Origin of the sequence: Sphingobium sp. CFD-2 (genome assembly GCF_024611135.1) — a bacterium.
Lineage (GTDB): Bacteria > Pseudomonadota > Alphaproteobacteria > Sphingomonadales > Sphingomonadaceae > Sphingobium > Sphingobium fuliginis.
The window spans coordinates 3,488,142-3,938,311 of the sequence record NZ_CP084405.1 but is presented as its reverse complement, the minus strand read 5'-3'; the positions used below and the strand labels follow the sequence as shown (position 1 = coordinate 3,938,311).

Annotated in this window: 435 protein-coding genes, 3 tRNA genes, 7 pseudogenes and 1 riboswitch (2 of these 446 cut by a window edge); of the genes and pseudogenes, 197 read left to right on the top strand and 248 right to left on the bottom strand. The window is 64.6% G+C overall.

The features are described 5' to 3' along the window. A protein-coding gene (locus LDB29_RS19480; RefSeq protein WP_025549866.1) for a hemerythrin domain-containing protein crosses the window boundary here: on the top strand, positions 1–86 show its final stretch. It extends 385 nt beyond the left edge of the window; only the last 86 of its 471 coding nucleotides appear in the window; its start codon lies beyond the left edge, outside the window; it ends in the stop codon at positions 84–86. Positions 87–185: 99 nt separating this feature from the next. Beyond that, positions 186–1,583 carry a UdgX family uracil-DNA binding protein gene (locus LDB29_RS19475; protein ID WP_099185229.1) on the top strand — a complete coding sequence of 466 codons (1,398 nt, stop codon included), beginning with the start codon at positions 186–188 and terminating at the stop codon, positions 1,581–1,583. Between the two features lie 226 nt (positions 1,584–1,809). Here the strand turns inward: LDB29_RS19475 and LDB29_RS19470 are convergent, their stop codons facing one another. Then, positions 1,810–2,208: a DUF1489 family protein gene (locus tag LDB29_RS19470; RefSeq protein ID WP_025549864.1), complete on the bottom strand. Its 399-nt coding sequence runs from the start codon at positions 2,206–2,208 to the stop codon at positions 1,810–1,812. A 28-nt stretch (positions 2,209–2,236) separates the two neighbouring features. Then, positions 2,237–3,664, bottom strand: coding sequence for a magnesium transporter (mgtE, locus tag LDB29_RS19465; RefSeq protein ID WP_025549863.1), 1,428 nt, complete (start codon positions 3,662–3,664; stop codon positions 2,237–2,239). A gap of 136 nt (positions 3,665–3,800) precedes the next feature. On the opposite strand from mgtE, the gene LDB29_RS19460 reads away from it, so the two are divergent. Continuing rightward, positions 3,801–4,253, top strand: a complete 453-nt coding sequence (locus tag LDB29_RS19460) for a peptidylprolyl isomerase (RefSeq protein ID WP_257555479.1) — start codon at positions 3,801–3,803, stop codon at positions 4,251–4,253. Here LDB29_RS19460 and LDB29_RS19455 read toward each other — a convergent pair. The 3 genes from LDB29_RS19455 to LDB29_RS19445 form a co-directional block, all read right to left on the bottom strand. Then, complete coding sequence (locus LDB29_RS19455; RefSeq protein WP_025549861.1) at positions 4,243–4,914, bottom strand: hypothetical protein; 672 nt, start codon at positions 4,912–4,914, stop codon at positions 4,243–4,245. The two genes, LDB29_RS19460 and LDB29_RS19455, sit on opposite strands and share 11 nt — an antisense overlap. Beyond that, positions 4,914–5,519 carry a hypothetical protein gene (locus LDB29_RS19450; RefSeq protein WP_099185230.1) on the bottom strand — a complete coding sequence of 202 codons (606 nt, stop codon included), beginning with the start codon at positions 5,517–5,519 and terminating at the stop codon, positions 4,914–4,916. Before LDB29_RS19450 ends, LDB29_RS19455 begins: the two co-directional genes overlap by 1 nt. Positions 5,520–5,643: 124 nt before the next feature. Continuing rightward, entirely contained in the window at positions 5,644–6,108 is a 465-nt protein-coding gene (locus tag LDB29_RS19445; RefSeq protein WP_048576260.1) for a DUF6456 domain-containing protein, read from the bottom strand. 97 nt (positions 6,109–6,205) lie between these two features. Here LDB29_RS19445 and LDB29_RS19440 point away from each other — a divergent pair, with 97 nt between their 5' ends. Both LDB29_RS19440 and LDB29_RS19435 read left to right on the top strand, forming a co-directional pair. Then, entirely contained in the window at positions 6,206–6,769 is a 564-nt protein-coding gene (locus tag LDB29_RS19440; RefSeq protein ID WP_044661396.1) for a helix-turn-helix domain-containing protein, read from the top strand. A 130-nt stretch (positions 6,770–6,899) separates the two neighbouring features. Next, positions 6,900–8,075, top strand: coding sequence for a glycosyltransferase (locus LDB29_RS19435; RefSeq protein WP_025549858.1), 1,176 nt, complete (start codon positions 6,900–6,902; stop codon positions 8,073–8,075). A gap of 173 nt (positions 8,076–8,248) precedes the next feature. Here LDB29_RS19435 and LDB29_RS19430 read toward each other — a convergent pair whose 3' ends face one another. Continuing rightward, complete coding sequence (locus tag LDB29_RS19430; protein ID WP_099185231.1) at positions 8,249–9,928, bottom strand: molybdopterin oxidoreductase family protein; 1,680 nt, start codon at positions 9,926–9,928, stop codon at positions 8,249–8,251. Positions 9,929–10,034: 106 nt separating this feature from the next. Here LDB29_RS19430 and modA point away from each other — a divergent pair, with 106 nt between their 5' ends. Further along, positions 10,035–10,808, top strand: coding sequence for a molybdate ABC transporter substrate-binding protein (gene modA / locus LDB29_RS19425; protein ID WP_025549857.1), 774 nt, complete (start codon positions 10,035–10,037; stop codon positions 10,806–10,808). Between the two features lie 33 nt (positions 10,809–10,841). Here the strand turns inward: modA and LDB29_RS19420 are convergent, their stop codons facing one another. Beyond that, positions 10,842–11,588: an HAD-IIB family hydrolase gene (locus tag LDB29_RS19420; protein ID WP_025549856.1), complete on the bottom strand. Its 747-nt coding sequence runs from the start codon at positions 11,586–11,588 to the stop codon at positions 10,842–10,844. A 122-nt stretch (positions 11,589–11,710) separates the two neighbouring features. On the opposite strand from LDB29_RS19420, the gene modB reads away from it, so the two are divergent. Continuing rightward, a complete protein-coding gene (gene modB / locus LDB29_RS19415; RefSeq protein ID WP_025549855.1) occupies positions 11,711–12,409 on the top strand; it encodes a molybdate ABC transporter permease subunit in 699 nt (232 codons plus the stop codon). Further along, positions 12,399–13,007, top strand: coding sequence for an ATP-binding cassette domain-containing protein (locus tag LDB29_RS19410; protein ID WP_025549854.1), 609 nt, complete (start codon positions 12,399–12,401; stop codon positions 13,005–13,007). Before modB ends, LDB29_RS19410 begins: the two co-directional genes overlap by 11 nt. Here the strand turns inward: LDB29_RS19410 and LDB29_RS19405 are convergent. The 9 genes from LDB29_RS19405 to thiS all read right to left on the bottom strand — a co-directional run bounded on the left by LDB29_RS19405 (position 12,989) and on the right by thiS (position 22,215). Further along, complete coding sequence (locus tag LDB29_RS19405) at positions 12,989–13,816, bottom strand: aminoglycoside phosphotransferase family protein (RefSeq protein ID WP_025549853.1); 828 nt, start codon at positions 13,814–13,816, stop codon at positions 12,989–12,991. The two genes, LDB29_RS19410 and LDB29_RS19405, sit on opposite strands and share 19 nt — an antisense overlap. A 6-nt stretch (positions 13,817–13,822) precedes the next feature. After that, positions 13,823–15,097: a capsule biosynthesis protein gene (locus LDB29_RS19400; RefSeq protein WP_025549852.1), complete on the bottom strand. Its 1,275-nt coding sequence runs from the start codon at positions 15,095–15,097 to the stop codon at positions 13,823–13,825. After that, entirely contained in the window at positions 15,090–16,727 is a 1,638-nt protein-coding gene (locus LDB29_RS19395; protein WP_257555470.1) for a beta-3-deoxy-D-manno-oct-2-ulosonic acid transferase, read from the bottom strand. Before LDB29_RS19395 ends, LDB29_RS19400 begins: the two co-directional genes overlap by 8 nt. A gap of 111 nt (positions 16,728–16,838) precedes the next feature. Beyond that, on the bottom strand, positions 16,839–18,137 hold the full coding sequence (locus tag LDB29_RS19390) for a glycosyltransferase family 1 protein (protein WP_044661389.1): 1,299 nt from the start codon (positions 18,135–18,137) through the stop codon (positions 16,839–16,841). A 30-nt stretch (positions 18,138–18,167) separates the two neighbouring features. Continuing rightward, positions 18,168–18,608, bottom strand: a complete 441-nt coding sequence (locus LDB29_RS19385; protein WP_099185232.1) for an HIT family protein — start codon at positions 18,606–18,608, stop codon at positions 18,168–18,170. Between the two features lie 108 nt (positions 18,609–18,716). Then, the gene (locus LDB29_RS19380; protein WP_048576270.1) at positions 18,717–19,352 is read right to left on the bottom strand and encodes a CoA transferase subunit B; all 636 of its coding nucleotides are present in this window, start codon (positions 19,350–19,352) and stop codon (positions 18,717–18,719) included. Between the two features lies 1 nt (position 19,353). Continuing rightward, positions 19,354–20,187, bottom strand: a complete 834-nt coding sequence (locus LDB29_RS19375; RefSeq protein ID WP_037483047.1) for a 5'-nucleotidase, lipoprotein e(P4) family — start codon at positions 20,185–20,187, stop codon at positions 19,354–19,356. A 64-nt stretch (positions 20,188–20,251) separates the two neighbouring features. After that, on the bottom strand, positions 20,252–20,962 hold the full coding sequence (locus LDB29_RS19370) for a CoA transferase subunit A (RefSeq protein WP_025549848.1): 711 nt from the start codon (positions 20,960–20,962) through the stop codon (positions 20,252–20,254). A gap of 227 nt (positions 20,963–21,189) precedes the next feature. Continuing rightward, complete coding sequence (thiS, locus tag LDB29_RS19365; RefSeq protein ID WP_099185234.1) at positions 21,190–22,215, bottom strand: sulfur carrier protein ThiS; 1,026 nt, start codon at positions 22,213–22,215, stop codon at positions 21,190–21,192. Positions 22,216–22,325: 110 nt separating this feature from the next. Here thiS and aroQ point away from each other — a divergent pair, with 110 nt between their 5' ends. From aroQ to arsC, 4 genes are all read left to right on the top strand, one after another. Then, entirely contained in the window at positions 22,326–22,766 is a 441-nt protein-coding gene (aroQ, locus tag LDB29_RS19355) for a type II 3-dehydroquinate dehydratase (protein WP_025549846.1), read from the top strand. 84 nt (positions 22,767–22,850) lie between these two features. After that, the gene (gene accB / locus LDB29_RS19350; RefSeq protein ID WP_025549845.1) at positions 22,851–23,336 is read left to right on the top strand and encodes an acetyl-CoA carboxylase biotin carboxyl carrier protein; all 486 of its coding nucleotides are present in this window, start codon (positions 22,851–22,853) and stop codon (positions 23,334–23,336) included. 14 nt (positions 23,337–23,350) lie between these two features. Next, a complete protein-coding gene (accC, locus tag LDB29_RS19345; protein WP_025549844.1) occupies positions 23,351–24,697 on the top strand; it encodes an acetyl-CoA carboxylase biotin carboxylase subunit in 1,347 nt (448 codons plus the stop codon). Positions 24,698–24,703: 6 nt separating this feature from the next. Further along, positions 24,704–25,048, top strand: a complete 345-nt coding sequence (arsC, locus tag LDB29_RS19340; protein WP_025549843.1) for an arsenate reductase (glutaredoxin) — start codon at positions 24,704–24,706, stop codon at positions 25,046–25,048. 680 nt (positions 25,049–25,728) lie between these two features. Here arsC and LDB29_RS29420 read toward each other — a convergent pair. Continuing rightward, positions 25,729–26,253 carry a DUF4844 domain-containing protein gene (locus tag LDB29_RS29420; protein WP_037484397.1) on the bottom strand — a complete coding sequence of 175 codons (525 nt, stop codon included), beginning with the start codon at positions 26,251–26,253 and terminating at the stop codon, positions 25,729–25,731. A 388-nt stretch (positions 26,254–26,641) separates the two neighbouring features. Here LDB29_RS29420 and polA point away from each other — a divergent pair, with 388 nt between their 5' ends. Next, positions 26,642–29,428: a DNA polymerase I gene (gene polA, locus LDB29_RS19335; protein WP_257555458.1), complete on the top strand. Its 2,787-nt coding sequence runs from the start codon at positions 26,642–26,644 to the stop codon at positions 29,426–29,428. A 171-nt stretch (positions 29,429–29,599) separates the two neighbouring features. Here polA and LDB29_RS19330 read toward each other — a convergent pair whose 3' ends face one another. The 3 genes from LDB29_RS19330 to LDB29_RS19320 form a co-directional block, all read right to left on the bottom strand. Beyond that, entirely contained in the window at positions 29,600–31,060 is a 1,461-nt protein-coding gene (locus LDB29_RS19330; RefSeq protein WP_037484354.1) for a mannose-1-phosphate guanylyltransferase/mannose-6-phosphate isomerase, read from the bottom strand. Positions 31,061–31,182: 122 nt separating this feature from the next. Continuing rightward, the gene (locus LDB29_RS19325; protein WP_025552169.1) at positions 31,183–31,455 is read right to left on the bottom strand and encodes a zf-TFIIB domain-containing protein; all 273 of its coding nucleotides are present in this window, start codon (positions 31,453–31,455) and stop codon (positions 31,183–31,185) included. Positions 31,456–31,460: 5 nt separating this feature from the next. Further along, positions 31,461–32,153, bottom strand: coding sequence for a Bax inhibitor-1/YccA family protein (locus LDB29_RS19320; protein WP_037484356.1), 693 nt, complete (start codon positions 32,151–32,153; stop codon positions 31,461–31,463). Between the two features lie 315 nt (positions 32,154–32,468). Here LDB29_RS19320 and cysS point away from each other — a divergent pair, with 315 nt between their 5' ends. The 4 genes from cysS to LDB29_RS19300 all read left to right on the top strand — a co-directional run bounded on the left by cysS (position 32,469) and on the right by LDB29_RS19300 (position 37,022). Then, positions 32,469–34,004, top strand: coding sequence for a cysteine--tRNA ligase (cysS, locus tag LDB29_RS19315; protein WP_025552173.1), 1,536 nt, complete (start codon positions 32,469–32,471; stop codon positions 34,002–34,004). Between the two features lie 124 nt (positions 34,005–34,128). Then, on the top strand, positions 34,129–34,446 hold the full coding sequence (locus LDB29_RS19310) for a Rap1a/Tai family immunity protein (RefSeq protein WP_044662810.1): 318 nt from the start codon (positions 34,129–34,131) through the stop codon (positions 34,444–34,446). Positions 34,447–34,537: 91 nt separating this feature from the next. Then, entirely contained in the window at positions 34,538–35,908 is a 1,371-nt protein-coding gene (locus tag LDB29_RS19305; protein WP_257555453.1) for a class II 3-deoxy-7-phosphoheptulonate synthase, read from the top strand. A 364-nt stretch (positions 35,909–36,272) separates the two neighbouring features. Further along, positions 36,273–37,022 carry a ParA family protein gene (locus tag LDB29_RS19300; RefSeq protein ID WP_025549665.1) on the top strand — a complete coding sequence of 250 codons (750 nt, stop codon included), beginning with the start codon at positions 36,273–36,275 and terminating at the stop codon, positions 37,020–37,022. A gap of 46 nt (positions 37,023–37,068) precedes the next feature. Here the strand turns inward: LDB29_RS19300 and LDB29_RS19295 are convergent, their stop codons facing one another. The 3 genes from LDB29_RS19295 to dnaN all read right to left on the bottom strand — a co-directional run bounded on the left by LDB29_RS19295 (position 37,069) and on the right by dnaN (position 42,353). Continuing rightward, on the bottom strand, positions 37,069–38,289 hold the full coding sequence (locus LDB29_RS19295) for an MBL fold metallo-hydrolase (RefSeq protein WP_025549666.1): 1,221 nt from the start codon (positions 38,287–38,289) through the stop codon (positions 37,069–37,071). A gap of 208 nt (positions 38,290–38,497) precedes the next feature. Next, on the bottom strand, positions 38,498–41,107 hold the full coding sequence (locus LDB29_RS19290; RefSeq protein WP_025549667.1) for an EAL domain-containing protein: 2,610 nt from the start codon (positions 41,105–41,107) through the stop codon (positions 38,498–38,500). Positions 41,108–41,240: 133 nt separating this feature from the next. Then, positions 41,241–42,353, bottom strand: a complete 1,113-nt coding sequence (dnaN, locus tag LDB29_RS19285; protein WP_025549668.1) for a DNA polymerase III subunit beta — start codon at positions 42,351–42,353, stop codon at positions 41,241–41,243. Between the two features lie 151 nt (positions 42,354–42,504). Here dnaN and LDB29_RS19280 point away from each other — a divergent pair, with 151 nt between their 5' ends. From LDB29_RS19280 to LDB29_RS19270, 3 genes are all read left to right on the top strand, one after another. Continuing rightward, a complete protein-coding gene (locus LDB29_RS19280; protein WP_044660342.1) occupies positions 42,505–43,017 on the top strand; it encodes a hypothetical protein in 513 nt (170 codons plus the stop codon). Between the two features lie 59 nt (positions 43,018–43,076). After that, the gene (gene rlmN, locus LDB29_RS19275; protein ID WP_025549670.1) at positions 43,077–44,336 is read left to right on the top strand and encodes a 23S rRNA (adenine(2503)-C(2))-methyltransferase RlmN; all 1,260 of its coding nucleotides are present in this window, start codon (positions 43,077–43,079) and stop codon (positions 44,334–44,336) included. Positions 44,337–44,443: 107 nt separating this feature from the next. Beyond that, on the top strand, positions 44,444–44,869 hold the full coding sequence (locus tag LDB29_RS19270) for a hypothetical protein (RefSeq protein ID WP_025549671.1): 426 nt from the start codon (positions 44,444–44,446) through the stop codon (positions 44,867–44,869). A gap of 135 nt (positions 44,870–45,004) precedes the next feature. On the opposite strand, the gene LDB29_RS19265 is transcribed toward LDB29_RS19270, so the two are convergent. Both LDB29_RS19265 and LDB29_RS19260 read right to left on the bottom strand, forming a co-directional pair. Next, positions 45,005–45,514 (bottom strand): outer membrane protein, encoded by a 510-nt coding sequence (locus LDB29_RS19265; RefSeq protein ID WP_025549672.1) that lies wholly within the window; start codon positions 45,512–45,514, stop codon positions 45,005–45,007. A gap of 308 nt (positions 45,515–45,822) precedes the next feature. Beyond that, positions 45,823–46,329, bottom strand: a complete 507-nt coding sequence (locus LDB29_RS19260; protein ID WP_025549673.1) for a porin family protein — start codon at positions 46,327–46,329, stop codon at positions 45,823–45,825. 291 nt (positions 46,330–46,620) lie between these two features. Here LDB29_RS19260 and LDB29_RS19255 point away from each other — a divergent pair, with 291 nt between their 5' ends. From LDB29_RS19255 to LDB29_RS19225, 7 genes are all read left to right on the top strand, one after another. Next, positions 46,621–47,352: a cytochrome b/b6 domain-containing protein gene (locus LDB29_RS19255; protein ID WP_025549674.1), complete on the top strand. Its 732-nt coding sequence runs from the start codon at positions 46,621–46,623 to the stop codon at positions 47,350–47,352. After that, positions 47,349–48,101, top strand: a complete 753-nt coding sequence (locus LDB29_RS19250) for a molybdopterin-dependent oxidoreductase (protein WP_037482918.1) — start codon at positions 47,349–47,351, stop codon at positions 48,099–48,101. Before LDB29_RS19255 ends, LDB29_RS19250 begins: the two co-directional genes overlap by 4 nt. A gap of 31 nt (positions 48,102–48,132) precedes the next feature. Then, positions 48,133–49,374: a cyclopropane-fatty-acyl-phospholipid synthase family protein gene (locus LDB29_RS19245; RefSeq protein WP_025549676.1), complete on the top strand. Its 1,242-nt coding sequence runs from the start codon at positions 48,133–48,135 to the stop codon at positions 49,372–49,374. A gap of 110 nt (positions 49,375–49,484) precedes the next feature. Next, positions 49,485–49,796 (top strand): hypothetical protein, encoded by a 312-nt coding sequence (locus LDB29_RS19240; RefSeq protein ID WP_025549677.1) that lies wholly within the window; start codon positions 49,485–49,487, stop codon positions 49,794–49,796. A gap of 203 nt (positions 49,797–49,999) precedes the next feature. Further along, positions 50,000–50,422, top strand: a complete 423-nt coding sequence (locus LDB29_RS19235; RefSeq protein ID WP_025549678.1) for a DUF350 domain-containing protein — start codon at positions 50,000–50,002, stop codon at positions 50,420–50,422. A gap of 3 nt (positions 50,423–50,425) precedes the next feature. Then, entirely contained in the window at positions 50,426–51,283 is an 858-nt protein-coding gene (locus LDB29_RS19230; RefSeq protein ID WP_025549679.1) for a serine protease, read from the top strand. A 31-nt stretch (positions 51,284–51,314) separates the two neighbouring features. Then, positions 51,315–51,590, top strand: coding sequence for a DUF3297 family protein (locus tag LDB29_RS19225; RefSeq protein WP_025549680.1), 276 nt, complete (start codon positions 51,315–51,317; stop codon positions 51,588–51,590). A gap of 167 nt (positions 51,591–51,757) precedes the next feature. Here LDB29_RS19225 and LDB29_RS19220 read toward each other — a convergent pair whose 3' ends face one another. The 4 genes from LDB29_RS19220 to LDB29_RS19205 form a co-directional block, all read right to left on the bottom strand. Then, positions 51,758–52,426 (bottom strand): CHAP domain-containing protein, encoded by a 669-nt coding sequence (locus LDB29_RS19220; protein ID WP_025549681.1) that lies wholly within the window; start codon positions 52,424–52,426, stop codon positions 51,758–51,760. An 86-nt stretch (positions 52,427–52,512) separates the two neighbouring features. Continuing rightward, positions 52,513–53,043: a CHAP domain-containing protein gene (locus tag LDB29_RS19215; protein WP_025549682.1), complete on the bottom strand. Its 531-nt coding sequence runs from the start codon at positions 53,041–53,043 to the stop codon at positions 52,513–52,515. A 107-nt stretch (positions 53,044–53,150) separates the two neighbouring features. Continuing rightward, the gene (gene recF, locus LDB29_RS19210) at positions 53,151–54,221 is read right to left on the bottom strand and encodes a DNA replication/repair protein RecF (RefSeq protein WP_025549683.1); all 1,071 of its coding nucleotides are present in this window, start codon (positions 54,219–54,221) and stop codon (positions 53,151–53,153) included. A 127-nt stretch (positions 54,222–54,348) separates the two neighbouring features. After that, complete coding sequence (locus LDB29_RS19205; protein ID WP_257555440.1) at positions 54,349–54,891, bottom strand: hypothetical protein; 543 nt, start codon at positions 54,889–54,891, stop codon at positions 54,349–54,351. 196 nt (positions 54,892–55,087) lie between these two features. Here LDB29_RS19205 and LDB29_RS19200 point away from each other — a divergent pair, with 196 nt between their 5' ends. Next, positions 55,088–55,624, top strand: coding sequence for a peroxiredoxin (locus LDB29_RS19200; protein ID WP_373886284.1), 537 nt, complete (start codon positions 55,088–55,090; stop codon positions 55,622–55,624). Positions 55,625–55,734: 110 nt separating this feature from the next. Here LDB29_RS19200 and LDB29_RS19195 read toward each other — a convergent pair whose 3' ends face one another. Together LDB29_RS19195 and LDB29_RS19190 are read right to left on the bottom strand one after the other, a co-directional pair. Continuing rightward, entirely contained in the window at positions 55,735–56,634 is a 900-nt protein-coding gene (locus LDB29_RS19195; RefSeq protein ID WP_257555438.1) for a dienelactone hydrolase family protein, read from the bottom strand. A gap of 174 nt (positions 56,635–56,808) precedes the next feature. Next, positions 56,809–57,195, bottom strand: a complete 387-nt coding sequence (locus LDB29_RS19190; protein ID WP_103001242.1) for a gamma-glutamylcyclotransferase — start codon at positions 57,193–57,195, stop codon at positions 56,809–56,811. Between the two features lie 325 nt (positions 57,196–57,520). Between LDB29_RS19190 and LDB29_RS19185 the strand changes: the two genes are divergently transcribed. Beyond that, entirely contained in the window at positions 57,521–57,706 is a 186-nt protein-coding gene (locus tag LDB29_RS19185) for a PspC domain-containing protein (RefSeq protein ID WP_044660354.1), read from the top strand. 305 nt (positions 57,707–58,011) lie between these two features. Here LDB29_RS19185 and LDB29_RS19180 read toward each other — a convergent pair whose 3' ends face one another. Then, positions 58,012–58,752: a DUF72 domain-containing protein gene (locus LDB29_RS19180; protein WP_257555436.1), complete on the bottom strand. Its 741-nt coding sequence runs from the start codon at positions 58,750–58,752 to the stop codon at positions 58,012–58,014. 116 nt (positions 58,753–58,868) lie between these two features. Here LDB29_RS19180 and LDB29_RS19175 point away from each other — a divergent pair, with 116 nt between their 5' ends. Continuing rightward, on the top strand, positions 58,869–59,105 hold the full coding sequence (locus LDB29_RS19175) for a DUF2061 domain-containing protein (protein WP_044660356.1): 237 nt from the start codon (positions 58,869–58,871) through the stop codon (positions 59,103–59,105). 61 nt (positions 59,106–59,166) lie between these two features. Here LDB29_RS19175 and LDB29_RS19170 read toward each other — a convergent pair whose 3' ends face one another. From LDB29_RS19170 to LDB29_RS19140, 7 genes are all read right to left on the bottom strand, one after another. Then, complete coding sequence (locus LDB29_RS19170; protein WP_025549689.1) at positions 59,167–59,538, bottom strand: nuclear transport factor 2 family protein; 372 nt, start codon at positions 59,536–59,538, stop codon at positions 59,167–59,169. A gap of 41 nt (positions 59,539–59,579) precedes the next feature. Continuing rightward, complete coding sequence (locus tag LDB29_RS19165; RefSeq protein ID WP_257555432.1) at positions 59,580–60,065, bottom strand: RidA family protein; 486 nt, start codon at positions 60,063–60,065, stop codon at positions 59,580–59,582. A gap of 250 nt (positions 60,066–60,315) precedes the next feature. Next, positions 60,316–61,128: a tRNA U-34 5-methylaminomethyl-2-thiouridine biosynthesis protein gene (locus LDB29_RS19160; protein ID WP_257555430.1), complete on the bottom strand. Its 813-nt coding sequence runs from the start codon at positions 61,126–61,128 to the stop codon at positions 60,316–60,318. A 27-nt stretch (positions 61,129–61,155) separates the two neighbouring features. Next, complete coding sequence (locus LDB29_RS19155) at positions 61,156–62,040, bottom strand: tRNA U-34 5-methylaminomethyl-2-thiouridine biosynthesis protein (protein WP_037482922.1); 885 nt, start codon at positions 62,038–62,040, stop codon at positions 61,156–61,158. A gap of 131 nt (positions 62,041–62,171) precedes the next feature. Beyond that, a complete protein-coding gene (locus LDB29_RS19150) occupies positions 62,172–63,245 on the bottom strand; it encodes a peptidyl-alpha-hydroxyglycine alpha-amidating lyase family protein (protein WP_257555428.1) in 1,074 nt (357 codons plus the stop codon). A 42-nt stretch (positions 63,246–63,287) separates the two neighbouring features. After that, complete coding sequence (locus LDB29_RS19145) at positions 63,288–64,283, bottom strand: MBL fold metallo-hydrolase (protein ID WP_257555427.1); 996 nt, start codon at positions 64,281–64,283, stop codon at positions 63,288–63,290. Between the two features lie 290 nt (positions 64,284–64,573). Continuing rightward, positions 64,574–65,731 carry an IclR family transcriptional regulator C-terminal domain-containing protein gene (locus LDB29_RS19140; RefSeq protein WP_257555426.1) on the bottom strand — a complete coding sequence of 386 codons (1,158 nt, stop codon included), beginning with the start codon at positions 65,729–65,731 and terminating at the stop codon, positions 64,574–64,576. 484 nt (positions 65,732–66,215) lie between these two features. Here LDB29_RS19140 and LDB29_RS19135 point away from each other — a divergent pair, with 484 nt between their 5' ends. From LDB29_RS19135 to LDB29_RS19125, 3 genes are all read left to right on the top strand, one after another. Further along, entirely contained in the window at positions 66,216–66,602 is a 387-nt protein-coding gene (locus tag LDB29_RS19135; protein WP_257555424.1) for a hypothetical protein, read from the top strand. Positions 66,603–66,718: 116 nt separating this feature from the next. Beyond that, the gene (locus LDB29_RS19130; RefSeq protein WP_257555422.1) at positions 66,719–67,168 is read left to right on the top strand and encodes a hypothetical protein; all 450 of its coding nucleotides are present in this window, start codon (positions 66,719–66,721) and stop codon (positions 67,166–67,168) included. A gap of 307 nt (positions 67,169–67,475) precedes the next feature. After that, a complete protein-coding gene (locus LDB29_RS19125; protein ID WP_257555421.1) occupies positions 67,476–68,630 on the top strand; it encodes a LacI family DNA-binding transcriptional regulator in 1,155 nt (384 codons plus the stop codon). 377 nt (positions 68,631–69,007) lie between these two features. On the opposite strand, the gene LDB29_RS19120 is transcribed toward LDB29_RS19125, so the two are convergent. The 12 genes from LDB29_RS19120 to LDB29_RS19065 form a co-directional block, all read right to left on the bottom strand. After that, the gene (locus LDB29_RS19120) at positions 69,008–71,629 is read right to left on the bottom strand and encodes a hypothetical protein (protein ID WP_257555419.1); all 2,622 of its coding nucleotides are present in this window, start codon (positions 71,627–71,629) and stop codon (positions 69,008–69,010) included. Between the two features lie 8 nt (positions 71,630–71,637). Then, on the bottom strand, positions 71,638–73,953 hold the full coding sequence (locus LDB29_RS19115; RefSeq protein ID WP_257555417.1) for an McrB family protein: 2,316 nt from the start codon (positions 73,951–73,953) through the stop codon (positions 71,638–71,640). A gap of 54 nt (positions 73,954–74,007) precedes the next feature. Continuing rightward, positions 74,008–75,636 carry a hypothetical protein gene (locus tag LDB29_RS19110; protein ID WP_257555415.1) on the bottom strand — a complete coding sequence of 543 codons (1,629 nt, stop codon included), beginning with the start codon at positions 75,634–75,636 and terminating at the stop codon, positions 74,008–74,010. Beyond that, positions 75,611–76,333, bottom strand: coding sequence for a hypothetical protein (locus LDB29_RS19105; RefSeq protein ID WP_257555414.1), 723 nt, complete (start codon positions 76,331–76,333; stop codon positions 75,611–75,613). The genes LDB29_RS19110 and LDB29_RS19105 overlap by 26 nt, the downstream gene beginning before the upstream one ends. 2 nt (positions 76,334–76,335) lie before the next feature. Continuing rightward, positions 76,336–77,664: an ATP-binding protein gene (locus LDB29_RS19100; protein ID WP_257555412.1), complete on the bottom strand. Its 1,329-nt coding sequence runs from the start codon at positions 77,662–77,664 to the stop codon at positions 76,336–76,338. Positions 77,665–77,696: 32 nt separating this feature from the next. Then, positions 77,697–80,174, bottom strand: coding sequence for an Hsp70 family protein (locus LDB29_RS19095; RefSeq protein ID WP_257555410.1), 2,478 nt, complete (start codon positions 80,172–80,174; stop codon positions 77,697–77,699). 10 nt (positions 80,175–80,184) lie between these two features. Beyond that, the gene (locus LDB29_RS19090) at positions 80,185–80,547 is read right to left on the bottom strand and encodes a hypothetical protein (protein ID WP_373886283.1); all 363 of its coding nucleotides are present in this window, start codon (positions 80,545–80,547) and stop codon (positions 80,185–80,187) included. Between the two features lie 664 nt (positions 80,548–81,211). Further along, positions 81,212–81,760: a hypothetical protein gene (locus LDB29_RS19085; protein WP_257555406.1), complete on the bottom strand. Its 549-nt coding sequence runs from the start codon at positions 81,758–81,760 to the stop codon at positions 81,212–81,214. 74 nt (positions 81,761–81,834) lie between these two features. After that, the gene (locus LDB29_RS19080) at positions 81,835–82,692 is read right to left on the bottom strand and encodes a hypothetical protein (RefSeq protein WP_257555404.1); all 858 of its coding nucleotides are present in this window, start codon (positions 82,690–82,692) and stop codon (positions 81,835–81,837) included. 158 nt (positions 82,693–82,850) lie between these two features. Continuing rightward, positions 82,851–83,510, bottom strand: a complete 660-nt coding sequence (locus LDB29_RS19075) for a hypothetical protein (RefSeq protein WP_257555403.1) — start codon at positions 83,508–83,510, stop codon at positions 82,851–82,853. Positions 83,511–83,556: 46 nt separating this feature from the next. Continuing rightward, positions 83,557–84,207 (bottom strand): hypothetical protein, encoded by a 651-nt coding sequence (locus LDB29_RS19070; RefSeq protein ID WP_257555402.1) that lies wholly within the window; start codon positions 84,205–84,207, stop codon positions 83,557–83,559. Between the two features lie 52 nt (positions 84,208–84,259). After that, complete coding sequence (locus LDB29_RS19065; RefSeq protein ID WP_257555400.1) at positions 84,260–84,403, bottom strand: hypothetical protein; 144 nt, start codon at positions 84,401–84,403, stop codon at positions 84,260–84,262. A 381-nt stretch (positions 84,404–84,784) separates the two neighbouring features. Between LDB29_RS19065 and LDB29_RS19060 the strand changes: the two genes are divergently transcribed. Together LDB29_RS19060 and LDB29_RS19055 are read left to right on the top strand one after the other, a co-directional pair. Further along, positions 84,785–85,135, top strand: a complete 351-nt coding sequence (locus LDB29_RS19060; protein ID WP_257555398.1) for a hypothetical protein — start codon at positions 84,785–84,787, stop codon at positions 85,133–85,135. Positions 85,136–85,144: 9 nt separating this feature from the next. Next, positions 85,145–85,807, top strand: a complete 663-nt coding sequence (locus tag LDB29_RS19055) for a hypothetical protein (RefSeq protein WP_257555396.1) — start codon at positions 85,145–85,147, stop codon at positions 85,805–85,807. A 63-nt stretch (positions 85,808–85,870) separates the two neighbouring features. Here LDB29_RS19055 and LDB29_RS19050 read toward each other — a convergent pair whose 3' ends face one another. Continuing rightward, the gene (locus LDB29_RS19050) at positions 85,871–88,663 is read right to left on the bottom strand and encodes a MobA/MobL family protein (protein ID WP_257555394.1); all 2,793 of its coding nucleotides are present in this window, start codon (positions 88,661–88,663) and stop codon (positions 85,871–85,873) included. Between the two features lie 17 nt (positions 88,664–88,680). On the opposite strand from LDB29_RS19050, the gene LDB29_RS19045 reads away from it, so the two are divergent. The 3 genes from LDB29_RS19045 to LDB29_RS19035 are packed head-to-tail and all read left to right on the top strand — an operon-like array spanning position 88,681 to position 91,433. Next, positions 88,681–89,367 (top strand): hypothetical protein, encoded by a 687-nt coding sequence (locus tag LDB29_RS19045; protein WP_257555392.1) that lies wholly within the window; start codon positions 88,681–88,683, stop codon positions 89,365–89,367. Continuing rightward, the gene (locus LDB29_RS19040; protein ID WP_257555390.1) at positions 89,364–89,672 is read left to right on the top strand and encodes a hypothetical protein; all 309 of its coding nucleotides are present in this window, start codon (positions 89,364–89,366) and stop codon (positions 89,670–89,672) included. Before LDB29_RS19045 ends, LDB29_RS19040 begins: the two co-directional genes overlap by 4 nt. A 6-nt stretch (positions 89,673–89,678) precedes the next feature. Beyond that, a complete protein-coding gene (locus LDB29_RS19035; protein WP_257555389.1) occupies positions 89,679–91,433 on the top strand; it encodes a hypothetical protein in 1,755 nt (584 codons plus the stop codon). 346 nt (positions 91,434–91,779) lie between these two features. Here the strand turns inward: LDB29_RS19035 and LDB29_RS19030 are convergent, their stop codons facing one another. The 4 genes from LDB29_RS19030 to LDB29_RS19015 all read right to left on the bottom strand — a co-directional run bounded on the left by LDB29_RS19030 (position 91,780) and on the right by LDB29_RS19015 (position 94,791). Continuing rightward, the gene (locus LDB29_RS19030) at positions 91,780–92,361 is read right to left on the bottom strand and encodes a response regulator transcription factor (protein WP_257555387.1); all 582 of its coding nucleotides are present in this window, start codon (positions 92,359–92,361) and stop codon (positions 91,780–91,782) included. Beyond that, a complete protein-coding gene (locus LDB29_RS19025; RefSeq protein ID WP_257555384.1) occupies positions 92,358–93,851 on the bottom strand; it encodes an ATP-binding protein in 1,494 nt (497 codons plus the stop codon). The genes LDB29_RS19030 and LDB29_RS19025 overlap by 4 nt, the downstream gene beginning before the upstream one ends. A gap of 392 nt (positions 93,852–94,243) precedes the next feature. After that, positions 94,244–94,432, bottom strand: a complete 189-nt coding sequence (locus tag LDB29_RS19020) for a hypothetical protein (protein ID WP_257555383.1) — start codon at positions 94,430–94,432, stop codon at positions 94,244–94,246. Between the two features lie 137 nt (positions 94,433–94,569). Continuing rightward, positions 94,570–94,791 carry a MarR family winged helix-turn-helix transcriptional regulator gene (locus tag LDB29_RS19015; protein ID WP_257555382.1) on the bottom strand — a complete coding sequence of 74 codons (222 nt, stop codon included), beginning with the start codon at positions 94,789–94,791 and terminating at the stop codon, positions 94,570–94,572. Positions 94,792–95,344: 553 nt separating this feature from the next. On the opposite strand from LDB29_RS19015, the gene LDB29_RS19010 reads away from it, so the two are divergent. Beyond that, a complete protein-coding gene (locus LDB29_RS19010) occupies positions 95,345–100,996 on the top strand; it encodes a hypothetical protein (RefSeq protein ID WP_257555381.1) in 5,652 nt (1,883 codons plus the stop codon). 664 nt (positions 100,997–101,660) lie between these two features. Here the strand turns inward: LDB29_RS19010 and LDB29_RS19005 are convergent. Continuing rightward, positions 101,661–103,460 (bottom strand): site-specific integrase, encoded by a 1,800-nt coding sequence (locus LDB29_RS19005; RefSeq protein ID WP_257555380.1) that lies wholly within the window; start codon positions 103,458–103,460, stop codon positions 101,661–101,663. 270 nt (positions 103,461–103,730) lie between these two features. Here LDB29_RS19005 and LDB29_RS19000 point away from each other — a divergent pair, with 270 nt between their 5' ends. Beyond that, positions 103,731–104,963: a site-specific integrase gene (locus LDB29_RS19000; RefSeq protein ID WP_103001235.1), complete on the top strand. Its 1,233-nt coding sequence runs from the start codon at positions 103,731–103,733 to the stop codon at positions 104,961–104,963. Here the strand turns inward: LDB29_RS19000 and LDB29_RS18995 are convergent. Next, the gene (locus tag LDB29_RS18995) at positions 104,941–105,132 is read right to left on the bottom strand and encodes a helix-turn-helix domain-containing protein (protein WP_103001236.1); all 192 of its coding nucleotides are present in this window, start codon (positions 105,130–105,132) and stop codon (positions 104,941–104,943) included. The two genes, LDB29_RS19000 and LDB29_RS18995, sit on opposite strands and share 23 nt — an antisense overlap. Next, positions 105,129–105,344, bottom strand: a complete 216-nt coding sequence (locus LDB29_RS18990; RefSeq protein ID WP_066560297.1) for an AlpA family transcriptional regulator — start codon at positions 105,342–105,344, stop codon at positions 105,129–105,131. The genes LDB29_RS18995 and LDB29_RS18990 overlap by 4 nt, the downstream gene beginning before the upstream one ends. 452 nt (positions 105,345–105,796) lie before the next feature. On the opposite strand from LDB29_RS18990, the gene LDB29_RS18985 reads away from it, so the two are divergent. Continuing rightward, positions 105,797–106,219 carry a type II toxin-antitoxin system RelE/ParE family toxin gene (locus LDB29_RS18985; RefSeq protein WP_306812576.1) on the top strand — a complete coding sequence of 141 codons (423 nt, stop codon included), beginning with the start codon at positions 105,797–105,799 and terminating at the stop codon, positions 106,217–106,219. Beyond that, complete coding sequence (locus LDB29_RS18980) at positions 106,197–106,529, top strand: DNA-binding transcriptional regulator (protein ID WP_172451895.1); 333 nt, start codon at positions 106,197–106,199, stop codon at positions 106,527–106,529. The genes LDB29_RS18985 and LDB29_RS18980 overlap by 23 nt, the downstream gene beginning before the upstream one ends. Positions 106,530–106,867: 338 nt before the next feature. On the opposite strand, the gene LDB29_RS18975 is transcribed toward LDB29_RS18980, so the two are convergent. Then, a complete protein-coding gene (locus tag LDB29_RS18975; protein WP_257555375.1) occupies positions 106,868–108,070 on the bottom strand; it encodes an IS91 family transposase in 1,203 nt (400 codons plus the stop codon). Between the two features lie 4 nt (positions 108,071–108,074). Next, the gene (locus tag LDB29_RS18970) at positions 108,075–108,995 is read right to left on the bottom strand and encodes a site-specific integrase (protein ID WP_257555373.1); all 921 of its coding nucleotides are present in this window, start codon (positions 108,993–108,995) and stop codon (positions 108,075–108,077) included. A 292-nt stretch (positions 108,996–109,287) separates the two neighbouring features. On the opposite strand from LDB29_RS18970, the gene LDB29_RS18965 reads away from it, so the two are divergent. The 5 genes from LDB29_RS18965 (at position 109,288) to LDB29_RS18945 (ending at position 114,341) form a co-directional block, all read left to right on the top strand. Next, complete coding sequence (locus LDB29_RS18965) at positions 109,288–110,370, top strand: DUF262 domain-containing protein (RefSeq protein WP_103001239.1); 1,083 nt, start codon at positions 109,288–109,290, stop codon at positions 110,368–110,370. After that, positions 110,354–110,971 (top strand): MAE_28990/MAE_18760 family HEPN-like nuclease, encoded by a 618-nt coding sequence (locus LDB29_RS18960; protein WP_257555372.1) that lies wholly within the window; start codon positions 110,354–110,356, stop codon positions 110,969–110,971. Before LDB29_RS18965 ends, LDB29_RS18960 begins: the two co-directional genes overlap by 17 nt. Positions 110,972–111,112: 141 nt before the next feature. Further along, positions 111,113–112,609: an IS21 family transposase gene (gene istA / locus LDB29_RS18955; protein ID WP_082430708.1), complete on the top strand. Its 1,497-nt coding sequence runs from the start codon at positions 111,113–111,115 to the stop codon at positions 112,607–112,609. Beyond that, positions 112,606–113,373, top strand: a complete 768-nt coding sequence (gene istB, locus LDB29_RS18950; protein WP_054944222.1) for an IS21-like element helper ATPase IstB — start codon at positions 112,606–112,608, stop codon at positions 113,371–113,373. Before istA (LDB29_RS18955) ends, istB (LDB29_RS18950) begins: the two co-directional genes overlap by 4 nt. Positions 113,374–113,390: 17 nt before the next feature. Next, the gene (locus tag LDB29_RS18945; RefSeq protein WP_257555370.1) at positions 113,391–114,341 is read left to right on the top strand and encodes a sensor histidine kinase; all 951 of its coding nucleotides are present in this window, start codon (positions 113,391–113,393) and stop codon (positions 114,339–114,341) included. 36 nt (positions 114,342–114,377) lie between these two features. Here the strand turns inward: LDB29_RS18945 and LDB29_RS18940 are convergent, their stop codons facing one another. Next, on the bottom strand, positions 114,378–115,811 hold the full coding sequence (locus LDB29_RS18940; protein WP_222886170.1) for a catalase: 1,434 nt from the start codon (positions 115,809–115,811) through the stop codon (positions 114,378–114,380). Between the two features lie 440 nt (positions 115,812–116,251). Between LDB29_RS18940 and LDB29_RS18935 the strand changes: the two genes are divergently transcribed. Together LDB29_RS18935 and LDB29_RS18930 are read left to right on the top strand one after the other, a co-directional pair. Next, positions 116,252–117,082: an alpha/beta fold hydrolase gene (locus tag LDB29_RS18935; protein ID WP_103000356.1), complete on the top strand. Its 831-nt coding sequence runs from the start codon at positions 116,252–116,254 to the stop codon at positions 117,080–117,082. A gap of 110 nt (positions 117,083–117,192) precedes the next feature. After that, complete coding sequence (locus LDB29_RS18930) at positions 117,193–118,269, top strand: alpha/beta fold hydrolase (RefSeq protein WP_226869999.1); 1,077 nt, start codon at positions 117,193–117,195, stop codon at positions 118,267–118,269. Positions 118,270–118,306: 37 nt separating this feature from the next. Here LDB29_RS18930 and LDB29_RS18925 read toward each other — a convergent pair whose 3' ends face one another. Beyond that, the gene (locus LDB29_RS18925) at positions 118,307–119,278 is read right to left on the bottom strand and encodes an SDR family NAD(P)-dependent oxidoreductase (protein ID WP_103000358.1); all 972 of its coding nucleotides are present in this window, start codon (positions 119,276–119,278) and stop codon (positions 118,307–118,309) included. 56 nt (positions 119,279–119,334) lie between these two features. On the opposite strand from LDB29_RS18925, the gene LDB29_RS18920 reads away from it, so the two are divergent. Next, a complete protein-coding gene (locus tag LDB29_RS18920; protein ID WP_257555365.1) occupies positions 119,335–120,294 on the top strand; it encodes an AraC family transcriptional regulator in 960 nt (319 codons plus the stop codon). 48 nt (positions 120,295–120,342) lie between these two features. On the opposite strand, the gene LDB29_RS18915 is transcribed toward LDB29_RS18920, so the two are convergent. Together LDB29_RS18915 and LDB29_RS18910 are read right to left on the bottom strand one after the other, a co-directional pair. Continuing rightward, a complete protein-coding gene (locus LDB29_RS18915) occupies positions 120,343–120,921 on the bottom strand; it encodes a TIGR00730 family Rossman fold protein (RefSeq protein WP_103000383.1) in 579 nt (192 codons plus the stop codon). Between the two features lie 67 nt (positions 120,922–120,988). Continuing rightward, the gene (locus tag LDB29_RS18910) at positions 120,989–122,203 is read right to left on the bottom strand and encodes an NAD(P)/FAD-dependent oxidoreductase (RefSeq protein WP_103000360.1); all 1,215 of its coding nucleotides are present in this window, start codon (positions 122,201–122,203) and stop codon (positions 120,989–120,991) included. A gap of 659 nt (positions 122,204–122,862) precedes the next feature. Between LDB29_RS18910 and LDB29_RS18905 the strand changes: the two are divergent. Beyond that, positions 122,863–123,396 (top strand): annotated as a pseudogene (locus LDB29_RS18905) (transposase); the annotation flags it as partial. Positions 123,397–123,506: 110 nt separating this feature from the next. On the opposite strand, the gene istB (LDB29_RS18900) reads toward LDB29_RS18905, so the two are convergent. Together istB (LDB29_RS18900) and istA (LDB29_RS18895) are read right to left on the bottom strand one after the other, a co-directional pair. Then, the gene (gene istB, locus LDB29_RS18900; protein WP_054944222.1) at positions 123,507–124,274 is read right to left on the bottom strand and encodes an IS21-like element helper ATPase IstB; all 768 of its coding nucleotides are present in this window, start codon (positions 124,272–124,274) and stop codon (positions 123,507–123,509) included. Continuing rightward, positions 124,271–125,767, bottom strand: a complete 1,497-nt coding sequence (istA, locus tag LDB29_RS18895; protein WP_082430708.1) for an IS21 family transposase — start codon at positions 125,765–125,767, stop codon at positions 124,271–124,273. Before istA (LDB29_RS18895) ends, istB (LDB29_RS18900) begins: the two co-directional genes overlap by 4 nt. A 44-nt stretch (positions 125,768–125,811) precedes the next feature. Between istA (LDB29_RS18895) and LDB29_RS18890 the strand changes: the two genes are divergently transcribed. Then, positions 125,812–126,099 (top strand): outer membrane protein, encoded by a 288-nt coding sequence (locus tag LDB29_RS18890; RefSeq protein WP_257555360.1) that lies wholly within the window; start codon positions 125,812–125,814, stop codon positions 126,097–126,099. 394 nt (positions 126,100–126,493) lie between these two features. Here the strand turns inward: LDB29_RS18890 and LDB29_RS18885 are convergent. Beyond that, positions 126,494–126,569 (bottom strand) — tRNA-Glu (locus tag LDB29_RS18885). A 121-nt stretch (positions 126,570–126,690) separates the two neighbouring features. Beyond that, positions 126,691–128,457, bottom strand: coding sequence for a single-stranded-DNA-specific exonuclease RecJ (gene recJ / locus LDB29_RS18880; protein WP_257555358.1), 1,767 nt, complete (start codon positions 128,455–128,457; stop codon positions 126,691–126,693). 138 nt (positions 128,458–128,595) lie between these two features. Between recJ and LDB29_RS18875 the strand changes: the two genes are divergently transcribed. After that, complete coding sequence (locus tag LDB29_RS18875) at positions 128,596–130,686, top strand: autotransporter assembly complex family protein (RefSeq protein ID WP_257555356.1); 2,091 nt, start codon at positions 128,596–128,598, stop codon at positions 130,684–130,686. Further along, a complete protein-coding gene (locus LDB29_RS18870; RefSeq protein ID WP_257555354.1) occupies positions 130,686–134,873 on the top strand; it encodes a translocation/assembly module TamB domain-containing protein in 4,188 nt (1,395 codons plus the stop codon). Before LDB29_RS18875 ends, LDB29_RS18870 begins: the two co-directional genes overlap by 1 nt. Positions 134,874–135,306: 433 nt before the next feature. On the opposite strand, the gene recA is transcribed toward LDB29_RS18870, so the two are convergent. From recA to dapA, 6 genes are all read right to left on the bottom strand, one after another. Then, positions 135,307–136,380: a recombinase RecA gene (recA, locus tag LDB29_RS18865; protein WP_025547442.1), complete on the bottom strand. Its 1,074-nt coding sequence runs from the start codon at positions 136,378–136,380 to the stop codon at positions 135,307–135,309. A gap of 99 nt (positions 136,381–136,479) precedes the next feature. Next, on the bottom strand, positions 136,480–136,839 hold the full coding sequence (locus tag LDB29_RS18860; protein ID WP_025547444.1) for a response regulator: 360 nt from the start codon (positions 136,837–136,839) through the stop codon (positions 136,480–136,482). A 91-nt stretch (positions 136,840–136,930) separates the two neighbouring features. Then, complete coding sequence (locus LDB29_RS18855) at positions 136,931–139,357, bottom strand: response regulator (RefSeq protein WP_257555352.1); 2,427 nt, start codon at positions 139,355–139,357, stop codon at positions 136,931–136,933. A gap of 48 nt (positions 139,358–139,405) precedes the next feature. Further along, on the bottom strand, positions 139,406–139,999 hold the full coding sequence (locus tag LDB29_RS18850; protein WP_025547448.1) for a DUF2062 domain-containing protein: 594 nt from the start codon (positions 139,997–139,999) through the stop codon (positions 139,406–139,408). Beyond that, the gene (smpB, locus tag LDB29_RS18845) at positions 139,999–140,481 is read right to left on the bottom strand and encodes an SsrA-binding protein SmpB (protein WP_007683053.1); all 483 of its coding nucleotides are present in this window, start codon (positions 140,479–140,481) and stop codon (positions 139,999–140,001) included. Before smpB ends, LDB29_RS18850 begins: the two co-directional genes overlap by 1 nt. 44 nt (positions 140,482–140,525) lie before the next feature. After that, positions 140,526–141,404: a 4-hydroxy-tetrahydrodipicolinate synthase gene (gene dapA / locus LDB29_RS18840; RefSeq protein ID WP_103000365.1), complete on the bottom strand. Its 879-nt coding sequence runs from the start codon at positions 141,402–141,404 to the stop codon at positions 140,526–140,528. A gap of 169 nt (positions 141,405–141,573) precedes the next feature. On the opposite strand from dapA, the gene LDB29_RS18835 reads away from it, so the two are divergent. Both LDB29_RS18835 and greB read left to right on the top strand, forming a co-directional pair. Continuing rightward, positions 141,574–143,610 (top strand): lytic transglycosylase domain-containing protein, encoded by a 2,037-nt coding sequence (locus LDB29_RS18835; protein WP_025547455.1) that lies wholly within the window; start codon positions 141,574–141,576, stop codon positions 143,608–143,610. Positions 143,611–143,630: 20 nt separating this feature from the next. Next, on the top strand, positions 143,631–144,116 hold the full coding sequence (gene greB, locus LDB29_RS18830) for a transcription elongation factor GreB (RefSeq protein ID WP_025547457.1): 486 nt from the start codon (positions 143,631–143,633) through the stop codon (positions 144,114–144,116). A gap of 38 nt (positions 144,117–144,154) precedes the next feature. On the opposite strand, the gene LDB29_RS18825 is transcribed toward greB, so the two are convergent. From LDB29_RS18825 to aspS, 5 genes are all read right to left on the bottom strand, one after another. Then, complete coding sequence (locus tag LDB29_RS18825) at positions 144,155–144,340, bottom strand: hypothetical protein (RefSeq protein ID WP_025547459.1); 186 nt, start codon at positions 144,338–144,340, stop codon at positions 144,155–144,157. Between the two features lie 67 nt (positions 144,341–144,407). Beyond that, a complete protein-coding gene (locus LDB29_RS18820) occupies positions 144,408–145,721 on the bottom strand; it encodes a methyl-accepting chemotaxis protein (RefSeq protein WP_373886282.1) in 1,314 nt (437 codons plus the stop codon). 86 nt (positions 145,722–145,807) lie between these two features. After that, positions 145,808–146,590, bottom strand: a complete 783-nt coding sequence (locus tag LDB29_RS18815; RefSeq protein ID WP_257555349.1) for a polyphosphate kinase 2 family protein — start codon at positions 146,588–146,590, stop codon at positions 145,808–145,810. Then, complete coding sequence (locus LDB29_RS18810; protein ID WP_257555348.1) at positions 146,587–147,975, bottom strand: APC family permease; 1,389 nt, start codon at positions 147,973–147,975, stop codon at positions 146,587–146,589. Before LDB29_RS18810 ends, LDB29_RS18815 begins: the two co-directional genes overlap by 4 nt. Before the next feature lie 93 nt (positions 147,976–148,068). Next, complete coding sequence (aspS, locus tag LDB29_RS18805) at positions 148,069–149,853, bottom strand: aspartate--tRNA ligase (protein WP_044660365.1); 1,785 nt, start codon at positions 149,851–149,853, stop codon at positions 148,069–148,071. Between the two features lie 128 nt (positions 149,854–149,981). Here aspS and rnd point away from each other — a divergent pair, with 128 nt between their 5' ends. The 3 genes from rnd to LDB29_RS18790 all read left to right on the top strand — a co-directional run bounded on the left by rnd (position 149,982) and on the right by LDB29_RS18790 (position 152,072). Beyond that, entirely contained in the window at positions 149,982–151,148 is a 1,167-nt protein-coding gene (gene rnd, locus LDB29_RS18800) for a ribonuclease D (protein WP_025547468.1), read from the top strand. A 13-nt stretch (positions 151,149–151,161) separates the two neighbouring features. Then, a complete protein-coding gene (locus tag LDB29_RS18795) occupies positions 151,162–151,458 on the top strand; it encodes an I78 family peptidase inhibitor (RefSeq protein ID WP_025547470.1) in 297 nt (98 codons plus the stop codon). Positions 151,459–151,667: 209 nt separating this feature from the next. After that, positions 151,668–152,072 carry a DUF1801 domain-containing protein gene (locus tag LDB29_RS18790; protein ID WP_103000371.1) on the top strand — a complete coding sequence of 135 codons (405 nt, stop codon included), beginning with the start codon at positions 151,668–151,670 and terminating at the stop codon, positions 152,070–152,072. Between the two features lie 57 nt (positions 152,073–152,129). Here the strand turns inward: LDB29_RS18790 and LDB29_RS18785 are convergent, their stop codons facing one another. Together LDB29_RS18785 and LDB29_RS18780 are read right to left on the bottom strand one after the other, a co-directional pair. Then, positions 152,130–152,813 (bottom strand): hypothetical protein, encoded by a 684-nt coding sequence (locus LDB29_RS18785; protein ID WP_257557063.1) that lies wholly within the window; start codon positions 152,811–152,813, stop codon positions 152,130–152,132. Positions 152,814–152,984: 171 nt separating this feature from the next. Further along, positions 152,985–153,371 (bottom strand): PH domain-containing protein, encoded by a 387-nt coding sequence (locus tag LDB29_RS18780; RefSeq protein ID WP_025547475.1) that lies wholly within the window; start codon positions 153,369–153,371, stop codon positions 152,985–152,987. A 102-nt stretch (positions 153,372–153,473) separates the two neighbouring features. On the opposite strand from LDB29_RS18780, the gene LDB29_RS18775 reads away from it, so the two are divergent. Both LDB29_RS18775 and LDB29_RS18770 read left to right on the top strand, forming a co-directional pair. Beyond that, positions 153,474–153,701, top strand: coding sequence for an AbrB/MazE/SpoVT family DNA-binding domain-containing protein (locus tag LDB29_RS18775; protein WP_025547477.1), 228 nt, complete (start codon positions 153,474–153,476; stop codon positions 153,699–153,701). A 3-nt stretch (positions 153,702–153,704) separates the two neighbouring features. Then, a complete protein-coding gene (locus tag LDB29_RS18770) occupies positions 153,705–154,094 on the top strand; it encodes a type II toxin-antitoxin system death-on-curing family toxin (RefSeq protein ID WP_257555344.1) in 390 nt (129 codons plus the stop codon). Between the two features lie 50 nt (positions 154,095–154,144). Here the strand turns inward: LDB29_RS18770 and lepA are convergent, their stop codons facing one another. Further along, on the bottom strand, positions 154,145–155,950 hold the full coding sequence (gene lepA, locus LDB29_RS18765) for a translation elongation factor 4 (protein WP_061937857.1): 1,806 nt from the start codon (positions 155,948–155,950) through the stop codon (positions 154,145–154,147). Between the two features lie 187 nt (positions 155,951–156,137). On the opposite strand from lepA, the gene LDB29_RS18760 reads away from it, so the two are divergent. Further along, complete coding sequence (locus LDB29_RS18760) at positions 156,138–156,908, top strand: CsgG/HfaB family protein (RefSeq protein ID WP_025547481.1); 771 nt, start codon at positions 156,138–156,140, stop codon at positions 156,906–156,908. Between the two features lie 85 nt (positions 156,909–156,993). Here the strand turns inward: LDB29_RS18760 and LDB29_RS18755 are convergent, their stop codons facing one another. Beyond that, positions 156,994–157,509 carry a hypothetical protein gene (locus LDB29_RS18755; protein ID WP_257555341.1) on the bottom strand — a complete coding sequence of 172 codons (516 nt, stop codon included), beginning with the start codon at positions 157,507–157,509 and terminating at the stop codon, positions 156,994–156,996. A 127-nt stretch (positions 157,510–157,636) separates the two neighbouring features. Here LDB29_RS18755 and LDB29_RS18750 point away from each other — a divergent pair, with 127 nt between their 5' ends. The 4 genes from LDB29_RS18750 to LDB29_RS18735 all read left to right on the top strand — a co-directional run bounded on the left by LDB29_RS18750 (position 157,637) and on the right by LDB29_RS18735 (position 161,944). Further along, entirely contained in the window at positions 157,637–159,157 is a 1,521-nt protein-coding gene (locus LDB29_RS18750) for a fumarate hydratase (protein ID WP_025547484.1), read from the top strand. 209 nt (positions 159,158–159,366) lie between these two features. After that, positions 159,367–159,564: a DUF559 domain-containing protein gene (locus tag LDB29_RS18745; protein ID WP_061937851.1), complete on the top strand. Its 198-nt coding sequence runs from the start codon at positions 159,367–159,369 to the stop codon at positions 159,562–159,564. Position 159,565: 1 nt separating this feature from the next. Then, on the top strand, positions 159,566–160,483 hold the full coding sequence (locus LDB29_RS18740) for a DMT family transporter (protein ID WP_257555339.1): 918 nt from the start codon (positions 159,566–159,568) through the stop codon (positions 160,481–160,483). A gap of 96 nt (positions 160,484–160,579) precedes the next feature. After that, on the top strand, positions 160,580–161,944 hold the full coding sequence (locus tag LDB29_RS18735; protein WP_025547487.1) for a methyl-accepting chemotaxis protein: 1,365 nt from the start codon (positions 160,580–160,582) through the stop codon (positions 161,942–161,944). Positions 161,945–162,229: 285 nt separating this feature from the next. Here LDB29_RS18735 and uvrB read toward each other — a convergent pair whose 3' ends face one another. Then, complete coding sequence (gene uvrB / locus LDB29_RS18730) at positions 162,230–164,413, bottom strand: excinuclease ABC subunit UvrB (RefSeq protein WP_257555336.1); 2,184 nt, start codon at positions 164,411–164,413, stop codon at positions 162,230–162,232. 343 nt (positions 164,414–164,756) lie between these two features. Between uvrB and LDB29_RS18725 the strand changes: the two genes are divergently transcribed. Together LDB29_RS18725 and LDB29_RS18720 are read left to right on the top strand one after the other, a co-directional pair. Then, positions 164,757–165,302: a DUF3617 domain-containing protein gene (locus tag LDB29_RS18725; protein ID WP_048576805.1), complete on the top strand. Its 546-nt coding sequence runs from the start codon at positions 164,757–164,759 to the stop codon at positions 165,300–165,302. Between the two features lie 109 nt (positions 165,303–165,411). After that, positions 165,412–165,915, top strand: coding sequence for a DUF3617 domain-containing protein (locus tag LDB29_RS18720; RefSeq protein ID WP_257555334.1), 504 nt, complete (start codon positions 165,412–165,414; stop codon positions 165,913–165,915). Between the two features lie 316 nt (positions 165,916–166,231). Here the strand turns inward: LDB29_RS18720 and LDB29_RS18715 are convergent, their stop codons facing one another. Beyond that, positions 166,232–168,532: a bifunctional diguanylate cyclase/phosphodiesterase gene (locus tag LDB29_RS18715; protein ID WP_257555332.1), complete on the bottom strand. Its 2,301-nt coding sequence runs from the start codon at positions 168,530–168,532 to the stop codon at positions 166,232–166,234. Positions 168,533–168,690: 158 nt separating this feature from the next. Then, positions 168,691–170,451, bottom strand: a complete 1,761-nt coding sequence (locus tag LDB29_RS18710) for a fatty acyl-AMP ligase (RefSeq protein ID WP_044660374.1) — start codon at positions 170,449–170,451, stop codon at positions 168,691–168,693. Between the two features lie 150 nt (positions 170,452–170,601). Between LDB29_RS18710 and LDB29_RS18705 the strand changes: the two genes are divergently transcribed. The 4 genes and pseudogenes from LDB29_RS18705 to LDB29_RS29300 form a co-directional block, all read left to right on the top strand. Beyond that, positions 170,602–171,126 carry a regulatory protein RecX gene (locus tag LDB29_RS18705; protein WP_044660375.1) on the top strand — a complete coding sequence of 175 codons (525 nt, stop codon included), beginning with the start codon at positions 170,602–170,604 and terminating at the stop codon, positions 171,124–171,126. A gap of 49 nt (positions 171,127–171,175) precedes the next feature. After that, positions 171,176–171,694 carry a DUF192 domain-containing protein gene (locus tag LDB29_RS18700; RefSeq protein WP_257555329.1) on the top strand — a complete coding sequence of 173 codons (519 nt, stop codon included), beginning with the start codon at positions 171,176–171,178 and terminating at the stop codon, positions 171,692–171,694. Between the two features lie 49 nt (positions 171,695–171,743). Continuing rightward, entirely contained in the window at positions 171,744–172,142 is a 399-nt protein-coding gene (locus LDB29_RS18695; RefSeq protein ID WP_048576808.1) for an NADH:ubiquinone oxidoreductase subunit NDUFA12, read from the top strand. Next, positions 172,139–172,540, top strand: a pseudogene (locus LDB29_RS29300) (DUF2155 domain-containing protein); the annotation flags it as partial. The gene LDB29_RS18695 and the pseudogene LDB29_RS29300, both read left to right, overlap by 4 nt. Positions 172,541–172,575: 35 nt before the next feature. Here the strand turns inward: LDB29_RS29300 and aat are convergent. From aat to LDB29_RS18660, 6 genes are all read right to left on the bottom strand, one after another. Then, complete coding sequence (gene aat / locus LDB29_RS18685; RefSeq protein WP_306812444.1) at positions 172,576–173,340, bottom strand: leucyl/phenylalanyl-tRNA--protein transferase; 765 nt, start codon at positions 173,338–173,340, stop codon at positions 172,576–172,578. Positions 173,341–173,457: 117 nt separating this feature from the next. Then, positions 173,458–174,492 (bottom strand): tRNA preQ1(34) S-adenosylmethionine ribosyltransferase-isomerase QueA, encoded by a 1,035-nt coding sequence (gene queA / locus LDB29_RS18680; RefSeq protein WP_257555327.1) that lies wholly within the window; start codon positions 174,490–174,492, stop codon positions 173,458–173,460. 111 nt (positions 174,493–174,603) lie between these two features. Further along, the gene (locus LDB29_RS18675; protein ID WP_257555325.1) at positions 174,604–175,380 is read right to left on the bottom strand and encodes a peptidylprolyl isomerase; all 777 of its coding nucleotides are present in this window, start codon (positions 175,378–175,380) and stop codon (positions 174,604–174,606) included. A 94-nt stretch (positions 175,381–175,474) separates the two neighbouring features. Next, the gene (gene coaD / locus LDB29_RS18670; protein WP_025547507.1) at positions 175,475–175,987 is read right to left on the bottom strand and encodes a pantetheine-phosphate adenylyltransferase; all 513 of its coding nucleotides are present in this window, start codon (positions 175,985–175,987) and stop codon (positions 175,475–175,477) included. Positions 175,988–175,991: 4 nt separating this feature from the next. Further along, positions 175,992–176,912: a polyprenyl synthetase family protein gene (locus LDB29_RS18665; RefSeq protein WP_140042580.1), complete on the bottom strand. Its 921-nt coding sequence runs from the start codon at positions 176,910–176,912 to the stop codon at positions 175,992–175,994. 26 nt (positions 176,913–176,938) lie between these two features. Next, on the bottom strand, positions 176,939–177,199 hold the full coding sequence (locus tag LDB29_RS18660) for an exodeoxyribonuclease VII small subunit (RefSeq protein WP_025547511.1): 261 nt from the start codon (positions 177,197–177,199) through the stop codon (positions 176,939–176,941). 167 nt (positions 177,200–177,366) lie between these two features. Between LDB29_RS18660 and LDB29_RS18655 the strand changes: the two genes are divergently transcribed. Then, positions 177,367–177,747: a hypothetical protein gene (locus LDB29_RS18655; protein WP_025547512.1), complete on the top strand. Its 381-nt coding sequence runs from the start codon at positions 177,367–177,369 to the stop codon at positions 177,745–177,747. 161 nt (positions 177,748–177,908) lie between these two features. Here the strand turns inward: LDB29_RS18655 and LDB29_RS18650 are convergent, their stop codons facing one another. Beyond that, the gene (locus tag LDB29_RS18650) at positions 177,909–178,337 is read right to left on the bottom strand and encodes a DUF805 domain-containing protein (protein ID WP_257555319.1); all 429 of its coding nucleotides are present in this window, start codon (positions 178,335–178,337) and stop codon (positions 177,909–177,911) included. Between the two features lie 105 nt (positions 178,338–178,442). Here LDB29_RS18650 and purL point away from each other — a divergent pair, with 105 nt between their 5' ends. From purL to LDB29_RS18635, 3 genes are all read left to right on the top strand, one after another. Next, a complete protein-coding gene (gene purL / locus LDB29_RS18645) occupies positions 178,443–180,620 on the top strand; it encodes a phosphoribosylformylglycinamidine synthase subunit PurL (RefSeq protein WP_257555317.1) in 2,178 nt (725 codons plus the stop codon). A gap of 83 nt (positions 180,621–180,703) precedes the next feature. Beyond that, a complete protein-coding gene (gene purT / locus LDB29_RS18640) occupies positions 180,704–181,873 on the top strand; it encodes a formate-dependent phosphoribosylglycinamide formyltransferase (protein ID WP_257555315.1) in 1,170 nt (389 codons plus the stop codon). Between the two features lie 125 nt (positions 181,874–181,998). Further along, positions 181,999–182,718, top strand: a complete 720-nt coding sequence (locus LDB29_RS18635; RefSeq protein WP_025547519.1) for a dienelactone hydrolase family protein — start codon at positions 181,999–182,001, stop codon at positions 182,716–182,718. A 17-nt stretch (positions 182,719–182,735) separates the two neighbouring features. On the opposite strand, the gene LDB29_RS18630 is transcribed toward LDB29_RS18635, so the two are convergent. Both LDB29_RS18630 and LDB29_RS18625 read right to left on the bottom strand, forming a co-directional pair. Next, positions 182,736–183,866 (bottom strand): M14-type cytosolic carboxypeptidase, encoded by a 1,131-nt coding sequence (locus LDB29_RS18630; RefSeq protein ID WP_061937824.1) that lies wholly within the window; start codon positions 183,864–183,866, stop codon positions 182,736–182,738. Further along, entirely contained in the window at positions 183,863–184,477 is a 615-nt protein-coding gene (locus LDB29_RS18625) for a DUF4136 domain-containing protein (RefSeq protein ID WP_082718712.1), read from the bottom strand. The genes LDB29_RS18630 and LDB29_RS18625 overlap by 4 nt, the downstream gene beginning before the upstream one ends. A gap of 208 nt (positions 184,478–184,685) precedes the next feature. Here LDB29_RS18625 and ykgO point away from each other — a divergent pair, with 208 nt between their 5' ends. Together ykgO and LDB29_RS18615 are read left to right on the top strand one after the other, a co-directional pair. Beyond that, positions 184,686–184,811, top strand: coding sequence for a type B 50S ribosomal protein L36 (gene ykgO / locus LDB29_RS18620; RefSeq protein WP_004210176.1), 126 nt, complete (start codon positions 184,686–184,688; stop codon positions 184,809–184,811). Positions 184,812–184,814: 3 nt separating this feature from the next. Next, complete coding sequence (locus tag LDB29_RS18615) at positions 184,815–185,441, top strand: HAD family phosphatase (protein ID WP_257555291.1); 627 nt, start codon at positions 184,815–184,817, stop codon at positions 185,439–185,441. A 53-nt stretch (positions 185,442–185,494) separates the two neighbouring features. Here the strand turns inward: LDB29_RS18615 and pyk are convergent, their stop codons facing one another. Further along, complete coding sequence (pyk, locus tag LDB29_RS18610) at positions 185,495–186,952, bottom strand: pyruvate kinase (protein WP_025547524.1); 1,458 nt, start codon at positions 186,950–186,952, stop codon at positions 185,495–185,497. 102 nt (positions 186,953–187,054) lie between these two features. On the opposite strand from pyk, the gene LDB29_RS18605 reads away from it, so the two are divergent. The 5 genes from LDB29_RS18605 (at position 187,055) to ruvC (ending at position 189,483) form a co-directional block, all read left to right on the top strand. Then, complete coding sequence (locus LDB29_RS18605; RefSeq protein WP_235600886.1) at positions 187,055–187,354, top strand: DUF1244 domain-containing protein; 300 nt, start codon at positions 187,055–187,057, stop codon at positions 187,352–187,354. Between the two features lie 51 nt (positions 187,355–187,405). Continuing rightward, the gene (locus LDB29_RS18600; RefSeq protein WP_007688707.1) at positions 187,406–187,648 is read left to right on the top strand and encodes a DUF2312 domain-containing protein; all 243 of its coding nucleotides are present in this window, start codon (positions 187,406–187,408) and stop codon (positions 187,646–187,648) included. A 23-nt stretch (positions 187,649–187,671) separates the two neighbouring features. Beyond that, positions 187,672–187,998, top strand: a complete 327-nt coding sequence (locus LDB29_RS18595) for a heavy metal-binding domain-containing protein (RefSeq protein ID WP_173664360.1) — start codon at positions 187,672–187,674, stop codon at positions 187,996–187,998. Between the two features lie 68 nt (positions 187,999–188,066). After that, the gene (locus LDB29_RS18590) at positions 188,067–188,810 is read left to right on the top strand and encodes a YebC/PmpR family DNA-binding transcriptional regulator (protein WP_007688711.1); all 744 of its coding nucleotides are present in this window, start codon (positions 188,067–188,069) and stop codon (positions 188,808–188,810) included. Positions 188,811–188,991: 181 nt separating this feature from the next. After that, complete coding sequence (ruvC, locus tag LDB29_RS18585) at positions 188,992–189,483, top strand: crossover junction endodeoxyribonuclease RuvC (protein ID WP_025547533.1); 492 nt, start codon at positions 188,992–188,994, stop codon at positions 189,481–189,483. Between the two features lie 190 nt (positions 189,484–189,673). On the opposite strand, the gene ppc is transcribed toward ruvC, so the two are convergent. Beyond that, entirely contained in the window at positions 189,674–192,373 is a 2,700-nt protein-coding gene (ppc, locus tag LDB29_RS18580) for a phosphoenolpyruvate carboxylase (protein WP_257555279.1), read from the bottom strand. Between the two features lie 138 nt (positions 192,374–192,511). Between ppc and LDB29_RS18575 the strand changes: the two genes are divergently transcribed. Both LDB29_RS18575 and LDB29_RS18570 read left to right on the top strand, forming a co-directional pair. Then, positions 192,512–193,966, top strand: coding sequence for an ATP-binding protein (locus LDB29_RS18575; protein WP_257555277.1), 1,455 nt, complete (start codon positions 192,512–192,514; stop codon positions 193,964–193,966). Beyond that, on the top strand, positions 193,963–194,430 hold the full coding sequence (locus LDB29_RS18570; protein ID WP_257555275.1) for a low molecular weight protein-tyrosine-phosphatase: 468 nt from the start codon (positions 193,963–193,965) through the stop codon (positions 194,428–194,430). The genes LDB29_RS18575 and LDB29_RS18570 overlap by 4 nt, the downstream gene beginning before the upstream one ends. A 132-nt stretch (positions 194,431–194,562) precedes the next feature. Here LDB29_RS18570 and LDB29_RS18565 read toward each other — a convergent pair whose 3' ends face one another. From LDB29_RS18565 to paoA, 5 genes are all read right to left on the bottom strand, one after another. Then, a complete protein-coding gene (locus LDB29_RS18565) occupies positions 194,563–195,348 on the bottom strand; it encodes a S1/P1 nuclease (RefSeq protein ID WP_044660384.1) in 786 nt (261 codons plus the stop codon). 159 nt (positions 195,349–195,507) lie between these two features. Beyond that, the gene (locus LDB29_RS18560) at positions 195,508–197,511 is read right to left on the bottom strand and encodes a TonB-dependent receptor (RefSeq protein WP_257555272.1); all 2,004 of its coding nucleotides are present in this window, start codon (positions 197,509–197,511) and stop codon (positions 195,508–195,510) included. A gap of 52 nt (positions 197,512–197,563) precedes the next feature. Continuing rightward, positions 197,564–199,780 (bottom strand): aldehyde oxidoreductase molybdenum-binding subunit PaoC, encoded by a 2,217-nt coding sequence (gene paoC, locus LDB29_RS18555; RefSeq protein ID WP_257555270.1) that lies wholly within the window; start codon positions 199,778–199,780, stop codon positions 197,564–197,566. Positions 199,781–199,783: 3 nt separating this feature from the next. Further along, positions 199,784–200,734, bottom strand: a complete 951-nt coding sequence (locus tag LDB29_RS18550) for a xanthine dehydrogenase family protein subunit M (RefSeq protein WP_257555268.1) — start codon at positions 200,732–200,734, stop codon at positions 199,784–199,786. Continuing rightward, positions 200,731–201,378, bottom strand: coding sequence for an aldehyde dehydrogenase iron-sulfur subunit PaoA (paoA, locus tag LDB29_RS18545; RefSeq protein ID WP_257555266.1), 648 nt, complete (start codon positions 201,376–201,378; stop codon positions 200,731–200,733). Before paoA ends, LDB29_RS18550 begins: the two co-directional genes overlap by 4 nt. A 258-nt stretch (positions 201,379–201,636) precedes the next feature. Between paoA and LDB29_RS18540 the strand changes: the two genes are divergently transcribed. The 4 genes from LDB29_RS18540 (at position 201,637) to LDB29_RS18525 (ending at position 204,192) form a co-directional block, all read left to right on the top strand. After that, positions 201,637–201,711: transfer RNA gene (locus LDB29_RS18540), tRNA-Gly, on the top strand. Positions 201,712–202,115: 404 nt separating this feature from the next. Next, on the top strand, positions 202,116–202,313 hold the full coding sequence (locus LDB29_RS18535; protein ID WP_176592467.1) for a hypothetical protein: 198 nt from the start codon (positions 202,116–202,118) through the stop codon (positions 202,311–202,313). After that, positions 202,313–203,491: a nucleoside triphosphate pyrophosphohydrolase family protein gene (locus LDB29_RS18530; RefSeq protein WP_176592466.1), complete on the top strand. Its 1,179-nt coding sequence runs from the start codon at positions 202,313–202,315 to the stop codon at positions 203,489–203,491. The genes LDB29_RS18535 and LDB29_RS18530 overlap by 1 nt, the downstream gene beginning before the upstream one ends. Continuing rightward, positions 203,488–204,192 carry a uracil-DNA glycosylase gene (locus LDB29_RS18525; RefSeq protein WP_176592465.1) on the top strand — a complete coding sequence of 235 codons (705 nt, stop codon included), beginning with the start codon at positions 203,488–203,490 and terminating at the stop codon, positions 204,190–204,192. Before LDB29_RS18530 ends, LDB29_RS18525 begins: the two co-directional genes overlap by 4 nt. Here LDB29_RS18525 and LDB29_RS18520 read toward each other — a convergent pair. The 5 genes from LDB29_RS18520 to LDB29_RS18500 are packed head-to-tail and all read right to left on the bottom strand — an operon-like array spanning position 204,159 to position 207,318. Then, positions 204,159–204,938 (bottom strand): hypothetical protein, encoded by a 780-nt coding sequence (locus LDB29_RS18520; protein ID WP_176592464.1) that lies wholly within the window; start codon positions 204,936–204,938, stop codon positions 204,159–204,161. The genes LDB29_RS18525 and LDB29_RS18520 overlap by 34 nt on opposite strands. After that, a complete protein-coding gene (locus LDB29_RS18515) occupies positions 204,910–205,590 on the bottom strand; it encodes a C1 family peptidase (RefSeq protein WP_176592463.1) in 681 nt (226 codons plus the stop codon). The genes LDB29_RS18520 and LDB29_RS18515 overlap by 29 nt, the downstream gene beginning before the upstream one ends. Before the next feature lie 5 nt (positions 205,591–205,595). Next, positions 205,596–206,606 (bottom strand): ImmA/IrrE family metallo-endopeptidase, encoded by a 1,011-nt coding sequence (locus LDB29_RS18510; RefSeq protein WP_176592462.1) that lies wholly within the window; start codon positions 206,604–206,606, stop codon positions 205,596–205,598. Positions 206,607–206,608: 2 nt separating this feature from the next. Then, positions 206,609–206,983 carry a helix-turn-helix domain-containing protein gene (locus LDB29_RS18505; protein WP_176592461.1) on the bottom strand — a complete coding sequence of 125 codons (375 nt, stop codon included), beginning with the start codon at positions 206,981–206,983 and terminating at the stop codon, positions 206,609–206,611. Then, on the bottom strand, positions 206,980–207,318 hold the full coding sequence (locus LDB29_RS18500; protein ID WP_176592460.1) for a hypothetical protein: 339 nt from the start codon (positions 207,316–207,318) through the stop codon (positions 206,980–206,982). The genes LDB29_RS18505 and LDB29_RS18500 overlap by 4 nt, the downstream gene beginning before the upstream one ends. A gap of 476 nt (positions 207,319–207,794) precedes the next feature. On the opposite strand from LDB29_RS18500, the gene LDB29_RS18495 reads away from it, so the two are divergent. Continuing rightward, positions 207,795–209,876, top strand: coding sequence for a ParB/Srx family N-terminal domain-containing protein (locus tag LDB29_RS18495; protein ID WP_176592459.1), 2,082 nt, complete (start codon positions 207,795–207,797; stop codon positions 209,874–209,876). A 96-nt stretch (positions 209,877–209,972) separates the two neighbouring features. Here the strand turns inward: LDB29_RS18495 and LDB29_RS18490 are convergent, their stop codons facing one another. Next, positions 209,973–211,610: a Na/Pi cotransporter family protein gene (locus tag LDB29_RS18490; RefSeq protein ID WP_255325819.1), complete on the bottom strand. Its 1,638-nt coding sequence runs from the start codon at positions 211,608–211,610 to the stop codon at positions 209,973–209,975. A 229-nt stretch (positions 211,611–211,839) separates the two neighbouring features. Between LDB29_RS18490 and LDB29_RS18485 the strand changes: the two genes are divergently transcribed. Then, positions 211,840–212,505 carry an FABP family protein gene (locus LDB29_RS18485; protein ID WP_176592458.1) on the top strand — a complete coding sequence of 222 codons (666 nt, stop codon included), beginning with the start codon at positions 211,840–211,842 and terminating at the stop codon, positions 212,503–212,505. 387 nt (positions 212,506–212,892) lie between these two features. Next, a complete protein-coding gene (locus LDB29_RS18480) occupies positions 212,893–213,192 on the top strand; it encodes a DUF736 domain-containing protein (RefSeq protein WP_176592457.1) in 300 nt (99 codons plus the stop codon). A 55-nt stretch (positions 213,193–213,247) separates the two neighbouring features. Here the strand turns inward: LDB29_RS18480 and LDB29_RS18475 are convergent, their stop codons facing one another. Continuing rightward, on the bottom strand, positions 213,248–214,111 hold the full coding sequence (locus tag LDB29_RS18475; protein WP_176592456.1) for a class I SAM-dependent methyltransferase: 864 nt from the start codon (positions 214,109–214,111) through the stop codon (positions 213,248–213,250). Between the two features lie 178 nt (positions 214,112–214,289). On the opposite strand from LDB29_RS18475, the gene LDB29_RS18470 reads away from it, so the two are divergent. The 16 genes from LDB29_RS18470 to istB (LDB29_RS18395) all read left to right on the top strand — a co-directional run bounded on the left by LDB29_RS18470 (position 214,290) and on the right by istB (LDB29_RS18395) (position 226,302). After that, positions 214,290–214,730, top strand: a complete 441-nt coding sequence (locus LDB29_RS18470; protein ID WP_176592455.1) for a hypothetical protein — start codon at positions 214,290–214,292, stop codon at positions 214,728–214,730. Between the two features lie 17 nt (positions 214,731–214,747). Beyond that, positions 214,748–215,044: a hypothetical protein gene (locus LDB29_RS18465; RefSeq protein WP_176592454.1), complete on the top strand. Its 297-nt coding sequence runs from the start codon at positions 214,748–214,750 to the stop codon at positions 215,042–215,044. A 211-nt stretch (positions 215,045–215,255) separates the two neighbouring features. After that, a complete protein-coding gene (locus LDB29_RS18460) occupies positions 215,256–216,098 on the top strand; it encodes a DUF932 domain-containing protein (protein ID WP_176592453.1) in 843 nt (280 codons plus the stop codon). Positions 216,099–216,298: 200 nt separating this feature from the next. Then, complete coding sequence (locus LDB29_RS18455; RefSeq protein ID WP_176592452.1) at positions 216,299–216,550, top strand: XRE family transcriptional regulator; 252 nt, start codon at positions 216,299–216,301, stop codon at positions 216,548–216,550. 140 nt (positions 216,551–216,690) lie between these two features. After that, on the top strand, positions 216,691–216,954 hold the full coding sequence (locus LDB29_RS18450; protein ID WP_176592451.1) for a DUF2285 domain-containing protein: 264 nt from the start codon (positions 216,691–216,693) through the stop codon (positions 216,952–216,954). 159 nt (positions 216,955–217,113) lie between these two features. After that, positions 217,114–217,893 (top strand): DUF2285 domain-containing protein, encoded by a 780-nt coding sequence (locus tag LDB29_RS18445; RefSeq protein WP_176592450.1) that lies wholly within the window; start codon positions 217,114–217,116, stop codon positions 217,891–217,893. Positions 217,894–218,012: 119 nt separating this feature from the next. Next, complete coding sequence (locus LDB29_RS18440; protein ID WP_176592449.1) at positions 218,013–218,279, top strand: AlpA family transcriptional regulator; 267 nt, start codon at positions 218,013–218,015, stop codon at positions 218,277–218,279. A gap of 6 nt (positions 218,280–218,285) precedes the next feature. After that, positions 218,286–219,179, top strand: coding sequence for a replication initiator protein A (locus LDB29_RS18435; RefSeq protein WP_176592448.1), 894 nt, complete (start codon positions 218,286–218,288; stop codon positions 219,177–219,179). A gap of 238 nt (positions 219,180–219,417) precedes the next feature. After that, entirely contained in the window at positions 219,418–219,939 is a 522-nt protein-coding gene (locus LDB29_RS18430) for a DUF2840 domain-containing protein (protein ID WP_176592447.1), read from the top strand. After that, positions 219,936–220,493 (top strand): S26 family signal peptidase, encoded by a 558-nt coding sequence (locus LDB29_RS18425; RefSeq protein ID WP_176592446.1) that lies wholly within the window; start codon positions 219,936–219,938, stop codon positions 220,491–220,493. The genes LDB29_RS18430 and LDB29_RS18425 overlap by 4 nt, the downstream gene beginning before the upstream one ends. 36 nt (positions 220,494–220,529) lie before the next feature. Then, positions 220,530–220,865: a DUF736 domain-containing protein gene (locus LDB29_RS18420; RefSeq protein ID WP_176592445.1), complete on the top strand. Its 336-nt coding sequence runs from the start codon at positions 220,530–220,532 to the stop codon at positions 220,863–220,865. 211 nt (positions 220,866–221,076) lie between these two features. After that, positions 221,077–221,802 (top strand): lytic transglycosylase domain-containing protein, encoded by a 726-nt coding sequence (locus tag LDB29_RS18415; RefSeq protein WP_230187804.1) that lies wholly within the window; start codon positions 221,077–221,079, stop codon positions 221,800–221,802. A 259-nt stretch (positions 221,803–222,061) separates the two neighbouring features. Next, positions 222,062–223,792 carry a VirD2 family relaxase/mobilization nuclease gene (locus LDB29_RS18410; RefSeq protein WP_257555254.1) on the top strand — a complete coding sequence of 577 codons (1,731 nt, stop codon included), beginning with the start codon at positions 222,062–222,064 and terminating at the stop codon, positions 223,790–223,792. Between the two features lie 20 nt (positions 223,793–223,812). After that, a complete protein-coding gene (locus tag LDB29_RS18405; RefSeq protein WP_257557086.1) occupies positions 223,813–223,986 on the top strand; it encodes a hypothetical protein in 174 nt (57 codons plus the stop codon). Between the two features lie 55 nt (positions 223,987–224,041). Further along, positions 224,042–225,538: an IS21 family transposase gene (istA, locus tag LDB29_RS18400; RefSeq protein WP_082430708.1), complete on the top strand. Its 1,497-nt coding sequence runs from the start codon at positions 224,042–224,044 to the stop codon at positions 225,536–225,538. After that, positions 225,535–226,302 carry an IS21-like element helper ATPase IstB gene (gene istB / locus LDB29_RS18395; protein ID WP_054944222.1) on the top strand — a complete coding sequence of 256 codons (768 nt, stop codon included), beginning with the start codon at positions 225,535–225,537 and terminating at the stop codon, positions 226,300–226,302. Before istA (LDB29_RS18400) ends, istB (LDB29_RS18395) begins: the two co-directional genes overlap by 4 nt. Positions 226,303–226,341: 39 nt before the next feature. Here istB (LDB29_RS18395) and LDB29_RS18390 read toward each other — a convergent pair whose 3' ends face one another. Then, a complete protein-coding gene (locus LDB29_RS18390) occupies positions 226,342–226,716 on the bottom strand; it encodes an IclR family transcriptional regulator C-terminal domain-containing protein (RefSeq protein ID WP_257555252.1) in 375 nt (124 codons plus the stop codon). A 57-nt stretch (positions 226,717–226,773) separates the two neighbouring features. Continuing rightward, positions 226,774–226,935, bottom strand: a pseudogene (locus tag LDB29_RS29415) (helix-turn-helix domain-containing protein); the annotation flags it as partial. An 86-nt stretch (positions 226,936–227,021) separates the two neighbouring features. On the opposite strand from LDB29_RS29415, the gene LDB29_RS18385 reads away from it, so the two are divergent. The 4 genes and pseudogenes from LDB29_RS18385 to LDB29_RS18370 all read left to right on the top strand — a co-directional run. Continuing rightward, positions 227,022–227,807: a 2-keto-4-pentenoate hydratase gene (locus LDB29_RS18385; protein WP_176592410.1), complete on the top strand. Its 786-nt coding sequence runs from the start codon at positions 227,022–227,024 to the stop codon at positions 227,805–227,807. Between the two features lie 4 nt (positions 227,808–227,811). After that, positions 227,812–228,756, top strand: coding sequence for an acetaldehyde dehydrogenase (acetylating) (locus tag LDB29_RS18380; RefSeq protein ID WP_176592409.1), 945 nt, complete (start codon positions 227,812–227,814; stop codon positions 228,754–228,756). After that, a complete protein-coding gene (gene dmpG, locus LDB29_RS18375) occupies positions 228,753–229,781 on the top strand; it encodes a 4-hydroxy-2-oxovalerate aldolase (protein ID WP_176592408.1) in 1,029 nt (342 codons plus the stop codon). The genes LDB29_RS18380 and dmpG overlap by 4 nt, the downstream gene beginning before the upstream one ends. Positions 229,782–229,933: 152 nt before the next feature. Continuing rightward, a pseudogene (locus tag LDB29_RS18370) lies at positions 229,934–230,227 on the top strand (flavin reductase family protein); the annotation flags it as partial. A gap of 273 nt (positions 230,228–230,500) precedes the next feature. Here LDB29_RS18370 and LDB29_RS18365 read toward each other — a convergent pair. Then, complete coding sequence (locus tag LDB29_RS18365) at positions 230,501–231,850, bottom strand: site-specific integrase (protein ID WP_255326283.1); 1,350 nt, start codon at positions 231,848–231,850, stop codon at positions 230,501–230,503. 538 nt (positions 231,851–232,388) lie between these two features. Here LDB29_RS18365 and LDB29_RS18360 point away from each other — a divergent pair. After that, positions 232,389–232,694: pseudogene (locus LDB29_RS18360) on the top strand (ArdC-like ssDNA-binding domain-containing protein); the annotation flags it as partial. 188 nt (positions 232,695–232,882) lie between these two features. On the opposite strand, the gene LDB29_RS18355 reads toward LDB29_RS18360, so the two are convergent. The 3 genes from LDB29_RS18355 to LDB29_RS18345 form a co-directional block, all read right to left on the bottom strand. Continuing rightward, a protein-coding gene (locus LDB29_RS18355; RefSeq protein ID WP_229742333.1) for an IS5 family transposase occupies positions 232,883–233,598 on the bottom strand; the annotation gives its coding sequence in 2 pieces (ribosomal slippage) (positions 232,883–233,304 and positions 233,304–233,598; 717 coding nt in all). 119 nt (positions 233,599–233,717) lie between these two features. Next, positions 233,718–235,577 (bottom strand): phosphomethylpyrimidine synthase ThiC, encoded by a 1,860-nt coding sequence (gene thiC / locus LDB29_RS18350; protein ID WP_257555244.1) that lies wholly within the window; start codon positions 235,575–235,577, stop codon positions 233,718–233,720. Positions 235,578–235,588: 11 nt separating this feature from the next. Further along, the gene (locus tag LDB29_RS18345) at positions 235,589–235,996 is read right to left on the bottom strand and encodes a DUF2065 family protein (protein ID WP_099185393.1); all 408 of its coding nucleotides are present in this window, start codon (positions 235,994–235,996) and stop codon (positions 235,589–235,591) included. Between the two features lie 55 nt (positions 235,997–236,051). After that, a riboswitch (TPP riboswitch) is annotated at positions 236,052–236,162 on the bottom strand. Positions 236,163–236,245: 83 nt separating this feature from the next. Between LDB29_RS18345 and LDB29_RS18340 the strand changes: the two genes are divergently transcribed. Further along, positions 236,246–236,542 (top strand): hypothetical protein, encoded by a 297-nt coding sequence (locus LDB29_RS18340; protein WP_099185394.1) that lies wholly within the window; start codon positions 236,246–236,248, stop codon positions 236,540–236,542. Between the two features lie 409 nt (positions 236,543–236,951). On the opposite strand, the gene LDB29_RS18335 is transcribed toward LDB29_RS18340, so the two are convergent. Together LDB29_RS18335 and LDB29_RS18330 are read right to left on the bottom strand one after the other, a co-directional pair. Next, positions 236,952–238,325 carry a cytochrome P450 gene (locus LDB29_RS18335; RefSeq protein ID WP_061938250.1) on the bottom strand — a complete coding sequence of 458 codons (1,374 nt, stop codon included), beginning with the start codon at positions 238,323–238,325 and terminating at the stop codon, positions 236,952–236,954. Further along, positions 238,322–239,449 (bottom strand): hypothetical protein, encoded by a 1,128-nt coding sequence (locus tag LDB29_RS18330; RefSeq protein WP_257555240.1) that lies wholly within the window; start codon positions 239,447–239,449, stop codon positions 238,322–238,324. The genes LDB29_RS18335 and LDB29_RS18330 overlap by 4 nt, the downstream gene beginning before the upstream one ends. A 21-nt stretch (positions 239,450–239,470) precedes the next feature. Here LDB29_RS18330 and LDB29_RS18325 point away from each other — a divergent pair, with 21 nt between their 5' ends. Both LDB29_RS18325 and kdsA read left to right on the top strand, forming a co-directional pair. Continuing rightward, positions 239,471–239,764 (top strand): hypothetical protein, encoded by a 294-nt coding sequence (locus LDB29_RS18325; protein ID WP_257555239.1) that lies wholly within the window; start codon positions 239,471–239,473, stop codon positions 239,762–239,764. 5 nt (positions 239,765–239,769) lie between these two features. Continuing rightward, positions 239,770–240,597 (top strand): 3-deoxy-8-phosphooctulonate synthase, encoded by an 828-nt coding sequence (kdsA, locus tag LDB29_RS18320; protein WP_257555238.1) that lies wholly within the window; start codon positions 239,770–239,772, stop codon positions 240,595–240,597. Between the two features lie 101 nt (positions 240,598–240,698). On the opposite strand, the gene LDB29_RS18315 is transcribed toward kdsA, so the two are convergent. The 3 genes from LDB29_RS18315 to LDB29_RS18305 all read right to left on the bottom strand — a co-directional run bounded on the left by LDB29_RS18315 (position 240,699) and on the right by LDB29_RS18305 (position 245,335). Beyond that, positions 240,699–241,964 carry a glutamate-5-semialdehyde dehydrogenase gene (locus tag LDB29_RS18315; protein WP_061938242.1) on the bottom strand — a complete coding sequence of 422 codons (1,266 nt, stop codon included), beginning with the start codon at positions 241,962–241,964 and terminating at the stop codon, positions 240,699–240,701. 253 nt (positions 241,965–242,217) lie between these two features. After that, a complete protein-coding gene (locus LDB29_RS18310; RefSeq protein ID WP_257555234.1) occupies positions 242,218–242,862 on the bottom strand; it encodes a class I SAM-dependent methyltransferase in 645 nt (214 codons plus the stop codon). A gap of 214 nt (positions 242,863–243,076) precedes the next feature. Further along, complete coding sequence (locus LDB29_RS18305; RefSeq protein ID WP_044660397.1) at positions 243,077–245,335, bottom strand: CDC48 family AAA ATPase; 2,259 nt, start codon at positions 245,333–245,335, stop codon at positions 243,077–243,079. A gap of 374 nt (positions 245,336–245,709) precedes the next feature. Between LDB29_RS18305 and LDB29_RS18300 the strand changes: the two genes are divergently transcribed. Beyond that, positions 245,710–246,591: a LysR substrate-binding domain-containing protein gene (locus tag LDB29_RS18300; protein ID WP_025551486.1), complete on the top strand. Its 882-nt coding sequence runs from the start codon at positions 245,710–245,712 to the stop codon at positions 246,589–246,591. A 77-nt stretch (positions 246,592–246,668) separates the two neighbouring features. After that, positions 246,669–247,832 carry a diguanylate cyclase gene (locus LDB29_RS18295; RefSeq protein ID WP_025551484.1) on the top strand — a complete coding sequence of 388 codons (1,164 nt, stop codon included), beginning with the start codon at positions 246,669–246,671 and terminating at the stop codon, positions 247,830–247,832. A 142-nt stretch (positions 247,833–247,974) separates the two neighbouring features. Here the strand turns inward: LDB29_RS18295 and LDB29_RS18290 are convergent, their stop codons facing one another. After that, entirely contained in the window at positions 247,975–248,646 is a 672-nt protein-coding gene (locus LDB29_RS18290; protein ID WP_025551482.1) for a glutathione S-transferase family protein, read from the bottom strand. 181 nt (positions 248,647–248,827) lie between these two features. Between LDB29_RS18290 and acs the strand changes: the two genes are divergently transcribed. After that, on the top strand, positions 248,828–250,771 hold the full coding sequence (gene acs, locus LDB29_RS18285; protein ID WP_257555230.1) for an acetate--CoA ligase: 1,944 nt from the start codon (positions 248,828–248,830) through the stop codon (positions 250,769–250,771). 21 nt (positions 250,772–250,792) lie between these two features. Then, positions 250,793–251,305, top strand: coding sequence for a cytochrome b (locus LDB29_RS18280; RefSeq protein ID WP_257555229.1), 513 nt, complete (start codon positions 250,793–250,795; stop codon positions 251,303–251,305). Between the two features lie 191 nt (positions 251,306–251,496). Here the strand turns inward: LDB29_RS18280 and LDB29_RS18275 are convergent, their stop codons facing one another. Further along, entirely contained in the window at positions 251,497–252,705 is a 1,209-nt protein-coding gene (locus LDB29_RS18275; RefSeq protein WP_257555228.1) for a UbiH/UbiF/VisC/COQ6 family ubiquinone biosynthesis hydroxylase, read from the bottom strand. Between the two features lie 182 nt (positions 252,706–252,887). Further along, entirely contained in the window at positions 252,888–253,979 is a 1,092-nt protein-coding gene (locus LDB29_RS18270; protein WP_048576953.1) for a branched-chain amino acid aminotransferase, read from the bottom strand. Positions 253,980–254,132: 153 nt separating this feature from the next. On the opposite strand from LDB29_RS18270, the gene LDB29_RS18265 reads away from it, so the two are divergent. Beyond that, a complete protein-coding gene (locus LDB29_RS18265; protein WP_257555226.1) occupies positions 254,133–255,149 on the top strand; it encodes a low specificity L-threonine aldolase in 1,017 nt (338 codons plus the stop codon). Continuing rightward, the gene (locus LDB29_RS18260; RefSeq protein WP_257555224.1) at positions 255,146–256,036 is read left to right on the top strand and encodes a DMT family transporter; all 891 of its coding nucleotides are present in this window, start codon (positions 255,146–255,148) and stop codon (positions 256,034–256,036) included. Before LDB29_RS18265 ends, LDB29_RS18260 begins: the two co-directional genes overlap by 4 nt. On the opposite strand, the gene LDB29_RS18255 is transcribed toward LDB29_RS18260, so the two are convergent. The 12 genes from LDB29_RS18255 to LDB29_RS18200 form a co-directional block, all read right to left on the bottom strand. Further along, on the bottom strand, positions 256,033–256,188 hold the full coding sequence (locus LDB29_RS18255) for a hypothetical protein (protein ID WP_173664347.1): 156 nt from the start codon (positions 256,186–256,188) through the stop codon (positions 256,033–256,035). The two genes, LDB29_RS18260 and LDB29_RS18255, sit on opposite strands and share 4 nt — an antisense overlap. A gap of 90 nt (positions 256,189–256,278) precedes the next feature. Next, positions 256,279–257,076: an SDR family NAD(P)-dependent oxidoreductase gene (locus LDB29_RS18250; protein ID WP_257555220.1), complete on the bottom strand. Its 798-nt coding sequence runs from the start codon at positions 257,074–257,076 to the stop codon at positions 256,279–256,281. Between the two features lie 14 nt (positions 257,077–257,090). After that, complete coding sequence (locus LDB29_RS18245; RefSeq protein WP_044660406.1) at positions 257,091–257,453, bottom strand: iron-sulfur cluster assembly accessory protein; 363 nt, start codon at positions 257,451–257,453, stop codon at positions 257,091–257,093. A 44-nt stretch (positions 257,454–257,497) separates the two neighbouring features. Further along, positions 257,498–257,947, bottom strand: a complete 450-nt coding sequence (locus LDB29_RS18240) for an SUF system Fe-S cluster assembly protein (protein WP_025549777.1) — start codon at positions 257,945–257,947, stop codon at positions 257,498–257,500. Further along, a complete protein-coding gene (locus LDB29_RS18235) occupies positions 257,944–259,164 on the bottom strand; it encodes a cysteine desulfurase (RefSeq protein ID WP_257555218.1) in 1,221 nt (406 codons plus the stop codon). The genes LDB29_RS18240 and LDB29_RS18235 overlap by 4 nt, the downstream gene beginning before the upstream one ends. Next, on the bottom strand, positions 259,161–259,913 hold the full coding sequence (locus LDB29_RS18230; RefSeq protein WP_048576941.1) for a SufD family Fe-S cluster assembly protein: 753 nt from the start codon (positions 259,911–259,913) through the stop codon (positions 259,161–259,163). Before LDB29_RS18230 ends, LDB29_RS18235 begins: the two co-directional genes overlap by 4 nt. A gap of 145 nt (positions 259,914–260,058) precedes the next feature. After that, complete coding sequence (sufC, locus tag LDB29_RS18225) at positions 260,059–260,805, bottom strand: Fe-S cluster assembly ATPase SufC (RefSeq protein ID WP_257555215.1); 747 nt, start codon at positions 260,803–260,805, stop codon at positions 260,059–260,061. 3 nt (positions 260,806–260,808) lie between these two features. Beyond that, positions 260,809–261,264, bottom strand: coding sequence for a hypothetical protein (locus LDB29_RS18220; RefSeq protein WP_257555213.1), 456 nt, complete (start codon positions 261,262–261,264; stop codon positions 260,809–260,811). Next, positions 261,261–261,656, bottom strand: coding sequence for an endonuclease domain-containing protein (locus LDB29_RS18215; protein WP_257555211.1), 396 nt, complete (start codon positions 261,654–261,656; stop codon positions 261,261–261,263). The genes LDB29_RS18220 and LDB29_RS18215 overlap by 4 nt, the downstream gene beginning before the upstream one ends. 98 nt (positions 261,657–261,754) lie before the next feature. Further along, positions 261,755–263,239 carry a Fe-S cluster assembly protein SufB gene (sufB, locus tag LDB29_RS18210; protein WP_257555209.1) on the bottom strand — a complete coding sequence of 495 codons (1,485 nt, stop codon included), beginning with the start codon at positions 263,237–263,239 and terminating at the stop codon, positions 261,755–261,757. Continuing rightward, the gene (locus tag LDB29_RS18205; RefSeq protein WP_025549783.1) at positions 263,236–263,733 is read right to left on the bottom strand and encodes an Rrf2 family transcriptional regulator; all 498 of its coding nucleotides are present in this window, start codon (positions 263,731–263,733) and stop codon (positions 263,236–263,238) included. The genes sufB and LDB29_RS18205 overlap by 4 nt, the downstream gene beginning before the upstream one ends. 106 nt (positions 263,734–263,839) lie before the next feature. After that, the gene (locus LDB29_RS18200) at positions 263,840–264,670 is read right to left on the bottom strand and encodes an AraC family transcriptional regulator (RefSeq protein WP_061935017.1); all 831 of its coding nucleotides are present in this window, start codon (positions 264,668–264,670) and stop codon (positions 263,840–263,842) included. Between the two features lie 464 nt (positions 264,671–265,134). On the opposite strand from LDB29_RS18200, the gene LDB29_RS18195 reads away from it, so the two are divergent. Together LDB29_RS18195 and ggt are read left to right on the top strand one after the other, a co-directional pair. After that, positions 265,135–266,172: a quinone-dependent dihydroorotate dehydrogenase gene (locus LDB29_RS18195; protein WP_048576952.1), complete on the top strand. Its 1,038-nt coding sequence runs from the start codon at positions 265,135–265,137 to the stop codon at positions 266,170–266,172. A 48-nt stretch (positions 266,173–266,220) separates the two neighbouring features. Continuing rightward, complete coding sequence (gene ggt / locus LDB29_RS18190; RefSeq protein WP_257555205.1) at positions 266,221–267,921, top strand: gamma-glutamyltransferase; 1,701 nt, start codon at positions 266,221–266,223, stop codon at positions 267,919–267,921. Positions 267,922–267,972: 51 nt separating this feature from the next. Here ggt and LDB29_RS18185 read toward each other — a convergent pair whose 3' ends face one another. The 9 genes from LDB29_RS18185 to LDB29_RS18145 all read right to left on the bottom strand — a co-directional run bounded on the left by LDB29_RS18185 (position 267,973) and on the right by LDB29_RS18145 (position 271,728). Continuing rightward, positions 267,973–268,467, bottom strand: a complete 495-nt coding sequence (locus LDB29_RS18185) for a hypothetical protein (protein WP_257555203.1) — start codon at positions 268,465–268,467, stop codon at positions 267,973–267,975. Positions 268,468–268,536: 69 nt separating this feature from the next. Further along, positions 268,537–268,965 carry a SufE family protein gene (locus tag LDB29_RS18180; RefSeq protein ID WP_025549788.1) on the bottom strand — a complete coding sequence of 143 codons (429 nt, stop codon included), beginning with the start codon at positions 268,963–268,965 and terminating at the stop codon, positions 268,537–268,539. Positions 268,966–269,168: 203 nt separating this feature from the next. Then, on the bottom strand, positions 269,169–269,402 hold the full coding sequence (locus tag LDB29_RS18175; RefSeq protein ID WP_025549789.1) for a hypothetical protein: 234 nt from the start codon (positions 269,400–269,402) through the stop codon (positions 269,169–269,171). A 28-nt stretch (positions 269,403–269,430) separates the two neighbouring features. Next, positions 269,431–269,682, bottom strand: a complete 252-nt coding sequence (locus LDB29_RS18170) for a hypothetical protein (RefSeq protein WP_025549790.1) — start codon at positions 269,680–269,682, stop codon at positions 269,431–269,433. 31 nt (positions 269,683–269,713) lie between these two features. Next, on the bottom strand, positions 269,714–270,037 hold the full coding sequence (locus LDB29_RS18165; protein WP_044660416.1) for a hypothetical protein: 324 nt from the start codon (positions 270,035–270,037) through the stop codon (positions 269,714–269,716). Positions 270,038–270,165: 128 nt separating this feature from the next. Continuing rightward, the gene (gene pspC / locus LDB29_RS18160) at positions 270,166–270,546 is read right to left on the bottom strand and encodes an envelope stress response membrane protein PspC (protein ID WP_025549791.1); all 381 of its coding nucleotides are present in this window, start codon (positions 270,544–270,546) and stop codon (positions 270,166–270,168) included. 1 nt (position 270,547) lies between these two features. Next, positions 270,548–270,844 carry an envelope stress response membrane protein PspB gene (pspB, locus tag LDB29_RS18155; RefSeq protein ID WP_025549792.1) on the bottom strand — a complete coding sequence of 99 codons (297 nt, stop codon included), beginning with the start codon at positions 270,842–270,844 and terminating at the stop codon, positions 270,548–270,550. Positions 270,845–270,847: 3 nt separating this feature from the next. Then, positions 270,848–271,516, bottom strand: a complete 669-nt coding sequence (gene pspA, locus LDB29_RS18150) for a phage shock protein PspA (RefSeq protein ID WP_257555199.1) — start codon at positions 271,514–271,516, stop codon at positions 270,848–270,850. Positions 271,517–271,554: 38 nt separating this feature from the next. After that, positions 271,555–271,728: a hypothetical protein gene (locus LDB29_RS18145; RefSeq protein WP_165363315.1), complete on the bottom strand. Its 174-nt coding sequence runs from the start codon at positions 271,726–271,728 to the stop codon at positions 271,555–271,557. Between the two features lie 175 nt (positions 271,729–271,903). Between LDB29_RS18145 and pspF the strand changes: the two genes are divergently transcribed. Continuing rightward, complete coding sequence (gene pspF / locus LDB29_RS18140) at positions 271,904–272,926, top strand: phage shock protein operon transcriptional activator (protein WP_061934857.1); 1,023 nt, start codon at positions 271,904–271,906, stop codon at positions 272,924–272,926. 140 nt (positions 272,927–273,066) lie between these two features. Here pspF and LDB29_RS18135 read toward each other — a convergent pair whose 3' ends face one another. Beyond that, positions 273,067–273,945 (bottom strand): 3-hydroxybutyryl-CoA dehydrogenase, encoded by an 879-nt coding sequence (locus tag LDB29_RS18135; protein ID WP_257555195.1) that lies wholly within the window; start codon positions 273,943–273,945, stop codon positions 273,067–273,069. Between the two features lie 179 nt (positions 273,946–274,124). Here LDB29_RS18135 and LDB29_RS18130 point away from each other — a divergent pair, with 179 nt between their 5' ends. The 6 genes from LDB29_RS18130 to pal all read left to right on the top strand — a co-directional run bounded on the left by LDB29_RS18130 (position 274,125) and on the right by pal (position 278,755). Next, positions 274,125–274,595, top strand: coding sequence for a YbgC/FadM family acyl-CoA thioesterase (locus tag LDB29_RS18130; protein WP_044660419.1), 471 nt, complete (start codon positions 274,125–274,127; stop codon positions 274,593–274,595). Then, positions 274,592–275,311: a protein TolQ gene (gene tolQ / locus LDB29_RS18125; RefSeq protein WP_044660420.1), complete on the top strand. Its 720-nt coding sequence runs from the start codon at positions 274,592–274,594 to the stop codon at positions 275,309–275,311. Before LDB29_RS18130 ends, tolQ begins: the two co-directional genes overlap by 4 nt. A gap of 22 nt (positions 275,312–275,333) precedes the next feature. Beyond that, complete coding sequence (gene tolR, locus LDB29_RS18120; protein WP_025549797.1) at positions 275,334–275,801, top strand: protein TolR; 468 nt, start codon at positions 275,334–275,336, stop codon at positions 275,799–275,801. A gap of 18 nt (positions 275,802–275,819) precedes the next feature. Continuing rightward, positions 275,820–276,782, top strand: a complete 963-nt coding sequence (locus LDB29_RS18115; protein WP_044660421.1) for a cell envelope integrity/translocation protein TolA — start codon at positions 275,820–275,822, stop codon at positions 276,780–276,782. Between the two features lie 32 nt (positions 276,783–276,814). Beyond that, complete coding sequence (gene tolB, locus LDB29_RS18110) at positions 276,815–278,128, top strand: Tol-Pal system beta propeller repeat protein TolB (RefSeq protein WP_044660422.1); 1,314 nt, start codon at positions 276,815–276,817, stop codon at positions 278,126–278,128. Positions 278,129–278,242: 114 nt separating this feature from the next. Continuing rightward, positions 278,243–278,755, top strand: a complete 513-nt coding sequence (gene pal / locus LDB29_RS18105; protein WP_044660423.1) for a peptidoglycan-associated lipoprotein Pal — start codon at positions 278,243–278,245, stop codon at positions 278,753–278,755. 133 nt (positions 278,756–278,888) lie between these two features. Here the strand turns inward: pal and LDB29_RS18100 are convergent, their stop codons facing one another. The 8 genes and pseudogenes from LDB29_RS18100 to LDB29_RS18065 form a co-directional block, all read right to left on the bottom strand. Next, a complete protein-coding gene (locus LDB29_RS18100; protein ID WP_257557059.1) occupies positions 278,889–280,262 on the bottom strand; it encodes an efflux transporter outer membrane subunit in 1,374 nt (457 codons plus the stop codon). 124 nt (positions 280,263–280,386) lie between these two features. Next, positions 280,387–281,304, bottom strand: a complete 918-nt coding sequence (locus LDB29_RS18095; RefSeq protein WP_257555187.1) for an efflux RND transporter periplasmic adaptor subunit — start codon at positions 281,302–281,304, stop codon at positions 280,387–280,389. Beyond that, on the bottom strand, positions 281,301–281,516 hold the full coding sequence (locus tag LDB29_RS18090; protein WP_025549801.1) for a DUF1656 domain-containing protein: 216 nt from the start codon (positions 281,514–281,516) through the stop codon (positions 281,301–281,303). The genes LDB29_RS18095 and LDB29_RS18090 overlap by 4 nt, the downstream gene beginning before the upstream one ends. Then, positions 281,513–283,573, bottom strand: coding sequence for an FUSC family protein (locus LDB29_RS18085; RefSeq protein ID WP_257555184.1), 2,061 nt, complete (start codon positions 283,571–283,573; stop codon positions 281,513–281,515). The genes LDB29_RS18090 and LDB29_RS18085 overlap by 4 nt, the downstream gene beginning before the upstream one ends. A gap of 42 nt (positions 283,574–283,615) precedes the next feature. Next, the gene (locus LDB29_RS18080; protein WP_025549803.1) at positions 283,616–284,065 is read right to left on the bottom strand and encodes a MarR family winged helix-turn-helix transcriptional regulator; all 450 of its coding nucleotides are present in this window, start codon (positions 284,063–284,065) and stop codon (positions 283,616–283,618) included. Between the two features lie 221 nt (positions 284,066–284,286). Continuing rightward, a complete protein-coding gene (locus LDB29_RS18075; protein WP_048576931.1) occupies positions 284,287–284,589 on the bottom strand; it encodes a hypothetical protein in 303 nt (100 codons plus the stop codon). Positions 284,590–284,612: 23 nt separating this feature from the next. Continuing rightward, complete coding sequence (locus LDB29_RS18070; protein ID WP_257555181.1) at positions 284,613–287,483, bottom strand: pitrilysin family protein; 2,871 nt, start codon at positions 287,481–287,483, stop codon at positions 284,613–284,615. 131 nt (positions 287,484–287,614) lie between these two features. Then, positions 287,615–288,405, bottom strand: a pseudogene (locus LDB29_RS18065) (IS5 family transposase). 101 nt (positions 288,406–288,506) lie between these two features. Here LDB29_RS18065 and LDB29_RS18060 point away from each other — a divergent pair. The 3 genes from LDB29_RS18060 (at position 288,507) to LDB29_RS18050 (ending at position 293,736) form a co-directional block, all read left to right on the top strand. Continuing rightward, positions 288,507–290,141, top strand: coding sequence for a M28 family metallopeptidase (locus LDB29_RS18060; RefSeq protein ID WP_257555180.1), 1,635 nt, complete (start codon positions 288,507–288,509; stop codon positions 290,139–290,141). Positions 290,142–290,356: 215 nt separating this feature from the next. Then, complete coding sequence (gene clpB, locus LDB29_RS18055) at positions 290,357–292,936, top strand: ATP-dependent chaperone ClpB (RefSeq protein WP_257557057.1); 2,580 nt, start codon at positions 290,357–290,359, stop codon at positions 292,934–292,936. A 56-nt stretch (positions 292,937–292,992) separates the two neighbouring features. Continuing rightward, on the top strand, positions 292,993–293,736 hold the full coding sequence (locus LDB29_RS18050) for a 2OG-Fe(II) oxygenase family protein (protein ID WP_306812422.1): 744 nt from the start codon (positions 292,993–292,995) through the stop codon (positions 293,734–293,736). Between the two features lie 8 nt (positions 293,737–293,744). Here LDB29_RS18050 and LDB29_RS18045 read toward each other — a convergent pair whose 3' ends face one another. The 7 genes from LDB29_RS18045 to xseA form a co-directional block, all read right to left on the bottom strand. Continuing rightward, on the bottom strand, positions 293,745–294,749 hold the full coding sequence (locus LDB29_RS18045) for a hypothetical protein (RefSeq protein ID WP_257555177.1): 1,005 nt from the start codon (positions 294,747–294,749) through the stop codon (positions 293,745–293,747). A 66-nt stretch (positions 294,750–294,815) separates the two neighbouring features. Next, on the bottom strand, positions 294,816–297,674 hold the full coding sequence (locus LDB29_RS18040) for a TonB-dependent siderophore receptor (RefSeq protein ID WP_257555175.1): 2,859 nt from the start codon (positions 297,672–297,674) through the stop codon (positions 294,816–294,818). Positions 297,675–298,004: 330 nt separating this feature from the next. Next, on the bottom strand, positions 298,005–298,268 hold the full coding sequence (locus LDB29_RS18035; protein ID WP_052628080.1) for a hypothetical protein: 264 nt from the start codon (positions 298,266–298,268) through the stop codon (positions 298,005–298,007). Positions 298,269–298,338: 70 nt separating this feature from the next. Beyond that, positions 298,339–301,353 (bottom strand): TonB-dependent receptor domain-containing protein, encoded by a 3,015-nt coding sequence (locus LDB29_RS18030; protein ID WP_257555173.1) that lies wholly within the window; start codon positions 301,351–301,353, stop codon positions 298,339–298,341. 320 nt (positions 301,354–301,673) lie between these two features. Then, complete coding sequence (locus LDB29_RS18025; RefSeq protein WP_257555171.1) at positions 301,674–302,510, bottom strand: M23 family metallopeptidase; 837 nt, start codon at positions 302,508–302,510, stop codon at positions 301,674–301,676. Between the two features lie 15 nt (positions 302,511–302,525). Next, positions 302,526–302,735 (bottom strand): DUF2093 domain-containing protein, encoded by a 210-nt coding sequence (locus LDB29_RS18020; RefSeq protein ID WP_061934876.1) that lies wholly within the window; start codon positions 302,733–302,735, stop codon positions 302,526–302,528. A gap of 31 nt (positions 302,736–302,766) precedes the next feature. Continuing rightward, entirely contained in the window at positions 302,767–304,266 is a 1,500-nt protein-coding gene (gene xseA / locus LDB29_RS18015) for an exodeoxyribonuclease VII large subunit (protein WP_140042654.1), read from the bottom strand. Positions 304,267–304,273: 7 nt separating this feature from the next. Here xseA and purD point away from each other — a divergent pair, with 7 nt between their 5' ends. Beyond that, positions 304,274–305,557 (top strand): phosphoribosylamine--glycine ligase, encoded by a 1,284-nt coding sequence (gene purD / locus LDB29_RS18010; protein WP_257555167.1) that lies wholly within the window; start codon positions 304,274–304,276, stop codon positions 305,555–305,557. 64 nt (positions 305,558–305,621) lie between these two features. Further along, positions 305,622–306,149 carry a hypothetical protein gene (locus LDB29_RS18005; protein ID WP_257555165.1) on the top strand — a complete coding sequence of 176 codons (528 nt, stop codon included), beginning with the start codon at positions 305,622–305,624 and terminating at the stop codon, positions 306,147–306,149. A 4-nt stretch (positions 306,150–306,153) separates the two neighbouring features. On the opposite strand, the gene LDB29_RS18000 is transcribed toward LDB29_RS18005, so the two are convergent. After that, positions 306,154–307,110 carry an acyltransferase gene (locus tag LDB29_RS18000; protein WP_061934879.1) on the bottom strand — a complete coding sequence of 319 codons (957 nt, stop codon included), beginning with the start codon at positions 307,108–307,110 and terminating at the stop codon, positions 306,154–306,156. Positions 307,111–307,227: 117 nt separating this feature from the next. On the opposite strand from LDB29_RS18000, the gene LDB29_RS17995 reads away from it, so the two are divergent. Then, the gene (locus LDB29_RS17995; protein ID WP_257555162.1) at positions 307,228–307,941 is read left to right on the top strand and encodes a GDSL-type esterase/lipase family protein; all 714 of its coding nucleotides are present in this window, start codon (positions 307,228–307,230) and stop codon (positions 307,939–307,941) included. A 96-nt stretch (positions 307,942–308,037) separates the two neighbouring features. Here LDB29_RS17995 and LDB29_RS17990 read toward each other — a convergent pair whose 3' ends face one another. Genes LDB29_RS17990 through LDB29_RS17975 form a run of 4 tightly spaced genes read right to left on the bottom strand, consistent with a single transcriptional unit; the run spans position 308,038 to position 312,206 of the window. Then, positions 308,038–308,835, bottom strand: a complete 798-nt coding sequence (locus LDB29_RS17990) for an inositol monophosphatase family protein (RefSeq protein ID WP_257555160.1) — start codon at positions 308,833–308,835, stop codon at positions 308,038–308,040. After that, the gene (locus LDB29_RS17985; RefSeq protein WP_257555158.1) at positions 308,822–310,168 is read right to left on the bottom strand and encodes a TldD/PmbA family protein; all 1,347 of its coding nucleotides are present in this window, start codon (positions 310,166–310,168) and stop codon (positions 308,822–308,824) included. Before LDB29_RS17985 ends, LDB29_RS17990 begins: the two co-directional genes overlap by 14 nt. A 48-nt stretch (positions 310,169–310,216) precedes the next feature. Next, the gene (gene nudC, locus LDB29_RS17980) at positions 310,217–311,149 is read right to left on the bottom strand and encodes an NAD(+) diphosphatase (protein ID WP_257555156.1); all 933 of its coding nucleotides are present in this window, start codon (positions 311,147–311,149) and stop codon (positions 310,217–310,219) included. Beyond that, entirely contained in the window at positions 311,136–312,206 is a 1,071-nt protein-coding gene (locus LDB29_RS17975) for an A/G-specific adenine glycosylase (protein WP_257555155.1), read from the bottom strand. Before LDB29_RS17975 ends, nudC begins: the two co-directional genes overlap by 14 nt. 26 nt (positions 312,207–312,232) lie before the next feature. On the opposite strand from LDB29_RS17975, the gene LDB29_RS17970 reads away from it, so the two are divergent. The 4 genes from LDB29_RS17970 to LDB29_RS17955 all read left to right on the top strand — a co-directional run bounded on the left by LDB29_RS17970 (position 312,233) and on the right by LDB29_RS17955 (position 317,824). Next, positions 312,233–312,775 carry a DUF721 domain-containing protein gene (locus tag LDB29_RS17970; RefSeq protein WP_257555153.1) on the top strand — a complete coding sequence of 181 codons (543 nt, stop codon included), beginning with the start codon at positions 312,233–312,235 and terminating at the stop codon, positions 312,773–312,775. Between the two features lie 70 nt (positions 312,776–312,845). After that, entirely contained in the window at positions 312,846–313,517 is a 672-nt protein-coding gene (locus LDB29_RS17965; protein ID WP_257555151.1) for a DsbA family protein, read from the top strand. Between the two features lie 48 nt (positions 313,518–313,565). Beyond that, positions 313,566–314,300 carry a thioredoxin domain-containing protein gene (locus tag LDB29_RS17960; protein WP_044660442.1) on the top strand — a complete coding sequence of 245 codons (735 nt, stop codon included), beginning with the start codon at positions 313,566–313,568 and terminating at the stop codon, positions 314,298–314,300. Positions 314,301–314,380: 80 nt separating this feature from the next. After that, the gene (locus tag LDB29_RS17955; protein WP_257555148.1) at positions 314,381–317,824 is read left to right on the top strand and encodes a chromosome segregation SMC family protein; all 3,444 of its coding nucleotides are present in this window, start codon (positions 314,381–314,383) and stop codon (positions 317,822–317,824) included. A gap of 57 nt (positions 317,825–317,881) precedes the next feature. On the opposite strand, the gene LDB29_RS17950 is transcribed toward LDB29_RS17955, so the two are convergent. Both LDB29_RS17950 and ubiA read right to left on the bottom strand, forming a co-directional pair. Beyond that, on the bottom strand, positions 317,882–319,339 hold the full coding sequence (locus LDB29_RS17950; RefSeq protein WP_257555146.1) for a phospholipase D-like domain-containing protein: 1,458 nt from the start codon (positions 319,337–319,339) through the stop codon (positions 317,882–317,884). Then, on the bottom strand, positions 319,336–320,238 hold the full coding sequence (gene ubiA, locus LDB29_RS17945; protein ID WP_137710457.1) for a 4-hydroxybenzoate octaprenyltransferase: 903 nt from the start codon (positions 320,236–320,238) through the stop codon (positions 319,336–319,338). Before ubiA ends, LDB29_RS17950 begins: the two co-directional genes overlap by 4 nt. 121 nt (positions 320,239–320,359) lie before the next feature. Here ubiA and LDB29_RS17940 point away from each other — a divergent pair, with 121 nt between their 5' ends. Both LDB29_RS17940 and LDB29_RS17935 read left to right on the top strand, forming a co-directional pair. Continuing rightward, the gene (locus LDB29_RS17940) at positions 320,360–321,106 is read left to right on the top strand and encodes a 16S rRNA (uracil(1498)-N(3))-methyltransferase (RefSeq protein WP_257555143.1); all 747 of its coding nucleotides are present in this window, start codon (positions 320,360–320,362) and stop codon (positions 321,104–321,106) included. Between the two features lie 115 nt (positions 321,107–321,221). After that, positions 321,222–322,595: a glutamate--cysteine ligase gene (locus LDB29_RS17935; protein WP_103000972.1), complete on the top strand. Its 1,374-nt coding sequence runs from the start codon at positions 321,222–321,224 to the stop codon at positions 322,593–322,595. Positions 322,596–322,691: 96 nt separating this feature from the next. Here the strand turns inward: LDB29_RS17935 and LDB29_RS17930 are convergent, their stop codons facing one another. From LDB29_RS17930 to LDB29_RS17920, 3 genes are all read right to left on the bottom strand, one after another. Beyond that, entirely contained in the window at positions 322,692–323,987 is a 1,296-nt protein-coding gene (locus LDB29_RS17930; RefSeq protein WP_257555140.1) for an isoprenylcysteine carboxylmethyltransferase family protein, read from the bottom strand. A gap of 101 nt (positions 323,988–324,088) precedes the next feature. Next, positions 324,089–324,715 carry a DUF1345 domain-containing protein gene (locus LDB29_RS17925; RefSeq protein ID WP_048577246.1) on the bottom strand — a complete coding sequence of 209 codons (627 nt, stop codon included), beginning with the start codon at positions 324,713–324,715 and terminating at the stop codon, positions 324,089–324,091. 41 nt (positions 324,716–324,756) lie between these two features. Next, on the bottom strand, positions 324,757–325,332 hold the full coding sequence (locus tag LDB29_RS17920) for a peptidase S14 (RefSeq protein WP_025550553.1): 576 nt from the start codon (positions 325,330–325,332) through the stop codon (positions 324,757–324,759). A gap of 140 nt (positions 325,333–325,472) precedes the next feature. Between LDB29_RS17920 and ruvA the strand changes: the two genes are divergently transcribed. From ruvA to ruvB, 3 genes are all read left to right on the top strand, one after another. Continuing rightward, entirely contained in the window at positions 325,473–326,081 is a 609-nt protein-coding gene (ruvA, locus tag LDB29_RS17915; protein WP_044660449.1) for a Holliday junction branch migration protein RuvA, read from the top strand. Positions 326,082–326,180: 99 nt separating this feature from the next. Further along, positions 326,181–326,507 carry a GIY-YIG nuclease family protein gene (locus LDB29_RS17910; RefSeq protein ID WP_257555137.1) on the top strand — a complete coding sequence of 109 codons (327 nt, stop codon included), beginning with the start codon at positions 326,181–326,183 and terminating at the stop codon, positions 326,505–326,507. 58 nt (positions 326,508–326,565) lie between these two features. After that, entirely contained in the window at positions 326,566–327,585 is a 1,020-nt protein-coding gene (gene ruvB / locus LDB29_RS17905; protein ID WP_257555136.1) for a Holliday junction branch migration DNA helicase RuvB, read from the top strand. Between the two features lie 107 nt (positions 327,586–327,692). On the opposite strand, the gene LDB29_RS17900 is transcribed toward ruvB, so the two are convergent. From LDB29_RS17900 to LDB29_RS17875, 6 genes are all read right to left on the bottom strand, one after another. Then, complete coding sequence (locus LDB29_RS17900) at positions 327,693–331,430, bottom strand: cadherin domain-containing protein (protein WP_257555134.1); 3,738 nt, start codon at positions 331,428–331,430, stop codon at positions 327,693–327,695. 128 nt (positions 331,431–331,558) lie between these two features. After that, entirely contained in the window at positions 331,559–332,920 is a 1,362-nt protein-coding gene (locus LDB29_RS17895; RefSeq protein ID WP_257555133.1) for an HlyD family type I secretion periplasmic adaptor subunit, read from the bottom strand. Next, entirely contained in the window at positions 332,920–334,608 is a 1,689-nt protein-coding gene (locus LDB29_RS17890) for a type I secretion system permease/ATPase (protein WP_257555132.1), read from the bottom strand. The genes LDB29_RS17895 and LDB29_RS17890 overlap by 1 nt, the downstream gene beginning before the upstream one ends. Beyond that, positions 334,605–335,771 (bottom strand): glycosyltransferase family 4 protein, encoded by a 1,167-nt coding sequence (locus tag LDB29_RS17885; protein WP_257555130.1) that lies wholly within the window; start codon positions 335,769–335,771, stop codon positions 334,605–334,607. The genes LDB29_RS17890 and LDB29_RS17885 overlap by 4 nt, the downstream gene beginning before the upstream one ends. Beyond that, positions 335,768–337,102, bottom strand: a complete 1,335-nt coding sequence (locus LDB29_RS17880) for a polysaccharide lyase family 1 protein (RefSeq protein ID WP_257555128.1) — start codon at positions 337,100–337,102, stop codon at positions 335,768–335,770. Before LDB29_RS17880 ends, LDB29_RS17885 begins: the two co-directional genes overlap by 4 nt. Then, positions 337,099–338,103, bottom strand: coding sequence for a sulfotransferase (locus tag LDB29_RS17875; protein WP_257555126.1), 1,005 nt, complete (start codon positions 338,101–338,103; stop codon positions 337,099–337,101). The genes LDB29_RS17880 and LDB29_RS17875 overlap by 4 nt, the downstream gene beginning before the upstream one ends. A 203-nt stretch (positions 338,104–338,306) precedes the next feature. Here LDB29_RS17875 and LDB29_RS17870 point away from each other — a divergent pair, with 203 nt between their 5' ends. After that, positions 338,307–339,632, top strand: coding sequence for an O-antigen ligase (locus tag LDB29_RS17870; protein ID WP_257555124.1), 1,326 nt, complete (start codon positions 338,307–338,309; stop codon positions 339,630–339,632). Positions 339,633–339,737: 105 nt separating this feature from the next. Here LDB29_RS17870 and LDB29_RS17865 read toward each other — a convergent pair whose 3' ends face one another. Beyond that, the gene (locus LDB29_RS17865) at positions 339,738–340,715 is read right to left on the bottom strand and encodes a 2OG-Fe(II) oxygenase family protein (RefSeq protein ID WP_257555123.1); all 978 of its coding nucleotides are present in this window, start codon (positions 340,713–340,715) and stop codon (positions 339,738–339,740) included. Between the two features lie 322 nt (positions 340,716–341,037). Between LDB29_RS17865 and LDB29_RS17860 the strand changes: the two genes are divergently transcribed. Both LDB29_RS17860 and LDB29_RS17855 read left to right on the top strand, forming a co-directional pair. Then, positions 341,038–343,311, top strand: coding sequence for a Wzz/FepE/Etk N-terminal domain-containing protein (locus LDB29_RS17860; protein ID WP_025550571.1), 2,274 nt, complete (start codon positions 341,038–341,040; stop codon positions 343,309–343,311). After that, a complete protein-coding gene (locus tag LDB29_RS17855; protein WP_257555122.1) occupies positions 343,308–344,042 on the top strand; it encodes a response regulator transcription factor in 735 nt (244 codons plus the stop codon). Before LDB29_RS17860 ends, LDB29_RS17855 begins: the two co-directional genes overlap by 4 nt. 240 nt (positions 344,043–344,282) lie before the next feature. Here the strand turns inward: LDB29_RS17855 and LDB29_RS17850 are convergent, their stop codons facing one another. The 6 genes from LDB29_RS17850 to LDB29_RS17825 form a co-directional block, all read right to left on the bottom strand. Next, positions 344,283–345,665, bottom strand: a complete 1,383-nt coding sequence (locus LDB29_RS17850) for a lipopolysaccharide biosynthesis protein (protein ID WP_099185419.1) — start codon at positions 345,663–345,665, stop codon at positions 344,283–344,285. Positions 345,666–345,769: 104 nt separating this feature from the next. Continuing rightward, positions 345,770–346,522: a response regulator transcription factor gene (locus LDB29_RS17845; protein WP_025550792.1), complete on the bottom strand. Its 753-nt coding sequence runs from the start codon at positions 346,520–346,522 to the stop codon at positions 345,770–345,772. 343 nt (positions 346,523–346,865) lie between these two features. Further along, the gene (locus tag LDB29_RS17840) at positions 346,866–347,549 is read right to left on the bottom strand and encodes a PIG-L deacetylase family protein (RefSeq protein ID WP_061934912.1); all 684 of its coding nucleotides are present in this window, start codon (positions 347,547–347,549) and stop codon (positions 346,866–346,868) included. 3 nt (positions 347,550–347,552) lie between these two features. Then, the gene (locus LDB29_RS17835) at positions 347,553–348,467 is read right to left on the bottom strand and encodes a formyltransferase family protein (RefSeq protein WP_048577224.1); all 915 of its coding nucleotides are present in this window, start codon (positions 348,465–348,467) and stop codon (positions 347,553–347,555) included. Next, positions 348,430–349,026 (bottom strand): sugar transferase, encoded by a 597-nt coding sequence (locus LDB29_RS17830; protein ID WP_061934914.1) that lies wholly within the window; start codon positions 349,024–349,026, stop codon positions 348,430–348,432. The genes LDB29_RS17835 and LDB29_RS17830 overlap by 38 nt, the downstream gene beginning before the upstream one ends. Then, a complete protein-coding gene (locus LDB29_RS17825; RefSeq protein WP_257555120.1) occupies positions 349,023–350,207 on the bottom strand; it encodes a glycosyltransferase family 4 protein in 1,185 nt (394 codons plus the stop codon). The genes LDB29_RS17830 and LDB29_RS17825 overlap by 4 nt, the downstream gene beginning before the upstream one ends. A 402-nt stretch (positions 350,208–350,609) precedes the next feature. Here LDB29_RS17825 and LDB29_RS17820 point away from each other — a divergent pair, with 402 nt between their 5' ends. The 11 genes from LDB29_RS17820 (at position 350,610) to LDB29_RS17770 (ending at position 362,673) form a co-directional block, all read left to right on the top strand. Then, positions 350,610–352,748, top strand: a complete 2,139-nt coding sequence (locus LDB29_RS17820) for a polysaccharide biosynthesis protein (RefSeq protein ID WP_061934918.1) — start codon at positions 350,610–350,612, stop codon at positions 352,746–352,748. A 15-nt stretch (positions 352,749–352,763) separates the two neighbouring features. After that, entirely contained in the window at positions 352,764–354,020 is a 1,257-nt protein-coding gene (locus LDB29_RS17815; protein ID WP_257555119.1) for a DegT/DnrJ/EryC1/StrS aminotransferase family protein, read from the top strand. Next, positions 354,017–354,859, top strand: coding sequence for a sulfotransferase (locus LDB29_RS17810; protein ID WP_044660467.1), 843 nt, complete (start codon positions 354,017–354,019; stop codon positions 354,857–354,859). The genes LDB29_RS17815 and LDB29_RS17810 overlap by 4 nt, the downstream gene beginning before the upstream one ends. Positions 354,860–355,031: 172 nt before the next feature. Continuing rightward, positions 355,032–355,607 (top strand): polysaccharide biosynthesis/export family protein, encoded by a 576-nt coding sequence (locus LDB29_RS17805; protein ID WP_025550778.1) that lies wholly within the window; start codon positions 355,032–355,034, stop codon positions 355,605–355,607. A gap of 53 nt (positions 355,608–355,660) precedes the next feature. Continuing rightward, entirely contained in the window at positions 355,661–356,845 is a 1,185-nt protein-coding gene (locus LDB29_RS17800; protein WP_257555118.1) for an outer membrane beta-barrel protein, read from the top strand. A gap of 161 nt (positions 356,846–357,006) precedes the next feature. Further along, complete coding sequence (locus tag LDB29_RS17795) at positions 357,007–358,116, top strand: glycosyltransferase family 4 protein (RefSeq protein WP_025550776.1); 1,110 nt, start codon at positions 357,007–357,009, stop codon at positions 358,114–358,116. Positions 358,117–358,118: 2 nt separating this feature from the next. Beyond that, complete coding sequence (locus tag LDB29_RS17790; RefSeq protein ID WP_257555117.1) at positions 358,119–358,976, top strand: sulfotransferase domain-containing protein; 858 nt, start codon at positions 358,119–358,121, stop codon at positions 358,974–358,976. A gap of 1 nt (position 358,977) precedes the next feature. Then, a complete protein-coding gene (locus tag LDB29_RS17785; protein WP_257555116.1) occupies positions 358,978–360,111 on the top strand; it encodes a glycosyltransferase family 4 protein in 1,134 nt (377 codons plus the stop codon). Further along, positions 360,102–360,818: a metallophosphoesterase gene (locus LDB29_RS17780; RefSeq protein WP_025550772.1), complete on the top strand. Its 717-nt coding sequence runs from the start codon at positions 360,102–360,104 to the stop codon at positions 360,816–360,818. Before LDB29_RS17785 ends, LDB29_RS17780 begins: the two co-directional genes overlap by 10 nt. After that, on the top strand, positions 360,815–361,798 hold the full coding sequence (locus LDB29_RS17775) for an ATP-grasp domain-containing protein (protein ID WP_257555115.1): 984 nt from the start codon (positions 360,815–360,817) through the stop codon (positions 361,796–361,798). The genes LDB29_RS17780 and LDB29_RS17775 overlap by 4 nt, the downstream gene beginning before the upstream one ends. Further along, a complete protein-coding gene (locus LDB29_RS17770) occupies positions 361,795–362,673 on the top strand; it encodes an NAD(P)-dependent oxidoreductase (RefSeq protein ID WP_257555113.1) in 879 nt (292 codons plus the stop codon). Before LDB29_RS17775 ends, LDB29_RS17770 begins: the two co-directional genes overlap by 4 nt. A 189-nt stretch (positions 362,674–362,862) precedes the next feature. Here LDB29_RS17770 and LDB29_RS17765 read toward each other — a convergent pair whose 3' ends face one another. After that, positions 362,863–363,432 carry an outer membrane protein assembly factor BamE gene (locus tag LDB29_RS17765; RefSeq protein WP_037481813.1) on the bottom strand — a complete coding sequence of 190 codons (570 nt, stop codon included), beginning with the start codon at positions 363,430–363,432 and terminating at the stop codon, positions 362,863–362,865. Positions 363,433–363,521: 89 nt separating this feature from the next. Between LDB29_RS17765 and LDB29_RS17760 the strand changes: the two genes are divergently transcribed. Genes LDB29_RS17760 through dinB form a run of 4 tightly spaced genes read left to right on the top strand, consistent with a single transcriptional unit; the run spans position 363,522 to position 366,235 of the window. Further along, the gene (locus LDB29_RS17760) at positions 363,522–364,037 is read left to right on the top strand and encodes a ubiquinol-cytochrome C chaperone family protein (RefSeq protein ID WP_044662835.1); all 516 of its coding nucleotides are present in this window, start codon (positions 363,522–363,524) and stop codon (positions 364,035–364,037) included. Next, a complete protein-coding gene (locus tag LDB29_RS17755; protein WP_044660473.1) occupies positions 364,034–364,558 on the top strand; it encodes a DUF177 domain-containing protein in 525 nt (174 codons plus the stop codon). The genes LDB29_RS17760 and LDB29_RS17755 overlap by 4 nt, the downstream gene beginning before the upstream one ends. Continuing rightward, a complete protein-coding gene (locus LDB29_RS17750) occupies positions 364,555–365,103 on the top strand; it encodes a hypothetical protein (RefSeq protein WP_061934940.1) in 549 nt (182 codons plus the stop codon). The genes LDB29_RS17755 and LDB29_RS17750 overlap by 4 nt, the downstream gene beginning before the upstream one ends. Before the next feature lie 52 nt (positions 365,104–365,155). Next, positions 365,156–366,235, top strand: coding sequence for a DNA polymerase IV (gene dinB, locus LDB29_RS17745; protein ID WP_044660475.1), 1,080 nt, complete (start codon positions 365,156–365,158; stop codon positions 366,233–366,235). A gap of 136 nt (positions 366,236–366,371) precedes the next feature. Here dinB and LDB29_RS17740 read toward each other — a convergent pair whose 3' ends face one another. Beyond that, positions 366,372–367,184: a DUF1134 domain-containing protein gene (locus tag LDB29_RS17740; RefSeq protein ID WP_044660476.1), complete on the bottom strand. Its 813-nt coding sequence runs from the start codon at positions 367,182–367,184 to the stop codon at positions 366,372–366,374. Positions 367,185–367,414: 230 nt separating this feature from the next. Between LDB29_RS17740 and LDB29_RS17735 the strand changes: the two genes are divergently transcribed. Both LDB29_RS17735 and LDB29_RS17730 read left to right on the top strand, forming a co-directional pair. Further along, positions 367,415–367,506 (top strand) — tRNA-Ser (locus LDB29_RS17735). A 152-nt stretch (positions 367,507–367,658) separates the two neighbouring features. Further along, positions 367,659–369,005, top strand: coding sequence for an integrase arm-type DNA-binding domain-containing protein (locus LDB29_RS17730; RefSeq protein WP_257555105.1), 1,347 nt, complete (start codon positions 367,659–367,661; stop codon positions 369,003–369,005). A gap of 2 nt (positions 369,006–369,007) precedes the next feature. Here the strand turns inward: LDB29_RS17730 and LDB29_RS17725 are convergent, their stop codons facing one another. The 10 genes from LDB29_RS17725 to LDB29_RS17680 all read right to left on the bottom strand — a co-directional run bounded on the left by LDB29_RS17725 (position 369,008) and on the right by LDB29_RS17680 (position 374,694). Continuing rightward, entirely contained in the window at positions 369,008–369,193 is a 186-nt protein-coding gene (locus LDB29_RS17725) for an AlpA family transcriptional regulator (protein WP_257555103.1), read from the bottom strand. 100 nt (positions 369,194–369,293) lie between these two features. Further along, the gene (locus LDB29_RS17720; RefSeq protein ID WP_257555101.1) at positions 369,294–369,536 is read right to left on the bottom strand and encodes a DUF2312 domain-containing protein; all 243 of its coding nucleotides are present in this window, start codon (positions 369,534–369,536) and stop codon (positions 369,294–369,296) included. Between the two features lie 11 nt (positions 369,537–369,547). After that, positions 369,548–369,727 (bottom strand): hypothetical protein, encoded by a 180-nt coding sequence (locus LDB29_RS17715; RefSeq protein ID WP_257555099.1) that lies wholly within the window; start codon positions 369,725–369,727, stop codon positions 369,548–369,550. Further along, entirely contained in the window at positions 369,727–370,170 is a 444-nt protein-coding gene (locus LDB29_RS17710; protein ID WP_257555097.1) for a hypothetical protein, read from the bottom strand. Before LDB29_RS17710 ends, LDB29_RS17715 begins: the two co-directional genes overlap by 1 nt. Positions 370,171–370,187: 17 nt before the next feature. Next, positions 370,188–372,917 carry a toprim domain-containing protein gene (locus LDB29_RS17705; RefSeq protein WP_257555095.1) on the bottom strand — a complete coding sequence of 910 codons (2,730 nt, stop codon included), beginning with the start codon at positions 372,915–372,917 and terminating at the stop codon, positions 370,188–370,190. A gap of 104 nt (positions 372,918–373,021) precedes the next feature. Then, positions 373,022–373,363, bottom strand: coding sequence for an ogr/Delta-like zinc finger family protein (locus LDB29_RS17700; protein ID WP_171010060.1), 342 nt, complete (start codon positions 373,361–373,363; stop codon positions 373,022–373,024). Further along, positions 373,363–373,851 carry a hypothetical protein gene (locus tag LDB29_RS17695; RefSeq protein ID WP_257555093.1) on the bottom strand — a complete coding sequence of 163 codons (489 nt, stop codon included), beginning with the start codon at positions 373,849–373,851 and terminating at the stop codon, positions 373,363–373,365. The genes LDB29_RS17700 and LDB29_RS17695 overlap by 1 nt, the downstream gene beginning before the upstream one ends. Continuing rightward, positions 373,848–374,045, bottom strand: a complete 198-nt coding sequence (locus LDB29_RS17690) for a hypothetical protein (protein ID WP_257555091.1) — start codon at positions 374,043–374,045, stop codon at positions 373,848–373,850. The genes LDB29_RS17695 and LDB29_RS17690 overlap by 4 nt, the downstream gene beginning before the upstream one ends. Beyond that, positions 374,042–374,326: a hypothetical protein gene (locus LDB29_RS17685; RefSeq protein ID WP_257555089.1), complete on the bottom strand. Its 285-nt coding sequence runs from the start codon at positions 374,324–374,326 to the stop codon at positions 374,042–374,044. Before LDB29_RS17685 ends, LDB29_RS17690 begins: the two co-directional genes overlap by 4 nt. Beyond that, positions 374,326–374,694, bottom strand: coding sequence for a transcriptional regulator (locus tag LDB29_RS17680; RefSeq protein ID WP_373886352.1), 369 nt, complete (start codon positions 374,692–374,694; stop codon positions 374,326–374,328). Before LDB29_RS17680 ends, LDB29_RS17685 begins: the two co-directional genes overlap by 1 nt. Before the next feature lie 112 nt (positions 374,695–374,806). Here LDB29_RS17680 and LDB29_RS17675 point away from each other — a divergent pair, with 112 nt between their 5' ends. The 3 genes from LDB29_RS17675 to LDB29_RS17665 all read left to right on the top strand — a co-directional run bounded on the left by LDB29_RS17675 (position 374,807) and on the right by LDB29_RS17665 (position 377,793). Then, positions 374,807–375,466: a S24 family peptidase gene (locus LDB29_RS17675; RefSeq protein WP_257555087.1), complete on the top strand. Its 660-nt coding sequence runs from the start codon at positions 374,807–374,809 to the stop codon at positions 375,464–375,466. A 41-nt stretch (positions 375,467–375,507) separates the two neighbouring features. Continuing rightward, positions 375,508–376,842 (top strand): hypothetical protein, encoded by a 1,335-nt coding sequence (locus LDB29_RS17670; RefSeq protein WP_257555086.1) that lies wholly within the window; start codon positions 375,508–375,510, stop codon positions 376,840–376,842. 72 nt (positions 376,843–376,914) lie between these two features. Further along, positions 376,915–377,793, top strand: coding sequence for a DNA adenine methylase (locus LDB29_RS17665; RefSeq protein WP_257555085.1), 879 nt, complete (start codon positions 376,915–376,917; stop codon positions 377,791–377,793). Between the two features lie 127 nt (positions 377,794–377,920). Here LDB29_RS17665 and LDB29_RS17660 read toward each other — a convergent pair whose 3' ends face one another. The 14 genes from LDB29_RS17660 to LDB29_RS17595 form a co-directional block, all read right to left on the bottom strand. Continuing rightward, a complete protein-coding gene (locus tag LDB29_RS17660; RefSeq protein ID WP_257555083.1) occupies positions 377,921–378,931 on the bottom strand; it encodes a contractile injection system protein, VgrG/Pvc8 family in 1,011 nt (336 codons plus the stop codon). Further along, positions 378,928–379,311: a phage tail protein gene (locus LDB29_RS17655; protein WP_257555082.1), complete on the bottom strand. Its 384-nt coding sequence runs from the start codon at positions 379,309–379,311 to the stop codon at positions 378,928–378,930. The genes LDB29_RS17660 and LDB29_RS17655 overlap by 4 nt, the downstream gene beginning before the upstream one ends. Positions 379,312–379,342: 31 nt before the next feature. Then, positions 379,343–381,862, bottom strand: a complete 2,520-nt coding sequence (locus tag LDB29_RS17650; RefSeq protein WP_257555081.1) for a phage tail tape measure protein — start codon at positions 381,860–381,862, stop codon at positions 379,343–379,345. After that, on the bottom strand, positions 381,862–381,999 hold the full coding sequence (locus LDB29_RS17645; RefSeq protein ID WP_137710118.1) for a GpE family phage tail protein: 138 nt from the start codon (positions 381,997–381,999) through the stop codon (positions 381,862–381,864). The genes LDB29_RS17650 and LDB29_RS17645 overlap by 1 nt, the downstream gene beginning before the upstream one ends. Before the next feature lie 8 nt (positions 382,000–382,007). Continuing rightward, the gene (locus tag LDB29_RS17640; protein ID WP_140042706.1) at positions 382,008–382,316 is read right to left on the bottom strand and encodes a phage tail assembly protein; all 309 of its coding nucleotides are present in this window, start codon (positions 382,314–382,316) and stop codon (positions 382,008–382,010) included. A 62-nt stretch (positions 382,317–382,378) separates the two neighbouring features. Continuing rightward, positions 382,379–382,894: a phage major tail tube protein gene (locus LDB29_RS17635; protein ID WP_137710116.1), complete on the bottom strand. Its 516-nt coding sequence runs from the start codon at positions 382,892–382,894 to the stop codon at positions 382,379–382,381. 39 nt (positions 382,895–382,933) lie between these two features. After that, a complete protein-coding gene (locus LDB29_RS17630) occupies positions 382,934–384,112 on the bottom strand; it encodes a phage tail sheath subtilisin-like domain-containing protein (protein ID WP_373886351.1) in 1,179 nt (392 codons plus the stop codon). 11 nt (positions 384,113–384,123) lie between these two features. Next, the gene (locus LDB29_RS17625; protein ID WP_137710114.1) at positions 384,124–384,474 is read right to left on the bottom strand and encodes a GPW/gp25 family protein; all 351 of its coding nucleotides are present in this window, start codon (positions 384,472–384,474) and stop codon (positions 384,124–384,126) included. Further along, positions 384,474–385,028, bottom strand: coding sequence for a phage baseplate assembly protein V (locus LDB29_RS17620; RefSeq protein ID WP_257555074.1), 555 nt, complete (start codon positions 385,026–385,028; stop codon positions 384,474–384,476). The genes LDB29_RS17625 and LDB29_RS17620 overlap by 1 nt, the downstream gene beginning before the upstream one ends. 83 nt (positions 385,029–385,111) lie before the next feature. Further along, on the bottom strand, positions 385,112–385,378 hold the full coding sequence (locus LDB29_RS17615; protein WP_257555072.1) for a hypothetical protein: 267 nt from the start codon (positions 385,376–385,378) through the stop codon (positions 385,112–385,114). An 11-nt stretch (positions 385,379–385,389) separates the two neighbouring features. After that, positions 385,390–385,773, bottom strand: a complete 384-nt coding sequence (locus LDB29_RS17610) for a tail fiber assembly protein (RefSeq protein WP_257555071.1) — start codon at positions 385,771–385,773, stop codon at positions 385,390–385,392. Between the two features lie 10 nt (positions 385,774–385,783). Beyond that, a complete protein-coding gene (locus LDB29_RS17605) occupies positions 385,784–388,177 on the bottom strand; it encodes a hypothetical protein (protein ID WP_257555068.1) in 2,394 nt (797 codons plus the stop codon). A gap of 11 nt (positions 388,178–388,188) precedes the next feature. Further along, positions 388,189–388,740 carry a phage tail protein I gene (locus LDB29_RS17600; protein WP_257555067.1) on the bottom strand — a complete coding sequence of 184 codons (552 nt, stop codon included), beginning with the start codon at positions 388,738–388,740 and terminating at the stop codon, positions 388,189–388,191. Then, positions 388,737–389,630: a baseplate J/gp47 family protein gene (locus LDB29_RS17595; RefSeq protein ID WP_257555066.1), complete on the bottom strand. Its 894-nt coding sequence runs from the start codon at positions 389,628–389,630 to the stop codon at positions 388,737–388,739. Before LDB29_RS17595 ends, LDB29_RS17600 begins: the two co-directional genes overlap by 4 nt. A 23-nt stretch (positions 389,631–389,653) precedes the next feature. Between LDB29_RS17595 and LDB29_RS17590 the strand changes: the two genes are divergently transcribed. Further along, positions 389,654–390,040 carry a DUF2070 family protein gene (locus LDB29_RS17590; RefSeq protein ID WP_257555065.1) on the top strand — a complete coding sequence of 129 codons (387 nt, stop codon included), beginning with the start codon at positions 389,654–389,656 and terminating at the stop codon, positions 390,038–390,040. Positions 390,041–390,134: 94 nt separating this feature from the next. Here LDB29_RS17590 and LDB29_RS17585 read toward each other — a convergent pair whose 3' ends face one another. The 13 genes from LDB29_RS17585 to LDB29_RS17525 all read right to left on the bottom strand — a co-directional run bounded on the left by LDB29_RS17585 (position 390,135) and on the right by LDB29_RS17525 (position 397,303). After that, on the bottom strand, positions 390,135–390,650 hold the full coding sequence (locus LDB29_RS17585) for a hypothetical protein (protein WP_257555064.1): 516 nt from the start codon (positions 390,648–390,650) through the stop codon (positions 390,135–390,137). Positions 390,651–390,673: 23 nt separating this feature from the next. Next, a complete protein-coding gene (locus LDB29_RS17580) occupies positions 390,674–391,345 on the bottom strand; it encodes a phage virion morphogenesis protein (protein WP_257555063.1) in 672 nt (223 codons plus the stop codon). Next, a complete protein-coding gene (locus LDB29_RS17575; RefSeq protein WP_257555062.1) occupies positions 391,342–391,857 on the bottom strand; it encodes a phage tail protein in 516 nt (171 codons plus the stop codon). The genes LDB29_RS17580 and LDB29_RS17575 overlap by 4 nt, the downstream gene beginning before the upstream one ends. Then, a complete protein-coding gene (locus LDB29_RS17570; protein ID WP_257555061.1) occupies positions 391,857–392,114 on the bottom strand; it encodes a hypothetical protein in 258 nt (85 codons plus the stop codon). The genes LDB29_RS17575 and LDB29_RS17570 overlap by 1 nt, the downstream gene beginning before the upstream one ends. After that, on the bottom strand, positions 392,086–392,565 hold the full coding sequence (locus LDB29_RS17565; RefSeq protein ID WP_257555059.1) for a hypothetical protein: 480 nt from the start codon (positions 392,563–392,565) through the stop codon (positions 392,086–392,088). The genes LDB29_RS17570 and LDB29_RS17565 overlap by 29 nt, the downstream gene beginning before the upstream one ends. 4 nt (positions 392,566–392,569) lie before the next feature. Continuing rightward, positions 392,570–393,052: an N-acetylmuramoyl-L-alanine amidase gene (locus LDB29_RS17560; RefSeq protein ID WP_140042720.1), complete on the bottom strand. Its 483-nt coding sequence runs from the start codon at positions 393,050–393,052 to the stop codon at positions 392,570–392,572. Positions 393,053–393,057: 5 nt separating this feature from the next. Then, positions 393,058–393,390 (bottom strand): hypothetical protein, encoded by a 333-nt coding sequence (locus tag LDB29_RS17555; protein WP_137710101.1) that lies wholly within the window; start codon positions 393,388–393,390, stop codon positions 393,058–393,060. A 3-nt stretch (positions 393,391–393,393) separates the two neighbouring features. Next, positions 393,394–393,636, bottom strand: coding sequence for a tail protein X (locus LDB29_RS17550; RefSeq protein ID WP_306812415.1), 243 nt, complete (start codon positions 393,634–393,636; stop codon positions 393,394–393,396). Continuing rightward, positions 393,624–394,106 (bottom strand): head completion/stabilization protein, encoded by a 483-nt coding sequence (locus LDB29_RS17545; protein ID WP_137710100.1) that lies wholly within the window; start codon positions 394,104–394,106, stop codon positions 393,624–393,626. Before LDB29_RS17545 ends, LDB29_RS17550 begins: the two co-directional genes overlap by 13 nt. Beyond that, positions 394,103–394,330: a hypothetical protein gene (locus LDB29_RS17540; RefSeq protein WP_137710099.1), complete on the bottom strand. Its 228-nt coding sequence runs from the start codon at positions 394,328–394,330 to the stop codon at positions 394,103–394,105. The genes LDB29_RS17545 and LDB29_RS17540 overlap by 4 nt, the downstream gene beginning before the upstream one ends. A gap of 120 nt (positions 394,331–394,450) precedes the next feature. Further along, positions 394,451–395,308: a phage terminase small subunit gene (gpM, locus tag LDB29_RS17535; protein WP_257555055.1), complete on the bottom strand. Its 858-nt coding sequence runs from the start codon at positions 395,306–395,308 to the stop codon at positions 394,451–394,453. Between the two features lie 42 nt (positions 395,309–395,350). Further along, positions 395,351–396,403 (bottom strand): phage major capsid protein, P2 family, encoded by a 1,053-nt coding sequence (locus LDB29_RS17530; RefSeq protein ID WP_257555052.1) that lies wholly within the window; start codon positions 396,401–396,403, stop codon positions 395,351–395,353. A 54-nt stretch (positions 396,404–396,457) separates the two neighbouring features. Then, positions 396,458–397,303, bottom strand: a complete 846-nt coding sequence (locus LDB29_RS17525; protein WP_137710096.1) for a GPO family capsid scaffolding protein — start codon at positions 397,301–397,303, stop codon at positions 396,458–396,460. 164 nt (positions 397,304–397,467) lie between these two features. Here LDB29_RS17525 and LDB29_RS17520 point away from each other — a divergent pair, with 164 nt between their 5' ends. The 4 genes from LDB29_RS17520 (at position 397,468) to LDB29_RS17505 (ending at position 401,117) form a co-directional block, all read left to right on the top strand. Next, a complete protein-coding gene (locus LDB29_RS17520) occupies positions 397,468–399,336 on the top strand; it encodes a terminase large subunit domain-containing protein (protein ID WP_257557053.1) in 1,869 nt (622 codons plus the stop codon). After that, positions 399,333–400,376 carry a phage portal protein gene (locus tag LDB29_RS17515; protein WP_257555050.1) on the top strand — a complete coding sequence of 348 codons (1,044 nt, stop codon included), beginning with the start codon at positions 399,333–399,335 and terminating at the stop codon, positions 400,374–400,376. Before LDB29_RS17520 ends, LDB29_RS17515 begins: the two co-directional genes overlap by 4 nt. 90 nt (positions 400,377–400,466) lie before the next feature. Then, complete coding sequence (locus tag LDB29_RS17510; protein ID WP_137710093.1) at positions 400,467–400,625, top strand: SpoIIIAH-like family protein; 159 nt, start codon at positions 400,467–400,469, stop codon at positions 400,623–400,625. Positions 400,626–400,727: 102 nt separating this feature from the next. Continuing rightward, positions 400,728–401,117, top strand: coding sequence for a hypothetical protein (locus LDB29_RS17505; RefSeq protein WP_048578749.1), 390 nt, complete (start codon positions 400,728–400,730; stop codon positions 401,115–401,117). Between the two features lie 123 nt (positions 401,118–401,240). On the opposite strand, the gene LDB29_RS17500 is transcribed toward LDB29_RS17505, so the two are convergent. Continuing rightward, entirely contained in the window at positions 401,241–401,699 is a 459-nt protein-coding gene (locus LDB29_RS17500; protein WP_137710092.1) for a DUF2059 domain-containing protein, read from the bottom strand. Between the two features lie 767 nt (positions 401,700–402,466). Between LDB29_RS17500 and LDB29_RS17495 the strand changes: the two genes are divergently transcribed. Continuing rightward, a complete protein-coding gene (locus LDB29_RS17495) occupies positions 402,467–403,546 on the top strand; it encodes an IS110 family transposase (RefSeq protein WP_257555044.1) in 1,080 nt (359 codons plus the stop codon). Positions 403,547–403,594: 48 nt separating this feature from the next. On the opposite strand, the gene LDB29_RS17490 is transcribed toward LDB29_RS17495, so the two are convergent. Together LDB29_RS17490 and LDB29_RS17485 are read right to left on the bottom strand one after the other, a co-directional pair. After that, the gene (locus LDB29_RS17490) at positions 403,595–403,882 is read right to left on the bottom strand and encodes an addiction module antidote protein (protein WP_137710087.1); all 288 of its coding nucleotides are present in this window, start codon (positions 403,880–403,882) and stop codon (positions 403,595–403,597) included. Between the two features lie 32 nt (positions 403,883–403,914). After that, positions 403,915–404,205, bottom strand: a complete 291-nt coding sequence (locus LDB29_RS17485; protein WP_137710086.1) for a type II toxin-antitoxin system RelE/ParE family toxin — start codon at positions 404,203–404,205, stop codon at positions 403,915–403,917. A gap of 1,341 nt (positions 404,206–405,546) precedes the next feature. Here LDB29_RS17485 and LDB29_RS17480 point away from each other — a divergent pair. Beyond that, positions 405,547–406,410: an OmpA family protein gene (locus LDB29_RS17480; RefSeq protein ID WP_025547899.1), complete on the top strand. Its 864-nt coding sequence runs from the start codon at positions 405,547–405,549 to the stop codon at positions 406,408–406,410. Between the two features lie 68 nt (positions 406,411–406,478). Here LDB29_RS17480 and LDB29_RS17475 read toward each other — a convergent pair whose 3' ends face one another. The 7 genes from LDB29_RS17475 to LDB29_RS17445 are packed head-to-tail and all read right to left on the bottom strand — an operon-like array spanning position 406,479 to position 413,757. Next, on the bottom strand, positions 406,479–407,495 hold the full coding sequence (locus LDB29_RS17475) for an NADP-dependent oxidoreductase (RefSeq protein WP_257555040.1): 1,017 nt from the start codon (positions 407,493–407,495) through the stop codon (positions 406,479–406,481). After that, complete coding sequence (locus LDB29_RS17470; protein WP_257555038.1) at positions 407,492–409,561, bottom strand: 3-hydroxyacyl-CoA dehydrogenase NAD-binding domain-containing protein; 2,070 nt, start codon at positions 409,559–409,561, stop codon at positions 407,492–407,494. Before LDB29_RS17470 ends, LDB29_RS17475 begins: the two co-directional genes overlap by 4 nt. A gap of 1 nt (position 409,562) precedes the next feature. Beyond that, positions 409,563–411,104 carry a class I adenylate-forming enzyme family protein gene (locus tag LDB29_RS17465; RefSeq protein ID WP_257555036.1) on the bottom strand — a complete coding sequence of 514 codons (1,542 nt, stop codon included), beginning with the start codon at positions 411,102–411,104 and terminating at the stop codon, positions 409,563–409,565. After that, positions 411,082–411,876 (bottom strand): SDR family NAD(P)-dependent oxidoreductase, encoded by a 795-nt coding sequence (locus LDB29_RS17460; protein WP_222886003.1) that lies wholly within the window; start codon positions 411,874–411,876, stop codon positions 411,082–411,084. The genes LDB29_RS17465 and LDB29_RS17460 overlap by 23 nt, the downstream gene beginning before the upstream one ends. Next, positions 411,869–412,207 carry an EthD family reductase gene (locus LDB29_RS17455; RefSeq protein WP_137710081.1) on the bottom strand — a complete coding sequence of 113 codons (339 nt, stop codon included), beginning with the start codon at positions 412,205–412,207 and terminating at the stop codon, positions 411,869–411,871. Before LDB29_RS17455 ends, LDB29_RS17460 begins: the two co-directional genes overlap by 8 nt. Before the next feature lie 3 nt (positions 412,208–412,210). Next, positions 412,211–413,008 (bottom strand): enoyl-CoA hydratase/isomerase family protein, encoded by a 798-nt coding sequence (locus LDB29_RS17450; RefSeq protein ID WP_013039003.1) that lies wholly within the window; start codon positions 413,006–413,008, stop codon positions 412,211–412,213. A gap of 41 nt (positions 413,009–413,049) precedes the next feature. Next, entirely contained in the window at positions 413,050–413,757 is a 708-nt protein-coding gene (locus LDB29_RS17445) for a carboxymuconolactone decarboxylase family protein (RefSeq protein ID WP_257555031.1), read from the bottom strand. A 182-nt stretch (positions 413,758–413,939) separates the two neighbouring features. Here LDB29_RS17445 and LDB29_RS17440 point away from each other — a divergent pair, with 182 nt between their 5' ends. The 4 genes from LDB29_RS17440 (at position 413,940) to LDB29_RS17425 (ending at position 420,614) form a co-directional block, all read left to right on the top strand. Further along, the gene (locus LDB29_RS17440; RefSeq protein WP_257555029.1) at positions 413,940–415,178 is read left to right on the top strand and encodes an acyl-CoA dehydrogenase family protein; all 1,239 of its coding nucleotides are present in this window, start codon (positions 413,940–413,942) and stop codon (positions 415,176–415,178) included. Further along, entirely contained in the window at positions 415,175–416,257 is a 1,083-nt protein-coding gene (locus tag LDB29_RS17435) for a phosphotransferase family protein (protein ID WP_257555027.1), read from the top strand. The genes LDB29_RS17440 and LDB29_RS17435 overlap by 4 nt, the downstream gene beginning before the upstream one ends. A gap of 69 nt (positions 416,258–416,326) precedes the next feature. Beyond that, the gene (locus LDB29_RS17430; RefSeq protein ID WP_257555025.1) at positions 416,327–419,212 is read left to right on the top strand and encodes a TonB-dependent siderophore receptor; all 2,886 of its coding nucleotides are present in this window, start codon (positions 416,327–416,329) and stop codon (positions 419,210–419,212) included. A gap of 103 nt (positions 419,213–419,315) precedes the next feature. Then, on the top strand, positions 419,316–420,614 hold the full coding sequence (locus LDB29_RS17425) for an MFS transporter (RefSeq protein WP_257555023.1): 1,299 nt from the start codon (positions 419,316–419,318) through the stop codon (positions 420,612–420,614). Between the two features lie 3 nt (positions 420,615–420,617). Here LDB29_RS17425 and LDB29_RS17420 read toward each other — a convergent pair whose 3' ends face one another. From LDB29_RS17420 to LDB29_RS17385, 8 genes are all read right to left on the bottom strand, one after another. After that, positions 420,618–421,364: an SDR family oxidoreductase gene (locus LDB29_RS17420; RefSeq protein WP_137710077.1), complete on the bottom strand. Its 747-nt coding sequence runs from the start codon at positions 421,362–421,364 to the stop codon at positions 420,618–420,620. Positions 421,365–421,375: 11 nt separating this feature from the next. Then, complete coding sequence (locus LDB29_RS17415) at positions 421,376–422,374, bottom strand: acyl-CoA dehydrogenase family protein (protein ID WP_137710076.1); 999 nt, start codon at positions 422,372–422,374, stop codon at positions 421,376–421,378. 3 nt (positions 422,375–422,377) lie between these two features. Then, positions 422,378–423,553 (bottom strand): acetyl-CoA C-acetyltransferase, encoded by a 1,176-nt coding sequence (locus tag LDB29_RS17410; RefSeq protein WP_257555018.1) that lies wholly within the window; start codon positions 423,551–423,553, stop codon positions 422,378–422,380. An 18-nt stretch (positions 423,554–423,571) separates the two neighbouring features. Continuing rightward, positions 423,572–424,750: an acyl-CoA dehydrogenase family protein gene (locus LDB29_RS17405; protein WP_257555017.1), complete on the bottom strand. Its 1,179-nt coding sequence runs from the start codon at positions 424,748–424,750 to the stop codon at positions 423,572–423,574. Positions 424,751–424,754: 4 nt separating this feature from the next. After that, a complete protein-coding gene (locus LDB29_RS17400; RefSeq protein WP_257555015.1) occupies positions 424,755–425,903 on the bottom strand; it encodes a thiolase family protein in 1,149 nt (382 codons plus the stop codon). Then, positions 425,900–426,322, bottom strand: coding sequence for a Zn-ribbon domain-containing OB-fold protein (locus LDB29_RS17395; RefSeq protein ID WP_257555013.1), 423 nt, complete (start codon positions 426,320–426,322; stop codon positions 425,900–425,902). Before LDB29_RS17395 ends, LDB29_RS17400 begins: the two co-directional genes overlap by 4 nt. A 66-nt stretch (positions 426,323–426,388) precedes the next feature. After that, positions 426,389–427,186 carry a helix-turn-helix transcriptional regulator gene (locus LDB29_RS17390; protein ID WP_044660519.1) on the bottom strand — a complete coding sequence of 266 codons (798 nt, stop codon included), beginning with the start codon at positions 427,184–427,186 and terminating at the stop codon, positions 426,389–426,391. Between the two features lie 2 nt (positions 427,187–427,188). Further along, on the bottom strand, positions 427,189–427,806 hold the full coding sequence (locus LDB29_RS17385) for a TetR/AcrR family transcriptional regulator (RefSeq protein ID WP_025547929.1): 618 nt from the start codon (positions 427,804–427,806) through the stop codon (positions 427,189–427,191). A 118-nt stretch (positions 427,807–427,924) separates the two neighbouring features. On the opposite strand from LDB29_RS17385, the gene LDB29_RS17380 reads away from it, so the two are divergent. Then, complete coding sequence (locus LDB29_RS17380; RefSeq protein ID WP_222886015.1) at positions 427,925–428,677, top strand: SDR family NAD(P)-dependent oxidoreductase; 753 nt, start codon at positions 427,925–427,927, stop codon at positions 428,675–428,677. Positions 428,678–428,690: 13 nt separating this feature from the next. Here LDB29_RS17380 and LDB29_RS17375 read toward each other — a convergent pair whose 3' ends face one another. Continuing rightward, entirely contained in the window at positions 428,691–429,380 is a 690-nt protein-coding gene (locus tag LDB29_RS17375) for a carboxymuconolactone decarboxylase family protein (RefSeq protein ID WP_257555005.1), read from the bottom strand. 169 nt (positions 429,381–429,549) lie between these two features. Between LDB29_RS17375 and LDB29_RS17370 the strand changes: the two genes are divergently transcribed. From LDB29_RS17370 to istB (LDB29_RS17320), 11 genes and pseudogenes are all read left to right on the top strand, one after another. Beyond that, on the top strand, positions 429,550–430,437 hold the full coding sequence (locus tag LDB29_RS17370) for an SDR family NAD(P)-dependent oxidoreductase (RefSeq protein ID WP_044660516.1): 888 nt from the start codon (positions 429,550–429,552) through the stop codon (positions 430,435–430,437). Further along, on the top strand, positions 430,434–431,186 hold the full coding sequence (locus LDB29_RS17365; protein WP_061934985.1) for an SDR family NAD(P)-dependent oxidoreductase: 753 nt from the start codon (positions 430,434–430,436) through the stop codon (positions 431,184–431,186). Before LDB29_RS17370 ends, LDB29_RS17365 begins: the two co-directional genes overlap by 4 nt. Further along, entirely contained in the window at positions 431,183–432,343 is a 1,161-nt protein-coding gene (locus LDB29_RS17360; RefSeq protein ID WP_257554999.1) for an acyl-CoA dehydrogenase family protein, read from the top strand. Before LDB29_RS17365 ends, LDB29_RS17360 begins: the two co-directional genes overlap by 4 nt. Then, entirely contained in the window at positions 432,340–433,779 is a 1,440-nt protein-coding gene (locus LDB29_RS17355; RefSeq protein ID WP_257554997.1) for a DUF1254 domain-containing protein, read from the top strand. The genes LDB29_RS17360 and LDB29_RS17355 overlap by 4 nt, the downstream gene beginning before the upstream one ends. Then, positions 433,776–434,846: a phosphotransferase family protein gene (locus LDB29_RS17350; RefSeq protein WP_257554995.1), complete on the top strand. Its 1,071-nt coding sequence runs from the start codon at positions 433,776–433,778 to the stop codon at positions 434,844–434,846. The genes LDB29_RS17355 and LDB29_RS17350 overlap by 4 nt, the downstream gene beginning before the upstream one ends. Then, positions 434,843–435,625 (top strand): enoyl-CoA hydratase/isomerase family protein, encoded by a 783-nt coding sequence (locus LDB29_RS17345; protein ID WP_257554993.1) that lies wholly within the window; start codon positions 434,843–434,845, stop codon positions 435,623–435,625. Before LDB29_RS17350 ends, LDB29_RS17345 begins: the two co-directional genes overlap by 4 nt. 75 nt (positions 435,626–435,700) lie before the next feature. Then, positions 435,701–436,456, top strand: coding sequence for a DUF2889 domain-containing protein (locus LDB29_RS17340; RefSeq protein ID WP_257554991.1), 756 nt, complete (start codon positions 435,701–435,703; stop codon positions 436,454–436,456). Between the two features lie 387 nt (positions 436,457–436,843). After that, a complete protein-coding gene (locus tag LDB29_RS29295) occupies positions 436,844–436,987 on the top strand; it encodes a DUF4172 domain-containing protein (protein WP_306812414.1) in 144 nt (47 codons plus the stop codon). A 158-nt stretch (positions 436,988–437,145) separates the two neighbouring features. Next, positions 437,146–437,370 (top strand): annotated as a pseudogene (locus tag LDB29_RS17330) (IS21 family transposase); the annotation flags it as partial. Positions 437,371–437,489: 119 nt separating this feature from the next. Beyond that, entirely contained in the window at positions 437,490–438,986 is a 1,497-nt protein-coding gene (istA, locus tag LDB29_RS17325) for an IS21 family transposase (RefSeq protein WP_082430708.1), read from the top strand. After that, complete coding sequence (gene istB, locus LDB29_RS17320; protein ID WP_054944222.1) at positions 438,983–439,750, top strand: IS21-like element helper ATPase IstB; 768 nt, start codon at positions 438,983–438,985, stop codon at positions 439,748–439,750. Before istA (LDB29_RS17325) ends, istB (LDB29_RS17320) begins: the two co-directional genes overlap by 4 nt. Before the next feature lie 144 nt (positions 439,751–439,894). Here istB (LDB29_RS17320) and LDB29_RS17315 read toward each other — a convergent pair whose 3' ends face one another. The 4 genes from LDB29_RS17315 to LDB29_RS17300 all read right to left on the bottom strand — a co-directional run bounded on the left by LDB29_RS17315 (position 439,895) and on the right by LDB29_RS17300 (position 444,823). Further along, positions 439,895–440,395 carry a VOC family protein gene (locus LDB29_RS17315; RefSeq protein ID WP_257554989.1) on the bottom strand — a complete coding sequence of 167 codons (501 nt, stop codon included), beginning with the start codon at positions 440,393–440,395 and terminating at the stop codon, positions 439,895–439,897. A gap of 110 nt (positions 440,396–440,505) precedes the next feature. Then, positions 440,506–441,213, bottom strand: coding sequence for a type 1 glutamine amidotransferase domain-containing protein (locus LDB29_RS17310; protein ID WP_157220391.1), 708 nt, complete (start codon positions 441,211–441,213; stop codon positions 440,506–440,508). A gap of 117 nt (positions 441,214–441,330) precedes the next feature. After that, the gene (locus LDB29_RS17305) at positions 441,331–443,835 is read right to left on the bottom strand and encodes a TonB-dependent receptor (RefSeq protein WP_257554986.1); all 2,505 of its coding nucleotides are present in this window, start codon (positions 443,833–443,835) and stop codon (positions 441,331–441,333) included. Between the two features lie 163 nt (positions 443,836–443,998). Further along, positions 443,999–444,823, bottom strand: coding sequence for an enoyl-CoA hydratase/isomerase family protein (locus tag LDB29_RS17300; protein WP_257554984.1), 825 nt, complete (start codon positions 444,821–444,823; stop codon positions 443,999–444,001). A gap of 590 nt (positions 444,824–445,413) precedes the next feature. Here LDB29_RS17300 and LDB29_RS17295 point away from each other — a divergent pair. The 5 genes from LDB29_RS17295 to LDB29_RS17275 all read left to right on the top strand — a co-directional run bounded on the left by LDB29_RS17295 (position 445,414) and on the right by LDB29_RS17275 (position 449,038). Beyond that, positions 445,414–446,316 (top strand): LysR family transcriptional regulator, encoded by a 903-nt coding sequence (locus tag LDB29_RS17295; protein WP_257557050.1) that lies wholly within the window; start codon positions 445,414–445,416, stop codon positions 446,314–446,316. Between the two features lie 153 nt (positions 446,317–446,469). Next, entirely contained in the window at positions 446,470–447,180 is a 711-nt protein-coding gene (locus LDB29_RS17290; RefSeq protein ID WP_257554982.1) for an SDR family NAD(P)-dependent oxidoreductase, read from the top strand. 24 nt (positions 447,181–447,204) lie between these two features. Then, positions 447,205–447,441 (top strand): 4-oxalocrotonate tautomerase family protein, encoded by a 237-nt coding sequence (locus LDB29_RS17285; protein WP_257554980.1) that lies wholly within the window; start codon positions 447,205–447,207, stop codon positions 447,439–447,441. Between the two features lie 23 nt (positions 447,442–447,464). Then, positions 447,465–448,535 (top strand): nitronate monooxygenase family protein, encoded by a 1,071-nt coding sequence (locus tag LDB29_RS17280; RefSeq protein WP_257554978.1) that lies wholly within the window; start codon positions 447,465–447,467, stop codon positions 448,533–448,535. Beyond that, the gene (locus tag LDB29_RS17275; protein ID WP_257554976.1) at positions 448,532–449,038 is read left to right on the top strand and encodes a DUF3237 domain-containing protein; all 507 of its coding nucleotides are present in this window, start codon (positions 448,532–448,534) and stop codon (positions 449,036–449,038) included. Before LDB29_RS17280 ends, LDB29_RS17275 begins: the two co-directional genes overlap by 4 nt. 12 nt (positions 449,039–449,050) lie before the next feature. On the opposite strand, the gene msrB is transcribed toward LDB29_RS17275, so the two are convergent. Both msrB and LDB29_RS17265 read right to left on the bottom strand, forming a co-directional pair. After that, positions 449,051–449,536, bottom strand: coding sequence for a peptide-methionine (R)-S-oxide reductase MsrB (gene msrB / locus LDB29_RS17270; RefSeq protein WP_257554974.1), 486 nt, complete (start codon positions 449,534–449,536; stop codon positions 449,051–449,053). Further along, positions 449,529–450,170: the 3' portion of an alpha/beta fold hydrolase gene (locus LDB29_RS17265; RefSeq protein WP_257554972.1), read on the bottom strand. 411 nt of this gene lie beyond the right edge of the window; the window shows 642 of its 1,053 coding nt (coding positions 412–1,053); its start codon lies beyond the right edge, outside the window; its stop codon occupies positions 449,529–449,531. Before LDB29_RS17265 ends, msrB begins: the two co-directional genes overlap by 8 nt.

Sequence of the window (450,170 nt, the reverse complement as noted above, 5' to 3'; positions counted from 1 at the left end):
CGGAGGAGGAGCAGAAGCTGGCGGCGCTGTTCGCCCGGCGCAAGCCAGCCGAACTGCAACGCGCCGAAGCGGAGACGAATGACTGAAGGCGCTCCTTCCATGTTCCCGCGAAGCCGGGAACCCGGCCCAGATACCGGCCCAGACACTGGCCCGGCGCGCCACGCCCAGGGCAGCCATGCCGAACCATGTATCGCGCAAGGCTGAACGGCCCGGATGATTTCGACGGCTGGCGCGACGCGGCCCGCGCCTTGACGCTGGCGGGCATCGCGCCGGCCGACATCGTCTGGCAGGACGGCGAGGGCGCTGGCGACCTCTTCGCCGCCGACGAACCGCTTCCGGTCGCAAGCGAAGCCGCCTTCTCCGTCCCGCGCGCCTTTGTCGAGCTGGCGGAAACGGCGATCCTGCACCGCGACCCGGAACGTTTCGCCCTGCTCTACGCCTTGCTCGCCCGGTTGCGCGACCGCCCCGCCAGCCTGGAAGATCGCGCCGATCCACTGGTCCGGCGCGTGGAATCGCTGGCCAAGGCCGTGCGGCGCGACATGCACAAGATGCGCGCCTTCGTCCGCTTCCGCGAACTGGCCGATGCGCAAGGGCCGCGCTTCGTCGCCTGGTTCGAACCGGACCATCATATCGTCCGCGCCAATGCCGGATTCTTCGTGCGGCGCTTCGCCTCGATGCGCTGGTCGATCCTGACGCCCGAACTCAGCATCCATTGGGACGGCGATGCGTTGACCGAGGGACCGGGCGCCACGCGCAGGGATGCGCCGGGCGACGATCCCGTCGAGGACATCTGGAAGGGCTATTATGCGGCGATCTTCAATCCGGCGCGGCTCAAGGTCGGCGCGATGCTGTCCGAAATGCCCCGGAAATATTGGCGCAACCTGCCAGAGGCCGCGCTCATTCCCGAACTGGTGGCGGGCGCCCAGACAAGGGAGGCGGCCATGATCGCGACCCCACCCAAACCCGCCGCCCGGCACGGGAACGCCGCCACGGCCTGGAGCGCGCTGCGCGAGGAGGCGATGGGCTGCACCCGCTGCCCGCTCTACCGCGACACGACGCAGACGGTGTTCGGGGAGGGGCCGGTCGATGCGCCGCTGATGTTCATCGGGGAACAGCCGGGCGATCAGGAGGATCTGGCCGGGCGCCCCTTCGTCGGGCCGGCCGGGCAATTGTTCGACCGCGCGCTGGAAGAGGCCGGGATCGATCGCCGGCGCGCCTACATCACCAACGCCGTCAAGCATTTCAAGCATGAGCGGCGGGGCAAGCGGCGCATACACCAGACGCCGGAAACGCCGGAAATCCAGGCCTGCCGCTGGTGGCTGACGCAGGAGCTGGAGCTGGTCCGCCCCCGGATCATCGTCGCGCTGGGCGCCACGGCGGGGCGCGCGCTGCTGGGGAAGGCGGTGACGATCAGCCGGGTCCGTGGCGCGCCACTGGCGCTGGAGAGCGGCGCGCAGGGCTGGATCACGGTGCATCCCAGCTATTTGCTGCGGGTGCCCGAAGAGACGCGCAAGGCCGAAGAGAGAAAGCGCTTCGTAGAGGAGTTGCGGGAGATTGGAGAACGGGTGAAGGCGCTGGTCTAGGGTGTGTGGGGATTCAGCCCATGGCGGGCTGCAAATGGCGGCTTTCTGCGCTTCCAGTGCTCACGTACTTTGAGTACGCTGCGCGCTGGTTCTCGAAAGCCACCATTTTCGCTCCACCCTGAACTGAATCCCCACACACCCTAGAGCACCGTGCGCAAAAGTGGGAACCGGTCTTGCGCGGACCCATCCTGTTCCTGCGAAGGCAGGAGCAGGATGATGCAAGACGTTAGAGCAAGCCCAGTTTCGACAACTCCCCCAGCAACCGCGTCGGCATGGCGTCCAGATCGTTCGCCTCGCCCTCGCCCAGATCGGGCGGCGCGTCCTTGCCTTCCAGATAGCGCCAGCCCTGATGCGCCCGCTTGGGCAATGCGCGCACCGGGATCAGCCGGGGCTCCAGCCTGATCCAGTAACGGCCCTGCCCGGTCTCCTGAAAGCCCAGCAGAGGACTGCGCCCGACAAGCTGATGCCCATGAATCCAGAAGAGCGAACCGCCCGTCAGTTCATCGACCCGCTTGGGCAGATAGCGCGTCGTCAGCCGCGCCTCCTCCGCATGGCTTTCCAGCCAGGCGCGCAGCGTCGCGGGACTTTCGCTCCGAAAGGCGATCTTGGTCAGGTGAAGCGGCATGGCACGAAGATGGGCGCTGGCTGGCCGATTACAAACCCCAGACCGTGGCAAGGCCAAGGAAGGAGAAGAAACCCATCACATCGGTCATCGTCGTCACGAACACCGCCGATGAAACGGCCGGGTCGATATTCATCCGGTCGAGCGTCACCGGCACCAATATGCCGGCCAGCCCGGCGACCAGATTGTTGATCAGCATGGCGAGCGCGATGACGATCCCCAGATCGTGATTGCCGTAGATGAAGCCCACCGCGACGCCGATCAATATGCCGAGCGCGGTGCCATTGGCGCTGGCGATGCGGAATTCGCGCACGATCTGCCGGATGGTGTTGGAACTGGTGAGCTGGTTGGTGGCGAGCGCGCGCACGGCGACCGCCATGGTCTGCGTCCCCGCATTGCCGCCCATGCCCGACACGATCGGCATCAGCACGGCGAGCACCACATATTTGGAGATGGTCGACTGGAACAGCCCGACCACCGACGCCGCCAGGATCGCCGTGCCCAGATTGACCACCAGCCATTGCAGGCGCGTGCGCACGGTTTCCAGGATCGGCTGGTTGATGTCGCCCTCGCCCGCGCCCGACAGGCGGAGTATGTCCTCGCCCGCCTCCTCGGAGATGATGTGGACGATGTCGTCGACCGTGATCATGCCGACCAGCCGGCCGCTGCCGTCCACCACCGCGGCGGAGATCAGCGCATATTTCTGGAAGCGCAGCGCGACCTCCTCCTGGTCCATGTCGACCGGGATCAGGGTCTGTTCGCGCTTCATCAGGTCCGCCATGGCGACGCTGCGCGGGCAGGTCAGCACCCAGCTCAATTGGCAGGTGCCGATCGGCTTGTGCGCTTCGTCCACGACGAAGATTTCCCAGAAATCGGTCGTCAGGTCGCGATTGTCGCGCAGATAGTCGATCACCTGCCCGACCGTCATATGTTCCGGCACCGCGACCAGGTCGCGCTGCATCAGGCGGCCGGCGGACTCCTCGGGATAGGAAAGCGCGCTTTCGATGGCGGCGCGGTCCTCCGGCTCCATCGCATCGAGGACGGCCTGCTGGTCGGCCTCCTCCATATCCTCGATGATGGCGACGGCGTCGTCGGTGTCGAGTTCGGCGGCGAACTCCGCCACCTGTTCGGGCAGCAGCGCGTCCAGCAGGTCGTCGCGCACATAGTCGTTGAGTTCGGACAGAACCTCCGCGCCGACCAGGTCGCCCAGCGCGGCCGCCACCTCCCCGCGCCGTTCGGACGGGGTGAGTTCCAGAAGGTCGGCAATGTCGGCCGGGTGCAGCGGCGACACCAGTTCGCGCGCCCGTTCCCTGTCATCCGCCTCCACCGCATCCAGAACGGCGTCGACGAATTCGCCCTTCAGCCGGTCATCCTCATCATGGCGGGATTCGACCTGCTCGGCGGCAACATCCTCAAATTCGTCCGGCCGGGGTTCGGCCGTATCGGCTCGCTCGCTCATCGCGTCCCCTACTGTCCGGTTCCTGTAACATTTCGCTGCTTTTGCCCATGCCCGTCACAATTGCAATGGCTTCCATCCCCGTCTTAACGCTCTATATGGTCCATCTCCCCAATTTTCCCCGAAGAGAGGATTTTTCATGGCCGACGACACCCTGACCCTCACCCTCGACAGCGGCGGCGACGTCGTCATCAAGCTGCGTCCTGACCTCGCCCCCGGCCATGTGGAGCGCATCACGCAGCTCGCCCAGGACGGCTTCTACGACGGCGTGGTCTTCCACCGCGTCATCCCCGGCTTCATGGTGCAGGGCGGCGATCCGACCGGCACCGGCATGGGCGGGTCGAAGCTGCCCGACCTCAAGGCCGAATTCAGCCGCGAACCGCATGTCCGGGGCGTCTGCTCCATGGCCCGCGCGATGAACCCGAACAGCGCCAACAGCCAGTTCTTCATCTGCTTCGACGACGCCACCTTCCTCGACGGCCAGTACACCGTCTGGGGCGAAGTCACTTCCGGCATGGAGCATGTCGACGCCCTGCCCAAGGGCGAGCCGCCCAAGACCCCCGGCAAGATCCTGAAGGCGACTATTTCCTGATCGGATTGTCCGTGGCGGAGATGGCGTTGCCCGCCGTCTCCGTCGCTTCGCCGGCAGGCGGTTCATAGGGGCCGATGCTCTCTATATGCCAGCGGCGGTCCGCCTCGCTGGAGCCGGGCACGTCATTGGCCCGCCGCAGCGTCACCTGCCGCAGCCGATACCAGGGCTTGCCGTTCGCGGCCAGACGGCCATAGACCTGCACCGGCACCGTCACGAACAGCGATCCCGCCGCCCCCTCGATCGCGCCGGGCGCGCCCACCTGGGCATGGATTTCGCTGAACCCGCGAAAACGGGCGGCGAAGCGCGCATCGTCTTCCGCCCCCATGGCGCTGTTGTCGTTCCACAGGTCCTGCGCGTCATTATAGCGCTTTTCCTCCAGCAGGCCGTAATAGCCCTGCACCACCTGGGCGGCGCCCTGCGCGCCCTTGGGATCGATGGAGTCTTCCTCCACCACCGGCCGCGGGTCGACCGGCAGGCCGCCGGGCATGCCCGGCGCGGGAGGATTCAGCGGCTCCAGAACCGCCTGCGCCTCCGCCCGGACATTATTTTCGACCTGCGCCGCATTGGCGCCATTGGCCAGATTGTCGATCGCGCTCTCCTCCCGGCCATCGCAGGCCGCGAGCAGGAGCAGGGCGATAACCGCGCCGGACCCAGGCCGCATCAGTCGCGCCGACCCCGCCAGCCCTCACGGCCGGAGCGGCCGCCGCCACCGGAACGGGCGCCGCCGTCGGACCGCGCGCGCGGCGTCCCCCAATTGCGTTCGGTCCGTGGCGTCGTCATATCCCCTTGTCCCCTTCCTGGCCCGGGCGCCTGCGCGCCCGCAGCGGGATTGCCCTGTCGGGCGTTCCGCCCATTTCCATTCCACCGCCCATTTCCATTCCACCGATTGCCATCGCCGCCGGAACGCTCCCGCCAGCCCTGACGCGGTGCGCCATTGTTCCAGTTGCCGCGCCGGCCGTCATCGCGGCGGGCCTCCCGGCGTCCTTCCCAATAGCGGCGCTGGCCGTCGTTCCAACGCTGGCGATGGCCGCTGCGGTTGTACACATAATAGCCGCTGCCCGGATAGTAATAGCCGTCATACCAGCCGCCATAATAGCCCGGGCGATAATAGCCCGGACCCCAATAGTCATCATAATAGCCGCCGCCATAATAGCCGCTGCCCACGCTCACGCCGCCATAATAGCCATCGTCATAAGCACAGCCGCCCAGGGCCAGCGCACCGGCAAGGCCGATCGCCGCGAGGAACCTCCGTCCGGTCCAGGCCATTGCCTTTCTCCTTCATCCTGCATCCATGCCATGCATAACGCCGGCTGCTTGAATTGGTTGTGAATGGCCGGGATCGAAGAGAGGATCGGGCCGGCGACGGGAAAGCGTGCGGCGGCCCCCGCCGTCACCCCGCCTCCCCCACCCGATACCAGGCGGCGACGCGGTCCAGCGCCAGCGTCAGCACCAGCTTGCCCGCCCGGGTCGGCCAGCCCAGCGCCTTTTCCGCCGCGCTCAACCCCTCGCCCGCGCAGACCACCCGCCACAGCACATCGGCCAAGCCCGGCCCCGCGGCGCGGATCGCGCCGTCGAACCGCTCCCGCGCGGACAGTTGCGCTAGGCCCGGCTCCGCTCCCGCCGCGCCCCCAGCCCGCTGCCGCCCCGGCGCCGCATCCCAGCGCATCGTGATCCGCGGGCCCAGACCCGCCTTCTCCCAATCGGCGCGCAGCCTGTCGCCGGCAAGATAATGCCGCTCGCTCAAATGCCCCCGCGCATGCAGCCAGGCGAGGGGCGATTCGTGCAGGTTGACCGCGACCTTCTGCGCCCGGCCGAAGGGGTCCTCTATGATCTGTTCGACATATTGCGTGGCCATGGCGCTTCTCCTTGCAGCAATCCGATGCAGGGGGACTTGCCATGCCGGCCTGTTTGTAGGAAAGCGTTAAAACCAAATAGGTGAAACAGGACAAGATATGATCACCCGCATCCGGGAGGTACGCAAGGCCAAGGGGCTCACATTGGAACAGGTCGGCGCCTTATGCGTCCCGCCCACCACGGCCCAGACGATCGGCCGCCTGGAAACGGGCACCCGAACCGTATCGGTCAACTGGCTGAACCGCATCGCAAAGGCATTGGGCGTCGCCTCTTCCGAACTGGTCGCGCTGCCGGGCCAGAATGTCGTGCCCGTGGCCGCCCTGCTCGGGCCGGAGGGCGCCCGCGCCCCCACCCGCCCGCTCTCGCTCGCCCCGCCGGCCCCTGCGGACGCGATGGTGGGGGTGCAGGTATCGGGCAGCATCGGCGATTACCGCAGCGGTGACGAGATATGGTGCCGCCGCATCATGCCGGAGGAGTTTTCCAGCGTGCTCAACCGCGACCTGCTCTTGCCGCGCCACGCCGGGCGCTTCCTGTTCGGGCGGCTGATCGGGCGCGAGGACGACCGGCTGCACATCCTCCCCCTGGGCAGCGGCACGCGCCAGCAGGTGATAAGTGACCCACCCTGGGGCGCCGTGGCGGTCCAACTGGTCAGACGGCTGTAGACAAAGGCGCTTTCATCCTTAACCCTGTCCTGACCATGTCTGCCGGAAAGAGACCCGCCCCAGCATTGTCCCGTCGGACGGCATCGCCGGACGCCCGGGGCAATGCGGGAACAAGAGATAGTTGGATGCGATGACGCTGAACGTCCTGATGCTCTCGACCCTGTTCCCCGACATGAGCCGCCCCAATTTCGGCGTCTTCGTGGAACGGCAGGCGCGCGAGCTGGCCAGCCGGGACGGCGTCAGGGTCACGGTGGTCGCGCCGCTCGGCATTCCGCCCTGGCCGCTGTCGAGCGCCAGGCGCTACGCCGCCCTGCGCGCCCTGCCCGCCAAGGAACGGTGGAAGGACCTGACCGTCCACCGCCCGGTCTTCCCCATCATTCCCAAATTCGGCGGCCGCTTCAACGTCCACAGCATGACCCGCGCCATCCTGCCGCTGGTCAGGCGCCTCCATGCGCAGCAGCCCTTCGACGTCATCGACGCCAGCTTCTTCTTCCCCGACGGCCCGGTGGCGCAGCGCCTTTCCCGCGCGCTCGGCATTCCCTATTCGGTGAAGGCGCGCGGCGCCGACATTCATTATTGGGGCACGCGCAAGGGCACGCGGAAGATGGTGAAGCGCGCCGCCGACGATGCCGCCGGCCTGCTTGCCGTGTCGGACGCGATGCGCCGGTCGATGGCGCGCATGGGCATCGACGGGGACAAGATCCGCGTCCATTATACCGGCGTCGACCTCGACCGTTTCGAAATAAGCGACCGCGCCGCCGCGAAGGAAAGCCTGGGCTTCGAAGGCCCGGTGGTGCTGTGCGTCGGCGCGCTCATCCCGCGCAAGGGGCAGGAACTGCTGGTCCAGGCGCTGCCGCAACTGCCCAGCGTCACGCTGCTGTTCGCCGGACAGGGGCAATATCGCCGCGCCCTGGAAAAACAGGCCGAGGAACTGGGCGTCGACCGGCGCATCGGCTTCCTGGGCTCGGTGCCGCACGATCGCCTGCCGCGCATCTATGCCGCCGCCGACGTCATGGCGCTCCCCTCCTCGTCCGAGGGTCTGGCCAATGCCTGGGTGGAGGCGCTGGCCTGCGGCACGCCGGTCGTGATCAGCGATGTCGGGGGAGCACGCGAACTGCTCGACCGGCCGGAGGCGGGCCGGATCGTCGCCCGCGAACCCGAAGCGCTGGCCGCCGCCATCAGCGATATATTGGTGAACCCGCCCGAACGGGAGGCCGTCCGCGAAGCGGCGCTACGCTTCACCTGGGCCGCCAATGGCGACGCGCTGCTGGAGCATCTCCGCGCCATCGCGGCTCAGCCGGCCTAAAGCGCTTTCCAGGCAGATGGAATCATCCGCCGACCCGGAAAACGCAGTAAAACAAAAGGCCTGGGACAAATCCCGGGATCGCCGGACCGATTGGTGGGGACGGCTCGAACTGGCCAAATCCTGCCGCTCCGGACGCACCCACATCCGGAATCCGAAGTTCGCCACCTTGCCGGTCAACGGGCCCGAAAGGCGGCCTGATCCCAAAAGGGGATCAACCGCGCCTTGCCATCCGCCGTCGGGAAAAGCCCCTCGTCGAACGGCACCTCCCCCCAGCGCCACGGCGTCAGCTCATCATAAGCCGGGTTGGAAATCGGCGCATGCCGCTTGAGATTGAGCAACCGCCTGCCCTCGTTGCGATAGGCGGTCAGCCGCACATGCTCGCGATAGATTTCCGCGGGGCGCTCATAATGGAAGGCGTCGCGCCAACCCATGGCCTGCGCGATCCGGGTGAGTATCCACCAGTCGGGCTTGGTCTCTCCGGGCAGCGGGAACAACCAGCGCTGGCGGCTGATCAGCCGGTCGGCGCCGGTCAGCGTCCCATCCTTCTCGATCCATAGCGGGGACGGCAAGGCGACCATGCGCAGCGCGTCCATTTCCGGCTCGCTCCACGGCGTCATCAACAGGACCAGCGGCACCTGCTCCAGCAAGCCCCGGATCGGATGGGACGCCGAAGGCAGGCCGCCGGGCATCAGCAGCGCCTTGATGCGCCCCGCCTCTATCGCCCCGGCCAGCGCCTCGCCGGCCAGCCCCGGCCTGTCAGCCAGCCTCGTCGCGCCCCAGAAACGGCCGACCTGCGCCAGGGCATCCTCCGAAAAATCCCGGTGCGCGGCCAGTTCCCCGGCCCGGCAGCCGACTTCCCGCACGCCCATGCCGTTGGCGGCGTCCGTGACGGCGAAGGGCGCGGCGCCCGCCTTGCCGATGCGTCCGGTCGCCAGATGGAAATTGAGGATGGCGGCCGACAGGCGATGCGCTTCCTCGCCCTGCCCATGCGGGCTGAACAGCGTCACCAGCCGGGGCGCCGCCGCGACCTGCTCGTAGAAGGCACGCACCTCGCCCGGCGCCAGGCCGCAGGCGCGCGCCACCGACCAAAGGTCATGACCCCGGCTCAATCCCGCCCAGAAACCGGCCGGCACCGACAGCCTCCGTTCCAGAAATTCCCGGTCCAGCAAGCCATTGTCATGGCAATGCAGCAGCAGCCCGCTCAACAGCGCCGCCTCGCTGCCCGGCGCGACGGTCAGGCGCTCATCCGCCTCGACCTCCGGCCCGTCGCCCGCATGCGCGATCAGGATCAGGCGCGCGCCCTGCTCCGCCCGCGCCTCGGCCATCCTCTCGTGCAGCACCGGATGGCGGCGGGCCGTCGGCATGCCCACCAGCAGCAGCATGTCCGCCTGCGCCAGATCCTCATAGGCGGCGGGCATCACATCCTCGCCAAAGGCCGCGCGCTGCGCCGCCGCCATGCCGCCCGCCTCGCTGCAGGGCGCCTCGACATGCGCGGAGCCGATGAACCCCTTCATCAGCTTGTTGGCGACATAATAGTCTTCGGTCAGCAGGCCACCCGGCACATGCATCGCCACGCTGCCCGGACCATGACGGTCGATGACGGCGGACAGGCGGCGCGCGGCCTGGTCGATGGCGCGGTCCCAGCCGACGGCGCGGCCATCCACCACCGGCCGCAACAGCCGCCCCTCCAGCGCGAACATGTCCTTCAGCGCTTCGCTGCGGGTGCAGAGCAGGCCGCCATTGGCAGGATGCACGGGATCGCCCTCGATCGACGCCTCGCGCCCCTCGCCGGTGACGGCGCGGATGCCGCATCCCACGCCGCATTGACCGCAAAGCGAACGAACGACCGCCACGGTGCGATCAGGCCGGGACCGGCGGGGTCGGAAACATGGTCATACGCTCCCGCTTAACCGATGCAGGACGAAGACAAAAGGGTGCGCAACTGGCAGGACAAGGGTCATGCCGAAACCGATTCTCCGCGCGCTCGCGTCCATCGCCCTGTTCCTCCATATGGTGCCGGTTCCGGCCATGGCGCAGCAGCGCGGCCCGCTGGTGCTCGCCGCCGCCAGCATGCAGGAGGCGATGGGCGCCGCCGCCGATGCCTGGGCGGCGCAGCGCCATGCTCGGCCGGTCTTGTCCTTCGCCGCCTCCTCCGCCCTCGCCCGGCAGATCAGGGGCGGCGCCCCGGCCGACCTGTTCGTGTCGGCCGACGAAGACTGGATGGACGATGTCGAAAGGGCGGGCTTCGTGCAGCGCGGCAGCAGGGCCGACATGGCGGGCAACCGGCTGGTGCTGATCGCCCCGGCGCGCGCCCCGCTGAAGCTCCGCATCGCACGCGGCATGCCCATCGCCCGGGCGCTGGGCGACTCCCGGCTCGCCATGGCCAATCCGGACAGCGTACCCGCGGGCAAATATGGCAAGGCGGCGCTGGGCGCGCTGGGCGTCTGGCCCGGCGTCGCCAACCGGCTGGCGCTGGGCGACAATGTGCGATCCGCCCTGACCCTGGTGGAACGGGGCGAGGCGCGGCTGGGCATCGTCTATGCGACCGACGCCCGCGCATCGAAGGCTGTCCTCGTGGTCGGCACCTTCCCGGCGGGAAGCCATGCGCCGATCCGCTATCCCCTCGCCCGCCTGCGCGCGAGCCGGAACCCGGACGCGGAAGGCTTTCGTCGTTTCCTGCTGTCGCGGGCCGGCCAGAACATCCTCGCCCGCTACGGCTTCAGCCGCCCGTGACCCTGTTCCTCCCCTCCCGCAGGAAGGGGAAAGTCACCTCTGACAGGCCACGATCGCGTCGATCACCGCCAGCGTCTCCTGCGGATCGCGCACCCGCACCGTATCCAGCCCCAGTTGCTTGGCCGGATAGTCGTTGCCGCCGGGGAAGATCGCATCGCCGATGAACATCATCGCCTCCAGCGCGATCCCGCTCGCGTCGCGCAGCTTCTTCAGGCCATAGGCCTTGTCCACCCCCTCCCGCGTGATGTCGATGGAGGTCGCCCCGCCCATGTTGATCGACAGTCCCGGCAGGCGCTGGCGCAGGTCCGCCTGGATCACCTTGCGCTTGGCGAAGTCGGGGTCCCACACATCCTTGGCATGGATCGGCGCCTGCTGGCCCAGCGCGGAAAAGGTGATCTGGCTGCCCCGATCCTCGATTCGCTCGCCCCACACCTCTTCCGGCACGAAGCCCGTCGCCTCCAGCGAAGCGTCGAACGCCGCCAGGATCGCCTGCTTCTGCGCCTCCTCGAACAGTTCGGCATAGACCGGCGTCCACTGCCCGTCGCGATGGGTGTAGAGCTTTGTCCCCGTCGTCGGCATCAGCCACAGGTGCGAGCGGTCGGCCCGTTCCGGCAGGCGGCTCGCCACCTGCTTGTCGAATTGCGGCCAGTCCCCGCCGGAGATCACCGCGACATGCGCCACCTGCAACAGCCGGGCCAGGGCGTCGCCCATCGCCTCGCCCAGCGGCTGCTTGCTCTCCGCCAGCGTTCCGTCGAGGTCGAAGGCAATCAGGTCTTTCATGCACATGCTCCAGTCTGAAGGGCTGTCCGGCTTTGCCCTCTGGCCTCGACCGATGCAATGCCGATGAGCGGGACATGACGGGGGGCTGGTGTTTTCCCCTATCCTGACCGAAAGAGGGCGGCATGATCCTCTCTGCCGATGAATGGGGCACCGTTGCGCTGTCGCTCCGGGTCAGTCTGGTGGCGGTCGGGCTGATGCTGCCGGTCGCCTTCACCTTCGCCTGGCTGCTCGCCCGCTCGCGCTTCCCCGGCAAGCTGCTCGTGGATGCGCTGATCCACCTGCCGCTGGTGGTGCCGCCGGTCGTCACCGGATGGCTGCTTCTGCTCCTCTTCGGCGCGAACGGCCCGCTCGGCAGGCTGTTCGAACAGATGCTGGGCGTCAGCTTCATGTTCCGCTGGACCGGCGCGGCGCTTGCCTCCGCGATCATGGCGATGCCCCTGATGGTGCGCGCGATGCGGCTGTCGATCGAGGGCATCGACCACCGGCTGGAACAGGCCGCGCAGACGCTGGGTGCGGGCCGGTGGCGCGTCTTCCTCACCATTTCGCTGCCCCTGTCGCTGCCGGGCATAGTGGCGGGACTGGTGCTCGGCTTCGCCCGCTCCATCGGCGAGTTCGGCGCGACCATCACCTTCGTTTCCGACGTTCCGGGCGAAACCCGCACCCTGCCCATCGCCATCTATTCCGCGCTCCAGATGCCGGGCGCCGAATCGGCGGTCACCCGGCTCGCCATCATCTCGATCCTGCTGTCGCTGGCCGCGCTGGTCGCATCGGAGGCATTGGCCCGCCGGGCGAGCGGCGGAAGGACCAACCATGTCCTTTGACATCGCCGTCGACCATCGCATCGGCGACCGCCTCATCCACCTGCGGGCGCAGGCAGGCGCCGGCCTCGTCGCCCTTTTCGGCCCCTCCGGCGCGGGCAAGACCAGCATCCTCAACATGGTCGCCGGCATATTGACGCCCGACAGCGGCCGGATCGCCGTGGCCGGCGAGACGCTGTTCGACAGCGGCGCGGGCATCGACATTCCCGCCGCCCGGCGGCGCGCCGGCTATGTCTTCCAGGACGGGCGCCTGTTCCCGCAGATGCGCGTGCGCGCCAATCTGCTCTACGGCCGCCATGGCGACGCGCCGCTGCCGTTCGACGCGGTCATGGACTTTCTGGGCATCGGCCATCTGCTCGACCGCTGGCCCGCCACCCTGTCCGGCGGCGAAGCGCAGCGCGTCGCGATCGGACGGGCGCTGCTGTCCGGCCCCCGATTCCTGCTGCTGGACGAGCCGCTGTCCTCGCTCGACCCCGCCCGGCGCGAGGAAATCCTGACCGTGATAGAACGGATGAAGCGCGATCTCGCCATGCCGATGCTCTATGTCAGCCACGACCGGGCGGAGGTCGAACGGCTGGCCGATCAGGTCATCGCGCTGTAGGGGGGCAGGCCCGCCCCAGCCAGGGCCCGGTTCAAATAGGCCAGGAAAGCCGCCTGCCTGACCGGCGCCCGCGCCCGCAACCAGGCTAGCGCAACGACGGCCCGCCATTCCGCGCCATGCTCCAGCGCCGGGGCGAGCCGCCTGTAGCTGGCGACATAATGGCGCGCCGCCCAGTCCCGCGCCATGTTGGTCAACCGATCCTGCGGCCCCTCGCCGAAGCGCAGCAGCATCTCCGTCCGCAACAGGTCGGGCACGAAGTCGCCACGCGCCGCCTTCGACCAGTCGATCGCCACCATGCCCGAAGGCGACAGCAGGATATTGCCGATGTGGAAATCGCCGTGCAGCAGCCGGTCGCCGTCCGGCAGTCCGTCCAGCAGCGCCACCGCCCCCTCCTGCAAGCCGCGATCCGCCGGGCCGTAAAGGATGTCCGTGCGCAACACCTGCCGCAGGGAGCGCAGGCCCGGCGCCGCCTCCCCGTGAATCCGCCGGTGCAGCGCCGCCATGTCGCGCAGGCACGACCCCGATTGCAAAGGCCGCAGCCGCATGCGCCGCATCAGCGTCGGCCCGGTCACTTCGGGATAGAGGATCGCCCGCCCCTGCGCCATGTCCAGCCGTCGCAGGGGCCGGGCGACCGGCAGGCCCGCCTCCGCCGCCAGCGTCGCCGCATCAACCTCGCGGGCGATCATCTCCTCCGACACGGCGGCGTGGAATATCTTGGCCACGCGCCCCTCGCCCACGCGGCAGACGCGCGAACTCGCGCCAGCGGCCAACGGCACCAACGGGCCGGGCGGATCGTCCTGCTGCGGCACGCGCCCCTATCGCAAGGCCGCCCGGGCAGGCTGGCGGTCATGCACCAGCCGCGGCTCGGCCCGCGAAGGGGCGGGACGGGTCAGCCGCTCCACGGCATTGTCCACCAGCATCCGCAGCCCTTCCTCGCTCAGCAGGCCGCCTCTGATCAGGCAACGGTCGATCAGCACCCGGCGGAAAGCGGAATAGAGCGCCATGTCGGGCGCCCCCGGCGCGGACCAGAATTCGTCGAGCGAACGCCTGTGCACCACGCCCGGCACCTTGTAGACCGCATGGCCCAGCACGACCACCGGCTTGCCGGCGTTAAGCGCCAGCGTGCCCACCGTGCTGTTGACCGTCACCACGCCCAGCGACCTGTCGACCACTTCGGCAATGTCCCAGTCCGCCAGGTAGAAGACCCGGTCCCCGACGCCATATTGCGCCGCCAGCCGCCGCGTCAGCCGTCCCCAGGCGACCAGTCCCGGATCGAGCGGATGGCGCTTCACCACCAGGGCGGTGTTGGCGGGCGCATGGGCGGCGAAGCTCTTGATCACGAAGCGCAAGGCCGCGCGCATCGTGCCGAAGGGCGAATGGACGCGGATCTGATAGTCGGAATCGAGCTGGAGCGGCAAAGTGAAATAGGGCCGGTCGCACACAGCCCCCCATTGCTCGCGCGACCTGCGGCGCTCCGCCTTGCGCAGGTTCAGCTTCTTGAACCAGCCCGCCGTCTCCCACAGGAAGCTGTTGGGCCGGTGCGTGCGATAGAAGGGAAAGGCGGGCCGCATCAGCGCCGACGCCATGCCGTTGCGCCCGGTGTTGAAGGCGCGCTGCCGGAAGGTGGAGGGGATTTGCGGCTGCCGCCCATTCTCCTCGGGCGGCAGCGCCCTCGCCTGCTCCAGATACCATTCGGGGTCGAGCGGCAGGGTCGAATTGCCGTTCACGCCATCTTCCTGAAGCGTCAGGAAATCGGGCCGGATATACCCCTCCTCCACCACATGGACGCGCAGGTTGCGCAGCCGCGCCATCTTGTGGGCGGAGGCATGATAGGGACGGCAATCGCCATAGAGGATCAGGTCCGTCACGCCATGATGGACGATATGGTCGTCGAAGAAAATCGGCCAGTTGCGGAACGTCCCGCGATAATCGGTCGCCCCCTCCCCCGGCCAGTCGACCTTGTCGCCGCCATTGATGTTGATGCGCAGCGCCCGGTGCCCCCGCGCCCTCAGCGCCTCCGCCAGCATGGCGAAAAAGGGCCCATGCGGCCCCTGGAGGAACAGGAAGGTTCTGGCCTTGGCATCAACCATGGAAATACTCGGCGGACAAAGTCATAAATCTCTGCAACTTCCCCTGTAAAGTCCGCAGCCGGATCAACCATGACACCGGGGCCGGCGCCCCGCTTGCCAAACGCTCGACCATGATTTCAGGTCCGCATGGCAAGCGCGTCACCGGGTCCAGATAGCGTGGATAGAGAATCAAGGCCCCGGCCACAAGCTGGTCCAGGGTGAGTTGACGCCCGCGCCGTCCGTTGAGGGCCGCCAGATCGCGGGTCAGCCCCCAGCCGGCATAGAAGGGCATGCCATGGACCGTCACCGGCCGCCCGCGCATCAGCGCCTCGAACCCGGTGAGGGAGGAGAGGACATGAACCTCGTCCACCGCCTGCACCAGCTCCATCAGCGGCGACCCGGTATCGATGGCGTCGGCCTGCTCCAGCACCGCCGCATCGCTCAGATGCCCCTTGCGCAGACCCGCCTGCACATCGGGATGCGGGCGATAGACGATATGGGCGTCGGGCTCGGCCGCGCGCACCCGCTTCAGCAGGTCGAGATTGCCCGCCACCCCGGCGCCGCCATATTCGACCGACAGATCGTCCTCGACCTGCCCGACCGCCAGCACCGTGCGGCGACCCTGGGGCAGGCCGATCATCCGCCCCCCGCCCTTGCCATATTTGGTGACGCCGGAAGCCCGGATCTGCGTCAGCAGCCGCGCCGCCCGCCGTTCCAGCACGGGCGTGAAGACGCAGGTCGCCAGCAGCAGCTCCATGTCGCTGGCGGAGCGCGCGTCATAATAGATGCCCGTCCGGTCGATCACCACCGATCCGGGCGGATGCAGCGCAGCGCCCAGCCCCTTCGACCGCAGGAAGCCGTCCTCCACCCGGGCGATGGTCACGCCCTGCCGGCGCGCATCCTCCATGGCGCCGGGCGTCACGCGCGACGGCCAGACCGCAAGCGCGCCTCCCCGCCGGGCGGCCCGCCGCAGGCCCCTGCGCTCCGGCAGGAAGGGCGGCGACGCGACGCCGTCCCACAGGAACCGCCGGATCGCCTCCCGCTTCCACAAGGCCATGCCGCTCGCCGCCGCGATGCCATGATTGCCGTCCAGATGCCGCCGCCAGTCGGCCAGTTGCGCCACGGCCTGCACGGCATCGGCGTCCTCGCCGCTGAAACAGTCGCGATAGGTCGCCGCCGCCAGCGCGGCACGGGCGCTGTCACTCAGGACCGCCGGCTCGATGGCCGCGCCGTCCGCGCCGAAGACCGGCACATGCAGCAGCCCGGCGATGATCGCCAGTTCGTCGTCCGCCCCGGCATGAACGGAGGCCGCGCCCGCGATCAGTGCCCAGAGGTCGGTCGGTTCCGGCAGGACATGACCGGGGCCGGAGTCCGCGCCCCGCCCCGCCTTCCCCACCATGCCGATTTCCTGCCGCGCAAGGCCGTCCATCATGGCCTGCGGGATGGCCACGCCGACCCGCACGACCCGCCTGATGCCGACGGGCCGATGGCCCCAGAATGTGCCGCCGACCCGCGCCTGGGCGACGGCGTCCAGCAAGGCGTCGGAAACAGGCGCAGCCGCTTCGCCATCGCGCCGCATGCGACTGATCGCCGCCGTCGCGGGGTCAATGCCCGGAAAGGGGGGCGAGCGCAGAAACGGAGTCGCGTTCACGTTGAAAAGCCGCCCCCAGCCACAGATAGATCAGCGCGAATGGAGCGACGCTTCAGCCATTCGAAAACGCAATCCATACAACAGCTTCTGTGATCGCCCGGCACAGGGACGTCAAGCGGAAGCGCGAACCGTCATTTCGTCCAGCATGCCGGCGACGATGTCGAAATAATCCCCCCATGTCGGCGCCCGCCACGCCGCGATCCGCGCGATCTGCGCCGCCCGTTCGGGCGCATCGGCCTTGCTGTACGCCTCTATGGCCCTCAGCCAGCCGAGGCCGTCCAGCGGGTCGAGATAATCCGGCGCCTCGCCGCCCACCTCCCGATGCGCGACGATGTCGCTGCAGATCACCGGCACGCCCGCCGACAGGGTTTCGATCACCGGCATGCCATAGCCTTCCTCGAAGGAGGGCATCAGCATCGCCCGCGCCCCGGCGACCAGCGCGTTCATCTCATTGTCCGGCACGCTGCCCGCCTCGATCACATGGCCGCGCAGGATTTCCGCCCGCTCCAGCATGTCGACGACATTTTCATTTTCCCAGCCGCGCCGCCCGATCAGCACCAGCACCGGCGCCTTGTCGCCCCATCTCTCCACCAGCCGCCGCCAGATGTTGAGCAGCAGAAGATGGTTCTTCCGCGGCTCGATGGTCGAAATATAGACGAAATAGGGCCGATCCGGCACTTCATGGCTGCCCTCCACAACCATGTCCGGCGCGTCCGCGCCGAAATGGGCGACGCGGATCACCCGCCCCTCCAGGCCGCGCGTCAGGCGCGGCGCCAGCGCATCGATCGTCGCCTGGCTGTTGCCGATGATCCCGTCGGCATAGCGGTCGATCGTGCGCACCCGCTTCAGATGCTCCTCCGCGCCCTGCGGCCGGGCGAATTCGGGATGGGTCAGCGGAATGACGTCATGCACCAGCGTCACGAAGCGCGCGCCCTCCGCCCGCAGGATCGCGCCGACCTGATCGGCGTCGTCCAGATGATGGGGCGACACCTGCAGATAGATGCGCGGCCCATGCGCCACCGGCACCGGGCGCGGGCGCAGCGCGATCAGGTGACGGATCACCGCCGCCTTGCTCTCGCGCTCGTCCACCTGCTCCGTGTTGCGCCAGCGCGCCGCGGTGAAGGCCAGGAACTGGCGCACCGCCGCATCCTTCAGCCGCCCATAATAGCCGCCCGCCGGATGAACGGCGGCGAAGGCCAGCCGGTCCGGCATCCGCTCCAGCAATTCGCGGGCATAGGTGAACTCGACCCGGTCGATCCCGGTCGGCGCGGCATGGAAACTGCGGGACAGCAGCCGGGAAATGTCCAGGACGATCTCCGCCGGCCGGCTGCCGCCGGCGAAGCGCCGGCTTTCCCGCTTGGCGCGAAGCGCCAGCCGCGCGCCGGGGGCCTTGAAGGGCTTGAGCGCCACCTCAGGGCGCTTTCACGAAGGTCTGGCGCATCAGAACTGGGCGCGAATCTCTTCGGCCAGCTTCTGCAGTTCCGCCGGATCGGCAAAGTCGCCCTGCGCATGGGCGACGAAGCCGCGCGGCTGGCCTTCCCAGCGCGGCACGATGTGGAAATGCAGGTGGAACACGGTCTGCCCGGCAGGCGCGCCGTTGAACTGCGCGACATGGATGCCGTCGGGGTCCAGCGCCCTGCGGGTGGCGTTGGCGACCTTCTTCACCGTCGCCATCACCTGCGCCAGCGCCTCGTCCTCGATGTCCAATATGTTCCGCGCCTTCGACCATTTGGAAATGACCAGGCTGTGCCCCTTGGACTGCGGCTGGATGTCGAGGAAGGCATATGTATGCTCGTCCTCATAAAGCCTGGTCGAAGGAATCTTCCCAGCCAGGATCAGGGCAAAGACATTGCCATCGTCATAGGTGCCGTCGAGGCTCATCGTGCTTCCTCAGAGCGATTTACAAATGATCCGACTGGATCGCCGGTTAGGAAATCGCGGTAAACAAAAAACTTCGGAGCGGCGATCCGATTCGATCGGATCGAAGCTCTAGGACTGATAATGCGCACTGGTCTTGGCGGCGACTTCCTCGGCCGTCACGCCCGGCGCGCATTCGATGAGGCGGAACGGGCTGTCATGGTCGGGCCGCTGGAACACGCAGAGGTCGGTGACGATCATGTCGACCACATTCCTGCCGGTCAGCGGCAGGGTGCAGGCCGGGATGAACTTGGGACTGCCGTCCTTGGACGTGTGCTCCATGACGACGATGATCTTCTTGACGCCCGCGACCAGGTCCATCGCGCCGCCCATGCCCTTGATCATCTTGCCCGGGATCATCCAGTTGGCGATGTCGCCATGTTCCGAAACCTCCATCGCGCCCAGCACGGTCAGGTCGATATGCCCGCCCCGGATCATCGCGAAACTGTCGGCGCTGGAAAAATAACAGCTCTGCGGCAATTCGCTGATCGTCTGCTTGCCCGCATTGATCAGGTCGGCATCCTCCTCCCCCTCATAGGGGAAGGGGCCGATGCCCAGCATGCCGTTCTCCGACTGCAGCGTCACTTCCACGCCATCGGGAATATGGTTCGCCACCAGCGTCGGGATGCCGATGCCCAGGTTCACGTAGAAACCGTCCTGCAATTCCTTCGCCGCCCGCGCGGCCATTTCGTCACGAGTCCAGGGCATGTTATTTCTCCCCATCGGCAGGCGCGGCCCACCTCTTGTCCAGCGGAAAAACCTCGTCGAAGCCGCCCTTGAGGCCGCTTCCATAAACCGGATTGGGCAGGACGAACCAGCCATTGCCCCACATCTGCGCGATCGCCGGCTGCATGGTCGCGGCACGCCGCGCCGTCACCGGCGGTCCGCCATTGAACAGGTCCGAAAAGTCGCCCAACTGGTCGCCGCCCATGGCGATGACGCAATATCGCGCCGCGATCGTCGCCCGCCGCCCGTCCTTGCGCGATCCCATGGCGTCGTCGCCGCTCAGGAACAGCGTCTGCCCATGCACGGCATCGCCCAGACCGGCCGCCTTTATGGCGCGGACGGTCGGCTCGACATTCCCGGCGGCGCGATTGGTGTTGAACACCACCGTCACGCCCATCTGCCGCAGCGCGCGCACCATCCGGTCCGCGCCCGGAACCGGCGCGACCGCAGCTTCGCCCGTCCTTTCCCACGCATCCCAGGCGGCCGTGTCGAATCCCCTGCCCGTCCGCGCTGCATGATATTCATAGCCGATGTTGAGCATCACCGTCTCATCGACATCGAAGACGGCGGCAAGGGGCTTTGCGCCGCAGGGCACGAAGCGCGGATCGTCAAGGCCTGCGCCTTCGGCCAGGATCACGCTGTCTGCCGGGCGCGCCTTCACCTTCGCCGCGACATGCGCCAGCAAAGCCTGATAGGCCTGGAGCGAAAGCGCCGAAGCCTCCCCCGACCCATAAAGATACTGCATCCCGGCCGGGGGCGTTTCGGGCGCGACCGGAACCGCCGCCGGCCGATCGGCCGAACAGCCCGCCAACATCATCGAAACCGCTAGGCCGACAGCCCCCCTCCCACTCGCGGGAGGGGTCGGGGAAGGGCATGTCACGTCAAACCGCCTCCCTCTGGCGGACGGTGCGGAATTCGATTTTCTTGTCGTAAGGCGCTCCGACGATCATGCGCTTGACGTAGATGCCGGGCAGATGGATCGCATCGGGGTCGAGGCTGCCGGTGGGCACCACCTCCTCCACTTCCGCGACGCAGATCTTCGCCGCCGTCGCCATGGGCTGGTTGAAGTTGCGCGCCGTCTTGCGGAAGATGAGGTTGCCGCTCTCATCGGCCTTCCAGCCCTTGATGACCGCCACATCGGCGAAGATGCCGCGCTCCAATATATAATCCTGCCCGTCGAAGCTCTTCACTTCCTTGCCCTCGGCCACCGCCGTGCCCACGCCCGTCCTGGTGTAGAAGCCCGGAATGCCCGCGCCGCCCGCCCGGCAGCGTTCGGCCAGCGTGCCCTGCGGGCAGAACTCCACCTCCAGCTCCCCGGCCAGATATTGCCGCTCGAACTCCTTGTTCTCGCCCACATAGCTGGAGATCATCTTCCTGACCTGACGCGTGCGCAGCAGCTTGCCCAGCCCTTCGCCATCGATCCCCGCATTGTTGGAGGCGATGGTCAGTTCCCTGACGCCCGAATCCCGGATCGCATCGATCAGCCGCTCGGGTATCCCGCACAGACCGAACCCGCCAGCGCACAGATGCATGCCGTCGAACAGCAAACCCTCCAACGCACTCGCCGCATCGGGGTAGAGCTTGTTCACCATCGCCTGTCCTCCTGCCGGGAATCCGCCCAAGGAGATAGAAGCAACCCGGCAAAGGGTCAATTTGCTGCAACGGCGAAAGTCGCAACCCCGCCGATACCACGACAACACCCGCGCAGGCGCTCCAATGAGGCAGGCGGCTCATGACCGCCCCGTCCCGCCCCGTTCAGGCACCATCCCAACCGGGCTCCTGCCTCCGCGGGAGCATGGCGCACCCTCTTGCCAGCGCCTCAGATCAGCCCAGCCAATGGACTTGAAGGATCGGCATACATGCGCTTCGCCATCCGCCCGGCCCTATAGGCCATCCGGCCCGCCTCGACCCCGGCCTTCATCGCGGCGGCCATCAGCACCGGGTCCTTCGCCTCGGCAATGGCCGTGTTCATCAGCACGCCCGTGCAGCCCAGTTCCATCGCCTCGGCCGCTTCGGAAGCCGTCCCCACGCCCGCATCGACCAGCACCGGCAGCCGGGTCCCTTCCACGATCAGCCTTATCGTCACGCGATTCTGGATGCCCAGCCCCGACCCGATCGGCGCGCCCAGCGGCATGATCGCCACCGCGCCCGCATCCTCCAGCCGCTTCGCCGCAATGGGATCGTCCACGCAATAGACCATCGGCTTGAAGCCTTCCCTGGCCAGTATCTCCGTCGCCCGCAGCGTTTCCACCATGTCGGGATAGAGCGTCCGCGCCTCGCCCAGCACTTCCAGCTTCACCAGATCCCAACCGCCCGCCTCGCGCGCCAGGCGCAAGGTGCGGATCGCCTCCTCCCCCGTGTAGCAGCCTGCCGTATTGGGCAGATAGGTGATCTTCCGGGGATCGATGAAATCCGTCAGCATCGGCGCCTTGGGGTCCGACACATTGACCCGCCGCACCGCCACGGTGACGATCTCCGCCCCCGAAGCCGCGACGGCCGCCGCATTCTGCTCGAAATCCCTGTACTTGCCCGTGCCGACGATCAGCCGCGAACGGAAGGTCCGGCCCGCCACGGTCCAGCCATCCTCATCCACCGCCGGGACATCGCCGCCGCCCGCCACCGGATGGTCGCCGCCGCCAACGAAATGCACGATCTCCAGTTCGTCGCCATCCTCGACGCACACCTGCGCCAGCGTCGATCGCGGCACCACCTCCAGATTGCGCTCCACCGCCACCTTCTCCGGCACGAAACCCAGTTCGCTCGCCAGCTCCGCCAGCGTCATGCCCGCACGCACGCGGCGATGCTCGCCATTGATATGGATGGACACGGTTCCGTCGACGCTCAATGCTCTGTCCTGTCAAACAAGGTGTCTCGACTTGGCGCGACACGAAGGGCTAAAGATCAGCGCGCATATAGGGGCGTCGACGCCCCACCCGCAACCATAAGGGGACCGCCATGGCCGAAACGCGCAAAATCTATGTCCTGAACGGTCCCAACATCAACATGCTCGGCACGCGGGAGCCTGAAATCTACGGCTATGACACGCTGGACGACATTGCCGAGCGGATGGAGGACGCCGCCAACCGCGCCCATGTCGAGATCGATTTCCGCCAGTCCAACCATGAAGGCCATCTGATCGACTGGCTGCAGGAGGCGCATGCGGAGGGCGCGCACGCCGTCATCCTCAACGCCGCCGGCCTTACCCACAGCTCCGTCGCGCTGCACGACGCGATCAAGGCCATCACGGTCCCGGTGATAGAGGTGCACCTCTCCAACCCCCACCGGCGCGAGGAATTCCGCCACAAAAGCTATGTCGGCATGGCGGCGAAGGGGACCATCGCGGGCTTCGGCGCCCTGTCCTACATGCTCGCGCTGGAGGCGGCGCTCGAACTGTAACTCGACGCACATAAGTTGCGCTCCGGCGCAAATACGCATAGGCGCGGGCATCGGAACACGAAATTCACCGTCCAGGGACTGAAAATGAACGACAAGGCTGAAAAGGGCGCAATGCAGGTGGACGTACAATTGGTGCGCGATCTCGCCGCGCTGCTCGACGACACCAACCTGACGGAAATCGAGGTGGAGGACGGCGACCGCAAGATCCGCGTCGCGCGCAAGGTGGGCGGCGGCGCCGTCACCTATGCGCCCCCGCCTGTCGCCGCCGCTCCGGTCGCCACGGCCGCGCCGGCCGCCGCTCCCGCTCCGGCCGAAGCCGCCACCCCGGCCGTGGCCGCCAACGCCATCCGCTCGCCCATCGTCGGCACCGCCTATCTCGCCGCCGAACCGGGCGCTGCGCCCTATGCCGCCGTCGGTTCGACCGTGAAGGCGGGCGACACCGTGCTGATCGTCGAAGCCATGAAGGTCATGAACGCCATCACCGCGCCCCATGCCGGCACGGTCAAGGCCGTGCTGGTCGATAACGGCCAGCCGGTCGAATATGACCAGCCGCTGATCGTCATCGAATAAGGGCCGCTTCACACATGGCCATCGAAAAGCTGCTGATCGCGAACCGGGGCGAAATCGCGCTCCGCATCCATCGCGCCTGCCATGAAATGGGCATCAAGACGGTGGCGGTGCATTCGACCGCCGACGCCGACGCCATGCATGTGCGCCTCGCCGACGAAGCGATCTGCATCGGCCCGCCCGCGGCGAAGGACAGCTATCTCAACATCGCCGCGATCATCTCCGCCGCCGAAATCTCCGGCGCGGACGCGATCCATCCGGGCTATGGCTTCCTGTCGGAAAACGCCCAGTTCGCGGAGATCGTGGAGGCGCACAACATCGCCTTCGTCGGTCCCAAGCCCGAACATATCCGCATCATGGGCGACAAGGTGGAGGCAAAGCGCACCGCCGGCGCGCTCGGCCTGCCGCTGGTTCCCGGCTCCGACGGCGCGATCTCCGACATCGCGGAAGCGAAGGAAATCGCCGCGAAGATCGGCTACCCCGTCCTCATCAAGGCGGCCTCTGGCGGCGGCGGACGCGGCATGAAGGTGGTGCCTTCCGAAGACCAGCTCGAAACGCTGATGAAGCAGGCCGGCTCGGAAGCCAAGGCCGCCTTCGGCGACGACACCGTCTATATGGAAAAATATCTGGGCAATCCCCGGCATATCGAATTCCAGGTCTTCGGCGACGGCAACGGCAACGCCATTCACCTGGGCGAGCGCGACTGCTCGCTCCAGCGCCGCCACCAGAAGGTGCTGGAGGAGGCGCCCTCCCCCGTCCTCTCCACCGCCGAGCGCGACCGGATGGGCGAGGTCGTGCGCAAGGCGATGGCCGACATGGCCTATCGCGGCGCGGGCACCATCGAATTCCTCTGGGAAGACGGCGAATTCTACTTCATCGAGATGAACACCCGCCTGCAGGTGGAGCATCCGGTGACGGAGATGATCACGGGCGTCGATCTGGTGCGCGAACAGATCCGCGTGGCGGAGGGCAAGCCGCTCTCGGTCGAGCAGAAGGACCTGGTCTTCACCGGCCACGCCATCGAATGCCGCATCAACGCCGAAGACCCGCGCACCTTCGCGCCCTCGCCGGGCACCGTCACCAGCTATCATGTGCCGGGCGGCATGCATGTCCGCGTCGATAGCGGCCTGTATCAGGGCTATAAGGTGCCGCCCTATTATGACAGCATGATCGGCAAGCTGATCGTCTATGGCCGCACCCGCGAAGGCGCGATCATGCGCCTGCGCCGCGCGCTGGAGGAATATGTGATCGAGGGGATGAAGACCACGATCCCGCTCCACCAGAAGCTGCTGACCGACCCGGACTTCCTCAACGGCGACTACACGATCAAGTGGCTGGAAGAGTGGCTGGAACGTGAGGGATAAGAAGGCATGAGGGCGACCATCTGGCACAACCCCCGCTGCTCCAAATCGCGCGCAGCGCTCGCGATCCTGGAAAATGCACCGGGGGTCGACGTGGAGGTCGTCGAATATCTCAAGACCCCGCCCAGCCGCACCGAAATCGAGGCGGTCCTGAAGAGGGCGGGCGTGCGCCCATCGGAAGCCGTCCGCAAGGGCGAGGGCGTAGCGAAGGAAATCGGCCTGGACGTGTCGGACGACAAGGCCGTCCTCGACGCGATGGCCGCGCACCCGATCCTGATCGAACGCGCCATCGTGATCACGGACAAGGGCGCGGTGATCGCCCGGCCGCCAGAACGGGTGAGCGAAGTCCTCTAGCCTGCGTCGTTATGCGTCATTCTGCGCTCGACCCAGGGCCAAGGCCGAAATGGAATACGAAAAAGGGTGGAATCAGGACATTCCCCCTCCCGCAGGCGGGAGGGGGTTAGGGGGTGGGCTGGCGCGACATCAGCGTGAATTTTCAACGGCTAAGTCAGAAGCTCGCTACGCTCGCGTCCACCCCTAACCCCTCCCGTTTACGGGAGGGAAAGGTCCTGAATTGGTCGAATTTTCAGGTTCGGCTCCTCCGGCTCACGATTTTGCGAGCAACCAAGCTGAAAAGCCAACCCAACGCGCATAGCCACGACGCAATCATTCCAAGGCCACAGGCCATCCCCGAAATATGTCCCACGCCTAACGGCACGGTAATGGCCGTGGAAAACACCGCCAAAATCATGATCCACACCGTGAGCATAATCGCTTTCATTCGGCCATAGTTACTCACCCTGCAATTCACGGCAGGAGTGTCGGCTTTCTGGCCATCTAACGCGGGATAGAAATGACAAAATATGGTCGCTTGCCGCTGGGCGGCTTTCCAATCCCAAACCGGACCATCGCCTTATCGGCGACACGGATCGCAATTCGCAGGCTGAGAACGATGATCTGGGTGGATAGGCGAGACTGTCCGGTTCTGAGGAAGTTCGCCCAGAAACCGCCCGTAGGCACGCCCTTGTTTGGTGCTACTGTGTACCCATCGGACGTGGCGTCGTTGCCGATTTCCACCCGGGAGGCAAGGGTTCAGCATAACCTTTAGGTCTCTGAAAGGCGGCTCCATATGCAAACCGACCGGTAGCCCCCTTGAATCCAAGCAGATACCAAATCTCGATCATATAGTCCGCTGTCCGATCTCGATCTTCCGTTTCGAGTTCGTCTACGCGCTTCATACTCCGCCCGATCAGGTCCGACACCCGTGCCGCTGGGATAGGTCCGTTCTCTTGCGATAGAATCGATCCAATAACGTCGTTCACAGCCGCCCGAGCGATTACGCCTTCTTCCGGTGTGGCGACGCCCGTGTAGCCTAGCGGAGGATAATTGTGTGGCTCGAACTTTCTTTCATCCCTTAGGGCGATCAGCGCGTGCCGCTTTTCCAAGTTTAGTTGCACAGTCTCCTGGGAGGGCTTGGGAAATAAACTGGAATACCTCCACCAACCCGCAGCAATGAGCGCGAACAAAGCAATCACTATTAGGATGAGGAATGTCCGCATCTAAGCGTTTTCACACCACGGCAGAAAGTCCGCAAGTGGTCGTTTCCAGACCCCACCTCCGACGCCTGAGCGGCAGCCTTCGATCAGGCGTTACCCGAAAACCACAGAAAGCTCCAAAAACATCCTATTCCTCCAACAGGGGCTGATCAGGCCTGTCCTATTCCGCGCCGACCCGCTTATCCCACCACCCTCTTTGAAACGTCCGACCCATCCCCCCTCACGCCCACGCGCGCCCAGGCACGCGCGCGCATACACTGTGAACTTCGACCCGAAAATGGCGGATTTCCGCCCTTTCCAACACATCACCCCCGCCCCGATCCGGGAACCCGCCTCCTACACCGACAACCCCACTGGAGCCACCCCGCATAACCCGCTATCCCCTCCCCCCATGGCCCAGAATCATCTCTATCTCGTCGACGGCAGCGGCTATATCTTCCGCGCCTATCACCAGCTTCCGCCGCTCACCAACAGGCATGGCCAGCCCGTCGGCGCAGTCTATGGCTATACCACCATGCTCTGGAAGCTGGCCGACGAACTGGGCAAGGCGGAGGGCCCCACCCACCTCGCCGTGGTGCTGGATAAGGGCAGCCACACCTTCCGCAACGACATGTACGACGCCTATAAGGCGAACCGACCGCCGCCGCCGGAGGATCTGGTCCCGCAATTCCCGATGATCCGCGACGCCACCCGCGCTTTCTCCCTCCCCTGCATCGAGGAAGCGGGGTTCGAGGCGGACGACATCATCGCCAGTTACACCAGGGCCGCCGTGGCGGCGGGCTGGCACGTCACCATCGTCAGTTCCGACAAGGACCTGATGCAACTGATCCAGCCCGGCGTCGACATGTACGACACGATGAAGAACGAGCGGCGCGGCGCCGACTATGTCATGGCGAAATTCGGCGTCCAGCCGGAACAGCTTGGCGACGTGCTCGCCCTGATGGGCGACAGCGTCGACAATGTCCCCGGCATCCCCGGCATCGGCCCCAAGACCGCCGCCAAGCTCATCACCGAATATGGCAGCCTGGAAGCCGCGCTTGAAGCCGCCCCTTCGATGAAGAAATCGAAGATGCAGGAAAATCTCATCGAACATGCCGACATGGCCCGCCTGTCGCGCCGGCTCGTCGCGCTGCATGACGCCATGGACCTGCCCGAGCCGCTCGACGACCTGACGCTGAAGGGCATTCCGCTGGAGCCGCTGCAGGCCTTCCTCGAACATCACGGCTTCAAGTCGCTGCTCGCCCGCGCCGGCGCGCCCGCCGCGGCCGTGGCGGTCGCGACCGCCGCCGCCGCCGTCACCGAACTCGCCGCTCCCGCCGCCCCGGTGCTGGAGGAGGAACCGCCGATCGACCGCAGCCTCTACGAAACGGTGGTGACGGAGGACGCGCTCGACCGCTGGATCGCCGCCGCCCATGCCGAGGGGCTGGTCGCCGTCGATACGGAGACGGACATGCTCGACTGCGTGTCCTGCGCGCTGGTCGGCGTCAGCCTCGCCGTCGGCCCCAACGCCGCCTGCTATATCCCGGTCGGCCATGGCGGCAAGGACATGTTCGCGGAGAAACCCGACCAGCTTCCCCTCGCCCTCGTCCTCGCGAAACTCAAGCCGCTGCTGGAGGATGACAGCGTCCTCAAGATCGGCCAGAACCTCAAATATGACATCACGGTCCTGCGCCGCCATGGCATAGAGATCGCCCCCTATGACGACACCATCGTCATGAGCTTCGACCTCGACGCGGGCCAGAGCCTCGCGGGCCACGGCATGGACGAGGCGGCGAAGGTCCACCTCAATCACACCTGCATCAGCTTCAAGGATGTCTGCGGCACTGGCAAGAGCCAGATCAGCTTCGCGGAAGTCCCGCTCGACAAGGCGACCGAATATGCCGCCGAGGATGCCGACGTCACGCTGCGCCTGTGGAAGCTGTTCAAGAGCCGCGTCGCGAATGAAGGCGCGACCCGCGTCTACGAGCTGGTCGACCGCCCGCTCGTCGCGGTGATCGCGAAGATGGAGCATGAAGGCATCAAGGTCGACCGCGAGGCGCTCTCCCGCCTCTCCGCCGAGTTCACCGCCGAGATCGCCAAGCTGGAAGGCGAAATCCACGGCCTCGCCGGCCAACCCTTCGCCATCGGCTCCACGCAACAGCTTGGCGCGATCCTGTTCGACAAAATGGGCTACAAGGGCGGAAAGAAGGGCAAGTCCGGCGCCTATTCGACCGACGTCACCATCCTGGAGCAGCTCAAGACCCAGGGCGCCGAAATCGCGGGCAAGGTGCTCGACTGGCGGCAGCTTTCCAAGCTCAAGTCGACCTATACCGACGCGCTTCAGGCCCAGATCAACAGGGACACCAGCCGCGTCCATACCAGCTACAGCCTGTCCGGCGCGCAGACCGGCCGCCTGTCCTCGACCGACCCCAATCTCCAGAACATCCCGATCCGCACCGAAGTCGGCCGGCAAATCCGCCACGCCTTCGTCGCGGAACCGGGCAATGTCATCCTGGCGGCGGACTATAGCCAGATCGAACTGCGCCTCGCCGCGCATATGGCGGACGTGCCCGCGCTGAAGGAGGCGTTCGCGAACGGCGAGGACATCCACGCCGCCACTGCCCAGCAACTCTTCGGGGAGGTCAACCGCGACACGCGCGGCCGGGCCAAGACGATCAACTTCGCCATCCTCTACGGCATCAGCCGCTGGGGCCTCGCCGGACGGCTGGAGATCAGCGCCGACGAAGCGCAGGACATGATCAGCCGCTATTATGAACGCTTCCCCGGCATCAGCCTCTACATCACCGACACGATCGAAAAGGCGCGCTCAAGGGGCTATACGGAAACCCTTTTCGGCCGGAAGACATGGTTCCCCCGCATCAAGGCGTCGATCCAGCATGAACGACAAGGCGCCGAACGGGCCGCGATCAACGCCCCGATCCAGGGCACCAGCGCCGACATCATAAAGCGCGCCATGGCCCGCATGGGCCCCGCGCTCGCGGCGGAAGGGCTGCATCAGGTCAAGATGCTGCTGCAAGTGCACGATGAACTTGTCTTCGAACTGCCGGAAGGCGATGTGGAACAGGCCAGCACCGTCATCCGCCGCGTCATGGAAGGCGCCGCCGAACCGATCGTGAAGCTGAGCGTGCCGCTGGGCGTCGAAATCGGCCACGGCCCAAGCTGGGGCGCGGCGCACTAGAGCCAATCGACATTCAGCCCTGACGGCCTGCAAATGGCGCTTTTCCGTGCTTCCGGTGCTCACCTACCTTGAGTACGCTGCGCTCCGGGTCACGGAAAACCACCATTTTCGGCTCGTCATCTTCTGAATGTCGATTGGCTCTAATCCTTGAAGGCGCGGCGCGCCGGGAATTCACCCCCGCGCGTACCGGTCCTCATACCGAACGATGTCGTCTTCCCCCAGATAGGTTCCCGTCTGCACCTCGATGAACACGACGGGAATCTTCCCCGGATTCTCGACCCGATGCTTCGCCCCCGCCGGGACATAAAGCGACTGGTTTTCCGTCAGCAGCGTCACCTCTTCATTCACCGTGACCTTGGCCGTCCCTTCGACGACGATCCAATGTTCCGACCGATGGAAATGGCTCTGCAGGCTCAATGACTGCCCCGGCTGCACGACGATCCGCTTCACCTGGAAGCGCTCGCCCGCCAGCAGGCCCTCCACCCAACCCCATGGCCGGTGATCCTTGGGGAAACTTTCCGCCTGCGCGGCGCCCTTCTTCTTGAGCGCCTCGACGGCCAGCTTCACATCCTGCGAGCGCGCCTTGTCCGCGATCAGCACCGCGTCGTTCATCGCCACCGCAATGATGTTGCTGAGCCCGATGCCGACCAGTTCCATGCCTTCACTGTCGGACCGCAGCAGCGTATCGCTGCAATCGATCGCCGTCGCCCCGCCGCTCACCGTCACGCCAGCCGTATCCGGACCGGCATGGCTCCACACCGCATCCCAGCCGCCCAGGTCGGACCAGCCAGAGCCATAGGGCACGACCGACAGATTGTCGGCCCGCTCCATGACGGCATAATCGATGGAAATGTCCGGCGCGCTGTCCCATGCTTCCGCCGCCAGCCGCAAAAAGCCCAGATCGCCTTCCGCCGCCTCGACCGCCGGCCGCACCGCCGCCAGCACGTCGGGCGCATGCGCCTCGAAGGCGGCGACCAGATCCTTCGCCGCAAACAGGAAAATCCCCGCATTCCAGAGATGATCGCCGCTCGCCAGCATCTCTGCCGCACGAACCGCATCGGGCTTTTCGACGAAGCGCGCCAGCTTGATCGGTTCGCCCGATCCATCCGGCCGGGCGACGACCTGCAAATAGCCATAGCCGGTTTCCGGCCGTGTCGGCTGAATGCCGAAGGTCACCAGATCGCCGACATGCGCCGCCGCCAAGCCTTGGCTCACCGCCGCACGGAAGGCCTCTGCATCGGGCACCACATGGTCCGATGGCGCGACCAGCATCACCGCCCCTGGATCGTCCGCCATCAAATGCAGGGCCGCCGCCAATATGGCGGGCGCCGTGTTGCGCACCGAAGGCTCGATCATGATGGCCCGCGGATCGGTGCCCTCCTGCGCCAGTTGTTCAGCTACGATGAAACGGAACGCCGCGTTGGTCAGGACGACGGGGCGGCCAAAGGCGAAACCCTCGCCCGCACCCGACAGCCGCCGCACCACGGAGCGGAACAGCGTCTCCTCACCCAGCAGCGGCACGAACTGCTTGGGATAGGATTTGCGCGACAGCGGCCACAACCGCGTCCCCGATCCACCGGCCAATATGACTGGCGTAACCTGCTGAAATTCTTTTCCTTCGATACCCGGCATGCAACTCACTCGAACAAGGCGATCCATCCCGATGGGACCATATCCGCCCCTCTTATCGCCATTCCGTGAAAGCACCTATGAAGAAGCCGAAAAAAAGCGGCCCACGCCGGGGCCGCTTATCGTCAGTCGAACAGCTCTTCGAGAAAGCTCTTCTTCCGCTTCTTCTGATAATATCGCCCGTCGTCGCGATGGTCGCGGTCCGGCCGGTAGCTGGGCTGTGGAGCCGGAACCCCGCCCGCCGACCGTTCGATGATCTTGTCCAGTTCACCCCGGTCGAGCCAGACGCCCCGACATTGCGGGCAATAGTCGATCTCCACGCCCTGACGGTCCGTCATGGAGAGGCCCACATGACAGACCGGGCAGAGCATGGCCGACACCGCGGCCTGATCCCGCATTCGGGTTACTCCCGCTCGCCGGTCAGGCTGAGCAGCATCTGGAACAGGTTGACGAAGTTCAGGTAGAGCGACAGCGCGCCCATCACCTGCATCTTCTGCGTGACTTCATGGCCGGCATAGGCGAAATATTCCGACTTGATGCGCTGCACGTCCCAGGCGGTCAGGCCAGTGAAGACCACCACGCCGATGATCGAGATGACCATCGCCATAGCCGACGAGCCGATGAAGATATTGATGAGGCTCGCTACCAATATGCCGATCAGGCCCATGATCAGGAACGACCCGAATTTCGACAGGTCGCGCCCGGTGGTATAGCCCCACAGCGCCATCGCCAGGAACATCACGGCGGCGGAGAAGAAGGCCTGCGCGATCGATCCGCCGGTGAAGACCAGGAAGATGCTGGCCAGCGACACGCCCATCACCGCCGAAAAGGCGTAGAAGGCCATGCGCGCGCCGGCCGTCGTCATCTTTTCGATGCGGAAGCTGAAGAAGAACACAAAGGCCAGCGGCGCGAAGATCGCCACCCATTTGAGCGGCGTGCCGAAGATCGCGGCGGCGAGCGCCGGCGTATTGCCGATGAGGGCGGCGACCAGCCCGGTGATGACCAGGCCGATGCCCATGTTGCGGAAAACGCCCAGCATGTGCGCGCGCAGCCCGGCGTCGGTCTGCGCCGTCTGGCTCGCACCATAGCCCGGCATACGAACGGGATTGTTCACGGCGTTATCACTCCATCCAAAAACAGTCTTGACGGATCGAGTGGCCCGGCGCGGTCTTCGTGCTACGTCAGAGGGGGGCAAACGCACACGAACCTGCACCGAGCACACTCGATGCGGTCCGACATCGCGGCTGGATGTCACATCCAACCGCCAGAGGGGCCCGGCCCGCACAAGCAATATCGGTGGGGCAACGCGCCATTGCAAGGGATGGCGCAGAGCGTCGGTCCGCCAGCAACAATTTATTACAAATGCCAAGGCCGGTTGACGCTTCGGCCCGATCGCCGCATGGCTGCGCCCATGAGCGACCAGTTCACACCCGCCCAGCAGCATGCCGATGCGCCTCTGCGCCTGTTCAACAGCCTGACGCGCACGGTGGAGGCCTTCGCCCCGATCGAGCCGCACCACGCCCGCGTCTATAGCTGCGGCCCGACGGTCTATAATTACGCCCATCTCGGCAACCTGCGCGCCTATGTCTTTACCGACACGCTGCGCCGCACCTTGCTCTGGAAGGGGCTCACCGTCACCCATATCATCAACATCACCGATGTCGGCCATCTGACGTCGGACGCGGATGCCGGCGACGACAAGATGGAAGCCGCCGCCCGCGCCCAAGCCAAGAGCATCTGGGACATAGCGGCGCATTATACCCAGGCCTTCAAGCAGAACATCGCCGACCTCAACATCATCCCGCCCAGCGAATGGACGGTCGCCACCGACTATGTCCCGCAGATGATCGCCTTTGCGGAGAAGATCGCGCCGGCCCATTGCTACGAACTGGAAACGGGTCTCTATTTCGACAGCAGCACCGTGCCTGATTATGGCGCGCTGGCCGGGGGGCGCGACGATGCCGCCCATGCCCGCATCGATCCCGTCGCCGGCAAGCGCAACCCCAGCGACTTTGCGATCTGGCGCAAATCCCCGCCCGGCGAACAGCGCCAGATGGAGTGGGACTCGCCCTGGGGCAAGGGTGCGCCGGGCTGGCATCTCGAATGTTCGGTGATGAGCGAGGCGCGGCTTGGCCATCCGTTCGACATCCACACCGGCGGCATCGACCATCGGGAAATCCACCATCCCAACGAGATCGCGCAGAATCAGGCATTCCATGGCTGCTGCGGCGAAGCGGACGCGGCGACCGCAGGCTTCACCGGCGCGAAATGGTGGATGCACAATAATTTCCTCGTCGACCGGCAGGGAAAGATGAGCAAGTCCAAGGGCGGCTTCACCACTCTCTTCTCGCTGATCGACGCGGGCGTGCATCCGCTCGCCTATCGCCTGCTGTGCCTGGGCGCGCATTATCGCAGCGAGTTGGAGTTCAGCGCGGACAGCGTCGGCGCAGCGCTCACCCGCCTGAAACGCCTCGTCATGGGTGTCGAAAACCTGAAGGCGCGGGCCGAGGGCGTGACATGGCAGTCGCTGCGGCTGGACTGGCTGCGCGCCAATCTCCACCCCAAGCTCGCGCCCTTGCTCGAACAGTTCGACGCGGCGATCAGCGACGACCTGATGACGCCCCGCGCGCTGCCGCTTCTGGAGGAGACCATCGCCATCAAGAAGGTGCCGGTGGACGAGAAGCTCTGCCTGCTCGCAGCCTTCGACCAGGCGCTGGGCCTCAACCTGCTGACCATCGGCCGCGCAGACCTGCGCATCCGGCCCGGGGACGCGGCGATCGCGCCCGAAGAGATCGAAGCCGAACTGGACCGTCGCCAGCAGGCGCGCACCGAAAAGGACTTCGCCCTGTCGGACGAGATACGCGACGCCTTGATCGACCGGGGGGTCGAGGTGATGGACGGCGATCCGCTTCGCTGGGACTGGCGCCTCACCCTCAACACGGCATAAGGTTCCGGCGGCTGAGCCGGACCGTGCGGCGGATCAGCCGGCCCGTTTGTACATATGTCAGGCAAGCGGGCATATTCCGCGCATGCTAAAAGCCGCAACCGCAGCGTTCATGGGAATTGGCGCCATGACGATACCGACCGTCGCTGCGCCTGCGCAAAGCTATATGTTCGAGACGGGAACGACCCTGCTCGCCAAATGCCGCAACAAGGCGCCGGAATATGCCCTGGCCTGCACCGCCTATATCGTCGGCGCGGTGGACGGCATCAAGAAGGATGTGTTCATCGGCCGGGCCAAGCCCAATTGCTGGCCCGCCCAGATGAATGCGGAGGAAGTGAAGCGCATCGTCCTCACCTATCTGACCCGTTATCCCGACCAGCGGCAGGCGCCTGCCTCCGTCCTGGTCAGCGTGGCGCTCAACGAACATTATCCTTGCCAGAAATAACGGGCCCCCGCACGCCGCCGCTATAAACTTGCGTTAGCCACTGGTTGCGCGTAGGTGCGGCCCCTATTTTACGATCTTTGGGAGACTCGACGTGGCGGCGAAGTGGACGCCGGAAAGCTGGCGCAGCCAAAAGGGCATCCAGATGCCCGTCTATCGTGACGGCCAGGCGCTTGCCGCCGTGGAGGCTCAGCTCAGCCAGTTTCCCCCGCTCGTCTTTGCCGGCGAAGCGCGCAGCCTGAAGGCCGAACTCGCCAGGGTGACGAATGGCGAGGCGTTCCTGCTTCAGGGCGGCGATTGCGCGGAGAGCTTTGCGGAGTTCCATCCGAACAATATCCGCGACACCTTCCGCGTGCTGCTGCAGATGGCGGTGGTGCTGACCTTTGCGTCCAAGCTGCCGATCGTGAAGGTCGGCCGCATGGCTGGCCAGTTCGCCAAGCCGCGCTCCGCCGATACGGAGACGATCGGCGGCGTCGAACTGCCCAGCTATCGCGGCGACAATGTCAACGACATCGCCTTCACGGCGGAGGCGCGCGAACCCGACGCGGGGCGGATGATCCGCGCCTATAACCAGTCGGCGGCGACGCTTAACTTGCTGCGGGCCTTTTCGACCGGGGGCTATGCCAGCCTGGACCGGGTCCATGGCTGGATGCTGGATTTCATGGGCCGCAGCCCCTGGGCCGCGAAGTTCGAGGCGATGGCCGACCAGATCGGACAGGCGCTCGACTTCATGCGCGCCTGCGGCCTGTCGCCCGAAACCGTGCCGCAATTGGGGGGAACGAGCTTCTACACCAGCCATGAGGCGCTGCTGCTGCCCTATGAGCAGGCGCTGACCCGGCAGGATTCGCTGACCGGCGACTGGTACGACACCTCCGCGCATATGCTGTGGATCGGGGATCGCACCCGGTTCGAAGGGTCGGCGCATGTCGAATATCTGCGCGGCATCGGCAATCCGATCGGCATGAAATGCGGCCCCAGCCTGGAGCCGGATGCGCTGATCCGCCTGCTGGACGTGCTGAATCCCAGCCGGGAAGCGGGCCGGATCACGCTTATCACCCGCTACGGCCATGACAAGATCGAGGTGGGCCTGCCCAGGCTGGTCCGCGCGGTGCTGAAGGAAGGCCATCCGGTGGTCTGGTCCTGCGACCCGATGCACGGCAATGTCATCAAGGCGGCCAATGGCTACAAGACGCGGCCGTTCGACCGCATCCTGGCGGAGGTGCGCGGTTTCTTCGCCGTTCACCGGGCGGAGGGCAGCTTCGGCGGCGGCATCCATGCCGAAATGACCGGCCAGAATGTGACGGAGTGCACCGGCGGCGCCGTGGCGATCACGGACGAAGGCCTTGCGGATCGCTACCACACCCATTGCGACCCGCGCCTCAACGCGGCGCAGAGCCTGGAACTCGCGTTCCTGCTCGCAGAAATGCTGAACGAGGAACTGAAGGAACGCCGGGCAGCCGCCTGATCCTTCGAAACGGAAATGATCCCGCCGCGACCATGCCTCGCGGCGGGATTTTTCTTGGCGCAATCCCGGTGCTCGTTTGAGCGCCCTATGTCGCGGGCGCCGGATTAGCACCTCTTTCGCGCTGAGCTTGTCGAAGCGCCACGCTTCCTTGGGGAAAGCGCAGGATGGCGACAGGCTCAGTCCGAACGGATGGGGGTGAACGAGGAATGATCGGCACTGGCCATCAAAACCCGCCAGCGGACCAACCCATCATCCTCTTCGACGGCGGGCTGGTAATCGAGGGTCCGGCAGGGTCCGTCACATGCACGTAACAATCCCATGATTCAGCCCTTGCTTTGGCGGTGCAGCAAGATAGCCTCCGCATATGGCAAAGGAACCGCAAGTGGCGACCATCGCCGTCTACAGCCTGAAGGGCGGGGTCGGGAAAACCACCTTCGCGATCAACCTCGCCTGGGCATCCGCAAGCATTTCGAAACGGCGGACATTGCTGTGGGATCTCGACCCACAGGCCGCGTCGAGCTGGCTGATCTCCACGGACAGCGAAAGCCGCGACGCCGCGCAGGCGATCTTCAGCAAGGATGTGGAGGTCCGCAAGCTGATCCAACCCTCGACGGTGCAGGGCCTCGACCTGATCGCCGCCGACACCTCGCTGCGCAGCCTCGACCATCTGTTCCGGGAGATGGACAAGAAGAAGCGTCTCGCCAAGCTGATCGAGAGCCTGGGCAAGGATTATGACCGGATCATCCTGGATTGTCCGCCCGGCCTCACCGAAACCAGCGAGCAGGTGCTGCGCGCGGCGGACATGATCGTCATTCCGGTCATCCCCTCCCCCCTCGCCCAACGCGCCATGGGGGAGGTCGCCCGCTATCTGGTGCAGCGCGGCGGCAGCCATCCGCCGATCATGCCGGTCTATTCCATGGTCGACCGCCGCCGTGGCCTGCATCGCGCAGCCCTGGAATCCCAGCCCGGCTGGCCGGCCATTCCCATGGCCAGCGCGGTCGAACAAATGGCTGTCCGCCGCAAACCGCTGGGCGCCTTCGCGGCCTCATCCCCATCCGCCCAGGCCTTTGCCGGACTTTGGACGACGATCGAGCGGCAGCTCCAGAAACGTTAGGGCGGCGACAGGATTTGGCGGGTTACCGCCTGCCAACAGCCTCCGCCTACTTCAACCTCGCGATCGCGCCCGGATCGCACCGCTTCTCCCTGTGCGGCACGGGCGACCAGCCGGGCACCAGGATCGACTGCCCGACCCGAAGGGGCGCAAAACGCCGCCGTTCAATGCCTGCGCAACGCAGTTGGAGTTCCAGCATTTTGGGCGGGGTATCCCATTTCTCGTAGGAAAGGCGGAACGTCCCCCAATGGATGGGAATGGCGGTCGAGGCCTTGAGCTTTTCGAAAATCTGCACGGCCTGTTCCGGCCCGACATGGGAATCCGACTGCATTTGTCCGGCATGGAAGCGGAAGGCGCCAATCGGGATCATCGCCAGCCTGATCGGCCCCAGCCGCGCCGCGTCCGCGGGCCAGGCCATATCGCCAGCGCCCGTGTCGCCCGCGAAGAAGATATTGCCCGCCCGCGTGCTGACGAAGAAGCTCGACCAGAGCGCCCGGCTGCGGTCAGTGCCCCAGCGGCTGCTCCAATGATGGTTGCGCAGCACATGAACGCGATAATCCGGGCAATGCTCATAATTTTCGCATTGGATCACCGTGCCGTCGCCCAGGCCGTTCAACGCCGCGCCGCTTATCGATTGCCCCCAGTCGAGCGCCGTCGACGGAATGCCGTTGGCTTTCAGGATCGCGTCATTGCCCAGGCTGGTGACGATCTTCGGCCTGTCCCGTTTCCAAAGCCTTTTCAGCGTGGGGATGTCCATATGGTCGTAATGATTGTGGCTGAGGAGGATGAGGTCGATCCTCGGCAGATCGTCGAAGCGCACGCCCGGCTGCGCCACCCGCCGGGGCCCCAGGGGCGGAAAGGGGCTGGCATGGTCGGACCAGATCGGATCGGTGAGGATATTGAGGCCCGCCGCCTGCACGAGTACGGTGGCATGTCCCACCCAGGTGGCGATCATGCCACGCGGCGCCGCGAAGGCAGGCGGGCGCGAAGGCTTGACCGCCACCATGTCAGGCCATGAGGGCCGGTCGTCCTGACCCAGCAGCCACCGCGCGATGAAACCGCGCGGGTTGCCGCCCGCCGGTGCGGGAGAGCGGATGTCCCCATCGGGATTGAAGAAGCGTTCCCCGTCATAATGGCGGGTGACCGGCCCTTCATAATAGATGCGGTCGAGAAAGGGTGGAACGACGGTCACCGCCAGGCACAGGGCGACAACCAGAAACAGCAGCGCAACGCCCAAGCCTTTGACGATTTTCCCGACGATGCCGCCCATGCCGTCTCCCGCTCCGATGACCGGACGGACATAGCGCGGTTCAAGGTATCGGCAAGCGTGGAGATGGAGGAAGGGGCAAGAGTGGAGAGCGGACGTTGATGTTGGTCTGGGTAAAGCATGCTCCTACGCGGGAGCACCGCGCGCCTAATGGCGGAACCCGACTATCTCCGTCGCCCCACACCCAGCCATCCTGACCCGCCTCGCACCCTCAGGATGCCATGGAACGAGGCACGGCGCGCAATGTCGACGGGTTGATCGCCTGGACGAATTCCACCCCCAGCCGGTCGTCCTTGGACCATCGCGCGATGGCATTGACGGTCTGGTTGTCGCCCAGTTCGATGGCGAACAGCGTGCCCTCCGGCACGTTCCACAGGCCCTCCAACTGCGCACCCGTGGCGGAGATGTTGCGGATGCGCCCGGTATAGACATGACCGTCATGGTGCACGGCCACGGTACGCAACATGGTCTTGCGTTCCGTCCGGCTCGACTGGAAGCCCTGCGGCGCGACCACGCCGCCATGGCGGTGTTGCTGGACCAGCACGTCCGCCGCCGGCAGCGGGCGGCCATAGACATAGCCCTGGATATGGCTGCACCCTAGGTTGCGGATCAGCGCGAGTTCATCCTGCGTCTCCGCCCCTTCGGCCGTGGTATCCATGCCCAGCGCTTCGGCCAGGCTGACGATCGCCTTGATGATCGCGCTGTTAGGGCTGCCCTTGATCGCGGCGCCGCGCACGAAGCTCTGGTCGATCTTGATCTTGTCGAACGGCGCTTTCTTGAGATAGCCGAGCGAGGAATAGCCGGTGCCGAAATCGTCGAGCGCCAGTCGCACCCCGATGCCCTTCAGCCGGGAGAACATCGAGTCCGTGCCATCATCGTCGTTCAGGAACACGCTTTCGGTGATCTCCAGCTCCAGTCGCTGGGCCGCCAGCCCGGAGGCGGCGAGCGCATTCATGACGATCGAGGGCAGGCCGTGATTGGCGAACTGGATCGGTGAGACGTTGACGGCCACCCTAACCCCGTCGGCCCACTGCGCCGCATCGCGGCAGGCGGTGCGGAGCACCCATTCACCGATCGGGCCGATCAGGCCGCTTTCCTCCGCAATGGGGATAAACAGCGTGGGAGAGATCAAGCCGCGCACCGGATGCTGCCAGCGCAGCAGCGCTTCATAGCCGGTAATCTGCTCGGTCCGGGAGGAAACCACCGGCTGATAGACGAGGTGCAGGGCGTTTTCGACCAGCGCCTTGCGCAGATCCTCCTCCAACTGGCGGCGATCCTCGGCATCGGCATGCATCTCCGGGGAATAGAAGCGATAGATGCCGCGCCCGTCCCCCTTGGCGGCGTAGAGCGCAAGATCGGCATTGCGGATGAGTTCCTCGGCCGTCACGCCATCCTGCGGGCAGAAGGAAATGCCGATCGACACCCCGATGACGACCGCCGTTCCCTCCACCGTATAGGGCTGGGACACATCGGTGATGATCGCCCGCGCCAGATGGTCCAGGGTGATCTTGTCGGGTCGGCCGGGCAGCAGGATCTTGAATTCATCACCGCCCTGACGTCCGACCAGCCCCTTGTTGCCGACAACCCGCCGGATACGCTCGCTGACCTGGCGCAGCAGCGCATCGCCAGCCGGATGGCCCAGCGTGTCGTTGACGATCTTGAACCGGTCGAGGTCCAGCATCATCAGCGTGCAGTCACGCGGCTGCCCGTTCTTGCCCGCGACCGCCTGCTCCAGCGAGCGCATCATCTGCACCCGGTTGGCAAGGCCGGTCAGCGAATCATATTGGGCGAGCCGCGTCACCTCCGCCTGGCTGCGGCGCATTTCGGTAAGGTCCGTGCCGCTGCCCCGGAAGCCGTGGAACTGGCCGAATTCGTTGAACACCGGCTGGCCGGAGATCGACCACCAGCGCTCGTCCTTCGCCATAGCGGCGCGGACGGGAATTTCGGCAAAGCCGGTGCGCGCCGACAGGTGGAACCCCAATGTGCGCTCGCCATCGCCATCCTGCCGGTCGCCGGGACGGATGATTTCCGTGATCGGACGGCCGATCAGGGCATCGTTGCCCAACCCCAAGGTACGGGCCAATGTGTCGGAAATATAGACGATGCATCCGTGGCGGTCGGTTTCCCAGAACCAGCCGCGACCTGACTGTTCATAGTCATGGAGCAGCCGGTCGGAGCGCTGGGCCCTCAGATCCCGCTGATGGAAGGCGATGGCGCGGTTCATGTCGGCATGCGCCTGGCGCAGCGCGGCGACCAGCATCGCGGCTATGCAACTGATCAACAGGCCGACCTGCGCGAAATCGCCCCGATGCAGGATGGAGGCGATCAGCAGGCCGCAGAAATAGCTGACACCCAACAGGCGCCGGTCGCCGAAGATCGACACGGCCATCAACGCGACCGCCATTTCCGCGGCCAGATTGCGCGAAGGCTCGCCGGCGATCAGCGACGGCCCCAGCATCAGGCTGAAGCTGAGGCCCGAGAGCAGCACCATCGGCAGCATCAGCCATTTCTGGTGATGTGGCCGCAAAAGCTGGAACCGGGCTCCGCGCGGCACGACGATGGCAATGCCGTCGACCAGCAGCATGGCCGCCAGGGCAACGGCATGGCCGACATTGCCCTCATCATAGAAAGGCACATGCAGCAGAGCGGTGATGCAGAGCTTCCCCAGCAGGACAAGCGGCCAGAGCCGGGCGATATGGACGAAGGTGCCGGAAATCCAGGAAGCGTCGACGGCAGCCCCGCTTTCGGCAAGGCCAAGCGCCGCGACCAGATCGGTCCGCCGCGTATGCAGTTCTGCCAGGTTCGCCCGCAAGGAAGTCATATTCCCTGCGTAACGACAAGAGATTGAAAGAAACTTACCCGACAGGCAAGGTCTGCGGCGGGTGGTTTCCCGCCACTAATCCCCGCCCCTGAAGGGGAGGGGAAGCGTCAATGTCCGCAACCGGGCAAAACCCTCAAACGCGCATGGGCATCAGCACATAGAGCGCGGGGCTGCGATCATCTTCGCGGATCAGCGTCGGCGCAGCGGCGTCGGCCAGGTGCAGTTCGACCAGATCACTGTCGATCTGGCCCAGGATGTCGAGCAGATAACGCGCGTTGAAACCGATGTCGAAGCCCTCGCCCTGGAAGGTCCCGGGGACTTCCTCGGCCGCCGTGCCGTTTTCCGGGCTGGTGACGGAAAGGGTGATCTTGTCGCGGTCCAGCGTCATCTTGACGGCGCGGGTCTTTTCGGTGGCGATGGTCGCCACGCGGTCCACGCCTTCCTCGAAGCTGCGCGGATCGATCTTCAGCAGCTTGTCGTTGGCGGTCGGGATGACGCGGCTGTAATCAGGGAAGGTGCCATCGATCAGCTTGCTGGTCAGGATGGCGCTGCCCAGGCCGAAGCGGATCTTGCTCGCCGACAGCGAAATCTGCACAGAGCCTTCCACCTCGTCGAGCAGCTTGCGCAGTTCCCCGATGCACTTCCTCGGCACGATGATGCCCGGCATGCCGTCCGCGCCGTCGGGTCGCGGCACGGTGACGCGCGCCAGGCGATGGCCGTCGGTCGCCGCCGCCTTCAGCACAGGCTGTCCCTCGTCCGAAACGTGGAAATAGATGCCGTTCAGATAATAGCGCGTCTCTTCGGTCGAGATGGCGAAGCGCGTCTTGTCGATGATCTGCTTCAGCGTTTCGGCGGGCAGTTCGAAGCTGGTCGGCAGGTCGCCTTCCGCGATCACCGGGAAGTCGTCGCGCGGCAGGGTCGACAGGTTGAAGCGGGCGCGGCCTGCCTGGATCAGCATCTTGCCCTCGGCGGCCTGGAGCGAGACCTGGCTGCCTTCGGGCAGCTTGCGCGCGATGTCGAACAGGGTGTGCGCCGAAATGGTGGTCGCGCCGGGCTGTTCCACCTGGGCGGCGACGCTTTCGACGATCTGGAGGTCGAGGTCGGTCGCCATCAGCTTGATCGCGCCATCGGCCGATGCTTCGATCAGCACGTTGGACAGGATCGGAATCGTGTTGCGCCGCTCGACCACCGACTGGACGTGGCTGAGGCTCTTGAGCAGCGTTGCGCGTTCGATGGTGGCCTTCATGTCCCTGTTCTGTCCGTTTCTTTTCTGCGCAAAGCCCGAACTCGGTCGAATCCGGGCGACAATGATGGATGATCCTTCATAGCCGCTGTGACGGCCCCTGCAAGCGCTGGGTGATCGTTTCGTTTGCCAAAGGGTTGCAAAAGGGAACAGCATGCGCTTTGCCGGGGATGTGAAAGCTCCATGGCCCCTCGCCCTCCCCCTGATGATCATGGCCACGGCCGCGCAGGCGCGGGACTCTCTGGGCGTGTTCGAGGCGTGGGGGGCGTTTCGAGATCCGACCCCTTCCCAATCCGGTGGCCCCCGTTGCTATGCGATCGCCATGCCCGTCGCAGCGGGATCGGAGGGCTTTGCGGCGGTCGGGAGCTGGCCGCGCCAATCGGTGCGGGGGCAGGTGCATTTCCGCTTGAGCAGGATGCGGATGGGGGACGCTGCGGTGATCCTGAATGTGGGGGACCGGCGCTTTACGCTGGTGGCGGGGCAGGTGGATGCCTGGGCGCCCGATGCGCGGGCGGATGCGGCAATCATCGCGGCGATGCGCTCCGCCACCAGCATGAGTGTGCAGACGCGGGATGCGCGTGGGCGGGGCTTTGCGGACACCTATGCGTTGCGCGGGGCGGCCACGGCGATCGATGCCGCGGCGCTGGGGTGCGCGCGATTGCGGTGAGGGGCGTGCGCCATTCACCGCCCTTCCAAAATCCCCCAAAATCCGCTATGGGCGCGGCCATGCAGACAGCCGCCAACCCCTTGATGCCGATTCCCGGCGCTATCGACCCTGTGCCCGTGCCCCGCGCGGTGACGCCTCGTGAGGATGGGCGCGTCGACCTGATGGGGCTGTCGCGGCCGCAGATCAAGGGCGTGCTGGAGGAATCGGGGCTCGATACCAGGCAGGCGAAACTGCGGTCCAAGCAATTGTTCCACTGGCTCTACCATCGCGGCGAGACCGATTTCGACGCCATGACCGACCTTGCCAAGCCGATGCGCGGCTGGATGGCGGAGCGCTTCGTCATCGGTCGTCCGCAGGTCGTGGAGGCGCAGGTCTCGAGCGACGGCACGCGCAAATGGCTGCTGCGCTCCGACGACGGGCAGGATTATGAGATGGTGTTCATCCCGGACGCGGACCGGGGGACGCTGTGCGTATCGAGCCAGGTGGGCTGCACGCTCAACTGCCGTTTCTGCCATACGGGCACGATGCGGCTGGTGCGCAACCTGACGCCGGGCGAGATTGTGGGCCAGGTGATGCTGGCGCGCGATGCATTGGGCGAGTGGCCCAAGGGCAGCATGGCGTCCGCCAATGACGATGAAGCCGACGATGCGCCGCAATATACGACCGATGGCCGCATGCTGACCAATATCGTGATGATGGGCATGGGCGAGCCGCTCTATAATTTCGACCATGTGCGCGATGCGCTGAAGGTCGTGATGGACGGCGATGGACTTGCCCTGTCGAAGCGGCGCATCACCCTCTCCACCTCCGGCGTTGTGCCGATGATGGCGCGGGCGGGCGAGGAGATCGGCGTCAACCTCGCCGTGTCGCTGCACGCCGTGACCAAGGATGTGCGCGACGAACTGGTGCCGCTCAACAGGAAGTTCGGCATCGATCAGCTTTTGCAGGCCTGCGCCGACTATCCGGGGGCGAACAATGCGCGGCGCATCACCTTCGAATATGTCATGATCAAGGACAAGAATGACAGCGACGAGGATGCGCGCGAGCTGGTCCGGCTGCTTCGCCAGTACAAGCTGCCGGCGAAGGTCAACCTGATCCCGTTCAACCCCTGGCCGGGCACGGATTATGAATGTTCGACGCCCGAGCGGATAAGGCGCTTTTCCGACATCGTGTTCGAAGGCGGGATCTCCGCGCCGGTGCGCACACCGCGCGGGCGGGACATCATGGCCGCCTGCGGCCAGCTCAAGTCCGCTTCCGAGAAGAAAAGCCGGGCGGAGCTGGACCGGCTGGAGGCGGAGAAGCAAGCGGCGCTCGGATAGAGCGGGGCCGATGACCTGCGCCTTTGCGGCGCGAGATGCAAACCCCGCCCGGACGGCGGGGTTTTTCTTGTCGGCTTCGTCCGGGCGGCATGAAAGGATGGATGACAATGACGGACGAAGAGATCGAGCGGATCGCCAGCGGCTTTTGCGCGCGGACGCTGCCCAAGGAGGAGTGGACGCATGGCGCGCATTTCGCGACGGCCCTGTGGCTCATGCTGCGGCGGACGGACATGCTGGCCGAGCGGGACATGCCCGGGATGATCGCGGCCTATAACGAGAGCATGGGCGGCGTGAACAGCGACAGCGCCGGCTATCATGAGACGATTACCATGGCATCGCTGAAGGCGGCGCGGGCAGTGCTGGCGGGCTTGCCGGGCGAACCGTCGCCGGCGGAGGCCTTTGCGGCGCTGATGCGTTCGCCCATGGCCGACAAGGACTGGCTGTTCGCCTATTGGTCGCGCGAGCGGCTGATGTCGACGGAAGCGCGGCGGCGCTGGGTGGAACCGGACCTGACGCCTCTCCCCTGGGCTTAGGGTTTGTGCTGTTTCTGTTGGGCCGTGTTCCTGTGAAGGCAGGAAAAATTGGGCGTATCATTGGAACGGTGTGAGCAAGCATAGGAAAAGGGCGGCCCCACCGGGCCGCCCTTTCCCTGTTCTATCCGAGAGGGATTAGAAGCGGAAACCGATACCGACGACGCCGGCGTCACGGCCGCCAGCATTGTCTTCATATTCGGTGCGCTGATATTCAGCCGAGATATAGGTGTTGCCGGTCACGGCGAATTCCACGCCGCCGCCATAACGCACGCCTTCCAGATTGGTGCTGCCCAAGCCGGCGACCTCGAAGCGGGTGGTGGCATAGCCGACCTTGCCGAACGCCAGAACGCGCGGGGTCAGGATGTAGCCCAGGCGCACCGAAGCGGCCAGATCGCGGCTGACATCCAGACCGGCCTCATCCACGGTGGAATCGCCGAACGACACTTCCGGGCCGAAGGTGATGTTCGGGGTGACGGCCAGATCGTAACCGGTGCTGACGCCATAGCTGAAGCCTTCTTCGCCGCCAACTTTGTCGTAGCCCAGCGTCACGCCGGCGCGCGGGCCGGTGAAGGGCGCGGCGTCCTGAGCGAAAGCGGGAGCGGAAACGGCGGCAGCAGCAAGGGCTGCGAAAATCACAGTCTTCATAAAATCCTCATGTCATCAGAAACGAACAGTCCGGTGATGTGGACTGCCGCTTGTTCTTTTTACGGGGATGACGTTGCGTGTCGTTATTTCATCGTCATTCGGAATACCGAGATAATTCGGTTCATCCCCCCGTCCTGCACGCAGCGACATGCATCGCTGACGGCGCGCATATGTAACGCGATCGTGATTGTTGCAATATGGATATGAACTTTACAAATGTATGATGCTTTTCCGCAACAGTATGAGTTTGCATGAAAATGGGGCGGCCCCAGCGGGACCGCCCCTTGTCATACCCAGCGGCACCCAACTCAGAAACGGAAGCCGATCCCCACCACGCCCGCATCGCGGCCGCCGAAATTGTCTTCATATTCGGTCCGCTGATATTCGGCCGAAATATAGGTGCGCGGAGTCACCGAATATTCGAGGCCACCGCCATAGCGCACGCCTTCCAGCGTCTGGTGGTCGCCAGGGACTTCGAAGCGGCTGTTGGCGTATCCGACCTTGCCGAACGCCAGCACCTGCGGCGTCACGACATAGCCAAGGCGCACCGATGCGGCGAGATCGCGGCTCGCATCCACGCCACTGAACTTCGCCGTGGACTCGCTGAGCGAGACTTCCGGACCGAAGGTCACATGCGGGGTGACGGCCAGATCATAGCCGGTCGACACGCCATAGCTGAAGCCGTCGTCGCCCTGAACCTTGTCATAGCCCATGGTAATGCCGGCGCGCGGACCAGTAAAAGGCGCGACATCCTGAGCAAAGGCAGGAACAGAAACGGTGGCAGCAGCAATCGCTGCGATAATCGCAGTTTTCATGGTATTCCTCATGACTTGTTCGATACCCTGAACCGGGTGAGATCGATTTATGTTCTCAATCGGTTTTTAAAAGAGACGGATCTGATAAATATTTTCATATCATCCCTATTGAACTTACAGGGCATCTATCCATAGGAGCTTCAAAAATCCGGAAACTTTACTCGATCCCGGCAGCGGCGCTTATGGACCCGCAATCTGGCTCCCACATGAACGGGATCATGAAAAATGATTCATGCGCGTAACGGCATCGTCCTTTTTGACGCTGTTGGTGCAAAAGGGTAACAGCAGCCTATGGATAGCGCCTCATCCGAGCCGATAGCCGCCGAACCGAAGCTGGTGCTGCGCCACAAAGGACCGACGCGCCTGTGGCATTGGCTGAATGCGCTGCTGCTCTACGTGCTGTTCGCCAGCGGGCTTGGCATCTTCAATGCGCATCCCCGGCTTTATTGGGGGCATTATGGCGCGAATCTCGACCGCCCGTGGCTGGTGCTGGAGCGGTTCGGAAGCTGGATCACGCTGCCCGCCCACTATAATCTGGCGATGTCGCGGCACTGGCATCTGAGCGCCGCGCCGATCTTTGCCTTCGCGCTGCTCTTCTACATGGTCTGGAGCCTGTTCGGCGGGCATCTGGCGCGCGACCTGGCCTTCCGGCGCGACGAACTGGCGCCGCGCCATGTCTGGCAGGACATAAAGGACCATGCCCGGCTGCATTTCCCAACCGGCGAAGCGGCGCTGCGCTACAATATGTTGCAAAAGGCCAGCTATATCGGCGTGATCTTCGTCGCGCTGCCGATCCTGATCCTGACGGGCCTCACCATGTCGCCAGGCATGAACGCGGCATGGCCCTGGCTGGTCGACCTGTTCGGCGGGCGCCAGTCGGCACGCTCGATCCATTTCATCACGGCCTTCATGCTCGTCGCCTTCTTCCTGGTGCATATGCTGATGGTGGTGCTGGCCGGGCCCCTGAACGAAATCCGCTCGATGATCAGCGGACGCTATCGCGTGCCGGAGGCGCGGCGATGAGCCTGATCCTCGACCGTCGGACCCTGGTACTGGGCGCCGCCGCGACGCTGGCGGGATGCGACCGGCTGGCGAAGAACGAGACGATGCGCGAGGCGCTGTTTTCCGCCGGGAATTTCCACAAATGGGCGCAGCGCAGCCTGATGGCCCGCGACGCGCTGGCGCGGGAATTCCGGCCGGACCAGATTTCTCCCTTCTTCCGCCCCAACGGTACCGCCAATCCGAACACAGCCGAATATAAGGCGCTGTGGCGCAACGGCTTTGCCGACTGGCGGCTGCATGTGACCGGACTGGTGGGACGGCCGCTTTCCCTCTCCTTGGCGCAGCTCCACGCCCTGCCCCATCGGGAGCAGATCACGCGCCACGACTGCGTAGAGGGGTGGAGCGCCATCGGCAAATGGCGCGGCGTGCCGTTGAAGCCGATCCTCGACGCGGCGCGGCTGCGGGACGGGGCGCGGTACATCGTCTTCCACTGCGCCGACGATATGGGCGGCGGGCGCGGCTATTATGAAAGCATCGATCTGGTGGACGCCTTCCACCCGCAGACGATCCTCGCCTTCGCGCTCAACGACGAACCCCTGCGCGTGGCCAATGGCGCGCCGCTCCGGCTGCGGGTGGAGCGGCAACTGGGCTATAAGCAGGCGAAATATCTGATGAAGATTGAAGCGGTTGCGAGTCTGGACGGCATAGGCGGCGGCAAGGGCGGCTATTGGGAGGACCGCGCCGGCTATGACTGGTATGCGGGCATTTGACGGCAGCGGAATGACCTGACAGGGTGGCCCCATGAAATTGTTCGATCGCGTCATCAAGCGGCTGGTCACGCGGGGCCAGCTCAGCATCTATTATCATGACGGCAGGAAGATCACGGTCGGAACCCCCGAACCGGGCTTTCCGTCGCTGGCGCTGAAATTCCACGATGCGCGTGTGCCGTTCGACATCGTCAGGGACCCGCGCCTCGGCATGGCGGAGGCCTTCATCGATGGGCGCGTCGCGATAGAGGGCGGCGGGATCATGGAACTGATCTCGCTCATCCGCATGAACAATGCCTGGGAAACGGGCAAGTCGATCAGCGATCTCGGCTCCGTCAAGCGCGGCTTCAAGGCGATCCGGCGCAAACTCTGGGCCGCCAATCACCGGGCGCGGGCGAAGGCCAATGTGGCGCATCATTACGACCTGTCGGGCGCGCTCTACGCCCTCTTCCTCGATCGGGACCGGCAATATAGCTGCGCCTATTTCCCCGATGCCGACAATGAGGCGGGGATCAGCCTGGAACAGGCGCAGGAGGACAAGAAGGCGCATATCGCGGCCAAGCTGCACCTGAAGCCGGGCATGAAGGTGCTCGACATAGGCTGCGGCTGGGGTGGCATGGCGCTGTACCTGCATCGCACCTGCGGCGTCGACGTGACCGGCATCACCCTGTCGGAAGAGCAGCTCAAGGTCGCGCGCCAGCGGGCGCAGGATGCCGGCGTGGCCGACCATGTCCGCTTCGAACTGATCGATTATCGCGACATGGACGGGCCGTTCGACCGCATCGTGTCGGTCGGCATGTTCGAGCATGTCGGGACCAAGGATTACCGCACCTTCTACACCAAGTGCCGCGAGCTTCTGACGCCGGAGGGGGTGATGCTGATCCACACAATCGGGCGGGTCGACGGGCCGGGCATCACCGACGCCTTCACCCAGAAATATATCTTCCCCGGCGGCTATATTCCCGCCTTGTCGGAGATGATCCAGGGGAGCGAGGGCACGCGGCTGATGGTCACGGATGTCGAGGTGCTGCGCATCCATTACGGCCTCACAATCCGCGAATGGTACAAGCGGACGCTGGCGCACAAGGCGGACATCGTCGCCCTGTACGACGAGCGGTTCTTCCGCCTCTGGACCTTCTATCTGGCCGGTGCGGCCACGGTGTTCGAACATGGCGGCATGGTGAATTACCAGGTCCAATATGTCCGCGACCGCCGCAGCCTGCCGATCACGCGCGACTATATGCTGGAGGCGGAAAGCGCCCTGCGGGGCCGATGATCCATCCATGAATATTGGCTGACGACACCGTTCCCGGACGGTTCAGTAAGGCCGGTGCATCTTCCCTTCATGACCCCGGCGACGGGCGTGCATGCTGAGGAGAGAAAGACATGAACATCTTGTGGAAGGGCGCTGCGGCCCTGGGCCTGGCGATCACCGCCATGGGGGCGAGCGTGGCCCCTGCACAGGCGCAATATTATGGCGGCTATGGCTATCGCGACGGGTATCGCGGCGACCGTTGGGACGATAGGCGTTGGGACGATAGGCGCTGGGACGGCAGGCGCGACTGGCGCCATGACGACCGCCGCTATTGGCGCGGCGACCGGCGCTCCTGGCGCGGGCATTACCGCCAGCGTTGCTGGACCGAATGGCGCTACAATCATTACCGCGACCGGCGCGTGAAGGTTCGGGTCTGCAATTGATCTGACCACATCGGCTGGTTGATGCCATGCGATCCTCCCTGCGCGCAGCGTGGGGAGGGTGCAGGAGAGGCGGGTGCCTCTGTTCGACACCCGCGAAGTGAATGGGGGAGGGGAAGCTGCGCGGGGTGCGCCATTTTCCTCTCCGCCCGTTTCGCCATCGACTGGCAATTGCGCCCGGCATCCGCTTGCGGCATTTTGACGCGATGACCGATCCCATGCCCGTCATTCAGAGCCTGCTGTCGGGCCTGCCCATCTTCCTGCTGCACCTGGGTTCCGCAACCTTGGCCTGGCTGGCGGCGCTGGCGCTTTATATGTGGATCACGCCGCATGACGAATTCGCACTGATCCGGGCAGGCAATGCTGCCGCGGCGATCTCGCTGGGCGGGGCGGCGATCGGGTTGGCCGTGCCGTTGGGCTTTTGCCTCGCGGGCTCGGTGAATGTCTGGGACATCATGATCTGGGGCAGCGTGACGCTGATCCTGCAACTCATCGCCTTCCGCGTGGTCGATTTCCTGCTGGGCTCGCTGCCGACCCGCATCGAGGCGGACGAACGGTCCGCCGCCATCTTCCTCGCCATGATGAAGGTCGCCATCGCCTGCCTGACCGCCGGCGCGGTCGCGGGTTGAGCCGTGGCGGGCCGGCGCTTCGGCTGTCTGCCCGGCCTGCTCGGCATCATCCTCGCCCTGCTGTGGATCAGCGAGGTCATCAGGCCAACGCCGCTGCATGTCGAGGCTTTCGACCCGCGCTCGCCGCGCCGTCCGATGCCGCAATGGAGCGATGAGAGCTTCGTCATCGAGGAACGGACGGAGGCGCCCGCCGACAGCATGGGCACGACCTTCGCCATCGACCGGGACGGCGCATGGCTGACCGCCGAGCATGTCACCCATGGCTGCACCCGGGTCGGCATAGAGCAGGGCGGCTTCGCCCGCCCCGTGTCGCGCCTGGTGGAAAGCCGGGAGGCGGATGCGGCGCTGGTGCGCGGGGGCGTGGCGAGCGACCACGCCCTGCCGCTGTCGGACCGCATGCCGCCGCCCGGATCGGTCGGCTATCATATGGGCTTTCCGGGCGGACAGCCGACGCTCGTCATATCCGAGCTGATCGGCGCCGCCCGCGCCCGGCGCGGCGCAGGCGAGGAGACGCAGCCCGTGCTCGCCTGGGCGGAGCATGCGCGCATTCCGATGGGTGACGGCACGCTGTCGGGCATCAGCGGCGGTCCGGTCTTTGCCGAGGACGGCCATGTCGTCGGCGTCAACAGCGCCGCCACCGACCGGCGCGGACGCATATTGACCACGGCGCCCGATGCCATGATGCGGCTGGTCATTGCCAGCCGGGCGGTGGGGGAACGGCCGGTCGCCTATCCCTTCCTGGATCTGGCCGATGCGCATGCCCGCTTCGAATCCTGGCTGGCGCAGGGGGTGATCCGGCGCATCTTCTGCGATGTCGACGATGGACCGCAGCAGTTGACGGCGGGCAGGCCTAAGGGCTAGGTCGCGCCAGATTGACAGGATTTGGACCATCATGAGCGATACGCCCCCCGACCGCCTTTCCACCAACCCGAAGAGCCCCTTTTTCGACATGGACGTGCTCCAGCGGGGCATCGGCATCCGCTTCAAGGACCGCGTCCGCAACGATGTCGAGGAATATTGCATTTCCGAAGGGTGGATTCGCGTGGCGGCGGGCAAGACCCGCGACCGCCACGGCCAGCCGCTGACGATCAAGCTCTCCGGGCCGGTCGAGGCGTGGTTCGAGAATGCGGACGAGGGCGCCGGGGAAGCAGCGGACAAGGCGGAATAGAGTTTCGTCTGCGCTGAAGAAAAAAGGACGCCGCCTCGCCAGAGGGGCGCGCCCTTTTGTTCAGCCGCGTTCCGATGAGACGAGAGGCTCATGAGAGCCCGTTCGGACGCCATGTTTTCAGGATAGCCGGGACCGTGTTGCTGCCCGCGCGGGAGCATCGGGCCGCTTCAACGCAGCGCCGCGTCTCGCTTCACGTCCGCGATGATGTCGCGCAACGAACGGGCGGAAGGCGCCGCATCGGCATAGCGGATGGCACGCAGGTCGACCGCCAGCCGCGGCTGGGCGGCGGACCTGCGCAACGGAGCGCTATCCTCCTCCGGATCGTCCTTGGTCACCGTCATGCTGGCGAAGCGCGTACTGACGCCCAGCGCCGGATCGGTCCGGAACTCGCGCAATTGCGGCTTGTCGGGATAGATGAAGCCGAAGGTCGGGTTGCTGCGCGCGCCCATCCGGTTGGTCGGACTGTGCCAGACGCGCACCTCGCTCCAGTCGCCTTCTTCGGATACGTCGACTGCGAGAACATCCTCCTCGATCGCGCCGGGCATCGACCAGTTGGCATGCCGGATCAGCACGCGCCGGTCGTCCAGCACCCTGCTGACCACCGCGACATGGCCCAGCACCATCGGGCCGACGGGACGGAAGGCCAGCACCGCGCCCCTGCGGGGCGCATGCCCGCGCTTATAATGATTTTCCGCCTGGTCCCACCAGGTCAGCGCGTCGCCATAGATCTGGACGCCCGACACGGTGCGCGCATAGGGCACGCATTGCAGCACGGTCGCGCCCAGCACAGGCGTCGCTGTCAGGCCGGCCAGCAGCAAGGCCGCCCAGCGCATCATTCCCACTTTCATGCGACCCCAAAAGTCTCAGAATCGCCCCACCGCCGACGAAATTAGGCGGCGGCCATTAGGAAATGGTTAAAATGTCAGAAAGCACCCCGCGCGGCGTCGGAGCCTGCGGTCGCGCGATCGGCCATGGCGATCTGCACCGGAGCGTCGCTCGCCTTGTGCGCGTAGATGAAGCCTTTGGCGGGGTTCGGCCGCAGACCCAGATCCCCGATCGGGCCATACCAGACGCGCACATCGGTCCAGTCATTGTTCGGGGACACGTCGATGGCGCGGACATTGCGCTCTACGCCGCCGCGATAGGACCAGTTGGCATGGGTCAACAGCACTTCGCGTTCGCTGACCACCTTGCTGACCATGGCGACATGGCCAACCGGCATCGAACGGCTGGCCGAGAAGGCAAGGACGGCGCCGACACGGGGTTCATGGCCGCGTTCATAGCGGCCATCGGCCTGACCCCACCAGGTGTTGGCATTGCCGTACAGCTCGATACCGGAAACCTGCCGGGCAAAGGGCGCGCACTGGAGGACGCCGGCCGCGGCCGGGGTCGTGATCAGGGCGCCGAGTGCAAGCGTTGCCGCTGCGACAATAGCGCGAAAACCACCGATCATAGGAATGCGACCCCCGACTATTTGAACGACTTAACCCCGTGCCATGCTTTAGGGCAGACGCCGGACGCGTTGAAAAGCCGCCAGCGACGAGTCGTTGTTGCGGCGCGTCAATCTGCGGAACGAAAGACGTGCCCCGCCGTTACGCAAAACCGGCTCGCCACAGGCAAGCCGTTGAAAAGTGCGGATTCCGTCCCCGTCATCCAGACCTGACCGCCGGTTTCCCGCAGCCGGTCGAACAGCGCGGCCCGCCGCGACGGGTCGAGATGCGCCGCCACTTCGTCGAGCAGCAGCACGGGCGGCTGGCCGCGATGAGCCGCCACCAGAGCCGCATGGGCGAGCAGGATGGAGAGCAGCAGCGCCTTCTGCTCGCCGGTCGAACAGAGCGCGGCAGCCTGCGCCTTGGCGGCGTGAACGACGGCGAGGTCCTGCCGGTGCGGGCCGGACAAGGTGCGACCGGCAGCGGCATCGCGGCGGCGTTCGCGGGCTAGGCGAAGCCCCAGGGGCTCGTCGCCCTCCCCTTCCCCCTCGATCGCCAGCAGCGGACGGGCAAAGGGATGGTCGGGCTGGTCCTCCAGCGCGGCCTGCAAGCGGCCGACCAGATCGGCGCGGGCGGCGGCAAGCGCCGCGCCATGCTCGTCCATCTGCGTTTCAAGCGCGCTCAGCCAGGAAGGATCGGCGGCGGACAGATCGTTAAGCAGCCGGTTGCGCGCCCGCATCGCCGCCTCGTAGCGGGCGCTGTGCGCGGCATGGGCGGGGTGCAGCGCCAGCGTCAGCCGGTCCAGGAAACGCCGCCGCCCGCCGGGACTGTCCATGAACAGCCGGTCCATCGCGGGCGTCAACCACACGATGGACAGATGATCCGCCAGCGCATTGGCGGAGGATGCGACGCCGCCGATCCGCACCTGACGCCGGTCGGGGGCCGAAGCGAGAACCCCCGTACCCAGCATCACGCCGTCCACTTCCGCCGCTATGCCGAAACCGCCCGCCCCATCCTGCCGCACCATGTCGCGCAGGGCCGCGCCGCGCAGGCCGCGTCCCGGCGCCAACATCGACACGGCTTCCAATATGTTGGTCTTGCCCGCGCCATTGTCCCCGGTCAGCACGATGAAGCTGTGGTCGGGCATGATCAGCGCATCCGCATGATTGCGGAAATCGCTCAAGGTAAGACGGCCGATCATGAGGCGGCTCTAACCAGTGCGGCGGCTTTGGGAAAGCTTGGAGTAAGCATTCCGCGCTCCTGCGCAGGCAGGAACCCAATTCTGCCGCCCGATCCCGTTTCCCGCCTTTGCAGGAACAGGCCGAAGATCAACTACACCGCTTCCGCGTCACCGCCCGGCCGTCGTCGATCACCGTCAACTCCCGCCCGCTGGCCGAGGGCCGCAATTCCAGCTTCCTGTTCCAGCTCTGCCCTTCGCCGGTGAAGGCCGCGTCGATGCGGATGCGGCCGTCTGGGCCGTGTGACACGCCGGTCGCCTTCCCCTCGCTCTCCAGAAAGACCAGGCTGGTCGGCGTGATCGTCAGCTCCAGCTCGGTCGCGCGGTCGGCACAGCTTTCGTCCAGGCCCGTCCATCGCCCCTGCACGCTGGCGGGGATGGTCGACCCCACCGGCACGGGCTTGGATGGAATCTCCGGCGCGGGTTCAGCGGTCTGGATGCCGTTCGCGCCTTCCGGCACCTGCTGCACTTCGTTCATCGCTTCGTCGACGATATTGGTGGCTATCCCGGGCTGATCGCCCGGCTTGTCGCCGCACGCCGCAAGGACGAGCAGCGGCAGGAGAATCATCGCGCGCATGGGAGGAAAACCGGCATTCCGCCAATGGGTTCCGGCCAGCCCCCGTTCCTGCTTCATCCCTGCCACACTCCTTCTCGGCCACTTCTCAGCCACGGCTTACGCCATGGCGCGCCGGAAAGGGGCTGACTTTTCTTCCCCCCGCGATCCGGCTGGGCCACTGGCGGACTTGCGCGCGGCGAACGTTGCAGTCATCACCATGGCCGAAGGGATGGACTATCGGAAGCCCCCCACCGCCTGAATGAAGAGGAAGCCGATGATGAGAAGCCTGAAGATCGCTCTCGCCCTTGCCGCTGCCGCCGTCGGTTCGCAGGGCGCCATGGCGGCGCTGGCCGTCGGGGCCAAGGCACCCGACTTCACCACCCGCGGCGCTCTGGCGGGGAAGACCTTCACCCTGACCCTGTCGCACCAGTTGAAGCGCGGGCCGGTGGTGCTTTATTTCTTCCCCAAGGCGTTCACCCCCGGCTGCTCCGCCGAAGCGCGGGAATTCGCCGAACATATCGAGGATTTCAGGAAGGCTGGCGCGACCGTGATCGGCATGTCGGCCGATCCGGTGGACGATCTGGTCGCCTTCTCCACCAAGGAATGCGCGGGCAAGTTCGCCGTGGCGTCGGCTGGTCCCAACATCGTGTCGGGCTATGACGTGGCGCTGAAGATGCGGCCGGGCATGACCGACCGCACTTCCTATGTCATCGCGCCCAGCGGCCGCATCGCCTTCGTCCATAGCGAGATGAACTATGCCGGCCATGTGAAGAGCACGCTCGCCGCCGTCGAGGCGATGAAGCAGAAATAAGGGCAGCCGCCGCCCTGCAAAGCCGTCATGCCGACCTTGTTTCAGCATGCCGGTAACGAATGAACATATGGCAAGGGCGCCGCTTTCAGCTCAGTCCAAGCCGAACGATCCTATCCCTTCACATATTTGCCGAACCAGCCGAGCGTCGCGTCCCACGCGGCCTTGGCGGCGGCTTCGTTGTAGCTGGGGCGATAGTCGGCCATGAAGCCATGGTCGGCGCCAGGGTAGACGGTGATCGCGTCCGGCGGCGACTTGCCCGCGATCTTCAGCGCGGCCTGCATCTTCTCGACGTCAGCCACCGGAATGCCCTTGTCCAGCGCGCCATATTGGCCAAGCACCGGGGCCTTGAGCCGGTTCACCTGCTCGATGACGCTCAGCGGCTGCAATTCGGTCTTGTCGCTGATCAGCCGGCCGTAAAATGCGACGCCCGCGTCCAGTTCCGCGCTGTGGGCGGCGTAGAGCCACACGACCCGCCCGCCCCAGCAAAAGCCGGTGATGCCGCGCCGCCTGCCGTCCCCGCCATGGCTGCCCGCCCAGGCATAGGTGGCGTCTATGTCCTTCAACACCTGCTCGTCGGAGGCCTTGGACACGATGGTGCCGACCAGTTGCCTGAAATCAGCCACCTTGGTCGCATCGCCATGGCGCGCGAACAGGTCGGGAGCGATGGCGTAATAACCCGCCTTCGCAAAGCGGCGGCAGATATCGCGGATCCATTCATGCACGCCGAAAATCTCATGCACCACGACGATGACGGGCGCAGCCTTGCCGGCGGCGGGACGAGCGACGAAAGCAGGCATGGCAAAGCCGTCGCTCGCCCCGATCGAGACGTTTTCTTCCTTCAACCCTTCGCCGGAGGTCTGGACCGCGCTGCTGGACACAGGCCGGCAGGCAGCGGCGAAGCCCGCAGCGAACGCCCCGCCCACCAGCAGCTTGCGCCGGTCGAGGCCGGTCGAACCGATCCAGTTGCTGTCTTCGGGCAAACGTTCCGGCTGATCCCGTTCATCGGTCATGCGCGTCTCTCCTCAAGCCATGGCGGGAGAGCCTAGAGCATCATGCAGAAAAGTGGGAACCGGTTTTCTGCATGATGCTCCAGGCTTTTGTTTTGCCGCGTTTTCCGAGCCAGCAGATCATTCTATCCGCCCGGAAAACGCTCCAGCCGCGCCCGGGCCTCGCGCAAGCCATTCTCAACTCAGGAAATCACCGCTCTCGATCCGTTCCAGCCCGACGACGTCGCGATTGTAGATATAGGTCCATGCCTCCACCGGCCCATGTTCGCCCAGGACGATCAGCCGTTCGCGACGATATTCATGCGGCTGGGGGAAGTGGGCAGCGCATTCCTCATAGTCGTCGAGCGCGGCAAGCACCGCCTCCGGATCGGGGAGCGCGAACAGGTCGCCCGTCACGTCACCGGTCCCGCCAGGCACGAAGCCCGGATAGGCCGCCACGCGATAGAGCGCGCCTTGCGCGACGGCTGGGCCGACAGGACGGGCCGCATCGCCCAACCAGCGGGCCATCGGTTCGTCGCAGCCGGGCCGGAGCGTGCCGTAGACGAAGAGGAGCGGTTCCTTCAGACGATCACTCTGCAAATATTCCCGACTTGCAGGAAATTTGCCCAATTAGCGGAAAATTTCCCGCCCAAAAATGATGGATGGGCCGCGAAAATGCCTGAAAATCGGGTCGAAATCGAAATTGGCACGGCTCCTGCAATCTCCCTTGCATCACGGCCGGACTGTCCGGCCAAGCACAAATCAGGGAGTATATCATGTTCGCCAAGCTTCAAAACGCCGCCTTTGCCCTTACCGGCGCCCTGCTGGTTTCCGCGCTCTTCATCGGCGCCGCCGTTCCGATCGCGCCGATCGCCTGACCCCGCCATATCTCTTCAAGAAGGCCAGATTCATGAACAACAGCTTCACCCTCGACCGCCGCAATGGAAAGATCATGGGCGTGTGCGCCGGACTTTCCAACCGCACCGGCCTGGATGTCACGCTGATCCGGATTGCGCTCGTGCTGCTGACGCTGTGCGCCCTGGGTCCGGTCGGCCTCGTCGCTTATCTGCTGGCGGGCTGGCTGGCGGAGGGTTGATCAAGTCCCGCGATAATGAAAGAGCCGCCCATGGCAATATCCAGGGCGGCTCTTCCGATGTCCATCAAGGACTCTTTGGATCGGGTCATGTTGCGCTCAGGCAAACAGCACCGAATAGAAGGTCAGCATCTGCGCGCCGACCGCAACCATAAGGGCAACGCCCTGAACCGTATGTCGCATATCATTCGTCCTGCAAGTCATTGTTATTTATCGCCACCAGGGGCGAGCGGGCCTATGCGCCCGACATGATGTTGTAACAATCGCAAAGGACGATTTCGCAGTTGCAGCAAATGCAACAGTCGATGTTACTGCAAAGCCACAATCATGGCCTGAGCTGCGGCGGGTGCGCGGACCTTCGCCCCGCTGATGAAGAAGGCGTAGACGTCGCCTCTGGCGGCCCGTTCGCGCGCCACCTCCACCCAGCCCTTGATCTCCTCCGCCGAATAGCCGGTCGGCTCCTCCTCCCGCGTGCGCATCAGACGGGCATAGGAAAAGCCGACCTCCTGGCCTTGCAGCGCCGGATATTCCGGATGGTCGGCATAGACCACAGCCGCGCCGGCCCGCCGCGCGAGGTCGAAAAAGACGGGATCATCGAAACTCTCATGCCGCACCTCCAGCGCATGGCGCAAAGGCACGCCGTCGATGCTGGCCGGCAGCAGCTTCAGGAAAGCGCCGAAATCCTCCGCATCGAATTTCTTGGTCGGCATGAATTGCCAGAGGATCGGCCCCAACCGGTCGCCCAGCTCGACCAGACCCTGGTTGATGAACTTGGCAATGGATTCGCTCCCCTCCGCCAGCACGCGCCGATTGGTGCAGTAGCGCGACGCCTTGACCGCGAACTGGAAGCCATCCGGCACGGCCTTGGCCCAGCCGGCGAAGGTCGCCGGCTTTTGCGTGCTGTAATAGGTGGCATTGATCTCCGTCGCGGTCAGATGCTGGCCCACATAGGCCAGTTCGTCCTTCTGCCGCAGCCCTTCGGGATAGAAGGTGCCGCGCCATGGTTCGAAGATCCAACCGCCGATGCCGACCCTGATCTTTCCGCTCATCCTGGACTCTCCTTTCCCGCCATCCTGATCGGCAAAGGCGATCAGAGCCAGAGGGAAAAGCTGTTGGCACCTATTGCGAACGAATCTTAATTGAGCGGCAACAGGAGCACAGAGCCATGTCCACAGACCTGATCAAGACCGCCACCTATCTCAGCATCCACCTGACCGTGGGCTTCTCGGTCGCTTATCTGATGACCGGTTCCGTCGCCATGGCTGGCGGGATAGCGCTGATCGAACCGATGATCAACGCCGTCGCCTTCTTCTTCCATGAGCAGGCGTGGAAGAAGATCACCGCTCGTCCGCCACGCGGCGCGGGGCGGGAATGGGTTCGCGATCAGGCCGCCTTCGCCTGAAAGCCGCAACCTTCGACGGAATCCTGGGGGCGGCCTGCCCGTCCGGCCATGGCGCTGCCCATCACGCGCCGCTGCCGGGCAAGGGCGCAAAAACGATCCGCAAACGCCCGATCCGATCACTTTGCGGATCGAATTCGAAAAGGTCGATCAGGTCGGTATCGACATCGGGCTGGCCATGCCGGCTCCAGCGATAGGCGAAATGGGCAATCAGCCGCTCGGGCTGCGTCGGACTGACGTACAGGCTGTGCAGGTCGACGCTGGCGCTGATCGTGTCCGCGAACAGCTTTTCGTAAAATGGGCGGACGGGCTCTTCCCCATAGACGGGCGAAATCACCTTGCCATCGGCTGCGAAGCATTGGAGCACGCCGTTCAGGTCGCCCTTTTCCATGGCGGACAAATAGGCGCGCACGATCCGTTCGCGACGGTCGGACATGATTTCCTCCTTCTATCGGGCTTGGTCTGTTCGCGGGCGGATCAGCCCATCTGCGGGTCCGGGGCGTAGGCGATGGCGCGCATCTCGACCAGCAGCAGCGGATGGGGAAGCTGATGGACGGCGACCGTCGTCCGGGTGGGGCCGGTCTCGTCGAAATATTCCGCCCACACTTCGTTGAAGCCACCGAAATCGTTCATGCTGACGAGAAAGCAACTTACCTCGACAAGATCCGACAGGTCGAGGCCGGCGGCCGCCAATATATCCCTGATATTCTCGATGACGGCGCGGGTCTGCGCCTTGATGTCCAATTGGGTGACGCCCATTTCATCGACATCGGAACCCTCGATGCTGTTGTCCGGCTTTCGCGCGCTGGTGCCCGATATGAAGATGAAGTCCCCGGCCCGCCGATAATGGGGAAATGGCCCGCGCGGCTTCGCCTTGCCCTCCACTATGCCGGCCGGCGCCGCCGCAAGACGGCCATTGGGTGCCGGCTGCAGGCCGATCTTCAATTCATCTGTCATCTTCATTGCACCGTAAACTCTATCGAACCGATCTTTCGAACGCGAAGCCCATGATGAACGCCTGGCCGCCCCGCTTGTGCCGGACGGGCCATTTGCTGCCAGAACCCGCCCTCGGGGCCTAGCGCCTCTCCCGCCGCCGCCGCAAGCGAAGGGGGACAAGCGCGGCCTTCAAGCGCGAAGTCCGAACCGCCCGGCGCGTCCGGCGACATGGAGTCAAGGGAATGGCGGTGCCGGCTGACGGCCATGGTCCGCCGGATCAGGCCAGCTTGAACTCGACCACGGCCGCACCCGCGCCATAGGTCGGCCCATAGCCATGGACATGGGCATTCTTGAAATCGCCCACGCCCCCCAACAGCCAGGCCAGATGCTTCATCCCCATGTCGGTCTTCGCCGCCGCGGCGAAGTCATCCAGTCCGGCGCGCAAGCGGTCCGCCCCGCCCTGCTCCATCGCGGCAAGCAGCGCGCGATTGGCGGCGTCGCTCTGCTCATCCACGATACGATCCTCGGCTATGTCGATATCCTTGTCGAAATAGCCGGCGGAAAGGCCGCCGACCGCGATCACCGCCGCGCGCTTGCCCTGAAGATCGGCCTGCTCCGCCGCCACCCGGCCCAGCGCCTCCGTCGTGGCGAAATCATGATAGAGGTTGTTGGCGGCGACCACCGTCGGAATCGTTCCGCTGGGGTTGAGGAAGGCGTTGGCGACGATCGTTCCGCTGTCGATCGGAAAGCCTTCATAATCGACCGCCTTGGATCGATGGCCCGCCGCATTGGCCCCCGCGACGCACGCCTGGGCCAGCGAAACATCCGCACGCAAGTCCATCTGGAGGTCGCCATAATCATACCAGTTCTCATCGACATGGACGCCCGTGCTGTGCGGACGCGCCTGCCACAGTTCGTCCAGCACGGCGAACCATTGGGTCGAATAGATCAGCAGCACGTCAGGCCGGCTGGCGCGCAGCGCCTCGCCCGCCGCTTTCGCCGCCGTGGCGAGCGGAGCCCAGGGCGGATTGTCCTGGCGCAGGAAGGGCAGCGGATTGCCCGGCATCAGAAATGCGGAAACGACCGGCATGATATGTCCTCGTATCTCGATTGGGGCTCAGGCCGCCAAGCGCCATTCCATGACGGCGTTGCCGGTGCCGATGACCGTGCCGTAGCCGTGAAGCTCCGCAGGCGTGGTGGGATATTCCATGGCGGAGATCATCCAGGGGAAGGCCCCGGACTTCACTTCGGCAAAGGCTTCCTCCACCCATTCGGGGAACAGGCGCATCACCTCCCGGATCTCGCCCCTGCGCATGAGTTCGATCATGCGCATGTCCCATTTGTAGCCCTTGTAGCTTTGCGGATGCTCCCGGCTCATATCCTCGGGAATCTCCGGCTCCTCATGGAAATGATAGTGCGAGAAGGTGTTGGAGGCGAGCAGCACGGCCCGCTTGCCGCTTTTCTCGATCGCCCGCCGCGTCGCTTCGCCCAGCCGCTCCATCTCCTCCACGCCCTCGTCGAGGGTGAGGTAATAAGGCGAATTATTGGCCGAGATACCGACGACCGGGATGTCCCATTGCGGACGGACCATGTGCAGCGTGGTGATCGTGCCATAATCCACCCGGAAGTTCGGATTGCGCATCATCTTGGCGGTCAGGCCAAGCGCCTGCGCCTCGCCGCAACAGGCTTCGGCAAGGTCGACGTCGACGTTCAGGTCGAAGGCAAAGCGGAAGAGGTTGGGGAAGATCGGATCGACCGACTTGCCCGACAGACGCTCCACGCCGAGGAAATGGTGGCCGACTGTGGTGATCCAGTGCGGCGAATGGACGAGCAGCACGTCAGGCTTCAGTTCCTCGATGCTCTTGCGCGCCTTTTCATAGGCCCAGCGCAGCGGCTCCCACCCGCCCTCCGAGCGCGGCTCGTTCTGCGGGGGATTTTCGGCATAGACGAGATGGGGAGGATGCGGCGCCACGAAGCCCGCGAGAATCTTACCTTGGGACATGAGCTCTCTCCGATTCTCATTAAGTAAGAAAAATAATTCGTCTTGTAAGATTGGTATCAAGCCCGCAGGAAGCCGTCAACGAAAGTCTGCGGGCCTTGCAACGGGCCAATCATTCGGAACCGGGCAGCCCTTCATGGCTTCGGCCGCTTCACATGCCGTTCCAACATGCGGCGGCCAACGACCGCGCCATAGACATTGCCCTGATCATCGACACCCACGCCTTCGGCCCCGGAATGCCTGGGTTCCGCCGCTTCGGCATCCTCGATGAAGGCGTCGACCCTTCCGGTCCGGGTACTGCCGATACGGATACCGCGACGGATGCGGGCATCCTGATTGCGGCCCTCGACCGGACTGGATTCGGAATCCGCGACATAGAGCCTGTCCTTCCCGTCGATATAGATGCCGCTGGGGCGACCGAACTGATGCCATTGGGCCAGGAACTTGCCGTCCTGCCTGAAGATCTGGATACGGTTATTCTCCCGATCGGCCACGAACAGCCGCCCACGGGAATCGAGCGCCAGACTGTGAGGCTCGCTGAACTCGCCAGGGCCGCTCCCCTTGCGCCCCCATTGCCCGATGAACTTGCCGTCCTTCGAGAATTTCAGCACCCGGTTGTTCTTGCCGCCGGGCGAATGACTTTCGGACACGAAGAAGTCGCCCTTGCGCGTGACCACGATGTCATTGGGCTGATCCAGAAAGTCTGTGGCGGAACCCAGCGCATCGTGACCGAGCGTCATCAGCACCTTGCCGTCCGGATCGAATTTCACGATCTTGCCGCCATTGTCGCCCGATCCACGCTCGGCCAGGAAAACGGAACCCAGATCGGTGACCCACAAATTACCCTGCGGATCGACGGTCGCCCCATGGGGGAAGCGAAACAGGCCCTGGCCGAATGCCTTCAGAAGTCGGCCCTGCGCATCGAATTTCAGGATCGGCGGTTCGGGCCGGTCGATGCAGGAATTCTCAAAGCAGCGATGGATGACGTAGATGACGCCGCCCGGGGCCGATTCCACCGCCGTCACCGCCGCCCATTTCATGCCCGCGGGCAAAGTGCCCCAATCCCGGGTCGTTTCATAAGGCTGAGGCAGGTCGTTGCGCGGAGCAGCTTCGCGCGCGACCGCAACGGCGGGCAGCAGCATCGTCGCCGCGAAGGCCAATAATCCGGAACCCAGTCGCAATGTCGCCTCCTCCCATCGATGCATCATCCCGACGCCTTCACGCATCGGGCCGTCCAGCCGTCCCCTCCGTCAGCGGGGCGGGATTTCGTAGGTGACGGGCACCCAGGCATAGCCGCGTTCGGCCTTGCGGATATGCCCCAGTCCGGGAAAGGGCAGGTGCGCGGCGGCGACCAGATAGCGCCCGTCCGCTGCATCCTTCAGCGCCGCCAACCGGCTCGCCGTCGCCTTTGCAGGATCGATGTCGGAATACATGGCCACTTCCGGCAGCTCGAGCTGGACCTGCCCGAAATGCATGATGTCGCCCCAGAAGAACAGGCGCTCGCCCTTCGATTCCACCTCGAAAAAGGCGTGGCCGGGCGAATGCCCGCGAGAGGCGATGGCGCGTATGCCGGGAAGCACTTCCCCCGTGCCGTCGAAATATCGAAGCCTGCCGCGACGGCTATAGGCGTCCATCGCCTCCTTGACCGCCCGGAAGCGATATTTGCCGAGCTTGCCCTGATCCTCCGGCGCCTTCGCCGCTTCGGCCGGGTCCAGCCACAGCGCCGCATCGGTCTTGTCGGCATAGACGGTCGCATTGGGGAAGGCCGGCTGCCCATCCTTCACCAGGCCGCCGATATGGTCGGGATGCATGTGCGTGATCAGCACGGCATCGACCTGATCCGGCCGGTACCCCGCCGCCCGCAGGCTTTCGGCAAGCCCGCCCAGACGCGGCCCCAGAACCTTTCCGGCGCCTGTGTCCACCAGCACCAGACGGTCGCCCGTGTTGATCAGGAAGGCATTGACGGACGTGGGCACGACATCCGGCTCGAACCGCTTGCGCAGCATCGCGGCCACCTCGCCCGCCGTCGTGTTCGTCAAGAGCTTTGCCGGCGGGAAGTCGACGACGCCGTCATTGAGCGCCGTGATCTCATAGTCGCCCAGCATCATGCGATAGAAGCCCCGCGCCTGGCTTTTCACCATCGGCACCTTCGCTGCCGGAGCCTGCGCCGCGCCACCGCCCGCCGCCGCCAACAGGGCGAGGGCGGCTGCCCGCCAGAACCGGCGACGCGCCTGCCCTCCAGGCATTGCGGACCTTCGGCTCAAACGAACATCGGGCATCCACGTCTCTCCCTTCCCGGAACCATGCATGAAATATATTATCTCGATATGCAAGATATAAAAGTCGTTAGATGAGAATTTATATCGCACAGCCACGGCTGGCGCTCGCGCGACATCGCACGATGGAACGAACAAGGATAAAACAGCAGGCGCGCGATCCCGGCACCGGGTCGGAACCGCCCTGATTTCCGTCCTAACGCGATTTCTTAATCAGCGATCGCGTCGCCTGGAAATCGCTCCGGTCGAGGGCCATAGCGTCATTCGTCCGGGGCGATATGGGAACCCGGCTTGAACGCGATGGCGGTGATCATGATCCCCTGATGGGGATGGGGCAGTTCCTTGACCGCGACGGTGTTGCGCGCAGGGCCTTCGAAGCCGAAATAATCGGCATAGACGCGGTTGAAGGTCTCATAATCGGCCATGTCGAGCAGGTGGACCTGAATATCGACGATGTCCGCCAGCGACGCGCCCGCCGTTGCCAGCATGTCCCGGATCGCGTCGAAGATGAAGCGCGCCTGCCGCTCTATGTCGATCACGACCCTGCCGTCTTCCCCGACGGTCGCACCCTCGAAACTGTCATCCGGCCGCCGCGCGCTGGTGCCCGAGATGAACAGGAAATCCGCCACGCGCTTCAGGTGCGGGAAATTGCCGCGCGGCTTGGCGCGCGACGGGAAAACCCGGCTCTCGATCGACAGCGACCGTTCGATCTGGGTCACGCTGCCGGCGATCGCGGACCGCGCCTTCGCCAACTGCTCGTCGCCCAGCCGCGAACTGGGCGCCGACAGCGCGATCGCCGCCACCACCTGGCCCCGCATGTTATGCAGCGGCAGCGCGATCGAACGAAGCCCCTCCTCCCATTCCTCATTGTCCACCGCATAGCCCTGCTTCGCGATGCGGCCGAGTTCGGCCATGAGCTGCCCCGGATCGACGATGGTGCCGGGCGTGTAGCGCCTGAGCTCCGCATTGGCGAGGAAGCTGGCGCGATGACTCTCGCTCATCGAGGCGATGAACAGCTTGCCCGCGGAGGTGCAATGAAGCGGGAACGGCTCGCCCACCGGATGGCTGATGACCAGCGAACGGTCGGGCCGCGCCACGGCCGCATTGATCGCCTGGTTCCCGCTGCGCGCGACGCAGTGGACGGCTTCGCGGAATTCATCGGCCAAAGCCTCCAGATGCGGATGCGCCGCATTGACCAGCAGCACGTCGCCTTCCACCCGGGCGCCAAGGTCGGCCAGGGCCGGCCCCAGATGGAAACCGCCCTTGCGCCCGCGCGCGACCGCGCCCTCGCCTTCCAGCGTCAGCAGGAAGCGATGCACCGTCGCCATATTGCTGCCCACCGCGCGGGCAACCTCCGTCGCGCTCAGATCACGACCCGCGCCCGCTATGGCCCGCAGGATCGCAAACGCCCGCGTCACCGAATTATTCTTCGGCGTTAGAACCGGTCCGCGAATGAATACTTCTCCCAATCCAAACCCAAGGCGCCACCCCGGGCGCGAAACTCCAGCTAGCAGCTTCCTTCCACAGGGGAAACCTTCCTGAACAGATGCCACGCACCCTGATTGCGCCTTGACAGACGCTGCAAATCACCATCATATCGCGATATAGGCAATTGAAATCTTATTAATTAAGATAAATAATGGCTATCATCAGGGCGCGCAACCGCCTGCTGCCACGGCGCTTTCGGAATAACAATATGTTAGGACGCGGGCCCTTTGCTTGAGAGCCTTATTCGGTCGACAATGGGCCCGGAGGGATGACTATGCGGCGCTGTTTCCTTGCCATGGCGATGCTGATCGGCTGCATCGGCTCAGCGCCCGTTCCCGCCCAGAAACCCGCCGCCGACGCCCCCGGTTCGAACCCGACGCGCAATGGCCAAGGCCCCTGCCCGGCAACTGGATATTGGGCCAGGTCTCGGGCGTCGCCGTCGACAAGGACGATAATGTCTGGATCATCCAGCGGCCGGGTTCGCTGCTCGATGACGAGAAGGGCGCGCAGAAATCTCCGCCTGAGTCGCTTTGCTGCTCGGCTGCTCCGCCGGTCATGAAATTCGACCAGCAAGGCAATCTTCTCGCCGCCTGGGGCGGAGCCGGACAGGGCCATCCATGGGTGCAGATGGAACATGGCATCCATGTCGACGATGCGGGCCATGTCTTCATCGCCGGCAATCTGGACGGCGACCAGGTGCTGGAGTTCACCGGCGACGGCAAGTTCATCCGCCAGTTCGGGGCCGACGACGGCACCAAGGGTCGAATTCCACGACGCGGCTGGGACGCCCGGCGCATATGATGACGGACAGCGCGGCGAACGAACTCTATGTCGCGGACGGATATGGCAATCGCCGGGTGATCGTCTTCGACCTGTCGACCGGCGCATATAAGCGGCATTGAGGCGGCAGCGGTTCGGTGCCCAATGACGACAAGCTGCCGCCCTATTCGCCCGCTTCGGTATCGCAGGGCTTCAACAACCCGGTTCATTGCGTGCGCATCGCCCGCGACGGTCTGGTCTATGTCTGCGACCGGGCCAACGACCGGATACAGGTGTTCCGCAAGGACGGCAGCTTTGTGCGCGAGTTCAAGGTGGAGCCCCAGACGCTGGGCAGCGGATCGGTGTGGGACCTCGTCCTGTCCGAAGACGCCGCGCAACGCTATATCTTCGTTGCCGACGGCGGCAACGGACGGGTCGTCACCCTGCTCCGCCAGACCGGCGCGTTCGTCACGAAATGGGGCCGCGCGGGCCGCCAGCCCGGCCAGTTCAAGTCGATCCACAACATCGCGATCGATTCGAAAGGCAATCTCTACACGGCGGAAGTCGGTTATGGCCGCCGGGTGCAGCGCTTCAAACGCCAACATTAAGCCCGGCGGGAAATATCGGCCTCGGCAGGGGAGGGGGCGCTCCTTGCCGCATCGCTCCTTTTAAGCGCGACAAGCCAGAGACAATCCCCGGACCGCGGACTTCCGACGGCCCGGACAGCGGCGCGATGAACCTGACGGTCCGTCGAAGCGGCCGTTCGCGGGCGGCATTGCATCGCCCGCCGCCATGAACCGATGCCCCTCCATCCTGCCGCAGCCGCCTGCAAAAGGCCCGCGACCGGCCGGAATGCGAAATCATGTTGCCAAGATTTGCGCGCGGGAAGAGAAAGGCCTGTCAAAGGAGACTATTTTGCCGCGCAGTAGCACCAAATCCCGGACCGTGACGATCAAGCAGGTCGCGGAGGCCGCTGCGGTTCACCCGTCGACCGTCTCCCGCGCGCTCAATCCAGCGACCCGCTATCTGGTCGCGGAGGAAGTGGCTGAACGCGTGCTCGCGGCGGCGCAGCGCCTTGGCTACCGGCGCAACCTGCTCGCCGCGGGCCTGCGCACCGGCCGCTCGCATCTTGTCGGCATGCTCGTGCCCGACATCGCGAATACCGTCTTTTCCCCGATCCTCAGCGGCGCGGCGGAAAGGCTTGCGGCGGAAGGCTTCTCGACCGTGGTTGCCGATGTGGGGCGGGATTCCAGCCGGCAGCTGGAGATCGTGCGCGAGTTGGCGACGCGGCAGATCGAGGGATTGATCCTGGCGACCGTCCAGCGCGACGACCCGGTGGTCGATTTCTGTCTCGAACAGGGGCTTCCGGCGGTTCTCGTCAACCGGGCGGAGGAAAAGCGCCGATTGTCGGCCGTCGTCTCCGACGACGCGCTGGGAATGCAACTTGCGGTCGACCATGTCGTGGAACTGGGACATCGCAGGATCGCGCATCTCGCAGGACCGGAGACGGTGTCCACCGGCCATCTGCGGCGGCGCGCCTTTTATGGCGCGATGGAACAGCACGACCTTCGTTCGACCGAGCCGCTGCACGAAGCAGCCGAAGGCTATTCGCGGGAAGAGGGCGCGATTGCGACCCGCCGCCTGCTGGACCGTGACCCCGACATCACCGCGATCGTCGCCGCAAACGACCTTCTCGCACTGGGCGCCTATGATGCGCTGAAGGAACGTGGCCTTCGGTGCCCGGAGGACATATCGATCGTCGGGCATAACGACATGCCCATGATGGATCTGGTGACGCCGCCGCTGACGACGATACGCATCGGCCATAATGCCCTGGGGCGGAGGCGGCCGACCTTCTGCTGCAACGCATTCGGGGGGATGATCCGGAGATCCGCAACATCGTGCTCGCGCCTTCGCTCGTCGTGCGGGAATCGACTGCCCAGCCCCGGCAAGGGCAGGCAAAGAGGACGCGATCGGCGAAGGCGACGAGAACGGCTGTGGCGGGATAACCGGAAGGTCCAGCCGAACCGAGGCTGGACGTCAGGCATGGAGCGAAACGCAGACGGGTGAATGCCCAAGCCTTCAGGCCGGACGACAATAGTTCCAGGAGAATAGTCGAAAGCCGACTGGCTCAATTCGCTGGCCGCGCGCACCCAGATCAGCGCCAGCCACTATCCAACCGCCTCGCAAGGCATTGATAAATGGTGACCCCTACGGGAGAAATCACCGTTTCACCGAAAAGGCCGAAAACCGCCACTTTTTGAGTGGCATCCCCCGGCTCGCTATACCTACGTGATGTATCTCACGCTATACTCACGATCCGTCCGCGCCGCGACAGCGTCACGACCGGATGATGGTAGATTTTAAGGATTGTGGAGTCATCTGAAAAAAGCGGCGTGCGCTGGTCGGTGAGTTTCAAGCGGTCAATCGAAGGCGGAGGGCTAAGCCTAGAATCCCGCGCCGCAACAGTGGCAGACCACATTCGAAATCTGATCGGCAACGGTCAGGTGGTAGGTCATCTGCTGTCCATTCTTGTGTAACAATGATCCGCAACTGAAACAGCGGGTCTGCATGGTGCCAGTGCCGCACCCGCTGCATCTGTAGTACCATTTCCGATTCCCTCTTTCGGTGCGGTCCGGCTTGACGTCCGCCGGCTCGTGCGTCTCGCCGCAGGCGATGCAGAAGGTGGAATTCGATCGACATATCTCGATGATGCCGCCCAAAGGTCCTGTATCGCGACCGCTGTTTCGATCCCGCACTTCACCGACCTCTGGCTCAGGAAAGGCCTGCTGAAGCTCGAGAGCGATCAGCCGCTGGAGATTGGTCAATGACGCTGCGCCAGAGATAGGGTCAGCGGCGAGCTGAATGCTGCCGTGAGCGTGCCCCGTGGGATCGTTCTGTCCATAGTCGCAATCCCGCCTCCAGCCGAGCGGGGATGTCCGGTGTTCGATCGCGGCCTTCGCAGGCTGCAGAATGAAGACTCTATCTCCATCCTGCCCGTACTTCTTCGTGTCGACCAGCAGCCTCAACATCGAGACAAGCTCATCCGGCTTCCACCGAGTACGAAACTTGGCATCCATGACCAGACCGGACCGCGTCCGCGTCACATCCCGAAAAATCGACCGGCGCTCCCAGCCTCGTTCGTCGGCATTAACCTGTGCGGCCGCAGAAGTGCTAACGGTGAAGCGCAGGCGAAAGTCTGGACGACGGCCATTTGCAAGCACGGGCTCGACATCGAGGCGGGCCGTCATGCTCGGATGGGTCCGGGTGAAACTCAGTGAAAAGCCAGTTTCATTGGGCTGCCGGGTCTGGGACACCGAAGTGACCACATGCGCCACCCAGTTGTCCTGCGGCTCAAAGCTGAAATCCCGCATAAGGATTCCGATGATCTTGATCAGGCACCATCGTTCGTAGAGCGCGCTGGCATGCAGGGTGTTGATGCGCCCCAGCCGGTCGAGCGCATCTCCACTGAGCCCAATGCGCTGTTCGAGATTCGACACCTGCTGGAAAGCTGCTAGCGCTGCGGCGTAAATCGGCGACTGGAAGAAGCGCATTCCCATCGGGAATGCTGAGCTGTAACCAACATTGAGGTGGTCCCAGGCGGCGTCCTGCTGATCAAGTGATTTAGCAACGGCATTCAGCTCGACCGAGATGGCCGCATTCTTCTCACCGCGTTCCGCAAAGTGGTCAGCGCGCGTAAGTGCCGTGTTCGCTTCCAGGCGGTACTCTTCACGTTCTCTGCGGCTTATAGGCCGATGCCATCCATTCTGTTCATACCGGGACCGCGCCGCCTCGCGACGCCCGAGTACCGGCGAATGGGTGCGGGCATCTGATACATGCGTGAAAGTCGCACGGCGCCCTACTTTGTTGGCCGTCTTGAACGTAGTGATTTCCGCTTTCCCAGTTAAATCCAGACGCACATCCTTGTCGAAACGGGACGTGGCGATCACCAAGTCATGAAGATCTTCTGGAAGCCGGGCCACACTGAAATTGATTCCTTGGCGCTCGTCATAACGGTCATCCCTATCGGGACTGCGATAGAAGAATTCCTTGACTGCACCCTTGCCCTCCTTGAATTCCTTGCCGACGGTAAACCGGTATAGCCGTTCGCCTTGTCCCGGCGCAGGCTCAGAACTCGACCATCTGGCAACAGCATCAAGACGGGCACGAATGTCGGAAAGCTGGTTGTCGAAGATCTCGGGGTCGATCTCAACGCTTTCAACGGCCAGCAGATCAGCTGCCCGCGTTCTCTCGCGAACTGCCCTGGCGGTGAGATGAGCCTGATGGTGGCCCGACGAACGGGCAACGGATCTGGCGAGGCGGCGACAATGCTCGACAAGGCCGCGCAGATAGCGATTTTCGGGAATGTCTGCACTTTCCTGGGCGGTACGCCCGGGGTAGGCTCGAGCACCCGGCCGGCGCATCACCGCGCGGAAGGTCTCTGAATTGGGGCGGACCCGCGCGGTTGCCATGGGCGCGGTCACTTCGCGAATTTCTCGCGCCGGATGCTCAAGGACGCGGCCGGCGGCATCGGTGAAAGCCTTAAGGGCATCCAAAAGATCACGACTATTGTCCGATCCCACCTCTCCCAATGCACCAGTTCGACTTCCTATGGCCAGCCAGACTAGCTCATCCCGGAAGTCATCTAGGTATTCTTGGGCGTGCGCACGATCGAGCTCCAGTGCCACGGCATCGAGGATGAGCTTCCGGCCAGAGCCAAGATCGACGGAGAACGAACCGAATGAGCGATGCATTTCCGAGACATGCCTGTTCCCAGCCTTGCTCCACCCCGTCTCAGGTATCCACCACGTTCCGCCGCGTCCGTCCGGCACCTGTAGCCAAGGCAAACGCTCATCCTGGGCGTTGATCGTGCAGGGCTCCACGCTTGTCAGACCTCCGGACAACTGAAGGCCAACCCACGGCGCCGGATCCCGGAAGATCGATACCTCGGCATGCAATGTGCCGTTTGGAGCCGTCTCTATTTCGATGGGGTAGGTCGAGACCTCCACCCGACGGGCTACGCCGGGAGCTTGCCATTCAATATCAAGATAATGCGCCAGAACCCCCATGGGACGGTTCAGCGCAGCCAGTAGTTAATTATGCCGTTGTTGCCTTCGGCCAATTTGATCATGCGTTCCAGATCGGCAACGCTGCTTGTCTCTGGATCGAGGCCTGCATTTTCAAAGCGCTTGCCCAATTCGGCGCTCAGTTCCATCAGAAGCTCACGTCGCGACCGGCCATTGGCGGCAAGACGCGCAGAATCAAATGCGAGCTTTGGCAGGATCTTGTGCTTGATCACGTTGTCCAGCGCTTCGTCCGCACTGATACCGGCCGCCGTGGCGGCGTCGATGTAGCCCTGGGACTGTCGCACGGCGCGCAATCCGAATTCAACGCCCAGCGGGTCGAGATACTGACGCGCGATCTGCGAAAGAAACGCCACGTTCACGTCGCTACGATCGAAGGCGGGGTATTCTGTGCGGCTGCCCAGTTCGTGGGGCAGCATCCACAAAGGGCCATTGAGAGGCGTCATTGACGCTGAGACTTCCTGCACTTCGCGCTCGATTGCGTCCCAATCGGCGAGCATCGGGTTACGGAAGCGCAGAACTTGTACTCGATCAAGAACCTTGGGCGAAAGCTGATGCGTGGTGTCATCCATGTTCACCGCGCCGAAAATCCAGACGTTCCCAGGAAGTGCAAGGGAAGTTGGCATGCGCAGTTGGGCCGTGAGAGATCGTCGCAAGCGCGCATGGTGTACCAATACGGACTCGTTGTCCGCTAGACCTCCGAGACGATGAAGCTCGGCGTTGGCTTGGTCGTGACGAAGAATTTCTTCCAACGTCGCCGTGTCTGCCAATCCAGAACGGCGGCGAGCTTCAGCTTCGACGCCAAGGAAGATGCCCTGTTCCACGACGACATGCCGCTCCTCGTCGGCTGTGTAGAGGTGTATCTCCGGTGATGTGGAGCGGTTCTCGAGTAGGCTGAGAAAGTCGGCGAAGTAGTGCTCCACCCGTGCCAGGTTCATCTCGTCCAGACAGATGAAGTGGGGCACGTGCGGGCTGCGTGCCGCGGCCTGAAGTGCGAGAAGGAAAGGAGTGGCCTGATAGCTACGCTCAATCGGATTGTAGTAGCCGATCAGATCCTCGGGGCCGGTCCAATTCGGCTTGACCGGTATCACTGTGCAGACACCGCCGATCGCTACTGCTGCCTCACGCACTAGGCTAGTCTTGCCGGAACCGGAGTCTCCCGCGAGTACGACGAGGTCGCGCGTACGAAGCAACGCCAGAAAATCGCGAAGCTGGGCCTGAGAATAGAGAAGGCCGCCATCTGCCAGTCTGTTCTGAAGCAACGGCGCCAGACGGGCATAGTCACCAGCGACAGCTTCCATGAAACTTATGCCAGATCGCTCGTCCTCCGAGCCGGCAATGTCGGGCACGAGCGCAGCAACGTCCTCGGCATCGGCTAATCCGAGGGCAATCAGGCGATTGCCCTTTTCAGTGAGCAGATCGGTCAGCCGACGATAGGTGATTTCCATAAGCTGCTTCTCTTGCTCTACGGTGCTTTTATAGGCGGCGAACCGCTGTTTCTCGATGCCCAGCCGGGCTTGAAGGTCGGTGGCGGTGCGTTCGGCTTCGTCGGCATTGTGGCGATGCCTGATGAGGTCCGCTTCGATCTCGGCCCGGGCGAGAAGAGCATCTTCCTCCACCTGACGACGTTCCGCATGCAGCCTGCCCAGTGCCTCGACGTTGTCAGCATTGCGTCGCGCGAGTTCCTCGTCCTCCTGCAGGACCAGCCTGCGCACATGGTCCTCGATCTGATGCCGCGCCAAGGCCGCGATTCGCCTCGCTGTTTCAGAGCCGGACACACCGACCCGCCATTCGGCCGGGAGATCGGCCAGAGGCCGTAACGTGCCCGAACGCACGTCCAAACGCCAAGGGTTGCGATGCTTGCGCCGTTCTGAAATGGCAGCGAGATCGAGTTCGGCGATTGCCCACTGTTCCCCCGTGGCAGCGAAACGTTGACCGATTACTTGACGGGACGGCCCTGGCGGAATGTAGGCTGATGATCTTTCCAGCTCCTTACGGCCTGACGCACCCGAAAGCGTCGGATACATTAACCCCACTCCGGTTTCTGGATGCTCGAAATCGTTCAGAAACCACAGGTCAGGTCCATTAGACACCTGTATCAGTCGTATGCGTCCGATAACTCGAATGGGTTCGGCACGGCCCACGCCCCAGGCGCTTTTGAGCTCGTGGAGAAGATCGGCGCGGGTCCGAGCGAGGACTGTTTCTAATTCACTGCCACGTTCGGTTCCGGAAACACCAGGCAATGCTGCATCGGCGTTTCTATCTCCAGGCACGCTGATTTCTCGGTGCTGCGTATTGATAATGATCATATCGCTTACGCTTTGGGGATCCTGACTGCGGAGCGGTAACCTTGAACCTTACCATCAGTTGCCGAACGCCTCGCTGAGCCGGACGCGACCAGCGGAGAACGCCTTCCGGACGATGACTTCAAGGAAGTGGACGTTGTTGACGTCCCTGTAGGACAGCGCCGAAGAAGCCTTGGAACCGGATGGACCGTTGATCACGAAAGAGCCGTCTCGAGTCACCACCGACACCTCAGACCAGGAGAATTCGGCGTCCTCCTCGCCGAACATCTTTTTCCGCTTCAGCACCACAGTGTCGTTGCCGATCACCGCTGTTCCGAAGCGAATGGTCCGGCCTGACCGTAGCGTATCGATGATGGCGGTCAGCCTGTGTTCTCCGATTGCCTTCCACAATCTGTTAGTAAAGGCTTCGAAGATCTTGCCGTTGCGAAACTCCACTGTCGCCGTCCGTCGCCCATCACCCCAGGCTATGAGATAGTCGGTACCGGTCGGAATGCCGTTGACCGAGCGGCTAATTGCCCCCCAGCGAGCAAAGGCGACCGAGTGCAACGGATAGTGCTCGCCTTTCCAGGACAGACCTGAAGTATCGACAGACAGGCGCGACTTGTTGAAAGTGCCGATGTCCGCCGCATAGGCGATTTCGTCTTCCCGCAGCTGACGCTGGTCAGCAATGTCATCAAGAGCAGCGGCATCTTCCGCCAGCTTATCGGCCACACGAGGGATTGCCTGAAAATTGGAGGCAACGAGAAGTAATACCCGCCTAGAGTGTTCGAGCAGTTGGTGATCGTTGAACAGGTCGATGGACACACTGCGGACTGCAAACGCAAGGCCTTCGGAATCCTCATCCGTGCGCCCCAGCAACGTGGCGCTCACCTGGATAGGTCTGGTGATCTGCTCCCAGGTAGAAAGCAGCTTCCCGAGCGCCGCAATGAGTGGTTCCAAAGCATCAGGGCGCGAAGCCGCTAGGCTCCGTATCTTGGAAATGGCCCGTTGCGCCGCCTCCAGCTCAGCCTTGATGAACGGCTGCGCCCGAAGCGAATAGTCATCGATCAACTCATGAAGCAGGCGCGGGAAGCGCTCCTCGGCCAGCATAGAATCGACGAGATTATAGAGGGCCTCAACCATCACCAAACTCGGCGTCGCAGTTAAGATGCCGGCTACCGCTCGGCGCCATTCTTGTCGGCGCTCCGCCAGCGCCTGGTCGAATGCGTCTGTCGAATTGAATGGCGGGAAACCAGCGACCTCACGGTCTTCGTTGATGTCACGGAGGAGTGCATCGATCGAAATGCCATCTGCTTCGGTCGAGACGGTGTCCAGCAGTCGAGCGAGTCGATCCTTGCCCAGGGGACTGGCAACTGCGCCAACCGCCAGATAGGCGTTGATCTTGGCCACGCCGCCTAATGGCAGTTCATCGAGGTCATCGAGGGTGCGCGCCGATACGACCCGGCTGGCGGCACTTGGTGAGACGCCGGGAAACCATGCCAACTCAGCATCGATCCGACGTCGTGGATTGGTCAGTACCGCTCGGGCGTCCTGACATTTTTCGGCGTCGATCATCAACGACCGATCCTCAGCTGCCTCCATGATCCGCTCACGGTCGTCCCGGGTGGTCACGTTCAGAACGGCGAACGGGTTGGTGGCCAATGCCATGTTTTCCATCACCTCAATCGACACGACTTCTTCCTTCACTCTCGAACGCCGCTCGCTGGGCTTCGACCTGGCCATCGGCGACGGACTTGTCGCTACTCATGAAGGATCGATGGGAGCAGCGGCTGTTGAAATCATCAACATTGGCGTTGAAGTCGTCGACGTGCCGATTGAAGCGATCGACGTTGAGGATATGTGCGCTATCCATCTCGGTTTTCTCGGCTCCGATGCGAATGTCCTCTGCGATGCAGTAGCGTAGCTCGGCTATGCTCAGCGTCGCGACACCCGCATCGGGTTTGGTCAGAACCGAGCCGTCGTCGCTTTCAGCGGTAGGCGCATCGTCGGCAGACCATTCCGAAGTTGTGGCATTAGAGCCTTCACCGCTCTCGCCTGAAGTGTCTGCGGTGTCGCTGGCGACATAAGGTGCCTCGGCAACGGTTTCGGGGCTGGAACTGTCGGACGTGTCCGAATGCCGAATAGCGTTCACGCCACCAAAGATGCAGGCTTTGACCGCAAGGAGCAGGCCGATGCCCAGCACCCAACCGCCTACCTTCTTCACGCCGCCGGAGATCGCGCCGCTATCCCTGTGAACTGGAGCATCCGGCTGGACGACTGGAGCCGGCCGTGACGGGGCTGGCGGGGGAGCCTTCGCGGCCAGCCGGTCAGCTTCGGCGATCGCTGCGTCGACGTCGGTGCTGTAGGACATGAGGCCATCGAAGCCGTAGGCTTTGTCAGTCATGGTCAGAACCCAATCCGATTCTGGTCGCGGCCATCCCTTTCAGGACTCCGTGATATGGCGAAAGCAACATCCGCCTCCGTTATCTGGTCACGCCCGGCGCGGGCCGCTAGCCGGCCAGCCTCCCTGACTACGTAGGCGGCGTCGGAAAGCGGGCGACCGGCAAGCTGGGCTGCTAGCTGGGCGAGGTTCGGCAGATCGTGCGGAATGGACGAGAGCAACGACCCGAGCAGCCCCTCGACCTCGGCGGGGCCGGCGTGCTCGACATGGATGACATGATCGAAGCGCCCCCGTCGACGGATCGCAGGATCGATCAGGTCGATCTTGTTGGTCATGCCGATGATCAGTACGCGGTTTGCGCTGGCCTCAGGGATCCGCCGCAGGAATTCCGCAACCTCCTCCACCCGGTGCTGGTCGGTGCTGGCGCTGCGATCAGCCAGGAATGCGTCCATCTCGTCGATCACGATGACGCACGGAGCCGCCTTCTTCGCTTCGGTGAAAATCTCGGCAACCTTGCGCGACGTTTCGTGGATATAAGGGCTGGCGACGCTGGAGGCGTCAATCGAGAAGCTCGGCCAGCCCAGATGCTCAATCAGCTTTTCCACCGCGAACGTCTTACCGCAGCCGGTCGGACCTTCGAGAATGATACCACCTGGGAAACCGATGCCGAGCGCCGCATACCGTTCCTCGTCGGCGATGATCTCGACGACATGCTCATTGAAGAATTCAGATAGCGCACTGCGTCCCGGCAATGTGAACGGCCCAGGCCGAATACCCGACACGTCGGTTTCGCGCTTCGTCTTCGTGCTCTTGGCCGGTGCGACACGCCTCGCGGACTTGATCGGCACGCCAGCGGTGGTGACGATCTTCTCCAGATCCTCGATGTCGAAAGCAGTCGTGATGCGCTCCAGCGCGACAACATCCGATGCGGGCACATCAATGCCAGCGCTGAGATAGCGGCCCAGTGCCAGATCCTTATCGATCGGGGCCTCCCCGTCGATGACGAAGGAGAGCATCTTGCCGGCTTCACCACTGTAGATGGCGACAGAGGCCCGGTCGTCGAGCGTCCCAAGCGCTCGCGCGAACCCAAGGGCCACGTCCACATCTTCCGGTCTGTCGAGGCGGCTGATCTCATCGAACGCGCCGGACTGAACGATGACCCCATAGCTTTGATCGCCGAACGCCAGATCCTCCGAAGCGAATCCGGTATCGTCGATCCTGGCGCGTAATGGGGCCGCAACAAGAAGAACGCGCGGGCCTCCTCTCGTGGCATGCAGCCAGAAGGCCCCCTCATGGGACGTGACGAGACGACCGAGCTTGACGCCCTGCGGCATGACCAGTCCTTGAGGAAAACGCGAGCCCGCCATCAGCCCCTCACGATGTTGGTCATGGCGAGCATCTCCTCCTCGCCGACGCGGGTGAAGCGGAGCTGATCCAGATGGATGAGAACCTTGCGCAACTCGTCGAGATCCGGACGAGCCAGCACGGCCTGCCCCTGCTTGATGAGCGTCGACCATTGGGCATGGTCGAGGAACTGTTCGGGGCTGCGGGCCAGCCAGTGGAAACGCTCGACTACGAACTCATCCGATCGCCAGAGCGCGTCGATGTTTTTGCTGCGGAGGTCAGCCAGATGCGACTCGAAATCGTTCGCGTTCGTGTCGATCGAGTGCTGCGCCGTTCGCGCCAAGGCATCGAAAGACTGCTGTTCGTCGGGGCGAGCGAACTCGCGCGACCAGTCGTTGAACGTACTCACGATTGAGTCGAGGTCGACCTGCCGGATCGCCTTCAGGTGATCCTTGCGCAAGGCCGAGATCTCACGGCGAGCTGCACGGATTTCGTCCAGCGCCTCCTTGGTGTCTTCGGGCACTGCCTGCTCGGCATCGATCGCGCCCGCCTTGGCGATCCTGTTGCGGATTCCGTCGATCCGGTAGTCATCGACGTGCTTGGCGATTTCGTCCAGGCGCGAGGCCGTGGCATCGGCCTCGACTGTCACTAGCGTGGCGGCCTGTGAATAATCGATCTGCGCATCCTGCCGGGCATAATAGTTATGGCCGCTGGAAAATGAGCCGCCGATATCGGGGACGGAGATGTCGAGGCGGATATTGCCGCTGTCCGTGACCTCGAACTCGCACAGGATCTGCGCGCCGGTCGGAATCATGCCATCCTCAAAGTCCGAACCGGCTACGCGGAAGGTGCCGATGAAGACATTGTCCTCGATCGGCTCCTTGATGTCGCCTTCCCACAGCTTGAAGTTCAGCGCGGCGGCGCTTCCAGCCCGAAGGTTTTCGCCGGCTCGGAAGCTGACCGCACCCTTTTTGGGGAGAGGATCGCCGGCACGGACCAGCGGCTGGAGGCCTCGCGCGCCGTTTCGAGACTCCAGCACTTCTATGCTGATCGTATGGGATGCAGGGATAGCGTCGATCTGCGCGGCTGTCCGGCTGATGACGATTCGGTCGTTGCCGATCGTAACCGGGCCGCCAGTGGCGTCGAAGACGAATACGCGAAACGCATTCTCGCCGGGCTTGGCGAGCGGCAGTTCGAGCGTTGCACCCTCGCGAAGGGGCTTACGGCCGGACGACCATCCGGTGTCGAGGCTATCAACCTGAAACTCACCCTCCGATGAGCCAATCTTCCGCGCGACGATCTTCGCCGAAGCGTCGGGGGTGCGTGCCACATAGGCGAACTCCAGATCAGACGAGGAAAGTGAACTGCGAGACGCTTTGCGGCCACGGCCCTCGTTGGTCCAGTCTATCGATTCCGCGAAGATGGCTGCCCCCTCTGCAACCGCTGTCATCGGATTCACGTCCGTTGATGCGGCGATGCCCAGTTCGAACGCCACCTTGTCGCGCAGCGGCTTGTACTGGGTCGGTCCACCGACGAAAACGATACGATCGACATCGTGCGGGCTGACGCCGGCCTGCTCCAGCGTCTGGCGCGCCGATGTCACTGCCCGTTCGAGGATCGGAGAGATAAGGGCGTTGAGTCTGGTCCGGTCGAGCGGGATGTCGACGTAGATTTCCTCATCGGACAGATCGCGGACGCCGACCTCGCTCTCGGAAAGCGCTACCACCGATTCTTCGGCGTGGGACAGTTCGATCTTGGCCTTCTCCGCCGCCCAAGTGGCCATACGGACCAGGGTGCGAAACTTCGGATTGACGATGAAGTCGTCACCGAGGTCGAAATTGTCGACCAGCCAGGGCTTCACCACCTCGTCGAGCAGCGCGCGATCGATATCGCGGCCACCGCACATCTCCACGCCGCCGTGCGCGAGGAGAGAGACACGACCTTTCATGCTCTGGGCGATAGCGATGTCCAGCGTTCCGCCGCCGAGGTCGAATACCAGGAAGGTGCCGTCACGGCTGCGCTGCCGCATGACGCTCATCACGGCCGCAACGGGTTCCTGCATCAATGCCACCCGGCCGATCCCGGCAGCCTCGGCCGCGGCCAGGGTGGCGTCCTTCTGCATCTGGTTGAAGGCGGCGGGAACGGTGATGACGGTGCCAGTGTCGGCCTCGTTGCGCATCGTCTCCGGCAGATAGCCGAATACCGTACGCAGGACCTCTGCCGAACATTCCTCGGGCGTCATGGTGCGATCGAGGGCAGCTAACCGGATCGGCGTGCTCGTGCCCATCATGCGCTTGAAGAGGGTGGCCGCATTGTCCGGGTTGCGCGCAGCATTGTTATAGGCCCGGCTACCCACGAACTTATTGCCGCGGCGATCGAGGAAGATCGCCGACGGGGTGACGTCGTGCTGCTCGGGGCTCTTGTAGAGGGTGACGGATTCACCGTTGAAGCTGGAGATGGCACTGTTGGTCGTGCCGAGATCGATACCGACGTATTCCACTTTTACCTCTTCACTTCCTGAGCATCATGGTGCCGGTGCGGCGAACGCCGTCCGGGCCCATGACGATGGGTTCCATCATCTGTTCGACGTAGAGGATGTCTTCCGGCTCGAAATCGGCGGCGTTCAGGGCTGCGGCGGCCATGCCCTCGTCGTAGCGTTCGCCATCGAGATCGACTATGTGGAGGCCCAATGGTGCCAGGCTGTCTGCCAGCTTCCGCTGGAAGTAGCGGATCTGGTTGGACTGGCGACCAGCGGCCTTGATATCGCGCGGGTCGATCGATCGCTGGAACATGCGCGAGAAGCGCCAGCTCTCGACCGCAAGGTTTATGAGCAGTTCTTCGGCGTCGAAAGAATCAGATGTATCCAAGATCATTGCCCCCTGAGAATTCGTGGCTTGCGCGAAGTCCCTGATTTCGTTCTAGGATGAAGATGAGATTTTGCCAACGCATAGAAGATGGTGCTTAACAAAATCGTCCCAAGGCGTTTCGACGCCATTTGAAACGACTTACTTACTACTGTTGGTGGAGGATCGCTGTGGCAGGGCGTTGCAGGTGATCATGTAGGACGGCGAGTCGTTGGGACAGCGGCTCATCGCTGAAAGCCTGGTACGAGGTTGGGACGGAAGCCGCTAAGCTGCTAATATCCTGCCTCATCACATAACTGAGCGTCTGGGCCATCAGTAAATGCTCGGCCTCTGCGACCATGACGACCTTGTTTGACAACTGAGCGATTCAAATTTTGCGTTTAACCATGCTCTCCTTTTCCATGCTGGCAACATGATGAGGTCAACAGGAGAAAGGAAAAAAAAGAAAGAAACAGGACGCACAGTTCCTGTGTCCCGAATGCATCGTTCGGGCAAAAAAGCGCAAATCCGCTTTGCGTTTTAACTGTTCGGTAGGAACCGAACCTTATTCGCCTTAGCGAAGCCTTTTTTTCCTTTCTCCATTGCTCTTCTTGACCGCTTCTTTTGAAGCTGTCTGCGCCGGCACATGGCCGGCGCAGGACGAGCTCGAAGCGTTTGTGCGCTTCGCGAGCGTTCAGCCGAACATCCTCACGATGGTCGCATTGGCCTGATCCGGCATCGCTTCCGCGAATGACGACCCTCTCGGAAGGAGGTGGGCGATCGGCAATGGTCCCTCTGCGGTGATCTGCGTTATTTCGCGCCAGCGACGGGCGGCGCGTTCGACGCCCGCCTTGATCTTGCTGCGCGGGGGAAGTGGCTTTGCCATAAGTAGGTGGCGCGGGCCGACCGTCCAACGATGCTCCTGCGTCAGTAGTTCGATCGGCGCTTCTTCGCTGGCCGCGTATAGCTGTACGCGTGGGTGCCAATCCACATACAGGGTTTGGCGGAGGGCGAGCGAAACGTTGATCGGTTCAACGGAGTCTGTGCCGAAGTTCACATGAACGACGTCGTTGCCGCTTTCCTGAACCATCTGGCAGATCCAGTTTGCGCCTTCAACGTCTCGTTCGCCTCCCGAGCAGAAGGCGATGGTGTGCGCGGTCGGCGCGAACTGCGGGTAACCCATCAGGCCGCGAAGGGCGAACGTGGCGGCGTTGATCATGGTTTTGGTGTGGTGAATAGTCATCGCACATTCCTTCTTGGGCCAGCGGCCCATTTCTTCATTTTCCGTCCCTTCTAAGGACGCAATTCTCTTCTCTTTCAGATGGCTGGTGCGAGCGCGCCCATGCGCGCGGTTTCGGTGGCAAAGGCGATGCGCAGGGCGTCGTCGCGATAGGCGAGCCAGTCCCGATGATAGGGACGGTGCGCGCAATTTTCGGCGATGAAGGTCGCGAGCCGCATTTTCGCTTCAAGCGCCGAGGCGCCTTCGCCCGCCATGTGGCGCCAAAGCATCAGGACCATGCACGTAGTTAACGTGTCGCCCTCCGCCACCGCACGGACCGACGACCATTTACCATGCTCCATGAGCCGCGACACGAGGTCGGCGCGGCAGACCGTCTTGACCGGAATGGACAACCGCGCGGCCACTTCGGCGAGATGCACCGGGCCGGCCCCGGCACACACTTCGCTCATCAGGTCGCGATGGCCGGATTCGTGCCGTCGCCATGGGGAGAGCAGGCCCTTGAGGGCGTCAGGGATGCGCAGGCCTAACGTCATGGCAGACATCAACATGCGCGGTAGATCGACATGGAAGCCGCCCCAGGTGACGAGTTCGACCGCGCCGAGCTGCTGCATATCGTTAAAGAACGCCGTTAAGATCGCGGCTTCATCCTGCTCCGGCAGGCCTCGGCTTTCGAGGCGAAGGGGACGCAGGCCATCGCCCGCATCGGACAGGACGAGCCAGGAGAGGGTGACGAGGCGAAGGAACGGCCAGCGCGGCGTGACGCGGGGATCGTTCGATGCGTCTGCCGGTTTACCTGTGGGCCGATCGTTTGGGGCGAAGCGTTCGGTCGCCTGGTAGCGCGCATGGGCGGCGGTATCATAGGTAAATTCGCCATCCAGGACGACGATGAACCGGGGCGAGGCAGCCTTGAAGGCACGGGCGGGATCGATATGCATGGGATATTCTCCAGAAAGATGGGGTGCGCTGACGGGAAGCCGAAGCTGATCGGCAGCGGCTGAAAGTCAGCCATCGGTGCGCGAAACGATGAGGCTGGAAGACTCCCGGCACGACGTGGCGCATCGTGCCGGGGGCAGTGAAAATCGTCAGTAGACGATCAGTCTTGGTCGGAAATCGGCGTGGCCGCGCGCCATTTGTCCAGCGCGTGCACCGCTCGCGCCGCGATAGGATCCACATCGAAGTCGGCAAACTGCCTCGCCCAGGCCAGCCAGCCAGCGATCGCTTCCTGTTTCAGTTGCGGGATCGCGATCTCGGCATCCGGCAACAACGACAAGGGCACCGTCGAGTGGCAGTCCGCGACCTGAACACCAGCATCGCAGATGCAGGGCACCGGTAGCGCGCGAGCCTGACGCAGATACCATGTGTCGGCTGCGGGCAGTTCCCGCCAGCGACCTGCGGTATCGCCCGCCGCTGCCACCAGGATAGGATGTCGTTCCGGATCGGCGAGCGCGGCCAGACGCCGTGCCGCTGGCCACCATTTGTCCCAGGTGACGATCGCGCCGTCGTCCGGCACCCGATCATTCAGCCAGTCCAGCAGATCGGTGACGATGTCTCCTGGCTGGAGGTAAGTTGCATCGGCTTCGATGCTGAAGCCGCCGTCGAAGTCCGGCTGTACCGATAGCAGGCCGATGCCAGCCAATATCCGGCAATCCGGGCGGTGGCGCATACCGTGGCAACAGCCGGCGGTCCGCAAGCTGATGGCGATGCTGCGGGGCGCAAAGCCCCGATGCATGATCGAGAGATCGATCAATTCCATGGAAATATCCTTCGATAGGGACGCGCCCGCAGGCGCGGCAGGCGTGTCAGCCAGCGATGGAAGTGAGATTGCGCTCATGCGCGCGGGTGGAGGCGCGATCGGTATCGCGCAGCCACTGGACCAGATGCCGGTGGAGGATCGTGGCCAGTTCACGACCAAGGCCGCTCTTGCGTTCGATCGCGGCGACCGTCATCCGCCATGTCGCGATCGCGTCGATCTCGGCATCCACCGCGATCTGGTCGATGTCGCCCTTGACCCAGGCGACGAAGCGCTCAGCCGGATCGGTCGACGCGCAGGCAATGTGGGCCTGAGCGCAGGCGTTATGAAGGGAGATGAAGCGCCTTCGATCTTCGACCTGGAGGCGAATGATGGGCTGGTTACCTCCACCGGCCAGGCTGCGGAAGCCCGAGGAATAGGCGACGTCCGGCAACTGGCCGAGCAGTTCGACAACGCGGCCCGGCCCGTACATCGACAGGGTAGCCTGATCGTCGCTGAGGCGATCATCGATCCACTCGAAAAACTCCTGCGCGGGTCTGTTGGGTCGCAGGATGAAGGAGGAGAGGTCAAAGCTGACCTGTCCGGCGACGACTGTCACGGTCAGCGCGGCAGCGCCGACCGCGATGTCGCCACTGGCGGTCGGATGACCGGCATTGATGGTGACGGGCGTAAATGCGGTGATGGTATGGGAGGGGAGCATGGTCGTCTCCGATGGGCGCACGACCGCACACCGCCCTCGGACGGTGGGGTGATCATGGGCTGGCTGGGATACCGGCGTTGCCGGTGAGTGAATGAAGGCTGGAAGCTGCGCAGGCTTGCGCCTGTTCTATTTTCCTTCTTCCAAAACCTTCGACTTCACTGCTGTTCAGCACACCCGCCAGCGGCGCCTTTTCCATGCTGCCTTCAGACCAAGTCGATCGACCGGATTTCGTTCGCCATCGGTTAATCTGCTGATTATAGACTGGTCCTTGCACGGGAAGCGGTTCCCGGGCCGGGGCGTGGAAACCCTGACAATAGAAGCCGGTCGGAAGACCGTACTGGTCGAAGAGCTTATCGGCCGGGTGGCGGACGCGTATGTCCAAGCCACCGGCTAAAGGCGTTCGCGCCTGATCTATTGCAGGTTTCCAACACCCGGCTCCAAGGGCCGGCATCCCGCTTCAACGGGATGCCGCCGGCTGGGCGTCATCCGCCGACAAGGGGATGAGCATGGCGGTTAGCGTTGTGAAGAAGGGGCGGCTGCGTAGCCGAAAATGGCCGGTTGAAAGGTCGGTGAGACGATGATCGTCCGCACCGTTCCGTTCGTCCCGAACTTCATTCTTGGCGGCATCTATCTGTTCGTGCCGGGCCTGCTCCTCACCCTGTTCCTGAACAGTGAGCCGCCGGGCGCTATCCTTGTTGCGCTCACGGCGCTCGCGGCGCTCATCAGACCACAGGCTAACCCGATGCTCTTCTGCGTGTTGTGTTCGCTTAGGACGGTGCCATTTCTCATCGCAGGTGCGATGGCCGTCGGAATGCGGATCGGCCTTGCCCAGCAGGGTTGGCCCGCCTTCTTCTTCTTCATCGCCATCGGCGCCGTGGCGCACGCGCGCATCCACTTCCTGCGCGTGAGGCGCCAGATCGTTATCTAGGAGACAGACATGCTGCATATCATCGCGCTGGCGCTTGCGGCCGCGCCCGCCGTCAATATTTCCGAAGTCGGCGTGACCCGCGCCGCTTCCGTGACGGAACAGGACAAGCCCGCAACGTTCGAATTGGCGGGCTTCAGGCTCGGCATGAGCGAAGCAGAGGTAGAGGGCGTCATCAAATTCCGCAGGCTGAAGGTCAAGCGCGCCCTGCGCGTCATCGGGTTCGAGGATCAGGTACGCGGCCTCATCCGCGCGCGCGAAGGCCGTGCACCGGAAACCGGCAAGTCCGTTCTGGGCGAAGTCGAGTTCTACGACCTGAAGGGCGGCCGCATCCTTCTGAAGCTGTTGGCCTGGCCTGGTGCCGCCCGGATATCTACCATCACCTATCTGCCGCCCCGCGGGACGGATCCGCAGGAATGGCGCAGGCTCCTGTCTCAGAAATATGGGCCAGCGGCAGATGGCGGCGGAGCAATCGACAGTGAGGGCCTTCATGCCAGATGGTGTGGACATGCCTCCTGCTCGGGAGCCTTTGCCGCCTTCCTCCTGTCGGCTGATGTCGGCGAGGACGGAGGATCGGTTCAGCTCAAGCAGCCAGATGGAACGAATAGCCGCCGCGCCAAGCTGATCGAAGCCGACGCCGGGCGACGCGGACCTCGTTCGACGCCGAACTTCTGACGCCGCATGACGCCTGGCACTTTCAGGATCCGCAACGGCTGACAGCCCCTTGCCATAAGATCGTCAATCGCCCCTGCCACGATCCGATCGATCGATTCCGATCCAGGGACGGATGGGCGTGGGTTTGTCGTTGGAAGTATCAGGTGGCGGCTGGCTTGTTCCCGTACGACCGGAGAGCGGTGTCGCTTCCATTGGTTCATTGGCGCTCGCCTGATTTTTGTTCGGCTCATGCCGTGCGCTGGACGAGCAATCTGGCGTCTTCGTCGACACGTCGGCTGCGGCTGCGGCAGCGCGATCCTTCAGGATGGATTGCATGAGGTCATCATGCCGCCAGGCGTCGGCCAGTTGCCGGATGGCGGCAGGCGCCTTGTCGCCGAGCGTCCAGCGTCCCTGGCGATTCAGGATATGCTCCGGCGCGGCCTGCACATGCTGGATGATGCGGGCTTTCTCATTGGCCTGTTCCTTGGCGATCAGCTTTAGTTCGCGCTGGCTGTCGGCACCGCAGGTCGCTTCGGCCCGGAGCGCGAACCGGAGTAGCAAGTTTAGCGGAACGATGCGCTTACCGTCCTGCTCGGCCAGATGCGGCCGTTCGCTCCGAATCGCTTCATACATCTGATTTAGGCCTGCTGCCTCGTCATCCACGGCGCGCTTGTGGAGAGCATCGGTCAGCCGAGGCTCCGTGAAGCCGATATCGACAATCAGCGCGCGGTCGGCAGGCGGCAGCATTTCAAGGTCCGGCAGGATTGTCGATTTGTCCCACCGATATGGGCGCTGCGATGATTGACGGAGGATACGACAAGCGTCTGCAATTTGGCGATCGCGCTCCGCTGCCCGCCGCCTCTCGTCGGCAAGCTGCGCCGCCGCCTCGGCCTTGGCGGCGGTTTCCGCCCGTTCCTGATCCATGCGACGACGTTCACGCAGAGCCGAGATGAGGCTTTCGCTATCCATCGACCGCACCAGCGCGGCATCATCCTGCGCCATCGCGGAAGCGTCCAGCAGGATCCGGTTCGCCTGAACCCTATAAGGCGGAACAGGCGCGTTCATTAACAGCGCTCTGCCGCGTCCATCGCGAACGGCGGCATCATGGCGGTCGACAGCGCGCTTGATCCGTTCCAGATGCTGACGGATGCTCGCTGTCTGCTTGATGTCTGGCGTACGCAGTCTTAAGGCTTTTGCGATATGACGCGCGGTCTGTCCGAGGCTGGCCATGAGCGAATGATCGGGGCGGCGACTTACAGGACGAACAGCGCGGATGACGCGGATTCGGTGCGCCAATATTTCGAATTGGGAGCGCTTGATCTTGGGGCGGGCCGCTCGGCGCAGCGCCAGGCTCCGGCATCGATCGGCTATCGTTCGGATCGCCGCGATCTTCGTGGCGATGCGCTCGCGCCTTGCCGCAATATCCACCGATTTCGCCAACAACGCGGTGAGACGCTCGGACATGTCGGCCATATGGGCGACCGCGTCCCGCGCGGCGGCGGCTTCATTGCGCTCGACCACCATCGCATTGCGCTCGATGACGGCAACGGATTCGCCGCGTTCGTGCGCCGCCATCCGCGCAGGGCCGACATGGGCCTGACGCACGGCGTCGATCCCCCGTTCGGCATAGGTCAGGTGCGTGTATCTTTCAGCTTTGCCCGCGGCCCGGCACGCATTGTTCATACGCCTCGCAGCCACGGCACGCATGAGTTTCAGGCCTTCCGGATCGGTAAGGTCGGTGACCTTCTCCTGAGCGAACTCCCATTCGTGATCACCGGTGCGCTCACAAGGCCTGGTCGAGAAGGCGATATGCGCATGGTAGTTGCGCTCATCCCCCTTCGGATCCGGCTTATGGATAGCAGCGACCCAAGGCAGGCCTAACTGCCCGAAAGTCCGTTCGCAGAATTTTTGCACCATTTCGCGGCGCTGCGCGGGATCGAGATCATGGGGCAGGTTCCACACGATGCGATACTGCACGGTCGCATTGGCGCGATAGGCTTGCTCAAGCTCCTCGATGGCGTCCCAAGCTGCGGCGATTTCTTCGACGGTCTCGCCCATGTTTGACAGGATGCCGGATGTCGAACTGCCGCCGCCTTGTTCGAGCGCGTCGTCGCGCAGAATATAACCGATATGGGAAGCACTGAGGCCGGGTCGCCACGTCTTCGATTTGAGACCGACATATTTGACCTGAAAATATAGTGCGACGCGACCCCGCGCATCGACAAGCGGCGCGGCATAGGCACGAATGGCGCGGCGCGACGGAGTCGCTTTAAGCGCCCGCTGCCGCCGTGCAGGGCCGGGCTTCGCAGCGCGGTCAGAGCCAAGCCGCCGGACGCGGATAGGACGGCCCCAGGCCTGCTTCAGTGCGCGGTCGAGGCGCCGGTTGGCGTCATCCTGCTCCCGGGCGGCCCGCGCGGCGCGCAGGCGGCGCACAACACCGACACGTTTAAGCGCAGCGGCCATGGTGCGTTCGGCCGCCATCGCCCGCCGCTCTGTACGGTTAGCGCCCATAAGCAGCCGGAACACCGTCGCGTCGGCTTTCGCCCAGATGCCTGCCTCGGACTCGAACTCCATGACCCTACCTCGATCTTGCGCCGCAGGCTGGGGGGTGGGACGAGAGGCGGATGCGCCGTTGACCGGGGTCAACATTTCTTTCGCATTCCCACCCCCCACTTCTTCCTTGGGTGCGGCAAAACGGATGGTGGGCCATTTCCTCTGTTTGGTCAGAGGGACACTACTGTGCGCTTGGCGCGTAGCTCGCTGCTCCCGGTATCCAGCCCCAGTCTTGCACCTAAGGGCTTCAGCAGCACCGGCACTGCAAGAGTAGTGTCCCTCCGACAGAAAGCGGTCGACGGGCCAAAACGAGGCTGTCCACATCGAATCGGAGACAAGCCATGCATTATGACCGAGAAGAAAGCCGCCGCCGCCGTCTGCTGGAAAAGGCGCAGGCAGAGCAGAAGGAGTTGGAACAGAAGCTCGCCAAGCAGAAACAGGTGGCGCGCAACGCCAAGGCCCGGCTCCTGGCAACCACGCGGTCCGAACAGTGGCATCGCATGTCGTTGGCCTGGATCGACCGGGATGCTGGCTATGATGGCGAAATGGCGACGGCCCGCGTCTGGCTGCGCAATATGCCGCCGAATGACTATATCGCGATCATCGCGAAGTTCGCAGAGAAGATGCCGGACGCCACGAACCTCCAGGTTGAGGTCGCCGCAGTCCAGGCCAACCGGGAAGCCTGGAACTTCATGGGCGACATGCTTCTGCTCGACCGGGCGAAGCAGGCCTATGCGGCGGATGCCGCAAAGTTTCGGGCATGGCAGCAGGAGCATCCCGACAGTGGTTGGCGCAAGAAGCCCGCAACGCGAAGCCAAGGTTTCCTTATCAGCAGGATGTGTGCCGTGCTCGAAATCGAAGCGCCGACGCGGATGAATCGGGGCGAAGCGCATGACTGGATCGAGCGCAACGGCGGCAACCCGCGTCTCGTCGCGGAACCGGACGCTCCGGTTTCGCCGGCCTTGCCGCTGACCGGGGGTGCCAGCGCGGCCGATGTGGCGCAGAATGACGGGGAGCAGCCGGCATGAAAAATCTGCTCGAAACGGCCCGCACGATCACCGTGACCGGCAAGCAGGAGACCTTCGAGAATTTCGACCGTCTCACCGCGTGGATCGATGGCTATATCCGGATCATGGCCGAGCTCGAAACCGCGCTGGATATGCCCGACACTGACCACAGGCAGACGTGGGACAAGATTGCGGTTATCGCTGACACGATTGGTCACTATCTCGCGGCACAGGATGAATGGCTCGCTGACCATGATGCGTCCCTGTCCATGGAAATCACTGAGGTCCGCAGGTCGATACGCAATTTCAACGATTTGACGGGATGAAGGGTCATGAACGCGATGACCTTCGCCGACGACATCATGATGGCACTGCGCCAGGCCGGGATGATCGACGATCCCAGCCTGGCTGCGCGTCCTGGCTGGGATTATCGGGTCCCTGGCAAGGCGCTTACTGACGGAAAAGGTATCGCCAGGACAGCACATCGGCTGCCCACGAACTATGCTCATATCAATAAGGATGCCCGCGCAATCATCGCGCCCGACATGGATGCACGTCAACTGACCGGTGCCTTGTGGCGGCAATGCATGATCCTCCCTGGTGATGATGAGGCATTCGGGGAGGAGGATGTCTTTGCCGTCAGCGCGCTGGACGCATTCTGTCCGTCCGCCGACCATCTTATCGCCGTGGTCGGTTATGAGCCGCGGGACATCGCCCTCTATCTCGATGATCTGCGCGAGCGTGACGACAGGCTCTTCCGGCTTGTGCTCGCCAAGGATTTCCGCGCCGCGGTAGAGCGCCATCCCGCCATCGTGCATGATGAATGGCCCAGCCGAGCGAGGCGATACTGGAAGGAGGGCCAGGCCGATTATCTGCCCCCCTTCCTGGCGACGGTGCTTTATGCCGAGTTGGCGCGTCTGGCGATGAATGAGGCGGGCCTTATCGGTCTTGCCTTTGACGGCGATGTCGAGCTAACGACCACGCAACTGCTCAAGCGCATAGCGGTAACTGGAACGATCCAAGCCGCACCAGCCGTGTCGCAGGCTTTGCGGCACGCTTTGTACCAATCGCATGCCTTGGTGCCGCCCGCGCTGTTGAACGAAGCGGATCCTTCTGTGAAGCGAGCCTGGGTACAGACCATCGCGTCGCATATCGCCCTCGACGTTGGGCGCGGAAGCGCCATAGACCTTGCCGCTACCCCGCCCGAGCGCGCATCTGCGCTGGAGGCCAAATTCGCCAGTCACCCGCAGTTTCTTAAACAGAAGGGCAAGCGCGGATTGGTCCGAAAGTCGCACTTGGCCGCCACATTCTGGGGTTTGAACTGGCGCCGCAATGCAGCCGTACGCCTCCTCGAAATTGCTGTTACCGCCCGGGAATGGAACAAGCAGCATCGACCCGACGGTCCCCGGATGCCGGCGGCGCTGAATTCCAATCCAACCAACCCGCTATGGGCTGCATTGGTGGCTATCAGCTTTCGTTGGCTGGCGACGCACAATCCCGCCGCGGCGCTCCCGTATCTTGGCAAGATGTGGGGCAAGGAAAAGAAGCGGTGGGGTTTCGATCATCTGACCGCCAGCGACATCAATCCCCTGACGATCGACTTCCATATCGGCGAGTTCTCAGGCGAAACCTTGTTCCGCGACGCGCGCCAGCGTTTAAAGAAACTGCCGCAACCGGGCGAGCTTGGTTACACGGCCAGAAGTCAGGCACATCTGTGGCTGGACGAGGAGGGCGACGACATCGCCCATTTTCAACGCTTCCAGCAGGATGCACGGATCGACCACTGGGCAGCACAGAACGGGCTGCTGCCGTCCCTGCTTCGACGTGAAAGCCGTCCCGGTGCTGGGACGGTTGCTGACTTCATGTATGAAAATGGCCTAGCTGCAAATTACGGCAGCATCGGTCATAATCTGCCGCCCTCTATGTCTCAGGATGTCGTGGCTGCGCGCGGGGCTCAGTTGCTCAGCCATTGCATATCGCCTCTAGCGACGGATCCGATCTTGGCAAGAATGGCGCGAATCTTGCCGCTACGCGGGAGTAGATCTCAGGCCTGTCGGCGCCAACAAAGGCGACGTTCGTGCGCTTGAGCGACGGCACCGAAACTAGCCTTTCATTCATCGTGGGCGAGAGGCGTTTGAATGACGAGGCCGGGGAAATTCGAGACGGTCGGCTTCTGAAGACGCGCTCGAGTATAGCTGCCGCTCGCAGCGCATAGGCTAATGGCAGTAGACGGGCCGCCACCCGTCACTGTCCGCACTGTATGATCGATTGGCTCTGCTTGGAAGCGGACTCCACAGCGCCGCAACGATTACGGGGCGACGCCATTCTCTGCCGCCAAATCGTACCTACCCTGTTCGCACTGTAACAGAGCTGACAATTCACTATCTTCGGGCCGTGGTGATTGCGATCAATTTCCAGATGTAGGACGAGCATTTAGCGGGCTAAGGCGATCAACTGCGCTAGCCCATTTGCTCCGGTTTTAAACATAACAGAGGCGCGGTGGTCTTCGACTGTTCTAGAACTCAGGCTCAGCATCGCCGCAATCACTTTGTTGCTATATCCTTGGGTGAGGAGATCGAAAACCTGCCGCTCGCGCGGTGTCAGGCTGGCGGTGCGGGCCAGTTGCTGGCGTCGCCCGCTGGACCAGCTGACCCCTTCCTCCACGGCCGCGAGCAGGCGCTCCTCATCCAGCGGCTTTTCCAGATAATCGAGGCCCCCATAGCGCCGCACCGAATCCACCGCATTGGCCGTGGTCGGCCAGGCGGTCATGAAGATGATCGCAGAGGACGGATCGATCTCCCTGATCCGGTCGGCGAAGGCGAAGCCGTCCAGATCCCCCATCATCACATCGGTGACGATGCAGTCGGCGGGCGCACCGGCATAGACGTCCAGCAAGGGAGCGGGATCGAGAAAAGGCTGCGCATCGAAGCCGTGACGGCGCAGCAGCCGGGCAACGCTGGCGCCCAGATCGCGGTCGTCATCCACCACATAAACCTTCGCAGCATCGTTCATCATGCCAATTCTCCGGTCACCGGCAGGGAAATGGTGGCGCGGACATCGCCATGCGCAGATATGTCGCGCGAAAGGGTGCCGCCATGGGCCTCGACAATGGCGCGAGCAACCAGCGTGCCCACGCCCATGCCGCCATTGGGAAGCATGTCGGCACCCTGACGGTTCGACACGATGATCTGCACCCGGTTGTCTACCCTCATGGCGGCGAGTCGGACCTGCGCATCCCCTGCGCCCTGAATGGCGTTGCGCAGCAGGTTGACCACCGCCTGCGCCAGTTCCACCTCCTGCGCGAGCACGACGAGATCGGGGTCGATCGGATCGACCTTCAGCGTCACGCCCTCGCTTTTTGCCTCGGGCGCGGCCAGTGCGGCGACGCTCTCTACCAGGGCCGACACCGGCAACGGCGTCGGCTCGTCGACCGCGCGACCGCCATATCGGCGCAGCCGCCGCACCAGATTGGACAGGGTCGCCGCCTTGCGATCGATCAGCGCGGCGCTTTCAGCGATTTCCGGATCGGATATTCCGGTGATGGCGTGGAGGTGCCTGGCTTCAATCGCCAGCGTGGACAGCGGCTGGCTGATCTCATGGATAACGGCGACCGACATGGCTCGCAGGGTCTTCAGCCGCTCTGCCTGAAAAAGCATCCGGTCGCGCCGCTCGACATCGATACGCGCCTGCCGCTGCGCGTCGGCAAAGCTGCCGGCGAGATAGCCGACCACCACCACGGTCGCCAATCCCAGATGCAGTTGCAGCCGGGCGGCCGTGGTCATGTCCTGCGCCGTCTGCGGCAACATGAGGAGGGTCACAATGGCCAGCGCCACCCAGGCGGCGGTTCGCCCGAAACGCAGGCCGATCCAGGCGACAGTGAAGATGACGGGCATGGGCTGAGCACCCAACCCGACCCGGCGCAACGCTTCGGTTATGGCGATTCCGCTGAGCAACAGGATGCTGCTTTCCGCCAGCTCGGGCCAGCGCATTCTGGCACCGATCCGCATGCCCGGACGGTGGCGGCGCGTCAGCAGCTCAGCCACCCACAGCAAAGGTGGCGCAAGGATCAGCACGCCCAGCAGATCGCCAACGGCGAAGGCGGAGAGGGATGTGATGACCTCGTGAGCGCTCTGCACGCGGGTCATGTCGGGACGCAAAAGCGACTCCGGCAACGCGGACAGAGCCGCCACATTCGGAGCCGCCACCGCCGCGAGCCCAAATGGCATGGGCGGGATCAGGATCGTGGCACGGGAACCGCTGGCCAGCCAGCGGATCGCCGCGACGGTCGCGCCATAGGCGAAAACCGGCCGGACGATCCCGAACAGGATGATCGGCCAGTCCGGCATTCTGAAAGAAAAAATGCCCTTCGCAATGTCGACCACGATCTCGACAAGGGCGATGAAAGGCGTCAGCCAGGCGCCCGCATACCATAGCAGTGCGAGCCGCAGCCCGGCCGCCGGATACCAGACAGAATAGAATCCGGCCCCGCCCCAGGCCGCGGCCATCCAATGCGCGATCGCAAATCCTGCTGCATAGGCAGCCAGCAACGCCAGCTGAAGTTGATCAGGTATCCACCGCCGACGACGATTCCGCAGGCGCAGCATTGGAGGGGGTACACTGGTCATTACAGCCATCTGGCAGCGCTTGCCGCCTGATAAAAGCCGGAAAAAACCCGGAACCTCCTGTGCAGGCGCCGTTACCCCCGTGAGGAGGCGCGAGAATATCGACCAGACGCCCACATCAGCCTCAGCCGCGATATTGGATGGTCCCCCTTGTCGTCCTGCCAGCCCTGAAGCCCACAAGAGGCGGATGCGCATGATTCACCCGCAATGGCCCAAAAGGCGCCCGGGCGATGTCAGGCAGGCCTGTCGCAATTTTCGGGGTAGAAACTCTATGATCAGGGAATTTTCCGGATAGCGTCGACATCGATCTCCTCAGACTGAGGAGCGGCTTGAAATGCCACGGCCCGTCGGGTTGCCGAACGCATTTGCCGGATACCGTGTCGATCGATCCAACCGTTGATCATCACCGTCAGGAAGGCAATATCTTCCCGACGAATTTGTCCGTAAAATATGGATGAGATCATAGCGAGTTGGATCCTATGGAATCTTGAACTCATAAAAATCCGCCATTTTGGATCATATTTTGCGGATTTATGATTTTTTTCTTGAAAATTACAAATTTTCTCTCGCCTATTACTATACAGTAATAAAATTGGCGAATTCAGGAAACATGCGAGACAGATAGGTCGCCGTTGCTCAGAAATATCCGCTTTACTCTTTTATCATGCGGATCATCTTTCAAATAGATAACGCCGCTATTTTCCAGCTTTCTCACGAGAATATAGAAACCTCGATAGGACAAATCGAGAAATGTCATCGCCTCCTTGATGGAAAGCGATCCTTTTTGCTTGAGAGTCAAAATGATTTTTGCCTCTGGCTTCATCAGATTGAATCCAAAATTCTTTTTGAAACATTGTTCCATCTGAAGAATTTCGCTGATTTTCAAACTATCATGCACAGGCAATTCCCAGGACTTGTCACCAACAAACTCATTTTTTGGTGCGACCCAAGGATGCAGACCCGATGTGGGGGCGCGTAACGCCCGTCAATCAACATCGATAACCCCGGGTTTCTACTGACCCACAAACTGACCGAGATCAACCATGAAATATATATAAAAAGTATACATTTAAATGCTCGGTTTGTGACAAACATCTGGATAGACGAGGCATCATTCGGAGATTTCCTTAACGCAATCCAGATAAGGAATTGGTTCTCCGATGCTCAGAAACGAGCGAATTGTGGGAAAAGAAATGATTGGATGGGGCCGATCGTCTGTCAAATACCTACCAAATTAGCGTGAAGTAATTTCTGAGAACAGGTTTCTGTCGCCCTCTGTGAACTTCGGTTCACGGAACGGCGACCTGCAACCTCCAAAAGCGACCCAGAAGAAAGGTTCAAGAATGAAGAAAAGGATCAATTTGCAGAGAGCGCTATTGCTCTCTACAGCCTTGTCAGCGGGCTTCTCCGCGACGGCGCACGCCGGTGATGTCACCGTATCGACCGCGCAGACGGCAGCCGATGCCCAGACGGCCATCAACACTGCGATCGCAGCTCCCGATTCTGATCTGAACCTCACCGTCGCTTCGACGGGCTCGATCACCGGCAACAGCTCCATCGGCCTCACCCCCAGCACGGGCCAGGGCGACGGTGCGATCTCCTTCGTGAACAATGGCGCGCTTGGCGCGGTCGACACCGGCGCGGTGACGGACACCGTTGGCGCGACCTTCTACGGCGTGGGCAATGCGGCTGCGGCAAACACCTTCAGCGCCACCAATGGCGGCCTGGTTTCCGGTGGCCTGAACGCATTCGGCTTCGGCGGCAATGTCGGCATCACCAATTCGGGCACCGTATATAACGGCGTAGCTGCCTCGAGCTATGGCGACGTGTCGGTGGCAAGCACGGCGGCCGGCCTGGTCCGTTCGGGCGACGTGTCCGCGGACAGCATCACCACAGCGACCTCGGCCACGGTCGGCGGCATCACCACGACGGATTATGCCAGCGGCACGGCTACGGTCGACCAGCAGGGCGACGTTGCCAACCAGACCGACACGGCGCGCGGCGATGTGACGGCAGAGGCGCTGAACGGCGCATCCGTGACCGTCGGCGGCAAGGCTGACGACGCGGCGGCCTATGCTGGCGGCACCGTGCAGACGGTATCGGGCACCAGCTCGGCCACAGCTGGCACCGTAGTCACAACCACCTCGCGTTCGGACAACATTCTCGGCGGTGGCGCGGCTTCCGTTGCGATCACGCAGACGGGTGATGTGAACTCGGCCTATGCGTCGAGCGTAGGCGGAGCCTCGGTTTCGGTCGACGGTTCGGTCGATGGCAGCGCGCAGGCCTATGCGGACGGCTATTCGAGCACGAACACCTCCGTTTCAGTCGACGATGGCGCAACGCCCGTCAGCGACAGCTACCACTATACCCAGACCGCCGCGGGCAAGACCGCATCGGTTACGGTCGGTCAGTCTGGCGAAGTCGCTGGCGATGCGATTGCCTCCGGCAATGGCGGTGCGACCGGCACCATCAACGGTGCAGTCGACGGCGATGTCGAACTGACGTCGCAAGCGACCAATTACGATTATCAGAGCAACAGCGATTATGCGGCCGGCACGAGCGGCTATAGCTATGATTATAGCGCTGCTGGCGGCTCCGCGACCGGCTCGGTCGGTGCAACCGGATCGATCGGCGGCGACCTGATCGCCAGCGCCGATGGCGGCGTGACGCTGTCGAACGCGGGCAAGATCGAGGGCGATGTCATCGCCAACTCGAACCGTTCGCTGCCGACCAGCTACAGCGAGACGAACAGCGCTACTTCGTCGAGCAGCCCGACGCTGGTCGAAAGCAGCAATCAGGAAGTCGACGAATATCACTACAAGCAGGCGGGCGGCGCGGCGAGCTTCGCCAATGCAGCGATCGGCCAGGTGCAGGGCGACGTGTCCATCAACGCTCTGGGCGATGTGACCGTCGACAACAAGGGCGCCGTGTTCGGCAGCACCGATGCGCGCAGCACCGGTTCGGACAGCGACTATAAATATACCTATAACGACAGCAGCTCGACCGCGATCGCCACGCCGCCGGCGCTGAACGTCACGACCACGACCAGCGAAAACATCTACGAATATGCCACCACGGCGACCGGCGGCAACGTCACCGGCACCTATGCGGGCAGCAACGGCACGCTGAACTTCGTTTCGGGCGACGGTTCGATCACGCAGGAAGCTGACAAGGCCAGCACGGCGACCGTCACCGGCACCGTCTATGGCAGTCTCGCATCCTCGGCTGGTTCTTCCGACTATCAGGAAACCGATCAGTATAAAAATGTGACGGTTCTCGACACCGCCAGTGACGGGACGCGGACCACCACCAGCAGCAACGACGAAACCACCACGACCAATGCCGGCGGCGACAGCACCGTCACCGTCAGCGGCAAGCTGGTAGAAGGCAGCGTCGGCGGCACGCCATCGCTCTATTCCAGCGCGACCGGCAACAGCGCCGTCACCATTTCCGGCAGCGTTGCCGGCGATGTGGAGTCCAACGCCTCGACAACCGACTACCACTATCAGAGCAGCTATGCTTCTTCTGAAACGATCACTGGCGGCGTCTATCGCACGGACAGCATCGTCCAGAGCAGCTCGAACGAGCAGAAGGCTGTTGGCGGTTCGGCCAGCGTCGACCTGACCGGTTCGGGCAAGGCTGCCGTCAACGCCGGTGACGTTGAGGCCTATGGCCGCACCGGCGCTTCGGTCACGGTCGCCAAGGACGCCAGCGTCGGCGGCACCAACAATTTCGCCAGCGTCTATGCGAGCGCCAGCGGCACCGACTATCTGTCGAATTCGGAAAGCACGTTCACGCGCGATCCGGCGACGCAGACCGGCACCACCACTTCGACCAGCGGCTACAGCTATACCGTCAACGACGGCGTGGGCGATGCCACCGTCGCCATTGCCGGAACCGTCAGCGGCGACGCCGAAGCTTCGTCGAGCCGCGGCAATGCCACCACCACCGTTACCGGCACCGTCGGCGACGATGCGCGGGCCTATGCCTCCGGCAACAACTATGCCACGAGCACGACGACCGACTATGCCGGTGAGATTGCAGACAGCAGCACCAGCCCGGCTATCGTCAAGCAGGTCTATACCGAAAGCTCGACGCAGGTCGGCGGCACCGCGTCGGTGGTCGTCAACACCGATGCGGCACTCAAGAACCTTGGCGCTCTTGGCGTTGCGGACGATGTCGATGCGGAAGGCGTGACGGGGGCTTCGGTCACCATCGCGGCCGGTTCCAAGGTCGGCGGCGATCTGTCGGCGGAATCGAACTACACCAACTACAGCTACACCCAGACCCGCCTCTACAATGACAGCGGCGTCCAGACCGACGAAACGACCGTCGGCAGTTCCACTCTGGCGGGCGGCGACGCCTCGATCAGCGTGGGCGCCAAGAGCGAAATCGGCGGCGAAGCCTATGCTAGCGGCGACAAGTCGGCATCGGTCAGCAACGCCGGCGCGATCGAGGGCAGCGTTTACGCCCTGTCGCTCAACTCCGTCGGCAGCGGCAGCCTGACCGGGACCAACCTCGACAATGCAGCGCTGCGTCAGGATGTTTCGACCCAGACGCTGACTGGCGTCGGCGGCACGGCTTCGGTCACCAACGCATCGGGCGCGACCATCGGCGGCGACGTCACCATCGCGGCCGGCACCGGCACCGTCACCAACAGCGGCGGCATCGCAGGCAATATCTATGCCGGTGATGAGGTGATTAACTACACGACGACTCAGACCGACACCGTCACCGATACGGTCCAGACCGTGACGCCGGCGGCGGCCCTGACGGCGCAGAACTACACCATCAACCAGAACAACTTCCTGGGTGGTGGCGTCTATGTGGGCGGCGCGACGGTCAGCGATCCGTTCGACCGGGCGGACGAGCCTGATGTCCAGACCAGCAACGTCTCGGCAACCGTCAACCTCAACAACGGCTCGATCACGCTGGGCAGCATCGTTGCGCAGCAGGACGAAGACGGCAACCGCCTGACCAACACCACGCTCAACCTCAACGGTTCGGGCTATCTGGGTGCGGACAAGCTGAACCTGAAGACCCCGGCCTCGGCCGTTTACTCGCCCGAAGCGGTGCTGTCGAAGGAAGCGCAGGATCTGGGCTTCGGCACCGGTTCGACCGGTTCGGTGCGTATCCTGGGCGTCGAAACTGTGAACAAGGCCGATGCGGGCACCTTCGTGCTCGACCTCGCGCCCTATATCGCTCCGGATGCTCCGGGTCTCCAGCCGGGTTGGAGCGCGGATGTCGGCGCGATTAACGTCAAGGCGGGTGAAATCCAGCTCACCGGCCCGGCCTATGATCCGACCGATGCGGATGGCGATTTCATCGGCATCAAGGGCAACATCAATGTCGACGGCGGCACGTTGGTCGTCGGTCGCCGCACCCTGATCGGTGCGGACACGATCGGCAACAGCCTGACCACCGAGGGCACGGAGACGATCACGGGCGTCAAGGTCGCACTGACCGGCGACTATACCCAGACCGCCACCGGCACCACGGTCGTCGGCGTCAGCCCGTCGCTGGTCCGCGCCGGTGCGGTTTCGGTGGGCACCAGCAATGGTGGCACCGAAGTGCTCGGCCCGATCCAGGCCGGTGCAAATGTGCCCTACTTCACCACCGCGGCCAACGGCTCCTCGGTCCAGTCCAGTCCGTCGCGCATCGACGTGACCGGCAAGTTGAACCTGGCCGGCAAGCTGGTGGTCGACGTGACGCGGGATGCGATCTACTCGAATGGCGACGGCTACACGCTGTTCTCCTACACCGATGCGGCCAGCGCAGTCAGCGCCACCGTGTCGCAGTCGATCAGCTCGCCCTTCGTCAGCTTCGAACTGAAGAACGACACGGCTGCCAAGACCGTCAGCATCGCGGCCAAGCGCACCAGCTACGCCTCGGCGGCAACCAACCCCAATGCCGCTTCGGCTGCGGGCGCCCTCGACGCGCTGATCCCGGTCATCACCACGAAGATCGCGCAGGACGCCAATGGCGGCGCGGTGTTCACCTCGGTGAACGAAATGGGTCTGGTGCAGGATGCGGCGAACATCATCTCGGGTCTCGACTGGCGTCTGACGCTGGCCGGCGCGCAGCAGGTGTTCAACGAACTGTCCTCGGCCGAAATCTACGGCTCGCTGGCAGCGATCGAACAGAACTCGGCCCTGACCGAGAGCTTCGAGAGCGCAGCGGTCGTGGGTGCCACCGGCAAGTCCGGTTTCGGCTTCTGGATCAACCCGGTCGGTCGTTTCGCCCGTTATGGCGGCACCTCCTCGGGCGCGTCTAAGATCCGCGACAACAGCTATGGCGGAGCCTTCGGCTTCAACCTGGGCTACTCGGATGAAGGCACGCTGGGCATCGGTTTCGCCTATGCCGAGCATGACATCGCCGCTCGCGGTACGCCGGAATCGGCCAAGGCACGGACCTACTCGCTGGGTCTGGACTGGAAGCACAGCTTCGGTCCGCTCCACGCCGGTGCACAGTTCGTCTATGGCTTCTCCGACTTCGACGTGACGCGTGAGCTGACCCTGCTTGACCGCACGATGAACGCGTCCTTCAAGGGCCGCGAGTGGAACGCCAATGCCGAACTCGGCTATGACGTGACCGAAGGCAGCAACGCCTCCGTCATGCCCTATGCCAAGGTGGCGCTGCGTCACTGGTCGCTGGGTGGCTTCACCGAGGAAGGCGGCGCCGGTATCGGCGTCAGCTCGGGCCGCGACTCCAAGACGGTGTTCGTGCCTGAAGTCGGTGTCCGTCTCGCCACCACGTTGGCGGCGACGGAAGCGATGGCCATCCGTCCGTTCGGTAAGCTCAGCTACACCTTCCAGGGTGACATCGGCTCCAGCCGTGCCTTCACCTATGCTGCGGGTGGCACGCCCTTCATCCTGAAGGGGGTCGATCCCAAGGGCTACGGGTCGCTCGACGCGGGCATCAATGCGCTCTTCCATGATCGCATCGGACTGTTCGTTCAGGGTGGTGTGAACTTCGGCGGGTCGCAAAAGGGTGCCGAAGCCCGCGGAGGGATCAACGTCCGCTTCTGACACTTAAGCCCTGTCAGAACAGACGTCCAACTTGGGGAAGGGTCGGTAGACTCTTCCCCCTTTTTGTCTCTAATCAGAAAAGGTACAGGTCGGCGCATCGCGCGTAAGCTGCCAAAGGCGGACTGTCGTGAGATCAAGGCACTGGCTACGTTAGCCAAAACGAGGTCCGAAATAATGGCACCTGCTGAACACCGGGAAAAACCCGGATGGAGAAAACGAGTGTCGTCGCTCATGATCCGAAGCGCGACCCAAGGAAGCCTTGAAGGTTTCCTGACCTTGACCCGGCCAGTTTCTGGTCGGGTCATTTGTCTGCGGCATTTGCGATTATCGGGAGCTTCCATCTAAACCGGAGGGTCATGGCGGTGTCCGTGAATACTCAACTTAGTCGTGAGCGATGCTGTGCAAACGGCAGCTATTCCATATACCGGCCCCGAACCTGACATTTGCCTATCGGCCAATCCCGGGCACCCAAGATCGAAAAGCGGCCCTTCCGCACCTGGCAATCAAAAATTGGGTGCTGAACGGCCGGGACGGGTCGAGACTTACCGGTATCCGAACGCGATAAAGCCGTTTCACTTTGAGACTGGACCGCGCCCAACACGGTCGCGCCTACGCCGCCATTTTTATCATGCTGTTGGGCAGTCTGCTTAAGGATTGACGCTCATCACGTTGCCCGTTTCTTCATAAGTTCTACCCAATCTATGCGCCCCGCCGCTTCGATGATAGGTTGCCATGCGACAGCCTCGAACGTCATGCGATCAAGGTTCCGCTTGAGCGACGCTATGCCGACCCCCTGACCATAGTTTCCGCCAACGCTCGTCGGCGAGTGACCGCAAAGCTGATCCAGGATGCGTTCCTGGATTTCAGCCTCGCGCCCCTGATCCTTGAACGTATGGCGGAACGAATGGAAGACGATGCGCTTGTCAGTGGACAGGACCTTGTCGATATGGCGATTGGCACGCCGACTGGCTTCCTTGGTCACCTTATCGAAGCTGTTGGCCTTGAGGTCGGGAAACAGGCGATGCTGCCCGCAATTCCGGAGCGTTTCCACATAGCGCAAAAAACCTGCTTCCAGCAGGCGGTCATGGAGGGGAATGATGCGGCGGGAGCCATCGGTCTTGACCGACTTCTCGGATCGCTCCTTCTCCAGATCGCCTTCGTCTACATAGTCGGTGATATCGATGTAGTGAATGCCAGCCTCCGTCCTGACGTCAGACAGGTGAGCCTGGCCGATCTCCTCGATGCGCGCGCCGGACGTCAGGCCAAGCAGGAACAGCCAAAAGAGGGTAAGGTCGCTGATTGCCGTTCGGCGGGAAACGAGGTTCTCGGGGTGGAGAAAGAGGTCGCTGGCGAACAGCGCTTGCAGTTCGTCCTGACGGAAGGTTCGCCGCGACGTCTTCGCCTTTCCCGCGCCATCGACCGTGACTCTGGCGCCGACATTTCCATCGATCCACCGCTCCCTCTCGGCGAAGCTGAGCAAGGTCTGGATAGCGCCGATCCGCTTCTTCACCGTCGTAGGACTGACCTTGCGCCCGACGATGTCCCGATATTTCGCCACCCGTTCCGGAAACGGCATCGCCTGGTCGGCGCGCGGCATGCCGAGGGGCAGGTCTGCGCCCGCATCCCGATAGTCCAGCAGCATGTCCTTGGTGAACTGGGAGACGGGGATGTCGCCGAGAAAGGCGATGAGATCCTGAACAGACTTACGGACTTCGTGGACCGACTGAGGTCGGGGGCTGCGTTTTGCGGCCCAGCGCGCGACCAATTCCTCAAAGCGCAGATCAGGCCGAAGCCGCGAATGACTTGCGTGTCGGATTGGCCCCTCGACTTCCGCACGGAAGCGGGCATTGTCGTCCCGAACCCGAGCATTCCACGCGTCCATCAAGGCATTTTCGTTTGCCGGGATCCGCTTGATCGGCGGATCGGCTGCCCCAAACAGTGGGATCAGCACCTCGTCACAGACTTTGATCCAGACCGACCTCGGCTTTTCGCGGATGAAGTCCAGCCACTGGTCTCCAGCGAGCAGCTTGCCCTGGCCGCGATGCGGTTCCTGTGACAGGTCCGACCGAGGGCGTGGCACATAGCGCTCAGCCTCGAAGCCATGGAGGCGCACACAGTTCTCCTCGATCCACCAGGTCAGCTCGAGCGACGTGTGGGGATAGAAGAGGTTTTCCGGCCTGGTCGTCGCGAGAAACCGCGTTACGATCGCCGATGCCCGTTCTGGGGAGATTTCGTCGGCCACGGCCTGAGCCGTAACTCTCTCGGCTGCCTCGTCCATCAATCGCTGGCACACGGCATTGGCGAGCACGAACAGCCGGGCTGCTTCGGCCGGCTCGCGCGTCCCCAAGGAGACCTTGTAGAATTGCTTGCCGCCCATTTCGGGCCGCAGGCGCTCCGGTATCTGCCGGTAGACGTAGAAGATGCCCGATCGGGGGTGTTTCCAGGGAGTGGCCATCTGCACCATATAAGTCTCGCTATACCCATTCGCTATACCAGCGGACGGTGGAGACGGCAGAAAGCCCTGATTTTCGCGCCTTGGCCGCGAAATGGTGACCCCTACGAGTGTAGAACTTTTGTCTCGGGCGATGCCGGGACGTTCCTAACTACACTGTAAAATCAACGATTTGTCTTGTATGGTGTTCGCGGTCGGTCGTCTTGATTTGCCTGAATTTGGCGCAAAATGTGGGAGCGATTGTGGGACCAATTCCTGCCCGGAAGTGTGGGAACGCCTGCGATGCCCAAAGCGGGAACCGAACCGATGGCACTGACGGCATTGAAGGTAAAGAACGCGAAGCCTGGTCGGCATGTCGATGGCCGGGGACTGTGCCTGCTGGTGAAGGATAGCGGTGCGCGGACATGGGTGCTGCGGATGCAGAAGGATGGACGCCGACGCGACTATGGGTTGGGATCGGCGCTGGACGTGTCACTGGCCGAGGCGCGGGAAGCGGCAGCAGCATTACGGCGGAAGGTCCGTGAGGGAACCGATCCGGTCGCCGAGCGACGCAGGGCGCGCAAGGTGGTGCCGAGCTTCGAGACGGCGGCCCGCGATTGTTACGAGGCGTTGAAGGAAGGCTGGAAGAACAAGCGGCACGCCAACTGGATTTCCAGTTTCGAGAACCATGTGTTCCCGGCGATCGGCACGAAGCCGGTCAACGAGGTGGACAATGCGTGCGTGGTCGAGGTGCTGTCGCCGATCTGGCTGACCATCCCTGATAGCGCGCGGCGCATCCTGCAACGCATAGGCGCGGTGCTGGACTTCGCCCATATCAAGGGCTGGCTTCCGGGTGAGGTATCGTTGCGCTCGGTGCGCAAGGGGCTTCCCCGTCAGGTGGACAAGGGCGGACATCTGGAAGCCATGCCCTATGTGGATGTGCCTGCGCTCATGCGGAAGCTGGCGGCAGCTTCGCCCACGACCGGGCGCGACGCGCTGCGCTTCACCATCTATAATGCCGTGCGGTCGAACGAGACGCGCTTTGCCGTGTGGTCGGAGTTCGATCTGGACAAGGCCATCTGGACCATTCCGGGTGAGCGGATGAAGGCAGGGGAGACCCATGTCGTGCCGCTGTCCGCGCCCGCCGTGGCGCTGCTCCGCAAGCGGTGGAAGGAGCGCACCAGCGATACCGGCCTTGTGTTCAGCAATGACGGCGAAAAGCCGATCAGCGACATGACCATGACCAAGCTCTTACGCGATGACGGCATCAAGAGTGTGACCGTCCACGGCTTCCGTTCGGCCTTCACCGACTGGTCGTCGGAGCGGACCCGCTTCCCCAAGGAGGTTGCCGACAAGGCGCTGGCGCACAAGCTGCCCAACAAGGTGGAAGCCGCCTATCGCCGCACCGACTTCTTCGACAAGCGGCGCAGCCTCATGGCGCGCTGGGCGGAGTTTCTGGACAAGCTGCCGGTGAAGGGTAGTTCGGACGCCGACCCCACGGCGTCCGAGCCGGTCAGGCTTCGCGTTGCCGCCTGATGAGATCGTGCAGGCTGGCGGTGGTGACGCGGGTGGCCTTGCCGAGCTTCACCGTCTCGATCTCACCCGCCGCGATCAGCGCATAGAGCTTGGTGCGGCCGACCCCGATCATGCGCGCCGCATCATTGACGCGCACGCAGATCGGATCGGGCGGTAGAGGCACGGTCATTGTACCTGGCTCCCGGCGTGGTCGTCGCGATAGCCGACAGGATCGGCCACCCAGCGATTGACGGCGGATTCGTGCCAGCCCGCGCCGTGGACGCTGATCTTTACCTGGCGGGGGAAGGTGCCTTCGCCCATCTTGCGATAGAGCGTGGTGCGCGAAAGCCCGGTGCGGGCGAGAACGGTCTTCAGGCGGATGATACGATCGGGGTTGTTCATGGGGCAATCTCTTCAAATCAAGGTGTTGCACGCGCCCCTGTGGACCAGCATCGGGCAGCATGGCGCACTGGGCAAGAGCCGTTACGGGGCCAAATCAGGCCATTCGGGATTGGACGGGTGGGCGCTGGCGACGACTGGCGTTCAGGGGCGTCCAAGGGCGGTCCACGACGTAGCTCTGCCGCAGGGCGTGACCATCGCAGAATTTTTTCCCACTATGTCCCAAACAGCATGCCGGTCAGTGCTTTATGCCGATGGGTACGGCATTGCGCATTGGTCAGGTCGAATCATTCATGGCAATTCTCCAAATCATCGGAGGTCTGCCCGCCAGTGATCAGGCTGCGCCGGATCGTCTTGCGTCGCAAGGGGTGGGGCACTGTAGTGCCGATCGGGGCATTTCAGTGCCGGTTGCGCCAATATCGGCCCTGCAAGTGCGTTGAACTCTAACGCTATGTATTATATATGGCATCGGAAGCAGGAGGGCCACCATCCCACGTATATTCAAGAATGGCTGGTTCGAGCGCTTCGCGCGCAAGGAGCGCATTGCCGATTCGGGGCTTCGGGACGCTGTGCAGCGCGCCGAAAGCGGATTGGTGGATGCCGATCTCGGCGGCGGCGTCATCAAACAGCGCGTGGCGCGTACCGGTCAGGGCAGGTCGGGCGGCTATCGCACGCTGATCCTGCTCCGGCACGGTGATCGGGCGATATTCGCTTTCGGCTTCGCCAAGAGTGCGCAGGCGAATATATCGAAGGCGGACCTCGCCTTGCTGCGCAATGCGGCAACCGAAGCGCTGGAATGGAACGACGAGGAACTGGACCGGCTGGTGGCATCTGGAACGCTGGTGGAGATAGACGATGGGAACGACGGTGAAGGGTAAGGGCTATCGCAGCGAGATCGCGGGCGCGGTCCACGAGATGATGAGCGACGCGCACGACGCGGGCGTTATGTCGCGCGCGACACTTCGCACCTTTGATGAGGCGTGTCTTGCCCCGGCCCCATCGCTGGCAGGCGATGAAATCCGCGCCATCCGTGAGCGCGAGCATGTCTCGCAGCCGGTGTTCGCCGCCTATCTCAACGTCTCGCGCAATCTCGTGTCGGATTGGGAACGCGGCGTGAAGCGCCCCGGCGGTCCCGCCTTGCGGCTCTTGTCCATCATCCAGCGCAAGGGGTTGCAGGCGGTGGCCTAACTACCCCTGTCGTGTTTCACCTGTTTTCGCACACTGCCGGGATGACCGCCTTGGTGAAGGGTTTCGGGCGCTTGCGTACGAAAGCCTCCCATGCAGGAACCCGCGGACCCGGTAGGCTGGGCTATGGGGATTTGCGCTTTCGTATGGTGTGGCGGGGTGAAGTGCGCGCTTTGAGGGAGGCACGACAGCAGCACAGCGGTCGGTGTCTGGATGCGCTGGAGATGTGTTTGGCGGGCTGTCGACGTTGATCCCAGGAGCGGACGCGGGCGCGGCGCGTGCCGGGGGCAAGCCGGCCCTTTGACCGCCGCACGTTATGCGGGGCCAAGGTTACAGGCGGATCATGCCGGGTCATGCGATGCGCTCCCGGATTGGCGGGTTGGCCTGGGCGGTGCGCGGGGCTGGCTCCAGCGTGGGAAGGTTTCGATCACGATCATGCGCCCGCCGCAGCACGGGCATGGCGCACAGGTGTCGGGCTCGGCTTCGGGCTCTGGCGCTTCCGTCTCCGGGGTGACCGCAAGCAGGCGGCGGGCGAGCGCGAGATTGTCGTGGCGTGCGGCGCTGGCGAGCAGGCCGTAATGGCGGATGCGGTGGAAGCCACGCGGCAGGACGTGGAGCAGGAAGCGGCGAATGAACTCGTTGGCGGTCAACGTCATGACCCGCTGGCGTTCGGGCCCGTCGCGGCGATAGTCCTTATAACGCAAGGTCACGCCGTTCTCGTTGAAGGCGATCAGGCGCCGGTTCGAGATGGCGACGCGATGGGTATAGCGCGAGAGGTAGGCGAGCACGGCTTCCGGGCCGGCAAAGGGCGGCTTGGCATAGACCACCCAGCGCTTCTTGCGCGCCGGGGCAAGGTGGTGCTGGAAGGCCCGCCGCTCTGTCAGATCGGTCAGGGAGCCGAAGAAGGCGAGCTTGCCGGCATCGTGCAGCGCGTTCAGCCAGGTGAGGAACAGCCGCCGGAACAGCGCTCCCAGCACGCGCACGGGCAGGAGGAAGGCCGGACGCGAGGATATCCAGCGACTTGCATCGGGCGCGATACCGCCGCCCGGCACGATCATGTGGACATGCGGATGGTGGGTCATTGCCGACCCCCAGGTATGCAGCACGGCGGTGATCCCGATCCGGGCGCCCAGATGGCGGGGATCGGCGGCGATGGTCAGCATCGTCTGCGCGGCCGCCTTGAACAACAGGTCGTAGACCAGCGCCTTGTTCTGCCACGCGATGTCGGCAACCTCGGCGGGTAGCGTGAAGACGACGTGGAAGTAGCCGACGGGAAGCAGGTCGGCCTCCCGTTCGGCCAGCCAGGTGCGCGCGGCGGCGCCCTGGCATTTTGGGCAATGCCGGTTGCGACAGCTGTTATAGGCGACCCGCCAGTGCCCGCAGTCCTCGCAGGCCTCGACGTGCCCGCCCAGGGCTGCGGTGCGGCAGGTCTCGATCGCGGACATCACCTTGAGCTGGGTAAGGCTCAGGTGTCCGGCATGGGCCGCCCGGTAGGCTGGCCCTGCAGAACGGAAGATGTCCGCGACCTCGAGGTCGGCGCGCACCGGTTCAACCGGCGTCGGCTGACCCTGTGGGTGCCTTGCCTTCCATCAGCGCCATCAACTGGTCGAGCGGGCTCGAGACGGCGTGGATCGTGCGGGTCGACACCTTGGTGTAGAGCGCGGTGGTCTCCAGCTTGCTGTGGCCCAGCAGGACCTGGATCACGCGGATATCGACATCCTGCTCGAGCAGGTGCGTGGCGAAGGAATGGCGCAGGGTGTGCGGGCTGACGCGCTTGCGGATGCCCGCCACCTCGGCCGCCTCCTGAACCGCGCGGTGCAGTTGCCGGGTCGAGATGGGGTCGGTGATGTTCTGGCCGGGGAACAGCCAGCCATGCGCAATCAGGACCCCGCGCTTCCGGCCATCGCGCCACCACATCCGCAGTAGTTCGAGCAATTGGGGCGAGAGCATCGCATTGCGATCCTTGCCTCCCTTGCCCTGTTCGACCCGGATCAGCATGCGCGTGCTGTCGATATCGTCGACCTTGAGGTGGGCGACCTCGGATACGCGCAGGCCCGCGCCATAGGCCACGCCCAGCGCCGCCTTGTACTTCATGCCGGGCGCGGACTGCAGCAGCCGCGCTGCCTCCTCGACGCTCAGCACTTCGGGCAGCCGGGGCACGATGCGGGTGACGACCAGAGCCCGCGCAAGATCGCGTCGCCTGAGCGTGACGTTATACAGGAAGCGCAAGGCCGACACGGTGCCGTTGATGGTGCTCGGCCTGACCCCGCTCTCATGCTGCATGAGCTGAAAGCGGCGAAGGTCCTCTTCCGTTGCCGTATCGGGAGGGCGCCCCAGGAAGGCTGCAAGGCGCTTCACATGGCGCACGTAATCCTGCTGGGTGTGGGAACCGAGGCCTCGCATCATCATGTCGTGCTGCATCCGCTGGCGCAGCGGGCTGATCGGGGCGGTATTGATCGAGACAGTCATGGCAAGTTCCTCTCCGTTGAAGGAACTGCCAGCCTCGCCCCGCTAAAGGCCTACATATAACACGCTACGCCGCCCCGCGCGCCCCTCCCGCGAAGCGGGTTCGTGCAGGGGCCGATTTCAGACTGTCAGCCGTGGATTGAATAATTCGTGAACCTGCAACTGGCCGCCGTTAATTTAGGCAGCAAAGATGGCCGCTCGTTGATGCACCTTCGCAAGCTGAGATCGGAAGCGTGGTATTGCTCAAGCTTCCGCGGGCCTGTAGCGTCGTTGCAAATCGAAGAGGGTATCAAAATTGACTAACAGCACTCCAGGCAGCCTCGATCGCGAGATTCGCACGACGGCGGTGGATTTTTCCTTCGGCGAACTTCTCAACTTACATAGAGATGAAGAGATTGTTATTCGTCCAGAATATCAGAGGCTTTTTCGATGGTCTAATGAGCAAAGATCTAGGCTAATAGAATCTATAGTAATGGGACTTCCAATCCCTCCCATATTTCTCATCGAGAACGATGATGGAATTTTGGAGCTAATTGACGGCCTTCAAAGGACTAGCTCTGTACTTCAATTTTTAGACCATTCTGCCATTAGTCAACCAGAACTTGTTCTGCAAGGTTGTGATTTTATTCACGATCTAAATGGAAAGACGTTGAATACTATCGATACCGTTACAAAATTAAAAATAAAGCGCACGCCTATCCGTGCGACGATAATTAACAAATCCGGCGATGCCTTCGTTAAATATGAGCTATTCAAACGTCTTAATACTGGCGGTTCGCTTCTTTCCGCTCAAGAGATCCGAAATTGCTCATCTAGGATGATCGACGGAGGCGCTGATTTTTATGAGCTTCTGCAAGGACTCGCGCAGCATCAGGGATTCGCATCAGCGATTTCACGCCTTCCGAGCAGCATGGTAGAACAGAGAGCGAATGAGGAACTAGTACTTCGATTTTTTGCTCTGGTTAACTCGCGAGATACGTTCAAAGGTAACATCGAAGAATGGTTGGACGGCTACATGGAGAGCGTCCTATTCGGGCTTGTGCATTTTGATCGCGATGGAATGGCAGCACTTTTTGAAAAGACCTTCGACGCCATTCTCGAAAAGTTGGGCGATCAAGCATTCACTCGTTTCAATACACATGGCGAAGCCACGGGGCGTCTAGCGCCAGCATATTACGAGGCTGTCTGTGCCGCGTTCGTAGAGCGCTACGACGACCTAGTTGACGTTCCCGGAGGTGACCTTTTGGCACGCTTGATAGCCGCATTTTCCAGCGAGAGATTCAAAAGCGCTACAGGGCCGGGCGCTAACACCATACCAAAGCTCCATGAAAGGATTCAGGTTGTGCGGGAGTATCTCTGTAATGAAGTCTCCGCTTGACTTGATTACTGATGACTTAAGTTGGCGTGAAGCAGAACTAGGTTCTTTAAAATTGCTGCTTGCACGAAAAGATGTCAGCGATCATCAGAAAGTAGTTTTGCTTAGGGTTTCTTGGGCTTTATTGTACGCGCATTATGAGGGGTTCTCAAAAGCGGCCCTTACAGTTTTTTATGATTACGCCAAGGCGGCAGTCGCAAATTGCGGCTTACTCCCCGTTAGAACTCGTATTTTTGCCTTGGGTAAAAAAATAAAGAAATTAAAAGGCCTCTCCGCCGAACCGCTACTGTTAGAAATGGAAAACTTTAATACATCGTTTTACACTCCAGCGCCCGACTTTCCTGAAGTCGACACTAAATCAAATCTATGGCCTAATGTCCTCGAAGACCTTCTTAAGGATGCAGACATAGAGCTAATATCATTGGAAGAAAATCGCGTAAAAATTAAAACATTAGTCCAGAGGCGAAACAATATAGCGCATGGAAAGAGGGATATAGTTACGGAAATATCTTATTATCGAGGGTTTGAGAATGCCGTTTACGACGTGATGTACGAAATGGCTCTAAAAATCGACGAACGATTGAATGCTGCTCCATACGTTTAGCAGCATTGCAATCCACCCTAATTGAGAACGGCGGTGCAAAATTAGACCACGGTGGCGGCGGCGAAGTGCTGCTGCGGGCGGCGTAAAAGTCGTCCACTTTGCCTTCTTTGCGCGAGCAGGGAGGGCGTGGAGATATATACCGTGGATCTTTACCTGAAGGTGCGTCTTGCTTGCGCGGGCGGCATGAGCCAGCGTGAGGCGGCGAAGCATTTCAACGTATCGCGCGACACGGTCCGCAAGATGCTGTCGTATTCGGAGCCCCCCGGTTACCGCCGGACGGCGGCGGTGCGGCGGCCCAAGCTGGAAGCGTTCGTTCCGATCATCGATGCATGGCTTGATGGTGACCGTCAGGTTCCGCGCAAGCAGCGTCATACGGCGAAGCGGGTATTTGACCGCCTTCGCGAAGAGCACGGTTTCACCGGCGGCTACACGATCATCAAGGATTACATCCGACAGCGCGAGCAGCGCAGCCGGGAGATGTTCGTGCCGCTGGCGCATGCGCCCGGCCATGCCCAGGCAGATTTTGGTGAGGCCATGGTCGAGATCGGCGGTGTTGTGCAGAAGGCGCATTTCTTCGTGCTCGATCTACCGCACAGCGACGCCTGCTACGTGCGCGCCTATCCCGCTGCCGTTGCCGAGGCATGGATGGACGGCCACGTGCACGCCTTCGCGTTTTTCGGCGCGGTGCCGCTGTCGATCGTCTACGATAACGACCGCTGCCTGGTCTCGAAGATCCTGCCCGACGGCACGAGGCAGCGCGCCCGGCTGTTCAGCGGCTTCCTGTCGCATTACCTGATCCGCGATCGTTACGGCCGTCCCGGCAGGGGGAACGACAAAGGCAGTGTTGAAGGGCTGGTCGGTTATGCTCGCCGCAACTTCATGGTGCCGATCCCCCGGTTCGCGACGTGGGAGGCGTTCAACCTGTGGCTCGAGGAGCAATGCCGCAAGCGTCAGAACGACCGGCTGCGGGGCGAGAGCGAGACGATCGGCGAGAGGCTGAAGCGCGATCTGGCGGCGATGCAGGAACTGCCGGCTGCCCCGTTCGAGGCTTGTGACCAGACCAGCGGCCAGGTCTCGTCGCAGGCGCTGGTGCGTTACCGGACCAATGATTACTCGGTGCCGGTGCGCTTCGGCCATCAGGAGGTATGGATCCGGGGCTATGTCGGCGAGGTGGTGATCGGCTGCCGGGGCGAGGTCATTGCCCGTCATGTGCGCAGCTACGAGCGCGAGGACGTGATCTTCGATCCCATCCATTACCTTCCCCTGATCGAACAGAAGATCAATGCGCTCGATCAGGCAGCGCCCCTGCAAGGCTGGCACCTGCCCGAAGCGTTTGCAACGCTGCGCCGCCTCATGGAAGCTCGTATGGGCAAGCATGGTCGGCGCGAGTATGTGCAGGTGCTGCGTCTGCTGGAGAGCTTCACGCTTGCCGATCTGCATGCGGCCGTAAAGCAGGCTCTCGATATCGGGGCGATCGGCTTTGATGCCGTGAAGCATCTCCTGCTGTGCCGGGTGGAGCGCCGACCACCCCGATTGGACATGGCGATCTATCCCTATCTGCCCAGAGCCAGGGTGGAGACGACATCGGCGCGCTCCTACATGCAGTTGCTCTCGGGCGATGCGAAGGATGCGGCATGAGCAGTCCGTCCCCCGAGCTGTTACTGGCCAGCCACCTCAAGACGCTCAAGCTACCAACCTTCCTGCGCGAGCATGACAAGCTGGCCCGGCGATGCGCGGCCGAGGGCGCAGATCACGTCCGCTACCTTGCCCGGCTTGTCGAACTGGAGCTGATCGACCGGGAACGCCGGATGGTCGAGCGCCGGATCAAGGCTGCGAAGTTCCCGGCCGCCAAGAGCCTCGACAGCTTCGACTTTGCCGCGATCCCCAAGCTCAACAAGATGCAGGTGCTGGAACTGGCACGCTGCGACTGGATCAACCGCCGCGAGAACGTCATAGCCCTTGGTCCCTCGGGAACCGGCAAGACCCATGTGGCGATCGGCCTCGGCCTTGCCGCCTGCCAGAAGGGCCTGACGGTCGGCTTCACCACCGCGTCCGCGCTGGTCAGCGCGATGATGGAGGCACGCGACGAACGCCGCCTTCTGCGCCTCCACAAGCAAATGGCCGGATACAAGCTCCTCATCATCGATGAACTGGGGTTCGTGCCGCTCTCGAAAACCGGCGCGGAACTGCTGTTCGAGCTGATCTCGCAGCGTTACGAGCGCGGCTCGACGCTGATCACCAGCAACTTGCCGTTCGACGAGTGGACCGAAACGTTCGGCTCCGAGCGCCTGACAGGCGCGCTCCTCGACCGGCTTACCCACCACGTCTCCATACTCGAGATGAACGGAGAGAGCTATCGTCTGGCCCAAAGCCAGGCGCGCAAGGCACGCTCCAACCCCTGACAGAAAAGACCATCCGTGTGTTGGCGACCCCCACTCGGGCTACGCCCTCGCGGCGCTCGCCAGCACACGGATCACCCGGCCTGATTTTGCGCCGCCCAATGGCCGACTTTTACTCCGCCGTTGACATCGAGACCCGTATCGCCGCGATGCGCAATGAAGATGGGGCCATTGTGCAGTGGAATGGCGTCTGCCTTGATATCGAAGATCAGATCCGCGCCCAGGAAGAGCTGCGCACGGCGCAGGACAAACTCGCACGGGCCGGCAAGGCGGCAAGCCTTGCCGAGCTTTCGGCGTCGGTCGCGCATGAGGTCAACCAGCCTCTCGCGGCGATCATGACCAATGCGCAGGCCTGCCACCGCTGGCTGGCGGCGGACCCTCCCAATGTCGATCGGGCACGGGCGATCGTCGATCGGATCGCACGCAGCGCGCAGTCTGCCGCCGACATCGTCAGCCATATTCGCGCGCTCTTCAGCCGGAACGCGGGGCCGCGAACGTCATTGGGCCTCGATGTGCTCATCGGCGAAGTGTGCGAGCTGCTCGCCGATGAACTGACGCGATACGAGGTTGCGCTCCATACACGAGTGGCAGCGAACGTCCCCCACGTCGCGATCGACCCCGTCCAGATTCAGCAGGTTCTGGTCAACCTCCTGCGCAATGCGATGGAAGCGATGGTCGATGTCGATCCTGACCGGCGAACGTTACGCATTCACCTCTCGGCGGTCGCTGAAGGCGTGCAAGTCGAGGTGACCGATACCGGATCCGGCCTGCCTTCTCCCGAGACTGTCTTCGAGGCCTTTTTCACGACCAAGGCGGATGGCATGGGCATGGGCCTTGCGATCTGCCGCTCGATTATCGAAGCGCATGGCGGCAGGCTCTGGGCCGAAAATGGCGATGCCGTCGGCGCGCGCTTCATATTCACCCTGCCTGTCATCACCGCCGAGAGGGGCGAAGGCGCAGCGGACCGCTGACTCAATGTCGGTCCGCCATCATGGCCCTTCGCGCGGTCAGCGCAGGCCGAGCGCCCTGGCGACACCATCCCCATAAGCAGGGTCCGCGCGATTGCAGTTCGCCACGTGCCGTTCCTGCACCGCCCGCGTGGCTCCGCCGATCTGCCGGGCGGTGTTTGCGAACAGCGCCTCGCGCTCGGTTGCGTTCATCTTGCGGAACAGGTTGCCGGGCTGCTCCCAGTGATCCTCGTCGTCGCGATGATCCCAATGGGCGGCATCGCCTTCGATCCGCATCGTCGGTTCGGCCAGATGAGGCTGGTCCTCCCACGCCCCATGGCTGTTCGGATAATAGCTGGGCGTCGCGCCGAGATTGCCGTCCGCGCGCATCGCGCCGTCACGATGGTAGCTTGCGAACGGGCATTGCGGGGCGTTGATCGGGAGATGCAGGTGATTGACCCCGAGTCGATAACGCTGTGCGTCTCCATAGGAGAACAGGCGTGCCTGCAACATGCGGTCGGGCGATACGCCGAGTCCCGGAACAAGATTAGCCGGTGAAAAGGCGACCTGCTCAACCTCGGCGAAATAATTCTCCGGATTGCGGTTGAGCTCGAGCGTGCCGACAGGAATGAGCGGATATTCGCTTTTCGGCCAGACCTTGGTGACGTCGAACGGATTGTGGCGATGGGTCCCGGCCTGCGCCTCGGTCATGACCTGGATCGCAAGCGTCCAGCGTGGGAAGTCACCGCGGTCGATCGCCTCGAGGAGATCCCGGCCATGGCTTTCCCGGTCGCTGCCGATCAGCGTGGCCGCTTCGCCGTCGCTCAGATTTGCGATGCCCTGCTCGCAACGGAAGTGGAACTTGACCCAATGGCGTTCGCCGGCGGCATTGATCATCGCATAAGTATGGCTGCCGAACCCGTGCATGTGCCGGTAGCTTCTGGGGATGCCGCGCTCGGACATCAGGATCGTCACCTGATGCAGGGCCTCGGGAAGCAGCGTCCAGAAATCCCAATTGTTCTCGGCGCTCCTCAAACCCGTCCTCGGATCGCGCTTCACCGCATGGTTGAGATCCGGGAACCGCAAGGGGTCGCGAAAGAAGAAGACCGGCGTGTTGTTGCCGACAAGGTCCCAGTTGCCCTCCTCAGTATAGAATTTGACCGCGAAGCCACGAATGTCGCGTTCGGCATCGGCCGCGCCGCGCTCGCCCGCCACCGTCGAGAACCGGACGAACACCGGCGTCTGCTTGCCAGGCCGGGCAAACAATCTCGCCTTGCTGAAGCGGGATATGTCCTGCGTGACCGTGAACGTGCCATGTGCGCCCGATCCCTTGGCGTGCATCCGCCGTTCGGGAATGACCTCGCGATCGAAATGAGCGAGCTTTTCGATGAGCCAGACATCCTGGAGCAGCGCAGGCCCGCGTCGCCCGGCGGTGAGGATGTTGAGATTGTCGGTCACCGGTGCGCCATTTGCATGGTGAAGTGGGATACTCATTGCGACGTCTCCTTGCCGTTGATGCCAAGGAGCTAGGCCGTCGAGGCATAAACGCGCGACTGTGCGGCGGTGGCAGGCCTCTAATCCCTTCGGTCAGGACGGGTTCGAGGTATCCGCTGATGCCTGATCGCTTGTCGCCAGCGCGTCCTGATCTCTCTGCCGGGAGGCACTCCACCTTCGCATAGCCTGGCCGCGCCCCCCGTATGGTCGAGAAATGGCGGGATTTCACTATTCCTGACCAGGCCGCTCTGTCCGAAATCGAACTCGCGCAGAGCTGGCGCGGTGCAGAGGAGCACAGCATGCCGCTACTTAAAGATTTCATGGTCGATCGCCGGGCATTCTGCGCCGCCGGCGGAGCTGCTGTCCTCGTGAACGGTCTGGGCTGGCCGGTCGTAGGCCTCGGCGCATCTCTAATTCACGCAAATCAAGGAGCTCATCCCATGAATTTCATTACCGCAAATGACGGCGCTCGGATCTTCTACAAGGACTGGGGTCCGCGCGACGCGCAGCCGCTCGTCTTCCATCATGGCTGGCCGCTGACCGCCGACGAATGGGACAACCAGCTGCTTTTCTTCCTCGCGCAGGGCTATCGTGTCATCGCGCACGACCGCCGTGGTCACGGTCGCTCGACCCAGACCGACACCGGAAACGAGATGGATACCTATGCTGCCGATGTCGCCGCGCTGGTCGCCGCGCTCGATCTCAAGGATGCGGTCCATATCGGCCATTCCACCGGCGGCGGCGAGGCGGCCCACTATGCGGCGCGCGCCAAGCCCGGGACGCTTGCAAAGTTGATCCTTGTCGGGGCGGTGCCGCCCGTGATGGTCAGGAAGGCCAGCAATCCCGGTGGGCTGCCGATCGAGGTGTTCGACGGGTTCCGCAAGGCCCTCGCCGAGGACCGCTCCCAATTCTACCTCGATATCGCGGCGGGGCCGTTCTACGGATTCAATCGCGAGGGCGCGAAGGTCAGCCAGGGCCTGATCCAGAATTGGTGGCGTCAGGGCATGGTGGGCAGCGCCAGGGCCCATTACGACTGCATCAAGGCGTTTTCGGAAACGGATTTCACCGAAGATCTGAAGAAGATCCAGGTGCCGACGCTCGTTATGCACGGAACGGATGACCAGGTCGTGCCATTCGCGGATTCTGCCCCGCTGTCGGCCAAGCTGCTCGCGAAGGGGGTGCTCAAGGCCTATGACGGCTATCCGCACGGTATGGCGGCTACCAATGCCGATGTAATCAACGCGGATATGCTGGCCTTCATCCGGGGCTGATGCGCAGGCCGGGGCGGATCGGCGCGTTCGTCCCGGCATGACGCTATCGTCTAGACAGAAGCGGAGATGGCAGGATGGGCATACCTGGCGGAGACGACTGGCGGCATATCTTGTATGATATCAAGCATCCGTCTCATCTGAAGGAACCGTTTGCTCCGGCCCGCTCGCGCTTCGAGCGGCGCGGCTTCCTTGCTTCCATCCTGGGCGGCACAGCGTTTCTGGCGGCAACGACCAAGCCCGTGCGCGCATCGTCAGCAGTCGTGGACGCGAGCACGCGATCGGCGGGCCTTGGCCCGCTTAAGCGGGTCCGCACCAGCACACTCGACATTGCCTATGTCGAAGCCGGGCCATCGCGCGGTCGCCCCATATTGCTGCTCCATGGCTGGCCCTATGACATCCACAGCTATGCCGAGGTTGCACCGCTTCTCGCGGCTTCGGGCTACCGGGTGATCATTCCCTATCTGCGCGGCTATGGCGCAACCCGCTTCCTCTCCGACACATCTCCTCGCAATGGTCAGCAGGCAGCGCTTGCCAGTGATGCGATCGAACTTGTCGAGGCGTTGGGTCTGGAACATCCCATTGTGGGTGGCTGCGACTGGGGCGCCCGGACAGCGTGCATTCTCGCCGTCCTTTATCCCGAGCGGGTGCGCGCGCTCGTCTCGGTGAGCGGCTATCTCATCGGCAGCCAGGCGGCGGGGGCGGTACCGCTCCTTCCCGAAGCGGAGCGTGACTGGTGGTATCAATTCTACTTCGCGACGGAGCGGGGGCGGCGGGGTTATGCGGCACACACGCATGACTTCGCAAAGCTGATATGGAAAAGCGCATCGCCCCGCTGGGCCTTCGATGAGCCGACCTTCGCACGTTCAGCTGTCGCGCTCGATAATCCCGATCATGTGGCGATCACCATCCACAACTATCGCTGGCGGCTCGGCCTCTCCGAAGGGGAGCCTCGTTATGCAGGCATGGAGGCCCAGCTTGCGCGCTTTCCGCCCGTAAATATTCCCGCCATCACGCTGGAAGGCGATGCGAATGGCGCCCCCCACCTGCGCGCCGAGGATTATCGGACACGCTTCCTGGCGTCCTATGAGCACAGGCTGATCGAAGGCGGCATAGGACACAATCTTCCGCAGGAAGCGCCACATGCCTTTGCCCGCGCGATCATCGATGCCGATGAGATGGCGGGCTGACAGTCAGGCGGAGCAATGCGCGGGGCGGCCGGACAGATCATGGAATATCATGGCCGGTCAGCAGGACGCTTTCAGTCCACAGCGCTTCGGCCGTCTCCGGATCGATCGCGAACGGGCGGACGCCAGGGCCACCAAGCTGGCCATCCGATACGACGGGCGCAATGTCACAGTCCTCGCAATAGACTCCACCAATGTCGCTAAGCTCAGGCGAAGTGGCGCACCATATCGTCGTCGCCGCGCCTTGCTGCGGACTTTTTTTGTCGCGGCTTGGGTCGACGACGGGGGATCCGTCCGCATCGAGGGCGCCAAATTGGTCGATCTCTTCGCGGGTCAGGTGCCGGGCGAGCGGGCCAAGGATGGAGCCGGGGTGAACCGAGCAAGCCCTGACCCCGCGGGTCTTGCCGCGCGCATCGAGGGCTACGGCAAAGAGCGCGTTGGCCGTCTTCGCCTGACCGTAGGCGAGCCATTTGTCATAGGCGCGATGCCGGAAGTCGAGATCGGAGAGATCAAGGCCACCGAGCTGATGCGCCCGGGAGGAGAGAACGACAACACGCGCGCCGTCCCCGCGCAGAAGTGCGGGCCAGAGTGCGGCAGTCAGCTGGAAATGGCCGAGGTGGTTGGTGGCGAATTGGCCTTCATGGCCCCGCGTATCGCGAAATAGCGGGCTTGCCATGACGCCGGCATTGAGAACCAGGAGATCGAGCGCCCCCAACTTGTCGATCACCCCGGCCGCGAAACTGTCGATCGATGATGGGTCGAGCAGGTCCATCGGGACCAGTTCCACATCCGGCAGATCCGACATCGCCTCTCGCGCTGCATCGGGATCGCGCGCCGGCACCAGCACGCGCGCTCCTTTCGAAGAAAGGATTCGCACGGTCTCCCGGCCAAGATTGGACGCCCCGCCCGTCACGATGGCGGTCTTTCCCGAAAGGTCGACGCCATTCGCGACCTCCGCAGCCGTGGTGAACGGTCCAAAGCCGGTGCCCAGGGGCTTTTGTGAAGAAGGCATTCAAAATCTCCTGTCTCAGTTGACAGGAACAATGGGAAGCGGATTGGGGATAATCCATGGCTGAAAATCCCGATTCATATAGAGATAATCCTGCATCGCTCGAAGATCCCTTGTCGCAGATACTGTCTCTCATCGATGCGCGCGCCGTTATGTCATCCGGGCTCAGGGCAAGAGGGCTTTGGGCCGTCCGGGTGGCTCCTGTGGGTGCGCTCAAATGCAACATCATCAAGGGGGGACAATGCCAGCTCGACGTCGGCGCGGCGCGGTGGGCGCTGGAAGAAGGCAGTTGTTTTCTCGTCGGTGCGAACCTGCCTTTCATCATCGGGACCGACCTCGACCGAATACCCAAGGCGGCGGAGGATGTTTTTGCCGGTGTGAAGGCCAATGATTGCGCCTGGCTGGACACAGGACCCGGGCCTGATTTTCATTGCCTCGGGGGCCGTATGGACCTTCCGGCCACCGCCGGTTTCCTGGCCGATGCCCTGCCACCGGTTATCGTGATCCATGCGGATGAACCGGCTGCCGTCCGCCTGCGCTGGCTTGTCGACAGGCTGGAGGAGGAACTCTCCTCGGGGTCCATTGGCGCGTCGGTGATGGCCGCGACCATCATGCAGATGATCTTCATCGAAATGATCCGAAACATACCTAGTGGCCAGGTTGGCAGCTGGCTTGCTGCGTTAGCCGATCCCAGGATCGGTGCATCGCTCAGGGCGCTTCATCAGGATCCGGAGAGAAACTGGCGGATCGAGGATCTTGCGAGCGTCGCGTGCCTCTCACGCTCGCGCTTTTCCGCACGATTCAGATCGGCCGTTGGCCTCCCGCCGATGGGATATCTGACAAGATTGCGCATCGCGCTCGCTCAGAAGGCGCTCGCTCAACCGGGCACAACGATTACCGCCGTTGCCGCGCGCGCCGGCTATGGTTCGGAAAGCGCTTTCGGCTTTGCCTTTCGCCGGATTACGGGCGTAACGCCGCGCCAAGTTCAGAAGCAGGCCAGCCGAGAGAAAGAGGTGTAGCGGTCACGCTCTGGTCGCTCCGAACATCCCGACGACGTGCCTTGCGGATCAGGTTTCAGTCGGCCTGATCCATTTGGTTTCGGCAGGCGCGTGATATTGCCGGATGGCGCGGAGCAAAGGGGCCGCGTCTTCCTCCACGAGCAACATCTGGCGATGCACAGCCTTCAGGAAGCCTTGCTCAACCACCTGGTCCAGAAACTCCAGCAGCCGGTCATAAAAGCCCAGTATGTTCAGGAGGGCGCAAGGCTTGGAGTGGCTTCCTAGCTGTGCCCATGTCCAAACCTCGAACAGTTCCTCAAATGTGCCAATGCCTCCGGGTAAAGCAATGAAACCGTCCGAAAGATTTGCCATCAGAGCCTTTCGCTCGTGCATGGAATGCACGACACGCAGGTCGGTCAGGCCAAGGTGAGCGACCTCCTTGTCTACCAACGCTTGCGGGATGACTCCCGTCACCCGACCGCCCTCAGCGAGTACAGCGTCGGCAACGGCACCCATCAACCCGACGGCGGCTCCACCATAGACAAGCTCGATGGAATTGCGGGCCAGCAGCCGGCCCAGCGCCGTCGCAGCACCTTGATATTCCAGCGAATATCCATGGCTCGACCCGGAAAAGACACAAATTCGCATGAATGGTTCCAGCTTCAATTGTCTGTGGAGGGCCGGCCGGACGCTCCACCCGACCGGCCCGGGATTTTCAGAAATCGACCGTGCGGGCGTCATAGGCATTCTGGAATGCAGCTTGCCGCTCTGCTGCCGGCGGGTAGATCCACACCGCGTTGATATCCATTTTGACTTTCTTGGCGTCAGCGCCTGTAAGTTCCACCCTCCGGGGCGCCCAGCCTCGCGTGAAAATGGCAGTGTCGGGACCGAGATCGAGACAGACGACGTAGGCAGGTTGATCATAGGCAAGCACAGGCTCGCCAAGAAGATCGGCTGCGGCGTTGTGGCCAGCGAAGGAACCCAGTCGACGTGCGTGTTGACATGACATCACCGAGAAATGGCCGTCCTGGTCCGTCGCTGCTTTCGCCGTATCGCCTGCGGCGAAAATGTGCGGATAGCCAGGTACACGCAGATCGGCATCGACGAGAATGCGTCCGAGATTATCGCGATCGGCGGGTAATTGAGAGGTTAGCGGCGACGCGCGCATGCCCGCTGACCAGATCACGGTGCCCGCCTCGATTTGATCGCCATTCTCGAGCGTGACCCCATCTGCATCGATGCGGGCAATGCCCGAGCCGAGCACCGTTTCAACACCGATATCGCGTAGCCGGGTCTCGATATAGGGGCGCGGTTCGGCTCCCATATCCGGAGCGACTACGGGTCCTCGCTCCACGATGACTATGCGCACTGGTTCGTCCCGACCGAGAATCTCTCGGAGCCGATCCGGCATTTCGGTCGCCACTTCTATTCCGGTGAACCCTCCGCCGCCGACCACCACGGTATTGCGGGCTGGCGAGGAAGGCTTGCTCGCAAGAGCATGCAGATGCTTGTCGAGTGCCATCGCGCCTTCGAGATCTGTCACGTTGTGACCAAATTCGGAAAGACCAGGTATGGGGGGCTGAAAACCGTGGCTCCCTGACGCAATGATCAATCGGTCGTAGGACAGGCTCGAGGACTTTCCATCCGCACCCGTTACCGTGACCGTTCCGAGCTGGGCGTCAAGCCTGTCCACGGTCCCGGAATGAAAGCCGATGTCCGTCGATGCGAACAACTCGCCCAGCGGCGCGACCATCGTTTCCGGGCTACGTTCGTAGAGGCGCGGCCGAACGACCAGCGCCGGTTCCGGAGAAATCACAGTGATTTTCATGTCGTCGGGCGATGCACCCTTTTCATCACGCAAGCGCGCGGCCGAAAGTGCGGCCATGAGACCGGCGAAACCGGCTCCAATGATAACAATATGCTGTGCCATGCGATATCTCCTAGTGAGCAGCGACGGTGAATCCCTGGCTTCCGCGGGTCGGCTACGACAGAACCTGGAAGCTGAAGGAAGGATCGCGAACGCCTCGCCGGTCCGCTATCGTGCGGGAGACTAGCAGCTGCACGCCAATGGCTATGCCGATCTATCCTTTGGAACAGAGCCGTGAGCCTCCTGAAGCGTAAAGGGCAGTGCAGGTCAGAATATTCTCACGAAAGGTTCAGGCACTTGGCGGATCGACGAATATGTTCGCCGCCGCCTCGCACGACCGTTCGTCGGTCCGGGTATCACGGCCGCCGGGACTGGGAGCAGACAGTGATCGCCTGCGAAGCCCGAACCGGCGACCGCCTGAAGAATGGATCTGTTGGTCGGTTCGCAATAGCCCCGAAGGCCAAAGCCTATCGTGTAATGCAAGCAGCGCGACAGCCAGCATTTCTCGCTCGAGTGGTGAAAGTCGCATGGCGATCGTCACGAGCGTGACAAGGCCGTCGAGGTTAGCGTCCGCGCTCGTGGTGTAATTTCTGGTGTAGATTGAGATGATCGCATGGGGTGGGGCATGCCCCACCCCATGCGATTTCGATCTCGGTGGCCACCGGGCTCATCGGTAAGGTGGAGTTACCACACTTCACACGCCCACCGAGGAGTTGATCCCGATGACCGACGACAGACTACCGCTTGCCGAGCTGATGGCGAAGACTGGAGATGGAGATTTCCTGCGCACGATCGCCGAGAGCGTATTACAGATCATCATGGAGGCCGACGTCGATGGCCTGGTCGGCGCTAGCCGACACGAGCGCTCCGGCGACCGGACGACCTGGCGGAACGGCTACCGCGACCGCAGCCTCGATACCCGGCTCGGCACGCTCAACCTGAGGATTCCCAAGCTACGGACCGGCGCCTACTTCCCTGGCTTCCTGGAACCCAGGAAGACCGTCGAGAAGGCGCTGGTCGCGGTGATCCAGGAGGCGTGGATCGCCGGCGTCAGCACCCGGCGTGTCGACGAGCTGGTGCAGGCCATGGGCATGACCGGCATCTCCAAATCCTCGGTGTCCAAGCTGTGCAAGGATATCGACGAACGTGTCCATGCCTTCCTTAAGCGGCCGCTCACCGGCGACTGGCCCTACCTCTGGCTCGATGCTACCTACCTCAAGGTGCGCGAGGGCGGGCGGATTGTCAACGGCGGAGTAAAAGTCGGCCATTGGGCGGCGCAAAATCAGGCCGGGTGATCCGTGTGCTGGCGAGCGCCGCGAGGGCGTAGCCCGAGTGGGGGTCGCCAACACACGGATGGTCTTTTCTGTCAGGGGTTGGAGCGTGCCTTGCGCGCCTGGCTTTGGGCCAGACGATAGCTCTCTCCGTTCATCTCGAGTATGGAGACGTGGTGGGTAAGCCGGTCGAGGAGCGCGCCTGTCAGGCGCTCGGAGCCGAACGTTTCGGTCCACTCGTCGAACGGCAAGTTGCTGGTGATCAGCGTCGAGCCGCGCTCGTAACGCTGCGAGATCAGCTCGAACAGCAGTTCCGCGCCGGTTTTCGAGAGCGGCACGAACCCCAGTTCATCGATGATGAGGAGCTTGTATCCGGCCATTTGCTTGTGGAGGCGCAGAAGGCGGCGTTCGTCGCGTGCCTCCATCATCGCGCTGACCAGCGCGGACGCGGTGGTGAAGCCGACCGTCAGGCCCTTCTGGCAGGCGGCAAGGCCGAGGCCGATCGCCACATGGGTCTTGCCGGTTCCCGAGGGACCAAGGGCTATGACGTTCTCGCGGCGGTTGATCCAGTCGCAGCGTGCCAGTTCCAGCACCTGCATCTTGTTGAGCTTGGGGATCGCGGCAAAGTCGAAGCTGTCGAGGCTCTTGGCGGCCGGGAACTTCGCAGCCTTGATCCGGCGCTCGACCATCCGGCGTTCCCGGTCGATCAGCTCCAGTTCGACAAGCCGGGCAAGGTAGCGGACGTGATCTGCGCCCTCGGCCGCGCATCGCCGGGCCAGCTTGTCATGCTCGCGCAGGAAGGTTGGTAGCTTGAGCGTCTTGAGGTGGCTGGCCAGTAACAGCTCGGGGGACGGACTGCTCATGCCGCATCCTTCGCATCGCCCGAGAGCAACTGCATGTAGGAGCGCGCCGATGTCGTCTCCACCCTGGCTCTGGGCAGATAGGGATAGATCGCCATGTCCAATCGGGGTGGTCGGCGCTCCACCCGGCACAGCAGGAGATGCTTCACGGCATCAAAGCCGATCGCCCCGATATCGAGAGCCTGCTTTACGGCCGCATGCAGATCGGCAAGCGTGAAGCTCTCCAGCAGACGCAGCACCTGCACATACTCGCGCCGACCATGCTTGCCCATACGAGCTTCCATGAGGCGGCGCAGCGTTGCAAACGCTTCGGGCAGGTGCCAGCCTTGCAGGGGCGCTGCCTGATCGAGCGCATTGATCTTCTGTTCGATCAGGGGAAGGTAATGGATGGGATCGAAGATCACGTCCTCGCGCTCGTAGCTGCGCACATGACGGGCAATGACCTCGCCCCGGCAGCCGATCACCACCTCGCCGACATAGCCCCGGATCCATACCTCCTGATGGCCGAAGCGCACCGGCACCGAGTAATCATTGGTCCGGTAACGCACCAGCGCCTGCGACGAGACCTGGCCGCTGGTCTGGTCACAAGCCTCGAACGGGGCAGCCGGCAGTTCCTGCATCGCCGCCAGATCGCGCTTCAGCCTCTCGCCGATCGTCTCGCTCTCGCCCCGCAGCCGGTCGTTCTGACGCTTGCGGCATTGCTCCTCGAGCCACAGGTTGAACGCCTCCCACGTCGCGAACCGGGGGATCGGCACCATGAAGTTGCGGCGAGCATAACCGACCAGCCCTTCAACACTGCCTTTGTCGTTCCCCCTGCCGGGACGGCCGTAACGATCGCGGATCAGGTAATGCGACAGGAAGCCGCTGAACAGCCGGGCGCGCTGCCTCGTGCCGTCGGGCAGGATCTTCGAGACCAGGCAGCGGTCGTTATCGTAGACGATCGACAGCGGCACCGCGCCGAAAAACGCGAAGGCGTGCACGTGGCCGTCCATCCATGCCTCGGCAACGGCAGCGGGATAGGCGCGCACGTAGCAGGCGTCGCTGTGCGGTAGATCGAGCACGAAGAAATGCGCCTTCTGCACAACACCGCCGATCTCGACCATGGCCTCACCAAAATCTGCCTGGGCATGGCCGGGCGCATGCGCCAGCGGCACGAACATCTCCCGGCTGCGCTGCTCGCGCTGTCGGATGTAATCCTTGATGATCGTGTAGCCGCCGGTGAAACCGTGCTCTTCGCGAAGGCGGTCAAATACCCGCTTCGCCGTATGACGCTGCTTGCGCGGAACCTGACGGTCACCATCAAGCCATGCATCGATGATCGGAACGAACGCTTCCAGCTTGGGCCGCCGCACCGCCGCCGTCCGGCGGTAACCGGGGGGCTCCGAATACGACAGCATCTTGCGGACCGTGTCGCGCGATACGTTGAAATGCTTCGCCGCCTCACGCTGGCTCATGCCGCCCGCGCAAGCAAGACGCACCTTCAGGTAAAGATCCACGGTATATATCTCCACGCCCTCCCTGCTCGCGCAAAGAAGGCAAAGTGGACGACTTTTACGCCGCCCGCAGCAGCACTTCGCCGCCGCCACCGTGGTCTAATTTTGCACCGCCGTTCTCAAGCAACGCCCGTGTGCGTACGACCGCGACAGTGGATTCCAAGCGAATCTCTTCATCTGACAACCTGGATGGCTGGATGATCGGCGGTGGCGCCGAGAGACTGATCACCGATCACATATCGGCCCGCCTGGAGTACCGATATTCTGATCTTGGAGAAGGGCCGAGCAAATTCGACCGCCATCAAATCTTGGTGGGCGCCGCTTATCGTTTCTAATGTCCATTTGGAGCGCGGCGGAAATCCTGGGGATGGGGAGCCGCCGCGTTCGATGGCACTATTGGGAAGATCAACGGCCTAAACACAGGTCAACGAATGTTGGCGTGGGGCTCTCAGTCATCAAGAATATTATGCTCCGACGAAAGGAGCTTTCGCAGTATATTGCTGGAACTTCTCAGTTGGAATTGGACCATACCTTGCGATCAGATGGTGTCGCGATAGGAACCGAAAACGCGGCCGTTCAGGAGAAGCAGATCAGAAATATGATCGATTCTGTCCTAGGACGTTCTGAAGCATACCATTAAACCCCACGGAAAATGTGGGAACGCTTGTGGTATCGGTTTCGGGTACTTTTTAATTTATCACACAAAATCAATGCTATAAATAGCTTGACTGGTGACCCCTACGGGAATCGAACCCGTGTTTCAGCCGTGAAAGGGCCGCGTCCTAGACCGCTAGACGAAGGGGCCACATGCAGGTCCGCTTGGGCGTCGCTGCGAAGCGAGGCGGGCATTAGGCGGTGGCTCCGGAACGGTCAACCCCCTTTTCGTCATGAAAAGAGCGCGGGGCGAAAATTTGCCGATCCGCTTCTCAATCGGCCCAGGCGGCGTCCTCCAGATGCAGTTCGGCGGCAGGACGGGGGCCCCAATCGTCGATCTTCGCGCGGCCCGCTATCCACAGGCGCCGGTCGCACGGCGCGCCGAGAATGGCCTGGCCCAGATCGGATTCCGCCTGGCGGAAGGCGATGGTCTTGATCGACCGGCCATCGTCGCCCGCCATGATCGCGCGCAAATGGCCGTTGCCGACGACATCGGCCTTGACCACCCGCATCGGGCCGGAGGCGATGAGCGGCGCAGGCCACCCCGCCCCATAGGGCCCGCCGGCGTCGATGGCGGCGACGAAATCCGGATTGACCCCCGCAGGCGCCAGCACGGCGTCGATCAGCAGCGCCCGGTCGTCCCGCGCCCTCGCGACGGCGTTGGCGAGCCGTTCGTCGAGGAAGTCGGCCAGCGCATCCACCTTGTCCCCCGCGACCGTCAGGCCCGCCGCCATAGCATGACCACCACCCGCGACCAGCAGGCCGCTATCCTTCGCCGCCAGGATCGCCGCGCCCAGATCGACGCCGGAGATGGAGCGGCCCGACCCCTTGCCGACGCCTTCCTCATCCAGGGCGACGACGATGGCGGGGCGCCCCGCCTTCTCCTTGATGCGCCCGGCGACGATGCCGATCACGCCGGGATGCCAACCCGCGCCCGACACCAGCGCCACCGCCCGATTGCCCTGCGCCGCGAGCAGTTCCTCCGCCTCCGCCTGCACCGCCGCCTCTATGGCGCGGCGTTCCTCATTGAGCCGGTCCAGCTCCTGCGCGATCTTCGCCGCTTCCGCCGGATCTTCGGTGATCAGCAGCCGCACCCCCAGATCCGCCTTGCCCACGCGCCCGCCCGCATTGATGCGCGGGCCAAGCGCGAAGCCCAGATCGTGGCACAGCGGCGCCCGCGTCAGGCGGCTGGCGTCGATCAGGGCGGAAAGGCCGATATTGCGCCGCTTCGCCATAATCTTCAGCCCCTGCGCGACGAAGGCGCGGTTGAGGCCCTTCAGTTGCGCCACATCCGCCACCGTGCCCAGCGCGACGATGTCGAGCAGTTCCATCAAGGGCGGCTCGGCACGCCGGTCGAACCAGCCGCGTCTGCGCAGCACGCGGATCAATGCCGCACCGAGCAGGAAGGCCACGCCCACGGCCGCCAGATGACCGTGCGCCGCCGCTTCCTCCGCTTCGTCCAGGCGGTTGGGGTTCACCAGCGCCAGCGCCTCGGGCAGGGCGGCGGCGCATTTATGATGGTCGACCACCACGACATCGACTCCTGCCGCCTTCGCCATGGCGAGCGCCTCGAACGCCTGCGCGCCGCAGTCCACCGTGACGATCAGCGTCGCCCCCTCGCCCGCCAGCCGCACCAGCGCCTCGCCGGAGGGGCCGTATCCCTCCATCAGCCGATCGGGAATATAGGGCCGCGCCGCCAGCCCCAGATCGCGCAGCAGGCGTATCAGCAGCGCCGCGCTGGTCGCGCCGTCGACATCATAATCGCCGAAGATGCGCACATCCTCCCCGCGCACCACCGCGTCGGCCAGCCGTTCGGCGGCGGCGTCCATGTCTCGGAACAGGCTGGGGTTGGGCATGAAATGGCGGATGGTGGGGTTGCGGTGCGCCTCCACCGCCTCACGCGGGCAACCGCGCGCCAGCAGCAATTGCGTGACCAGATCGTCGGGCCGATAACCGGGATCGCGCCCGTCGCCATTGCCCCCGCGCCACCGCCAGGGCTGGCCAAGGATAGAGCGGGTGATGTTGAGCGCGATGGTCATGCCGCCGGTCTAGACCGGTTGGGATTCGGAGGGAAGCACCTGCCTTCATGACGCAAGCGGAACCGAAGCAACCGCTTGCGCGTATTGGCTGTTCGCGCCCTGCACGGGCGAAGGACAAAAGGGGCAAAGCGGGTTTCCATGGGTTCAAGGCAGAAGCGGGTCCGGCGAGCCTTGGGTCTGATGATGATGGCGGCCTCTCCCCTCCCTCTGATGGCGCAGACGCCTTCGCCGCAACAGCAGGAAGAACCGATCCTGCCCGACAGCGAGTTCGAGGCGCGCCTGCCCAAGACGGGGGAAACGCCAACGGGCACCGGCGCGCCGCTGCCCTCCATAGATCAGTGGATCGACCAGCAGATGCCCGAAGCCGGCGCGGCGCAGCAACTGCCCCCGGCGGTCGAGCCGCGGGAGGAGCGTGAACTGGCCCAGCCGCTGCCGCCGCTCGACAGCGTGCAGGTGCCGACGCAGGTCGCGACTGACGGCAACCCCGATGAAAAGACCCAGGCGGTGCGCTATTCGGTGGCGTTGGAGGGCTTCGGCAAGACCGGGCTGGAGCCGGCGTTCCGCGATTCCTCCGCCCTGATCGACGGCGGCGGCAAGGCCGACACGGCGGCGATGGTGCAGGCCCGCGCCCATGAGGATGAGGCGCTCGCCATAAGGCTGCTCTATGCTGAGGGCTATTATGATGCGACCGCGCTCGCATCGCTCGACCAATCAGGCGACGGGGCGTTGAAGGCCGTCCTCTCGGTCACGCCGGGCAAGCGCTACAGGATCGGGGACATCGTCATCAACGCCGGGCCGACCGTGCCGCCCGGCCTGATCCGCGACAGCCTGCCGCTCAAGACCGGCGACTATATCGTCGCGGCGGCGGTCGAGGGGGCGGAGGCCAATGTCGGCGTCAAGCTGCCGGAAAATGGCTATCCCTTCGCGAAGGTCGGGCAGCGGGACATATTGCTCGACCCCGCGACGGTGACGGGAGACTATACCCTGCCAGTGGAGACGGGCCCGCGCGGATCGTTCCGGGGGATCACCACCACGGGCGAGAAGCAGGCCTTCGGCGCCGATCATATGAAGGTCATCAGCCGATTCAGGCCGGGCGAGCTTTACGACAGCCGCAAGGTCGACGACCTTCGCCGGGCGCTGGTGGCGACGGGGCTGTTCTCCAGCATCTCGGTCGATCCGGTCAGGACCAGCGAGCCGGGACCGGACGGCACAGAATATGTCGACCTGGAAGTCGCGCAGGAGGCCGGCAAGCCGCGCACGCTGGCGGGCGAGCTGGGCTATGGCACCGGCCAGGGCTTCCGCGCGGAGGGAACATGGACCCACCGCAACCTCTTCCCGCCCGAAGGCGCGCTGATCGCCAGCGTGATCGCCGGAACGCAGGAACAGGGCGCGTCGGGCACCTTCCGCCGATCCAATGCGGGCAAGCGCGACAAGACCTTCCAGACCGGCATCACGCTCAATCACCAGAATTACGATGCCTATGAAGCCTATACGGCGGGTCTCAACATCGGCTGGTCGCGGCAGTCGACGCCGATCTTCCAGAAGCGCTGGACCTACAGCTATGGCGCGGAAGTGCTGCTGACCAACGAACAGGTGGTAGTCGATCCGGCGACGGCGGACAAGACGCGGCGGACCTATTTCATCGGCGGCCTGCCGGTGCAACTCGGCTATGACCGGTCCAACGACCTGCTGAACCCGACCAGAGGTTTTCGCGCCAATCTGCGCGCGGAACCGGAAGGATCGTTGCAGGGCAGCTTCTCCCCCTATCTGCGCGCGACATTCGACCTCACCGGCTATTATCCCTTGTCGGACAGCCTGGTGATCGCCGCGCGCACGCGGGTCGGCACGATCAGCGGGGTGAAGCGCGACGATGTGGCGCCCTCACGACGGATCTATGCCGGCGGGGGCGGATCGGTACGCGGCTATGGCTATCAGGAACTGGGGCCGAAGGACGCGAACAACGATCCGATCGGCGGCCGGTCCGTCAATGAATTTGCGGTCGAGGGCCGCTACCGCTTCGGGGACTATGGCGTGGTCGCCTTCGTCGATGCGGGCCAGGTCTATGAAAGTTCCATGCCCCAATTTTCCGACATCCGGTACGGCGTGGGCGTCGGCGGCCGCTTCTACACCAATTTCGGTCCCTTCCGCGCCGACATAGCCATGCCGATCAACCGGCAGCCGGGCGAATCCAAATTCGCGCTCTATATCGGCATCGGACAGGCATTCTGATGGCCGAGGAAACCGCCACCGTCGTCGTCAGGCGTCCCCTCTGGCAGAAGATCGTCCTATGGGTCGTCGGGCTGGTCGTCGCCCTGATCGTGCTGGTCGCCGGGCTGCTGCTGTTCCTGAACACCCAGCCGGGCAAGAAATTCCTGATCCGACAGATCGCCGCGCTGAAGCTGGAATCCGGCATGGGCATATCGGTCGGCCGGATCGAAGGGTCGATCTACAGCGACATGGTGATCCACGATCTGGTGCTGCGCGATCCCAAGGGGCCGTTCGCCGCCTCCCCGCGCGTCCATGTGGTATGGAGCCCGTTCCGCTACATCGACAACCATATTTCGGTGCGGCTGCTGGAAAGCCCGCTGGTGGTGCTGGCGCGCAGCCCGCAGTTCAACGTAACGAAAAGCGATCCCAATGCGCCGATCTTGCCCGACCTCGACATCGACGTCGATCGGCTGAAGATCGCGAGGTTCCTCGTCGCCAGGCCGGTGATCGGCCAAAAGCGGGAGATCGCCATCGACGGCGTGACCCATATCGCGGACGGCCGCGCCATATTGTCGGCCAATGCGGTGGTGGATAGCGGCGACCGCCTGCAGGCCAATCTGGACGCCGTGCCCGCGCAGAACCGCCTGTCCATGAAGGGCACGCTGACCGCGCCGAAGGGCGGCGTCATCGCGGCGATGAGCGGCCTGACCGACGGCTTCACCGCGACGCTGGACGGCCGGGGCACGTGGCAGGCGTGGAACGGGCGGCTGGTCGCGACGTCGGGCAAGGGCGAGTTGGCGAATATCGCGCTGGCCGCTCGCGACGGCAATTTCACAGCCAGGGGCCCGCTGCGGCCCGGACTGGTCTTTGCGGGGACCGTCGACCGGCTGACGACGCCGTCGCTTGACGTCGACCTGTTCGCGGGCCTGAACGAGCGGCGGGTGAACCTCAAAGGCTCGCTGAAATCCCCTGCCCTGTCCGCCACCGCGCAGGGTCTGGTCGACCTTGGCCAAAGCCGGTTCAGCGCGCTCAGGATCGACGCCGCCCTGCTCACCCCCGGCGCGATCATGGAGAAGGTGAAGGGCCGCGATGTGCGCGCTTCGGTGATCCTCGACGGGCCGATGGCGACGCCCTTCATCGACTATGACATCACGGCGAAGCATATCGCCTTCGACGCCACGGGGATCGAAAATCTGAAGGCCGGCGGGCGCGCCGTGATCGACGCCGACCGCATCCGCATTCCGGTAAGCGCCACCGCCAGCCGCGTCACCGGCCTCAATGCCGCGGCGGGCGGCCTGCTCAACAATCTGCGGGTGAAGGGCGACTTCGCCTATGCCGCGGGCAAGCTCATCAGCGACAATCTGAAGATCGACAGCGACCGGGTGGACGCCACCGCCATCGTGCTGGCCGACATGGAAAACGCCATCTATCGCGGGGCGCTCAAGGGCCGGGTCAACGACTACAGGATCGACGGCGTCGGCATCGTCAATCTCAACACCGATGTGAAGCTGGTGCCGGGGCCCCGGGGCGGCTTCGGCCTGTCCGGCCGTTTCGGCGTCCGCACGGCCCGTTGGGAGAACGCCTCCGTCCGCGATTTCTTGGGCGGCAATGCCGTCGCCTCCGCCAGCATCGGCATGACGCCGGAGGGGAAGTTCACCCTCACCGGCCTGAAAGGCGCGGCGCCCAATTTCCGGATCCACAGCGGTTCGGGCAGCTATGATACCGACGGCCGGATCGCCTTCGACGCCAGGGCGACGTCCAACCAATATGGCCCGCTGGCGCTGACCGTGCGCGGCACGATGGAGCGGCCCAATGCCGTGCTCCGCGCCGCCCGGCCCAATGTCGGCGTGCAGCTTTACGACGTGGTGGCGAAGCTGAATGGCGAAGCGGCGGGCTATCGGCTCGAAGCCACGGGCGGGTCCGCCTATGGCCCCTTCTTCGCCAATGTGCTGATCCGCACTGCCAGGGGGCCGCTCACCATCGACATAGCAAGGGCGCGTTTCGCCGGCATCGACATGAACGGCCGCGTGCAGCAGAGTGCCGCCGGTCCCTTCACCGGGCAACTTGCCATGAACGGTTCCGGCATCACCGGCGCGGTCCGGCTGATGGCGGTGGGCAAGGCGCAGGGCGCGCAGTTGAGCGCCACCGCCAGCAATGCTAAACTGCCGGGCGAAGCGGATGTGGTGATCGGCCGGGCGCTGATCACGGCGAACATGGTGCTGACCGAACAGCCGCAGATCAACGCCGACGTGCAGATGGCGAACGCCGCCTATGGCGACTATATCGTGCGCAAGGCGCGCGGCCGGATCGACTATCGCGGCGGACGCGGCCGGGCTCAGTTGGTCGCTGACGGATCGACCGGCGTGCCCTTCTCCATCGCCATGAACGCTGCGTTGCGCCCGACGCTCTACGCCGTCGCGCTGGAGGGACGGGCGAGCAACATCCCCTTCCGCTTCGCCCGGCCTGCCATCATCCGGATCGAACAGGCGGGCTATCGGCTGGAGCCCGCGACGCTGGTGCTGCCGCAGGGCCGGGTCGACCTGGCGGGGCGCTTCGGCCGGCAGACGGCGATGCAGGCGCGGTTCAAGGATTTCGACCTCGCCATCGTCAACATGGCCTCACCGGGATTGGGAATTGGCGGGAAAGCGACCGGCACGCTGGATTTCGCGCAGAATGGCTCCGCCTTCCCCACCGCGACCACGCGCCTCGCGATCAACGACTTCCGCCGCTCCAGCCTGACCGCCGTGTCCGATCCGGTGTCGATGGCAATCGAGGGCAAGCTGTCGAACGCAGGCGGCGACATGCGCGGCCTCATCCGGCGCGGCAATGCGACGCTGGGCCGTTTCGTCGCGACGCTGGCGCCGCCGGGACCCGGGGCGAGTTGGGCGCAGCAATTGCAATCCGCGCCCTTGGGCGGCGGCATCCGCTATGCCGGGCCGGCCGATGTGCTGTTTTCCTTCGCCGGGCTGGCCGACCAGCAATTGACGGGGCCGATCGCCGTAGCGGCGGATTTCGGGGGGCGGCTGATTGCCCCGCGTCTCAACGGGCTGGTCCGCGCGAATGCCCTGACCTATGAGAATGAGACCTTCGGCACGCGCGTCACGCAGATGCGGCTGGATGGGCGCTTCACCAATGACCGGCTCGACCTGCGCGACTTTTCCGGGCGGGCAGGCGAAGGCACGGTGCAGGCCAGCGGCACGGTGGGGCTGGCGGCGGAGAGCGGCTATCCGATGAACATAGCCGTGAGGCTGAACCGCGCCCGCCTCGCCCGCAGCGAAGCGATCACCAGCGTGGTCAGCGGCACGCTGGCCATCACCAACAGCCCAGCCAATGGCGGCCTGATCAGGGGCGACCTTTCGCTTCCGGAAACGCGCTACCGCGTCGCCTGGCAGGGGGGCAGCGACCTTCGCCAGTTGACGGGCGTGCGCCGCAAGGGCGAAGGGACCGACCTGCTCGACCAGCGCCTTGCGGCACGGCAGGCGGCCGCCAGGCCCACCCCATGGAAGCTGGACGTGCGCGTTCGCGCCGATAACGAAATCTATGTGACCGGCATGGGCCTCGATTCCGAATGGAAGACGAACATGCGCGTCACCGGCACCGCGAACGATCCGCGCGTGGTCGGCAAGATCGAGGTGATACGCGGCCGCTACAGCTTCTCGGGCCATCAGTTCGATCTGGAGCAGGGCATCATCACCTTCAACGGACCGATGATGAATCCCACGCTGGCGATCCGCGCCGAAACCCGGATCGACGATGTGACGGCAGGCATAGCGGTGGGCGGCACGGCGCAACGGCCCGACATCGCCTTCGTTTCCACGCCAACGCTGCCGCAGGACGAGATATTGGCGCGCATCCTGTTCGGGGACAATGTGGCGAACCTGTCGGCCACCCAGGCGATCCAGTTGGCGGCGGCGCTCAACGGTCTGCGTGGGGGCGGAGGCGGACTCAATCCCATGGGCAAGCTGCAAAATGCGTCGGGCGTCGACCGGATCGGCATCGTCGGCGGCGACGAGGCGACGGGGCGCGGCACTTCCCTCGCCGTCGGGCAGCATATCTCCAACAACATCTATGTGGAGGTGATCACCGATCCCAAGGGTTTTACCGCCACCCAGCTCGAAATCTCCCTGTCCAAGACGCTCAGCCTTTTGTCGAAGACCGGCACCAATGCGGGTTCCTCAGCCAATCTGCGCTATTCGAAGGATTATTGACGCCATCAGCAGTCGGATGGAAATGTCCGGGGGCGAGTTCAAGGGGCGACTTTGCTGGATGCTTGAGGGCGGGAAACCGGGTCTGAATGCAGGGCGAGATTCCTGCGATTCACCACGCTCCTGAAGGCATGAGTCCAGGTCTCTCTCATCTATCACGGCAGCGTCTGGCTTGGGTTCTTATGAGGCACTTGTCTGTTTCGAGGAACCTTTGCAGGGGCGCGGAGTGTTGGACGGCAGCATGACCAATCATCACCCAACGCCTCTGCCCGCAAAGAGAATTCCATGGATAGGACATCCCATCCGGACACCCGGGCCAAAGGTAAAAGGCCCGCTGCGCCAGTCGCGCAGCGGGCCTTTTCAGTGCGTGAAGCGGCAGGCGGGCAGAGCCGCGCTGGAGCCTTCCGGTTGATCCGGCCGGAAAGCCCGTCAGCGCTTATTCGCCATCATCCTCCGCTTCGGGTCCGGCCATCATCCCTTCGGCGACCTCCTCGGTCTTTCCGCGGATCGCCTTTTCCAGCTTGTCCGCCATTTCGGGATGTTCTTTCAGAAAGGTTTTTGCATTCTCGCGACCTTGCCCGATGCGAACCGAGTCATAGGAGAACCAGGCGCCCGACTTCTCGACCAGACCGGCCTTCACGCCGATGTCGAGCAGTTCGCCGATCTTGGACACGCCCTCGCCATACATGATGTCGAATTCGACCTGCTTGAAGGGCGGCGCGACCTTGTTCTTGACCACCTTCACGCGGGTCGCGTTGCCGACAATGTCCTCGCGATCCTTGATCTGGCCGGTGCGACGGATGTCGAGGCGGACCGAGGCGTAGAATTTGAGCGCGTTGCCGCCCGTCGTCGTTTCGGGATTGCCGTACATGACGCCGATCTTCATGCGGACCTGGTTGATGAAGATCACCAGACAGCGCGAGCGGGAGATGGAGCCGGTCAGCTTGCGCAGCGCCTGGCTCATCAGGCGGGCCTGCAGGCCGACATGGCTGTCGCCCATCTCGCCCTCGATTTCGGCACGCGGAACCAGCGCGGCGACCGAGTCCACCACCAGCACGTCGATGGCATTGGAGCGCACCAGCGTGTCGACGATCTCCAGCGCCTGCTCACCGGTATCCGGCTGCGACACGATCAGTTCGTCGATGTCGACGCCCAGCTTCTTCGCATAGCCCGGATCGAGCGCATGTTCCGCATCGACAAAGGCCGCGATGCCGCCGGTCTTCTGCGCTTCTGCAATGGCGTGCAGCGCCAGCGTGGTCTTGCCCGAGCTTTCCGGGCCATAAATCTCCACAATACGTCCGCGCGGCAGGCCACCAATGCCAAGCGCGATGTCCAGCCCCAGCGATCCGGTCGAGATCGCCTCGATCTCGATCTTCTCGCGGCTGCCCAGCTTCATGGCCGACCCCTTGCCGAAGGCACGGTCGATTTGGGAAAGGGCCGCTTCCAATGCTTTCTGTCTGTCCATTGTCCCTGTCTTCTTGGAATCGATGAGTGAGAGCATTGCGGTCATCGGCCTATCCCCTGTCAAGCGGAACGCGCCGGTCCGGATGGCGCGTGGCCACCATGTATCCTGTTTGTTCTAATGGAACAAGAGGGGAACGAAATTTTCTTATGCGGCGCTCAGCGCCTTATTCAGCGCGCGCTCGACCGCGCCGATCGTGAAGGGCTTGGCCAGGGTCGGCCGGTCGGCATGGCTGGTCGGCAGATCGTCCGCCATGCCGCCCGTCGCGAAGACGAAGGGTATGCCGCTCTGCGCCAATATGTCCGCAACGGGCCAGCTTTTCTCGCCATGCAGGTTGCAATCGAGCAGCGCCGCGTCGAAGCCGCCCTCGCGCGCCTTGGCGCAGGCATCATCGACCGATTCGGCAATGGCGTGCAGCCGGTATCCGAGCGTGTCGAGATAATCCTCCAGCATCATGCCGATCATTGCCTCATCCTCGACGATCAGGATGGTCTTGCCGTCAGACATGCTTGCGGTCCCCAATCTTACCCATCGCAACCCCAAAGGCCTTTTCCCACCGGCATAATCGACAAGCCGCGCGGAAGTTCATTCTTCAAATTCATTCCGCCGCAGGACGCATCGCCAGAGCATCCCGCGCCGCTTCCGCCAACTGGCTGACGGAAAAGGGTTTCGGAAGGAAAGCCACATTGGCGATGTCGATCGATTTGCGCAACTGTTCCTCGGCATAGCCCGACATGAACAAGACCGGCAGGTCCGGATGGCTCGCCCGCGCCCGCGCGACCATCGATGGGCCGTCCATGTTCGGCATCACCACATCGGAAATCAGCAGGTCGATCTTCTCGTCTCCGGCCAGCACTTCCAGCCCCTGTTCGCCGTCATTGGCTGTCAGCACCTTATAGCCCTGGCGCGACAAAGCCCGTTCCGCGACGGCGCGCACCATATCCTCATCCTCCACCAGCAGCACGGTGCCGGTGCCCCAGGTTTCGCTGCGGCGCACGGGCGCCTTGGGCTGGGCGGCCTGATCGACATCGGCGCCCTGATAGACGGGCAGGTAGATGACGAAGCTCGCCCCGCGGCCAAGCTCCGATTCCGCGAAGATGAACCCGCCCGACTGCTTGACGATGCCGTAGACGGTGGAGAGGCCAAGGCCCGTCCCCTTGCCCAGCTCCTTCGTGGTGAAGAAGGGTTCGAAGATCTTCGAAAGAATGTCGGGCGGGATGCCCAGCCCCGTGTCGGACACCCGCACCGCCGTATAGTCGGCTGGCGGCAATATGTCCGACCGCATCTCCCGCACTTTGGCGGCGGGCACGCCGTAAGTCTGGATATTGAGCGTGCCGCCGTCCGGCATGGCGTCGCGGGCGTTGACGGCCAGGTTGACGATCACCTGCTCCAGCTGGCCGGGATCGGCCCGCACCGCACCCAGATTGCGGCCATGGCTGACTTCCAGCTTGACGCTCTCGCCCAGCAGGCGCTTCAGCAAGTTGGAGACGTCCGCGACGATGTCGGGCAACTGCAATATCTGCGGCCGCAACGTCTGCTGGCGCGAGAAGGCGAGCAACTGCCGCGTCAGCCCCGCCGCGCGGTTGCTGTTCGACTTGATCTGCTGGATGTCGTCATAATCGCTGTCGCCCGGCGTATGGCGCATCAGCATCAGGTCGCAATGGCCGATGATCGCGGTCAGGATATTGTTGAAGTCATGCGCCACGCCGCCCGCGAGCTGGCCGATCGCCTGCATCTTGGTCGCCTGCGCGACTTGGCGCTTGAGCTTGCTCTCCTCGCTATTGTCCTTGAGGGAGAGCAGCACCGCCGCCTCGCCCAGCCCGCGCACGCCGGCCAGGCTGAGCGCGATCGGCTCGTCCGGTTGGTTGCGCATGCGCACGGCGACATCGCCCGACATTTGCGGCCCGACCGCAAAGCGCCGCACGGCGTCGGCCACTGCCGCCTGATCTTCCCGCACCACCAGGTCGCCGGGATAGCTGGGCTTCTCCTCGGGCTTGACGCCCGCCGCCCGCGAAAAGGCCTTGTTCATGAACAGGACGCGACCGTCGCGATCCGCCATGGCGAGGCCGAAGGGCAGCAGCGACAACAGCGTCTCGATATAGGAAAGCGCCGACGTGCCGCCCGCATTGCCCGCCGGCTCGTCGATCAGCAGCAGCAGCATCGGCCCGTCCTGCGCACTCGATTGCGCGCCCGCCGGCTGGGCGGCGCGCTTCAGCGGCACCTGCAACAGCCGCAGCGGAATGCCGCCCGATTCCTCCCGCGCCAGGAACAGCCGCGCCTTGTCGTCCACCCGCATGTGGGCGGCGAAATCGCGCCCGGTGATATTGGCGTCGATCCGTCCGGCGGCGCGCAGCAGGAAGGCGCCGTTGGCGGCCCGGATGCGCCCCTCCCCACCGATCATCACCGCCATGATGCCCGCTTCGCCCAATTGCCGCCCCGCTTCCCCGGTCAGCAGGCGGTGCACATCGTCCAGCGCGCTCGGCTGGCGCACCGGGGAAAAGCGCCACAGCAGATAATCCTCCGACCGGCCGGTACGGCAGAGGAAGGCATCCAGTCGCAGCGCACCCTGCACGATCCCTTCCACCCGCGCCTCGCCGTCGCGCCAGGCGGCGCGGGCAGCGTTACCCAGACTGTCGGACAGGCTGCTGTCGCCGGTGACATGGGGCGGCGTGGGGAAACCGGGAAACCATTCCCCGAACAGATCGCTGGCGCAGACCAGCCGCCCGGCGCGATCGGTGACGGCGATCGCCATATTGGAGGCATCCGCCGCCGCGCGCGCCACGGTCCAGTCGGGCACGGCCTCACCCACGGCCACTTCCTGCGGATAGAGCCGGCGATACCACCCCAGCAGCGCCGCCCCGGCCAGCAGCGCGGCGCCGAACCCGGCGCCCAGCGCCCAGTTGCCGGCGGCATAGACCACCAGCCCGGCGGACATCAGCGCCAGCAGAATGAGTAGCGGCAGGGCCAGGGGCGACGACCTGTCGGCCGCCCAGGCGTCTCCATCCCTGATCACACGCGCGGACACGGCCCGGCTATCCCCCTGCATTCACAATGGACTGCCCGCTCCCGCCGGTCAGGCCGAAGCGACCTCCTCCAATGCGCTGCTTTCGCGTGCCTTGCCAATCCTCAATTTGCGGGCATGCCATTTCCGGCCCATGCGATGACGCCAGATCCAGTCGGCCAGGAAGTAGCCGACCACCGCAAAGGCCAGGGAAATCAGCGCCAGCCCCAGCAGCATGGCGGGCGCCGCCTCCGAAAAGAGCCAGGCGCACCATTCGCGGATCGAGGCATGCCGGTCGATCAGCGCCATGAAGCCCGATGCATCCGCCGACCGTCCGAGCAGCCAGTTGCCCATATAGACCGACGCCATCAGGAACAGCGGCGTGGTCGCGGGATTGGAGAGGAAGGTCATCGCCGCCGCCAGCGGGATGTTCGCCCGGAACGGCAGCGCCAGCAGCGCCGCGCCCGCGATCTGCACGCCGGGGATCAGCAGGAAGATGCCGACCAGCAGCCCCAATGCCACGCCGCGCGGCACCGAACGCCGGGTGAAGCGCCACAGCGAGGGTTCCAGCACCCGGTGCGCCACCGGGGCCAAAAAGCGGTTGTTTTCCAGCGATTCGCGGGTTGGCGCATTGGCGTGCCACCAGCGGGAGAGCCTGTTGTCCATCAGCGATGCGCCTTCATGATGCGCTGCTGATCGCGCTTCCAGTCGCGTTCCTTGATCGTGTCGCGCTTGTCATGGGTCTTCTTGCCCTTGGCCAGCGCCAGCTCGACCTTCGCCTTGCCCCGGCTGTTGAAATAGATCGACAGCGGCACCAGCGTCATTCCCTTGCGCTCGACAGCGCCATGCATGCGGGCGATCTCCCGCTGGTGCAGCAGCAGCTTGCGGGGGCGCTTGGGCTCATGGTTGAAGCGATTGCCATGGCTGAATTCGGGGATGTTGCTGTTGACCAGCCACACCTGCTCGCCCTTCACCTCGGCATAGCTTTCCGCGATATTGCCCTCGCCGAAGCGCAGCGACTTCACCTCGGTTCCTTGCAGGGCGATTCCAGCCTCGAACACATCCTCCAGGAAATATTCGAAACGGGCGCGCCGGTTCTCGGCGACGATCTTCTTCTTGTCGAAGGCTTCGGGACGGGGACGGGCCATTATTCTCTAACTAACTCGCTTCACCATATAGGCCCGCGGGACGATCAAACCAGTCCCGCGATCTCCAGAGCCCGATCGACGGCGGCACGGCTCGATTCCGACGGCCAGGTGATCGGCAGGCGGACCTCGCCGGACATGTCGGGCCGAACGCGCGTAAGGGCATATTTGACCGGGCCGGGTGAAGAATCGCTGAACAGGGCATCATGCAGGGGGTAGAGACGATCCTGAAGCGCAAGGGCGCCATGCCAGTCGCCGTTTGCCATCGCCCGCTGGAATTCGGCGCAAAGGCGCGGCGCGACATTGGCCGTGACCGAAATGCAGCCCCTGCCGCCCATTGCATTGAAACCCAGCGCCGTTTCGTCATTGCCGGAAAGCTGACAGAAATCGGCCCGGCAGGCGAGGCGCTGTGCGCTGACCCGCCCCAGATTCCCGGTGGCGTCCTTGATGCCGACGATGGTCTGGAATTCCTCTGACAGGCGGTGAATGACCGGCACGCCGATGTCGGTGATCGTGCGGCTGGGCACGTTGTAGAGGATGATCGGCAGCGAACAGCGCTCCGCCAGATGCGCGAAATGCCGGTACACTCCCTCCTGATTGGGCTTGTTGTAATAGGGCGCGACCACCAGCGCCGCATCGGCCCCCGCCGCCTGCGCCGCGAACATATGCTCCAGCGCGATGCGGGTGTCGTTGGAACCGCAACCCGCGATCACCGGCACGCGGCCCGCCGCCTGGTCGACGCAGATGGCGATGACACGATTATGTTCCTCGACCGTCATGGTCGCGCTTTCGCCCGTCGTGCCGCAAGGGACGAGCGCGCTGCTGCCTTCCCCGATCTGCCAGTCGACGAAGGCGCGAAAAGCCGCCTCGTCCACCGCCCCGTTGCGGAAGGGCGTGATCAGTGCCGGAATCGACCCGGAAAACATGCAACAAACTCCTTCAATTCACCGGGATTCCGGGGCATGATAGCGTGAAACACGCGAACGGCGCGCTATAGCGCGTCATTCAGGGCCTGATAAGGATGCAATTGCGATAATGTCCAGTAGGGTATCGCTCTCCTGTCTTGAAACTACCCCGGAAGCCCTCACGGTTCGTATGCCACTGATTGCTCTTTTGCTTTTCACAGCCGGCGCCAGCGCCCAGACCGAAACCACCGGCCCCGCGCCAGCCGCGGCCTATCCGCCCGGCGCCGTGGTGCAGCCTGTTCCCAGCTCCAGCGAGCCCAGCCCGTGGCAGCGCGCCCAAAGCCGAATCGGCGTGGCGAGCGATCCGTCGATCTCCGGCACGATCAGCCAGTGGCGCGCGCTCCAGCAGAGCGATGGCCTGGGCTCCTCCACCTATATGAGCTTCATCATGGCCAATCCCGGCTGGCCGGGCGAGGACCGGATGCGGCGGCTGGCGGAAACCGGCATCAATCCCAACAGCTACGATCCCGGGCAGGTCATCGCCTTCTTCACCCGCTTCCCGCCGCGCACCGCAACCGGCAATGCCCGCTATGCGCTGGCGCTGATGCAGCAGGGCCGCATGGGCGAGGCGCGGGTCGCCGCGCGCAACGCGTGGGTCGGCGGCACGCTTTCCCCCGATGACGAGGCGCGGCTGCTTTCGCTCTTCGGCGCGGGATGGACATCGGTGGAGCATGACCTGCGCGCCGACGCGCTGCTGTGGAAGGGCGACGTCATGGGCGCGCAGCGGAGGCTTGCCTATGTCTCGCCGGCCCGCCGCCCGGTCTATGAGGCGCGCATCGCCTTCCGCCAGAAGGCGCCCGACGCGGCGATGAAGATGCAGTTGGCGGAGGCCGTGGGCGCGACCGACGCCGGATTCGTCGCGGACAAGGCGACATGGCTGCTCAACACGGGCAACTGGATCGCCGGCCGCCAATATCTCGCCAACCGTCCGGCGTTGACCTTCCGTCCCGGCGACGCGGAAAAATGGTATGAAACGCTGCTCACGCAGGCGCGCGCCGCCGCCAATGACAGCCAGTGGAGCTTCGCCTACGGCATCGCCAGCAAGCTGGACGACGCTTATCTGCCCGGCACCGACGTCAACAGCCGGCCCATTGGCGAGCGCGACGATTATACCAGTCTTGCCTGGCTGGCGGGATCGACAGCCTTCTACAATCTTGGCAAGCCGCTGGACGCGATGGAGATGTTCCGCCGCTACGCCACGGCCGCCAAGTCGCCGCAGACCCAGTCCAAGGGCTTCTACTGGGCGGGTCGCGCCGCGCTCCAGGCCGGCGACGCCGCAACCGCGAACAGCTATTTCGCCCGCGCGGGGGCCTTTCCGGACCAGTTTTACGGCCAGCTTGCGCTCGAACGGCTGGGCCGGCCGATCCCTGCCCCAGCGGCCGTGGAACGTCCGGTCGAAATCTCCGCCGCGGAGCGCACGGCCTTCGCCAACCGCTCGGTCGTCCGGGCGGTGAAGGCGCTGGGCCAGATGGGCTATTGGGAAGATCAGAGCAAATTCGCCCGCGCCATCGCCAATAATGCCGACAGCGATGCCGACCATTATCTCGCCGTCGAACTCGCGCAGAGCATCGGACGGCCCGACATGGGCGTGATGGTCGGCCGCCGCGCCGTGTCGAGCGGCCTCACCGGCTATGGCGAAAGCGCCTTTCCCCGCGTGCCCGTGCCGTCGGAGGCGCAATATAACTGGACGATGGTCCACGCCATTGCCCGGCAGGAAAGCCAGTTCGACCGGCAGATCGTCAGCCATGCGGGCGCACGCGGGCTGATGCAACTGATGCCCGGCACCGCCCGCGAACAGGCGGGGAAGCTGGGAATGAGCTATGACGCCAGTTCGCTCAACGATCCCAGTTACAACATCATGCTGGGTTCCTCCTATTTCCAGCGGATGCTCGATTATTATGGCGGCAGCTATCCGTTGGCGGTGGCGGCCTATAATGCCGGGCCGGGCAATGTGAACCGCTGGATCGCCGCCAATGGCGACCCGCGCCTGCCCGGCGCCGACATGCTGCGCTGGATCGAGCAGATTCCGCTTTTCGAAACGCGCAACTATGTCCAGCGCGTGCTGGAAAACGCCGTGGTCTATGAGGCGATGAACCCGCAGCGCGCCCGCTTCCGGGGCACGACGACGCCGCTGTCCAAATATCTCGGCAAGCAGACGCCGGGCTGAACTTGCGCTATGGGCGGGGCATGAGCACTCCCCATCCCAACTATATCACTCCGGAAGGTTTCGCGAAGCTGCGCGCCGAATATGACCAGCTGCTGGGAGTCGAGCGCCCGAAGATCGTGGAAGTGGTAAGCTGGGCGGCGGGCAATGGCGACCGCAGCGAAAATGGCGACTATCTCTACGGCCGCAAGCGGATGCGCGAGATCGACGGCCAGTTGAAGCGCCTCTCGCGCAAGATGAAGGACGCCAGGGTCGTCGACCCGCGCCAGCAGCCCGACAAGAGCAAGGTCTATTTCGGCGCCACCGTCACCATCGCGGACGAGGACGACAACCACCGCACCGTCACGCTGGTCGGCAATGACGAGACGGACGCCGCCGCCGGCCGCATCGGCTGGAGCACGCCCATCGCCCGCGCCCTGCGCGGCGCTGCCGTGGGCGACCTGCGCCGCGTGGTGCTGCCCGCGGGCGAGCGGGAATATGAGGTGATGGCGATCAGCTATCCGGCGTGATGATCGGCCATGCCAAGACAAACCGCCGGAGCAGCCCGCTAATCGTCCCGCCGCAATATCACGTTGAGCCGCTCCATCACCTCGGCGATCGGCTCGATCACGGTGACGCTGCGTCCCTCTCCGAAGCGGATGCGGGTGCCGTCCGTCACCGATGACACGAAGGTGACCTGCGCGGCATTGACGGCGGTTTCGGTCCGGTCGGCGCCCACGAACATGACGAGCATGCATCCTCTCCTTCTTTCTGGAAGGAGAGCCTAACCCGAATTCCGCCCGAAGCCAGCCCTTTTCCCTTCAGGCGGCCTGAATTGCGCGGATGAAGGCGCTGGCGCGGTCATCCAGCCGATGCGCCTCTTCCGACAGGCGGCCCGCCGCGTCGCGCATCGCCTGCGCATCCGCCACCGCATCGCCTGCATTGACGCTGATCTGACTGGCGCTGGCGCGGACATGCCCGCTCGCCTCGCCCGCCTCCGCCACGCTGTCCGCAATCGCCCGGCTGAATGCGCCATGCCGCGCCACCGCCGTAAAGACGGAGGCCGAAAGCCGATCCGCCGTCGCGATCGCCGCATCCATATGCGCATGGCCCTGCGCGACATGGCCGACGGTCGCGCGGATATGGTCGATCCGCCGCGCAATCTCCGCCGCCGCATCGCGTGTCTGGCCCGCCAGCGTCTTGACCTCCCGCGCAACCACGGCAAAGCCCCGCCCGGCGTCCCCGGCCCGCGCCGCCTCTATCCCGGCATTGAGCGCCAGCGTCGTCGTCGCCCGCGCAATCGCGTCGATCAGCGCGGTCACTTCCCCGATCCCGTCGGCCTGCGCGCTCAGCATCCTTGTCTGCGCCGCACCCGATTGCGTCTGGTCGACGGCGGCGCGAATGGCGGCCCCCGCCTCGCGCACTTCATCCTCCATCGCCTGGAACAGCAGCCCCAGTTCCCGCCCGGACCCGGCGATGCCGGCCAGATTGTCGGCGGTCTGCGCCGCCGCCACCGCCATGCCGGCCGACGCATGCCCGTTATGCGCGGACCGTTCCGCCGCATCTTCGGCCAGACGCGACAGCATGTCCGCCATCGCCACCATGTCCCCTGTCAACGCCTGGACATCGGCCCGGAACGTCGCGCTCTCCCGCGTCACCCGTTCCAGCCGCTCGACCCTCGCCAACGCCACCCGCGCGTCCCGCTCCGCCGCCAGCCGGAGCAGAAGCTGCCCACCCGCGACCCCGGCATAGCGATCCCCGTCCACCACGATCAGGCCTTCGCAGCCCTGCCCCTGCGCGGCATAGAGGTCGATCAGCGCCTCGATGCTGGCGCGCCGCTCGACCGTCGCGCAGTGCCGGACATGATCGTCCAGCCGCCCACCGAAGCTGGGATTGCGCAACAGGGCATGGCCGAAGGGATTGAACAGGATGCGCCGCATGTCGCATTCGTAGATCGCTCCCACGGGCCTGTCGGCGGCATCGAGTACCGGCAGCAGCCGCAGCGCCGGGTCATGCTGGAAATGATCGACCGCCTCGCTGAGCGGCCGCCCCAGCCGGATCGCCGGGCTGGGCGTCATGAGGAGCGGACCAGCCGAATGGTCCAGGGATCGGTCGAGCATCGGGGGTGCGTACATAGGGGCCGGTTAAGCCCATAATGGTAAATGAGCCGTTAGATTTTGATGACAGTTTTGTTACAAGATGTTGATTTTTAGTGATTTTCTTACGGAACCCTATAGCCGTAGGCCTTGGCGGCTAGCTTCACCACCTCCGGATCGGCTTCCGGAAAATCCATCGGCACCAGCTTTTCCAATCGCTTGGCGACATAGGAAAGCGCCGCGATCCGACCCGCCCGGCGGTGATTATTGTCGATGGCATGCCAGGGCGCCACCTTGGTGTCGGTCTTGCGGAACATGTCGTGCATGGCGTCCAGATAATCGGCCCGCCTTGCGCGGTTGCGATAATCGTCCGCGCCGGTCTTCCACCGCTTCCACGGCGTGTCGAGCCGCTGGGCGAGCTGTTCGTCCTGCGTCTCTTGCGTGATGTGGACGAACAGCTTGACGATGTTGGTCCCGGCGTCGACCTGCTGCCTTTCGAAGGCGTTGATCTCTTCATAGGCGCGCTTCCATTCGCCCCTGGAACAGAAGCCCTCGACCCGCTCGACCAGCACCCGGCCATACCAGCTCCGGTCGAAGATCGCGATGTTGCGCCCAGCGGGCAGCCGCGTCCAGAAACGCCAGAGGAAGTGCCGGTCGCGCTCCTCCTCCGTCGGGGCGGAAATGGGGTGGACCTTGTAATAGCGCGGGTCCCAGTCGGCGGTCATGCGCTTGATGATGCCGCCCTTTCCCGCCGCATCCCACCCCTCCAGCAGGATGACGCTGCGCCGGTCGTGGATGATGTGCGCGACCTGGATCTTGGCGAGCCGCTCCTGCAATTCGGCCAGCTTCGCCTCATAATCGCCCTTGAACGTCGCGCCCTTCTCATAATCGGCAAGGTCGATGGTCATGTCTGCACCTTCCACTGGCCCCGGCGGCAAAGCACGAGCTTATACCAAAGCACCGAACCCGCAATCTGGGCGGCGGTTGCAATCAGGCCGGGCCGCCCCTCCCCGGCATCGAGCCAGCTGGTCCAGACCACATAGGCCAGCGCGAGCAGGGTGACGACCGGGGCAAGCGGATAAAGCGGCATGCGATAGGGCGCATGGGCGCTCGCCCCACTGCGCCGCCCGGCGATAGCGGCGAGCGCGATGCCGCCATAGATCGCCACCAGCCCGGTGCCGTTCAGCACCAGCAGCATGGATAGCGGCAGGAAGCAGGCGAGCGTTCCCATCCCGCCGACGATCAGCGTTCCGATCCAGGGCGAATCGAAGCGCGGATGGATCGCCACCAGCCAGTCGTCGATGCGCGGAATCCAGGCCCGGTCCCGCCCGGTCGAATAGAAGAAGCGGGCGCAGGCCAGCACGCAGGCGATGATCGCGTTCACGATCGCAAGCACGATGCCGACCGACACCAGCGCCGAAAGGCCGGCGCTCCCCCGCTGCCGCACCAGCAGGCCAAAGGGATCGTCGACGGTCAGCAGGGTCGCAAGGTCGATCCTCGCCAGCAGCAGCGCGAGCAAGGGCACGCCTTCGAACAGCAGCGCGAGGCCGAGGGCGGCGAGGATGGTTCCGGCGATCCGTCTGGGCGCCTCGTGCATCTCCTCCCCGAAATAGACCGCCATGCCATAGCCGTTGAGCGCGAAGATCGCGATGGTCGTCGCCACCCCGATAGAGGCGGCGCTGGCCGGGACGAAGCCCTGCCCCGTCTCTGCCACCGCCACCACCGGATCGGTCAGGAATTCCAGCGCCGGCCGCGCATGATCGGCAAAGCCCAGCACCATCACCACGGCCACGGCTGCCAGTTCGACCAGCAGGAACAGCCCGGTGATGACCGCATTCACGCGGATATTGAGGATCGCGACCAGCGTCGATCCGATCATCACCGCCACCGCGACCGGCACGGCGGGCAGGCCCGGCGCCACCGTCGCCATGACCGATGCGATGCCCAGCGCCGCGACGGGCGGGAAGAGCACATTGTTGAAGACATTGACGCCCAGCATGATGAAACCGGCCATCGGCCCCAGCGTCTGCGCCACCGCGACATATTCCCCGCCCGCCACCGGCCAGGCGGAGGAGAGTTCGGCATAGATGAAGGCGGTGGTGACGCAGATCAGGCTGGCGAGGATCATCGCCCAGATCGCGCCGGTCCCGGCCTCCTGCAACATGCCGGGTATGATGACGAAGACGGAGGATGCCGGGGTGGTCGCGGACAGGGTCAGGAACAGGACGCCCGCCACGCCCAGGCTGCGCGCCAGGGCCGGCGGTTTGTCCGGCAACATCTGTTCGTCGAGCATGGCCTGTCCCCCCTGCCCGTCCTTACATCGAAGGTTCAGCGAGAGTGCAAGCCTCTCCTGTCGTTGGGGCTCAGGGCGAGCGGCGGCTGGGAATCAGGCCTTCGCCTGCGGCTCCACGACGCGGATGTGCAGTTCGCGCAACTGCTTGAACTCCGCCGGGCTGGGCGCCCCCATCAGCAGGTCTTCCGCGCGCTGGTTCATCGGGAACAGCGTGATCTCGCGCAGGTTCTGCGCCCCGCAAAGCAGCATCACGATGCGGTCCACGCCCGCCGCCATGCCGCCATGGGGCGGCGCGCCATATTGGAACGCGCGATAGAGGCCGCCGAAGCGCTCCTCCACATCGGCCTGGCTGAGACCCACCTTCTCGAACGCCTTGACCATCAGTTCCGGCGACTGGTTGCGGATCGATCCCGAGGCGATCTCATAGCCGTTGCAGACCATGTCATATTGATAGGCCTTGAGGCTCAGCGGGTCCTGATTCTCCAGCGCATCCAATCCCCCCTGCGGCATGGAGAAGGGGTTGTGCGCGAAATCGATTTTCTTCTCATCCTCGTCATATTCGTAGAAGGGGAAGTCGACGATCCAGCACAGTTCGAAACGATCCCTGTCGATCAGGTCGAGCTGCTCGCCCACGCGGATGCGCGCCAGCCCCGCCAGCTTGGCCGCCTGGCTTTCCTTGCCCGCCGCGAAGAAGACGCCGTCATTGGGGCCAAGGCCCAGCGCCTCGATCAGCTTCGCCGTCCGTTCCTCGCCATGGTTCTTGGCGATGGGACCGCCGGGCACGCCGTCCTTGATGTTGATATAGCCAAGGCCCGAATAGCCTTCGCTGCGCGCCCAATTGTTCATGTCGTCGAAGAATTTGCGGCTGCCCGCGCCAGCGCCCGGTGCGGGAATAGCGCGGATCACGCTGCCGCTCTCCACCAGCGAAGCGAAGATGCCGAAGCCGCTGCCATGGAAATGCTCGGTCACATCGCTGATCAGGATCGGGTTGCGCAGGTCGGGCTTGTCCGACCCATATTTCAGCATCGCCTCGGCATGGGGGATGCGCGGGAAGCTGCCCGCAGGCGTCACCGGCCTGCCGTCGGCGAACGCCTCGAACACCTGCGCAATCACCGGCTCCATGGTGTTCCACACGTCTTCCTGGGTGACGAAGCTCATTTCGAGGTCAAGCTGGTAGAATTCGCCCGGCAGGCGGTCGGCGCGCGGGTCCTCGTCGCGGAAGCAGGGCGCGATCTGGAAATAGCGGTCGAAGCCCGCGACCATCAGCAACTGCTTATATTGCTGCGGCGCCTGCGGCAGGGCGTAGAATTTCCCCGCATGGATGCGGCTCGGCACCAGAAAGTCTCGTGCGCCTTCGGGGCTCGACGCCGTCAGGATCGGCGTCGAATATTCGGTGAATCCTGCATCCTCCATGCGGCGGCGCATGTCCCGGATGATCTGCGTGCGCTTGACGATGTTCGCGTGCAGCGTCTCGCGCCGCAGGTCGAGGAAGCGGTAGCGAAGGCGGATGTCCTCCGGATATTCCTGCTCGCCAGCCACTGGCAGCGGCAGGTCGGCGGCGGCGGACAGCACCACCGCGTCCAGCGCGCGAATCTCGATCTCGCCGGTCGGCAGGTTGGGGTTCACCGCTTCCTTCGCCCGGGCGACGACCTTGCCCGTCACGGTCACGACGCTTTCGGCCCGCAGCGACTCGATCACCCTGAACACCGGCCCATCCACCTCGGTGACGATCTGCACCATGCCATAATGGTCGCGCAGGTCGATGAACACCAGGTCGCCATGATCCCGCTTGCGATGCACCCAGCCGGACACGCGCACCTCATTGCCGACCTCCGCCGTCGTAAGGGCGCCGCAGGTGTGGGTGCGATAGGCATGCATGGCGTTTTTGGTCTTTCAGCTTCGTTTTACGGAAATGACAAATTGTTGCAGCGCCGCTATGGGCAGTCCTGTCAAGCATTGACGAGCCCGTGCGCGACGGGCCAGCCCATAATAAGATCGAAGACCATATGCAAATCCATCCGCTGATTACCGACAGCAAGACTCTCGCCCAATTCTGCGCCCGGATCGCCAAATCGCCCTATATCGCGGTCGATACCGAATTCATGCGCGAAAACAGCTATTGGCCCGATCTCTGCCTGGTGCAGGTCGCGGACGAGCATGAGGCGGCGGCCATCGACCCCAAGGCGCCCGGCCTCGACCTTTCGCCCCTGCTCGACCTGATGGTCGACAATGAAGATGTGCTGAAGGTCTTCCATGCGGGCGGTCAGGACCTGGAGATCATCTACAACCTGACCGGCAAGACCCCCCATCCGATGTTCGACACGCAGATCGCGGCGATGGCGCTGGGGCTGGGCGAACAGATCGGCTACGGCAATCTGGTCGACGCCTGGCTGGGCGTGCAGCTCGACAAGGGAGCGCGCTTCACCGACTGGGCGCGCCGGCCGCTCGACAAGCGGCAGATCGATTATGCGATCGGCGACGTCACCTACCTGATCCAGATTTTCCCCAAGATGCTGGAGGAACTGCGCCGGACCGGCCGTGGCGACTGGCTGGATCAGGAGATGGAGCGGATCAGCGATCCCTCCAATTATGAGAACAGGCCCGACGAGGCCTGGCAACGCGTCCGCATCGCCAGCCGCAAGGCCGATGTGCTGGGCCGCCTGAAGGCGCTTGCGGCATGGCGCGAGATGGAGGCGCAGGACAAGAATCTGCCACGCGGCCGCATCGTCAAGGACGAAACGCTGGCCGACATCGCCAGCCACCCGCCGCGCACGCAGGAGGATCTGGGCAAGGTGCGCGGCCTGTCTGCCACCTGGAAGACCAACGACATCGGCAATCGGCTGATGCTCGCCCTTGCCGCGCACAAGCCGCTGGCCAAGGAGGAAATGCCGGAGCGCGACCCCAAGCGGCCGGGCCTGGGCAAGGATGGCGCGCTGGTGGCGGACCTTCTGAAGCTGCTGCTGAAAATCCGTTCGCGCGACATCAATGTCGCCGCGCGCCTTATCGCCCGCAGCGACGACATCGACGCGCTGGCGGCCGGCGTGCGGGAAGACCTCGCGATCCTGGAAGGCTGGCGCTATGAACAGTTCGGCCGCGATGCGGTCGACCTGGTCGAGGGCCGCCTTGCCTTCGCGGTCAAGAATGGCCGCCTCAAGATGACCCGCACGCAATAGGAGTTCAGGACGGATGCGAACCGCCATGCTTCCCCTTCTCTCCCTGCTTGCCGCCTGCGCCGGCGCGAACGGCGAAGGCCCGGCCACGCCGCCGCCCACCGCCGAAGGACCATGCCGCGACGAGGGGCTGGACCGCTTCATCGGCCAGACCGCCAGCGCGGCGACCGGCGCCGAGTTGCTCAGGCTTTCCGGCGCGCGCACGCTGCGCTGGGGCGCGCCGGGCATGGCGATGACCATGGATTTCCGCCCGGACCGGCTGACCGTCAGCTATGACGGGAAGATGGCGATCACGACCGCGCGCTGCGGCTGAGGATCGCAATGGAATAAACCTTACCGCACAGCCGTATCCCATCCGGCGCCGGTCGCGATCCCCCTGATCGCGGGCGGCCAGCCCCACGGGTGGTCCCCAAAGGGCGGCGTAGCGGTGGCGCGGGGAGGCAGGCCCCTCCTGGCACCATCGCTACGCCATTCCCGTTTCGTTGCGATCCGTTTAGGGTGCCGGGCAAGAGGAGCGGCCCGATGAACGACACTGACTCTCCCTCCGCACTGATCGACCGGCGCATCGCGGAACTCAGCGATTGGCGGGGAGAAACGCTTGCCCATGTCCGTGCGCTGATCAGGGAAGCCGATCCGCAGGCGGTCGAGGAATGGAAATGGCGGGGCGTCCCGGTCTGGTCGCATGGCGGCATCCTCTGCACCGGGGAAAGCTACAAGGCGGTGGTCAAGCTGACCTTCGCGAAGGGCGCTTCGCTGGAGGACCCGGCAGGCCTGTTCAACGCCAGCCTGGACGGCAATGTGCGCCGCGCCATCGACATAAGGGAAGGCGAGACAATCGACGCCGACGCGTTCAAGGCGCTGATTCGCGCCGCCGCGGCGCTCAACATGAGCAGACTGAGGAAGAAAAGTCAGATGACATCTGAATAATGGAAGAGCGGCGCGCCCATAACCAACGGATCAGACCACAGCGCCGCCCACGCCCCATCAACATTCCAGCCCGATCAGCGTCCCGCTGCCGATCCGCCCGACATAACGCTTCCCGTCGATCTCCAGCCAGTCGGGCGTCACTTCCAGCCGCCGCCCCCTGACCGTGGTGCGCAGATGCTCGACGGCAATGCGGTTGCGCGCCACGATGCGCAGCACCGCCAGCCCCTCGCCCCGCGCCGCCATCATGCTGTAGCGGTCGCCGCGCAGCAGGAAGTGCCAGCTACCGTCCGTCGGCATCCACTCATTGCCGTTCACGACCTGCACCGGCTCGCCATCGGGGCCACCCATGCGCACGCTGATGCGGGTCGCGCCGTTGCTTCGGCGCGGCGGCGCGAAGATCAGGATCGGCTCCCCCTCCAGCGTCAGCGGGATCGGCGTGTCCCGCAGCAATTGCGAACCGCCCATGATCAGCGTCGGCAATTCCGGCGAGAAGGGCAGGCGGTCCCGCGCGAAATGGCGCTGCCGCACGACGGGATTGGCATGGAAGCCCTGCACCTGCATCGGCGTCAGGCGCCCTTCCTCCACCAGCCCATGGCAGGTGGGGCAGAGCAGCGTCACCCCATGACTTTCGGGCAAGCGAAGATAGCGGTAGATGGTCACGCCACAGCGGACGCAGGCGAAACCGCAAGCCTGACGCACTTCGTCCTGCTGCTGCGCGGTCAGTTCTGGCAGCGACGGCATCACACGCAAGCCCATGCACGACGACCCCTTGCTCACCTGCCCGCGCCACTGCGGACCGGCGTTCCTCCGGCGTCCTTCCTGCTGGCCGTGGGCGCTCCAAAGCACCCCTTCTCGCTATTGCACTATCGTTGAAATAAATGCGGACAAGTCAAGAGGCTGTTCACCATTCTCCTACCGCTGGGGCAGCAGGTCGAGATTGCGCGAAGCCGCGATCGCCCGGATGCGGTCGGGCCGCGGCATGGACCTGATCGCGATTTCCGCCATGTCCCCGGCGCTGAACAGTTCCACATTGCCGACGTTGAAGATGCGCTGGCCCAACGTCTGGGTGATGCGCACGCTGCGGATGCTGGAAAGCGCGATCTCCGTCCGCTGCTTGGCCAGAAGGCCCCGTTCCAGCAGCACTTCCCGGTCGGAAAGCGCCAGCCGCTCCCCCTTGTGCAACACCCACCACACGCCGATGGCGAGGATGCCGACGACGGAGATCAGCAGGAGGATGAACAGGAAGGGATGCGCGCGGAACATCGCGGGATGCTCGTCATACAGCCATGTCTCGCTCATGCCGGTCCCCTGCGGTTGGTCGTGAGCATTGACCATGGACGCCCCGCCGCCGTCAAGGCCGCCGGGCTTGCACCGCGGCCGGATAATGGTTATAACATCCGTATGAACACACCGCTCAAGATCACGAAGATCGGCAATTCCGCCGGGGTCATCCTGCCCAAGGAGGTGCTGGCGCATCTCAATGTCGGCGTCGGCGAGACCCTGTCGGTCGTCACCACGCCGCGCGGCATCGAATTGAGCGCAGCCGAACCCGATTTCGACGCTCAGATGGCGGCAGCGCGGGAAGTTATGCAGCGCCGCAAACGCGCGCTGCGCGAGCTTGCGAAATAAACCATGCCCCGCAATCGGGTCTGGATCAGCGCCGAAGTGGCGCTTGCGGCGCATGCCGAACAGTTGGCCGAACATGGCGGCGGTGAAGGCGTGCGCGACTCAGGCCTGCTGGAAAGCGCCATGGCCCGCCCGCAGAATCTGGCGGCCTATCATGAACCCGATGCGGCGGAACTGGCGGCTGCCTATGCCTATGGCATTGCGCGCAACCATCCCTTTGTCGACGGCAACAAGCGCACCGCCGCAGTTGTCAGCGAAACCTTCCTGGCGCTGAACGGCTATGTGCTGACGGCCACCGACGCCGAGTTGGTAGTAGCCTTCCTGGCTCTCGCGGCCGGAGAACTGAGCGAGGAGGAAACCACCGCCTGGTTTCGGGACCATCTGGCGGCGGAATGAAGTCCCTTTCGTTCGGACAGGAATAGCGTACTCCTGCACCGGCAGGAGCCTCAGTTCTCATCCCCCATGCGCAGCGCGGCAATGAAGGCTTCCTGGGGAATCTGGACGGACCCATATTCGCGCATCCGCTTCTTGCCCTCCTTCTGCTTCTCCAGCAGCTTCTTCTTGCGGGTGATGTCGCCGCCATAGCATTTCGCGGTCACATCCTTGCGCATCGCGGCGATCGTTTCGCGGGCGATCACCTTGCCGCCGATCGCCGCCTGGATCGGAATCTTGAACAGGTGGCGGGGGATCAGGTCCTTCAACCGCTCGCACATGCCGCGCCCGCGTGATTCGGCGGTGCCCCGGTGAACGATCATGCTGAGCGCGTCGACCGGCTCATTGTTGACGAGGATGCTCATCTTGACGAGGTCGCCTTCCCGCGCCCCGATCTGATGATAGTCGAAGCTGGCATAGCCGCGGCTGATCGACTTCAGCCGGTCGTAGAAATCGAACACCACCTCGTTGAGCGGCAGTTCATAGGTCACCTGCGCGCGCCCGCCGACATAGGTCAGGTTCTTCTGAATGCCGCGCCGGTCCTGGCAGAGCTTCAGGATCGACCCCAGATATTCGTCGGGGCAGTAGATCACCGCCTCGATCCACGGTTCCTCGATATAGTCGATATGGTTGGCGTCGGGCATGTCGGCGGGGTTGTGCAGATGCCGGACCGTCCCGTCATTCATGTGAATCTCGTACACCACCGAAGGCGCGGTGGTGATGAGGTCCAGATCATATTCCCGGCTCAGCCGCTCCTGAATGATCTCCAGATGCAGCAGGCCCAGGAAGCCGCAGCGGAAGCCGAAGCCCAGCGCGGCCGACGTCTCCATCTCGAAGGAGAAGCTGGCGTCGTTCAGCCGCAGCTTGGAAATCGATTCGCGCAGCTTCTCGAAATCATTGGCGTCGACCGGAAACAGGCCGCAGAACACCACCGGCTGCACTTCCTTGAAGCCGGGCAGCGGTTCCTTCGCCGGATTCTTGACCGTGGTGATGGTGTCGCCGACGCGGGTCTGGCTGATGTCCTTGATCTGCGCGGTGATGAAGCCGATCTCGCCCGGCCCCAGTTCGCCCAATTGCTCGATCTTCGGCCGGAAACAGCCGACGCGGTCGATCAGATGCTCGGTGCCGCCGATCATGAACTTGATGTTCTGGCCCTTCTTGATGACGCCGTTGACGACGCGCACCAGGATGACGACGCCCAGATAGGGGTCGTACCAGCTATCGACCAGCATCGCCTCCAGCGGCGCGTCCCGGTCGCCCTTGGGCGCGGGGATCTTGGCGACCACGGCTTCCAAAATGTCGTCGATGCCGATGCCTGCCTTGGCGCTCGCCAGCACGGCTTCCGATGCGTCGAGGCCGATCACCTCCTCGATCTCCGCCTTCACCTTCTCCGGCTCGGCGGCGGGCAGGTCGATCTTGTTGATGACGGGCACGATCTCATGGTCATGCTCGATCGACTGGTAGACGTTGGCCAGCGTCTGCGCCTCTACCCCCTGCGCGGCGTCCACCACCAGCAACGCGCCCTCGCAGGCGGCGAGCGAACGGCTCACCTCATAGGCGAAGTCGACATGGCCCGGCGTGTCCATCAGGTTCAGCTCATAGGTCTCGCCGTTCTTCGCGACATAGTCGAGGCGCACGGTCTGCGCCTTGATGGTGATGCCGCGCTCCTTCTCGATATCCATGTTGTCGAGCACCTGCGCCGACATTTCCCGGTCGGTCAGGCCGCCGGTGCGCTGGATCAGGCGGTCGGCCAGGGTCGACTTGCCATGGTCGATATGGGCGATGATCGAGAAATTGCGGATGTGCGAGAGATCGGTCATGGCCCGCGCCGATAGCAGCCATTTGAGGGCCTGTCAGCAGGCTCGCACATCCCATGCCCGTTAAGGCTATGGCGGTGATAACCGTTCGCATTACTTGCGCGCCCGCGCGGTTGTGCTAGAGCATGGTGCAAATATCGGGGCGCCACAAAATCAAAACGACTTCAGCAACTTTCAGGGGTGCATGACAATGCGTGTGTTCGCGAAGTTCGTCGCTGCCGCAGCCGGTCTGGCTGTCGCGGCTTCTCCGGCGATGGCCGCTGACAAGGGCTCGTCCGCCCGGCAGCAGCAGGCCAAGAAAACCGCCGAAATTCCTCATTGCACCCGGCGCCTCGGCACGGTGGCCATCGTCGAGCCGGACAACCAGTGGTGGCGTGAGCTGAACCTGGGCAGCCCGGAGGCGATCCTCAAGGTGTTCATCCAGCAGTCGGGCTGCTTCGGCATCGTTAACCGCGGCCGCGCCATGGCCAGCCGCAATATGGAACGCGCCATGGCGGACTCCGGCGAATTGCAGGCGGGGTCCAATCTGGGCAAGGGCCAGGTGAAGGCGGCGGATTATTATCTGCAGCCCGACATCGTCTCCTCCAACAAGAATTCAGGCGGCAATGCGCTGGGCGGCATGCTCGGCGGCTTCCTGGGCGGCCGGACCTTCGGCGCGCTGGCAGGCGGCATTTCGGTTAAGAAGAGCGAGGCCAATGTGACGCTCTCCATCGTCAACGCCCGTACGACCGAGGAAGAGGCGCTGACGGAGGGCTATGCGCGCAAGTCGGACCTGAGCTTCGGCGGCGGCGGTGGCGCCGGCTGGTGGGGCGGCTTCGCCGCGGCCGGCGGCGGCGGCTACCAGAATACGGAGATCGGGCAGGTGATCGTGCTCGCCTATCTCGACGCCTATACCAAGCTGGTGACGCAGCTTGGCGGCCTGCCTGCCAATGCGGCTGCAGCGGCGCCCCGCGCGCAATAAAGGACGGTTTTGAAGGGAAGGGCGCTGCCGGAGCTTCCGGTGGCGCCTTTTTTTCACTGGTCTCGCCATCCTGCTGCGCGATATTCTAGCCTTCCCGTGTCCTGAGCGCCCGTTCATAGCGTTTTGCCGCTGCGTCGCGGGCTTTCTCCAGCGGGTGCCTTTCGGCTTGATGCCGTTTTTCCAGGTCCTGACGCGCGCGCCGAAGGGCGGCTTCGCGGCGGGCCAGTTGACGGCGCTCCGCTTCCTGCTGACGGTCGAGAGCCGCCAATGCCTCCTCCGCCGCCTCCAGCGGTGCGCGGTCGGGGCGAGGCCTGGGCCTGGCCGCGCCGCGCGCCTTCGCCTTTCTGGGGCTTGCGGGCTTCTCCTCAGGCAGCGCGGCGAGATGTTCCGCCATGGAACCGCGCGGGCGCTTGATGACCTGGCCTGGACGGGCGAGCGGCTCGGCCATGAGGGCCGGATCGGTCACGACCTCCGCCACGCCGCGGGCGAAGAGATTGGCGTCGGCGCCCCAGGCCTCCAGCGCCGCCTTCTGGCTGGGCGCGGCGACATAGGCATCGTGAAAGCCGATGGCGGTGCGATAGGTCTTGAGCGCGCGGGGCATGGGCGGGAAACGCCCGGGACAGGCGGCCGGCTCCCTGCCGCTACTGGACTCACGCGCGATTCCCTACTAGCCGCTCCCTGCATGGACCCGCCGTGCGGGGCGGGCCTTAGATTAGGGACCAGGGTAGATGACCGTCATCAAGACCGCCGATCTGATCGAGAGCGTGGCCGACGCGCTTCAGTTCATCAGCTATTATCATCCGATGGATTATATCCGCGCACTGGGCAAAGCCTATGAAGCGGAGGCCAATCCTGCGGCGAAGGACGCCATCGCCCAGATCCTGACCAACAGCCGCATGTGCGCAGAGGGGCATCGCCCGATCTGCCAGGACACCGGCATCGTCAACGTCTTCATCAAATGGGGCATGGACTGCCGGCTGGACGATAACAGCCGCTCCATGCAGGAGGTCGTGGATGAAGGCGTGCGCCGCGCCTATCTGAACCCGGAGAACCGCCTGCGCGCCTCGATCCTGAAGGACCCCGCCTTTTCGCGCGTCAATACGAAGGACAACACGCCCTGCGTGCTGAATGTCGAGATGGTGCCGGGCGACAAGGTCATCGTCGACGTCGCGGCCAAGGGCGGCGGGTCGGAGAACAAGACCAAGTTCAAGATGATGAACCCCAGCGATTCGATCGTCGACTGGGTGCTGGAGATGGTGCCGCAGATGGGCGCGGGCTGGTGCCCGCCCGGCATGCTGGGCATCGGCATCGGCGGCACGGCGGAAAAGGCCGTGGCGCTGGCCAAGGAATCGCTGATGGAGCCCATCGACATGGGCGAATTGAAGGCGCGCGGACCGCAGAACGAGATCGAGAAGCTGCGCATCGAGATTTTCGACAAGGTCAACGCGCTCGGCATCGGCGCGCAGGGGCTGGGTGGCCTCGCCACCGTGCTGGACGTCAAGATCTACGACTATCCCTGCCATGCGGCGGGCAAGCCGGTGGCGATGATCCCCAATTGCGCGGCGACCCGCCATGCGCATTTCACGCTCGACGGCTCGGGTCCCGCCTATCTGGAAGCGCCGAAGATTTCGGAATGGCCGCAGGTGGACTGGAAGCCGAGCAAGGAGGCGATCCGCGTCGACCTCGACACGCTGACGCCGGAAGTGGTGCAGAGCTGGAAACATGGCGACCGCCTGCTGCTCAACGGCAAGATGCTGACCGGCCGCGACGCGGCGCACAAGCGCATCCAGGACATGCTGAGCCGCGGCGAGGAACTGCCGGTCGATTTCAAGGGTCGCGTCATCTATTATGTCGGCCCCGTCGATCCGGTGCGCGACGAGGTGGTGGGCCCGGCCGGTCCGACCACGGCGACCCGCATGGACAAGTTCATGGACATGATGCTGGAACAGGGCCTCGCGGCCTGCGTCGGCAAGGCCGAGCGCGGCCCGGCGGCGACCGACAGCATCGCCAAGCATAAGAGCGCCTATCTGATGGCGGTCGGCGGCGCGGCCTATCTGGTGGCGCGGGCGATCAAGGCGGCCAAGGTGGTCGGCTTCGAAGACCTGGGCATGGAAGCGATCTACGAGTTCGAGGTGCAGGACATGCCCGTCACCGTCGCCGTCGACAGCGAAGGCCAGAATGTCCACCGTCTCGCCCCGCTGGTGTGGCAGGAGAAGATCAAGAAGGAAGGCCTTCTCGAAGGGGTGTGAGGCTCGCCCGATCCTCCCCGTCGGAAGATGGGGAGGGGGACCGTTTGCGAAGCAAATGGCGGCGGGGAATCGGCGCAAGGCAGCCGAATGGAAGGATCGTCGCAGGCGCGGGAATTGCGGCGCGCTTTGGCGCACCCGAAATCGCGCTGTGAACAGCATCCGGTCGGGCTTTTGTGCTGGATTTCCACTGCGCCTCTGTCCGGTTGGCTATGGAGCTGGACAGCGGCTTTCATGACCATGCTGAGCAGATGGCGCAGGATGCCCAGCGTAGCAGATGGCGGCGTTTTCAGGGGGTTAGGGTGCTCTGGATCAAGGCTCATGACATAATCCGGGATTTCGACGATGTGGCGCGGCACATCCTGCACCACGGTCGCGCATTTCCCCTCCACCATCCCGGGAAGGACTAGGATGGCGTTTCCCATCTGGCTTCCGGCGACGCTGCTGGCGGGAGCGACGCAGGCCTGGCGGACGGCGGTGCAGCGCCGGGTCAGCAAGGAACTGTCCGTCAACGCGGCGGGTCTGGTGCGCTATCTCTACGGCCTGCCCTTCGCGCTGATGCTGCTGGCGGGCTATCGGCTGATCTATCCCGGCCCGCTCCCCTCGCCCGATCCATCGTTCCTGCTATTCTGCCTGGGGGGCGGACTGGCGCAGATCGTCGCGACCAATTTGCTGATCATGGCCTTCGCCCATCGCAATTTCGTCGTCGGCACGGCTTATTCCAAGACGGAGGCGGTGCAGGGGGCCATCCTATCCTTCCTGCTGATGGGGGAGCGTCTGCCTCCCTTGGCTTGGGCGGGGATCGGCTGCGGCGTGGCGGGCATCATGCTGCTGTCGGTCGGCGGCAAAAAGCCCGGCTTCCTCCGCGCGCTGGGGCAACCGGCCGCGCTGTGCGGCATCGCCTCGGGCTTCTTCTTTGCGCTGACCGCCATCGCCATCCGGCGGGGAACGCAGGAGGTGGACGCCGGTGGCGCGAACGCGGACCCGGTCCTGGCCGCGCTGATCGTGCTGGTCGTGACGGTCGCCATGCAGACGGTGATGCAGGGCGGCTTCCTGCTGCTGCGCGAGCCCGGCGAAATGCGCAAGGTGCTGCACGGCTGGCCCATTTCGGGGCAGGTCGGGCTGTTGTCCGCCCTCGGTTCGGCATGCTGGTTCACCGGCTTTGCGACTGCGCCGGTCGCGCTGGTGCGGATCGTCGGGCAGGTGGAGGTCGCCTTCACCCTGGGCTTCGGTCATTTCTACCTGGGCGAACGGATGAAGCGCAGCGAGGTCATGGGGCTGGTGCTGGTGGCCACCGGCGTCGTGCTGGCGCTGACTGGCGCGCTGTAACGGCCCACCGCATCGATAACGGATATTTTACCAACGTCCGATAGCCCGGACGGCGTGGAAAACCAGGCAAGAACCCGGAACGTCGAACAGGCGGTGATGAAGGTGGCCAAGCTGTCCGGCGACCTAGGCATCCGCACGCTCGACCTGCAGGCGGACATCAGCGAGCTGGCGGATCGCGTCACCAATCAGGCCCGCACGATCGAGGCGATCAGCGGCGCGGCGGCGCAGCTTTCCCGGGATGGCGAAAGCGTGTCGCTGGCGGGACAGGATGCGCGCGAAAAGGCTGTGGCCGCGCGGAGCATCATCCAGGATTCCGGGCGTCAATTGTCGGACGCCAACAGCAATTTCGTCGACCTGATCGAGCGGGTGAGCAGCGTCCACGCACAGCTTGACGGCTTTCGCGAGGCGCTGAAGACCGTCGCCCATGTCACCAGCGTGATCAGCGGCATCGCCAGCCAGACCAATTTGCTGGCGCTCAACGCGACCATAGAGGCGGCGCGCGCAGGCGATGCCGGGCGCGGCTTCGCCGTGGTGGCCGCAGAGGTCAAGAAGCTGGCGCAGGAAACCGCGACCGCCACCCAGACCATCGATCAGTCCATCGGAGCGCTGACCGGCGAGGCGGGCAAGATGCTGGAGGGCATCGTCCACGGCGCGGAAACCGCGCGAACGGCGCTTAACGACACCAAGAATATCGAACTGCTGGTCGAACGGCTCGGCGCGCTGATGGAAGACCTGTCCAGCAACAGCGAGGGGGTGGCCGAACGCATTGCCTCCATCGTCGGATCGGCGGGCGAGATTCGCGGCGGGCTGGCGGCGCTGGCGAGCACCTCCACCGACAATGCAGGGGGCCTGCAAAGACTGTCCGGCCGCATCTCCACCGCCAGCGACGACACCAACCGACTGCTGCAACTGGTGGCGGAAAGCGGCGTCGAGATACCCGATACGCCCTATATCGATTTCTGCCTGGATGCCGCGCAGGCGGTAAGCGACGCGCTGGAACTGGCCGTTGTCGAGGGCCGGCTGACGGAAAGCGAATTGTTCAGCGAATCCTACATGCCGATCCCCGGCACGCAGCCGGTGCAATATAGCCATCCGGTCCAACCGGTGCTGATCCCCGCTGCGCGGGTGCAGCAGGAAAGGGCGCGCGTCTTTCCGGGGCTGTTCGGCATGACCTTCACCGACCGCAACAGCTTCGGCGCGGTCGCGATGCCGGAACGGTCGCATCCGCAGCGGCCGGGCGACGACAACTGGAATTTCGAATATTCGCGCCAGGGCCTGATCTTCGATTTCCCCGACACGCGCGAGCAGTGCAGGATCACCCAACCCTTCTGCATCAAGGCCTATCGGCGGCTGAACGCCGTGGGCGAGGTCATATTGCTGAAGCAGGTCATCGCCTCCATCCATGTTCGAGGACGGCATTGGGGGATTTTGCAAATGGCCTATCAGGACCAGGACAGGTGAGATTTTCGGCCTGAAGGGTCGGGAGCGATCTTCGCCGCGTTCTGAAGACGGAGCGGCGTATGGAAGCCCCATTCAAACGCCACCATGATCTGCGGAAGGCGGGTGGATCGCGGCCATTCCGCTATTCTTGAGGCACAAAGTGCTCCTGCGAAGGCGGGAGCCCAGTTTCCACGGTGCAATGGTCCACAGACGGCGGAACCGGGCTCTGGACGAACCACGCGTCTTGTTCGAGCGCCTTCGAGGAGCATGGCGGGTTCGAACAAGAAGCGGACGGTTCCCCGGCCCCTAACGTCCGAACTTCTTCTGCACCTTCCCGTAGCGCAGTTTGCGCGTTCCCGGCTTGCCCTCGGTCGCCCGTCCTCGCGGCGCCGCCACCTGCTGCCCGGCGGGCAGGCCAAGCTCTTCCGCCTCCAGCTTGCGTATTTCGTCCCGGATGCGTCCGGCCTCCTCGAACTCCAGGTCCGCCGCCGCGGCCCGCATCTGCTTTTCCAGATCCTCGATATAGGCGCGCAGATTGTGGCCGACGAGGTGCGGCCTGTCCTCCAGCCCGGTATCCACCGTCACCTGATCCTTCGACGCGACATGGGCGATGATGTCGCCGATGTTGCGCTTGATCGTGGTGGGCGTGATGCCATGTTCCAGATTATAGGCCATCTGCTTCTCGCGGCGGCGCGACGTCTCGTTGAGCGCCCGCTCCATCGATCCGGTGACGCGGTCGGCATAGAGGATCACCCGTCCCTCGACATTGCGCGCCGCGCGCCCGATCGTCTGGATGAGCGAGGTTTCGGAGCGCAAAAAGCCTTCCTTGTCCGCGTCGAGGATCGCGACCAGCCCGCATTCGGGGATGTCCAGCCCCTCGCGCAGCAGGTTGATGCCCACCAGCACGTCATAGACCCCCAGCCGCAGGTCGCGGATCAGCTCTATGCGCTCCAGCGTCTCGACATCGCTGTGCATGTAGCGGACCTTGATCCCCGCCTCATGCATGAACTCGGTCAGATCCTCGGCCATGCGCTTGGTGAGCGTCGTGACCAGCGTGCGATAGCCCTTCTTCGCCGTCTCCTTCGCCTCATGGATCAGGTCGTCCACCTGATCCTCCACCGGCTTGATCTCGACAGGCGGGTCGATAAGCCCGGTCGGGCGGATCACCTGTTCGGAGAAGGTGCCGCCGGTCTGCTCCATCTCCCACGACCCGGGCGTTGCGGAGACGCTGACCGTCTGCGGCCGCATCGCGTCCCATTCGTTGAAGCGCAAGGGCCGGTTGTCGATGCAGCTCGGCAGGCGGAAGCCATATTCGGCCAGCGTGATCTTCCGCCGATGGTCGCCCCGCGCCATCGCCCCGATCTGGGGCACGGTCTGGTGGCTTTCGTCCACGAACAGCAGCGCATTTTCCGGCAGATATTCGAACAGCGTCGGCGGCGGCTCGCCCGGCAGACGGCCGGTCAGGAAACGCGAATAATTTTCGATCCCCGCGCAGGAGCCGGTGGCAGCGATCATCTCCAGGTCGAAATTGGTCCGCTGCTCCAGCCGCTGCGCCTCCAGCAGCTTGCCCTCGGCCTGCAATTCCTTCAGCCGCTCCGCCAGTTCGAAGCGGATCGCCTCCATCGCCTGCTTCAGCGTCGGGCCCGGCGTCACGTGGTGCGAATTGGGAAACACCTTCACAAAGTCCAGGCTCGCGACCTTCTTGCCGGTCAGCGGGTCGAATTCGACGATGTCCTCTATCTCATTGCCGAAGAAGCTGACCCGCCAGGCGGTGTCCTCATAGTGCGACGGGAAAATCTCCAGATTGTCGCCCTTCACCCGGAAATTGCCGCGCGCGAACGCCGCGTCGTTGCGCTTGTACTGGAGCGCGACCAGCTTTCGGATGATCTCCCGCTGGTCCTCGATCTGCCCCTTCTTCATCGCGAAGGTCATGGCCGAATAGGTTTCGACCGAGCCGATGCCGTAGAGGCAGGACACCGACGCCACGATCAGCACATCGTCGCGTTCCAGCAGCGCACGCGTGGCCGAATGGCGCATCCGGTCGATCGCCTCGTTCACGCTCGACTCCTTCTCGATATAGGTGTCGGAGCGCGGCACATAGGCTTCAGGCTGGTAATAGTCGTAATAGCTGACGAAATATTCAACGGCGTTTTCCGGGAAGAAGCTCTTGAACTCCCCATAAAGCTGCGCGGCCAGTATCTTGTTGGGCGCCAGCACCAGAGCGGGCCGCTGCAACGCCTCGATCACCTTCGCCATGGTGAAGGTCTTGCCCGATCCGGTGACGCCAAGCAGCACCTGGTCCTTCTCGCCAGCCAGCGCGGTTTCCACCAGTTCGGCTATGGCGGTCGGCTGGTCGCCCGACGGCTCATAGTCCGACACCAGTTTGAATGGCCTGCCACCCTCGCTCTTTTCCGGGCGCGCGGGGCGGTGGGGGACGAAGCCTTCGCCGGTCTCCGGCTCGTCCAGCGTGGTGCGGATCTGGATAGACATAAGCGGAATATGGGGCCTGTGGCTTGAGACGCAATCGGCTTCACGCTCTCTTGTGCCGGGAAGCGGCAAAGCCGTGCGCCTCCGCCCTTTCAAGGCTTCGGTTCGAACGCCCCCTCGGACGGCGGCGGATAGACCTCCAGTTTGTCACCCTGGCGCGCGCGAAGGGCCGAAGTACGCCCTTCTCCATCTCCCCAGTCCATCAGCGCTCACCCGATTGTCGAACACGCATAGCATCAGAGTTGGAACAAATAAAGAACATATGACTTGCCCATTCCGCATTGCATCCTCCCCCTCCCTTGATATGGTCGCGCCCTAAACGGCGTGGAAACAGGGAGAAAAGCTTATGCGTCCGACACTTTCCATCCTGATCGGCCTGACGGGAGCGACCGCTCTGCTCGCGGCGTGCGGCGAAAAGAAGGCGAGCGAGCCGCAAACCCGCGAGGAGGTCCGCCAGGAAGTGCAGAAGGTCCAGCTCAAGCCCGGCCAGTGGGAGGGCAGCTATGAGCTGGAGGACATCGACATGCCGAACATGCCCGGCGGCGGCGACCAGATGAAAGAGCAGATGAAAAAGATGATGAGCCGCACCTCGATCAAATATTGCGTCTCGCCGGAGGAAGCCGCCAACCCCAGCGGCAAGATGTTCTCGGGGCAGGAGAACAAGGATTGCGCCTACAAGGGCTTCGACGCCAGCGGCGGTTCCGTGAAGGGCGAGATAAGCTGCAAGTCGCAGGGCGGCACGATGAACGCCGTCATGTCCGGCAGCTATGCGCCCGAAAGCTATGAGATGCACATGGACATGAAGATGACCGGTGCGCCCAATGGCATGAACATGAGCATGAAGGCCAGGACCAGCGGCAAGTGGATCGGCACGACCTGCGCGGAGAAGTAAGGGCAGGCGATGTGAGCGAAGCGCCTGCAGGCGATAGCAGATTCCTCTTGCGCTTTGCACGGCTTGGCGCGAGCCTGCACCGGTTCCAACAGAGAACAGGGGAGAGGATATGCAGAAATTCGCGCTGGCGGCCTTGCCGCTTGGGCTTGCTCTCGGCTTGGCCGCCTGCGGCAGCAAGCCGGAACCCGCGCCCGAAACGACCGAAGCGCCGATCGTCATGAAAGCGGGCGAATGGGCGCTGACGCGCAAGACAACCGGCTATAATACCCCCACAGTCACCCCGGCCGAATATCAGGCCGCGCTGAAACAGGTGAGCGAGGACAAGACCTGCATCGCCGTCGATGCCGCCGGCGTGCCGGACGCCAATGCTCTCGCCGGGGATGAGGGCAAGAACTGCACCTACAAGGACAAGCTGATCCGCAAGGGGCGCCTGATCGCTACGCTGAGCTGCACATCCGGCAAGGGCACATCCGAAATCGTGCTGGAGGGCAATTTCACCGCCGATACGCTGACGCTGGGCAGCACCATGACGAGGACCGAGGGCGGCCAGCCCGTGCTGCGCACCACCCATGACGTCACCGGCAAGCGTGCAGGGGAATGCACCGAGGCGTGACGATAAGGACCGGGCGGGGTTCTCCAACTGTGCCCGGTCCGCAAAGCCCGACGGCGCGGCGTCTTCCTTTCGCGGGATCGCCGGCCTTTCGGAGCATGGCGCGCGGCCCTCGCGGCGATCGAAGCTACCGGCCATTATAGCAAGCGCGGGGATGCTTTCCGAGGCGATGGAATTACGGATCGAGAGCGGCGGATAAGGGGCGGGTCGAGAGCAGCATGGGAGAACATGCTGCCGCGACGGATGGGCAAGACTGCGCCATGTTCGATGGACCCCGGAGCGCATCTTGGGTCGCGTCCTTCCATCGCGGCGATGAAGCCTAGGCCCGGGCGCGCACCTGATGCCCGGGGAAGAGCGCCGCCGCGTCGGCCGCCGGCATGGGCCGCCCGAAATAGAAGCCCTGCACCTTGCGGCAACCCAGGCCCCTGACCATGGCCAGTTCGGCCTCCGTTTCGACGCCCTCCGCCGTGGTCGCCATGCCCAGACTGTCCGCCAGCGTGACCACCGCGCGGATGATCGCCAGGCTTTCCGCCCTGTTGTTCGCCGCGCCCACGACGAAGCTGCGGTCGATCTTGATCGTGTCGAAACGTGTGCGGCTGAGATAGCCGAGCGAGGAATAGCCCGTCCCGAAATCATCGAGCGACAGCCGAACGCCCAGCCCCCGCAACTGATCGAGTATCTTGAGCGCCCCGGTATCGGCGTTGACGAACACGCTTTCGGTGACTTCCAGCTCCAGCCGCCGCGCCTCCAACCCGCTCTGCGCAAGGGCGGACACCACGGCACCGACAAAGCTCGGATGGACGAGCTGCTCGGCCGAGACATTGACCGCGATGCGCACGCCGTCGGGCCAGCATGCCGCTTCCTTGCAGGCGGTCCGCAGCACCCATTCCCCGATCGGTCCGATCAACCGGGCTTCTTCCGCGACCGGAATGAATTTGGCTGGCGAGATCGGCCCCATGTCCGGGTGGGTCCAGCGCACCAGCGCCTCGAACCCGACGACAATGCCCGCCTGCGCCTCCACCACCGGCTGGAACAGCACATGCAGCTGGTTCTTCTCCAGCGCGTCGCGCAGCGCGAGTTCCAGTTGGCGGCGCTCCTCCGCCTGCGCATGCAATTGCGGTTCATAGGCGCAATGCACGCCGCCGCCATCGCCCTTTGCGCGATAGAGGGCGAGGTCCGCGCTGCGGATCAGCGCCTCCGATTCATGGCCATCCTGTGGCGACACCGCCGACCCGACGGATGCACCGACGTAAAGCGTATGTTCGTCCACCTGATAAGGGGCTGAAAGGCCGTTGATGATCCGGGCCGCAAGCCTGTCGACGCCGTGATTGTCCCCCAGTTGCGGGATGACGACGGCAAATTCGTCGCCGCCGATGCGCCCGCAAAATTCCGCGCCGGAACAGATATGCCGCAATCGCCGCGCCACCTGGGTCAACAGCTTGTCACCGATCTGGTGGCCCAGCGTATCGTTCACCGCCTTGAACCGGTCCAGGTCTATCATCAGGAAGGCGCAGCCGCCGCGCCCTGCGCCCGCCGCCGCGCCACCGCCGCCCATGGCCTGATCCAGCACATCGCGCAGATGCGTGCGATTGGGCAGGCCGGTCAACGGGTCGAACCGCGCAAGCTGCGCGATCCGTTCCGCGGATTCCTTCTGTTCGGTAATATCGGAGCCGACGCCCCGGAAGCCGAGAAAGGCGCCGCCCTCGTCATAGCGGGGCGAGGCGGACAGTTCCCACCAGCGCACATCCCCCTCCAGCTCGACCGGCAGGACGATGTTGCTGAAGCTTTCCCGCCGCTTCAGATGATCCGCCAACGCATGCAGCTCGGTCGGGAACAGGCCGCTTTCCCAGGCATTTCCAGCCAGCAGTTGCACCAGCAGCACGCCTTCCACTTCGGCCGGTGTACGGCCGAGCATTTCGGCAAGGCGCGGCGACACGCCGCTCAACCGCCGCGCGGGATCGGTCTGCCACAGCCAGTCGGACGCGCCATGTTCATATTCGCGCAGCAGCAGGCTGACGACCTCGCTCTTTTCCTCCAGTTGCACGCTGGCGCTGTGCTGCCGGGCGAAGGTCCGTGCATAAAGGAAGCAGCCGACCAGCAGCGACAGCGCATAGCTGGTGGCAAGGGCAAGCAGCGGCGTCTGGTCGCGCGGATCGAACAGCGCGCCAAGCCCGACGATGCAGGGTAGCAGGAAGCCGGTCGCCGCCAGCGGAGTGGCGGCATAGCTGATCGCGCCGCAGACCATGATGCAACTGATCAGCGTCCAGTGCGCCACCAACTGCGCGGCGCCGTGCCCGGACGAGAGCGTCATCATGCACGCCGCCCAGACAAGGCCGTGAAGCAGGCCGGTGAAGCCATGGACCCTGAGATCGGTCGCGCTTGCCGCCGCGCCATTGCGCCTGCGCCGCAGGATGGCGCCGACGGCCATGGAAAGGACCAGCGCGGCGCTCCAGACAATCAGCCCCGGCACGGAGCGGTGATCGCCGAAGACCTGCCACAGGAACAGCAGGCCGAAGAGGTTCATCGCCTGCCTCAGCAGCGCGACATGATCGGCCGAGCGCAATTGGGCGGCAAGGACGCGCTCCGCCGCATCGCCCGGCACGACGGCAAGACCCATCATCGCCCGAAGCGATATTCGCTCCCGCGAAGCCTGTTCAGAAGATGGCCCTTGCCCGCGTCTCACCCGGCTGGATTAACAGCAAGCGGTTATCAATCCGTAACGGCCGTCAAAAGCAGATGAAAAAAGCGGCCCCCGGCCAGTCGGTGCGCGGCAAAGGGTCAGGCAGCGATGTCGTAGGGCCGGATTTCGCCGGTCAGATAGAGGTTGCGCGCCTTCGACCGGCTGAGCTTGCCCGAGCTGGTGCGCGGCAAAGTGCGCGGCGGCACCAGTTCGACCACGCAGTTCATGCCGGTGATCGCCCGCACGCGTTCGCGGATCTGGTCGCGCAGCCGGGTACGCTCATCATTGTCGGAGGTGCGGCAATGCACCAGCACGGCGGGCGCTTCCTCGCCGCCCGGCGTGGTGATGGCAAAGGCGGCGATGTCGCCCTGCTTGAAGCCGGGAAGCTGCTCCACCGCCCATTCGATGTCCTGCGGCCAGTGATTCTTGCCGTTGATGATGATCATGTCCTTGGCGCGGCCCACGATATAAAGATAGCCGTCGCTCAAATAGCCCATGTCGCCAGTGTCCAGCCAGCCGTCGACCATGCAGGCGTCGGTCGCCTCAGGATCGCGGAAATAACCGACCATCAGCGACGGCCCGGTGGTCCACACCTTGCCGATCTGCCGCTCGTTCAGCTTCGCTCCATCCTCGTCCCGGATTTCCACGACCATGTCGCGCGCCGGCTTGCCGCAATTGACGATCGAGCGGAAGCGCTGCGGTCGGCCTTCGGTCGCGTCGCCGCCGGAAAGGTCGGTTTCCTCCACCAGTTCGACGATGATGCCCTCGCCCGGCGGCATGATGGTGACGGCCAGCGTGGCCTCGGCCAGGCCATAGCTCGGCAGGAACGCCTTGGGGCTGAACCCCGCGTCCCCGAACGCATCGACGAAGCTCTGCATCACGTCCGGGCGGATCATGTCCGCGCCGTTGCCCGCGAGCCTCCAACGGGACAGGTCGAAACGATCCTGCGCCTTGGTCTGGCTCGACATGCGGCGCGCGCAAATGTCGTAACCGAAGGTCGGGGAATAGCTGATCGAGGTGCCCTCGTTCCGGCTGATGAGGTCCAGCCACGCCAGCGGCCGCCGGGCGAAATCCTCGGTCTTCATATAGTCGGTCGACACCTGGTTGGCGACGACCGACAGGAAGCAGCCGACCAGACCCATGTCATGATACCAGGGCAGCCAGCTTATGCAGCGGTCGCTCTCGACCAGTTCCATGCCGTGGCTGTGCGCCGCCAGATTGCTGAGCAGCGCATGATGCGTCACCGCCACGCCATGGGGGAAGCGGGTCGAACCGCTCGAATATTGCAGATAGGCGATCTCCTCGCCCTTCGCCTGCGGCAGATCGCAGGGCACGGCTTCCCGCGCGATGAAATCCTCGAAGGCGATGCTCTCGACCGCCTTTTGACGGCCGGATTCCCCCGCCATCTCCTCCAGTTCCTTGGGAAAGAGGAACAGCATCGGGTCGCAGCTCGACAGTTGGACGTTCAACTGGTCGATATAGCTTTCCTTGCCGCCGAAGCTGGTCGGCAGCGGCAGCGGCACCGGCCAGGCGCCCGCATAGACGATGCCGAAGAACAATTGCGCGAAATCCGGGCCCGTCTCCGCCACCAGGGCCACGCGATCCTCCGGCTTCACCCCATGGGCGATCAGCCGGTGGGCGCAGGCGACGGCGTCCTCGCGAAGCTCCGCAAAGGGATAGGGTCGCGCCAGATTCCCCCGCGCGTCGTGAAAGTTCAGGCCGCGCCGCCCGGTCGCAGCATAGTCCAGCGCTTCGCCCAGCGTCTCGAAGTCCGAGAAGCGGCGGGGCAGATCGTCGGTGGTTGGCGTCGGTGCCATCATGCTTTGCGAACCCGTCATATTGGTGTCACCCAATGTCATGTTTGTCATATTCCGGCGCGCCGCTAACAGCTTTCAAGCCGCTTTGCACCGGATAGTTGCATTCCAGCTTGGGCTTTTACCCCAAAAGGGGCGGTAAAATTCCGGCCCGACTGTGGCATAATCAAGGCGCAACAGGCATGAAGCATTGCCATGACCGGCAAACGCCCTCCTGCCCCGCTCGATGAAGAGGCCATGCGCGAACTTGCGCTGCGTTATGTGGCGCGCTTCGCCACCAGCCGGGCCAAATTGCTCGCCTATCTGGGCCGCAAGATCAAGGAACGCGGCTGGGGCGGCGAAGACCCCGCCGATCCGCAGGCGCTGGTCGATCGGCTGAGCGAATTGCGCTATGTCGACGATGCCGGCTATGCCGTGATGAAAAGCGGCGCGCTCAGCCGCCGCGGCTATGGCGCCCGCCGGGTCGCGGAAACCCTGCGCGCCGATGGCATAGCGGAAGCCGACCGGGTGGAAGCCCATGCCCAGACCCAAAGGGAAAGCTGGTCCGCCGCCGACCGCTTCGCCCGGCGCAAGCGGATCGGCCCCTATGCCCAGGAACGACCGGACCTAAAACAGCGGGAAAAATGGATTGCCGCCTTCCTGCGCGCCGGCCATGATTACGCCACCGCCCGCCGCTGGACCGACGCCGCGCCGGGGGAAGTGCCGGAAGCGGATGAGTAGCAGCTCAGCACCCTGTTTTTTAACCATCAGGCCGTGATACCTCACCCCCATGAAGCCCTTCCTCCTCCTTCTCCTTGCAATTCTCCCGGCCGCCTGCTCCCCATCCGCCCCCAAAGCCGAAAACACCGCCGCGCCCACCGCCACCGGGCAAACCACCCTCTTCCCCCTCACCATCCACACCGCCAAAACCGCTCACCGCTTCACCGTCGAACTCGCCCTTACCGAACAGCAGCAGGAACAGGGCCTGATGTTCCGCAAGTCGCTCGCCCCCGATTCCGGGATGCTCTTCCCCATGTCGCCGCCCCGCACGGCCAGCTTCTGGATGAAGAACACGCTGATCCCGCTCGACATGCTGTTCATCCACACCGACGGCAGCATCGCCTTCCTGAAGGCCGACGCCGCCCCTTATTCCCGCGAGCCGGTCTCCGCCGGCATCCCGGTCGCCGCCGTCCTCGAACTGCGCGGCGGCAGGGCGGCGGAGCTGGGCATCAGGGAAGGCGACCGCGTCGCCTGGGGCGATTGCGACCGGCCGTCCTCGTCAAACCCCCTCAATTTCTGCCCCCGCTGACCAGAACCGCCTTGCCAAGCGCCAGCCGCAACGGCTAAGCGCTTCGCCCATGGGAATCCTTGGCAAGATCTTCACCTGGTGGGATGGCGCGACCATCGGCACCTCGCTCTACACCTCCCGCAAGGGCACGAAGGTGGGTGAGGACCATCAGGGCAATGTCTATTATGAAGGCGGCACCGACCCCAATGGACTGACCCGGCGCTGGGTCATCTATAATGGCGCGAACGACGCCAGCCGCGTGCCCGCCGAATGGCATGGCTGGCTGCATCATTCGATCGAGGGCGCGCCGGAGAGTTTCCTGCCGCCCCCGCGCATCTGGGAAAAGGACTTCACCCCCAACGCCACCGGCACGGCCCAGGCCTACCGCCCCACCGGCGCGCTGGAAAAGGGCGGCCTGCGCCAGAAGGCGACCGGCGATTATGAGGCGTGGAGCCCCGACGCATCATGATGCGGCGCCCGGCGGGACGTTTCCTGCCGATTCTCGGCTGCACCCTGATACTGGCCGGTTGCGGCGGCGACGATCTGCCGACGCAGAACCAGGGCGGTCCTGTCCGCATCGAGGGGCAGAAGATCCGCAATGGCGACGAGTCTCCCCTCACCGGCACGCCGATGAACGAGCGGGTGGCGGTGATCGGCCTGCTCAACAAGCGCAACGGCATCACCACCGACCTGACGATGAAACCGGGCGAAGCGCTGCGCGTGGGCGATGCCATTGTTCGGCTGCAGGCCTGCGAAACCACGGCGCCCTGGGAAAATGTGCAGGAAACCGGCGCCTTCGTTCAGCTCGACGTGCGCAGCACCGCCGACAATAAATGGCGCCGCAACTTTTCCGGCTGGCTGTTCCGGGAACGGCCCGACCGCAATGTCGTGCAGCACCCGGTCTACGACGTCTGGGTCAGGAGCTGCACGATGTCATGGCCGGAAACCGGTCCCGATACGGTGAAGCTGGGCGACAAGGGCGAAGTGTCGGACGGCGCGCGGCCCAAGGCGTCCCCGGCAAGCGGCGAAAATGCCAGCTCGGCCCAGACGCCGGAACCGGCCGCCAGCACGCCCCGCCCCGCCCCCAGCGCCACGCCGTCCAACGCGCCCGCCAATGATTGAAGATAGTCGCGCTGGCTGATTTCGATCGCACCCAATGACCGCAGATGATCGGTCATGAACTGGCAGTCGAGCAGGGTGAAACCGCCGAAACGCATGCGGGCGGTCAGCCAGGCCAGCGCCACCTTCGACGCATCGGCGCGCCGCGACACCATGCTTTCCCCGAAAAAGGCCCGCCCCAGCGCCACGCCATAAAGGCCGCCGACCAGTTCCTCCCCCTCCCACACCTCAACGGAGTGGGCGAAACCTATTTCATGCAGATGGCGATAGGCACGCTCGATCGGATGGTTGATCCAGGTGGACGGGCGGTCCGGCGCGGCTTCTGCGCAAAGCCGGACGATGCCTGCGAAATCGCGATTGGCGGTGACCCGAAACCGCTCCCGCCGGATCGTCTTGGCCAGCGAATGGGAGATGTGGAAACCGTCGAGCGGCATGATCGCCCGTCGCTTCGGCTCGATCCAGTACACCTCCTCCGCCTCGCGGTCGTCGGACATGGGAAACACGCCGATCGCGTAAGCCTGCAACAGCACCAGCGGGTCAATCGTCATCAAAGAAAGACTTAACGCGAGACAGGGCAGCGCGCCAGTGCGACTTTCATTCCTTGGACCGCCTTGCAAAACGGGAAGCCCCGTCCTGCGGTCAGTGGAGCATCAACATGAGCGGTCTTAAGGCTGGGGCAGAAGCAGGCTGGAATCGCCATAGCTGTAGAAACGATAGCCGCCATCAATGGCGTGCCGATAGACCGACAGCATTTTCTCCGTGCCCATCAAGGCGCTTACCAGCATGAACAGGGTCGATTTGGGCAGGTGGAAATTGGTCATCAACCCGTCGACTGCGCGGAAACGATAGCCCGGCGTGATGAATATCCGCGTCTCGTCCGCGAAAGGACGGATGATGCCGTCCTCCCCCGTCGCGCTTTCCAGCAGGCGCAGGCTGGTGGTGCCGACCGCGATCAGCCGGCCGCCGGCCGCCCGTGCGGCGTTGAGGCGGTCCGCCGTCGCCTGGTCGATCCGCCCCCATTCGGCATGCATCCGGTGATCGTCCGTATCGTCCGCCTTTACCGGCAGGAAGGTGCCGGCGCCGACATGCAGCGTCAGCGTTTCGGTCCGGACGCCGGCTTTTTCGACCGCGGCCATCAATTCGGGCGTGAAGTGCAACGCCGCCGTGGGGGCGGCGACCGCGCCGTCCTCCCGCGCGAACATGGTCTGGTAATCGCTGCGGTCGCGCTCGTCGGTCGGGCGCTTGCTGGCGATATAGGGGGGCAGCGGCATCCGGCCCGCCCGTTCCAGCAACAGCTCGACCGGCTCCTCACCCTCGAAGCAGAGCGTGACGCCACCGTCCTCGTCGTGCGGGCCGGCCACAGCGGTGACGCCATTGCCGAAGTCGATCCGGTCGCCATCGCGCACCCGCTTGGCGTTGCGGAGGAAGGCCTGCCATTGGCGCAGACCGAGCCGCTTGTGGAGCGTGGCGCCGACCCTGGCCTGGCCGCGCATCCCCTCCAATTGGGCGGGAATGACCCTGGTGTCGTTGAACACCAGCACGTCGCCAGCGCGCAGCAGGTCCGGCAGATCGCGCACGATCCGGTCCTGGAAGGGCGCGTCGCCGGGCACCAGCAGCAGCCGGGCCGCGTCGCGCGGGGAAGCAGGGCGAAGCGCGATGCTTTCAGGCGGGAGGTCGAAATCGAACAGATCTACGCGCATGGTCGAATGCTCTAGAACAGCATATCAAGTGCTCCTGCGAAGGCAGAAGCCCAGTTCAGGCGGCGGGACTGGGCTCCTGCCTTCGCAGGAGCACGCATTCACCCGGCCTGACTATTTCTTCTTCGGCGCAGCCGGCTTTCTTGCGGGCGCGGGCTTCTTCGCCGGCGGCGCGACGATCGAGGGCGTGGGCGGAGCAGGCGGCGTCGGCAGTGCCGTCACCGGCGGTCTGCCGTCGCTTTCGATCGAGGCCTGGAGGATGATGGTCGGATCGGCGGGCGGTTCGCCCTGATGGATGGCATCGACATATTGCATGCCCTCGATCACACGGCCGAACACCGTATATTTCTTGTCGAGCTGCATGCGCGGCAGGAAGACGATGAAGAACTGGCTGTTCGCGCTGTCCTCGCTCTGGGCGCGGGCCATGGAGACGGTGCCACGCAGATGCGGCATCGGATTGAATTCGGCCTTCAGGTCCGGCAGCGTCGACCCTCCGGTCCCGTCCCCCTTGGGGTCGCCGCCCTGCGCCATGAAGCCGGGAATGACGCGGTGGAATTTGAGCCCGTTGTAGAAGCCCTGGCGCGTCAACTCCTTGATCCGCTCGACATGGCCGGGCGCGATGTCGGGACGCAACTGGATGCGTACGCGGCCGCCGCTCGACAGGTCCAGATCCCAGACATTCTGGGGATCGACAGGCACCGTGGCCGGCGGCAGCTTGGAAGCGGGGTCGAGGCCGAGCTGCTTGGCGGCCTGCTCCGCGCGCACGGCCGCCTCCTCCTTCTTCATCTCCTCGGCATTGCGCCCACCGCCGCCCTGGGCCAGGGCCGCGCCGCTCGATGCATAGAGAGCGAAACCGATCGCCACGGTCTTGAGCGCCGACGTGAACCGCATGAATGAAGCTTTCCTCAAATTTTGCCCTGGTGCGAACTTGCCCTGATAGCGCCCTCTTCGCGATTGGCAACTGAACGAAGGCTGAGTGGAGCCTTCAGCCCTGCCCTTTCAGGCCGATGGCGGCGACCCGCGCCTCCACTTCCTCGCGCACGGCGGGGCTGACGAATTTGTGGATCGGCCCGCCATAGAGCGCGATTTCCTTGACCAGACGGGAAGCGATCGGCTGCAACGACACGTCCGCCATCAGGAAGACGGTTTCGACCCGGCCGTTGATCTGCTGGTTCATCCCCGCCATCTGATATTCATATTCGAAGTCAGCGACGGCGCGCAGGCCCCGGATGATGACGCTCGCCCCCTGCGATTCGGCAAAGTCCATCAGCAGCGAGTTGAAGCCCGTGACGACGATTTCCGTGTCGATGCCCGCGCATTCGCGCCGCACCATATCCAGCCGTTCATCGTCGGAGAACATCGGAGATTTGGAGATGTTGGTGGTGACGCCGATCACCAGCTTATCGACCAGCTTCGCGCCGCGCCGGATGATGTCCATATGACCCAAGGTGATCGGATCGAATGTCCCGGGATAGACCCCCACCCTCTGCTTGCTCATGCCCCTAACGATCCCTTTCCACGATATAGTCGGCAATGGCGCGCAGCAGGTCGGCCTCCGGCCCGAAGCCGTGCAGATGCGCCTTCGCCTGCTCGACCAGCAGGCGCCCCTGTTCCCGCGCCCGCTCCACCCCCAGCAGGGAGACGAAGGTTTCCTTCCCCGCCGCCGCGTCCTTGCCCAGCGCCTTGCCGGCGAGAACGGCGTCCCCCTCGACGTCGAGCAGGTCGTCCGCGATCTGGAAGGCAAGGCCGATGTCGCGGGCATAGCCGTGCAGGCGCGTCCGCCCCTCCGGCGGGATGCGGGCCATGATCGCCGCCGCATCGACGCAGAAGCCGATCAGCGCGCCGGTCTTCAACTGCTGGAGCCGCGTGACCGTGGGCAGGTCGAAGCTGCTCTTCTCCGCCTCCAGGTCCATCATCTGGCCGCCCGCCATGCCGCTGGTGCCGCTGGCGACGGCCAGCGCCTTCACCAGCTCGACCCGGACGAAAGGATCGGGATGCGTCTCCTCGTCCGCCAGCACTTCGAAAGCCAGGTCGTGCAGGCAATCGCCCGCGAGGATCGCCGTCGCCTCGTCAAATGCCTTGTGCACGGTCGGCTTGCCCCGGCGAAGGTCATCGTCGTCCATCGCCGGAAGATCGTCATGCACCAGCGAATAGACATGGATGCATTCCACCGCGACGCCAACCCGCAGCGCCGAATCCCGCGAGATGTTGAACAGGTCGCTGGCCGCCTGCACCAGCAGCGGACGCAGCCGCTTGCCTCCGCCCATGGCCGCATGGCGCATCGCTTCGTGCAGGCGCCGGCGCGGGTCGTCGGGAACCGCCAGCAGCGCGTCGAACAGGCGGTCGATGTCGGCCGCCACCGCCGCAGCGCGGTCGGCCACTAGACCGATCGACCGAGGCGAGGCGGAGTCGGGTCCGCTCATGGCCGCCTCTCCCGCACGCTGCACGCTCAGTCCGAACCGAAGGGCTGAGCGCCGGTCACGGCGCCGCCAGCGTCGATCGTCAGCTTGGCGATGCGCGCTTCGGCCGCCTGCAGCCGTTCCATGCAGCGCTTCCGCAGTTCCTCGCCCTGCGAATAGAGCGAAATGGATTCGTCGAGCGGCACATCTCCGCTCTCCAGCCGCCGGACGATCGATTCGAGCGCGCGCAGCGCATCTTCGAACGACATCTGCGACGGATCGCCCTCATGGGTCATGCTGTCTTGCGCCATGTCCCTGCATTGGCGACCCCCGCCCGCCCGGTCAAGCCCGCATGGGCCCTGGGGGCCGATTCCGGCCGCCATTCACGAAAACGTCATGACGTCGCGCCACTGGCTGGCGGACTCGTGGCAGTTTTGCGTTGACGCTTGGCGTGGCTAGTGCACATAGAAGGACCGCTATGAAATATCATCTCCCCCTGATCTCCGTGGCGGCGCTTGCGCTGCTGTCCGCCTGCAACAAGAATGACGAACCCGAAGTGGTGGGCGGCCCCGCCGATCCCATGGCCGAAAAGCTGGCCAATGCCGCTCCCGTCGAACTGCCGCCGATGGTGAAGGAAAGCCATCAATATCGCTGCAAGGACAACAGCCTGATCTTCGTCGACTTCATGAGCGACGACAAGACGGTGAACGTGCGCACCGAAAAGGACGGCGCCCCCACGAAGCTGACCGCCGCCGAGGCGGGCAAGCCCTTCGAAGGCGGCGGCTTCAAGGTCGAGGGCTCGGGCAAGCAGATCACCGCCACCCTGCCGGGCAAGAGCGCGCTGAGCTGCAAGGCCTGATCCTTTCCGTTTTCCTGCAAGTGCGGGCCGGCCCTCCCCATGGAGGCCGGCCTTTTTCTTTGGAGTTTGCGAGGATGTGGCCAATCGACGCCATTCCCCTCCCGCCTGCTGGAGAGGGAGTGGCTTGAACCGCCCAATCATGCGCGCCCGGACCGACGCGCTCAACGCAATTCCGGCTCTCCCACCTCGACCGGATCGGGGCCGAAGCGGTTGGGCCCCCGCGTGCCGCTCATGATGAAGAAGATCAGCAGGACGATGCTGCCGATGATCGGGAAGAAGACGATCAGCAGCCACCAGCCGCTGCGGTCGGTATCGTGCAGGCGGCGGACGGAAACCGCGATATGGGGAATGATCATCGCCAGCGCGAACAGCCCCGTCAGCGGACCGCCGCGGGTGCTGTAGCCCGCGCCCGCCCACCAGGGGCCGCGCTGGAACCAGTGATCGGTCGTGCTGAGGCCCAATATCCCCTCGACCATCGCGACGCCGATATAACAGAGCAGCAGGAACAGGACGAACATCCAATATTCGCGCGGCCGCGCCCGACCGGAGAATTTGGCGTAGCGACGAAGCGGCAACAGCATCCATTCCATGGGCAACTCCCCTTTTTTTCGTCCGGCCGGGAAAGCTATCATGTTTTCGCCCGGGCGCGAGCCTCAGCATTGTCTATCGGGCGCTCCCCCGCTAAAGGCGCGCACATGTCCAGCACCGCATCCCAGATCACGCCGCAGGTCGTCGCAGACCATGGGCTTTCCCCGGAAGAATATGATCGCGTCCTGAACGCGCTTGGCCGGGAACCGAATCTCACCGAACTCGGCATTTTCTCGGTGATGTGGTCGGAGCATTGCTCTTACAAAAGTTCGCGAATCCATCTGAAGAAGCTGCCCACGGAAGGGCCGCAGGTCATTTGCGGCCCCGGTGAAAATGCGGGCGTGGTGGACATCGGGGACGGCCAGGCCGCGATCTTCAAGATGGAGAGCCACAACCACCCCAGCTATATCGAACCCTATCAGGGCGCGGCGACGGGGGTGGGCGGCATTTTGCGCGACGTCTTCACCATGGGCGCGCGGCCGGTGGCGAACATGAACGCGCTGCGCTTCGGGCGGCCCGACCATCCGAAGATGAAGCACCTCATCAGCGGCGTGGTGCATGGCATTGGCGGCTACGGCAATTGCGTCGGCGTGCCGACCGTGGGCGGCGAGGTGAATTTCCATCCCGCCTATGACGGCAACATCCTGGTCAATGCGATGACCGTGGGCGTCGCGGAAACGGACAAGATCTTCTATTCCGCCGCTTCGGGCATCGGCAATCCGATCGTCTATGTGGGTTCGAAGACCGGCCGCGACGGCATCCATGGCGCGACCATGGCCTCGGCGGACTTCGGCGACGACGCCGACGCCAAGCGCCCGACGGTGCAGGTCGGCGATCCCTTCACCGAAAAGCTGTTGATCGAAGCCTGCCTCGAACTCATGGCATCCGACGCGATCGTCGCGATCCAGGACATGGGCGCGGCGGGCCTCACCTCCTCCTCGGTGGAAATGGCGTCCAAGGGCGGCGTCGGCATCCAGCTCAACATGGACGATGTGCCGCAGCGCGAAACCGGCATGACCGCCTATGAGATGATGCTGTCGGAGTCGCAGGAGCGCATGCTCATGGTGCTCCAGCCGGGCAAGGAAGCCTTTGCCGAAGCCATTTTCCGCAAGTGGGAGCTGGACTTCGCCGTGATCGGCCATGTGACGGATACCGGCCGCATGGTGCTGGTCCACAAGGGAGAGACGGTGTGCGACATTCCGCTGGCTCCGCTGGCCGACGATGCGCCGCTCTACGACCGTCCGGCGATGGCGAAGGATGAATATAAGGCCTGGTCGGGCGTGCAGCCCTTGGGCGAGATCAGCGAGAGCGCCGACATCGGCGCCGATCTCGTCAGGCTGATGGGATCGCCCGACATCGCCTCTCGCCGCTGGATCTGGGAGCAGTACGACCATATGGTGGGCGCCGACACGGTGCAGCGCCCCGGCGGCGACGCGGCGGTGGTGCGCGTCCATGGCACGCGGAAGGGCATCGCGATCAGCACCGACTGCACGCCGCGCTATTGCTATGCGGACCCCTATGAGGGCGGCAAGCAGGCGATCGCGGAATGCTATCGCAACATCAGCGCCGTCGGCGCGACGCCGCTCGCCGTCACCAATTGCCTCAACTTCGCCAATCCGCAGCGGCCAGAGATCATGGCGCAGTTCACCGGCTGCCTGGAAGGCATGGGGGAGGCTTGCCGCGCGCTGGATTTCCCGATCGTGTCGGGCAATGTCAGCCTGTACAATGAATCCAAGGCGACCGGCGGCGGATCGGCGATCCTGCCCACCCCGGCGATCGGCGGCATCGGCCTGCTCCAGGACATCGACGGGATGGCGACCGTGGCCTTCAAGAATGAGGGCGACGCCATCTGGCTGATCGGCGGGGAAGGCAGCCATCTCGGCCAGTCGATCTGGCTGCGCGAGATTGCCGGCCGGGAAGCGGGCGAGGCGCCGAAGGTCGATCTGGCGGCGGAGCGTGCCCATGCCGAAACCGTCCGGGCGCTGATCGCGGAAGGCAAGGTCAATGCGGTGCATGACATTTCCGACGGCGGCCTGCTGGTCGCGGTGACGGAAATGGCGCTGGCCGGGAAGATCGGGGCGGAGCTGAGCATCGCCCTTACGACCGCCAGCGCCTTTGGCGAGGATCAGGGCCGGTACATCGTCGCCGCCGCCCAGGGGGTGGACATTCCAGGCGCGCTTCGCATCGGCACGACCGGCGGCGACAAGGTGGCGGGCGTGGCGCTGGCGGACCTGCGCAGCGCCCATGAGGGCTTCTTCCCGACACTGATGGACGCTGAACTTTAAAGAATAGAAATGACGTGCTCCTGCGCCGACAGGAGCACGCTGCGCTGAATGCGCTGAAGATGTCCATTTCGAGGAGTCCCGCCATGGCCTTTACCGCGAAGATCCTCCTTCTGGGCTCGGGCGAACTGGGTCGTGAATTCGTGATCTCCGCCAAGCGCCTCGGCGCGCAGGTCATCGCCTGCGACAGCTATGCGGGCGCGCCTGCCATGCAGGTGGCGGACGGGTTTGAAGTCTTCTCCATGCTTGACGCCGACCTGCTCGCCACAGCCATCGAAAAGCATCGGCCCGACTTCGTGGTCCCCGAAATCGAGGCGATCCGCACCGAGGTCCTGGCCGATTTCGAGGCGCGCGGCGTGACGGTCGTCCCTTCGGCCCGCGCCACCATCATGACCATGAACCGCGACCGCATTCGCGAAGTCGCCGCGGTCGAACTGGGGCTGCGCACCTCCCGCTATCGCTACGCCGAAACGCTGGAGGAAGTGCGGGCGGGGGCGGCGCATACCGGCCTTCCCTGCGTCATCAAGCCGGTCATGTCCTCATCCGGCAAGGGCCAGAGCACGGTCCGCACGATTGAGGAACTGGAAGCCGCCTGGGACTATGCAGTCGCGAACATGCGCGGCGACCGCAGCCGGGTCATCGTCGAGGAATTCATCGCCTTCGACTATGAGATCACGCTGCTGACCGTACGCAGCCGTGACGGCGTCAGCTTCTGTCCGCCTATCGGCCATCGGCAGGAACACGGCGACTATCAGGAAAGCTGGCAGCCCACGCCCATGTCCGGCGGCGCGCTGGCCGCCGCCCAGGACATGGCGCGCAAGGTGGTCGACAATCTGGGCGGCTACGGCATTTTCGGCGTGGAGTTCTTCGTGAAGGGAGAGGATGTCATCTTCTCCGAACTCTCGCCCCGGCCGCACGATACCGGCATGGTGACCCTGATCTCCCAGAACTGGAGCGAATTCGATCTTCACGCCCGCGCGATCATGGGCCTGCCGGTGCCGGAAGTGACGCTGCATGGGGCCGCGGCTTCGGCGGTGATATTGGCGGATCGGGAATCGGATGACTTTGGGTTCGAAGGATTGGCCGAAGCGCTCTCGACGCCCGGCGGGAAAGTCGATCTGCGCCTGTTCGGCAAGCCGACGACCCGCCCCTATCGCCGCATGGGCGTCGCCCTGGCCCGCGCGGTCGATGCAGACCAGGCCCGCGCCGTCGCGGCCGAGGCTGCATCGAGAGTGCGGATCATCCATGGTCGATAGGGCGGTTTCCCGCCATTAGGCCCCTCGCCTTGAAGGGGAGGTGCCAACATCCGCAACTGGCCCAATCTTGCCAATCCCGCATGGCGTCCCAACATGCGTCCCGACCCCGAAGCAAGGAGCCTTTCATGACCATCACCCGCCGCGTCACCGTGCATGAAGGCCCTGGCGGTCAGTTCGAGAGCATGGCCGTGTTCGACGATGCCGCCGCCGCTCCGCGTCCGGCCATCCTGCTTTTCCCCAATGTTCTGGGCACCAAGGAGGCCGATTTCGCCTATGCCGAAAAGGTCGCGGCGATCGGTTACACCGTGCTCGTCGCGGATGTGTTCGGCCAGGGCAAGCGGACCAGCCGGGCCGATCCGGACATGGGCCGCTACATGGCCGAACTCAATGATGACCGCATTTTGCTGCGGGACCGGACGAACGCCGCCCATGCGCTGCTGAAATCGCTCGATGAGGCGGACGAGAGCCGGACCGCGGCGATCGGCTTCTGCTTCGGCGGCAAATGCGTGCTCGACCTTGCCCGTTCAGGAGCGGATATTGCAGGCGGCGTCAGCTTCCACGGCGTCTATGATGCGCCGCCCCTTCCCCATGCGAAGATCACCGCGCGGCTGCTGATCTGCCACGGCTGGGACGATCCGATCGCGCCGCCGGAAGCCACGGTCGCGCTGGCGAAGGAACTGACCGAAGCGGGATGCGATTGGCAGATCCATGCCTATGGCCATACCGGGCACGCCTTCACCGACCATGACGCGAAGATGCCCGAAAGGGGCCTGGCCTATAATCCCGAAGCCGACCGCCGCAGCTTCCGCGCGATGGCCGATTTCCTGGGCGATCTCTTCGGCTGAACCGCGGCCGGCCGGGTTCAGATTTCGTCGATCATCTCCGCCAGCACGCCCAGGCAGTCCTTGGCGAGTTGGATCGACCGCGCCGGCGACCAGCCGAAATCGGCGTCCGGCAGGTCGTCATTATCCTTGAACGGCATTTCCAGCGTCATTGCCACGGCGCCGAAGCGCTCGGCCAACTGGTTGGTGGACATGGACAGGTTCGCCTTGCCCGCCGGCGCGGTGGGATAGCCCTTCCTCGTCTGGAAATCGGGCGTCCGGGCGGCCAGCGTGTCGCGATAGCGGCGATACAAGGCCGACTGCCGCTCCGTGATGGAGGGAATGCCCTCGAACCCGGCCAGGAACACGGCCGCAATAGCCTCGTCGCCATGCACGTCCATGGCGAAGTCGACCCCGACCTCATCCATCGCCCCGCGCACCAGGAACACCTCCGGACTCTTCTCCATCGACGGCTCATGCCATTCGCGGTTGAGGTTGATGCCCACGGCGTTGGTCCGCAGATGGCCGCGACGGCTGCCGTCCGGATTCATGTTCGGCACGATGTAAAAGGTCGCCTCCCTGCGCAGCAGCCGCGCCACGGCGTCCTCCTCGTCGCAGAGCCGCTCCAGCGCGCCCTCCATCCACCATTCGGCCATGCTTTCGCCCGGATGCTGGCGGGCGTAGAGCCAGACCTTCTTCGGTCCTTCCCCCAGCACCAGCAGGTCGAGCGGCTGCCTGTCCACCGTCAGCCCCAGTTCGCGATGCTCCACCCCCGGCTGCGACGCCGCCCAGGCGACCAGATCATGGTGCCGTTCCATCGAATAGGGCGCGAAATAGGCGAGCCACACCGCATTGCTGTCGGGCGACAGACGGATCGTCAGCGTCCCGTCGGCATAGCCGGTGTCCGCCAGAAGCCAATTCTCCCGATCCTCGCTATAGCGCGCCTTATAGCCTGGCCAGCCGTCGGGATAGGCCGACGCGCCGCAATTGACGATCGCCAGTTCGACTTCCCGCCCGGCCACGCCAGCCACGCGGAAGTGGAACCATTGGTAGAAGTCGCTCTGCCGGTCCTTGACGATCTCCAGCTCGGCGCGGACGCCTGCGGACGTGGCGGAAATGGAAAGGACGCGAATATTGCCGCTGTCGAAGGCACTTGTGATCGAGATGCTCATCTGACGGTTATAGTCCGCCCCGATTCGCCCGGATAGCCCCCCAGCAATGCCGTCGCCAGCTTCTGCGCCGCCAGACCCGGCTGCGATGCGGGCGTTCCCTCCCGCGCCCCGGTCTGCGCCCGGCCCTCCCAGATGGTGGTCGAATCGGCGCGGCGGCGTATCTGCACCTGCAATTCGGTGAAGACCTGCCCCTTGGGCTTGCCCGACAGGTTGATGCCGATGCCCAGCCCCAGGCCGGAATAGCCGCCGCTGCCCACGGCGCCGCCCACGCCGACGCTTACCGGCTTGCCATTGGCGCCATAGCTTTCGGGTTCGCGGAAGGTGCGGCGGAAACTCACCAGCGCGACATAGTCGCTCTTCGCCCCCTGTGCGGCCGTGGTGAAGCCCACGCGCTGCAATTCCTGCTCGACCGCGGCGGCATAGGTGCGGAATTCCAGGCCGACATCGGGGTTGCCGGCCATTTCCTCGACGGCGATGGTCCCGTTGCGCGCCGGATCGTCGATATGGAACCGCGTCACCTCCACGGGTGGAACAGCCGTGGCGCAGCCGCTGAGCCCCAGGGCCAGCAGGGACGGAAGGACGATCTTCTTCAACATGGACGGATTCGACATGGATGGCACTCCAGGGGATGAACAGCCTCTACACGACACCGCGCCGCTAATCCCTTAAAAGCGTCAAGCCACGGATTTGCTGCATGCAGGATGAACGGCGCGGCGATGGAGCGAAAAGCGGGCGGCCGCCCTTGACTTTCGGCCGTCCCGCCCATAGGGGCTGCGCTTCGATTTTCGATCACGCAAGATTCATTCAAAGGCTGGTTCCATGAAGATCCGCAATTCGCTCAAGTCGCTCAAGGGCCGTCACCGGGATAACCGCGTGATCCGCCGTCGCGGCCGCACCTATGTCATCAACAAGACCAACCGCCGCTTCAAGGCCCGCCAGGGCTGATTCATGGCGGATATTGCCGCCGTCGTCTTTGACGTTGGCAATGTCTTGTATCACTGGACCCCAAGGGTTCTGTACGAGCGCCTGATCGATGACGATCGGGCGCTCGATGCGTTTCTCCGGGACGTGGTGACGCTGGACTGGCACTTCCAGCATGACCAGGGCCGCCCCTTCGCGGAAACCAGCGCAGAGCTGATCGCGCGCCATCCCGAACATGCGGCGCTGATTCGCCTCTGGGGCGAGAAGTTCATCGACAGCGTAGGACCGGCAGTCGAGGGCATGCCGGAGATCGTCCTTGAATTGCACGAGGGCGGCATTCCGCTCTTCGCCATCACCAATTTCAGCCATGAATTCTGGGCGCCATTCCATGCTCGGGAGTCGGCGCTGTTCGACCCCTTCCGCGACATCGTGGTCTCCGGCGCGGAAAAGCTGGTGAAGCCCGACCCCGCGATCTACCGGCTGGCGCTGGAGCGCTTCGGTTTGAGCGCGGAACAGGCGCTGTTCATTGATGACCGCGAGGAAAATGTCCTGGCGGCCGAGGCGGAAGGCATGCGCGGCCACCTGTTCCGCGATGCGGCGACGCTGCGCCGGGAACTGGCAGAGCTGGCGTTGCTTCGAAGCCCAACCGTCTAAGCTGGACGTGCCCCTGCGAAGGCAGGAGCACGCCCCTCAGGACCGATCGGCATTCAGCCCTCGTCCCGGCCCCTCAGCTCATCTCCGCGAATCGCGGCCACATGCAGCACATTGGTCGACCCCGGCGTCCCGAAAGGCACGCCGGCCAGCACGACGATCTTGCCGCCCTTCTCGACCATATCGTGGCGCAGCGCCATGCGACGGGCCTTGCCGATCATCTCCTCGAACGTGCCGATGTCCTTGGTCCGGACGGCATGCACGCCCCAGGTCAGCCCCAGCTTGCGCGCCGTATCCTGCCGGGGCGTCAGCGCCAGGATCGGTGTCATCGGCCGCTCGCGCGCCACGCGGCGCACGGTGCTGCCCGAAGAGGTGAAGCAGGTTATCGCGCTCGCCCCGACGACGGACACGATGCTGCCGGCGCCCTCCGCCAGCGCATCGGCGGTGGTGGGATCGGGCTTCGTCTCGGTATAGTGCAGCCGCCCGAAATAGCCCGGGTCGCGCTCCACGCTATGGGCGATGCTGTCCATCATCGTCACCGCCTCGACCGGCCAGTCGCCCGCCGCCGTTTCAGCCGACAGCATGATCGCGTCGGCCCCGTCATAGACCGCGGTCGCGACATCGGACACTTCGGCGCGGGTGGGCGTCGGCGCCTTGATCATGGATTCCAGCATCTGCGTCGCCACCACGACGGGCCGACCCATGCGGCGCGCGGTCGCCACGATCTGCTTCTGCAGCGGCGGCACCGCCTGGGGCGGCAGTTCCACGCCAAGGTCGCCCCGCGCCACCATCACGCCGTCGGCCAGTTCGATGATCTCCTCCAGCCGCTGGACAGCCGCCGGCTTCTCGATCTTCGCCATCAGTGCGCCATAGCCGCCCATCAGCTTGCGCGCCTCGGCCAGGTCCTCCGGCCGCTGGACGAAGCTCAGGGCGATCCAGTCGCAGCCCTGTTCGACCGCGAAGCTCAGGTCGCGCCGGTCCTTTTCGGTCAGCGCCGGCACCGGCACGACCACATCGGGCACGTTCACGCCCTTGCGGTTGGAAAGGGTACCGCCGACCTCGACCACCGTGTCGATGCGATCCTCCGCCACCTTCTTGACCCGCAGCACCATCTTGCCGTCGTCCAGCAACAGCCGGGTTTCGGGCACCAGAGCCGCATAGATTTCCGGATGGGGCAGGTTGACCCGCGTCGCATCGCCCGGCGCAGGATCGCTGTCGAACACGAAGGCCGCGCCCGTTTCCAGCACCGCCAGCCCGCGATCGAATGTCCCGACGCGCAGCTTCGGCCCCTGAAGGTCGCCCAGGATTGTCGTAGGACGTCCGAATTCCTTTTCCAGCGCCCGGATCGTCGCGATGCGCGCGGCATGATCCTCATGCGCGCCATGGCTCATATTGATGCGGAAAGCGTCGGCCCCGGCGACGAACAGCGCCCGGATCATTTCCGGGCTGTCGCTCGCGGGGCCAAGGGTCGCCAATATGCGGACCTTGCGCGAACGGGGCGGTAATTTCGTCATTCCTCTTGTCTCCTGGCCGTCATGGTCGCCTCTGGTTTGCCAGGGCGCGGTTTTCGATTATCCGTGCTGCACGACAGGATGATGATCAGCGAAAGGTTCGCCGTGAGCGATAACATACTCAGTGATGCGGTTGCCGCAACCGCCTTCCGACGGCTGGTGGCGCATTTGCAGCACCGCACCGATGTCCAGAATATCGACCTGATGGGAACGGCGGGCTTCTGCCGCAACTGCCTGGCCGACTGGATCGCGGAGGCGGACGGCACGATCGGCAAAGAGGAAGCGCGGGAGATCATCCATGGCATGCCCTTTGCCGAATGGAAATCCCGCCACCAGGGCGAGGCGACGCCGGAACAGATCGCCCGCATGCAGGAGAGTGTGGCGAAGAACGCCGACAATCATTAGAGGCAGGCGCCGACCGATTCATCAACCGATTCACACTTACTGGAGATTCCCATGAGCGATGGCAATGTCGCCGCCGAACAGCTACGCCTCTTCATCGAGCGCATCGAGCGCCTGGAAGAGGAAAAGAAGGGCATCGCGGACGATATAAAGGACGTCTATCTGGAGGCGAAGGCCAATGGCTATGACGTGAAGACGATGCGGTCCATCGTCCGCCTGCGCAAGATGGAGCGCAATGCCCGCATGGAAGCCGAAGCGCTGCTGGAAACATACAAGACGGCGCTGGGCATCGAATAAATCGCAGCGTGGGGAGAGCGTCCATGACCGGGATCATCGTCAGCACCACCCCTTCGCTGGAAGGCCGGCCTGCGAAGGAATATCTCGGCATCGTCACCGGCGAGGTGATCGTGGGCGCAAACCTGTTCCGCGACCTGTTCGCCAGCGTGCGCGACATCGTCGGCGGGCGCTCGGGCGCCTATGAGGACGTGCTCCAGCGTGCCCGCGAACAGGCGATCGCGGAAATGCGCACCCGCGCCGCGGCGCTGGGCGCCAATGCGGTCGTCGGCGTCGATCTGGATTATGAGACCGTCGGGTCCAGCGGGTCGATGCTGATGGTGACCGCCTCGGGCACCGCGATCCTCGTCTGACATTGCGCATCGAGGGCGCGCTCGCTAGAGAGCCCGCATCGAACAAACAGACAAGTCAGGAGCAGGCCGTGGCCGGCCATAGCAAATTCAAGAACATCATGCATCGCAAGGGCGCGCAGGACAAGAAGCGCTCCTCGATGTTCTCCAAGCTGTCGCGCGAAATCACCGTGGCGGCGAAGATGGGCATGCCCGATCCGGACATGAACCCGCGCCTCCGTCTCGCGGTCAACGCCGCCAAGGCGCAGTCCATGCCAAAGGACAATATCCAGCGCGCGATCGACAAGGCGATCGGCGGCGACATGGAGAATTACGAGGAAATCCGTTACGAGGGCTATGGTCCCGGCGGCGTGGCCATCATCGTCGAGGCGCTGACCGACAACCGCAACCGCACCGCGACCAATGTCCGCACGGCCTTTTCCAAGAATGGCGGCAATCTGGGCGCTTCGGGCGCGGTCAGCCACGGTTTCGACCGCATGGGCCTCATCACCTATCCGGCGAGCGCGGGCGATGCCGACGCGATCTTCGAAGCGGCGCTGGAAGCGGGTGCGGACGACGTCTCCTCGAACGAGGACGAGCATGAGATCTGGACCGCCATGGACGCGCTGCACGAAGTCGCGAGGGCGCTGGAGGCCAAGCTCGGTCCGGCCGAAGGCGCCAAGCTCGCCTGGAAGCCGCAGACCACCGTCGAGGTGGACGAGAGCAATGCGGCGACGCTGATGAAGCTGGTCGACACGCTGGAAGACGATGACGACGTCCAGACCGTCTGGGGCAATTACGAAGTTTCCGACGAAGTCATGGAGAAGCTGGGTTGATCCTTCCCCTTCCCTCTCCCCTGCGGGGAGAGGGTTGCGAAGCCCTGGCGGCCCTGCCGCTCGGGCGAAGCCAGGAGGGCGCGGCAGCCGACGCGCCCGGCCCGGTCTCCCTCCAGACGGGCCTGTCCGGCGGGCCGGCGAGCCTCCCTGTCCTCTTCCGTGAAGGGACGAGGGGAATATCATGATCATCCTGGGCCTGGACCCGGGCCTTGGCACGACCGGCTGGGGCCTGATCGCCGCGGACGGCAACCGCCTCACCCATATCTCCAACGGCCAGATCAAGACCGATTCAGGCATGGCGCTGGCCAGCCGGCTGCTGGTGCTCGATCTGGCGCTGACCGACCTCATCCTCGAACACCAACCCAATGGCGCGGCTGTCGAAGAGGTGTTCCTCAACGTGAACCCGCAATCGACGCTCAAGCTCGGCCAGGCCCGTGGCGTGGTGCTGCTGGCGGCTTCGCGATCCGGCATGGAAGTGGGCGAATATGCCGCCCGGCTCGTCAAGAAATCCGTGGTCGGCGTCGGCAATGCATCGAAGGAGCAGGTCCACGCCATGGTCTCCCGCCTCCTCCCCGGCGCAAAGATCGCAGGACCCGATGCCTCGGACGCCCTGGCCGTAGCGATCACGCACGCCCATCATCTGGCCAGCGCACGAAGGATTCCGCGGAAGTAGAAGGGTGGGGCGATCCGGGGCGGGAACTGGCCAATTCAAGACCTTCCCCTCCCGTAAACGGGAGGGGTTAGGGGTGGGCGCGAGCGTAGCGAGCTTCTGACTTAGCCGTTGCAAGACAGCGCAGATGTCGCGCCAGCCCACCCCCTAGCCCCCTCCCGCCTGCGGGAGGGGGAATGTCCGCAATCCACCCCTATCCGCTATTCCTCAGCGCCGTGGCGATCGCGTTGATCGACAATTCTATGCCTTCCTTGATGCGCGGGTCGTCCTCGCCGCTGCGATGGCGCTTCATCAGTTCGACCTGAAGAAGGTTCAGCGGCTCGATATAAGGCAGGCGCAGGCGGATCGACGTGTCGAGCTTGGGATTCTTCTCCAGCAGCCGCGACTGGGCGGTGGCGGCGAGCAAGCCGTCATGGGCCATGTCCCAACCGTCGCGGATGCGGTCGAAAATTTCCGCGCCCCGCGCCTGATCCTCGACCAGCGGCAGATAGTGAGCAGCGATACCCAGATCGGACTTGGCCAGCACCATCTCCAGATTGGCGAGCGCCGATTGCAGGAAGGACCAGTGCTGCGCCATGTCGGCCAGCAGCGCCTTGTCCTCAAAGGCGGAAAGCGCGTGGCCGACCCCATACCAACCCGGCAGCATCACCCGCGCCTGCGCCCAGCTGAACACCCAGGGGATGGCGCGCAAATCCTCGATCCGGGTGCTCTTGGTGCGGCTGGCCGGACGGGAGCCGATCTTGAGGCCGGAGATTTCCTGGATCGGGGTCAATTGCCGGAAGAATTCCTTGAAGCCCTCAGTACCATAAACAAGATCGCGATAGGCGGCGAAGGCCGTCTTCGACAGTTGGTCCATGGCGGCGGCGAAGCGGGCGGCATCGCGATCGGACAGGACTTCGGGTTCCAGGCTGGCGAGCAGGGTCGCGCTGGTCATCGCTTCCAAATTGGTCATGGCGACGTCGCGGGTGCCGAATTTGGCGGCGATCACCTCCCCCTGTTCGGTGATGCGGATGCGGCCCTGCACCGTGCCCTTGGGCTGCGCCTGTATCGCCGCGAAGGAAGAACCGCCGCCACGCCCGACCGCGCCGCCGCGGCCATGGAATAGCTGCATCGCCGTGCCCGCTTCGGCAAAGACGGGGGCCAGCGCCTTGCTCGCCTGGAACAGCCCCCAGGTGGAGGTGATGTAGCCGCCGTCCTTGTTGCTGTCGGAATAGCCGATCATCACTTCCTGATGGCCGCGTTCCCGCACCACGCCGCCTATTTCGGGGAGGCCGAAATAGGCGGCCATGATCTTGGGCGCGGCCTCGAGATCCGCGATGGTTTCAAACAGCGGCACGGCCATGATCGCGGCCTGCGGCGGCGCGCCCTCCGTGCCCGCGCGCCACAGGCCCGCTTCCTTGAGGATGATGTTCACCTCGAGCAGGTCGGAAACGCTCTCCGCCTTGGAGATGATATAATGGGTGATGCATTGCGGGCCGTAGATGCGATGCGCCTCCGCCGCCGAATGGACGATGGCGAGTTCGGACGCGGTCTGTTCCGAATATTCGAAAAAGGCCGTGCCCAGTGGCCGGTTGTTCGCCAGTTCCCGCCGGAGCAGGGCGATGCGGGCATATTCGTCGAGGCCGGCATAGTCCGCCTCGACCCCCGCGACTTTCAGCAGTTCGGCCACCACGCTCTGATGGACATCGCTGTTCTGTCGCATGTCGAGCGTGGCGAGATGGAAGCCGAAGGTTTCGACCGCGCGGATCAGGCGGCCAAGCGCGCCGCCGGTCGCCAGGGCGCCATTGCCTTCGCTCGCCAGCCCCTGCGCGACCGTCACCAGGTCGCGGCGCAGGTCGGCGGGGCTGGCATAGGGTTCGCCCTTGAGCGCCGAGGGGCGGGACGGCGCCTTGCCGACCAGCGACCGGTAGGTGGCGGCCAGACGGGCATAGATGCCGGAAATCGCCCGGCGATAGGGCTCGTCCTGACGGCTGGGCGAGACGTCGCCGCTGGCGTCGGCCAGGTCCAGAACGGCCTGCGACACATCGGCCAGTTCGGTCGAGAGCGACAGTTCCGCGCCAAGGGCGTGGAGCGCATCCATATAAAAGCCCAGCGCAGCCTCGCAGCCCCTGGCGAGCGCGAACCGAAGCTGCGGCGCCTGAACGAAGGGATTGCCGTCGCGGTCGCCGCCGATCCAGTTGCCGACGCGCAGGAAACTCTGCGGGCGCGCGCCCAGCACCCGTTCCCATCGGGCGTAGAGGGCGGGCAGCACGGGCAGGAAGACGTCGCGGAAATAAGCGAGGACATTCTCGATCTCGTCCGCGACGAACAGCTTTTCCCGGCGCAGCGGCCGCGTCTGCCACAGCAGCGCGATCTGGCGGAAGATCGCCTCGTCCAGATTCTCGCCCTCATCGGTTTCCGTCCGGCCGCCGTCCTTGAGCAGCATCAGGTCCGCGATGCGGTTCTTGTGGTCGATCATGCTCTTGCGCCGCACCTCGGTCGGGTGAGCGGTCAGGACCGGCACGATCAGGGCATGAGACAGCAGGTCGAGCACCGCCTCGCGCTCTATTCCATGGGACCGCAGCTTTTCGACGGCGGAGGCGACATCGGCCCCCGGCTCGGCAGCGACGCCCTGGCGGTCCTCGGCCAGATTGGCCAGCATCGAGAAGAGCATGAAGCCGCGCACGAAACTCAGCGTGTCGTCGAGGCTCAGCGCGTCGAGTCCGGTGTCGACCACGTCCGCGCCGTGCAGGCCGCGCGCCCGATCGACCGAGGCGGAGCGGATATATTCGGTCTGCTTGTAGATTTTCTCCCCGCCATAGGCGCGGATGACGTCGCCCAACAAACGACCGAGAAAGCGGATGTCCGGGTTCTGCGTGATCGCAGGAGCGGGAGAGGATGCAAGAGTCGCCATGATGGATCGATGCTGCATCGCAACAATGGGATGGTCAAGGAAATCCGCATCGCGCGACGTGATCCCGCGAGGGCAGGAGGACGGCATCCTTATTCTGTGCACTTGCGCGAAGCCCCCGCCATGGGCCAAAGGAAATCCGTGACCGCCAGCATCAGCATAGGAAATGACAGCAACGGCAATGCCGTTTTGGTCGATGTCGAGGAATTGCTTGCCACCCGTCTGCTCGTCCAGGGCAATTCAGGGTCCGGCAAGTCGCATCTGCTGCGCCGCCTGCTGGAGGAAAGCGCCGCGCTGGTCCAGCAGGTCGTGATCGATCCGGAGGGCGATTTCGTCACGCTGGCGGATGAATATGGCCATGTGGTGATCGACGCGGGCGACTATAATGAGCGCGAGATCGTCAAGATGGCGATGCGCATACGCGAGCATCGCGCATCCGTGGTGCTCAGTCTGGAATCGCTGGAGCTGGAGGCGCAGATGAAATGCGCCGCGACTTTCCTGTCGACGCTGTTCGATGCGCCGCGCGACCACTGGTATCCCGCGCTGGTGGTGGTGGACGAGGCGCAGATGTTCGCCCCCGTGGCGGCGGGCGATGTGTCGGACGAGGCGCGGCGGCTTTCGCTGGCGGCCATGACGAACCTGATGTGCCGGGGGCGCAAGCGCGGCCTGGCGGGCGTCATCGCGACGCAGCGGCTGGCGAAGCTCGCCAAGAATGTCGCGGCCGAGGCATCGAACTTCCTGATGGGGCGCACCTTCCTCGACATCGACATGGCGCGGGCGGCGGACCTTTTGGGCATGGAGCGGCGGCAGGCGGAGCAGATCCGCGACCTGGAGCGCGGCCGCTTTCTGGCCCTGGGCCCGGCCATCTGTCGACGGCCGGTGGCGGTGAAGATCGGGTCGGTGAAGACCAGCACGCGCGGCGGCACGCACAAGCTGATGCCGCCGCCTGTCGCCGCGACGGAGGATTTGCAGGAATTGCTGTTCGCGGGCGCGGGCGAGGAAGAGGCGCTGCCCCCGCCCCCACCCCGCGCCGAGCCGCCGGCCTTGCCTGCGGAGGAGTTGATGCGCGCCCTTGCCGCCGCGCCTTCGGCCAAGCCCGCCGCGCCGGAACTGGACTTCGGCCAGAACGAGCCGGTGGTGATCGCCGTGCTGGAGGAGATCGTGGCGGACCTGGGGGAGGCGCAGCCCAGCGTGTCGACGCTCTATCAGGATTTCGGCGTCCGCTGCCGGATGAAGGGACTGCGCCAGCCGCCGCTCGACCTGCCCGCTTTCCGCAAGCGATTCGCCATGGCGCAGGCGGGCATGTTCGATGCCGCCGACCCGCGCTGGGCCGATGCGATGAAGGCCGCCGAACCTGTGCCGGAGGATATGCTCGCTCCTTTCCTGCTGATTGCGCGGGCGGCGATGCAGGGGCTGCCCTGCCCCGACGATGTGGCGCTGGCGCGCGCCTATGGCACCAGTTCGCCGGGGCGCGTGCGGCGGTTGATCGATTATATGGAAAAGCTGGGCGTGATCGTGGCGCGCACCGATTTCGGCGGGCGGCGGTCGATCGGTGTGCCGGAACTGGGCCTGAGCACGGCGGCGGCCGAGGGATGAGCGCTTCGGTCCTGTTCGTGTGCCTGGGGAATATCTGCCGATCGCCGCTGGCGGAGGCCGCTTTGCGTGCGGAGGCGGAGCGGGCGGGCCTTTCGGTGACGGTGGATTCGGCGGGTACCGGCGACTGGCATGTCGGATCGCCGCCGGACCGGCGCGCGCAGGCGGTGGCGCTGCGGCATGGGATCGACATTTCCGGCTACCGTGGGCGGCAGGTGACGGCGGGGGATTTCCGGCGGTTCGAACATGTCTTCGCGCTGGATACGGAAAATTTGAAGAATCTGCGGCGGATTCAGCCTTCGGAGGGGACGGCGGACGTGCGGCTGCTGATGGATTTGGTGCCAGGGCGCGAGGGGAGCAGCGTGACCGATCCCTATTTCGGGGACGATGCCGGCTTCGACATGACCTGGGACGATGTCACGCGGGCCGCGCGCGCCATCGTGGAGCGGCTGCGGGAGCGGGGGTAGAGTGGTCGCAGGAGCGCGCTGCGCTTCAATTCGGTCCGGAAACCCGGAGCATTTTTCACATTGAGCGGAAAACCCCTGTTTTTCGCGACCGCCATTCCGAGTCGTCGACCATGAACGGAATGTCGACCGGTCCTAGGGCTGCCGGGGCGAATCGAAAATCGCGTTCAGGCAGGCGGCGATGCGGACACCTGCCCGCCGCAACCGGTCGTCCAGCTCGGCGCGATGCCGATAGGCATAGTCCCAGGACAGGTTCGGGTCCGCCGGATAAACGGTCTTGCGCAACGCGATGCTTTCGCGGGTCCAGATGTCCGGATCACACAGGCTCCAGGCAATCGTCTGTTCCGGCGTGATCGACCGCGACAGCCAGTCCGCATATTCGGAATAGGACAGGGCGCGCTGGTCGATCAGGCCGGAATCCCAGACCGAATGCAGGTTGCTTTGCGCGCCGAAGAAAGTGACCTTCACATCATTGCCGCCCCGGTCGTCACCACCGCCGACATGCAGCGGCTGATGCAGGTCGCCAATGATGTGAACGACGAAGCGCAGCGCCATGCGGCGGTCGTCCAGCGACGCCTTGGGATCGCGAAGCGTCGCCGTAAAGCGGGTCAGCGCCGTCATCGCGTCCCCCTCCTTCGGCGCGTCCGCGGCGGTGTAACGATCGCCCTCCCTCACCGTGACATAATGCCAGGGGCTGGCCGTCTTGCGCCAATATTCGGCGGGGTCGGACCGCATGTCATCCGGCCAGGTCGCCGCTTCGGCCAGATCTTCCGACCCCAGCAGCAGGCGGACCTGGGCGCGTGCGGCGCCACTCAGGTTGCGATCAGCTATGGCGCCGGTGACGCGATGGCCGATCGGTCCCCAGGCCTGGGCAGGCGCAGCGGCGAGAAACGGCAGGGCGAGGAGAAGGGCAAAGCGCATGAGGACCTCATACAGCTTTGCCCCGGCGGAACCAGCGGGCTTTTTCAGAGGGTTGCCCTAAAGCGATCGGCAAGCGACCGGAACCGATCGCTTGCCGCGAAATCGCGCAAAACAAGGAATCTGGGGCAGCGATCCGATTCCATCAGATCGGAACCGGCTCTAGCTTGCGAACCGGAAGCCGATCCACAGCGTCCGGGGGGTGCCGAGGTCGATGGACCCTCCGGCGTTGCGGGTGATCACCTCCTCATCGAAGAGATTCTCGCCCCGGGCGACCAGGGTGACGCCATGGCCCAGCGGCAGGCGCGCCACAGCATCGACGGTCAGCGCGTCGGGCAGGACATCGGTCTGGAGGTCATCCTCATATTGCTTGCCGACATAGCGCAGCGTCGCGGAAAGCGCCGGTCCCTGCTCCGGCTCCCAGGCCAGCGTGGCGCTCGCGGCATGACGGGGGCTCTGCGCGGGGGTGAGGCCGTCAAAGCCCATGCCCGGCGCATGGACGGTGCTGTGGCTATAGGCATAGGATGCCGAAAGCAGGAAGTCGTCCACCCGGCCGATGGCGGTCAATTCGATCCCCTTGGCGGTGATGCGGTCGACATTCTGCCGCTCGCGCGTATTGGCGACATTGGTGAGGGTGACATTGGCTATGGCATCGTCCAGCCGGTTGATGAAGCCGGTGGCGGAGAGGGTCAGGCCCGGAATGGGCGTGAGGTCGATGCCCGCCTCCACGCCCTTCAGCTTTTCGGGCGTCAGCGCGGCATTGGCGCGGGTCGTGATCGGGAAGACCACGAACGGCCGATATAGCTCGTTCAGCGTCGGCAGGCGGAAACCGCTATAGGCCGCGCCCCGTAGCGCGACTGCATCGCTGATGCGGTAGAGAGCGCCCGCCCTTCCGGAGAACTGCCAGTCCGAACGGTCGGCAAAGCTGTTGTTGGCCGCTCCGGTGCCGGTGGCGCGATAGAAGCCGTTGCTGATCGTCCAGCGATCCGCCCGCACCCCGCCTGTCAGGACCAGCCGGCCCAGCGTCCAGTCATCCTCGGCAAAGAGGCCGGTGGTCATCTGCTCGCCGCCGGCATGACGGCGGGAAGTGACCGGATTGGCCGCTATATTCGCGTTATAGCCATCCTCGAACATGTCGCCGGTGGCGAAGCGGGTGTCGGCCCCGATGCGCAGCACATGGTCGGGGCCGACCGGTGGGCGCAGCTCGATCTTGCCGCCGATGCCGGTCGAGGGCGTATTGCGCTGGTCGAGCGACTTGCGGAAGGTGGATGCCGAGATCACGATGTTGGAGAAGTTGCGCGCCTGGATATAGGCCAGCGCATCGACCTGCCATGCACCGCGGGATATGAAGCGTATGCTGGCGTCCTGCCCTTCGCTCATGCTGTCCGCGCCCTTGAAGCGCAGAGTGCGCTCGTCGTGGAAGATGGTGCCGCGGAACTGGATTTCCGATGTGGCGGACAGGGGCGCGACGGCGCGCAAATTGGTCGACCAGCCGTCATAGGCGGCGGGCGAAGTCGCGGCGACGCGCTGGTTCCGGGGCGTGGTCTGGAAGCCGTCGCCCCGGTCCCAGCGGCCCGAAAGCGAGACATAGCCGCCGCCCAGATCCGGCGTCAGGCTGGCGGTCAGTTCGGTCGCATCCTTGCTGCCGTAGAAGGCGCTGGCGCCGAAGGTCGGAAGCTGATCCCGCGTCGCGCTGGCGAGTTCGATGGTCCCGGCCACCGCGCCCGCGCCGAAGGCCCCAATGCCGCCGCCGCGCGTCACCCGCACCACCGACAGGCGGTCGGGCACCAGCGCGCTGAAGGGGATATAGCCGAAAAAGGGATCGGCCATCGGCACGCCGTCGAGCAGCACCAGCGTCCGGCTGGAAGCGTTGCCGCCCAAGGCACGCAATGTCGCTCCCTGGGCCGAAGGATTGGCGGAGCGGCTGTCGGAACGGCGGAACTGCTGGAATCCGGCCACATCGCCCAGCACGCTCTCGATCCGGCCGGAAGCGCTGTTGGTCAGCCGGTCCCGGTCGATGATCACCGACCCATAGGCCGGCGTCCCCGGCGGCAGGGAAAGCCCCTCCCCCGTCACGACGATGCGGTCCGGGTCGGACGCCTCCGTCCCGGCGGCCGCAACCGTCGGAATTGCGGCCAGAACCAGTGACAGCGAAAGATATTTCATCGGCGCCCTTTCCTCTCTTTGGGAGAGGGACTAGGGGCGCCGCGCAGGAAGTTCAAGCGACCCTTTTTCCGGTTGACGCCGCCAGAATCTTGTCGATCGTCAGCGGATAGTCGCGCAGGCGCACGCCCGTGGCGTTGTAGATCGCGTTGGCCACCGCCGCGCCAGCCCCGCAAATGCCCAGTTCACCGACGCCCTTGGCCTTCATGGGCGAGCTTTTGTCGTCCAGTTCATCGATGAACAGCACGTCCTGATGCGGGATGTCGGCATGCACCGGCACCAGATATTCGGCCATGTCGTGGTTGACGAAGAAGCCGAACCGCGTGTCGACGCTCAGCTCCTCCATCAACGCCGCGCCCACGCCCATGGTCATCGCGCCGATCACCTGGCTGCGCGCCGATTTGGGATTGAGGATGCGCCCCGCGGCAAAGGCCCCGCCCATGCGGCGGACGCGGACTTCGGCGGTGTCGATGTCGACGCCGACCTCGCAGAAATGCGCGCCGAAGGTAGCTTGCGCATAGCGTTTGGTGAGGTCGCCATAGTCCATGCTGTCCTCTGCCCAAAGGCCCTCGCGCCCCGCCAGCGTCCCCAGCGGCTGGGACTGGTTGCCCAGGCGCACCAGACCATCCTCGAACAGCGCCTTGTCCGCCGGGAAGCCCGCCTTTTCGGCCAATTTGGCGCGCAGGGCCATGGCGGCGGCATAGACGCCCGCGGTTGAGCTGTTCCCGCCCCACTGGCCGCCCGAGCCGGACGACGCGGGAAAGCGGCTGTCGCCCAGCCGCACGGTCACGGCGTCCAGCGGCACGCCCAGCATTTCCGCCGCCGTCTGGCCGATGATCGTGTAGCTGCCGGTGCCGATGTCGGTCATGTCGGTTTCGACCGTCACATGCCCCTTGGCATCGACGCCGATGCGCGCGCCCGACTTCGTGACCAGATTGTTGCGGAAGGCGGAGGCGACGCCCATGCCGACCAGCCAGCGGCCATCGCGCACCTGCCCAGGCTTCGGATTGCGGCGGTTCCAGCCGAAACGTTCCGCGCCCTCGCGCAGGCATTCGACCAGCTTGCGGCTGGAAAAGGGGCGCTGCGGCCCGGCTTCCGGATCATATTGCACGTCGTTGCGGATACGCAGTTCGACCGGATCGACGCCGCAGGCCTCGGCCAGCTCGTCCATCGCGACTTCCAGCGCCAGCAGGCCCACCGCCTCGCCCGGCGCGCGCATGGCGTTGCCTTCCGGCAGGTCCAGCGTCGACAGGCGGTGCGTCGTCAACCGGTTGGGGCCGCGATAGAGCAGGCGCGTCTGCTGCGCCGCCGTTTCCGCGCCGCCGCCGGGCAGGTCGCCCGACCAGACCTCATGCGCGATGGCGTCGATCACGCCCTGCCTGTCGGCGCCGATGCGGATGCGCTGGATGGTGGCGGGGCGGTGAGTGGTGTTGTTGGGGATTTGCGGCCGGGCGATCGCGACCTTCACCGGGCGGCCGACCATGCGCGCGCCCAGCGCCGCCAGCAGCGCATCGGCGCGCAGGAACAGCTTCGCGCCGAAACCGCCACCGATATAGGGTGAGACGAGGCGGATATTCTCCTTCGGAATCTTCAGCGTCGCCGCCATCTCGCCCACGCTCCAGGCGATCATCTGGTTAGATGTCCAGAGCGTGAGTTTGTCGCCATTCCAGGCGGCGATGGTCGCGTGCGGCTCCATCATCGCATGGCTCTGGTCGGGCGTGGTGTAGTGCTGGTCGATCTTCACCGCCGCCCTGGCGAAACCGGCTTCGAAATCGCCCGCCTTGGTATCAGCAGGGCCGCCGAAGCCGCCTTCGGGCGGAACGCCCTTGTCGCGCTCCGCCGCCAGGTCGAAGCGGCCCTGATCCGGTGCATAATCGATGCGGACGAGCCGGGCGGCGTCGCGCGCATTTTCCAGCGTGTCGGCAATGACCAGCACCACCGCCTGCTCATAATGTTCGATCTGCGGACCGCCCAGCAGATGGGCGGTGTTCATATTGCCTTTGCCGAGCGGCCCCGCATTCTGGTGGGTGACGATGCCCAGCACGCCGGGCCCGGCTTCGGCAGCGCGCAGGTCCATGGCGTTGATCCGCCCCTTGGCGATGGCCGACCCGACGATCCAGCCATAGGCGGCGTTGGGCGCGGCATCGTGCCGTTCATAGGCATAGGGCGCGGTGCCGGTGACCTTCGCGGCGCCGTCGATGCGGTCATGGGGAATGCCGATGACGCGGCCCCGGTCGATCGGGTTGGTGGTGGCTGGCGTGTCGAACTTCATGGCTCAGGCCCCCTTCTGACGGTAGAGCGAGGCAAGGGTGCGGGCGGTCAGTTGCTGCTTGAACGCATTATGCGCGGTGGGTCGAGCGCCGCTGAGCGCCGCCTCCGCCACGGCCGCCGCGCCGGACGGGGCGGCAGCATCTGCGGCCTCGGTACGCCAGGGCTTGGCCCCTATGCCACCGAAGGCGAAGCGCGCCCGGCCGTCCTTCTCAAACACCGCCGCGACGGACACCAGCGCAAAGGCATAGGAGGCGCGGTCTCGCACCTTGCGATAGACATGGGTGCCGCCCAGAGGCTTTGGCAAGGTGACAGAGGTGATGAGTTCGCCGGGCTTCAGCGCATTTTCGATATGCGGCGTCTCGCCCGGCAGCAGGTGGAAATCCGCGACCGGAATGGAGCGACGGCCGCCATCGGTGCCAAGCGTATCGACCTGCGCATCGAGCAGGCGCAGCGCCACCGCCATGTCGGACGGATGCTGCGCGATGCAGGCGTCGCTGGTGCCCAGGATCGCCAGGCTGCGGCTCATCCCCTTGAGCGCGCCGCAGCCGCTGCCGGGCTTGCGCTTGTTGCAGGGCATGCGCGTGTCGTAGAAATAGGGGCAGCGGGTGCGCTGGAGCAGGTTGCCTCCGGTCGTCGCCTTGTTGCGAAGCTGACCCGAAGCACCCGCCAGCAGCGCGCGGCTGAGCACCGCATAATCGCGGCGGACGGCCTTGTCGGCGGCCAGATCGGTGTTGCGGACCAGCGCCCCGATCCTGAGGCCGCCTTCCGCCGTCGGCTCGATGCGGTCGAGGCCCAGATGATTGACGTCGATCAGATGGGTCGGCGTCTCGATCTGGAGCTTCATGAGGTCGAGCAGATTGGTGCCGCCCGCGATGAAGCGCGCGCCCTGGGTGCTGGCGGCCGTCTTCGCCGCTTCCTCGACGCTGGCGGCGCGGCTGTAGGTGAAGGGCCTCATGCCTTGTCCTCCGCAGTTCCATGGCCGGCGACTTCGCGGATCGCCGCGACGATGTTGGGATAGGCGGCGCAGCGGCAGATATTGCCGCTCATCCGCTCGCGCACCTCGCCCTCGGAAAAGGCCACGCGGTCGAGGTCCTCCGTGGCGTGGCTGGGGATGCCCGCCCCGATCTCCTCCAGCACAGCCACCGCCGAGCAGATCTGGCCGGGCGTGCAATAGCCGCATTGATAGCCGTCATGGGTGATGAAGGCGCGCTGCATCGGGTGGAGCTTTTCCGGCGTGCCGAGCCCCTCGATGGTGGTCACCTGGTCGCCCTCATGCATGACGGCGAGGGTGAGGCAGCTGTTGATCCGCCGCCCCTCCACGATCACCGTGCAGGCGCCGCACTGGCCATGGTCGCAGCCCTTCTTGGTGCCGGTCAGGTGGAGATGCTCGCGCAATGCGTCGAGCAGGGTGGTGCGGGGGTCGAGTTGCAGATGCACATCCCGGCCGTTCACGGTCAATCCTACGGCGCTCATCTGGGCCTGCTCCTTCTGGCGTTGCGGGCGGGCGGGAGCAGCGGCCTGCGCGTCGCCCAGCACGGGAATGGCGGCGGCGGCGGCGCTGCGCTGAAGCAGGCCCCGGCGCGTCAACGGTTCTGGCATGCGATGCTCCTCCTCCTGCCTCCGCCATAGGAAGCGAAGGGCGATCATATTCGGTCGTTGCTCACTGATTTGACAGGCAGAATAGTAGCATATGGCCACGCGAGGCCAAGCCGCAAGGTGGGAAAAGCCACTATCGGGCGGGGAAATCCGGCGGGATCGGAAAAAAATGATTTTATGCAGATTCTCCCTTGCCGAGGTGGGAAGCCGCTGCTAGTTGCCCCCCACCCGCCGAGAGGGACACTTCCTCCGGCCGCCAGAGCGGGCGTAGCTCAGGGGTAGAGCACAACCTTGCCAAGGTTGGGGTCGAGGGTTCGAATCCCTTCGCCCGCTCCAGTTTTCATCAAAGAAAACAGTGGATTAGCGTCCTTCGGGCCGCTTTTTCGTTGGAGACAATGCTGGGCGCGGAGGCCGTTGTCTCCATAATGTCTCCGGATAATTGCCAGAAATAGGCCACCCATAGCGTTGACTAGCGAAAGTTGCGTCAATTGGCCGTGTCGCGAAGCAACCCGTCCGCTCTGCCTGATAGGCCACTGGCTGGAGACAATGGCCGATCCGGGCTGGAATCAGGCAAGTGTGGTGACAACACTTGCCTGGCGACGCCGAGCCGACAGCGAGAGTCCGCTGTCCGCTCTCTGTCCGGGTGCTTTCCCGCATCCCTCAAGCTCCTCCGCGATCGTATTACTCCCGCGAGCAATTCGTAGCTTCATAGTTTCATGAAACTATGATTTAATGTTTTCATGAAACAAGCGGAGGCTCGCAGCGATGCCGATGACGAGCATCTTCAAATTCAGGTCCCAGGGGTGACTAAGCGCGATCTTGGTCAGCGGGCGCTCGACGCCCGCGAACCGATCCGCATGATCGTACTGCGGGCGCTCCAAGCCTACGGCGTCAATGTGCCCCCGGAGGCAATCTCCGATCGCCGGAAGCGCAGCTGATGGCGGACGAGTTTGCGGCCCTGACGATCGATGACTATGCCAAACAGGCTGCTCGCACGGACCAGCGAAGCGGGAAAAGCGCACTCGGATTCTCGATGCTCGGTTTGTTCGGCGAAGCGGGAAGCCTTCTAAGCGAGGCCAAGAAGAAACAGCGCGATGCTGCCTCCTACCTCGGCTATGCTGATGCCGTTGCCGAGGAACTTGGCGATGTTCTTTGGTATCTCGCGGCCGTTGCGCGTCGCAGTGCGCTGGAGCTTAGCGACATCGCGGCGAACGCCGCGCGTGGCGACGATGAGTGGCGGGCCGGAGGCAACGGCGCCTTGAGCTTCCATGCGCTCCAGCCCGCCCATATTCCGCTGGCCAAGGCGCCCATGCCGCAGTTCGAGCACACGCTGCTCGCGCTCGCCGGCGAGGTTGGCGTCCTCGTCAATGGCTTCCAATTGGGGGCGTTGACGCGAGACAAGGCGATGCTCGCCGGTCAGCTTGTAGCGGTCATGCGCAGGCTGATCCAGGCCGCCAACGATTCCGGGGTTACGATTGAGGCCGCAGCCGTCAAAAACCTCCATAAGATCTTTGACCGCTGGCCCCGCGAGAAAGTCTATCCGGCACCAACCGATGCGACGATGGACCCCGAGGAGCAACTCCCTCGGCGGATGACGATCGACGTCTATGAGCGCACGGTTCGCGGCCAAACCTTCGTCTATCAGCGATCAAGCGGCGTCTACGTCGGTGATCGGCTCACCGACAATGCGGTCGAACCCGACGATTACCGCTTCCACGACGTCTTTCACTATGCGCATGTGGCGGTCTTGGGCTGGTCGCCTGTCATCCGTGCGTTGCTGCGCCTGAAGCGCAAGAGCGACCCCAAGCTCGATGATGCGGAGGATGGTGCGCGGGCCATCCTGATCGAGGAAGGCGTCACCTCGTGGATTTTCGGTCAGGCCCAGCAGCTTCGCTACTTCGACAAGGTAAAATCAGGCGGCCTGCCGCTGGACATGCTCAAGCATGTCCGCCAGTTCGTCGCTGGCTACGAATCCGAACGCTGTCCGTTGTGGCTCTGGGAGGAAGCGATCCTCCAGGGCTACGCGGCCTTCCGCTTCCTCCAGAAACACCGGCGCGGTCGCGTTACGATCGACTTCGCCCATCGTCGCCTGCGTATCAAGGAACTGCCGTCATGAGCCCTAAGCATTTCGTTTCCACTCTGGCGGCAACCGAGCTTCCTTCTGTTTTCAATCCCTGGCGTGACCGTTGCGCCGTTCATGACCGGCGCGACGCGGCCGCCAAACGGCGCGACAATCTGGAACGGCTACTGACCGCTGCCTTGGACGCGAAGGTGGAGACAATCTGGATTGCCCGCGACCTCGGCTATCGCGGCGGCCGGCGCACGGGCGTTCCCCTCACGGATGAGATTCATCTCGACAGGGCGGGCGCGTTGATGGGCGGCATCGCACTTCAACGTGCGACGCAAGGCCCGGCGGTCGCTGAGCGGACGGCGGCGATTGTCTGGCGCGTGCTCGAACAAATCGGACAGCCGGTCATGCTCTGGAACGTCTTCCCATTCCATCCGCATGAAGCGGGCGATCCCTTGTCGAACCGTTGTCATACCCGTGGAGAACGTGAAGCGACCTGGCCTTTGCTTCAGGCGCTGATTGCCATGCTCCAGCCCCAGCGCATTGTCGCGATCGGGCGCGATGCTCACCTAGCCCTTGGCGATGTCGGTATCCCGACGACGGCCGTCCGCCATCCGAGCTATGGCGGGCAGCGCGACTTCATCGAAGGCATGTTTGCGATGTACGGAATTGATGGCAGCGCTCTCGAAACGCCGCGCCTACCATTGGAAGCGCCTTATGCTGCGGCGAGGAGCTGCGCGCTCGCCTGATCGCAGCGCGCAAAAAGCTCCTGGAGATCACCGCGATTCCATTTGCCGGTGTCTATCTCGGCATGGGTAGAGACGATCGTCAGCGGTCCAAGTCCAACCCGCCCCTCCTTGGCGATGAACGACTGCAACCTACCCAGGCCGATCAGATTGCCCAGTAGCTTTTCGATGTAGAAATGGTTGCGGTAGAACGCCGTCATGGCGATCCGGCGTTGATCGCCTTTGCCGATCAGCTTGAGGCTTGCGAAGCTCAGACACTGCCCGCCGTAAGGCGAATCGTTCACGTCGCGGGCAGGGTCGAAAATGCTCAGCTCGAACTTGTTGAGGGCGCGCACCTTCGGATTGCGCAGGCGCTTGACGATCCCCCAAATCTGATTGATCGGCGGCCCGTCGAGTTGGGGCAACTGCATCATCCGCTCGAAATAGTAGCCCGACCAGGCTTCCTTCAACCTGACCTTCGGAAGCACATTGTCCCGGAACCGATCGAAGAAGAGCGGCGCGCCATGGCGGTGGTAGAGCGCTGCCGGAAAGATCGTGTTGGCGACCGTCTCAATCGGCTTCTTGCCCCGCCCGGCGAGAAAGGCATCTACCTCCGCGACCACGGGATCGGCGAGCGTCGCGCGCGCCGAGGGATTGGCAACGTCGATGATGACATTATAGGCTTGATGGCCGGTTGTGCCATCAACTGCCCGCACCGCCTCGCGCCACGCGGAAACGCAGTCAGGCTGCGAGGGTACTGGAAGATACATCGACTGCCTCCATCAAATTCGCTGTGGCGAAGAGCCGCGGCGCCAGGAACCTTTCCGTGAGCCATGCATGTCCGTCGAGGCCCCATCCCGTACCCCAGCTATTGCGGACGAGAATTGCGGCTGTGCCGTCGACCTTGCCGTGGCCTACGGCGATCACGGCATGGCGCTGGCTCGCCTCAGGCTGCTCGTCATTGGCCGGATCGACGACACCATCGCCTGTCGGCATGAAGAAGGAGCGCGAGAGCATCGTCAGAATCACGACTGGCCGACCCGTGTCGAGCAAGGCGATGATCGAGGCGAGATTCTTCGTCCCCGGCTGGCCATCGCGCCCATAGCGATCCCCGACCACAGCAGGCGGGTTCCACAGGCCGTGATCTTCGGGGACGGCTTCAAGATAGGGCCAGCCATGTTCTTCAGGTTGTCCGTCGCCGCGCAGCGCATCGAGCATCGCCGACAGCAGCGCGCCTTGTGCCGGCGATCGGCCCGCACGTCGCTGGGCATGATAGAAGGCAAATTCGCAGGATAGCGGCGCCCATCCATCACGCAGCCCGGCATGAGCATCGCTTGCGGCAAAGGCCAAGCAGGTAGGTCGCGCTCCCTGATCGCGCGCAGCACCGAACAAGGGCCGAAGATCGGTCGTGATCTCGATCATGGGAGCTAGGCGGCCTCAAGCAGATGCCGCCGCTCGGCGCGCGAAAGACCTTCGGGTTCGGGGCCGGTCAGGTCGAAGTCGAACGTCAAATGGGCCAACGCCGGCACCGGCTGCCATGGCCGCCGTTCCTCGATCGACATCCGACCCCGTTGTGCCGCTTCAATGGCGGCCGTGACCCGCCGAACGATCGGCCCGCCGATCCCATCAGCATCGACCGCTTCGCGGTCGTCGCGAACGATGGCAAAGCCGCTCGCGATAAGCTGGTCAAAATCCCACAGATACCCGCCACCGCTATGCTCCTTGAGCCGGAGCACGAACAGGTCGTTGCGGCTCCCGTCGATTCTCGTGCCGGCATCGCGTTCGGTTAGGAGCCAGACGTCGCCACGATAATTGGCTGGTCGATAATCCTTGAGCAGATCGACCTTCAGCGCACGCGGCTGCGTCCGCAGCAGATCGGTCATGGTCGATTGCGAGATCAGATTGTAGCGCAGCAGCGTTCGGCACGTCGCTTCGTAGCTGGCCCCCAAGCGCAGCGAGAGTTGATACACGACGTTGGGACGGCGGAAATCATCGACCTGCCAATCCTGGCGCGCGCTGTGTGACAGGATCAGCCATTTTGGCATCATGAAGGCGATAGCAAAGGCGTCCGCCTCGGTTTCCTGAAACAGCCCACCGGGCTCGGGCGAGTTCGGCATCCGCCGCAAGATGCTTTCGTCATCCAGACTGGGTTGATGTTGCATCGAGAAATGGCCCAGCTCGTGAGCGGCCGTGAAGCGCTGAATGCTCATTGGCCGCTCCGTCGTCACCAAGACGCCATGCGCCGGCGCGCTCAGATAGGCACCGAGCAGCCCCTTGAGTGGCCGGAGCAATAACGGCAGATCGACCGCGTGGATCGCGCTGAACACATCGACATTGCCGCCCTGCTGTTCAATCACTTCGCGCGTATTCAACTGCCGATGTAGCCGCCCAGCGGCCATGGCCCCGGCGCGAACCGCGCTCGCGTAGTCGAGCGCCATGGTCAGCTCTGTCCTCCGCCTGACCGCGCGCGCAGATAGTCGGCGAAGCGGCCAAGCTCTTCGCGGTCCTGCGTGGACAGATCGGCAACGCGCCGCGCCAAATGTGCGACATCTGCCGGCAGGCTGGCCGAGGCTTCGTCCTCGCCAGTGAAATAGCCTACCGACTGCCGATACAGCCGCGCGAGCCGAGTCAACTCGATCGCCTCGACGCGGCGCTGCCCGTTTTCAATATCGGTGAGTCCCGTGCGCGGGATCTTGAGATAGGCCGCTACCTCTTCTTGTTTCAGGCCCAGATATTTCCGGGCCTCGCGCAGTCGCTCCCCCAAGCGTCGCCGCTCCTCCTCGTCGTCCTCGTGACGCAATGCGAGATTGGTCATGGTTTCGATCCTTTCTTGCGAATCCATACGCGCTCGATCTTGGGGACAAGATGTTCGAGCGCAGCTTCGATCGAACTGTAGCCACCCGTGCGGACGATGCTCTCGCGCAGTTCGAAGCCGACAACAGGTTCAAGCGCACACAGCGTGTCGACGACCGACAGCGAATCCATCGGAATGGGAGCCTTGATGATCTTCGGATTATCCGGGGGAAGCGGAATGCCGCGAACCTGCGCCTCCGCCTTTGCCACTTCGATCAGCTCAGCCACGAGCGTCGCAATGACGTCGTTCGTGGGGAATGCTACCGTAACCGGCTTGGTAGGTGCAATTGTCGCCATCTACGCCTCGCACGATTTGCCTACATAGGCTATATGTAGTGTCGGATATTCCGACATGCAAGAGAGAAGTAGTGATGTGAAAGTCATGGCGCCTCCCTGCGGGACCGCCGCCCTATCTCCGCTGCGCTTCGACCGAGTCCCTGACGGGTCTCATCCCTTGCGGGTGACGACCGGACTGGCGTGGGGCGCTCGTGCGCCCATGGGTCAATCCGCCATGCGGATCGGGGTTCTTCCCTCTGCGGAAATCGCGCCAGGGCGTTCGCCGGCCCGATCGCGTTGATCGTTGCACTCCCGCTATGGGATGGGCGTCGCTTCCCTTTAGGCCCGCCGCGCCGGGCCGCAACGCGCGTGGCCGCGCTTACCTTCTCTTTGTTCCAGCCCTTCGGGTGCGTCCCGGCTCCGCCGCCGGGCCTGCCGGTCGCTCTTTCGCCGCCCACCCCATTCCGGGGTGCGTGTGGTTTTGAAGGAGAAGTGTGATGAACGCTGTTACCGAAACCGCAGCCGCCGAGCCTGTGTCCGGCATCGAGATTTTCGTGCCGCTTGCCAAGCTCAAGAAGTCCCCGCGTAATGCCCGCAAGGTGCCGCATGGGGAGGCCGCCATCGCGGCGCTGGCCGCTTCCATCCAGCACAAGGGGATGATCCAGAACCTTGTCGTGGAGCCCGAGGTCAAGGCGGACGGGACGCCGACGGGCTGCTATTTCGTGACCGCTGGCGAAGGCCGCAGACAGGCGCAGTTGCTGCGCGCCAAGCGCAAGCAGATCAGGAAGTCGGAGGCCATCCGCTGCTGGTTGGACACGCAGAATGATCCGGCCGAGGTCAGCCTTGACGAGAATGTCACCCGGACGCCGATGCACCCCGCCGACCAGTTCGAGCGGTTCGCGGAGCTTTCCCGCGACAAGGGATGGGGCGCGGAAGAGATCGGCGCGCGGTTCGGGGTGTCCGCCCATGTGGTGAAGCAGCGGCTTCGCTTGGGCGCTGTCAGCCCGAAGCTGTTGCAGGTCTATCGTGAGGACGGCCTTACGCTGGACCAGCTTATGGCCTTCGCCATCACCGAGGACCACGCCCGTCAGGAGCAGGTGTTCGAGAACCTGCACCACAATCGCGAGCCGTGGATCATCCGCCGCGACATGATCGCGAGCAATGTTCCGGCGACCGACCGGCGCGCGGTGTTCGTCGGGGCCGACGCCTATATCGAGGCGGGTGGCAATATCATCCGTGACCTGTTCAGCGAGGATCGGGGCGGTTTCTTCGAGGACGTGGGCTTGCTCGACATGCTCGCCATCGAGAAGCTGCGCGAGGTTGCCGCCGAAGTGCAGGCCGAGGGCTGGAAATGGACCGAAGCGCATATCGACTATCCCCATGCACACGGGATGCGGCGCTTCTATCCGCAGACCGTCGCCCTGTCCGACGAGGACGAGGCGCGACTTGATGCCCTGTCCACCGCGCATGACGAACTGGCAGAGGGCTATTCGTCCTATGACGAGATGCCCGAGGACGTGGCGGCTAAGCTGGAGGCGATTTCCGACGAGATCGACGCCATCTCCGAGAAGCGCCACGCCTACGACGCCAACGTGATCGCGCATGGCGGGGTGTTCGTGGTGCTGACCCATGACGGCGTTCCCCGTCTCGAGCGCGGCTTTGTCCGGCCCGAGGACGAGGCGCTGGCCGACCCGCAGCCCGAGGAGGAGGGCGAAGGCGAAGCCATCGGGCGGGAAGCCGTCGAGGACGAGCAGGCCGAGGACGGCGACGAGGACGTGCAGGGGATCGAGGAAGAGGACGGGGAACCGGGCAAGCCGATTTCCGACAGCCTCACCCGCGACCTGTCCGCCCATCGGACGCTGGCCTTGCGTGTCGCCCTTGGAGAGCGCCCCGGCATGGCCTTGATCGCCCTGACCCACACGCTCACGGCGCAACTGTTCTACAGCTATGCCGAGGCCGGTTGCCTTGAGGTTCGTCCGACCGTGACGCCGCTGGGCAGCCACGCGGACGGGATCGAGGACACACCATTGGCTGCGCGGGCGAACGAGGCGCGCGAGGCTTGGACCGAGCGGATGCCGCGTAACGTGGCCGACCTTTGGAGCTTTGTCGTCGGGATGGACGACGACGAGCGGCTGGCGCTGCTGGCGCATTGCGCGTCCCGCACCGTCAACGCCCTGCGCCTCCCGTGGGATCGCAAGCCCCCCTCGCTGCAAACGGCGGACAGGCTGGCGCGCGCGCTGGCGCTGGATGTGGCGAAGGACTGGACGCCCACCGTGGACAGCTACCTTGGCCGCGTCACCAAGGCGCATATCGTGGAGGCCGTCGCCGAAGGCGTATCGGAGGATGCCGCCCGCCGGATTGCGGACATGAAGAAGCCGGACATGGCGCAAGCCGCCGAGCAGCTTCTGGCTGGGGCCGGCTGGCTTCCCGCCGTGCTGCGGACGCCCGAGCCGGAGGTGGACCAGCCTGCGCCCGTCGAGGCCGGGGATAGCGGGACCGTGGAGCAGCCGTTCGCAGCGGAGGCCCCCGATACCGGAGCGGAGGACGGCGAAGCGTTCTATGCCGTCGCCGCCGAATAACGGCCTGGGCCGGGGCCGCGCGAGCGGTCCCGGCCTTCTTTCCGTCGCCACCTCAAAAAACCGCGGCCGCGCCCTTTGCCGGGCGCGGCCGCTCGCTCATTTGAGGGTCCGCAATCTTGTGGGGAGCAGATCGCCCCGTTGCTTGAGGATCGGATAGGCCGACGCCTCGATCAGATGGCCGCTGACCCGCTTGAGATCGCGCAGCGCATCGAGATGCAGCGCGCTCGTCTCCACCGTTTCCACATTGCCCGACCGCAGCCGGTCGAAATGCGCGGCGGTCGCTTCATCCTCCAGGCGGCGGAACCCGTCCTTCTCGGCCGCCAACGCCCGCGCGGCCGTCACATCGCCGCTCAGGAACACCGCCGTCGATTGGTGGAGCGTCTCCACGAGTCGATCGACCTGCGAGATCAGATCCGCCGTCCCCTCACGGGAAAAGGCCAGGCCCCGCTTGATCCGGCGATTGGCGACGCCCAGCAGGCCGCGGTCGATCAGGTCGCCGGCCTGTTCGAGATTGATTGAGAAGGTGAGAATGCGGGCCAGCTTCTCATTGTCCGCCTCGTTCAGACGCGCCGTGTCGATCGCCAGCAGGTTTTCCTTGATCGCACGGTTGAGCCGGTCGAGCCGGTCATCCAGCGCTTTCGTCTCCTCGATCCGCCTGCGGTTGGGGTTGGCGAGCGCCTCGCGCAGGCCGGACAGCATTTCCTCCAGCACGTCGGCCATGTGCAACGCCTCGCGTGTCGCGCCGGCGAGCGCCCCCGTGACCGGGGCGCCGACCGCCACCGACTGGAGATAGCGCGGCGTGTCGGGTCCGACCTGTTCGGGCCGCGACGGCAGCAGCCGTTCGAGAAGCCGCGCATAGGGCGTAAGCAGGGGCAAGAAGATCAGCGCCAGCGCCAGATTGAAGCCGGTGTGGAAGTTCGCGATGGCCCGGCCGGGCGCGCTCTCGATGCTCGTGATTATCGGCGCGACCCACGGATAGATCGCCAACACCGCCAGCACGCCGACCACGCGGTTGAGCAGGTTGCCGATCGGCAGCCGCCGGGCGCCGGGATCGCGCGCGCCGCCCTCCAGCACCGGGTTGATCGCCGTGCCGATATTGGCGCCGAGCGCCAATGCGATCCCGGCGGGCACGGTCAGCGCGCCCTTGGTCGCGAGCGACATGGCGAGCAGCACGACCGCCACGCTCGAATGCGACGCCCAGGTCAGGACGATCCCGAGCAGGACGATGAAGACGAAATGGGTCGAGAGCATCGCAACGAAGCTCTGCGTCGCCTCCATCGCCGTGAGCGCGTCGAGCAGGCTCAGGAGTTGGTGGAGGGCGAACAGCATGAGCCCGAGGCCGATGAAGATGCGGCCCGAATCCCGCGTCCCGGCCTGTCCGCGCCGGAACAGGAGATAGCCGATCAGCACCAGGATCGGGGCGATGATCGAGATTTCGAAAGCGAGAAGCTGGACGATCAGCGTCGTGCCGACATTGGCGCCCAGCATCACGGCGAGGCCCGGCGCGAGCGCCACCAGTCCCTCGGACGCGAAGCTGGTGAGCATCAGGCCGGTGGCGGTGCTGCTCTGGAGCAGCGCGGTGACGCCGAGCCCGGCGAGGAAGGCGCTGAACTGATTGCCGAGTCGATGGGCCAGGAAGGATCGCAGCCCCGCGCCGAGCGCGCGCTGCGCGCCGGTCTGGACCATGTGGACGCCCCACAGCAGAAGCGCGACGATGCCGGCAAGATCGAGCAGGGTCAGCGTGATACTCGTCGATCATACTCCTCAATAGGCGCGACACCCGTCGATGCGGGGGCGCTATTGTCACTCGCGAGCGCGCGCCCGCGTCGAACGGCCGGCGACCAGAGCCCGTTCACGACATTCCCGGTTGCGCTGGCTATGGTCGATTTCCGACAGACGAATCGAGACGGGCGCGGAAGCGCCCTGAACGGAGGCTGCTAGTCCGACGAGAGGAAGGAACCATATGGATATACCGGACGACATCTTCACCGAACCCGATGCAGCTTCCGACACCCTTGCCAATCTCGGACCGCTCCGCCGTTTGGCCGGGATATGGGAAGGTCATCGTGGCGTCGATCTCAACCCCAAGGCCGATGGACCCGAACAGCGGGACTATTATGAGCGCATCGAGATTCAGCCGATCGACGCGCAGACCAACGGTCCACAGCTCTTCTACGGCCTGCGCTACCACGTCCACATCAACACCACGGAAGAGCAGATCGCCTTCCACGACCAGGTCGGCTACTGGCTGTGGGAGCCGGCGACCGGCCTCATCCTCCAGACCGTGGCGATCCCGCGCGGCCAGATCGCCATCGCCGCGGGACAGGCGGAGCCGGACGCCACCAAGCTGATCCTGAAGGCCGAGCGCGGCCAGACCGAATACGGGATCTGCTCGACGACCTTCCTTGAGCTGGCCTTCCGCACGGACTCCTATCAGATCGAAGTCGATTTCCACGCCGACGGCTCATGGAGCTATGTGTCCGAGACCAGCCTGCTGGTGCGTGGGCGTGACACGCCGTTCCTGCACCGCGATACGAACACCCTGACGAAGATCGCCGAGCCGGACCTGAACCCCTGGGCGCGGATCATGCGCGACACGCAGAAGCCTTCCCCTGGCGGCGGCGCCTGATCCGCCGCTCCGGTAGCGGGCGTCGGCCCCGCCTGTTGTCCCGCACGTCCGTCCTCGCGTGAGCGACTGAGGCTGGATACTCCTTCCACCGAAGCGCCCGGTGCTGCGGATTCGCCGAGCACGCCTGTCGCCACCTGAGAACTGCCGTCGCCGCGCCACACGGCCTCTCCAATGGCTTGTCTGACCGAGGCTGATCGCCTTCCCGCAAGGGCGGCGGGCGGCTTTTTTCCGCCGCCTTCGGCTTTGCATCGCGAAGCAAAAAAGCCGCCCGCCGCCCAACCTCCACTGCGTTCCAGCCGCAAGCGGTGCGGGGTCGATCGCGCCCCGACCAACGCCGAGCCATCGAGGCCGCGATGGGCGTGGCCCGAGCAAGCAGGAGATTACGACATGGCTACGATCGGCACCTTCACCGCCAACAGCAAGGGCGAGTTCAACGGCGTCATCAAGACGCTCACCCTCAGCACCAAGGCGACCCTTCGCCCGGTCGAGAAGGAAGGCGAGAAGTCCCCCGACTTCCGCATCAGCGCCGGCGACATGGACATCGGCGCCGCCTGGAAGAAGACCAGCCGCGAGGGCCGCGACTACATCTCGGTCAAGCTGGACGATCCGAGCTTCCCGGCTCCGATCTACGCCACCCTGGTCGAGACCGAGACCGCCGGCGAATACGCCCTCATCTGGTCGCGCTGAGCGGCCGACGACGCCCCGCTCCACAGAGCGGGGCGTCTTCCCCTATTGAACGCCGTCAACTTAGCGGATTGTGCGCCGCGACGATCCAGGCCGCGCCATCGATCATCACCGACCGCTCGCCGGGACGTCCGGCGAAGGCGGCGCGAACCGCCGCCGAGGCGCGGGCGCGGATGTCGTCCGGCTGATCGGCGAGAGCGCGCGACAGCGGGCCGACCTCGAACGCCATCTCCACCGCGTCGTCGATCGCCGCGTCCCGCGTCGCGCCCTGGCCGAACGGGATCGAGTCGTCAAAGGGCGCGATAGTGATGTCGCTATACCCGGCCGCCGTCAGGATGCGTGCGACGCGATCCCGGTCCCCGAACGAGAACGGACCAGGCGCTTCGGGGTCGGGCGGCGCAGGCGGCGGGATGATGTCACGGATGGCGCTCATCGGCAGGCGCACCCAATCGTTCTCGGCCGCACCGCGCCAGCAGACGAAGGCAAGCCGGCCGCCGGGCCTGAGCGCGCGGCGCATATGGGCGAAGGCCGGTACCGGATCATCGAAGAACATCACCCCGAAGCGCGAGAATAGAATGTCGAACGCGCTTTCGTGCAGCGGCGCGCTGCCGGCGTCGGCCACCTGAAACACGACCGGCGCCTCCTTCGGCATCAGCGCGCAGGCCCGTTCGATCAGCGGCTCGGATATGTCCACGCCCAGCACTTCGCCTTTCGCGCCGACGCGAGCCGCCAAAGCCAGGCTCGACGCGCCCGCGCCGCAGCCGACGTCCAGCACGCGCTCGCCCGCCCTTGGCGCGGCGGTCTCGATTGCAGCGTCGCCGAACACCGCCAGCATGGCGTCGAGCCGCGCCTGGTTGGCGACCCAGCGCTCCCCGCTGGGGCCGTTCCAGTCGGCGACCTGATAGGTGTTCTGCGCTGACATCGCGATTCCTAATTGAGAATTATTCGCAACTAGGCTATCCGAACGGTCGAGGCAAGGGGAGCCGAACCGAGGAGAGCGACGCCATGACCGCCCGGCAGGACCGATCAATGACGACCAGCCTGCCGGCCGTGACGACGCTGCTCGTCGGCGCCGGCCGGCTGGCGTTGAGGCGGGTCTCATGATGCACGCGACCGTCGCACGCGGCGAGGCGATTCCCGCTCCCGACGAGCTGGTGACGGCCGCCGCCCGCTGCTGGCGCGCGGCGCGCGATGCGCGCGCTCCCGTTCAGCAACGCCTTTACATGACGCTGTCGCCCCACGACTGCGGGATGCTCGCGCCGGTGTTCGCCAGCCTGATGGCGCTATGCGAAGCCGCGCTTGGCCGACCGATCGCTGTGGGCGGAGTGATGCTGTCCGACGACGAACATCTGCTGATCGGTCTGCTCGACGGCTCAAAGCCCCGCCGCGCCTGCATCGACTGCGCCGACGGCGTGGCATCCGCACTCGACTGTGCCATCTGCTCGACCCGGATCATGATGGCGCTGACGATGGGCCGTCCCACCGGCTATCCCAACCACCAACTCGATCCGACGCGCATCCGCTTGACGATCCCGAGCTGAAAGGCGGGAACGTCGGGATGGGCAAATACGATGCGCTGGGCGCTTTCCTGAGACGGTGGAAAGTCCGTAACGACGCCGAGGACGTCGAACTCGGCTTCGCGCAGATCGAGAGCATCATCGGCGGCCTGCTGCCGCGTGGCGCGGCCGAGCCTGAATGGTGGTGCGCTAAGGGAGATGCGGATTGCAGCGCGCCGCAACGCCGGGCCTGGCTGGATGCCGGGTTCGAGGCCCTCGCCGAGCCCAAAACGGAGCGGGTCTATTTCCGAAAGCGAACAGCTACGGTCGTTCCCGCTAGCCGGGACCGAATGCTCTAGATCGGCGCCGCTGGCGCGGCGCGGTGCTTGGGGCGCTGCCCCTGGCGCACTTCGGATCAGCTTCCGCCCAGCTTCCTCCACGCTTCGCGTTCCGTGCAGCCGGTTCCCCGCGAAGCCGCCCCTCCGTTTGCACCCCCGGTCTCGCCGACGGGCAGGGTTTCAGCGCGGCGCTCCGCTGCGCGGAAACCCAAGCCCAAGGAAGGAACCGACCATGTATCATCAACTCGCGACCCGGTTCGGCCGCAACGCCCACCAGATCAGCGGCTATGAGGCGCTCGACAACGAGGCGCTGTATCGGCACGTCCCGTCCATCTTCGCCCGCGAGGCGCATGACAGCCGTTCGGAGCGCTATGTCTATGTTCCGACCATCGACATCGTGGAGGGGTTGCGCCGGGAAGGGTGGTTCCCGTTCTTCGCCGTCCAGTCCGTCCCCCGCGACGGCGGCCGCCACGGTCACGCCAAGCACATGCTGCGCCTGCGCCGCGATGACGGCATCGGCAAGCCCGAGGCCGCCGAGGTCATCATCGTCAACAGCCATGACGGGACCAGCGCCTATCAGATGTTCGCCGGGATGCTGCGCTTCGTCTGCACCAACAGCATGATCGCGGGCGAGCGGTTCGAGGAAGTCCGCGTCCCCCACAAGGGCAACATTCAGGACGACATCATCGAAGGCGTCTATACCGTTGCCGAGGATTTCCCGCGCCTGATCGACGCCAGCGAGGGCATGAAAGCGACGCAGCTTTCCGATGACGAGCGGCGGTTGCTCGGCGAGGTGAGCCTGGTCGCCCGCTATGGCGAGGACGAAAGCCCGCTTCGTCCCGAGCAGATCATCGAGCCGCGCCGCCGCGAGGATGTAGGCTCCAGCCTGTGGAGCACGTTCAACGTCATTCAGGAAAACGTCGTTCGTGGCGGATTGCATGGCCGCAAGCGCAATGCCGAGGGCCGCATCCGCCGCAGCCAGACCCGCGCCATCAACGGCATCGACCAGAACGTCACCCTTAATCGCGCGCTCTGGACGCTGGCCGAAGGCATGCAGCGTTTGAAGGCGGGATAACCACGCGCCGCCGCAGGGCCGGTTTCGGCCCTGCGGCTTTAGGCTTCCCGGCAGCTATGGATTTGCGCCGATCCGGCTCGACCCGGATCGGCGACGGCCGCGCGGCCGTTTTCATGAGCGCGTATATTCACATTATCCCAAGACGACTATAATAGTCGTTTTCATGGCGTACAGCGCGTTGCTTGTGGAGGTGGTCATGCATGATCACTTCCCGCCAAGTGCGGGCCGCACGCGCGCTTCTCGGTTGGACACAGGAGATGCTTGCCGACAAGGCCCTTGTTGCTCTGACCGCGCTGAAGCGCGTCGAGTCAGAGAGCGGCCTGCCCGTGCGCGAAGACACGCGGCATCAGGTGGTCAGGGCGCTGGAGGCGGCTGGCGTCGTCTTTCTCGATTCGGATCGCGGCGAAGGCCTGATGGTGGTGCGCGAGGCTCTGGAGAAGACCCGGAAGTAAACGGGCCTTGCTGTTGAGTAGATTATCCCCTCGACATGACTCGGCCATAGCCGCGTCGGGGCGATTATTTCGATCCATTATGGTGTATGTTTGGTGAATCGGCACGCGCAGGGGGCAATGGCTGAAGGCGGAGCGAGGCGATGGCGATAGCCGCTTTCGAGGACCGCGCGCCCGATGCGCCGCACGTCACCGAGTATGACGAACGCCATCATCGGACCTATTGGCGGCTGCTCGATGCCGCCGAGGAAAAAGCCGATTGGCGCGAAGCCGTGCGGATCATCTTCGGGATCGACCCGGCCGCCGAACCCGAACGCGCGCGCCTCGTCCACGACTCCCATCTCGCTCGCGCCCGGTGGATGAGCGAGACCGGCTACCACCATTATCTGCGTCCGCCAGGGTCGTAGAATCGACCTTGGCCGCCCGCCGGCGGTTCGGAAAAGCCAGTCAAAACGCTGACTTGAATCCGCTATGCGCTCGCCCGCTCGGCAGGGCTTCTCGCCAACGGCGAGCCTGAGAACATCTTCCAACGCGCTCCCCAGAGGGCCATGCTTGGGAGGGTTACGATGCCGCCTGAGAAGGATTGGCGCGTGTCCCCGGACGAAGCCGGGGACGACGCGCTGCAATATTCCGACATCGCCATCGGCTACGTCAGCCGGAATGAACAGTATCGCACCGACTACCACCGCGCGCTCGGCCGCGTGAAGCGCGGCGCGATCACCGCAGACGAGGCGACCGCCGGTCTGGTGCGGCGCTGGGGAATCAGCTTCCACGCCGCGCCGGCTTTCGCCTTCGATCCGAAGCTGGCGGTGGCGCGGCCGGACCTGTCCCCGGCCAGCATCGTCCTGGCGCCGGCCTTGCCCGACATCGGCGCTGTCCCGGGCCTCGACATGAAAATGCTGGGCGCCGTTCGCGCGCGGACGAGAATCGGCGACTTCCTCCATCTCATCCTCGCTGACACCGATGGCGACGCGCATCTCTGGGTGTCGGGCTCGCTCGACCGGCCGCTGGCCATGATGCTGCCGATCGGGAGCGATCCCATCACCCGCCTCGCGGCCGCCGAGCGGCTGTCCCGCCGCCTGGGTGGCTTGGCGGCCGGGCCGCCGCCCTTGCGTCCGACGCCCTTCCGGCGGCGTCATCTGCTCACGCTGTTGCAAGTGCTCGACGGCATTCAGGCCGGCGCCACCCGCAAGGAGCTGGCCGCCGCGCTGATCGACGGCGACGTCTGCGCCTACAACGCCGCCGATTGGACCGAAAGCCGCGAGCGCAAGCGCATCAGCCGATGGATCGCCGAGGCCGTGGAGCTGCGCGACGGCGGCTATATCCGCTTGCTGCGCGGCGGTTGAGGGGGACATTCCCGACCCCCTCGACTTTGTCCCTTCTTCGGCTTGGGGTCATTTCGCCACCATCGCCTCCTGTCCGCCGGCCCCGCTTTTCGGAGCCGGCCATCATCAGGAGGATCATCATGGCCGAGCCTGTCGCCGTCACGACGCCACGCTATCTCAAGACGCCCGATGCGGCGATCCATCTCGGCCTGTCGGCGCGGACGCTGGAGAAACATCGCTGCTTCGGCACCGGGCCGGTGTTCCGCCGACTCGGCGGCCGCATCGTCTACGCGATCGACGACCTCGATGCCTGGGCGGCGCTTGGCACCCGCCGCTCGACCTGTGATCCCGGCGCCGGCGTGGTTTACCCCGCCAAGCGCCTGCCCACCGATTGCGTGCGGCGCTGAGCACCCATGCCCGCCGCGTCGTCCCCGTCTGACCGGTCCAGCGTCGAGCGGACGCAGCTTGAGCTGTTCCGTTCCGTCCCCGGCGACCTCGCCGTCCGCGACGCGCAGGACTTGATGGCCTGGCCGTTCTTCAGCCTCGCCAAGACCAGGCGCGCGGCGCCGATCGACTTCCGCATGGGCGCGACCTGGATCTCGGTCGAAGCCGTGCCCGAGCACGGCATGGCGACTATTTGGGACGCCGACGTGCTGATCTGGGCGGCCAGCCAGCTCATCGAGGCGCGCGATGCCGGACGGCCAACCTCGCGCCTGATGGCGACGACGCCGCACGAGATATTGGCGTTCACCCGGCGCGGCTTCGGCAAGGCGAGCTACGAGCGCCTGAAGGCGGCGCTCGACCGTTTGCAATCCACGACGGTCGCCACTTCGATCCGGCAGGAGCATCAGCGCCGGCGCCATCGCTTTTCCTGGATCAACGAATGGCGCGAGCGGGCGGACGGCAATGGTCGCGCGCTCGGCATCGAACTGATCCTGGCGGACTGGTTCTATGCCGGCGTGCTGGATCGCGCGCTCGTCCTGACGATCGACCGCGCCTATTTCGATCTCACCGGCGGCCTGGAGCGCTGGCTTTACCGCATCGTCCGCAAGCATGGCGGCCGCCAGCACGGCGGCTGGAGCTTCGACGTTCCGCACCTCCATCTGAAATCGGGTGTGCTCTCGCCGCTCCGGCGCTTCGCGTTCGAGCTGCGCGGCATCGTCGCCCGTCAACCGCTGCCCGGCTACGTCCTCGCGCTCGAACATGCGCTCGGCCGCGACCGGCTGACCTTCACCCCGATCGCGCAAGATCCGTTCGACGCCGCCGTGCGCCGCGTCGGCCTCAAGCCTGTGGATAACCGGCCATGAGGCTCGGACTATCAGGAACAGGCGGATTCGGACGATCGGGAACGCCGGACACGGACTATCGGGAACGCGCGGTCCTCGCAAACCTGCGGAAACCCTCGCGAAATCGACTCCCTTCTAACGGTGCTAATAGAAAAGAATCCTTCGGATTCTTGCTAACGGCGCGCGCGGCTGTGGACAGCCCGGCGCTGAAGGCCGCGCGCCACACGCGCGCTGCGCACCCTAATCCCGGAGACCGCCAATGAATCCCGACAGGCCCGCCGGCCCACGCGGCGGTGGCGCGCTGAGCGCGCTGGCCCACGACGGCCTCACCCATGTCGAGCTGACCTGGATCGAGAAGAAGCTGGAGCATTGGATACGCTTCGGCCGGGCCGCGCAGGATCGCATCACCACACGCCGCACGCGCGTCGCCAGCTTCCGGCCAGGCGCCGTCTTCGCGTTCGTCCGCTGGGCGTCCAACGATTTCGGCACGATCATATCGCGCATCGACGTGGTGCGCGCGGTTGCGGCGGGCGAGCCCTACACGACGCTGCCGTTCGTCAGGCCGGGCGGCGACATCCTGCTCAAGATCGAGGACTGGCCGAAGGTCGCCCAGGTGCTCGCCGCGATCGACGCGGTGGAGGCGGCCGGCGTCGATCCCTGCGACGCCGCGCCCGATCATTGGCGACACGTCCACAACCGTATCGCCGGCGGTCATCAGCCGCGACCCTACACGATCGAGCGCCATCGCGCCTGGCTCAAGCGCCGGGAGATCGAGGGATGACGCGCCTCGGCTATGTCATCGCAACGGTGCTGGCGGGCGAGTTGTTCGCCGGAATGTTTGTCACGGTGGCGATTTTCGATCCGCGCCCGCGGCTCATCTGGAACGCCAGCGCCAGCGCGCCGATCGGGCTCTACCGGATACAGACCGACAGCGATCCGCCGGCCGGCGTGCTGGTCGCCGTGACGCCGACTCCGCCGCTGGCCCGCTGGCTGGCCGCTCGCCGCTATCTCCCCGAGGGGGTGCCGCTCCTGAAGCATGTCGCGGCGAAAGCCGGACAACGCATATGCCGGAAGGGCGGCGCGGTGAGCGTCGACGCACGGCCCGTCGCCGTCGCCCGCGCGCGGGACGGCCGCGGCCGTGCTCTGCCCGCTTGGCAGGGTTGCCGGACGCTGAAGCCAGGCGAACTGCTGCTGCTCAATCCAACCGTCCCCGACAGCATGGACGGCCGCTATTTCGGCGCGCTGCCGGCCTCGACGCTGCTCGGCCGGGCAACCCCGCTGCTGACCCGCGACACGCCGGACACGCCGCTGCGGTGGCGCGGCCTGCGGCCATGACCCCTGCAACCACCCTGCCAACGAAAGGAGTATCCCATGCAGATCGGCAGCTTCACCCGCACCCGCCACGGCTATGAGGGCCGCATCCATACGCTGACGCTCGACGCGCCGCTCTGCCTCGTGCCGGCCGACCGCCAAGACGGCGAGAACATGCCTGACTGGCGCGTCCATCTCGGCGACAGCGAGGACGGGCCGGAAGTCGGCGCGGGCTGGAATGAGACCGGCGAGCGCGCCGGCGAATATGTCTCGCTGCGCCTCGACGATCCCGCCCTCGTGCAGCCGATCCGCGCCGCCCTGTTCCAGAACGACGGCGACCAATCCTCCTGGTCGCTGCGGTGGAACCGTCCGCAGAAGCGCCGCGAGCAGGACTGAGGCCGTGCGTTCCACCGTCAGCACCGCGGTGATCGCCGTTGTTCCGGTCATCCCTTTGTTCGCGGGAAAGCCGTCTCATCCCTTTGTCCCACTCGGTCGCAGGCCGGCCGGGGCCCGCAGCGAAGGTCCAGGGCGGCCCCCGGCCGGCGCTTCGCGCGCACCCTTGGCCGCAGCGAGCACGCTGGCAGGCTGGCGTCGGAGCGAGGGCGGATTGCCTGCTTGGTTTGCGATCCTGTTGCTGCTGTCGCCCGGCGCTGCGCCGGTCGCCGCGCTGGCGCAGGACGCGCCGGCCGAGCGGGCGAGGGCGAGTCATCCCTATGCCGCACACGTCGCCGACGCCGCGCGTCGTTTCGGCATCCCGGAGGCGTGGATATGGGCGGTCATGCGCGTCGAAAGCAACGGCGATGCCCGCGCGGTCTCGACCGCTAGCGCAAGGGGTCTGATGCAGATCATGCCCGCCACCTGGGCCGGTCTGCGCGCGCGTTACGGGCTCGGGTCCGATCCCTTCAATGTGCGCGACAACATCATGGCGGGCACGGCCTACTTGCGCGAACTGCACGATCGCTATGGCGACGTGACGGCGATGCTGGCGGCCTACAATGCCGGGCCGGGTCGCACCGACGAGCATCTCTCGCATGGCCGTCCGCTGCCCGCCGAGACGCGCGCCTATCTCGCAAAGCTGGCGTCGATCACTGGCGGTTCGCCCGACACCCAGCTTGCCGCCGCACCGCCGCCTGACCCGTTCGCCTGGCGTCGCGCCGCATTGTTCACGGCACGCTCGGGCGCGGTTTCGCAGGTGCAGTCGGACGCTGAACGTGGCGTCGCCGCCGTGTCGCCAGAGCATCCGCCTGCTGATCCTGCGGCTATCGCGGTGGCCGCCGTGTCGCCGCGTCAGGCCGGCCTGTTCGTCTCCCTTTCCGGCCGAGCCGCGCAATGAGCGGCTGCGGCGCCCTCTGGCGAATTGCCTCGCAGACTTTCGCAGCGCCGGAAGGGGTGAAGGTTCTGACTTTGCAGGGGAAGGAACGAGGGCAAGATAAAGGGCGGCAATGTGCGATGCCATTTTGCCCCGGTCGGAGCCTTGATACTCAAGGCTTTTGGCCACTGCTGCGCAATGTGCGCGCGAAACGCGCAATGTGCGGCGAGCGCCGAACACCAGCAAACATCACGGTTTTCCGCACATTGCGGAGCCTCGCGCCATGAGCGGCGACGACGATTTCCGCATTCGGCTAGGTCGCATCCGTTCGCGCGGCGGCCAGCGCGCGCTGCCTATCATCGCCCAGGCGCTCGTCGCCGCCCAGCGCGCCGGCGGCCATGTCTCGCGCCGGGGCCGGATCATCGCGCCCGGCCGCTCGACCTTCGGGCGGGGCCGGGTCGCCAGCCTGCGCGCCACCCATCGGCTCGGCCACCGATCGCGCCAAGTCATCGTCAAAGCCCGCGTCGTCCGGCATGGCGGCCGCGCCTCGCTTGCGGCCCACCTCAACTATTTGCAACGCGATGGCGTCACCCGCGACGGCGAGAAGGGCGTGTTGTTCGGCGCCGAGGCCGAGGGCCTGGACCGCAACGCGTTCGCGGCACGCTGCGAGAACGACCGGCACCATTTCCGCTTCATCGTCTCGCCCGAGGACGCGGAGCAGGTGCGCGACCTCAAGGGCTTCACCCGCGAACTGATGACGCGGATGGAAAAGGATCTCGGCACGCGCCTGAACTGGCGGGCCGTCGAGCACTGGAACACCGACAATCCCCACGTCCACATCATCGTGCGCGGCGTCGGCGAGGACGGGCAGAACCTCGTCATCTCGCGCGACTATATCGGCGAGGGATTGCGAGCGCAGGCGCGCGAGATCGTCACCCGCGAGCTGGGCCTGCGCAGCGACCTCGACATCCGGCAATCGCTGGAGCGTCAGGTCGAGGCGGAACGCTGGACCGAGATCGACCGCGATCTATCACGCACCCTGCAGCGGGATGGCGTAATCAACATGGCGCCCGAGCCGGGCGTTCGGCCGGACGGCGAACACACGCTGCGGATGGGACGGCTGCGCAAGCTGGAAGGTCTCGGCCTCGCCAGCGAGATCGCGCCCGGCCAGTGGACGCTGGCGGGCGATGCGCAGGCCGGCTTGCGCGAGCTGGCCGAGCGCGGCGACATCATCAAGCGGATGCACAAGGCGATGAGCGACCGCGGCATCGACCGGGGCGCCGCCAGCTACGTGCTCGACGCCGATCCCGCCCAGCCCGTCGTCGGCAGGCTGGTCGATCGCGGCCTGCATGACGAGCTGACCGGCGGCGGCTACGCGATCGTGGACGGCATCGACGGGCGCACCCACCACATCCGCTTTTCCGACATCGAGGCGCCCGGCGATTGCAGGCCTGGCGCGATCGTCGAGCTGCGCCATTTCGAGGATCGTAAGGGCCGGCGGCGGGTGGCGCTGGCCGTGCGCTCGGACATGGACTTGTCGGCGCAGGTCCGCGCGCCGGGCGCCACCTGGCTCGACCGCCGCAACCTGTCGGGTGATGGCCGCGATCTTGGCGGCGGGTTCGGGACTGAGGTGCGCGCCGCGATGGAGGCGCGCGCCGAACATCTCGCCGACGAGCAGCTGGCGCGGCGGCAGGGGCAGCGGATCATCTTCGCCCGCAACTTGCTCGACACGCTCAAACGGCGCGAGCTGGACACGACCGCTAAGGACTTGTCGGCCGAGATCGGCCTGCGGCACACACCGTCCAAGGCCGGAGAGTATGTCGCCGGCACCGTGCGCCAGCGCCTGACGCTGGCCTCGGGCCGCTTCGCCATGATCGACAACGGCCTCGGCTTCCAGCTCGTGCCCTGGTCCCCCTCGCTCGACCGCCAGATCGGCAAGCACATCTCGGGCGTCATGCGCGGCGACGGCGGCGTGGACTGGTCGCTCGGGCGCGGCCGGGGGCTCGGCCTGTGAGCCGGCAAAGGAGATAGTTCATGTCCGCGACCAAGATTCTATGGGGCCAGGTCATCACCGTCTTTCTGATCGTGCTCGCCGCGGTCTGGGCGGCGACGCAGTGGACGGCCGCGGCGCTGGCCTATCAGCCTGAGAACGGCGGTGCAAAATTAGACCACGGTGGCGGCGGCGAAGTGCTGCTGCGGGCGGCGTAAAAGTCGTCCACTTTGCCTTCTTTGCGCGAGCAGGGAGGGCGTGGAGATATATACCGTGGATCTTTACCTGAAGGTGCGTCTTGCTTGCGCGGGCGGCATGAGCCAGCGTGAGGCGGCGAAGCATTTCAACGTATCGCGCGACACGGTCCGCAAGATGCTGTCGTATTCGGAGCCCCCCGGTTACCGCCGGACGGCGGCGGTGCGGCGGCCCAAGCTGGAAGCGTTCGTTCCGATCATCGATGCATGGCTTGATGGTGACCGTCAGGTTCCGCGCAAGCAGCGTCATACGGCGAAGCGGGTATTTGACCGCCTTCGCGAAGAGCACGGTTTCACCGGCGGCTACACGATCATCAAGGATTACATCCGACAGCGCGAGCAGCGCAGCCGGGAGATGTTCGTGCCGCTGGCGCATGCGCCCGGCCATGCCCAGGCAGATTTTGGTGAGGCCATGGTCGAGATCGGCGGTGTTGTGCAGAAGGCGCATTTCTTCGTGCTCGATCTACCGCACAGCGACGCCTGCTACGTGCGCGCCTATCCCGCTGCCGTTGCCGAGGCATGGATGGACGGCCACGTGCACGCCTTCGCGTTTTTCGGCGCGGTGCCGCTGTCGATCGTCTACGATAACGACCGCTGCCTGGTCTCGAAGATCCTGCCCGACGGCACGAGGCAGCGCGCCCGGCTGTTCAGCGGCTTCCTGTCGCATTACCTGATCCGCGATCGTTACGGCCGTCCCGGCAGGGGGAACGACAAAGGCAGTGTTGAAGGGCTGGTCGGTTATGCTCGCCGCAACTTCATGGTGCCGATCCCCCGGTTCGCGACGTGGGAGGCGTTCAACCTGTGGCTCGAGGAGCAATGCCGCAAGCGTCAGAACGACCGGCTGCGGGGCGAGAGCGAGACGATCGGCGAGAGGCTGAAGCGCGATCTGGCGGCGATGCAGGAACTGCCGGCTGCCCCGTTCGAGGCTTGTGACCAGACCAGCGGCCAGGTCTCGTCGCAGGCGCTGGTGCGTTACCGGACCAATGATTACTCGGTGCCGGTGCGCTTCGGCCATCAGGAGGTATGGATCCGGGGCTATGTCGGCGAGGTGGTGATCGGCTGCCGGGGCGAGGTCATTGCCCGTCATGTGCGCAGCTACGAGCGCGAGGACGTGATCTTCGATCCCATCCATTACCTTCCCCTGATCGAACAGAAGATCAATGCGCTCGATCAGGCAGCGCCCCTGCAAGGCTGGCACCTGCCCGAAGCGTTTGCAACGCTGCGCCGCCTCATGGAAGCTCGTATGGGCAAGCATGGTCGGCGCGAGTATGTGCAGGTGCTGCGTCTGCTGGAGAGCTTCACGCTTGCCGATCTGCATGCGGCCGTAAAGCAGGCTCTCGATATCGGGGCGATCGGCTTTGATGCCGTGAAGCATCTCCTGCTGTGCCGGGTGGAGCGCCGACCACCCCGATTGGACATGGCGATCTATCCCTATCTGCCCAGAGCCAGGGTGGAGACGACATCGGCGCGCTCCTACATGCAGTTGCTCTCGGGCGATGCGAAGGATGCGGCATGAGCAGTCCGTCCCCCGAGCTGTTACTGGCCAGCCACCTCAAGACGCTCAAGCTACCAACCTTCCTGCGCGAGCATGACAAGCTGGCCCGGCGATGCGCGGCCGAGGGCGCAGATCACGTCCGCTACCTTGCCCGGCTTGTCGAACTGGAGCTGATCGACCGGGAACGCCGGATGGTCGAGCGCCGGATCAAGGCTGCGAAGTTCCCGGCCGCCAAGAGCCTCGACAGCTTCGACTTTGCCGCGATCCCCAAGCTCAACAAGATGCAGGTGCTGGAACTGGCACGCTGCGACTGGATCAACCGCCGCGAGAACGTCATAGCCCTTGGTCCCTCGGGAACCGGCAAGACCCATGTGGCGATCGGCCTCGGCCTTGCCGCCTGCCAGAAGGGCCTGACGGTCGGCTTCACCACCGCGTCCGCGCTGGTCAGCGCGATGATGGAGGCACGCGACGAACGCCGCCTTCTGCGCCTCCACAAGCAAATGGCCGGATACAAGCTCCTCATCATCGATGAACTGGGGTTCGTGCCGCTCTCGAAAACCGGCGCGGAACTGCTGTTCGAGCTGATCTCGCAGCGTTACGAGCGCGGCTCGACGCTGATCACCAGCAACTTGCCGTTCGACGAGTGGACCGAAACGTTCGGCTCCGAGCGCCTGACAGGCGCGCTCCTCGACCGGCTTACCCACCACGTCTCCATACTCGAGATGAACGGAGAGAGCTATCGTCTGGCCCAAAGCCAGGCGCGCAAGGCACGCTCCAACCCCTGACAGAAAAGACCATCCGTGTGTTGGCGACCCCCACTCGGGCTACGCCCTCGCGGCGCTCGCCAGCACACGGATCACCCGGCCTGATTTTGCGCCGCCCAATGGCCGACTTTTACTCCGCCGTTGACAATTTTGCGTCAAGCGCACGAAAGGTCCGCCGGACAAATAGCGTTGCCGGTCCGCCTCGGACAGATAGGCAAGCAGCACCTTGCCAATGCCGGAACAATAGGATTCGAGCTGCATGTCTTCGCGGGTGAGCAAGCCGTCGTCGACACGCCCTTCCTTGACCAGGTAGGTCGTCATGTCTCCTTCCAGGACGCCCAGATGGACGGTATGCCCCACCGATTTGGCAAGTTTCCGTATCAGTGGTCGTGCAATTTCCGCATGAATGTGATGAGGATCGACCGATGCCAGCATATGTAAAATCCGGGGCCCGGCGACATAATGGCCTCGTCGACACGCGCGCAATTGGCCAAATTCCTCAAGAGACTTGACTATACGGTAGACAGTCGCGCGCTTGAGGTTGAGCTGTCGCCCGATTTCATGCGCCGGTCTGCGCCCTTGATCGAGAATGATGCACTCGAGGAGGTCCAGCGAGCGATCGAGCGAGTTTAGCCTGGGTGTACCTTGTCTCATTTCGTGAGTTATACGGAGTAAAGCGTGATTGAGCCAGCGCAGACTCCTTATTACGTCGACTAGCGATATCTTGTTTAGGAGTGACGATGGTGAACACATCCATCTGGAACGATCTGGCCGCGCGGCTTCGCGAGGCATATGCCGGTCAGGCAATTCCCCCGATGCGCGATGACCTCGATCCCCGTGATGTAGAAGCAGCCTATGCCATCCAGGCTATCAACACGCGCTTTTGGGAAGCGGCGGGACGCCGGATTATCGGGCGCAAGGTCGGGCTGACAGCGAAGGCGGTGCAGCAGCAACTCGGCGTCGATCAGCCGGATTTCGGTGTCCTGTTCGAGGATATGGAATTGCCTGATGGCGATGCACTGCCATCAGGCAGGCTACTCCAACCGAAAGCGGAAGCCGAGGTCGCGTTTGTCATTGGCGACGATTTTCCAGCCCACACCGTTACCCGCGAGGAGCTTGCGGCGGCGGTCGAGAGCGTGGTTGCAGCCATCGAGATCGTCGACAGCCGGATCGCGGACTGGAAAATCACCTTCGCCGACACCGTCGCCGATAACGGTTCTTCCGCGATGTTCGTTCTTGGCAAGGACCGCAAGCCGCTTGCCGGGCTGGACCTTTGGACATGCGGCATGGCGCTGGAAGTCAACGGCGCCGTGGCCTCGCTCGGTGCCGGTGTGGCCTGCCTCGGTCATCCGCTGAACGCGGCGACCTGGCTGGCCAACACGCTGGCCGAACGCGGCGAGCCGCTGCGCAAGGGCGATGTCGTGCTGACGGGCGCGCTCGGCCCCATGGTGGCGCTGCAGCCGGGCGACAGCGTGAAGGCCACAATTGGCGGGCTCGGCTCCGTCGGTTTCACTTACGAAAGCTAGGATTATGGGCACGAAGACGAAAGTCGCGATCATCGGCTCGGGCAATATTGGCACCGACCTGATGATCAAGGTCATGAGACTGTCCGACACGCTAGAGATGGCCGCGTTCGTGGGCATCGATCCCGAATCCGACGGGCTGAAGCGGGCCCGGCGCATGGGCGTGCCAATCACGCCCGGGGGCGTGGAAGGCCTGATCGCCATGCCGGAATTTTCTGAGATCGAGATCGTGTTCGATGCGACGTCGGCCGGGGCGCACAAGCATCACGATTCGCTGCTGCGCGCGGCGGGCAAGCGCGTGATCGACCTGACGCCTGCGGCCATCGGCCCCTATACGATCCCGCCCGTCAACGGCAGCGCCAATCTCGACGCGCCCAACGTCAACATGGTCACCTGCGGCGGCCAGGCGACCATTCCTATAGTGCATGCGATCAACCGCGTCGCCAAAGTGCATTACGGCGAGATCGTCGCGTCCATCGCGTCCAAGAGCGCCGGGCCCGGCACCCGCGCCAATATCGACGAGTTCACCGAAACCACCAGCCAGGCAATCGTCGATGTCGGCGGAGCGACGCGGGGCAAGGCGATCATCGTGCTGAACCCGGCCGAACCGCCGCTGATTATGCGCGATACCGTCTATTGCCTGTGCGAGGACGGCGATCAGGCGTTAATCGCGCAATCGGTCAAGGACATGGTCGCCCAGGTGCAGACTTATGTTCCCGGCTATCGGCTGAAGCAGGAGGTCCAGTTCGAGCATATCGGTTCGAACCAGCCGCTACGCATTCCCGAGATGAACGGCGAGTTCACCGGGCTCAAGGTCTCCGTCTTCCTCGAAGTGGAGGGCGCGGCCCACTATCTCCCGGCCTATGCCGGCAATCTCGACATCATGACGTCGGCGGCGCTCAGGACCGCCGAACGCATGGCGGCCAGAATGCATGAAGGAAGCGCGGCATGAGCTTCGATCCGACCACCACCAAGCTCTATATCCAGGATGTCACCCTGCGCGACGGGATGCACGCCATCCGCCACCAGTACGGGTTGGACCACGTCCAGGCGATCGCCAGGGCGCTTGACCGGGCGAAAGTCGATGCCATCGAAGTCGCGCATGGAGACGGGCTGTCGGGTTCCTCGTTCAACTACGGCTTCGGCGCCCATACCGATTGGGACTGGATCGGCGCGGTGGCCGAGGTGCTCGAACATGCCGTCCTTACTACCCTGCTGCTGCCTGGCATCGGCACGATTCATGATCTCAAGCATGCCTATGAGCTGGGCGTGCGCTCGGTGCGGGTCGCCACCCATTGCACCGAAGCTGATGTCGCCAGGCAGCATATCGAATACGCGTGCGGGCTTGGTATGGACGTGTCGGGCTTCCTGATGATGAGCCATATGTCGCCGCCCGACGCGCTCGCCGGCCAGGCCAAGCTGATGGAAAGCTATGGCGCGCATTGCGTCTATGTCACCGACAGCGGCGGGGCCATGTCGATGGACGATTATGCCGCGCGGCTCCAGGCCTATGACCGGGTGCTCAAGCCGGAGACGCAGCGCGGCGTGCACGCGCACCACAACCTTTCGCTGGGCGTCGCCAACAGCATTGTCGCGGTGCAGAACGGCGCGATCCGGGTCGATGCCTCGCTGGCGGGCATGGGCGCGGGAGCGGGTAACGCGCCGCTCGAAGTATTCATCGCGGCCGCCGACCGGATGGGTTGGAACCATGGCACCGATCTCTACGCGCTCATGGATGCGGCGGAAGAACTGGTGCGTCCGCTGCAGGACCGCCCGGTACGGGTTGACCGCGAAACGCTGACGTTGGGCTATGCCGGCGTTTATTCCAGCTTCCTGCGTCATGCAGAGAAGGCGAGTGTGGAATATGGCGTCGATACCCGCGCGATTCTGGTCGAACTTGGTAAACGCAAAATGGTCGGTGGCCAGGAAGACATGATTGTCGATGTCGCACTTGATATGACGGCCAGGAAATCGTGATGAGTTCGGAAATTCCGGAAGGGCACATCGCCCATATAAAAATAGACGAACGTTACTTTCGCCGTGTCCTCGGTAACCATCCAACCAGCGTTTGTGTTATAATATCTGGTGACGAAATGCGCCGGCCAATTACTTAGGTTGTCGGAACATTCACCTCCGTTTCCATCGACCCCCCTTTGGTGGCCTTTATGCCGTCTAACGCATCGAGGAGTTGGACATCTATTCGGGAGACCGGGAAATTCTGCGTGAACGTTCTCGCGATCGAGCATATTGATTTGTGCCAGTCCATCTTTCGTGCAGAGCCCAACGAAGCGATAGCGGGTCTGAACCTGTCGATGCAGGACGGCTTCCTGCGAGTAGAGGGAGCGTTAGCATGGGTCGGCTGTAAGATTTCGCAAATACATGATGCAGGTGACCATGAAATCGTGATTGGTTTTGTGGAATAGCTGGAGGAAGGACCTCCCGGTTATCCGCTCCTGTTTTTTAAGGGGCTATACGGCAGTTTTGAAGCTCTGCCTCCCGGTCGGGATCATGCGTGATTAGCGGGTAATTTGATCGGGATCAGGCAGGTTGGAGCGACGAAGTCCGATCGTCCTCCAAGCAAGTTGAACTTTGCGATTATCGAAGCCCGCACAGTGAGCGAGGCCGGAAGATCCAGTTCTGGTCGTCGCCATCGCCCGCCGCGCAAGCATGTTGCTCCGTCTCTCACAATTTTCGATTTACACAGTTCGCACCATCACGCTCCCACATGGGGATTCGAATCCGGCGGTGTGGCCGCATCGACCCCGACTCTTTGTGGTCCAAGCGGCGAGCCGCATCGTCTCTAGTTTCGCAGCGCCCAGAGCAAGCAGCCGCTCGATTTCATCCGATGTCCGCCGCACGGCGAGCTTCAGTGCCTCGTCAATGTGGACATAGTCCTGCGTAACATTCTGTGAGGCGTGGCCGAGCATGGCGCGGATCGTCAGCTCCGAGAAACCTAGCTCACCGGCCACGCTGCCGAAGGTATGGCGCAGCGTGTGCGGTGTGACGCCCTCGATTCCCGCCAGTGCGCAAACGCGCTGGATGCAGGCACTGACCGCCGTGAACGGCCCCGTTCCGACTTCCGAGGGGAAGGCGTGCGGATTGCCCACGATGCCGGGCTGGTTCTCGATGACCCTGACAGCCGCAGGGCCGATCGCCCGAAGCTGCGCACCCCCCTTGGTGTCCGGGAACGCGACATAGCCAGCAGCCCCGTTGACCCAGGCGCGGTGCATCGCCTGAGCTTCTTCCCGGCGGTATCCGGTCAGCAGCAGCATGCGCAGCACACCGAGAGCGACGGGGTTCTCGCCGTTGCGCTGGGCATAGGCTATCGCCTTGCCCATTATCACGATCTCGGCGGCGCTCAGACGCCGCGTCCTCTTCTTACCAGCCAGCTTCTTCGCACCCTGCGTCGGATGAGTGTCGAGCAGGCCCTTATGCTTCGCATGTCCGATGATGGCCTGGAGCGTGCCCACGCAGCGCGCCGCGACACCGGCGCCGCCGGTCGCCATACCACCCCGGCCGCCGCTGCGCGGCTTCGCCGTCTTCCCGTCCTTCACGTCGGTCTGCATCTGCTCGGCATCCGCGATGGTCAGATGCTTCACGACCCGCTTGCCTAGGAGCGGCTTGATGTGTGTCCTGATCCGGCTCTCATCCATGTCGAGCGACGATTTCTTGATCGGCAGGTTCTTGCGGCCGAGGATGTTCCCCGTCCGCGCTTCGGTCAGATACCAATCGCACATCTCCTCGACCGTCATACCTTTTCGCGCTTGGCGAACTTCGTCGGCGGGGTCTTCACCGCCGATGACGGCCGCCAGCTTGAGCTTGGCCTGATCGCGCGCCTGGTCGACGGTCAGCACGCCATAGCGCGCAATGTTGATACGGCGCTTGATGCCCTCGGCATTGCGATACTGGACGATGAAGGTCTTGAGGCCGGACGGCAGCACCCGCACGCCGAAGCCCTTCACCTCCGTGTCCCAAAGGACAGCCTGCTTCTTCACCGGCGGCACGAGCGCATCGATCGCGCGCTTGGTCAGTTTGCTGGTTGCCATCGTGATCCTCCAGTTGGAGACAAAGCTCGTCGAAAGGGGCTTTGTCTCCAAATTGTCTCCACGGGACGCCCAATTGCGTCCAGCAGCAGGATACGATAGGATAGGCTAAATATCAATAACTACTGAACAAATCGTAGTATGGGGTAGGCTCGGAAAGCTTGGAGAAGCCGCTCATCGAAGTTGCCAAGGTTGGGGTCGAGGGTTCGAATCCCTTCGCCCGCTCCAGATTTTCCGAGAAAATCAGCTAGTGACTCGATGCTGATTCGGTCTTGGAAACCTGATTTCCTTATCATCGTCCACACGTCGTCCACGTCTTTCGAGCTGAGTGGCGGTCAGTAGCGTGCGTTCGCGCAGCGCCTGATCCTGCAGGGGAACGGCTTCCCCTGCGTTTGAGCTTCGCTTCGCGAATCTCAAACGACCCCTTCAAACGGGCTGCGCCCCGTAGCGCCCCCTTCAAGAGTGAGAGTGCGGCCGGTTGGCCGTGACGGGTTGAGCGTCACGAGAGAGGCTCGGGACCGACCCGTCGCGGAGAATCGCGATGGCCTATGCACGCACCCACCGTTCCGCGGGTGAGCGGACCGACCTCTACGAACAGATCACCAACCGGATCATCGCCGAGCTGGAAGCCGGACGCGCGCCCTGGGTCCAGCCCTGGGGTTCGTCGAAGGTGAGTATCGGCATGCCCTACAACGCCGTCAGAGATCGGCGATACAGCGGCATCAATGTACTCACACTCTGGGATGCGATCGTCTCGCGCGGCTTTGCCTCCCATGCCTTCCTGACCTTCCGGCAGGCGCTGGCGCTCGGCGGCCATGTCCGACGCGGCGAGCAGGGCGTGGGCGTCGGCGTCAGCGGCGCCAGGCACCAACGAAATTCCCATATACTGGGTTGGAGCGGTACAGGAGACGGCCGACATCGCCAGAAGACCTAAAATGCTGGCCGGGAGCCGATTGCCAAAGCAAAGGCGTAGCATCCTAAGACTCAGTTTCGGTATGATCCACCCCTCCGATAAAGATTAGGGTTTGTGGGGATTCATCGTGAGTTGATGATGGCTGCGGCGAGATAGATCATTGCAGAGAAGCTCTGGTCGGTTTTGCAGGCACGCATAGCGATGCGTTTGAATTCCTTAAGTTTGGAGAAGAAGTTTTCGATCAGGTGACGCCATTTGTACATCTCGACGTCGATCTTGAGCTTTTGGGCGCGGCCGGGATGTTGTGAAATGACAACCTTCGCCCCACGCTGATCAAGATCCTGTACAATCCAGTTGGAATCGAAGGCCTTGTCGCCCAGCAGGGCACCGAACTCAATACCGTCGATCAACGGTGCGACGCCTATGGTGTCGTAGCGGTTGCCCGGCAGCAACTCGAAGCGCACCAGATTGCCCAAGGCATCGGTCAGCGCCAGAATCTTGGTCGTCATGCCGCCTTTTGAGCGACCAATGGCCTGGCCCTGAGTCCCCCTTTTGCGCCCTGGCCATGTCGGTGAACCTTGACGATGGTCGCATCGACCATGGCGTATTCCATGTCGGGTTCCTCCGACAGCACATCGAAAATACGCTTGAAAATATCGGCTTCCCGCCAATCGCGAAACCGCCTGAACGCCGTACTCCAGTTGCCGAACATGGCGGGCAGATCACGCCATGGACTGCCCGTGCGAACAATCCACAGCACCGCCTCCATGAATAGCCTATTGTCACCTGGCGGGCGGCAACCGCGCCTCCCCTCCAATGGAAGCAGCGGCCCGATCAAACCTCATTCCTTATCTGAAAGACCAATCCGTTCGCCCAAGCCTGCCTCCAAAAGGCAGCCTTGAGTCAACCCCACGTCATCCAGTCAAGCTTTGTCCACGAAACCCAGTTCTCCAAAACTCAGTCGCGATCTCGCCCACCAGCGCCCATATAGAGTTCGCTGCCGGTCTGCCGGAAGATTTCGCTCATTTCGGCCATGCCTTTTTCGGCGTCCTCCGCCGCGAGGAAGCTGTCTGCGGGCTGGTTCTGCCTGGCGGCGAAGTCGCGCACTTCCTGCGTGATCTTCATCGAGCAGAATTTGGGGCCGCACATGGAGCAGAAATGGGCGGTCTTCGCGCCTTCGGCGGGAAGCGTCTGGTCGTGATATTTCTCGGCCGTGTCGGGATCGAGCGACAGGTTGAACTGGTCGCGCCAGCGGAATTCGAAGCGGGCGCGGCTCAGCGCGTCGTCGCGGACCTTGGCGGCGGGGTGGCCCTTGGCCAGGTCGGCCGCGTGAGCGGCGAGCTTGTAGGTCACGACACCCACCTTCACGTCGTCGCGGTCGGGCAGGCCCAGATGCTCCTTGGGCGTGACGTAGCAGAGCATCGCCGTGCCGTACCAGCCGATCATCGCCGCGCCGATGCCGCTGGTGATATGATCATAGCCCGGCGCGATGTCGGTGGTCAGCGGCCCCAGCGTGTAGAAGGGCGCTTCGCCGCAGGCCTCCAACTGCTTGTCCATATTCTGCTTGATCTTGTGCATGGGCACATGGCCCGGCCCTTCGATCATTACCTGCACATCCTGTTCCCAGGCGCGCTTCGTCAGTTCGCCCAGCGTGTAGAGTTCGGCGAACTGCGCCTCGTCATTGGCGTCGGCGATGGAGCCGGGGCGCAGGCCGTCGCCCAGCGAATAGGCGATGTCATAGGCCTTCATGATCTCGGTGATCTCGTCGAAATGCTCGTAGAGGAAGCTTTCCCTGTGATGGGCGAGACACCATTTCGCCATGATCGATCCGCCGCGCGAGACGATGCCGGTGACGCGCTTTGCCGTCATCGGGATATAGGGCAGGCGCACGCCCGCATGGATGGTGAAATAGTCGACGCCCTGTTCGGCCTGTTCGATCAGCGTGTCGCGGAAGATGTCCCAGGTCAGTTCCTCGGCAATGCCGCCGACCTTCTCCAGCGCCTGATAGATGGGGACGGTGCCGATCGGGACCGGCGAGTTGCGCATGATCCATTCGCGGGTGTCGTGGATGTTGCGGCCCGTCGACAGGTCCATCACCGTGTCGGCGCCCCAGCGGATCGACCAGACCAGCTTGTCGACTTCGCTCGCCACGTCGGAGGCGACGGCGCTGTTGCCGATATTGGCGTTGATCTTCACCAGGAAGTTGCGGCCGATCGCCATCGGCTCCGATTCCGGGTGGTTGATGTTGTTGGGGATGATGGCGCGGCCGCGGGCGACCTCCTCCCGGACGAATTCCGGCGTCACATAGTCGGGGATCGACGCGCCCCAGTCCTGCCCGTCGCGGACATATTCGGCGAGGCGGGCGCGGCCCAGATTTTCGCGCTCGGCCACATATTCCATCTCCGGCGTGATGATGCCGCGCCGGGCATAGTGCATTTGGGAGACGTTCGCTCCAGCCTTGGCGCGCAGGGGACGCTTGACCGTGTTGGGAAAGGGCTGAACGCCGCCGCTGCGGTCGGGGCCTTTCAGGCCGTTATCCTCCGGCTGGATGGCGCGGGCGTCATATTCCTCGACATCGCCCCGGCCGACGATCCAGTCCCGGCGCAAAGCGGGAAGGCCCGCCATGATGTCGATGCGGGCATCCGGATCGGTGTAGGGACCGGAGGTGTCATAGACGCGGACCGGCGGCTCCCCGCTGCCGGGTTCCAGGTCGATCTCACGCATGGCGACCTTGAGCGGGCCGACATGGATCTTGCGCGAGCCACGGATGGGTCCGGTGGTGACGCGCATCTCTGTTCGTGCTGGGACGTCTGCCATTTGGGTTCCTTTCAGGCGATGACGGTGGCGCGGCCGGTGAGGCCAGCGAGGAAGAGAAGGATGCCGAGGATGATCGAGACGATCGCCCAGGCGCGGGTGAAGTTGAGGGACCAGCGACCGATCTTGAGCAGGGGCGCCGGGACCGCGAGCAGCAGAGCGCCCTCGATCAGCGCGACATAGCCGATGGCCGAGACGATGATGGACAGCGGATCGCGCCAGATGCTGTGGATGAGGACGAGCGCCGCGCCGACCGCGAAAACCGGAAAGGCCAGCGCCATCACCAGACCGGGCGAGCGTTCCAGATCGTCCATCATCTGTCGCCAGCGCTGCGGCGCCACGAGGCCCCCTGTGCCGATGACGATCATGTAGAGGCCGATGGCTTCAGCCAGGCGCAGGGTCAGGACGGAAATGCTGTCCATGGCTTGCCGTCCTCCTCTTCGCATCGGGGCGGAGGGCGGGCGCGGGTTGCTGCATGCGAACAAGCCGTTCCCTCCCTACGCCGGTCTTATCCGGATCAGGTTCAGCGGGTCGCGGCCACGTCAGCCGCCTCTCAACCGCCTGTGGACGGTCCCCCGGGGATGCCCCGCATGTAGCCCAAGCGGAGAGCGAACGAAAGCCCCGTTCTGACGCTGGACAGCAGGTCGCCTTTTCCGCTTTAGTGGCCTGCGATGAAGCATCCCGATCTGTCGACGAAGGAAGGGCGCAAGGCGCACCGGCACGAGATGCGCATGATCGCGGTCAGGCCGCGCCGTTGGGGATTATGGCTGCTGACGGCGGGTTTCCTGCTGGTGCTGGCGCCTTCCGCCTTGAACATGCACAGCCTGTTCGGACTTTGGCCGCCGATGCTGGGCGCGATCTGCATCATGCTGGGCGTGCCGCTGCTGGTGGCGAGCGTGGTGTTGAAGCGGCGCTATCTGCGGCAGCGGGTGGCCGGACAGGCGATGGTGGGGCGGATCAGGGGGTGAGATTCCGGCGGTTTTCCGCCGAAGTTCACACCATATGCGCGCGCGTGCCCGGGCGCGCGTAGGCATGGGCGCGATGGTTCGGACGTTTTCAAAGAGGGGTGCTGGTTAGGCCGGGCAAGGCGGAATAGGACAGGCTGAAACTGTCCCGGCGCAGGAAATAGGATGGTTTTCGAGGCGGGTGTCGCTTTTGGGTTACGCATGCCGAGTTGGATGGCCGGCCGATGATCGCTCGTCTGGTTTCGACCAATCCAAGACATTCCCCTCCCGTAAACGGGAGGGGTTAGGGGTGGGCGCGATCGTAGCGAGCTTCTGACTTAGCCGTTGCAAAACAGCGCAGATGCCGCGCCAGCCCACCCCCTAACCGCCTCCCGCCTGCGGGAGGGGGAATGTCCGCAATCCACCCCATCCGTCAAAGCCGGACGGCATCGAACATCAGCTTCATCCCCGTCCTTGGCCGGATGGTCAGGCGGCTGATCGGTTCGGGCCTGAACCCGTCGGGCACCGACAGGCGGTAGCGGCGCAGGACGCTGGCGATCACCGTCATCACCTCCTGCTGTGCAAAGCCCGCGCCCACGCAGACCCGGGGGCCGCGGCCGAAGGGAAACCAGGCCTGGCGCACCATCTCCGCATTGGCGGGATCTTCGAAGCGTTCGGGCATGAAGCTGTGCGGACAGGCCCAGTTGTCCTTGTTGCGCTGCGTGAGCCAGGGGGCGACGACCAGCATCGCGCCTTCCTCAAGGCTCTTGTCGCGCATCGGCATCGGGCAGGTCACTTCGCGCGGGAAGAAGGCGACGGGCGGATAGAGGCGCAGCGTTTCGCGGAAAATGTTGCGGATCGCCCCCATGTCCTTGAGCATCGCGGCGGTGAGCGGCGCGTCCCCGGCGAGCTGCTGCACCTCCGTGCGGGCGGCGGTCTGGATATGGGCGCATTCCGCCAGCATGTAGAGCGCCCAGGTCATGGTGCTGGCGGACGTTTCATGGCCGGCGAGGAAGACGGTGGAAACCTGGTCCATCACCTGTTGCAGGGTGAAGGGGTCGCCGGTTTCGGGATGCTTCGCCTCGATCAGCGATTGGAGGATGTCCTTGTGCGGCGCCTCGCCGCGCTGGTGGAAGCCCTCATGGCGCGCTTCGACGATGGGACGGAAGACCTCATGGATCGCCTTTGCCGGGGCCAGCGAGCGTTTCTCGAACCAGCGCGCCGGAAAGCCGTAGAGGCGCAGCATCGAGGCGCTGTGGGCGAGCCGCTGGAAACGGCCGAAGGCGGTGTGGATGATGTTGGAGCGGCGCTCGTCCAGCGGCTCCGAGAAAAGCGTGCGGAAGATGATGTCGGCCGCCACATGGGTCATCATCGGGTCGATGTCGACCGGCTTGCCCTTGTCCGCCGCGTCGAGCCGGGCGAGCAGGTCGTCGGCCGCCGCTACCATCAGCGGCATGGAGCGGTTGAGCGCGGTGTGGGCGAAGGCGGGGTTCACCATGGCGCGCTGGCTTTCCCAATCCTCCCCATTGGCGGAGAAGACGCTGTTGCCGATCAGGGGGGACAGGTTGCGGACCAGTTCGCGATGTTTGGGATAGGCCGTGCCGCCGCGCAGGATCTGGTCCACCAGCGGCAGTTCGTTGGCGATGTACATGGTCTGGCCGGGCATGCGGATTTCGCCCAGCTTCATCGTGTAGCTCTTCTCGAACAGGACATGAATCCAGCTATGCCAGCCCCGGAAGAAGCGCTTGACGAGGCCACGGCGGGTCCGCGGCGGTTCGGGATAGGGCGGGGTGAAGGGCTGCGTCATGGGATCGTCCTGAACTGCGCTATGGCTTCGTCGATGGTGCGGCGGCCGGCGGTGAGGCTGACATAGTCCACCGGCGACAGGCGGTCGCCCACGCGCAGATAGTCGAAATGCGCCTCATATTTGTTCGACCAGCCGCCATGATAGTTTTCCGGATCGTAGAAGAGGTGGAAGCGGGGCGAGAGCAGGTCGACGCGCGCCGCGCACCGATCCGAGACGAGGCGGATCGGATGGACGCCATGATAGGCCGCGCCATCGGGGGGAGCGGAGAAATCGACCAGGCGGAACGGCTTGTCGTCCAGCGCCTTGAGGTCGGCATGATACCAGCGCGCATCCTTGCGCAGGGCGATGACGGGAACGACCTGGCCCAGGGTGAGGACGGTGAAATTGTCGGGCAGCGGCCGGTCGCCGCGCAATTCCAGGATGCGGCGCAGCACGCTCATCGCATAGATGGTGCCGTTGCTGTGGGAGGCGAAGACGACCTCGTCCCAGGGGCCGTCCACCTCCCCCACGATGCGGGCGGCGAACTGGTCCAGGCGCTCGTCCATATCCGTACCGGGGCCTTGGGCGGCGACGCTGTGGTTGTAAACCATGAAACGGAGCAGCCAGGGCACGATCAGCTTGTTGAGCAGGCGGCCCGACAGAGCCACGCTGACGGCGATGCCGATCAGCGCGGCGGCCCAGAAGGGCATCAGCAGCGAAAGCGGCAGCGCGGGTATCAGCGCCAGCGCCAGTGGGATCAGCACCGCCAGCAGCGGCGGATAGAGGATGGTGATGACCGGCCCCGGACGCAGTTTCCGCATCCGCAGGAACTGCATGTGGCGGGCATGGGCGCCATATGTGGCGATGGAGCGCCACGCCAGCAGCAGCGGATTGCGTATCCATACCTTGCCGACCAGATCCTCCCAGCGGAGGAACTCATAATCGGTCTCGACCCCGGCGCTATGGTTGGTGACGGTCCAACTGGCGGAAGAGGCCGGGCCGGAGCGGCGGGCGCTGACCTCCACCCGTTCGCCCGACAGGCGCGTGTAGGCTTCCGCCTGCTCGCGGTACATCTGGTGGTAGAAACGCACCCCGCGCGGATCGAAACCGCCAAGGTAGAAGACTTTACGCTTGAACTTTTCCATGGCCCCTGTCCACATCGGGCCATGACGACACCCGAACGCAATTACTGCTATTTCATAGACCACCGCAAATACAACCGAAACATCGGTTGCCGGCGTCACGACAATGCCTATGGCATCAACGGCGGCGGCAGCGAGCGGGACCGGTGGCGGGCGGACCTTGCCTTTTACCGGCACATGAAGGGGGAAGGCGATCCGATGGCGCTGCCCTCGCTGCTGGCCTGCCTCGTCTTCGGCTGGTTCTGCTGGAATTATCATCCCGGCAAGGGGCTTTGGCGCGGGCAGCTCTTGCGCCGCTTCGTCAAAGCGCCGAAGTGAGCGCGATGATGACAGCCAAGCATGTTTCCATCGGGTCGGTTACCGTCGGCAACGACCTGCCCTTCGTCCTGATCTCCGGCCCCTGCCAGATCGAGAGCCGCGACCATGCGATGATGATGGCGGAAAAGCTCTCCGGCCTTGCGGGACGTGCCGGGGTGCCGTTCATCTTCAAATCCTCCTTCGACAAGGCGAACCGGACCTCCGTATCGGGGCAGCGGGGCGTCGGGATCGATACGGGGCTGGCGATTCTGGCGGAGGTGAAGGCGGCGTTCGGCTGTCCGGTGCTGACCGACGTGCATGAGGCCGGGCAGGTGGAGGCGGCGGCGGAGGCGGTGGATATTCTCCAGATTCCCGCCTTTCTGTGCCGCCAGACCGATTTGCTGCTGGCGGCGGGGCGGACCGGCGCGGTGGTCAATGTGAAGAAGGGGCAGTTTCTTGCGCCGTGGGACATGGCGGCGGTGGCGCAGAAGGTTGCGTCGACCGGGAATGAGCGGATTTTGCTGACGGAGCGCGGGGCAAGTTTCGGCTATAACATGCTGGTCAGCGACATGCGCTCGCTGCCCGTGATGGCGGAGACGGGCTATCCGGTGGTGTTCGATGCCACCCATTCGGTGCAGCAGCCGGGCGGATTGGGATCGGCTTCCGGTGGGCAGCGGGAATTTGCGCCGCTATTGGCGCGGAGCGCGGTGGCGGCGGGGGTCGCGGCGGTGTTTGCGGAGGCGCATGACGATCCGGACCATGCGCCTTCGGACGGGCCGGTGATGCTGCCGCTGGAGTGGGTCGGGCCGATGCTGGAGAAGCTGAAGGCGATCGATGGGGTGGTGAAGGGGTAAGCGCCAACCCTCTCCATTTGGGTACCACCCTCTCCCCGTTCGGGCTGAGCCTGTCGAAGCCCTTCGACAAGCTCAGGGCGAACGGAGGAGGGGTTTGGGCATTACGGCCGGGTCTGCCCCGTTCCGCGCACCAGCCATTTATAGGTCGTCAGGCCTTCCAGCGCCACCGGGCCTCTGGCATGCAGGCGGCCGGTGGAGATACCGATTTCCGCGCCCAGCCCGAACTCGCCGCCGTCCGCGAACTGGGTGGAGGCGTTCCACATCACGATGGCGCTGTCGACCGCGTTCAGGAAGCGTTCGGCCCTCTCCGCATCCTCGGTGATGATCGCGTCGGTATGGTGGCTGGCATGGGCGGCGATGTGGGCGAGCGCCTCGTCCAGCCCGTCCACGATCCGCACAGAGACGATGGCGTCGAGATATTCGGTATCCCAATCCTCGTCCGACGCCGCCGTGACGCGGCTGTCCATCGCCTGCACGGCCTCGTCGCCGCGCACTTCGCATTGGGCGTCGAGCAACGCCTTCACGATGGCGGGCGCCTCAGCATAGGCCTTGTCGATCAGCACGGTCTCGGTCGCGCCGCAAATGCCGGTGCGGCGCATCTTGGCGTTCACCACCAGCTTTTGCGCCATGTCCGGATCGGCCGCGCCGTCGACATAGCTGTGGTTGATGCCGTCGAGATGGGCGAGGACAGGCACGCGCGCCTCTTCCTGCACGCGGGCGACCAGGCTCTTGCCGCCGCGGGGGACGATCAGGTCGATGAATTCCGACGCCTTCAGCAGCGCGCCCACGGCGGCGCGGTCCGTGGTGGGGACCAGTTGCACGGCATCGGCGGGCAGGCCGGCGGCGACGATCCCCTCGACCATCGCGGCGTGGATGGCGCGGTTGCTTTCCTTCGCCTCGCTGCCGCCGCGCAGGATCACGGCATTGCCGGCGCGCAGGCAGAGCGCGGCGGCGTCGGCGGTCACATTGGGGCGGCTTTCATAGATGATGCCGATGACGCCCAGCGGCACGCGGACGCGGCTCAACTCCATGCCGTTGGGGCGGACTTGCCTGTCGATCACGCTGCCGAGCGGATTGATGAGGGTCGCGACCTGATCCACGCCCGCCGCCGTCGCAAGGACGCGGTCCTCGTCCAGCTTCAGCCGGTCGAGCATGGCCGGCGACAGGCCGTTGGCGGCAGCGTTTTCCATGTCCCGGGCATTGGCGGCGATGATCCGCGGCGCCTGATCCCGTAGCGCCTGCGCGGCGCGGCGCAGCGCGTCGATCTTCTGCGCGTCGCTGGCGGTGGAAAGCTGGGCCGCTGCCGCGCGGGCACGCGCGCCCATGGTCGCGATCAGCATTTCGGGGGTCTGGGTCAGGTCGTTCATGAACTATCTCGCCGTGTTTCGCGCCGGGCCTTATCATGAAAGCCGGCCGAAGCGAAACGATCGTTGCGGCAACCTTAGCCGGCAACCGGGCCATGGGTCGCAATATGGCCCGGCCGCCGGAGGCAGAAGGTCTGCCTATGCGGGGCGCGTAGCGACCGGCGCTGCATGGCGCATACCCCAAATGGGGTATAGACCTGCCGGACAGGAGAAAATCCCGGCAAAGTGACGTAAATTCAACAGGAAGGCCGAAGGGTCAGGCCACTTGGGCCAGGATTTCCCGCTTCACCGCCGTGAACATCCGGCACGGTGGAATGTTGCGCCACTCCACCCGGTCGCCGATTTCGTCGAACAACGGCGACAGCAGGCGGCGGACATAGCCGGAATATTGATAGACCAGAAATGCGCCGCCAGTCTTCAGCACCGAGCGGGTTTCGGCGCAGATCGCCTCCCCCACGCCGCCGGGCAGGGTCGAGAAGGGAATGCCCGACAGGACATAGTCCGCCTGGGCATAGCCGGCCTCCTTGATGAAGCGGCGGACATCGGCGGCCGAACCGTGGACGATGCGCAGCCGGGGATCGTCGACCTCCGCCTCCAGATAGGCGACGAAGTCGAGATTGAGGTCGATCGCCAGCAGGGTGGCGTCCGGATGCAGCCGGTCGAGAATGGGCCGCGTGAACGTCCCGACGCCCGGGCCATATTCCACGAACAGCCGGGTCCGTTGCCAGTCCACGCCCTCCAGCATGCTGTCGACCAGCATTTGCGAGGACGGGATGACCGATCCGATCATGCCGGGATGCTTGATGAACTGCCGGAGGAACATGCCCCATTGACCCAGGAAGGTGGAGGACGGTTTTCCGGAAACGGCCCGGTTCTTTTTCTTCAAAGGGATGGAGGCCATTCATTCTCGCCTGTCTGCCTTGCCTGTCCGACTCGCAAAAATCGCACGGGCATGCAAGCGCCTTCGCGGTGGAGGGGCAAATAGGTCGGAGGGACCGGCATCATCAGGTCATGCGCATGCGTTCCCGCGAAGGCGTTCGACAGGGCGGGACGCCTTTCGGGAACCCGGTGCAAACGGCGGGACCGGGTTCCCGCCTGCGCGGGAGCATGTCTCTTCATTCAGTCCTGGCGCGCGCCCGCAACATGCCGGGCGACACGAAGCCGATGGGATCGATCTGCATCACGCTCTGCTTCAGCGTTGCCTGGATCTGCTCATATTCCCGCTCCATTTCGGGCGTGACGGAGGCGCGGGTATCCTCCAGCGCGGCCTCGAAATGCGCCTGCGTGACCTTGTCGACCGACAGCGACTGGCGCAGCGCGACCAGGCCGGCGCGGCGGACCAGATCCTCCAGATCGGCCCCGGTGAACCGTTCCGTGCGCTCCGCCAGCGCATCCAGATCGACGTCCTCGGCAAGCGGCATCTTGCCCGTGTGAATGGACAGGATGCGCCTGCGCCCCGCCTGATCGGGCACGGGGACATAGATCAGCTCGTCGAACCGGCCCGGCCGCAGCAGCGCCGGATCGATCAGCGTCGGGCGATTGGTCGCGCCGATGACGACGACGGACTGCAATTCCTCCAGCCCGTCCATCTCGGCCAGGATGGTGTTCACCACCCGCTCCGTCACCTGCGGTTCGCCAAGGCCGCCGCCGCGCGCCGGAACCAGGCTGTCCAGTTCATCGATGAAGATGACCGTCGGCGCCACCTGCCGCGCGCGGGCGAAGAGGCGGGCGATCTGCTGCTCGCTCTCCCCATACCATTTGCTGAGCAGGTCGGAGGATTTGGTGGCGATGAAATTGGCCTGCGCTTCCCGCGCCACGGCCTTCGCCAGCAGCGTCTTGCCGGTGCCGGGCGGGCCGTAGAGCAGGAACCCCTTGGCCGGGCGGATGCCGATGCGGCGGAAGGCGTCCGGGTCCTTGAGCGGCAGCTCCACCCCTTCCTTGAGGCGCATCTGCGCTTCGTCCAGACCGCCTATGTCGGCCCAGCCGATATTGGGCGCCTGCACCATCACCTCCCGCATGGCGGAGGGCTGGACGCGCTTGATCGCGGCCATGAAGTCGTCGCGCGCGACGGACAGTTCCTCCAGCACGTCAGGGGGGATCGTTCCCTCCTCCAGATTGAGCCGGGGCATGAAGCGGCGCACGGTCTCGATCGCCGCCTCGCGGGTCAGCGCCGCCAGATCCGCACCGACAAAGCCATAGGTCATGCGCGCCAGTTCGCCCAGGTCGACGCCGTCGGCCAGCGGCATGCCGCGGGTGTGGATGCCCAATATCTCCCGCCGTCCGCGCTCGTCAGGCACGCCGACGATGATCTCCCGGTCGAAGCGGCCGGGGCGGCGCAGCGCCTCGTCTATCGCTTCCGGCCGGTTGGTGGCGGCGATGACGACCAGATTGGTGCGCGGTTCCAGCCCGTCCATCAGCGTCAGCAACTGGGCGACGAGGCGCTTTTCCGTCTCCCCGGTCACATTGCCGCGCTTGGGCGCGATGGAATCGATCTCGTCGATGAAGAGGATCGACGGCGCCGACTTGGCGGCCGCCTCGAAAATCTCGCGGAGCTGCTTTTCCGACTCGCCATAGGCCGAACCCATGATCTCCGGCCCGTTGATCAGGAAGAATTCCGCTTCCGATTCATTGGCGACGGCGCGGGCCAGCCGGGTCTTGCCGGTGCCCGGCGGGCCGTGGAGCAGCACGCCCTTGGGCGGGTCCACGCCCAGCCGCTCGAACAGTTCGGGATAGCGCAGCGGCAATTCCACCATTTCCCGCAGCTGGTCGATGGCTTCGGCCATGCCGCCGACATCGTCATAGGTGACGTCGGCGCGGCGGGATTCGCGGGGCTCCTCATATTCGGCGCGCAGTTCCACTTCCGTGTCGGCGTCGATATGGACGATGCCCTTGGGCACGGTCGACACCACGACCAGGCGGATTTCCTGCAGGGCATAGGCCGGGGCGGCCAGCATCTGGCGCAACTGGGGCGGCATGTCGCCGGGCGGCACCTGTTGCTGTCCCGCAGTTGCGACGACATCCCCAGAGGCGAGCGGCCGCTGGAAGAAAACGCGCTTCAGCGCCTCCGGATTGCCCTGCAGCCGCAGGTTATTTTGTGCAGGCGCGAAGACAACCCGCTGGGCAGGCCGGGGATCGACCTTCCGGATGATCACGAAGTCGCCCGATCCGACGCCGGCATTAGCGCGCTGAAGCCCGTCGAGGCGAAGGACATCCAGCCCCTCATCCTCCTTATAGGGCCGGACCACCCGCGCGGGGGTCGACCGCTTGCCCGCGATCTCCACCACATCGCCTTCCGCAAGGTGGAGTTCCGCCATGACCGCGAGAGGAAGGCGGGCAAGGCCGCGCCCCGCATCCTCGGGCCGCGCGTTGGCCACCTGTATCCTGCGTCCTGCGGTTTCTTCTTCGGCCACTTCGCCTTCCCCGTTCTGTTCGCTGCGTAACGAGATAGGGAACGTCGCGGCTGAGGGAAAGGGGCCATGGCGAGCCCCGAAACGAATAAAAAAAGGGCCGGCCCGAAGGCCAGCCCGGAAAGTTTATAGGAGAGGATGCCTGAAAGGCCTTTCCCATGTGCAGTGCGGGATGTATTTTCGCAAGTGCGAAAAGAATCGAGGAGTTGCAATTTTTGCATCTTGCCAACTGCCCTTTTTTCCTGCTCAGTGGAATAAGGATGCTTGAAGCCGGTTTGCGCGCCGTTCCAGAAGAAGCAATGATGCGTCGCAGCGGACCGGCCAGATGAACATGACGGTTTATGCGTAGATTGCCGCCCCTTACGGCCCTGGAGGCCTTTGTTCAGGTCGCCCGCCTTGGATCGGTCAAGGCGGCGGCGGAGGAACTCGCGCTCTCGACGCCCGCGCTCAGCCGGCGGGTGCAGGCGCTGGAACGGTTCATCGGCCGGCCCCTGTTCGACCGCAAGCATCAGGCGCTGGAAATCAATGCCGACGGGCAGCGCCTGCTGGACGACATCGCGCCGGCGCTCGATTCGCTGAGCCAGGCGCTGGAGAATATCCAGAGCGGCGGAAACCAGTTGCGGTTGCGGCTGGCGGTTATGCCGCTCTTCGCGACGCAGAGGCTGTTCCCGCATCTGGGCGCCCTTCGGCAGCGGCATCCGCAGCTTCATATCGACATCGAGACCACCCCCTATGCCGTGGCGCGGCTGGGCGAAGGGCTGGACGCGGCGATCGTGCTGGCGAAGGACATCGATCCCGCGCTCTACGCCCATGAGCTGGACCATGACGAGGTCTATCTGATCGGGCGCAAGGCGTTGCTGGAGGCGCCCAACGCGCTGACCGCCCCGCAGGAGCTGGCCAATCATACGGTGCTGCTGCATCGCGACATGGCGCTCGCCTTCGAGGCGTGGAAGGAGGCGGTGCACCTGCCCGACCTGCAACCGCTGGCGATCGACAATTATGATTCCGGCCAGTTGATGCTGGAGGCGGCGGCCCAGGGGCTCGGCATCGCCGTGATGCACGCCAGCCACTATAATGAAGCGCAGGATTCCCGGCTGGTCCGGCTGTTTCCGGAAAATCGGGTCGAAAGCCCCTATCGCTATTTCTTCGTCTGCCGGCCGCGCGCGCTGCAGACCCGGGCGGTGCGGATTTTCCGCGACTGGCTGATCGGCGCGGACATATAATCGAGGACGATCAACGCCTTGCGTCTTTTCGCTTGGCATGTCCTTAACCTTGTTTATCGCCGGTCGTTCTAGCGGACATGACTGGGGCATCATCTTCCGCAAACGCGCAACATGGTCTGACCGACCGCCTGGCCCGCTGGGCCAGAGGCCTGTCAGGCAAGACCGACGACGAGGCCATGGACGAGCCGGAGCAGCCGCAACGCGCCCGGCACGGCAGCGCTTCCAGCCGGGAAATCGTCCAGCGGCGCAAGCTGTACGAGGACATAGGCGATTTCCTGTTCGCCCATGACCTGGACCTGACGCCGCTCAATTTCGGCGTCGCCCATGACTATCTGACCGGATCGCATATCGGCGTGGAAAAGGCCGTGAAAGCGGTGCTGGCCGAACGCGGCAAGATCACCAATGGCTGGGTCGAAAATGTCGCCGCCGAACAGCGCAACGACGAGGTCACGCCCGAAGCGCTTGCCTCGATGCTCGACAAGGTCGAGGAGAATCTGTCGCAATTCACCGGGCTGATGACCGAATCGCGCAATTCAGCCAAGGATTATGGCGCGGCGTTGCAGGAAGAGGTGAAGGGCCTGGCCGCCGGTTCCGACAACCAGCCGGTGCTGGCGCGCCTGGTGGCGCTGACCCGATCCATGGTGGAAAAGACCCGGCAGGTCGAAAGCCAGCTTCGCGACAATCAGAAGCAGACGCAGCTTCTGAAATCCAATCTGGAAAGCGCGCGCCGCGCCGCCGAGCACGACCATCTGACCGGCCTGCCCAATCGCCGCGCCTTCGAAGGCACGCTGCGCGAGGAACTGGCGCAGGCGCAGAAGGAAGGGCAGCAACTGGCCGTCGCCTTTTGCGACATCGATCATTTCAAGCTGATCAACGATACCCATGGCCATGATACCGGCGACCGGGTGCTGAAATTCGTGGCGGGATTGCTGTCCAAGGTCAGCAACGACCAATGCCATGTCGCGCGCCATGGCGGCGAGGAATTCGTCATGCTGTTCCGGGGCAAGACCGCCGCCGAGGCATGCGAAGCGGTGGACAGCGTGCGGCAGGACCTGTCCACCCGCAGCCTGGTCAACCGGGCCAATGGCGAACGGATGGAGCGGGTCAGCTTTTCCGCCGGGGTCGCCAATGTGCTGGCCTATGAAGACCCGCGCGCTGCGCTGAAGGCGGCGGACCGCGCGCTCTACCTGGCCAAGGAGCATGGCCGGAACCGGGTATATCTGGCCGCGGAGCTGGATTGACCCCCACCTCCCCCTCCTGCAAGCGGGGGTCGGAGGGCGGGCTGGCGCGACATCGGCGGCGGTTCTCTACCTCCAGGCTGGAAGCTCGCTGCGCTCGCGCCCACACCTGACCCCTCCCGCTTGCGGGAGGGGAATGTCCGTATTAAAAATCCGGCTTTTCATAATGGGGCGGCGGGGTGATCACCTCCATCCGCTCCGACAGAAGGGGCCGGAAGGAAGGGCGCGACTTGAAGCCCGCATACCAGCGCTTCACCGTCTCATGCCCGGCCCAGTCGATGCCGCCCAGATAATCCGCCACCGAAAGATGCGCGGCGGCGGCGATGTCCGCCAGGCTCAGCGTTCCACCCGCCATCCAGGCGCGATGGTCGAGCAGATAGTCCATGTAATCCATATGGACATTGGCGCGCTTCATCGCTTCCCGCAGCACGCGGGCATCGGGCGGCGCGCGCTCTATCAGGCGCTTCTTCATCCGTTCATGCAGGAGCGGGCCGACGACGTCGCCGTAGAAATTCTGGTCGAAGAAGGCGGTCAGCCGCCGCACCTCCGCCCGGCCCGCGGCGGTGCCGGAGATCAGCGGGAATTTCTCCACCGTCTCCTCGAAATATTCGCAGATCGCCTGGCTGTCGATCAGGGTCACGCCCTTTTCCTGATCCACCATCACCGGCGTCGTGCCGGCGGGATTGAGATCGAGGAACTCGTCGCGCGCTTCCCAGGGCGATTCGCGCACCAGGTCGTAGCCCACGCCCTTTTCACCGAGCAGCAGACGGACCTTGCGCGAGAATGGACAGAGCGGAAATTGGAAAAGTTGCCACATATTCCCTTCCTGTTAGGCCGAGCCGGCTCATGCGAAAAGCGGCAAATGGCATGATCCTGCTTAAATCCAGTGCGACATGAGCGGAAACTGTGGCCGGGGAAGAACGATCCTGTCTTCCTGTCGCCGCGGCTTGGTTCTAGGAGGACGCCAAGCGATGGTTTCGTGAAGGAAAGGATGCTGCATGTCTGACGATTTTTTCCCGGTTCCTGCCGAATGGGCGTCTTCCGCCCTGTTCGACCGGGACGGACGGGCGGCGGACTATCGACGGTCCATCGATGCCGCCGACGCTTATTGGCTGGAGCAGGCGAAGCGGCTGGATTGGGTGAACTTTCCCACGAAAACCAATGAGAGCAGCTTCCACGAAGCCGATTTCGGGGTGAAATGGTTTGCTGACGGCGTGCTGAACGTCAGCGTCAACTGCATCGACCGGCATCTGGCCGAACGCGGCGACCAGACAGCGATCATCTGGGAACCGGATTCGCCGGACGCGCAGCCGCGCCGCTACACCTATGCCGAGGTGCATGAGGAGGTCTGCCGTTTCGCCAATGTGCTGAAGGCCGCAGGGGCGAAGAAGGGCGAGCGGATCACCGTCTATATGCCGATGATCCCGGAAGCCGCCTTCGCCCTGCTCGCCTGCGCGCGGATCGGCGCGATACACAGCGTCGTGTTCGGCGGTTTTTCGCCGGAGGCGCTGGCGGGACGGATCATCGACTGCGATTCCACGCTGGTGATCACCGCCGACGAGGGGTGCCGCGCGGGCAGGCAGGTGCCGCTCAAGACCAATGTCGACGCGGCGCTGAAATTATGCACCAGCGTCCGCAAGGTGATCGTCGTCCAGGCGACCGGTGGGGCTGTCGCCATGGCCGAGGACCGCGACCTGTGGCTGCATGAGGAAGCGGCCAAGGTTTCCGCCGATTGCCCCGCCGAGCCGATGAACGCGGAAGATCCGCTGTTCATCCTCTACACGTCGGGTTCGACGGGCAAGCCCAAGGGCGTGCTGCACACGACCGGCGGCTATCTGCTCTGGGCCAGCCTGACCCATGAGCTGTGCTTCGACTACCGGCCCGGCGACATCTATTGGTGCGCGGCGGACATCGGCTGGGTCACGGGACACAGCTATATCGTCTATGGCCCGCTGGCGAACGGGGCGACGACGCTGATCTATGAGGGCGTGCCCAATTATCCGACGCCCAGCCGCATCTGGGAGGTCGTGGACCGGCATCAGGTGCAGACCATCTTCACCGCGCCCACGGCGCTGCGCGCGCTGATGAAGGAGGGGGACGAGTTCGTGCATTCAACCAGCCGCCAGTCGCTGCGCCTGCTGGGCACGGTGGGCGAGCCGATCAATCCGGAGGCCTGGCGCTGGTACCATCATGTCGTGGGCGAGGATCGCTGCCCGATCATCGATACCTGGTGGCAGACCGAGACGGGCGGGGCGATGATCGCGCCGATGCCGGGCGCGACGGACCTGAAGCCCGGTTCCGCGACGCTGCCGATGCCGGGCGTGGTGCCGCAGATCGTCGATGCGGAGGGCCATGTGCTGGACGGCGCGGCCGAGGGCAATCTGGTCATCGCGCAAAGCTGGCCGGGCCAGATGCGCACCGTCTGGGGCGATCATGAGCGTTTCTTCCAGACCTATTTCACCACCTTCCCCGGCAAATATACGACCGGCGACGGGGCGCGGCGGGACGAGGACGGCTATTACTGGATTACGGGGCGCGTCGACGACGTGATCAACGTGTCGGGCCATCGCATGGGCACGGCGGAGGTGGAAAGCGCGCTGGTGCTGCACGAGGCGGTGGCGGAGGCGGCGGTGGTGGGCTTCCCGCACGACATAAAGGGACAGGGCATCTACGCCTATGTGACGCTGAACAGCGGCGAGGAAGCGACCGACGAACTGCGCCAGACGCTGGTGAAATGGGTGCGCAGCGAGATCGGGCCGATCGCGACGCCCGACGTGATCCAGTTCGCCCCCGGCCTGCCCAAGACCCGTTCGGGCAAGATCATGCGCCGCATCCTGCGCAAGATCGCGGAGGGCGAGGTGTCCGCCCAGGCGCTGGGGGACATTAGTACACTTGCCGACCCGTCGGTGGTGGATAATCTGGTCGCCAATCGTCAGGGGTAAGAAGCCAGGCAGGAGTATGGGATGGATCGCTACAGTCACGTTGCGCGCGCGCTGCACTGGATCATGGCGATCCTCATCCTGTTCAACCTCTTCCTGGGTTTTGCGCATGACGCGCTGCCCAGGGAGTGGAAGGTGATGCCCGTCCACAAGTCGATCGGGCTGACCGTGCTGGCCCTGACGGTCGCGCGCATAATGTGGCGCTTCACGCGCAGCGCCCCGCCGCTGCCAGCCGAAATGCCCGCATGGGAAAAGGGGACGGCGCATCTCACGCATTTCGCCTTTTACGCGTTCATGCTGGTTCTGCCGCTGACCGGATGGGTCATGACGTCCGCCGGCGACCGGCCCCTGAACTGGTTCTTCCTGTTCGACGTGCCCAAATTCGCGGTGGCGAAGGGCGATGCGATCGTCGGCATTTCAGGCGAGGCGCATGAGGTTCTGGGCTTCGTCTGGGTGGCGTTGCTCATCCTGCACGGGCTGGCGGCGATGCGGCATCATTTCATATTGAAGGATGGCGTGCTGCGGCGGATGGTCTGATCGGTGTATGGAGGGGTGGAATCAGGACATTCCCCCTCCCGCAGGCGGGAGGGGGCTAGGGGGTGGGCTGGCGCGACATCAGCGTGAGTTTTCAACGGCTAAGCTGGAAGCTCGCTGCGCTCGCACCCACCCCTAACCCCTCCCGCCTGCGGGAGGGGAATGTCTTGGATTGGCCAGAAACAGCCTCATAGCTACACCATCTCGCCCGTCAGCAGGCGCGGCAGCGCGCCGGATTGTCCCCGCGCCTCCGCCATGAAACGGTTCTTGAGCAGCGACGTGCGCTGCACCGCCGCCAGCCCGGCGCGGCGGACCAGCGAGGGAATGCGCCCCGGCACGTCGAACAGCCGGACCAGCCCGTCCATCGCCACGCTGGTCATCATCGCGTCCAGGCCCCGCCAGCGCTGATAGCGGGCGAGCAATTGCGCGTCGCCCGGATCGAGGCCGAGCCGCATGCCCTCCACCAGCACCTCCACCAGCGCGGCGACATCACGGAAGCCGAGGTTCAGGCCCTGCCCCGCAATCGGGTGGATCGCATGGGCGCTGTCGCCCACCAGCGCGAGCCGCGTGTCGGTGATCCGCGCCGCATGGTGGAACCCAAGCGGATAGCTGGAGCGGGGTCCGGCCAGCGCGATCTCGCCCAGGAAGCCGCCCATGCGCTTCTGCGCCTCCGCCAGCCAGGCCCGTTCGGACAGCTTGAGCATGGCGGGAGCCTGCTCGGTCGGCACGGTCCAGACGATGGCCGAACGGGTGCCCGGCAGCATCGGCAGCAGCGCGAAGGGGCCGCCGGGATAGAATATCTCATAGGCCGTGTTGGCGTGCGGCACGGCATGGTCGATGGCCGTCACCATCGCGACATGCTTGTAGTTCCAGCGCGTGGTGCGGATACCCGCCGCCTCCCGGGTCGGGCTGTTGCGGCCCTCCGCCGCGACCAGCAGCGCGCCGTGGAGGGTTTCGCCGCTGGCCAGGGTCAGCGTCACGCCGTCGGCGTTGCGGTCGACATGCAGCGCCCGGTCGGGCTGGAAGCGGGTGAGATTGTCCGCCTTTTCCGCCGTTTGCGCCAGGGCGACGCGCAGGTCGCGATTGGGGAACATGATCCCCATCACGCCGTCATCCGCGTCCGGCGCGAAGTCGAGCGCGCCCGGCTCCAGCCCGTCGCTGACCCAGATGCGGTCGATGGGGCAACCCTTGCCGTCCAGATGATCGGCCACGCCTATAGCCGACAGCATGGCGAAACTGGTGGAACTGATGGCCGACACACGGCCGTCGAAACCGGCGGCGGTGATCTCCACCGGATTGGCGGGATCGATCACGGCGCAGCGCACGCCATGGCCGGAAAGCGCGATGCCAAGGGTCAGGCCGACCAGGCCACCGCCCAAAATGACGACGTCGAAGCGTTGCATGGCGGGGGTTCTAGGCGCTTGGACCAGGAATGGGAAGGGCGACAAAACGCCTCCCCTCTCCTCCGTTCGCCCTGAGCTTGTCGACCCGAAGGGCGGCGATAGCCAACGACTCCACTTTCTTTGAAGAAAAGTGAAGGGCTTCGACAGGCTCAGCCCGAACGGAGGAGGGGTATGTTGATCCGTTACAGCTTCCGCACCCAGTTGGCCGGATCGGCCACCGTGCCGCGCTGGATGCCGGTGAGGTCGGCACGCAGCGCTTCCGTCACGATGCCGCCGTCGCCATTGCCGATGGTGAAGTCGCCATCGACGCTCTTGACCGTGCCGATGGCCGTCACGACCGCCGCCGTGCCGCAGGCGAAGGCCTCCCGCAGCTTGCCGCTGGCGGCGTCGGCGCGCCACTGGGCGAAGCTGTAGGGTTCCTCCCGCACCTCATGCCCCTTGGCGCGGGCGAGCGAGAGGATGCTGTTGCGGGTGATGCCCGGCAGGATCGTGCCGGACAGCGGCGGGGTGACGATGGACCCGTCGTCCATCACGAAGAAGACGTTCATGCCGCCCAGTTCCTCGACCCACTTGTTCTCGGCGGCATCGAGGAAGACGACCTGGTCGCAGCCATGCTGGATCGCTTCCTTCTGCGCCACCAGCGAGGCGGCGTAATTGCCGCCGCATTTCGCAGCGCCAGTGCCGCCGCGCGCCGCGCGGGTGAAATGTTCCGACACCCAGAGCGTGACCGCCTTCTTCCCGCCCTTGAAATAGGCGCCGGCGGGCGAGGCGATGACGCAGAAAATATATTCGTTCGCCGGGCGCACGCCCAAGAAGGTCTCGCTCGCGAACATGAAGGGGCGCAGGTACAGGCTGCCCTCCCCGCCCGGAATCCAGTCGGCGTCGATCTTCACCAGTTCCTCGACCGCCTCCAGGAAGAGCTCTTCCGGCAAAGCGGGCATGGCCATGCGCTCGGCCGACTCAGCGAAGCGGCGCGCATTTTCCTCCGGCCGGAACATGGCGATGCTGCCGTCCTCCAGACGATAGGCCTTCATCCCTTCGAAAATTTCCTGCGCATAGTGCAGCACGGCACAGGCCGGATCGAGCTGGAAGGGTTCGCGGGGGCCGATGGCGTGGCTGTGCCAGCCCTGCCCCTCCGTATAGCGAATCGTCACCATATGGTCGGTGAAGAGCTTCCCGAAGCCGGGGTCCGCCAGCAATACCGCGCGCTGGTCAGCCGACACAGCCTTGCTGCTGCGGGTGACGGTGAAGCGCGATGTCTGCTGGACGTCCATGACGAAAAACTCCTTTGGGTTGGACGCGCCGCCTATGTCACAGATGGGCGCGCGAAACAAACGGTCAATATTGCTGACCCATGTAGCCGCCCATAGCCGATCCGATGGGGGTGGCATCTTGGCGCTGGAGCGCGGCGGGGCTATCGCTGCGCCATGCACTTTTTTTCCGACAATGCGACGCCGGTCTGTCCGGAGGTGATGGCGGCCATCGCAGCCGCCGACCATGCCGACCATGGCTATGACGGCGATGGCTGGAGCGCCCGGCTGAACGGCGCCTTTTCCGACCTGTTCGGGACGCAGGCGGTGGCGCTGTGGATCGCGACGGGCACGGCGGCGAACAGCATCGCGCTGGCCTGCCTCTGCCCGCCCTATGGCGGGGTGATCTGCCATGAGGAGGCGCATATCGTCGTCGACGAATGCGGCGCGCCCGGCTTCTACACCCATGGGGCGAGCCTGATGGCGCTGCCCGGCGCGGGCGCGAAACTGTCGCCCGATGCCGTGACCGAGCGGCTGAAGGCGATCCGCCCCGATGTGCATCAGGTGCCCGCGCGGGCGATCAGCATCACCCAGGCGACCGAATATGGGCTGGCCTATAGTCCCGAGGAGGTGGCGGCGCTGGGTGCTCTGGCGCGGGAATATGGGCTGGGTTTCCACATGGACGGGGCGCGCTTCGCCAATGCGGTGGCGCATCTGGGCTGCCATCCGGGCGATGTGACCTGGCGGGCGGGCGTCGACATACTCTCCTTCGGCTGCGTCAAAAATGGCGGGATGATCGGGGAGGCTCTGGTCTTTTTCGGGGACCGGGCGGAGGCGCGGGCGGCCGAAGCGGCGCGTTGGCGCAAGCGGGCGGGGCATCTCTTCTCCAAGGGGCGCTATCTCGCGGCGCAGGCGCTGGCGATGGTCGAGGGCGACCTCTGGCTGCGCAATGCGCGGGCGGCCAATGCGGCGGCCCGGGCGCTGGTGGAGGGCGCGGCGGGTCGGCTGATGCATCCGGTCGAGGCCAATGAGCTGTTCGTGCGGCTCACCGAAGCGGAAAGGACGCAGTTGCGGGCGCAGGGCTTCGATTTCTACGATTGGGGCGCGGATGCGGCGCGGCTCGTCACCAACTGGTCGCAGGATGCCGCCAGCGTGCAGCCTCTGGACGATGCGCTGAGGGCGTTGAAGGGATGAGGCAAGGCAAGGGCGTCGTCCTGCCCTTCATCCTCGTCACGCTGATCTGGAGTTCGACCTGGATCGTCATCCGCGACCAGTTGGGCAGCGTGCCGCCAAGCTGGTCGGTCTGCTACCGCTTCCTGCTGGCCGGGGTGGCGATGGCGGTCTTCGCCCGGCTGCGCGGCGTGCCGCTCAGCATCGGCGGCAGGGGGCTGGTCTTTGCGGGCCTGCTGGGCGTGGCGCAGTTCGTGATGAATTTCAACTTCGTCTATCGCGCCGAGCATTATCTGACGTCCGGCGTGGTGGCGGTGGTCTATGCGATGCTGCTGATCCCCAACAGCGTCCTTGCCTTCCTCTTCTTCCGCCAGCCGGTGAGCCGGGCTTTCATCGCCGGATCGGTGGTGGCGGTGGCGGGGATCGCGCTGATGCTGGCGCATGAATATCGCGCCGCGAGCGTGCGGCCGGACATGGTGATTCTGGGAGCCGCTTTCTCCGTTGCGGGGCTGCTGAGCGCGTCCGCCGCCAATGTCATGCAGGGGATGGAGATCGCCCGGCGGCTGCCGATGGTGGCGGTGCTGGCCTGGGCGATGCTGATCGGCGCGGGGGTGGATGCGCTGTTCGCCTGGATTACGACCGGGCCGCCGGTGATCGAGGCGCGATGGAGCTATCTGGCGGGAATCGCCTGGCTGGGGCTGGCCGGATCGGTCGTGACCTTTCCGCTGTATTTCCGGCTGATCCAGAGCATGGGCGCGGGGCGCGCCGCCTATACCAGCGTGCTGATCCCGGTGATCGCGATGCTGATCTCCACGCTGGTGGAGGGCTATCGCTGGACGGCGCTGGCGGGTGCGGGCGCGCTGCTGGCGATAATCGGGATGGTCGTGGCGTTGCGGACCAAGCAGGCTTAGCGGCGGACGCCCGGTTGGTATAGCCGCTTCGCCGCGTTCACCCGGTCGATCAGGCTGGCGAGCGGGACTGGCGCGGATGCGGCGCGTTCGGGCAGGGACAGGCTGTTGATGCGCTGGCCAAGGGCGGTGAAGGCGTGATCGAAGCGGTCCATCTCTTTAGTCCCTGAAAGCTGACGGGACAGCCATCGGGCCAGGATGGTTAAGAAGGCGTTAGCGATGACCGGGCTTTGCGGCGGAGCGAGTCACAGGCAGGCGCGCAACCCTTGGCGATAGGTGGGATAGCGAGGCGACCAGCCCAGCAGCCGCTTGGCCCGCCCATTCGCGACCCGGCGGTTTTCGGCGTAGAAGGACCGGGCCATGGGGGTGAGCTGGGCTTCCTCCAGCGTCAATAGCGGCGGCAGCGGTTGGCCAAGCAGGGCGCAGGCTTCCTCGATCAGCCGGTTCTGCGCGCAGGGCAGGTCGTCCGAAAGATTGTAGATGCCTGGCGGTCCCTGATGAATCGACGCGACGATGCCCGCGCCGATATCGTCGACATGGGCCCGGCTGAACACCTGATCGGGCAGATCGATGCGATGCGCCCGCCCTTCCCGCACGCGATCCAGCACCGAGCGGCCGGGGCCGTAGATACCGGGCAGGCGGAAACGCCGCACATCGGGGCGAAGCGCCCCCCAGTCGGCGTCGGCCTGCGCCCGTGCGGCACGGCGACCCTGACGGAGAGGGGTGGCTTCATCGACCCATGCGCCCGCCGCATCGCCATAGACTCCGGTGGAGGAGAGATAGCCTGTCCAGATCGCGGGCGCGGCGGCGATGGCCGCGCCATAGCGGCTGAGGACGGGGTCGGCATCTCCCTCCGGCGGAACGGACGAGAGGATATGGCTGGCCTGCGCGATGGCGGCGCGGACGGCGTCTTCATCATCGAAGGCGAGCGATTCGGCATCGGCGGTGCGGCGGACGCCGGTGACGTGCCAGCCTTCTTCACGAAGGCGGACAGCCAGGCGGGAAGCGGTGTAGCCCTGCCCCAGAATGAGCATATGGGGCATGAAACACTATTCCCTCAGACCGTGAAGCTCTCGCCGCAGCCGCAACTGCCCTTGGCATTGGGGTTGTTGAAGACGAAACCGGCGGTGAAGTCGTCCTCCACCCAGTCCATCGTCGACCCGACCAGATAGAGCACCGACGCGCCGTCGATGTAGAAGGCGCCGCCGGGGGTCTCGATCTTCTCGTCGAACTTCGCTTCCTCGCTCACATAGTCGACCGAATAGGCAAGGCCCGAACAGCCACGGCGCGGGGTCGAGAGCTTGACGCCGATCGTGCCTTCGGGAGCCTGGCTCATTAGGTCGGCGATGCGCTGCTCCGCGCTCGGCGTCAGGATGACGGCGGCGGGGCGGGCTCGGGTCTTGGTCGTCGTTTCGGTCATTTCCGTTCCTTCTTCCCTCCTCCCGCCTGCGGGAGGGGAGAGTGTTACAACATCCCCAGTTCGAGCTTAGCCTCGTCCGACATTTTCTGCGGGTCCCATGGCGGGTCCCAGACCAGGTTGACCTGCGCGTCGCCCACGCCGGGCACCGCGCCGACGCGCAGTTCGACTTCGCCCGGCATGGACTCGGCGACCGGGCAGTGCGGCGTGGTCAGCGTCATGGTGACGACGGCATGGCCGTCCTCCGTCACGTCGACGCCGTAGACGAGGCCCAGATCATAGATATTGACCGGAATTTCCGGGTCGTAGATTTCCTTGAGCGCATCGATGATCGCGTCATAGAGGCTGCCGCCCGGCTCGCCCTTCGGCGTTTCCGTCGGCTTGGCGTTCAGGAAACCGTCCAGATAGTCACGCTGGCGCGGTTCTTCCACGCGCGCCTTGGGTGGGGTCTCCACCGCCGCGACCTCTTCCACCAAAATCTTGCGTTCCTCGGTCATCCGAAGATCTTCCTCACTCGTTCAATCCCTTTGACCAGCGCGTCCACGTCGCCCTCGTCGCTATAGATGCCGAAGCTGGCCCGCGCGGTCGCCTCGACGCCCAGATGGCGCATCAGCGGCTGCGCGCAATGATGCCCCGCCCTGATGGCCACGCCCGTTTCGTCCAATATGGTGCCGACATCGTGCGGATGAACCCCCTCGACCTCGAAAGAGAGGATTCCCGCGCTGTCCTGCGGCCCGAAGACGCGGACGCTGTTGAGGCTTTCCAGCGCGGCCCGCGCTTTGCCGACCAAAGCGCATTCATGGGCGTGGATCGCGTCGAGCCCGATGGCCTGCACATAGTCGATCGCCGCCGACAGGCCGACGACGCCCGTGATATGCGGCGTGCCCGCTTCGAACCGCGTCGGCGCAGGGGCATAGGTGGTTTTTTCGAACGTCACCTTGTCGATCATCGACCCGCCCCCCTGATAGGGCGGCATGGCGTCCAGCAGTTCCTTCCGCCCCCAGAGCGCGCCGATGCCGGTCGGCCCGTAGAGCTTGTGCGCGGAAAAGACGTAGAAGTCGCAGTCCAGCGCCTGCACGTCGACGGCGAGGCGCGGCACGGCCTGACAGCCATCGATCAGGATTTTCGCGCCGACGCTGTGCGCGATGTCGGCGGCGCGGCGGACGTCGAGCACGCTGCCCAGCACGTTCGACACATGGGCCAGCGCAACCATCCTGTGCGCCGGGGTGATCATCGCGGCCATGGCGTCGAGGTCGATCCTGCCGTCCGCCGTCAGCGGCACCACGTCGATCTGCGCGCCGACTTTCTCGGCCACGATCTGCCAGGGGACGATATTGCTGTGATGTTCCAGCATCGAGAGCAGGATGCGGTCGCCGGCTTTGAGCTGCGTCCCCGCCCAGCTTTGCGCGACGAGGTTGATGCCCTCGGTCGCGCCGCGGACATAGACGATCTCGCTGTCCGACTGCGCGCCGATGAAGCTGGCGACCTTCCGCCGCGCCGCTTCATAAGCGAGCGTCATATTGGCGGAACGCTCATAGACGCCGCGATGGACGGTGGCGTAATCCGGCCCATAGGCGCGGGCGATGGCGTCGATCACCGCATGGGGCTTCTGCGCGGTGGCGGCGCTGTCGAGATAATGCCAGTTGCCCCCCTCACTATTCAAAAGACCGGGGAAGTCGTCGCGCAATCGCAGCGCCTGGGCGAGGTCGCTCATACCAGTGCCTCCAGCTTGGCGAGGGCGGCGGCCTCAAGGCTGTCCTTGACCGCTTCATCCGCCACATCGTCGAACACGCCCGCGACGAAGGCCTTCAGCAGCAGCGTCTTGGCCGTCGCCGGGTCCATGCCGCGGCTGGCCATGTAGAACAGCGCCTGCCTGTCCAGTTCGCCTACGGTCGCGCCATGGGCGCATTTCACATCGTCGGCGTAGATTTCCAGCTCCGGCTTGGCATTGGCCGTGGCGGTGCGGTCCAGCAGCATGGCCTTGACCGACTGGAAGGCGTCGGTGCGCTGCGCGTCGCGAGCGACGTTGATGCTGCCCAGATAGCTGCCGGTGGCGCGTTGGCCCAGGATGGAGCGGATGGTCTGGCCGCTGGTCGAGTCCGGCTCCGCATGGGTGACGGCGGTGACGATCTCCAGCACCTGATCGCTGCCGCCGATGATGGCGCCGTTCAGTTCGAAATGGCTGCCCTTGCCCAGGGTGACGGCGAAGGTCACGCGGCCCAGTTTCCCACCGATATTGAGGACATGGAAATCGCAGCGCGCGCCGTCCGCGATGTCGATGACATAATCATGCACTGCGGCCGCGCCGTCGGCTGCGTCCTGCAACAGATGGTGGCGCGCGCTTTCCCCGGCGGCGACATCAATCCGCGTCGGCGCGGGGGTCGGCCAGATGGCGGCCAGCGCGTCGAGGTCGCTGTAGCGCCATTCCTCAGCCTTGCGCGTGGGAAGGGTGAGCGCGTTCATTCGATATACCCGTTCGGGCTGTCCGAGCGAGCCACTTGTCTCGCTCGAATGTCGAAGCCCAGTCCTTTCTTCGAGGAAAAATAAGGCCGTTGGCTATTGCCGCCCTCCGGGTCGACAGGCTCAGGGCGAACGGAACCCGGAAGCATCATGCCGCAACCACCTCGGCATAGCCTTCGCGCTCCAGTTCCAGCGCCAGTTCGGGACCGCCCGATTTCACGATCCGTCCCGCCGCCAGCACATGCACGAAGTCCGGCTTCACATAGTCGAGCAGGCGCTGATAATGGGTGATGAGCAGCACCGCCTTGTCGGGCCTGCGCATGATGGCGTTGATGCCCGCGCCCACGATCTTGAGCGCGTCGATGTCCAGGCCGGAGTCGGTCTCGTCCAGTATCGCCAGCCTGGGGTCGAGAATGCCCATCTGCACCATTTCGGCCCGCTTCTTCTCGCCGCCCGAAAAGCCGACATTCACCGGGCGCTTCAGCATCTCCATGTCGAGGCCCAGCAGAGCCGCCTTTTCCTTGGCGAGCTTGATGAACTCGCCGCCCGACAGCGGTTCCTCGCCCCGCGCCTTGCGCTGCGAATTGAGGCTCTCGCGCAGGAATTGCAGGTTGGAGACGCCCGGAATCTCGACCGGATACTGGAAACCGAGGAACAGGCCAGCGGCGGCGCGCTCATGCGGTTCCATCTCGAACAGGTCCGCGCCCTCGAAGCTCGCGGTGCCGCCGGTGACCTCATAATGGGGCCGGCCGCCCAGCGTATAGGCCAGCGTCGACTTGCCCGCGCCGTTCGGTCCCATGATCGCGTGGATTTCGCCCGCCTTGATGGAGAGCGACAGGCCTTTCAGGATCGCCTTGCCGTCGATTTCGTTGGTGAGATTGTCGATCGTCAGCATCTTTTATCCCTTATGCGCGCGCTGGATCGTCCGCGCGGTCCAGAAGGCCATGTCCCGCACATCGCCCGGCGCGGGGAACAGCGTGTCGATATGGCGCTTGATGGGCATATAGGGCCACCAATCGGCGCCGGGTTCGGGCGCGCCCTTTTCCAGCACGCCGGTCACGAACTCCGTCACCGGACCCATGCGGACGAGATTGGGGGCCTTGGCCTTGTGGAAGGCCTTGTCGGTCCTGAGGCGCTCGGTAAAGGCGGCGTCGCCCTTGTCCAGCGCGGCGCGGCATTCGGCCTGATAGGCGTCGAGGTCGCCGAAATCCTTGGCCGCGCGGGCCTGAAGCTCGCCCTCTTCCAGCTCATAATCTTCGGTCAGGATGCGGATCGCGGCGGTCCATGCCTGGCCGTTGCCGACATCCTCCGCGAAATCGGCAAGGGCGTCCTGAATATCGTCTTCGTCGCTCAAGAGTCCTGGTCCTCTAAAAGCCCCTCCCCTTCAGGGGAGGGGTTGGGGTGGGGGTTCGCCCAACGATCCGGCGCCTGTTGGAGCGCGCTAAGGATGGTTTCGCAAACCCCATCGACATTGTGCATCACCTCCTGATCGGCAATACGGATGATGCGGTAGCCCAATGCGTTCAGCGTCGCATCGCGCGCCTTGTCCTCTTCTGCCCTATGCGTATCGCCGTCGACTTCGACGATTAGCGCCTTTTGCGGGCAGAGGAAGTCGACTATGAAGGGACCGATCACGGACTGACGGCGGAATTTATAGCCGCCGAGCTGCGAGCGGGAGAGTTTTGCCCAGAGGCGCTTTTCCGGTTCTGTCGGCTCGCGGCGCATTTCGTGGGCGAAGCCTGCCAATTGAGCGAGGCGACCAGCGGAGAGCCCCCACCCCCGGCCCCTCCGCTGAAGGGGAGGGGAGTTTAGACGGCTTGCCTGATCGAGAGGCGTCAACTCCCTCAACCGACCGACCCCTCCAGCGAAATGCCCAGCAGCTTCTGCGCCTCGACGGCGAACTCCATCGGGAGCTGTTGCAGCACCTCGCGCGCGAAGCCGTTGACGATCAGGCTGACCGCCGCTTCCTGATCCAGCCCGCGCTGCATCGCGTAGAACAACTGGTCGTCGCTGATCTTGCTGGTGGTCGCCTCATGCTCGATCTGCGCCGAGGGGTTGCGCACCTCGATATAGGGCACGGTATGCGCGCCGCACTGGTCGCCCAGCAGCAGGCTGTCGCACTGGGTGAAGTTGCGCACGCCCTCCGCGCCCGGCGCGACGCGCACCAGCCCGCGATAGGTGTTGTTGGACCGCCCGGCGCTGATCCCCTTGGACACGATGGTCGAACGCGACCCCTTGCCATTGTGGATCATCTTGGTGCCGGTGTCGGCCTGCTGCAGATTGTTGGTCAGCGCCACCGAGTAGAATTCGCCAACGCTGTTCTCGCCGTTCAGCACGCAGCTTGGATATTTCCAGGTGATCGCGGAGCCGGTTTCCACCTGGGTCCAGCTCACCTTGCTGTTGCGGCCCTGGCAAAGCGCCCGCTTGGTCACGAAATTATAGATGCCGCCCTTGCCATTCTCGTCGCCGGGGTACCAGTTCTGGACGGTTGAATATTTGATCTCCGCATCGTCCAGCGCGACCAGTTCCACGACCGCCGCATGAAGCTGATTCTCGTCGCGCATCGGCGCGGTGCAGCCTTCGAGATAGGAGACGTAGCTCCCCTCGTCCGCGACGATCAGCGTGCGTTCGAACTGGCCCGTATTCTCCGCATTGATGCGGAAATAGGTGGAAAGCTCCATCGGGCAGCGCACGCCCTTGGGGATGTAGACGAAGGTGCCGTCGGAGAAGACCGCGCAGTTGAGCGTCGCGAAATAATTGTCGTGCATCGGCACGACCTTGCCCAGCCACTTCTTCACAAGGTCCGGATATTCGCGCACCGCCTCGCTGATCGAGCGGAAGATGACGCCCGCTTCCTCCAACTCCTTGCGGAAGGTGGTGGCGACCGAGACGCTGTCGAACACCGCGTCGACGGCGACCTTGCGGCTGCCCTTCACCCCGGCGAGCACTTCCTGTTCGGCAATGGGGATGCCCAGCTTCTCATAGGTGGCGCGGATTTCCGGATCGAGTTCGTCCAGCGACTCCAGCTCCGCCTTCTTCCTGGGCTCGGCGTAATAATAGGCGTCCTGATAGTCGATCGGCGGGATGTTGAGCTTGGCCCAGTCCGGCGCTTCCATCTGCCGCCACATGGCGAACGCCTTCAGCCGCCATTCCAGCAGCCATTCGGGCTCCTGCTTCTTGGCGGAGATGAAGCGGACCGTGTCCTCGTTCAGCCCTTTGGGCGCGAAGTCCTGCTCGATGGCGGAGGACCAGCCATGTTCGTAGGTGGAGGCGCGATCGGCGGCCTCCTGCGCTTCGAGGTTGCGAACGGTGGTGGCTTCTTCGGTCATAGCGTCTGCTCTGCAACTCGTTTCTCGACTTCGCCCGAAACGAACGGAGGCGGGGTGACTTCTCTGGCGAGGCTGGCGATGGTGACGGCGGCGAGCGCCGACCGGATCGCATTGTTCGCCACATTCATGTGCGGACGGACGCGGCAGTCCTGCTCCAGCGAGCAGTCATGCGCGCCCATTTCGGTGCAGGCGGTCATGGCGATGGGGCCTTCCACCGCCTCCACCACATCGGCGAGGGTGATCGCGGCGGGCGGGCGGCTGAGGCGCACGCCGCCGCCGGTCCCCCGGCTCGATTCGAGCAGTCCGGCAGCCGACAGGCGGCTCACCAGCTTCTGCGCGGTGGGCAGGGGAATGCCGGTTTCGGCGGAGAGCGTGGTCGCGTTCATCTTCACATATTTATTGGTCGCAGGGTCAAGCCCAGCGCCCGCTCCGCAATGGCGGGCGGCGGCGGACATCAGCACCACGGCATAATCTGCGAAACTCGAAAGCCTCATGACCCTGCGTCTTGCGAACCATTCTCAAATCGGATCGAATCAATCCGATTGCGCATGTGGTCCCGCCCGCGCGCGGAATCAAGGCATTTTTGCTTGGGAGGAAGGCTTAGCTGAAACGGTTGATCACGGCCACGTCTCCGCCCAGCGAGCGGCGCAGCAGGGTGAGTTGCGCCACGGCGCTGGGTTCGGTCTGCAACTGATGCGGGGTCAGGCCGATGAAATGCTTGATCTCCCGAATGAAATGCGACTGGTCGTAGAAACGCCCGTCGTCGCACAGCGCCTGCCAGCTTTCATGATCCAGCGCGATTCGCGCGCTGCATCGAAGCGCCCGATATTTGCGCGCCAGCAGCTTGGGCGGGCAGCCATAATATTTGTTGGTGAGCCGGGCGAGCTGGCGCGGCGAGAGGCCGGTGATGTCGGCCAGCGTCTCGATCCTCGGGGAGCCTTCCCCCATCAGCCAGCCGTCCACCGCCTCCAGCAGCCGCCATGTCGATTCCGGCAACGGGACCAGCCTTTCCGACAGGAAGGACCAGCAAAGCGCCGCCATCCCCTCCGCATCGTCGGTGGCGCGGAGCCGGTCGAGCAAATCGCGGTAGCCGCCAAGATGCGCCATTTCCTGCACGCGATCCGTGAGCGTGCTGGCATCCCCCCCATGCAGGGCGATCCATCCCGCCGGCAGCAGCGAAATGCCGACCACCCGGCCCGGCCCCGTCAGTTCGAAGCGGGTCGCGCCCATGGTCGGACCCAAAAGGCAGACTTCGGGCGTCGGCAATATCGTTCCGTCGTGGAAATGATAATTGCCGCTATTGTCCAGCATGAAGCGAAGTTGCGGTACGTCGGCGCGTGTCACATCCGAATAATGTTCGGCCGTTTCGGTAAAGATATAAAGCGAACCGAAATAGGCGTTGAGTTGTTCGGGCGGCGCGAAATAGCGCAACCGCACCGGTCCCTGTGCCGCGTCGACGGTATAGGACAGCGACGCATGACCATCTCTTGCCGTGATATTCGACGCCCCCCCGGGCGCCCCGCCTTTATGCGACCGCATATTTCACCCCAGCACGCAATATGCGCCATCGGGGTGAAGGTGCAAGGGCTATGCTTGACGGGATGCCACTTTCCGTCTTGTCCGGAGACGATGAACGGGGGTTCCCGTAAAAACGACCCGGCGGTTTTCACCGCCGGGTCAGGAAAAGGTCTCGTCAGCCATATGGCCTAGAGCCTTCGGGTCGCAGGACTCTCTTACGTCCGAATCGGGGAAATTTTATTGGATGGATCGGACATCGGCCGGACCAAAACGGGACGAATCCGCGGAATCTTGTTAAGAAATGCCGTTCCTTCCTTACTGTTGCCGCGTTGCAACAGCGACTCGACGCCGGGCGTCCGCGCTGGCATAGCGCGGCCATGTCGTACCGCCTGATCCGCCCCCTGTTTTTCGCTCTGGACGCCGAGCGCGCCCATCATCTGTCCATCAAGATGCTGCGCCTGATGCCGGTGCCGCCTGCGCTGGAACCCGATTCGATGCTGGCGCAGACCGTGGCGGGCATCGCCTTTCCCAATCCGGTGGGCCTGGCAGCGGGTTATGACAAGGAAGGACTGGTCGCGCACAAGATGCACGGGCTGGGCTTCGGCTTTGCCGAGTTGGGGACGCTGACCCCCCTGCCCCAGCAGGGCAATCCCCTGCCCCGGCTGTTCCGCCTGGCGGAGGATCGGGCGGTGATCAACCGCATGGGCTTCAACAATGGCGGCCAGGCGGCGGCGGCGGAACGGATCGCCAAGCGCAGGCGGCCGGGCGGCCCCGTCATCGGCATCAACATCGGCGCGAACAAGGACGCGGCCGACCGGATCGCGGACTATGCCACCGGCGTCACCTGCATGGCCCCGCTGGCCGATTATCTGACGGTCAATATCTCCTCCCCCAACACGCCGGGATTGCGCGCGCTTCAGGACCGGGCGGCGTTGGACCAGTTGCTGGGCGCGGTCATGGCGGCGCGGGGGGCGAATCGGACGCCGGTCTTCCTGAAGGTGGCCCCGGACCTGGAGCCCGCCGATGTGGAGGATATTGCCGCCGCCTGCATCGACCACAGGATCGACGCGCTGATCGTGTCCAACACCACCATTTCCCGGCCGTCGCTACAGTCTCCGCTGGCGGGGGAGGCTGGCGGTTTGTCCGGCGCGCCGCTGCACGATCTGGCGCTGCAAAGGCTGCGCGACTTCCGCCGGGCGCTGGGCACGCGGCTGCCGCTGATCGGCGTGGGCGGGATTGCCACGGCGGACCAGGCCTATGCCCGCATCCGGGCGGGGGCCAGCCTGATCCAGCTCTACAGCGCGCTGGTCTATGAGGGGCCTTATCTCGCCCGGCGGATCAATGCCGGGATCAAGGCGCTGATGGCGCGCGACGGCGTGGGGAATATCAGCGAGATAGTGGGTATCGACGCCTGATCCGTCCTATGGGTTGCGAACCGCAACGCAGCGACTAGGGTGCCGGACATGACTTTTCGCCTTTCCGGCCTGCTGGCTGCCTTCACCCTTCATGCCCTTTCCCCCTCTCCGCTCGCCGCGCGGGAGCCGGTCGCGGTCAACGCCACCGTGTCCGCCGCCGATCCCCGGGCGGCGGAGGCGGGGCAGGAAATATTGCGCAAGGGCGGCAGCGCCACCGACGCCGCCATCGCCATGATGCTGACGCTGAACGTCGTGGAGCCGCATAATAGCGGCATCGGCGGCGGCGGCTTCCTGATGCATCATGATGGGCGGACCGGCGTGCTGGAATCGATCGACGGGCGGGAGACGGCTCCCGCGGCGGCGCGGCCCGACCGTTTCATGGGGGCGGACGGCCAGCCCCTCTCCTTCCGCGAAGCCTGGCCGGGCGGCTATTCCGTCGGCGTGCCCGGCAATGTCCGCCTTGCCTGGGACGCGCATCGCAAATGGGGCAAGCTGCCCTGGGCCGAGCTGTTCCAGCCCGCCATCCGCTTTGCCGAACAGGGATTCGAGGTGCGCCAGCGGCTCGACACGGCGATGAAAGCGGTTGCCCCGGTCTGGGCCGATTTTCCGGAAATCCAGAAATATTTCTGGATCGACGGCAAGCCGGCGCCGATGGGCACGATCCTCAAGAATCCGCCGCTTGCCGCGCTGTTCAAGCGGATCTCGGCGGAGGGACCGGATGCCTTCTATCGGGGCGACAATGCTCGGATGATGGCCGAAACCGTCACCAACGCGCCGAAAAACCCGGTGCCGATGACGGAGGCCGACCTCGCCGCCTATCGGGCGAAGCCGCGCAAGCCCGTCTGCGGCCCCTATCGCGCCTATACGGTCTGCGGCATGGGGCCCGCCTCGGCGGGCGGCATCACCGTCCTTCAGGTGCTGGGCATGGTGGAGCGATTCCCGCTGGCGCAATGGGGCAAGGACGATCCCCGGTCCTGGCATGTCATCGGGGAGGCGATGCGGCTCGCCTATGCCGACCGGGACACCTGGCTGGGCGACCCGGAATTCGTGTCCGTGCCCATCGCGGGGCTGATCGATCCCGGCTATCTGAAGCAGCGTTCGGCGCTGATCGGCATGGGCAGGGCGCTGAACGACTATCGCCCCGGCACGCCGCCGGGCGCGGAGAAGCGCACCGCCGCCCGGCCCCAGCCGGAATCGGGCACCAGCCATTTCGTCGCGGTGGACCGCAATGGCGATATTGCCGCCTGGACCTCCACCATAGAGAGCTTCTTCGGCAGCCAGCTCGTCGCCAATGGCGTGATCCTGAACAATGAACTGACCGATTTCAGCTTCACCCCCGAAAAAGAGGGCGCGCCGGTCGCCAACCGGGTCGAGCCGGGCAAGCGGCCGCTGTCGTCCATGTCGCCCACCATCGTCTATGATGCGGCGGGAACCCCGGTCTTCACCATCGGGGCGGCGGGCGGCAGGACCATCATCATGCAGGTCGCCAAGGCGCTGATCGCGCATTTCGACTGGGGGATGTCGGCGCAGGATTCGATCGCCCTGGGATTCCTGTTCTTCGACCGGGACGGTCTGGTCGTGGAACAGGGCACGTCGCTGGAGGGCATGAAGGCGCCGTTGGAGAAGCTGGGGCACAAGGTATCAGTCAGCCGCTTCGGCCTGAAGGCCAATGCGGCGGAGCGGACGGCGGACGGCCATTGGGTCGGCGGCGCCGATCCGCGCAGCCCGGGCGTGTCGTTGCAGGAGTGACGCCCTTCGGCGCACCCTGTTCGCGCGCGGGAGCATGGTGCTCCGGGCAGGCTACCCCTTCAAATCCAGGCCGGCGACGTTGAACTGGAAGGGGAAGACCTTGTCCTTCGGCCCGACCACCAGGTTCACCTTGATCGTCCGGCTGTCCTTGATCGCGTCATAGGCCCCGGCGGCGGGCAGGACTTCGATACCGTCCTTGTTCTCGGTCATGCGGCCCTTCCATTCACGGGTCTTGCCGTCTTCCGTGACCGCCGTGACCTTGCAGTCCGACAGGTCGCAGGTGAAGGGCGCGCCGACCAGCTTGACCGTCACATCCGCCCCGCCCTCCTGCATGGGCTGGACCAGCAGCACGCCGAAGGTGTCGGCCGCGGTCATGGTCTGGACCGCATTGGCGCTGCCGATATAGGCGACCTTGGGCTTTCCGCCCTCGCCGCCCTCATATTTCCAGACCTGCCCGATCTGGTCGCGCTGCGTCGGTCCCTTGTCCTCGGAGGATGAGCAGGCCGCGATCAGCCCCAGGGCGGCAAGCACCGCTATCGATCGCATCGCGTTTCTCCTTCTGTCCGTTTCGATGTCGGAAGGAGAACGCATGGCCCCTGCGGGGTTTCCCTCCGCTCAGCTATAGCGGGCTGCGGTTTCCCGGATCAGCGCGATCATGTTGGGAATGCCCTGCGTCCGATTGGAACTCAACTGGTTGCGCAGGTCGAACGGCGCCAGCGCGCCTTCGATGTCCGTGGCGGCGATGGCCGCGGGCGGCTGGTCCTGCACGGTGAGGAGAACGAGCGCGATGATCCCCTTGGTGATCGCCGCATTGCTGTCCGCCAGGAAGTGGAGCCGTCCCCCGCCGGCAGAACCGGCGTCGATCACGGTCGGATAGACCCAGACCGCCGCCGAGCAGCCCCGGACCAGCGTGGCGTCGGTCTTGAGCGCGTCGGGCATCGGCTCCAGCGCCTTGCCCAAATCGATCAGCAGGCGATAGCGGTCGTCGGCATCGAGAAATTCATATTCTTCGACCAGATCGGCAAGGACGGGCAATTGGGTCATGGCCGCCCATATAGGGGTAAAATCGGGCGGGGGAAGGCGGTTTCCGCTGCTGCTCCGTCCCCCTTGAGGCAGGTTGGAGGGACAGACGGAGCAAGCCGGTTGGCCTGTCCGGCAAGGATGGAAGCGACTGCGCCGCCATCACGCCCGCCCCCTGCCCCCGCCCCCTGCCCACCCCCCTTCGCGGGAGGGGGAGCATCGGATTTTCAGAGGTCCACGCCCGCGGCGATCGCTTCCAGCTTGCGGATGCGTTCCTTGAGGTCGGCCACTTCGATCCGCGTCGCGGTGGAGGGTGGTGCTGCCTCGTCCGTTCCGCGGGCGAGTTCCGCGCGCTTGAGGTCCAGCCAGCCATTCCATCCCCGCAGGGCGGTGGCGGCGACGATGGCGAGTCCGGTCAGACCCGCGACCGCCAATGTCAAAGTGATGAGGGGGTCCTGCATATCGTCCTCCCTGTGATGGTGGGCCGCGTCAGTCGCGATCCCGGAGCTTGTCGAATTCGCGGTCCAGCGCGGTGCTGCTGTCCGTGGCCAGCCGTTCCAGCACGGCGACCCGGTCCTTCAGCGCCTTCACCTCCGCACGGAGCCGTTCGGCTTCAGGATCGGGTCCGCGCTGGACCAGTTCCTCACCCTTGTGGCGGCGGACGATGCCATATTTGGCGCGAACGACGCTGGCGATTGCCGCTATGGCGACGATGGCGACGACCATTTCGAACGGATTCATGACTTTTTTCCCTTGCTGAGCGTGGGGCCCTTCAGTTGGCGGGGCCGCGCAGGCGCTCGATTTCCCTGTTCAATGCGTGACTTTCATCGGTGACGATGCGCTCGACCACGGCCAGCCTGTCCTTCATCGATCCGAGTTCGGCACGAAGCTGGGCGTTTTCCTGGGTCAGCAGGCTGATCCGTTCCATCGCCTCATTGCCCGCCCGGGGATAGACGGCCTGGCCCCAGGCCCCATCCAACGGATAACCATGCTTGATCCGCAGCCAGGTGGTGAAGATCCATCCGCCCACACCGATCCCGGTACAGATCGCGATCAGCGGCGCGAGTTGCGCGAACATCGCGAATTGTTCCGACATGGCAAACCTCCCTCATTCCGCTCCCCATGGGCGCGGCCCATCAGATGTTGGATTTCTCAGACAAATTGGCCGGCTTTTCGACAGGCTCCCAAGCCCGTTCGATAAACGGCGTAGGCGATGCGATTCCGTCAGCGCAGGCTGTCGATCTCATCCGCCAGCCGGGTGTTGCGGCTGGTATAGTAGGTTTCGATGTCGGCCAGGCGCCGGTCGATGTCGCGAAACTTGGACCGCACGTCGCGGGTGGAGCGCGCCGGATTGGTGCGCACGCCCTGCCAGAATTTCTGGTCGTCGCGGTCGGCATAGAGGCCCAGCGGCTTGTTCTCGGCAAAATAGGCGACGACGAAATAGGCGATCAGCGTCCAGGGAAAGGCCCCCATCAGCGTCACCAGCACGGCGCCGACCCGGACCCACAGCACGTCGATCCCCGTATAGTCGGCAATGCCGGCGCAGACGCCCATCCATTTGCCGTTCTGCTTGTCGAGATAGAATTTGGTGCGACGGGCAGCCATCTCAATTCCTCCTGTCGGGATTTTGGCGTTCGGGATATGGGCGGTCGAACTCATAGCCATCGTCCTGCGACGGACGGGCGGGGCGGAAATCGGGGTTGTCGGCGGCGACGATCCGTTCGACCGTCTGCAGCCGCTCCTCCAGCCGCCGGGCGAGCAGGTGAAGCTCGTCCAGCAGCTTCTCGTCCTCATCGGTGATCTTGGGCGCCTGCTTCCACTTGGTGACATAGTGGAAGATCAGCCAGGGCATGCCGATGAACAGCATGCCGCAGATCATGATGGGCAGGAACACGTCCTCCATGCGTCACTCTCCCTTATTCATGGACGCCTTGAGCGCGGCCAGTTCGGCATCGACCTTGTCGCTGGCCTTCAGCTCGGCAATCTCTTCCTCCAGCGTCTTGGGCTGGGCGCCAAGGCCCATGGCGTCCGCGCGGCCTTCGGCCATGTCGACCCGCCGTTCCAGCATGTCGAAGCGGGCGAAGGCGTCGTTCACCTTCTCGCCGGCATAGGCTTCGCGGACGCGCAGGCGATTCTGGGCGCTTTCCATGCGGGTCACAAGGCTGTTCTGGCGGGCGCGCGCCTCGCGCAGCTTGGCCTGGAGCTTTGCGATGTCCTCTTCGGAGGCGCGCAGCGCTTCGTCCAGCACCTCGATCTCATGGGAAAGCTGCTCCGCCATGTCGGCTGCCTTCTGCTTTTCCACCAGCGCGGCCTTGGCAAGGTCTTCGCGGTCCTTGCTGAGCGCGAGCTGGGCCTTTTCCGTCCAGCTGTCCTGCAGGCCCTGAAGCTTGGCGATGTGGCGCCGCATTTCCTTCTGATCGGCGATGGTGCGGGCAGCAGAGGCGCGCACCTCGACCAGCGTCTCCTCCATTTCGAGGATGATCATGCGGATCATCTTCGCCGGGTCTTCCGCCCGGTCGAGCAGGTCGGTGACATTGGCGGCGATGATGTCGCGGGTGCGGGAGAAAATACCCATTTGAACTTCACTCCTGGTACGAACTTGTTAGGCAGGCCTTACGCCAGATAGTGCAAGGCTGCGGGGCATTCCTTGTTCGCGAGCATCGGGATTTCGCTGGCGCGGGCCGGGCCGACCGCCGAAAGGATCAGGGTCGATCCGAACAGGACGGAGGCGATGGCGACGGACAGGAACTGGCCGATTTCGCGAACGCTGTTGCTTTGCTTTTCCATGATAAACTCCTGAACCTTGGCCTTCGTCGATGTGCCGCTTGATGCGTCAGCGGCTTCGCTTTCCGACTTTGCAGAAGCCGTGCCAATTTGCGGAAATGGCGGAATTTCGCGGTTTTTTACGATTGTCCGAATATTGGGCTTGCCGAAAGATGGGAAATTTCACCATAAGTTGGGGATGGAGAAAAATACCCAGTTCGTCGGCCAGTCGCTGGCCTTTCTGGATGCGGTCGAGCAGGCCGGGCGGGCGGCAGAACTCAACCGGCCGGTCCTGGTCATCGGCGAACGCGGGACCGGCAAGGAACTGATCGCCGAGCGCCTTCACCACCTTTCGCCGCGCTGGGACGAACCGCTGATCGTCATGAACTGCGCGGCCCTGCCCGAAACGCTGATCGAGGCGGAACTGTTCGGCCATGAACAGGGCGCCTTCACCGGCGCGGCGCGGGCGCGGGCGGGGCGGTTCGAGGAAGCCGATGGCGGCACGCTGTTTCTGGACGAGCTGGGCACGCTGTCCATGGCGGCGCAGGAGCGGCTGCTGCGGGTGATCGAATATGGCGAGGTGACGCGGATCGGGGCGTCGAAGCCCATGACCGTCGACGTGCGGATCGTCGCGGCGACCAATGAGGATTTGCCCGCCGCCGCCGATGCAGGGCGGTTCCGGCCCGACCTGCTGGACCGGCTGAGCTTCGAGGTGATCACCTTGCCGCCGCTGCGGGCGCGGGAGGGGGATGTCGCGGTGCTGGCCGATCATTTCGGGCGGCGCATGGCGGCGGAGATCGGCTGGCCGCAATGGCCGGGCTTTTCCGCCGCCTGCATGGCCGAGCTGGAGGCGCATGACTGGCCCGGCAATGTGCGCGAGCTGCGCAATGTGGTGGAACGGGCGGTCTATCGCTGGAATGAGCCCGGGCGGCCGGTCGCGGCGATCGTGTTCGACCCCTTCGCCTCGCCGTGGAAGCCCAAGCCGCTGATGGCGGCGCAAGCGGCGGTGGAAGCCGCGCCCATGGGTTCACCCGCTCCGGTCGCGAACGGCCATGACGCGGTCACCGACCTCAAATCCGCCGTCGATGCGCATGAGGCCGCCATCGTGCGGGCGGCGCTGGAGCGCTACCGCTACAACCAGCGGGCGACGGCGAAGGGATTGGGGCTGACCTATGACCAGCTTCGCCATTGCATGAAGAAACATGGGTTGAGTGCCGGATAGCCACCTCTCGCAAGCGGGAGGGGCTGGAGGTGGGGGTGGGCATGCCGCGCCAGCGGCAATTTGCAACTGAGGACAGAAGCTCGCTCCGCTCGCGCCCACCCCTAACCCCTCCCGTCTACGGGAGGGGGACTATTGTCCTCTTAACGCGTCGGCACGGGCTCCGCGCCCGAATAATCGTAAAAGCCCTTGCCGGTCTTCCGCCCGAGCCAGCCCGCCTCGACATATTTCACCAGCAGCGGCGCGGGGCGATATTTGGGATCGCCGGTCGTGTTCTGCAGCACCTTGCAGATTTCCAGGCAGGTATCGAGGCCGATGAAATCCGCCAGCGTCAGCGGACCCATGGGATGGTTGAGGCCCAGCATCGCGCCCTTGTCGATGTCGACCACGCTGCCCACGCCATCGCCCAGCGCGAACACCGCCTCGTTGAGCATCGGCAGCAGGATGCGGTTCACCACGAAGCCCGGCGCGTCGAAGGCATGGACGACCTGCTTGCCCAGGCTGGCGGCGAAGCCCTCCACCGCGCTCACCGTCTCCGCGCTGGTGGCGAGGCCGCGAATGACCTCGACCAGCGCCATGACCGGCACCGGGTTGAAGAAATGCACGCCCACGAAGCGCCCCGCGTCGGGCGCCGCTTGCGCCAGCCGGGTGATCGGGATGGAGGAGGTGTTGGAGGCGAGGATCGCATCGCCGGCCAGCAGGGCGCCGACATCGGCGAAGATCGAACGCTTGATCTCTTCCCGCTCGGTCGCGGCTTCGATCACCAACTGGCAGGCGGCCAGCGGCGCGACTTCGCCCACCGGCGTGATCCGGGCGATGGCGGCGTCGGCGTCGGCCTGCGCCAGCTTGCCCTTTTCCACAGCCTTTGCGAGTTGACGGATGATGCCGTCGCGGCCCTTCTGCGCGCGGGGCAGGTCGATGTCGGACAGGATCACCTCATAGCCCGCCTGCGCCGCCACCTGCGCGATGCCCGCGCCCATCTGGCCCGCGCCGATCACGCCCACGGTCCGAATATCCGTCATTGCCGAAACCCTCCTGCACTGAATCCTGTTCGCCGTCCCCGTAGCGCCATGGCAGGCGGGCCGCCAGAGCTTCCGCACGGGCGAAAGCGGACGGAAAGCCCCGGACGGTCGGCGGAGCGCTGATCTTTCTGTGATTTCCCGCTTTGCGCCGCGCCTGCTTGATGGTTAAAAGCCCCGGCATGTCCGTTTCAGACCTGCTGCCCGCGCCGGCGACCGGAAGGTTCATTGCCGCCGTGCATCACTTCCCGCTGCGCGTCTATTTCGAGGACACCGATCTGTCCGGCCTCGTCTATCACGCCAATTATCTGCGCTATATGGAGCGGGCGCGGTCGGACATGCTGCGCATCGCTGGGATCGACCAGCGCGGCAATCTGGAGGGGGGAGAGGGCGTCTATGCCGTCACCGACCTTCAGCTCCATTACCGCCGCCCCGCCAGGCTGGACGATGACCTGATGGTCGTGAGCCGCGTCACCAAAGTCGGCGCCGCTTCATGTTCCATTCATCAGACGGTCATGCGCGATGGGGAAATACTGACGCAAGGCGATGTTTCCGTCGCCTTCCTGACGCCCCAGGGCCGCCCGCGCCGGCAACCCAAGCCCTGGACCGACATTTTCAGCCGTTTGATGAGAGGGGAAGACATCAACCCATGAGCCTTTCGATGCCCGACGTTGGCCTTGCGGTCGGCAATGCCGCGCAAGCCGCCACCATTTCGCCGCTGGCCCTGTTCCTTCAGGCCGACATCGTCGTGAAGGTGGTGATGCTGGGCCTGCTGCTGGCCAGCATCTGGACCTGGGCGATGATCATCGGCTTCAGCTTCACCCTGCGCAAGGCGAGCCGGCAGAGCCGGGCGTTCGAGCAGGATTTCTGGAAGGCGGAGGATATAGACCGCTTCTATGAAGCCCGCGGCAAGGCGGAATTCCCCGCCGCCAGGGTGATGGCTGCGGGCGTCACCGAATGGCGCCGCTCCACCGCGCAGAAGGTGATCGATCGGGAGGGCACCCGCGACCGGCTGTCGACCGCCATGTCCAGCACCATCGCGGCGGAGGTCGACCGCCTGTCGGACCGGCTGAACATCCTGGCCACCATCGGGTCGGTCGCGCCCTTCGTCGGGCTGTTCGGCACGGTATGGGGCATCATGCGGGCCTTCACCAGCATCGCGGCGGAGCAGAACAGCAGCCTGGCGGTCGTGGCGCCGGGCATTGCCGAGGCTCTGTTCGCCACCGCCATCGGCCTGTTCGCGGCAATCCCGGCGGTGATCGCCTACAACCGCTTCAGCCATGGCATCAACCGGATGGAATCGGGGCTGACGCGCTTTGCCGACGGCTTCTATTCGACGCTGAGCCGCGAGCTGGAGGCGCAGCGGTGACGGGTGAAAGAGGAGCGCGCTGATGGCCATGTCCGGACCTCCCTCCGGCCGGCGCGGCCGTCACCGCGCGCCGATGGCGGACATCAACGTCACGCCGCTGGTCGACGTCATGCTGGTGCTGCTGATCATCTTCATGGTGACGGCGCCGCTGCTGGTCACGGGCGTGCCGGTGAACCTGCCCGAAACCCGCGCCAAGGGGCTGGACCAGGACCAGAAGCCGACAGTGGTGTCGATCGATCGCGACGGCGGGGTCTTCATCGACGACGCGCAGATCAGCGACGCCGAACTGCCCGGCCGCCTGGCCGAGATCATGTCCGCCAACGCTGGCAAGGCCGAACCGCCGCAGATCTTCCTGCGCGCCGACAAGGGACTGGACTATGGCCGGGTGATGCTGGTCATGGGCGAGCTGAACCGGGCGGGACTCAACAAGGTCGCGCTGGTCAGCACCGGTTCCGAAGGCGGTTCCGCTGTCAGCAGCGGTTCAGAATAGGGGCCATAGGTCGTGGCGATGGATCGCGCGGAGAAAATCGGCCTTGGCGTGGCGACGGCGGGACATGTCCTGCTGTTCGGCCTGCTGTCGTCCGGCTTTCTGGCCACTCCCAACCCCCTGAAGCTCAATTCGCCGCCGATGGACGTCAGCCTGGTGGATGAGGTGGCGCTGAAGTCGACGGCGCCGCAGGTTTCGACGCAGCCGCCCCCGCCCAGCGTCGCGCCGGAGCAAGGGCCGACCGAGGATGCCGCGCCTGCGCCGGAACCCGAGCCGGCACCGCAGCCCGAACCGACCCCGGCGCCGCCGGCTCCCCGGCCCGCGCCGCCCAAGCCGGTGGCAAAGCCAGCGCCGCCCAAGCCCGCGCCCGCTCCGCCGAAGAAGGATATGCCCGCCGCCAAGCCGAAGCCCAAGCCGGCGGCGGAAAAACCCGCCCCCGCCAAGTCCAAGCCTGCGCCGGAAAAACCCAAGCCAGCCGCCGCCGCGCCCGCCAAGGCGTCGCAGAAGCCCGCCGCCAGGCCCAGGTCCGACGCGCCTGCCCGCGCTTCGGGACAGGGCAAGGCGGACAAGCCCAAGGGATCGCTGCTGGGCAAGGATTTCCTGAAGGGCATCGACACCGAGGATGACGCGCCGCGCAAGCCCGCGCCGGCGCCCGCCGCCGCCATGGGGCCCGCGCAGAAGGCCGCGCTGGACGCAGAAATCCGCCGCCAGCTCAAGCCCTATTGGAAATCCCCCAGCGGCGCGGACATCGAACAGCTTCGCACCTTCGTCGATGTGCAGCTTGCCCGCGACGGTTCGCTCGCGGGGCAGCCGCAGGTCGTCAACACCACCGGCATCACCGCCAGCAACCGCACGCAGGTGACGCTGCATCAGGAACTGGCGGTGAAGGCGATCCGCCTGGCCGCGCCGTTCAAGCTGCCGCCCGCTCTTTATGATGGCTGGAAATCCCTCCGCATCTCCTTCGACAAGAGGCTATCGCAATGACCCGACCCTTCAGGACAGGAAAGGCCCGAGCCATGTTCGGCGCCACGCTGGGGGCGCTGCTGCTGGCGTTCGCGCCCGCCGCTTCCGCGCAGCTCAGCGTCGATGTGACGGACGAATCCTCCTCCAACCTCAAGATCGTCGTCCCCGCGCTGCCGGCGCAGGCGGAAGTCTCCACGCCCGCAGGCGGTTCCACCGAACTGGGCCGCAAGATCGCCGAGGTGATCGCCGCCGACCTCAAGGGGTCGGGCCTGTTCGATCCCTCCGGCCCCGGCGGCATCCCGACCATCGCCTTTCCCGAAGTCACCAATCCCGCCTACGATAAATGGGGCGCCTATCAGGCGCTGGTGCAGGGCTTCGTCCGCACCACCGGGGGCGAGGCGGACATCACCGTCGGCTGCTATCTCTACGACGTGGCGCTGAAGCAGGAACTAACGCGGCAGGGCTATGTCGTCGCGCCCCGCGACTGGCGGCGGGCCGCGCATAAATGCGCCGACGCCATCTATGCGCGCCTGTCGGGGGAAAGCCCCTTCTTCGACAGCCGCATCGCCTATATCGCGGAAAGCGGTCCCAAGGGGAACCGCACCAAGCGCCTCGCCATCATGGATTCGGACGGCGCGAACCACCGTTTCATCACCAATGGCCAGTCGATCGCGCTGACGCCGCGCTTTTCGCCCGACTACAAGTCGATCGTCTATGTGAGCTACCTGAACAACCGGGTCCGCATCTATGTCTATGACATCGGCACGGGACGGCAGCGGCTGGTGACGGAAAGCAACAATCCGACCTTCGCGCCGCGCTGGTCGCCCGACGGCCGCAACATCCTCTTTTCCATGGCGATCGCCGGCAATACGGACATCTATCGCGTTTCGGCCAGCGGCGGCGCGCCCGTGCGCCTGACCACGGCGCCGGGCATCGATGTCGGCGGCAGCTATTCGCCCGACGGCCGCCAGATCGTCTTCGAAAGCGACCGCTCCGGCAGCCAGCAGATCTATGTCATGAACGCCGACGGTTCGGGCCAGCGCCGGATCAGCCATGGCGGCGGCCGCTATGCGACGCCCGAATGGAGCCCGCGCGGCGACCTGATCGCCTTCACCAAGATTTCAGGCGACTTCAAGATCGCGGTCATGACGCCGACCGGCGACAATGAGCGCATCCTGACCAATGGCTGGCAGGATGAGCAGCCGAGCTGGTCGCCTAATGGCCGCGTGCTGCAATATTTCCGCACCACGCCGGGCCGGGAGGGCAGCAGCCAGGTGTGGCAGGTCGACCTGACCGGCGTGAACGAACGGCGCATACCGACGCCGCTCAGCGGTTCGGACCCGGCCTGGGGGCCCTTGCTGCCCTGATATGCGCGGCCATCCCGCTCAGGGCGGACTGCCCACGCTCCTGATCTGCATTATATCGGAACCGAATCGTCCCGACTGCGTAACGACTTTCAGACCATGTTGAGGAGCAACCCGATGAAACTATCCCGTCCCCTGCTGATGGCGACCGCCGTCATAGCCCTTGCCGCCTGCTCCAAGAAGCCGCCACAGGAACTGCCGCCTGCGCCCGGCGGCGACGGTTCGGCGCAGACCGGCGGACCGGCGACGCCTTCGGGCCCGGTCAAGGGCAGCCAGGAGGATTTCGTGGCTTCCGTCTCGTCGGACCGCATCCTGTTCGACACCGACCAATATGATGTCGACGCGCAGGATCAGCAGATACTGCAGAGCCAGGCCGCCTGGCTGCAACAGAACCCCAATGTCCGCGTGACCATAGAGGGTCATGCCGACGAGCGCGGCACCCGCGACTATAATATCGCCTTGGGCGAGCGCCGCGCCAATGCGGCGAAGAACTATCTCGCGTCGCTGGGCATCGACGCTGGCCGCATCACCACCGTCAGCTATGGCAAGGAACGCCCCGCCGCCCTGGGTTCGGACGAAGCGGCCTGGGCGCAGAACCGCCGCGCGGTGACGGTCACCGTCCAATATTGATCCCGTGAAGCATTGGAGTCTCAACAGCTCCATAACCCGCCGGTCCCCAGGATCGGCGGGTGTTCTTTTCCCCTTTAAATGGCAGCCAGTTCCCGCGCAGGAGCATGTTGCGCCCTGATCTGGTCAAACCAGCTTACGACCAGCCACCGCCGAGAGCGAGGAAGATGGCGATCTGGTCCTGCACCAACTGCACCCGCGCCGCCGCCGCCGAAGCCTCCGCATTGGCGAGCGAGCGTTGCGCGTCCAGCAGGGACAGGAAATCGCCGCGTCCGAAGCGGAACAGCTTGCCCGCCTGCGCCGCCGAAACGCCTGCGCTGTCCCGCGCCCGGTCGAGCGCGGCCGTCTGTTCGGCATGGCGGCGGTAGCTTTCCAGCGCCGTTTCCGTCTGCCGCAAAGCCTCCAGCACGGTCCCGTCGAAACGGGCGAGATCGGCCTGTACCTGCGCATCGGCCTGCGCGATCCGCGCCCTGACGACAGGCCGGTTGGGGAAGCTCCAGCTCAGCAGCGGTCCCAGGCTCATGCCGAAGCTGGTGCCCGAACCGAAGCTTTTGAGCGGTCCGGCGAGCCCCAGCGATCCGCCGATGCTGACCTGCGGATAGAGGTCCGCGGTCGCCACCCCGACGCGGGCGGTGTCGGCGGCGATGCTGCGTTCCGCCTGCCGGATGTCGGGCCGCCGCCGGATCAGCGCCGCGCCGTCGCCCACGGGCATGGGTGCGTTCAGCGCCGGCAGCGTCGCGCAGCCCTCCACTTCCCTGGGATAATCCGCGGGCGATCGCCCCAGCAACGTCGCCAGCAGATAGAGTCCGCTCTGCCGCTGTGCATCGAAGGCGGGAAGGCTCGCCTCGCTGGCGTCGACCGCCGCCTGCGCCCGGCTGACGTCGAAGGCGGTGCCGCGGCCGCCCCTGAACAGCCGCTGGGTGGCGTTGAGCGTCTCCCGCTGAAGCGCGACGACGCGCCGGTTGACGGTCAGCGAATAATTGGCGGCGCAGACCTGCGCATAGGCCCTGGCCGTGGCGGCCGCCACGCTGACCCGCACATAGTCGCGCGCCGCCACGACCGTTTCCAGGTCGGCGGTGCTCGCCTCTATCGCGCGCCTGATCCGGCCGTTGAGGTCGAGCGGATAGGAGGCGGCAAGGCCCAGATCATAGCCGACCACGCCCGGCAGGCTCTCCGCCGTGCCGGAAGGCCGGGCAAGCGTCCCGCCGCCGCTGACTGTGGTGCCGACGGTGCGCCCGGCCTCCGCCTCGCGCAGCACCGCCTCCGCCGCGGTCAGGTTCGCATCCGCCACGCGCAGGTCGGTGTTGGCGGCGAGCGCCTGTTCGACCAACGCATCGAGCCGGGGATCGTCGTAGAGCCGCCACCAATGATCGGGCAGTTCGGCCTCGGTGAAACTGGGGTCCTGCGCCGACAGGAAAGCGCCCTGCGCGGCGGGGGCGGTTGCGGCGGACTTTTCCGGCGGGCGATAGTCAGGGCCCGCGGTGGCGCAGGCGGCCAGCGCCAAGGCCAGAAAGGGCGTCCATATCTTCGCCCCACATCCGCTCCCTTCGGGTGAAGGCTGTCGGCTTCCCAAGAAAGAAAAGGGCTTCGACAAGCTCAGCCCGAACGGCGAGAAGGTGTCGGGAGCCGCGACATTATGCATGGCGGCACGCTCCCGGTTTCGCATCCTTCCGCGCCGGTTCGATCGTCACCGTGGCCGTGCGCCCGGCGATCAGCTTCACCTCCGGCGGTACCCGCGTCAGCTTCACCCGTACCGGGATGCGCTGGGCCAGGCGGACCCAGGAGAAGGTCGGCTCGACCGTCGGCAGCAGATTGCCCGAATCCGAACGGCTGCTGTCGTTGATGCCATAGGCGATGCTGTCGACCCGCCCGTAGAGGTCCTGCGCCTCGCCCATCAGCCGCACCGTCACCGGCGCGCCGATGCAGACCAGCGGCAGCTTGGTTTCCTCGAAATAGCCTTCGATGCGCAGGCTGTCGCGGTCGACCAGCGCCATGGCCTGCTGCCCCGCAGCGACGAAATCGCCCGGATGCAGGTCGAGGTTCGTGACCACGCCGTTGACCGAGGCGACCACCCGCGTTCGCCTGAGGTTGAGGGCGGCGGCATCGCGCGCGCTCATCGCTTCGGCCAGCGCAGCCTCCGCCGTCGCGACGCGCGCGACATTCTGTTCATGCGCCTCCTTCGCCACCAGCTCGCCCAGCGCGACGTCGCGGGTCGCCTCCCGCCGCGCCTGACCGAGTGTGGCCCGGGCGCTGGCGATCTGCGCCTCCGCCTGCTCCAGCGCCAGCGCATAGCGCGGCCGGTCGATCACGAACAGCAGGTCGCCCGCCCTGACCGCCTGGTTGTCATGCACGGCGACGGAGGTGACGAGCCCGCCAATGTCCGGCGTCACCCGCACCACATCGGCGCGCACCCGCCCGTCGCGGGTCCAGGGGCTGCGCTCATAATGGTTCCACATCCATATCGCCACCAGCACGGCCGCGATGACGATGGCGATGGTGGCGGCGCTCCTGATCAGGGCAGGGGGGATCAGCGTGGCGGCAAAACGGTTCATAGGCGGATTCCAAGGGTGGGAACGAGGAGGGCGAGCGCGCCCAGCACCAGCACGAAGATGCTGAGGTCGACCGCCGCGCGATAGGCGAGGAAACGATAGAGCCCGAAAGCGCCGATCAGCCGGGTGACGCCCCAGCTCAGGATCAGCGCCACCAGCGCGAGCAACAACAGGGTCGGCACATAGACGCCGCCCAGGGCGATTTCTCCGGTCATGCGGCCACTCTCCGATAGCCTTCGCTTTCAGGGAACAGGTTGCGGCGCAGGCTGACCAGCGCGAGTATGGCCTCCCGCCGGATCACCGCGCTGGGATTGCGCGACAGGTCGCTGATCGCATGGTCGATGTCGGTGAGCAGGGCGGGCTTCGCGGGCGCGGGCGCATCCGGGTCCAGCCCGCGATAATGCGCGCTGACGCCCGTCAGCACATCGGCCAGCGGCGCCGCTTCATCGGCGGGCAGGTCGAGCCGCAATTGCCGCAATTCGCCAATGGCGACGCCGGTCCGCAGGTCGCGCAGCGCGTCGTAGAGCGGCCGCCCGCTGTCGGACCGCACCGCCGCCAGACGCGGCGCCAACAGGGCGATGCGGTCCAGCATCCGGTTGATCCAGCCGCGCAGATCGGGCGGCGTCATCAGCGTGGCGCGGTTGGCGATGTCGTTCCAGCCCGCGCGCACCGTGCGCCGGATCGCCCGCTCCACCCCCGCCGACTGCAACAGCCCGGCCATGATGATCGCGAACCAGATGCCCACCAGCTGCGCCACGGTGCCGTTGGCGTAGCTGGCAAAGGCGCTGACATAGCGATCCGACAGCAGCACCGGGCTGCCCAGCCCCAGCAGCGTCGGCAGGGCGATGCCCATCCAGCGCGGCGACGCCATCATCGTGCCGAGCAACAGCAGCATCGGGGCATAGGCGGCCGCCAGCATGGCGAAGCCGTCGAGGCGCGGCATGATCGCATAGCCATAGACGGCGCCGAGCAGCGAAGCGGCGATGGTGCCGATCATGAAGCCTTTGAGCGGCGCCAGCGGATTGTCCGACGCGGCGAACAGGGAAAGGAACACGCCCGCCAGCATCACCGCGCTGCCGCCGTCCTTCCAGCCGCTGCCGATCCACAATGCGCAGCCCACGGCCACGGTGACGAAGGCGCCGAGGGCCCCGCGCGCCGCCCCGGCATAATCCCTGTGCAGTTCGCGGTTGCGCCGCCCCTCCAGCAACTCACCGACGCGGGGGCTGACCGCCTCCCGCCTGTGCGTCACCATCTGGTCGTAAAGGTCGCGGCAGTCGCGATGCGCCGCGATCAGGGCGGCCAGCCGGGCGAACAGGCTGAGGCGCATCATGTCCGCCCACCCCATCTCCTCCCGCGCCGCAGGCTCCAGAGCGGCGCAGCGGGCGATCAGGGCATCCGCCGCCGCGGTGCGAAGGATGATGTCGTCGCCGGGGTTGACGATCCAGGCGCGGACATCCGCGATCAGTTCTTCGACCTCCCGCGGCACCTTTCCGCCGCTCGCCGCCTTCAGCATGGCCAGCCGGTCCTCCACGGCCGCGCCCAGGGGCAGCAGCAGCGAAAGCTGGTCCTGCATCGCGCGCACCGTGCGCACGCGAGGCGCGAGGCGGCTGATGTCGAAGGGCAGATGCACCGACATCTGGTGCAGTTCGGTGATGTCCTGCGCCAGACGGCGACGTTCCTGCGCCAGCCCCTCCACCGGCTCCAACGCGATGGCGTCATGCGACCAGCGTTCCGCATCGCGCAGCATCGCCTCCACCCGCGCCAGCAGCAGGTTGGTGATGGAGCCGGGGAAGACGACGCCGTGGACCAGGCTGCCGCACATGATGCCGATGGTGATTTCCTGCACGCGCAGCGTCGCCACGGTGAAGATGGTCTGCGGCGTGTCGACGTCGGGGAAGACGATGAGGCAGGCGCTATAGCCCGCCAGCACGAACATATAGGATCGCGGCGTGCGGTCGAGCAGGGAGACGAAGACGCACAGGGCCAGCCAAAGCGCCATGGCGAGCGACAGCAGTTCCGGCGCATTGACCAGCGGCGGCACGATGGCGACGGAGAAGATCGCGCCGGTCAGCGTGCCGATGACGCGGAACACCGCCTTGGAAATCACCGCCCCGGCCAGCGGCTGGGCGACGATATAGCTGGTCAGGAACGCCCAATAGGGCCGCTCCAGCCCGATGCTGAGCGCGACATAGAGCGCCAGCATCGCCGCCGCGAAGCATTTCAGGGAAAAGAGCGCGGCAGGCCAGCCGATGCGCTCTCCAAGGGCGTTCATATCAGCGCTCGCATGTCGGGCCATTCATGGCGGGCCGTCCCGTTACGACTGACCCCGCCGCTCGGCCATGCGCCGCTCCAGCAGGTTCAGCAGGTTGACGATGATCTCGATCGCGGCGTCGGGCACGCCGTCAAGCAATTCGCGCCGAAGATTCTCCAGCCTGGCCTCTATCCGGCCCACCAGTTCCTGCCCCTCCGGCGTGAAGGCGACTCGATTCGACCGCCGATCATCGGGATTGGGCACGCGCTCCACAAGCCCCGCCGCCTGCAACTGGTCGAGGGTCCGGACCAGCGAAGGCTGCGCGATGCCCAGTTCCTCTGCCAGATCCGCCTGCCGGACGTCGGGGCCCAGCCGATCGAGATAGATGAGGCACCAGCCCGCGCTGTTCGAGACGCCGAATTCCGCCAGCGCCAGATCGGCCAGTTGCCGCCACTGGCGCGCCACCTGCGGCATTTTATGCGCGAGGGCGCGCTTCAACTCCGATCGGGACATTTTTCTTAGATAGCTAACTAATGTCCTGCGTCAAGGGATTTTCGTTTCTCTCCATCGCGGGATGGGAGGAGAAGCAGCCTTGGGCGGGTGGAGTTAAAAGGGGCCACGACCTGCCGCGTCCGCAAGCGCCCCCACGTTGCGCACAGGGGAAGTTTTTGGCGCGGCACGAAAAAGGGCCGGAAACTCGCGTTTCCAGCCCTTGTTCCGCCCTGCTGGGACCCTCAGGCCCGGCGCGTGCCCGAAAAGCCCGCCGTGCCGAACGCGCCAAGCTGCATCGTCCCGGTGATGGCGTCGCCATTCACCTCCGCCTCGCATTCCAGCGTCATCGGCATCGGCAGCGTCATGTTCATCTTCCAGCGCAGCTTGTTGCCGTCCACCTTGCCCTCGGCCACGTCGAGCGAACCCATCATGCCCGCGAAGGTGCCATGAAAGCCGTCGCCCGAGCTGATGACCGTCAGCACGCCATTCTGGTCGCCCATCGGCGTTTTCGCGACGCAGTCATAGGCGCCATCCACTGCTGCCATAGCACTTCTCCTTTACGTAACCGTCAATCGGCCAATGTGCCCATTTCCACCGGAAGGCCGACGACGTCAAGCTGCGGTTTCACCAGTTTCGCGTCGCCCACGACCACCCAGATCAGCCGGTCGGGATTGATCGCATCCCGCGCCGCCTTGTCGAGATCGGCAGCCGTCATCGCGCGGTACACGCCCGGTAGCGTCTCATAATAATCGTCCGGCCGCCCGAGCATCCGGTTGCGCATCATCGCGCCGAGCAGGTCGGACGAGGTTTCGAAACTGCCGGGCAGCGACAGGATCTGGCTGTTGATCGTCTGGTTGCGTTCCGCCTCCGTCGTGCCCTTGGCGGTCAGGAAGTCGCTGATGTCCTTCCGCGCGGCGACGATGGACTCTCCGGTCTTGTCGGTCTGGACCGGGGCATAGACCAGCAGCGGGATCGTATCCTTGACGCCGGGCAGCGCGCTGCCTGCATAATAGGCCCAGCCCTTGGTCTCTCGCAGGTCCATGATCAGGCGGGAGGTCGAGCTGCCGCCCAGCACCTCATTGGCGGTCAGCAGCGTCACCGGATTGTCCGTGCCCGCCTTGTTGGTGAGCAGCCCGGCGAGGATCATCGACTGCGGGCTTTGCGGCTTGTCGACCAGGATGATGCGCGAAGGGCGCATCATGCGGTCCATGCGGAACAGCTTGGCGCCCTTGGCCGCCTTGGGCGCCTTCCAGTCCCCGAAGCGCTTTTCCAGCAGCGGCATCACGTCGGCCAGCGTGGTGTCGCCGGTGACGAAGATCGTCGCATTGTCGGGCCGCATCCATTTGTCGTGGAAGGCGACGAGATCGGCCCGCGTCACCGCCTTGACGCCGCTTTCCGTGCCCGATCCGGTGAAGGGAATGCCATAGGGATGCGCCTGCCCATAGAGAAGCGGCGGCAGCAGGCGTTGCGCGATCGGCATGGGTTCGGTCTTTTCCGCCGCGATCCGGGTCAGCACCTGGCCGCGCAGGCGTTCGACCTCCGCCGGCGCGAAGGCCGGGTTGCGGATCACGTCCGCCAGCAGGCCCAGCGAGGCGTCCAGATTGGGCTTGAGCGCATAGAGGCCGACATTGGTCGCGTCCATGCCATTGCCCGCGCTGATCGAGGCGCCCAGCCGTTCCTGCTCCTCCGCGATCTGCACGGAGCTGCGCGTCGTCGTGCCTTCGTCCAGCAGCGCCGTGGTCAGGCCCGCCGTGCCCAGCTTCGCCTTGTCGTCGGCCGCATTGCCCGCATCGAAGGACACCGACACCCGCACCACCGGCACCGTTGCTCGGCGCGCGAAGACGATGGGAATGCCGTTCTTGAGCGTCGCATGCTCGACCGCCGGGAATTCCAGGTCCTTGACCGGCTCGATCCCCGGCTCAGCGATTTTTGTGGGCGGCGGCGGGGTCGCCGCGACCGGCGCGGGCTTCTTGGGATCGCGGAAATAGGCCGGATGATGGGTCGCGTTGCCCGCCAGCGCATTGTCCTCGGCCGACCGCTCGCCCGGAGCCACGGTCAGGCGGAACACCGGGCGGGACAACCATTTGCGCGCCGCCTCGCTCACCGATTGGGGCGTCGCGGCGGCGGCGGCGGCCAGATCCTTCTTATATTTGGCCGGATCGCCCGAATAGACGGCGCCCTCGGCCAGCGTCACCGCCTTGCCGCTGAAGCCGCCGACCTTCTCCAGCCCGCCGATGGTGCCCGAAAGCTGCTGCGTCGCGGCGCGCTGCACCTCGTCCGCCGTCGGCCCCTTGGCGAGATAGTCGGCCAGAAGCTGGTCGAGCCGCTTGCCCACCGCCACCGGGTCCTGTCCCGGCTTCACGTCCACGGTGATCTCCGCGATGGAGAGCTTCTCGAAGGGCTGGATGCTGGCCTTCACGCCCACGGCGACCTTCTCGTCCCGCACGAGGATATTGTCGAGCCGCGAGGATTTGAGGCCGCCGAACACAGCCATCGCCAGGTTGAGCGGCGTCAGGTCGTCCGAATTCACCCCCGGCACGATCCAGTTGCGATAGAGCCGGGTGGCGGCGACATTGTCGTGCATCACCTTCTCGACATCCTTGTCGAGCGTCGGGACGGCCGCATCCACATCCTTGGGCGCGGGACCGGCGGGGATATTGCCGAACCACTTCTCGACCTTGGCCTTCGCCGTCGGCACGTCGATGTCGCCCGCCAGCACCAGCACGGCGTTGTTCGGACCATAATGGGTCTTGAACCATGTCTGCACATCGGCAAGGCTGGCGGCGTTCAGGTCCGCCATCGAACCGATGGTGGAGTGGCGGTAGGGATGCCCCTCCGGCAGCATGGCGGCGAGCTGCGCATATTCGACCAGCCCATAGGGCTCATTCTCGCCCATGCGCTTTTCATTCTGCACGACGCCGCGCTGGGTATCGAGCTTGGTCTGGGTGACGGCGCCCAGCAGATGGCCCATGCGGTCGGATTCCAGGAACAGCGCCCGGTCCAGCGCGCCGGTCGGCACCGTCTCGAAATAATTGGTGCGGTCGAACCAGGTCGTGCCGTTCCAGTCGGTGGCGCCGATGTCCTCCAGCCGCCCGAAGAAAGGCCCGTCGGCATTTTCGGAGCCGTAGAACATCAGATGTTCGAACAGATGGGCGAAGCCGGTCTTGCCCGCCGGTTCGAAGCGCGAGCCGACATGATACCAGATGGACACGCCCACGACCGGCGCCTTGCGGTCGGTGTGGACAATGACGCGCAGCCCGTTCTTCAGCGTGAACTGCTCATAGGGAATGTTCACCGCCGCGACCAGGCTGGAAAGCGGCGCGGGCGCGCTCGCCGCCTGGGACGCCGGAGCAGCCGCCGCCTGCATCATGGGCACGAACGCGAGCGAGGACAGGCCGAGCATCAGGGCCATCCGGCGGGAAATGGGGGAGAAGGTCATCGGCGCCTCATGATGGTCAGTGGATCGGCGGGCAGCATAGCGGGGCGTTTTAGCTGTGCAATACGCATGTGGGAGAGGCGCCTCATCCTCCGGCAAGGGCGAGAGGCCGCTGGACAGACGAAACCAGCGCGCTAGGTTTCGTGGACAAAGGGTATCCATTGCAGGGCTGAGACGAGATTGACGAAGCCGAGGTAGGACTCTTTGGTTTTGTCGTATCGAGTTGCGATACGCCGCCAGTTCTTGAGTTTGTTGAAGAGGCGTTCGACAAGATTGCGCCAACGGTATTTTTCGCGATCGTGTGGGATTGGATCGCGCCGATTGCTTTTGGCGGGAATGACAGCCTCAACGTCAGCATTGGCCAATTCCTCGCGGATGGCATCTGCATCGTAGCCCTTGTCCGCCAACAATGCCTCGATCTTATGAGCAATCAAACGGAACAGCGGGCCAAAGCCTTGGATATCGTGGCTCTGGCCCGGCGTCAGGACAAAGCCGAGCGGTCGGCCTTTGGCATCGCAGCGGGCGTGGAGCTTTGTGCTGAATCCGCCTCGCGATCGGCCAAGCGCCTCGGTTTCCTGAGTCCCTTTTTTATGCCGACGGCACAATGATGTGCTCGGACCACGGTGCTGTCGATCATGTCCGCAGTGGCATCACGAGCCACCATTTCGCCCAGTGTCTCGAGCATCGCCTCGAACACCCCGGTCGTAACCCAGCGCCGGTAGCGGCGGAAAACGCTGTTCCACTTGCCATATTCATCCGGCAAGTGGCGCCATTGCGAACCTGTGCGGGCGATCCACATCATGCCTTCGAAATACAGCCGGTTGTCCTGTGCTGGACGACAGCCACGACCACGCTCAGATGGCAGTAATGTGCCGATGATCCCCCACTCGTCCTCCGTCAGCCCAATACGCTCGCCCAACGCCACCTCCAAAAGGCAGCCTTGAATCAACGCCCGATCCTGCTGTCAACCTTTGTCCACGAAACCTAGGTTTCCCTTCCAACCATAAACAGAGGTTTTCGCACCCGATGCGCCTTCGGTCCTTCGCCTTCGCTTCCACCTTCGCCCTTGCCCTCGCCACCCCCGGCCCAGCACCCGCCGGAACCGCACCCGCCATCAGTGCGGAGGCCATTCGGGCCGACATCGGCTTCCTGGCCGACGACCTGCTGGAGGGGCGCGACGCGGGCACGCGCGGCTATGACATCGCCGCCCGCTATGTCGCCGCGCGGTTCGAGACACTGGGCCTGCGGCAGGCGGTTGCCGATAGCTGGTATCAGCCCGTGACGCTTGCCGTGGCGCGGCTCGACAAGGGGGCCGCCCCGTCGATGGACATTGGCGGCAGGCGCTTCGCCAATGGCGACGATGTCGCTGTCGGCGCCTTCGGCCGGGAGCCGCGGCAAAGCATCGAGGCGCAGGCGGTGTTCGTCGGCTATGGCCTGAAATCCGGGCGCGAGAAGATCGACGACTATGCCGGTCTCGACCTGCGCGGCAAGTTCGCGGTGGCGCTGTCCGGCTCGCCCGTCGGCATGCCGAGCGAGATCGGCGCGCACCTGGCCGCCGAAAAGGCGCTGGCGGCGCAGCAGGCCGGGGCCATCGGCCTCATCACCATTCCCACCACCGGCTATCTGCGCCGCACCCCCTGGGAGAAGCTGCGCGACCGGGCGCAGCATCCGACGGTGAGCTGGCTGGAAAAAGACGGCCAGCCCTATGTCCGCACCCCCGGGATCCGCGGCACCGGCACAGTGACCGGCGCCGCCGCCGACGCGCTGCTCGCCGGATCGGGCAGGAGCCTGGCCGCGATCCGTGCCGAGGCGGAGAAGAAGGGCGTCCGCCCCAAGGGCTTCGCGCTGAAGCCCGGCATCCGCATCGACCGCGCCAGCACCGTCGAGACCGCGCCCAGCCGCAATGTGCTGGCGGTGCTGCCCGGTTCCGACCCGGCGCTGGCCCGGGAATATGTGCTGCTGATGGCGCATCTCGACCATCTGGGGGTCAAGGAAGACGGCAAGGGGCCGGACAGGGTCTATAATGGCGCGATGGACAATGCGTCGGGCGTGGCGACCCTGCTGGCGGTGGCCAAGGCCTTTGCGGAGAGTGGGGAGCGGCCGAAACGCTCCATCCTGTTCGCGGCGGTGACGGCGGAGGAAGACGGGCTGCTGGGGTCGCAATATCTGGCGCGGAACCCCGTCCTGCCGGCGGGGGGCAAGCTGGTCGGGGTGGTCAATCTCGACATGCCGATCCTGACCTATGATTTTCAGGACGTGATCGCCTTCGGCGCCGATCATTCGACCCTGGGACCGATTGTCGAGAAAGCGGCGAAGGCCGAGGGCGTTTCGCTCTCGCCCGATCCCCTGCCGGCCGAAGGGCTGTTCACCCGGTCCGACCATTATCGCTTCGTGCAGGAGGGGGTGCCGGCGGTGTTCCTGATGACCGGTTTCGCCGGGCCGGGGAAAGAGGCGTTCGAACATTTCCTCAAGACCGACTATCACCAGCTTTCCGACCAGATGAGCCTGCCCTTCAACTGGGGCGCGGCGGCCAAGTTCGCCAAGGTGAACTATGCCATCGCGCGGGAGATCGCGGACGAGCCGCAGGCGCCGCTCTGGTACAAGGGGGATTTCTTCGGGGACGCCTTTGCGCCGGATGCGCCAAAAGCGGTGAAGCGATAGGGAACATGTGTTCCCCGCCCGAGGTTTAACGCAGCGTGCTCCCGCGACCCGAAGGTCGGCCTGAGCCAATGCAGGAGTCCAGTTCTGACGGCGGGACCGGCTTCCCGCCTTCATAAGGAACACGGTGCGCCAGGACGTAAGGATATTTGCGTAGAGCCTCTTGTGTTGCTTTTATGCAACATTACATCGTGACAAGCTTCACGAAGGGGAACATGATGAACCTCGAAAAATTCACTGACCGCGCCAAGGGCTTCCTCCAGTCGGCGCAGACCGTCGCGATCCGGATGAGCCATCAGCGCATCGGCCCGGAGCATCTGCTGAAGGCGTTGCTGGAGGATCAGCAGGGCATGGCGTCCGGCCTGATCAAGGCAGCGGGCGGCGACGCCGGCGTGGCGCTGCGCGAAACCGATGCAGCGCTGGCCAAGGTGCCTGCCGTGTCCGGCAGCGGCGCGCAGCAGACCCCCGGCCTGGACAATGATGTCGTGCGCGTGCTGGACAGTGCCGAACAGATCGCGACCAAGGCGGGGGACAGCTTCGTCACCGTCGAGCGGCTGTTGCTGGCCCTCACCCTCGCCACCACCACGGCGGCCGGCAAGGCTTTGGCGGCGGCTGGTGTGAAGGCGGAGGCGCTGAATGCCGCGATCAACAATCTGCGCGGGGGGCGCACCGCCGACACGGCGGGCGCGGAGGATCGCTACGATGCGCTCAAGAAATTCGCCCGCGACCTGACCGAAGCGGCGCGCGAGGGCAAGCTGGACCCCGTGATCGGCCGTGACGAGGAAATCCGGCGGACGATCCAGATCCTGGCCCGCCGCACCAAGAACAATCCCGTCCTCATCGGCGATCCCGGCGTCGGCAAGACCGCCATTGCCGAGGGGCTGGCGCTGCGCATCGCCAATGGCGACGTGCCCGATACGCTGAAGGACCGCACGCTGATGGCGCTCGACATGGGCAGCCTGATCGCGGGCGCCAAATATCGCGGCGAGTTCGAGGAGCGGCTGAAAGGCGTGCTGGACGAGGTGAAGGGCGCGGAGGGGCAGATCGTCCTCTTCATCGACGAGATGCACACGCTGATCGGCGCGGGCAAGTCCGAGGGCGCGATGGACGCGGGCAATTTGTTGAAGCCTGCCCTGGCGCGCGGCGAACTGCACTGCATCGGCGCGACCACGCTCGACGAATATCGCAAATATGTCGAGAAGGACCCCGCGTTGCAGCGGCGGTTCCAGCCTGTCTTCGTGGGCGAGCCGACGGTGGAGGACACCATCTCCATCCTGCGGGGCCTGAAGGAGAAATACGAACTCCACCATGGCGTGCGGATCACCGACGGCGCGATCGTGTCGGCGGCGACTCTCTCCAACCGCTACATCACCGACCGTTTCCTGCCGGACAAGGCCATCGACCTGATGGACGAGGCGGCGTCGCGCCTGCGCATGGAGGTGGAGAGCAAGCCGGAGGAGATCGAGACGCTCGACCGGCGGATCATCCAGCTCAAGATCGAGCGGGAGGCGCTGAAGAAGGAGACCGACAAGGCTTCGCAGGATCGCTTGGCGGCGCTGGAAGAAGACCTCGCCAATCTGGAGCAGCAGTCGGCCGAACTCACCCAGCGCTGGCAGGCGGAGAAGGACAAGATCGCGGGCGAAAGCAAGCTGAAGGAGCAGTTGGACGCTGCCCGCGTCGAACTGGACCAGGCGCAGCGCGCGGGCGACCTCGCCAAGGCGGGCGAGCTGGCCTATGGCCGCATTCCGGAGCTGGAGCGCAAGCTGGCCGAGGCCCAGAACGTCACGCAGGGCGCGATGCTGCGCGAGGAAGTGACGAGCGAGGACATCGCTTCGGTCGTCAGCCGCTGGACCGGCATCCCCGTCGACAGGATGATGGAGGGCGAGCGCGAGAAGCTGCTCGCCATGGAAGAGGAACTGGGCAAGCGCGTCATCGGCCAGGCCGATGCGGTCAAGGCCGTGTCGACCGCGGTGCGCCGTTCGCGGGCGGGTTTGCAGGACCCGAACCGGCCGCTGGGATCGTTCCTGTTCCTGGGGCCCACGGGCGTGGGCAAGACGGAGCTGACCAAGGCGCTCGCCGGATTCCTGTTCGACGACGACAGCGCGATGGTGCGCATCGACATGAGCGAGTTCATGGAGAAGCACTCGGTCGCCCGGCTGATCGGCGCGCCTCCGGGCTATGTCGGCTATGAGGAAGGCGGCGTGCTGACCGAAGCCGTGCGTCGCCGGCCCTATCAGGTCGTGCTGTTCGACGAGGTGGAGAAGGCGCACAGCGATGTGTTCAACGTGCTGCTCCAGGTGCTGGATGACGGCCGCCTGACCGATGGTCAGGGCCGGACGGTGGACTTCACCAATACGATCATCGTACTGACGTCGAACCTTGGCAGCCAGTTCATCGCCAGCCTGGCCGATGACGAGCCGGTCGAAAAGGTCGAGGATCAGGTGATGGACATCGTCCGCGCGCATTTCCGGCCGGAATTCCTGAACCGGCTGGACGAGGTGATCCTGTTCCACCGCCTGGGCGCCACCCATATGGCGCCGATCGTGGATATTCAGGTGGCGCGGATCGGCAAGCTGCTGAAGGACCGGAAGGTGAAACTCGACCTGACCGACGGCGCACGGGCATGGCTGGGCCGGGTGGGTTATGATCCGGTCTATGGCGCAAGGCCGCTGAAGCGCGCGGTGCAGCGCTATTTGCAGGACCCGCTGGCCGACCTGATCCTGCGCGGCGAAGTGCCGGATGGCGCGACCGTGAGGGTGGATGAAGGGGATGGGGCGTTGAGGTTGAGTGTGGGCTGACGCGGGAGCCAAAGAGGGGCGTTTCCCGGACGGGAAAATCGTTATAGTCCGTCCATATGGAACGCCCTTCATTCCCCATGTTCAAGTTGAATCCGGACCTGGACGAAGCGATTTTGCGAGAGCATTTTGCATGCGAGGGCCGCGTGCAAATCGCCGATTTCCTTGAAGCCCCTCAGGCTCTGGCATTGCGCGCCAGTCTGAGCGAACGCTCCGATTGGCGCCATGTCATCAACGGCGAAAGCCAGGTCTTCGAAATCGCTGCCGATCAGTTCGATGCTTTGCCGGACGAGACGCGCAAGACCTTGGAACAGGCCATGTTCGCCAAGGCCAGTCATGGTTTTCAGTTCCAGTTCGACACCATCCGCGTGCCGGATGAAAAATCGAAGAGGCAAGCGGCCAGCGAGCATCTCGCGGCTTTTGCAACCTTCATGAGTTCTCAGGAGGTCCTGGAATTCATCGCGGCGATCACAGGAGAAAAGGGGATCGGCTTTGCCGATGCGCAGGCCACCCGCTATCGGCCGGGAGACTTCCTGACGCGGCATGATGATGCCGTCGCCGGCAAGAATAGGCGGCTGGCCTACATATTGGGGTTGACGCCGGGATGGCGACCGGATTGGGGCGGGCTATTGCTGTTCCATGGCGCGGGCGAGAATGTCACCGACATATTCGTTCCTCACTTCAACAGACTGAGCCTATTCGCCATCGGGCAACCGCACAGTGTGAGCCATGTGGCGCCCTTTGCCGGTGCCGAACGCCTTTCGGTGACAGGCTGGCTTCGGACAGGCCGGCAACCCGATTGATCCCGCATTTAGTTACCCAGAGCTTCGTTCGCCCATTGCAAGGCTGCCTCCATCCGGTCCCCGATGGCTGTTGCGGCCCGGCCGTCCGCATCCCTTTCGTCCTGCACCGAATAAGCTTGATCCGGCGCCTTGGCGTTCCGTCCGGACCAATACGCGACGGTATCTGCCAGCATCGGCTGCGGCACCGCCAGCGTTTGCATCGCCTGACGAGCAAGATGCCGTGGGTCCGTCCGCAAACCCTCCCCATGGAGAAGGCGCACCTCGTTTTGACCAGACTGCTTCATCGCTTTTTCAAAGGCGCGCTGCTGGATCGCATGCAGCACCAGCGTTAGCGCGAGCAAGCGATCCAGATCGTCGCCTTTGCGAGCCAGAGCGCCCGACACCTGACTGGCGTCGCGCGTGCCCCTGCTGGACAGATGGACCGCCGCCCGAGCCGCAAAGGCCAGCCGATCGCTGCCGCCCCGGCACACCGCCTGAAGAAAGGCCGGGCGCGTCATGGTGAGGAAAATCGCTTTCAGCGGACCGGCGGACATTATCGAGGGCAACAGATTATTGGCCCAGTTGGATGGCTTCACCACCATGATCTCGCCAGGGGACCAGGGGCGATGGAGCAGCAAACAGATATGCTGCACCAACCGGTCGCTCATTTCCGCATTGCTTTCCCTTCGGTCGAGCGCGGCGCGATAATTCGCCAGATCGGCAAATATGTTCGGCTCCCGCAGCACCCGCACATGACCAGGCGCCTCGATCAGCCGCGACAATAAAGTCGAGCCGCAAAAACCGATATGGAAGAGAAAACGGCAGGTGGGGCGGGATGGCAAAGGCTGTCGCAGCAGATCGGCAATAGGCAGGGCAAGGCTGGAACCGACGCCGATGTCCGTACGCCCGTCAATGAAGGAGGCGGCGGCGATCCTATCGGGATCACAGCGCAGGAACAGTATCTCGCCACGATCCGGATCGATCCTGTGCGGGAGCCAGGTGGGATCGTAAAGAACCGATTCGCGGTGAGTCATTCCCCCGTCATAGCGGCAATAAACCGGGCCGGGACCGCCTTAATGATCGGCCCCGGCCCTTCAGCATCAGAACTTGATCGACGCGCCGGCGAAGAACTGCCGCCCGATCACATCATAGGTATTGGGGAAGGTGCTGCCGCCGTTGGCTGACGCGCCGACCGTGTCGCCCACGATCGGAGGCTTCTTGTCGAACAAGTTCAGCACGCCCAGGCGGAACGTCACTCCATCTTCGACATTGACGCTGAGCGTCTCATCGAAATAGGAATATCCGCCGATCTTGGACCTCAGAATGTCGGTCGCGGCATCTTGCTTGACCGAACCCAGATAGCGCCAGCGGCTGTTCAGCGTGAAGCCCTTGAAGCCGAGGTTCAGGTCCAGAACATGCTTCCATTCCGGCAGCGGCTCCATGTCGCATGCACCGCCGAAAGTACCCGCGCATTCATAAACGGGGGAAGTCGGATCGCTCTGCTTCTTGAACGAAAAGACGTAGGTGCCAGCGAAGTTGATGCTGTAATTGAAGCCTTCCGACGAACCGCCGCGATAGCTGGCGGTGATGTCCAGCCCCTCCGTCTTGATGCCGGCGACGTTGCCCAGCTGCGATGGCACGCCAATGGTCGTGTCGCCGCTGAGTCCACCTGTTACCGGATTGCGCACGATGCCGGCACAAGCGGCGCTGTTGGGGTCCTTATCGATATTATAGCATTGGTTCATCGTCACGAAGACGGGCGTGTCATCGACCGCATCCTTTATCTTGATGCGGTAATAATCGAGCGAGAAGGTGAAATTCCGCAGAGACGGCGGGTTTACCACCAGGCCGAGCGTGACCGTATCGGCCTTTTCCTCATGCAGATTCTGATTTCCGCCAGTGAAGATGTTGACCTGACCCGAAATCGGCTGCGCAATCGCGCCCACGGTCGGAGCCCCCTGCGCGATACAGATGGCAGCGATGTCGGCAGGCACATTGCTGCCCGCACAAGGATCGACCTGAAGGCTGCCGGTGGCTGCCACGACGGGAGAGTATAGTTCATAGAGATTAGGGGCGCGAACGGCGCGCTGATAGATGCCGCGCAAACGCACGCCATTGATCGGCGCATAGTCGCCGCCGAACTTGTAGGTATGAACCGACCCGACGGTCGAGTAATCGGAATAACGGTACCCGCCCTCCACATTCAGCGCGTAGATGCCCGGCCGTTCCTGAACCAGCGGCATTTTCAGTTCCGCATAAAGTTCCTTGACGTCATATTTGCCGGAAATGTTCTGACCCTGACCATAATAGATGAGATCGCCCGACGCATAGAGCGGATCGACCTTGGTCGTGCCCTTTTCCCGGCGATATTCCGCACCGATCGAGAAAGCCGCCGGGCCGTCGGCCCAGGGGCTCTTCAGAAAACCGATGTCACCCGCCAGGCTGCCGCCCGCGATGAACTGGGTTGTCTTGGTATTTTCCGTCGCGTTACGCAGAACGAAGGCGAGCTGCTGCTGTGTCACCGGCGTCGTGGTGAAGATGTTGAGCGGCACGCAGCCATTGGACGGATCGAAGCATTGCGGGCCGTTGGGCCCCTGGACCACGTCCAGCGCTTGCTGCAGAGCCGTATAGGACAGGTCGTTACGCAGCACGGTGTCGCGCTTCGATTGCCCGTATTGCGCGAAGAGATCATAGTTCAGCCCATCGCCGATCTGCCCCCGCAGACCACCCACAAACTGGAAATTGTTCGTGGTGTAGGTGCTCAAACGGCCGCCGGTTTCGACCATGCGGCGGCGGATGCCGATGTTGGACGTTCCCGCACGCGCCGTGGGATCTTCAGCGACATCCGATCCATCGTTGATCTGCAGGAAGGGATTGGCCACCTGGTCGAAGAAGGCGGTGCGCATCGCATCCGACAGGAAGGGGTTGCTGGGATCGAGATTGAAGCCGAAACCTGCGGTCGCCGTCGGCGCCAGGTTCGTCTCGACCTTCACATGGCTGTAGCTGAAACGGCCATAAGCCTCTACGCCGTCGGTCACTTCATACCGGCCGAGCGCCATCACATTATAGCGTTCGAAGGGCAACTGGGCATAGTTGACGGGATTGAAGTTGTAGAGCTCGACATCGCTGGACAGCGAGCCATCAGGTTGGACCTGTTGCAGCCCCCCAACGGTGCCGTCCTCGTCCCCGGGAATGTCGAACAGCGTTGGGACGCCATTGCTGGAGCCGCCGGAGCTGACCAGGTCACTCGAATCCAGCGCGGTTGCGTTCCGGCGGCGAGCGCCGAAATAGACGCCGTTACGCTTTGAATAGCCGCCCGACACGACCAGATTGCCCCGATCACCCAATTTGATGCCGCCAGTCAGGCTGATATTATAGAGCGCGCCGTCGCCCCGGCTGGAAATCTGGCTGCTGCCATCGGCTGCGAGCCCTTCGAACCGATCGTCCAGAACGAAGTTGACCACGCCCGCCACGGCATCCGAGCCATAAACGGCGGATGCGCCACCGGTCAGCACATCGATCCGCTTGATCAGTGCCGTGGGGATGCTGTTGACGTCGACAGCGCCCGACGTATCGTAGAAAGGCGCACGCTTGCCATCGATCAGCACCAGCGTGCGGTTTTCCCCCAGGCCGCGAAGGTCGACCGTGGCCGAACCATCGCCCGGGTTGTTGGAAGATCCGCCGAAGCCCGCCATGAATTGGGGGTTGGACGACAGGATCTGTTCGACCGTCACGGTATTGACCTGTTTGATCTGCTCAGCGGAGAGCACAGCCACAGGACTGCTCGCTTCGAGATCCGGCCGCTGGATGCGCGATCCGGTGACAATGATCGTATCTTCTGCTTCGGGAGCCGCCGCCTGGGGTTCGCTCTGAGAGAAGGCAGGCCCTGCGACCAGTGCCATGGACAGGATCATCGGTGCCGCGCCGGAACGCAACATGCTCTTCTTAATATGGATCAAAGCTCTACCCCTTGCTTCGAGTGTCTCTGCCTCTCTCCGCCCTGTCTGGCCACTTGCGTGGCGTCGAAACGGCGCGGACGAACAAAGCCTGCTCAGCCATTTAACAAAAGTAAAGCTACGGAACTAATCTGCGATAATTTTGCTCGCCGCCATGTCGCTGAAATGCAACAGCCGCGAGCCCGTCCTGGGGGCGGCTGCAAAGGAGGAGAAGAAGCCGCTAGGCTCAGGAGGGCTTTGTCCATTGGAAGATGCTGTTGATCCCGATCAACACAGCCGTGGATATAAGGTGAATGGTGAATATCCCAGTCACGCAGCTTTTTCGTGCCGCGTTTAGTTCGGACGCCAATTCCCCGACAATGAGCGTGTGCCTGCTCGGTCCTTTTCCGCATTCGCATTCTGTTCGATCGCTTCCCACTCCGCTCGCGTATGGCAAGTGCGCTTGGGCATGAACGACCCTGTTACCGTTTCCCGGCGGCAGATTTTCTTTTCCGCGACGCTCTCCGCTGACATCGCCTGACCGGACGGTGCATCGGCTGCGAAAGTCGGCGGAGCCAGCACAGACCCGCAGATCAGAATGATGGGAAACAGCTTCATCGAAAATTCCTCCTTTACGAAAAAGGCGGCCTCGATAAGAGACCGCCTCTTCTGTTTGCATTTCGTCCGATCAGAACTTGAAGCGCGCGCCGGCCCGGAAAATCCGGCCATACACGCCTTCGCCCGCCTGAACCGAGTTGTACAGGAACGCACCATAGGTGACCGGGTCGATGTCCGGCAGGTTGTCGAACAGATTGATGACGTTCACATAGAAGTTCACCTTATCCGTGACCTTGAAGTTCGTGTTCAGGTCGAAGGTGATGTACTTGGACACATGACAGTCGCCGTAGCCAGGCGACAGACCGCAATCCTTATACTCATTCCCCTGATCCATCGCCGACAGGTCATAGCCCGACGTGTAGTTGACGGTGCCAGTCAAAGCCAGCTTGCCGAAGTCCAGCGTATTCGACCAATAGCCATGCCACTTGAACGTGCCCGAACCAGCCGTCAGGTTGAAGTTACCCAGGGTACCGACATATTTTTCGGTCGTGCCGTCGGGGAAGGTCGTGCTGAGATTGATCAGCATGGAGGCTTCCAGATTGCTCGACCACTTCACACCGCCAAAATCGTGAGTGAAGTTCGCGCCGAAGTCGATACCTTCCGACTTGATGGTGTCGGAGTTGATCAGCGTCGATTCAACGAAGGCGATACGCGGAGTCGCCGTCGGATTGTTAACGTCGGGCGCGTCGGCGATGACATTGAAGCCGGCCGGGATCGGCTGGCCGGCGTAATAAGCTGCGATAGCAGGCGCCGTCGACGGCGAGGTGATCGCTCCAGTCTTCTTGATGTTGTAATAGTCAACGGTGAATGACAGGTTGCGGATCGGCTCGAACACCGCGCCGGCCGTGAAGCTGCGCGACTTCTCTGGGTTGAGATTGGGCGAAGCCAGCGTCGTCTGACCGATAGAGTAGTTGGTCAGATAGGTCGGGCAGGATGCCGGTGTAGTGGCACAAGCCGCACCATATTGAGCGCGGAAAGCCGCCGGGATGTTGGCGGCAACCTGCGACACATAACCGGTGGTCGGCAAAGCATTGGCTTCACCGAAGGACGGGATACGGAAGCCCTTCGAATAGGTGCCGCGCAGCAGCAACTGACGAACCGGCTTCAACTTGATGCCAAATTTGGGCGAGAAGGCGCTTTGACCCGAGCTATAGTGGTCATAACGACCCGACGCTTCCAGTTCGACTTGGTCGATGACAGGAGCGACGATTTCACCGAAGGCCGACGAAACGGTGCGGCTACCCTTGGTACCAAATGCGTTGAGAGTGAAATAACGCATGGTGGGACCATTGATGTCCGAGTTGGCGCTGGGAGCGTCGACGGCTTCATGATAGATCGATCCGCCGATCGCGACCTGCAGCGGACCGCCCGGCAAATCTGCGATCGCCTTCGACATGGTGAACTGGCCCTGGTACAGGTCCGACGAGGCATTCGAGATGTTCGTTGGCGTCAGATAATCCTGAACGTCTTGGCTGTTCGCGGCCGGATTGACGAAGTTATATGACCCGTCCTTGATCACATCCAGCAGGTGCTGGATATAGACATAGCCATCCATCTTGCGACGCAGATCGGTGTGCATCGCCGTAAAATCGACCTTGTAGTCGACATCGTCGAATATCGTGCCCTGAATGCCAGCAGCAGCGCGATAGACGCGGCTGCGGGTTTCGTTGGACGTGATCGTCGTGGGAAGGCCGCCGATGATCAGCGCATTCTGGCCGGCCGTAGCAAACGGATTGTTGGGATTCAGCGTGCCGTTGGTCGCGGTGCACGGGCCAACGGTAGAACGAGCGCAGACATAGACGGGCAGCGACAGCACGAACGAGCCAGGCGCACGCACGGCGGCATTGCTCGACGTCGAGAACTGCGGATAAAAAATGCCGGTCGGCGCATTTCCGCGGATCGTCGGCGGACCACCGGTATAGCTGACGGTGGACTGTTGGAAATTGACAGACAGATATGCTTCCGACGTATCGCCAACGCGAGCTGTGATCCGTGCGGAACCGCCGAAACGCTGAATTTCGGGAGCGACGACACCATATTTGTTCACGCCGTCCTCGTTGCAGACGAGGTTTGGAATATTGGCGTTGTTGCTGGGTGCGCGGTCTGCAGCCGTCGGGGCATAGGGCGTACCGTTGAGACAACGGCCGGCCAGCAACTGATAGCGGCTGCCCGCAATTGCGGTGTTGGTGAGAGCGTCTGCTGGGCGAACATACAGGTTGCCCAGATTGTAATTACCATCGCCCTGCGCTGTCAGCGTGCCATTATTTTCCAGAACGCCGTTCGCGTCCAGACCATAGGCCTGGCCGTTATGGCCGCCGATGCCGCGCTGATCGGAAGAATTAAAGGGTGCATCAAGCTGACGATTATAAACCGCTTCCGAATGATAGTAGAAGCCGCTGATATAAGCGTTGAAACCATTGTCATCCAGATCGCCGGTGCCGGCCATCAGCGACAGGCGTTGACTGCCCCCAGCGCCATTTTCGGCAACACCTGCCTCGACCCGACCGGCAATGCCCTTGAATTCACGCTTGGTGATAATGTTAACCACGCCGGCAATGGCATCCGCGCCGTAGCTGGAGGAAGCGCCGTCCTTCAGGACTTCGACATTTTCAACGATATCGTCCTGAATGGTGTTGAGGTCGACGAAATTACGCGAACCGTCGTCCGCCAGCGGGTAATAAGCAGCGCGCAGGCCGTCGAACAGCACGAGCGTCGAGTTGGTCGACAGACCACGCAGCGAGACAGCGGATGCACCGCCAGCGAAAGCGCCGTTGGCAGTGAAGCCGTTGGTAAGGGCGGGGCCGTTATTGGAAGCCAGTTTCTGAATGCCGTCCTGCACGGTGTTGATGCCACGGCGGTCCAGTTCCTCAGTTGTGACCCGGGTCACTGGCGAGGGTGTTTCGGCGTCAGTGCGGCGAATAATGGAACCGGTAACGACGATCGTGTCACTAGACGGTTCGTCCGAGGAAGCTTGCGACGCTTGCGCGAATGCGGGTGCGGAGAAAGTCGTAAGGCCGGCGCTGACAAGAGTCAGCACCTGGAGAGCCGCGCCACCGCGCAGCCCAATCTTGGTTATGGTCTTCACTATCCAGTCCCTTGCTCTGGAGGTTCGCGGATTGCCCCGCGCGCTTTTTTGACGCGTGAAGAGAGCGAAAGGAGCCCGACAGCAAGCCCTCTTCACACGCACTGCGGGGCACTCTGCTCAGTCGTTTTATGAGTGTAAAGCAGGGCAGAAGCCCGGGCATCGCATTTGACCGAAACTGTAGCAAATATGCCACAAATCGAGAAAATCGGTATTGAACACCTGTTTAACAACAATGTTACAGGTCGGGGTTCCTAGAAGGAATTTTTACATTTCGATATATCATGACGAAGAATAAAATTATAGTTCCGTGAAATAATAGATCAGTTCTGCGGCATGGGTCCGGTGAGCAGAATCGGATCGATCCGGGCTTCATTCCACTTCATCCCCCAATGAAGATGCGGACCCGTGGCCCGTCCGGTGGCTCCGATTGCGCCTATGCGCTGCCCCTGAATCACATGCTGCCCGGGAATCACGTCGATCCGCGAAAGGTGAAGGAAGGCGCTGTTCAATCCATGACCATGGTCGATCATCAGCAGATTGCCCTCCAGCGTGAACGGGCGATCCGCGGCCAGGATCACCACCCCGTCGGCCGGGGCCACCACCGGCTCACCCGTCGCGCCTGCTATATCCACGCCGCCATGATAGGCGCCGGGCTGCCCCTGATAGATGCGCTGCGCGCCGAACAAGCCGAAGACGCGGCCAATGCGCGGCCAGATGAACCGCTGGCGCCAGCCCTGCGCGTCAGTCACAGTTTCGCGCGCGTCGGCGATCCGTTCAAGCTCCGGCTTGCGCAGGGCGAGGAAGGCTTCCGTGCTTTTCGTCGGACGCAGCGGCGCATCGACCCGCTCGATCCGCCAGTCGCGCGGCGCGACGGTGAGGGCGCGGTCGAGAAGCGCTCCATCGGCAAGGCGTCCGGTAAGCCGGGCCTGCGGCGCCGCATTGCGGTCGAAGGCGATCAGGAAACGGCCATCGGCATCGACCGGCACCAATTGCCCGTTGAAGCGCAGTTCGACCGTCCCCTTGGGCGCCGCGCCCAGCAAGGCGCCGCCTTGGACGGGCGTACCGGCCAGCACCAGTTCCACGGCAGGCGGCGCTGCCGGGGAGGTGGCCGCCACACCCGCCATCGCCAGCGCGGCGGCGGCGATCCAGCCCTTCATCTAAAACCCGGCACCTTACAGACCCCGCGCCTTCAGTTCGGCCTGGGCGGAGATTTCGGCGCTGGCATAGGGTTCCTGCCGGGCGATGCTCCAGTAGCGCAGATCCTCCAGCGGGATCTTCTGTCCGCTGACGGAGCACACCACATGGTCGCCCGCCTGCAGCACGCGGAAGCTGTAGGCCATATAGTGCAGCCGGGCCGGGCGGTCGCGGTTGGACATCAGCATGGGATCACTCGGCCTTTCCTGTGCAACGGCGTCATTGGGAAAACAGGTCCTGCTGGCCCGTCTCCTGGCCCTCGCGCGCTTTGCGCGGGGTGCGTGACGGAGTCGATATAGCCTCGGCGGCAGGCTTCTCAAGGGGCGTGCCGCCATCGATGCTCGCGCCAACCGCGCCGTCGCGGAAATGCAGGCTGACCGCGCCCGCCGCCCGCGCCTCCGCCACGGATTTCACCAGCCGGTCGCCCGCCATCACCCGCGCAAAGCCGCGCTGCAAGGGCAGGTCGGGATTGACCGACGTGAAGTGACGCGAGACGCGATCGAAAGCGGTCGCCCGGTCCTTGTAAACGCGCTCCAGATAGTCCGGGCGCAGCCGCAACCGGCCGACGCGCTCGGCGGCGCGGTTGACATATTGGCGCAGCAGGGCGGGCCGCAACGCTCCGCCCGCCTGCCCCAGATGCGCCCGCGCATCGGCAACGCGATGCCGCAATCCGCTGACCAGACCATCGGACAGTTGGTCCAGCCGCTGGCGCTGGGGTGCGAGCAGCATATCGGGCGTCGGCATCAGCCGCGCCTGCATCTCCAGCCGCTCGCGGGCCTGCGCCGCTCCTCGCCGCACGGCGCGGTCCATGCGTAAGCCCTGCTCCGTCAGCATCGCCAGCAGCTCCGCCCGCACCGGCACCGCCATTTCCGCCGCCGCCGTGGGCGTAGGCGCGCGCATGTCGGCGGCATAGTCGCAGAGCGTCGTATCCGTTTCATGCCCCACGGCGGAGATGATCGGGATCGAACATTCCGCCACGGCACGGACGACGATCTCCTCATTGAAGCTCCACAAATCCTCGATCGAGCCGCCGCCACGCGCCACGATCACCAGATCGGGCCGGGGCACAGGGCCGCCCGGCTGCATCTCGCTGAACCCGCGCACCGCCCGCGCCACCTGCTCGGCGGCGCCCTGTCCCTGCACCAGCACCGGCCAGAGCAGCACCTGCGTCGGGCAGCGATCCTCCAGACGATGGAGAATGTCCCGGATCACCGCCCCGGTGGGCGAGGTCACGACGCCGATCACGCGAGGCATGAAGGGCAAACGCCGCTTGCGCTCCCGGTCGAACAGCCCCTCCGCCGCCAGCTTCTGCTTCAATTTCTCCAGCAGCGCCATCAGCGCGCCCTCGCCCGCCAGCTCCATCCGCTCGATCACGATCTGATATTTGGAGCGCCCCGGATAGGTGGTGAGCTTGCCGGTGGCGATCACCTCCACCCCGTCCTGCGGCGCGAAGGGCAGGCGCGCCGCCCCGCCCTTCCACATCACGCCGTCGATCACCGCATTGTCATCCTTCAGGCACAGATAGATGTGCCCCGACCCGGCCCGCTTGAAGCCGGAAATCTCTCCGCGCAGGCGGACATGGCCGAAACGGTCCTCGACCGTGCGCTTCAGCAGGGCCGACAATTCGCTCACCGACAGCGGCGGCGCGTTGTCCCCTGAGCGTTCCTCGGCTAACAGGCGCCCCGAGACATCGAAACCAGCTTCATATTCCGGGGACATGGGCGAAATGAACATCCTTCTGTTGGGCGGCGGCGGCCGCGAACATGCTCTGGCCTGGAAGCTGGCGCAATCGCCCGCTCTCAGCACCCTTTATGCCGCGCCGGGCAACCCCGGCATAGCCCAGCATGCGACATTGGTCGACCTTGATGCCACGGATCATCGCGCCGTCGTGGATTTCTGCCTGCGCCACAGCATCGGCCTGGTGGTGATCGGCCCGGAAGCACCGCTGGTCGACGGGCTGGCCGACAATCTGCGGGTCAAGGGCTATCCGGTCTTCGGTCCGGGCAAGAAGGCGGCCCAGCTTGAGGGGTCCAAGGGGTTCACCAAGGACCTGTGCAAGCGTGCGGGCATCCCGACCGCCGCCTATGAGCGCGTCACCAGCAAGGACGGCGCCATCGCCGCGCTGGACGATTTCGCGCTGCCGGTCGTGATCAAGGCGGACGGTCTGGCGGCGGGCAAGGGCGTGATCATCGCGGAAACGCGGGAAGAGGCGCTGGAGGCGCTCGATTCGATGTTCTCCGGCGCGTTCGGCGCGGCGGGCGAGGAAGTGGTGCTGGAAGAATTCATGACCGGCGAGGAAGCGAGCTTCTTCGCCCTGACCGACGGCAGCGCCATCCTGCCCTTCGGATCGGCGCAGGATCACAAGCGCGTGGGCGACGGCGACACCGGCCCCAATACCGGCGGCATGGGCGCCTACAGCCCGGCCCGCGTGCTGACCCCGGAACTGGAAGCGGAAGTGATCGAGAAGATCGTCCGCCCCACCGTCGACACGCTCGCCGCCGAAGGGACGCCCTATAGCGGCGTTCTTTATGCCGGGTTGATGCTGACCGACGAAGGGCCGAAGCTGATCGAATATAATGCCCGCTTCGGCGATCCCGAATGCCAGGTGCTGATGATGCGCTTCGATGGCGATCTGGTGGCGCTGCTGCTCGCGGTGGCGGAGGGCAGGCTGGCCGAACAGGGTCCGGTGCAACTGGCGGACCGCACCGCGCTCACCATCGTCATGGCCGCGAACGGCTATCCCGGCACCCCGGAAAAGGGCGGCGCGATCACCGGAATCGACGCGGCGGAAGCCACGGGAGCGCGGGTTTTCCATGCGGGCACGGCGGACAGGGACGGCGCGATCGTCGCCCATGGCGGCCGCGTGCTGAACGTCACCGCGACCGGCGACACGGTGAAGGCGGCGCAGGAGGCAGCCTATAAGGCGGTCGATGCCATCGGCTTCCCGACCGGCTTCTGCCGCCGCGATATTGGGTGGAGAGAGGTCGCGAGGGAGGAAAGCGCACGCTGATCCCCTTGCGGCGCGCCCTCAACCATCCTTAAATAGGCCAAATTCGGACAGGGAGGGACGAGCGATGCAAGAATTTTTCATGGACTATGGCCTGTGGCTGCTGATCGCGCTGTTGGTCATCATCGGCATCGTCTTCCTGCTGTCAGGGCGCAACCGGCCGAGCGAACCTTCCGTCCCGGTGGAGGTCAAGAAGCCCACCACCCCCGTTTCCGCGCCGCCCGCTTCCGCCCCGCCCCTTTCCACGCCGGCGGAGCCGGTCGTGCCCGAACCCGTCGCCGCTGCCCCGGCTCCGGTCGACGCTGCGGCGCCCATCGCGGTCCCGGCGTCGCCGGCGGTCACCGCAGCGTCCGGCGATGCCGACGACCTGCTGAGGTTGAAGGGTGTCGGCCCCAAGCTCAACACGCTGCTGATCGAACTGGGCGTAACGCGCTATGCCCAGATCGCCGGCTGGAGCGATGCCGACATTGCCGCCATCGATGCGAAGCTGGGCAATTTCAAGGGCCGCCCGGTGCGCGACCAGTGGATCGACCAGGCGAAATATCTCGCCGCCGGAGACGTTGCCGGTTTCGAAGCCAAATATGGCAAGATCTGAACGGTCAGGCCGGTAGGGGCGCTTTGGCCAGGGGCGGGACCGTCCCGCTCCCTTGCGGCAGGCTGCCGAACAGCAGCGGCAACAGCGTGCCGCGCGCCGTCAGGCGACATGCCAGCGCAAGCAGCAGGAGCGACAGCGCCAGCGTCGCTGCCGGGCCCACATCCGTCATGACGAGCACGCCCATGACCAGCGGGTGCCACAGGTAGAAGAACAGGCTGTCGCGCCCGATCGCATTGACCGGCGCGAAATCCAGCCGCAGGGCGGACAGCATCGGCAGCAGCGCGATCAGGCCAAGGCACATCAAAAGCCGCGCAGGCACGAAGGCCAGGACATTGTCGGCATCATAGAGGCCGGACCACCAGAGAAGGCCCAGCAGCGCGACCGCCCCGGCGATCGGCAGATAGCGTCGCGAAACCCGCCGCTCCGCCATCAGCATGCCGAAGAAGAAATAGACCAGATAGCGCAGGAAGCGGCTGTCGGGCGAAAACAGACTGTCCCCCACCGGTCCATGATGGAGGCCGAAGCCATACATGATCGCCAGGCTGATCGGCGTGCCGACCGCCAGCAGCGCCAGCGGGGAGAAGGGCAGAAGCCGCGTCAGCATGATCAGGAAGAACAATGTCGGCACATACCAGAGGTGAAAGGGCGGCCGGAACAACAGGTCGAACGGCAGGGTCCAGCGGAGCGCGGCGCCGCTCGCGATCAGGTACACCATGCCGGCAAAAAGCCAGGGCAGCAGCATCCGCCGGCCATAGCGGGACATCAGACGCTGGATACTGTCGGTGCGGATGCGGGTGACGTTGAGCAGATAGCCGGAGATGCCGACCATCAACGGCATGCGAAAACCCGACCCGACCCACAGCGCCAGATCGTGGCCGCCGGTCAGTTCCATCACGTGCCCACCCATGACGAGCAGGATCAGCACGCCTTTCAGCAGGTCGATCGACGGATTCTTGCCCACAAAAATTGCCCCGGTGCAGGAATCGGAACGATATCGTTACATTCTTGCCGGATCGTTAAGGCGCAGTAGGGAATTTCGGCTTTGCGCCGTAGAAAAAGACGCTACTTATATCCTTCGATGAAGACGCCGCTGCTGCAACGCCTCGACGCCTCGCCTTTCGCCAAATGGGGACTGGCGGCCCTCATCTTCTGCCTGATCGTCGGTAGCTGGCTGGCGGTGGGCCGATACCGTGCGGCGCATGTGACGCTGCCGGACGACGGACCCGGGCCAAGCGCCTGTTCGCTCTGGTTCGTAGGCAGTTCTTCCATGCGCCGCTGGACCAGCCTCAACCGGGACATGGCGCCATGGAAAACGCATAACCGCGGCATCGATGATGCCACCTTTGCCGAGATCCTGCCGCGCTTCGCCAATGCGGCGCAGGACAGCAAACCCGTGGCGATCATCCTCTACGCCGGGGAGAACGACATCGCCAACGGCATTGAGGTTCGCACCGTCCTCCGCAACCTGGGGCGATTTCTGGACCTGCGCAACCGGATGATGGGTGACGTGCCGGTCGTGATATTGTCGATGAAGCCCAGTCCGGCGCGGCGGTCGATCTTCAAGAGCCAGATGCTGTTCAACGCGGCGGCGCAAGGGCTGATCGAGCGCATGCCTCTGACCTATTATGCCGACATCACGACGCCGCTGCTGAAGGATGGAAAGCTGGGCGACAATTATCGGGCGGACGGCGTCCATATGAACCCGGCGGGATATGGCATCTGGGCCGGGGTGGTGCGCCAGCGACTGAACGATGTCCTGCCGGCCGAGACTGTCCGTCGCTGCGTGGCTTGATATGTGGAAGGGGGGCTGCCTCTCTGTTTTCGCCAAGCTGCCCATGCCAATGGCGGCGATTGGCCACCATCATGGTATCTCAAGCCCGGCGACGCCTCACCCGCGTCCCAATATTTCCCGTGCGCGCGGCGCCAGCCGCTCCGCTGCGGCGGCATGGATTCCTGGCGCGGCGCACAGCAAGCCGAAGGCGGTCGGCTGCGGCCGGTTGAAGGAAAAGGGATTGCTGAGCGCGTCGGTGACGATCGCCCCCGCCTCCTCCGCGATCAGCGCGGCGGCGGCGACGTCCCATTCATTGCCCCAGCGCACCGTGGCGACCAGATCGGCCTCGTCCGCCGCCACCATCGCCATGCGCAGCGCGATGCTGTTGGGCTTGTCGACGGTGATGAGATCGCGGTCATGGCGGGGCAACTGATCCGCCGGCACTCGTGAACCCGGCAGGACGGCCCGCGATCCGGCCTGCAAGGTCCGGCCGTTGCGGGTCGCCCCCGCGCCTGCCTGCGCTATCCACAGTTCGTTGCGCGCAGGCGCCGCCAATATGCCGAAGCGCACCACGCCATGCTCCACCAGCGCCACCGACACCGCCCAGCCGGGCCGCCCGCGCAGATAATCCCGCGTCCCGTCGATCGGGTCGACCACCCAGACGCGGGGCAGGTTCAGCCGGTGCACGGTGTCCGCCGTCTCCTCCGACAGCCAGCCAGCCGACGGATCGATGGCGTAGAGCCGCTCGCGCAGCATCGCGTCCAGTTCCAGATCGGCCTCGCACACCGGATGGCCGGGCACTTTCTCCCACTGGCGCACGCGCGTTTCCCCGCCCGCCCAGAGCGTCAGGGCCCGGTCGGCGGCGTCCGACACGACCGCCACCACCTCGCGCAAGGAGATGTCAGCCGCCTGCAACGGTCATCCCGTCGATACGGAGGGTCGGCACGTTCATGCCATAGCGGAAGGCGAGGTCGTTGGCCGGCACCAGCGCCCCGAACATGTCCTTCAAATTGCTGGCGATGGTGATTTCCGACACGGCCTGTCCCACGGCGCCATTTTCGATCAGGAAACCCGCGGCGCCCCGGCTGTAATCCCCGGTCACGCCGTTGACGCCCATGCCGATCAGTTCGGTGACATAGAGGCCGCGCTTCACGTCCGCCATCAGTTCGCCCGGCGACAGCGTGCCCGGCTCCATATGGACATTGGTGACGCCCGCGCCCGGCGCGCCGCTGCCGCCCCGGCTGGCATGGCCGGTCGGCTCCAACCCCAATTGCCGCGCCGAAGCGCTGTCCATCAGCCAGCCGGTCAGCACGCCCCTGTCGATCAATGCGCGGCGTTCGACCGGAAGCCCCTCCCCGTCGAAGGGCCGCGAACGCAGGCCGCGCAACCGCAGCGGATCGTCGATGATCGTGATGGCCGCATCGAACAGAGCCTCGCCCAGCGATTCCAGCAGGAAGCTCGACCGCCGCGCAATGGCGGGGCCTACCATGCCGCCGATCAGATGCCCGACCAGGCTGGAACCGATGCGCGGGTCGAAGATCACCGGCATCACGCCGCTGCCCACCTTCACCGGATTGAGCCGCGCCACCGCCCGATGCCCGGCGCGGGTGCCGACCGTTTCGGCATCGTCCAGATCCTCGATATGTCGGACGCTGTGGCTGGCATGGTCGCGCTGCATGTCGGCGCCGGTCCCGGCCAGCACGCTCGCCCAGGTCGAATGGCTCGTCCCCGCATAGGCCCCGGCAAAGCCATGGCTGGTCGCCAGCGCCATCTGGCTCCGCCCGGTCGCCGCGCCGCCGCCCTCGCTATTGGTGACGCCTGGCACGGCCCGCGCCGCCTCCTCGGCTATCATGGCGCGCTCCCTGAGCTGCGCCGGTTCCGGCTCAAACGGATCGGTCAGGTCCAGCGCGGGCAGCTTCTTCCTGAGCAGCCGGTCTTCAGGCGCAAGGCCCGCATAGGGGTCCTCCGGCGCCTGCCCCGCCATGGCGATGCAGCGGTCGACCAAGGTCGCCAATGTCGCCGGATTCATGTCTGACGCCGAAATGCTGGCGGACCGGCGGCCGATGAACACGCGCAGGCCGATTTCTTCGCCTTCCGACCGCTCCACATCCTCCAACGCGCCCAGCCGCACGGATACATTGGTCGAGGCGTTGCAGGCATAGATGGCGTCGGCCGCATCCGCCCCCGCCCGGCGCGCCGCCGTCACCAGATCCTGCGCGCGGGACTGGGCTTCTTCTAGGCTGAGCATGGGCTGTGTCGATTCCTGAAAGGGGATATGCAGGGCGAAGGGGCGGCCTTACGCGCTTGGGCCATGGTCGGCAACCTGCCCTTCCGGTCGCTCATCCAGCCAGTGCCGCAGCAGATGCCAGGCGACCGCCATCGGCGGCGGCGCGATGAAGGGCGCGTCCTCTTCGCCAGCCATCGCGGCGCGAACGCCCGCCTCGTCGCACCAGAAGGCATGTTCGATCTCATTTTCATCGATCTTCAGCGCGTCGTCATCGGCCTGCGCCGTGCAGGCGATCATGAGCGAAGAGGGGAAGGGCCAGGGCTGGCTCGTCACATAGCGGACTGAGTGAGTGGCTACGCCCGCTTCCTCCTTGATCTCGCGGATGACGGCTTCCTCCAGCGTTTCGCCCGGCTCGACGAAGCCGGCCAGCGCCGAATAGCGCCCCGCCGGCCAGCTATGCTGCCGCCCCAGCAACACTCGCCCGCGATGTTCGGCCAGCATGATCACCACCGGATCGACGCGGGGGAAATGCTCGGCCCGGCACGACCCGCATTGCCGCGACCAGCCCGCCTTGACCGGCGCCGTGCGCTGCCCGCACACTGAACAGAAGCGATGCCGCGCATGCCAGGCCAGCAGGCTGCGCGCCGCGCCGTACAGCGCGACCTCATGCCCCGGCACCTCGTCCGCCAGCGCCCGGGCGCGGGCCGAGGCCAGGAAACTGTCCGGCGTATCCGCCAGCAACTCCACGAAGATCGGCCGCTGCTGCTCATCCACGCCCAGCAGCGCATGATGCTCGATCCAGGCCTCGCCCGGCAGCGGTTCCATCACCAGATGGCCGCCCTCGACCACCGGCTCCAGCCCCTCCAGCACGACGCGGCGCGCCAGCGGCGAGGCAAAGGCCTCCGCCAGCAAAGCGGGATTGGTGCGAACATGGTCGACCCGGTCCAGCCGTCCCCCGCCAAAGGCCACGAGCCGCGAATAGGGCGCGCTAGAGCCGTGCATCGTCCATTCTCTCCTTCATCGCTGCCTCGGCGGCGCGAGCGAACAGGGTCGGCAGGCCCGCCTTCCCGATGTCCGCCACGGGCCACCATTCGCCCTCGCCGGGCGGCGTCACGTCCGGCCCCACATGGGCATGGTGCACCGTCAATGCGAGGGAGAAATGGGTAAAAACATGCGCGACCGGCTCGGCCACCCGCCGCCATGACGCGGCAAGCGGCGGCGTCGCGTCGGGCGCATCGTTCCACTCGGAGGAAGGCAGCGCCCGCATGCCGCCCAGCATGCCCTTGTCGGGCCGCCGCACCAGCCAGACATGTCCGTCGGGCCGCTCGATCCACCAGCCATGGCCCAGCCGGTGCGGCTTGGCCTTCTTCGCCGCCTTGGCCGGGAAAGCGGCGGGATCGGCGGTGCGGAAAGCCGCGCAATCCTCCCACAAGGGGCAAATGCCGCAGGCGGGGTTGCGCGCCGTGCAGATGGTCGCGCCCAGGTCCATCATCGCCTGCGCGAAATCCCCGGCGCGGGCATCGGGCGTGATCGCGTCGGTCGCGGCGCGAATCTCCGGGCGCGCCGCGGGCAGGGGCGTGGCGATGGCGAAGAGCCGCGCCACCACCCGCTCGACATTGGCGTCGACCACCACGGCGCGCCGCCCGAAGGCGATCGCCGCGACCGCCGCCGCCGTATAGGCGCCGACCCCGGGCAGGGCGCGCAGGCCCTCTTCGGTATCGGGAAACACCCCGCCATGGTCGTTCGCCACCGCCCGGGCGCAGGCCAGCAGATTGCGGGCGCGGGCATAATAGCCCAGCCCTGCCCAGGCGGCCATGACCTCGGCATCCTGTTCCGCCGCCAGAGCCGCCACATCGGGCCAGCGCTGCGTGAATTTCGCGAAATAGGGCCCGACCGCCGCCACCGTGGTCTGCTGGAGCATCACCTCCGACAGCCAGACGCGATAGGGATCGGCGGCATTGGCCCCCGGCGGGGCGCGCCAGGGCAGTCTGCGCGCATGCACATCGTAATGAGCGAGCAGATCGGATGCTATTTTCTGGATGTTACCCTCGACGCGCATGCCGCCCCTATGCCATTAAGCGAGGCATGACGGAACGCCCCCCGACTCCCAATATGAAAAGCCGCAAGTCGGATGCGGAAGACCGCCCGCGCATCGGCGCGCCGCGCCGGATCGCGGACCTGATGCCCGCCATCGGCGCCGCCGCCTTCCGCAAGTTCGGCTTCGTCCAATCCAGCATCGTCACCCGCTGGGCGGAGATCGTCGGCCCGCATTATGCGGCGATCAGCGAACCCGAATCGATCCGCTTCCCCGCCGGCAAGAAGGCGGGCGGCACATTGCAGCTCACCGTCATGAGCGGCCATGCGCCGATGATACAGCATGTGCTGCCCGACATTGTCGAACGGGTGAACCGCTTCTTCGGCTATGCCGCCGTCGCCCGGGTGGCGATGAAGCAGGGGATGGTCCAGGCAAGGGAACCGGAACGCCGCCCCCCGCCGGTCAACCTCAAACCCATTCCGGTCGAGTTGGGCGATTCCCTGCGCGACATTGGCGATCCGGAACTGCGCGCGGTGCTGGAATCCCTGGCGCAAGGACTGGCCAACAGCAGCGGTTTGCCCAAGATCAGCTAGTATCGCAGTTGAGCAGTTCAAACTTGACAACCTCAGCCGTGACAGGGGCGGCGCATCACTGGACCAGCGCATGACGAAAATCCGTTTGGCTTTCCTCGCCCTGCTCGCCATTTCCGCGAGCGCATCCCTGTCCGCATGGGCCGCCCCCGCCGCCGACTGGCTGGGCCGGATCGCCCTCTCTCCCATGGGCGGGCATGTGCTGGGCAATCCCGCCGCGCCGACGAAGCTGGTCGAATATGTCAGCTACACCTGCTCGCACTGCGCCCATTTCGTGGGAGAGGCCAGCGAGCCGCTTCGCGCCCGTTATGTGAAGGGCGGCACGCTGAGCGTCGAAGTGCGCAACGCGGTGCGCGACCGATATGACCTGACCGCCGCGCTGCTCGCCCGCTGCGGCGAGCCACGGCGCTTCTTCGGTAATCATGAAGCGCTGTTCGCCAATCAGGATGCCTGGATGGAGAAGCTCCAGGCCTATGAGAAAGACGCCGCCAAGCCCGCCGACCAGAAGGCCGCCCTGCGCGACATAGGGCAAAAGACCGGCCTCTACGCCCTGATGGCGAAGCGCGGCTACAAGCCCGCCCAGCTCGACGCCTGCATCAACGATCCCGCATCGATGAAGCAGGTCCTCGCCATGACGGACGAAGCCTGGAACAAGCTGCGGATCGGCGGCACGCCTGCCTTCACGCTGAACGGCACGCTGGTTCATGGATCGGACTGGACGCGGTTGCAGGCTGCATTGCCCTGATCTAAACCCTTCGACGACAACGCCCGACGATACGGAGCCCAGAACAACGTGAAAGCCCTTTCCGGACTTGCCCTGATCGCCCTCAGCCTGACCGTCGCCGCCTGCGGCAAGAAGGAAGGAGGCAGCGCCACCTCCGCCGAACCGGTCGCCGCCGTCGCCGCGCCGGCCGGCACCAAATGGTCGGAGACGATCGCCACGACGCCCGACGGCCATTTCGTCATGGGCAATCCCAATGCGAAGGTGAAGCTGGTCGAATATGGCTCCTACACCTGTTCGCACTGCCGCGACTTCGCCGCCGAATCGGCCGAGGAGATCAGGCAGATCGTCGATTCCGGCAAGATGAGCTTCGAATTCCGCAACTATGTGCGCGATCCGATCGACATTTCGACGGCGCTGCTGGCCCGTTGCGGCGGCAAGGACATCTTCTATCCGCTGTCCGACCAGTTCTTCGCCAACCAGAACGCCATGTTCGAAAAGGCGCAGGCGCTGGGCGACGAAAGGTACAAGGCGCTGATGAGCGCGCCCCCGGCCCAGCGCTTCGGCCAACTGGCGGCCGCCGTCGGCCTGGTCGACTTCGCCAAGCAGCGCGGCATATCGGAAGATCAGGCGAAGCAATGCCTGGCCGACACCGCCGCCGCCGAAAAGCTGGCCAAGGGCGTAGAGGACGCCAATCAGCAATATAAGATCGAGGGCACGCCGACCTTCATCCTGAATGGCGTGACGGTGGAGAACACCGCCGCCTGGCCCGCGCTGCGCACGAAGCTCAAGGAAGCGGGGATCTGATTGGACAAGGGGGGGCTGACATCGTCGGTCCGGCTTCCTGCTGATGGCGGGGCGGCTCCGCGCTGCCCCGATCTTGCACGATGCAGATAAAGCGCCTCAAGCTCTCCGGCTTCAAGAGCTTCGTCGACCCGACGGAGCTGCGCATCGAACCCGGCCTGACCGGCATTGTCGGGCCCAATGGCTGCGGCAAGTCGAACCTGCTGGAGGCGATCCGTTGGGTCATGGGCGAATCCAGCGCCAAGTCGATGCGCGGCGGCGGCATGGAGGATGTGATCTTCGCGGGCACCTCCACCCGCCCGCAGCGCGATTTCGCGGAAGTCTCGCTGCTCACCATCCAGGAACAGGGCGAGCTGTTCAACGCGGTGGAAGTCGGTACGGACGGGGAACTGGAAGTCACCCGCCGGATCGAGCGCGGGGCGGGCAGCGCCTATCGCGCCAATGGCCGCGACGTCCGGGCGAAGGACGTGTCGCTGATCTTCGCGGACGCCGCCACCGGCCCGCATAGCCCCGCTCTGGTCAGCCAGGGGCGCATCGCTGCCGTGATCGCCGCCCGCCCGCAGGAACGCCGCGCCATGCTGGAGGAAGCGGCGGGCATTTCCGGCCTGCATGTCCGCCGCAAGGACGCCGAACAGAAGCTGCGCGCCGCCGAAGCGAATCTGATGCGGCTGGACGAAATCCTGGCCGACATGGACGCCCGCGCCAACAGCCTGCGGCGTCAGGCCAAGGCGGCGGAGCGCTATATCCGCCTGTCGGAGCAGATCCGCATTGCCGAGGCGCGGGTGATCTTCGCCCGCTGGCGCGAGGCCGCCGCCAGCGCGGACGCCGCCCGTGCCGAAGCCAAGCAGGCCGAAAGCGCCGTCGCCGCCGCGCAGGAGGCGCAGCAGGCCGCAGCCGTCCATGCCAATGCCGCCGTCGAAACGCTTGCGCAGAGACGCGCCGCCGCCCAGGCCGCCCGCGACGCCGCGAGCGAAGCAGGCCACAAGCTCGCCGCGCTGCGCACCGAGCGCGACGGCGTGGTCCGCCGCCTCCACGACCTCGCCCAGCAGGCCGCACGGCTGGAAGAGGACAGGGAGCGGGAAGGCACGCTCGCCAACGACGCGGCGGAGGCCATTGCCCGCCTCACCGGCGAGATCGCCGCGCTCAAGGCGCGCATCGCCGAAACCGAAGCGATGCGTCCGGATTTCGCCAGGCGCATCGCCCGCGCGGAGGATACCGCCCGCGACGCCGAACTCGATCTTGCCAAGGCGATGGCGAAGCAGGCGGGCGAGCAGGCGGAACTGCGCGTGGCAGAGGCTGCGCTGGCCGCTGCGCGCACCCGCCTAGACCGCGCCTCCCGCGAGGCGCAGCGGCTGGAAGCCGAAGCCGCGGCGCTACCCGACCCATCGCCGCTGGAAGGGAAAAGGGCCGAAGCGATCGCCGCCCAGCAGCAGGCCGGCACGGACCGCGACGCCGCCGAAGCCGCGATCCGCGCCGCCGAGACCAGCCGTGCCGAGGCGGCCGAGGCCCGTGCCGCCGCCGAAGCCGCCCTATCCTCCGCCCGCGCCACCCTTGCCGCGCTCGACAGCGAAGCCGCTGCGCTCCAGCGCGCCGTCGACAGCGGCACAGGCAACCGCAGCCGCGCGCTCGACCGGCTGAAGGCGGCGCCCGGCTATGAACGCGCGCTCGCGGCGGCGCTGGGGGACGATCTGGAAGCGCCCATCGCGACCGAAGGCAAGCGGCGCTGGGCCGGCGCCATCGCGCTCGCCGGCGACCCGCCCTTGCCCGAAGGCTGCGCCGCCCTCTCCGCCCATGTCACCGCCCCGCCCGAACTCGCCCGCCGTCTGGCGCAGGTCGCGGTCGCGGACGGCGACGAAGGCCAGGTCCTTGCGGTCGGCCAGCGTCTCGTCACCAGGGACGGACAGCTTCGCCGCTGGGACGGCTATGTCGCCATCGAGGGTGGCGCCGCCGCCGCCGAACGGCTGATCCGGCTCAACCGCCTCGAAGCCATTGCCGCCGCCCGGCCTGCCGCCGAAGCCGAGGTCGAGACGGCCCGCGCCGCGCAGGACGCCGCCTCGATGCGCGAGCGGGAGGCGGCCCAGACGCTGGCCGCCAGCCGCACCCAGCTTGCGGATGCGGACCAGCGGCTGCGCACCGCCCTGCGGGCCGCCGATGAAGCCGCCACCGCGCTCGAACGGCTGATCGGGCGTCGCGAGGCGATAGAGGAGCGGTTGAGCGAAGCCCGCAGCGACCTCACCGCAGCGCAGGCCGAGCATGACAAGGCGCAGGCCGGCCGCGCCGCCATGCCCGATGGGGAGGGAACCCGCGCCCAGGTCGCCACGCTGCAACAGGCGAGCGAGAAGGCACGGCTCGCCGTCAGCCAGCTACAGGCCGATCAGGCGCTGGCCGATCGCGCGCTCGCCAGCGACCGCGAACGCATGGCCGCCGCCGATGCGGAGGCCAGGGGGTGGCGCGCCCGTGCCGGCGAAGCGGCCAAGCGCATCGCCGCCATGGTCGAGCGTGGCGAGGGCATAGCGAAGGAACGGGCCGAGATCGCGGACCAGCCGGACGGTCTGGCCGCCGCCATCGCCATGTTGAGCGAGCAGGGCGACACATTGACGCAGGCCGCGGACGCCGCCCGCCGCGAGGAAAGCGAAGCCGAAGCCGCGCTCCGCGCCGCCGACCAGCGCGCGGCGCAGGCGGGCGAAGCGCTCGCCAACGCCCGCGAGGCCCGCGCCACCGCCGCCGCACGTGCCGAGGCGGCGGATGAGAAGCGGGTCGAAACCAACCGCCTCTCCGGTGAACGCTTCGAGTGCCCGCCGCCGGTCCTGCCGGAGAAACTGGGTTTCGCCAGCGCCGACATCCGCATCGCCCAGAGCGAGCAGGCCGAGCATGACCGGCTCGTCACCGAACGCGAGCGCATCGGCCCGGTCAACCTCGTCGCCGCGCAGGAACTGGAGGAGCTGGAGGCCACGCAGGCCAACAGCCGCGCCGAAAGCGAGGAACTGACCCAGGCGATCAACCGCCTGCGCGGCTCCATCGGCAGTTTGAACAGGGAGGGGCGGCAGCGCCTGCTCGCCGCGTTCGAGGCGGTGGACGGTCATTTCCGCCGCCTGTTCACCACCCTGTTCAACGGCGGCCAGGCGCATCTGGAACTGATCGACAGCGACGATCCGCTGGAAGCGGGGCTGGAGATCATGGCCCAGCCGCCGGGCAAGAAGCTCGCCGCCTTGACGCTCCTTTCCGGCGGCGAGCAGGCGCTGACCGCCGTCGCCCTGATCTTCGGGCTGTTCCTGACGAACCCCGCGCCGATCTGCGTCCTGGATGAAGTCGACGCGCCGCTGGACGACGCCAATGTCGAGCGTTTCTGCGACCTGCTCGACGCCATGGTGGGGCAGACCGACACGCGATACCTGATCGTCAGCCATAATGCGGTGACGATGGCGCGCATGCACCGGCTGTTCGGCGTAACGATGGTGGAACGGGGCGTCAGTCGGCTGGTTTCGGTCAATCTGGGCGGCGCGGAGGCGCTACTGGCGGCGGAATAGCTGATCCTATTTTCGTAACCGTCATTCCCGCGGAATCGGGAATGACGGAAAAGAGAGCTATCCCCCCTCCATCCATCCACGCATCCGGCGGAAAAGTCCGCGCTCCGTGATCGGCTCCAGCATCTCGCCCGGTCCTTCCGGATCGAGCACCTCATGATCCGCCAGCCAGGTCTGCACGTCGTTCAGGTCAGGCGTCACATAGGGCCGCAAGGTCCGTCCCGGCCTGTCGCGCAGCTGTTCGATGGCCGCGATCAGCCCACGCTCGGCAATCACCGCCGCCACGCGCTCGACGGGCAGGTCGAGATGCTCCGCGACCAGATCGTCGCGGATCCCCCGGATCGCATCCTCGCGCCCCGCATTGGCGGGCAGCGCGGAATCGATCGTCACGTCGCATTCGGTGTCCAGCCGCATCGAGCGGTTGTTCATGTTGGACGACCCGACGCGCAGCACCCGGTCGTCGACGATCAGTATCTTGGCATGGACATAGATCGGCTCCCCCCGCGCGGTGAAGGGATGATAGAGCCGGAACCGGCCATGGACGTCCCGAGCCTTCAGCGCCTCGAACAGCCGGGCGCGGGCCGTGTCCATCGCCTGCTGCTCCAGCCAGCCATCGGCCTGTTCCGGGTTGACGATGACGATTTCCGGCCCGTTCTCTTCCGCCAGCCGCGCCGCAATCGCCTCGGCAATGCGGCGGGAGGCGAAATATTGGCTCTCCGCGTAGATATACCGCCGCGCCGACGCGATCTGGTTCACATAGAGCCGCTCGATCTCGATCAGCGGCTCTTGATCTTCCATCTCCGGCGCGGAGCGGGATATGGCGATGTCGACATCCTCGAACTGCACCGGCAACGCATCGGGCCAGCAATCCTGCTCGCCCTCGACCGGCGCCAGTTCCCCGCCGCCCGCACCCGTCCACCGCGCCCGCGCATGCTGGCCCAGCGCTGCAGCCACCGGTCCCTGCAAGGCGGTCGTCGCGTCATGCCAGGGGCCATAGGGCGAGCCGTCCGGGTGCCGCCGCCATGGCTCCTCATCACGGTGATGCCGCGTGTCCCAGCGGTCGGCCGTCATGTCGATCCCGCCGCAAAAGGCGAAGCAATCGTCGATCACCACGATCTTCTGATGGTGGGAGGCGGCGGTCGGATGATGGCCGTCCAGCTTCACGGTGATGCGCGAATTGGCCATCCAGCGGACCGTGGTGAACAGGTTGGACGGACGCACCATGGACTTCATCGCCCCGACATCCCAGCGCAGCAGGAATATCTCCAGTTCCGGGGTCCGCTCCACCAGCCAGCTTATGAAATCCCCGATCACCGTGGGCGCGCCGTCGCTCGCCTCATCCTCCCGGATCAGCGTGATCGCGGCATCGAAGTCCCAGCCGATCAGCATGATCCGCTGCTTCGCCTTCATCATCGCGGCGCGGGCATGGCGGAAATAGGCATCCGCATCGATGATCACGCTGGCCTTCAGCGCCCGCGCGATCCGCCAGCAATCCTCTCCCTCGCGCGGACCGTTCATGCGCTTCCCACCACCAGACAGCCCAGGAACATCAACAGCCCCGCAAAGCGATTGGAGCGGAATTTGGCCAAGGGATCGATGCCGTCCTCCTTCAACGTCGCGACCTGCCATCCCAGATGCGCCGCCATCGGCAGCAACGCCGCCAAAGCCAGACCCTGCGGCCGGACCTGCCAGATCGCGCCGCCCCACAGCGCCAGCGCGAGCGCATAGCACAGCGCCACACCCGCCCGCACATGCCTGCCCATGGACAGGGCGCTCGACCCGATGCCGATCAGCGCGTCGTCCTCCCGATCCTGCAAGGCATAGATGGTGTCATAGCCCACCACCCAGACGATGCAGCCGCCATAGAGCAACAACCCCGGCAGGGCGAGGGTTCCCGCCACCTCGCTCCACCCGACCAGCGCGGCCCAGGAAAAGACCAGCCCCAGCCAGATTTGCGGCCAGCCGGTGATCCGCTTCATGAAGGGATAGGCCGCCACCAGCGCCAGCGAGCCCAAGGCGACGATCTGCGCATATGGATGCAGTTGGAGCAGCACCGCCAGCCCGACCAGGCAGAGGGACAGCAGCCATATCCACGCCGTCCCCAGCGACACCGCTCCACTCGCGAGCGGGCGCGACGCGGTGCGCGCCACCTGCCGGTCGAGGTCGCGGTCGACGATGTCGTTGAACACGCATCCCGCGCCCCGCATGGCGATGCTGCCCAGCAACAGCCAGAGGATCAGCGGCCAGTGCGCCCACGCGCCCCCCGCCAGCGCCACCGCCCATGCCCCCGGCCAGAACAGCAGCCACCAGCCGATCGGCCTGTCGAACCGCGCCAGCAAGGCAAGCGCGCGGGGAATGTCCGGCAATCGCGCCACCAATCCGCGCGCTTCGCTGTCGGGAACGATGCTACTTGCCACACTCACTCCGTTCGCCCTGTTTGACCGAGTCCCTTGCCTCGTTCAAATGTCGAAGGGCTCACTTGCTCTTTAGAGAAGAAAAGGGCTTCGACAAGCTCAGCCCGAACGGAGTTCGAACCGAATGACCGCAACCCCCGCCTGGCCGCCGCAAAGCGCCCCGCGCCTCCATGTCGAAACCCTGCTCGGCGAGGGCGTTTCCGTGCCCGTCGACGGCAACCCGGCCCATTACCTCATCAGCGTCATGCGGGTGAAGCCGGACGACATCGTCCTGCTGTTCGACGGCCGCTCGGGCGAATGGGCGGCCCGGGCCCGCGACATCCGCCGGCGCGACCTGGTGCTGGAGGTCGTCAGCCAGACCAGGCCGCCGGAGGACGTCCCCGATTTCTGGCTCTGCTGCGCGCCGATCAGGAAGGGCCGCATCGACCTGATCGCGGAAAAGGCCTGCGAATTGGGGGTGGCGCGGCTGCAGCCCGTGCTTACCCGCCGCGCCGTGGTGGACCGGCTCAATCTGGATCGCCTGCACGCCCATCTAGTGGAGGCGGCCGAACAATGCGGCCGCACCGCGCTTCCCGACCTTGGGGAGATGGTGAAGCTTGACGCGCTGCTTCGGGATTGGCGCGAGGATCGCTGGCTTTTCTTCGCGGACGAGACCGGCGGCGAACCGCTGGCGGATACGCTCAAGGCCCATCCCGGCCCCGCGGCCTTCCTGATCGGTCCCGAGGGCGGCTTCGACCCCGCCGAACGCGAAGCGATCCGCGCGCACCGCCAATCCGTGGCCGTCTCGCTCGGCCCCCGCATCCTGCGCGCCGAAACCGCCGCCATCGCCGCCACGACTGCATGGATGACGATCAACGGGGACTGGCGATAAGGGTGTCCCAACATCGTTTTCTTCCGCAACCGGATTGAAGCCGTCATCAACGCAGCTTATTTGAGCGCCGAACGTTGCGGCTTTGACGCAACCGGGGGAAAGATTAAGGCGGGGCATGAGCACCAGAACCGACTCAGGGGGGACCGATCCCATCATCGAGAGCCGCGACCAGTTGATCGCGGCCTTCGCCAAGGGCGCCAAGCCCAAGGATCGCTGGCGCATCGGCACGGAGCATGAGAAATTCGTCTATGCCAAGGCGGATTTCCATGCGCCCAGCTATGATGAGCGCGGCGGCATCCACACGTTGCTGATCGGCCTTACCCGCTATGGCTGGAACCCGGTGTTCGAGGGGGAGAATATCATCGCCCTCTCCGGCACCGACGGCACCATCAGCCTGGAACCGGCGGGGCAGCTCGAACTGTCGGGCGCGCCGCTGGAAAATCTGCACCAGACCTGCGCGGAGACCAGCCGGCACCTGGAACAGGTCAAATATGTCGGCGACATGCTGGGCCTGGGTTTCCTGGGCCTGGGCATGTGGCCGGACAAGACGCGCGAAGAACTGCCCATCATGCCCAAGGGCCGCTACGACATCATGCTGCGCCACATGCCGCGCGTCGGCACGATGGGCCTGGACATGATGCTGCGCACCTGCACCATCCAGACCAACCTCGACTATGGCAGCGAGGCGGACATGGTGAAGAAGTTCCGCGTCTCGCTGGCCCTGCAACCTCTGGCGACCGCCTTGTTCGCCAATTCGCCCTTCACCGAAGGCAAGCCCAACGGCTTCCTCTCCTATCGCAGCCATATCTGGTCGGACACCGACCCCGGCCGCACCGGCATGCTGCCCTTCGTGTTCGAGGACGGCTTCGGCTATGAACGCTATGCCGACTATGCGCTCGATGTGCCGATGTATTTCGTCTATCGCGACGGCCGATATATCGACGCGGCGGGCCAGAGCTTCCGCGATTTCCTGAACGGCGAACTGCCCGCCCTGCCCGGCGAGAAGCCGACCGAGAAGGATTGGGAGGATCATCTCTCCACCGCCTTCCCTGAGGTGCGGATGAAGAGCTTCCTCGAAATGCGGGGCGCGGACGGCGGGCCGTGGAACCGCATCTGCGCGCTGCCGGCGCTGTGGGTCGGCCTGCTCTATGACGAAGGCGCGCTGGACGCCGCCTGGGATCTGGTCAAGGACTGGAGCATGGAGGAACGGCAGGTTCTGCGCGATTCCGTGCCGAAACTGGCGCTGGATGCCCCCATCGGCGGCAAGCGCAAGCTGCGCGACATCGCTGGCGAAGTGCTCGACATCGCCCGTAGCGGCCTTTCCGCCCGCGCCCGGCTCAATGCGTCGGGCGACAATGAAAGCGGCTTCCTCGCCCCGCTGGACGAGATTGTGGCGTCGGGCCGGACCCATGCCGAACGCCTCCTCGCCCGCTATCATGAGGAATGGAAGGGCGACCTCAGCCAAATCTACGCTGAAGAAAGCTTCTAGGTGGGATTGGCGGGATGCTGGAGGGCGACGGCATCCCCCATTCGTCATGCTGAACTCGTTCAGCATGACGGGCCTTCGAATGCAGGAAACGAACAGCTATTCGGCAGGCTGAACCGCGCTCAAAGGCTTCCGCCCCGCTGCCCACGCAAAAAAGCGCGGCACTACACCATTGCGCGCCATCCACTCGCTATAGGCCCGATATTCCGGATCGGCGCTCAAATGCGCTTCCTCGGTCTTCGCGCGCCAATAATAGACCGCGTTGGTCACGCCCAGCAGCGCGCAGTTCCGCACCACATCGGTCAAACTCCCTGACAGGCTCAAAAAAGGCAGGGCTGAAAACCACCAGAACAGATTCTTCGACAGATAGGCAGGATGCCGCGTCCAGCGATAGGGGCCGTGCGTCAGAATGCCCCGATGCGTCAGGTTGGAAAAGCGCAGCCCGAAGGCGACCGTCGCCCAGGCGTAGATGGCCGTCAGCAATACCAGCCATCCGCCCAGCAGCCATTGCAGGACGCCATGCCCCCGCGTCCAGACATCCCATTCCGCCCCGCCCGCATGATAATCGAGCGGGCCGCCATTGCCCATCAGCACGAAGGGCGGATAGCAGATCAGCGCCGCCACCCACCCGGCCAGCAGCGGATTGGCGGTGCGGATATGCGAATCCAGCGGCTTGCAGGTCAGCATATAGCCGACCGTCGCCATGCAGACGTCGATCATGAACATGACCGCGATCAGGAAGCTTGCCAGAGCCACCGGATGGCTGACCGCATCCTCGATCCGCCATTCGACCACGCTGGCGAAATTGCCGGGCACGATCGACAGCATGAAGGCAAGGAAGAAGCCCTTCACCGCCCAGGCCCGGGCATGATGGGCGACCTCGGCCTTGTCCGCAGCGCCGGCGGCCCTGCCGATCACCCATTGACCGAAGGCATAGCCTGCGTCCCTGGGCTCGACCAGCCGCCGGTCCAGCCAGATCACATAGGGCACCGATGCCGCCAGCAGCCAGGGCGCCGCGCCCATCAGCACATTCATGGAAAGGCGATAATCCCCGCTCCAGTACCAGCGGGCTATGCAATAGAAGACCGCTATGGCAAGCCAGGTCGCCCACAGGCCGGCGATCTTGACGATGCTGACATCCAGCACCGCCCGCCACGGCCGCGCAGGTGCGGTCCAGTCGATCCCCGTCGATGCGCGGCGATGCACCTTGTCGACCAGCAGCGACCACGACACCATCGGCAGGCCGCAGGCGACGACCGCGGCAAAACCCGCATTCGGCCCGTTCATCCCATAATGGCGCGCGACCAGCGTCCAAAGCCCCAGCCCGACCAGCCCTGCCACGCCAACACCGTGGCTGACGGCGGACTTCGGACAGGGATCGGCTTTGTCGCTCATGCCGCGGCCCTAGCGGAAATTGGTAAACAACCCCCGAAGGTTGGAAGGGGGGAATGTCCGCATCTGGCCACATCCCGAACGTCCGCTTCAAACCCGTCGGTTCAGATGCCGCCCAGCACATTGATGGTGAACGCCAATATGCCCAGGTTGAACAGGAATGCCGCGAGGCAATGGAACAGCGCCGCCTGCCGCATGCCCCGGCTGGTCACCGACACGTCGGATGTCTGGAACGTCATCCCCAAGGTGAAGGCGAAATAGAGGAAATCCCAATAGCCCGGCTCCTGCATGTCGGGAAAATCAAGCCCGCCGCTGTCGCCGCCCTTGCCATCGCCCAGATAGAAGATATGCGCATAGTGCATCGCATAGACGAGATTGGAAAACAGCCAGGCCAGCGCCAATGTGGCCAGCAGCAGCGCGACCGCCGCCTTGCTCGGCCCGCCATGCTGGCTGACTGCCACGCCGACGGCGACCAGGATCACCACCGACACGATCCCGGTCAGCAGCAGCATCAACTGCCGGTTCGCGTCATTATCCGCCGCCTTGCGCCGCATCGCGTCCGCATCGGAATCCAGCAGCGGCCAGACCGACAGGATGAACGCCAGCGCCGCCAGGTCGAACCCTGCCATCACCGCCTCATGCCAGCGCAGCACCAGGCCGAACGGCGCCATGCTGGCCAGCAGGGCCAGGAACATGCCATAACGCCAGGGAAATATCCGGGGCCGGTTCATGGGCGCATCAAAGGCATAATCCGCGCCCTGCACAAGACGCTTTATATCACCGCCGCGATCAGCCCCAGCGCCTGCGCTTCGTTCGCCTCCAGATACCAGTTTTCCGGCGCGCGGTTCAGCAGTTCCTCCATGGAAACCTGCGATCCCAGGATCAGGTTCGCAAAGCCCTCATTCTGGATCGCGATCGACGCCTCTATCTCATGCAGCGTCGCCTTGAGCGAGGCGATGCAGGTCGACAGCGGCCCTTCCAGATGGATGTCCCGGGTGATGATCCGCTCATGGATCATCAGCCGCGTGCCCCGCGCCAGATAGCGGTTTTCCGCCGCGAAGAAGCTCATGAAGGTCACGCCCGCCGAATAGACCGCCGTCTTGCCCAGGAAAACCAGCCGCCGGTCGGGATAGAGATCGGAATGGAAGCGTATATCCTCCCCCATCATCCGGGCGATTTCCGGGTCGCCGCCCAGGGTGGCGATCTCCACCACCACCAGCCCCTGCTGCGGCGCGGACGAAAGGCAATTGCGGAAATGCAGATACATGCCATGGTCGACATAGCCCGACAGCATGATTGCGGGAAATTCGAAATCCTTGGGGCCCAGCAATGGCGCCTGAATCGACATGAAAAATGGCTCCTTCCTTCGCCCCTAGCCGGCTGCTCTACGCGCGGGCCGGCAAATGGTGCCTTTGCTCCGTCGGTTTTTAGCTGGCGCCCTGCCGGAGACGCCCCTAAAGAACAGACCATGACCAAAGGGCGGGGCGCATGATCGCGAAACTGAAAGGGCGGCTGGACAGCACGGGCCTGGACCATGCCATCATCGATGTGGGCGGCGTCGGCTATCTGGTCGGCGCCTCCTCCCGCACCCTGTCGGCGCTGGGGCCGGTGGGGGAAGCGGTGACAGTCCATACCGAAATGCTGGTGTCGGACGATGCGATCCGCCTCGTCGGCTTCGCCCGGGCGGAGGAGCGCGACTGGTTCCGCCTGCTGACCGGTGTGCAGGGCGTGGGTTCCCGCGTGGCGCTGGCCATACTTTCAGCGCTGGAACCGGCGGAACTGCACCGCGCCGTCGCGACCGGCGACAAGGCGATGATCGCCCGCGCCAACGGCGTCGGCCCCAAGCTGGCCCAGCGCATCGCCAATGAGCTGAAGGACAAGATCGGCGCCGTGCCCACGCCGGCCGGCGGGATCGGCGGCGGGTTCGCCCCGCTGCCGACCGGCGGCCACAGCGCCGATGCGATCTCCGCGCTGCAGAATCTGGGCTTCAAGCCCGCCGAAGCCAGCACCGCCGTCGCTGCGGCGGAAGAGGAACTGGGCGAGGGCGCGTCGCTGGACGCGCTGGTCCGCCTGGCGCTCAGGAAAGCGGCGAAATGATGCGCCTCCCCCTCCCCACCCGTCATGCTGAACTCGTTTGGCTTGCGCCGACCTTCGGTTCAGCATCCATCAGGCCTCTCGCACCGAAGGGAGGAGACGATGAAAGAACCGTGCGTCTATATCCTGGCCAGTCAGCCTTATGGCACGCTGTATATCGGGGTGACGTCGAATCTGCCTGGGCGGCTGCATCAACACCGCACGAACGGCATCCCGGGTTTCACCGGGAGATATGCCGTCCACAGTCTCGTCCGTTTCGAAATGTGCGAAACGATGGAACAAGCTATCAACCGGGAAAAGCAGCTCAAGCGCTGGCATCGGCAGTGGAAGATCAATCTGATCGAGTCCGAAAATCCGCGGTGGATCGACCTGGCTCCGGGCCTTGGTTTATCGCCTCTCCATCCGAACCAGCGGCACGATGGATGCTGAACCGAAGGTCGGCGCAAGTCAAACGAGTTCAGCATGACGGTTGGGGTGAGTGTCGCGCATGAGCGAGGATCGCCTGATCTCCTCCACCCGCCGGGTCGAGGATGCCGACGCCGCGCTGCGGCCCAAATCGCTTGCCGAATTCATCGGCCAGCAGGGGGCGCGGGAAAATCTGCGTATCTTCATCGAGGCCGCCCGGGGCCGCGGCGAGGCGCTGGATCATGTGCTGTTCTTCGGCCCGCCCGGCCTTGGCAAGACGACGCTGGCGCAGATCGTCGCCCGCGAAATGGGCGTGGGGTTCCGCGCCACATCCGGCCCTGTGATCGCCAAGTCGGGCGATCTGGCCGCGCTGCTCACCAATCTGGATGAGGGCGACGTCCTCTTCGTGGACGAGATCCACCGGCTCAACCCCGCGGTCGAGGAAGTACTCTACCCCGCCATGGAGGACCGGGCGCTCGACCTGATGATCGGGGAAGGCCCCTCCGCCCGGTCTGTGCGGATCGACCTGCCGCCCTTCACCCTGGTCGGCGCGACCACGCGGCAGGGCTTGCTGACGACGCCCCTGCGCGACCGCTTCGGCATTCCGGTGCGGCTGCAATTCTATACCGTCGGTGAGCTGGAACTGGTGGTGCGCCGCGCGGCCCGGCTGCTGGACCTTGCCATCACTTCCGACGGCGCGGTGGAGATCGCCCGGCGTTCCCGGGGCACGCCGCGCATCGCCGGACGGCTGCTGCGGCGGGTGCGCGACTTCGCCAATGTGGCGGGCGCCCCGGCCGTGGATGCGAAGGTGGCCGATGCCGCGCTGACCCGGCTGGATGTCGACCATCTCGGCCTCGACCTGATGGACCGACGTTACCTGACCATGATCGCTGACATCTATCGCGGCGGGCCGGTGGGAGTGGAAACGCTCGCGGCAGGCCTCTCCGAAGCGCGCGATACGATCGAGGAAGTGATCGAGCCTTATCTGATCCAGCTCGGCCTGATCGCCCGCACTGCGCGGGGACGCTGCCTCAACGGGCCGGGCTGGAAGCATCTGGGAATCAATCCGCCCTCCAATGTCCAGGATGGCTTGTTCGATTAGCGTTGGCAGGTTCCTTCAAGGCAGGCGCTCAGGACAGGCCTGGACAGGCTCAGGGCGAACGGGAAGAAAAAAGCGCGCGACCTGCGTCCGATTTAACGCAGCGCGCTCTAGAAGAAACTGCTCGAATCCACCCCCGCCAGGCTGTTGACCCCGACAAGCTGGACGCTCTGTTCGAATGCGCCGTCGCCATTGGCGTCGTAGAATATCCAGCCGTCCGTCGACCCGGCGACGAAAGCCACATGATTGACCCCGGCGGTCATATTCGCGGCAGCCAGCGCGTCGGAGAAGCTGTTGGTGGCAATCGTCCGTTCGGCATAGTCGACGGCGGACAGGGAGCCGTTCAGGAAGTCGAGGTCGATGCGGTCGCCCTCGCCCGCCTTGAAGTCGGTGATCCGGTCATAGCTCGCCGTGTTGAGCGTCGTGTCGCCGCGGTTGAACAGGAAGACATCCGCCTCCGTCCCGCCGGTCAGCGTGTCCTTGCCCGCGCCGCCGATCAGCGTGTCGCTGCCCGCGCCGCCCTTCAGCGTATCGCCGGCCGCCCCGCCGTCCAGCAGGTCGTTGCCCGCGCCGCCGTCCAGGCTGTCCTGCCCGTCCTCGCCATAGAGCCGGTCGTCGCCGCCATTGCCCAGCAGGGTGTCGTTGCCCAGGCCGCCCCAGAGGCCGTTATTGCCGCCATTGCCCGTCATGCTGTTGGCGATGTCGTTGCCGATGCCGTCGATCGGGTCCGTGCCGGTCAGAACCAGCTTCTCGATCTCGGCCGCCATTTTATAGCTGACCGAGGCGCTCACCTGATCGGTCCCCTCGCCCGCCAGTTCGACGATCAGGTCGTCATTGGCGCTGTTGCCGTCGTCGGACCAGCTGTCGACGATATAGCTGTCATTGCCCAGACCCCCGGCCATGTTGTCGGCGCCCGTGCCGCCGTCCAGATAGTCGTCGCCCAGCCCGCCGATCAGCATGTCGTTGCCGTCGCCGCCGAAGAGGGTGTCGTTATCGTCACCGCCATCCAGCGTGTCGCCGCCGCCCATGCCATAGAGAATGTCCGCGCCCGTTCCGCCCGACAGAATGTTCGCCGCGTCATTGCCGGTGATCGTGTTGGCCAGATCATTGCCCATGCCGTTGATCGCCGCCGCGCCGGTCAGCGTCAGCTTTTCGACATTGGCGGCAAGGCGATAGCTGACGGAGGCATAGACAAGATCGCTGCCGCCCCCCGCCAGTTCGATCACCTGATCGTCATTGCCGGCAAAGCCGTCGTCCGACCAGGTGTCGACATAGAAGATGTCGTTGCCTGCGCCGCCATCCATATAGTCGGCGCCCGCCCCGCCATCGATGACGTCATTGCCGGCAAGGGCGTAGATGGTGTCGTTGAGGGCAGTCGTCTGATAGGCAAGCACGGTGGTCGTGGGGCCGATCGTGTTGTTGCCCGATGATCCGGTGATCGTCCTCCCGTTTTCCGCGACATCGGTGATGGCGATGGACAAAAGCTGATCATCGACGTTGCTGCCGTCGGTTGCGCGCACCGTCACCTGATAGACGCCGTCGCCATCGGCATCGAGCCGGTTCTCATAATCGGGCGGGTTGATGAAGGACAGCGCGCCGGTCACCGGATCGATGGTGAAAAGCGCGGCGTCCGCTCCCCCTGAAATGGCGAAACCGGGGACGGAGCCGTCCGCATCGGTGGCCGTCACCACGGTCACGGCGCTGGCATTTTCCGCCATGCTGATCGACGCCGAGGCGCCGCCGCCATTGGAGGTGATGACCGGCGCATTGTCGTTCAGATTGGTAATGCCGATGGCCAGGGTCTGCGAGACGCTGTTGCTGCCGTCGCTCGCGCTGACGATCACATGGTAGAGGCGGTCGCCATTGCTGTCGTCCGGCGCTTCATAGTCCGGAGCCGTCCTGAAACTCAGCGCGCCGGTCTGCGGGTCGATGGTGAACAACGCCGCGTCAGCGCCGCCGCTGATGCTGTAGCTGAGCGCAGCGCCATCCGCGTCGCTGGCCTGCACGATGGCGGCAAGCAGGCTGTTTTCCGCGACGGAGAAGGCGACGGAAGCCGCCCCGCCATAAGAGGTCAGCACCGGCGCATTGTCGTTGAGATTGGCGACCGCGACTGCCAGCGCCTGGCTGTCGCTGTTGGTGCCGTCGCTGGCCTGCACCACGACATTGTAGATATTGTCGTGATCGGCGTCGGCGGCGGCTTCATAATCGGGTGCGGTCTTGAAGCGGAGGACGCCGGTTGCCGCATCGATTTCGAAGAGCGCGGCGTCCGCTCCGCCGATGATGGCGAAGCCGATCGACGGGCTGTCGGCATCGGTGGCGGTCACGCCGGTCACCGCCGTCGCATTCTCGTTGACGGTGATCGCCGCGCTTGCGCCGCCGCCATTGGAGGTGATGACCGGCGCAAAACCGTCCGGCACATCGTTCACGGTCACGGAGAGCGTCTGCGTGTCAACGCCGCCATTGCCGTCATTGGCGGCAACGATCAGTTGATAGACATTATCGCGGTCTGCATCGGCCGGGCTTTCGAAATTGGGCGCTGTGAGGAAACGCAATTCGCCCGTCATCGCGTCGATCGCGAACAGTGCCGCGTCCGCGCCTCCCACGATGGAGAAGGAGACCGTCTGTCCCATGTCGGGGTCCGTCGCGGTGACGGTGGTCACGGCGGTGCCGTTCTCATCGACCGCCAGCGCCGCGCTGGAGCCGCCGCCGTTCGAGGTGATGACCGGAGGGGCGTTCAGCGCGGTGGAAGGCGTCGTCATGTCCGCGAACTGGAAAAATTCCACGTTGCGGACTGTCTTGCTGCCCTCCGGAGAGCCTGCACGCTGGTCGACCGCGACATAGCTGCCGTCGGTCTGGAGCGTGAAGACATAATCCATCCGGTTGCCCGAGAAGACGAGCGTGTCGACGTCCGCGCTGCCGTCGATCACGTCATTGCCCGCACCTGCGAGGATCGTGTCGTTGCCTGCCCCGCCATGCATATAATCGTTGCCGCTGCCGCCATCCAACATGTCGTCGCCGGTGCCGCCATACAGCTCGTCGCTGCCCGCGCCGCCAAAGAGCTGGTCGTTCCCGGCATCGCCGTTCAGCGTATCGTTGCTGTTGGTGTCGGCATCGTCGCCATGGAGAATGTCATTGCCCGACCCGCCCGACATATTATCGCCGCCGGCCTGGCCATAGAGGATGTCGTCATCGTCGCCGCCGGTCATCCTGTCGCTGCCGCGCCCGCCATAGAGGATGTCGTTGCCCGTGCCGCCGTCGATGGTGTCGTCGCCCGAAATGTTGTTGAAGCCCAGATCGTCGCCATAGAGCAGGTCGTCGCCCGCTCCGCCGGAAATGGTGTCGCTGCCACGCCAGCCGAAGATGATGTCGTTGCCGCCGTCGCCCTGAAGATTATCCTTGCCCGCGCCGCCGATGATGACATCATTGCCGAGGCCCGCCTGGACCAGCACGTCCTTGGCATAGTCGATCCCGCCCGCCCCATGCGCCGTCAGGTCGATGATGTCGTCGCCGTCGCCCAGCCAGAACTGCTCGATATTGTCGAAGCTGCCGAAGCCGCCTGCGATCACGCCATTATTGTAGAAGATCGCGTCGGACAGGTTGGACCCGTAGATGACGTCCGTGCCGGTGCCCCCCATCAGCAGGTCCATGGAAATCTGGATGTTGCTCGCCGTCAGTTGATAGGCGGCGCCGCTGCCGGTGAGAATCGCGGAGTTCCAGACGAGTTGCGCCAGCACCGCATCGGGGCGCACCGTATCGAGATTGGCGAGCCGGGTGAAGGCGAAGAACTGGTCCTTCTCACTCCCTGCCGTGATGGTCTGGCTTCCCACCACGTTGAAGAAATTCGCCATGCTCGCCCCCTGTCCAGCGTCCTTGTGAAAGGTCCGGAATCCTTAGCGGCAAATCGGGCGGAAGCGGTGGGGTCTTAGGGATAGCGCCTACACCTTCGGGAGTGCGCCTATGGGTGTAGGAACAACGTCTACTGCTCGCGGAAGGAGCGCCACATCGTATCGGCAAGGGGATCGATCATATATTGCAGCGCCGTCCGCCGCCGCAGCGGCACGACCACCTCCACAGGCATGCCCGGCTTCATCGCGAAATCGCCTTCCCGATATTGCCGGATCAGCGCGATCTGATCGGGCGCGATGGTCACTTCTCCCGCGAAATAGGCGATGCCCGTCTTCTCCTCGACGAAGCTGTCCGCCGATATGCGCGTCACCTTGCCCTCTATGATCGGCAGGCTGCGCCCCGGAAAGCCGGCGAAGCGTATCTCCGCCTTCTGCCCCACCGCCAGATCGTCCACATCGGCGGGGGAGAAGCGCGCCTCGATCACGACGGCGGAATCGCGCGGCACGATGTCCATCAGCGTCTGTCCCGCCGCGATCACCCCGCCCACCGTATGCACGCTGAGGCCCACCACCGTCCCGCTCACCGGCGCGCGCACCTGCGTCCGGGCGAGTTCGTCCCGCGCCGCGCTCCATTTGGGCAGCACGTCGCCCAGCAGCGCTTCGGTATCGCGCAGGTCGGAGGTCACCTTTTCCTGCAGATTCTGCTTCGCCTCCAGCGCCTTCAGCCGCGCTTCGCCCACCATATTGGCCGCACTGTCGCGCGCCGCGCTCAGGCGACCGCGCTGGCCGATCAGGTCCGCCCTGGCCCGCTCCAGCGCGCGGATGCGCGTCTTGCTGACGAAGCCCTTCTCCGCCACGGTGCGCAGGCTCTCCAGTTCGTCGGTGATGAGCCGCTCCTGCTCGATCACGGAGGCGACCTGCTCGCGATAGCCCACGGCCTGAGACCCGGCCTGGCTCCCCTCATGCATCGCCACGCCCTGTTGCGTCCCGAGCAGCGCCGACCGCGCCGCCATCTGCGCCTGCTGCGCGCGCATCGCCGCCTGCGCATCGGCGCGGTCGTCCCCGGTCAGCGTGCGGAACTCCACCGGCGTCTCCATCCCCGCCCCGGCCTGTTCGGCGCGCAAACGGGCGCGCTGGGCGATCAGCCAGATCGCCTGAGACGCCAGCACCCGTTCCTGCGCGGCCACGGCAGGCGCGGCCAGCCGGATCAGAACTTCGCCCTGCCGGACGCGCTGCCCCTCCTTCACCAGGATCGCCGCAACGATGCCGCCGTCGCGATGCTGCACGCTCTGCCTTTGGCCGGCCACGGTCGTCCGGCCCGGCGCCAGCGCCGCCGCGTCCAGTCGGGCAAAGGCCGCCCAGCCGAGGAACAGCAGGAAAAACGCCGCCGCCACCAGCAGGCCGCCGCGCACCTCCGGCCTGGGGTCGACCGCCACCGGCGGCGGCGGGCCGGGCGGCGGCAACAGCAAAGGCCGTGTGGTCCGCATCAGCATCAGGCCGCTCCCGCCACAGGCGCGGGACGGGGACGGGTCAGCGCGCCCAGCACCTGATCGCGTGGCCCGCTCATCCGCATGCGGCCATTGTCCAGCACGAGTATGCGGTCCGCCGGTCCCAGCAGGCCGGTCCGGTGCGCCGTCACCATGATCGCCGCCCCGCGCGCCTTGGCCCTGGCCAATGCCGCGATCAGTTGCGCCTCCCCATCGGAATCGAGATGCGCATTGGGTTCGTCCAGGATCAGCACCGCCGGGTCGCGGAACAGGGCGCGGGCCAGCGCGATCCGCTGCGTCTGGCCCATGGACAGCCCCATGCCGCCCCAGCCCAGCATGGTGTCATAGCCCTGCGGCAGGCGCAGGATCATCTCATGCACGCCGCACGCCTGTGCCGCCGCAATGACGTCGGCGTCTATCCGCGCGTCGGCGTCCGGATCGGCAAAGCGGGCGATATTGTCGCGGATCGAGCCGGCGAAGAGGGAAAGTTGCTGCGGCATATAGCCGACATGCACCGCCAGCGCATCGCCGTACCATTGCGACCGTTCCGCCCCGTCGATGCGGATTTCGCCCCGGTCGCAGGCGATGGCGCCCGCCACCAGCCGCGCCAGCGTGGACTTGCCCGCGCCGCTCGCGCCGATCACCGCGACCATCTCCCCCGGTCCGACCGCGAAGGAGAGGTTGTTGAGGATCAGCCGTTGGGAATGCGGATCCTCGATGGTCACGCGCTCCACATCCACCTGGCCTTTCGGGCGAGGCAGGCTGGTCTGGGGCATGTCGTCCGCCGCGCCGTCGAGCCAGGCCATGACCTCCCCATGGGAGGCCCGCGCCGCGACGAAGCTGCGCCAGCTTCCCACAAGCTGGTCGACCGGCGCCACCGCCCGCCCCAGCAGGAAGGAGGAGGCGAAGATCGCGCCGCCGGAAATCTGCCCGTCTATCGCCAGCAACGCCCCCAGTCCCAGCGCGCCGGATTGCAGCATGTTGCGCAGGAAGCGGCTCACCGCCATGCGGCTGCCAGCGGCGAAGCTGGCCTCCGCCTGCCAGCCGAGCATGTCCTCCCTTTCGGCAAGGTGCCGTCGGACCATCGCGCCCTGCATGCCCAGCGCCCGCACCGCTTCGGCGCCCTGCATCGTCTGTTCCTGGCTGCTGTAGGACAGGTTCGCGGCGGCATTGGCCTGCAAAAGGGGCCGGCGCGTCGCCCGGTCGCTGGCCCAGGCGATGGCGACCAGCGTCAGGCTGCCTGCCAGCGCCATCAGCCCGATCAGCGGGTGGATCAGCGCGCAGACGAGGATGTAGATCGGCGTCCACGGCGCGTCGAACAGCGCGAACATGGCCGGACCGGTCAGCGTCTGGCGGAGTTGGTCGCATTCGCGGATCGGCTGGCGGCTCCTGCGCCCGATCCCCTCCCCCGCCTGCTGGCGCAGCGTGGCGGCGATCAGCGTCCGCGCCAGCCGCCGGTCCAGCCCGATGCTCGCCCGCACCAATATGCGCGAGCGGATATATTCCAGCAGGGAGAGGGTGGCATAGGCCAGCAGCAGCGCCACCGTCAGGAAGGCGAGCGTGGTCCCGCCCCGCGTCGGCACGACCCGGTCATAGATTTGCAGCATGTAGAGCGTCGGCGCGAGGAACAGCAGATTGGCGAGCGCACTGAACAGCGCCGCCCAGAGGAAATGCCGCTTTACCACGCCCATCATGGCCGCAACGCTTCGTAGATGGCGCAGACCTTGGCGCAATGCGCGGCCTCGCTGAAGCGGGCGCGGGCATCGGCACGGGCGCGCAGGGCCATGGCGCGGACGTCGCCCGGATCGGCGCAGGCCCGGGCCAGCGCCCCGGCGTCGTCCGGCTCGACCAGCAGGCCGATGCCGCCCTCCAGCGCCTCGACATTGCCGCCGGACCGGGCGGCGAGGATGGGCGTGCCGACCAGCATCGCCTCCACCAATGTCCGCCCGAACGGCTCGCCCACGGCGGGCACGACCAGCCGGTCGCAGGCGGCGATCCAGAAGGGGCCGGGCGTGCGATAGCCCATTAGCTTCACCCGATCCTCCACGCCCTTTTCCACGATCCGCCTGCGCAGGGCGATGTCCATGGCGGGCACGCGCGCCTCCCCGAACATCAGACCCATGACCGGCCCTCCCGTCGCGTCCGTCAGCCGGGCGATCATGTCGACGAACAGCAGAGGCCGCTTCCTCGGCACGAAAGCGCCGAAATAGCCCAGCAGCAACGTATCGGGCGATACGCCCAGTTCGCGGATCAGCGCCTCCCGCGCTCTGGTCCGGTCCACCTCCAGCGTCGTGTCGAAGGGACTGTGGATCACCGAGGCCCGGTTTCGCGCCGACCAGATGCCGGCGGGCGGCAAAGCGAAGGACGAAACCGCCAGCACCCGATGCGCCAGCGCGGGTGCGAGCAGGCGCAGGCCCATCGCGCCGGGATCGCCGCGATGGTGCCAGATCAGCTTCGCCCCGGCCAGCCGCGCCGGCAACGCCCAGTTGGCGCTGCTCCGCCCGTCATTGACATGGACGATGTCGATCCGGTTGCGCCGCAGGAACCGGGCACGCGGCAAAACGCCGCCCAGCGTCCGTCCGAATTTCCGCAGGGTGAAGGCCTCGCCCGGCACGAAGAGCCCGTGGGCGGCGGGGTCGTCCATCTGCTCATGCCCGGCGAAGAAATTGGCGATCATGCCGCCGGGCACCTCCGTCACCACCAGCGGACGGTAGAGCGCCGGGTCGAGATGCCCGATCAGCCCCCGCACCGAAATATGGCTGCCGCCGATGCTGTCCCCGGAAAAGGGGAAGCAGATGCGCAGGCGCTCGTCCGGCGCGGCATCCGCAGGCGTCAGGCGAGGCAAGGGCGCATTCATGGCGTCACCCCGTCCATCAGGTCGCGCGCCCGCTGGTCCAGAAACTGGTCGAGATTGGCCAGCCCGTCTCCGTCGCCATCGGCCCATGGATCGGCCTTGCGCGGATCGGCGCCATGCTCCGCCTCCCACCGGTCGTCCATGCCGTCTCCGTCCGCGTCGGCATAGGGCGTCCCCGGTTCCGGATCGTCGATCAGGCCGGGCTGCTTCACGATATGCCCCTTGCGCTCGCGCACCTGCTTGACGATCCGCCGGTCGAACGGGTCGCGGGGGAAGGCGCCGGCGTCGCTCAGCACCGCCTTGTAGGCCGCGTCGGCCGGTTCGGCGGCGATGGTCGGCGGGCAGGGCGGCCGGTCCACCTCCGCCGCCTTCAGCAGGGGAGAGAGATGGACGAAATCGCCGTCAAAACGATTGTCGGCCAGATAGACCTTCGCCGTCCCCTTCGACCCCATGACGTTGCGCGCCACGCCGATCGTGTCGGGCCGGGTGTTCCGCCCCGCGACGAAGCTGTTGCCGATCAGCGAGACGGGCACGCCGCCGAAGCTTTCCCATATCTCCGCAAATTCCGACTGGCCGTTATAGAGGATGTTGTTGATCACCTCCGCGCAGGAGCCGGGGGGGAAATTGAGGTCCGGATTGCGGTCGCCATTATGGGCGCAGATATTGCCGATGAAGCTTAAATGCTGCGGCCCCCTGGGATCGCTCGCCAGCAGCGCGCATTTGTCGTGCCGCGGTATCCCCTCCGCGAAGATCGAGTTGCTGATCGTGATCCAGTCATTGTCGCCATAGCCGTTGATCAGCTCGTCCCGCGCCCAGCTTGCGCTCACATGGTCGATGATGACCTGACGGCTGTTCTCTATGGTGAAACTGTCTTCCGACCCGCGATGGGCGCCGGTGCGGTCGTTGCGGACGCGGATATGGCGGATGACGATGTCGTGCGTGTTCTTGATCAGGATCGGCGTGCGCCCTTCCGCGCCGCCCGCATGGGCGATGACGATGCCGCCGCCAGGCGCCGTCTGCCCCGCTATGGAGAGATAGGGGTTGGTTATCACCGGCGGGCGCGTGGTGAAGCGGATCGTGCCGCTCACCCGGAATATGCAGACGCGCGGGCCCGTGGCTTCGATGCAGGCGCGCAGGGAGCCCGGACCGCCGTCGGCCAGCGTATCGACGGCGATGACCTGCCCGCCGCGCCCGCCCCTGGCCGCCGCGCCATAGCCGACCGCTCCGGGAAAGGCGGGTTCGCCCCTCACCGGCTGCGCCCGCGATTCGCTGCCCGCGCCCGAACAGCCCGCCATCACAATGGGCAGCAGCATGCCGACCAGCCGCCGCCTCATGATTCGTCCCCGCTGCGCAGCGCATAGCCGTAACGTCGCAGCAAGGGCGCGCACAACAGGGTGAAAAGCCGCTGCTTCCACCCCGGCATTTCGCGCTTCCACTTGTCGTCGCCCTTGATGCTGAGCGATTTCTGCATGCGATGGCGGCTGCCCGCGACCTGGTGCTGCGGCGCGAAGGGGGTGAGGCCGGTGGCGGGCAGATGTGGCATTTCCCCCACCAGCGCGACGATCCGCCCGATAATGCCGCGTGGATCGTCGACAAAATCCTCATATCGCACCCGGATGCTGCGCCCCGGCCCGACCCGGCGGCACAGCATCTCCGCGGCGATGTTCACCATCGACCAGCGCAGGGCGGTGTAAAGCAGGGGCTTGGGCCGCAATTCGCGCTGCACCCCCTTCTCGACGCTGCGGCCATGCCCCTTCATCAGCGACCAGGCGACGCCGCGCCCGTCGCGCACCACGTGCACGACATGCAGGTCGATGCCCGGCATGGCGGCCAGCGCAAAGGCCCGGCCGGGCAGCTTCGAGGAATCGACCAGTATCGGCCGCCCCGACACCAGCGCCATGCCCCGCAGCAATTTCACGGTCCGGCGAACATGGTCCCGCCATCCCGGCAGCCGCAGCAGCCGCGCCGGGGCCAGCAGCGCCTCCGTCCGCTCCTGTGCGCGGCGGTAACGGGCCAGAAACCCATCCGGCTCGCCCCGCGTCCAGCCCGTGACGATGGCGCGCCATTGCGGACAGTCCCGCACCCGCGCTCCGCAGGCGCAATATTCACCCCGGTCCCAGACATGCCGCGCCAGCGTCGTCACCTCACCCGCGCCCATGATCGCCGGATGCTCGCCCAGCGCTATGTCGAGCAGGGTAGTCCCGCTCCGCCCGTAACCGGCCACATAGATCAGCTTGACCGTTCCCTGCCGCGCGGCGCGCGGCGAAGGATCGACGGTCTGCTCCACCGTCGCCGGCGGTTCGCTGTCGCGCAGGGGCAGGATCGCATCCGTCACCAGGCTTGTCCTCGTCGCACGAGACGCCTGCCGGTCCGGCGGCGCTCGGGCTGCCGTTATCCCGTCAGTCCCAAGGCCATTTCAACGGATCACAAGGCTGATCCTCCGGCAAATTCGGATAAGGCGGGCTGGCTGGAATCGCCCGATGCCCTGCCCCGAAGGGCGTTTGCGCGGAGCAGTCGCCAGGCCCAGCCTATGCCACCGTGACGACTCTCGCCAGCCCCGCCTCCCATGGTTCAGCATCCGCCGCCGCGACGGATATTTTCGCGGCGCATGAGGAAATCTGGGACAGGATCGCGCGCTGGTGCCTGATGACGGCGATCTTCCTCAGCGGTTGGGGCCTGCTGCGCGTCGGCCAGATCAATCTCACCTTTTCCGACCTCTTCTTCCTCATCAGCTTCTCCATCTCCGCGTTGCGCGGGCGGCTGAGCGTCACGCCCTTCCGCTCGCTCACGCCCTTCTGGCTTGCGGGGCTGGTGATGATGCTGGGCGGGCTGTTCATCGGATCGATCATCAACGGCGATCCGCTGCGCTGGGTGAACATCGCCCTGCAATATACCGTCGCCTTCCTCTGCATCCCGATCCTGCTGATGCAGCAGGAGGAAGGCACGATCCGCAAGGCGCCGCTGATCTTCATGCTGGGCATCGCCTGTTCCGAAGCGGTCGGCATCGCCGCCAGCGCCTTCCTGACCTATCACGACACGCTGCACTGGCTGGGCGACGGCTTCATCACCGGCAATGGGCGCCTGGGGTCCATGGCGGGCCAGCCCAATCCCAACGGCGCGGTGGTCGCCTTCTCGCTGCCGATGCTGCTCTATTCGATGCGCCATCGGCTGATCGGCGGCGTTGCCGGAGTCGCCTGCCTGATCCTGCTGCTCTGGGGCCTGATGCTGAGCGCGTCCTTCACCGGATTTTCTGCCTCGCTGCTGGCGATCTTCACCACATTGCTGCTGATGGGCGTGCGCTACATCTTCCGCCTGGGGCTGGCGGTGGCGGTGGCGGCCGGGCTGTTCTTCGCCAGCGGCGCCCCGCTGCCCAAGGCTTTCCAGGAGCGCGTCGGCAATGCCGTGGAAAGCGGCGACATCAACCAGGCGGGGACATTCCTCAACAGGTCGCAGCTCATGGAGGAAGCCTGGGGCTTTGCCGAGGACTATACCGTCATCGGCATGGGCGTGGACCGCTATCGCGAACTCAGCGCCTATGACAATCCGGTGCATAACCTGTTCCTGCTGATCTGGAACGAGGGCGGGGCGATCGCCTTTTGCGGGCTGATCCTCCTGCTGGGGCTGATCGCCCTGCTGGCGGCGAACGGACTGCGCACCAGCCGCGACAAAGGCGCAATGGCGGTGGCGGTGGTGCTGGTGTTCCTGATCTACACCCTGTCCTACCCGCACATGTATTCGCGCATGTGGGTGATGCCGGTGATGGTGGCGCTGGCGACGATCTATGTCCCCCGCAAGGCAAGGCCGGAAGCGGCGCGGCTGATCTATGCGCGGCCTGTCGGGCCGCAGCCCCTGCCGGAATTATAGGCAAGGCGGGATTCAATCGGTTTTGCCCGTTGAAACGCGACATGCTCCCGCGAAGGCACTCACCCAAAGGTGAAAATCCCTGTCCCCTTTTTTTACTGTCTCCGCTTAAGCCGACCCGATCAGCAGCGTCACATTGTCCGTCCGCGGATCGCCGCCGGTCTGGCCGGGTTTCTCCACATGCAGCACGCGGTGCAGCACGTGCTGCATGCCATAGGCCTGCGTCGCCATGCTGCCGGGGAAGACGGCCAGCGTCGTGCGGTCGATCGGCAGGTCTATCCATCGCCCGCCGGCAAAGACCTGCGTCAGCATCTGCGTCCGTTCGCCGCACAGGGCGGAAAAATAGCGATAGTCGAAATGCGCGCCCTCGATCAGCTTCTGGCCCGGCGCGATGTCCCTGCTACGGTCGCGGCGCAGCAACAGGCGGTTGATGCCCTGCAACAACCGCCCAAGGACCGGCACATCGGCCAACAGGCCATAGAGGTCGGACAGGCCGCGCGGGCTGAGCACCCCCGCCGCCTGCCACCGCCTTTCATCCAGCGCGCAGCCCGCACGGCCCCAGCGCCCCATGGAATTGCGCGCCAGCGCGCCCAGCCGCTCGAAATCGCCCGCGCTTTCCTGATATTTCAGCCTTTGCACCACGACATGGAAATCGCCAGGCGGCCTCCCCTCCGGCGCGAGCGCCGCCATCAACCGCCAGCCGATGGCCCAGCACCGATCCAACAGCGCCTGACCGGGCGTATAATGCTGCCCACCCTGCACGAAATAGGCAGGACGCACGGTGGCATGATCCTCCCCCGCCCCGCGTGACAGGGCCATTTTCCGGGCGATATAGCCATGGCGTCCGGGCTGGAAGTAGAAGAGGTCGCCCAGGCTGGCGGTGATGTCGCCGCTGCCATGATAGTTGCGGGCGATGTCGACCAGCGGCGCTTCCCAGGGCATCTGCTCCGCCCTGTCCTCCAGCAGACCGCGCCACAGCTCGGCCACGATTTCCGGACAACGCACCAGCACCGCGGCATGGCCAGCCCCGAACAGCCGGGCGAGCGATCCCGGTTCCAGTTCCTGATATGCCAGCTCCGCGATCATGGCCGGTCCCCTCGTGCGGAGCGTTCTTATCCTCGATCAACTTTCGCACAATGGCGCGGAATGGGGCGATCCGGAATAGTCAGACACGCATCAGAAATGTGTAGGCTCTGGACCCATTGCTGGCGGGTTCGAGACGCCATCGATGGGTTTTCGGTCAGGACAGGGCATGGGCCCCCGCCTTGATCCGAAGGGTTTAGCACCTATGCGCATCGCCGGTCCCCGATGCGCTTTTGCGCTCTTCCGCCGCAACCCGCACTATCGCTGCATTGGGACGGCCCTGACGGCGGGCGCGTCCGCGCGCCGATGCGACCGGGAGACTATCATGGCGTCTGCACAACTCACTCTGATCGATGGCGCCGCGCCGGGCGGCGGCGCGGAAAAGCCGCGCGACCTGTCCTTCGAGTTGCAGCAGATGTCCGCGCGGCAGATCTGGTTTCTGCTCCACCGCCACATGAAGCTGGTGGCCAGCATCGTCATCGCCTGCGTCGTGGTGGTGCTGATCGTCCAGTTGCAACTGCCCAATCGCTATGAAGCGACGGCGACCGTGCAGGTGGAGCTCAACGATTCCACCGGTTCCAACCAGGCCGACGCGACCCGCAACCAGCAGCGCGTCGCCAATGAGGCGCGCATGTACCGGTCGCAGGCGCTGGCGGAGCAGGTGGTGCGCGACCTCAACCTCAATCGCAACCAGGCCTTCACCCATGGCGTGCAGATGACGGTGCAGCAGGCGGCCGTGCAGCTTACCAAGACCACCCGCGTAGTCAGTTCGACCGATTCCGACTTCATCGACATCACAGTCCAGTCGCGCAAGGCGGAACTGGCCGCGCGCATCGCCAACCGCTTCGTCGACAGCCTGCAGAAGATGCGCTCCCAGCGCCGCCAGACATGGCGCAACGGTCTCAGCACCGCGCTCGACAAGGAAACCAGGCGCCTCGCCCATGAGGTAGAGCTGGCCGAGCGCGCCGTTGCCGATTTCCGCCGCCAGCACCTGATGCCGATGGGCGCTGGCAGCGCGGAGGACTATCAGCAGATGAACCGCATCGCCGTGGAGGCGGCGTCCACCGCCGCGATGAGCAGCGCGATGCAGGCGCAGGCCGCCGGCGTCAGCCGCGCCGCCAGCATGCGGACGGTGGCGGGCGCGACCTCCCCCGCGCTCGACAATCTGCAGAAGCAATATGACGACCTGATCCGCCAGCGCTCCGAAATCTCCGTCCAGATGGGCGCCAACCATCCGCAGATGCAGGCGCTGTCGGCCCAGATCGCACAGGTGAGCAGGGCGCTGGTGCAGGAGCGCGCCTCCGTCGTCGCGACCCAGCAGACCCGGAACGACACCGATGCCGGGCGCGAACGGGCGATGGCGCTGGCGGAGGCGAACGCTGCCTCTGCCCGGGCCGGCCAGTTGCAGGCGAAGCTCAACGCCATGACCGGCGCCGCCTTCCGCAACAATGCCAATCTGGTCGATCTCTCCATCCTCGACCGCCGGGCGGAGGTGGCGCGGCAGGCCTATCTCACCACGGCGCAGCGCGCCCAGACGGTGCAGTCGGAATTGCAGACCACCGGCGTCAACTCGACCATGGTCTCGGCGGCGGCGGTGCCGCTCCAGCCCGTCGCGCCCGCGCCCAAGAAGATGGCGCTGGCCGCGTTCGTCGGCTCGTCCGTCCTCGCCTTCCTGATCGTGCTGGGGATCGAGATGTTCGACAACCGGCTGCGCAGCGGGGACCAGCTTCGCCGCCTCTTCGGCCTTCGCACGCTGGCGATGCTGCCGAAGCTGGAGGAATCGATCGGCACCACGATCGAGGACAATCCGGTGACCACCCAGCCGCAGTCCCTGTTCACGGAGGTGGCCCGCAACCTGGCCAGCGAGATCGGGGAACTGCCCCATCAGGGAACCAGCCAGCGGGTGCTGGTGACATCGCCGCTGCCGGGCGACGGCAAGTCCAGCGTCGCGCTGACGCTGGCGGCCGCCGCCGCGTCCATGGGCCGCCGCGCCATCGTGGTCGACCTCGACCTGCGCCGCCCCGGCCCCAGCATCCTGCGTTCGATCCAGGACGGTTCCGACACGCCGGACCTGATCGAGGTGCTGACCCATGCAGAGGAAAGCCGCCGGCTGATCCCGCAGGCCGAACGCCATGTGGACCATGACGCCGCCGAAGGCGCGGCGCCCGTCGCGCTGATGCCGGTGGTGCTCAGCACCCGCGAACAGATCCGCAATCCGGCCGCCGTGGTGCAGGGCTGGCAGGTCGGCCGCCTGCTGGACGATCTGCGCGAGCGCTTCGACCTGGTGGTCATCAACGCGCCGGCCATCCTGGCGGTGCGCGACGCGCGGACTCTCTCCTCGCTGGCGGATTCGACGCTGATGGTCGTGCGCTGGGGGCATACGACGGTCGAACAGTTGCGCGCCTCGCTCCAGATGGTGAACAACCAGGTGGTCGGGGCCGTGTTCAACCAGGTCGATTATGAGGACCATGCCCGTCGCGGCTATGGCGACGCGGTCCAGTTCTACATGGGATCGGCCGCCTATTATTCCGACAGCTTCCCCATCCGCCAGAGCTGGACGGACCGCGTCCGGCACGTCTTCACGCGCAAGGCGGCATGAGCCGCCTGCCGCCTTTGCAGGAGGCGCCTTCGCCTTCTGTTCGTTTCGAAAGCGTAATAGTGGAAGAGGATGCCCTTCGTCTCAATCTGCTGATCCTCGACGGAAGCCCGCTTCGCCGGGCCTGCATTGCCGTGGCGCTGGAGACGGCGGGCGTTCGGATATTGCAGCAATCCAGCCTGGACCAGCCGGAAGCCGGCGAGCCGCCCGACATCATCCTGTTCCAGACCGGGGAATCCGAACTGGAAGGCGCCGCCCTGCCGCTGCAGATCGCACAGGCGAAGCAGCTATGGCCCGCCGCGGCGATCCTGGTGATCGCGGACCATGGCAATGAAGCGCTGATGCAGGCGGCTATCGCGGCGGGGGCGCAGGCCTTGCTGCGCTCCAGCACCGGCATCGTCAGCATGCAGCGCGTGCTTTTCCTGCTGAAGGAGGGGCTGGCGGTCTATCCGGCCGCGCTTGCCGCCACCTTGCACAGGCGCCAGCCGGACACGGTCGACGGCCTGACCGAGCGGATCGCCCAGGCGGTGGACAGGTTCAAGCTGCTGACGAAGCGGCAGCGCGACGTGCTGCGCCTGCTCGCGCAGGGCGCATCCAACAAGGACATCGCCCAGCGGCTGAACATCAGCGAAAGCACGGTGAAGGTCCATGTGCGGGCGATCATGGCGGTGAACGGCGCATCCAACCGCACCCAGATCGTCGCGCATCTGTTGAAGGGCGGGTGCGAGGATTAGCGGAACGGGTGGGAAGCGGACACCCGCTTTATCCCTCTCCCTTGAGGGAGAGGGCTGCGCAGACTTGGCAGCTTGCTGCCTTAGTCGTAGCTGGGTGAGGGGGTGCGATCCAACGGATCGCGCGGGCCGCAGACCCGCTTCCTCCCTCCAAATCAACCCAGGCTCCTTCGTCGCGAAGGCTTCCTATTCTTCTCCTTCAAGGGAGAAGGAAGGTCTTGAAATAGCCACCTCCCGCCCGGCTCATCCCATGCTCGCAGCGACCGGCCGGGGCTTCGCCCGCCGCAGCCAGCTCACGTCCAGCAACACGGCCGTCACCACGCCCAGCACGACATGGGCGATATTCCCGCCGATCGGTCCATAGCGGGGTACGGCATAGGCCGCGACCGCCACGAACAGCGCCGTTCCGAAGCCCGAGATCGCAAGGACCGTCCAGCTTCGGTTCATCGCCAGCATCGCTGACCGGGAAGGCGCGGCATGCAGCATCAGCATCACCGCAACCAACTGCGTCAGCAGCAGGATATAGGTTTCCGAATAGGCCACGCCCGGCCCGACCCGGATGAGCAACGGTCCCAGCAGCCAGGCCCCAGCCAACATGACGAAGCCGACCGCCGCCAACGCCATCTGCACCTGCAGCGTGGCCGCCCGGAAATTGCGGATATTGCCGTTCGCCCACATCCGCGCGACATCGGGATAGACGACCGCCTGCACCTGAGCGCCGACCTGGGTCGCGACCTTGGCGATGCGCTTGGCGAGATAATAGACCGCCGCGGCCGAACTGCCCGCCACCGCGCCCACGAACAGCGAGTCCGCTTCCGTGGTGATGACGCGCAGGGTGAGCGACAGGTTGGTCGAACAGGCGAAGCCGAAGAAGCCGGGAAAATCCTTCACCAGCCCCTTCAGCCGGGCGTGCAGCGGATTGGGGATCCCCATCTGTCTCAGGGCGCGGAAGCCGACCCAGAAGACCAGCACCGAACCCAGGGCCTGCGACACCGTCCACGCGACCATGAAGCCGATCACGCCGGCATGCGTCACCATGCAGAGGAAGGCGAGCAGGATGCGCAGCACATTGCCCGCGACCTGCGCATAGGCCAGCATCTTGAACTGGCCGGAAAGGCGCAGCGCCGCGGTCGGCACGCCCGCGATGTTGAACAGGGTCGCGACCGAATAGATCGCCACCAGCTCCACATGCAGGGGCTTGAGGCCGAACAGCGGCCCGAACAGCCACGCCAGGCCAATCGCGCTGAAGGCCGCCACCGCCGCTGCGCCCATGTCCAGCATCAGGCCATAGCAGTAAAGCCGCTGCATCCGGCGCGGCGAGCCCCTGGATTCTTCCTCCACGGCAAAGCGGATCAGCGGCTGCCAGGATTCGAAGCGCAATATCCGTTCGACCACGCGATTATAGGACAGCACCAGCACCATGACGCCGTAGGTGGCCGGTCCCAGCGACCGGGCCGCCATCGCCACGCTGACCAGCATGATCAGCGCGTTCAGGAAATTGCCCGACAGCAAATGCCCCACCGCGACCAGCCGGCCCCGGGTTCCCTTGACCAGGAAGCCCGAAAACCGGCCGCGCAACATCGGCAAGGCGCGTGCGGTCAGCACGCCCTTCACATCATAGGCCATGACGATCCCCCTGGAACGCGCGGCGTCGCATCGGACGCCGTCGCACGCTCCAGATTCTTCGTTGCATCATCGCGCCGGCGCGCGATGCCTCAGGAATGCGCGGATCAGGCGCGGCTTGCGACGCCCGCCATCTCCAGCACCGGCAGTTGCGCCGGATGGGGAATGGCGACGGGCAGTTCGGGTTCGACTTCCGTCACGCGCCCGCGCATGCCGTGATTGGCCGCCCAGATCGCCGCCTGGGTCCGGTTCTTGACGCGCAGCTTGCGCAGCACGGCCTTCACATGGACCTTCACCGTCGCCTCGCTGATGTCCATCCGCTTGGAGATGACCTTGTTCGGGCATCCCATGATGAGCCAGCGCAGGATTTCCAGTTCCCTGTCGGACAGGCAGGCCGCATCCACCGGGCGTTCGACTTCCAGGGCATCGGTCAGGCTGGGCCGGGATTGCAGTTCGTCCGCCAGTTGCGGTGGAAGGACGCGCTCACCCATGGCCACCAGCCGCAGCGTCGCCACCAGCCGGTCGCAGGAGATTTCCTTGACGATATAGGCCAGAGCCCCCAGCCGGAACGCCTTCAGCATGATCTGGAAATCGAATCGGTCGGATAGAAGGACAAGGTAGGAACAGGGAAAACGTTTCTGCAGAACCGACAGCGTCTCGACATCCATCGCGTCGGTTCCGTCGTCGATCAGCAACAGGGATGGTTCGGTATCTTCTTCCGGCACCTCGACTTGCTGAAGCACCGTAGCCACGTTGGGATATTGGGTTACACGGAAATCCCGTTCCATCAGGATGCGGCTAAGCCCCTCCCGAACGATCGCATTACCGCACAACAGACGCACATTAACTGGGTAAGACATTGGGTGGTCCCCTCATGATCTCTTCTACGTCCGTAAGCAGGCCCCAAACGGAATGTAGAAGACCAGTAATCAAATGCCTGTAGTGCGACCCTTTCTTTTCGTTTCAACAACTTATCAGTAACATATTTGTGCCGTGAGAGTCCCCGAATGTACAATGGAAATTTCGGGTGCGCGCGACAAGGCGTTAACACATTGTTAAGTTGCTGAATTTTTCTTACCACTTGTGCAATATGCTGCGCCAGCGGCAGTCAAACTTACCACTTTGGTGGTATCGCAAACGGTCTAGGGGCCCGTTGCCACATCGTTTCGCAAATGAAGCGATTCGCTCGCGAAGTAACACATGTTAATTAATTTGTCGAACCAGAACAAAAGCTTCAGCGGCGGAACGATAGACGGTTGCGCCACGTAGCGTCGCGAGGGCGCGAATGGCCTCTATGGACCGCTCGTCGGGGCTGGCTTTCACCTGCGTCCGGAACGCCTGGAAGGCGGCGATCTTTCGTTCGATCGTCTCGCTGATGTCCACGAAAATGTTCGGAATGAAGGCGGGCGTGACGCCGGGGGCGAGCCAGTTGGTTTCCGATAACGTCTCATAGGCCATAACGCAGCTCGGCCCGCCGGGCCCACGCGGCCGGGCATGGACCAGCGCTGCGTTGAAGACGATCTGATGATCGAGGTGGATGTCCCCGATGAAGGGGATCAGCAGCAGGTCGGGCTCGATCCGCGACAGCGCCTCCGACAGCGCCGCATTGAGTTCGCTTCGCCTGATCTGATCCAGCCCGGCCGCCGGGAAATCCAGGAACCGTGTGTCTGCCACGCCGATCATCCCGTGGGCGCGCAGGGTTTCGGAGCGTATCTGCCGCACCAGCTCTTCGTCGAACAGCGGCGGCTGGCCGCGGGTGACGACGACGACATGCACCTCCGCCCCAGCGGATGCCGCCCGCGCCATGGTGCCGCCGCATCCCAATATCTCATCGTCGGGATGGGGCGCGACGACCGCGATCCGGCGGGCGTTGAACGGCAGCGACATCGGCTAATCCCCCAAAATGGCGTGAAGCTTGGGCGGCTTGTCCGGGCCGCTCCATTGCGTGACGATAAGGGCGGTGGCCTGACCGCAGAGCACGGTGAAGCCGTCCGCCGTCCGCGCCACGACCTGTCCGGGCAGGGCCGCGTGACGCCCGCCCATGTCCGACGGCGCCGCCGCCCAGATCCGGAGGTCCGCGCCGCCAAGCCGGGTGAAGGCGCCGGGATAGGGGCGGCCCGTTGCGCGGATCAGGCGCAATATGTCGCCGGCCGGCCGCCGCCAGTCGATCAGCCCGTCCGCCGGGGTCCGGCGCGCGGCCCAGGTGGCGCAGCTTTCGTCCTGGACCATGCGTGGCATCTCCCCAGCCGCGATCCGTTCCAGCGCACGGTCGAGCATGACGGCCAGCGCCCGCATATGCTTGGCGTAGAGGGTCGCCGCCGTTTCGTCCGGCGCGACATGGAAATATTGCTGGTCGACTATGTCGCCCGTGTCCGTCCCCGCATCGATCCAGAACAGCGTTCCCGCCGTGATCGGTTCCTGCTGCAATATCGTCCAGGGAATGGCCGCGCGGCCGCGCAACCGGGGCAGGGCGGCAGGATGATAGCCGATCACCCGGTCGCGAAAGAGCGCGCGAAAGGCGGTCCCGCAAATCTGCGACCAGCCCATGACGAAGGCGATGTCCGCGCCCGCGTCCCGGATGGCGGACAGCGATTCCTCCCGGTTGATATTGTCGACATGGATGACCGGGCAGCCCCGTTCCCGCGCCGCCGGCCGCAGGTCGACATGATCCGAATGGCGCCCGGCCAGAGCGGGATCGAGCGTGACGATGGCGGCCATGTCCCATGCCGGGTGGCGGGCGATCGCTTCGAAGGCGATCCGGGTGGTTTCAACTGCCCCGATGAGGAGGGCGCGCTTCGTCGGCATGCCAGTCGATCCTTTTTTCACCCCCGACCACCACCAGCAGCGTGCGGGCGATGATCTGCGCGTCGAGGCGGGCGCTGCGGTGCCGCACATAGCGGAGGTCGAAGCGCAGCTTTTCCTCGATGGTCAGCAACGTGTTGCCGCTGACCTGCGCCAGACCCGTCAGGCCGGGCCGCACCCTGCCGCGCTCCACGCCGTCGCGCCCCATGGCGGCGATGCTGTGGGGCAGCAGCGGCCGGGGGCCTATGAAATCCATGTCCCCCCGCGCGATGTTGATCAGTTCGGGCAGCTCGTCCAGCCGGAAGCGGCGCAGGAACTGCCCAACAGCCGTGACCCGCCGGGCGTCGGGCAGCAAGGCCCCGTCGCTGTCGCGCAGGTCGCGCATGCTGCGGAACTTGATCATGGCGAAGGGCCGGCCGCCCAGGCCGCTTCGGACCTGACGGAACAGCACCGGCCGCCCCAGGCAGAGCAGCACCAGCAGGGACAGCATCAGCAGCAGGGGGGCAAGCAGCGCGAAAAGGCCGACCGCCAGCAATCCCGCCGGGCGCAGACAGGCGGTCATGCGCGCTCCGGCACCAGCAGCGCGGGCGGAGGCGCTGGCATGGGCATCGCACTGGCCGCACCGCGCAATTGCATGATGTCCAGCAGCATGGCGTTCACCTTGTCCACATCATAGATGTCGACCGCCGTCCGCCGGGCGGCGGCGGCCATGGCCGCGACACGCCGTGGATGGGCGATCATCGTTTCCATGGCGGCCGCCAGCGCGGCCCCGTCGCGGGGCGGCACGAGCAGGCCGTTGACGCCATGCCGGATCGGCTCGCGGCAGCCGGGCATGTCTGTGGTGATGACGGGCCGCCCGGTCGCCAGCGCCTCCAATATCGTGCGCGGCAGGCCCTCCCGGTAGAAGGACGGCAGCACGAACGCATGGGCGGACGCGATGAAGGGCCGCACGTCACGCGTCTCCGGCAGGAATTCGATCAGCCCCGCCGCGCGCCATTGGTCGAGATCGGCGGCGGTGTAGCCGGTCGGATTTTCCGTCTCCGGCCGGGTCAGCAGCAGGAAACGCACGTCGGGGCGCCGAGCCCGGACGATCCGTGCGGCATCGACATATTCGCCCACGCCCTTGTCGCGCATCAGGCGACCCATCATCAGGAAGGTGAAGGGCCCTTCCGGCAGCGCCTGCTCGGCAAAATGGCGCACGTCGATGCCCGAACCGGGAACCTGCATCACCCGCTGCGACGGCGAAACGATCCCGCTTTCGCGCATCAGCCGATGATCGTCGCCGTTGAAGACGAAGATGCAGCGCGCCCGGGCGACGCCGATCCGGTAGAGCCGGGACACGACGGCGCGCAGCCAGCGGCGCTCATCCGCCTCCTCGCTGAACACATAGCCAAGGCCGCTCATGATCGCGAAATAGCGCGCCCGGCTCCACAGCCGTGCCGCCAGACCGCCATAGATGATCGGCTTCTGCGTGTAGGCGACCACCACATCGGGCCGCTCGGCCCGCATCAGCCGCCGGTAATGCAGCAAGGTGCGCGCATCGTGCAGCGGGTTGGTGCCCGCCCGCGCCATCGGCGTACGGCGGAAGCGCACGCCCATCTGCGCCAGCCTTTCCAGCACCTCCGGCTCCTCGTCCGGGGCGCAGGCGACGACCTCATGCCCCTCCCCGATCATCCGGGCGATCAGCGCCCCGCGGAAATTGATCAGCGACCAGGACAGGCTGGAGAGGATCACGACTTTCACGGCGCTTATGCCCTCCGGTTTTCCATATGTTGCTGCGCACGACCCCACCGCCGCTTCAGGCGGGCGGACAGATCCAGTTCTTGAAGACAGCTATCACAGCCCGCCCCGCAGCCCGGCGGTGCATCGGTAGATTACCCCTTTGAGGCAATCCGCCTCCCCTCCGCGCCCGCCAGCCCCTGTCGTCCGGCGCCATCGAGCCTGTGGCATAGCCCCAATGGGCGGAAGGGCGCGCCGGTCGGGTTGCGCATGGGATAAAGGATAGTGTCCGCTCGACCGATTACCGCGATGCACCCGTTCCGATAGCCTTGGCGCCACCGTCGGTTGCGGACGGCATGCAGGGTGGCGCCTCCAGGCAGCCCTCCGCCCCCGCAACCGGCGGACCATGGACTCGGAGACATCGGAATGCCGAACATCGCATCAGCCAGGCCGGACGGGCAGGACAGCGTTGCGCAAACGCCGCCCGCCGCCATGCTCCTGCGACTGGACGCAGCCGCGCGCGCCTTCGCCGCGCGGGGCGCCACGCGCTTCTGGGCGATCAGGCTGGCCGTCATCCTGGCGCTGGACGCGCTGATCATGCTGGGCAGCTTCGTGCTTTCCCGGCTGATCCTGTCCGACCTGCCCATGCCCCGGACGCTCCTGGAACCCTGGTTCATGGCCCTGTTCGTCGGCGTGAACCTCAGCGTCCTGTTCGTCGTCGGCACCTATCGGCAAAGCTGGCGCTTCCTGTCCATCGGCGACGCGCTGTCGCTGGCGGCCAGCCTGCTCGCCAGCAGTTGGCTCATATGGATGATCACCGCGGGATTGCTGGTGCCGCAGAAGATGATGCGCGGGCCCATGACCGTCTTCCTGACCGTCGACGTGCCGCTGACCGTCGCGGCGCTGCTGGCCGTGCGCGTGCTGCGGCGGCAGTTCTTCAAGCATGTCCGCTCCGCGCGGCTCCGCCGGACAGTGCAGGCGCGCCGGCGCATCCTCCTGCTCGGCGAACTGGACTGGGCGCGGGTCATGGCGGACCTTGTCCCCACCGACGCCCATTCGGGCCTGGAGATCGTCGGCGTCATCTCCTTCGACGGGCATGAGCGGCGGCTGCATGTCGGCGGACTGCCGATATTGGGCTCGCCCGAGATGCTCCCCCGGATCGTCGCGGACCTCGACCGCGCAGGCCGGCGGCCAGTCAGCCTGGTGGTGCAGGAAAGCAGCGAGCGGCTCGACCGGCAGCAGATATTGCGCATCGCGGCGCTGGCGGAGCAGGAAAATCTGGTGGTCTCCCGCTTCCGCAATCCCTGGACCAGCGCCCAGCCGCTGAGCGGCGACCGAATGGCGATAGAGAAGATGCCGCTCGCGGAATTGCTGGGGCGGCCGGAAATCACGGTGCAGCACAGCTATCTGGAACGTGTCGTCACCGGCGCGCGGATCATGGTGACAGGCGCGGGCGGCACCATCGGCGGCGAACTGGTGCGCCAGCTTGCCTATTACGCCCCGGCGGAGATCGTGCTGCTCGATCACAGCGAATATAATCTCTACGCCATAGAGATGGAGGCGCGGGAGAAATTCCCCCATGTCCGCTTCCACGCCGAACTCTGCTCGATCCGCCAGCGCCCCGCGCTCTGGCAGGTGTTCGAGCGGCGGCGGCCGGAGATCGTCTTCCATGCCGCCGCGCTGAAGCATGTGCCGATGGTGGAGGCCAATCCCTGCGCCGGGGTGCATACGAACGTTCTGGGCACGCGCAATGTCGCGGACGCGGTCTGCGAATTCGAAGCCCGCGCGATGATTCAGATTTCGACCGACAAGGCGGTAAACCCCGTTGGCCTGATGGGCGCGACCAAGCGGCTGGGCGAGCTATACTGCCAGGCGCTCGACCTGATCGGCAGTTGCGATCCGGACAGTCCGCGTTTCCTGACGGTGCGCTTCGGCAATGTGCTGGGGTCCAGCGGCTCGCTGATCCCGTTGTTCCAGCAGCAGCTCGCCAGCGGCAAGCCGCTGACCGTCACCCATCCCGACATCGAACGCTTCTTCATGACGGTGCAGGAGGCGGTGCTGCTGATCCTGCAAAGCAGCGCCCGCGCGTTGGAGACGGATTCGGAACGCGGCACCATCTTCGTCCTCGACATGGGCGAGCCGGTGAAGATCGTGGAGATCGCGCGCCGCGTCATCCGCATGGCCGGGCTGCGGCCGGAAATCGACGTGCCGATCAAGTTCATCGGGCTTCGTCCCGGCGAAAAGCTGTTCGAGGAGCTGTTCGACAGCAGCGAGGACAAGATCGAAAGCGCCATTCCCGGCATTTTCGAGGCCATGCCCTCCCCCATCCCGCTGGAGATGCTGGTGGAGGGCTTCGCCCAGCTTGCCCGGTTGATCGCGGCGGGCGACGCGGATGAGCTGGTGCGGCTGACGCATGAGATGGTCGCGGCCTCCGCCAGTTCGCGCTGGGCGGAGATATTGCGGCGGCTGGCGGCGGAAAGTTCCGACACGCTGCTGATGATGCCGCCGCGCCCCACGGACATTCCAGCCGTCCTGTCCTCGCCGCTGCCGCGCGATGTCGCCTGACTTTTTGGGGGAACAATGATGCAAGCCGCGCCTGCCCAAGCCCAGATTCCGCCCCAGCTTCCGCTCCGCCTCAGTCCGCTCGATCATGCCGCGCTGCGTTGGCCGCAGCATGAGCCCGACGAGATCGCGGCGGTGACGCGGGTTCTGGAGACCGGGCGGGTCAATGCCATGGTCCATGGCGAGCAAAACCGCGCCTTCGAGGCCGAGTTCGCGGCATTTTGCGGCATGCCCCACGGCATCGCGGTCAGCAACGGCACGGTCGCGCTGGAACTGGCGCTGCGGGCCTTGGGCGTCGGCGCTGGAGACGAGGTGATCCTGCCCTCGCGCAGCTTCTTCGCCAGCGCGGCCTGCATCGTCGCGGTCGGCGCAACGCCGGTCTTTGCCGACATCGATCCGGTCAGCAACAATATCGACCCGGAATCCGCCCGCCGCATGCTGTCGCCGCGCAGCCGGGCGATAATATGCGTGCATCTGGCGGGCTGGCCCTGCGACATGACGGCGCTGCGCGCGCTGGCCGATGAACGCGGCCTGTGGCTGGTCGAGGATTGCGCGCAGGCGCATGGCGCGACCCTTCACGACCGGGCCGTGGGCAGCTTTGGGGATGCCGCCGCTTTTTCCTTCTGCACCGACAAGATCATGTCCACCGGCGGGGAAGGCGGCATGCTCCTGCTGCGGCAGGAAACGCACTGGAAACGGGCCTGGGCCTATAAGGACCATGGCAAGAATCCGGACAAATTCTTCGCGCCGGCCACGACGAACGGCTTTCGCTACCTGCACGACAGCTTCGGCAGCAACTGGCGGATGACGGAGATGCAAGCCGCCATCGGGCGGGCGCAGCTTGCCAAGCTGCCCAGTTGGCTGGCCGCCCGCCGTCGCAACGCCGCGACCCTCATGCGGCTGCTGCGCGCCAATCGGGCGGTGGAGGTGCCCGAAATTCCGGCCGAGGTCGGTCACGCCTTCTACCGGCTCTATGTGACCATCGCCGCCGACCGGCTGGGGGAGACGGGAACCACGCCGATCATAGGCCGTATGGCGCAGATGGGCATGCCCGTGGGCAGCGGTTCCTGCGCCGACATGACGGGCGAAGCCGCCTTTGCGGACCGACAGGTGCGCCGCGACGGCGCCCTGCCGGTGGCGCAGGATCTTGGCCGCCGCAGCATCGCCTTTCCGGTCGACCATCTGCTGGACGAAGGCGACATGCATCGCCTCGCCAACTGCCTGGAGATCGCCATGGCGGAACTGCCATCCGGACGAAGAGGGGAAAGAGGATGACCAACGACCGCCTGCCGCATTTCGTCATCATCGGCGCCGTCAAGGGCGCGACGACCTGGATCCACAACCAGCTTCAGGACAACCCGGCCATCTACCTGCCCGCGCCGGAGCCGCATTTCTTCAGCCAGGACCATGCGCGCGGCCTGGACCATTACCGCCGTTTCTTCGATGGCGCCCGGCCCGACCAGATGCTGGGGGAAAAGTCCGCCGATTATCTCGCCCATCCGGACGCGCCCGCCCGTCTCGCCGCCGTCCTGCCCAGGGCGCGACTGGTGGTGCAGCTCCGCAATCCGGTCGACCGCGCCTATTCGGATTACAAGATGCTGTTCCGGCGCGGCACGGTGACGAAGGGGCCGGAACATTATCTGGACGGGCGGCCAAGCGACCAGCCGCGCTTTCTGGAGGACGGGCTTTACGCCAGGCATCTGCGCCGCTGGCTCACGCATTTCGATGCCGAGCAGATCAAGGTGCTGCTGTTCGAGGACGTGAAGGCCGCGCCGGAAGCGAGCGTCGCCATCGTCAGCGACCATATCGGCGCCCCCTGCCATTATTCGACGCAGGTGGGTGCCGACCCGCGCAACGACAGCAGCGAAAGATTCCTGCCCCTGCCCGTGCGCACCGCATTGGCGCCATTGAAGGAAGCGGTGCGGCCCCTGCGCGGCAATGCGATGTTCGAAAAGGTGCGCGGCATGTTCGCGCGGCAGATCGCCTATCCGCCCCTGCCGGCGATGCTCCGCCAGCGGATGGTCGATTATTATGCGCGGGACATCGCCGATCTGGAGGAGCTGATCGGACGGGACCTCAGCCATTGGAGGCAGGATAGGAAACTGGCTGCCTGACGGTAGCTGCTCCTGCCTTCAGGAGCACGATATGGCAGGCACGCCTCCTTCGTATCATCCCCAAAGCGCTCCGGCTCTCGCCCCTTTTTGCCCGTCCGCCAGCCGTTATTGCCCGCCCCTGAATCAGCCAAAGGGCTTAAACTTCCGCCCTATCCATCCAGAGGGGACACAGATGCGCAACCGGCTTCATCATGGCCTTTTCCTTGGCCTTTTCGCCCTGACGACGGCTTGTTCGAGCGGGCTGTCGGGCCTGGCCAGCCTTCCGCCCGCGCCGACCGTGGCCTATCGCCTGGGCGCGGGGGACGAGGTGCGGGTGGCGATTCCGGGCCTCAGCGGGACCGACTCCGGCGACAGCAGCTACACGATCAACGATCGGGGACAGATTTCCCTGCCGGTGCTGGGCGATGTCGACGCGGGCGGCAAGACGGTGCCGGAATTGCAGGCCAGCATTGCCCAGCAATTGACCCAGCGCCAGTTGCTCAATGCGCCCACCGTCAGCGTGCAGCCGGTGAAGCTGCGCCCCTTCTATGTGCTGGGCGAGGTGAAGAGTCCCGGCGAATATCAATATCGCGCGGGCATGTCGGTGCTGGCGGCGGTATCGGTTGCGGGCGGATACACCTTTCGCGCCGAACAGGGCAGCGTCGCCATCACCCGCATGGTCGACGGGCGGCAGGTGGTCGGCCGCGCGGGCGAGCGGGACATGATCCAGCCGGGCGACACGCTGCGCATCTATGAGAAGTGGTTTTGATGCGCCGCCCGGCATTTGGTCCGGCCTCGGGGGGCGCGGCCGCCCTCTTGCTGATGGCTGCCCTGCCTGACGCCCAGGCGCAGGACATGGACGCTTCCGACCCGTTGCAGGGCGAACCCGCCGCGCTGTTCGAACCGACGCCGCTGGCGCTGGGCAGCGCGACCGTCAGGATCGGCGGCAGCGCCCGGCTGGAATATGACAGCAATATCTATGCCCAGGCCTTTGGCGAGAAGGACGATTTCCGCCTTCAGTTCCGCCCCTATGTCGACCTGCTGCGCAAGGGCGGCGCATTGGAGCTGACCGCCCGGGCCGAGGGGGATTTCCGCAAATATTTCCAGTATGACAAGGAAGATGCGGTGGGCGGGCGCCTGTCGGCCGGGCTGAACTGGAACCCGTCGGCCGCCAACCGGCTGAACGTCGCCGCCGGTTGGCAACATATCATAGAGGATCGAGGCGAGCCGGAGGGCAACACCCTGCCCGGCATCGGCCCGCGCGAACTCAATCTGGTGGAGGGCGACCTGTCCTATCTGCATCAGGGTTCGCGTATCGGATTTCTGTTCAAGGCGACCGGCGCGCGGATGCGCTACACCCGCGCCATAGACGAGGAGCGCGACCTGGATGCCGTCGGCGGCCTTGCGCGGGTGATGCTGCGCGTGTCGCCGCTGACGAGCCTCTTCGTGGAGGGCGTCGCGGCGCATCGCGATTTCCGGCTGGCCCCCGTGCCAGGCCAGTTCAACCGCGATGCGTCGACCTATGGCGGCCGGGTCGGCATCGCAATCGATCCGGGCGGCACGCTGCGCGGCGATGCCGCGGTGGGCGTCTATCGCCTCGACGCGAAGGACAGGCGGATCGAATCGCAAACCCGCATGTCGGTGCAGATCGGGCTGACCTATGCCCCTCGCCCGCGCACCACCATCACGCTGGACGGCTTCGTCGGCAATGTCGCCACCTACAGGACCGGGGTGCAATCGCGTGAGGACATGCGCTTCCGGCTCGGCATAAACCAGGAAATCCGCCACAATCTGAGGGGGCGGCTGGGGATTCTCTACCGCCGCAGCAAATATTTCGGCGTCGACGACACCGACAATCTCTATGGCGTCACCGGCGAACTGGAATATGCCGTCAACCGCCGGGTCGCCATCGCGGCGACAGCGCGCTTTTCCAAACGCGACAGCAGCGTCGCGCTGGACGAATTCGACCGCACCCGCGCCGGGCTTGAACTGCGCATCCATTATTGACGCGCAGCCGTGCCGGGGTGGGACAGGACTGATCCAAAGCGCCACCCCCTAACCCCTTCGCGCAATGGACTCGGGATCGCCCGCCAAAGACACTGGCCCCGCATAACAGCGTGATTATACAGGACCCCGCCGCCATGCTGGTAAGAGCATCCAGGCCACCCATGCTCGCCTTCGTCCTTCCGGGGCTGGGCGCCGGCGGGTCGGAACATATCGTCAGCCTGCTGTGCAACCATTTCGCGGCGCAGGGCTGGAGCATCACCCTGATCGTGTTCGAGGAGCCGTCCGCCCCCTCCTATTACGCCTATCATCCGGAGGTGCGGATCGTCAGGCTGGGCATGAAGTCCCGCCGGCGCGCCGCCGCGACCGGTGCATTGGCGATGCTGCGGCGGCAGAGGCTGCTGAGGCGGGCGCTGAAGGCGGTGCGGCCGGAACTGGTCGTGAGCTTCCTGACGCGCACCAACATCCTTTCCGTGCTGGCCGCGCGGTCGCTGCATATCCCCGTGATCGTGTCGGAACGCAACAATCCCGCGCTCCAGACCGTAGGGCCGGTCTGGAGCCGGCTGCGGCAGATGACTTATCCCCATGCCGTGGGCCTTATCACCATGACGCAAGGGGCGATGGACTGGTTCAGGGGCGCCATGGACGTGAAGGGATGGGTGATCCCCAATCCGGTGCCGCCTGCCGGCGCCGCGCCGGATCGCCGGTCGGACGGCCGCACTATCGGAGCCGTGGGGCGTCTGGTGCCGCAAAAGGGCTTCGACCTGCTGCTGGACGCCTTTGCCCATGTGGCGCAACGCATTCCCGACTGGAAGCTGGTGATCTGGGGCGAGGGGCCGGAGCGCGCGGCGCTGGAGCGGCAGCGCGACCGGCTGGGCCTGGCCGGTCGGGTCAGCCTGCCCGGCGTGACGGAAAGGCCGGGCGACTGGATTCCCCAGACCGACCTGTTCGTCCTCTCCTCCCGCTTCGAAGGCTGGGGCATCGTCGTGGGCGAGGCCATGGGCGCGGGCCTGCCGGTCGTCTCCTTCGATTGCCAATGGGGTCCGGCCGAAATGATCGGGCATGGCCGAAGCGGCCTGCTGGTGCCCAATGGCGACGGCGCGGCGCTGGGCGACGCCATCGTGGCATTGTGCGCCGACCCGGCGCGGCGCGCGGCGCTGGGACAGGCGGCGCGGGAGCGGATGGCCGATTTCGGCCATGATCGGGTGCTTGCCCGCTGGCAGTCGGTCATCACCAGCATTCTCGACCATCATCGCGTGAGGGCAGGATCATGAACATGATGTCGCTGAAGGGCTTTGCGCGGGCGATGCGTCGGCGGCTGCGGGACGAACCGCCATTGCGGCTGGCGGCGGCGCGGGCCGACGCCTTTCTCGTGTCCTACCCCAAGAGCGGGCGGACATGGCTGCGCTACCTGCTCTCCTGCTATTTCGCGGAAAGCGCGAAGCTGGGCTTCGAGCCCGATCTTACCAGCACCTTCCGCATCCTGCCCAATTTCGACCGCGATCCGGTGCGCGGCATCGACGCCTTCATCGGGCGGGCGGGCAAGGCCGAGCTGCCGCTGATCCTGGTCAGCCACCTGCCCTATCGCGAGCGGCTGTTCCTCGACCGGCCGGTCCTGTTCCTGGTCCGCGATCCGCGCGACGTGATCGTGTCCGCCTATTTCCACGCGACCCGGCACAAGCATAGCTTTTCCGGCGACATGGCGGCTTTCCTCGATGAGCCCAAATATGGGATGGCGGCGCTCACCGGCTATCTGAACGGCTGGGCGGCGGGGCTGGCGGGGCGACCGCATCACCTGATCAGCTATGAGCATATGCTGGCCGAACCGATGCCGACCGCCGCCGCCATCCTCGCCTTTCTGGGTGTCGAGCCGCAGGCCGACATGCTCGCCCGCGCCGTGGCCGCCGCGCAGTTCGACCGGATGCGCGACAAGGAGCGGGAAAGCGGCATTCCGGGCCATGATTATGACCGTCAGGACGACCAGAGCCTGCGCATGCGCAGCGGCAAGGCAGGCGCCTTCGGCGAGTGGCTGAGGCCCGACCAGGCGGATCTGGTGCTGGAACGCTGCCGCGCCGACCTGTCGCCCCGCGCCCTGGCGCTGCTGGCGGCCACTGGCGTCGACCTGGCGCGCTGATATGCGCATCTGTTCGATCATCACCAGCTTTACGTCCGGCGGGGCAGAGATGCTGGTCTGCAATCTGGCGGAGGCCTTTGCGGGGGCCGGGCATCAGCCAGCGGTCCTTTCGCTGAGCGACGCCGCGCAGGTCGGCAATGCGCCGGATACCGAGGCGGCGATGATGGCGCGGGTGCGGGCTGGCGGCGCCACCGCCCTTTCCCTGGGACTCGCCAATCGCAACAATCTGCCCGGCGGGGCGCTGGCGCTGCGCCGCGCCTTGCGGACGATCCGGCCCGATGTGATCCACGCCCATAGCGCCCGCGCGCTCCTCCCCCTCGCCCTGGCCATGCCCGGCGTGCCGGTGGTGCTGACCCATCATAACAGCCGCCTCTCCTTTCCTCCGTCGGCCTTCGCCCTCTTCAACTGCATCGTCGACGGCTATGTCGCGATCAGCGACCAGTGCGAGGCGCTGCTGCGCGGCCATGCCCGCAAGCCGATCCGCATGATCCTGAACGCCGCCGGCGCCCGCTTCCGGACCGGGCAGCCGCGCGCAGCCGCCGGTCGCGATCCGATGATCCTCGCCGTAGGCACGGTGTCGGCGCAGAAGGATTATCCCACCCTGCTCCGCGCCGCCCGGCCGCTGGTGGATGCGCTGGCGGCGCGGGGCCGTTCCGCCCGCATCCGCATCGCCGGGGCGGGGCCGGAGTTCGGCCGGCTTGCGGTGCAGGCGGCTGGAGAACCGGTGGAACTGCTCGGCGCCCGAAGCGACGTCGACGCGCTGATGCGGCAGGCGGACCTGTTCGTGAACTGCTCGCTGTGGGAAGGCTTTCCCATCGCGATGATAGAGGCCGCGATGAGCGGCCTGCCCATCGTCGCGACTGCGGTGGCGGGCAACCGGGAAATGGTCTCTCCCGGCGTCAACGGCCAGCTCGTCCCGCCCTCCGATCCCGCCGCGCTGGCGCAGGCCATGGCGGATGTGCTGGGCGACGACGCCCGCTACGCCGCGCTGTCGCAGGGCGCTCTGCGGGTCGCCCGGCGCTTCTCCATCGAAAACTGCGCAGGGGCGCATCTCGACCTGTACCGGGAACTGATCGAAGCCCGCCGCCTCCGCTTCGCCCCGCCCTTGGCCCGGCCGGTGTCGCCATGCGAATAGCCGCGCTGACCGACATCCATGCGGCCAGCGACCCGCTGCAACTGGCCCTTACCGCCGCGCGGCGGGAGGGGTTCGACCGTATGCTGATCCTGGGCGACCTGCTGACCTATGGCGTGCAGCCGCTGGAAACGCTGGAACTGGTGCAGGGCGCGGCGGCGCGGGACGGCGCGATCCTGATCAGCGGCAATCACGACATGCTGTACAGGGGATCGCCCGCAGCAGAGAGCTATCGCGCTGCCCTGCCCGACTGGCTGCGCGAAAGCGTCGACTGGACCGCCGCCCATATCCCGCCGGGCGGCATGGCGGCCTTCGACTGGAGGGAAAGCTGGTCGCTGGGGCCACTGTTCGCCGCCCATGCCAATCCCTTCGACTATGGGGACTGGCGTTATATCCGCTCGACGCAGGAGGCGGAGGAAGCCGCCGCCGCGCTCGCGGCGCGAGGGTTCCTTTATGGCCTGTTCGGCCATGTTCACCGGCATCGCCGCTATGATTGCGCCGCCGCCACCATCTTCACCCTCGCCTCGCTCGGCCAACCGCGCGACGATGGGGACCGGACGCCCAAATGGGCGATGATCGAAGTCAGGGGAGATTTTGTGACCGTCGAAAGCCGCGACATCGATTTCGATCCGGAGGACCAGGTGCACGCCATCCGCGCCACCACCCTGTCCCCCGCCACGCAGGAGCGGCTCTGCCGGTTCTTCGCATGAAGGTCCTCGTCACCGGAGCCGGCGCGGTGCTGGGACAGGGCATCATCAAGTCGCTGCGGCAATCGGCGCTGGGCTGCCATGTGATCGCGGCCGATCCCAATCCGCTTTCCGCTGGCCTCTACTGGGCCGACGCCGCCTATCGCCTGCCCTTTGCCGACGACCCGGCCTTTGGCGACCGCATCCACCAGTTGCTGGACCGGGAGCGGCCGGACGTGGTGCTGGTCGGCACCGATGTGGAACTGTCCTGGTTCGCGGCGGAGCGGCGCCGGCTGGAGGCGCTGTTCGGCACGCATGTGCTGGTCAGCGATCCCCGCGTCGTCGCCATAGCGGACGACAAGCTGGAAACGGCGCGCTTCTTCGAAAGCGTCGGCCTGCCCCACCCCGCGTCCGCCGCGGCGGAGGATGGGGAAGCGGTGGAGGCGCTGATCGACAAGGCGGGCTTTCCGCTGGTGGTTAAGCCCCGGATCGGTGCGCGCTCGGTCGGCGTGTCGGTTGTGCATGACCGCACCGCACTGGCGTCGGCGCTGGAGGGACGCGGCGGACTCGTCGTGCAGCAATGCGTGGGCAGCGCCGATTGCGAATATACCGCCAGCACGCTCGTCTTCGACGGCGAGGTGCAGGCATCCATCGTGATGCGCCGCGACCTGCGCGACGGAAACACCTATCGCGCCTATATTGCCGATTATCCGGAACTGAACGCGCAGGTGCGGACGCTGGGGCGGGCGCTGCAACCCCATGGCCCCGCCAATTTCCAGTTCCGCACCGACGCCGACGGCACGCCCCGCGTGTTCGAGATCAACGCCCGATTTTCCGGCACGACGCCGCTGCGCGCCATGGCGGGCTTCAACGAGGTGGAGATGTGCGTGCGGAAACTGCTCCACGCCACCCCCATCGTGCAGCCGCCGGTTCGGTCGGGGGTCATATTGCGCTATTGGGACGAGATGTTCGTGCCGCAGGAGCGCATCGACAGGGTGCGATGAGCGACCGTGCCCCCCTGCTGGCGCTAACCGGCGGATCGGGCTTTGTCGGCAGTGCTTTCCTGCCCGCCGCGCGCCGCGCCGGCTGGCGCGTCCGTCATCTCGGCCGCCGACCGCCGCCGGAAGCCGATCCGGCGGATGAATGGGCGTTTCTCGACCTGATGGCGGTCGAGGGGGTGGATTTCTCCGGCTGCACGGCGCTGGTCCATCTTGCCGCACATATCCCGTCCGATCATGGCGACCCGGCCGAAGCGGAGCGTTGCTGGCGGATCAACGCGCTCGGCACGCTGAAACTGGCCGACGGGGCGATCCGGGCAGGTGTGCGGCGGATCATGCAGGCGAGCAGCGCCAATGCCTATGCGCCGGCTGCCCAGCCTCCGGACGAACATGCGCCCCTCTTTCCCGGCAGCAGGGGCTATTATCTCGGTTCGAAGGTCGCCCAGGAAATCTATGCGGCGGAACGCTGCCGGGGGGAGGATGTGCTGCTCCAGACGCTGCGGCTGGCATCGGTCTATGGGCCGGGCCAGCGAAGCGGCGCGCTGGCCGCGATGGCCGGGGCAGCCGTCAGCGGTGGGCCGATCCGCGTGCTTGGCGGCGGCGGGTTCGGAGCCGACCTCGTCCATGTCGACGATGTGGTGCGGGCCATGTTGCTGCTGCTCGGCAATGAGGAGGCAGGGCCTTTCAATGTCGGCAGCGGGGTCCGCACGACCATGGCGGAACTGGCGCAACTGCTGTCCAGGCAAACCGGTGCGCCGGTCGTTCATGAGGTTGAGGGAAGAGAGCAGGATTGGGGGTTTCCCGCCCTCAACATCGATCGGTTGCGGGCATTGGGCTACCGGCCGATGCGCTTGGCCGATGGTCTGCTCATGAAGGTGTAGGGTTGGAGAATGCCGCCCGCGACGGCCAGTTGCCGACCCAAGAGGACCGTTCGGGCTCAGCCAAGCCCGGCCGGAACCGGTCGCTTCCAGAGCGCGCTGCGCTAAATCGTATGCAGGCCGCGCGCTCCAAGCTTTTGTTGTCGCATCCTTTTATGCGCAAAACCGGTTCCCACTTTTGCACACGATGCTCTAGCTTCCGTTCGGACCGCCGCCGGTGTTGCTGCCGCCGCCTGCACCGCCCATGCCGCCGGCGCCCACCGCGCCGATATTGCCGAAAATCTCGTCGAACAGGCTGCGATGGCGGCCCAATGTCGGCGTCTTGTCGCCGGAAGGCGAGATTTTCGCGACCTGCTCCAGCCCCATGCGATCCACCGCCACGACATTGCCCGCCGCGTCGAAACGCACATGCAGCACGGTCTGCGACACCGGCTTGGGATTGGAAAAGGCGAGCGAGCGCATGTCGCGCGACACATAATACCAGTCCTGGTCGCCGAACTGCGCGACGAAGCTCGGCCGGCCCAACGTCCCTTCCACCGATGCGCGGTTGTCGATGCCGGGCTGGACCGAATCCACCAGCAGCTTGTCGACCTGATAGCCCTGATGGGTGCGGATGCGCGAACAGCCCGACGCGCCCAGCAGCAGCGCGCAAAGGCCTGCGCCAAGCAAAATCCGCCCGCTGCGGGATTGGCGGCTGAACTGGCGCATGAACTTCTCCTGCGGGGGCTTGCCCCGGACCTTGCCGAAAAACAAAGCCGCCATTGCATCGGGCGGCCGGGGCGATCAATATGGAAATGCGCGAGCCTCGGCAAGGGGCCGCCGATCGGTCCAGCCAGGAAACAGTCAAACTCATGCCCAGCATCTTCCAGCGTCTGTTCGCGCCGAGCGATCCCAGGGACGCGATGCGCACCCTGTACAACGCCATCGTCGCAGAGGGACGCCAGCCCCATTGGTATGTCGAAGGGCAGGTTCCCGACACGATGGACGGCCGCTTCGACATGATCGTCGCCATCCTCGCCCAGGCGCTGATGCGGCTGGAGGCGCTGGGCGCCGCGCAGGAGAGCGTCTGGCTGACCGAGTTGTTCGTGGACGACATGGACGGCCAGCTGCGGCAGGAGGGGATTGGCGACGTCGTCGTCGGCAAGCATATCGGCCGCATGGTGAGCGCGCTGGGCGGGCGTCTGGCGGCCTATCGCGCGGCGCTGTCGGGCGAGGCCGACTTGAGCGAAGCGATTGCGCGCAACCTCTATCGCGGCGATGCGCCGTCGGCAGACGCGCTGGCGCATGTCGAATCGCATCTGCGCGCGCGCTGGGTGAGGCTGGGCTGCCTCAGCCGCGACGCGCTGATGGCGGGAGACCTTGGATGAGCGCTGCCCCCGAATTCTCCCGGCCCGTCCGAATCGACCAGCTTGCCCGTCATGCCCAGCCGGTGACCATCACCGCCGACGCCGCGGAGCGGGAGGCACTGGCGAAGCGCTTCAACCTGCTCGCGCTCGATAGGCTGGAGGCGGATTACGCGCTGAACGAGGACAATGGCGCGATCTATGCCAGGGGGCGGGTGCGCGCGGACCTAGCCCAGCCCTGTGTCGCGACAGGGGTCGCGGTGCCCGAAAAGCTGGACACCGATTTCCTGCTCCGCTTCGTCAGGGAGGGGGAAGAGACGCCCGAAGGCGACGAACTGGAGCTGGACGCCGAGGATTGCGACACCATCGGTTTCGACGGCCTCACCATCGACATGGGCGAGGCGGTGGCCGAAACGGTGGCGCTCGCGATGACGCCCTATCCGCGCTCTCCGGAAGCCGACGGAGTCCTGCGTGAAGCGGGCGTGCTGAGCGAGGAGCAGGCCAGCCCCTTCGCCGCGCTGCTGTCGCTCAAGGACAGGAAATGAGGCTGGCGCGAGCAGCGCTGGCGGCCGCCCTGCTGTCCGGCGCCATGCCGGCTTTTGCAGCGGAAACCGCCACGCTGATCGGGGAACGGCGAGCCCGCGCCGAATGGGCCAAGGCGGAGAACCGCCAGTCCTGCGCGCCGCTTGCGCTCGCCGCGCCCGGCGATCCGGAGGGTACGCCGCGCGCGGCCAGCTTCGGCGGCGGCTGGGGCGTTGCCTTCGACCTTCCCGGGCTGCGCAGCGCCTATGGCTTTGCCGGAACCGGCCTGCTGCCGGACGACCGGGCCGATGCGCGGATACAGCGGCGCAGGCTGACCGAACAATGGCCCTATATGCGCGAACTGGCGCGCCTGCCCGCCCCATCCTTTGCCGGCTATGGGCAGGAAGGCGCGCAGCGCTATCCCGCCGCCAATCCGGGCGGCAAAGGCCTGCATTCCCTTGCCTATCTGCGCGTCGGCGGCCAGCGCTGCACCTATAATGTGTGGAGCCGGATCAGCCGCGCGCATCTGGAATGGCTGCTCGACAATCTGCGCCTGTTGCGGCGCTGAAGCGCGCCCTCCCCTTTTCCTTCCGTTCCGCCCTGTGGCATAAGCGCGGGTCATGGAGACCCCGCCGCGCAAGATCATCCATATCGACATGGATGCCTTTTACGCGTCGGTCGAGCAGCGCGACGATCCCTCGTTGCGGGGCAAGGCGCTGGCCGTTGGCGGCGGCGGTCCGCGCGGGGTGGTCGCCACGGCCAGCTATGAAGCGCGGAAATATGGCGTCCGCTCCGCCATGCCGGGCGCGCGGGCGCGGCGGCTCTGCCCCGACCTGCTGTTCGTCCGTCCCCGTTTCGAGGTCTATCGCAGCGTGTCGGCGCAGGTGCGGGAGATATTCTCGCGCTTCACCGACATCATCCAGCCGCTGTCGCTGGACGAAGCCTATCTCGACGTCACGTCGAACAAGCCGGGCATCGCCTCCGCCACGCGCATAGCGGAGGAAATCCGCCGCCTGATCCGGGAGGAAACCGGGCTCACCGCGTCGGCTGGGGTGTCGTACAACAAGCTGATCGCCAAGTTGGCGTCGGACCAGAACAAGCCCGATGGCATCTGCGTCGTACGGCCGGAGGACGGCGCGGCCTTCATCGCGAAGATGCCGGTGCGGCGCATCCATGGCGTGGGGCCGGTCACGGCGAAGCGGATGCAGGCCTTAGGCATTGAGACGGGCGCCGATCTGCGCGCCCGCGACCTTGCCTTTCTCCAGCATCATTTCGGCAGCGCGGCGCTATTCTACTATCGCGCATCGCGGGGCCAGGACGACCGCCCGGTGCATGAGCGGCAGGAACGCAAATCCGTAAGCGTCGAGGATACCTTCTTCGACGATCTGGTGACGGAGGAAGCGCTGATCACGGAACTGGACCGGATCGCGGAAAATCTCTGGGGCCGCATCGAAAAGAGCGGCGCCTATGGCCGGACGGTGGTGCTCAAGGTCAAGTTCGCGGACTTCAGGATCATCACCCGGTCGAAAAGCTTCGGCGGACCGGTGCGCTCCCCCGACCTGTTGGCGCAGACGGGCCGGGCGCTGCTGCGGGCCCAGTTGCCGCTGCGCATGGGGGCCAGGCTGCTCGGGCTGGGCGTGCACAATCTGGATCATGAGGAGCCGGAAGAGGCCGGCGAGCAGCTCAACCTCTCCCTTTAGAGGGCGGCAGGAGCGAATCCCCCAAATCCTCCTTATCGAAAGATGGGGAATGGGACCGCCGCCCAAGGCGGTCGTGGAGGAGAAAGGGGAGAAGGTCACGGCTGGCTTCGTAAAACCAGCACTTGTCCCCGGGCCGTCAGAAGGGCAGCCAGTTCCGCTTCTCGGTGAACTTCATGTAACCGGCATTGACCCCCAGCCGATAGCCGACGCCCAACCGGATCGGGATCAGCACCACGCTGCCCCAACGCAGGTAGCTGGCGGTGAAGCCGCCTACCAGATAGGCGGTGCCCTCCGCCGCCGGGAAGCGATGGTAAAGGTCCTGCGTGTCATAGAGATTATAGACGAGCACGAAGGTGTTCGCCGCGTTGCCGCCCACGTCGAAGCCGATGGACGGGCCGGTCCAATATACCTCCCGCTTGCCCTCTACCTTGTGATTGAGGGTGCCGGACCCATAGCGCAGGCCGACGACGAACGCGCCCGACGCCTCGCGCCCGGCGATATAGGCATTGGGGCGGCCCTGGTCCTTCAGGATCTTCTCGATGATCCCGGCCAGACCTTCCGCCCCCTTGCCGAACACCCCTTCGGCCGCGCCGATCAGATCGTCTTCCTGGTAGGAATCGCTGGGGGAGATCGCCGCCGGCGGAGAATTGGCCGTCACCGGCGCGCCAGTTGCGGTCGCGCCCGAACTGACCGGCGGCGGATTATAGGGTGCGCCGCTGTCGGCGGGCGCGCTGCTCCCCGGCTGCGCATTGGGGTCCACACCGGGATCGGTGGGCGTGCTGCCGCCCTGCTGCGGCACGGGGGCCAGATCGGAATCGATGGCGCTATTGGGGTCGACGGTGCGCACCTGCGCCTGTGCGACCGGCGCCAGCGTGATGCCGCCCAGCGCGGCCGCCAAAGCGCCCGCCCGTGCAGCGCGGCCCGAAAACCGCCGCAAAATCCCGATCATGCCCGCTACTCCCCAAAGAACCCGCTCTTCAACCATATTTCAGATTATCGGGGAACAAGCTGAAACGACAATGAACGAACGGCGACCCGAGTCGATTCCGCGCCAGTCCGAATCCGCTTTTCGGAATTCGGGTGATTTTTCTCCGCTGCGGACCGTTGCCATGCATGAAACCCGCCGCTATAGGCCGACATCTAGCCACTGCTCACCTCATCCGGTGGGCAAATTCGTGCGGAGACGTGGGTGAGTGGCTGAAACCAGCGGTTTGCTAAACCGTCGTAGCCTTAAGGGGCTACCGAGGGTTCGAATCCCTCCGTCTCCGCCACCTTTCTCTCTTGAACAGTCCAAATGACGCCAGAAACCCCGCAAATCCGGGCGTTTTCTTTGCGTGATTAGTCCGCAGCGATCCCGATTTGTTCTCATATAGCTGATCTGCCATATGGCGTGATCCATGGTATGAGAGTCGAGGAATATGGTATGGGGGCACTAACGGACGCGAAGGTGCGCAATGCGCGGGCGGCCGAAAAATCCTACAAGCTGACCGATGGCGAGCAGCTGTATCTGCACGTATCCACCGCCGGCGGTCGCACCTGGCGCATGAATTATCAATATGGCCGCAACGCCCAGGGCAAGCCGATCCAAAAGACGCTGACGATCGGCAGCTATCCGGCGATATCGCTGAAGGACGCGCGCGAGGCGCGGGACGTCGCGAAGACGCTGCTTGCCAAGGGCAATGAGCCGAAGCCCGTCGATCTGTTCCAGCGCGCCGCGCCGGTGGCCGACACCAGGCCAACCTTCGGCGCCATCGGCCGCGAATGGCATGAGTTGCAGAGGGGGCGCTGGTCCAAGGTCCACACCAAGGATGTCCTCGACAATCTTGAAACGGAAGTCTTCGCCCAGATCGGCCATTTGCCGATCGCAGACATCACCGCCCCGATGGTGCTGAAGCTGCTGCAGGGCATCGCGGCGCGCGGCGCAGTGGAGACGGCGCACAGGACGCGCCAGAGGATCAGCGCGATATTCGTTTATGCCCTGGCGACGGGGCGCGGGATCTCTGATCCGGCGGCAAGCCTGTCGATCGCGTTGCCCAAGAAGCCCAAGGCGAAACCACAGCCAGCCATCACGAAGCTGGATGACCTGCGCCAGCTGCTGATAAATTGCGAGGCAGAGCGATGCCGCGCGCCAACAAAGCTGGCATTGCGGCTGATCGCGTTGACGGCGGTGCGGCCGAACGAACTGCATGGCGCGCGCTGGGCGGAATTCGAAGGGCTGGACGGTAAGGAGCCGCTATGGCGCATCCCCGCGCGCCGCATGAAGGGCGACAAGGATCGCAAGGCGGAAATCGAAGGGGATCATCTAGTGCCACTGTCACCGCAGGCGGTGGCGGTGATCCAGGCCATGATGCCGCTGACCGGCGATTTGGACCTAGTCTTTCCGACCGACAGACATCCGCACAAGCCGATGAGCGAAAACACCCTGCGCGCCCTGCTGATCCGCGCGGGGTATTTCCAGCGGCACGTCCCGCACGGCTTCCGTTCGGCCTTTTCGACCATCATGAATGAACGGGTGGAGCGGCAATGGCGAGAAAGCGGCCATACCGGGGCATCGCCCGATCGCGCGATCATTGACCTGATGCTGGCGCATATCCCGCAGGGAACGTCCGAGTCGGAAGGGGCATATAATCGGGCCGCCTATATGACGAGGCGGCGGGAACTGGCCTGCGAATGGGCCAACATTCTGCTGGCCGATATGTGGCCCCCCCAGGTCCACATCGGTCAGCCGATCCGATGGGCAGCGACCGGGCCTGGTCGGCCCGGTCGATAGGGTCAGGATGCCTTGCTAATCCAGGCATCCACCTCGCTTTCGATCCATCGGGAACATTTCGCGCCCAGCTTGCGCGGGGCGGGAAACTGCTCGCGGCCGACAAGCGCATAGATATGTGATCGGGATAGGGCCGTGCGGGCGACGACATCACTGATCCGTAGGAAGCGTTCGGGTGCTTGGTCAGTCAACGGCTTTCTCCCTGCGCGCTGGCGAGGGCGCGCGCGATGATGAAGGGGATCGCCAGCAACCCGGCGACGATGAAGAGGACGCGGATCAGGCCTTTGATCATCATTCGATGCCCAAGGCCGATTTGTAGGTGTCGACGATCGACTCATGCTCCATGCGGGCATTGCGCTCGATCTTGCGGATGCGGACGATATCGCGCATCGCCTTGACGTCGTAGCCATTGGCTTTCGCTTCCAGATAGACGTCCTTTATGTCGTCTGCGATGCCCTTCTTCTCTTCCTCGAGGCGCTCGATGCGCTCGATGAAAAGGCGGAGTTGTTCAGCAGCTGCATTGCCTTCGGACATGGAAATTCCCTTCAGTTGGAGATGTTGGCCGCGATCAGCGGGCCGACGATGGCGACGATGATGCCGGCGACGATCGCGCCGGCGGCGAACGGGGCGCGGGTGCGTAGGGTGGCTTCAGCGAAGCGTTCGGCCAGCGGGCGACAGTCGTCGCACCGGCACGTCGCGGCATGGATGACGTCGGGGCACCGCATCAGGTGATGACCTTTTTGCGTTCCAGCTGCTCGCAGCGGGTGCAAAGATCGGGATCGGTTTCCGACCAGGTGGCATCATTGCCGTTGGTGTCGTATTGCGTCGTCCACTGGTCCCACCCGCAGGCCAGGCACAGGCGGGGGTGCTGTTCGGGCGGGGTGTCGCAAAGCTGGCGATAGACGTCGAGGTTGAAGCTATAGGCCCGCGACATATCGGCACCGAAGAAATGCCGCTGCATCCGAAAGCCCACGGTTTCGAGTTCGCGGATATTCCGTTCAACGTCGGCCTGGTGTTCGGGGCGATGCCAATAAGGGCGTGCCGCCTGTTCGATCGTCATGCCGGCGGCGGAGCGGCGCATTTTGACATATTCCCAGGGCATGATGACGGGGCGGGCCGCCGGTTCGGTTTCGCCCAGCATGGCGAGCAAAGAGGGAGCGTTACGCATGGATCGTCCTTTCGCTGTCAGGAGTGCTTGGCGACCGCGCGCGACGGGTCATGGAAGACCCAGCAGCGGACGGCGCCGACATTGTCGTTGATGGAGTTGACCGTCGCCTGTTCGATGAAGCGGCGGGATTTCGAGGTTTTAAGGGCGCGGATCAGTTCGGAATGGGTGGGCAGCTGAAGCCGCTTTTCGGCGCAGCGGGCCTCCATTTCGTTCAGCCTGACCGCGATCAGCCCTTCTTCCCACCGGCGATGGTGGTTGATCTTGCCGGTGGCGGCACCCTTGGTTTCGTTCTCTTCGAGATAGTCGAACCGTTCCCAGAAGAGGCTGACGATCGGGTCTTCGCTGTTGACGGCCAGTTGGCGGTCGCTCGCCATCTGGACGATGAAGCGGGCTGTCTCTGCCTGCTGACTATCGCTGATGGGGACGATGGTGCGGATCGCGTCGAGAAAGGCGAGCAGCTGGCCATGCGTCTTGGCGAGGCGGTTTGTGCGTATCGCGGGCATCGCCAGCAATTCGGTTTCATATTGCGCGAAGGCCTGGGCAAAGCGGTTGAGGATTTCCTGCTCGCGCCGGACCGCATGAAGGATGAAGCCGGAAATCTTTTCGACCGGCCACTGCTCAAGGCGTTCGGCCGCGATCTTGGTTTCTGGGGTAAAGTGGGCCATGTCGAAGCCCAGCGACATGATGCGTTCCAGCACCGCGCGGCTCGCATTGACCGGTTCGTTCTGCTCGATGACGATGGAACCGCGGAATGGCGGATCGAAGGTTTCCATGCCGCCATTGCGAACACCGCGCGATCGGACGGTGCGGCCGTTATAGGCGGTCTTCAGTTCCTCCCATTCGAACTTACGGGAGTGGCTGGCTTCCTCTCGACGGTCGCCTTCGATCAGAACCACAGGCAGGTTGCCGACCTTGCCCAGGTGGCGAGCGATAGCCGCCGGTGTCGATTTGGCCGGGTCGAAACCTTCATGCCCTTCGCGAGCGAGCAACTTCCACAGGAACTCGACCAGCGTGGATTTGCCGGTGCCGGGGAGGCCATACATTTCCAGGAAGGGGAAGCTCTTCATATTGAGCGGCGCAAAGCGCACCTGTTCAGCGAAGAGCGAACCGAAGAAGTAGGTCAGGCAGACGACGCCCTTGGGGCCGTAGGCAGTCCACAGGTCGGGAAGCCAACTGGTATCCAGCTGGTCGGGGTCATAGTCGATGTCCAGCAGCCGTTCGGACGTGCCCAGCTTCAGTGCCTGCTTGCCGATCTGGAAAAATTCATTGTCGTTCGGCCTGTAAACCCGCCCTCCGGAGACGGCGAACTGGCCGAAGACATAGGCCTTCGCGTCGCGGCAGTAGCCGGTGAAGCCCAGGGGGCGCACGTCGGGAAGGTCTGGCGTCTGCTGTTGCAGGATGCGGGTCAACTGGTGGGCACTGCCGGTCCAGACGCCACCGAAGGCGAACAGGCGGTCTTCGAAATTCGAGGCCTTGCGCAGCTGGGCGGCGGTGAAGTCGCCCTTCACTGAGGGGCGTTTGCCGCTGGGGAAGGATATGTTGAGGAAGAATTTGGTTTCGTCGGTGGCGTCGTCGCGCTGGCGATACAGGACGCGGAATGCGCAATTGGCGATTTCCTCGACCATCAGCGCCTCGCGGGAGGCCTGCATGCGAATTTCCGCCTCTACGCTGGCGTCGATGTCCTTCAGTTCGCGGGTGCGGCTCTTGCGATATTCGTCAATCTTCTCCTGCACCACGGCGACGTCGATCGCGCACCAATAGGTCCGGTTGCCGAAGGTGAAATGAAAGCTGGTCCAGCGGTGCTTCTCCCAGATCAGGAAAGCCTTTTCCTGGGCGTCCTTCGCCAGCAGCACCTTGCCGAACCATAGATATTCGGTGCGATGGTCGGCGGTCAGCCGGTCGAGGCCCAGCAGGTCGTTCCAATCCAGCACCTTGCCGGTTTCGTCTTCTCCGCAGGGCTGGGCGGCGCTCGCCTGCCACCCCTGCTCTTTCGCCAGCTTCACATGCTGACGGCTCGCGCTGGTGCCTGCGCCGCCGGCGTCATAGGCAAAAACCAGCCTGGGCGAGCGCAGGGGCTTGTCGGACGTCGCGATATGCGCCCGAAGCTGTTTCAGGAACTCTTCGGGATAGTTGTTGCAGGACATAGCGGAGACGGCGCGCTGACCGGCCTGCTCAAGCGCCCAGGCATTGAATATGCCTTCGGCAATCCAGATGCTTTCCGCATCGGCCATGTCCTCGATCGAGACGTCAGGCCGCTGCCATGCCTGCCCCTTGTAGGACTTGCCGTAAGCGAAATTGGCCTTCTTTTCGAAACGACCAGGCTGGTCGATCAGCCTTTCCCACCAGCTGCCACCAGGCAATGGAAAGCGCACGGTCGCAGAGCCGATGCCGCGCTTCTGATCCTGAAACCATTCCTGGGTATAGGCCTCGCGCATCCCCATCAGGTTCAGCTTGCGGGCGTCGGTGAGATAGGCGTCGGCCGCCGCGTGCGGGTTCTCGCGGGTCTTCTGATAGCGGTTCGACCAGGTGTCGAAGATTTCGGGATAGCGGTCGCGAACCGTTTCTTCCCACCCGCATTTTTCCTGCCGGTTGCACTTCAGCACCCAAGGGCTGTCGGCGTTCGTATAGACCTCAAAGGCGCCGCAGTCGGGGCATTTGCCACGGCGCAGCCATGATCCCTTGTCGGTCTTCCACTGGAAATCGGCTTTGAGCCTGGGCAGCAGTTCACGGCGGATATCGTCACGCATGGACATGGCGAGAATGGGACTTTCGAAGGCAAAGGAAGGGCGTTCCCGGCGGCGGGGTCCGCCGGGTGGATTTCGTCGCGATCAGGGCGGTGCGACCCGCTAGATCAGATGGTTATGGCGTCGGCGGCAGGCTCGCTGGGCGGCCCGCCATCATCATTGGCGGCCCGGTCATTGTCCGCGTGGCGCCATGTGGTCATGGGCAGCACGGCCAGCGGTTGCGGCATCCGGCTAGGCACGGTCGCCCGCAGCGTCGCCATGCTGACGACGAACTGGCATCCGCACCGCTCGACGTCCCGGCAATGATAATAGACCTCGCGATAGAGCAGCGTGGCTTTGCCAGTCGTCGACCGGGCAAAAGCCCGTTCGCCGCAGCCGGGGCATTGCACCGACGGCATGCGGGGCGCGCCCCCGCCATTGTTGAGTTTCGGCCCCCGGCCATTGGTCATCATACTTCCCCCGCTGTTCGTTGAGCGGCCCCATTGCCGTTCACGAATGACTTCAGCCGACCAAGGAGGCGGGTCGCGGCGCTGGCGACGTCCTCGGTTTCGGCAATGGCGCGATGGATGGCCGTTTCCGACACACCGGGCTGCATCACAGGGATGCTGCTGCCGATGGCGTCGGCCGTTTCCTTCGATAGATCGGTGATCGCCTGGGCAAGCGCCGCGCGACAGGCCAACGACTGGCCCAGCGTGACGTCCAGCTGGCGGGCATAGCTTTGCAGGATTGGCGGGAAATCGCCGCCAGCCTCCATATAGGCGCGATCGAGGGCGATGGCCTGGTCAAGCGTCGGCGTCCCTTTGCGGTCGCTTTCGCTCCAATGGCGAACGGTCCGCTTAGCGCGCCGCGTGAGGGTCGCCGCCTTATCCCAGCCAATGAGGGCGACCGCCGTCGTGATGGCGAGGGAGAAGGACAGAGGGGCGCGGACCTTCGTCATGCTCCCGGCCTTCCAATAGCGCACATGGCGAAGATCGTCGCGCTGCTCATGATAAGGAAGGCGGCGAGGCTATACCAGCGCGGCAGTTGCGGAGCGGGTGCCGGTTCGTCCCGATGGGTGGTCAATTCTTCCGGCACGGTGAAGGGGTGACGCGCGACATATTGCCCGCGCAGACGATATTCGGGGCGGCTCATGCTGCCACCGCCACGGCGCCAGCGTAGCGCCCAGCTGCAACGGCAATGTGGCCGGAATTGGTGAGTTCGACGGGCTGACCCTTGCGGACGTTGCCCAGGCGATATTGCGCCGTGATGGCGCGGAACAGATCGCGGCGGGTGCAGCGCAGCTGGGCTTCCAGGTCGCTGACGCTCATGGGATGGCGGGTGTCGAACAGCGCATTGAGCAGGCCGATTTCCAGATGTTCGGCATGCGAGAAAGACTTGCCGCACTTGTGCGCGGGCATGGCGATGACCGGCATCAGTTGCTGTCCTTTCGTTGCAATTTGACCACCCGATCGCATGGGACAGGCGCGGGCTGAGCCGGTATGATGCCCCCACATTCTTCGCCGGGGTCGATACCTTCGGTGGGCAGAGAAAGGGGATAGATGTCGGGGCGAAGAAGATGCCGCGAAACGCCAGTGTCGGCCTCCACGGCAAGCACATGCTCAGGCGGCAGGCGCTTTGAAGTCTGGAGCCACTTCCAGACAGTGGGCTGCGCTTTCTTGCAAATGCGGCCCATAGCGGACTGACCGCCAGCTAGATCGATAGCAAGTTGGAGAGCCTGGAAGGGGGTGAGGGTCACGCTGCCTAGCGGCGCGATCCCACGTTGTGCTGCGAACGCAAGCATCTGAGATAGGGTGAGTTTGTTGCTCATAGAGCCATCTATAGACGCATCTATAGGTCAGTCAATAGACAAATCTAACTTTCCGTCTATAGACGAATCTATAGGGTGCGGCGCCATGGATTTTGGCGGTCGCATCCGGTCACGGCTTGAAACTTTGGGCATGTCACAGGCGGAACTGGCGCGGCGCGTGGGTATCAAACAGCCCAGCATCAACCACCTGATCAAGAACGGCGCGCAGGGATCAAAGCACCTCCATCAGATCGCGCAGGCGCTACAAACGACGCCTGCATATCTGACCGGCGAAATAGATGATCCTGCCGAAGGATACGTTGCCCTACCTTCTGCTGATGTCATCGCGGTTGAACTGGGCTTGGTGCCGGTTCGCGAAATTGATCTACGCTATGGAATGGGCGCGACCGAACTGGAGGTTCCGGTCACAACCACCGTCCGCCATTTTTCACGCGATTGGATCAGGATTTACACCGGAGCGTCGCCCGATCATCTGTATTTCGCCCAAGGCATTGGGGACTCGATGGCACCGACGATCCTCGACAGCGATTTGCTGCTGATCGACGCATCCGAACAGACGCTGCACCTGGCGGACAAAATCTGGGCCTGTGCCTATGGCAACAGCGGAATGGTCAAGCGCCTGCGCCAGATGGCCGATGGGTCGGTCAAGATCATGAGCGACAACCAGAATGTTCGCGACGAAATCGCCTATGACAACGAACTACACGTGCTGGGCCGCGTCGTTGCGATCGTGCGAAAAACATAGATCAGCTTACGATGTTCTGACGATCTGACTGAGGGGGAAACATGGCTAGAGGGCCACGAACACCGCGCAAACCGGCGTCCACATTTGAATATGTTGATGAGGTGCCTATTGGGCGGGTCTTTCTGGCGCTCGACAATCCCCGGCATGAAATCGTCGAAACGGAAAGCGAAGCCATCGAACGCCTTGTGACCAAGGAAGACGTAGTTCCGCTTGCAAGAGACATCGTTCGTCACGGCCTAAGCCCTCTTGAACGCTTTGCTATGACCCCCATCGGCAAAACGCGCGCCGGCGATCCCACGTATTGGGTTGCCGAAGGAAATCGCCGTGTTTGCGCGCTCAAGCTGCTCAGTGACCCGGAACTTGCGCCTCCGAAATATCGGAAAACCTTCGAAAAGCTCTCTGAAGAATGGGTACAAATCAAGACCGTGGCTGCGGTCGTCTTCAACGATTTGGACACACTGCGCGTTTGGCTCGACCGAACCCATAGCGGTGCCCAGGGCGGGATCGGTCGAAAGACGTGGGACGCTGAACAGAAACAGCGGTTTTCGGGCACCGCAAAGAACCGCCTCGCGCAGGCGCTACTTGATTATGCCGAGGCCGAGGGCATGATCACCAAACAAGAACGACAGGGCAAATTGACGACTGCCCAGCGCTTTTTGAACCCCGAAGTTTCCCAGGAAATCTTCGGGCTGGATCGTGCCAATCCCGACGAACTATGCCGAACCCGCCCCAAAGCTGAGTTTGACGTGATGGTTCGTCGCTTCATGCGCGATCTGGTTGAAGGTAAAGAGGTCACTTCCCGTAAGAACAAGCCTGACATCATCAAGTATGTGAGAGGTCTGGCGAGTCTGCCCAACGTGACAACCGCTCGGATCGAACCGGAGCCGGTGGCGGGCCCGGATCAAGGTGCCAACGGCCAAGGCGGCAAAAAGCGCGTAGTCAGGAAGCCCAAAAAGCCCCAGAAAGCGCGACACGTTCAGTATGATGAAGAGATCAATCTGGCGCTGCGCGGATTGGGCAACGAAAAACTTGAAAGTCTCTACTACTCGATTTGCGACATTGAACTGGAGAAACACACACCAGTTGTCTCAATTGCGGTGTGGGCATTCTTCGAGACACTGACGGGTTGTGCCGGTCGCGCAGATGGTGTCGGCTTGGACGCTTATCTTAGCAAGCAGCGTCTCAATAACTTCAGCATCAAGGGAGAAGACCAGAAAGCCGTTCGCGCCTCGATCGATCGGACCAGAGACTATGGGAATCTGACCAAGCATCACAAGGTGTCGGCGGCGTTCAACGGGGACCAGCTGAACAACGACATGACGACACTGAAAGAGGTTATCATCAAGTTGATCGAAGAAGCTGGTTCAGCAGGATAAAAAAGCTGGCCGAGGATGAACAACCTCGTTAGAAAGCGCCGATACACAAGGGTTTTGCAAGGCTTCTGAGTAATGCGCACAGCTTCACCACTCCGTTATCCCGGCGGAAAATCATGCATGATGGACCTAACCTCCACCATTATGCGGCTGAATGGATTGGAACGCGGTCACTACGCTGAACCGTTCGCCGGCGGGTGCGGCCTTGCACTTTCCCTACTGTATAGCGGGTTGGTGGCAGAGATTCACATCAATGATCTCGACCCCGCGATTTGGTCCTTCTGGCACTCCGTCCTCAATGAAACTGAAGCGTTAATCGCGAAGGTCCGGGAGACACCCGTCACCATTGACGAATGGATGCGCCAGCGTGACATCAATCGCGATGCAGATGCGGACAATCCGCTGGAGTTGGGCTTCTCTGCCTTTTTTCTAAACCGCACCAACCGATCAGGCATTATTAAAGGGGGCGGGGTCATCGGGGGCTTAGATCAGACAGGCAACTACAAGATCGACTGCCGGTTTAACGTCGATGATCTAGTCAAGCGAATGCGAAGGGTCGCTCGCTACCAAGACAGAATTCATCTGACTAATCAGGATGCAGTCGAATTTCTCCGTGACTGTTCGAATCTACCTAAAAACTCACTGCTGTTTATCGATCCTCCTTACTATAAGAAGGGTCCAGGCCTTTATACGAGTTTCTATAAACCGGAAGACCACGCCATTCTCGCGGATAACGTGCTTGATCTTAAGTCGCCATGGATCGTCACTTATGATGACGTTTCACCGATCAGAGATTTATATCGTGACCGGCGCCAATTCTGCTTTGACATCAATTATTCGCTTCAGGAGAAGCGCACAGGCACTGAACTGCTGATTGCCTCCAAAGGCTTGCGGATGCCCGACTCTGCGAGGGATCGTCAGGTCAACCGTCCGCAATATAGAGCAGCCGCCTAGTCCGAATGGGGCTGAACCGCTGATGCGCCTCTTGTCCCGTATCTGGAATTATCGCAGCGACAGCCTTTGGATATGGGTTCCGCTATGGGCTTTCGCGGTGCTGCTATTCGGCGGCGTCCTGATCTGATCAGGGCGCAGTCTCCATGCGCAGATCGGTGGCATAGCCGCCGCTATTGTCGAGCCGGTGCGTGACTTCCGCGATCAACCAGGTCGTCGCGTCGATTTCATCCTTGAAGCCCGATGCTTTCACCCGCGTTTCGGGGAAGGCGTCGGGCCGGCCCAGCGCCAGTTTCATGTCGAACGTGGCCGGCGCGCGCTTGATCCGGTCGCGCTCCGCAATGGCGGCGCGCTTCGCGGATGCCTCGTCAGGATAGACCTTTCGCAGCTTCTTCGCGCCGTCTTCCTTGCCCACGGTGAAGCTTTTGCGCTTCGCCCCCTTCTTGTCGTGCCAACTGGCCGTCACGCCTTCCTGCCCGTCACGCTTTTGCCGCGACCAGGTGTGGCCGTCGCCATCGCGGCGGGTGATGGTCAGGGTGGGCAAGGCCTTGCCGCTGGTGGTCGTCCCGGCTCCCTTGCGCGCGAAGATCAGATGCTTGTCCTTGATGGTGGCGACCGCGTCGTTTTCGCGGCCCAGGCGCTTCAGGAACGCGATATCGCTTTCCCGGTTCTGGGTGATGGACGGCAGCGCGATCGAGGACAGGTCGGCCGCGACCTTCAAGGTCAGCCCGTTCCGGCCAGCAATGTCCTTCAGCACGGCGCCCAGCGTCGTGTTTTTCCAGCTCTGCTCGCGGCGATTGCGGATCGCGCTGGTGAAGTCGGCAGCGCGCGCGCGTATCCTGATCTGATCGGGCGGGCCGGTGTGGCTGACATCGTCCACCTTGAAACTGCCCTTGTCGACCAGGCCCACGGTGACGTCGCGGCCTTGTTTCCAGCCCAGCTGGATTTGCAGGGCCGCCCCTTCCTTCGGGATCGCCAGCATGCCGTCGCTGTCGTCCAGCACGATATCCAGCTGATCGGCCTCGTCTCCGCGCTTTTCAGAGAGGGTCAGTGACACAAGGCGCGGGCGCATCCTGTCGGTCAAATCCTTGCCGTCGAGCGTCACGCGCCAATCGGGAATGTTGATGATCCGGTCGGTCATGCCGAAGCCTGCGCCGTTGCCGGATCATCGACCCGCCACAGGTCAATGCCGAAATCGATCCGCAGGGCGCGGCCATCGGCCATCAGCACCGCATGGCGTTCGTCCAGCGACCGGATGATGAAATTGCCGAAAACGGTCCCGTCGCCGCCGACCAGCGGCAAGGCTTCGCCGGCGTTGCCCATCTCGCGCAGAGTGTCGAGCGAGACCCGGCCGTCGCTGATTTCGGCATAGACCGATCCCGACAGGCTGACCGTCTCGTCGCCCACGCCAAGGAACTGCGCCGCGTCGCGGGTGCCGACGCGGCTTGCCATGGCGAAGCGCCAATCCGTCTTCCGCTGAAGTTCGTCATAGGCCAGCGTCGGGATCTGAAAAAGGAACATGCCAAGGGCCATCAGGTGCATATTTCAGTCCTCAATCGTCCTCGAAGCCGCGTCCGCGCCGCTCGCGCTCGATCGCTTCGAGAGCCTTGCGGACCTCCTCCGCTATATCGGTGGCCGATGCGCCGGGGGCGGCGGTGATGTTGATGTTGTAAGTCGCTGCCGCAGGCGCGGCGGCAGTCGGCGGCGCGCCGGCGGCGGATTGGGCCGTGGCGGGCGAAGCCGTAGCCATCACAGGCGCAACGGCGCCAGCGGCAAGCGCGCTGGTCATCCGCCCCGCGATGTCGGTCATCCGTGCCAGCAATCCATCGCCGCTGGCGGTCATGTTGCCGGTCATTGCATCCGACAAGCCGGTAATCCGGGCCAGCGGGCCATCTGTGTTCGCGGCAAGGCCTTGATCCAAGCCGGCCATGACGAAGCCGCCCAGCCCTTCAAAGACGCGCGATGGAGAGTGGATACCCAGCTTCGTCTTGAACCAATTGGCGACCGAACTGGCGGCGCCGATGATGGTCGATTTGAGCGCGCCGAGCATGCCGACGACGCCGTTGATCAGGCCTTGGATCAGGTTCCGTCCGATTTCCATGAAGTTCAGTGATCGAAGGAAAGCGAGCGCCGGTGCGAAGGCACTGACCAGCAGGCCCAGCGGCGTGAATTTCAGGAAGGCCGCGATCAGGAAGTTGATTGCGCCGCCGACCATGGCCTTGATGTTTTCCCACAGTGCAGAGAACCAGGCCGTTATCGCGCCCCAATTGTCGTAGATCAGATAGGCCGCAGCCGCGACGGCGGCCACGGCGGCGACGATCAGCAGCAGCGGCCCCAGGGCGATGCCCAGCGGCGCGGCGGCGGCGGTCAGGGCTGCGAAGCCCAGCGCCAAGCCGCCCAACAGGATCAGCAGCGCGGCGCCGGCGCCCATGAAGATCATGATGCCCTTGGCGAGCAGGGGATGCTCCTGCGCCCATTTGCGCATGCCGGTGGCTGCGTCCTTCACATAGCCGGCGACCTTGATGACGGTGGGCAGCAGGGCCTTGCCCATGGTGATATTGAGGCCGGACAGGGCATTGGTGGCGAGGCCTGTCGCGCCTTCCGTCGTCGCGATGCGGTTCAAGAATTCCGCGTGCATCGATCCCGCAACCTGGTCGGCGTCGCCCACCAGTTCAAGCCGGCGCTTCAGCCCGTCGAGATTGGTCAGCATAGGCGCGATGGCCGCGACGCTTTCCGAACCGAACAGCTGGGTCAGGATGCCCGATTGCTTGTCCGCGTCCAGCTTGCCGATCCGCTCCATGACGTCGATGATCGTGCCGGCGGCGTCCGTCTGCATCCGCTTGCCGACGTCGGTCGCCTCAAGCCCCAGCTGCTTATAGGCGGCAATCTGCGATTTGGTGGCCGCGTCGCCCTTGGTGAGCGCCAGCATCGTGTTCTTGATGCCGGTGGCTGCGACCTCGCTGGGGACGCCGATGCTGTCCAGCGTGGAGCCGAGGGCGGCGATCTGCGGCGCGGCCAGGCCGGCGACCTTGCCCAAGGGGCCGATGCGCGTGATGATGTCGGTGACGTTCGCGGCCTTGCCGCCGAAGGTATTGGTCAGGGCGTTGACGCGGTCGCCCAGGGCGACGACGCCGGCCTGGGGCAGTTCGAACGCGGTGCGCCACTTCGCCATCGTCTCACCCGCGATATCGGCGGTCATGTCGAAGGCCACGCCCATTTCGGCCGCGTCATTGGTGAACTGCAACAGCTGCTCGCGCTGGTCGCGCATGGGTTTGCCGAATTTGTCCATGCCGACGCCGGCGGCGCCCGCAGCGGCGGCGATGGTGGCGAGTTCGTTCGCCGCCATGGGAATGCGCTCGCTCATGTCGAGAAAGTCGGTGGACATGCGCTCGATCGCCGGCGCGGCCATGTTCGTGACCTTGGAGACGTCCGCCATGGCGCTTTCCAGCGTCATCGCCTGTTTGACGGCGCCGACAACTGGCACGGCGGCGGCGGTGCCGGCGGCGATCATGCCGAGGCCGACGCCCGTCGCCTTCCTGCTGATGTCGTTCAGTTTGTCCGAATTGCGCTTCGCCTGCTCAACCTTTTCCAGCTGGGCGGTCTGCTGGCGCAACGCCTGGTTGGTATCATGGACGCGATTTGCCAGCCTCCCTTCATGTCCAGCCAAATCCGCAACATCAATGCCCGCGGCCGATAGTTTGGCGGACAACTGCTGAAGTTCGGCGCCGCCGGCATCGAGGCGGGCGGCCAGCTGGGCGGTGTGGCGTTCGGCTTTTTCGAATTCGGCGCGCAGCTTCTTCGTGGGGCCTTCGGTCGCGGCGATCTGGTCGCGCAGGGCGGCCACGCGCTGTTGCGCCGCCTCATAGTTGCGCGTGTCTTCCGCGAACCGGCTTTCCTTGGCCTTGTAGCTGCTGACCTGCTTTTGCAGGGCGTCGAGGGACTTCAGCTGCTTCTGCGTTTCGGCCAGGTCGCGGCGCGCCGCAGCGGACGCGCCGGTGATCTGTTTCAGCGGTGCCGTTACGCGGTCCAGCCCTTCAAGGATGACCTGCAATCGAAGGTTCTTGTCAGCCATCAGCGTTTCTTCGTCTTCGGCGTTTCGGGGGGCTTGGAGCGTTTGGCAGCCTGGTCGCGCCAGGACATGAGTTCCGATAGGTGCATGTCGTCCATGGATTGCGGCGGCCAATGAAAGATGACCGCCACATCCGCCATCGCGTCATCTACTGAGCGAGGACATCCGTGCGCTGCGACTTCTGCAACAAAAAACTGCCGATTTCCGCGCCGCATGCCAGCAGGTCCGCCGGATCAAGATTGGCGGCTTCGACCTTGGAAATGGGAGGATTGGAGATGCGGGGCAGCAATTCGGTCAGGGCATCGACCTTCAGCTGGCCCAGATCGACCAGGGACAGGCCGCGTAGTTCGCCCGACTTGGGCTTGCGAAGCTGAAGGATGCCGATGGTCTGTTCGCCGCGCTCGATCGGCGTATCGAGCGTGACGGTGCGGAACGGGTTTGCGGTGGCTTCGCTCATGATGATTTTCCGGTGGCAATGAGGGGAAGGGTTGCCCGACGCGGCGCGCCGGGCAGGAGGGGTCAGAACATGCCGAGGGCGCTGCGCTGTTCGGCCAGCAGGTCGGTGCCGTTGACGATGAAGACGGCGTTCAGCGGATCATATTCGATCTCGGTGCGGCCGTTCCAAACCAGCTTGAAATAGGCCAGCGTGGTCGTGACGCTGAATTCCCCGACCTCGCCCACTTCCTGGTCGCCCATGTCGATTTCGGTATGGCGACCGCGCGCAACAACCTCGACGCTATCGGTTGCGCCGGTGTCGTCCTTCTGGTGGAAGCCGACCCAGCGCAGATAGACGCCGTTGACCTGAAGGACGCCGAACTGGCGCAGGATATCGCGCATCGGGCCGGGGAAGCTGGAACCCATTTCCAGCAGCCCGTCCATGCCCATGTCGATGCCGACAGCGCCAGGCATGCCGCCGCCGCGCCATTCCTCGATCTTCCGGGTCAGCGGGGGCAGGGTCACGGTCTTGACCTCGCCCATGTAATTCTGGCCTTCGTTGAAAAGCATCATGTTCTTGAGGATGCTGGGGAGTCCCATGGCTTGCTCCTATGTGAATGTGGGGGAGAGGCGGGCCAGTCAGCTGTTGCCGGTCAGCAGGTTCGCGAAGTCCGCGAAATAGCTGTCGGTGATGCGCTGGTTGAAGCCGAGGTCTTCGAGCGGAGGCGGGACCGTATAGTCATAGTCGATCCGCAGCTTGCCAGCCTTCAGGCTGGCGGTGCTGTTGTTCGCTTCGTCATACCAGGCGTTGGCGCCCAGGACGACGCCGGCGGCCTTCAGCTGGAGGAAGAAGCCGTTGATCGTCTCAACAATGTCGCGGACCAGCGCCGGCGTGATGGGCTTGTCGATCGCCCAGAGCATGCCATTAACGACCGTGTCCGCGATCAGCTGGGCGACGCGCACGGTGCTTTCGAAAGCGAACAGGCTTCCCGCCTCCGCCGTGGTGCGGTTGCCCCAGAAACGATAACCGCTGTCGGTGCGAATCAGGGCCGTAATTTCCTTCGCGTTCAGCTGGCCCGCTTCGCTGCTCGCATCCTCGATATCCCAATAGATGTCCTTGGTCAGACCGACGACGCCCTGGACCTCATAATTGGACAGGGTCTTGTGCGGCCCCACTTCCTGATCGATCCGCGCGCGGAGGCCCATGGCACGGGCGGCCGCGAAGCTGGCGATATTGGCGGCCGACGCGGTGTCGAAGGCGAGGAAATCGGGATAGAGCAGCATCAGTTCGCGGCCACTGAAATTAGCGCGGAACAGGATCGCGTCGGCCGTCGTCTCACCGACCAGACGGGCATAGGCGAAGCCGCGCAGCTTCTGAGCGACGACAACCAGGGCGGCAATGACCGCCTGGGTTTCGAGGCCGGGGGCGCCGATGATCTTCGGCTTAACGCCCAGCTGCGCCTGCGCCGCCAGCAGCGCCTGCATGCCCGTCTTCTGCCCATTGGCGTCGGTCGTGCCGATGACGTTGGCGGCGGTTTCGGCTGCGTCCGCACCCTCCTCGACGCGGATGACCACGACGACGGGGCGCGCCTGGTCCGCAATGGCGCGCAGAGCAATGGCAAGGGTGCCATCGACGCCGGCCTTGCCGATCGCCGCTTCGATATCGGTGATGCGGACGGGACGATCCAGGGGGAAAGCGGCGGCATCAGCGTCGGCCGAAGTCGCGACCAGGCCGATGATAGCCGTCGAAACGGCGGTGAGGGTGCGCGCGCCCTCGCTGATTTCAGTAAGCGTGATCCCATGTTTGAAGGCCATGATCGGCTCCTTGGCTAGACAGATAGGGGGATGGAGAGGCGGACGAGAGCATTGGAAGCGGCGACATCAGTGCGGGTCGCATCGATCGTGATGGTGGCAGAGCCGGGGCGGTCGCCCGCGACCAGGCCGACGCGGCGCAGCCGGATGCGGTTTTCCCAGCGGGACAGGGCAACAGCCGTCGCGGCGTAGAGGCGCAGGATGTTCGCCGGCGTCATGGGCTGGTCGATCAGTTCGAGCAGCAAGGAGCCATATTCCCGGCGACCGACGCGCGATCCCATCGGCGTTCCGAGAATGTCGGCCACCGATTGCCTGATATGATCGAGGCCATCGAGAACCGCCCCGCTGATCCGCGCCATACCGGCCATCAGACGGGCGCCCCCGACTGATGGCCGCCGGCCTGGACGCCGCTATGCTTGTGGGCCTTGAGGCTCTTGCCGCCGCCCAGGACGTCTTCGGACGCCGTGACGGTGCCGACAACGCCGACATCGCCGATAATCGTCACATCCCCGGTGATGGTGACGCCGCCAGGTGCGTCGATTGTCGCCGTGCCGCCTTCGGGCAGCGTGACGGCGAGGTCGTGCGCCGCCTGGTCATAAGCAATGACCGCGCCGTCCGCGAATTCCAGATGGACGATGTCGGGATTGGTGGACGGTGGCGGGCAGGCATCGGAATAGAGGCCCAGCACGACAAAGGCGCTTTCCATATCGCCTTCGGGGGAAAGGATGACGCACTGTTCCCCGACAGTTGGAGGCGACCAGGTGCGGACGCCGCCGGCGCGCTGGGCGATCCATGGCAAGTCGCCGGTGGTGATGTCGCCGGTTTCGACGGTGCAGGTGGCGTTGGCGTGATCGACCGATGCGATAGTGCCTAGTTGGATGACCTGCCCGGTCAGCTGTTCGTGATCTTGGGATTGCGCCATGGGCGGACCATGGCGCGCACCTTCATGCGTTTCGCGGGCGCGCATTTGTAGAGGCGGCCTCTACAAATGCAGGCAATTGCCGGTTAGCTGGCTGCGGCCGGGTTTTCGACAGGTGTGGGCATTTCCGGTTCCGGCGGCGGCACGGTTATGACGCCAAGGCCGATCTTGTGAGCAACGCCGCGCGCCACTTCCTCGACGCGCGCCTTCGTGCCGGTGCGATCATAGCTGCCGTCATCCTTCAACACCGCGTTGACGGTGCGGTCGTGGCTGATGTCGCCGCTAGTGAAGGTGACGGGCACGGTCCGGTTTTCGCTGTTGAACGCGCCGATCTTGTATTTCAGGTCAGTCATAGATGGTCCTTTCAGGCGGGAGGCACCGGCCATTCGATGGCCGTAAGGTCACTGGTCATTTCGGGCAGATCGCGGAGAGCCTGCCGGTACTCACGCCAAGCTTCGCGCTGGGCTTCCGACAGGATCATGTCGGGCATCTGCGTATGATCGCATTCAGCCAGGAGGCGATTGCGCCGCCTACGCATCCAAGCCAGCAGCTGGTCATCCGATGGAGCCGGTGGATCGAGCGTGATCGGGAGGCCATCGGGTCCGGCGGCGATGACGCGGCCTGTGCCCTGCTCTTCCATCAATTCGGCATGGCGCGCTTGGCTGATCTCCAGTGCGTCTGCCGGAATGACCGAATGAAAGCCATCGTCGTAGAAGGCGGCATGGGCTGGGCTGAAATAGAGCGGCATGGTGTCTTCCTTATCGACCGAGGGCGAAGATGCGGCAGTAGGAGGGGCGGTCTGCGTCGTTGTCCGAGCGGGCGCGCATGACCGTGCATCCACTCAACGACGGGTCGCCTACCAGCTGATACCAAGTGTCCGCTTCAACACTGGCGATATCGACGCGGGTGGTCAGCTGGACGTCCAGCACGGCATTGGGGAACTGGATCGGAAAAGTCGCGGTCGTCGTCGTTTCGACATTCTGCTGCGTTGCGGTGGTACACCATTGCAGGATCAGCCCGCTCGGGAGCCTCTGATAACCAGCAGCGGACAGGTTGTTGGCAAAGTCGCTATATTTGGCCAAGTCGCTGGCCTGATAGCCGTCCAGCAGGTCAGCATCGAGCCCAGAGCCGGAACCGTCATTGCCGATGTTCCAGATCAGTTTATTGTTGATGAAAACAGAACCCGTGGACGCGTAGAGGTCGAGGTTGCCATTCAGCGGAGAAACGATGCGCTCCGACCCCCCGATGTATAGACGAAATATATTGTTAGCTCGATCATAATTAATGTAATCGAAACTATCGAAATTCAGAATTGGGGTGTTGCCGGGGAGGTCAAGATAAAAACCATAATCCCTTTTGATCGCACCATTACTTATAAGTTCGCCGGAGAACTCCTGCCCGTTATCGGAAAATATCTTCCCTGTAGCAAGGTCAATGCGGAGCGGACGGAAGGCGTTCCATGTGGAGTTCAACCCCGCTGCCGCATTGCTGAGCAGGAACCAGTAATTGGTGGCATCGACGCGATGAATGACAGTCGGAGTTACGCCCGATGTGGCTTTGAAGAGCGCCTGATTGTCAGCCGTTACATTGATTGACCCGGTGTAGGTTGTCGAACCATCCGAACGACCGAACGCACTGGCGTGCAGGCCATCCAGCATGTCGGAATCGCAGCCTGAACCCGCGCCATCATTGCCAGCGTGCCAGATGATGTTGCCGTTATAGATCAGGTGCCCGGTGCCGATCCGGCCAAGCGATGCGGTGTCACTATTGCCGAAGTTGATGAAACCTCGCGTCGGGTCTTGAATGCCCGTCACGCGAAAACCGTTGGGAATATTTACATCGCCGATGAATGCGTCATCGCCAATCTTAACCGCCTGCCCGTCGCCGTTCGCTCTGCAAAGAACACGCGTGGTATCAACCTGTCCGTTCAGAAACAGATTGCCAGCCTCGTCTATCGATCCAACATCATTGTTGGACGAATTTTGCCAGCGAAAAGAGTTCTTTACCCGCGCGTAGGTGTCGGCGTTTGCGCTGAAGAAAAACCGTGCGGCACCCTCTTCAGAGGCGACCCATGTTCCATTGGCATTGCGCATGAACTGCGAGGCTTGCAGGCCGTCGAGCAGGTCCGCGTCAAGGCCCGACCCCGCGCCATCGTTGCCGGGATGCCACGGCGTATAACCGAGGCGCTGCGTGATGTTCGCATAGTAGCTGCCGTCCTGCCCGTCGAGCAGATCGGCGTCAAGGCCCGAACCCGCGCCATCGTTGTTCGGTCCCCAGAAGACGCCCTGCCCCTGAGACGACGCCATGCCAGCAGTGGTCAGCATCAATCCGCTGACGAACGAAGAGCCGAAATTGTCAGTCGTGTATTGGAGGTGGAAATTGCCGCCACTTCCAGCGAGATTGGTCCCGATGGCGCGCCACTTATAGTTGCCGGTACCCGAAAAATGCAGTTCCTGACTGCCGGTTTTGGAGATCGCCAAGTTGCCGGTGAAGGTGTCGCCCGCCCGATTTGCGGGCGCGTAGCCGAGGCGCTGCGGGATGTTCGCGTAGTAGCTGCCGTCCTGCCCGTCGAGCAGATCGGCGTCGAGGCCGCTGCCGGAACCATCCTGCGCCAGCAGCCAGCCAAGAATAGCAGCCTTGGCAGCAGCAGGAGTAAGCGCACGTAGCGCGTCAATGCCTGCCTGTGCTTCCCCAACAGTTGCCAGTTTCACGACGCCCTGCATTTCTGTGGTCGCGGGCGGATTGAGAAAATTGGCGTTGCCGAAGGTCAGCATGGCGGCGGCCACGTCGGCAAACTGCACGTCGATCGCCAGCAGCATCATCGCCTGCGCCGACTTTTCCAAAATGACCCCGGCCTGACCGTAAATAGCAAACAGGGTGCCATCGGCCAGATAGAGCGCGAAGCTGCGGACCGTAAATACGTCCGTGCTTTCGTCGCGGACGATCAGGTGGATGGTGTCGTCGGCCACAACATCACCGGAGATCGTGGCGACGCGCTTATATTCACCGGGCAGGGCTGTGATGCCGACGCCGGGAACAACGGCGGTGGCGGTCAGGCCGACCTGTGCGATGGTGACGGGCGCGGTGCCGGTGTTGGCGGCATTCACAAGCGCGGCGCGGCCAGCACTGGTGACGATAGCGGTAAGGGCCATGATTCCTCCGGTCAGGCCGCCGGTGCCGTGCAGGACAGGCGGGCGTAGATGGTCGGGCGCACCGCTGCGATCAGGCCGACACTGGCCTTGGCGGTGATGCCTTGGGTGAAAGTGAAATGGCTGCGCACCGGTTTGGCACGGCCGACTTCGGCAATGACCTGGTCGACAAAGGCGGCCGATGCAGGCGCGCCGTTCTGATCGAGGTTCAGGAGCAGGTTGAAGGTGTGCGGGTCGCCCTTAGGCTCCATCTGCCACCATTCGCGGATCGCGACCGATCCGCCGAAGCTCTGCACGACGGCGCGCACCGATGCCGCGGTGCCCTTCTGCCGCGCGATCGGGATCGCCTTGCGAACGCGCTCGCGCTTGATGCCTTCGGGCCAGTCGGACGACCAGTTGTCGAGGGACAGGCCCCAGGCTAACCAGGGTAGCAGGCCGATGGGGCAGTCGTCGGGCGACCATACGGTGCGGATGGGCGTCGGGATATCGAGCAAGCCAGCTGCGACCTGTTCCAGCGCCTTTTCGAGCGCCGTCGAGCCGGGAGGCAGCAGCGACGGATAGGTCATTCTCCCGTCCCCGCATAGCTGACGGTCGTACCGGTGCAGTAGGGTGCCTGGGTGCGCGAAATGACGATGTCGGCCGGAGGCGAGGTCAGTACGACATTCTGGACGCCCTCGACATGGAGCGCTGCGAATAGAGCCGAGCGGGTAATGTCGCGGCCCAGGCGGTGGCTAGCCTCAACATAGGCGTTCAGGCTCGTTTGGGCGGCTGCCAGCACCACGCCGCCATCGGGGCCGCTGAAGGTGGTCAGCGTGGCGACGACCGCATAGTTCACGATTTCAGCGGATTGGACGGTGACGAAGTCCGTCAACGGGCGCCGCGTTTCGTCCGACACATAGGCCGAAATCGTCGCGATCAGTTCCGGCGACGCGGCACCTGAGCCGGTGCGGGAGAGGATCGACACTCGCACTTCGCCGGGGGCTGGGCTGGTGGCGCTGGCGTCCAGCACGTCAGCATCTGCCGACAGGGCATGGAAGATATAGGCGCCCTCCGGCCCTGCAACCGAATAGCCTTCGGGCGCCAGCACCATGCGCCGGCGGAAATCCGCGTCGCTTTCCATCACCGCCGGGATGCCCAGCACGGTATCCGCTGGCGTGATCGTCAGGCGAGTGATGCCGAAAAGGGCCGCGATATTGTCAAGGTCGGTGCCTGCGGCATAGGCCGGCATGACGGCGCGACAGGCATCGTTTACGCGCTGGCGGACCAGCTGGACGATGTAGGAAACGACCTGCAACAGCTTGGTCGCCGGATCGCTGTCGCGGCTTTCAAACTCAGGCATGAGCGCGACCATGCGCGCGACGGCGTCGGCCTCGATCGTATTGAAATCGAGAGCCTCGATAATATCCGGCGCGGGGAGGCGCGACAGATCAACGGCGGTATAGGTTGCATCGGCCATGGCGCCCATGTCGGGCGGGGGTCATGGGGCGCGCTACCGCCTACATTTGTAGAGGCGGCCTCTACAAATGGATGAGGGATTTATGGACGGCGGGGCGCTTCGCATGTATAATACAAGAATCAGCAAATAATTTTAAGGAGAATATTGCTTTGGATATTTTTAGCGACGAGTTTAGGAAGAAGGTAATTGCTCGGAGAGAACTTCTCGAAAAGCAGGTTCGCATAGAAGACGGTCATGTTGTCGTTAACGTCGCCTATGATTACAACATTCCGCTGGGCGAACTCGACAGCGCAGAAAAAATTCTGAGTTGGGTTATGCAGCTTTGTGAAAAAACCTGGATCACTTCGGAAGTGATCGAACGCTTTATTAGCGTCGCGGCCCAGCACCACGGGATCAAAATTCCCCGTTAATCACTAGCGGCGGCGAGATCGCCCGCCGCCCCGCTGACGCGCCCCGGTTAGCTGCCTAGGTGCGCAGCAAATTGTCTGGCTTAGCGGACGGGGTTCAGACGATAACTATGGGATCGTCGGCGTCTCGTTCGATATTGAAATGGGTCCGAACTCGCTCGCACCGGGAATTGGCGAGTTGCGCCACATGGTGGAAACGCGGCAATTGGTTGCCCGCTGTGCTGGGTCGGCCCGCGCCAGCATCGCTACCTGCCTCCGCAACGGCCTGTGCCAGAACGATGGCGGCCGATCCAGCGATTTGCACCCCATCCGTCCAGCCGGATTGTGAAAGCATCCGCTCAAGAGCCATGCCGGCGGCTTGGCTTTCTGACGCGATTTGATGATATCGCGTGAAGATATGATTGGGCTTTCCAGGCGCGCAAGAGTCGCGCAGTTCTTTATAGTAGCGAACGATTTGCGTAATAGTCACACAAACTTCTTTGACTGCTGCGCGCTCTTCGCGGACAAGGCGCTGTCGATCCAAGCGCTGCATGATGAATGGGATTGTAAGAGCCACTAGTGCAGCAAATGCGCTTGCCGCTGCGCTCATCCATTCAACAGTATCTTTTGGCATTTTGCCCCCTTTAGGGGCTCGTATTAGTCACGGCTGATGTGGGTGTATAGCAAATCCAACAGCCGTTCCCGTTCCGCTGGCGTCGCACCGAACAACTCGCGCTGTGGATAGAGGACAGCCTTCGCCCGCAGCGATGGCTTGTCGCGCAGGCCGTACTGGTGGATGCCGGCGATCTGCGACACCTTACCGGAAAAGCCGACCCAGAAGCCCTGGTCGTCCGTGCCGGTCTTCATGAACCGCGAACTGGCGAGGCGGCGGAACATGGCTTTGCGGCGCAGGCCGCCACGCCGGCGCAGCTTGCCGCCGCCGGCATTGCGATATTCTTCCGGTACCGGGAGCCATTTGACGACCTTGGCGAACTCGAAGGAGCGGATCGCGCCAGCCTCGATATCGAAGCCGGTCATCATCTGGCCGTTGCCCCAGGTGAAACTTTTCATGATGACGCGGCGCGGCGCACCGCCGCCGCCTGCGGGATAGAGGAAACAGGCCGCGCCCCGGCCTGTCACCGGCGGTTCCTTCTTCTTGCGTGCTTCAAAGGGCGAGCCGTCGGGCTGGCGCTGGGCGGTGATGCGCTCGCGCTGGCTGATCGCCAGTTCGCGGGCCATGCGGCGCATCAGGGCGCGGCGCTGGCCCGAAGACAGGCCGCGCAGCAGGCTTCCCGCGATCCGTTCGATTTCAGCCAGGTCGTCGTTCATGCCGCCGGCGGCACCGTCGGGTTCAGCACGGCGTCGGGATCATCCGTCTGCACGAGCAGTTCGACATTGCCGAAGCCCTGAAGGAAGGATGCCGTCACGCCCGCGAACTGGTCGTAATTCGGTTCTTCCGGGTGCGTGACGTCATAGCCGCTGCCATCGGCGCGCGGGATGACCAGGACGGTTTCGGTCAGGTCGATCGACAATTCGACGTCGGACAGATCGCCGTCGAGCAATTCGGCTTCGAAGGAAAAGGGCTGGCTGTCGCTGCTCATGAGCAAGCTGGGCTGTTCCTTTTCGATCCAGGCCAGCACCGGCACCATCAGGCGGTCGCTGTCGCCGGCGAAATCGGTGAAGAGTGCCTTCAGCGTGTAGCCATAGACGAATGACAGCGTCGCGGACTTGCGCGTCATGATCTGGCCGCCCTCGATATAGATCTGAAGGCGGTCAGCATGGGTTGCCAATTCGGGCAGGAAAGCGGTCAGCCAGCGCCGCAGGCTATCGGCCTTGCGCATCAGCCAGCATCCTCGCATGCGCCGGGGCTATGCCAGCGCACCAGGCGCACCAGCTGGTCGCGCGTCGAGGCAAGCGCCTTGGCGATGTCGATGACGACGGCGCGGACAGCGGGCGGGATTTCGGCCTGGGCGTCCTTGGGGAAGCCCGCCGGCGCGACTGGGCAGGTCAGCAGGTCCGCCGGCGGCGTGTCCTTGACCTCGATCGCGACGACGGGCGGCGCGGGGCGCTCAACGGCCTGGTGGGCGCAGCCCTGCAACGCGATTGAGGCTATCGAACCAATCAGGCCCAACGCGATCATCCGGGGCAATCTGGGCATCGGCTTTCTCCATCTGCGCGGCGGCATCGGTGCGGCGCGCGGCTAGGGTTCGGGCAAGGGCGGTGTCGGCGGCCGATTTCGTGGCCTGGCGCTCGACTGCCTCGCCAAGGATGGTGCTGGTCGCGGCCTGCGTCTGTCGTTCGAAAGCAACGAGGTCGGCAATGCGCTGGGTGCAGGCATCGACCTTCTTGCCGGCGCCGGGGAAGGTGGCGCCGGCGGAGAGGCAGGCCTTTTCCGCCCAGGCCTGAAGCTGATCGCGATCCTTCCGCGCGGTGGCGCCCCAGGCATAGAGCGCCGCCGCCGCGCCCGCGATGGCGATCAGCAGGACGGTTTCGCGGGAACCGGTCAGCAGCCCCCACGCGGTTTTCAGGATCGCGGTCAGCTTCGCCATGGGATCAGCCCCCGTTCAGCCAGCCCGCGACTTCGGGCTGGACGTCGAAGCATGGGCATTGCTTGGTCCATTCGAACGGATCGACCCTGCCATTGCCGTTTTTGTCGGGCGACAGGTCGCGATGACCCAGGATGCGCGAGGGCGGCACCTTATGGCGACCAGCGACATCGCGGACCAGCGCAGCCAAGGCGGCTTTCTGCGCCGGGGTGCGGGTGTCGAGCGGCTTGCCGGCGGCGTCGAGGCCGCCGACATAGACGATACCGATCGAGTTGCTGTTATAGCCGGCGGCATTGGCGCCAATTTCGTCTTCGCGGCGGCCTTTATGCACGGTGCCATCGGCATAGATGACATAGTGATAGCCGCAGGGGCGCGACGCGCCGGCACCGAAGCCCCGCGCCTTATGATCGCGGTCGATATCCTCGACGGTATAGGCACGGCCCGCGCGGGTCGCGGTGCAATGGATGTTGATGCGGTTGATGATGCGCATGCGTTTTAGGGCCTCTTTTTGGTGAAGCGGTCAGCCAGGTCGGCGGGGATGCGGGCAAGGGCGTCGGACGTCGCGGCGATCAGGCGGGGCGTGGCGTCGAACGCGATCAGGGCGATGCCGAAGCCGATCGACTGCGCGATGAATTCATTCCAGCCGGTGAATTCGATGATGGCCTGGGTCGCGTAGAAGCTGACCGTTGACCCGACGATCCACTGGACGAAGCGCTGGCGCCAGGACAGGCCCGGTTTCCAGACCTGGGCGACGCCCGATCCGATCAGCGAGGGCGCCAGCGATCCAATGAAATCAGGGGCCGATTGAAGAAGGGTGCGCAGGTCCATGGATCAGTCCCAGAGTTGAACGAGGGGCCGCACGCGGGTCGCGCTGGCTTCGGTGGTGGCGGTGGCCGGCACGATGACGACGGTGCCGAGCGGGAGGATGGAGCCGAGGTCGGCAAGGCCCGGATTGGCGTCGAGGACGCGGGTGAGTTCGTTCTGGCCAAGGCCCGCGTCGCGGAACAGCAGCTGGTCCAGCTTGTCGCCCTGACGAGCAACGAGGCGCAGCGCAGCGGCCATCAGATCAGCCAAACGCCGGTGCGCAGCTGACCCAGCATGTCGCGGATCGCGTGGATGGCATCGCGGCGCAGTTCATCGATCGACGGGGTGAGTTCGTCGGCCTGGTTGCCGCCGGCGGACGTCGTGTCGAAATCGCGGTGGCGCTCGATCAGTTCGGCCTTGGCGAACAGGGCGACGGCGCGCTGATAGCGGATCAGCTGCACGCTCTGCCCGTCCAGCTGGGGCGCGGGAACATCGGCCAGCTTGGCATAGCCGGCGGCGCGACAATCCGCGGCGAATTGGCGCAGGTCGATTTCCGCCGACATGATGCCGCCCAGGATCGCGGCGCGCAGACGGGCGGGCGTGATGCTGGTCGGGATGCGCGCGACGTCCCGCACCGACGCCGGATCGACGTCGGGAAAGAAGCCGTCATTCACGACGACCGTTTCCGGCGCCGGCGGCTGCTCAATTTGCGAAGCGGGAGGACGCGCGACGAAGCTCATGCGAAGACGACCAGCTTCGCGAGGCCGCCCATGGAGACGATACAGGCGCCCGTCATCAGCAGCGCGACGGTCAGGAGGATCGGGCAGAGCCAGCGAGGCGCATCGTCATCGGAGGCGAGAACCCCGCCGATGCAGCTGCCCAGCGCCATCGCGGCAAAGAACAGCGCGGCGACGACAAGAAGGATCGATTTGAAAATGAGCCAAAGGGCTACGGCGATGGTCATGGTGCCTCCGATTTCCGGCCCGCCGGCTTACGGGGGTGGGGATCGGGGCAGAGGGCGGCCCTTCGGTTCGAAAACCTCCCGCCTCGCGCGATCCGCCCCCGAGCGCCGGGGGCGAGCCTGTCAGGCGGCCTGCTGGCCGCCCAGTTCGTTGTTCGGTTCGGTGATGGTCGGGAGCGCCTTCAGCAGCTTTTCCGCGCGCTTGACGCGATCGAGGACGCCGACGCGGTTCCAGAGGCGATGGGCTTCCTTCAGCGTCGCGAGCGCGGTTTCGAGCGGGGCGCGGCTTTCCTTCGCGTCCATGTCCTCCGCAGCGCGCAATTGCTCGATGCCGATGGCCTTCAGCAGCTTGGCGCGGACCTCATTGTGCATGTCGACGCCGTCGACCAGGTCCGCGACGCGACCGAGGATGTCAGCCGGGAATGCTTCGCCCAGCGCCTGGACAGTCTGGGCGGCGGCGGTGATTTCATCGACCACGACCGTCGCGACGTCGCGCTTGTAGCGCGCCGGCATGGCGACCTTGTGTTTGAGCAGGAACGGCACCAGGTCGAGCGCGGCGGCAAAGTCGCCGGTGTCAATCAGCCAGACCATGCAGGTCGGTACGACCTCGCCTATCAGGCCGTCGCCCGCGCCGGCATCCGCCGCCAGGATGGCATCGATCCATGCCTGATATTCGGGCAGCATCCGGCGCTTGGCGGCCACCTTGGCATCGACGCCCTTGATTTCCTTCAGATCGCGAAGGTCATGGGTCAGTCGCAGCACGATCTGGGCGGCGATGCGGTCTTCGGCCGACGTGGCGGTTTCGGGAGCGGTGACGATCGCCGTCGCGGCGATCTGCTCGCGGTGGATCATGGCCGGGGTGCGGTCCACGATCAACGGGGCAGGTTGCCCGCCCCCATCGGAGGAGACAACCTGTTTCGGGTCAACGGCGGCGGCAGCGAGGGCGGCCATGCGTTCCCGATGGGCACGTGCTGGTGTCATGATGTTGTTCCTGCTCGATGGTGGCGGGCGGGAGCCGAAGGATTAAACCTTCGGCCCAAGCTGGATGTTTTCGAGCAGGGCGGCCTTGCCATACTCTTCGACCATGAAAGCGTCGTTGATGCTTTCGAAGTTATCGATCTGGTCCAGCGACGGATTGTCTTGGATGGCGCGACGGGCGGTGCCGATCTGCCAGTAATAGGACAGGTTCTTGAAGCTGGTGATGAGGATGCTGCCCGCCGGGAAGAAGGGCACCTGGACGGTCGGCTTTCCGCCCAGCTGGCGGCTCGACAGGATCACGTCGCGCGCGACCTGTTCGGTCGCCTTGTCGCCGGCTTCCGAGACGATCTTGAAATATTTCTCATGGACGAGGTCGCTGCCCACCATGACGACCAGGTCAGTCGCGGTGCGATAGCGTTCGTGAATGAGGTTCTGGATCGCGTCGAAGACCAGGGCGTCGAGGTTCACATAGTCCGCCGTGCCGGTGTCGGAGACATAGATTTTCAGGGCATCCTTGGTGCCGTGCGCCATGACGCGCCCCGGCGCATAGGTGCGGATTTTGTGCAGCCAGCCGAAGTTGACGTCCTGCAACAGCGGGAATTCCTCGCGGTCGGTTTCGACCGCCGCCGCCACGCCGTTGAAGCCGATGCACATGACGTCTTCGGCCTTCTGCGCCAGTACCGCGTCGCGGCACAGCTGCTGGAATTCCGGCTGATGTGACCAGGCATCGAGCAGTTCATACGACCAGGCATAGTCATAGTCGGTCTTCTTGCAGAGATACTGGTCGATCTGATCCGACCCGGTGATATCCTGCGGGCTGCGTTTGTTGCCGGCGGCGCGGTTGGTACGGCTCGCCAGCGACCGATTGACGCCCACGCCGACGCGGCTGCCCTGCTGGTTGACGACAGGCATGACGTTGATGCGCGACATGAAGTCGCTGATTTCGCGCAGCTTGGCCTGAAGCTTCTGCTCGATCGCGGGCGCGACGTTGAATTCGGCCAGCTGGCCGGGGGTCGCGGTGAGGCCGGCGGGAAGCCCGTTCAGCTTCGCCACCTGGGCGACGAACGCATGAACGAGCAGGCGAGTAGAGGTGAGCATGTCCGGTGTCTCCGAAAAGGGGAGGGATCAGGAGGGAGGGCGCGGGAGGGAGGATCAGCAGTCGGTCAGGAAGGAGGCGTTGCCGCCGCCGCCGCTCGCCGGCTGACGGGAAAAGCCCTGCTGCTGGGTGTTTTCCAGCTTGGCGGTAAGGTCCGCGACGGCGGCGTTGGCAGCGTTCGCCGCGTCCAGGGCGGGCTTGACGGCGGCGGCCACCTGTTCGCCCAAGGCGGTGCTGAAGGCGGCGACATCGAAGCCGTTGTCATTCGCGGGCTTGGGCTTGGGTTCTTCCTTCGGCTTTTCGGTTTCCGAGCGGCTGAACATGGTGGCAATGCTGGCGAAGCCGGCCTTGATGGCATCGGCCACGCTGCCATTGTCCGCGCCTTCCGACTCCATGACGATCGTCGTTTCGATCGAGGCGGAGAACAGATTGTCGGGATGCACCTTGCGGGCGTCGAACATGGGCTTGAGGCCAGAGAAGGACAGGGCTTCGGTGCCGAGCGAAGCGGGATTGTCCGTTACGGCCAGGCCGACCAGGCCGACCTTGCCGGTGCCGGCGAAATCGGGGCTAATCTCGACCGACGTGAAGATTTTCTGGCCGGCCTTGTTGATCTTCAGCAGCTGGTCGTTCGGCTCGACCTGCGCATAAAGGGCGCGGCAGCGGACCTTCTCCCCGTCGATTTCCAGTTCGTCGGTCTGGGCCTTGACCGCCGTCACGCTGCCATAGGCGTTGAAGGGCGGTTCCGGGCTGAAGCCCTTGATATGCTCGCAATTGATGCGCGGCGTATAGGTGGCGGCGTTGAAGGTGGCGACGATATCGTCAATCCACGCGGCCTCGATCTTGCGGCCATCGCTGGCGGTGAAGCCCTCGACGAAGACGCGGAAAAATTTGCTCTTTGCCATGGTCGGTTCCGGTTCCTTGCTTGCGTGGCGGCGCACTGGGGCGTTTGCTGGCAGCAGAAAGGGCGTTCCGGGGCCTGATCCTCAACCCTCCGCATTTGTAGAGGCCGCCTCTACAAATGGACGGGCATGATCAGTGGCTTAGCGGCGCGGCATGGTCCGCCGCGATGAGCGATCAGAAACCTTCTGGGCAATCCCCCCATCCCGGCGCACCGTCTGCCTTCTGGCAGTTCGATCCGCGTCGGCATGCGCGAAGCCTGTATTGGAAGGGCTGGGGCGTGACGCAGATCGCGGATGAATTCGCGCTGCATGGCATCGTCAACGACCAGGGCAAGGCGATCCCGCGCGCGACAATCGAGGCGTGGAAGCAACGGGATCGCTGGGATGATGCGCCGTCGATCCGCAAGATAGAGGACTGCCTCGAAATCCGGCTGATGACGCTGATTTCGAAGGAGAAGAAGACCCCCGGCGACCTGGTCGAAATGGATGCGCTGACCAGGCAGGTCGAAGCGCTCGCCCGCGTCCGTCGCTATGAGGCACCCGGCGGCCATGCCGGCGATCTGAACGACAAGGTCGGCAACCGAAACGCGGGACCGCGCAAGAAGCCGAAGAAGAACCATTTCACCGCCGATCAGGCGGCTGAACTCAAGCGCATCTTCCTAGACGGCCTGTATCATTATCAGCATCGCTGGTGGCAGGCGAAGGATCAGCGCACCCGCATGATCCTGAAGTCGCGCCAGATCGGCGCGACCTATTATTTTGCGTTCGAAGCCCTGATCGACGCGATCGAGACGGGACGGAACCAGATTTTCCTATCCGCGTCGAAGGCCCAGGCGCACCAGTTCCGATCCTATATTGTCAGCTTCGCGAAGCTGGTCGGCGTCGCGCTGACCGGCGACCCGATGCTGATTACGTCGGACCTTCGCCCAGCGGAAGAGGCGGCGGCCGAACTGCACTTCCTGGGGACCAATTTCCGCACCGCCCAGGGCCGCCACGGCAATTTCTATTTTGACGAATTCTTCTGGGTCCACTCGTTCGAGGAATTGAACAAGGTCGCTTCGGGCATGGCGACCCATAAGAAGTGGCGCAAGACCTACTTTTCCACGCCATCGACCGTCGCGCACCCGGCCTATCCCTATTGGACCGGCGACCGCCGCAACCGGCGCCGTAAGAAATCCGAGCAGATCAAGATTGACGTCAGCCATGCCGCGCTCGCGCTGGGCAGCGTCGGGCCGGATCGCATCTGGCGGCACATCGTCAACATCCGCGACGCCGAGGCGGGCGGGTGCGACCTGTTCGATATCGAAGAACTGGAAGACGAATATGCGCCCGACGAATTCGCCAACCTGTTCCTTTGCGACTTCGTGGATGACAGCCAGTCCGCGTTCAAATTCAACGATCTGATCCGCTGCGGCTGCGACAGCCTGGTCGACTGGACCGACTTCAACCCGGAAAGCGCCCGCCCCTTCGGCAACCGGCCTGTGTGGGCCGGCTATGATCCGCAGGAGAGCGAAGACGGCGACAATGCCGCCCTGGTCATCGCGGCGCCGCCGGCGGTCGAGGGCGGATCATTCCGCATCCTGGAGCGCCATCAGCTGCGCGGCCTGGATTTCGAGCAGCAGGCCGATTTCATCAAGGCGATGCTGAAGCGCTACAACTGCACCTATCTGGGCATCGACGCGCGCGGCGTAGGTGCCGGCGTTTATCAGATCATGGCGAAGCCGGAGGCGCTGCCTGGCGGCGTCGTCGCCAAGATCGAATATTCGCTGGAACTGAAACAGCACATGATCATGAAGGCGCAGAATGTCATTCGCCGTGGCCGCATAGCGTTCGATGCCGGCATGCTCGACATCGTGTCGGCCTTCGTCTCGATCAAGAAGACCCTGACGACCAGCGGGCGCAACATCACCTTCAAGGCAGGGCGCGGTGGCGATGACGGCCATGCCGATCTGGCCTGGGCGACCATGCACATCCTCATGAACGAACCGCTGGACGGCAAGGAGACGCCGACAGCCAGATTGGAGCTATTCGAATGAGCAAGCGCGCGCGCCGCATGAACCGCAGGGAAGTGGCCGAGGCGTCGAAGGGCGCGATCGTCGCGACCAATGGCAACAGCCCGACGATCGAGGCCTTCACCTTCGGGGAGCCGGAGCCGGTCAACCGGGCGACCCTGCTCGATCTGCTGGAATGCTGGCACAATGGCCGCTGGTATGAGCCGCCGATTTCCATGGACGGGCTGTCGCGGACGTTGCGCGCGTCGCCGCATCACAGCAGCGCGATCATGCTGAAAAAGAACATGCTGGCGGCCAGCTTCATTCCCACGCCGTTCCTGTCGCGGCGCGATTTCCGCGCCCTGGCGCAAGACTATCTGGTGCTGGGCAACGGCTATGTGCAGGAAATCCCGAACCGGCTTGGGCGCACGATGCGTCTCGACCATTGCCTGGCGAAATATACGCGGCGCGGTGTCGAGGAAGGCCGCTTCTATTGGGTGCCGGGGCATCAGCCGGAAAGCGAGTTCGCGCCGGGGACTGTGCATCAGCTGATGGCCGAAGATGTCAACCAGGAACTCTATGGGGTGCCGGAATATGTGCCGGCGATCCAATCGGCCTTGCTGAACGAAAACGCCACCCTGTTCCGGCGCCGCTATTACGAGAATGGGAGCCACGCGGGCTACATCCTCTATCTGATGGGGCAGTTTGCCGATGGCGACGTGGGCGCCATGCGCAAGGCGCTGGAGCGGTCGAAGGGACCGGGCAATTTCCGCAACCTGTTGCTGCATGCACCCGCCGGCAAGGAAAACGGGGTCAAGCTGTTGCCGATCGCGGAGGCGGGCGCGAAGGACGAATTTCTGGGGATCAAGAACACGACGCGCGACGACATCCTGGCCGCGCACCGGGTGCCGCCTCAGCTGCTGGGCATCGTGCCGGCGAACGCAGGCGGCTTTGGGGACGTGACGAAGGCGACCGATGCCTTCTTTGAACTGGAAATCCAGCCGTTGCAGTCGGTCTTCCTCGAATTGAACGAGATGATCGGTGTCGAGGCCGTGCGGTTCGCGGAGCGGGCGCAGGTGGCTTGAGTTAGATGTCTGTTAGGGGTGGAAAGGAGATGGTCCGCTGTTGAGCGAGGCATGGTGGTAAGCTGACGCAATTCTCTGTAGGCCGGACCTATGACGAAGCCATGGATCATCGCGCTTTGGGTTTTCATGCTCGCATTGGCAGGTTGGTTGTTGTTTGATGGCCAACGCCTTGCGGCAGCGGGAGTAATGGGCACGGCGTTATTCTGGGAAGCGATCCACCGCGTATTCGGCAGCAAGGACACCGAATAAACCCGTCAAGGGCGTTCAGGGTGGATTGCGGCACGTCCGCTCTTGCAGGAGGTTGGCAAACCGTGCTTCAGGCTACCCAAAATTGCGCTGGACTTCCTGACGATGGAATTTGTTTTCGAGCTTCTTTTTCAGTTCTTGGGAGAGTTGCTGCTTCAGGCGATCTTCGAAGCGCTGTTTGAGCTTGGACTTCATAGCCTTGCGGACACTCTGAAGAGGCCCAAAAACCCCGTGCTTTCGACCTTCGGATTCATTTTGTGGGGAGGAATCGCCGGAGGCATTTCTCTTCTGATTTTCCCAACCTCGCCGATCGTCAATCCGTTGCTTCGTAAGATTAACCTTATCGCCACGCCAATCTGCGCGGGCGCGCTGATGGCAATGGTCGGTCGAACGCGTTCAAAGAGAGGGCAGAGTTTAGTTCGGGTCGATCGGTTCGGATACGCTTTCATCTTCGCATTCGCCATGGCGCTCGTTAGGTTCATCTGGGCAGCTTGAACGACTGCAATTGGTCGACTGCCGCTAGGCGGCCATCTGCCGCGCCATTCTGCAAGAAAGAGATCCATTTTTGGTATGGATCGGGTGGGTGGCGGAATGGCAGGTAGCGGTCAAAATCTGTATCTAGGTGCCATTCGCACCAAAGCTCATCTGACCTATTGCGCCTTCAGCTTCCTCAATGATCTGCTCAACTAATTCTTCGGTATTCGTACCGATATACGCATCCATACGCCAGCGTCCTTCTAGGAAATGCTGGCCGACTGGCGCTTCAAGGAAGGCAACGACCTGCTCCAGTTCGCTTTCTGTAAACTCCCAATTGACGTGATTCTCATACTCTTCTTGCCAGATGTGACGGTGCTTTTCATATGCTGACCTAAGCACTACAAGACTTGTATCCACAGCGCCGCCGAATGTGGCACCTCGCTCTGCCGCGCACTTATATATGTGGCCGCCGGGGATACCGAACCGTTCTACGAATTTCCCTCTGTCGATCTGCTGCTGAATGCCAGATGCAACTAGGAAGCGGCGGATTAGGTCAAGTTTATGGCTGCTGGGTGGTTCTTCAATCTGAGCGGAAGTCATCTCAATTCTCCGGCGAATAATTTCTGCTTATCATATCAAAGGGATGCCTGCGAACTTGCGCTTGATGCCAGCGGCAGGAGATGTCCGCTATGGAGAAAGCCCGGGCCCGCCGACAATGGCAAGCTCTGGTCGTCAGCGGACTTTCGTCCGCAATGGCTACGGTCGGTATTCACTACTGTGCACCGACAAGCGCGTTATAGGAGTGAAGGCCAAATACGGTAGCCGTGAGAATGACCGGCTGCTACTTGCTGCAAGGTTGTTTGCCCTCCGCGAAGTTTTGACACAGCTCTTATCCTGATCTATCGGCCGTGGGCGAATGACTGGACCCTGCGAGCCGCGCTAGGGCATCGACCCTGCCTCAAGTCTTATGGCCAGTCATTCGTTGCTCTACTTCAACAAATCTGTCGTTCAGGGATGCCGTTTGACTTCATGGAAGTTTGCGAACGACTGGACAAATTTGAAGAGCCTGCAGATGGCTTAGTGGGCGATTTGCAACGCTTGTTTTTTGCCAAAACAATTGATCACGCAGCGGTATGAGCGTCCTATGCGGGAGAACAGTCGAATATTGACCCCCCCCCGTTTAAAGCCCTGTGGTGATATTTTTATCTCGGTACGGTTTCGAAACGATTTTTTAATTTAGACAGGCGATGGAGCGCGGCCGTTGGGCACGGGGAACGAACACCGTCCATTTTACTAAGGCGCTCAGCGACCTTGCTTCAGGTCTTGGTGTCGTTCCTTCGATGAGAATGAATTAGGGAAACCGCGTTTTGAAGCAGTGGGTGGGATTGGACATAGGCGCGGATACTGTATCCGCCTGCATCAAAGATGATGCAGGCTGCGTTCTTGCAAAAGCGGAATTGATGGCTTCCGACGAAGATATCACGAAATTCTTGCTTCGCTATGGCTCATCTGAGTCGATGGTTGTCGGACTTGAGGCTGGTTCAACAGGCATTCATCTCACGAGAAAACTTCGTCATCGGGGATACCAGGTTCACGTATTTGAAACGCGCCAGACGAGTAAGTTCCTTTCGATTCGACAGAATAAGACCGATGGCAATGATGCCGAAGGACTGGCTGATCTAGTCAGACTAGGGCGAGGAGTGGTGGCAGAGGTCTCTGTAAAAAGCGTCGAATGTCAGCTTCTACGTTCCAAGCTTGTAGTGCGGCAGAAACTGGTCAGCCACCGGATGGCAGGCGAAGGAGCGATCAGGTCTGCATTCCGCCTAAACGGCGGGAAATTGGAGCGATCATATTCAGCGGTTGGTCTGCGTCGAAACGTGTTGTCCGAGGTGAAGAAGATCAAGGACCGGGAAGGAGTTGATCTCACTGAAGATGTTTTGCCTGTCTTAGAAATCTGTGAGGCAACTCGACGGCACTTGGAAAGAGTAGATCGTAACCTCATGAAGCTGGCAGAAAATCATCCGATCTGCTCGCGCTTCCTCGCCATTCCCGGCGTTGGCCCAATTACGGCATTATCCTTTTATAGCGCGATTGGCGATCCAGCCCGCTTCAAACGATCCGCTGATGTTGGCGCATATTTTGGCCTTGTTCCACGGCTCAAGCAATCGGGGGGCACCTCCGTACGCTGCGGCATTAGCAAAATGGGAAATGCGATGACCCGCACGCACCTAGTAGGTGCGGCAGCTGCAATAATGCGTCAGAAATCCGAGGTGGGCGTGCTCCGTGTTTGGGCTGACAATCTCCGCGAGCGCAGCAACTATAGACGGGTCACCACGGCTTTGGCGCGGAAGTTGGCAGTAGTGATGCTGTCCATTTGGAAAAGCGGGCAGACCTTCGATCCCAATCCGCGAGATTTGGATACCATCGGGAAAGAGCTGCGGTCGTAGCCGGTGGTCCGGTGGTGTTGCAGGGGACTTCACCGGCTTTCATCGGGACTAAGCGGCAGCCTCGATTCGCATGCGTAGGCCGAGCGCGGGCAGCACCTTGAGCATGGTTTCCAGCGTAGGGTTTCCGTCCGGGCCGAGGGCACGGTAAAGCTGCTGACGCTTGATGCCGGTCTCCTTCGACAGTTCCGTCATGCCATGAGCGCGGGCCACGATACCGATGGCTTTTGCGATGACATGGACATCGCCGGTTGTGAGGGCGTCTGCCAGCAGTTCGGCCTGATCCTCCGGTTCGGTCAGATATTCCGCCGCGTCAAAGCGGGTGAGTTTGATGGCCATCGTTTCGTTTCCTTTCGGGCCTGCGAAGCGGGTCAGGATATCTGAGCCGCCATTTCCTTTGCCTTTGCGATGTCCCGCTGCTGGCTTGACTTGTCGCCGCCCACCAGCAGGATAATCAACTGCTCGCCCCGGCGGGTGAAATAGAGGCGGTATCCGGGGCCGAAGTCGATACGCGCCTCCGAAACGCCGTCGCCAACCGACTTCACATCGCCCATCAGGCCGAGTTCGATGCGGGCGATCCTGCCCGCGATCTTCGACTTCGCCTTGCGATCGCGAAGGCTTTCGAACCAATCAGCGAAGGCCGGGGTCTGTTGCGTTTCCATGCTGTCTCTTATATGTGACAAGGAGGGTTTGTCAACATATAAGAGACATGGCGGCCCGGCATGGGCCATCGGCGCGCAACAGTCTTACGCACCTCGTCATATCGGATCAGCCCTCCACCGGCGTCAGCGGAGGGCGAGGTCCCGCCGGACCGGCGCGCGGGCGACTCGGCGGGGTCGAGGGGGGTGGCGCCCATGAAAACGCGCTTTTCCCCCCGCCTCGCCCGCGCACTTTTCATGTCCCTATTGATGCAGTCACCATCTTCCCTTTCCGGCGGCCCAGATGCTGGGCGGGATTGGTGCCGAACGGGGCCGTCGAAAGATGCGATTTGATGCAGCTAGACGACCATTTGGCGGCGGCGATGGGATCGGGAAATTTTCGCGTCCAGGGCGTGCGCCACAGAGGGAGGGGGCGGGAAAGCGCAACATCCATAACCCGCGCCCCTCCGTTCAAATTAAGGCACTGAAAACACGTAATTTTATTGGTTGCCTCAAAGGTGCAATCGAACGTCACCTTGGCGAGTGAAAAACGCAACACCCGCAGAAAACCTAGCTTTTTCAGATACTAAATGTTGCAGTTTCAAAATGTAATCTGGTTGCATAGAGGTTGCGTCAAAGGTTGCGCGAAAAATGGCGGATTTCCGTCGATGTTGCGGATGTTGCGTTTTTTCCGATACCCGCCACATAATAGGGAAAGCGCGGCCTATATCCCTAGCCCTTGCCTCCGCCGTATCGATACCGAATCGAGAGAAGAAAAATCTTCTATGGTAGATGATATGGTATCAACTGGCCCCGACCGCTCATGACCTATGAGAAATCAATCGCTTAGGGCGAATGTGTGACGTCCTCCGTCTCCGCCACCTTTTCCTAAAATTGATGGTATCAAGACAAGGTGCGTCACCGGGCAGCCTGGTCATTCCCGGCGACATTCGTCCCAGCGGAGTGCAAATCGGTGTTTCCAAAAGATAAAATCCTGACTGCAAGATTTAGCCTTTGAACTCAGTCCAGATTTCGGTTTGGCCGAACGTCTATTGATGAAGAACTGAACTCAGCACTCTATTCCCTATATCTACTTCAGCAATGCTCTCCCGCGCGGCATCCGTTGATTTCGGTTCGTCGCAGGATGCGCTCCAATTGCCTCTTCAACTAGCTGACTGATCCAGCCTGTTCATGTACCAGAAAGGTCATTCTCAACAGGCAGAAGCTGCGCGGCGTCATGCCGCACATCTTAGGAAGGACAATGGAGGGGGTTCTGACAGCCGAATACGCCATCACGCAGACGGCAGTCGGACGAAAAGCTGCGGCATTGCAGGCCCGACTATCGAAGCTTGGAGGAGTAGCGTGATGAGTGTGATTTCCAGAAGCCCCAAATGTCTCTTGTTGCTTGCCCTGCTGTCCGGGGCATCGCCCAGCCTGGCTGCGCAGACGCAGGACCCACCGTCGGCCGATGTCTCTGCGACCGCTTATCTGCCCGCCGAAAAGTCGGAAGGCCCGGAGATAAAGGGCATCATTTCCGCGCGCAGCGGCGACAAGATGCAGGTCACGGCGGCGGACGGCACCAAATCCGTCATCGCCATCGACGATGCCACCCGGATTACCGCCAGCAAGGGCTTTTTCGGCCTTAACCGCAGCAAACTTGCCGCAACCTCGCTGCTGAACGGCCTGCCGGTCACCGTCAAGACGTTGCAGTCGGGCGGCGGGCTCGTGGCCAGCCATATCAATCTCCAGAACAAGGATCTGAAGACCGCGTCCATGATCCACAATGGCACGGCCCAACGCTTCGACGAACAGACTGCCGCGACCGAGGCGCTGCGCGGCCGCATGGGTGAGATCGACCAATATAATGTGAAAAGCACGACCAACGTGAATTTCGATACCGGCAAGGCGGTGCTGTCGTCTCAGGCGAAGAACGATCTCTGCGCCACGGCGGCGACTGCCGAGGGAATGAGCAACGCCTTGCTGCTCGTGGTCGGTTACACCGATTCCACGGGAGACGAGGATTTCAACCAGGAGCTTAGCGAGAAGCGGGCCGGCCGCGTCGTCAATTATCTTCAGCAGGCGTGCGGGTGGAAGCCCTATCGGATGCTGACGCCCACAGGCATGTCCGAAGCGGACCCTGTGGCGAGCAACGACACCATCGAAGGCAAGGCGCAGAACCGCCGGGTCGCGGTGAATATCCTGGTCAGCAAGGGCCTTGACGGACTGTGAGATGCGCGGGGTGGGTTCCGCCCACCCCGGATTTTCGAATGTGGCCATGTCTCTCGCGAAACGAAGATTTAGATCCGGACGATCAGCGTTCCGGCGTTGCGCCCGTTGAAAATGTCGACAAAGGCGTCGGGTATGCGCTCGAACCCGTCGCGCACATCATAGCGATTGCGCAGCCGCCCTTCAGCTTCCCACTGTCGTATCGATGCGATCGCGGACGCATAATCGTCGGCATAGTCCCCGACGACAAATCCCTGCATCCGGATCCGTCCATAGACCAGCTTCATCATATCCCGGGGACCGGCGGCGGGGCCATTCGAATCATAGGCGGCCAACTGTCCGCAAAGCACGATGCGGCCATGGGGCGCCATCCGGTCGACGGCGGCCTGCAATATGTCGCCGCCCACATTGTCGAAAAAGATGTTGATGCCGTCGGGACTGGCCTCCTTCAAAGCCGCAGGAAGGTCGGCCGAGCGATAGTCGATCGCCACATCCGCACCGCCTTCTTCCTTCAGCCAACGACATTTGTCGGGACCGCCCGCCACCGCAATGACCCGGCAGCCAGCGATGCGGGCCATCTGGCACACCATCGCACCGACCGATCCCGCCGCACCGGACACGAGTACGGTCATGCCGGGTTTCGGCTCCCCCACCGCGAAGAGGCCGAAATAGGCGGTCAGGCTGTTGGGCGAGTACAGCGTCATGGCGTCGACCCGATCGATGCCGGTCTCTATGGTGGTGACGGGCACGGCCGCCTTATCCGGCTGCAGAACAGCATAGTCCTGCCAGGGCGCCACAGCCGTAGCCCATTGCCCGGGTTCAAACCGTGCATGACGAGACGCCAATATTTCGACCGCCGCCATGCCCCGGACAGGGTCGCCGATGCCGATCGCGCCGCGATAGCTGCGTTCAGGCGGGTTCAACCAGTTGCGGATCGTCGGCGCGCAGGAGATGATCCGCGTGCGGACGAGAATGTCGCCCTCCTGCAGCGCGGGCGCATCGAACGGCTCCTCCCGATAGGCGAAGTCGCTGGTGCGCACCGCGCCTTCGGGCCTGTGCGCAAGCACCCAGGAGCGGTTGAGGGTCACGACCCGTCGCCGAACCGCCGTCCCGTCTCTGCCAGCCGCACGAGCAGCGGCGCGGGGCGGAAGGTTTCGCCATGCACCGCCTCCAGCCGGCGCATGCCCGCCACGATCCCGTCCAACCCGACCTGATCGGCCCAGAACAGCGGTCCGCCGCGATAGACTGGCCAGTTATAGCCCAGCACGGCGGCTATATCGATGTCGGAGGCGCGCAGCGCGATGCCTTCTTCCAGGATCTTCGCCCCTTCGTTGACGACCGGATAGAGCAGCCGCGCAAGCAGCGCCTCGTCGCCCGATGTGGGCGCATGGGCGACGCCTCGCGCTGCGGCCACCTCGCTTATCAGGCTGCCAGTCACGTCCGACGGACGCGAGCGCCGCTTCTCATCATAGTCATAATAACCCGCGCCGCGCTTCTGGCCCAGCCGTCCGGCGGCGACAAGATCGCCCATCACGGTGCGTTCCGTCGCGTTCCGGCCGATGACGTCCAGGCCCACCAGATCCATCATCTGGAAATGGCCCATGGCAAAGCCGTAGCCGACAAGCACGCGGTCGATCTCCGCGATCGGCGTGCCTTCCAGCATCATCGCTTCGGCCTGCGCGCCACGCGGAGCCAGCAGCCGGTTGGCGATGAAGCCGTCGCACACGCCGCTCAGCACCGCCACCTTGCCGATCCGCTTGGCCAGCCGCATCGCCGTGGCGACGACCGGTTTCGCCGTCTCCGCCCCTCGCACCACCTCCAGCAGGCGCATGACGTTGGCCGGCGAGAAGAAGTGGAGGCCGATGACCCATTCGGGCCGGCTGCTCGCCGCCGCGATGCGATCAAGGTCGAGGAAAGAGGTATTGGACGCCAGGATCGCCCCCTCTCTGGCGATCCGGTCAAGCCGGGCGAAAATGTCCGTCTTGACGTCCATGCTCTCGTAGACGGCTTCGATGATGAGATCGGCGTCGGCAAGCGCGGCGAGGTCGAGGCTGGGCGAAATCAGGCCCATGCGCTGCTCCACCTGCGCCGCCGTCATCCTTCCCTTGGCGGCCGTAGCCTCATAGTTGCGGCGGATGGTGGCGATGCCGCGATCCAACGCCTCCTGGCTCGTCTCCACCAGCGTAACGGAGATACCGGCATTCAGGAAGTTCATCGTGATGCCGCCGCCCATCGTGCCCGCGCCGATGACGCCCACCGATCGGATGTCGATCGCGGATATGTCGGGGCCGATGTCGGGAACGCGGGCCGCCTCCCGCTCCGCGAAGAAGACATGGCGCTGGGCGGCGGACTCCGGGCTGGCGACCAGTCGCTCGAACAGGGCGGTTTCCTTTGCCAGCCCCTCATCGAATGGAAGGGTCACTGCTGCCTCGACAGCCTCGATGATGGCGGCGGGCGCGACGAACCCCTTGAACCGGCGTGCGTTTGCGGCGGCAAAGGCGGTGAACAGCTCCGGGCGATCCCGGTCGCGCTGGAGCGCGTCGGCCCGATCGCATATTCGCGGCTTCGCACCGCCATCGGCCACGATGCGGCGCGCGAAGGCCAGCGCCTCGTCCTGCAAGGCCGCATCATCGACCACGGCGTCGACCAGCCCGAGCGAAAGGGCTTCGGCAGCCTTGATCTGCCGCCCGGACGTGATGATTTCGAGCGCCGCCTCCGCACCGACGATCCGGGGCAGGCGCTGGGTGCCGCCCGCGCCGGGAAGCAGGCCCAGATGCACCTCCGGCAGGCCGACCTTCGCGCTCCGCGCCGCCACCCGATAGTGGCAGGAGAGCGCCAGTTCGAACCCGCCCCCAAGCGCCGTGCCATGAATGGCGGCGATGACGGGCTTGGGCGCGTCGTCCAGCATGGCGCAAAGGTCGGGCAAGGACGGCGGCTGCCAGGGCTGACCGAATTCGGTGATGTCCGCGCCGGCGATGAAGGTCCGTCCGGCGCAGAGCAACAGGATGGCGCCAACCGCCCCATCGCTGAACGCCTGCTCCAGTTTGACCTGCAATCCCTGACGGAGGGACGCCGAGAGCGCGTTGACCGGCGGATTGTCGAGCGTGATCAGGGCGACGCCGTCGGTGACGACGCTGGTTGCGGTCTGCTTCATGTCATGCGTCCTGTCTGGTGGGCGGCGCCGCGCGCCTGCGGGCGACCTCCTCCACGGCGATGGCGGCCATCGCCTTCTTGTCGAGCTTGCCGGTGGCGGTGACGGCCATCGCTTCGACCAGCACCAGATGCTCTGGCCATTTCTTGCGGGACAGGCCCTGCTGGGAGAGGTGGTCGAGCAGGGCGGACAGGTCGATGCTCCCATCGTCCGTGCGCAGCCGGCAGACGGCGCAGGCCTGTTCGCCCAGCTTGCGTTCGGGCACCGCGACGACCGCCACCTCCGCGACGGCGGGATGGCGCAGCAGGGCTGCCTCCACCTCGGCCGGGTCGATGTTGAATCCGCCGCGAATGATCTGGTCCTTGATGCGGCCGACCACGCGCACGAAGCCGTCCTGATCGCGGACGATCTCGTCGCCGGTCAGGTAGAAGCCGTCGGGCGTCATGCGCTCCTGCCCCGCCCCCATGCCCTGCGCATAGCCTAGGAACAGCGACGGGCCGCGCACGCCTGCCTGCCCCCGGCTGCCGCGCGGCAGGGGACGCAGATCGGCGTCGAACGCCTCCTCCTGCGTGCCGGGAAAGGGGATGCCGTCGAACAGCTGACGACGCTCCAGCGAATGGGACGGATGGGTGGAGGCATGGCCCATGCATTCGGACATGCCGAACATGCGCAGCGCCTTGAGGCCGAGCAGCCGGTCGGCGTCCTCGATCAGTTCCGGCGTCATCGCGCTGCCGCCCACCGCCATGGCGCGAAGCGGCAGGCGGCCGGTCCATTCGCCAAGCCGCGCCGCCTCCACCATCGTGAAAAGATGCGTCGGCACCGCGATCGCCCAGCCGCATCCATAGCGTTCGGCCCGCCGCAGCGCTTCGGCCGGCACCCAAGGGTCGACCAGCACCAGCGGATGCCCCAATGACAGCGCGAAATGCGCCGTGAAGGTGAAGCCGGGCGCACTGTCGAGTGGGACGATGCCCAGGATCGCGTCATCCGGTTGCAGACCCGCAATGGCCGCGCAGGCGCGGGTCGCATAGTTCAGGGCTTCGGGGCCATGCATCACCCCCTTGGGCACGCCAGTGCTGCCGGAGGTGAAGCCGATGAGCGCGGTATCGCGATCGCGCGGATCGACCGACCGTTCGCCGGCGGCTGCGGCCACCTCGGGCAGGGCGCTGTCGGCGCCGCTCACCTTGGCGGCATGGCCGAGCAAGGATTCGAGCGAGGCAAGGTCGCCCGCTCCGAGCTTTGGCGATACGGGGCAGAAGGTCGCCTGCAGCGATGATATGGCAAGCGCCGTCGCGATCGTCGCAGGGCTTTTATGCGCCGTGACGAGGACGCGGTCGCCCGGCTCGACCCCTACCGCCTTCAGCAGAGCCGCGATCTCCACCGCCTGCCCTCGCAGCTCTTCCCGGCTCCACAGGCGATCATCGCAATCCGCCAGGGCAAGCGCGTCCGGTTCGGCGTCGGCAAGGCGGGCGAATTGCGGCCAGAGCCGCTCGGCGTCCCATTCGAACGCCGGATGGCTTTGCTCTTCAGGCAAGGGATTGCCCTCCATCGACCAGGAAGGTCTGACCGGTGATGAAACTGCCTGCGTCCGACGCCAGCAGGGCGAGCGTGCCTGCCACTTCGTCCGGGCGGCCGAAGCGGCGCATCAATATGCCCGCCCGCGTCTTTTCCTGAATGGCGGGATCGAGCGTCTCTGTCATCCCGGTCTCGATCGAGCCGGGCGCGATGGCGTTGACGCGGATATTGTGCCCGGCCCATTGGGCGGCGAGATCGCTGGTCAGGTGAACGATCGCCGCCTTGCTGGTGGTATAGGGAACGACCTGCCCGGCGTCCGGCTGATAGGACAGGAATGCGCCTACCGACGCGATATTGACGATGGCGCCGCCGCCCGCCGCGATCATGTGGCGCGCGGCGTGGCGGCAGGCGAGGAAGGTGCCGGTCACATTGACGTCCATCACCTTTTGCCAGCCCTTGAGCGGGATGTCCTGCGGCAGACCCCACCAGGAGGCGCCTGCATTGTTGATGAGGATGTCGAGCCCGCCCAGCCGGTCGACCGTTCCCGCGACCGCCGCCTCCACCGACGCCTCGTCGGCGATGTTGCAGGAAAGGCCGACAGCCGGAACCCGGAACCGCTCGGCTATGCCGGCGGCCAGATCGGCGCAGTCGGCCTCCGTGCGGGACGCAAGGGCGACGGCGCAACCGAGGTCCGCCAGCGTTGCGGCCATGGCCTCGGCCAGCGCGCCGCGTCCGCCGGTGATGAGCGCGCGCCTGCCGTCCAGACGGAATTGCGCAGCGGTGAAACCGGGTTTCCAGTCAGCCATGATCGTCTCCGGCAAGCAGATCGACCTCATCGGTGATGAGGATGATGCGGCGACCGCCCATGCCCTTTGTCTGGGCGGTCGCCGCCTTCCATTCGGGCGAGGCGAAGGCGGCGTCGAGCGCCGCCTGATCGGCGAAGGTCAGCACGGCGTGGCCGTCCCAGCCCGGCGCTTCCGGATTATCATAATCCTTCGTCACCGCGCCGTGCCGATAGGCGAGAAGGCCCGGCAGCACCCTGGCGGCGTCGGCATGCGGCCCGCGCCACCAGCTGGTGAACTGCTCGTGCGTCCAGTCCTGCGGCCGGCTGGCCAGGACGACCATGCTGACCGCCATGGCTTACTTGCCCGTCCAGACCGGCTGGCGCTTTTCGAGGAAGGCCGCGACGCCTTCCTTCGCATCGGCGGAGTGATGCACCACGTTGCAGGTCATCGTCTCCAGCGTGATGAGAGAGTTGGTGTCGGCGTCCATGCCGCGATTGACCGCCATCTTGGTCATCCACATGCAGAAGGGGCTCTTGTCGATCAGCGGCGCGCAGAAATCCTGGATCAACTGCTCCAACTGGTCGCTGGGCGCCGAGGCGTTGCACAGGCCCCATTCGACGCATTCCTTGCCGGACAAGAGCTTGCCGGTCAGCATCAGTTCCTTCGACTTGCGCATGCCGATATAGCGCGGCAGGCGATAGATCGGGCCGGCGCCGCCGAAAAGTGCGCGGCGGATGTGGAAGTCGCCGATCTTGGCGTCGTCGGCGGCAATGCCGAAATCGCAGGAGATGAAGAGTTCGAACCCGCCGGCGACGGCATAGCCCTCGACGCAGGCGATGGTCGGCTTTTTCATGTTGTAGATCTTGTCATAGGTGCGCGCCGAGTCGATTGCGAGCTGAAGCGAGGTGCTGGTCTCGTGCAGCACCGGACCCACCAGTTGCCCGAGATCCGCACCGGCGCAGAAGGTGTGGCCGCGACCGCGGAACACGACGGCCAGCACCGAATCGTCCTCGGCCGCCTTGTCCACCGCCACCTCAAGGTCGCGCAGAAGCTGGGGGCTCACGCAATTCTTCACATGGGGACGGTTGAGCCAGATCGTGCAGATGCCGTTATCGGCCACTTCATATTGGATGACGTCCTTTTCCGGTTCCATGTAACTCTCTCCTTGGCAAAGATGTGAAAAGATCGGTCGTTTCAGCGTGCGATGCCGCCTTCTTCGGGCGGGGCAAGCATGCCGCCCACCGCCATCCAGGCGGCGATCCCCGCCGATGGAACGGCGCAGAGCACCGCTTCGGCAATTTCCTCGTCGCTCGCGCCGGCATTGCGCGCGCCGCGCACATGGGTCGCCGCCATGGGGCTGTATCCCGCCGCCAATATGGCGAGCAGAAGCAGTTCGCCATATTTGGGCGAGAGCGGGTTGGCGTCGATGCTGCCTCGCCGCATGAGATAATAGGCGTCAGCGGCCTGGGGCACGAGGCGCATCAATGCGCCGAGCGGCGCGGGGACGCTCCCCGCCCAATAGGCCCGGAAATTGGCCTCCGCCTCTCCCTCCGCCGCCATGGGCAGGGGTTGCGGCTCCGGCGCCTGGGCGTCGCCAAAACTGCCCTCGATGATCTGCGCGAAATCGAGCGCCGCCGCCTCGCCGCGAAGGCTGGACAGCACGATAAGGCCTGCGGTCGCCTCCCTGGCGGTCAGGCCAAGCTTCACGCCGCGTTCCAGTTCCCGGCGCGCAAGGGGCAGATGGCAGCGATCGACGGCAGCCACCGCCGCGAACAGCGCTTTCAGGCGAGCCGGCACCGCGCCGTCCGACTCGATCACGGATCGGAAAATATCATATCCTGCAAGCGTGTACGGCGCATAGCCCCGCAACAGGGCGACATCCATGATTGGGCTATTAGTCATCGCTTGCTCTCCTGCGGTCCAGATGATCGACCGACTGGTCGGGCGTCAACCAAAAATTTTTTCCCTGACCAGTTTGACAGCCGACCAGTCGGTCGACTACTTACCACTCGACCGATCGGTCGGGTGAGTATTAGAACGGAAGCAGGCCGGCTCGAATCCGGCGGCGTAATTGGAGCGGATGCGTGGATTTCGAACAGTCGGCCAAATCCAGGGAATGGATGGAGCGCGTAAGGGCGTTCATGGAGGAGCACATCGTTCCTGCCGTTCCGGTCTATCACCAACAGTCCGCCGCGATCGATCGCTGGACCGAAATCCCGCCCGTGTTCGACGAACTCAAGGACAAGGCGCGGGAGGCGGGGCTGTGGAACATCTTCATGCCGCCATCTGAGCATGACGATGAATTTTTCACCAGCGTGGGCCTCACCAATGTCGAATATGCGCCGATCGCCGAACTGATGGGCCGAATTTCCTTCGCCAGCGAGGTGTTCAACTGCATGGCGCCGGACACCGGCAATTTCGAGGTGCTGCATCGCTATGGCACGGCCGAGCAGAAGCAGCGCTTCATGGTGCCGCTGCGCGACGGCAAGACCCGGTCCGCCTTCCTGATGACCGAACCGGCCGTCGCTTCATCCGACGCGCGGAACATCCAGACCGACATTCGCCGCGACGGAAGCGACTATGTCATCAACGGCCGGAAATGGTGGTCGTCGGGAGCGGGCCATCCGCGCTGCGACTTCTTCATCGTCATGGGCAAGACCGACCCGGATGCCGCGCCCTACCGGCAGCAATCGATGATCCTGGTGCCGCGCGACACGCCGGGCGTGACGCTTGTGCGGCACCTCCCCGTCTTCGGTTACGATCATGCGCCGCACGGCCATTTCGAGGTGGCGCTGGAGAATGTGCGCGTGCCGGCGGAGAATATGCTGCTGGGCGAAGGCTGCGGCTTCGAGATCGCGCAGGGCCGCCTTGGTCCCGGGCGCATCCACCACACGATGCGCAACATCGCGACGATGGAAGTCGCGCTGGAAAAGATGTGCCGGCGCCTCCTTTCGCGACGGGCCTTCGGCAAGGTCATAGCCGAACATTCGGTCTGGGAGGAACGGATCGCCCGCGCCCGTTGCGAGATCGAGATGGCGCGCCTGCTGTGCCTGAAGGCCGCGCATATGATGGACACGGTCGGCAACAAGGCCGCCCGCGCCGAAATCGCGATGATCAAGATCGCCGCGCCGAAAATGGCGCAGCAGATCGTCGACGACGCGATCCAGGCGCATGGCGGCGGCGGCGTCAGCGACGATTTCGGCCTGGCGGAGCTTTGGGCGAACACCCGCATCGTGCGGCTGACCGATGGGCCCGACGAGGTTCATGAACGCCAGCTCGCCCGGATGGAACTCGCCAAATATGCGGAAGGCGCAGCGTCGTGAGCGCCGCGCAGCCTGCCGCGACGATCGGCTCGACGGTCGATGTCGCCGTCAACAGTGCGTTCGACGAAGCCCGACTTGCCGCTTATCTGGCGGGCCGGATCGCGGATTTTTCCGGACCCATGCGCGTCCAGCGGTTCGAGGGCGGACAGTCCAACCCGACCTTCCTCCTGTCGACGCAGGACCAAAGCTATGTCCTGCGGCGCAAGCCGGCGGGCGTTTTGCTGAAATCCGCCCATGCGGTGGATCGCGAATATCGCATCACCATGGCCCTGTACGAAGCCGGCCTGCCCGTCGCCGAACCGCTGCTGCTTTGCGAGGACGAGGATGTCATCGGCAGCATCTTCTATGTGATGCGCTACGTTCCGGGACGCAGCTTCTGGGACCCGCTTATGCCGGGCCTAGACCGTGCGGAGCGCGCCGCGATCTATGACTCCGCCAATGAAACGCTTGCCCGCCTGCATCTGGTCGACTTCGCGGCGCTCGGGCTCTCCGACTATGGCAAGCCGGGCAATTATTTCGCGCGGCAGATTTCCCGCTGGTCGCGGCAATATGATGCGTCGCGCACCGGTGACATCCCGGAGATGGACCGGCTGATAGACTGGCTGCCCGGCGCGATCCCGCCCACGGAAGAGCGCACCACGATCATCCATGGCGACTATTCCTTCCACAACCTGCTGGTCCATCCGACCGAGCCGCGCGTATCCGCCGTCATAGACTGGGAGTTGTCGACCCTGGGCGATCCGCTCGGCGACCTCACCTACCATATGATGGAGTGGTTCAGGCCGGAGGGCGTGGACGTGCGCGGAACCCTGCGCGGCGCCGATCTTGCCGCGCTCGGCATTCCCACGGCCGAAGATTATGCCCGCCGCTATTGCGAGCGGACCGGCCTTCGCGGCGATCCGACGCATCCCTTCTACCGCGCCTTCAACCTGTTCCGGGTGGCCGCCATTCTGCAGGGCATCGCCGGCCGGGCGCGCGACGGCGTGCAGACCGCAAGCAATGCCGCCGACATCGTCACACGGATCGAACCACTCGCCAAGGCCGCCTGGCTGGCGGCGCGGGAGGCCGGCGCAGTCTGATCTTCTGACAGGATGAAACGAGATTTCAGGGCGAAAGACAAAATGGCCCTAATCAGAGGGAGAGAGATGATGACAAGGTTCAAGATTGGCCGATTGGCGCTCCTTTCGGGATGCGCGTTTGCCGGGATCATCGTGCCGGCCCATGCGCAAACGGCGGCGACGGCGACGACCGAACCGCAGTCGGCGGAGGATGCCGCCGCGCCTTCCACGCGAGACATCATCGTTACCGGAACGCGCGTCGTGCGCGACGGCTACAACCAGCCGACGCCCGTCACCGTCGCGCCCACCACGGAGCTCGAGAAGGCGACCCCCACCAACCTTGCCGATGCGATCAACAAGCTGCCGCAATTCGCCAACTCGGTCAGCCCGCAGTCGAACAGCCAGTTGCAGGGCAATAGCGGCGAGCATGGCAATCTGCTCAACCTGCGCGGCGTCGGACCGACGCGGGCGCTGATCCTGCTCGACGGCATCCGCGTGCCGCCCACGACATTCCGCGGCGCGGTGGACGTCAACACGATTCCGCAACTGCTGATCCAGCGCGTCGACGTCGTGACCGGCGGCGCATCGGCGGTCTACGGCTCCGACGCTGTCAGCGGCGCGGTCAACTTCGTCCTCGACAAGAAGTTCGAGGGGGTGAAGGGCGTCGCGCAGCGCGGCGTATCGACCCGCGGCGACCTCGGCAACTATCGCATCGGCATTGCGGGGGGCCTCAGCTTTGCGGGCGATCGCGGCCATATCCTCGCCTCGGTCGAGCGTTTTCACAGCGATGGCATCAAGCGCAGCGCGCGCATCTATGGTGACGACGCCTATGCGGCCGTGGGTTCGGTCCCCGGGTCGACCGCCGCACCGGGCCGCGAGGCAAACCCGTTCATCTTCCTGCCGAACCTGCGTTTCACGACCAACGACTATAATAACGGCATCATCCTGACGAGCACCGTGCCCTCGCTCACCAATAATATCTTCCTGCCGGGCGGCGCGGTGCGGCCCATCCAGCGCGGCACAGCCACTGGTACGCCGGGCACCAATGTGGGCGGCGACGGCCTTTATATTCCCGGCTTCAACCAGTTGATCGCGCCGCTGACGACGACACAGGGCTTTGGCCGCCTGGCCTACGACCTGACGGACGGGCTGACGGCGCATGTCCAGGGCAGCTACTCGCGCAGCGTCACCAGCTACGATACGCAGGCCCAGTCCGTACTCGGCTTCCGCTTCTTCAGCGGCAACCCCTTCCTGAACCCGGCGGTCCAGGCGCAAATGGGGCCGAATGACAGCTTCACCGTCTTCCGCTTCATCGGCGAGCAGGGGCCGATCCCGACGCGGGAGGCGACCAATGCCTATCTCATCAACGGCGGCCTTGAATGGAACCTTGGCGGATGGAACGTCACCGCCGACTACACCCATGGCAAGTCCGTCACCAAATTCGCCCAGACGCAGGTCGAGATTCCCAAGCTGGCAGCGGCGCTGGACGCGGTTCGCGGTCCGAACAATTCGATCGTCTGCCGCGTCACGCTGACCAATCCCGGCCTCTATCCGGGGTGCACGCCGCTCAATGTCTTCGGCGCGGGAACGCCCACGACCGCCGATCTGCAAACCGTCCTTGGCGTATCCCGTTACCGCGCCATGAACACGACCGACGACTTCGTCCTGTCGGCGCGCGGGGATCTTTTCGAGCTTCCGGCAGGCCCGGTCACGGTCGCCATCGGCGGGCAATATCGCAAGCAGAAGCTGGACCTGACGTCCAATTCCGATCCCGCGGTGCCTGTGGACTTCACCGGGCTGCGGGGCATTCCGGCCAATCGCATGACCCGCTTCAACAACACCAATGTCGGCTCGGCCTTCGGCAAGCTGAACGTGAAGGAAGTGTTTGCCGAAGCGCAGGTTCCGGTATTCAAGGGCCAACCCTTCGCCGAGGAGCTGAGCCTCAACGGCGCTTTCCGCCTGACCGACTACAGCACCAGCGGAAGCGTCAAGACCTGGAAGGTCGGCGCGGTCTACAAGCCGATCCAGGACGTGATGTTCCGCGTCACGCGCTCGCGCGATATTCGCGCGCCCTCGCTGTTCGAACTGTTCGCGGGCGTTCAGACTGCGCCGGTGAACTTCAACGACCCTCACACCGGCCAGCCGGGTTCGATCCGTCAATTCAGCGGCGGCAACCCCGACCTCGATCCCGAAACCGGCGACACGTTCGCGGCGGGCGTGGTCCTCAGCCCCAGTTTCCTGCCCGGCTTCGACGTTTCGGTCGATTATTACGACCTCAAGATCAAGGGCGCCATCGCCACGCAAGGGCTGAACGATGTCGTCAACGAGTGCGAAACGTCGAACGGCACGTCGCCGACCTGCGACCTTATCGAAAGGCCGCTGCCGTTCAGCGACCGGTCGGCCGCCAACTATCCGATTTCGGTGAGCCTCATCACGCAGAATATCAGCTTCCTGCGCACCAGCGGCCTCGACATCACCATGTCGTACCGGACCAAGCTGGGCGATGGCGAACTCACCCTGCGCGCCTTCGCCAACTATCTGGACCGGTACAAGACGCAGACCAATTCCATCGCGCCGGTGATCGATTATGCCGGCCATGGCGTCAACAGCCAGACCGGCTATGCCTATCCCAAGTTCAGGGGCACGCTCAGCGCCAATTACACCAATGGGGGCCTCACCCTGTTCGTGCAGGAATCTATGATCGGCAAGGTGACCATCGGCAACCTCAAGAACGATCCGACGTCCTTTTATGCGGTCCCGGCGATCAAGCCGGTCTTCTACACCGACGCCACGGCATCCTATAAGTTCGACGTGCGCGGGGAGCCGGAACTGTTCGTGACGGCCACGAACCTGTTCGACCGCAAGCCGCCGCTGGTCGCCGCAGCCGCCGCGCCGGGCCTTCTCTATCCGACCCTGTTCACGCTCTACAACGTCGCCGGGCGCACGCTCACGGCGGGGGTCCGTTTCAAGTTCTGATGGATTGCCGAACGGACTGCCCGCAAGGGAAGTTCGATAGTCCGGGGAGGCTCGCCCAAAGCGGGCCTCCCTTCAATCCCGGAGCCATTCAAGAGGTAAACGCATGAACAGCCCTCTCATCGGACTCACCGCTCCGCCGACGACCTCCGCCGCCGGGTTGCGCCGTACGATGCTGGTCATGCTGGGCCTGGTTTCGATGTTCAACTATATCGATCGCACGGTCCTGTCGGTGCTTCAGGAACCGATCAAGCGCGAACTGGGGCTAAGCGACGGCCAGCTCGGACTGCTGACCGGCCTTGCCTTCGCGCTGTTCTACGCGACGCTGTCCCTTCCGATCGCGCGTCTGGCGGATCGCTTCAATCGTCGCAACATCATCGCCGCCTCGCTCGCCACCTGGAGCGGCATGACGGCGCTTTCGGGCCTCGCGACCGGCTTTGGTTCCCTGGTAGCCTTCCGCATCGGCGTCGCGCTGGGAGAAGCGGGTTCCGTGCCGGCTTCCCATTCCATCATCGCCGATTACTATCCGCCCGAAAAGCGGGTGACGGCGCTTGCCCTGTGGGGACTGGCGCTCCCGGCCGGGATCATGCTCGGCTATGCGTCGGGCGGCTGGATCGCCTCGGCGCTGGGATGGCGTCTTGCCTTCGGGGTGATCGGCGTCGCGGGGCTGGCGCTGGCGCCGCTCGTCCTGCTGCTCGTGCGGGAGCCTGCGCGGACGGGATCAGGCCCTTCGATCCCAACGGAAAAAGCGCCGCCCCTCGGTGAAGCCATGCGCTTCCTGTGGCGGTTGCGGACCTATCGTTACATGCTGATCGGCACGACCCTTCACGCCTTCGCCCAATATGCGATGATGAGCTGGTCCGCCCCCTTCTACATGCGCGTCCACCACATGCCGCTTGCCGACGTCGCCTCCTGGCTGGCGCTGATGAACGGGCTGGGCGGCGGCATCGGCATCTATCTGGGCGGCCGCCTGTCGGACGCGGCGGGATCGCGCGATCCGGCGGGCCGCGTCTGGGTGAGCGCCGCCGCGATGCTTCTGATGGTGCCCGCCGCGCTGGTCCAGTTCCTGATTCCTTCGCTGACCGCGTCGCTGGCGTTCGGCTTCCTGGCGACCATGCTGATGTTCTTCTATTACGGTCCGATCATAGGCGTCCCACAGTCCGTCGTTCCGCCGCGCATCCGGGCACTTACGTCGGCCGTGACCCTGCTGGTCTTCAACCTGTTCGGGCTCGGTCTGGGGCCGGCGGTGACGGGGTTCCTCAGCGATTATCTGGCGGCGGCGGATGGGATGCACGACACATCGCTGCGTTACGCGCTTTCGGCTGTGGTGCTGTTCTCGCTCGCGGGCGCCGGCAGCATCGCCTGGGCATCCCGCTTCTACGCGGACGATCTCAAACGGCAGTGAGTCTCACGCCACCGTCCGGCCATTGTCGATCACGATTTCCGTCCCGTTCAGCCGGACGGACTCGTCCGACACCAGGAACAGGACCAGGTCGGCGACATGCTCCGGCTGCCCCTCATGCCTTTGGGCGGCTTCGCGCAATTCGGGCGCGGCGAAGCGATAGGCTTCGCGAACCATCTGCGTATCGTGCGAGCCGGGGAGAACCACATTGGCGCGAACGGGATAGCCCTGCTGCTGGCAATGCACGATCAGGCTGCGCGTCATGGAGAGTACGGCGCCCTTGGCCGCGCTATAGGCGAACACCGCCGGATTGCCCCGGATCGCGGCCACGGACGCGATGTTGACGATCGATCCCGCCCCGCTGGCCGCCAGCGCCGGCAGGCAGGTCTTGCATCCCAGAAACGTCCCTTCCGCCGAAACGGCCATCACGCGGCGGAATGCCTCCAGCGACGACTGCTCGACCGTTTCGAAGGCGGCAATGCCCGCATTGTTGACCAGCGCATCGAGCCGGCCATGCGCCCGCATGATCTTTGTCAACGCGGCCTGCCATTGCGCTTCGCTGGTCACGTCCAGGCGAAGCGCCATCGCTGCCGGAAGCGTCTCGACGACCCGTTGCGCCTCCTCCTCGTCAACATCGGCGACGACCACCCGCGCGCCCTCGCGCGCCAGCGCTTCGGCGTCGGCCTTGCCCAGCCCTTGCGCCGCGCCGGTCACGAGGACGACCTTCCCCTCAACCCTGCCCTTCTTCGCCATGGCCGATCCTTTCAGGCCGCCAGGGCGGCACGGGCGGCGGTTCCACCGCCATGGAGGCGCGACAGCAGCAGCACGCGCCGCAGCCCGCGCCCGACCACAAGTTCATCGGTCACACCCATGCCGCCATGCAACTGCACCGCCTCCTCCGCGAGCTTCAAGGCAGCGTCGCCAATATAGGCCCTTGCTGCCGTCACGGCCCGGACCCGTTCTTCCTCCTCGACCAGGGCCGATTTCAAAAGCAAAGATCGGGATTGCTCCAGCCAGGTGTACATCCGGGCGCAGCGATGCTGCACGACCTGAAAGCTCGCGATCGGCTTGCCGAACTGGTGGCGCTGCCCGACATAATCGACGGTCAGGTCAAGCAAGGTCGCCATCGCGCCGACCAGTTCGGCGACGATCGACAGGCCGGCCAGGGCTTGAGCCTCTGCCCACGCGCTCCCCGGAATCGTGAGCGGCACGGCATGCACCGCATCGAATCGCACATGGGCTGCCATGCTGCCGTCGACCAGACGAACCGGCATCCTGCGGAGGCCGCTGTCCTGCCCATCGACCAACAGAAGCGCGCCCGCTTCCGTCTCCACGACAAAGGCGTCGGCATCCATGCCGTCCCGGACGATGCCCGCCGATCCGCAGAGCCTGCCGTCCGCCATCGTACCTCCCGGCGCAAATGCGAGCAGAGCCTCCCCTTGCATCAGCCTGTCGCCCCAGCGCCGGGCCACAGTATCACCAGCGATTGCCCGGCCGCAGAGCAGAACGGCTTCGGTCAGTGGCGTGATCGCAAGGGCGCGCCCCATCTCTTCGGAGACGATCATCACCTCCACCGCGCCGCCACCCAGGCCGCCTGCCTGCTCCGGCGTCAGCAGGGCGAAAAGACCGAGTTCCCCCAATGCGCGCCAGTCGTCGGGAGACATCGGCCCTTTCGCCATGGTCGCCGCGTCATAGCGGTCCGCCAGAAAGCGGCGGACCATGTCGCGGACCATCACCTGCTCATCGCTGAGCGCGAGGTTCATGGCTCAGAGCACCTCAATGATCGAGGCGTTGGCGATGCCGCCGCCCTCGCACATGGTCTGAAGGCCGTAGCGCTGGCCCCGCGCCTTGAGCGCATGGATGAGCGTCGCCATCAGCTTCGTGCCGGTCGCGCCGAGCGGATGGCCAAGCGCAATCGCGCCCCCGTTGACGTTCAACCTCGCCGGGTCCGCGTCGAGCGCCTTCATCCATGCCATGGGGATCGACGCGAAGGCTTCGTTCACTTCGAACAGGTCGATGTCCTTCATCGACATGCCGGCCCGATCGAGAACCCGCCGCGTCGCCGGGATCGGCTCTTCCAGCATGATGACCGGATCGCCCGCCGTGACCGCCAGGTTGACGATGCGGGCGATGGGCGTCAGGCCATGCGCCCTGACGGCCGCTTCGGAAGCAACGAGTACGCCGCTCGCGCCGTCGCAGATCTGGCTTGCGGTCGCCGCGGACAGCGTGCCGCCCTCGCTCAGCAGCTTGACCGAACCGATCGACTCCATCGACGCATCGGCGCGGACCCCTTCGTCGCGGTCGTGGATGGCCTGCTCCCCTTCCGCCGTGACGATGGGCACCGGCACGATCTCCCTGTCAAAGGCGCCCGCATCCATGGCCGCCGCCGCCTTCCGGTGGCTGGCGAGCGCGAACCGGTCATGATCGTCGCGGGTGAAGCCATATTTGTCGGCGATCATCTGCGCGCCCTGAAACTGGCTGAACATCTCCACGCCATAACGCTTCTGGATCGCCTCGGAGAAAGGATTGGCGCCGATGCCGCCCGCTTTCGCCAATGTGATGGGGGAACCCATCGGCACGCGCGTCATGCTTTCGACGCCCCCTGCGATCACGATGTCCTGAAGGCCCGACATGACCGCCTGCGCCGCGAAATGCACCGCCTGCTGGGACGAGCCGCACTGCCGGTCGATCGTCACCGCCGGCACGCTGTCGGGCAGGCTGGAGGCGAGCACGATGTTGCGGCCGAAGGCGAAGGTCTGCTCGCCCACCTGGCTGACGCAACCGATGATCACATCGTCGATCGCGGCCGGATCGACACCTGCGTCGGCGACCAGCGCATCCAGCACCAGAGCACCGAGATCGGCGGGGTGCCACCCGGCAAGCCGGCCATTGCGGCGGCCACCGGCGGTGCGGCGTGCGGAAACGATATAGGCTTCAGGCATGATGCATCCTTCTTGTGTCTAGAGGCCGAGGGCGGCCTTCGCGATCAGGGTGAGCTGGATTTCGCTGGTGCCGCCGAAGATCGACCAGGCGCGGGCGTTGAGGTAGCGGGCAGCCGCGACCTGCGCTTGCGCCGAACCGACCGGAGCGGGCATGTCGTCGCCGTAGAAGGGACGCTCGACCGGCAGTTGAAGACCGGCGAGGCCGAAGACGTCCACCGCCAGCGCCTCAACGCCCTGCCGGATTTCGGACGCCAGCAGCTTGGTGGTTAGGCTGCGCGGGTCGGGCGCGGCGCCATGCTCGATCTCGATCAGCGTCCGAAGCTCTGTCATCTCCAGCGCTTCCGCCTCCAGTTGGAGCCGGATGGCGCGATCCGCCAATTCGCCGGTCAGCGGGCCCGCCGATGTCCGCAACCGGGCAAGATCAGCCAGAAGCGCCGGGGCGAAGCTGGACCCGCCCCGCTCATTCTCCAGCAGGAACTTGGCGATCGACCAGCCTTGCCCTTCGTCGCCGACGCGCTCCGAGACCGGCACCCGTACTTCATCGAGGAAGACCTCGTTCAGTTCGTGATCGCCCGATGCGCTGAGGATCGGCTTCACCGTCACGCCGGGCAGCGTCATGTCGATCAGCAGGAAGCTGATGCCCTGCTGCGGCTTCACATGCGGGTCGGTCCGGACCAGGGCGAACAGCCGGTTCGCATATTGCGCCTGCGTGGTCCAGATCTTGTGGCCCGACACGACATAATGATCGCCATCGCGCACGGCGCGGGTGCGCAGGCTTGCAAGGTCGGAGCCGGAGCCGGGTTCCGAAAACCCCTGCGCCCATATATGCTCGCCCGTGCGCAGGCGCGGGAGATAATGATCCTTCTGCGCCGGGGTGCCATAGGTGTACAGCACCGGCCCCACCAGCTTCAGGCCCATGCCGGGAAGGACAGGAGCGCCTGCCTCCGCACATTCCTTCTCGAAAATCCAGCGCTGGACCGGCGTCCATCCGGGTCCGCCCGCATGGTCCGGCCAGTGATAGACGAGCCATCTCTTCGCTTCCAATATCGCCTGCCATTCGCGTGCGATGTCGGGTTCAGCGAAGACGCCGGATGTCAGCGCGGCCCCGCGCCGAAGCGCGGGCGAAAGCGACGCGGCGAGGAAAGCGCGCACCTCCTCGCGGAACGCATGCTGTTCTGGGCCAAGCGCCAGGTCCATGGCGTCAGCGCTCCACGATGGCGACGGCGGACACGCCCGGCGCGCCATAGACATGGCTGTAACCGAGGCGCAGCCTGCCCGGCGCCTGTCGTGCGCCCGCCTGCCCGATCAACTGCACATAATTCTCATAGACCTGGCGAAGCCCTGACGCGCCGATCGGCTCCCCGCAGGCAAGGCACCCGCCATCGGTGTTGACCGGCAGGCTGCCGCCGATCCGCGTGCGGCCCTCAGCGATCCATGCGGTCTGCTCGCCATCGGCGCAAAAGCCATTCTCCGCCATGTGCATGATCTCGGCCCCCGCCTCCGTGTCTTGGAGTTGCGCGATGTCGATGTCCTCGGGGCCGACGCCCGCCATCTCATAAGCCGCTTGGGACGCGACGCTGGTCGGTGAACCGCCACGCTCCAGATCGAGCGCTGGCGAGAAGACCTCGAACGAACCGGGGGGCCGGGTGCGGACCGCCGCGGCACGCAACCGCACGGCCGGCAGGCCAAGTTCGCGCGCTTTCCTGCCGCTCGCCAGCAGCAGCGCCACCGCGCCTTCGCCCGGCGAGCAGAACATGAATTTGGTGAGCGGGTCGCTGACCATCTGCGAATGGAGGATGGTGTCGATGTCCACGGCTTCGCGCCGCCAGGCATGATCGGCGAGAACGCCGTTGGCGAACGCCTTCTCGGCGACCGCACCCAGCATGTGCGGGGTGATGCCATGGAGGCTCATATAGCGCTGAATCTTCATGGCGAAGAATTGGGTGGTCAGCATCAGCCCCGTCTCGCCATACCAGTCCGGCAATCCCCAGTCCGCCGGCAGGGGCGAGAAGGAGCCGCGCGGGTGCTTGTCGAAACCTACCGCGAGGCCAAGATCGAACTCGCCCGACTTGATCGTGCTGTAGGCGCCGAACATGGCCGACCCGCCGGTCGCGCAGCCGTTGGCGACGTTGATGAAGGGAATGCCGGTAAGCCCCAGTTCCGACACCATCGTGTCCGCATTGCCGGCGGCGTCCGATCCGCCGAAGGCGAACTGGACATCGCGCCATGCCAGCCCCGCCCGTTCGAGCGCCTGGCGAACGGCGAAGACGCCCTGCTGCAGGCCCGAAAGGCCGGGCGTGCGGCCGAAGGGATGAATGCCCGCGCCGACGATGAAGACGTCTTCGCTCATCCCTTAAACCCCTTGTCCGGCGCGAAGCCGAAGCTGGTGCGCAGGGTCCCGTCCGTCATCTCGAAGGGCAGCGGCACGATCCGCATCGCCATGCCGATTGCCAGAGCATCGAACGCCACATCGACCAGACGCCCCTCGACGATCAGCGCCCCATCCAGCTCGACATAGCCCACGGCATAGGGCTCGAATGCTTCCGGGCCGGCATAGGGCGGCGACTTGGGGCGGAAGCGCTGGATAGTCCACGACCAGAGCCGGCCTGTGCGCGGCAGCAGGACGCGCTCGTAGCGCGGGTCGTCTTCCGGTCGCGCCGGAAAGCACAGGCGATGGGTTGCCCGCTCTCTGGAGGCAAACAGCGCAATGCCCTCTGTATCGGGGCAGATGAGGCCGTCGGCTATCGGAACAGGCAGGGTATCGGGCATCTCTTGTCTCCTTCCGAAGACATAGCGCCCGACCGTTCGGTCGGCTTCTGACCAATGCGACAGGGGTTAGTTTATCATGCCCAGAAAGCCGAGCTGCGCTGCCTTGAACATCGTCTGGTCGCGGTTGACCGCGTCCAGCTTCACGGATGCCGATCGGATGTGGAATCGCACCGTGGTGCGTTGCAGGCCCAGGATGATGCCGATTTCCTCGTTCGTCTTTCCGGCAGCCGCCCAGCGCAGGCATTCCACTTCGCGCTTGGTCAAGGATATGCTCCCCAGCCCGGGCCGCGCCCGCGCCGTCACCTTGACATAGCTTTGCACGAAGGCCCGCGCGAGCACGGCCAGAGCGTCCGCGGCGCAGGCATAGGCATCGGACAGGTCATTGGCCTCCGGCTCGGGCGAGAGGAAACTGGCTGCGCCGATCTGCCCGAACGGCAGGTGGATCGGAACTACGATCGCGGCCGCCGTCATGGCCCGGATGCGGAAATCGTGCAGGTCGATCACGTCGAGCAGCGGGTTGGGCAGGCGGGTGAAAAAGCCATGCGCGTTGCACCAGAACGGCTCCGCCTCCACCCGGCAGGCGTGAACGATGGGCGAGGAAAGGGCAAGCTGAGGCACCTCCCACCAGCGCGACTCCTCACCGCGAAAACCAAAAACCTCGCTTGCCAGCACGGCGCCATTCCCGTCGCGCATCGGTTCGCGGGAGGCCACATTATGCGTGACCGCCGTGCGCAACCCGCAAAGGTCCATCACCGCATCGCGCAGCCGCTCCGCCGCCGGTCCTATCCCCCCCGGCTCCGAAAAGCGGACCGCGTCGATCAGGGCGGCGGACGGCATCGTGCAGGAGGGGCCAGCAGCGGACATGATCAGCGGCCTTTCAGGCTCAGCCCCTCGAAAAAGGGCTGGCAGATCGCGTCGGCGACGTCCTCGGGCGGTCTGCGCTTGGCCAGGGGAGGATACCATTTATAGGCCCAGTTGCACATGCCGAGGAAGCCAAGGGTGGTGAGCCCCGGGTCGCACGGGCGGAAATGGCCGTTCGCGATCCCCTGTTCGATGATGCCGCGCACCCGCTGCAGATAGGCGTTGCGCTGCGCCCGGATATGGTCGCGCATCTTGCCTTCCAGATCTTCATAATGGTCCATGAACGCCCGGACATAACCCGGATGCTCCGCGATCTGCCGCAGGATGTCGATGCATGCCGCGCGCAGGCGGCCCAGCGGATCGTCCGACCCCCCTTCCTCGTCGAGACCCGCCAGAAGCGCGCTCATATGAGCGTCGTGCATCGCGAAGAGGATGGCGTTCTTGCTGGGGAAATAATGGTAGAGCGTCGGCTTGCCGAGGCCCACCTCATCCGCCAGCATCTGCATCGACGCCTTGTGATATCCCACCCGGTCGAACAGCGTCGCGCAATGCCTCAATATCTCGTTGCGCTTCTCGTCATGCGCCTCGGTCGTCTGCCGTTTCTTTGTTGCTTCTCGCGCCATCGCCGGCTCTGTTCCCTGTTCTGCGTCCTACCTCTCACAAAGGTAAGTCGACCGTCTGGTCGGTTCCTCCTAGGGATGGCGGCTGGATGAAAAGAATGCAAGCGCGAGGGAGCGGACAATGCAAGTTGAGGGCAAGACAGCGCTGGTCACCGGAGCGAGTTCGGGTTTGGGCCGGCATTTCGCTCGTCTGCTGGCGCGGGAAGGGGCGACGGTCGTGATAGCGGCGCGCCGAGTCGACGCGCTCTCGGCGCTCTCCGATGAGATTGGGCGACAAGGCGGCACATGCATTCCCGTCGCCATGGATGTGACCGATCCGGACGCGGTCGCGGCGGCCTTCCGGCAAATCGAGCGCGACCTTGCGGCGCCTCTCTCCATCCTCGTCAACAATGCAGGCGTAGCCCACATGCGTGCGGCGCTCGATCTCAGCGCAACCGAGTGGTCGCAGGTGCTCCAGCCCAATCTGACCGGCGCCTTCCTCGTGGCCCAGCAGGCGGCGCGCATGATGCGGGGCGAAGGCGGGACGATCGTCAACGTCGCCTCGATCCTGGGGGAACGCGTGTCCAAGGGGCTGGCCGCCTATGCCGCCAGCAAGGCCGGCCTCATCCAGTTGACGAAGGCGCTTGCGCTGGAATGGGCGGCGTTCGACATCCGGGTCAACGCGCTCGCGCCCGGCTATATCGAGACGGACCTCAACCGCGACTTCTTCGCATCCGACGCAGGTCAGCGGCTCATCTCGCGCATCCCGCAGAAGCGACTCGGCCAGATGCAGGATCTGGACGGGCCGCTCCTGCTGCTATGTTCCGATCAGTCGCGCTACATGACGGGCGCGGTCATCGCGGTGGATGGCGGGCACCTCGTCAGCGGTCTTTAAGGACGGACGACCCTCACGCATCCATCGCGGTCGCGCCGATGACCCAGGCGGACAGGCCGGCGGTCGGCACGGCGCAGATCACCGCTTCGGCCACTGCTTCCTCGCTGGCGCCGGCGGTGCGCGCGCCCTTCATGTGAACGGACGCCCATGAACTATAATCGGCGACGAGGACGGTGACGAGCAGCAGTTCCGCATGGACGGGCCCCAGCGCCGTCCCCGACAAAGTCCCCTCGCGCATGAGATAATAGGCGTCGGCGCCAAGGGGCTTGACCTCGAACAGCTTGCCCAGCGAAGGGGGCATGGTGCCGAAATATTGAAGGAAATTGGCCTGCGCCGCGCCATCTTCCACCACCATGTCGTCGTTGGGCCAATCGGGATCGACGGCTTCGGGGTAGATTTCCCGGAAAAGATCATGGAAGCGCAGCGACGCCCCCTCGCCGCGCACGCTTGCCAGGATTGCGATCGCCGCGCCGGCCTCCGCCTCGGTGAGACCGGCCGCCCGGGCTTCCGCCAGTTCCCGCGTCGCAAGTTCCCGATAGCCCTTCATCGTGGCGGCGCAGGCGACGAACAATCGCTTCATCCGGGCGGGGACAGCGCCATCGGTATCGATGATCGCGCGCCAGCGGCGAAATCCCGCGACGGTCTTCGGGGCGTCGCGACGCAGGCGGCCAAGGCTGGCGAGCGGGGGCAGAAGATCAGTCATCGTCTCTCCGATAATGCGTGGACCGTCCGGTCGGTTGAACATGGCTATGCCGCTTCGCGATCCCGGTCAACTTCTGATAAGGAGTTGACGTCCGACCGGACGGTCGACTACATCGCACGCTTATACAGGGCCGATCCCGGTTCGGCCGATGCGAGAGGAGCATGCCCGGATGAGGGACTTCAAGGGCAGGACGGCAGTCATTACGGGGGCCGGCAGCGGCATCGGCGCGGCGCTCGCGCATCTGGCCGCGCGGGAGGGGATGAAGCTGGTCCTCGCCGACATCAATCTTGCCGACCTTGAAGCAGTGGCCGGCACCATCGACAGCGCGGCCATCGCGCTCCACAGAACCGACGTGGCCGATCCGGAGGCGGTACAGGCTCTGGCCGACCTCGCATGGTCGCGCTTCGGCGAGGTATCCCTGCTGTGCAACAATGCCGGTGTCGTCCCCGGCGGCCGCCACCGGCTCGTCTGGGAATATGGGCTGGAAGACTGGCGCTGGGCCTTCGGGGTCAACATGGAGGGCGTGGTCAACGGCATCCGCAGCTTCGTGCCCCGGATGCTGGCCGAGGGACGGCCGGGACATATTCTCAACACCGCGTCCGTGGCCGGCTTCGTGAGCGGCGAAGGCTCCGCCGTCTATGGCGCGTCCAAACATGCCGTCGTCCGCATCACCGAAGCGCTCTATGCCGGCCTGCGTGAGCGGAACGCCCCGATTGGCGTCACGATGCTGTGTCCCGGCTTGGTCGCAACCCGCATATACGAGGCCGAACGATCCCGCCCTGCCCATCTGCGATCCAGTGACGGGCAGCCGGCGGAAGCCGCCGAGTTCCAGTCGATTTCGGATAATCTGTTCCAGAATGCCCCATCGCCTGAGGAAGTCGCCGCGCAGGCGTTCGACGGCATCCGGAATGACCGGTTCTACGTCTTTACCACGACCCGTTACGATCCGGTGATCGCGCAGCGGACGCAATCGATCCTTGCGCGGGAAAATCCGCTATTCGACAGCCTGATTTCGCTCAGCAAGGGCAAGGCTGACGCAGAAGAGGAAAGATCGTGAGCAGGCTTCAGGCGCGGATCGCGCTCATCACCGGCGCCGCTTCGGGCATCGGGCTCGCCACCGCACGGCGCTTCGCGGCGGAGAGCGCGACACTCATCCTGGCGGACCGCAATGGAGATGCCCTGTCGGATGCGGCCAAGTCCCTGCCGGGCGACGGCCATGAGGTCGCCGTCATGGACGTCACCGATGAACAGGCATGGGTTGCGCTGGCGGATCGGATACGAACACGGTTCGGCACGCTCGACATCCTCGTGAACAATGCCGGGTTCGGCAAGTTCGCGTCGATCGCGGACACGACATTGGCGCAATGGCGCTCGATCATTGCCGTCAATCTCGACAGTGTTTTCCTGGGCACCAAATATATGATGCCGCTGCTCGCCGCCTCGGGCCGGGGCGCGATCGTCAACATGTCGTCCATTCGGGGCATCGTGGCCGGGGCGGGCACCGGCTCCTACAGCGCGGCGAAGGGGGGTGTCCGGATGTTCACCAAGGCGACCGCCCTCGAATGCGCTGCCGCCGGCAATGGCGTGCGGGCGAACTCCATTCACCCCGGTCACATCGCGACGCCGCTGACCGCGCCTGCCTATGCCGATGCGGAAACAGCCAGGAGCCTGCTGGCGGATGTCCCGCTCGGCCGGATCGGGGAAGCGGAGGAGATAGCAGATGGAATCCTGTTCCTGGCAAGCGACGAGTCCCGCTACATGACGGGCGCCGAACTTGTGATCGATGGGGGGAGCACCGCGCAATGACCGAGCGAGCGAACAGCATCGCCTCGAAGGTGGAAGCCTTCGTCCGGACCGTGGTCATTCCCTATGAAAAGGACAGTCGCCTCGGCTTCCATGGCCCGGAAGACGCGCTCGTTGCGGAGCTGCGCGCAAAAGCACGCGATGCAGGCGTGCTGACCCCGCATGTCCTGCCTGACGGATCGCATCTGACGCAGCGGGAAACGGCCATCGTCCTCATCAGGTCGGGCCTGTCGCCGCTCGGCCCCCTCGCCTGCAACACCGCCGCGCCTGACGAAGGCAATATGTATCTGCTCGGAAAGGTCGGCAGCGCCGAACAGAAGACGCGATTTCTCGCCCCCCTGGTGAGGGGCGAGGCGCGCTCCGCCTTCTTCATGACCGAGCCTGCCGAAACCGGCGGCGCGGGGTCCGATCCGTCGATGATGCAGACGACCTGCCGGCTCGACGGCAATCATTGGGTCATCAACGGCCGCAAGAAGTTCATCACCGGGGCGGAAGGTGCGCGCGTCGGCATCGTCATGGCCCGGTCGGACGAGGGCGCCTGCATGTTCCTTGTCGACCTGCCCAACCCGGCGATCCGGACGGTGCGCGTGATCGACACGATCGACAGTTCGATGCCCGGCGGGCACGCGGAGGTCGACATCGTCGATCTGCGCGTTCCGGCGGACCAGATGCTGGGCGCGAGCGGAGAAGGCTTCGCCTATGCGCAGATACGCCTCAGCCCTGCCCGCCTGTCCCACTGCATGCGCTGGCTCGGCCTCGCGACGCGCGCGCAGGAAATCGCCACCGACTATGCCTGCCGCCGCCACGCCTTCGGCAAGCCGCTGGTCGACCATGAGGGCGTGGGCTTCATGCTGGCGGACAATCTGATCGACCTGAAGCAGGCCGAACGCATGATCGACTGGTGCGCGGGCGTTCTCGACACGGGTTCGCTCGGCACGGCGGAAAGCTCCATGGCGAAGGTCGCGGTGTCGGACGCGCTGTTCCGCGTCGCCGACCGCTGCGTTCAGGTGATGGGCGGGACAGGAGTGTCCGGCGACACCATCGTCGAGCAGGCGTTCCGGGAAATCCGCGCCTTCCGCATCTACGACGGCCCGACCGAGGTCCATAAGTGGAGCCTGGCCAAGAAGATCAAGCGCGACTGGAAGGCGGCGCAGGGATGAACGCTGGACGATGGATGCCGGCCATGCGGCCGATGCTGGTCCTCCTGCCGATCCTTATGTCGACCGCTGGACATGCCGAGCCAGCAAACTTCGCCGCGCCGGAAGCGCCCACTTCGCAAGTCGGATATGGCGAGGACCTGCTGCCCAGGGACGAGAAGGACCGCGCCGCCCTGCTCCGGACCGTCGCATTCGATGCGACCGTCTATGGCATGGCTGCCTATCTGCATTATGAGCAACTCTATCGGCAGGTGTTCGATCGAAGTTCGAGCAATTATACCGGATTCAACCGCTTCGCGCATGAGAGGAACCTGGCGGGGCCGGACTATGCCACCTTCAAGGTGCCCAATACGGACACGCTTTACTCCACCGCCTGGATCGACTTGAGCAAGGGGCCGGTCGAAATCGACATCCCGGCCACGCAGCTCAAATATTTCACGCTCAACATCTTCGACATTTTCGGCAATCCCAGCAATCTCAGCAATCGCACGATAGGCGTCAAAGGCGGCCGCTTCCTGCTGGTGCCGCGCGGCTGGCGCGGCATCCCGCCCGCCGGGGTCACGGTCTATCCAGCCGCCACCACCCAGCTATGGATCCTGATGCGCGCCTTCGCCCAGTCCGACGCCGAAGTCCGGACTGCGCGTGCTTTTCAGGATGCGGTCCGGATCATCGTTCCGGAAGGCGAAGGGACGGCGGACTCTGATGGCGAAACATCGCCACCACCACCCGCCTCTGGCGCTATCGGCTATTTCCGGGCGCTCGACTATCTGCTTCGGGCCAATGGCTGGCAGCCGGGCGAGGAGGCGCTTGTGTTGCGATTCCGGCCGATCGGCATAGCGGGCGACCACCCGTTCAACCCTGACAGGCTGACCCCGGCCATGCGAGCCGCGATCGAAAGCGGTTATGCGGAGGCGCTGGACATGCTCACACGCGCCAAGTCGCAATTGGGCGAACCCACCGGCACGGGCTGGATGAAGGTCAACAAGGGCGTTTACGGTTTCAATTATCTGCGCCGGTCCGTCATCAACATGGCCGGCCTCGGCGCGAATGTGCGGGAGGAAAATGCGTCCTACACCACGTTCGCGGACGGCGATGGATCGGCGCTGGACGGCGCGTCGTCACGCTACATGCTGCGGCTGCAAAGGCCTCCGCCCGTCAACAGCTTCTGGTCCGTCACCCTCTACGACGCGAAGACCTTCGCCCTTCATCCCAATCCGCTGCGCCGCTATCTGGTGAGCGACCGGACAAAGGGCCTGAAGATGCAGAAGGACGGTTCCATCGAAATCCGCATCCAACACGCCGCATCCTCCGATGGAAACTGGCTTCCCGCACCGGCTGGCCCATTTTTCGTGGTGATCCGCGCCTATGGGCCAAAGCCCGACATGCTGAACGGCCAATGGCTGCCCCCGCCCATTTCAAGGGAAGGCGACGCACGATGAATGCCCTGGTCGAAGACAATAGCGGCACTGCCGCCGTCCGCCCCGGCTATGAGCTGGATCTGGGAGCGCTGGACGCCTGGATGCGCGCCAATGTCGCCGATTATGGCGGGCCGCTCACGGTCGAGCAGTTCAAGGGCGGGCAGTCCAATCCGACCTACAAACTGATCACGCCGGGCAAGAGCTACGTCCTGCGCAAGCAACCGCCCGGCCCCCTGCTCAAAGGGGCCCATGCGCTCGACCGGGAGGCGAGAGTGCTCGCCGGCCTCTCCGGGGCAGGATTCCCGGTCGCCGCCGTCCATGGCCTGTGCACCGATCCCGCGGTCATTGGCACGATCTTCTACGTCATGGACATGGTGGAGGGCCGCATCTTCTGGGATGCCGCGATCCCCGACCTGTCCCCTGCAGAAAGAGCCGCGCTCTTCGATGCGATGAACGCCACGATCGCCGACCTCCACAGCATCGATCATGTGGCCGCCGGCCTTGCGGACTATGGCCGACCCGGAAACTATTTCGAACGGCAGATCGCCCGCTGGTCCCGCCAATATCTTGAGGACGCGGAGGCGGGCCGCGATCCCTATATGGACAGGTTGGTGGAATGGCTCCCCGCCCACATCCCGCCGGGCGAGGAAACGAGCATCGTCCATGGCGATTTCCGCATCGACAATCTGATCTTCCACCCGACGCAGCCGCGCGTGCTGGCCGTGCTCGACTGGGAGCTTTCGACGCTCGGCCATCCGGGCGCCGACTTCGCCTATCACGCGATGATGTATCGGATGCCGCCGCATATCGTCGCCGGCCTGGGCGGGAGCGACCCCGCCGCGCTCGGCATAGCCGATGAAGAGGCCTATCTCGCCGCCTATTGCAGGCGCCGGGGGTTGGCGGACATGCCGGGCTACGACTTCTATATCGCCTTCAACTTCTTTCGCCTCGCCGCCATCTTCCATGGCATCAAGGGCCGGGTCATCCGCGGCAACGCATCCTCCGCGCAGGCGCGCGAGCGCGTCGCGGTGCTGCCGGAACTCATGCGTCTGGCGTGGCGGCAGGCGGAAATAGCCGGCGCCCGATGAACAGCCCGGCCATCACGCTCGACATCGAGGACGGCGTCGCCTGGCTGACGCTGGCGCGCCCCGAAAAGCGCAACGCCGTCGATCCTGAATTCGCATTCCGCCTGCATGAACTGGCGGAGCACTGCGCGGCGGACCAGCAAATACGCTGCGTCGTCCTGACCGGAAGCGGCAAATTCTTCTGCGTCGGCGGCGACATCGATGCCTTCTCCGCCGCCGGGGAAGATGCCGAAGCGGCGGTCGGTGCCCTCGCGCGCGGTTTCCATGCCGGCATTCATCGGCTTGCCACGATGGAAAAGCCTCTGGTCACCGCAATCAACGGCCCCGCGGCCGGCGCGGGGCTCAGCCTTGCGATATTGGGAGATATCGCGCTCGCAGCCGCCTCCGCGTATTTCACTTCGGCCTACAGCGCCGTCGGGCTGACGCCGGATGGCGGCGCATCATGGTGGTTGCCGCGCCTGATCGGGATGCGGCGGGCGCAGGAGATGCTGTTCACCAATCGACGGATCGGGGCGGAGGAAGCGGCGCAGTTCGGCCTTGTGACGCGCGTGGTCACCGACGATGCGCTCCGCGCCGAGGCGTCGACCGTCGCGTCGGCGCTCGCGAAGGGGCCGATCCGCGCACTCGCCAGATGTCGCGCCTTGTTGATGGAATCGGCAACCGCCGACCTTTCCGCCCAGCTGGAGCGCGAAGCCGCCTCGATTGCCGAATCGGCCGGTGCGGCGGAGGGGCGGGAAGGAGTCGCCGCCTTCCTGGCGAAGCGACCGCCGCGTTTCATGTAACCGCAGGGCGATGGACAAAGCGCGCTGCAAGCCGCATGAACGTCGCAACCATGTCGGCAGGTTCGCGCCCTTGTCATGAGACCTAAGCAACTCAACTTTCCACTCAATCCCGATTACGGGACCGGCGCCACCATTCGCCGCGTATCCCTGCGCGCGCAATCCCATCGGGTCGACGCGCATCTCCTCGACAATTTTCACGAGATGCGCTGTTCCATCGTGCACGACTGCTCGATCGTGACCGCCATTACCGGCGAAAGCGTCCGCATTCCCACCACGGCATGCCCTGCCGCAGTCCACCAGCTTCAGTCCTTGGTGGGCCTGCCGATCAGCACGCCAACCCGCGACTTTTACGCCGGGGGGATTGCACGCCATCATTGCACCCACCTTCTGGACCTGGCGGTCATGGCCATTGGCCATGCTCAAAGACCATCGACGGAGATACTCTATGAAGCGGAGGTCCCTGACGAACTCGAATTGTCTGTCCCCATGACGATCTGGCGAAATGGTCGGCTGGCCTGTCGCTGGCTCGTCCGGCAGGGCGCGATCCTAGAGCCGCTGGAGCTTCGGGGAAGGCCATTGGGAACCGGCTTTGCCGCATGGGCCAGTCTGGTTTTCGAGCAGGATCAACTTGAAGCCGCCACCATCCTGGCGCGTACCTGGCTCATAGCCATCGGTCGGCGCTACCGCCCCTCACAAGCTGCGGGTCGCCCTGCCCGCGACAATCCGGAGATGCTCGGACGATGTTACGCCTACAGCACCGGACCAGTGGAAACCGCGGTCATGACCGGAGAGAAGGAGGCTCATCTGCACCGTCTCCAGCGTGAAGCATAGGCACTTTTGATATTCAGGAACCATGGTCTCGACGGCGTAGCGGAAGATGCGCCCAAGGAAGGTCCGCATAGGACGCGCTTTCGTAGCGGCTCGTTGCATCGATGGAGCGCAGAAGAGGACTCGAAAATCTCGCTAGTGATTTGATAAATAGTCATTTTTTATGACATCATCAGCCGATACCCTCGTCGATACCCTATAACTTTTTGATCATGAGGTTCGAGTCCCAAAAGCTTCAGATCGCTGACTTCGCGTTGCCGATTCGTTGCCGTCGTTAGCGAGTGGCGCTTGGCCTCCCATCCGACCGGATGCCTATTCTGAGCGATAGGGGCATCTTTTATAAATCAAATAATGCTGATATTTGATCGATAGAAAGGAGTGCTGTCGATCATGCGTTGGAACTGGCAACAACCCGACTGGCCTCACTTCGCCTATGACGCGACGCGTATGAGAGGCCGTGAGGACCAGTTTCTGAAGGGTGCCGGTATTCTGGTCGGTGTCATGGCCCACCTCGATGCCGACGATCGTCAGTGAGAACGGCGGTGCAAAATTAGACCACGGTGGCGGCGGCGAAGTGCTGCTGCGGGCGGCGTAAAAGTCGTCCACTTTGCCTTCTTTGCGCGAGCAGGGAGGGCGTGGAGATATATACCGTGGATCTTTACCTGAAGGTGCGTCTTGCTTGCGCGGGCGGCATGAGCCAGCGTGAGGCGGCGAAGCATTTCAACGTATCGCGCGACACGGTCCGCAAGATGCTGTCGTATTCGGAGCCCCCCGGTTACCGCCGGACGGCGGCGGTGCGGCGGCCCAAGCTGGAAGCGTTCGTTCCGATCATCGATGCATGGCTTGATGGTGACCGTCAGGTTCCGCGCAAGCAGCGTCATACGGCGAAGCGGGTATTTGACCGCCTTCGCGAAGAGTGAGAACGGCGGTGCAAAATTAGACCACGGTGGCGGCGGCGAAGTGCTGCTGCGGGCGGCGTAAAAGTCGTCCACTTTGCCTTCTTTGCGCGAGCAGGGAGGGCGTGGAGATATATACCGTGGATCTTTACCTGAAGGTGCGTCTTGCTTGCGCGGGCGGCATGAGCCAGCGTGAGGCGGCGAAGCATTTCAACGTATCGCGCGACACGGTCCGCAAGATGCTGTCGTATTCGGAGCCCCCCGGTTACCGCCGGACGGCGGCGGTGCGGCGGCCCAAGCTGGAAGCGTTCGTTCCGATCATCGATGCATGGCTTGATGGTGACCGTCAGGTTCCGCGCAAGCAGCGTCATACGGCGAAGCGGGTATTTGACCGCCTTCGCGAAGAGCACGGTTTCACCGGCGGCTACACGATCATCAAGGATTACATCCGACAGCGCGAGCAGCGCAGCCGGGAGATGTTCGTGCCGCTGGCGCATGCGCCCGGCCATGCCCAGGCAGATTTTGGTGAGGCCATGGTCGAGATCGGCGGTGTTGTGCAGAAGGCGCATTTCTTCGTGCTCGATCTACCGCACAGCGACGCCTGCTACGTGCGCGCCTATCCCGCTGCCGTTGCCGAGGCATGGATGGACGGCCACGTGCACGCCTTCGCGTTTTTCGGCGCGGTGCCGCTGTCGATCGTCTACGATAACGACCGCTGCCTGGTCTCGAAGATCCTGCCCGACGGCACGAGGCAGCGCGCCCGGCTGTTCAGCGGCTTCCTGTCGCATTACCTGATCCGCGATCGTTACGGCCGTCCCGGCAGGGGGAACGACAAAGGCAGTGTTGAAGGGCTGGTCGGTTATGCTCGCCGCAACTTCATGGTGCCGATCCCCCGGTTCGCGACGTGGGAGGCGTTCAACCTGTGGCTCGAGGAGCAATGCCGCAAGCGTCAGAACGACCGGCTGCGGGGCGAGAGCGAGACGATCGGCGAGAGGCTGAAGCGCGATCTGGCGGCGATGCAGGAACTGCCGGCTGCCCCGTTCGAGGCTTGTGACCAGACCAGCGGCCAGGTCTCGTCGCAGGCGCTGGTGCGTTACCGGACCAATGATTACTCGGTGCCGGTGCGCTTCGGCCATCAGGAGGTATGGATCCGGGGCTATGTCGGCGAGGTGGTGATCGGCTGCCGGGGCGAGGTCATTGCCCGTCATGTGCGCAGCTACGAGCGCGAGGACGTGATCTTCGATCCCATCCATTACCTTCCCCTGATCGAACAGAAGATCAATGCGCTCGATCAGGCAGCGCCCCTGCAAGGCTGGCACCTGCCCGAAGCGTTTGCAACGCTGCGCCGCCTCATGGAAGCTCGTATGGGCAAGCATGGTCGGCGCGAGTATGTGCAGGTGCTGCGTCTGCTGGAGAGCTTCACGCTTGCCGATCTGCATGCGGCCGTAAAGCAGGCTCTCGATATCGGGGCGATCGGCTTTGATGCCGTGAAGCATCTCCTGCTGTGCCGGGTGGAGCGCCGACCACCCCGATTGGACATGGCGATCTATCCCTATCTGCCCAGAGCCAGGGTGGAGACGACATCGGCGCGCTCCTACATGCAGTTGCTCTCGGGCGATGCGAAGGATGCGGCATGAGCAGTCCGTCCCCCGAGCTGTTACTGGCCAGCCACCTCAAGACGCTCAAGCTACCAACCTTCCTGCGCGAGCATGACAAGCTGGCCCGGCGATGCGCGGCCGAGGGCGCAGATCACGTCCGCTACCTTGCCCGGCTTGTCGAACTGGAGCTGATCGACCGGGAACGCCGGATGGTCGAGCGCCGGATCAAGGCTGCGAAGTTCCCGGCCGCCAAGAGCCTCGACAGCTTCGACTTTGCCGCGATCCCCAAGCTCAACAAGATGCAGGTGCTGGAACTGGCACGCTGCGACTGGATCAACCGCCGCGAGAACGTCATAGCCCTTGGTCCCTCGGGAACCGGCAAGACCCATGTGGCGATCGGCCTCGGCCTTGCCGCCTGCCAGAAGGGCCTGACGGTCGGCTTCACCACCGCGTCCGCGCTGGTCAGCGCGATGATGGAGGCACGCGACGAACGCCGCCTTCTGCGCCTCCACAAGCAAATGGCCGGATACAAGCTCCTCATCATCGATGAACTGGGGTTCGTGCCGCTCTCGAAAACCGGCGCGGAACTGCTGTTCGAGCTGATCTCGCAGCGTTACGAGCGCGGCTCGACGCTGATCACCAGCAACTTGCCGTTCGACGAGTGGACCGAAACGTTCGGCTCCGAGCGCCTGACAGGCGCGCTCCTCGACCGGCTTACCCACCACGTCTCCATACTCGAGATGAACGGAGAGAGCTATCGTCTGGCCCAAAGCCAGGCGCGCAAGGCACGCTCCAACCCCTGACAGAAAAGACCATCCGTGTGTTGGCGACCCCCACTCGGGCTACGCCCTCGCGGCGCTCGCCAGCACACGGATCACCCGGCCTGATTTTGCGCCGCCCAATGGCCGACTTTTACTCCGCCGTTGACATCAGGAGCATGAAATACTTCAGGTGGCCGTCAGCCAGTCCACCAGCGGCTTCGTGAACCTCGTGTCTCCTCCTTGCAAGTCAGCCGATAACCGCGCCGTGACTTCCTGAAATACCCAGCGATTGCCATCAGGATCGCTGAAGGAAGCGTAGCTTGCATAGCTTTTCCGCTCGGGATTGGGACCGCAGGCGATCTTGTCCGCATCGATATGGTGGAAGACACCGCCATCGTCATGGAACAGTTCGCCGATGCCGATTCCGTCCGCAATCAGTTGGTCGCGGACCGCGACGATATCCGAAACGATCAGGTGCAGCCCTTGAACCGAACCGGGCTCGGCCGTTGTAATTCCCTTGCCAAAGATGATCGAGCATCCCGATCCTTGTGGGGTGAACTGAACGATGCGGTAATCCTCGTCCGAGGAATAGTCGATGTCGAGCCTCCACCCGAGGCGGTTATAGAATTGTTTCGCGCGATCGACATCCGAAACGGGGATCACGACGACTTCGAGCTTCATTTCCATGAGGAAAACTCCGGGGTTGGGACTCGGGCCTGGCGCGGTCATGTCTCAAGCTTGTTGGGGCGAACCGCGGAACTGCGACACCGCGTGCTGCAGGGACGGAAGGATCGGGGTCAGACGGCGCTCAGCTTCTCAGCCGGCTTCGGTGCTGCCAGCAACGCTAGAAGTGCTTCCGCTCCCGCAGTCGAGGAAGCGGGATTCTGCCCGGTGATCAGCAGCCCGTCCGTAATCGCGAAGCTCCCCCAGTTCGGGACTTTCTCGAAGAGACCGCCAAGCCGCTTGAGCTCGTCCTCGACAAGGAAGGGCACGACGTCAGTGAGCTGCACTTCCTCCTCTTCGTCATTTGTGAAGCCGGTGACGCGCTTTCCCTTCACGATGGGATCGCCCTTGTATGTCACCCGGTGAAGAACCGCAGGCGCATGACAGACCGCCGCAACCGGTTTTCCGCTGTTGTAAAAAGCCTCGATGAGCGCGATCGAGTCGGGGTTGTCGACAAGGTCCCACATAGGGCCGTGGCCACCGGGATAGAAAATTGCATCGAAATCTCCCGCGCGCATATCCGCGAGCTTCTGGGTGCTGGCGAAAACCTTCTGCGCCTCGGGATCCTGCTTGAAGCGAGCCATTGCTTCGGTCTGGTTCTCGGGAAGGTCGCTTTTAGGGTCCACTGGAGGCTGGCCGCCCTTGGGCGATGCGAGCGTGAGTTCGACCCCGGCGTCGCGGAATACATAATAAGGCGCCGCGCCCTCCTCTAGCCAGAATCCCGTCTTACGGCCCGTGTTGCCCAAAATGTCATGCGAGGTGAACACCATCAGAATTTTCATGTCGTGCCTCCTTCGGCTTCAGTGCATGGCGTCAATCTGTCACTTCGCGGGGCACCGGGAAATCGGACGATAGTATCGGAACAGCGCCAAGGGTCCGCAGTCAGGTAGGCGGCTTGCCTACCGGCCGAAAGGTCGAACGGTGAACCGCAACCAGAACTCGCGCCCACGCTCAAAGCCGCACACTGTCTCACCGGATCCCGCAGGCCCCTTGATGGGCGCCCCTGTCACTATGCCGGAGAAAACGCCGCCGCCGCCCGGATAGTTGATGTTGAGGCAGCCGCCGGTAGTCAGGCGATCGGTCAGGTTGTTACCGATAAGCGCAAGCTCCCACCGGTCGTCGCGCGCCTTGAGCCTGATATCGGCGCCGATCTTGGCGAACGCACTTTGAAAGCCATTATCGCGGTTGCCGAGATCAACGACGTAGCGGGATGAATATTGGAGCCGCGCGCCCATTCCCAGCTCGAGGTTGCCGCCGACGGGCCGCACATAATCGGCGCGAGCCGCCACCTGCCAACGCGGTGCGCGATGGAGGGGCGTGCCTGACAAATCCTGTCCGTTGTAACGGACAGGCGTGCCCAGCACAGGGTCGATGCTGAAGTAGCCGGCCGCAAGTTCGGCCGGATCAGTTACGGGGGTTGGCAACTGGTTGCAGCCCTCGATGACCGTCTGGCCGGGTTTGCAGTCTGCGTTGGCGAAGCGCGTGAAAGTGCCGTGATTCCAATTAAGCGATCCAGTAAAGCTTAGTCCGGGAACGCTGCCTGGGCGATAGCGCAGCGTGAGGTCGATGCCATAGACCTTCGCCGCGCCTGCGTTGACGGTTGCAAGCACGGGCACGCCCGCGTCGGTGATCCGGATAATGCCTGCTTGCAACCCATTATAACGATAATAATAGCCGGCGAGATCAAAGAAGAATTGCCGGGCGCCGGCATGACCCTTGATGCCGACTTCACCGCCGCGGGCCCGCTCGTCACCAAATGAATTGTCGTCGCCCGGATTGAGCGCCTGATTGATGTTGTAGGAGCCCGATTTATAGCCTTGCTTGAACGCGCCGAAGAATGTCAGGTTGGGGTTCGGATACCAGCTGATGGTCAGCTCCGGCGACCAATTGCGCGAGTGCAGGCGGGGAAGCTGCGGCCTGATCGGTTCCCCTTCAATGCCGGTCACGACGCCAAGAACATCATAAGTAATCGGGGCGTCGCTACGCTTCTCGTTTGTCCAGCGCACGCCGCCCGCAATCTCGACCTGGGGCGCTGGGCGGAATCGGGCTTGCCCGAACAGCGCGAGCGAGCGGATGTCGACATCGTGTGAGCCTTGCAGCGCAATGCGTGGCAGACCATAGCGGGCGTTGCCGAAAAATCCGATATCGTTCGTGATATTGGCGCCTTGGAGGAAGACGCCCCCGGTAAAATCAAAGTCGCCTCCAAGGTTGGACGCGAGACGCAGCTCCTGGGTCGCTTCGCGCCGCCGAAATCCTTTGGTGATCGCAAGTGGCGCCATCGCTCCTCCTGCCCACGAGCCGTTCTGAAGTGCATCGACCCTGATCCGATAATAGCCAGTCAGTGAGGTCAGCGTGAATTGCGGCGTGAGAGGCCAGTTCATTTCCAGCGTGCCGAAGTGCTGGCCGGTTTCGGTGAAGTTGACACCGCCATTGGGCACGCTGAAGGCGTTTGGATCGACATCGACGATATTGAGGTTGCGATCGGCCTTGCAATCCTCGTTCGCGCTATATTGTGACGGCAGGTCGAGGCCGATCGAAGGGAGATAGTTGAACCTCCCGTCTGGGCAGCGGACGAGCTGTTCCTGCAAGCCGCCGAGGCGGCGGTCGTGGGTGATGTTGAGCTTGAGCCGCGCGGTGAAATCGGGACTCGGGTGAAATAGAGCGGTCAGGCGCAGATAAAGCGCGTGACTCTTGCCAAAGCGGTTGTCGGGCTGCATCGCGCCGCTTTCCGGAATTGCGATAGCGGTGTTCCGGAAATAGCCATCGCTCGAAGCGTATTGCGAAGAAAGCCGCAGTCCCAGACCGTCGGTGACCGGTCCCGAGAGAATGAGGCGCGCCTGCCATTCGCGCGCCTCGGCTTCATAGGCTGCGCTTCCGACGATCTCGGTGTGATCCCCCGGATCGGCCGTCCGGATGGCGATGACGCCCCCTGGGCTATTCTTCCCGAAGAAGAGCGGCTGCGGACCCTTGAGAATTTCGACCCGTTCCATGTCGAAAATACCGATCGAATAGGCAGCGCCCTGTCCAAGTGGCAGTCCGTCGAGATTGAGCGCGACCGATTGGTCGACCCCCGGATCGAGCGGACTCGAGCCGATGCCGCGGAGCGAAACTTCGGTGCCCACCTCGAGCGGTGCTGCGCCAAGCACGAGTCCCGGCGTGAGGGCGGCGATGTCATAAAGGTCGGTGGCTTGGTTGCTGCTCAGTTCGTCCGCCGGTAGCACTGTGGCCACGACAGGTACTCGCAATGCCGCTTCCTCACGCTTGCGGGCAGTGATGATGATCTCGTCCTGATCGACGATTTGCGCCACCGCCGGGAGCGCTTGTCCTAACATACCGGAGACGAGAATGGTGCCGCAAATCGCGATGCGCATCCACAACGAGGTTCTCCCGGATGTCGGCTGCATGTTTCTCCCGCCTGATCGGATATGGCCTCAGCGTTCGATCATTATGCCCGCCGCGCGGTGCGAGCGCTATTGATATGAAGGTATTGCCTCGGAGGACGTTTCACCGGTTACTCGGCAGCTGTAGTGCCGCAAATATTCTGGTGTAGTGTCGCATCCTCCGGATTTACTGGTTCGGGTCGGCGACATGGCGCCCGAGCTCGAACTCGATCGCGGACCGCGTCTGAAGCCCGCGATCCAGAAGTCGGGCCATGCGCGCGCGCGTATCGGACCGCGCGGTCGATACGAAGAACTGGTCGAGCGCCGGCGGAAACAGGGTGTCGTCTGGCAAGGTTACCTGATCGACGAGCATCTTGGTCTCCGCGATCGCATATTTCTCGAAACCGGCAATCCGGCGAGCAAAGCGGTTCACAAATTCATCAAGCTCGTCGTCGGGTACCGCGCGATTCACGTACCCGTAACGCTCGGCGAGATCGCCGGGAAAGTCGTCGGCGCCAAGCACGATCTCGAGCGCTCGCCCTCGGCCGACCAGTCCGCCGAGCCGAGCCATGGGGTTGGCGCCCGGAACCGCCCCAACGCCGACCTCGAACTGGCCAAGAACAGCCTTTTCGGAGCTAGCAAAACGCAAGTCGCACGCGAGCGCAAACTCGCTCCCCGCGCCGCGCGCGCGTCCGCGGAGGGAAGCGATCGAGACGACCGGCGCGCGGGCGAGGCGCGCGAGAACGTCGAGCCAGGGGTGCATACCCGTCGGGCCCTTGGGCAATGCCGCCGTTCTCGCCTTGTCGACGAGCACGTCGTAATGCGCGAGGAAGAAATCCGGGTCCTCGCTGGCGAAGACGATTACCTTGATCTCGGGGTCGACCTCGAGCCGCCCGACGATGTCCGACAGTTCCTCCATTGTGTCGAGATCGATGAGATTGATGGGGGGGTTCGAGATCGCCGCCTGCCAATAGCCTCGCGTAACTTCATCGATGCGGATTTGTCGGGCCATGTCTGCGCCTCGCTGGCTGATCGGGATCGGTCCCCGCCATCGAGATTGTGCCGTCACAGCCTCCGGCGAAACTGGACGGACGTATCGCCGATACCTTCGTCTCAATCCTATGCGTCGCGTTGGCTGGCCGCACTTTCCGCAATTCCTCGGCTCGAGGAATTTACATGCTGGCGTGGCTTCCTTCGGGCGTTAACGTCCATTCAATGCTACCCTCAACATGCCCCGAAAGCTCGAGCTCTGCAATCTGGCGAGGTAAGGTCAGCCGATGGTCGCCTGTAAAAAGTTGCCCACGGTGCGTCAGACGATGATGATTCCGATGACGATGGCCGCGGCTGCAGGATGAACCGCAGGCTACCGTCCTTCTCGACGCTTTGCATCGGTCGGTGGCCACACTCTCAAATTGCGAAACGATACTATCGTGCAATCGCAATTGCCGGACCAACAGCCGACATCGAGGAATAGCTTGGTGTCTCAAGCTTCGTGATCGGCGAACGCGAATGTTTGGCCATTCTCGGTTTCTCTCGATGGTTGCATGAATATGCTGGACGCAGGCTCATATTTTCGGACGGATCATGGATCGCATCGACTTGATGAATATCTTTGTCACGGCGGTCGACGAGGGCAGCCTTGTCGGCGCTGCTCGGCGCCTGCATCGTTCGCCAACCGCGATCAGCCGCGCGATCGCGTCGCTCGAGGGGCATCTGGGCGTCGAACTGCTTCACCGGACGACGCGCAGCATCAGGCTCAGCGAAGCGGGTCAGCGCTATGCGGCATCGTGTCGGCGTATCCTCGCCGAACTCGAGGAGGCGGACCTGCTTGCCGGCGGGGAACGATCCGCACCGCGCGGCATGCTGACGCTGTCGGCACCGCCGATCAGCGGCGAGGAGGTCTTGCGGCCGATCCTCGACGAATTTCTCGCAGCCTATCCGATGGTTTCGGCGCGTCTGCTCCTCGTGGACCGGTCGGTAAATCTGGTGGACGAAGGCGTCGATGTCGCGCTTCGCGTCGGGCAGCTTCCGGACTCTTCACTCGTTGCAACGCGCGTCGGCGACGGAGTGCGGCGGGTGGTCGTCGCATCGCCGCAGTATCTGAGCGAGCATCCGCTGATCGAAGAGCCTGCCGATATCGCGGGGCACCAGATTGTTTCGCTGACCCATTTCGGAATCGAAGCGTGGGCCTTCGGCAGCGGACCGGCGGCGCGCACCATCCATTTTCCGCCGCGACTGATCGTGAACACGGTGCGCGCTGCGGTCGGATCGGCGGTGGGCGGGCGTGGGCTGACACGCGTCTATTCCTACCATGTCGCGCGCGAAGTAAAGGAGGGGTTGCTCACGATCGTTCTGGCCGAAGCCGAGCCGGAACCGCAGCCTGTGCACCTGTTGGCCCCCGGCGGACGGATGGCGGTGCCCAAGGTCCGCGCATTCATCGATTTCGCCACCCCGCGGCTTCGTGCCGCCTTCGCGAGACTCGCGATCGACGCGCGCGAACTTTAGCTCCATCATTATCCCGATGCGCGGCAGAATGTCTGCCGGCGAAGATCGATTATCTCGGCATTGCGCCAAACCTACTTTGCTCCCGTCGGCGCAAGGCGCGCCGTACGGGCGAGCTTTCCCGTCCCGTCTTCACATGCGCAAAGGTTCAATGTCATGAGCAATGCACAAAAAGTCGCCGTCATTACCGGCGCTTCGCAGGGTATCGGCGCCGCACTCGTTGACGCCTATCTCGACCGTGGGTATCGCGTCGTCGCGACCTCGCGTTCTATCCAGCCGTCGAGCAATCCCGACGTGCTGGCGATTGCCGGCGACATCGGCGACCCCGAAACCGGTCCGCGCGTCATTGCCGCCGCGCTCGAACAATTCGGCCGCGTCGACACGCTCGTCAACAACGCCGGTATCTTCGTCGCGAGCCCCTTCACCGGCTACAGCGCCGATCAATATGCCAGCGTCGTATCGACCAACCTCAACGGCTTTTTCTACATCACGCAGGCCGCGGTCGCGGCGATGGAAGCGGCTGGGTGCGGCCATGTCGTCAGCATCACGACGAGCCTTGTGGATCACGCCAATTCGAACGTCCCGTCGGTGCTTGCCTCACTGTCGAAGGGCGGCATCAACGCGGCGACCAAGAGCCTCGGGATCGAATATGCAAAGCGCGGCGTCCGCGTGAACGCCGTCTCGCCGGGTATCATCAAGACGCCGATGCACGCCCCCGAAACGCACGAGTTCCTCTCGGCGCTGCACCCGGTCGGCCATATGGGCGAAACGTCGGACATCGTCGATGCCGTCCTCTTTCTCGAAAATGCGCCCTTCGTGACGGGCGAGATCCTGCACGTCGATGGCGGCCAGTCGGCCGGCCATTAATCGGCTCAGCCAAGGAGAAAGACCATGCCTATCATCACCGTCCAATTGACCCGGGAAGGCACCGAACCCGGTGCCGATCATGTGACCGCAGAACAGAAGGCCGCGATCTACAAGGGGATGAGCCAAGTCCTGCTCGACGTGCTCGGAAAGCCGCTCGACTGGACATGGGTTATTATCCAGGAAGTCGAGATGGAAGACTGGGGCTGGGGCGGTATGCCCGTCGCCGAGTATCGCAAGAAGCTCGCGGCAGCCTCCGGCTGATCTGCTCGACCTTGGAGACGATTATGGACACCCGCCATCTTACCAGCTTGCTCGGCATCGAATTGCCGATCATCCAGGCACCGATGGCGGGTGTCTCTTCGCCTGCCATGGCCGCGGCCGTCAGCAATGCGGGCGCGCTCGGCTCGATCGGGGTCGGCGCGACCGACGCCGAGGGAGCGCGTGCCATGATTGCCGCGGTCCGCGAGCGAAGTGCGAGGCCTTTCAACGTCAATCTCTTCTGCCACGCGCCCGCTGTCGCCGATGCGGCGATCGAAGCCGCGTGGATTGCCCGCCTCGCGCCGCTGTTCGCCGAATTCGACGTGGATGCGCCGCACGTGCTGGACGAAATCTACCGTAGCTTCGTCGACGACGAACCGATGCTGCAAATGCTACTCGACGAGCGGCCGACGATCATCAGCTTTCATTTTGGCTTGCCTTCCGAACTGGCAATCCAGGCGCTGCACGATGCCGGCGTCACGTTGCTCGCATCCGCGACCAGCCTTGACGAAGCGCGGATCGCAGAGCGTGCTGGCGTCGATGCCGTCGTTGCGCAGGGATGGGAGGCTGGCGGGCATCGCGGCGTCTTCGATCCCAACGCGCCCGACGATCGGCTCGGCACGATGGCGCTCACGCGGCTGCTCGTCGATGCGATCGACCTTCCGGTCATTGCGGCGGGCGGTATCATGGACGGTGCGGGCATTGCCGCCGCGCTGGATCTGGGCGCCGCGGCGGCGCAGCTCGGCACCGCCTTTATCGCCTGCGACGAAAGCCTGGCCGATGCCGGCTATCGGGCCGCGCTGGCGAGCGACGCCGCGCTGCATACGCAAATGGTGCGCGCGGTGTCAGGGCGCCCGGCGCGCATATTGGCAAACCGGTTCGCCGCGCTCGATGACGAGGTTTCGGCGACGCAGATCCCGACCTACCCGATCGCCTACGACTTGGGAAAAGCACTGCACGCAGCGGCCAAGTCGCGCGGCGAACATGGTTTTGGTGCGCAATGGGCGGGACAGGGGGCGCCGATGGCGCGCGCCATGCCCGCCGGCGACCTCGTCGCAACGCTGGCGGCCGAGATATCAGCGGCCCGAAAGCCGTGAAAGGATCAGGCAAAATAGATGATTTCGGCGAAGCCTTTGCCGCGCTCGGCGAGCTGAGCGCGCGCTCGCTGTTCGTGATGAAGGTCGGCGTCGATCATATCCATGCAATCGGCGGACCAGCCGGAATCGACCGGCGCGTCGGCGAGATGGTGGCCGGGCGTTTCGCGGGCGAGCGCCTGTCGGGCGATGTCCTGACAGGCGGCGCCGACTGGCAGATCGTGCGCGCCGACGGCGCAATCCTGCTCGACGCGCGGGTCGTGCTGCGCACCTACGACGGCGCCGAGATTGCGATGGAATATACGGGCATCCGTACCGGGCCGGCCGACATTATCGCGCGGCTGGGGCGCGGCGAGCCGGTCGATCCTGCCGACTATTATTTTCGCATCGCGCCGCGCTTTTCGACGTCCGATCCGAGATACGAATGGCTGAACCGCATTATGACGGTCGGCATCGGGCACCGGCTTCCCGAAGGACCTGTCTACAGCGTGTTCGAGATTGTCTGAGGGCGGCAGGATTTATCCCCGCCATACCCGTCCTTCAGGCGCGCCGCGGCCGAGACGGTCGGGGAGCGTTTCCCCGACGGCGACGAACTCGAGCGAGCCGCTGTTGATGCAATAGCGCAGGCCCGTCGGCAGCGGCCCGTCGGGGAAGACATGTCCCTGATGCGATCCGCAGCGCGCGCAGACGATCTCGGCACGGATCATGCCGTAGCGCCTGTCTTCGATCGTCTGGAGATGGTCGGCACTGAACGGCGTCGTGAAGCTCGGCCAGCCGGTGCCGCTTTCGAACTTGGCGCCGGCGCGGAAGAGCGGCAGGCCGCAGAGGCGGCAGCAATAGACGCCCTCGCGCTTTTCATAAAGGAAGAGGCCGCAAAAGGGCGCTTCCTCCGCGTGGTCGAGGAGGAGGCTGCGCTCCTCGTCGGTGAGCGCGGCGGCGAGGTCGTGCCGTTGCAGCCGTGTCAGCGGCGCCAGGTCGAACAGGTCGCTCCCGACCTCAGCCACGCGCGACGTCCTGCACTGCCTGAGCGAACGCCTGCGGGGCTTCCTGCGGCAGATTGTGACCGATGCCGCCGCCGATGTCGCGATGTTCGTAGCGGCCCGTGAACTTCGCGCGATAGGCGGCGGGCGGGGGGTGCGGCGCGCCATTGGCGTCGCCTTCCATCGTGATCGTCGGGACGCCGATCGTGGGCGCCGCCGCGATCTGGCGGTCGAGGTCGGCGTAGCGCGCTTCGCCCTCGGCGAGGCCCAGCCGCCACCGGTAATTGTGGATCACGATATCGACATGGTCGGGATTGTCGAACGACGCTGCACTGCGGGCATAGGTGGCTTCGTCGAAATTCCATTTGGGCGAGGCGAGCTTCCAGATCAGCCGGTTGAAATCCTTGCGGTTCTTGTTGTAGCCGACGCGGCCGCGCTCGGTTGCGAAATAGAATTGATACCACCATTGCAGCTCTGCCTCGGGCGGCAGCGGCACCTTGCCCGCTTCCTGTCCCGCGACGAGATAGCCACTGACCGCGACAAGGCCGGTGGTGCGTTCGGGCCAGATCGCGGCGACGATGTCGGCGGTGCGCGCGCCCCAGTCGAAGCCGGCCAGCACGGCGCGCTTGATCTTCAGCGCGTCCATGAAATCGATCAG

What these genes read in the sequence shown, in the direction of transcription:
- LDB29_RS17755 (WP_044660473.1), top strand. Translation starts at nt 364,034, where the DNA reads ATGAGCGCTGCCCCCGAATTCTCCCGGCCCGTCCGAATCGACCAGCTT.
- LDB29_RS18600 (WP_007688707.1), top strand. Translation starts at nt 187,406, where the DNA reads ATGAGCGATGGCAATGTCGCCGCCGAACAGCTACGCCTCTTCATCGAG.
- istB (WP_054944222.1), top strand. Translation starts at nt 112,606, where the DNA reads ATGAGCAGTCCGTCCCCCGAGCTGTTACTGGCCAGCCACCTCAAGACG.
- LDB29_RS19470 (WP_025549864.1), bottom strand. Translation starts at nt 2,208, where the DNA reads ATGCCGCTTCACCTGACCAAGATCGCCTTTCGGAGCGAAAGTCCCGCG.
- LDB29_RS18485 (WP_176592458.1), top strand. Translation starts at nt 211,840, where the DNA reads ATGGATATACCGGACGACATCTTCACCGAACCCGATGCAGCTTCCGAC.
- LDB29_RS17700 (WP_171010060.1), bottom strand. Translation starts at nt 373,363, where the DNA reads ATGACCAATGGCCGGGGGCCGAAACTCAACAATGGCGGGGGCGCGCCC.
- ruvC (WP_025547533.1), top strand. Translation starts at nt 188,992, where the DNA reads ATGATCATCCTGGGCCTGGACCCGGGCCTTGGCACGACCGGCTGGGGC.
- mgtE (WP_025549863.1), bottom strand. Translation starts at nt 3,664, where the DNA reads ATGAGCGAGCGAGCCGATACGGCCGAACCCCGGCCGGACGAATTTGAG.
- LDB29_RS29420 (WP_037484397.1), bottom strand. Translation starts at nt 26,253, where the DNA reads ATGCGGACATTCCTCATCCTAATAGTGATTGCTTTGTTCGCGCTCATT.
- gpM (WP_257555055.1), bottom strand. Translation starts at nt 395,308, where the DNA reads ATGACACCAGCACGTGCCCATCGGGAACGCATGGCCGCCCTCGCTGCC.
- LDB29_RS18675 (WP_257555325.1), bottom strand. Translation starts at nt 175,380, where the DNA reads ATGCGGTTCACGTCGGCGCTCAAGACCGTGGCGATCGGTTTCGCTCTC.
- LDB29_RS18665 (WP_140042580.1), bottom strand. Translation starts at nt 176,912, where the DNA reads ATGAGCGGACCCGACTCCGCCTCGCCTCGGTCGATCGGTCTAGTGGCC.
- LDB29_RS17845 (WP_025550792.1), bottom strand. Translation starts at nt 346,522, where the DNA reads ATGTCTTACCCAGTTAATGTGCGTCTGTTGTGCGGTAATGCGATCGTT.
- LDB29_RS18365 (WP_255326283.1), bottom strand. Translation starts at nt 231,850, where the DNA reads ATGGCAACCAGCAAACTGACCAAGCGCGCGATCGATGCGCTCGTGCCG.
- LDB29_RS18560 (WP_257555272.1), bottom strand. Translation starts at nt 197,511, where the DNA reads ATGAAATATCTTTCGCTGTCACTGGTTCTGGCCGCAATTCCGACGGTT.
- LDB29_RS17280 (WP_257554978.1), top strand. Translation starts at nt 447,465, where the DNA reads ATGGACACCCGCCATCTTACCAGCTTGCTCGGCATCGAATTGCCGATC.
- LDB29_RS18430 (WP_176592447.1), top strand. Translation starts at nt 219,418, where the DNA reads ATGAATCCCGACAGGCCCGCCGGCCCACGCGGCGGTGGCGCGCTGAGC.
- LDB29_RS18445 (WP_176592450.1), top strand. Translation starts at nt 217,114, where the DNA reads ATGCCGCCTGAGAAGGATTGGCGCGTGTCCCCGGACGAAGCCGGGGAC.
- LDB29_RS17855 (WP_257555122.1), top strand. Translation starts at nt 343,308, where the DNA reads ATGAGCCGCCTGCCGCCTTTGCAGGAGGCGCCTTCGCCTTCTGTTCGT.
- LDB29_RS19180 (WP_257555436.1), bottom strand. Translation starts at nt 58,752, where the DNA reads ATGAGCGGAAAGATCAGGGTCGGCATCGGCGGTTGGATCTTCGAACCA.
- LDB29_RS19280 (WP_044660342.1), top strand. Translation starts at nt 42,505, where the DNA reads ATGCGCTTTGCCGGGGATGTGAAAGCTCCATGGCCCCTCGCCCTCCCC.
- LDB29_RS18795 (WP_025547470.1), top strand. Translation starts at nt 151,162, where the DNA reads ATGCGAACCGCCATGCTTCCCCTTCTCTCCCTGCTTGCCGCCTGCGCC.
- LDB29_RS17600 (WP_257555067.1), bottom strand. Translation starts at nt 388,740, where the DNA reads ATGACCTATCCGTCGCTGCTGCCTCCCGGCTCGACGGCGCTCGAAAAG.
- LDB29_RS17940 (WP_257555143.1), top strand. Translation starts at nt 320,360, where the DNA reads ATGACCGCAACCCCCGCCTGGCCGCCGCAAAGCGCCCCGCGCCTCCAT.
- LDB29_RS17850 (WP_099185419.1), bottom strand. Translation starts at nt 345,665, where the DNA reads ATGGCCTATGATGTGAAGGGCGTGCTGACCGCACGCGCCTTGCCGATG.
- LDB29_RS17395 (WP_257555013.1), bottom strand. Translation starts at nt 426,322, where the DNA reads ATGCCCGATACCCTGCCTGTTCCGATAGCCGACGGCCTCATCTGCCCC.
- LDB29_RS18550 (WP_257555268.1), bottom strand. Translation starts at nt 200,734, where the DNA reads ATGAGGCCCTTCACCTACAGCCGCGCCGCCAGCGTCGAGGAAGCGGCG.
- LDB29_RS17805 (WP_025550778.1), top strand. Translation starts at nt 355,032, where the DNA reads ATGCGCAACCGGCTTCATCATGGCCTTTTCCTTGGCCTTTTCGCCCTG.
- LDB29_RS18720 (WP_257555334.1), top strand. Translation starts at nt 165,412, where the DNA reads ATGCAGAAATTCGCGCTGGCGGCCTTGCCGCTTGGGCTTGCTCTCGGC.
- pspF (WP_061934857.1), top strand. Translation starts at nt 271,904, where the DNA reads ATGGAGAAAAATACCCAGTTCGTCGGCCAGTCGCTGGCCTTTCTGGAT.
- LDB29_RS17710 (WP_257555097.1), bottom strand. Translation starts at nt 370,170, where the DNA reads ATGCGTAACGCTCCCTCTTTGCTCGCCATGCTGGGCGAAACCGAACCG.
- LDB29_RS19295 (WP_025549666.1), bottom strand. Translation starts at nt 38,289, where the DNA reads ATGGGCGGCATCGTCGGGAAAATCGTCAAAGGCTTGGGCGTTGCGCTG.
- sufC (WP_257555215.1), bottom strand. Translation starts at nt 260,805, where the DNA reads ATGCTGACGATCGACAATCTCACCAACGAAATCGACGGCAAGGCGATC.
- LDB29_RS19215 (WP_025549682.1), bottom strand. Translation starts at nt 53,043, where the DNA reads ATGATCGGTGGTTTTCGCGCTATTGTCGCAGCGGCAACGCTTGCACTC.
- LDB29_RS18495 (WP_176592459.1), top strand. Translation starts at nt 207,795, where the DNA reads ATGAACGCTGTTACCGAAACCGCAGCCGCCGAGCCTGTGTCCGGCATC.
- LDB29_RS19055 (WP_257555396.1), top strand. Translation starts at nt 85,145, where the DNA reads ATGCTGCATATCATCGCGCTGGCGCTTGCGGCCGCGCCCGCCGTCAAT.
- LDB29_RS17545 (WP_137710100.1), bottom strand. Translation starts at nt 394,106, where the DNA reads ATGAGCTTCGTCGCGCGTCCTCCCGCTTCGCAAATTGAGCAGCCGCCG.
- LDB29_RS17585 (WP_257555064.1), bottom strand. Translation starts at nt 390,650, where the DNA reads ATGCCAAAAGATACTGTTGAATGGATGAGCGCAGCGGCAAGCGCATTT.
- LDB29_RS19235 (WP_025549678.1), top strand. Translation starts at nt 50,000, where the DNA reads ATGACCGATCCCATGCCCGTCATTCAGAGCCTGCTGTCGGGCCTGCCC.
- LDB29_RS19290 (WP_025549667.1), bottom strand. Translation starts at nt 41,107, where the DNA reads ATGACTTCCTTGCGGGCGAACCTGGCAGAACTGCATACGCGGCGGACC.
- LDB29_RS17640 (WP_140042706.1), bottom strand. Translation starts at nt 382,316, where the DNA reads ATGAGCGAAGCCACCGCAAACCCGTTCCGCACCGTCACGCTCGATACG.
- LDB29_RS18380 (WP_176592409.1), top strand. Translation starts at nt 227,812, where the DNA reads ATGGGCACGAAGACGAAAGTCGCGATCATCGGCTCGGGCAATATTGGC.
- LDB29_RS18750 (WP_025547484.1), top strand. Translation starts at nt 157,637, where the DNA reads ATGACCGTCATCAAGACCGCCGATCTGATCGAGAGCGTGGCCGACGCG.
- LDB29_RS17665 (WP_257555085.1), top strand. Translation starts at nt 376,915, where the DNA reads ATGCGCACAGCTTCACCACTCCGTTATCCCGGCGGAAAATCATGCATG.
- LDB29_RS17935 (WP_103000972.1), top strand. Translation starts at nt 321,222, where the DNA reads ATGAGCACCAGAACCGACTCAGGGGGGACCGATCCCATCATCGAGAGC.
- LDB29_RS18020 (WP_061934876.1), bottom strand. Translation starts at nt 302,735, where the DNA reads ATGCTGATGTCCAACCGCGACCGCCCGGCCCGGCTGCACTATATGGCC.
- LDB29_RS18860 (WP_025547444.1), bottom strand. Translation starts at nt 136,839, where the DNA reads ATGTCTGACGGCAAGACCATCCTGATCGTCGAGGATGAGGCAATGATC.
- LDB29_RS17375 (WP_257555005.1), bottom strand. Translation starts at nt 429,380, where the DNA reads ATGACTGATCTTCTGCCCCCGCTCGCCAGCCTTGGCCGCCTGCGTCGC.
- clpB (WP_257557057.1), top strand. Translation starts at nt 290,357, where the DNA reads ATGAACCTCGAAAAATTCACTGACCGCGCCAAGGGCTTCCTCCAGTCG.
- aroQ (WP_025549846.1), top strand. Translation starts at nt 22,326, where the DNA reads ATGGCCGAAACGCGCAAAATCTATGTCCTGAACGGTCCCAACATCAAC.
- LDB29_RS17455 (WP_137710081.1), bottom strand. Translation starts at nt 412,207, where the DNA reads ATGGCGGTCAGCATGGTCGTCCTGGCCAGCCGGCCGCAGGACTGGACG.
- LDB29_RS18520 (WP_176592464.1), bottom strand. Translation starts at nt 204,938, where the DNA reads ATGTATCTTCCAGTACCCTCGCAGCCTGACTGCGTTTCCGCGTGGCGC.
- LDB29_RS18205 (WP_025549783.1), bottom strand. Translation starts at nt 263,733, where the DNA reads ATGAGGCTTTCGAGTTTCGCAGATTATGCCGTGGTGCTGATGTCCGCC.
- LDB29_RS17400 (WP_257555015.1), bottom strand. Translation starts at nt 425,903, where the DNA reads ATGAGCGAAGACGTCTTCATCGTCGGCGCGGGCATTCATCCCTTCGGC.
- LDB29_RS17565 (WP_257555059.1), bottom strand. Translation starts at nt 392,565, where the DNA reads ATGGCGAAGCTGACCGCGATCCTGAAAACCGCGTGGGGGCTGCTGACC.
- LDB29_RS19050 (WP_257555394.1), bottom strand. Translation starts at nt 88,663, where the DNA reads ATGTGGACAGCCTCGTTTTGGCCCGTCGACCGCTTTCTGTCGGAGGGA.
- LDB29_RS18515 (WP_176592463.1), bottom strand. Translation starts at nt 205,590, where the DNA reads ATGATCGAGATCACGACCGATCTTCGGCCCTTGTTCGGTGCTGCGCGC.
- LDB29_RS19410 (WP_025549854.1), top strand. Translation starts at nt 12,399, where the DNA reads ATGTCCTTTGACATCGCCGTCGACCATCGCATCGGCGACCGCCTCATC.
- recF (WP_025549683.1), bottom strand. Translation starts at nt 54,221, where the DNA reads ATGATCGGCCGTCTTACCTTGAGCGATTTCCGCAATCATGCGGATGCG.
- LDB29_RS17445 (WP_257555031.1), bottom strand. Translation starts at nt 413,757, where the DNA reads ATGACTAATAGCCCAATCATGGATGTCGCCCTGTTGCGGGGCTATGCG.
- LDB29_RS17775 (WP_257555115.1), top strand. Translation starts at nt 360,815, where the DNA reads ATGAAGGTCCTCGTCACCGGAGCCGGCGCGGTGCTGGGACAGGGCATC.
- LDB29_RS18745 (WP_061937851.1), top strand. Translation starts at nt 159,367, where the DNA reads ATGGAGCTGGACAGCGGCTTTCATGACCATGCTGAGCAGATGGCGCAG.
- LDB29_RS19220 (WP_025549681.1), bottom strand. Translation starts at nt 52,426, where the DNA reads ATGATGCGCTGGGCGGCCTTGCTGCTGGCCGGCCTGACAGCGACGCCT.
- paoA (WP_257555266.1), bottom strand. Translation starts at nt 201,378, where the DNA reads ATGCCAGAACCGTTGACGCGCCGGGGCCTGCTTCAGCGCAGCGCCGCC.
- LDB29_RS18180 (WP_025549788.1), bottom strand. Translation starts at nt 268,965, where the DNA reads ATGACCCAATTGCCCGTCCTTGCCGATCTGGTCGAAGAATATGAATTT.
- LDB29_RS17350 (WP_257554995.1), top strand. Translation starts at nt 433,776, where the DNA reads ATGAATGCCCTGGTCGAAGACAATAGCGGCACTGCCGCCGTCCGCCCC.
- LDB29_RS17605 (WP_257555068.1), bottom strand. Translation starts at nt 388,177, where the DNA reads ATGGCCCTTACCGCTATCGTCACCAGTGCTGGCCGCGCCGCGCTTGTG.
- tolB (WP_044660422.1), top strand. Translation starts at nt 276,815, where the DNA reads ATGTTCGGCGCCACGCTGGGGGCGCTGCTGCTGGCGTTCGCGCCCGCC.
- LDB29_RS18420 (WP_176592445.1), top strand. Translation starts at nt 220,530, where the DNA reads ATGCAGATCGGCAGCTTCACCCGCACCCGCCACGGCTATGAGGGCCGC.
- LDB29_RS18060 (WP_257555180.1), top strand. Translation starts at nt 288,507, where the DNA reads ATGCGCCTTCGGTCCTTCGCCTTCGCTTCCACCTTCGCCCTTGCCCTC.
- LDB29_RS18785 (WP_257557063.1), bottom strand. Translation starts at nt 152,813, where the DNA reads ATGCCGTCGCTGCCAGAACTGACCGCGCAGCAGCAGGACGAAGTGCGT.
- LDB29_RS17490 (WP_137710087.1), bottom strand. Translation starts at nt 403,882, where the DNA reads ATGGCCATCAAACTCACCCGCTTTGACGCGGCGGAATATCTGACCGAA.
- LDB29_RS18755 (WP_257555341.1), bottom strand. Translation starts at nt 157,509, where the DNA reads ATGCCCCGCGCGCTCAAGACCTATCGCACCGCCATCGGCTTTCACGAT.
- LDB29_RS18970 (WP_257555373.1), bottom strand. Translation starts at nt 108,995, where the DNA reads ATGACTGTCTCGATCAATACCGCCCCGATCAGCCCGCTGCGCCAGCGG.
- LDB29_RS18260 (WP_257555224.1), top strand. Translation starts at nt 255,146, where the DNA reads ATGAGGCAAGGCAAGGGCGTCGTCCTGCCCTTCATCCTCGTCACGCTG.
- LDB29_RS18715 (WP_257555332.1), bottom strand. Translation starts at nt 168,532, where the DNA reads ATGATGGGTCTTGCCGTCGTGCCGGGCGATGCGGCGGAGCGCGTCCTT.
- LDB29_RS18280 (WP_257555229.1), top strand. Translation starts at nt 250,793, where the DNA reads ATGGATCGCTACAGTCACGTTGCGCGCGCGCTGCACTGGATCATGGCG.
- LDB29_RS17800 (WP_257555118.1), top strand. Translation starts at nt 355,661, where the DNA reads ATGGCTGCCCTGCCTGACGCCCAGGCGCAGGACATGGACGCTTCCGAC.
- LDB29_RS18310 (WP_257555234.1), bottom strand. Translation starts at nt 242,862, where the DNA reads ATGGCCTCCATCCCTTTGAAGAAAAAGAACCGGGCCGTTTCCGGAAAA.
- rnd (WP_025547468.1), top strand. Translation starts at nt 149,982, where the DNA reads ATGCAAATCCATCCGCTGATTACCGACAGCAAGACTCTCGCCCAATTC.
- LDB29_RS17685 (WP_257555089.1), bottom strand. Translation starts at nt 374,326, where the DNA reads ATGCCGGTCATCGCCATGCCCGCGCACAAGTGCGGCAAGTCTTTCTCG.
- LDB29_RS18820 (WP_373886282.1), bottom strand. Translation starts at nt 145,721, where the DNA reads ATGTACGCACCCCCGATGCTCGACCGATCCCTGGACCATTCGGCTGGT.
- greB (WP_025547457.1), top strand. Translation starts at nt 143,631, where the DNA reads ATGAGCACTCCCCATCCCAACTATATCACTCCGGAAGGTTTCGCGAAG.
- smpB (WP_007683053.1), bottom strand. Translation starts at nt 140,481, where the DNA reads ATGGCCCGTCCCCGTCCCGAAGCCTTCGACAAGAAGAAGATCGTCGCC.
- LDB29_RS17610 (WP_257555071.1), bottom strand. Translation starts at nt 385,773, where the DNA reads ATGCCGCTCTATTTCAGCCCAGCCCATGCCGCCTTCTACGACGATGGC.
- LDB29_RS19260 (WP_025549673.1), bottom strand. Translation starts at nt 46,329, where the DNA reads ATGAAAACTGCGATTATCGCAGCGATTGCTGCTGCCACCGTTTCTGTT.
- LDB29_RS18725 (WP_048576805.1), top strand. Translation starts at nt 164,757, where the DNA reads ATGCGTCCGACACTTTCCATCCTGATCGGCCTGACGGGAGCGACCGCT.
- LDB29_RS19090 (WP_373886283.1), bottom strand. Translation starts at nt 80,547, where the DNA reads ATGATCTTGGATACATCTGATTCTTTCGACGCCGAAGAACTGCTCATA.
- LDB29_RS18825 (WP_025547459.1), bottom strand. Translation starts at nt 144,340, where the DNA reads ATGCTCGTCATGTTCGTGGGCGCCGACCGGACCGAAACCGCCGTCAAT.
- LDB29_RS18340 (WP_099185394.1), top strand. Translation starts at nt 236,246, where the DNA reads ATGAAGCATCCCGATCTGTCGACGAAGGAAGGGCGCAAGGCGCACCGG.
- LDB29_RS17715 (WP_257555099.1), bottom strand. Translation starts at nt 369,727, where the DNA reads ATGCGGTGCCCCGACGTCATCCATGCCGCGACGTGCCGGTGCGACGAC.
- LDB29_RS19325 (WP_025552169.1), bottom strand. Translation starts at nt 31,455, where the DNA reads ATGCGGGATCAGGCCGCGGTGTCGGCCATGCTCTGCCCGGTCTGTCAT.
- LDB29_RS18090 (WP_025549801.1), bottom strand. Translation starts at nt 281,516, where the DNA reads ATGACCGGAGAAATCGCCCTGGGCGGCGTCTATGTGCCGACCCTGTTG.
- LDB29_RS17485 (WP_137710086.1), bottom strand. Translation starts at nt 404,205, where the DNA reads ATGGAAACGCAACAGACCCCGGCCTTCGCTGATTGGTTCGAAAGCCTT.
- arsC (WP_025549843.1), top strand. Translation starts at nt 24,704, where the DNA reads ATGAGGGCGACCATCTGGCACAACCCCCGCTGCTCCAAATCGCGCGCA.
- xseA (WP_140042654.1), bottom strand. Translation starts at nt 304,266, where the DNA reads ATGTCCCCGGAATATGAAGCTGGTTTCGATGTCTCGGGGCGCCTGTTA.
- modA (WP_025549857.1), top strand. Translation starts at nt 10,035, where the DNA reads ATGCCGAAACCGATTCTCCGCGCGCTCGCGTCCATCGCCCTGTTCCTC.
- LDB29_RS18035 (WP_052628080.1), bottom strand. Translation starts at nt 298,268, where the DNA reads ATGAAGCTGTTTCCCATCATTCTGATCTGCGGGTCTGTGCTGGCTCCG.
- LDB29_RS19440 (WP_044661396.1), top strand. Translation starts at nt 6,206, where the DNA reads ATGATCACCCGCATCCGGGAGGTACGCAAGGCCAAGGGGCTCACATTG.
- LDB29_RS18165 (WP_044660416.1), bottom strand. Translation starts at nt 270,037, where the DNA reads ATGTCGGAACAATTCGCGATGTTCGCGCAACTCGCGCCGCTGATCGCG.
- LDB29_RS17615 (WP_257555072.1), bottom strand. Translation starts at nt 385,378, where the DNA reads ATGACTGACCTGAAATACAAGATCGGCGCGTTCAACAGCGAAAACCGG.
- pspC (WP_025549791.1), bottom strand. Translation starts at nt 270,546, where the DNA reads ATGGCTGCCCGTCGCACCAAATTCTATCTCGACAAGCAGAACGGCAAA.
- LDB29_RS17740 (WP_044660476.1), bottom strand. Translation starts at nt 367,184, where the DNA reads ATGATCGGGATTTTGCGGCGGTTTTCGGGCCGCGCTGCACGGGCGGGC.
- LDB29_RS17770 (WP_257555113.1), top strand. Translation starts at nt 361,795, where the DNA reads ATGAGCGACCGTGCCCCCCTGCTGGCGCTAACCGGCGGATCGGGCTTT.
- LDB29_RS18235 (WP_257555218.1), bottom strand. Translation starts at nt 259,164, where the DNA reads ATGAGCGACCTCGCCCAGGCGCTGCGATTGCGCGACGACTTCCCCGGT.
- LDB29_RS17950 (WP_257555146.1), bottom strand. Translation starts at nt 319,339, where the DNA reads ATGAACGGTCCGCGCGAGGGAGAGGATTGCTGGCGGATCGCGCGGGCG.
- LDB29_RS18330 (WP_257555240.1), bottom strand. Translation starts at nt 239,449, where the DNA reads ATGGAAAAGTTCAAGCGTAAAGTCTTCTACCTTGGCGGTTTCGATCCG.
- LDB29_RS17285 (WP_257554980.1), top strand. Translation starts at nt 447,205, where the DNA reads ATGCCTATCATCACCGTCCAATTGACCCGGGAAGGCACCGAACCCGGT.
- LDB29_RS17590 (WP_257555065.1), top strand. Translation starts at nt 389,654, where the DNA reads ATGGGGCGCGCTACCGCCTACATTTGTAGAGGCGGCCTCTACAAATGG.
- LDB29_RS18500 (WP_176592460.1), bottom strand. Translation starts at nt 207,318, where the DNA reads ATGGCGACAATTGCACCTACCAAGCCGGTTACGGTAGCATTCCCCACG.
- ruvA (WP_044660449.1), top strand. Translation starts at nt 325,473, where the DNA reads ATGATCGCGAAACTGAAAGGGCGGCTGGACAGCACGGGCCTGGACCAT.
- LDB29_RS19015 (WP_257555382.1), bottom strand. Translation starts at nt 94,791, where the DNA reads ATGAAGCCAGAGGCAAAAATCATTTTGACTCTCAAGCAAAAAGGATCG.
- LDB29_RS17750 (WP_061934940.1), top strand. Translation starts at nt 364,555, where the DNA reads ATGAGGCTGGCGCGAGCAGCGCTGGCGGCCGCCCTGCTGTCCGGCGCC.
- LDB29_RS17560 (WP_140042720.1), bottom strand. Translation starts at nt 393,052, where the DNA reads ATGCGCATCATCAACCGCATCAACATCCATTGCACCGCGACCCGCGCG.
- LDB29_RS19035 (WP_257555389.1), top strand. Translation starts at nt 89,679, where the DNA reads ATGAACGCGATGACCTTCGCCGACGACATCATGATGGCACTGCGCCAG.
- LDB29_RS18440 (WP_176592449.1), top strand. Translation starts at nt 218,013, where the DNA reads ATGGCCGAGCCTGTCGCCGTCACGACGCCACGCTATCTCAAGACGCCC.
- LDB29_RS17515 (WP_257555050.1), top strand. Translation starts at nt 399,333, where the DNA reads ATGAGCAAGCGCGCGCGCCGCATGAACCGCAGGGAAGTGGCCGAGGCG.
- LDB29_RS17830 (WP_061934914.1), bottom strand. Translation starts at nt 349,026, where the DNA reads ATGACCGCCTGTCTGCGCCCGGCGGGATTGCTGGCGGTCGGCCTTTTC.
- LDB29_RS17765 (WP_037481813.1), bottom strand. Translation starts at nt 363,432, where the DNA reads ATGGCGGCTTTGTTTTTCGGCAAGGTCCGGGGCAAGCCCCCGCAGGAG.
- LDB29_RS18995 (WP_103001236.1), bottom strand. Translation starts at nt 105,132, where the DNA reads ATGACCGTGCCTCTACCGCCCGATCCGATCTGCGTGCGCGTCAATGAT.
- LDB29_RS18915 (WP_103000383.1), bottom strand. Translation starts at nt 120,921, where the DNA reads ATGCGAATTTGTGTCTTTTCCGGGTCGAGCCATGGATATTCGCTGGAA.
- LDB29_RS19300 (WP_025549665.1), top strand. Translation starts at nt 36,273, where the DNA reads ATGGCAAAGGAACCGCAAGTGGCGACCATCGCCGTCTACAGCCTGAAG.
- LDB29_RS19375 (WP_037483047.1), bottom strand. Translation starts at nt 20,187, where the DNA reads ATGATGTTGGCGGGCTGTTCGGCCGATCGGCCGGCGGCGGTTCCGGTC.
- LDB29_RS17540 (WP_137710099.1), bottom strand. Translation starts at nt 394,330, where the DNA reads ATGACCATCGCCGTAGCCCTTTGGCTCATTTTCAAATCGATCCTTCTT.
- LDB29_RS19170 (WP_025549689.1), bottom strand. Translation starts at nt 59,538, where the DNA reads ATGTCCGACCGTCGCGAACGGATCGTGCGCGCCTATTTGTCCGCCATG.
- LDB29_RS18565 (WP_044660384.1), bottom strand. Translation starts at nt 195,348, where the DNA reads ATGCGCTTTGCCCTTCTCCTCGCCCTGCCGTTTCTCGCCGCTGCGCCT.
- LDB29_RS17760 (WP_044662835.1), top strand. Translation starts at nt 363,522, where the DNA reads ATGCCCAGCATCTTCCAGCGTCTGTTCGCGCCGAGCGATCCCAGGGAC.
- kdsA (WP_257555238.1), top strand. Translation starts at nt 239,770, where the DNA reads ATGATGACAGCCAAGCATGTTTCCATCGGGTCGGTTACCGTCGGCAAC.
- LDB29_RS17510 (WP_137710093.1), top strand. Translation starts at nt 400,467, where the DNA reads ATGACGAAGCCATGGATCATCGCGCTTTGGGTTTTCATGCTCGCATTG.
- LDB29_RS18095 (WP_257555187.1), bottom strand. Translation starts at nt 281,304, where the DNA reads ATGAACCGTTTTGCCGCCACGCTGATCCCCCCTGCCCTGATCAGGAGC.
- LDB29_RS18835 (WP_025547455.1), top strand. Translation starts at nt 141,574, where the DNA reads ATGCCACTGATTGCTCTTTTGCTTTTCACAGCCGGCGCCAGCGCCCAG.
- LDB29_RS19145 (WP_257555427.1), bottom strand. Translation starts at nt 64,283, where the DNA reads ATGCCTGGAGGGCAGGCGCGTCGCCGGTTCTGGCGGGCAGCCGCCCTC.
- LDB29_RS17345 (WP_257554993.1), top strand. Translation starts at nt 434,843, where the DNA reads ATGAACAGCCCGGCCATCACGCTCGACATCGAGGACGGCGTCGCCTGG.
- LDB29_RS17420 (WP_137710077.1), bottom strand. Translation starts at nt 421,364, where the DNA reads ATGGCGAAGAAGGGCAGGGTTGAGGGGAAGGTCGTCCTCGTGACCGGC.
- pspB (WP_025549792.1), bottom strand. Translation starts at nt 270,844, where the DNA reads ATGGAGGACGTGTTCCTGCCCATCATGATCTGCGGCATGCTGTTCATC.
- LDB29_RS18270 (WP_048576953.1), bottom strand. Translation starts at nt 253,979, where the DNA reads ATGGACGTCCAGCAGACATCGCGCTTCACCGTCACCCGCAGCAGCAAG.
- LDB29_RS17620 (WP_257555074.1), bottom strand. Translation starts at nt 385,028, where the DNA reads ATGGCGCAATCCCAAGATCACGAACAGCTGACCGGGCAGGTCATCCAA.
- LDB29_RS17865 (WP_257555123.1), bottom strand. Translation starts at nt 340,715, where the DNA reads ATGATCGCGGAGCTGGCATATCAGGAACTGGAACCGGGATCGCTCGCC.
- LDB29_RS17835 (WP_048577224.1), bottom strand. Translation starts at nt 348,467, where the DNA reads ATGCCGACGAAGCGCGCCCTCCTCATCGGGGCAGTTGAAACCACCCGG.
- LDB29_RS17310 (WP_157220391.1), bottom strand. Translation starts at nt 441,213, where the DNA reads ATGAAAATTCTGATGGTGTTCACCTCGCATGACATTTTGGGCAACACG.
- LDB29_RS17480 (WP_025547899.1), top strand. Translation starts at nt 405,547, where the DNA reads ATGAGTGTGATTTCCAGAAGCCCCAAATGTCTCTTGTTGCTTGCCCTG.
- LDB29_RS19240 (WP_025549677.1), top strand. Translation starts at nt 49,485, where the DNA reads ATGAACATCTTGTGGAAGGGCGCTGCGGCCCTGGGCCTGGCGATCACC.
- queA (WP_257555327.1), bottom strand. Translation starts at nt 174,492, where the DNA reads ATGCGCGTAGATCTGTTCGATTTCGACCTCCCGCCTGAAAGCATCGCG.
- LDB29_RS18085 (WP_257555184.1), bottom strand. Translation starts at nt 283,573, where the DNA reads ATGAACGCCCTTGGAGAGCGCATCGGCTGGCCTGCCGCGCTCTTTTCC.
- dinB (WP_044660475.1), top strand. Translation starts at nt 365,156, where the DNA reads ATGGAGACCCCGCCGCGCAAGATCATCCATATCGACATGGATGCCTTT.
- LDB29_RS18525 (WP_176592465.1), top strand. Translation starts at nt 203,488, where the DNA reads ATGAGCCCTAAGCATTTCGTTTCCACTCTGGCGGCAACCGAGCTTCCT.
- LDB29_RS17820 (WP_061934918.1), top strand. Translation starts at nt 350,610, where the DNA reads ATGCCGAACATCGCATCAGCCAGGCCGGACGGGCAGGACAGCGTTGCG.
- LDB29_RS18935 (WP_103000356.1), top strand. Translation starts at nt 116,252, where the DNA reads ATGAATTTCATTACCGCAAATGACGGCGCTCGGATCTTCTACAAGGAC.
- LDB29_RS17305 (WP_257554986.1), bottom strand. Translation starts at nt 443,835, where the DNA reads ATGCAGCCGACATCCGGGAGAACCTCGTTGTGGATGCGCATCGCGATT.
- LDB29_RS17885 (WP_257555130.1), bottom strand. Translation starts at nt 335,771, where the DNA reads ATGAATGCGCCCTTGCCTCGCCTGACGCCTGCGGATGCCGCGCCGGAC.
- LDB29_RS19450 (WP_099185230.1), bottom strand. Translation starts at nt 5,519, where the DNA reads ATGGCCTGGACCGGACGGAGGTTCCTCGCGGCGATCGGCCTTGCCGGT.
- LDB29_RS17650 (WP_257555081.1), bottom strand. Translation starts at nt 381,862, where the DNA reads ATGGCTGACAAGAACCTTCGATTGCAGGTCATCCTTGAAGGGCTGGAC.
- LDB29_RS17295 (WP_257557050.1), top strand. Translation starts at nt 445,414, where the DNA reads ATGAATATCTTTGTCACGGCGGTCGACGAGGGCAGCCTTGTCGGCGCT.
- LDB29_RS17415 (WP_137710076.1), bottom strand. Translation starts at nt 422,374, where the DNA reads ATGAACCTCGCGCTCAGCGATGAGCAGGTGATGGTCCGCGACATGGTC.
- LDB29_RS17525 (WP_137710096.1), bottom strand. Translation starts at nt 397,303, where the DNA reads ATGGCAAAGAGCAAATTTTTCCGCGTCTTCGTCGAGGGCTTCACCGCC.
- LDB29_RS18810 (WP_257555348.1), bottom strand. Translation starts at nt 147,975, where the DNA reads ATGCTCGACGAACAGATGTTGCCGGACAAACCGCCGGCCCTGGCGCGC.
- LDB29_RS19150 (WP_257555428.1), bottom strand. Translation starts at nt 63,245, where the DNA reads ATGATGCATCGATGGGAGGAGGCGACATTGCGACTGGGTTCCGGATTA.
- LDB29_RS18475 (WP_176592456.1), bottom strand. Translation starts at nt 214,111, where the DNA reads ATGTCAGCGCAGAACACCTATCAGGTCGCCGACTGGAACGGCCCCAGC.
- LDB29_RS19005 (WP_257555380.1), bottom strand. Translation starts at nt 103,460, where the DNA reads ATGGTGCAGATGGCCACTCCCTGGAAACACCCCCGATCGGGCATCTTC.
- LDB29_RS19475 (WP_099185229.1), top strand. Translation starts at nt 186, where the DNA reads ATGTATCGCGCAAGGCTGAACGGCCCGGATGATTTCGACGGCTGGCGC.
- LDB29_RS17425 (WP_257555023.1), top strand. Translation starts at nt 419,316, where the DNA reads ATGAACAGCCCTCTCATCGGACTCACCGCTCCGCCGACGACCTCCGCC.
- LDB29_RS18345 (WP_099185393.1), bottom strand. Translation starts at nt 235,996, where the DNA reads ATGGACAGCATTTCCGTCCTGACCCTGCGCCTGGCTGAAGCCATCGGC.
- LDB29_RS17575 (WP_257555062.1), bottom strand. Translation starts at nt 391,857, where the DNA reads ATGCGCAAGGCCGATAGCCTGCGGCGCTGGCTGACCGCTTTCCTGCCC.
- LDB29_RS18990 (WP_066560297.1), bottom strand. Translation starts at nt 105,344, where the DNA reads ATGAACAACCCCGATCGTATCATCCGCCTGAAGACCGTTCTCGCCCGC.
- dmpG (WP_176592408.1), top strand. Translation starts at nt 228,753, where the DNA reads ATGAGCTTCGATCCGACCACCACCAAGCTCTATATCCAGGATGTCACC.
- LDB29_RS17360 (WP_257554999.1), top strand. Translation starts at nt 431,183, where the DNA reads ATGACCGAGCGAGCGAACAGCATCGCCTCGAAGGTGGAAGCCTTCGTC.
- LDB29_RS18655 (WP_025547512.1), top strand. Translation starts at nt 177,367, where the DNA reads ATGAAATATCATCTCCCCCTGATCTCCGTGGCGGCGCTTGCGCTGCTG.
- LDB29_RS18175 (WP_025549789.1), bottom strand. Translation starts at nt 269,402, where the DNA reads ATGCAGGACCCCCTCATCACTTTGACATTGGCGGTCGCGGGTCTGACC.
- LDB29_RS18790 (WP_103000371.1), top strand. Translation starts at nt 151,668, where the DNA reads ATGAACGACACTGACTCTCCCTCCGCACTGATCGACCGGCGCATCGCG.
- LDB29_RS17555 (WP_137710101.1), bottom strand. Translation starts at nt 393,390, where the DNA reads ATGGACCTGCGCACCCTTCTTCAATCGGCCCCTGATTTCATTGGATCG.
- LDB29_RS17970 (WP_257555153.1), top strand. Translation starts at nt 312,233, where the DNA reads ATGACGGAACGCCCCCCGACTCCCAATATGAAAAGCCGCAAGTCGGAT.
- LDB29_RS17810 (WP_044660467.1), top strand. Translation starts at nt 354,017, where the DNA reads ATGACCAACGACCGCCTGCCGCATTTCGTCATCATCGGCGCCGTCAAG.
- LDB29_RS18185 (WP_257555203.1), bottom strand. Translation starts at nt 268,467, where the DNA reads ATGCGATCGATAGCGGTGCTTGCCGCCCTGGGGCTGATCGCGGCCTGC.
- LDB29_RS18390 (WP_257555252.1), bottom strand. Translation starts at nt 226,716, where the DNA reads ATGCTGGCATCGGTCGATCCTCATCACATTCATGCGGAAATTGCACGA.
- LDB29_RS17290 (WP_257554982.1), top strand. Translation starts at nt 446,470, where the DNA reads ATGAGCAATGCACAAAAAGTCGCCGTCATTACCGGCGCTTCGCAGGGT.
- LDB29_RS17660 (WP_257555083.1), bottom strand. Translation starts at nt 378,931, where the DNA reads ATGACCGACCGGATCATCAACATTCCCGATTGGCGCGTGACGCTCGAC.
- ggt (WP_257555205.1), top strand. Translation starts at nt 266,221, where the DNA reads ATGACTTTTCGCCTTTCCGGCCTGCTGGCTGCCTTCACCCTTCATGCC.
- LDB29_RS19105 (WP_257555414.1), bottom strand. Translation starts at nt 76,333, where the DNA reads ATGACTGACAAAGCCTACGGCTTCGATGGCCTCATGTCCTACAGCACC.
- LDB29_RS18130 (WP_044660419.1), top strand. Translation starts at nt 274,125, where the DNA reads ATGTCCGTTTCAGACCTGCTGCCCGCGCCGGCGACCGGAAGGTTCATT.
- pspA (WP_257555199.1), bottom strand. Translation starts at nt 271,516, where the DNA reads ATGGGTATTTTCTCCCGCACCCGCGACATCATCGCCGCCAATGTCACC.
- LDB29_RS18265 (WP_257555226.1), top strand. Translation starts at nt 254,133, where the DNA reads ATGCACTTTTTTTCCGACAATGCGACGCCGGTCTGTCCGGAGGTGATG.
- LDB29_RS18850 (WP_025547448.1), bottom strand. Translation starts at nt 139,999, where the DNA reads ATGGACAACAGGCTCTCCCGCTGGTGGCACGCCAATGCGCCAACCCGC.
- LDB29_RS18315 (WP_061938242.1), bottom strand. Translation starts at nt 241,964, where the DNA reads ATGAACGACCTGACCCAGACCCCCGAAATGCTGATCGCGACCATGGGC.
- LDB29_RS17955 (WP_257555148.1), top strand. Translation starts at nt 314,381, where the DNA reads ATGCAGATAAAGCGCCTCAAGCTCTCCGGCTTCAAGAGCTTCGTCGAC.
- LDB29_RS19225 (WP_025549680.1), top strand. Translation starts at nt 51,315, where the DNA reads ATGAGCGATACGCCCCCCGACCGCCTTTCCACCAACCCGAAGAGCCCC.
- LDB29_RS19115 (WP_257555417.1), bottom strand. Translation starts at nt 73,953, where the DNA reads ATGATCATTATCAATACGCAGCACCGAGAAATCAGCGTGCCTGGAGAT.
- LDB29_RS19075 (WP_257555403.1), bottom strand. Translation starts at nt 83,510, where the DNA reads ATGGAATTGATCGATCTCTCGATCATGCATCGGGGCTTTGCGCCCCGC.
- LDB29_RS19160 (WP_257555430.1), bottom strand. Translation starts at nt 61,128, where the DNA reads ATGCCGGTCGTTTCCGCATTTCTGATGCCGGGCAATCCGCTGCCCTTC.
- LDB29_RS18595 (WP_173664360.1), top strand. Translation starts at nt 187,672, where the DNA reads ATGACCGGGATCATCGTCAGCACCACCCCTTCGCTGGAAGGCCGGCCT.
- thiC (WP_257555244.1), bottom strand. Translation starts at nt 235,577, where the DNA reads ATGGCAGACGTCCCAGCACGAACAGAGATGCGCGTCACCACCGGACCC.
- LDB29_RS17790 (WP_257555117.1), top strand. Translation starts at nt 358,119, where the DNA reads ATGATGTCGCTGAAGGGCTTTGCGCGGGCGATGCGTCGGCGGCTGCGG.
- LDB29_RS18045 (WP_257555177.1), bottom strand. Translation starts at nt 294,749, where the DNA reads ATGACTCACCGCGAATCGGTTCTTTACGATCCCACCTGGCTCCCGCAC.
- dnaN (WP_025549668.1), bottom strand. Translation starts at nt 42,353, where the DNA reads ATGAAGGCCACCATCGAACGCGCAACGCTGCTCAAGAGCCTCAGCCAC.
- LDB29_RS18135 (WP_257555195.1), bottom strand. Translation starts at nt 273,945, where the DNA reads ATGACGGATATTCGGACCGTGGGCGTGATCGGCGCGGGCCAGATGGGC.
- LDB29_RS19030 (WP_257555387.1), bottom strand. Translation starts at nt 92,361, where the DNA reads ATGATGAACGATGCTGCGAAGGTTTATGTGGTGGATGACGACCGCGAT.
- LDB29_RS19435 (WP_025549858.1), top strand. Translation starts at nt 6,900, where the DNA reads ATGACGCTGAACGTCCTGATGCTCTCGACCCTGTTCCCCGACATGAGC.
- LDB29_RS18145 (WP_165363315.1), bottom strand. Translation starts at nt 271,728, where the DNA reads ATGGAAAAGCAAAGCAACAGCGTTCGCGAAATCGGCCAGTTCCTGTCC.
- LDB29_RS18460 (WP_176592453.1), top strand. Translation starts at nt 215,256, where the DNA reads ATGTATCATCAACTCGCGACCCGGTTCGGCCGCAACGCCCACCAGATC.
- LDB29_RS19025 (WP_257555384.1), bottom strand. Translation starts at nt 93,851, where the DNA reads ATGGCCGCGGCCTGGGGCGGGGCCGGATTCTATTCTGTCTGGTATCCG.
- LDB29_RS18450 (WP_176592451.1), top strand. Translation starts at nt 216,691, where the DNA reads ATGGCGATAGCCGCTTTCGAGGACCGCGCGCCCGATGCGCCGCACGTC.
- LDB29_RS17315 (WP_257554989.1), bottom strand. Translation starts at nt 440,395, where the DNA reads ATGGAAATGAAGCTCGAAGTCGTCGTGATCCCCGTTTCGGATGTCGAT.
- accC (WP_025549844.1), top strand. Translation starts at nt 23,351, where the DNA reads ATGGCCATCGAAAAGCTGCTGATCGCGAACCGGGGCGAAATCGCGCTC.
- acs (WP_257555230.1), top strand. Translation starts at nt 248,828, where the DNA reads ATGTCTGACGATTTTTTCCCGGTTCCTGCCGAATGGGCGTCTTCCGCC.
- LDB29_RS18195 (WP_048576952.1), top strand. Translation starts at nt 265,135, where the DNA reads ATGTCGTACCGCCTGATCCGCCCCCTGTTTTTCGCTCTGGACGCCGAG.
- istB (WP_054944222.1), top strand. Translation starts at nt 225,535, where the DNA reads ATGAGCAGTCCGTCCCCCGAGCTGTTACTGGCCAGCCACCTCAAGACG.
- LDB29_RS19020 (WP_257555383.1), bottom strand. Translation starts at nt 94,432, where the DNA reads ATGATCTCATCCATATTTTACGGACAAATTCGTCGGGAAGATATTGCC.
- LDB29_RS18335 (WP_061938250.1), bottom strand. Translation starts at nt 238,325, where the DNA reads ATGACGCAGCCCTTCACCCCGCCCTATCCCGAACCGCCGCGGACCCGC.
- LDB29_RS18760 (WP_025547481.1), top strand. Translation starts at nt 156,138, where the DNA reads ATGCGTGTGTTCGCGAAGTTCGTCGCTGCCGCAGCCGGTCTGGCTGTC.
- purD (WP_257555167.1), top strand. Translation starts at nt 304,274, where the DNA reads ATGAACATCCTTCTGTTGGGCGGCGGCGGCCGCGAACATGCTCTGGCC.
- tolQ (WP_044660420.1), top strand. Translation starts at nt 274,592, where the DNA reads ATGAGCCTTTCGATGCCCGACGTTGGCCTTGCGGTCGGCAATGCCGCG.
- LDB29_RS18815 (WP_257555349.1), bottom strand. Translation starts at nt 146,590, where the DNA reads ATGACCATCGACCTTGCCGATTATGAGAAGGGCGCGACGTTCAAGGGC.
- LDB29_RS17340 (WP_257554991.1), top strand. Translation starts at nt 435,701, where the DNA reads ATGAGACCTAAGCAACTCAACTTTCCACTCAATCCCGATTACGGGACC.
- LDB29_RS18980 (WP_172451895.1), top strand. Translation starts at nt 106,197, where the DNA reads ATGGGAACGACGGTGAAGGGTAAGGGCTATCGCAGCGAGATCGCGGGC.
- lepA (WP_061937857.1), bottom strand. Translation starts at nt 155,950, where the DNA reads ATGACCGATCTCTCGCACATCCGCAATTTCTCGATCATCGCCCATATC.
- LDB29_RS17965 (WP_257555151.1), top strand. Translation starts at nt 312,846, where the DNA reads ATGACGAAAATCCGTTTGGCTTTCCTCGCCCTGCTCGCCATTTCCGCG.
- LDB29_RS19445 (WP_048576260.1), bottom strand. Translation starts at nt 6,108, where the DNA reads ATGGCCACGCAATATGTCGAACAGATCATAGAGGACCCCTTCGGCCGG.
- LDB29_RS17840 (WP_061934912.1), bottom strand. Translation starts at nt 347,549, where the DNA reads ATGTCGCTGCCGTTCAACGCCCGCCGGATCGCGGTCGTCGCGCCCCAT.
- nudC (WP_257555156.1), bottom strand. Translation starts at nt 311,149, where the DNA reads ATGCACGGCTCTAGCGCGCCCTATTCGCGGCTCGTGGCCTTTGGCGGG.
- LDB29_RS17410 (WP_257555018.1), bottom strand. Translation starts at nt 423,553, where the DNA reads ATGCCTGAAGCCTATATCGTTTCCGCACGCCGCACCGCCGGTGGCCGC.
- LDB29_RS18465 (WP_176592454.1), top strand. Translation starts at nt 214,748, where the DNA reads ATGGGCAAATACGATGCGCTGGGCGCTTTCCTGAGACGGTGGAAAGTC.
- LDB29_RS19460 (WP_257555479.1), top strand. Translation starts at nt 3,801, where the DNA reads ATGGCCGACGACACCCTGACCCTCACCCTCGACAGCGGCGGCGACGTC.
- LDB29_RS17900 (WP_257555134.1), bottom strand. Translation starts at nt 331,430, where the DNA reads ATGGCGAATTTCTTCAACGTGGTGGGAAGCCAGACCATCACGGCAGGG.
- LDB29_RS18660 (WP_025547511.1), bottom strand. Translation starts at nt 177,199, where the DNA reads ATGGCGCAAGACAGCATGACCCATGAGGGCGATCCGTCGCAGATGTCG.
- LDB29_RS19385 (WP_099185232.1), bottom strand. Translation starts at nt 18,608, where the DNA reads ATGAGCCTCGACGGCACCTATGACGATGGCAATGTCTTTGCCCTGATC.
- LDB29_RS18385 (WP_176592410.1), top strand. Translation starts at nt 227,022, where the DNA reads ATGGTGAACACATCCATCTGGAACGATCTGGCCGCGCGGCTTCGCGAG.
- LDB29_RS19205 (WP_257555440.1), bottom strand. Translation starts at nt 54,891, where the DNA reads ATGAAGCAGGAACGGGGGCTGGCCGGAACCCATTGGCGGAATGCCGGT.
- LDB29_RS18425 (WP_176592446.1), top strand. Translation starts at nt 219,936, where the DNA reads ATGACGCGCCTCGGCTATGTCATCGCAACGGTGCTGGCGGGCGAGTTG.
- LDB29_RS18075 (WP_048576931.1), bottom strand. Translation starts at nt 284,589, where the DNA reads ATGGCAGCAGTGGATGGCGCCTATGACTGCGTCGCGAAAACGCCGATG.
- LDB29_RS18255 (WP_173664347.1), bottom strand. Translation starts at nt 256,188, where the DNA reads ATGGACCGCTTCGATCACGCCTTCACCGCCCTTGGCCAGCGCATCAAC.
- LDB29_RS19370 (WP_025549848.1), bottom strand. Translation starts at nt 20,962, where the DNA reads ATGGTGAACAAGCTCTACCCCGATGCGGCGAGTGCGTTGGAGGGTTTG.
- dapA (WP_103000365.1), bottom strand. Translation starts at nt 141,404, where the DNA reads ATGTTTTCCGGGTCGATTCCGGCACTGATCACGCCCTTCCGCAACGGG.
- LDB29_RS17910 (WP_257555137.1), top strand. Translation starts at nt 326,181, where the DNA reads ATGAAAGAACCGTGCGTCTATATCCTGGCCAGTCAGCCTTATGGCACG.
- accB (WP_025549845.1), top strand. Translation starts at nt 22,851, where the DNA reads ATGAACGACAAGGCTGAAAAGGGCGCAATGCAGGTGGACGTACAATTG.
- LDB29_RS19185 (WP_044660354.1), top strand. Translation starts at nt 57,521, where the DNA reads ATGAACAACAGCTTCACCCTCGACCGCCGCAATGGAAAGATCATGGGC.
- LDB29_RS18025 (WP_257555171.1), bottom strand. Translation starts at nt 302,510, where the DNA reads ATGAAGGGCTGGATCGCCGCCGCCGCGCTGGCGATGGCGGGTGTGGCG.
- LDB29_RS17930 (WP_257555140.1), bottom strand. Translation starts at nt 323,987, where the DNA reads ATGAGCGACAAAGCCGATCCCTGTCCGAAGTCCGCCGTCAGCCACGGT.
- LDB29_RS18300 (WP_025551486.1), top strand. Translation starts at nt 245,710, where the DNA reads ATGCGTAGATTGCCGCCCCTTACGGCCCTGGAGGCCTTTGTTCAGGTC.
- ruvB (WP_257555136.1), top strand. Translation starts at nt 326,566, where the DNA reads ATGAGCGAGGATCGCCTGATCTCCTCCACCCGCCGGGTCGAGGATGCC.
- LDB29_RS18405 (WP_257557086.1), top strand. Translation starts at nt 223,813, where the DNA reads ATGTCCGCGACCAAGATTCTATGGGGCCAGGTCATCACCGTCTTTCTG.
- LDB29_RS18705 (WP_044660375.1), top strand. Translation starts at nt 170,602, where the DNA reads ATGACCGGCAAACGCCCTCCTGCCCCGCTCGATGAAGAGGCCATGCGC.
- LDB29_RS19165 (WP_257555432.1), bottom strand. Translation starts at nt 60,065, where the DNA reads ATGAAGATGACAGATGAATTGAAGATCGGCCTGCAGCCGGCACCCAAT.
- LDB29_RS17625 (WP_137710114.1), bottom strand. Translation starts at nt 384,474, where the DNA reads ATGGCCGGTATGGCGCGGATCAGCGGGGCGGTTCTCGATGGCCTCGAT.
- LDB29_RS19330 (WP_037484354.1), bottom strand. Translation starts at nt 31,060, where the DNA reads ATGCCGGGTATCGAAGGAAAAGAATTTCAGCAGGTTACGCCAGTCATA.
- LDB29_RS19270 (WP_025549671.1), top strand. Translation starts at nt 44,444, where the DNA reads ATGACGGACGAAGAGATCGAGCGGATCGCCAGCGGCTTTTGCGCGCGG.
- LDB29_RS18910 (WP_103000360.1), bottom strand. Translation starts at nt 122,203, where the DNA reads ATGGCACAGCATATTGTTATCATTGGAGCCGGTTTCGCCGGTCTCATG.
- LDB29_RS19320 (WP_037484356.1), bottom strand. Translation starts at nt 32,153, where the DNA reads ATGCCGGGCTATGGTGCGAGCCAGACGGCGCAGACCGACGCCGGGCTG.
- LDB29_RS18510 (WP_176592462.1), bottom strand. Translation starts at nt 206,606, where the DNA reads ATGGCGCTCGACTACGCGAGCGCGGTTCGCGCCGGGGCCATGGCCGCT.
- LDB29_RS17675 (WP_257555087.1), top strand. Translation starts at nt 374,807, where the DNA reads ATGGATTTTGGCGGTCGCATCCGGTCACGGCTTGAAACTTTGGGCATG.
- LDB29_RS17530 (WP_257555052.1), bottom strand. Translation starts at nt 396,403, where the DNA reads ATGCTCACCTCTACTCGCCTGCTCGTTCATGCGTTCGTCGCCCAGGTG.
- LDB29_RS18940 (WP_222886170.1), bottom strand. Translation starts at nt 115,811, where the DNA reads ATGAGTATCCCACTTCACCATGCAAATGGCGCACCGGTGACCGACAAT.
- LDB29_RS18925 (WP_103000358.1), bottom strand. Translation starts at nt 119,278, where the DNA reads ATGCCTTCTTCACAAAAGCCCCTGGGCACCGGCTTTGGACCGTTCACC.
- purT (WP_257555315.1), top strand. Translation starts at nt 180,704, where the DNA reads ATGGCCTTTACCGCGAAGATCCTCCTTCTGGGCTCGGGCGAACTGGGT.
- LDB29_RS17505 (WP_048578749.1), top strand. Translation starts at nt 400,728, where the DNA reads ATGGAATTTGTTTTCGAGCTTCTTTTTCAGTTCTTGGGAGAGTTGCTG.
- pyk (WP_025547524.1), bottom strand. Translation starts at nt 186,952, where the DNA reads ATGACGAAATTACCGCCCCGTTCGCGCAAGGTCCGCATATTGGCGACC.
- LDB29_RS17780 (WP_025550772.1), top strand. Translation starts at nt 360,102, where the DNA reads ATGCGAATAGCCGCGCTGACCGACATCCATGCGGCCAGCGACCCGCTG.
- LDB29_RS17895 (WP_257555133.1), bottom strand. Translation starts at nt 332,920, where the DNA reads ATGCTGATGCGGACCACACGGCCTTTGCTGTTGCCGCCGCCCGGCCCG.
- LDB29_RS17995 (WP_257555162.1), top strand. Translation starts at nt 307,228, where the DNA reads ATGAAGACGCCGCTGCTGCAACGCCTCGACGCCTCGCCTTTCGCCAAA.
- LDB29_RS17460 (WP_222886003.1), bottom strand. Translation starts at nt 411,876, where the DNA reads ATGGCTGACTGGAAACCCGGTTTCACCGCTGCGCAATTCCGTCTGGAC.
- LDB29_RS19195 (WP_257555438.1), bottom strand. Translation starts at nt 56,634, where the DNA reads ATGACCGATGAACGGGATCAGCCGGAACGTTTGCCCGAAGACAGCAAC.
- LDB29_RS19045 (WP_257555392.1), top strand. Translation starts at nt 88,681, where the DNA reads ATGCATTATGACCGAGAAGAAAGCCGCCGCCGCCGTCTGCTGGAAAAG.
- LDB29_RS18625 (WP_082718712.1), bottom strand. Translation starts at nt 184,477, where the DNA reads ATGTCGAATCCGTCCATGTTGAAGAAGATCGTCCTTCCGTCCCTGCTG.
- LDB29_RS18530 (WP_176592466.1), top strand. Translation starts at nt 202,313, where the DNA reads ATGGCGGACGAGTTTGCGGCCCTGACGATCGATGACTATGCCAAACAG.
- LDB29_RS19100 (WP_257555412.1), bottom strand. Translation starts at nt 77,664, where the DNA reads ATGCCGCAGGGCGTCAAGCTCGGTCGTCTCGTCACGTCCCATGAGGGG.
- LDB29_RS17985 (WP_257555158.1), bottom strand. Translation starts at nt 310,168, where the DNA reads ATGCTCAGCCTAGAAGAAGCCCAGTCCCGCGCGCAGGATCTGGTGACG.
- LDB29_RS17355 (WP_257554997.1), top strand. Translation starts at nt 432,340, where the DNA reads ATGAACGCTGGACGATGGATGCCGGCCATGCGGCCGATGCTGGTCCTC.
- LDB29_RS17380 (WP_222886015.1), top strand. Translation starts at nt 427,925, where the DNA reads ATGCAAGTTGAGGGCAAGACAGCGCTGGTCACCGGAGCGAGTTCGGGT.
- LDB29_RS18245 (WP_044660406.1), bottom strand. Translation starts at nt 257,453, where the DNA reads ATGACCGAAACGACGACCAAGACCCGAGCCCGCCCCGCCGCCGTCATC.
- LDB29_RS19175 (WP_044660356.1), top strand. Translation starts at nt 58,869, where the DNA reads ATGTCCACAGACCTGATCAAGACCGCCACCTATCTCAGCATCCACCTG.
- LDB29_RS18635 (WP_025547519.1), top strand. Translation starts at nt 181,999, where the DNA reads ATGACCATCACCCGCCGCGTCACCGTGCATGAAGGCCCTGGCGGTCAG.
- LDB29_RS18480 (WP_176592457.1), top strand. Translation starts at nt 212,893, where the DNA reads ATGGCTACGATCGGCACCTTCACCGCCAACAGCAAGGGCGAGTTCAAC.
- LDB29_RS18740 (WP_257555339.1), top strand. Translation starts at nt 159,566, where the DNA reads ATGGCGTTTCCCATCTGGCTTCCGGCGACGCTGCTGGCGGGAGCGACG.
- LDB29_RS17695 (WP_257555093.1), bottom strand. Translation starts at nt 373,851, where the DNA reads ATGACGAAGGTCCGCGCCCCTCTGTCCTTCTCCCTCGCCATCACGACG.
- ppc (WP_257555279.1), bottom strand. Translation starts at nt 192,373, where the DNA reads ATGGCGACTCTTGCATCCTCTCCCGCTCCTGCGATCACGCAGAACCCG.
- recA (WP_025547442.1), bottom strand. Translation starts at nt 136,380, where the DNA reads ATGACCGCAATGCTCTCACTCATCGATTCCAAGAAGACAGGGACAATG.
- LDB29_RS18290 (WP_025551482.1), bottom strand. Translation starts at nt 248,646, where the DNA reads ATGTGGCAACTTTTCCAATTTCCGCTCTGTCCATTCTCGCGCAAGGTC.
- LDB29_RS18275 (WP_257555228.1), bottom strand. Translation starts at nt 252,705, where the DNA reads ATGCAACGCTTCGACGTCGTCATTTTGGGCGGTGGCCTGGTCGGCCTG.
- LDB29_RS18870 (WP_257555354.1), top strand. Translation starts at nt 130,686, where the DNA reads ATGGCCGAGGAAACCGCCACCGTCGTCGTCAGGCGTCCCCTCTGGCAG.
- LDB29_RS17880 (WP_257555128.1), bottom strand. Translation starts at nt 337,102, where the DNA reads ATGAGGCGGCGGCTGGTCGGCATGCTGCTGCCCATTGTGATGGCGGGC.
- LDB29_RS18240 (WP_025549777.1), bottom strand. Translation starts at nt 257,947, where the DNA reads ATGACCGAGGAACGCAAGATTTTGGTGGAAGAGGTCGCGGCGGTGGAG.
- LDB29_RS18920 (WP_257555365.1), top strand. Translation starts at nt 119,335, where the DNA reads ATGGCTGAAAATCCCGATTCATATAGAGATAATCCTGCATCGCTCGAA.
- LDB29_RS18170 (WP_025549790.1), bottom strand. Translation starts at nt 269,682, where the DNA reads ATGAATCCGTTCGAAATGGTCGTCGCCATCGTCGCCATAGCGGCAATC.
- LDB29_RS18535 (WP_176592467.1), top strand. Translation starts at nt 202,116, where the DNA reads ATGAAACAAGCGGAGGCTCGCAGCGATGCCGATGACGAGCATCTTCAA.
- LDB29_RS18505 (WP_176592461.1), bottom strand. Translation starts at nt 206,983, where the DNA reads ATGACCAATCTCGCATTGCGTCACGAGGACGACGAGGAGGAGCGGCGA.
- LDB29_RS18115 (WP_044660421.1), top strand. Translation starts at nt 275,820, where the DNA reads ATGGATCGCGCGGAGAAAATCGGCCTTGGCGTGGCGACGGCGGGACAT.
- LDB29_RS18070 (WP_257555181.1), bottom strand. Translation starts at nt 287,483, where the DNA reads ATGACCTTCTCCCCCATTTCCCGCCGGATGGCCCTGATGCTCGGCCTG.
- LDB29_RS18710 (WP_044660374.1), bottom strand. Translation starts at nt 170,451, where the DNA reads ATGACATTGGGTGACACCAATATGACGGGTTCGCAAAGCATGATGGCA.
- sufB (WP_257555209.1), bottom strand. Translation starts at nt 263,239, where the DNA reads ATGACCGAAGAAGCCACCACCGTTCGCAACCTCGAAGCGCAGGAGGCC.
- LDB29_RS17730 (WP_257555105.1), top strand. Translation starts at nt 367,659, where the DNA reads ATGGGGGCACTAACGGACGCGAAGGTGCGCAATGCGCGGGCGGCCGAA.
- recJ (WP_257555358.1), bottom strand. Translation starts at nt 128,457, where the DNA reads ATGACCATCGCGCTCAACATCACCCGCTCTATCCTTGGCCAGCCCTGG.
- pal (WP_044660423.1), top strand. Translation starts at nt 278,243, where the DNA reads ATGAAACTATCCCGTCCCCTGCTGATGGCGACCGCCGTCATAGCCCTT.
- LDB29_RS19255 (WP_025549674.1), top strand. Translation starts at nt 46,621, where the DNA reads ATGGATAGCGCCTCATCCGAGCCGATAGCCGCCGAACCGAAGCTGGTG.
- LDB29_RS19250 (WP_037482918.1), top strand. Translation starts at nt 47,349, where the DNA reads ATGAGCCTGATCCTCGACCGTCGGACCCTGGTACTGGGCGCCGCCGCG.
- LDB29_RS19455 (WP_025549861.1), bottom strand. Translation starts at nt 4,914, where the DNA reads ATGCGGCCTGGGTCCGGCGCGGTTATCGCCCTGCTCCTGCTCGCGGCC.
- LDB29_RS19120 (WP_257555419.1), bottom strand. Translation starts at nt 71,629, where the DNA reads ATGGGGGTTCTGGCGCATTATCTTGATATTGAATGGCAAGCTCCCGGC.
- paoC (WP_257555270.1), bottom strand. Translation starts at nt 199,780, where the DNA reads ATGAAGTTCGACACGCCAGCCACCACCAACCCGATCGACCGGGGCCGC.
- LDB29_RS19380 (WP_048576270.1), bottom strand. Translation starts at nt 19,352, where the DNA reads ATGCCCTGGACTCGTGACGAAATGGCCGCGCGGGCGGCGAAGGAATTG.
- LDB29_RS18700 (WP_257555329.1), top strand. Translation starts at nt 171,176, where the DNA reads ATGAAGCCCTTCCTCCTCCTTCTCCTTGCAATTCTCCCGGCCGCCTGC.
- LDB29_RS17720 (WP_257555101.1), bottom strand. Translation starts at nt 369,536, where the DNA reads ATGTCCGAAGGCAATGCAGCTGCTGAACAACTCCGCCTTTTCATCGAG.
- LDB29_RS19080 (WP_257555404.1), bottom strand. Translation starts at nt 82,692, where the DNA reads ATGCATATCGATCCCGCCCGTGCCTTCAAGGCTGCCTCGCCCCGGTTC.
- LDB29_RS17465 (WP_257555036.1), bottom strand. Translation starts at nt 411,104, where the DNA reads ATGGAGGGCAATCCCTTGCCTGAAGAGCAAAGCCATCCGGCGTTCGAA.
- LDB29_RS19060 (WP_257555398.1), top strand. Translation starts at nt 84,785, where the DNA reads ATGATCGTCCGCACCGTTCCGTTCGTCCCGAACTTCATTCTTGGCGGC.
- LDB29_RS18410 (WP_257555254.1), top strand. Translation starts at nt 222,062, where the DNA reads ATGAGCGGCGACGACGATTTCCGCATTCGGCTAGGTCGCATCCGTTCG.
- LDB29_RS17925 (WP_048577246.1), bottom strand. Translation starts at nt 324,715, where the DNA reads ATGAACCGGCCCCGGATATTTCCCTGGCGTTATGGCATGTTCCTGGCC.
- LDB29_RS19000 (WP_103001235.1), top strand. Translation starts at nt 103,731, where the DNA reads ATGCCCAAAGCGGGAACCGAACCGATGGCACTGACGGCATTGAAGGTA.
- LDB29_RS17300 (WP_257554984.1), bottom strand. Translation starts at nt 444,823, where the DNA reads ATGGCCCGACAAATCCGCATCGATGAAGTTACGCGAGGCTATTGGCAG.
- LDB29_RS17690 (WP_257555091.1), bottom strand. Translation starts at nt 374,045, where the DNA reads ATGAGCCGCCCCGAATATCGTCTGCGCGGGCAATATGTCGCGCGTCAC.
- LDB29_RS18630 (WP_061937824.1), bottom strand. Translation starts at nt 183,866, where the DNA reads ATGAGCATCTCGATCACAAGTGCCTTCGACAGCGGCAATATTCGCGTC.
- polA (WP_257555458.1), top strand. Translation starts at nt 26,642, where the DNA reads ATGGCCCAGAATCATCTCTATCTCGTCGACGGCAGCGGCTATATCTTC.
- LDB29_RS17920 (WP_025550553.1), bottom strand. Translation starts at nt 325,332, where the DNA reads ATGTCGATTCAGGCGCCATTGCTGGGCCCCAAGGATTTCGAATTTCCC.
- LDB29_RS17670 (WP_257555086.1), top strand. Translation starts at nt 375,508, where the DNA reads ATGGCTAGAGGGCCACGAACACCGCGCAAACCGGCGTCCACATTTGAA.
- LDB29_RS17405 (WP_257555017.1), bottom strand. Translation starts at nt 424,750, where the DNA reads ATGGACCTGGCGCTTGGCCCAGAACAGCATGCGTTCCGCGAGGAGGTG.
- coaD (WP_025547507.1), bottom strand. Translation starts at nt 175,987, where the DNA reads ATGAGCAAGCAGAGGGTGGGGGTCTATCCCGGGACATTCGATCCGATC.
- LDB29_RS18435 (WP_176592448.1), top strand. Translation starts at nt 218,286, where the DNA reads ATGCCCGCCGCGTCGTCCCCGTCTGACCGGTCCAGCGTCGAGCGGACG.
- LDB29_RS17430 (WP_257555025.1), top strand. Translation starts at nt 416,327, where the DNA reads ATGACAAGGTTCAAGATTGGCCGATTGGCGCTCCTTTCGGGATGCGCG.
- LDB29_RS18005 (WP_257555165.1), top strand. Translation starts at nt 305,622, where the DNA reads ATGCAAGAATTTTTCATGGACTATGGCCTGTGGCTGCTGATCGCGCTG.
- LDB29_RS18695 (WP_048576808.1), top strand. Translation starts at nt 171,744, where the DNA reads ATGGGAATCCTTGGCAAGATCTTCACCTGGTGGGATGGCGCGACCATC.
- LDB29_RS18615 (WP_257555291.1), top strand. Translation starts at nt 184,815, where the DNA reads ATGGCGGATATTGCCGCCGTCGTCTTTGACGTTGGCAATGTCTTGTAT.
- aat (WP_306812444.1), bottom strand. Translation starts at nt 173,340, where the DNA reads ATGACGATTGACCCGCTGGTGCTGTTGCAGGCTTACGCGATCGGCGTG.
- LDB29_RS19265 (WP_025549672.1), bottom strand. Translation starts at nt 45,514, where the DNA reads ATGAAGACTGTGATTTTCGCAGCCCTTGCTGCTGCCGCCGTTTCCGCT.
- LDB29_RS19200 (WP_373886284.1), top strand. Translation starts at nt 55,088, where the DNA reads ATGATGAGAAGCCTGAAGATCGCTCTCGCCCTTGCCGCTGCCGCCGTC.
- LDB29_RS18770 (WP_257555344.1), top strand. Translation starts at nt 153,705, where the DNA reads ATGCCCCGCAATCGGGTCTGGATCAGCGCCGAAGTGGCGCTTGCGGCG.
- LDB29_RS19065 (WP_257555400.1), bottom strand. Translation starts at nt 84,403, where the DNA reads ATGGAAAAGGCGCCGCTGGCGGGTGTGCTGAACAGCAGTGAAGTCGAA.
- LDB29_RS17520 (WP_257557053.1), top strand. Translation starts at nt 397,468, where the DNA reads ATGAGCGATCAGAAACCTTCTGGGCAATCCCCCCATCCCGGCGCACCG.
- LDB29_RS17795 (WP_025550776.1), top strand. Translation starts at nt 357,007, where the DNA reads ATGCTCGCCTTCGTCCTTCCGGGGCTGGGCGCCGGCGGGTCGGAACAT.
- LDB29_RS17860 (WP_025550571.1), top strand. Translation starts at nt 341,038, where the DNA reads ATGGCGTCTGCACAACTCACTCTGATCGATGGCGCCGCGCCGGGCGGC.
- LDB29_RS17815 (WP_257555119.1), top strand. Translation starts at nt 352,764, where the DNA reads ATGATGCAAGCCGCGCCTGCCCAAGCCCAGATTCCGCCCCAGCTTCCG.
- LDB29_RS18650 (WP_257555319.1), bottom strand. Translation starts at nt 178,337, where the DNA reads ATGGAATGGATGCTGTTGCCGCTTCGTCGCTACGCCAAATTCTCCGGT.
- LDB29_RS18230 (WP_048576941.1), bottom strand. Translation starts at nt 259,913, where the DNA reads ATGAACGCGCTCACCCTTCCCACGCGCAAGGCTGAGGAATGGCGCTAC.
- LDB29_RS18960 (WP_257555372.1), top strand. Translation starts at nt 110,354, where the DNA reads ATGAAGTCTCCGCTTGACTTGATTACTGATGACTTAAGTTGGCGTGAA.
- LDB29_RS17680 (WP_373886352.1), bottom strand. Translation starts at nt 374,694, where the DNA reads ATGCTTGCGTTCGCAGCACAACGTGGGATCGCGCCGCTAGGCAGCGTG.
- LDB29_RS19310 (WP_044662810.1), top strand. Translation starts at nt 34,129, where the DNA reads ATGACGATACCGACCGTCGCTGCGCCTGCGCAAAGCTATATGTTCGAG.
- LDB29_RS29295 (WP_306812414.1), top strand. Translation starts at nt 436,844, where the DNA reads ATGCGTTGGAACTGGCAACAACCCGACTGGCCTCACTTCGCCTATGAC.
- LDB29_RS17390 (WP_044660519.1), bottom strand. Translation starts at nt 427,186, where the DNA reads ATGTCCGCTGCTGGCCCCTCCTGCACGATGCCGTCCGCCGCCCTGATC.
- LDB29_RS18080 (WP_025549803.1), bottom strand. Translation starts at nt 284,065, where the DNA reads ATGTCCCGATCGGAGTTGAAGCGCGCCCTCGCGCATAAAATGCCGCAG.
- istB (WP_054944222.1), bottom strand. Translation starts at nt 124,274, where the DNA reads ATGAGCAGTCCGTCCCCCGAGCTGTTACTGGCCAGCCACCTCAAGACG.
- LDB29_RS18050 (WP_306812422.1), top strand. Translation starts at nt 292,993, where the DNA reads ATGGAACGCCCTTCATTCCCCATGTTCAAGTTGAATCCGGACCTGGAC.
- ykgO (WP_004210176.1), top strand. Translation starts at nt 184,686, where the DNA reads ATGAAGATCCGCAATTCGCTCAAGTCGCTCAAGGGCCGTCACCGGGAT.
- LDB29_RS18780 (WP_025547475.1), bottom strand. Translation starts at nt 153,371, where the DNA reads ATGAGCGAGACATGGCTGTATGACGAGCATCCCGCGATGTTCCGCGCG.
- purL (WP_257555317.1), top strand. Translation starts at nt 178,443, where the DNA reads ATGTCCAGCACCGCATCCCAGATCACGCCGCAGGTCGTCGCAGACCAT.
- LDB29_RS18325 (WP_257555239.1), top strand. Translation starts at nt 239,471, where the DNA reads ATGACGACACCCGAACGCAATTACTGCTATTTCATAGACCACCGCAAA.
- LDB29_RS18570 (WP_257555275.1), top strand. Translation starts at nt 193,963, where the DNA reads ATGAGCGCTTCGGTCCTGTTCGTGTGCCTGGGGAATATCTGCCGATCG.
- LDB29_RS18455 (WP_176592452.1), top strand. Translation starts at nt 216,299, where the DNA reads ATGATCACTTCCCGCCAAGTGCGGGCCGCACGCGCGCTTCTCGGTTGG.
- LDB29_RS18295 (WP_025551484.1), top strand. Translation starts at nt 246,669, where the DNA reads ATGACTGGGGCATCATCTTCCGCAAACGCGCAACATGGTCTGACCGAC.
- LDB29_RS19245 (WP_025549676.1), top strand. Translation starts at nt 48,133, where the DNA reads ATGAAATTGTTCGATCGCGTCATCAAGCGGCTGGTCACGCGGGGCCAG.
- istB (WP_054944222.1), top strand. Translation starts at nt 438,983, where the DNA reads ATGAGCAGTCCGTCCCCCGAGCTGTTACTGGCCAGCCACCTCAAGACG.
- uvrB (WP_257555336.1), bottom strand. Translation starts at nt 164,413, where the DNA reads ATGTCTATCCAGATCCGCACCACGCTGGACGAGCCGGAGACCGGCGAA.
- LDB29_RS17975 (WP_257555155.1), bottom strand. Translation starts at nt 312,206, where the DNA reads ATGCGCGTCGAGGGTAACATCCAGAAAATAGCATCCGATCTGCTCGCT.
- LDB29_RS18735 (WP_025547487.1), top strand. Translation starts at nt 160,580, where the DNA reads ATGAAGGTGGCCAAGCTGTCCGGCGACCTAGGCATCCGCACGCTCGAC.
- modB (WP_025549855.1), top strand. Translation starts at nt 11,711, where the DNA reads ATGATCCTCTCTGCCGATGAATGGGGCACCGTTGCGCTGTCGCTCCGG.
- LDB29_RS19400 (WP_025549852.1), bottom strand. Translation starts at nt 15,097, where the DNA reads ATGGTTGATGCCAAGGCCAGAACCTTCCTGTTCCTCCAGGGGCCGCAT.
- rlmN (WP_025549670.1), top strand. Translation starts at nt 43,077, where the DNA reads ATGCAGACAGCCGCCAACCCCTTGATGCCGATTCCCGGCGCTATCGAC.
- LDB29_RS17595 (WP_257555066.1), bottom strand. Translation starts at nt 389,630, where the DNA reads ATGGCCGATGCAACCTATACCGCCGTTGATCTGTCGCGCCTCCCCGCG.
- LDB29_RS19040 (WP_257555390.1), top strand. Translation starts at nt 89,364, where the DNA reads ATGAAAAATCTGCTCGAAACGGCCCGCACGATCACCGTGACCGGCAAG.
- cysS (WP_025552173.1), top strand. Translation starts at nt 32,469, where the DNA reads ATGAGCGACCAGTTCACACCCGCCCAGCAGCATGCCGATGCGCCTCTG.
- tolR (WP_025549797.1), top strand. Translation starts at nt 275,334, where the DNA reads ATGGCCATGTCCGGACCTCCCTCCGGCCGGCGCGGCCGTCACCGCGCG.
- LDB29_RS17580 (WP_257555063.1), bottom strand. Translation starts at nt 391,345, where the DNA reads ATGAACGACGACCTGGCTGAAATCGAACGGATCGCGGGAAGCCTGCTG.
- LDB29_RS17370 (WP_044660516.1), top strand. Translation starts at nt 429,550, where the DNA reads ATGAGGGACTTCAAGGGCAGGACGGCAGTCATTACGGGGGCCGGCAGC.
- LDB29_RS19070 (WP_257555402.1), bottom strand. Translation starts at nt 84,207, where the DNA reads ATGCTCCCCTCCCATACCATCACCGCATTTACGCCCGTCACCATCAAT.
- LDB29_RS17890 (WP_257555132.1), bottom strand. Translation starts at nt 334,608, where the DNA reads ATGATGGGCGTGGTAAAGCGGCATTTCCTCTGGGCGGCGCTGTTCAGT.
- LDB29_RS18470 (WP_176592455.1), top strand. Translation starts at nt 214,290, where the DNA reads ATGATGCACGCGACCGTCGCACGCGGCGAGGCGATTCCCGCTCCCGAC.
- LDB29_RS17705 (WP_257555095.1), bottom strand. Translation starts at nt 372,917, where the DNA reads ATGCGTGACGATATCCGCCGTGAACTGCTGCCCAGGCTCAAAGCCGAT.
- LDB29_RS18250 (WP_257555220.1), bottom strand. Translation starts at nt 257,076, where the DNA reads ATGCCCCATATGCTCATTCTGGGGCAGGGCTACACCGCTTCCCGCCTG.
- LDB29_RS18875 (WP_257555356.1), top strand. Translation starts at nt 128,596, where the DNA reads ATGGGTTCAAGGCAGAAGCGGGTCCGGCGAGCCTTGGGTCTGATGATG.
- LDB29_RS17450 (WP_013039003.1), bottom strand. Translation starts at nt 413,008, where the DNA reads ATGGAACCGGAAAAGGACGTCATCCAATATGAAGTGGCCGATAACGGC.
- LDB29_RS17385 (WP_025547929.1), bottom strand. Translation starts at nt 427,806, where the DNA reads ATGGCGCGAGAAGCAACAAAGAAACGGCAGACGACCGAGGCGCATGAC.
- LDB29_RS17645 (WP_137710118.1), bottom strand. Translation starts at nt 381,999, where the DNA reads ATGGCGGATGTGGCGGTCATCTTTCATTGGCCGCCGCAATCCATGGAC.
- LDB29_RS17500 (WP_137710092.1), bottom strand. Translation starts at nt 401,699, where the DNA reads ATGACTTCCGCTCAGATTGAAGAACCACCCAGCAGCCATAAACTTGAC.
- LDB29_RS19155 (WP_037482922.1), bottom strand. Translation starts at nt 62,040, where the DNA reads ATGTCCCAAGGTAAGATTCTCGCGGGCTTCGTGGCGCCGCATCCTCCC.
- LDB29_RS17470 (WP_257555038.1), bottom strand. Translation starts at nt 409,561, where the DNA reads ATGAAGCAGACCGCAACCAGCGTCGTCACCGACGGCGTCGCCCTGATC.
- LDB29_RS17635 (WP_137710116.1), bottom strand. Translation starts at nt 382,894, where the DNA reads ATGGGACTCCCCAGCATCCTCAAGAACATGATGCTTTTCAACGAAGGC.
- aspS (WP_044660365.1), bottom strand. Translation starts at nt 149,853, where the DNA reads ATGCATGCCTATCGCACCCACACCTGCGGCGCCCTTACGACGGCGGAG.
- LDB29_RS17785 (WP_257555116.1), top strand. Translation starts at nt 358,978, where the DNA reads ATGCGCATCTGTTCGATCATCACCAGCTTTACGTCCGGCGGGGCAGAG.
- LDB29_RS18775 (WP_025547477.1), top strand. Translation starts at nt 153,474, where the DNA reads ATGAACACACCGCTCAAGATCACGAAGATCGGCAATTCCGCCGGGGTC.
- LDB29_RS19420 (WP_025549856.1), bottom strand. Translation starts at nt 11,588, where the DNA reads ATGAAAGACCTGATTGCCTTCGACCTCGACGGAACGCTGGCGGAGAGC.
- LDB29_RS17655 (WP_257555082.1), bottom strand. Translation starts at nt 379,311, where the DNA reads ATGTTCCTTTTTCAGATCCCGACGCTGGCCTATGACGAACTTCAGCGG.
- LDB29_RS19085 (WP_257555406.1), bottom strand. Translation starts at nt 81,760, where the DNA reads ATGACTATTCACCACACCAAAACCATGATCAACGCCGCCACGTTCGCC.